This is a genomic window from Dorea chungnamensis (genome assembly GCF_039832125.1).
In the GTDB taxonomy this organism is placed as follows: Bacteria; Bacillota; Clostridia; order Lachnospirales; family Lachnospiraceae; genus JAFBIX01.
The window spans coordinates 1-373,166 of sequence record NZ_JBDOHT010000001.1 but is presented as its reverse complement, the minus strand read 5'-3'; the positions used below and the strand labels follow the sequence as shown (position 1 = coordinate 373,166).

The window sequence follows — 373,166 nt, the reverse complement described above, 5'->3', positions numbered from 1 at the left end:
GCTTCGGGACGTTACCCCCTCATTTCACCCATCGGAATATCAGTTCTCCAAAGTTTCGGGCTACAATTGCCCTTCGACTTTGTGCGTAAGCTTTTCACTTACGAACGTGTCGCACGATTGTCGTTTCCATATCCTTCCAGAAGGTTTACGACACCCCACACGCCAAGACCTGCGCCGATTGCGACTACAAGAGTTTTTAAAGTTGTAATTGCACTGCTAAAAAATGCCATATACATTCACCAAAACTGACTTCTTTCAGGTGTTTACGGGAACGAAAATACACCGACTAAAAAGCCGGTGCACCTAGTGTCAGTTATTCCTTTCCTCATTATTTTCTGTTCATTCCCAAGGTTACTCCGACAGTTCTACATGAATTACTTCCACCTCTTCTTCAGATTTCGGTGTATACTGCGGATTTAACTCTTTCTCAACTTTGTACCGGTTCTTCTCGTTTTCATCTGCAAGAAGCCGATAGTTTTTGTGTTTCGTGATATCATATTTGTCCGAGAAAAATGGTCTGGCACCACGGATCTGCAGGATACATTTTCCTCCATCCATGACTGCAATCTCATCTTCAGTCATCAGCTGTTTACCTGTTTTCTGGTAATTCAATCCAAAAGACTTCTGATTACTCCTCGTCTCCGAAGTGTTATACAGGTCAATGGTTTCCTTACCCAGAAGCTCGCTCATTTCCTTTAAGGTAGTTTTCTCTTTTCCTCCAAGAAATAGTGTGGTATCACAGTTACCCAGAATAGTATCTGCACTATCCTTATACATTGCCTTTAGCTGACTCTGTGACTGCAAAATAATAGAAGCAGAGATTTCCCTGCTTCGGATGGTTGCAATCAGCTTGTCAAACTGAGGAATTTGTCCAATATTGGCAAACTCATCAGCAATGACACGCACATGAACTGGCAGTCTTCCACCATATTCATCATCTGCTTTGTCACAAAGCAGATTGAAAAGCTGTGACTGTAACATGGCAATCACAAAGTTAAAGGTTGTATCTGTATCGGACATAATCAAAAACAAGGCTGTCTTCCTGTCCCCAATCTTATCCAGTTCCATTTCATCATAAGACATGATCTCACGAAGTTCTGCTATATCAAATGGTGCCAGCCTCGCACCACAGGAAATAAGAATACTTTTGGCTGTTTTGCCAGCCGCCATTTTGTATTTTTTATACTGTCTGACCGCAAAGTGCTGCGGATCTCTTTCTTCCAGTTCCTGGAACATCATATCCACTGGATTCTGGTAAGTTTCATCCTCTTCACGGGTTTCGCTTTCATTCAAAAGATCCAGAAGGGTATTCAGATTCTTTTCCTCTTCATCTCCTTCATACCAGATAAAAGCAATCAATGCCGTGTACAACAGCTTCTCTGCTTTCACCCAAAAATCTTCGGAAGCTTTTTCCCCTTCGCCTTTGGTATTAACAATAATTGTTGTAACCAGCTTCAGGATATCTTTTTCAGACCGTATATAAGCAAATGGATTGTAATGAAGCGATTTGGAAAAGTTGATAGTATTCAGAACCTTAATCACATATGGTTCGTGTACCACTTTTCCTGATTTATCTTTCATAATATTTCCATTCTTATCTTTCTTAGGTGGTCCCTTTGCTAACATCTTCCCGCACTCCTCGATCAGAGTGCCTTTCGGATCTGTAATGACCATGGAACAGTTCATCTGCATGACTGACGGCTTAACGAAAAATCGAGTTTTTCCGGAACCACTGCCGCCAATGACCACTATATTTTTATTTCTTGCATACTTTGGCTGTTTAGGTCTACTTTCCATAGTCAATGCTTCTGTTGCTGTTAATGGAATATTCATCCAGGGATCTTCCGACATATAAGGTTTAATATCCTCAGCGTTTCCCCATCTGGCTGAACCATACTCGATTCCTTTCCGGAGTTTCTTTGCATCTGACTGTTTCTGCCATACCAGTAATTTCAGAATGACAGCTGCTACAATTCCTGTCAGCATATCACGCCAGTTAAAACTTGGCTGCAATCCAGTAAGAATCCTGTCTGCATGTTCCATCGCATATAATAGCTTGTTCCCAATATCTTCTCCCAGACTGTTTCTGTAAAGAAATGATGCCCGATTTGTATAAAAAGCAGTTAAGATATATGGGATATTGGTAAGAACCAGTTTCTTTTTATCCAGGGCGGACAGCCTGACCCTGATCTTATTCTTCCATTTTTGCATCAGATTTTTACCGATTTGCTTTTTCATCGGCTCTGCTCCTGATGCCGGTTCTTTACTTTGTCCTTCGATTTCTTTGGCATCATTGCTCTGTAAGTTGCAAGACGCTTGTGAATAGAAGGCTTATTCGCTTTTTGAATCTGTTTCTGGGAAAACTCACGGAAAGCAGCATTGAGGGCATCCTGATCACGTCCTTTAAAAAACACCAGATACATCGGTGGATCTTTACTCTTATCTTTTTTCAAAGCATAATTGATCCCGTATTTTCTGGCATAACGTTCAAAGGACTTGATATTCTTATTTGTGATCTCGATATTGACCATCCCGGCATTTTGTTTTGCCAGCTCTTTTACCGTGACCTTTCCCTGTTTCGGCTGATTCTTCTTCGCTTTCTTCTCTACCGATTTCTGCTTCTGATGACGCAGATAAGCAGCAAGAACCTTTTTCAATAAATCTGCTGTTACTTTGGTAGTCCGAATGCAGAACGTGACCGTTTTCTGAGTTACCTCTTCCTGCATGATTTTCCCTCCTTTCAGCGATTTAACTGCTGTCCAGATCTGTAATCATGGCAACCACCTCCTTCATTCTTTACTCTTCCTCCGCACACAACGCTTTAAAAAATTCTTTTCCTTTTGGTGTAACCAATGTCTGTGAACCAAGATGTCCATTGTTAAAATAGTCTTTTACAATAAACAGATCATTGTTCTTCTCCACCGCATAGGGTAACAGCGTGCCGGATGGACTCCTATATAGAAATCCTCTATTTAAAAGAAGTTTCACAAATTTTCTTTCTGGAAATTCAATCTCTTTTGCCGTCGTTCGAATATTGGTGCATTCTCCTGTAATCATGAAATGATCATAATAATCTGCTTTTGGCTGCATATCCTTTACACGATTTTGCAATTCTCGATTTCGATTGTTTTCTGCCAAAAGTCTCTCGGCAAATTCCAAAAGAAGTTCCGGGTTATCTTTTACCCTGTCTAAAAGATCGGTCTCTAAATATCCGCCTGTTTTCCTAATAGCCGGAAGTACCTCATCAAATACCCACTTCTCAAAATTCTGTGCTGACTTTAAACGACTTTTTGTAATCAGCCGATATACATCTCCCTCTGGAATAAAAATCATTGGCTGTACCCCACCTGATGTAAGGACGCCCCGTTTCAGGGCCCCCTTGCAATGAACATTTATCGCATTTCTTGGTTTTGCATATCCCAAAGCAAATGCTACATCAATTCCAGAAAATAAAAGTCTGCCTCCATCTTCAATCATACGGATGGAACCAAACTCCGAATTGTGAAACTCTGTGATTTTATAATCCGTCTTCTCCATCCTCTTCTCCATCCTCTTCTCCTCCTGAACCGGCAAGTAACATCAAACCATTTTCAATGATTGTGCTCCTAATAAACTCTGCTACATTCACGGTTAAATAACCAAGATATTCTGCAAGGAAACTACTATATTCCTCTTCTGTCAACAATTCCTCCAGTGCTTCCAAATGAGCTGTCACTTTAGAAGTCTGCTTTCCGCCAAGCAGCTTGCCTAATATTTCTGTAAATTCCTCTGTGTCACATGACTCAAACATACATAAGATCATCTCCATTGTTGTTTCCAAAACCAAACGATCCATTTTCATTTGCGTCAGCTCTTCCATTGTTTTCATGGCAGTCATAAGCGCATCACTTGTCATATGTTCTGTATTGATTCTTCCTTCTGAATCAACCAATCCTATTGCAAATAATTCTAAAAAGTATTTTCTCATAAATCTTGTCCTCCTATCGAAATGGCATTTCTTGTTCAAGTTCTTCTGGTATATCGAATGGAATCTTCCTCTTCTCTGCTGGTTGAAATCCGTCAGATTCTTCTTTTTTTGTTTTGGCTTCTGCAAACTCTACATTATCCATAATGACTTCGGTATAATAGGATGCAGTTCCAGTCTGTTCATCTTTGATCTGAGAGATTACCAACTCTCCGGAAAGAGCAATCTTAATTCCTTTTTCAAGATATTTCTCCACAAATTCTGCATTATTTCCATAAGCTGTGATCATCACTACAAATGCTTTGCTTGTGCGATTTCTTTTTACTACCAGTGGAAACCTAGATACTTTGGTTTGTCCCTTTTGCGTAGATGTCAGCTTAGTTTCTGGATCTCTGGCAAGTCTACCCATTAAAACAATCGTATTCATTCTTTTTGTCCTCCCTTTCTTCCTGCAACACCCTTCCCTGGTATTTCAAACAGGATAATAATCTGTGCATTTTCTGCACGAAAAAATGAGGAATGGATTCGAACCATTCCCCACTTGCTACAGGATTTCTCCTGTAATATAAATAAGAAAATCTAAGTATTCACATTTGGGCTTTGTCTGTACATATACATCTGATCGTTATCATTCCAGATAACCCGGCTGTAAAAATACAGTCACAGTCTCTGTTTCAGCAGAGGTCCTGTACCCTTCGGTGGTATCATTATTGCTTCGCTCTTCCCGTAGGAGTCTTCGCCTGCACGAGCCGGATTATCTCCGGTAAGCATGTTCCTCAAGATGTATCAGCTCCTTCAATTGTCAAGGTGCAATCGGAAGAACTGTCTGAACCTCTTTTACGTTTGTGATTTTTGGAAATCAGAGGATTTTCAATTTGCCTTCCATATACTCTGTATTGGGAGCGACAAAATCGGACATGATTTTAGAAATTTTTTGAAATTATTTTTTGAAGTGTAAAAAGATATAAAAAAAAGATGCCAGGATTTCTCCTGACACCATAGTGACTATGCCAACTTCGTGCCCACTGGGCACAAGGTTGATTGTATTATTCTTCATTTCCTAATGATATTGGTTCTTTCTTTGTTTTCTTGTTTTTAGATATCATCTTATGACCTGTGTAAATAGCCATAATCATACAAAGCAAAGAACTTGCCGCAAAATATTTATGGCTTGATTTTGAACCTTTATATCCGCTATAAAAAGTTCCTAGCATCGTTATCAATGCTCCGACAGACCAATATTCATGAGCTTTCATTCTAACATCTCCCTTTGTGTTAATTTTAATATGTACCGTTTGATGAAATATGCAAACAGGAATTTGGAACGTGCTTTATAAATTTTTTCCGATCCCCTCAAGTTCGTTCATGGAATCCTTGTTTTTTTCAAGTTCATCTCTGGCTGTTGCATAATATGATTTTTTGAAAAGCATATCCCATGAAAGATATTTTGCCATACAGTCAAACTGCTTATCAATCAGCTCATACTGGATACTGTCTACGGGAGAACCGCCTACAACAATCGTGCCAACTTTTTTATTTTTTAACTGCAATCCACGGCAGTAGCACTTATCAATGATAAGTTTCAATTGTGCTGACATTCCCCACCAATAAACTGGTGTAGCAAAAAGAATCATATCTGCGGCAGCAATTTTATCAATTGTAGGATTTGTATCATCCTTATCGACGCATCCCTTAGAGCATTGACAGACACCACATCCCTTGCATGGTGCAATGTTGAGTTTGTCAGGTTCAATGATTTCAATTTCATTCTTTTCTGATGCTCCTTTTATAAATGCATTGATTGCTGTCAGCGTGTTTCCTTTTCTGGCACTTCCATTAATGATTACAATTTTCATGCGTGTATCCTCCAACTTCCGATTTCATGATATCATTTCTAATACAGATTTTACCGTATTTTTCAGATTCAGTCCATCTTTTAATCCCAGTCGATAGAAAAATTCTTCTGTTTCTGCTCCACTGCTAAAAATTGCATTACAGTATTCCGTAATCACTTCTTCCTGTTCTTGGGATAACGTTTCCAGTAATTTCTGGTATTTCTTATCAATCTCACTTACTGGCTCTTTATCCTGCTTTAACTTCCATTCTGAATATGCTTTCCCCATATGCTCTGTAATTGTCAGATTCACAAATTCCTGCACTTCCTCGGATATGGTGCTCGCAGATTCCTGTTTATCTTTCTTTTTATCATTTGATTTTTCAAGTGTCGTGTCATCAATATAACGAATGATTTCTCGAATATTTGACTTCATCGACTGCAGATATCCTTTCATCAGCACAGCTACTTTTCTAGCATCCGATTTTTCGGTTTCTTTTTCCAGCATATAAAACTCTTCCAGTTCTTTCAGAATATCCATCCCTGCTTTCATCTGAAATTCCACCTCAAGCAAATCATCCATCACTTTATATAATTCTTCCATTGTTTATTTCTGCCTTTCCATATAGCGCCACTATATTTTCCACAATCATCCAAAAATAAATTCCTGTAATCCACATTTCACAACTTCAATTACTGCAACTATCCCCATACCGATATGTGGGAGTAGAACAAACACTACTGTCGTAATAATCGCTGATTTCATTGTCCAGTCCGTACTGATTCCAAACCCAATACTCAAAACTTCTGTCACAACAGAGATTCCGGCTATCAGATAGCAGAATCCAGCAGATAACCCAACCAGGAACACCAGCACAATATTCACCGCTGCAAGTACCAGCCAAACAGGAGCTGCAATAATTCGAAATGGCAGTTTTATCATAAATCTCAACATAATTCTTCCTCCTACTTTGTGCCCAGTGGACACAAGGTTATTTTAGCATATCTGCCAGATATGACTATCTCTTTTTAAACTTCGTGCCCAGTGGGCACAAAGTTCTTACCTGTCTGGAATATCCTTCCCCCAGTACATGTCATGTCGAACTTCAGCATCATAAAACTGATTGATTGTTGCAGGAGCGTTATACAATACCGTCAGCATATACTGCCGGATATTCTTCACTTTGCTTGTACTCCTGTCAAGGCTGAAAAACACATACTGGATGTGTTCATACCCGACTTTGAGCAAACGGCTCTTGACCACTTGTGTAGGCACAGCTTCCCCATTGATCTGTTGATATGTCTTTGTCGAACATATTGCATCCAGCATCAGCTCTACCAGCTCTTCTACTCGTCCAGTTCCATAGCTCTGACAAAGGATCTCATATTCGATATTATCATGAATTAACTGTCGATACTCATTTCTCTCCTGTATCCTATCTCTCCCTTTCTCTTGTTCAGATAGATATTGATAAGATTCATTCTCACTAAATTCAGTATAATTATATTCAGTATTATTACAGTTTGTTTTTGAAACTTCTTGAAGTTTGTTTTCTAAACTTCTTGAAGTTTGTTTTTCAAACTCCTTGAAGTTTGTTTTTGAAACTTCTTGAAGTTTATTTTTCAAACTTCCTGAAGTTTGTTTTTCAAACTTCTGTGTATTTACGGGCTTTTCCGGCTCTTTTTTCGCATATTCTTCTATTTCTGTCTCTGTATTTTCTTTTCTCTCTGCTACATTTTCCGGTGTTTCTTCCGAATCAAAGATTGCTGGCTCATCTGGATATTCTGTCAGGCTGAAATTTTTCACGTAAATAACATTTGTTTTTCCAAGTCCGATTCGCCTCTTCTCAATCAATCCAATCCCTTTTTCCTGATCCAGCTCTTTTAGACAATTCACAGCCTTATTCCTGCCACAGTTAAGCATTTCCATAATCTCTTCCACCGAAAAGAAAATATATGCCCTGTCCTCTTCATCAAACCACCGGTTCTTGATGGACAGTGACATCCGGTCTAACATCAGTCCGTACAGCACCTTTGCTTCGCAGGAGAGATTTTTAAAATATTCACTTGTAAACAGCAGTTTGGGAATACGATAAAAACTGTACATATCGCATTCCATTCCTTGAAAATAATGGAATGTTGCTCTTATACTCATGACACATCCCTCCCTTCGTACTTATCAATGATTCTGATTGCTCCATTCCTCCAAAAGCTGACATATAACAGTCCGTATCTTCTGTTCATCATACTCTGGAGGAAAATACTTCTTAATTTCATCCTGTTTTAATGTTACCGTTGTTTTCTTTTTACGCTCTCCTATAACCAGGAGCCGCACAATCTCTTTTGTCAGCGTTTTTTCTTCTCGATGTTGCCTTATTTTTTTTGCCTGTTCCAGACTTGGATATTTTCCGGTACTCTCATGCACTTCCTCCACCATCTCCTGTTCTGGAACCGTAAGGTAGGAAAGCTCTACACCTACCTGCAATCCGATCACATCACGATCTACTGCGTTTAATAGGTCATTCATCAGATAAGTAAGCCGGATATAGCGATACACCTGCCTTGCACTGTCATTTGCGTTCTTTCCAATGTCTTTCGCACTGATACCGCCTGATGTTCCCTGATGATTCATTGCTTCCATCTTCATACGGTAAGCAAATGCCTTTTCACTTGGGAGTATATTAGGTCTCTGCAGATTGCTGTCTACCATCGCACGGACAGCTGTATCTTGATCCATATTTCTGATAATAACCGGAACCTCTTTAAGACCAGCAAGTTGTGCCGCATGTCTCCTTCTGTGACCGGCGATGATTTCATATTCACCATCACCCAGCGGTCGTACCAGTAATGCTGTAAGAATTCCCTCTTCTTTCACACTTTCCACCAGTTCCGCCATTGCCTCATCATCATTTACTTGAAATGGATGGTTCTCGAAAGAATGTAAATGCTCAAGTGAAACCTGCTGGATATCGTTCGTTTCTTCTCCTCCTCCAAGTAATTCATCATAAGATGTCAGTTTTATCTTCGATGCACTTCTACCTTTCATCCAAAAGCACCTCCTGTGTCATCTGCCAATATGCAGCCGCTACTTTTCCTTTTGGATCATGCTCAAATATGCTGATTCCTTCCGCACTGATTTCAGCTGCTCGTACTGAAAATGGAATACTCTGTGGAAAAATCTTAATCTGGTTTCCATATGTATCAAAAATCAGATCAGATATATCTCTTGCATAGTTCGTTCGGTTATCCACCATTGTGATCAATATACCTCCAATTTTCAGTTGTTTGTTAAGCTGTCTTCGCACCTTTCCTATCGTCCGTATCAGCTGTTCTAGACCCTTTACAGGAAGATAAGCCGCCTGGACAGGTATAATAACTGCATCGACACTGGCAAGTGCATTGATCGTCAGCATTCCAAGTGATGGCATACAGTCAATCAATATATAGTCGTATTCTTCTCTCATTCTTTCTATATATTGTTTTAAGACAAGTTCCCTGCTCATAATATTTACAAGTGAAACTTCCATTCCAGAGAGTTCGATGTTTGCCGGAATCAAATCAATTCCTTCCTGGTGATGTAAAATTCCCAGTGTATTTTCAAATAGTTCATCTTCTACAATCTTTGTCAGAATAGTAGCCAGTGTGATTGGTAATTCATCTGGGTTATGATACCCAAGACTTGCTGTCATACTTCCCTGCGGATCATTGTCAATCACAAGCACTTTCTTCCCTGCTTTTGCAAGTCCGACTGCCAGATTCACGCAACTTGTTGTCTTGCCAACCCCGCCTTTTTGTGAACACAATGCCAGCACTTTACAATCCTTCATTACTTTCTCTTCCATCCTTTTTATCCTCCCATAAATAACTTGAACCTTTCAGCATCCATAATGCTGCTTCCAAAAATGCAAGATACCGTTCTGTCATACTATCAAGAACCGGTTCTGAAATAACTGGTTTTTCAGACTTCAAATCTTTTGCCACATCCTCCAAAACCAAACTCATTTCCTTCATTTCTGACCGGATAATCTCAATTGTTTCTTTCTTTCCAACAACACATACATGATTGTAAATGCATGATCGGACGATATAATCCTGTTTTTTCATTCCGCTCACTTTCACTCGTTCTTCAATTGTTGCTTTTTCATAAGAATTCACCCGAAAAGAAATGGTCGTTGTGTTGTGTTTTCCATGTCTGTCACCAGCCATCGCTTATTCCTCCTCTTCCTCATGTTTCTTATCTAGCAAACCTGCTAATTTACTCTGTGTAGACGGATACAGATGTGAATAAGTGTTCAACGTGGTTTCCACCTTTTCATGTCCAAGGCGTTCTGCAATCTCCAATGGAGCCACCCCCATATCAACCAGCATACTGGCATGGGAATGGCGGAGATCATGAAGTCGTATCCGCTTTACACCAGACCGCTCGATTCCGGTAGCCATACAATGTTCCATATGCGATTTGGTAAACCGAAAAAGTCTTTCCTTTTTCATAATTCCATACAAATGACTGCAATACTCCCTAAATTCCTCTGCAAGAAAATCCGGCATCGTAATCACACGGATACTCTTTGGAGTTTTCGGCTGCGTGATCATATCCTTTCCTTTCAGTCTCTGATAAGATTTATTGATTGATATGGTTTTCTCTTCAAGATTGATGTCATTATAAGTAAGTGCAAGCAATTCACCGATACGCATTCCGGTCCAGTACAACAAAAGAAACGCCATTCTTGTCTCCGGCTTATCACTTACTGTTTCCAGAAAAGCATTGAACTCTTCCTGCATCCAGAAGTCCTTCGGTTCTCCTTTACTCTTGCCAATCGCTCCTGCCTTCCTGCAGGGATTATCCTGCAGGTTATAATACCGCATTGCATAATTGAAGATTGCAGTCAGCTGGCAGTTCACTGTTTTCAGATAAGTAGGAGAATATCCTTTTCCATTCTTATCCTTATACGTCAGCAACTCATTCTGCCATGCACGGACGTCTGCCACCGTAATTTCACTGAGAATCTTCTTTTCAAAATAAGGCTTGATTTTCAGGTCAATAATATATCGCTTCGTGTACATAGTGTTTTCTCTGAGACGGACATCCATATCTTTGTAATAAATCTCCAGAAAATTTCCAAATTCAATATCCACACCCTGGCTCTGCTGTTGCAGGAAATCTCTTTCCCATTCCTTAGCTTCACCCTTGGTCCTGAATCCTCTTTTCTGTTTTCTTTTCCGATTTCCCTGCCAGTCTTTGTAATAGACCTGTACTTTCCAGTTTTTTCCTTCTTTGTAAACCCCCATTGCTAATCCTCGACTTTCATGCCATAAATCTTTTCTGCCAGGAATTTCGTAGAGATTTTTCCAGCTACTACAATATAGCCTTTTGCCTTCAATTCTTTGTTGTATTCTCGCATCAGACTATATGCATAAGTTTTTGAAACTCCAAGAATTGCACACACATCATCCACATCCATATACATTTTTTCCTGCATCATACTCATACCGCTTTATCCTCCTTCAAATACTGCTCAACATGTTCCAGACCATAGATCTTGTCCTCTACATAGCGGGTTGGCACCCGACCGAGAATCACATAATAGTTCTTGCTTGCCAGATCGGCATTCATTCTTTCCACTACCCGGTAAGCAAACGAAACTGATAATCCAAAGAGTTCTGCAATGTCTTCCACTGATAAATACATTTTTCTCTTACGCATGAAACCATTCCTTTCCCTCTTCCTGTGGAATCTCACAAGTATCTTCTACTCCGTAGAAACGCTTCACAAAATACTTTGTCGGAACTTTTCCTCTAAGCGTCAGGTAGCCCTGTTCTTCCAGTTCCTTGTTCAGATTTCCGATGATTTCATAAGCCGATGTCTGTTTTACTTCCAGAAGTTCACATATATCGGCTGCCTTTAAAAATAATTTATTCTGCATAATCAGTACCTCCTGTGTTTTGAATATTTATCTCTTCATATACTCTGTACTGGCAGATGCAAAATCGGACATCATTTTCCGAAATTTATCAAATTTTCTTGTTTTTTAATTCTCCATCAGTGTGATTACTGTGTCATGGAGTTTAAGCTCATCGAAAGTAAAGAACCTTTCTGTGGTATCTGTTTTCTAAATGCAGGCAACAAAAAAACAGTCTGCCTTGACGAAAATCACTTCAATCAAAACAAACTGTTCTTCATATTTACTCTAATTTTATTTTATGAGAATAACCGATTTCACGAAATTTGCAGGTGAATCTGGAATATAAACAAGAGAAAAAAATAATTTTTAAACTCCATTTGCACTCCATTTGGTCTTTTCGACACCCCGCAAAGCCTTTATTTATGGGCTTTTCCGCGATTTTTCAAGCTACTCAAACTCGGCTCTGCAACGCAAAAACTTAACGGAATTGATTAAGGTTTCGATTGCGATATGCCTAGTTTTTATTTCTATTACATAATTTCCACTGGCTTTCTGATGAACTGTTGCCAAAATGTTGCCACTAAATATATTCTAAGAAAAAGGGGATTCTTCATACTTCATATCCGGTAATGATTTAAAAAATTTATTTTTATTAAATGCATTAACAATGTCAATGTCACCTTTCAATTGCCCTTTTTCTATAACATGAATAATATAATTGAATATTTTTTCTTTATAGCCTTCTTCTATAGAATCAACATATGCAATACAACCTATTATTTTTTCATTTTTAGAATAATCTTTGTTTACTATAGAATTAAATATCATTGCCCTTATCTTTTTCTTAAAGTCCTTATCTACATGTAACTCCTCATTATTGATCGTTATGCCCGTTATTGTTTTCTTCACATCATTAGATAAATATCTCGTTTTCTTTTCATTAATTTCAAAACCCTCTTCTCTTACAATACATTGTACAAACTTTTCAATACTATTTAACTTAGTTCTATTATTAGAAGAAAAGCTTAAATCATCTGCATAACGAGTATACACAATGTCTTTCCTACTACACAAACCATTCAATCTAACATCCAGATGATATGTAACCAAATTTGCAATATAAGGAGATGTAACTGCTCCCTGCGGCAATGCATCTTCATATGTACACAAATTTGCCAATATTGCAGAGACATCCGTATTGTATCCTATTTTACAAAATAGCTGAAACACTTGGGTTTCTTTTATTGAGTCAAAAAATTTTTTTATATCCATCTCTAATATAAAGATGTTCTTCTTATGATATTCTGCATTAACTTTTAATCCATTCTTCTTTGGAACAAACGCCATTGCCTGATTTGAAACATTTATTTTTTCTAGTATTTCTTTTAAAATCCATCGCTGAACAACCTTCAAAGCCAAATGTGGAACATACAAAATTCTACTCGTCCCATCTTTTTTAGGAATTTCTTTTCGTGTATAACAATATTGCTTTTTATATGTCAAAAAATAAAGCAACTCTTGTGTTAATGAAAGTTGCTCTGCAAGATGTTCAAAATCATTGATAATTGGTACATTTAATGTATTCAATACAACATTATTGCTCATATTCATACAAATCACCCCATCCTTACTCAGTATGTTTTTGGGTAAATCAACGGGGGAGTTCCACTGTCGTGGAAGTTCACCGTTGATTTAGCTAATTTCATGTGTTTATATTTCTTCCGAGGTCGAATCAACCCCTAGTTGTTATGTAATGCATATTAACAACAATTCTAAGAATGGGGTGATTTATAGAAATCACAATACATTATCTCAATTCGTATCATATCACATGTTTCACGGCTTGTACAGCGTGCAATCATTCCTTCTATAGAATGATATCCCTTTTTTGTCAATTCATATACCGCATATCTCTGATCCGTCATTTTTATAATTTGTTTATCATAAAATAACAACTTCAAGGCAGCATTGAAAAGCACATTGAATTCTTTCATTTCTATATTTTCGTCCTGAGCAACCATTTGAATCATATCAACTAATTTTTTCGAATTAATCTGTTTAAAATAATACAGTAAAAGCTGAATAAAATAATGCATGCCAACAATTGTATTTAAACGTATTTTTTTATCATTATTATCTTTTGCATGCTTCTCTCTAATATTTTTTAATAGAACACGTGCAAACTCTTTTTCATCTGACGAATATTCAACAACATTTAGCTTATTTTTCTTTTTCAAATATTTAATTGGTCCAAGCATTATAAAACTTTTATCTTTAACCCTTTTTTTATCAACTGCTGCTATTACTTTATTAACTGTATATTCATTATTAGTAAATGCTCCCAATTCAACTAATGAACCTGCACTTTCACAGATAATAGATATAATATGTGAATTATTAGCTAAAAATTGCTCATAACTAAGCAAATCTGCATCTTTCGTTTTGTTCAAGACATCAATTAATAAATCTTCCGGATAAAATACTTTAATAGGTAGTTGCCAAGAATATCTTTTTTTCTCATTTTCCAATAATAATCTCATCTTATCTCTTAAAGATTTTTTTGACTTTGTACTTGCCCCACCGCAAAAAAATACAATTATATACTGTTCCTCAATACGACAGAAAATTTTTGAATAAATGTCTTTCAAAGATTTTTTCATATTTAAATCTATTTCGCCAATGTTATTTTCCATATTCTTACCTTACTGTATACTTTAATAAACTAATGTGAATTTCTCTTTACTATTCTTTTTGGTTGATGCAGTGTTTTTTAACTCCACACAATCCAAGGATGATCATGCTATCGTTTTACCCTCATTAAAGATCTGCTCTACTATTGACTTCCATTTAGGGCTTACGTCATTCCAAGAATTCCAGTTATCTTTAATATAACAATATGCCTTATAAGGTTTATCTGATGACGGTGCTGAATATCCCAATACATCTTCTACACAATTTTCCAATACAAACAAACGAGTATCATCATTCAATGCCTGTCGGATTGGCTCGTTAAAAACAACCGCTCCCGGAGTGTTTTTATCTTTATCATGCATAACATAAATATTTATGTGCATAGCTTTTAAATACTTTATTAATGGAATAATCGCTGCCTTTCCCCTCGCCCGCAAAATATACCATTCGGATAAAATATCGCTCTGGATTTTTAAGGGCATTCTATTAATTGTTTCTGATAATACCAATTGCTCAGTATCTCCTTCAACTATAAGTACATTCTTTACAAAAAAGCTCTTGGCAATAGAGTCTTCGATTCGCAAAAGCATTTTTATATAATTTTTTTCATCTTCCTGAAGTTCGAGGAATTCTTTTGTAATATTAAAGGGAACACTACCTACTGTTTCTATCTTACTTTCACATACAACAGATTTTTTCAGGAACAAACTATTTAATGTTTGTTTCGATTTTTTACTTACATCTATCATATAAGGTGAATGTGTCGTACATACAATCTGATTCTTTCCAGTTTCCGCCAAACTATAAATAGTGTCACGCATTTTATTTATTGCATTTGGGTGTAAATATATTTCCGGCTCTTCAAATCCAATTATCAATTGTCTATCACTAATTTCATCTTTTCTATTATCCCGCAATGCTTTATAGCGTAATAGTGCAAAAACAGTAGAACGTATTAAACCTGTTCCCTGCAAATTTGATGGAGTCGCTACATTACTACTCATTTGTATATCAAATGCAGGTTTTATGACTTTATCTGCATCACTGAGATTTGCTGCTGCACTAATTCCAGTATGGGGAAACACATCCGAAATAATGTCGTTGAGCTCCCCTATCATTTTCGATATTTCAGTATTCTCATCGGACGGATCCAATTCCTTTGCCAATTTATTTAAATACTCTTGTGCTTTTTTATAGTTTTCTGATTTTTCTCGAACCTCATTAAATAATTCATTTAATGTCTTTTGCAATGTGCCAGATGTGCCAGATATTTCTCCTTCACTATCCTGTGCTGGTATTAGCAAATACTTAGGAAGCTTACTTAATACATTTTGTGGAATTCCTCCCGGATTTTCAATCCAACATTCTTTGCTCTCATCCAGATCATATATGTACTCCACATCGTAAAAAAGACCTTTTTCCTTTGTCGATAATTTTTTATCATATTTAATTTTCTTTAAATCTTCAGTTAATTCTTCTTCAGGAAGTCCTGCATCTAAATATTCTTGTATATTTGTACAATTCTTAAATTCATCTTTAATAATTTTAGGATTTTCTAATGTTTCAATTTTTACTTTCCCACCTTTAGGATACGTTTTCCTATAAATGAATTTTATTCCTGTGTCTGTCGGATCATTTTTATCTGCTTCATAATTTAACAATCTTCCCTTAAATCCTCTCCAAGAGCTTGCCTCCGGAGGAATTTTATGAAATTCAGCTGTGAACACAATCTTATCCACCGCAATTCTTTTTTCTCCATCTTCCTCCAACGAATAAAATTCATCCAGTGAAATACTTTGACTTGCACCCAATAAGTATTCCAATGCATACAATATACTACTTTTCCCAACATTATTTTCACCAATCAAAAAAGTGGAATCCGAAAAAATAATTTTCGTATCTGTATGCTTTCTAAACCCTTCAATATTCAATGAATATAATTGCACTGTTTTCTTCCCCTTCCAAACAATCATTATAGTTCCATAAAAGAATCTTCTGATGTCAAAAAAGCTACTACTTTGTCAAGTAGTCTGATTTGAAATTCTTCATCTTTTTGCATCTTTTTGACAGAACATTCCCATACAACAAGACACTTGATACCTTTCTCACGTAATTCATTTCTTACCACAAAATCTCTTTTCCGATTTGCTTCAAATTTGTTTTGCCAAAACTCTATTCTTGATTTTGGCATATACGTAAATTCACACCCCTCATGCCTGTGCCAGAAACACCCATGAATAAATACAGCTGTATTGTACTTTCTTAAATAAATATCTGGATGCCCCGGTACTTTTTTTGAATTCAGACTGTATCTGTAGCCTTTCGCAAACAATAGCTTACGAAAATAAACCTCCGGTTTTGTATCTTTTGATCGAATAGCAGCCATATTTTTACTTCGCTGTTCCGGTGTTACTATATCCATTTTACTTTCCCTCTATTGCCTTTACATACTGCACAAATCTCGATAATGTCCAGATTCTGTCCTGTCTATCAGAGGGATATGTTTTAATATAAGGCTGCGGAACAACGAGAATTACATTTGCCGCCTGCATTTCATCCATCTGCGCACCGGAGATCCCCTGCTGAAGTGTACATAAATATTTCGGTTTATCTTTTAACCTGTCCGCTTCATTAAGTACCTGTCTCCATCTGTCTTTACATGTAGTTTTTGCAGCCAAAGAAATTAATCTTTCTACTGAAAAGCCACTGTTATGATAGGCTTCTTTAGATGGGAAAATGAAATCTGGTTTTTTATTACCTTCTGTTACAACCTGTGCCGAGTACTCCAGTTCATTTCCATCAAATATTGCAGCAAGATGATGTTCCAGACTTTTTCCTGCTCTACTCTTTCTTCTATTCAATACAATATTGGCAACCTTTACAAATTCATCAACAGATGTGAATCCCTTATAGATCAAATCTCTGTATCTATCATGCTCTAATGCCTTGAACAGCTTATATTCCATATTTGTCCATGCAATTAACTTCCTATCCGGATTTTCCTGAATATCTTCAATTCGATCATACACTGTGTTTTCAATATATCTGGAAGCCGCTGACATTTCTTCAGATACAGGAAAATCAACGTTTAAACTCTCGATAAACTCTCTTATGGCAAGTTCTTCTCTCCTTCCCAAAAGTGCGCCCACTTTTCCTGTATCAATAAGACAATTAGTCTGAGTCGGTCCAATACCAAATGTATTTAGAAATTCTTCAATTTCTTCTTCCGTTTCCAGAAAATATCCACTATAATCTTCTTCACTCTGTTTGGTAAACACAAATAATGTACCTGTCTTATCCGGTTTCAGAAAGGGAAATCCTCTACCAAAGCGGGTAATCCTCAATTCATTCTTACTTTCGTAATATGTAAAACAGCTTTCTGTCACAAAATCATCTTGCCATCTAATTTTAGCCGTACGTTTTAATATGCCATCCTGTTTAAGCTGCTGCAGTGAAAATAACATCAACTCTGCCGATTTTGAAATCAATATTCCCGATTGATGTCCTCCTGTGGCTCCTGTATCATTCGCTGACAGGAATTTACAAAAGGCCTGTTCACTGTTTAACACTGAATCTATTGCCTGATTAGAATATTCTGTAGACATTAAATCACCTTCCTCCACTCTTCATCTGCTACCTCTGCATCCATATATTTAAGTTTCTCAACTATTAACTTGGCAACATTTTCCATCAAAGGAACAACAACTGAATTGCCAAACTGTTTATATGCCTGCGTATCTGATACCGGAATTTTGAAACTGTCGGGGAATCCCTGTAACCTCGCACACTCTCTTGGAGTAAGCCTTCTTGGGTTTTTGCCTTTCTGTGCAATCAATATCTCTGAACCATCTTTATAATATCTTGCACTTATCGTTCTTGACACGCCATCTAACGGAGCTATTCCATAACCGAAACCATTACCTGCAGCTTTGTGCTTTGCAGCATAATTTTGCAGATATGTCCACAATTTATCTGACAAAGTATACTTCGCATCGACATCCTTTTCCAAAATATCCTTCATAACCGGCTTTGGAATTTTCGGTGTCAAGTTAAATTTAAAGTCAATATCTTTTCCATACCTTTCTCTGTCAAATCCTACTATAATAATTCTTTCTCTATGCTGCGGTACATAATTCTGACCATCTAAAATCGCATAGAACACTTCATAATTCAGCTCATCCAGGGATTCTTTAATCACATGAAATGTTCGCCCCTTGTCATGACTGCAAAGATTTTTAACATTTTCCAACATAAATGCTTTAGGACGCTTTTCTTTTAAAATCCGACATACATCAAAAAACAAAGTTCCCTGTGTTTTATCTGCAAATCCAGTTTCCCGACCCATACTGTTTTTTTTGGAAACCCCGGCAATAGAAAAAGGCTGACACGGAAACCCTGCAACCAGAATATCATGATCTGGAATATCTTTCTCATTTACCTGCGTAATATCACCATCCGGCTGCTCACCAAAATTTGCAAAATACGTCTGTTGACTGTATTTATTCCACTCATTCGAATAAACGCAATGTCCCCCGGCTCTGTCAAATGCAATTCTCATTCCGCCGATTCCTGCAAATAAATCTATAAACGAAAATTGTTTATTTGAAATATCTTTCTGCCTTCTTTTCATATCTGTTACATAATAGGCTACTGCTTCTCGAACACAGTCCTGCATACTCTGCTCTGTCTGTAAGGAATATGCATTCAGTTTCTCATATAACTCGTCTTCCACTCTGATATGTACCTGTTTCATGTCGATCACTCCTGGGAATAATTTTATACCTGTTTTTTCCCATTATACTATTAAAGCATAAAAAAAGCAAGCGGAAGAATCGAACATACTTTCGTTTGCCTGATTTATGTAGGGTAATCAAACTTGTTGAGAGACTGTCTTCGTGAGGGGCAAACTTGAGTGATTATTTTTACCGAACCCTCACGAAAGACCCTCAACAGGTTTAGCAAACCCTCAAGAACTTTGATTATCCTTTCCGAGCTCCATTTTTTTATTCAAACTCGGCTCTGTAGTGCAAAAACCTAACAGAATTAATTAAGGTTTTGCTTGCAATATGCCTTGTTTTTATTTCTATTACATAATTTCCACTGGCTTTCTGATGAACTGTTGCCATTAATCCATTGTACTATTCTTGGCTAAAATAATATTTTTAGATATCTCTGATAAAGTATCCTCTCTAAGTTTATCATCATCTATTTTATTCGCAATTGAATTTGCGAGCAAAAGATTATTGCTTTCAGCAAATTTCGCATGAAATTTTACTGCCGCTTCAATATTTTTAGTATACATTTTAATAAAAATAGCTCCTATAAAATCTACTACAATTCCGCTCAAACTGCCCACTAACAACAATATTTTATCTGAATCAAAAGATGTATACATATATAAACTTGCTACCACTATTAAAATACCAAATATAATCATCATGATACCAAGTCCAGAGAGAAACTTAGTTTGAGCTAAATTCATATCATAATATCTCATTAACTCTTTCTGATTCATTCTGAACATTTTTTCTGCTCTTAAAGCTCTTTTATCAGGATCAATTTTTGCGAATTCTTTTTCTTCTCTATGTGCATCTTCTTCCAGTTTTTCTATCTTCTTTGACTCTTTATAATCAAAGAAACAACTCACAGCTACCATAAAACAAACAAATGCACAAAACCCTATAATATATACCAGTATTTGTCCGATAGGAAATTCAAACAATTTACGATATAGTTGATAAGCAATAAATACAAACATCATGCCGAATACAATACCGCCTATCACGCCATTCATATCCTTTTGTGATTTTTTTTGGTTTTTCTTCTCCGTCTTGTTACTATCACTTTTTTCTTGTTCTAGTTCTTTCTCCACAGTCTACATCCTCATCTATGTAAATAATAATACTAATCGGCAACACTTTTAGAACCCAAGCAATACCAGTGCCTATTTTCTTTACTCATGGTGGTTCGAGTGACTTGCAAGGTACTTAAATGCCAAGATACTATATGCTCCTCCACCTATTTTCCACTACAAATAATATACAATCTTATCAGCAAAGACTCAACAACTATTTTCCTGAAAGCTTTTCGTTTATCGCTTTTTCAATGTCCTGGGTCATCAACATATATTCAGCTACATCATCTATTTTATTAATTCCAAAACCTGTTAGCATTTTTATCTCAGCAATAGTCATTCCTTTTTCTAATAATTTTTGTACACCTGTCAATCCAGTAGCCATGGGGCTAAATCCTGCAATATTAAAACTTTCTTTTGCACGTTTTCTTAATTCATCCATTATCCGAGACGAAACTATTTTCGTTCCATTTGCATTGGTAAATAGTAATTTCCTATCCTTCTTGCAATTCATTTCACAATATCTTTTCACCATATTTCCTAGTTCTTCGTTCAAAAACACTTTAAAGTGAGTATCTTCATCATATTCGAGATTTAATGATAATGTTTCTTCATCAAACTGTTCCAGTCTCAAGTCCAAAAGGACTTCACTTTTAAATCCATATTCAAGCATAAGTCTATACCTTACAATTTGACCATATTGATAATGGCTTTCACAATTCAAAGTTTTAATAACTTCTTCCATCGCTTCTATCTCGTCAGGTTTCATGGGTACAGTTATTTTTTTACTACCCAACTTTTCATTCATGGAATTAACTATATCATTTATAACTTCTTTTCTATGACATCCCGCTTCAAGTTCATCACATAAAATCCCCTGTTTCTTTATATAGTTTACGTAAAATTTATCCATTGCAATCAAGTATCTATTAATAGCTTGCACCGTTTTTGCCTTCTTACTTTCTTCGACATATGTCCTACAAGCTTCTACTATACTATGCATACTAATATATTCCACAAACAGTTTTTTCAAAGGATACTTTGATAAGCCTTCTTCTTCACAATATTTAAAGAAACTATCATAACAAGCAGCATCTCCTTTTCTATTAGCATCCATATTTTTCTTGTAATTATTTATTGCTCTTTCCAATTCATTCGCCATCTCACATTCCCCTTTATAACCACAATATTTTTTCTAGTACATATGCCAAACGGTTTATTATTCATATCTTTCAGCTTTCTGTCGGACTAATTTTATGCTTAGCTCAAAAAATTTTCCATTTCTCTACATAGTAGCATTATCTCTCAGACTAACATTTCTTTACGTGATCTAATTTAGTTCAAAAATCTATTTTTGCAGATACCATCTCGTAGCGTGTCCAGTTCCATCAACATCAGCCATGACCTCTCTTTTCATAGCTGAAGAATATTAGATACCTTTTTCGACTATTGCTTATCATCTAAAATAACTGATATTGCGCCCAACAATATTTGCTTCAGCTCAGTAACAATTGCTCTTTCCATTGTTTCCAATGCATTGATAATTTGTTTGTAGACTTCATTACTTAAACCTCTAGTTCTGACATAATCCGTCTGTTATCTTACGATATTTGAAATCTTATATAAAACATAAATATGTAGATATCTGCCTTCCACCAATTCTTGTTTCTTTAAGTGCAAATAGCTTCGTTCAAGAAAACTTCCTTCTTCTGCACCTTATCAAGCAAAAATACTGTTGACAAATCCAAATCAGCGTTTGCATGCAGTAAGTGGTACTTTGCTTTCACTATAATTCCAAACGGCTTTGATGTTTTCCCGAAAATATAAATGATGAGTGATGTAATGTTCATGCTCCTATGGGAGCATTTATATTATAGCAGAAGGATATGAACAATTCAAAGATGATAGAACAAATGCGTAACACAACGTTACTGTGGCTTTCCATCATTATTATTTTCAAATACAACTTCGGTAATCCCCCCACATTCCTCACAACATAAATATAACTTTGAAACGATTCCATTCTCGTTACTTTCATCATCTACAATACTCAACTTTTTACTTTTACACATTTTACAAACATATTGTGATAACGGATCAAATACTTTTTGTCGTATATTTTCATATACACTCACTAATGATGTAGTCAGCGTAACGCAGGTGGATGTCTCATAAAATGTTGCCGTTTGGGAGTGGGTAATTTTATTAGCCTAATCCCAAGTGGCTTCAGTAAGCTTTTTTATACAATTTCTATAGTCACTATTCTCGCTGCCAGATAAATAGAATTTTACAAACAACTCTGCTTTTTTCTTAAAATTTGATGCTTGTGGTTGCTCATCTGATCCTGCCATTTCTGGTTGATAAATTGTATTCCCGAGTTCAATTAAAATTTCCCTACATCGAACACCAATAGATTGAAAATCTTCAATTTCTTTTGCCTCCTCTATTAACAATGCTATATTTTTAAGTTTTCTGAACAAAGTTGGTGCTATTTCTCCATCTAAGGTTATTGCACGAACATAATCTTCTGGTTCATAATCTTCATTTGTGGCAAACATCCTCTGCATCAATCCCATATGAAAAGAATATACCTCATCAGCCGAAAAATAAAATGCACTCTGTGGATATAAATTCATAGGAATTTGATTGCCCTCAACAACCCACCATGCACCATCTACATCTGTTTTTATATTCCACACATTAACTTTATAACCAAGATCATCAAAAGTGTGTTCTGTTTTTGCACTCAACACCTTACATTTTCCCTGACTTTGATTTTCAACATATTCGACTACTTCTTCATATGCTCTTCCCATTTTTTGCATCTCCTATATACTAATAGTTATGTAATACTCTTATTTATCAAACAAACAATTGATATTCCCATTAGAAATTGACGATAATCATTCTATGTCATCAATTTCAACCATATCTTCCCCGTTCTGATCCTTTACCGAGAAATCTCCTTCAAAAAACCACTTATACGCACGTTCTGCAATGATTTTAGTTTCAACTAAATCCAATCCACCGCCAACAATAGCACCTACTCCCGGAAGAAGCTTTCCCAAATTGACAATTCCCTTCGTTCCAAATTTTGTAATAAATCTAAATCCTACTTTTTGATTTATTTTGGTTAAAACCTTACCCGGAACTTTCTTTATAAGTCCATTTGTAAATTTCACCCCGAATTTTATACCCGCTTGCTTTAATAAGCCATTAACTGCAACACCAGCCAAACAAGCATATATGAAGGTTTGTGTCTGATCACTATCTAATTCATAATCTGCCATATATGCAACACAGGCAATCATCCTCATTTGTACATATATCACACTACCAACATTAGCCGGGATAGCGACTGGCATTGTAATAAAACCTCCAAATCCAGTTACTACTCCTGAAGTTGTGCATTTAGCAATTTGATTTTTTAACATTGCTCTGCATGCTTCTTCTGTCGTTCTGTGTTTTTTCAAATAATCATTAGCCAGTTCCTCAACACTTGGACTAACTTTTGGTATTCCATGTAAACATTTTTCATAACAAGAATCCAAAAGCTTCATAATATCTTCTTCTGTCATTACTGGCTTCTTTTCTTTACTGTTCATACAACTTCCTCATATCTCTAATAACTCATGACTGTTACTGGAATGTCTTTATACACAGGAGCACAACGTGATTGTATGTTTGCCACCACATTATCAATCACGTCTTTAGAAAAACCTCTCCCCCTGACATCCAAAACAATCTCCTGTGTTGATCCTGCAGGCAAATTATTAGCCCTACTGGTTACTTGTCTTTCCAATTCTCTATATAATTCACTTCTACTATTTGAGGATGCAAGGTTATAATTCTTCACTTCAATCGCTTTAATAGATCCATCTGCATTTTTCACAACAACATCCGGGCGCGTTGCTCCTTTTGTCGTAGATGATACTTCAACACCATCCAAATAGGAAATCTGTTCTTCTGCCCCTTTGGTTCGTTCAAGAACTTTTAATTCTGATTCTCTTGGTGTTGGATTACTTCTTGCAGATTTAGCCAAAGAAACAGTTTCAGATATTCCACCAGTAACAACACCTACAATAGCTCCCCATTTAAAGCTTTCACTACCGGCAAGTGCAGCTGCCTTAAGGGTCTCCTCAACATTTTTAGTCTCTATGCCAGTTACAATTGCTGCCCCAGCGGTACTAATGACTCCTGATGATAATGCGAACGTTGCGCCAGTTTTTGCAGATGTTGCAAAAACCATACTTACCGCAGCGGTAGCTCCAACACCCCCTGAAGCAACCGAGACCGTAGCACAAACCAAAATTACTCCCGTACCTATTGCAACATTCTTGATTACCTGTTCATATGTATCATCATATTTTTCAAAAGTTTTTGTCGTTGTCTGTCCATCATCCCCAAGAGTGAATACATATCTCGTTCCGTCATATTGAGCATCCAACTCCGACAACGTATAACCAAAATATATATTTTCTTGAGAATTGTATTCAACTTCTTCTAAATACTCCTTAGAAATGTATATCGCATCAACACTCTCAACAATATAATCTTCACTGGCTAACTGTTCAGTTATTCCTGCATAAACCTCATCTTCAACATACTGAAGCAAATTTTCATCACTTAAATCAGAAAAAGTTTCCGGATCTATGTCTAAATCTATATCGTCTATCGAAGTTGCATCTTCCACAATTTTAGAGTCATTCTCATTACTGTCTTCGTTTTTTATTCCAGAATTACAGGCTGTAAGAAATAAAGTTGATGCCATCAATAGAGCAATTAATCTTTTCATTACACCTCATCCTCCTCTGGCGATTTTTCTGTTACAGATTCCTCAGGATCTATCGGGACTGTCATATTAACCTTTTTATCTTTTTTCTTCTTTTTAACAAACAAATAAACAATAAATAAAGCCAGAACAATACAAATACTTCCACCAACCATGCTGTTCGTTGCAAATTGAGCTTCATCGTCCTTATTGTCCTTCTCTGCCGAAACACTCTCCTTTTCTTCTGCGTCATCATTCGCCTCATTCAAGACTATTGCTGATTCAGACACATTCTCCACAACTTTAGGTTTTTCTACTTTCTCCGGGATGGTAATATTCCCGTCATCATCAATAGTTGCACCATCTTTAAGCAATGACTGTATATCACTAATTGCATATCCTGTAGTCATATATGCTTTGAGAACGCTATTTGTCCCAACATAGATTTTCTTAACAGTCTCTTCTTCTGTGTATGGATTTGATACTGTAATAGTGTAAATCCCTTCATCTGTATATTTTTCCCCATCACTAGCAGGCTTGTTGAATCTAACATCCTCCGTAAGCCCCGTCGCACCCTCACGAAGTACTTCTTTTTTTACATTGATTTCTAAATATCTGGATTTTGCCAAATCTAAATAAAATCCATTTTCAGTAATTGCTTTGTTTGTCAGTTCTTCACCGGTAGCTACATCAAACGGAAAAACCATGCAGTTTCCATTTCTTACTGAAAAAGTAAAATAAATTTTGTAATCATTGTAAGTACTTCTTATTGTCTTATCTATAAAGGGCACAGTGATTTTTTTATCTCTAATACTGTAGTCTAATGCGACTTCATAATCGCCCTCTTCACAAATTTCTACCTGAGTATTTGCTCCTACTTTAACTCCGGACAAATAATCCGTATACAATTGAGAAGTACCTTTTTTATTTTGATACGCATCTGTTTTTCTTATAATCAAGGCTCCTCTTCCAAATGCAGTCTCATCTTTATACAGCAAATTATCATATGCCTTTTTATCATTTGCAATCATGAGCGATTTATCATTATTCAAAGCATCAATGTCCTGTTCCAATTGAAAATCAAGAACAACCTCATCGCCCACTGTTTTCAAAAAAATCGGATTTCCGTCATTTGTAATTACACGAGTATAGCCATTCACAGAAAAGCTTCCAAGCGTCCAATTATAATGCGGATCCTTCTTTGTAATCTCATTATTTTCAGAAAATCCAGTATCTTTTCCCGCATTAACCACCTCTCCAAGATAATATACATTCGAACTATTAGCATTTGCGTTAAAAGGCATTATAGTTGTTAGTACTCCTACCAATGCTACCGATAATAATCCTCTAGCAATTCTACCTTTCATTTCTGATGCTTTTTCATTTGGTCTTCTTGATTTTAAACTTTTCTCTTTCGTATACCTCATGCTTATTTTCTCCATCTCTTTTATTTCGTATATTCAAACCATTACTTGTCGGACACAAATCTTTTTGTTCGTTATTATTACGTTAATTTTTACGGAACGTAATACTTCAATATAAAGAAATCAACATTTTTCCGGTTGATATTATTTTAATCCATCCCTTTAACAATATCAATCAATACTGTTCTCTTTCCTTGTCTAATTAATCACTTCTCCATCCACATGTAATTCAAATTCCTCTGGGTTATCACATATATCATAATTCTCATTATACTCTCTCTGGACATAATCAATTTTCATCGCCACTTTTGCCTCTTCAATATCATTGTCGCATAAATATACTTGCATATGAATGCCGGTCGCATATCCTCTATCTGTAGAAAACTTAATTGTATGAAATGAATTTTCTCTACACATCTTCACCAGTAATCTTGCAAATTCTTCTTTATCTTCGATCCGATCCCGATTTGCAACTACTGTAAGATACTGATCCCGATTCATACTGATACTGCTAACCACATCCGGCTCCACTGATATTTCTTCCTCAGATTTCTTTTCAAAATGATATCCCGTCATGATAACAAATATCATTATTACGCACACTATACATATACGTTTCTTATCCATACCTCTCATCCTTCTATTTGCAATCTATGCATTGCAATTATATGAAATTTTTCAAGTAAAATCAATACAAGCACAGTGATGCAAATGAAAGGTATGGATTATTTATGGAGCAAAAGCTACGACAAATCAATGATGTTTCCATTGGAAATAATTTACGAAATTTAAGAACTGCAGCTAATCTCACACAAGAACAGGTTGTTGCTCAATTACAGCTTCGGAATCTTTCAACCACCCGCAGCATTTACTCTCAGATTGAAGCAGGTACCTACAACATCAAGATTAGTGAACTCATTGCCTTGACTGAAATATTTCATACCGATTTCAACACAATATTTAATGGACTATCCTACAACAAATAACCCTGGATCAACAGTTTTCATTCTGCCATCCAGGGTTTTGCTTATCAGACATATTCTTCAAATAAATACGTGTTATAGTACCATTCCATTTCTCTGCTTCTTCTTTTTAGTCTGCTGTTCCACGATCTGCTTCTTCTCCTCCAACCGTTCATGGATACTCTTTTTCTGCCCGGCATTATCCAGCATTTCCTGTTTCTCCACATTCGGAATATTCGCTGGAATCCTCAGATACATTTTCTCCGGTTTTGGTTCCAGTGCATCCCATACTTTCTGAGCCTGTTGAACTTTCTTTAATTCTGCTTTCGCAAGCTTCATTGCCTTTGTAACTTCCAGTGCATTCTGATATCCATGTTGAGCCGGAATCAAATCCAGTGTAGCCTTCGCCTTTTCCAGCTGTACTTTCTTAGTCTCAATCTTTCCTTCCAGTTCTTTCTGTTCTTTTCGGTGGAACCATTTCTTTTTCACTTCCTTTAGATCTTTTTCCAGTTTCGCGATTGCTTTCTCAATAGCATAAATCTTTTGTTCCTGCTTTTTCATCTTATTGAGAATCTGTTGCAATTGCATAACCTCTGCTTCCTGTTTTTCCGAGGAAGGACGTTCCCCTTTCGGTTTTGCCGGAAGTGGTTCTGGCGTAATGTCAATCCTCATATCATGATCAATCAGAGGATTCCCGTCTGGATCTCTGTCACAGTATTTTGTCTCCCGCAGAAATTCTACAAATCCCCTTAAGTATCCGATTGCTTTCTGAAGAATCCCGGTAAATAATTTCGGATCCTGTCCATGTTCCCGAAGTGACTCCGCCACCGGTTCATCAATCTGTGATTGCTTTGCCAGCATCACTTCTACTTCTGATGCACCTGTAAGTAATGCCCGATCTACATTCCGGTTCCATTCCTGCCGAAGATAATTATCTGCCCTGATCTCCGCCTCTTTGGGATTGTTTTTCCCAATCTTTTTGGTAGCAAGATAAGGATCGCCTTTCTGAAATACCTGTAGCTTCTCATTTTCATCTTTTACAATCTCATTGATAGCATCTGTCATGACCTGCTTCATATTTTCAAGAAATGCATTGGACTTAAATTCCTCTTTCTTTGGATGAAAGAAATTCGTCTCATACACTTCCCCTTTTTTGATAATCTTACATCCGGGTCGGATATTTCCGTCCTCATCAAGAATTTCCTTTTTCGTCCTCACATGCTTTCCCTTTTCATTATAGAACATATTTCTGCTGGCAATTTTCCGCTCCACTTCCTGCCGGATCTCCCGTTCTGAGAAGATCAGATGAATATGCAAATTGGTTTTATTTTTATTATGATGCAAAGCCGCACAGCAGCCCACATCATACTTCTCCAGAAATTTCGATGTCATATATTTCAGCAGAAGATCATGATCATAATCGATCAGGCTAGGCGGCAACATAATAATCAGCTCTCTGGCTTCAATACAGTTCCCTTCCGTTCCGCTTTTCGCAAAATCCCTCTGATTCTGTTCGGCAAGCAGATCCCAGTAGCTGTCCTCCACATTGGAAAAGACAGCATACAGATTTTCCTGCCGCTTGGGGCTGCTGATATAATCCACTCTACCTTTTACATCATGCAGCTTGCTTTCCATCACAAAACTATGATTTCGCCTGTTCACACTTCCTCCTTTCCGCCGGATACGCTACCATCAGAAATCTTCACCACTATTCACTTCCGCAGAATACTTTGGCAGGAAAAACCCGCCCCTGCGAGGCCCTCCGAGAGGACGAAAGACACAGAGTATAAGCTTTAGCTTGTGCGATGGGTGTATTTCGCTCTCAATCGCCGAGGGCTCTTTTTGTCATACTTGGATAATTCTATATGTACTGATGATTAATTTTTTCTGACTGGCGTATCCGCCATTTTTATTGATGCCCGTTTCCGGGCTGTTTCTCGTTTCTGCTTTGTTTTCAAAGTTTTTTCGCTCCTGTTCACACCTTCTTGTTCACATTTCGCTAGGATTTTTGTAAACAGAAACATGTGAACAGGACTCAAAACATTTTAAAAGTAATGCTTAATCAAATGGGATTTCCATTCTTTCATCCACCTTCAGGAACCCCTCTTCGTCTTTTTTCGGCTGAATCCGTTTCCACGACCTCTGCGTTCCAATAGCGCCACCAAACCTGTGATTGCCATGTTTCATCCAGCCAACGATTTCATTATCCATAAGATCACCGATTTCTTTTGACTGCCATTTTGGCACGATTCCTTCCTGATGAAATACCTGCTGATAGATAATGGTCGAACATACATATTCTTCTTCGTATGCATCAAGGAATGCCTGGATTATTCCTGTCTGGGTATCTTCCGGCATGAATTCCCTCTGGAGAAGTTTGACGTGATCTTCCATCTCCGGCGAAAAGGTCATCGGATAGTCTCCGCTTCGATAGATATCCATTGCCTCCGCCCATGCCTGAATAATGTATGCTCTGGATTTTTCTTCATTTTCATAAATGGTAGTTTCTGCTTTTTCCGGAAATACTCTGACCGGAGCAAATCTCCGGTTCCCGGTACGATCAAACGGGAGAAAATTCAGATCATTGGAAGTGCCACAGAAGACACACTGTCGATATCTGTCCTCTGCCCGCCTTTCATATGGAATGCGATAAATATCCTTCTGCCGGCTCAGGAACGATTTCGTCTCTTCAATGCTCTTAGCATTTGCTACTGCGTTCATTTCTGACATTTCTACGATCCAGTGTCCCTGCAGATATTCATAAACCTTCTTATCATCGATCCGTTTCATATCGTCCGTAAACCATTCATCTTTGATTGCCAGATAACGGAAGAACGTGGATTTTCCTGTTCCCTGCCCTCCGACCAGACAGAGCATGATGTCATATTTGGCTCCCGGCTCATACAATCTGCGGATAGCTCCCATCATATGCATCTTCATCACTTCTCCGGTATATGCAATATCTTCTGCTCCAAAGAAATGTGTCAGCATATGCTGAATCCTCGGAATACCATCCCATTTCAGACTCTCCAGATATTCAAGAATCGGGTGAAAACTGTTTTCATTCGCCACAATATCGATTGCCTTTGCAATCACCCGGTCACTGGTCAATCCATAATTCTTTTCCAGATATAAAGCCAGATTGTTCATATCGGTGTCAGTCATATGGACGCCCCGCCTTTTCCAGGGCATTTTCTTCATAATGTCAATCTGACAGGTCATTTCATTTCTACAAATAGCTCCTTTCAGACAGGGATCATGCTCTAACGCATATTTGCAGTTCTGAATGGACTGACGAATTTTCCCCTTTTCCGTGGTATCCAGCCGTTCCCGGATATCCTCCACTGTCAGAAGCTCCGTTTCCACAATCTCCTCTAAGTTCTGCAAGGACTCCTCTCTCATATTCCGCAATTCTCTGTTCATACCGCTTCACCTCCTCCCTTCTGTTTCGGAAAAAACCAGAATCTCTTCATCTGTTCCAAACATCAGCATGTCCACCAGATAACTGATCTTGCTTTCATTCTGTAAGGCTTCGACAAATAACGGATGCCATTCCTCTTCCGTGGATTCCGGCTTGTAAAATTCCTTCCAGAATTCCATCCATCGCAGATACTGCAGCAATACATTCGCGGCATCCTTTGCCCATTTATCAATTTTCTTTTGGACAAATTGAATCCGTTCCTCTTTTGTTAGAATCTTCTCTTTGTCCTGAACTTCTGGTTTTTGCTTCTTCCCAACCACTGACTGCCCGATTGAAATTCCCAGAGAAAAATCTTCATTGATCTTCTTCGCTGCTTCGAACTGGGATAATCCAAACTGTACCGCCACATAATTGACTGCATCTCCTTTTGCCCCGCAGGCAAAGCAGTAATAATTCTGATCGATCTTCATACTGGGATGTTTGTCATTATGAAAGGGACAGCACGCCATCCCATTTCGGCTGACTTTTAACCCATATCTTTCTGCCACCTGCCTTGCGGTGACACGTGCTTTCACTTCCTGAAAAATGTTCATGTTCCGTCCTCCTGTATCCTTTGTTATTAATTTCAGTAATTTTCCCTCTTTCCGTTACAGGAGAACTTTGCTATACTACACATAAAGCTATATGCGTATAGGCAGACTTCTCCCGTAAGGATTGAGTTTTTGTCTATGAGGCTTTACCAGAGCCTGCATAAGTTTGTATGAGCTTTAGAAATGTCCTTGTTACCAGCAGGGGCATTTTCTTTTTTAAGGATATTCCGGGGATTCCACATACTGCGGCTCCTCCTTCATCCCATTCAGTGTCACAGCAACCATCTGGATGGTCTGAAGCAGTTCTTCATTTTCTTCACTGCACACTTCCAACCGTTTCAGTTCTCCGTAGATCTGCTGCATCTGATTTTTCAGAGCTTTGTACACTCTCGGATTTCCCTGCACGGTCACTTCCCAGTCCATCAATTTTCTCAGGATATACTCCTGTTTGGTAAGCCCGGATAATGCCACCATGCGGTCAATCATTTCTGCTTCTTCCTCGGATACCCGGAATCCCACCGTCCGGTTTCTCCATCGTCCTTTTGTGTCTAACGTTCTCTCCATCAGATTTCATCCTCCTTTTCCATCCGTTCCACATCCAGTTTGTTCGCCATCTCAGTCTGCACGGTCGGAAACAGATGTGCATACCGATACGTAATTTTTTCTGCTTCATGTCCTACCCTGTTTCCAATGGCAAGTGCTGTAAAGCCCATATGAATCAGCAGGGAGACATGGCTGTGACGGAGATCATGAATCCGAATAACCGGAACTCCTGTCTCTTTGCATCCCCTTTCCATTTCATGTTTCAGATAGGATTTGGAAAATGGGAAAATCCGCTGATCCGGTGCCAGCGAATAATACATCTGAAAATAATCCTGCATCTCTTCACAGAGGAACTCCGGCATTACAACGATCCGGTTGCTTTTCGCTGTCTTTGGCGAAGTAATAATGTCCTGTTTTTTCATCCGGTGATACGTTTTATTGATCCGCACCGTCTGTTTTTCAAAATCAAAATCTGCCGGAGTAAGGGCAAGCAGCTCCCCTTCTCGGATTCCGGTCCAATAAAGCATCTCAAAGGCATAATAGGATCTGGGCTTGTCCATCATTGCTTCGGCAAATTTCAGATACTGTTCCTTTGTCCAGAATTTCATTTCCTTTGGAACTTCTTTTCCCATACTTCCTGCCTGTCTTGCCGGATTGCAGGGCAGATTATAATAATTCACTGCATGATTGAAAATTGCTGTAAGCTGTGCCTGAATCGTTTTCAGATAATCCACGGAATAGGGCTTACCCTTTTCATCCCGATATGCCATCATCTCGTTCTGCCAGGCGATCACATCTGCCACGGTAATCTCATTGATCTTCCGTTTTCCAAAGTAAGGAAGGATTTTTGTCCGCACAATGTGACTTTTCGTCTCAAATGTACTTTCCTTTACCCTCTGACGTTTATACTCGGAATAAATCTCATAAAAGCTCTCAAACGTCATATCCAGCTTATTTCCTTTTTGGAGCATCATCTCATGTTCCCATGCAGTCGCTTCCCGTTTGGTCTTGAATCCACGTTTCTGCGTCTGCTTTCTTTCCCCGGTAAAATCGGTGTACCGGAACACCACTCTCCACGTACCTTTGTCTTTTTCCTGATATACAGCCATCTTAAGTACCTCCTATTTTTCTTCATAAAACAACTTTTTCTTGAAATAATTGGCATCCACACGACCCGGCACTGTAATCAGTCCCATTCCGCTGAGTTCTTTATTCAGCTGGCGGATAATCTGGTATGCCTTTGACTGCTTGACCTGCAAAATATCCATTACCTCTTCCGCAGTCAGAAACCCATTCTTTAATTCAGACATTCCATTCACCTCCTTCCGCATCATCTTCGAGGAAAAACCCCTCTACTTATCCAAACTTTCAAGGCACCTTATACAACCTCATTTTTAAATTTTCTTAAACTTAACGTTATTTAGTTAATTTTTGATTGTATTATATTAACTATTTTCCGTTAAGTCAAGTGGTTCTGACATCAGCAATTAAATTTTTTTGTTTAAGTTTTTCTTGCGTCCTATTTTTCCATATGCTATACTGGTTTAAACAAATATCGTTAACCACCAGTCCCTATTCATTGCAAAACGGTAGGAATTTATATTCAAAATTGAATAAAAGATTTCAGGAAAAGGAGAGATCCCTATGGCATTTGGAAAACGTATTAAATTTTTCAGAAATAGAAAAGGTATGAAACAGAAGGAGCTTGGCGAACTTCTTGGCTTCCTTGGAAAGACTTCGGATGTCCGTGTGGCGCAGTACGAGACAGAAGCAAGAAGCCCTAAAGCTGATCTGGTCAAAGAGATGGCACAGATCTTCGGTGTAAGCACCAAAGCCATCAATGTCCCGAACATTGACTCCTATCTTGGTCTCATGCATACCCTCTTTGCACTGGAAGATATGTATGGCATCAAAATCGGAGAGATTGACGGAGAACTCTGTCTCCGCCTTGACCGGGAACACCAGGAATATCAGCATCTGTTCGAACCTTTTCATGCATGGCAGCAAATGGCTGCAAAACTGGAATCCGGAGAGATCAGCCAGAAAGAATACGATAACTGGCGATACAACTATCCGGAACTGGACACCTCTGAGATTCGGGCAAAAGTTCCGTCTCAGGAACTCTCTGACGAACTCATCAAGGCACTGAAAAAAGAGAATCAATAAAGAAATGCAAAAAAAACCTTACTGACTGCTCTTTCCAATTTTGGAAACAGTTCATCAGTAAGGTTTTTATGTTATAGAAATAATATTTTATTCAACGGATATTGCAAAAGTGTTGCCAATCCGTTGCCAAAAAATAACGGAATTTGCTTGGAAACTGCATAAATACTGGGTCTATTTTTGCAAAATCCTATTCAAACTCGCAAATGAGTTTTTGTCACTATACAATTTTGTATAGGCGTTATGGTTCTATCTGGTTTTATATGTGTTCCACTATCCTTAGTCCACGGACTGTACTGAACGGTGTTATCAATTTGTTATCATATTTCTGTTATCAATCAAAAATTCTTGTAATATCCTGATACCGATTGATGACACGATAAATTTCTACATACTCGTTGCTTACCTTGTAGATAATCACATAATCTTCCCATATCGCATATTTATAGTCTGTCCGAAAGCTGACTCGCTTTGAAAGGTCTGAACCCATTCCCGGAAACATCTGGAGATTCTCAAATTTACCATAAATTTCCTTTATAGTCTTTGCGGCATATTCTTCACTATCTTCAGCGATGTAATCCCGGATATTCTTCAGGTCCTTTGCAACAATCGGGTTAATCCGTAATTTTAACATCTTATTCCCCCACAAGTGCCTTCAGTTCATCTAACTCCAGCCATCCCTCGCCGTCTTTCACTGCTTCTTCGGCTTCCTGCAGCTTCATTAAAAGCTTCTTTTCCGCACGATCACGTTCATAATCTTCAAAATCCATAACCACAAAACGTCCTCTACCATTCTTGGTAAGATATACAGGCTCGCCTTTATGGCAGTTCTTCAGGACTTCGTTATAATTTCTCAAATCAGATACTGGTAAAATACTTGCCATATTCTTTCAGCTCCTTCCTTGATTTTATATTGTTTCTGCTACTTATATTATACACAAAAAGCTGTAAAATTCAACGTGAATTTTTACAGCTTTCTATTATAACTATTCCTATTTTTTAATTCGACAAACTTGAAGTTGTAGGGGACAATACCTGATCAGCCTGCCTTGGCTTGTTTATAAAGGAGACCACTTTTGATCAGTAATAGCAGAAAAGCAACTATTATTGCATATGGTTCTTTCATCATTGCCAAAAACAAAACATCGATAACACTGCATCCTATAGACAATGCAGTAATCACCTTTTTGCCTTTTTCAAATTTGAAATAGACCATCAATATTTTCACAATCCCGATAATCGTTAAAGTGATGAACATTATCCAATAAATGGTAATAATCCATTTATTATTATCTACATACTCAAAAAGATTTACCGAATAGATATAACCATTGACCGGCTTGGGATACAGCGGAAGAAAAATAAGCATCAAAGAAAGCAAGTCAACAAATCCCCATAATAAGTCACATACACTATTGAGATTTGATTTGTTTTCTTTTTCTGCAATCAAAATCAACTGTTCTCCAGATAACAGATCATCAATCGACACAGAAAAATATCGAGATATTTCCTTTAATGAATCTATGCTCGGATATCCTCTTCCGGATTCCCATTTTGAAATTGCAGTTCTAGATACAAATAATGCCGCAGCCAGTTCTTCTTGTGTCATTCCCCGGCTTTTTCTTAATTCCTGAAGTTTTTCATGAAATTCCAAAACCTCCACCCCTTGCTCGTTTTATTTATTCTTTATTGACAGTATAACCGCTCCCTGATAAATAGAAAATAATCCAATGCTTAACAATACGCCACCTACAATATCCGTGAGCCAATGTACTCCCGAAATCAATCTGCCAATAACCATGAATGCCGAAAAAGCGATTGTTACAATCGTTATCACTTTTTTGACTGCAATGCTTGACAGCCTGCGCTGAGTCTGTTCGATCAAAGTCGGCATCACACACAATACCAATAGTGTAGTTGATGATGGATAAGATGCCTCCATTACTCCGTTAATTAAAATAGGTCTGTAATTGATTGGAATCATCTCAAAAAATATATATGCCAGGATCACGACAATATAATAAATACCCAGAATAATGATATCCGGATCCACCTTGAAAAGACTTCTTTTCTTAATCAACTGAACTAGTCCCACACCTGCAAAGATCAGGCATACTACGACAGGCACCAGCCCCATCCAATCAGTAATCGAATAAATCATCATGTGTACGCCTGTGAAGCGGTGAAACCAGCAATTGAGTGTTGCAAATCCAATATTCGTTCCGTTTTGACCATGAGGCTGCACATCTACCATCTGGATCAAAACTGTCCATAATACAAAAGTTGCAATGAATATTCCTCCAAATAGTAAATTCTTCATTCCGTTCTTTTTCATCATTCTACGTCCTTTCTATATGGGTTTGTCTTTTCGACACATTCACCTTATCAAAAAACATAAAATGATGATAGAATCGCTCGGTCACATACGTGATACGATTCGTATCATACCCGTAAATGCTTGTTTTTTCAGTATTTCCTTCTGATTATCTATCCCTGCAAATCCGGATTTATCTTTTAGCATTCTATCATGTTCTATTCTGAAATTCCACTCTTACATTTACAAAGAGTCGCCTTTCGGCAGCCCTCTTAACTTATATATAAACGATCTCTTTCAGTACAATTTTTTCAGCACTTGTTCTGATATTATTCATCAACCCGACCCACTTCATCTGATCCCGTATCTTCAATGTTTCTGTCACACTCTGTTCTTCTGCCATCTGCTTCATTAACATTTCGACCTGCTCTCTTGCATCCCGATCAATCTGATTCAGATGTTCAGTCAGCTTTCCAGTCAATAACAGGCACTGATATCTTGCTGGTCTATACTCTTTCAGATATTGTTTCCGCAACATTCCATATTTCCCATATGTCGGTTCTTCCTCATTCAGCACCAGACCCGGCAAATAGTAATCTCCATGCAAGGTATAGCTTAATCCGTTCTTTTCATCATAAATGTGTTTTTTCATGCACTTATATCTCCATTCCTCTGTTCTTTGTTTTATTTTTCTTACGCTGCTGATTCTCCATCTCGCTCTTTTTCGCACCCCATGCTAATCTTTCGTAAATGCTTCCTTTTGGCATTTGTTCCATCCGTCGTTTTTCTTCCAGTGCTTTCTGATTATGAATATCCTGCAGTACCGCAGCCTCCACAGTGTCTATTCCCATGACACGCACAACACGATCATATCTATCAGAAACACTTTGCAACATATTCTTTTCTTCTAATAATTTCTGATTGTCTTTACGCATATCATCCAACTCTTTCTGAACACTGTTATATGCCTGTTTTGTCTTCTGGTATTTATTTTTCCATTTCTCCACTTCTTTCGTAAGTTCTTTTACCTGGGCAGCCATTGCAGCAATCTTATTCTTCATTTGAATAAATAATGGTTTAACTTTTTTATCCCGATAGGTTCCTGCACGTTCCAATGCTCCTGCTTCCGGTAGAAGCGTTTTAACCGTCCCATATTCTTTTATTTCCTTACTGACATTATCTATGATCGGCTGTAACTGCTCCCGACGTTCTTCTAGGCTTTTTAATTCTATTTCTGCTTTCTCTGCCCGCTTTTCTGCAGCTTCTTTATCCCTGACCGCCTGTTCCTTATCTTCTTTCAAAAGCTGAATATCTGCCTTGGATTCTGCAATCTGTGCAGTCAGTCCCTCATTCTCTGCTGTCAGATACTCTTTTTCCTGCTCCAGAGCCTGAACTTCCTTCTTTCGTTCTTTTTTCTTGAAATTATAAACATCCAGATGTTCCTCATGGGTACCTTTCTGTTCCCATTCAATCCCATACTGCTTTGCAATATCTGCCAGCACTTCTTTTTCGTGGTTTATCCACTGATTTAATTCTGTGTCATGTTTATTTCCACCTTGAAATCCCAAACTTTTTAATGCCTGCTTCAGTGAAACTCTGATATCCATCCCTTTTCCTTTCCAACCAGTCACATAGGGAACAAAATCAATATGCAGATGTGGTGTAGCTTCATCCTGATGAAGATAACAGCAAAATACCCGGAGAGTTGGATTCCTTTTCTGAAAATCCTGCATATATTCATTCAACACCTTCACTGCCAGTTCTCCTTCTACTGTCCCTACAGCCATGTCTTCACAATTTCCAATCTGGAAAATGACCTCATGGAATAGTTTTTCCTGTTTTCCCTGCCGGATTTTTTCATAATAATTTGTAATCTGACGGTCTTTTCTTTTCCCCACATTGTATCGCTCCACAGAATCATCAAACAACTCTTTATAAACATCTTTCAGATTTTCATTCTGGTAACAAATATTCAAGTGTACTCTGTCCGGATCTACATTTTCTGCTATGAAATCCCTTCTGTTATGAGCCAGAGAACCAGCTCCGATCATACCGCTAATTGTTCTTTTCATGGTCATGCTTCTCACCTCCCCTTCTGAAACCAGTGCCAGACATGGCACATAAATTTGTATCTTCGCCAGTTATGGCGATAAAAAGAACTCTTCGCCGGATACGGCGGTTTTGTTACTTTTGTCAAAAGTAACGCAAAAGCACTTTCGACAGCCGTACCGTCCATCAAAAGTCCCCTTGCGCCCTGCCGGGGGCAAGACGTCCGGGGACGTCTGTTATGCACCGACCGAATCGGAGCGAAGACCTATTCCTCCCGTTGGTCGGTTTACTCCTGCGTTACTTGTATGACTGACTTATCCCGTTATTCTCGCCCGGACATATTCCAAATCTCCGCAGTATGGTGTCCCCACCAGATACCATTCCCTTGCCGGATTCATTTCCATTCTGGTCTTGACCCACTGATCGTCAACCAGCACTTCCAGCCCTTCTCCGCAGTGAAATCCTGTGTCAATCCATAAATCTGATGATAATAAACCGTATCTTCCGTTATTGCTGTTATAACCTAATCTTCCTTCTCTCATTGTGTCACTCTCCCTTCATTTATCGTTTTCCATAGGGAGCCCCGTTTCAGGGCATCCTTCACAGCCATCAAACCACCAACGCACTGTCGTTTTATCCACAACCTTCCGTCTTGCATCTTACCAGCTTTCTCCTTGTCTGCTATCTACAGGTGCGTGACACGCTCCTGTCATAGGACAGACAACAAGAACTGTTACCATCGAAAGCTTTCCGGTATTCCCCGCCTGTCCAGATATTCCTGACGGGACTTTTCCCGTTCTTCCTCTGTCGGAGCAGTTTTCGACTGTGTATATAACTGCCGGTTTGCCATACGCTCCACTTTCTCCATAAGCCCTTTGCAAATTTCCTCCGAACAGCTTTGATCTTCCATCAAATGATAGGAAACCAGCTGTCTAAACAAGGCAAATGGTATCTGTACATTTTTTATTTCCATGTTGTCTCCTTTCAAGGTGGCAAGATGCCCTGTTCTTAAGAAATAGTCATCTTGCCATCTTCCTTTTATTCTGGAAGCATCCAGAACCATTGATTTCCACGTTTCACCGAATCAATCTCCAGTTCCAGTTTTGCGTTCCGTAGGGTTTTCTTCTTAATTCCTCGTTTTTCCGCTTCTTCTTCAATCTTTTTCTGTGCCATGCCACCATCAGCCAATATTTCCAACAGAAACTCCTTTGCCTTCCGGCTTTTCTGACCTCTGCTGTCACCACTGAGCAGATCATCCGCACTAATGTCGTATTCCCCGATCCACTCGAATCCAGTATCCTTATCTAATCGGAATGCAATTGATTTCCCTTCCGGTGCAAGGGAACTTTTCACATGGCATACCACACGGATTTCCGGTTCATCTTTAATCCGCCCAACAATCAGCACACTTCTGGCTGCCGCCTGAAAATCAATCGAACCCAATCCACGGTAAGAAGATTTTCCGTTACTGTTTTTGTTCATATGCCCGATCAGAATGATTGCACAGTGGTATTTCTCTGCAAGCACTGCCACACGCTTCATTAACGGACGGATTTCATTTGCCCGGTGCATATCCACCTCTGCTCCAAGAAATCCCTGTATTGGATCTAAAACTACCAGACGGGCTTTTGTCTGTATGATAGCTTCTTCCAATCTGGCATCCATCATGGTCAATGCCCGATCGTTATCATCAATTACCATCACTCTGGAACAATCTGCACCAGCTGCAAGAAGTCGAGGCTTGATAGTATCGCCCAATCCATCTTCTGCAGTCTGATAAATAACATTCACAGGTTCTATCGGGCTTTCCACTGGATTCGCATCAGAGTCAACGTTCTTTTCTGCTCTATCCTTCTCGTCTGTTGCCTGTTGTTGCTCTGGAAGAATTTTTTCGCCTTTGGTCAACTTCGCAATAATCTGAAGTACCATCGTAGTCTTTCCTTCTCCCGGATCTCCCTGAATAATCGTTACTTTTCCAAAAGGAATAAACGGATAGAACAGCCATTCAATCTGCTCTACTTCCACTGATTCCATATTTATCAGCTTCAGATCCGACTCCGTCCTTTTTATTTCTGTTTTCTTTGTCTCTACTCTGTTCGTTTCCATCGTTCCTCCTTATTTTCCCGTTGAAAGGAAGTGGAGATTTTGATAGAATACTCGTAGAAAGTTTTTGGTGAGTATTCTACCAAATCTCTGCCTTTAGGTGTTTGCCGACACTTAAAGGCATTTTCTATTCTTCCTTCATGCCATCCATCGTCACTGTGATCAGCCGGATTACTTCCAGTAAATCCTCCGGCACATCATCACCCTTTTTCAAACGTTTCAGTTCATTCAGAACCTTTGCCAGTTCATTTTTCAACGCCTTATACACTCTCGGATTTCCTGTCACTACAACCTCTTTTTCCTGCAATCTTCGGATAATATAATCCTGTTTAGTCAGACCGGACAATTTAACCGCTGTTTCCAGAAGTTCATCCTCCTCCGGTGATACCCGAAAAGCTACCGTTTTATTTCTCCAACGCCCCTGTCTATCCAAACATTTAGCTGACATACGCAAGTCCTCCTTCCCTATCATTTGGTTCTTCATTCATGTTTTCTGCATCCAACTGGTCTGCCATATCCTGCTGTACGGACGGGAACAGATGCGCATATCGGTAAGTGATCTTTTCTGCTGAATGACCAACCCTTTTTCCGATTGCCAGTGCTGTATAGCCCATGTTAATCAGCAAAGAGACATGGCTGTGTCTGAGATCATGCACCCGGATTTTTTTCACACCGCTTGCTTTGCATCCTCTTTCCATTTCATGGTTCAGATAATACTTAGTTACAGGGAAAATACGGTCATCCGGCTGCAGGCTGTAATATAACTTCAAACAATCCTGCATTTCGTCACATAAGAACTTTGGCATAGTTACAGTACGGACACTGTTCTTTGTTTTCGGAGTGCTGATCACATCTTCTCCCTTTAAACGCTGATAGGATTTGTTGATCCGCAACGTTCTCTTCTGGAAATCGAAATCCGCAGGAGTTAAAGCCAAAAGCTCCCCGGATCTGATTCCGCACCAGTACAATAACTGGAACGCATAGTAGGAAAGTGGTTTATCCATCATTTCTTCTGAAAACTGTTTATACTCTGCCTTTGTCCAGAAGAGCATTTCCTTGCTTTCTTCTGAGCCGATTGTGCCAGCTTTCCTTGCCGGATTCATGCTAAGATCATAAAACTTGATCGCATGGTTGAAAATCGTACTCAACTGTCCATGGATTGTTTTCAGATAAGTAGGGGATAAAGGTTTTCTTTTCCTGCTTGTCAATTTGCGAAGCTCATTATGCCAGTCCAAAACATCCTTTGCGGTGATTTCTGACACCTTTCTTTTTCCCAGATAGGGTAAAATCTTGGACTTGATAATATTTTCCTTTGTAAGCCAGGTACTCTTTTTCAGCCTTGGTCTCACATCTTCCTCATATAATTTGCAGAAGCTCTCCAGTTCCATATCCATACTGGCTTTCTTCTGGAGTATGAACTGCTGCTCCCACTGTGCAGCTTCTCTTTTTGTTGCAAATCCTCTTTTGCATTTCTGCTTACGTTCGCCGGTCCAGTCCTGATACCGTACCATAACGTACCATGTGTTATTGCTTTCAGTCTTGTAAATTGCCATTCTTAATTCCTCCCATCGTTTGATCTCGTTCCGTAGAACTGTTCGTAAAAATACTTCCGGTCAACTTTTCCTGCAATTGTCTGGCATCCCATCGCCTGTAATTCCCTGTTCAGCCTTTTCATCAGCTTATAAGCGTAGGATTCCGATACTTCCAGAACTTCCATGACCTCTTTTACATTCATAAACATTTTACTCATTGTAAAATCCCTCCTTCGTTTCTCACTATACATTTCTGTATAGTCCGTATGATACTATACTTTTTTGTATTGGTCAAGTGTTTCAAAACAAAAATTCTATACTTTTTTGTATGGTTTCTCCTTGTCTGTACTATACATATATGCTATACTCAATTTATCAAGTAAAAGACAGGAGATATGAGCATGGCAATAGGAGAAAGAATTCATCATTTTCGACTTCTGCGTGGATTCACGCAGAAATATTTAGGTCAACAGCTGGGATTCAGCGAATCACAGGCTGATGTCCGCATTGCACAGTACGAAAAAGGCTCTCGCAGTCCAAAGGAAAACTATCTGAATGCACTGGCTGACATTTTTGAGGTCTCCCCTCATGCACTCGCTGTACCGGACATTGACAGTTATGTTGGGCTGATGCACACCTTATTTACATTAGAAGACCTTTACGGACTTCATATTGGAGAAATTGACGGAGAACTCTGTCTCCGGCTGGATAAGTCCAAAGGAACCACCTACCTTTCTATGTTTGATATGTTCTACGCATGGCAGGAACAGGCAGAAAAACTAAAATCCGGGGAGATCACCAAAGAAGAATATGACCAGTGGCGGTACAATTACCCGAAAAAAACAACATAAAAACCAACGAAAAAAGGCCTTACCAAATTGATTTCACTCAATTCAGTAAGACCTTTTTTGTTGGTTTCACACATATTACCTGACAACCACCGGATTGCTGATAAATACTACCTAAATATCCGGTGTTATCATTTTGTTATCAAATAGAACTTCTTGTGCCCGGAAATGCCCTGTTTATAAGGGTTTCCAGAATTTTTTCATTATTCAAACTCCAGTTTGACGGTAAGCAATATAAAGCAAAATCAACGATTTTAAGCCATTTTCAGGCAATATTGGATAGTTTGAAATAGTATGAAAAGATATCAAAAATGCAATAGAAATGCAATGAGGTACACCTGATTCACTATCAAAAAATCGTATCCGGAGGTACTTCAATACCTTTTTAGAATGTGAGGTTATTTTATGGACTATCAATTAGAATTAAAACAAATCGTGGATTTCCCACGTTGCAGAATCTACAGAGATTTTATACAATCACTTATCGCTGACAAGAGCATCCGCACAAACGGAGGCTCTTTTCTTTTTTACTATATCGTGCTTTGCTCTTATGCCAATTACCGCTCGTCTTATCGGCGAATGGAACACATCACCTACATGGTAGGTCCCGGCGAATGGATCTGTACCCTTTCCGATCTTCAAACATGGTTTCGCTGCCGGTTCCAGCATCAGGCAATCTCTATTTTAGATTTTCTGGTGAAGCAAAATTGCATTACATACTCTCTTCTTGGAAATAAGAAAATCGTAAAATTTAAGATCACTGACTGGGCAAAGGACAATACCGTTCTGGAATACAACTGTCCCTGCAAAAAGGATGATGGATTTTTCTTTTTCCCTATTGCAAAAGTCCATGAACTTATCAGCCTGGGGAAATGCTCAGAGATGGATATGTTACTGGATATGTGGATTCATGCAATATACAATGATCCAACCGTACAAGGCTCATTCTCTGCGCCTGTTGTTTATTACCGAAATAACACAGGCAATCCCCTGACCAGCTTCCAGTCACTTGGAGAACGTTGGGGACATTCAAAAACCACTATATCACGTATCTTAAAAAAATTTGAAGAGTTAAACTTCATCACTCTTGTTAGTTTCAAAGGCAAACATGGTAGCTTGATCTATCTTAACTACTACCTGTCTGTAATGTTTGACATCAGTGATGTAATGATAGACAAGGAGGAAATCGCTATGAACATGCAACTGCCAATCCACGTACCTGAAATCGAAGAAGAGATCTACGTTTCAGAAACTGTCACGGAAGAACAAATCACCGTTCCAGAAAATGAGTCCTGCGTTCCGGTTTCTCACATGAAATTTATCATCAAAAAAGTCGCAGAACTACTGCAAACACAGGGGATTCCGTGTTACGAATGCTCCAAAACCAAGTATATATTATCTCCTTTATCAGCCTGCATAGATACAGTAAATCAATATACACTAAGTATTATCTGTCCTTACGGAAAGGCTGCATATCGGTTTGAACTGACTGTCACGCCAGAAGAAAAACCTGCCGTTAGCCTGCCTGATGAAACATATATGGCTACTGCGAAAGGGGGTGAATAGAATGGCTAGAAACAAAAAACAAAGCTATGCGACTCCTGAAGAAGATCCCCGCTTCCACGACACTTACAAGTTTCTGCGAAGATACCGGGATGCAACATACAGCTTGAAGGTAGTGGTTCGGCAGTTAGAAGCGCAATTCCGTATGGAATATGGAACCAGTGTGGATGATTTTTTAGATTCCGTTTATTCTGCAGGGATAGAATTATCCGGAACTGACATAGCAGAAAGGGCAAAAAGCATTGAGCGGAGTAACAAGATGTTGAAGCTATTAGATTCTTCCGTTGATCTTCTCCGTAACAATCATAAGCACGGAGAACAGTATTACTGGATTCTCTATTATGCATTCCTGTCTCCACAGGAACTAAAAAACACGGATGAGATTCTTGAAAAGCTCGAACCGCATATCAGCAATATCTCTTACCGTACCTATTACCGGAAACGTCACGCAGCTATAGAAGCGCTGAGTACCATTCTCTGGGGTTTTACTGCGAAAGAAACCATTGATGTGTTAGACCATTTTTTCCCGACAGAGTAACACATGTCAAATCTCAACAACACAAAGGAGCAGACTCCTTCGTAGAGACTGCTCCTCCATAATAATCATATGCTTTCATCCACATACTATTATTAGTCATCAATATTTATTTTGAATTTTATCAACAAGCATTCTAATACTTGGTCGTTCATCAATATTCACTGATAACATTTTCAACAATAATAATTTCACATCTTCAGTAATGTCAATAATACGAAAGGCATTTTTTAGTTGTACCAAATTTTCTGTGATTTTTCCAGTTAAAATATAAATACAAGTTTTACCAAGCGAATATATGTCTGCTTTTTCCCAATCTACTGTATCATCAAATGTTTTCACGCTTAATTCTGGTGCATAAAATTGATTTTGACTGCAATCCTGTATTTTCTGTTCAACACTTTGAAATACTGTATATGTTATATTTTCACTCGTGTCTTTAGCACAATCAAATCTTGCTAAAATGGCTTTATATTTACCTCGTATCTTGAAAACATAAAATGCTTCTAGAGAGATATTTCTATGATAAAATGGTGTTTCATACTCATGCATAGATAGTACTCCATTACAAATACCAACTATTATATCCATTTTTTCTGCCATACTCAATTTTGATATCATTGAATCTGTAAGCTTCAATGGGAGTCCTGGCAACGCATATACTTGGTATCTATAATCATTATTCGTCCCACTTATTACTTCTACTTGACGAATAACATTTAAAGGATCTCCTATATTATCTTCCCAAAGTTTATTAACAATATCTAAATCTCTTCTCTGATTAGCAGTAATATTATTAGTTCCTGATGAAAAAATATAAAACCGTATCTTTCCCTTTTGCTCCTTTAGAAATAACCCCTTTCCTTTTTCAAGATTTAAGCCCATTCCCTTTAAACAGATTTCTTTTGACACTGCATAATAGTCCCTAATAGGCATTTGCGTACTATCAAATTTATGGTTTACTCCATAATAAATACAAAGGAAGTCATGAAAAGAGCTGATAACTCGAAGACAATTCTCCCTATTTGGAACATATTGATCCTGCAAACGAACATTAACATGCGAACTTTTACTTGCAAAATCATAAATAAATTGAATGTATTTTTTTAGTGCCCTTATGCCATCCGGATCATTCCGGGTATTTTTCAAAAAATTATATTTGGTAAGCATTGGGACATATTTTATAGAGTTATTACGAGTTAATCTAATTAATATTTTTTTATAATTAAACGGCAAAGAAGGATTTGTAATTTCACATATTATTTCATCCTCTATTTCCTGTAAAGTTTTCCCTTGATTTTCTGGCAACGTTTCCCGAAATATTTTTTCTTCTCTAAGGGCTATTGCTTCATATGCCATTCTTATTTTATGTGAAAAATCAATGTAACTAATTTTAAAAGTCGATTCGAAATCAAGAAACTTCTTAAAAAGATTCTCATCCTGAGTTATTTCATAAATAAACGCAAAGTTTCCTTTAGCAATCCTTATTCCATTTTCCAATTGAAGATACATATCCACATTTCACCTTATATTACAGAGATATATCCATTCTCTTTGACAAATCTGCTTTCATATCTAAAATACTCTCAATTGATTCTGTATAAATTCCAGTTTCTTGTCTAAACCCTCTTTTCGGGTCTCCACCAAAAGAAAGCCAATTAAAACTTGTTATAACAAGAAACTTATTATCCATAATGAGAACTTTCTCATGGGTATTATTTAACGCAACAATCTGAAGTTTTCCCTTATTTTTATTTTTCGCTATTTTATTCAACTCTTCAAGAACCCATTTATCAGAGTCTTTCTTTTGACTAATTCCATAGCCAATTGTTATATTTATGCCACGATTAACAGCGCTCCTTATAAGACTCAGAATTTCATTATTTAATCCTCCCCTCTTAATCCATGGCGATACAATAATAACACTATTATGTGCTTCATTTAAGGCCTTAATCAATAATGGTCGATGATCATATGTTGAAAGAATTTTAGTTGCACCTTCTCGTTCATCTTCACGTTCGTCAATTTGTTGCTGAATTTCATGAATCTGAAAACGAGTATTTTCATCCTCTGACCCTTCACTCTGATTAGTAATTTCTGACAATTGAGATTTTAATTGTTCGATCTCTTTATCAATCTCAACTGCTCTATTTGTATATGATGCAGCATCATTTTTTATATCATCGGATAAAATATCATAAAAAGAATTTTCTTTCACATCATCAATATCCTCTTTTTGATCCAATTCGAATATACGAGTATGCTTATTATACATTTGAAGTAAAATATTTTCATATTCTTGTCTTCTTGTTTGCTTTTCAAACACTCTAAGTTCTATATCTCCAGTTTTATTGTTTAGAAATACCAAAACATAAACTTTGTTATATTCAGTATACACCTTATCAAGTTCTGCTATATCTAGAAGATTACCCTCCAATTTATCTTTGGAATAATAATTATTTCTTCTAAATTTATCAATTGCTGCCTTTACATCTTCAAACTTTAAATTTGAAAGTGTAGGTGTTTCTATAAACGGGGGAACTGCCACAAGTTCAAAACGTTTGACATCTTTTTTGTTATATTTATTCAAACTATCTATGTATATATTCCCAGTAAAACTGTCCATACAGATCTGATACTCAACTTCTTCAGGTGTTATCGTTTTAACAGCTCTTAAACTCTCGCGTCCTTTTTCAGTCAATTTGATTCTCATATCGTTAATATCAACCACAATCAAATTGATTTTCTGCATCTCCGCCACCGCAGTACTTACAGCAGTCATATTAACCCCAAGAAAGCCACATATTTCCCTAATATTATCGATTCCTTCAGCTGTAAATTTTAATATAAATTCCTGTAAAACTGATAACGGTTTTTCTTTTTCCATAATCAACACTGTATCTATACAATACTGAGGAATTGCCGCTTCATAATATTTTACTAGTTTAGAATTAGGTATGGTATTCGCATATTTTCTTGCTAATTCTTCTATTGTCATGCTATACCTCCTTTAACATGCAATCTTCTTCATGTTCCAGAATAAATTGAACAATACCGACAAATGGATTTTCTTGACCATCAATTTGCAGTTGTTTACTTGCACACTGGTGATTTCCGACAACAACCAAAAGCTCTTTAGCCCTAGAAAAAGCCACATTCAATCTTCTCATATCTTTTAAGAATCCAAGATTTCCATTGTCATTACTTCTGACCACACTATAAAAAACTATATCTGTTTCTCTTCCTTGAAATGCATCAACAGTATTAATTTCTACAGTAATACTATTAAATTTTGATTCATATTCAGAATAATACAGTCTTCGTATTAAATCCTTTTGTGCCTTATACCCTGCAATAATAGCAACTTCCTTAGTTATTCCCATTTCTTTAAGTTCTTCATTTACTATTAAAAGCTGCTCAAATATTATCCTGGCCTCACAAGTATTCCTATAAGTTACACCAAGTCGCTCCTCTCTATTATTATCCATACGACAAGTAGACAACCATACTAATGCTTTATTATCATAGACTTTCAATGGAATGGTTTTTTCCTCTTTATTTGTTTTTGAAATAAGACCGTTTTCACGGTAAAACATTGTACCTATTAATTCTCCTATAACCGGATGCATACGATACTGTTCGTTGAGTATACTCTTGCAACTTTCAGATAACGATAATTCCATATACTCAAATAAACTTGTCTCAAGGTCTTTTTTATCTAATGTTGTATTGCTCATTTCGAGAAGTGTTTCATCAACAACAGGTGGTAGTTGTTTATGATCTCCTACCATAACTATTTTATTACCTAGGCAAATTGGTACAAGAACTTCTGTTGGAGTAGCTTTTCCTGCTTCATCAACAATGACCCAATCAAATTTGAGATCAATCTTATTGCCTAAACTTGCAATTCCTAAACATGTAGCTCCTACTACAGTTGCATCAAGTAAACTTTCCTGTAATAAACCTTCTCCTTGTTTAACACGTCGTACCCATTCTTTGCAAAGCGATTCGATTTTCGAATACCGATTATACTTTTCTTGATTTTCTTTTATAGAATCTCGAAGTTCTTTCTTATAAAGTTCATATTCTGTCGGATCATCAGAAACCCCCAGCATTTCTTTCCAATCATCTATTTCTTTGCGACTGGATTCAATTTCTGAATTCAGTTCACTATATCGTGATTCTAGCTTTTCCTTTTGAGAAGATAAATGTACTGACTCTTCTACAATATCCTCAAGCCGTTTATTAAGTAATCTCAAATTTGTTGTAAATGTATCTACAATATTATTAAGAACCTTTTCAGAAACATGGTTTGTTTTTGTATTAACGGTTTGCTCCATTAATATAATAGTTTCATTAATAAATTTCCATTTATCCTCAAGTATGTCTAATTTATCTTGTTCTTCCTCTATTACTTTCATTTCATCAATCATTTCAGAAACAGCAGCCATCAATTTCTCTATTTCCATTATGATTGTATTTTTCTCCTGTAAGCTATCATCAAGACCAATGCTTTCCTTATATTCAGCAATAGCTCTTTCACATTTAGTGATCACTTCTTGTGTCCACTCTTGGCAAAACTTATCTAGTGTATAATCAATAACACTTTCAGAAAATTTTTCTTTCAAACCAACTCGAATAAGCTTAATTGATGGCATTAATTCTTTGATTTTTGTTAACGAATGATCCACTGCCACATGTGATTGAGAAGCAATCAAAATTTTACTATTCGGATTTCTGTCTAATACTTGACATACAAGTTCACTAATGAACGTCGTTTTTCCTGTTCCAGGCGGTCCTTGTAACAAAAAAATATCATCCGCAGCAAGGGCTTTTTCTAAGCTCTTCCGTTTTGAATCATCAATAAGTTTCGAATGGCAATCCTTAGTTGATAATAATACATTATTTTTTGAAGTAGCTTTCTGCGGACTAAAGATAATATCACTAATTCTCGGATTAACACTTTCTTTAAATCGCATAGTTTTTAATGCTTGCTCTTGCCGTTTTAAAGCAATCTCCATCATATTTTTGTTGATGGACACCTCACCCATAGAAGCAATATTTTTCACATCAGTTTCAGCCGCTAAGTCTATAGTTAATACCCCATTATAGTAATCTCGGATATAACCCACATTGTAATTACGAGTACCTTTTCCTTTTGCTGTCATCTGCAACATGTCTTCCGACTCAAATTTTATTTCATCTGAAGGAAGATTTTTATATAATTCTACCTCTATGTAATCACCACTAGGAAAAGTTCTGAATCCTCGATAATCTACACTGGCTTTTGCGGCATCAAGTTTCTTACGTTGTAATGCCAAAATTTCTCGCCATTTATTTACCACTTCTTTATTGTTTATATTTACATTTTTCTGCAGATCACGCTGATACTCGAACTCCATCAATTCATCAATCAAATCCGATGCAAGCACTTCATTTCCACTCATCACTTTGGGAACAGATGCCTGAACTGATATGCTGTAAGGAATTTCATATGATTTTTCCTTCAATTCCATTAACACTGCTATAGGAAGAAATCTAACGGTTATAATCGTCAAACGTTCATAATTATTTTTATTTCTTTGACAAATAAACAAAAATTGTTTTCCCACAATTTGATAAGATAATTTATCTTCGTCTTTTTTCTGACTTAAAACATAACACCTCCCTTGCAAATCATTTTTTACTGCAACAGCAGCATATGTAATTTCATCTTTTTCTATATACCCATTCTGATAAAGCATTTCGGAAACTTTTTTTGTAATTCCTAAAACAATTATTTTTTCTTGATTAATCCTATTCTTAACTGTAGCTAAATCTTTCCTAATTTCGGTAACGCTAAGATATCGCAGTTCTGGCTCCGGTTTAAGCATTTTAGATATAATATCCCTTATACCTTCCGACAAACAACTTATATCAAAAGCATGATTTTTTTCTACCTTAATTCCTGTAAATATTTCATAACAAATAAGACCCAAAGAATAAATATCACTTCTCTGCGTAACTTCTTTCCCTTGTTCCTGCTCAGGAGAACAATACGTAGGCGTATTAAATTTAACAACGGTACAATCATCATAGAATGTATCTTCAAGCTTACTAATTCCAAAATCTATAATTTTAATCTTTCCATCTTCAGTAAGCATAATGTTAGATGGTTTTAAATCACGATGTATCAACCCTTTTTTATGCAGATATTCAACTCCTATACATACCTGATCAAAAAGTTCTATTTTTTCATATTCACTATACGTAGCCAAAGAAGGTAAGGCTTCCTTCAAATTATTTCCATCAATATATTCAAGAACAATGTAGAATTTTTTTAAATCTTCATCAGAATCACATTCAACAAATCGAACCACATTAGGATGCTGAACTTTCTTTAATGCCTCAACCTCTCTGTCAAAAATAAATTCTTGTAGTTTCTGACTTTCTTCATCACCAGGGAATTTATCAAAAATTTTGACAGCAAATAATTCTCCTTCATCATTTGTACATTTGTACACAGTTGACATTTTGCTATTATTTGATAAACATTTTCTTATTCTGTATTCATCACCAATAAATTCTGCCATTTTTCTCTCCATTTAAACTGTATATCCTACTGAATAAACATATTAATATATTTATTATCTCAATTACTTTTACGATATTATTTTATCATGTTCCCCTCTTTTCTACAATATTCTCCATTTCTTATTATTGGCATAATAACGGCACACTTCTGCGATTGTAACGCAAATTTACCCATGCTAAAATAAGTATTGCTTATAGTTTTCTTATTTACCAGCACCTTTACCGGTGCTTTTTTTGTACCCCAAAATCGTACTGACAGCAGGCCACTATCTGTACGTACACCATACGCACAGAATCCTATACGCAGGCTGTACGTATAGATATACGTACAATTACAAATACGAAGGGAGACCATCTATGAAAACACGAGAACAGATATATAAAGGCGAAGGGGCAGCCCTTCTTCGGATTCTCACTACATATCACGCTTTGCATTATGAACAGGTGCTGCAGCTTTTTGATAAAAACAGAAATTCTATCAAATCTCTCATCACCAGTTTGACCAAACAGGGGCGGATTTACCATGATAAAGAACAGCATTTGCTATGCGACACTGAAGAGTCTGCTAATTCACCAGATATGGGAACTATTGCTGCCTTCTGGGTTCTGCTGGATTTTAAAAAGGCACTCATCTACCATACAAGCGGTGATTTTCCCGTCAAATTACATTTCTTTTCCCATGACGAAACCTATGAAATCATTTATGTTGCTAATGGGCAGGAAGCGTTGATGAACCATGTATTTGAAAGTATTCCTCCAAGGGAAGCATTACGAATCATCATCATTGAATCGGAAAAACAAGCGGGAAAACTTACGATTGATGGTGTGGTTGCCTACTGCATGGTCACCCCTGACGGCTCTGTCAGCTACTACCAAAAGAAAGAGGTTTCATGAACACAAATACAAGAATCATATTTCAGAGATTACAGGGTGTAGAAAGTGAAATAGAAAAACTCAGAAACATCCTTTTTGCGCTGAAAACTACAGACATTGAAAAATATGGTGCAAATTATGAAGCACTAAGCACCGATGCTGCCTTACGGTCAGAACGTATCACCTGCCAGCTCAGGAATCTGGTCTATATCACAGATTTCTCTGGCAAGAACAGTTATCTAAAACTTGCTGCAGATGCACAGGGAATCACCATTTCACAGGAACATGAGATTTTGTCTATTACCCTTCCCGGACTTCTTCCCAAAAGAAAAGTCCGCACCAATATGGCATTTCTCCATGAGCCCTTGAATTATGCTCTACAGGAATATGTAAAAAGCCATGACTTAGCTCTGTATAAAGACTGTGTGGTCTGCTTCAGCCAGATTTATGATCGTACTCTTTCCAGCCAAAGGGTACGTGACTATGACAATCTGGAATTCAAGCAGATTCTGGATACGATAGCGACTTACGTTTTATTGGACGATACCGGATTGTACTGTGATTCCTATCATACAACAGAATTGGGCAATGAAGATTCGACAGTTGTCTACATCATGGAGAAGTTTGCCTTTCCGGATTGGGTAAAAGCACATAAAGAGCTCTTGGAAACCATATCGGAAATTTCCTGATTTTCTTACCCTTATTTCCGACATAGGTAAAAAGAGGATTGAAGCATTATATTTCTATGCTTTTTCTACCAACTGACAAAAGCCATTTTACCCAAGTACAGGCTAACATCGGTAAAAAATGAATTGAGGTGATACTTATTTGCTAAGACCAGACACTCAGAAATTCAGGCTGCTGGAACTTATCGGAATCTGTGGGGAATTTCCTGCGGATCAATTGAATCGGCTTTTTACAAGTCCTTCTTATGCTGAAAAAATCATCACCGAACTGAAGGCTGAAAAGCTCATCCGCACCCACTATAAGGATAAACTCAGAGGATACCGACTGACCAAACGTTCCAAGGAACTGCTCCTCTCCTACTATCCTGACCGATTCCACTGCTATCTAAGTGGAAATACTGAGACTAATGTTATCCGAAGCGAACCGTCACGCCGCATCCGTCTTCATCAGAAGGCACAAACATACCTGACGTTGCTCCATGCCGGAATCCCATTTTATCCGGATGGAAAACCACATATTTTTTCTGAGGAACGCGAAGCTGCTTCCATCCATATACGAAGCCTTCCTTTATTTTATTCTTCCAGAGAAATTAAAGAACTTGGAGCGGTAACAACCAAAATCAAAAACTCCCGGAGTATGGGAATCCTGATGGCACCCCATTGTGTTTATGTTATTTACAATACTGGGGGCGGCATCCTCAAGTGGGAGTATAAAACCGAAGTGCGTCTCAATGCATTTCTGCAGCATTATCTGCAGGGATATCCTTACTCCGGACATCCGAAAATTCGTGCAATTATGCTTGGTGACAATATGGAAACTGCTTTCAAACTGCTGACCAGCACTGGTGGCTACAAGCGAAGCCTCTTTATACTGGACACCTCGTTTGAACATTTCCATTATCTCCCCAACGATCTTCAGGGGGAAACATTGATGCAGCTATTAGCAAACCTGGCAATGACAAAACAGCTTAACGAATTATTACTATCGGATATGAACTCTCGCCAGGAAGAAATACCACTGGAGCATGATGCAGTAACCAAAGATGGAAACCCTGCACTTCTTGCTTATGATTTTGACATGCAGCGAATCAATCGATTCAATACCGGACTGAATGTTTACGGCCTACACGGAAACCTGATCTGTTTTGATTTCCAGATCCCAGTTCTCAAAGAATACCTCACAGCAGACATTCAATTCTCCAGTATTGACCTTAACAAATTCAGAAGGGGGTTTTTACATGAACCGTAAATGGTGGAAGCTTATCTATCTGCTTCCAATCTGCCTCTGCACGCTTTATGCTGGAGGCTATGTGGCACAATTTATTTATAATTACCAAATCTGGAGTGATGCCGGAAACTTTGCTGGCAATGGTACTTACCCACAAGCAGCTTCCCTAACTCCCAATGCCTGCCTTATGGCACTGACACGATTTCCATATAACCTGTATGGGATTTTTTTATGCCTTCTTGCCTTTGGTCTTCTAACCTTCTTAGTGATGCGGATGGGATATGACAGAAATGGCGAAATTTTCGATAAGGAACGAAATCTAAACTACTCCACCAAGGGTACCTATGGAACTTCCGGATTCATGACTCCGGATGAGATGCATAAAGTTCTGAAACTTACCGATCATGTGAAGAAAAATAAGGGAACAATTCTTGGCAAGCTTAACGGAAAAGCGGTTTGCCTTCCTTATGAATCACGCATGAACCGAAATGTTGCAGTTTATGGTGCCAGTGGTTCCATGAAATCCAGGGCTTATGCAAGAAATATGATTTTTCAATGCGTTTCCCGTGGAGAAAGCCTGATCATAACCGATCCAAAATCAGAATTATATGAAAGTATGGCAGGATATCTGGAAAACGAAGGATATACTGTTCGGTGTTTCAATCTGGTCAATCCAGAAAACTCAGATGCCTGGAACTGCCTGATGGAAATAAATGGGCAAGAAACCATGGCACAGGTATTTTCTGATGTCATCATTCAAAATACCGGTTCTGCCAAAGGGGATCATTTCTGGGACAATGCAGAATTAAATCTTTTAAAAGCACTTGTTCTTTACGTGGAACAGGGATTCCCTCCAGAGTCCAAGAATATCGGTCAGGTTTATAAATTGCTGACATTGAGTTCCGAAAAGGAACTAAATAGTCTTTTTGACCTGTTACCCGTATCCCATCCGGCAAAAGTCCCTTACTGCATCTATAAGCAGGCAAGTGATACGGTAAGATCCGGTGTGATCATCGGTCTGGGTGCCAGACTGCAGGTTTTTCAGAATAAACTGATCCGACAGATCACATCTTATGATGAGATTGACCTGACACTTCCGGGAAAAGAAAAATGTGCATATTTCTGCATCACTTCCGATCAGGACAGTGCCTTTGACTTCCTGTCATCCCTGTTCATGACTTTCGTATTCATCAAGCTGGTACGATTTGCAGATAAACATGGTAAAAATGGGCGTTTGCCGGTCCCTGTTCATATCCTGGCAGACGAGCTTGCCAATACAGGTGCTATTCTGGAACTGAACAAAAAGATCAGCGTCTGCCGATCAAGGGGACTAAGCATTTCCTGTATCTTTCAGAACCTGCCCCAGATGCAGAACCGTTATCCATATAACCAATGGCAGGAAATCATCGGGAACTGTGATACCCAATTATTCTTAGGATGTACAGATGAAGTCACTGCAGAATTCATCAGTGCCAGATCCGGAGATGTAACGGTAGGGGTTAGTTCTGAAGCCAAACAGCTCAATACTTGGCGGGTATCCGACTATTCTCCAGAATACAGAAAAACCCAATCCATTGGAAAACGCAAACTTTTAACTCCGGATGAAATTCTCCGTCTTCCACTGGATACCGCTCTGGTCATTCTACGCGGGCAAAAAGTTTTGAAAGTAGAAAAATATGATTATACCCTGCATCCAGATGCCAAAAAGCTTGTCACAAAGAAAGCATCGGAACATATTCCAAAATGGCAAGAAAATGGACAAACAGAAGAATATGACTACCTCCCAAAGCCACTAGCAAAATCTCAGAAACGGCGTACTTATACAACATCAAAAAAGACAAAAGAACCGGTCCTCCCGATTCAGGACCCCGTCTATCAGGAACCAGATTATGATGACTTTTCAGAAGATCTGTTAAAAGATAATTGGTCAGATTCGTCTGAAATGGTTCCTTTAGATAAAAATTCCATCATGTCATAAACGAAAGGAGAACATTTATGTCAAACGAAATGATTACCAACACTACTGTATTAACTCTTGATTCCGATACCGTATTGGAAACTGCCCAGTCAAAGGCGGATCTGATCTGGCATGAAATCCAGAACGCATACCGTACCAGGAAGATCCTGACTGGTATGCTCGGCGGAATTGAAAAAACGGAAACCGGCAGTCTAATCGCAATTATTTACTACAAAGATTTCCGGACTGTCATTCCAGTCACAGAAATGATGATCAATCTGGTACAGGATGATGCCCATGATTATGGGGAACTGTCCCTACGCCAGAATAAGATTCTCAACAATATGCTAGGCTGTGAGATTGATTTTATTGTAAAAGGACTGGATGCAAAGACGCGCAGCATTGTAGCAAGCCGTAAAGAAGCCATGCTGAAGAAACGACAGATTTTCTATCTGGAGAAAGATGCAAACGGCACCCCAAAGGTACACGAAGACCGTGTCGTGCAAGCAAGAGTCGTTGCAGTCGCTGAAAAAGTGGTACGTGCTGAAATATTTGGAGTGGAAACATCCATCTTGGCCCGTGACCTTTCTTTCGACTGGCTCGGCGACGCCAGGGAACGCTTTCATGTCGGTGACCATATCCTGGTACGTATACTGGAAGTAAATACAGAAGATCCGGAACATGTCACCGTCCGGGCAGATGTAAAAAGTGTGGAAGGCAATACCAGTAAGGAAAACATGAAGAAATGTAAAGTCCAAGGGAAATATGCCGGCACTGTAGAAGACATTCACAAAGGTACCGTATTTGTCCGGCTCTCTATTGGAGTCAACGCCATTGCCCACTCCTGCTATGACAGTCGTACCGTTGGAAAGAAGGACAACGTCTCTTTTGTCGTAACTCATATAGATGAAGAACGGAATGTGGCAGTAGGAATCATTACCCGGATTATTAAACAGAATCTTTAAATAAAGCAGGGAGTCGGCACTTGGTCCGCTCCCTGTCAAAATTAATTGGGTTCTTCATTTTATGCAAAACCTCTTAGCTCATCATCATTCAATAACAAACCATATACTATTTTTTGCTGATCCCTTGTTTCTACACCCATGTCAAAAAGATTTTTCAAATTCTCTGAAAGCAACTCATCTTTATGAGATATAAAATAATCTTTATATAATGGGGAGTAAATAAGATTTTGCCACATATAATTGCTAGTATCTATGTGTGAGTAATCATAATCATTAGGATTTAGCATAAACTGTAAATACTCCGAATAATGTTCATACGGTTTCAATAAAGTCAAATCAACATTAAAACCAATTAGTTTTAAAATAATACATTCTTCAATAGACGTCGTAAGCCAATCAGGATAAGTACGCATTCCCGGCTTTTCTTTACGCCTTTTATCCTCATTTTTTATAGTATCAATAAATCTATTGATTACTGTATCACTATAAGGAAGTATTTTTTCTATAAGCAAATCAAAGAGAAATTCAGTACGAATTAACTCAAGATTGCTATTTAAAAAACCTTTATATTTCTCTATCGGTAAAATATGTCGAAATAAAACAATTCTTCTTATTTTTTTGCTTTTATCTTCTATTAATTCAATATTTGTAATAAGACGATTTTTTGTTTCATCTTTAGCATATAAAGAAAGATTCTTTATCACTCTTGAAAGCATCGTGCTATGTCTTTCTTCGATTACCGGATAAACCTCTTCCAAAAGTATAGTATCAAGTAAATTCCCTTTTATCTCATTTGCATATTCAACCTTCATAGTATTCACAAGATAATTTAAGCCTTCAAACAAATCTGAGGCTATTCCTGGACTGTCCTTTACTACTTCTGTGAACATATTTGTAAATATATTCATAAGCACTTTCTTACTATTGTTATCCAGTTCTACCAAACATACAATAATATGAAAATTATACAGATACTCTATCCATTTTCTATGTTTAAATCTTACAAAACTGGCACACAAATTTTTATACTTTTGAATAATATCAATTTCATTTTCAATTTCTAAAAACTGGACTGAATACTTCTCTAGTAGTGCTTTTAATGATTTTGGTGTTATATATTTTATGAACATATCAAAATCAATTTCGTTAATCGGATAATGCCTACGGTCTGTTGGAATAAACACAGTATCTGGTTCAACAGCAGCAATTGGAGAATATGAACACATTATTGCTTTTAAATAATAAATTAAATAATTTTTAGGTTCTGCAAAATAGTCGAATGGCAAGAAATTCTTTTTAAAGAAAAAATAATAATCGTAAGCATATGCCTGGATATCCCATATATATGTATAACTATGTCCAGAATACCAAGTATTACTGTTATACTTATATCTTTCTTCTTGTTTTTCGACCAATTCACTCATTTTTAACATATTTTTTGCAGATGACTCAAAAAGCTTTTTTAGATAATTTATTGCACTATGGTATTTTATAGGAACAGTATTAAATAGTTGTTCCAATTCCTTAGTTTTGGAATCTTGTCTATTAAATAGTGTTATTGTGGCCACACGAACACGCATTTTATGAAGGAGGATTGCAATATAATCATCTGATGCAATGGTAAAAGCCTCCATCTCAATGATTTTTTCAAGTTCAGCATCACAATTGCCCACCAAATGATAATAGTATATTTTTTCATCTGTGTCTGAACATGCTTGTACTTGTTTTAATAGTTCTACGTAATCATTATTAAGATATAACTGAAAATTGGTATTCTCTTCTGTTATTAAAGGAATACTTTGGCTTAAGTCATCTTCAAACAAGTGGATTGCAGTTACTCCAGCTCTTTGGAACGTATCTATTATTCCCTGTACATTATTAACAATAAGCGCAGCAATTTGCTCATACCATTCCTTATCATAAAATACTAGTTCCGTACTCATAAAAGTAGTATGACCTAAAGGTTGAACTTGAATTAAATCTTCAAAAGAAACCTTTCTATATGATTCTAGCACATGGTACTTTTCAATCAATATCTCAGATAGTGGGATATATTGTTGAAATATTTTCGAATCCGTTATACATCTTAGAAACGAAAAGAGCTTTTGGCCTGTTGGATTTGTAAGTGATACAGGTATAGACACTTTTTCCATTAAATTATCTGGCAATGAAGACAAATCAACCACAAAAATACTTTTATCTTCAAGTCGCACTCTCTCATATTCAGATGGTGCTTCTGAACTTACCAAGAAATTAGAAGGTCTTTCAGCCACACCATAAAATTTTCTAAAATAATTAATCCAACCAATAATTAAATTCAAATTATAATCGTTTAAAGAATACCCTAAAAACACAAATGTATGATTAACAAGAAGCGAACGTATAAAAGTACTGATCAATGTGTGTTTCTGCTCATAGTCAAGGTAATCACTTTCTTTCAAAACTATTGAGTTTGGTACCTTTAAATCTCCATGCATTTTTATAATATAACGCTCATTTGATTTTGACAGCAAATCGCTATCCTGAGATACAACAGTATAAAGCTGTGCATTCAAATTCGCAGAATCTTCTAAAAGTGAATCATAATTTGTTGTTATAATATGATGAGGTAAAAGATTAAAAATTTCATCATCTATTGAGTTTGACATCTTGCCAGAGCTCAGCGTATTTTGAATCAAATTATAATACTCGGTATTATTATCTGATGTGTCTTTCTGATAATAATATTCCGGAATCCGAAGGAACTCATCCTGCGTAAATGCATAACGTTCTTCACAATCCGTTTCTGGACAAATTTCTTTTCTTTTTTTGCAAAAATCACATCTATCATAACCAATTTTGTCTGCAATTATTTTTATCAATTCCCACCAAGTGGGAACATTTGAGTTTTTAGAAACTCCTGCTCCCACAAAAACAATTAGCTGATTGTTTTCTTGTGCTTTCTTTATTGTTTTAATTGATTCTATCCAATCCATTATCTGTTTCTCCAAAACTATTAAATTATTTATCTTACCTACATATTATTCATCTGAAAAATTCAACCCGCTCAATTGAATTTTTATTTCAAGTATATCATTTTTCTGCTTATGTTATCAAACAATCACTCTCCTTTTTTCCCTTCTTCCAGTTGTATTCTTCCGATTAGGAATAAAACCCTAATATCTTGAAATCTACAAGACTTAAACCGACTCATTGGTCCATATTTGTTGCGGCTTTGACCTACTTAGATAACCGACATAATAAGAAATAGCATCCACGATAACCCTAGGAAAGTTTGATGGATGCTATGCCTTAACATAGAAATAAATTAAATTTTACTGAGTGCATCAGATCTTGCATCTGATTACCTTTCTGAGTTCATTATACACTGGGGTCTTGGAGTTTTCAAATCCCTTTTAATATATAACATCTTTGGTATCATCGCGCAGATTCCAATCAGGCATCCTATCCCTACAATTAACCACCCCACTGGATAGGTGAAGACAAAATACGAAAGCTTATCTTCCATATAAAAACGAATCAAGTACAAAATCCCGTTTCCCACAGTCAACATCAAAGCCACAACGGCTAAACAATAATACAATCCTTCCACTGTCAATAACTTTCGTTTCTGCCTTTTGGTCATCCCTATACTTTCCAAAATTTCCAGTTCTTTTTTTCTCGATATAATCTCCGTAACCATAACATTAAAATAATTCGCCACTCCCGCAAATAACAACACGACACTTATACTTCCAAGGATTAAACGATTCCCCCGAATATAATTTGCTGCTTCTGCAAGCAAATCTGACTTACTGATACAAAAGATTCCTGCCTCCCCGGTCTCACCATCCACTTTGTTGCCGGTCATCTCCTCACGCTTACGATTCTCTTGAGATAAAATATTCTGAATCTCAGTTTTAATCTGCGGTTCCTTCTTTTGATCCACATTAAGTTCCATATAAAGGGTCTTTTTCTCCGTAGGCAGCTTCGCAAATCCTTTTTCACTGATAAGATAATAAATCAGTCCTTCTGAACCGTGCCAGGTCTGGCGTATATTCGGAAAACCTTCTGCTCGATTATCCAGATAGCCACATAGCGTATACGTTTCTGACTGAATTTCAGAAAACATTTCTGTTGTCTCCATAGCGTCCCATTCCTCTGAACTCAACTGATTCCATAAAATCCATGCTTCTTTTGACAACATCTTAGTAAAAAAAATCGGTTCTCCTATACTTTCCTTTGCCAATTCCTCCTGCTTGGGCGATAATTGATGGTCATGAAGAATCATCACTCCAGTACCATTCTTCAGGTCTTCCATATCTATCGATAAATGATTGTCCTGTACATACTGACTCAGACTGGTGATTTCTTCCTCACTCAATATCTGAATTACATCCGCATCCACTCCTTCAACCATCGAATAATCATAACTGTAGCCGACTCCTTCTTTCACCTGTTCCTCAACATTAAAATAATTACTTACCAATGGACGAATTCCTTTTTGAGAAATAGTAGAAATCATATAGGCTCCTTCCATAACATATGACTTTTCTTCATCCACTCCTTCAAGGCTTAATAATTGCTCCCTGACATCCGAAGAAATAGGTGAAAACTCATCATATGCATTTCCATATAACAGACAGAAATTATCGCCTTCTGTCTCCATCGGATCTTCCCCTAAATCTCTCGACTTATATTCATTTCCATATCCTTCCTCTTGCCCCCAATCACTGAATTCCCCAGCGATCAGAAAATCCGGTCGCTTCTCTATCACATGAACATAATCACTGCCTCTTGAGATAACAACAACTCCTAAGCAAGCTTCCATACCTAAAAACAAAGAAAATATTGTCAATAAGAAACGAATCCTGTATCTGGTCACATTCTGCCATGCCATATACCATAATTCTCCATTTACAGTTCTATTTCTTTTTTTGCATCTTATCAGGGTCTGTTCTTTTCCGAATCCTCCCCACTTTTTCTTCCTACTTGTCCTATTCTTGATCAGCCCGGTATAATGTATACTTCCCATGCAGGACAAATTTACCAAATGATGTATGACGCCTGCCGCTGCTCCCATCGTAAGTGTTATCGTAAATACCACTGCAGCCACCAGAAATTCTGACCGGAATACCCTGAACTCTTTTGCACCTCCAAACCCACTTAAATACTGATTTCCCAATATTTTCGGTATCACGATCACCAGAATGAATACCGATGCAAATGCTCCCACTAGTACCCCTGGAATCATAATTCTCCGTATCTGCCCAAAATATATTTTCCGTATTTGTTTTCTTGTCGTCCCAATCGTGTTCAACAGACCCATTTGGCGAATATCCTCTGTCATAGAAATCTGCATCACATTATAAACAAGGAAAAACATACCACTCAGTATCACCAGCGCACCAAGAGCCGCCATGCCATAACTCCCTGTCAGACGATTTACCGCATCATAGGTATAAGTGTTGGATACAGTAATTTTCAGTTCAGATGTCTTTCCTGCCACATCTTGATATAGCCGTTCCTCTGTCTCCCTCCAGTCCATATTGTCAGACTGGCAAATCAATAAATCTGCTTTTTCCTGAATACTATATCCCCAATCTTTCAGTTTCGCTTCTGAAATATAACCAATGGCCGAACCAGATGTGTCATCCACATAATCAGAATACCATCCACTAAGGCAGAATTCTTCCTGCTCTGTTCGAAACAGTCCGATTGTTACTGTAAGACGAACCTTCATTCCTTTCTCTGGATCATCGATTCCCATGCTTTTTAATGCTCTTACCGAAAGCATAATCTCCTGCTTTTCCTTCGGATACTGTCCGTAAATATCTGTGTAAGCAGGTTGCATCATCTTCTCCCAGGCCACATCATCCAACACCTGGATTTTGCAGACAGGCTGCTCTTCAAAAGCTGCAGTACCTACGGACACACAACGCCCCACCTGTTTCACATAGCTAAGAGAACACACCTTCTCATACTGAGACTCATCGGCATCTTCGATACAGGCAGATGCTGTCGTTCCCGCCGCCCTTACTGCTTTCATATATTCTGCCTGCACCTTACCAAAAGATATTCCAAATACCATCGTCAACGTAATAATGCATAAAACAATTGCTCCCATGAGAATCCGGTTTCTGCCCTTATTAAATCTGCCAAACTCTTTGGAAAGCATTCGAATCACCTGTCTGTTATTGTTCGGAGTAAAGCCATTACCTGTCATAACTTACCTCCTGCTCACAGACTGCATTACTTTTATCCATGATACTTTCGTTTTGACTACCCTTACAGATTCTTCCATCTTCTATCCTGATTATACGATCTGCCATCTGTGCTACTTCTTCCTGATGTGTCACAATAATCACAGTTTGATGAAATTTTTCTGCACAGATTTTTAGAAGTCCCATTACTTCCATGCTGGTAACAGAATCCAAACTGCCGGTGGGTTCATCTGCCAGCAGGATAGCAGGCTTTGCCAAAAGTGCTCTGGCAATTGCCACCCTCTGCTGCTGACCGCCTGATAACGTCTGTGGTAATCGGTCTAATTGCTCACGTATTCCCAAAAGTGCAGTCACCTCATCCAGCAGCTCCTGATCTATCTCTGCTCCGTCCAGCCGCAGCGGAAGTATAATATTCTCACATACACTAAGAACTTGAACTAAGTTATACTGTTGGAAAATGAAACCGATATTCCGTCTGCGAAATACAGTTCTCTCTTCATCCTCCATGTCTTTCAGGCTGTTTCCCCGAATCCATACCCCGCCTTCTGTCGGTATGTCCAGTCCCCCAAGCAGATTCAAAAGAGTTGTCTTTCCGCTTCCCGATGTTCCGATAATTGCTAGAAATTCTCCCTCCTTCACAGAAAGACTTACTCCGTCTAATGCATGAACTTCATATGTATCAGTAATATAATATTTTTTCAGGCCAACGGCTTTCACAATTTCCATAAACACGTATCTCCTATCTTGTATTTGGCAATTCTCCCCACACTGCCAAGTATACCGGACAAATCTAACAAACTTCTAACAAATAGGCGGAAGATTCATTTCCATCATTAATCCCGGTTGCATTCTTTTTACCACCAAAAACCCTCCATGTCTATTCACGATTTCCCTTGTCAGATATAAGCCAATCCCAAATCCCTCCTGGACTGTGACACGTTTTCCGCGATAGAATCTCTTAAAAATATGATTTTCCTCTCCCGATTCAATACCGATTCCATAATCTCTTACCTGAATCTTTAAAAACATCTCATTCTCCGATATCGAAACTTCAACCTTACCTCCTATTTCACTATACTTCACTGCATTATCCAAAATATTATAAATTGCCTCCCCCAACCAATTAGCATCATGCTTACAAACCGCTGTCTTAGGAAATGTAATCTCAAATTGAATCTCCTTCGCTTCTGCCCAGCTTTGTATCTGTCCAAGAGAGTTTCGGATTGTTTTCAGAATATCCTCTTCCTTTTTCTTAATCTGAATGATGTGATGCTCCAATCGGGACATCTTGATAAAACTCTCTACAAGGAAATATAATTTTGCTTCACTATTTTCAATCGCTGACAAATATCTTAAAGATTCTTCATCCGTCAGATTCTCACTCATAAATCCAATATATGTTTCTATATTCGCTAGAGGTGTACGCATCTGATGGGCAATCTCCGAAATCAACTTCTGAATTTCATCACGGCTTTTCTCCGCCGCATCTCTTCTTCCCTGCATTGACTCCTGCATTCTCACTAACTGATGCTCAATCTTTGCATACAAAGTTTCTTCTCCTGAAGCTGCTGCTTTGATCTCCTGCCCTTTCAAAATATCTTCTGTTAATTTTGTAATCTTCCTTAATTCTTCTTCTCTTTGTCTCCTCTGCATACAATACATAACGGTAATTCCAAGCAGAATCCCTGCAAAAACCGCTATTATGACTTGAAAACACATACTATTTATCTCCTATTCGGTACCCAAGCCCAAACACATTTTTTATATATGTCGGCATTTTTGCATCGGGTTCTATCTTTTTTCTCAGCCGGTTAATGGTAACACTGACTGCATTATCTACCACAAACTGCCCATCCAGTCCCCAAATCTGCTCCAGAATATTTTCTTTTGTCAATACCTGCCCCTGGTTCAGCATCAGATACTCCAACAACTGATACTCTTTTACCGTCAGCGTAATCTCTTGTTCATTTATAAAGACTTGTTTTCCTAAAAGGTCCAGGGTAATCTCCCCACATGACAGAATCTGATTTTTACTATTTCGCTTCAGCACCGCTTCGATTCTCTTCAATAACACTTTCATAGAAAAGGGCTTTACTACATAATCGTCTGCGCCTTCGTCAAATGCGGCTAACATATCCCTTTCCTCGTCCCGGGCTGTTAGAAAGATAACTGGGATTTTCCATTTTTTTCTAAGCTTCTGATATAAACTAATTCCATCTTCTTCCGGAAGTCCGATGTCCATCAGAAGAAGAGACACACCATCTCCAAACAGAGTAAGAGCTTCTTTCCCATTAAATACACATATGGTATGATAACCTGCATTCTGCAAGGCAGTATCCAACGCCTGATTCAATAATATATCATCTTCAATAATTCCTATTGTCATGTTGTTTCTCCTACGTTTTTCACTCATTATACCATAAATCCAGGCGTCAAAAAAAATTTTTAAATTATACTCCTCACGAAAAGAACACCAAATCTTGTCCTATGAGGAGCTTTTGTAACTTCAATTTTCAATCTGTACTTCCTCTGGAAACACGTCATCCCGAAATCCTTTGAATACCGGCTGTCTCAGAGAATTCATAGTATTCGGCATATACTCTACAACACAGACTCTATTGGTTTTTACCCAAATTGCCGCTTCATTGCCCGTTGGCAACATCCGGAATGGATTGATTCCTGTTATCTCCAGCATTGAAACCACATCTTTCGTAACTCCAGCGGTCACATGGCCTTTATATATCAGTATATCTCCCCGATATTTAGCTAGAATCAGGCTAAATGTGTGCTGCGCTTTTTGAATATACCCGGTTACTACAAATTCCTCATCCGCCATCCTTTTAAACTTGATCCAGTCTTTTGTCCTTTTCCCCATAAGATAGAGACTATCCTTCTTCTTTGCGACCACACCTTCCAGGAGTTTTTGTTCCGCTGCCTGATACAATGCCCGGCCATTGGTTTCCACAAAACGCGATACTGCAATTCTGGGAGATTCTGTAATCAAATCCTGCAGCACTTCCTTGCGCTCCATCAATGGATTCCATATTAGTTCCTTCCCATCATGATAAATACAGTCAAAAGTCACAAAAGAAGCTGGATATCTGGAAGCCTCCAACTCTATTTTAAACCGATCCGTTAATAGAGTGCGTTTCTGCAGGCGGTAAAAATCTGGCATCCCATTTACTAATACTACGATTTCCCCATCCTGAATACTGGTTCTTTTGATATTTTTGTAAATGGACATCAATTCCGGAAACCGTGAATTCACCTGCATATTCCGTTTATTCCTCAAATCCACCATACCGTCCTTCGCATAGCAGAGACACCGGAATCCATCCATCTTCAGTTCATAAATCCACTCTGGATCGTCAAATGCTTCCCTTTGCTGTGCGATCAACATCGGTTGTGCAGACCGGCTTTCAAATAAATCCATTAAGCTGTCCCCGTCAGCCGCTTCTGACTTTCTTTATCCGAATGCTTCGACAATTCCAGACTTTTCTGCAGTGCTTCCATCAGATCAATCACATTAGATGGACCAGTCGTATCAACTGCCACAATCTCCTGTCCCTGGATTTTCTTCATAATTGCTTCTCTAAGGCGAGCCTGATATTCATCCTGATATTCTTCTGCCACAAACGGTTTGGTCATATTTTCAATCAACATTTTCGCCATGTTCAGTTCATTTTCATCCAACTTCATCTTAGGAATCGTTTTCGGTATTGCAGCAATCTCATCATAATAGAATAACGTTTTCACAATAATTCCATCCTTAGTCGGATATAATACCAGAAGCTTTTCATTCGTTCCAATCACTGTTTTCGCAATGGCTACTTTTTTCTGGGAAAGTAATGACTGACGAAGCAGCTCATAGGCTTTTTCCGCCCCGGTATCTGGGACTGCGTAGTAATCCTTTTCATAGTAAATCATATTGACCTCAGACATCTTAGCGAACTGAAGAATATGGATTGTCTTATCCTTTTTGGTCTTAATCTTCTCTAGGTCTTCATCCGTCATGACTACATATTTATCTTTCTCATACTCATAACCTTTGATAATATCAGTTGGCGTCACTTCTTTCCCACAATGGGAACAATACTTTTTATATTTAATCCGAGCCTTACTTTCCTTATCAAGCTGATTGAAATGGATATCATTATCCACCGTAGCCTTATACATTCCTATCGGAATCAAAACAAGACCCATTGAAATACTGCCTTTATGCGCAACTGCCATCTTCTCACCTCAAAATCTTTTTGAGTTAGTATCTGCTTTCAGGCAGTTTCTATGCAAATTTAACTTTTTTGCAAATGATAATTCGTTCTTTCACTTTATTTGCAAGTGATATTTTATTTGTAAGCTCACTTGCCATAAAACACTCTGCTATAAATTCATCTATGTTTTCAAATCCATCTTTATATTTCTCAAACAGTTTCAATATTTCTGAATCCTCAGAAACATCATATGTACTTGCTATTGCATGTCCCAATTCATGAATTACTATTCGCTTTAAAAACATTGACTCTTCTAACATTCTAATTAATACTACATCAAAGTAATCTGAGCTGAACTTCTTGGTATAAATCTCGTGTTTTTCCAATAAATCAATATCATGCTGCATTTGGACCCTATTCATTTCAGGCACAGGCAGCCCCACCGTTTTCGCACGCTTTTTTAGCTTTTGATAATCATCAACTAAATTATTGAATCTATCAGCACATTCCTCTACTTTTTGGATCGTTATACTATCTTCTAATTTCATATCGTGTATTCTTATGTGATTGAATCCTATAAGTTTATCCTCATCACAATACTGAGCAATTTCGTTTCTATCTTTGTATAATTCTCCCTGGTCATTATGAGTGTAATTATATTCACTAAACGTTTCTTCATAATCCCATGAAAAATAATCACAAATTTTACTTATACCAACTGCAGGATATTCTTTTAAATACTTTTCTGTAAGCTTCCTTATAAATTCAACTTGTTCACTATTCATACCTAAATTATTATAAAAGCAAAATTGAATTTTCGTTTCATGTATATCATCTACTAATGTATCTTTATACCATGTTATCATTCCAAAATCCTCTTTTTCCCATTCTCTTCCAAAACCGGAGCATAAACTGCCGTAACCTTCAGTTCCTCTTCCTTGCTGTCATCAATCTCCACATAATAATCTCCCACATAATATGAACTATAATTGCCCTGCAGAGAATACAGCTCCAGCGTATTAAAATCCACAAGGCACAAATCTCTTGGTTCCCACGATTCATCCTCTGGTCCGTAAGTCTCCATCACTTCCATCAATTTATCCAGGCAGTCCTGGCAAAGATGTTTCCGGATAAATTTCATATCCAGTGTACTATTCTCACCGTAACTTACGGTTACCTTTGAAATTCCCCTATCAGAATTCGGGCTTGCATGAAAAAAGCATCCTCCCTCTCCGGTTCCAGTATATGTCGTATTAATGTGTCCTTGTGGGCCTGTCAAATTACCTGCATCATCATGATTCCGTATCTTCATATCCAATACATACCATTTATTCACACAGATGATCCCAAGATCGTCATATTTACGAAACAGCCCCATCAGACTGCGGTTATCATTCCCACACAAGTAACAATGATCCAGATCCTTAAGTTTACTCTTTACTGGTTTCGGTGTCTTTCGATCCCACGGCACATATTCTTCCTGGAGCTCAGTCTCACTGCTTTGCCTATGACCTTCTACTTCTTTTCCAATTCCAATGCCTGCCATCAGACTTACTACGCATACTGTGATAATTATTCCAATTTTCTTCATACTGCCTCCACGCTTTAGAATTAGTCAATTAACTCTATCAGCGTTAGTATAGCAGATATGAAAATGTATTTCATCATATAACACATGAATTATAAATATTCACGCACTATATTACATCTTTAAAATTTTTAAAAGGTCCACGCCCATACGCAAAACTATTTTCCCGCTTCTTCAATCATCACTTCCAACACACGAAGAATCTTGTTTCGCTCCTTTGCCGGCAAATGTTTCATCTTTTCTTCCAATTGCGTACATCTCGTTTTTGTTCCTACTTCCAGCACATCCATCAGGATTTCATCTGCTGATACATTCAATGCATTAATAATTCTTACAAAAGTATCCAACCTTGGTGTCTTCACATCCCGCTCTATGGCACTTAAATAATTACAGCTCAAATCAACCATCTCTGCCAGCTGTTCCTGCTTCAGTCCGGCAGCTTCCCTGCTTTTTTGAATCCTTTTCCCTATCCCTTGCATATTATCTTCTCCTAATCACACTAATTCTTACAGCGTTACAATCGTACTTTTAGTATATTTGCCAAGGATTCTTCCATACAGTATCTGATAGAGTTTCACTAACTCTAGTGGTGTTGAATTAATGCACTTTTGATGTCATGGCACAGTTATGGCTCTTTCACGACCTAAACTGGCACGGTTCTGCGATGTACAGGTAAATATAAACATGCTAAAATTGATATTGTCAAAATTATATGCAGGAATTGCGCAGCGGTACCGGAGTCATTGCCTCTCCCTTTTGGTACTGGCTGCGTTTTTTCTTGCAGGAGGTGAATTAGATTTACAATTTTATACTGTATTTGCATCAGGCAGCCTGTATTGACCGGGCTGCTTTTTTGCTGCCGGATAAACTGGCATGAGGCACTAAGAAACTATAAGCATCGGGGCAGGGTGGATATTCCATACTGCCCTTTTCATATGAAGGAGGTTTAACTTACGTGAGAAAACATACAGTCAAAGAAAACCCGCCGAATGAAAAGCGTCGTCCTGACTACATGCGGATTATTTACACAGCATCCCTGCTGCTCACGCTTCTGGCATGCAATATTCAGCCGGTCTTGGCAGCTAACATGTGGGACAAAGCAAATGAAATCATGAAAGATGTCTACAACCAGATCATCCTGATTTCTACCATAGCTGCTGTTGTAACGGCATCTGTGGCTCTTTTAATGATGAACTTTTCCAAATCGGGAAAAACCGTGGACGAATCCCGTGCATGGCTCAAACGTATCGTCATCACCTGGGCAATCTTAAACGGTCTTGGCTTCATCATGGCTTACATCACACCGTTCTTTGCCGGAGGTAAATGGAATGGCTAAGCCAGGAAAGGAGGTGCCTAAATGGGAATCTTAGATGGAATCGTGGAATGGATTGCAGAGCAGGTCATGAACATTCTGGATCTTATTACCACTTCAGTCTTAGGTGCTCTGGGCTGCTCTATGGATACCTTTTTAAGATATTTCCCCGCAGCCGAAAGCATGTATCAGGTATTTCTGGCTCTGGCAATTGGTCTGATCCTACTGAACTGGGTCTGGCAGTTATTTAAGAATTACTTTGCTGGTGCCGGAATTGAGGCAGAAGATCCACTGAAATTATCCATGCGCTCTTTCATCTTCCTGTTCCTTACTTTCTATGCAAAAGATATCGTAGATCTTTTACTTGACATTGCTGGAACACCATATAGCTGGATTCTGACGGAAGATCTGCCTCCGCTAAAATTCGCAGACTTTAACTCCGTTATCACTGTTATCCTCGGTGTCTGTGCCAATGGAGCTGTTGCGATTACTGCACTGATCCTGGTACTGATTCTGGCATGGAATTACATCAAACTACTGTTTGAAGCGGCAGAACGTTACATTCTTCTCGGCGTTCTTGTTTATACAGCCCCAGTCGCTTTCGCAATGGGCTCTTCTCAGGCAACCGGTAATATTTTCAAGAGTTGGTGTCGGATGCTTGGTGGACAATTTTTCCTACTGCTGATGAATGCTTGGTGTCTGCGCCTGTTTACATCTATGGTTGGTACTTTTCTGGCCAATCCATTATCTATCTAACAAAAGGAGGAACACATGAAACATAAGAAAAAAATTATATTATTGCTGACACTTACTGCCTGCATGGTCTTATTCTGTTCCTTCCCGGTCTTCGCGGCAGAACTTACGGAAGCAGAAGTGGAACAGGCAGTGGCAAACCAGGGAAAGGAAGCCGTTACCGGTAATATATTCATCTGGTTTCTCTGCGCAATCGCATTTTTAAAAGTCAGCCAAAAAATCGATTCCTTCATGGCAAGCCTTGGCATCAATGTAGGAAACACTGGCGGAAACATGATGGCAGAGCTTTTAATCGCCGGAAGAAGCCTGTCAAGTTCAATGCATTTACGTGGCGGTGGAGGCGGATACCGGGCACCTGCTTCTCCAGGTGCAGCTGCTGTCAGTGGAAGCTTCCTGTCAGGCGGACTGGCCGGAGCTGTCGGAAGGCAGGTGGAACGGAGTGCAGTCAATACAGCAACTGGCTACACAGAACATTCCAGCATCGGCAGTGTCATGTATCATTCTTCCTTAAACAAAGGTGGAGATTTTGCCAACAATGTGATCAGCCGCATTGCACAAGGTAACTATAGTCAGGTCGGTTCCATCAAAGGAGCAGATGCAGAAAAGGCTTATATTTCTTATATGGGAATGAAAGCAGATTCCGAACACCCTTTGCCCAATTATTCCAATATGGAAATCGGAGGCGGACGGATCACCGGAACGGAATCTACCGAATCAGGTTCCAGAGAGTTTGCTCTCTATCATGCAGACCAATATATGGCTCCCTCACAGGGTACATATGAAACTGTGCAGTCTGTAGACGGTGCCACATGGTACAAGCAGTATGCACAGGATACCGTAACTAAAACCCCTTATGATGCAGGCGGTGGAAAAGTTGCCTACCATGAATCCATCGACCAGAAACTGCCCCCGACTCCTCCAAGAAAGGATCGCATTTAATTGGCAGATCACCAGACCGGTCTGAATGAAGCAGTTCTGGTAGGCAGAGCTATGGCTTCTATTTCAGGTGCTGTAAAAGGTGCCACAGCCGGTCCCTTTGGAGCCGTTATTGGTGCTGCAATCCAGAATCGGGAAATCTTAAAAAAGGCGGTGGCTGGAATTGTTTCTCTACTTTTAATTCCAGTATTATTCATAGTCATGCTTCCGGGACTTGTCTTCGGAAATCTCTCCGAAAATACCGGAGCACTTACCAGTAACAGCAGGATCAATGAAAATATACGTGCTGCTAATGAAGCCATTGTAGAAGTCTTACAGGAATGTCACGACGAGGTACTTGCTGATGTGAATGCCGCGGCTTCTCGTGTACCGGAAAGTGATGCCGTATCCATTACGGATCCCTATGCTTACTATATCTCTGTAAATGCCAATCAGCTCATTGCCCAGTTCTGTGCAAGTAAAGACAACTATCGGGATATCAACGTTACGGAACTGAAGCGGGTCATCCGGGCGAATAAGGATGGCCTTTTTACTTATGACGTATCAACAGAGACAGTTACCATGGAAGTTACGGTGGATGCCGGTGCAGAAGGGGAAGCCGGTGAAGGAACGGATTCACAGACTCAGACGGTTACCTTTACCCGGCATAACTTTGTAATCAACTATGCCGGTGATTCTTATTTTGCAGACCATGTCTTTCATCTGAACGACAAACAGAAAAAAGTGGCAGACGCTTATGCAGAAAATCTGACCCTCTTTTTTGGTTCCTCTGCTTCCGGAGTTGCAACTGCCAATGTATCCGATGAGGTGCTTCGCTACCGGGCAACAGTAGAACGGATTGCTGCAAAATACGGAATGACTCCCTATGTGGAACTAATCCTTGCTGTGATGATGCAGGAATCCGGAGGACGTGGTCTTGATGTCATGCAGGCGGCAGAAGGTGGATTTAATAAGAAATATCCCCATGTGCCTAACGGTATTACAGATCCGGAATACAGCATCGAATGCGGAATTCAAGAACTCAAATATGCCCTGGATAAAGCCGGATGCACCGGTCCAACAGATCTTGACCGGATCAAGCTTGCTTTGCAGGGATACAATTACGGTTCCGGTTATATTGACTGGGCCATGGAACGGGACGGTGGTTATACCAAAGCAAACGCCATCGCTTATTCTGATATGATGTGTGCCCGCCCTAACTGGCCTTACTCCAGATATGGCGATAAAGAATACGTAGACCATGTACTCCGGTACTACATCATTACTTCTACAGGCGGCACCTATCCTGCAAATGGAATGCAGATACCTCATTACCTGCAGACAGATTACGGAAATATTCCATATGGCGGAGGTTCCATTGCAACCAGCGGATGTGGCCCGACCAGTTTTGCCATGGTCGCAAGTTATTTAACGGGCAAAACCATCACTCCGGTAGATGCAGTTTCCTGGTGTGGAAATTCTTACTACAAACCGGGGGTCGGCACTTACTGGTCCTACTTTGCAGCGGCAGCCAGTCATTTTGGATGCGGATCGGTCACCCAGACCAACGATCCCAATAGAGTCCTAAAAGCATTGTCAGAAGGCCATCCTGTCATCAGTTCCCAAAGTGCAGGCTTATTTACCAGAGGCGGACATTTCATTGTCCTTCGTGGTGTAACGGCTTCCGGAAAGGTACTAGTTAACGATCCGAATGACAGTGCATCCAAAAACTATATCAACCGGGAATTTGATATGATGTCAGAAATTCATGCAACAGCAAGTGCATATTGGATCTTTGACAAGAAATAAAGGAGAGCTTATGAGCAGAAAAAAATTGATTCTTTCCATCCTGCTGATGATCGGCATGATCGTAGCAGGCATTGTACTGCCTGCCTTATGGAAAGCAGAAAAACAGAAAAACCATACGGCTGACCCAAATCAGCCCGCAAAAGAAATCCAAACGGAAGGAGAGGATACTGCCTCACTTCCCACATTGAAATACGTAGCCTTTGAAGAATTACAGGCATTTTTTGCAGACACCCAGATCAATGAACTAAAGCAACAATTTTCTCTGTATCTCAAAGAAACTGGGAAAACAGACATTACCTCTGTGACCTTTCTTCCAGAACAGACCACCTATCCGGAAGGAAACGACATCATGCTTACTTTTGCTTTCTCTGATAATACTACCCTTCCAGTTACCTGCAGCACCAGTACCGGTGCTTTTTTATTTGGGGAAGAAAAACTGCAAGTCAGTGAAAACATAATTACCTATGAACGTGAGACGGATGATAAACTTCCAGCTGTTACTACAGAAGAAATAGAATCCATGCAGGAAGGCGGTTTTGCTGATACCCCAAACGATATCGAAGCAACAGAACCGGAAAAGAAAACTAATGCAAAGGAGGCGCAGCCGTGAACAACCCTGAAGAACAACAAATTGCCTTAATCCCCCGTAATTTTATTGAGCGGGGTACATTCATGGGAGGAATGTTCAAGATCCGAAATGCTATTGAAGGAGCCATTCTTGCCATCGGGATTGCAATACCTGTTGTGCATCTTCCCCTGTCCCTGACCATACGGATCATCATTTTATGTATGACATCTCTTCCAGCAGCCATGGTCGCCCTGATCGGCATCGGAGGGGAAAGTCTGACGGCTTTTCTGATGAATGCTGTCCGTTTTTTGTTTAATCGTAGAATCCTATACCGGCTGGATACCAAACCGGAGCCAAAAGGAAAACAGCGTAAAAATCCTCGTCAAAAAGAACCAACGGCGAAAAAGAACCGGGAGAAAAAAGAGAAGCCATCACCTCAACCAATGGAGATAGCTACACATGATGAGGAGGTTCCCTGTAATATGCCATCTTCTTCAGAAGAAGAGATTCTACCCGATTCAAAAGTTTCTCCCACACCAGCCTCTAAAAAAAAAGAGCGTCGCCTCTATGATATATCTACAAAACGCGGCATAAAGAAGCAGGCCAGGGAAGATATCCGAATTCTGAAATTTGAAAAGAAACAAAGGAAAAAGGAACAGGCGAAAGCTCTCAAGGTTGCGAAACGTGAAAAGAAACAGCGTTTAAAAACCGAAAAACAACGGCATAAAGAAAAACTGCATCAGGATAAGCTTGCACAAAAGGAGGCAAAACGTTTGGAGAAAGCTGCGAAAAAAGATGCACGCTCCAATAAGAAACAACCTGATCCTTCACCTTCCGTTTCCTTGAAAAAGAAAAAGCGAAAGGACATGACACTGGAGGATTATCTTCCGATTGATAAAATTGCCAACGGGATCATCTATACCACTGACCACCGATATGTAAAGATTCTGGAGATTGAACCTATCAACTTCCTTTTGCGAAGTGCAAGGGAACAGCAAGGCATCATTTACAGCTTTATCTCCTACTTAAAAATCAGCCCGGTCAAATTGCAGATTAAGATGATCTCCAAAAAGGCAGATATCAATAAACATCTGGAACAGGCAGCACTGGAACTGTCCCGTGAGACCAATCCGCACTGTCGGGAACTACAGAAGGATTACATCCAGTTCGTAAAGAAATTAAGTTCCAGAGAGGCCGTTTCAAGACGGTTCTTTCTGATTTTTGAGTATGAACCATTCAATGTAAACCGGAAAGTAGAAGAAAAAGAAATCCTTGCTGCACTGGAGACAGCTGCCCAGACAGCTAAAACGTTCTTATATCAATGCGGGAATCAGGTGGTTACCCATGATAATGAAGATGAATTTACAACCGATGTCCTATACACATTATTAAACCGGACCCTTTGTACAGAAAAGCCTCTGCAGGATAGAATCGCAGATGTACTTGAACGCTATATGAAGGAAGGTCGCCAGGAAGAACTGGATCATATCCGGATCAACGAGTTCATTGCACCGGAGTCCGTAGATTTCCGGCACTCCAATTATGTGCGGATCAACGGAATTTATCATGCGTACCTGTTGGTTCCAAGCGACGGCTATAAACAGAAAGTCGCACCCGGCTGGCTGTCCTTACTGATCAACGCCGGGGAAGGCATAGATATTGATTTTTATCTGCATAAGCAGCCAAAGGATAAGATCCAGCAGCGGCTTGGACAACAGATCCGTATCAACCGTTCAAAGATCAAGGATGCATCCGATACAAACGCAGACTTTGATGATCTGGATTCTGCGATCCGCTCTGGATACTTTCTGAAGGCTGGTCTGGCAAATAACGAAGACTTTTACTATATCAATCTCCTGATCACGATTACTGCTTCTGATCTTGAGGAACTGCAGTGGCGTATTCAGGAGATGAAGAAACTATTGATTTCCCAGGATATGGATCTGCACTCCTGCTACTTCTTACAGGAACAGGGTTTCCTATCCTCCCTGCCGCTTGCAAACCTGGATAAAAAACTCTATGAACTGTCAAAACGAAATGTCCTGACTACGGGAGCTGCAAGCTGCTACCCGTTCACCAGCTACTCCATCTGTGACGACAACGGCATCTTATTCGGAGTAAATAAGCATAATAATTCACTGGTCATCGCAGATATTTTTGATTCCAAACAGTATAAAAACTCCAACATCTGTATCCTTGGATGTTCTGGTGCTGGCAAAACCTTCACCATGCAGACTATGGCACTTCGGATGCGGCGGAAGGGAATCCAGGTCTTCATCATTGCTCCTCTGAAGGGACATGAATTTTACCGGGCCTGTAAAAACGTGGGTGGAGAATTCATCCAGATCTCTCCTGCCAGCCAAAATTGCATTAATGTCATGGAGATCCGCAAAGTTGATAATTCTGTCAATGAACTGCTGGACGGACCGACACTGGATGCTTCCGCTCTGGCTTCCAAAATCCAGAGGCTCCATATCTTCTTCTCTCTCCTGATTCCTGACATGAATCATGAGGAGAAACAGCTTCTGGATGAGGCACTTATTAAAACCTATGCCAGAAAAGGGATTACGCATAAAAACGAATCCCTGATTGACCCGGATCATCCAGACCAGTATAAGGAAATGCCGATCCTTGAGGATGTCTATAATATCCTGATGGAAAGTCCGGATACCAAACGTCTGGCACATATCCTGAACCGCCTGGTCCACGGCTCTGCTTCTTCTTTCAATCAGAAGACCAACGTAGACCTAACCAATAAATATACTGTTTTGGATATCTCAGAGCTGACAGGCTCCAGTGATCTCTTAACAGTAGGTATGTTCGTTGCCTTGGATTACGTCTGGGATAAAGCGAAAGAAAACCGGACAGAGGAAAAAGCGATCTTTGTAGATGAGGTATGGCAGCTCATCGGTGCTTCCAGTAACCGTCTGGCTGCAGAATTTGTTCTGGAGATTGCCAAAATCATCCGTGCCTACTCAGGAGCCGGCATTTTTGCCACACAAGATTTAAATGATTTCTTTGCTCTGGATGATGGTAAATATGGAAAAGGTATCATCAACAACTGTAAGACCAAGATCATCCTGAACATGGAGGATGAAGAGGCACAGCGGGTAAAAAATATCCTGCACCTGTCTGAAACCGAAGTCATGAATATCACACATTTTCAAAGGGGGAATGGCCTGATCTCAACAAACAACAATAACATTACGGTGGAATTCAAAGCATCCACGCTGGAAAAGGAACTAATTACCACCGACCGGCAGGAACTTCTGGAAATCATTGAACGCCAGAAACACAAAGAAGCAAAAGCCGGTTAACACCCGGGGCAGCGAAATCGCTGCCTTTTTCATATCTTCAAAGTAAGGAGGAGACTTATGTTAGAAAGAACAAATCAATCTATCCACCGGCTGCTCGCATTTTTGCTTGCAGTACTGGTTACTGTCGGGACCGTATTTTCCGGCGGCATGACTGTTCATGCGGCAGACGGTACCGTCAGTTTTCACGCAGGAGCGAACATTCCGTATGGAGATTATTTTACTTCACGCATGACATTTGATGGGAACAATACCGCTTACTGTGTGGAACCACTCAAGAAAACCCCTGCTTCCGGCAGTTATTCCTATGACCTTCTGGCAAAGGATTCCCCGCTTCGGAAAGCACTGTATTACTTAAATGGCGGTTATGGCTATGAAAAGACTGTAAAAGACAAATATTTCAGCGGCTGGTCTGATGACAATTCCTATGTAATCGGACATCTTGTCGTCGCCTATATTTATGCAGGGTATTCTTCAGATACCGGAGCCTTCCATGGCGCACCCCAGAGTTTCATTGACAAAGCAAAAGAAGTTACTGAAGCAATCAAAAGCCTTCCTGCTCCCCCGGAAAACTTCCGGGCCTTTATCATTCCAGGAAGCGGAAGCCAGACTGTTGTTGGAAGCTGGTATCAGGTTCCCTACGGTTATCTGGAAATCCGTAAATCTTCAGCCAACGCCTCTGTTTCCGATGGGAACAGTAACTATAGCTTACAGGGCGCCGAATACGGCATTTACAAAGGAGAGGAACTGGTACAGACATTGACAACAGATAAAAACGGCTATGCAAAATCCGGAGAACTGGAGGAAGGTAATTACACGATAAAAGAAACCAAAGCTTCCAAAGGATTCATCTTGGACACCAAAGCCCATAACGTCACTGTCAAATCCGAAGCAACCACGCCTGTAAATGTGACGGAAATCCCACAGAGCAATCCAATGGATCTGCTCCTTCAGAAACTGGACAAGGAATCACAGGAAGCACAGCCACAAGGATCTGCATCTCTTGCGGATGCACAGTTTACTGTTAAATTCTATACCGAACAGTCCGATCAGGATCCTTCCGCAAATGGAGCCAAACCGGCACGTACCTGGATATTTAAGACCGATGCAGAAGGAAAATCTCATTTTTCCAAAGATTATCTGGTATCTGGAGATGCGTTCTATACACAGACGGATGGAAAAACCATTTGTCTCCCGCTCGGAACAGTTACTGTTCAGGAAACAAAAGCTCCTGTCGGATACTTTTCCAATGATACTGTATTCGTACAGAAGATCACAGCCGATGGTGCCAAGGAAACCGTAAAGTGCTACAATGCTGCATCTGTCGAAGAACAGATCTACCGTGGCGATCTGGAACTGGTAAAGGTATCCGATGGAGAACAAAAACGTCTTTCTGATATTCCATTTACCATCACCTCTGTTACAACCGGAGAAAGCCATACCATCGTGACGGACAAAAATGGGTATGCTAGTACAGCTTCCAAATGGAACAAACACACCCAGAACACCAACCGTGGAGAAACATCGGAAGATGGGGTCTGGTTCGGATCTTCCACGCCAGACGATTCCAAAGGTGCCCTTATCTATGATCAATATGTCATTGAGGAGCAGAGATGTGAATCCAATAAAGGCATGAATCTTTTAAAATTCGAAGTGACTGTATATAAAGATTCCGTTACCATTGACCTTGGAACCCTGACCGATGACCTGATTGAAATCGGCACGACAGCTCTGGATAAAGAAACAGGTACCCATATGAGCAAACCGGAAAAAGAAGTCACTCTTGTAGATACTGTCGAATATTCCGGACTAAAGAAAGGTCAGTCCTATAAGCTGGTTGGAACACTAATGGACGCCGAGACCGGTGAAGCAATTCAGATTGACGGCAAACCTGTAACTTCTGAAAAGACATTCACAGCGAAAAAATCCTCCGGTACCGTAGAAGTTTCTTTTACCTTTGATGCTTCCTCACTTTCTGGAAAAACAACTGTTGTATTCGAGGAACTGTATCAGGAAGATAAACAGCTGGCTGTCCATGCGGACCTTTCTGATGAAGACCAGCAGATTTCTTTTCCTGAGATCGGCACGCAGGCAACAGACTCTGAAACCGGTGAGCATATGGCAAATGCTGATGAGAAAGTGAAACTCATTGACACGATCCAGTATAAAGGGCTGGTTCCAAACCTTAAGTACACTGCAACGGGCACACTCATGGATGCGAAAACTGGAGAACCTGTTCTAATTAATAACAAACAGGTAACTGCCAAAACAACATTCACACCGGAAACCAGCTCAGGCACCATAGATGTAGTCTTCGAATTTGACGGCAGTTCACTGGCCGGTAAGACAACCGTTGTTTTTGAATCTGTAACACAGGATAAAAAAGAAATTGCTGTTCATGCAGATCTCGAAGATGAAGGTCAGCAGATCTTTTTCCCGGAAATTGCAACTCAGGCAAACTGCCCGGATACCAATACCCAGATGGCAGTTCCAAAGAAAGAACTGACCATTACGGATACCGTTTCCTACCATCTCATTCCAAATAAAGAGTATAAGTTAACCGGAACTTTGATGGATAAGGAATCTGGTAAGTCTCTGCAAATCGATGGAAAAGAAGTTACGTCCGAACTGACCTTCACACCAGAAGATGCGGAAGGCACTGTAGAGCTTTCTTTCACACTGGATGCCACTGCTCTCGCAGGCAAAACGATAGTAGCCTTTGAGTCTGTATCTTATCAGGACAAAGAAGTTGCTTTCCATACCCAGATTGATGATGCTCCACAGACCATCTATTTCCCGGAGATTAAGACTACCGCTAAAGATGGAAAAGACGGCGACCAGGACGTCCTTGCAGAAAAAGAAACCTCTATTATTGATACCGTTTCTTACAAGGATCTGGTAACTGGCCTTACCTACCGGGTCGTAGGTACTTTGATGGACAAGGAAACCGGTAAGGAAGTACTGATTGACGGAAAACCTGTAATATCTGAAGCAACTTTCAAACCGGAAAACTCTGAAGGCACTGTAGAAGTAACCTTTACCTTTGATGCTACTTCTCTTTCCGGACATGATGTAGTTGTTTTTGAAAAGCTCTATGTATCTACCGGTGATAAAGAAAACAAAAATGAAGTGGAACTGACGAATCACGAAGATATAAATGATAACGGCCAGACAGTGAAAATTACCGATGTACCAAAAGATACTCCGGATATCTCCACACCAGTCAAGACCGGCGATGATACCCCACTTCTTCTTTACGCAGGTATTGCTGCAGGTGCCCTTCTGCTCGCAGGTATTGCTACAGTAATCTATTTCCGGAAAAAGAAACAAAAATAATCTTTAATTTCAGTGCAGGCGGTCCATAGAGACTGCCTGCTTTTTGGTGATGAATATGGAAACAACCTATATCCAGACAGATATTAAACATGTTCGTAGATTTTTAGATGCCTGTGATGGAAACTGGCATCACTGCATCCATGTGACCTGCCCTTCCTGTAATACTTCCGGTATATGCAGGGAACCCGGATTCCTATTTCATCCGGATGCTACAGCAGAACCGCTGATTCTTCCTCTTTCCGATGCCCGGATTTTATTTTCCTGTTATCCGGAACCGGAAGAATGCATAAGCAACATATCTGTATCTGCTTTTTTATCCTTATATCGCTCTTACCTGAATATCAAAACAGCAGTCAAGTCCGACTGTCCCTGTATGGAACTCCTAAAAATGCAGGAAGAGAAAAACTATGACTGGTAAGTTGCGTTTTTACTTGTTTCTGCGTACAGAATGAATAAAGACAAGGAGGTGTGCAACATGCTTACTCTGATCATCCAAACGATTGACAAGGGCTTCACTACCCTGATTTTTATCCCTATGGTTTATATCCTGTACTGCAGATTTACTTCTTTACACAAAAAGAAAAGGCAGGCGCTCACCATCTACCGGATCTGCTTGATACTAATTGCACTGTTCCTGCTCCGATACTTTTGTAATAAGTTTATCTTCACGGCAGTTAATTACCAACGTTTTACAGACAGTGGCCTTTTTCCATTAATCAAAACCATTTTCTATCCAGAACATTCATAAAAAATGGCAGAAAGTGGTAAAAAGGGAACATTTGGGTACCTGTTTTCGTCCCTGATATATGGGAATTCATCACACTTTTACTTACAATATACGTATAGAAAACGTAATAAACTTACTAATAAAGGATAAATGTACGTATAAAAAACGTAATGCGAGGTGAATCATGATGAAGAAACAAATCATACGCTGCCCTTACTGTGGCAGCCCGGCCATTTTAAGAGATACATCTTATGTCCATGGAAAAAATGCATGGGAAGGCAAACTTTATGTATGCAGCCGCTATCCGGTCTGCAATTCCTACGTCAGCGTCCATCCCGGCACCACTCGCCCTAAAGGCACTCTGGCAAATAAATCTCTTCGTGAGAAACGGATCCGTGCACACCGGATCTTTGATCAGATCTGGAAACAGGGAATTATGTCCAAGAAAGATGCCTACCGGTGGATATCAGACAAATTTTGCCTCGACACCACACAGGCACATATCGGTAATTTCAGTGAGTACATGTGCGAACGACTTATAGAAGAATCAGAGAAAGTCCTTCGCTACAACCATGTACCACTGTGCCTTGCAGGGTAAGGAGGGTGGATGACATGAAAAATAATCCTATCCCCTACAGCCAACTCGTTGAAGAAAATATGGATCTGGTGCCACAAATGGTAAATGTCCTGACACGGAATTACTCGAATCTTTCCCAAGAAGAATATGAGGAGCTGATACAAACCAGTTACCTGGCACTGTGCAATGCAGCTTCTAAATACGATGGACACCGTCCCTTCCGACCATATGCCAGAGCTGCTGTCCGTAATGCGATCTACGGATACTGGCGTACCGTTTACCAATATAATAAACGATTCTGTTCCTTAGATGCATTGCTGGAATCCGAGGACGGTCACTCTTATGAAGGTGAGTTTCACCAGAATCGTACTTCCCTTTCCACGGAGCAGGAAGCGATACAAAACCTGTCCACTGCATACTTGAAGGAACTGGAAGCAGCAAGCAGCAATATGATACAAAAAGGAATTGCCACTCTCCGTCTGCAGCAAGACGGTTACACCGATCGAGAGCTTGCAAAACTATATCAGGTTCCTTCCAACAGGGTAAGGGCATGGCAGAGCAAGGCGAGAAAATGGCTGAAAGAAAATGAGATATTATATGAGATATTAGCATCATAACAAGAAGGAGGCAGTTCTATGCTGACACTTTATACCGCCATCGGCACATTAAAATTTGTCAAAAATACAGATGGAAAATCCACTCCTATGGTTCTTAATAATCATCAGGAATTCGGGCTATGCGACCACGAACTGATTCTCTGGAGCTGCCTTGCCTTCCAGATTCTGCAGATACACGAACTGGAGTCTGCTTACCATGTGCGGCTTAAAAACAGCGGCAGACCGGACGGACTGGCATTTTCCCACTATCTGAACCGGCTGCTTTTGCGCGGCCTGATTGCAAAAGGAGAAGGAGTGACCGGCGTAGATGCACTCTATCAGCTGTTAGGAAAACTTCACATCCTTCCGGTTCACGAAACTTTCTCCACCCGGCTATTTACCTGTATCCAGCTCTATGTAGAAGGGAAAATCAAGCCCGGAGATTTTGGAAAATATCTGCAGAAAGAAAAAAACACGCCCATTGAGGAAACCGTCTTAAAGCTTACAAAAACCATTCCGCTAACCACTGCAGAACTGGTGACCTGTGTAGATCAAAAGAAAGTACCAAAGCAGGAAGAGGATGTCCTCACACAACTCTATGATGGAACGGAAGATACCTACCAGACACTGGCTGACCAGGCACAGATTCTGCATATCCAGTATCCGGTCCTGCAGGCTGTGGGCAATCTGTATCTTAATAAGCAAATTTCATTTCAACGATTTTGAAAGGAGTATTATGCCAAAACCATTATTATTCAAGCTGGTTGCCCAGGCGGCAATCGGCTTTTTTTGTGTACTATTCGGATGCATCATCGGGCTGCAGACAAAAGATAAAATCCTTCTCATTATGAGCCTCGTGATCGGTGCATGCTGCCTGATTCGATGCATCAGCCTGCATCATCTCATCCATTCCGGTTCCTACCTGACAGTGGAAGGATACTGCAGCAAACGGGAAGTTTCAGCCTTTAAGAAAACACAGCAAATACATCTTATCGGAAGCGATGACCGGGAATATCAGTTCACGACAGATAAAAGTGTAAAACTGCTTCAAGGGCACTATTACCGACTATATTTTCGTACTTTTCCATCAACCGATGAGCAAATCATCGGAGATGCTGGCAGCTTACTTGGTTTTGAAGAGATCTCGTCGGTTTCCTCAACCAAGCCATGAAATTCCTTCTTACAAAAATCAATCGAGTAGGAGAAAATTTCTCTAATTGAGAAATTTTCGACCTCTCACACCATATTGCGTAATCAAATTGATACAATTTGAAAATCGGAGCTATCGTTTTTTTAGTATACGAAAACGCCCATGGTTAGGGCGTTTTCTGTAATGCTTGATGCACCCTCATAGGTGCCGTTATCGTTTTTCGAGTAGAAATTGTACCTTTTTCGTGAGTCATAAGAGTAAAATTTAACGATACTATCGTTTTGAGAGTAGAAATCGTTAAATTTGCACCCTTGGGGTTGAAAATGCACCCTATCGTTAAATTATTGAATTGAGAGAATTTCCACAGTTTTCTGATCCCGTTCCCCACTGAAAAACTTGTCCAATACCTTCTGAAACACTTCACATTCCGGTTTTGCCAAGGCAAATAACGTCATGGAAGATTTCAGTTTCAGATTATCCGGCCAGCCCATCACCTCAAGCGCATCATTGGAATCTACCTCCAGAATTGCCTCAGATATTTCAATCAGATTCATACCAAGCGTGTAATCTTCCATATATGCTTTTGCTTCTTCCATATTCTTAATGGCATAATACCGGGCAGTTTCACTGTAGCCAAGTCCCGCAATCTGTGGAAAGATAAACCATATCCAATGGCTACGCTTTTGCCCGGTTTTTATCTCCTGCAAAGCAGTACAGTAATATGTCTGCTGTGCAATCAAAAATCGTTCTAAATCATTATTCATTTTTACGCCCATCTTCTTCATCACTTTATTGCCAAAAACGATCTGAGGGCAATATTTCATAATCCCCTATGTCCAGTTCCAATTCTTTAACCGCTTTTTCTGCAGCATCATAATCTTCCGAACTGTGATAATAAAATTTCCATTTTGCATTCTTTGAAATACAGTATCTCAGATATGTAAAATATGGCATATCTACCTCTCCGAAAGAGTGACCTATAATTTCAACATTATTAACCCCCGTTAACTGCCGGAAAAATTCCCCTTTGAAGGCCATACATTTGTTTGTATTCTTAAAAGTTCGCTTATAATAGTTCGCAACTGCATTGCATATACTTTCTTCTCCTTCGTCATATTCTTCTGCAGCTTTTTCAGCTTTCTCACGATATTCTTCTATTTTCTTCGCATTTCCATGTCCCAGAATTGGCGGCTCATCACAATATGGAGATAGCCCGCCATGAATATGTAGTATATGCTGATATGGCACACGATATATGCGTTCCAATACGCTCGTATAATTAAATGTAAAAAAATAATCCTCAGAGTTATCAATAAAAGTAGACTTCATTGGTGCAGATTTGAATAAACGTACCTGCCTAATCCATTTGCCTACATACTCATTAAGTCGCTCAATAAATCTATATTGTTCTTCCCAATAATCATCCATTGTGTCTTTTATTCCAACTGGACCTCCATCTAAGTCCAAATCATCTACTATTGATTTAGAAAAGTCTAACATCTCTGCTTCATTCGCTTCGCCAAGCCCGTATTCAAAATTTTTCCACAGTGTTTTATATATAGCGTCATCCCGGCGATTTTGAATGTCTTTATTCTTTTTGAATCGCTTATCCAGCCTTTCAAAAGGAGTAATACTATACATATTCTCCATCTGTACGAGAAAATCTTCTGCATATTTTTCGAGATACTTTCTAAAATCCCAATACGATGTCTTCAACCCATGTGCTCTATCAAATCCATTTCCTATTACAAATAACGTAGACATCCTATCCTCCTTTCCAACCGAATAACTTCTCGGAATCTTCAGCCCTGATTTTATAAGGCTTTCAGATCCCTATCTAAAAAAATCACCCACTTTTTTCAAAAAACACTTGACAAATCGCTCAAAATTTGCGGCGAAGCCGATTGATTATATTCTATTTCAATCGACTGGAGGCGATTTTTATGTTACCTTGTAACCCCGGCGGACATGCCGCCTATCAGGAAACTTTTGTATCCGATTTCCTTAAGTTCTATCCTGACCCCTTTGTGCTTTCCAAAAGCACCTGGGATTATATCGTGCAGTTCTGGTATCTTGATCTTTCCCAGACGGATTCTCTGATGCAGGATTGCTATTCTGTTTTCGGACCTCAACCACGGCTCCCATCCTGTATGCTGCGCTCCTACCTGCTTGCTTTAAAGCTGAAAGTAACTTCCATCACTGTCTGGTGCCGCATGCTCAGGGAAACTCCTCTTTATGCCATCCTCAGCGGATTCCCTTTCGGAGATACTCCCGGTGTCGGCACTTTTTATGATTTCTTTTCCCGTATCTGGCAGGATGATTCCAACAACCTTTCCCCAAAAGACCGTTTCCCTAAAATGAAACCTCCCAAGGGGAAAAAGAAAGGCGATAAGACTCCCTGTGACTCTTCCAGCGCTGCTTCCAAACTTCTTCCTCTTCTGGAACGCTGGCAGCTGAAACCGGAAAATCCGTTTTTTCTTGTTTTCCGTCTCTATAAGCAACAGTTCCTGGATCTTTCTGTCCGCAAGGGACTGATCGATCCCAACCATCTGGCCCTTGCCGGAGATGGCACCCCTGTCCGTACTGCCGCACAGCAACGGAAAAAGCGGATCTGCGATTGTAAGGATAAAGGCTGCTCTTCCTGCAATTGCAAACGCCATTATTCTCAGCCGGACTGTAACTGGGGATGGGACTCTCACCGGGAATGTTATTTTTTCGGTTACCACCTCTACATGTATGTGGCTTCCGATTCCTACAATGATCTTCCTGTATTTCCTCCTTTAGAAAGGGCTTCCCGGCATGACATGCTTTCTTTTCTCCATTCCTTTTTCACCATGAAATCATACCTTCCGGAATTCCGTATTGAGAAACTCCTTCTGGACTCGGCCCATGATGCTTACCCGGTCTATGAATACTGCAGACGGGAAAATATCACGCCCTTTATTGATCTCAATCCCGGACATACCGGACATTTTACCTATAAGGATGATTTCACCATTGATAAGGATGGGGTTCCTATCTGTAAGTTGGGCTTACGTATGCATAAAGATGGATATGAGGCTGCCAAACACAGAGCGAAATACCGGTGCCCAAAAGCAGACCGGAAACGTGGCTGTTTCTGTGAGCATCCCTGTTCACCGGCGAAATACGGCAGAACCGTACATATCTTTACCGATGACAATCCAAGGTTATTTAATATACCGCCAAGAGACAGTAAAGCATGGGAAAAGGAATATGACGGAAGGACTTCCGTGGAACGTTCTAACAAACGTGAGAAAGAAGACTATAAATTAGAAGACGGCAGGCACCGCTCTACGAAGATGTGGTACTGCCGCCTCTACGGCATCATGATGCTACAACATCTTGATGCCTGGGAAATGCCATCAGTCGAGGCATTTCAAGATTCATTATTAAGATTGGCCTCTTAATAATGTTATCTTAAACGACTCCATAAAATTTTTCAAGGCATAGTACCCGCTATGTCCAATGTTTATGTCCATTTCTCGTAAATTTCTTTTCCTGCACGATATTCAGTTGTCAATTTTCGGTTGGAATCTCATTCATTGAGATTCCGAGAAGTTATCCGATAAATCTAAATCATCATAATTTATAAATTACAATACTCCATCAAAAATTGTATACGTTCTATCTGTTGTAAATTCTTGCTCATATTATCAAAATACTTATTTTTTCTACTACTTATTTTTCTTAATTTCATAAACATTACTAAATTTCGATTTTGAGTTTCATCAAAATATCTAAGCCTTTCACGAATACTTCTAATATCATGAAGGTTAACATATGCCATAAGTGCACCGTTAATTCCTGAAACCATATCAGATAATTGTATCCATCTACTATTTTTAGAATTTAAAAAATCATAATTAGGGGTCTTATTAACGCAATATGTATCTATGTATGTTTGAATATTGCTCTCTACTATTCCGCATTTATCAAAATGAATATTAGAATTTGGAAAAGTAGCTGCCCTCATTGCATATATGGGAACAAAATTTTCAATAAGTAATTTATCTGTATTATCTTCTAAAAATAACAAATGATTTATTCTGCGCGATGTTTTTGTTCCTTGTCGAAGCAATTCAAGCGCAAAATCTTCTTCTATACTTTGAGGAGTTAATGATTCAATCCAACAGATAAGTTGTTCACAAAAACTCGATATTTTATCTTCTTTTATATTGGGGTAATCATACTGAGCCAGCAAACTAAGTAATCCTTCTTGGTCTTTTACCGCATAATTATATAATATATTCTTAACTTCATCATGTATAAACGGCAATTCTAAAACTGAATCCACAATGTCTACTAAAGAATAATAAAGAAGATTTTGTGTTGCCCAATGAATATAAATCCGATTAGACTGAAGTAAAGTTTCCAATAAAATCGAAACCTTGTCTGATTTTAATATATCAACAAAGCGTTCACTATCCTCTCCATTATAATTTGCGATATGCTTTAGCTTTACATCCGTAATATTTTTTTGAAGTTCAAATTTACGAAAAAGATCTTCTATTCTAATCGGGTCAGAATCACCCTCAAAGGCTATTCCTGACAAAACAAAATCATTGTACCATTTTACATTTGTATTTCCTTTAATATCCTTGAAACGAAATTTTACACAGTTATTGCTTTCATCCAGATAAATCGTATAGCACTTAAAAAATGAATCTATAATCCAAAGCAATTCTTGATCGCTTTGCCCAGAAAAGTCTTTAATAAACCAGCTTATTACATCATATGAAATGCCTGTTTCCAGCGCCCATATTAAAAAATCATTCGTTATAATTCCTTTATTACGATTATTATAATTCACAATTTTCTTTATATCTTCTGATTTTTTTAATTCATCTGGGATATTCTCAAAATATAGTGGAGCATTTCCAAATGTAAAATCTTGTGATGTCAAAAAGCTAAGTTGATTAAATTCATTTTTTTCTTCCAATTTTCATTCTCCTTAATAGTATCGTATCCGTCCTATCTAATTTGCAAATTAATTTTGTGGAATTATCATATACTACACGATTATACCACAGTTCACAGGCCATTACTATATAATGTCTTTCTGCCATTTAATCACTATTCGTTTTCCTTCACACCCCAAAATGCTCTGCTGAAGCAGAGCACCGATGTGTTTCTTCCATATTATTTTCTGTGTGACAGGGGCACATTCTCTTGTCCTGATCGGTTCATCCGCCGCATCCTCCAAACCAAGATGGGTATAGGTGCTGAACGTCACCTTGATGTCTGAATACCCCATCAAATACTGAGGTACCTTCGGATTCATGCCTAATTTTGCCATGTTGCTGCAACAAGTGTGGCGGTAGACGTGTAGACCTGTCAAGTATGAGACAAATAATTCTTTTTTTCTTGCTATAAATACCCGATCATTTCACTCAAATACCCCAGCACTTTTATTATCTTCCGCAAAACCGCAGTTGTCCAGATCATTTTATCTCTACAAAAAAGAATACGCTCCTCAATGAACCGTACCCAGATGCATATAAGTATTCATCGTTACACTGATGACAGAATGACCCAACAGATACTGGAGTGTCTTTTAATGAGACAACCATTAATAATCACATACATGAAGTCTTCCCTTACCTCATAAACATCTCTCCGTATCTATAATTTTCATCATTTTCCCTATATATTATACACAAAAAAGAAGAAGCTGCCCACACCGCGATAGCTTCCTCTCACTCATGCTGTTCTATTTTATCTGTATCCATACTCTTCTTCAATCGAGATTAAGAATCTCAGATTTGCTTTTTCGATATCGTTAAATTCGTCCCACTCAACGACGTGTTTATTAGTTTCTCTGTACCAGTTATATTTCTGGTAATGTATGTCATTTACCTCTCCATCATTAAACATCTGACCATGTCTTGCATAGATTTCATTGATAGACATTCTTAAAAGCCTCTGAAATCCTACTGTCCTGTCATCGCTCAGAGCCAACACCATTTCTTCCGAAAGCACTTCGCTGCTACTCTTAGCAAATACAAAGCCTTCATCATTGACTGGGGATTGCATTTCATTCTGAGTAACTGTATCCTGTACCTCAGCTACTTTCTGCTCTGGATATACACTACTATAATAGCTTGTTCCACCCATGATTGCTACAGCACAAATAATTACTACAATCACGTACTTAAACTTTATTGTAACGTCAAGACCTACAAAAGCACCTTCTTCCTTCTGGAAAGAAATGCTTCTACCATCCTCACTTCCAACAGAATACCTTTCGCTACTAATCACCAAAGATCCCCCCTCTCGGAGTGAGCTTGGTAACTGTAGTGGTCTTCCAGGTGAGTCCCAGTTTAAACTTAATGCCAGTCGGTCCAACCTTTACGGAAGCCTCTGGTGATCTTTCCTTACATACAGCCTGCTGCACTTCGTACTCAATTCCATTAGCAACAAACATATCTTTAACTGTCTGTGCTAATGCATATGCTTCATTCTTTGAAACATACGCTCCCTGATTATTCTTTACGATCCCGCATCTTGAAGGATCGATTAAGGATGTATTCTTCAACCTTGTTCTCTCCTTTTTCTTGATTTGATACCACGGACATAAAGAAGGCATATCTTTCTGGTGTCAATTCACCGAACTGTGCAAGAGACATCATAGTCTCAAACACTTTTTTGTTCTCATGTTGTTTCAAGGCCTTCTGGTATGATGCCAGATTGGATTCAGCCTTCTTTACGCGCCGTCCAGTTGTCAAGCCAAATTCCATATAGCTACCTCCACTTAAATATTGGGATTTGCGTATGCAACCATAAACATCTGGAACATCTCTTTATCAAGTGCCTTATTCTTGGCAAGTTCAACCATAGTATCGCACAGTTTGTCACGATCCATTGTACGATGCTCCAACGCTTTTGCGCGGTACTCCAATGTTTTGAGCGCCACCTCTTTTTTTACCTCCACTTCATGATATCTCTGAAATGGTGCTGCAACTGCGTTAGGAATTACAGCAACAAGCTGAGTAGCAATCTCAGTACCAGAAATCTGAATGTCATTAGATCTGGTATCAACAACTTCATAATCCATGATGTTCATAATCTCGTTCTTTTCTGCCATTGTTTTCTCCTCCCGTCAAATCGGTGTAATACCATTTGCTGTTACACACATTAGTTGCTCATATCTGCCCCCCTTTCCGAGCACTAACATTATACAATTCGCATTGTTTTCATACCAATATCCTACCATTTTTAAACATGTTTAACAATAACAAGTCAAAATCACAAACTGCTCTGAAAATTGCGTTTTTGACATAATAGTATTTGTTTTCATTGAGTTTTTGACAAAGTTGGAATATACTATAACTATAATAGGAAGGGGGGAGCCGTTATGGATAACAAGATTGAAAAAGATGTGCTGAAAAAATCGTTCACACAAATTTTCTCCTACCAACTGGATGAAGTGAATAAAGATGCAAGATATAACGCTTATCTTGTTCCTTTACGTTGGTTTGTGAAACTTTATACAAGAAGAACTCATAAAATAACGATGGGGGATATCGCTATGCAGATGGGGATCGACTTGGCCACATTTTCAAAAATGCTACATCATGGCGTTGCCAAAGACAATCGTCGGATCACAGCTGAACATATTAATCGCATTTGTGAGATAATTGATATTCCTCTTTCGTCAATTCTTTTTTTATATGAATATAAGGAAGATGTTGAAAAAAAATTATGGCGTGATGACTTTGAAAAATTGACAAATTTACTCAGAGGAAATTTTGATGAAATCCTTTATCCAGCGATATTTTATGATATTAACAGTGGGAAAAAAGTGTCAAAACCAGCTAATACGAAGGACTCTACCAGCTCCTTAGTCTCTAAAAATTCTATCCTAGAACCGATTAGAGGGAAATGGTACTTTTATTTTCCAAGTAGCGACTCTGAAATAAAAAACCAGAGAGAAAAGACCCTAAAAAAGAATCCAAACCATGTACCGGAAAGTCCGGAGTTGGCTGAGCTATTTGACCTTTACTTACCAGACCATATTTATTGTGGTATAGTAAATATTGAATCCAAAAATGGCGAATACTACGCAGTACTAAAATACATGACAAATCCTTCCAAGCATAGAATACTATGCTATGAAGGCAGTGTCTCTTCTCCGGTCGATAACACTTCCATCTTCTGTTCCTTAACGAACCAGAGAAATGGTGATATCATGTACATAATAATGTCCAAACCTTCTGCTGAAATGAGACTGCAATACCTTATGGCTTCCGTTTTAACTTTATCTCATCATCAAGATGAAGAAAAACATCGTCCTTGTTCATTACGTATGGTTCTTAGCCGTAGACCAATCGAATTTGATTCGAAAGCTTATAAAGTAATGATCTCAAATTTAATGATGAACGAAGCGGTCATTTCGATAGACGATTATGGTTACAGCCAACTAAAAGAAAAGCAAAAAGAGTATGATTCATCTGCCCTTGACTACTTCCTTGAGAAATATCCGACTATTGATAGCCTTCCTAGAATAACAAAACGTTTGACTGTACGGGATTGTGCCTACATCAATGAAAAGTTTCTTGATAGTTTCGAAGATTCTTTTGAAGAAATAGATATCCTATATCTTGAGGCTCTACTGCGACGTCACTCCACTGCACTTTGGTATTCAAAAACTAAAGCCACGAAAATCAATAAGGTTCTAAAAAAGATTTCTGCTAAAAACATTAGCTTCAAAAAGAAGGGGCTGTCGGGAAATCAATGTCAATAAGTTAAGGACATTGCAATAGACTCCCGTATGAAATTTCAAATGGTTGAGAGCAAGAATTTCTGCTTTCAACCATTTTTTCGTATAGCAAAAAAAGCAGTCTTATTTAACTGCATGATTCTATGCCTTTACAGTATTTTTTATAGTATCATAGAAGACCTTCTAAATCTTTATTTACAGAAAAACTTCATAGTCTCGGTTATTTTTATTAACGAAAATAAGCCCCGGAACCAGCATCTCCACACACTGAATTTCGGGGCATCTGTCTCTTTCTATATTATTGTCTCAATCTCCGTACTGTTCCTGAAATGAAACACTATCCTTCCATCGTGGTACACCGTTGCGTAATCCACCAGACTGTGGAACAGCTTCACATCAAACTCCAGCGGCAGCTCCTCCAGTTCACTCAGTTCAAACAGGAACCCGCTGAAAATGTCAAACTTAATTTCCCGGCTCTCCCGGTCTTTCTTCAAGCTGTCCATCCAGCTCTCTAAAGCTGCGTATTTATTCACATATCCCCCATACTTCCTGCGGTAATCGTTCTGATCCAGTTTCCGGGTCGCGTTCTCCACAATCAGCTTCTGAATCAGCCCGGTGACCACCTCCATCTCACTGCTGACGGATTCCATTTCCTTTTCAATGGTGCCGCAGTCCCCAAGCACATCCATCACCGCACGGCAGTCATCAATGACCGTCTTCCGGTTTTCCAGTAACCTTCCCAGTGCCTCCAGAAATAACTCCTGTATCCGCTGTTCGTACAGATGCGGCGCGGTACACTTGCTTTCGCTTTTAAACTTGGCGTTGCACTGCCAGATGGTGCGTTTATACTTGCTGTTGGAGTGCCAGACCTTGGAACCGAAGAATTCCCCGCAGTCCCCGCATTTCAGCTTTGCGGAAAACGGCCCGCAGCAGTTATGGCTCCGGCCCATATTCCTCCTGCGCTCCATCTCCATCTGCCACTCTGCAGGTGCGATGATGGCGTGATGGCTGCCTTCCACATAATACTGCGGGACCTCGCCCTCATTCACTTTCCGCTTCTTGGAAAGAAAGTCCACCGTATAGCACTTCTGGAGCCTGGCATCGCCTTTGTACTTTTCATTGGTCAGTATGTTCTCGATGGTCCGGTGCTGCCACCGCTGCTTCCCGGTCGGTGTGGGGATTTTTTTCCATCAGGTGCTTTGCAATGGCGTAAGGTGTCTTTCCCTGCATGAACATCCGGTAAACAAGCCTTACGGTGCTATTTTATCCCTGACGGTATCCTCAGTAACTTCCCCACTGAGTGTCTCCGCGGTAAGCCGCATCAGTTCTTCCTCCGGAATAATCTCTGCGTCACAGTATTTCAGCCCCTCTTTTCTCCGGGTTCTCCAGGTCCATGTCCGATAACTCTGTGTACCCGACCTCACATATTTTTTCCCGCAGCAACCGCACCGGACCATGCCGGTGAAAGGATATGTCTCACACTTTTTTCCTTCCGGTCTTTTATATCTCTCTGCCCTGCGTTTGATCTCCTCCTGCACCTAGTCGAAGGTATCCATGTCAATGATCGCCTCATGGGTGCAGTTTGCGCCCTCTGGCGGTCGCAAATGCGTTTTTCAACGGCCGCTATGCGGAGCAGAACGGCCGCTCGTATTTAGTTGATTGTTGATAAGTTATCGTATGTTTATCTTGATTGTGTAGTGTTTTGTTGCTCTTTTCATGATGGAATTAGCAGACACTTCATCATTCAAAATCATAGCTTTCCAGCTGTCTGGATCCCGTTGAGAGCAAACGATCGTACTCCGGTGCTGTTCATTGCGTTTCTCCAGTAATTCAAAAAGAATCTTGATTTCGCGCTCATCTGTGATCGTATGAAGCAGAAAGTCATCAAGGATGATCAGATTCCATTTAAGATACTTTTTCATCTTGCGGGCATATTTATCATAGTCCTGCTCTTTAAGAGCAACCATGCTCTCCAGGAGCTCTTCACTATGAAAATATCCAACGTTATATCTATTGCAGGCTTTAATACCAATGGCCTTGGCCAGATAGGACTTTCCGGCATCAGATTCGCCGAGAATACAAAGATTATAGCCCCTTTCAATGAAATCCAGTGAAGAAAGAACATCGGTTATCCCTGATGGAAGGTATTCTCTCTTATCAGAGTCAATGCACTCAGACAGTTCTTCGGGTGATCCTTTTAGATGAGCTGCCGTTAATCGATTCTTCAGTGTAGTACTGACTTTTTCTTGAAACTGTGGTTCTATAAGCTCTGCAATCAGTGTCAGACGGTCCATTTCAAGGAATCCAGGCTTATGATACAGATCATCCAGCGTTGCAGCCATTGTCGATAGTTTCAGCTCATTGAGTTCATCAACAAGCTCATTGATGAGTTCGGTTCCGGTAAGCATCAGTCATCTGCCTCCTCTCTCATCTGATCCGCAAGCGCTTTGCTGCGGGATAAAAGAGTATCAATGCTAGAGGCTTCCGGAGGCATGACATAACCACCTCTTGTTGGTTCTTTCTTTTGGACAGACCCATGTCGATAACCGGCATCGCCAAGATCATCTGCAATGACAGAGATGGTGTTCTTAATAAAGGTATATTTCTGTTTGTTTAATGAGATTGCCTGTTTACAGCACTCCTCTAAAGCTTTGTTACTGTACTTTTTGGTAAAGTTCAGGATACCAAGACACATGCGGTATGTCTGCACTTCATACTGCCTTGACTTTAGGATCGTACGGATAACAGTCTCAGTATTCTTGCCAACAAGAGAAGCCTTTTGAATGAAATAAGGTCCGTTCCACTGTGTAAATCCTTTATAATTCTCAGGCAGATGTTCTGGATCCGTTGACCACTGACCCTTACGGGTTGCTCTCGGCCATTCATAAAGGAACTCGCCTGCAAGGGAATAAATGCGAACAACAGAAGAAGATGCCTTGATAGATACTTTCTTGTGCAAAAATGCTTTGTCTACGCTATAATAAGCATTGTCAAAGCGTACGTGGAAGTCGCTTGATACCTTTGCCGTTTTTCTCTCCATGTACTCGTAATGCATGGAGGGGAGCGGCATCAATTCAAGTTTCTCCTCTTCCCAATAGTAGTATCTATTATGTTCTTTCTTTTTAAACGGCTCCTTATTGAGAGCTTCCAGTTCCTTCCAAAGATCTTTGTTGAACTGATCCAGCGAAAAATACTGTTGTTCTTCAAGTTTATGGAAGAGACCTTTCTCAAGAATACCTACCGCGTTTTCTACTGAACTCTTAAATTTGGGCTTTCTGACCTTGGCTGGAAGAATTACAGTTCCATAATGATCAGCCCAGTCAGCGTAATCCTTATTCAGTTCGGGTTCAATCCAGTCTTGATTAACGATTACCGCCTGCTTGCAGTTATCGCATACAACCAGTGCCGGCACACCGCCAAAGTAATCAAGAGCATGATTATTGACCTCAATCCATTGCGGTTCCCTTGTCGAAAGCATCCCTTCGGCATAGATGTACTGTGAGTATGGAAGAATAGCCACAAATACAACAATCGTCAGAATCTCACCGGTAAGAGGATCGGTCATGTTAAATGTCTGCCCAGCGAAATCGACCTCCATCTTCTGTGCAATAACTGCACCGAAATGCGCAGTTTCATAGTTTTCCTCACACCATCGGTTAAAAAGCTCACAGTACTGGCGGTACTGATAGAAACGCTTGCCTTCTTCAGCACACTTTTTTGAGTAGCGATTCCATAGAAAAACGAGAGTCATGTTTTTCCTTGTGGCCATAAGTCTGGCCGCTTCCTCATAATCAGGGTATTCAATGGATTCATTACGACCTGGGGAACCGGGAATGGATCCATACACTAATTCAGCAATACCGTAGTTAGTGATACCCGGTGGCAAAGGATAAGAAAGGTTTTCGCACTTCTCAAATGCTCTGAGGAAGTCATTGACTCCTGATTTACTTACGCTAAGCTGTCGGGCAATTTCACTTCCTGACATGGAAAGCGCATAACGTTTGATAATGATGTTTTTGTAGTCCAGCATACATCATCCTCCTAAGAAATATATTTTCATCTGATAGATGAATGAATATATTATCCTAGAGATTTCTGTATCAATCAAAGCCTAACGGCTGTTCAGCTTCGCATTTCGGCCGTTTTGCTCCGCAAAACCGGCCGTTGGGACGCGCCATATGCACATGGGTGCCTTCCGCAAGGTACATCGGTTTTTCACCCTGGTTGATAATGCACTTTTTTGTGATGTGGTTTTCACGGTAAGTCCTCTGCTGGAGAAGGTTCCCGGTATAGGTGTAATTGCGGAGCAGCTTTAAGATCGGGCTCCTGCTCCACTGATTCCCCAGCCTCGTCTTAATTCCCATGGCATTGAGCCGTTTCTGAATGGCGGTTACCTCTTTCCCATTTACTGACCGCCTTATCCGACACAAAAAGCTTATCTGCAAGGTCTTTCTGCGTATATCCTTTTGCTTTTCTTCGTTCTGCCACAAATTCTCCAAAAGAATTCTTGTCAATTTCAAACATAATTACGACCTCCTTAATCTTCAGCTTAGTATGCCTCTATATTAATACTCACTCTCAAAACGGACAATCGACCAATAGTAGAATTGCCAGAAAAACGGAAACTGACAGTAGATTGTTCGAGAATCCCCGGAATTAAAGTTCTGTTTAACATTTGAGCAAAAACTGGCACACGGAATTTTTACCTCCATGCACCAGTTCATTTTCAAGGATTCGCTATATAACCTATCTATCACCAGTTAATCTGGCAACTCTCATATTTCATAATATACTCATTCCGGATTGCTTCCATCTCTTTTTTCCGTTCCTCCGGAAGGATTTTTAATATTTCTTTCTCATCCATGTCAGTATTTCCATAAAGTCTCTCCATGTCATAGAGATAAATATTCTCCCATGTATTTAAAAGATAATCAAAAAGTTCTGAAGCATCTGTAAAATGGACCTGCCTGTCAAAACCTCTTCCCGCACCATACCATTCCAATACCTCACACCCAAACGGATAAGCATCCACCACGCAGAAATCTCCAGATTCCTCAGACAGTAGCCTGAATATCTCTTTTACCTGCATGCAATGTTCCATCTCTTCTTTAGAAATATATTCTTTCATCCTGACCTACACCTCGCGATATTTATGAATCAGCTTTTCCAGCGATTCTGCAAACCGTACATCATCTTCAGCGGTACGCTTCGCTGGACCTTTTATATGGTTTCTTTTTTTCGCATTTCGTGCCTTCTTTGCTAAGTGCCTCTCCATAAGCATCTGGTCAATATTGTCATTCGTATACCATCTGCCACTCTGATGTATCCCGTATGCTCCCTTTCCAAGAATCATCGCAGCAACACCATAATCCTGTGTTACCACAATATCACCTTTCTGGCAAATGCTGACCAACTTGAAGTCTACCGCATCAGCTCCTGCTCCAACTGTCAAAACTTCGCTGTAATCAGACTGCAGAATATGATTCGTGTCACACAGTAAGATTACTGATATCTGATATTTTTTTGCAATTTGCTCTACAATAGATACCACCGGACAGGCATCTGCATCTACCAAAATCCTCATGCTTTCTTCCCCTTTGTCAAATCATAACTTTCACCAATCATCCGTTTGATATCTTCCTTCGGGACGGTTCCATCCAGAATAATAGAATTCCAGTGTGTCTTATTCATGTGGTATGCCGGAACCACTGAGGAAAAAGTACTTCTCCAGAAGTCTCTCCACTGAGGATCGCATTTCACATTAATCCATACATGTCCATCTTTGTTATAGATTAGAGCAAATGTCTTTTTAGATCCTTTATGCCGCATCACACACCAGTTAGAATCGTGGAATGGATAATCCTCGTATACCTGCTCAAAAGAATGACAGTATGTAATTACTTCTTGTTTCGTTTGCATAATCAACGCCTTTTCATTTTCATCTTCCATTTTTACAGATATAAGCAAATAATGTCATATACATCCATCAAGGTTTGTTGTCGTGGACTTGGACGTCCTTCAAATCCTGTAAATTCATTAACATCCGTAAATCTGGTATTTTCCCATCTTTCTCTATCCATACAGAATATTCGATGTAATGATCCTTCTGTGCCAACATGTACTGTTTGAATCTGTTCCGCTGGAAGCAATTTATCTTTGAATTGATCTCCCGTGATATCTATTACAATTCCGTCATAAGTCAATAACCATACATGGTGCCTAGATGCATCATTCTCATATGTTCCTCTCATTTGATATGTCTCTATTCCATATTCAGATAAATATTGTGCTAACAAATCACAAGTTAAGTCACAGCACTCTTTTGGAAATCTCGAAAATAGCGGATAGCTTCTCAACTTTCCATCTTCATGAACTTCATCTATGGCTTTCCAGAATTTCATAGCTAATTGCTTAATCTCTCTCATTATAAGCTTCCCACCTCAATCTATCTTATTAAATTACACAATATCCAGCATCAGACAATACTTTCAATGCCCTGCTATTCGAAACGCCTTCCACCCATCCTCACATTCTATCACATTATCAGGTACATGCTCCGTAATGCAAACTACTGATTTTTCTTCATCTGTTTTTCCGATAAAACAGTATTCATCATCAAGATTTACCTGCGAATAATCAACAACCTTACACACTGAAAAATCATACTCAAGTCTTTTTATTTCCATAAATATTCTCCATATTCAACTACATCAATTGTAAATCTATTCTGCCAGACAAATCATCCGTGCATATTTATTTTCTGAGTCCTGAACCACCCGGATTTTGCCTTGGGCAATAAAATCATTAATCCTCTTCGCATACCACCAGTCACCGATATTCACTGGATACTTTCCCAGGATGTCACCAATCAGCCTGGCTTCCTTTTCTGGCTTTTCTGTAATCCTTTTCCAAATCAAGAAATCATAAAAATCTTCCGGAACGCCAGTTACCATGCCATTAACAACAGCACGCAGAGGACTGTTATCCTCCTTCAGTTCACTCCACAATGAACTGTAAAGTCTTAGTTCTTCTCTTGATAACTCTTTTTCATATTGCAGAAATCCTGCAAATTCTTCAGCCGCTACCTCACCCCAGTTTTTATAAGAAATGATTACATTATCACGAATACAATGCTGTGGCAACTTTACAATTCGAATCTGATTTTCATATTGAGACAGGACATTGCATAATTGGTAAAAACCGCAAATAGAATAAGGTGCTTCACTGTACCACACTCGGATCTGCTCTCCAGCTTCTAAGTAATCCTTCAGTCGCTTCAGCTCTTTTATATAGCAGTCTGTCAGATCCCGAAGTTCTGCATCCAGTTCCGGATCTTTTCCCCATTGCTCCTGAGCATACAAGGAATAAATCAAGTCTTTCCGATACTGACTGTCTATCGTTCCACTGATATCACCAATATCCAACATGAATCCAAGATAGATAACTTCTTCAGAGGTTCCTTCTATCCATCCGGTGTGTTCTCGTTTTGGAGGTTTCTTTTTCCCAGCAATCCAGACAGAAGTAGGTCCATCTGTTTTTCCAAACATAACTGTATTTTTCGCAACTTTCATAGAACCCGCTTCACTTTCTGCAAATAAGACCTCTATCATCATCTCACTCCTTGTTCTGTAAAATACCATTTTCTTTATTGTACTATATTCTCTTACACTTTCATAGTTCAATATACAGCATATCATGTATTCGAAATTCTAAATATAGTGTTTCATTAATTGACACTCACTATATCTTGTGTTACTATAATACTGTACTTGAGTTTTTGTGTTATCCCTTACAGGGAGTCTGGACCATTCTTCCAGAACACACGTAAGTTTATGTTGGAAATTAGAGTCATTAGGATAGCCGTATTATGCGGTCACTTAATGGCTCTTTTTTTATTTATGGGAAATCTGGGACACAGGTTTCCTATTCTTTTATTTATTTTTATTATTTTAAAGCCCAAAGAGGCAGAAAGGAGAATTTTTATGTCAGCAATTATTCATGTTATGGGAAGGGTAACAAAGGATCCTGCCATGCAGCAAGGAAAGAACAACGGATCAGAGTACATCAGTCTGGATCTTGCTTCCTCTCAGAGGAGCCAGAACACACAAAATGGTCAGAATGGATACGAGTCCATGTTCTATCAATGCTATTTTAACAAGTTCCTGGCAGAGCGTCTGATCAAAGCCGGTGTAAAATCCGGAACCTGTATCTATGTCTATGGAGATCTGGAAATCCATCCATTTCTCTATCAGCAGGGACAGAAGGCTGGGCAGCCAGGAGTAGGAGCCAAAATTAATGTCAAGGACTGGCAGTTTTGCCTTTCCAACAAGCCGGAAAATGAGAATAACGGAAATTCTGGAAATCATCAAAATGGCAATAGCATGCCTAATAACAACAACGGAGGTGCGGCAGGAAGTGGCAGTTATCAAAATCACGCTGCTCAGGGAAACGTCTACATGAATGGTGCTGGAAATCAAAATGTAGGTATACCAAACACCGCAGGTGCCAGAACACAGGGCAACTCTTATGCGGCTCCACCTTCTGGACCGGTTGGAAACAACATGTACCAGCATAACTATTATCCACAGCAGAACATGCCATACGGACAGCAAGGTAGCTTTACCGGAGACGGTTTTCAGGGAATCCCGGAAGGCATGGCTGACCAGCTTCCGTTTAACGGATAACCCAAAAGAAATAACAGGTTGAGGAATTGCTTACCCATCGGGCATGGCGGTTCCTCTTTTTTTGTTTACAGGAAAGGAATCATACGATGAAAGTACGAAAGAAAAAAAGTAAAAGTTTAAAAATATTAAAATCTGTTGTTCTCGTTTTGTTTCTGTCATTACTATTTATTCCAGAGAATATAAACCGGTCAGTAATTGCGGGCATTGCACTTGCAGGTATTTTGGGAAGTCTCCTCTTCCTAATTGTCCCGCGTCTTCCCCGCATCCCATCTCCGGCACTCAAACGAAAGTCAGCATATTCCTCTGGGAATCTAGACGGTATCACCGATATGGAAACTCTGCTCTGGAGACAGATCAGTTACCAGATTACAGGAAAACTGAAGTCCGCTTATCCGGATGCCACATGGGAATTTATTAAAGAACCAAATGTAGACAGTCTTCTGAATGGAAATGCCCTGCGTATTCGTACCTTCCATACGAAAGAATATCATTTTGCTGAAGTCCGGTTGGACCGATATGGAGAACTGGTACTTTCTATGATGACGATAGAATCATTAAAGCCAAAGGCAAAACCAGCAGGCACTGATTCCATCGGTCAGGTGGATCCCCAGTCCTGGTATACCCTAATTGGCAAGCCATTACTCTCCAATCTGATTGGAGATCTGCAGGCAAGAGGACATCAAAAATTATTTATCAGCGAAAATGGAGAAATATTTATCAAAAATGGAGATTCCAAGGAAATCAAAGGTACTTTCGAGCATTTTCCGCCCCAAAACTACTGGGCAGCTCTCACAGATATTTTTATCCGTGATGAGCTGAATGCAAAAGAAACCGAAGGCACCCTGGAATTATCCTGGATGTAAAAAAGGAGGCGAAATACTATGCCAAATGGAAACCTGATCAGTAACTGGTCTTTCAAGCGAAAGCTTCCGGAACCTTTTGAAGATTATACGGATGATCCCATCAGGAAGGATGTCTATTCCAAATACTGCACACAGCCTCAAAAACGTTCGACACTTCATGCGTCCACGCTCCGGGCGATTCTTGCATACATGGAACTGGAAAATCCGCCCGGTGGAACCGCTTCTGAAGAACTCGGGGCAATTGGCAGCCAGGGGAATAATTATACAATAGCGGAATATCCCAGCAAAACCGGAGATTTGCATGTGGTGATCTATAACCGGACAAATGGAAAATTCATTGCCGGTATTTATCCTAAACCAATAGATGCAGAAACAATATCCGACCAATATCTTTTGAAGGAAGATAAGAACAGTGGAGCTGCACTTTTGTTTGCGCTTCTCCCTACCATTATGCAGGATGATGAGTTTAACGAATATTATCAGGAGTTGAAAAAACACCGTGACAATGGTTATACGGATATAGAAGAAGCCGTGAAAACGGCAGCCGTCCTTTGTGACAATATCTATCGCAGATTGCGATACGGAACTTCTCTTTCTACCGGCGGGATTCCCAATGATACTCCTTCCAACGGTGCTATTCCCAAACTCAAACCATTCGCAGTACAGCAGGGTACTTACGCTCCTACAAATACGCTCTTTGGTACTTTTCAAGTGCTGATTCCCGGTTCTACCACAAAAAGAAACTGGGAGGCCATTGCCAAAGAAGACTTTGTAAACAAATACGTCTTATCCGAATCTCGGATACTCACTCCCCAGGAAGAACTTACTGTTCCAACGCTGGAACCATGGTATATCATACCGCCGGAGATCAAGCGGATCTGTGAACATGCAAAATTGACAACGAACACTATTTCTCCTATGCGGAATTTTCTTCTGCGGGGTCCTGCAGGAACCGGAAAAACAGAAGGTGCCAAGGCGATTGCTGCTGGCTTACACCTACCCTATCGTTGCATTACCTGCTCTGCCAATACGGAGATATTTGATCTGCTCGGTCAGATCCTTCCGGACGTGGATGGAAAATTATCTAGTCTTCAGAGTGAATATCCATCTTTCCAGGATATCATGTTAGACCCAGCAACTGCTTATCAGAAGCTGACCGGCATTTATGATGAAGAAGTAACTGAGGATGTGGTATACAAACAGCTCATCGACACAATCATTGATGAGATGCATGAGCATTATAAGAACCAATCTTCCCATCAGAAGTTCAAATATGTGGACACCCCTCTTGTGGAAGCAATACGTCACGGCTATTTGGTCGAAATTCAGGAACCGACAGTCATTGCAAACCCCGGTGTTTTAGTAGGACTTAATTCCCTTCTTGACAGGTGCAACAGTGTTTTTTTGCCAAACGGGGAAGTGATCAAACGTCATCCGGATACGACCATCGTTGTTACAACCAACAATGATTATGCTGGCTGTAAACAGATGAACCAGTCTGTCATTTCCAGAATGAATCTTGTGATCGATCTGGAGGAACCGGATGAAGAAACACTGGTACAGCGTGTTCTTGGGATTACCGGATGCACAGATAAAAAAACGGTTCGCACTATGGCACAGATTATCAAGGCAGTTTCTGAATATTGCAGTGAGAATCTGATCACAGACGGATGCTGCGGTGTACGTGAACTGATTTCCTGGGTGCAGTCCTATATGGTCTGTGGTGATGTCCGGGAAGCAGCACATTACACGATCCTCTCTTCGGTATCTGCAGATGCAGAAAGCCGTTCGGAAGTGGAAACCAGCTGTCTGGATTCTATTCTTGCAGCATAGGAGGGTTGGTACATTGACACAGAGAAAACCTTATAACAATTTAAAAATTACAGAAGAAGATATGCTGGATATTTTCTCCGCGAATATCCATTATCTGCGGAAACTACCACGCTGGAATCTTTCCCAGAAAACCCTGGCAAGGATTCTGCATATTCCAACAAAATCTTATCGTAAGTATGAATTAGGAGGAGGATTTCCACCCGTATTTGTGGTCTACCATCTGGCAGTCTATTTCGGATACACCATGGAAGAGCTTTTGACTGAAAAATTATTTTAAAAAGAAAGGATGAATAAGAATTGAATAGCAACCAAAAAAAATTAAAACAGATGATACGTGATCAAGAACTTACAATTAGTGACGAGGAACTGTTCACCTCATCTGCTTACCAGAAATACCTGACCTCTATGGCGAAAGCGGCTACCGGCCGCTACCGTCAGGGTCTTCAGGCTCTGATGGAATGGGATGCCCGGGCAGATGCAGGCATTGCACATACGGATAACTATAAAATCCATATCAATGCTGCCAATGAAATCACCCAGAGTTTTCCTTCCCGGTATCTCCGTTCCGAAAGCCTTGTCGGATTCAATGGGCATGAGACTGCCCACCTGCTGTTCTCAGATTTTACAGCCCTAGGACTATATCTTGGTAGCATGGAAAAAGGAGCTTTCTACCCATCCAATCCTTCCTTTACGGAATTATCCTATCAGACAAATTGTGAAGAAATACTGGAGGCTATGGATAGCAAAGATAAAGCGACCTGCATGACTCTGGCATCCTGTGCCTCTCACATCAATAACATTCTGGAAGATATCTATATCGAAGCACGCATGTGTGTTTCTCATCCGGGTACTTTCCGTCGGGGGATAGAATTGAATAACCTGAGGATGTGTGAACAGATGCCTTCAATCCAGAGTCAGATTGAAAAGAAGTATTCTGATTTTGCAATCATGGCAAATCTTCTGCTTCAATACTGCAGGGCGGGAACCATCAATAACCTGTCCGGTTATAAAGGTCCTTATCTGGATTATCTGGAAGATTGCATGCCATATGTAGATAATGCCATTTATTCAGATGAAACAAAGGACCGTTTTCACGCTTCTAATCACATTGTGGCTATTCTATGGGAATACATCAAGCCTCTGATCGAAGAGACAAAAGAAAGAATGGAGCAGCATTCTGCATCGGATGCAAGCCAGATGTTAGAGGAACTTTTGGGTAACCAGATTCATGGTGTCACCCCATTGCCTTCCGGCAAAGGCGGTACTATGCCAAAGCAGGCAGAAGAAGGAAAAAAAGATCAGAAAGCAAATCCCTTACCGTGTACTCCTCCTGCCATGCGTCAGGAAAGTACGCAGGCTGCCCAGGATGTTGTAGCCGAAGAAGGAAACCGGATCGCACTTGCGAAAACGAATATCATCCTTGACGAAAATAATCCAGGAATTACTTATCATCACCAGTACCTTGGCACCGGTTATGAAAAGTCTGCCAACGACCTGTTCCGGATCCTGAATGGCATCGCTACCGAAAAAGCGGAAACACAGTACCAACAGGAAATGACCGAAGAACTGCAAAAGGCAGCAAACGATATTCATTACGGGAATGCTCATACCGGAGTTCATGTAACGATCAACCGAATGTCATATGTACCGGATTCTTTAAAACAGTCATATCAGGCTGTAGCACCAATGCTTATCCGGGCATCCAAACGCCTGCAGAAATCTATCGCACCGCTTTTAAAAGAAGAAAGTGAGGGTGGAAAATTAAAGAACCTGCAGTTTGGAAAACGTCTGGATACACGTGCACTGCATCACGCAGATGGAACCTTTTTCACCAGAACCAGGCTTCCTTCTGAAGAGCAGAAACTTGCAGTAGGACTCTTGGTAGACGAGAGTGGATCAATGAGCTGGGGAGACCGGATAACACATGCGAAAAAAACGGCCATTGTGCTTTATGATTTCTGCCAGAGCCTTCAGGTGCCCATTACTATATATGGCCATTCAACTGGCGGCAGAGGCGTAGAACTTTATTCCTATGCAGAATTTGATTCGATCGATACATCAGATCGCTACCGACTCATGGATATGTCAGCAAGAAACGGAAACCGTGATGGGGCTGCTCTCCGCTTTGTGGCGGAGCATCTAGCAAAACGTCCGGAAAAGCAGAAACTTCTGATCATCATTTCTGACGGACAGCCTGCGGATACCGGCTATTACGGCACTGAAGCAGAAGCCGACCTACGTGGCATTAAAAAGGAGTATTCCAAAAAAGGAATCAAACTCTTTGCTGCAGCGATCGGAGATGATAAGGAAAATATCAAGCGGATTTATCAGGATGGCTTTCTGGATATTACAAAGCTGGAAGACTTACCAAAAAACATGACGCTGTTAGTGAAACAATACCTGAAGTAGAAAGAAGGGAAAAGCTATGAATCAGAATCAACCACCACGGATCTCCGAGCAAATCTATAAAGTGCAAACGGATCGGAAACTCATTGCTGTTTATGACAGGCTTAGGTATGCACCACTGACCAGTTATGCTCAGATACATGCCAAAGGTGAGTACCAGGAAAACGGTCATAATGTCAACTCCCTGATTGGGATCACTATCCAGGATTATTCCAATGGCACGGGAAATAAAAATATCATCGTCCAGTTCAATCTGGCACCGGAACAGATCCAGTTTTTCTTAACCAGGATCACCGCAGGCTTTCAAGAATTTGAATGGTCGCTGAGCAAAATATACGGAAATCCTGATGCACAGGGCTACTCCATTGCACAGCAATTTTCTATTTCCCGGCATGTAAATGACCAGAACGGGCGGATAATGAAAAGCCCCTGGCGGATTCAGATCGTAAATGGCAAAGGCATCAAGGTCAAAAATCAAAATGGCGGATCTTATATGAAATCCGGGAGTTTTATTTTAGAAAAGAACGCCTTTATCCAGCTAACGGATATGGACCTATATACGTTACTAAAACGCACGGATTCTTACATTACCAACTGGGAATCCTGTATGGCACCTTCCCTTATTTCAAATGGGAAACGTGCTTATGCAGAACAACAGTCTCAAAGAATCCAACAAAATGGACAATATCAAAGCCCGGCACAGGCATCGCCTTATGCCGCATAAAGTTTATGCAAAGGAAGCGGCATTTGCTGCTTCTTTTCTTTTAGAAAGAAAGGTGAACATATGAAATACTCAGATATCTGCACCATAGATTCGCAGGGACGTATCGTTATTCCTGCAAAACTGCGCAGACTTTTAAAACTTGAGAATGGGAATCCCCTGGAAGTAGAATTATCCAATCAGGAAATCCGGATCCGAAAATGCAGGGAACCTCATCAGGATACCATAAAGCTCCAGAGTGTTCTTTCCATTCTTTATAGTTCAATCAAACACGGAGCCTTTATCTGTACAGACCAGTATGTCATTGCAGCAACAGGGATATATCTTCCAGAAGGCACTTCCCTTCCGGAAAAACTGGAGCCTTATATCGCCTCCGGAAATGAGGTGGTTTTGGATATCAGTCAGCCTCTTTATATGCTTTCCCATCATAGGGAACCCGTAGCGGCACTGTATCCAATCCACAATGACAAGGCACTGCCTCTTACTCTGGCAGTTTTATCCAAAACTCCACTTACTGAGATGGAAATGGGATGTGCAAGGTTAGTGGCAAAAACATTAGAGAAAGAATTTTGTTAAAAAGGAGTGTGATCACCATGAAAAGAACAAATATCAGACCGATAAGCAACAACGAAAAAAAGGCAATTACCATGACTGGAACCTTATTCCTTCCGCTTCGAATCGGGGAACGTGCATGGATATCTACGCAGACACATACTTTCATGACGACTGCTGTGGAACGTATTCTGGAAGTATCTGGAAACAGCATTGTTTTCGAAACCCGTAACACCCGGTATAACCTGAAATATGAGAACGTACCGAATGAAATTGAGGTGATGTGTGCTTGACTACTTATGAACTGGGAAGCAGCCTGGAAAAGCTGCTTTCCAAACTAAAGCAGAACCGTGAGAATGTCCCTTTGGATATCCTGAAGACCTATTATAAAGCTCCTTACGAAGAATTAATTGCACAGGTAAATCAGACAGCCACTGCCTTTGTCAAATCAATTGTAGCTGGTCAGTTACTGATCAATCCTGACGTGTCAATGGACGAGCAGGCAGATGTAGTTAACCAGACAATTCAGGATTCAGGAATGATCAAGCAGATTAACCACTGTATGTCACAGACCTATGATGTCACTCTTATACATCTGATGGCTTTAGAACTACGGAAAAAAGTAGAGGCAGCCTTATATCCCTATATTGCCAGGAAAAACTGTCTCGTGGCAGATCTTGACGATATCGAAAAGGAACCAATTATCTACAATACACTCACGAAACAAATATATGAAAATGACCACTGGATAGACCGGGAGTTGAACCTAAAAGGTAAGCTCCTGATTTACCCCAAAACAGAAGGAAGGAAAGCATTATAAAAGTTGTTGTATTATGTAGCTAAGGGGATTTTTAATTCTCCAGCATATTTTCTGATTATCAAATATATTATGTGTCAATTAATTCGAGCCACCTGCACTAGGTGGCTCTTACATTTAGTCTGAATTTCTATTAACGCTTCAGCATCACAAAAGATTATTTTTATTTAGCTCCAATATCTTACTTATTTCCGATCACCTATAAAACTACTCTAATTCGTAACTAAAAAGTACCATTTTGTACTCTCTTCACTACTTGCAAGCTGTACACAAGGTGCGCCATTAGATGTAGAATTACCACTTATTCCCAAGTATAATCCACTTAATCTATTCTTGATCATATACATATTATCTGATGTCGGAACAATTTCCCACATTTGATTCCAACCGCCATTATAGTCATACTGAATACATTCCGCTCCTGAAGACGTTGCCATGCCTTCTATATCCAAAACTTTTCCACTCAACTTATTTACAATTTTAAAATATGTATCATCAATTTTCTCAAATGTCCATTTCTGGCTATCCCATTCATCATACGCATACTGTTCTATTTGTGCCGCATTTTCGTATGAACCACCAGAAACGTTCAATGCAGCACCGCTATTTTTATTCCAAATTTCAAAAGTATTTTCTGTACTTAAATATTCTGGAGAAATTGAAAATGCATCTAATGCGGAGGTAAATTTATATGTATTTTCACCCACCTTTTCCGTCGCTCCTAACAGGTAAGTATCTGGAGTAGACGTTGAATGTGCTTCTGGCTCCCAATAAAACACACCAACGCCCTTATTATTTGGCAACGATTGCAAAGCGTTTATTTCTTGTCGCAAAAGGTCATATGTTCCCTCTGGATCATTTTCATCTCCACCTGTCTCACAAATCATAACTTCTTTATTATATCGAACTGCAATATCATACATATTATATGTTAAGCCTTCAATATCATTTCCACCAATCCAATATGGATAATAAGACATTGCAATAACATCTGTTTGTCCATTATACTCATTTAGAAATTGCTCAAGAAACCATGTCAAGTCCAGAACATTCCAGTCTAAATCTCCTAGATTTGCCAAATGTGTCACAACTTTAGTATTTGGACTAACTGCCTTTACTGCATTATATCCACTATTTAAATATTCCGTCATCTGACCAAAGTTGGTATCACTGCTTCCATATGGCAATAATATACCTGCATTAATCTCATTACCAACTTCTACCCATTTAGGATATATATTACGTTCTGCTAATTGTGACATAATATAATAAGTATAATCATAAACATATTGCGACAACTGCGTTGCTGATGCATCTGCCCATTGTTCCGGAATATCTTGATACAGTGGATCTGCAAAATGATCACTATAATGTAAAACAAGCATAACTTCCATGCCCAAATCAGCCGCACGCTGTGCCGTATACAATACCCCTGCTGTATCGCAATATCCCAACAGACAAGTTGAACCATTTAATGGCTTTGTCCATTGAAAATCCGAGGGTGGATTCACAAAAGCTCTAATACGTACTGCATTAACTCCTTTATCTTTAAGTAACTCCAAAGCATCCGCTTCGATGCCATTATCATCGACATATGTTACTCCTTGATCCTCTAACTGACTAAGCCATCCTATATCTGCACCATAACTTATGTCGGTTTCATTTGTATGTACAGATACGTCAGTTTCACTTGCCTGCACAGATATGGTATTTGCACCAAAAAGTACTGCGCCTACTGTAATTATGCTTAAAATTCTTTTACACCATCTCATTTATATTTCCCTCCTCTATTGCTTCCAGTTTTACAATGCAGTCTTTACAATTTTCTGTTTTGAACTGAATTTCAATCAGCCCTGGTTCATGTTTACTTCTAATAACTGCCATTACTTTACCATCATATGTTGCACAAGTATTTTCCTGATAAAGCCTTGTCGTTACAGGATTTGCACTACCGAACCCTTGCAGTACACCAGCTCCGCTAACATGGACTTCAATATTTTTTTCAATAAACAAGTTCTCCACACCATCATCATCTACAAAGCCTATCGTAATAAATATCAAGTCTTCTCCCGAACAAATTAGCTGTTGTTTATCGACACTCGCTTTCATGCTTACTTTTGAAGAAGCTGTTTTAAGCACATGAATACATTCTTTTCCATTTTGTCCATATGCAACGGCTTTCAATTCCCCTGCTTCATAAGGCACTGTAAATGTAGCAACAAATCCATTTTTTTCACCAGCTTCTTTTTTCCCAAAGGACTTGCCATTTAAAAATAATTCAACAGTTTCAGATGCAGAATATACATCGACATCCGTTTCTTTTCCCTCATAACCTGGCCAAGTCCAACTTTCGATACAATCTTTCAGCATCCATGCAGTTTTCTTGCATTCCTGTCCATGACGGTTTACCCTCTCGACAGCAATATAGGGTTCTTCCCTCAAACCATATACAACCTCACGAAGGTAACTCATGGGGCGACGGGTTCCAATTAGATCTATATCACCTATATATGCTGCCCTTTCCGGATAGACACTCGTAAAGTTAGCATTACCGTCATAGTGAAAGATGCCACAGCCTGCTTCTCCAAGATAATCATATCCTGCCCATGTAAAATCACCTAACACATGTGAATTTTCAACTACTATTTTCCAAAGTCTTGCGATATCTGCCGGATAAGTCTCTGCTCCAATTACAGTTTTATTCGGATAAATATTCTTGACAAGTAAATGTCGCTCTGTAAGATAATTCAATCCAATAATATCCATAGATTGTTCTGTTTCTTCTATCGCTTTAGATAATAGCGGATGACAAGCCAATTTATCTGCATTCTTCCCCGCGACTAAACTTAATATACTGTTTAACATACTAATTAAATCTGTCTGCTTATTTTCCTGCGTTTTTTCCCCTTCAAGGATATCGTCCATAATTGCTTTTATTGAACCATTATATGAAACTGCGGATAACCCGTTAATTCCTCCTGTTGTATAGCGTGTGGGGTCCAAAGAATGATATTTACAGCAGATTTCTCTGTTAAGTTTTCCTCCTCTTTCCATTCCATATTCTGGTATTTCATTCCCCGTTGAATACATAATTACTGAAGGATGATTGTAATCTTTTGCAACCATACGCTCCACTTCCTGCTCCCATTGTTTTGAAAAATATGTTGCAAAATCATGCGAATTCTTATGATAACTCCACACATCAGACAATTCATCCATTACCAAAACACCATATTTATCGCATGCTTCTAGCATTTCTTTACTAATTGGATGATGGGCACTGCGTATACTGTTAAATCCGGCCTCCTTTAACTGTCTACATCTTCTTTCTTCAGCCACTGCAAAAGTAGTTGCTCCTAAAATTCCATTATCATGGTGGATACATGCCCCTCTGAGTTTTACTTCTTTTCCATTAATCAACATCCCATTTTTTGAATCAACCGTTATTATCCTGATTCCAAATTGAATTTTTTGAATTTCATAAATTTCAGTTCCGCATATCAACGTAATAACGCAAGTATATAACTCCGGATGATCGCAATCCCAAAGTTTGGGATTAGATATATTTATCCTGCTTAACACAGTTTCATTTACCATTGGGTACATAACCAGATTTATTGTTTCTTCTCCATATACAATATCGTCTTTTACAAATTGTACATGGATAGATATTGGTTCTTTTGACCTTACGATACTTCTTAAATTTATACTGGTCTCAAGAAGAGCTGTATTATTTACGATAGCGGTAGTTGTAATTTTTATTCCATCTGCCAGAATATGTATTTTTTCTCCCACCAGCAAGTTTACATTCCGATAAATACCACTTCCAGAATACCACCTACTATTTGGTACGGCCGAATTATTAACGATCACTTTTATTTCATTTTCTTCTCCATAATGCAAGTATCCATCTAAGTACACATAAAAATTGGAGTATCCATTCAAATTCTCAGCAACAAAAATGCCATTAATATATATCATTGCAGTTTGATATACACCTTCAAATTCAATACACACTGTCTTTTTTTCCCATTCATATGGTACGAACAGGTTTTTTACATATACATATTCGCCTCCTGGAAAAAATCCAGTTTGTGCTCCACTGGCCACATCTTCTTTACATTCTTCGTATATCATAGCATCATGTGGCAGATTAACGGTTTCCATTGAAGAAACACCCGAAAACATGTCAACGAATGAAGAGGCACTGCCTTTCGAATATTTCCATTCTCTATTCCAGTTTACCTTTCTCATACATTCGCCTCCTGCTTATGATCCAAATCCCATTGTTCGTTTGCTTTTTCCACTTTCAAACACTTAAGCAGTATTGTAATTCCCACATTAATAATTACCGGTAATATTGCATACATGAAGAAAATCATCTGTATAGCACTACCTGCCTGAACTGCGGCCATTCCGTCAAATCTACCGATTTCAAGTAGGATCCCTACAATAGCACTTCCAATACCGCCACCAAGTTTTACACCAATGGATGAACAACTGAATACCATTCCTTCCACATGTGCCTTTTGTGTCCGTCTAGTGTAATCAGCTGTCTCTGCAAGAAGCGCATTAGTGCTGCCAGAAAATGGGCTAATTGCAATGCCTGTTATAGCTGTAGCTACCAAAAATAAACCGATATTCATTTGCGATGCAGCGAAAATTTGCACACATCCCGATATTATAGCTAAAATATAACCGAACAAACTTACTTTCTGAATAGACTTAAATATTTTAACAAGAAGTGGGGTAATAACCATAGCCAACACCATCGGTACCATTTTCACCAAAGTAATAATACCTAAAAGGCTGTCATTCCCAAAATAATACTTTGCCATATATATTCCAGAACCCTGTGCGATGCTATTTGCAGAATATACTAACAGATAGAGTCCTACCATAATAATATAGTATTTATTCTTTAATAAAAGCTTTAATGCTTCTGTAAATTTAACATCATCTTTTGGTTTATTATCTTTGCTATCTACAGCGGTTTCATCATCTGAAAGTTCTTTAACCATAAGACAAGAAACAGTATTAATAGCTAATCCCAACACTGCAAAGATAAATGCTACTGCTCTCCATCCTTTTGCACCTCCACCAAAATTTTCAACCAATCCTGTTGTGGCGGTCATTACAAACATAGTCATTGCCAACGCAAAAATAGAACGCAAAGCACCTAGCTGTACTCTTTCTTCAGAATTTCTCGTTATTAAAGCTGACAATGTAGCGTATGCAATATTATTCATCGTAAAAAATATGGCATTAAAGGCTGTATAAAACACAAAGAAATATGCATATTGCATGCCTTCACTAACATCTGGAATACAGAACACTAAAAACAAGCACAGCGAAACACCAATCTGCCCATATAACATCCATGGCCTTGCTTTTCCTAGTTTACTTTTAGTGTGATCAATAAGTGTACCAAAGATGATATCCGTTACACCATCAAAAATACGAGATACCATCATCAATGTACCAATGATTGCGCTATTCAGACCTACTGAATTTGTTAAATATAACATCATAAAACTGGATATCAATGCATAACCACAGTTAGCCGCTGCATCCCCAGATCCATACGCCATTTTTTGATACCATTTTAAATATTTTTTTTCTTTCATATTTAAATTTTTTCCTCCTTTGATTACAATTTTCCTTTCAGAAGAATCTCGAGTTTCTTCTGCATTGATTTTAAACTTATAAACGTTTATAATATGTTGATGTAATCATTTTAAGCAAATAAGACAAATCATTCTATGTCATATTTTAATTGTTTGGCATTTTTACTATGTCAAATATGGGAATGGAGGTTTTTTTGAATAATTCATACTCTAAAATCAATAATGACTATATTCAAAATGGTACAACCCTAAAAATACGTACGGTGAACGAACCAAGTAATTCTTTTTATCAAATTACTTCACAATATCAGGTCACTTACGAATACTGTAGTGGAAACCATGATACTGACTATTTTAATACTTTAATATTATCTCCTCTTGAAAACTCATTATATACAATTTCAATGTCACAGCACAAACAATATCAAGTTGCCCAAGGGCTTCATTACCATGATTTTTACGAGCTTATGATTGTTTTAGACGGTAATGTGATACATAAAATAGGGGATAGAGAATATCCATATGGACCAGGATCCTGTTGCTTAATCAATAGAAACGTAAAGCACATAGAAAGAATAAACAGTTCCTGTAAATTGCTTTATCTAGATTTATCTATAGATTTTATTAATGAGATACTTACAACCTACCGCTCCATATGCTTTCATGAAGAAATAGATGTTCTCAATCAAGAAATTTTCAACTTTATAAATAATGACATACATGGAATAACTCAAGATGCCTATTTAGATATTTTCCCTGTTTTTCAAAACACAAAGTGTTTAGCATCTTTGCACAAAATTGCTGATAATCTGTTGAACACATTATTATCCCCAAAGTTTGGAGCATCATATTTAATTAAATATTTAATATGTAAACTTATTGAATATTTTTCCCAAAAAGAGAATTACCATATATTTTCTGTACCATATAGCTTACAGCCAGATTTATTGCTCTTTTCTCGTGTACAACATCTGATTGAAGATACAAATGGAAAAATCCGCCGAAAAGATTTAGAAACACACTTTCATTACAGTGCAAACTATATTACAAAAATAGTAAAAAAATATACTGGTTTATCATTTTATAATTACTGCTTGACATATTTGTTAAAAAAGGCCACCGTTTTATTAATATCTACAGACAAGCCAATCCTATCAATAATGGAAGATTTAGGTTTTTCAAATCATACCTATTTTTATAAGATATTTAAGGCTCAATATGGAGTAACACCTAAAGCTTATCGGGAAAAATACAAACACTCCGAACAATAATAAAACTAGCACCATTCTTATCTCAGATTACTTATTTGCATCAAGCCGCTCATCCGGGCGGCTCTTTCTATTTGTACCTGATATAGTAATCCACAAAGGATATATTGCATTCATCTTTCGCTGTAACAAACTGATACGTTTCAATCAAATTCTGCCTTTCTTCGGCATCCTTTTGAATTTTCATGAGCAACGATGAAACCTGAAAATCATCATAAACATGTTCAATTAGGATACTCATAAGTTCGTTTAACACTTCCTGTCTTTCGTAGTCAGATTTTAAATCTATTCTCAAAATTCCCATACGTTTCCCATCTACTGCATATTTTAAAGAAGGACAAATCTCTATTGTTCCTATTAAATAATCAGTCTCTTTGACAAGGATGCTCCAGCGTACAAAGTCCTGTACTTCATACCGCTCCAGCCAGAATTCTACACATTCTTTGAATTTTTCCAAATCTGTATAATAAAAATCATCCCCACAGCAATCTCCATTGAAAAATCTTGCCGCATCCGGATCCGAATAGCAGGAAAACAACGCCTCTGCATCTTCTCGCTTCAGTTTTCTTATAATAAAATGCTCTGTTTCATACACAGGGCAATCTAAAAATGGATTCATCTTTTGTACCTTCTTTCTATTCCGGGAATATCATATCCCACGTATTATTGTCCGGATGATAACACAGGATAAAGTTCTGCATCCTGTTATTCACAACTGCTCTGCAGTCATATCGATACATCAGAATACCAGCATAATGCTTCTTATCAGATTTTAGCACTTCAATATCTTTCAGTAAATGCCTGGTCCCCTCAGTATCCTCATATTTTATCATTCTGGGGATCATTTTACCGGTGCTGGTAAACCAGCAGTCTGCCGCAACCTTATGTGGCACTCCCCGAATTGCTTGCTCCTGAAGTATTTCCTCTTCCATACCGATTGCAAATCCCATCAAAGGACACCTCCTATTCTACCTTTACTTTCTTATAATCTACTGTACGTTTTTCCCGACTGATACCACCTGACATGTGATCGATCCTGCTTCCTACAAAGACTGCCCGTTTTAAGGAATCCCTGCCATAACGCATCCGAATCTTATCTACAGTTGCATCCATATGCTCCAGCTTTTCATAATCCGTTGTATCAAACATATCAAGCTGCCGCATATCCATATGATCCTTAATCCTGCTGGTATGAATGCCCAGATGCCGGATCGCTTTCCCATTCCAAAGAGAATCGAAAAGCTGACATGCACACCGATGAATTTCTATCGTTATATTGGTCGCATTATTCAAAGTCATCTGATGGCTTGCATACTGAAGATCAAATGTTTTGATTCCGACGGCGATTACCTCTGCACGGACGCCTGCCGCCCGCAGTCTGGTTCCAACTGTCTCTGCCAAAGCAAGGAGAACCAGCTTGGCTGTAGATACATCTGTAACATCAAAAGCAATGGTGGTGCTGTTTCCATATCCTTTATTTGCTGGAGCTTCTGACTGAACCACAGAAACATCCATCCCGTTCGCAAATGCCCAAATCACCTCTCCATGCTTTTTCAAATGACTTTTCAGCATAATCGGATCAGACTGTGCCAGCTCACCAATCGTATGGATTCCCATATGAAACAATTTCTTTGCAGTAGCTCGCCCAACGAAGAACAGATCCGTTACCGGTAGCGACCACATTTTCATTTCAATCTCATGCTTCCATAAGGTATGGACTCGGTCAGGCTTTTGGAAATCACTTGCCATTTTCGCCAGCAGTTTATTCTCCGATATCCCGACATTCACCGTAAATCCTAATTCTTCCCTGATTTGATTCCGAATACGGTTGGCTGCAGTGACCGGTTCTCCCCACAAACTTTCGGTGCCGGTCATATCAACAAATGCCTCATCCACGCTATATTGCTCAACATCCGGAGAGTATTGCCGAAGGATCTCCATAAAAGCAGCGGAACATCTTTCATACAAACTATAATTCGGAGGAACCAATTTAAGCTGCGGACACTTTTGAAGTGCCTCCACAATACTCTCGCCGGTTTTGATATTATATTTCTTTGCCGGGATTGATTTTGCCAGGATAATTCCATGCCTCATGGCCATATCACCTCCGACAGCAGCTACTTCATCCCGCAGATCTACTTTTCCTCCTAAATGATAGAGGCGGTAAACAGCCTCCCAGGAAAGGAAGGCTGAATTCACATACTTAAATGAAAAACTAAATTCCAATTATTAAATAATCCAGTAAATTTGCGGGATTAAATTCCATTTTGCACCTTAACAATTCCATATTTTTGCCTTATAATGAACCTGTAGGCACCCATGAGTTATGTTTTTACGCATGCTAAATGGGCATCTGAAAATAGTGTGCAGGACTAAATTCCACATGCCTTATGTGTAAGACTAAATTCTGGTGCAGTGAAATCTGCCTGTGCTTATACTATTTTATTTTATAAGTTTTGGACTAAGCATAACATCATCAGGTGCGATTGCCTTTAATCCTAATGCTTTATGCAGTTTATTGTCCAAGAGTAAAAGAGAGAGTTCATATGGGCTGTGCCCATTGAGGCTGTCTCTTTTTTCGTTGTTTATGTGGTTCATCATAAGCCTGACTTTATCGTCATCTAAATCAGCGAATGAACTTCCTTTCGGACGGATGTAACGGATATACTCGTGGTTCTTCTCGCAGGCTCCTTTTTGCCAAAAGCTATATGGATCGCAGTAAAAGACAGTAGTACTTTTGCTTCCGTCACAGAATTCCTCCATCTCTTCGCGGACGGAGAATTCCGGACCTCCGTCCGTGAGGATCACCGGAAAAAGCCTTTTGAATGCTTCCTGTCCCAACACTGTTTCAAGCCATACAAAGACCTCTAACACACATTCCTGGTCCTGATATTCCAATAGGAACATGAGCATAAGATTGCAGTTGCGGAATGTAAAGGTTAAAATAGCACGATGTTCTCCTTTCTTACCTTCTACGCAATCCATTTCTACAACATTTGTATCAGGATGTTCCTTCATATACTTTTGAAAATCCTCATAGTTATGACCAATACGGTAAGATCGGTCCTTTGCACTGGTCTGCGTTGGCTTTTTACGCTTTTTATAACGTACAGCACGTCTCAGATCACCATTTCGCACATCAAATACGCATGCATCAATGTAAGAGTAAAGAGTTCTCCTTGAACATCCTAATTCATCTGCATGTGTAGCGTAGATATGTCCTATAGATTGATGCTTATCCTTGATCAACGGAACCAGCAGATCATTCATAGCCTGAATGCTTTCCGGAGTCTGATTGATGCCGACTCTGCAATCAACGAGCACGCTACGGTATTCATCATGCGCATATTTAGATGAATAAAACTTTCTGGGCATAAGGCAATGGGTCTTTTTACCACAGCCATTGCATACATAAGGTGGTTTATTCAGCTTTTCACATTCTGCTGTCTCATAAGCCGGACAAATATCAATGCAGCGAAAATCCGGTCTTCTACAGAGTTTACAGCGACTGCCACACTGCTTGTCACAAAGACAAACGATCTTACAAGTCTTTCGATGAATGCATGGTGGATTCGTATATCCTGAATCAGGACGTTCTTTTGTATGTGCGTGAAGCCGTACTTCTTTTGATATGGTAGATGGATCTTTACCGATAATCCGCCCAATTTCAGCGAAACTTTTATTCTCGGTAAGTCCTTTCTCAATATCCACTCGCTGTTCAAAGGTTAAATGTTTCTGATTGCCTTTATTCTTCATAAATATCTCCAATCTGCACAGGCAGGCAATCAGCTGCAAGTACATTATACAGAGAAATAACAGTAGCAATCAATATGGCAAATATGTGTGCAGGAGTAACTTCGACCTATATGGAATTTACTCTTACATTCTGGAATTTAAAAATGCATTTTAGTGCTGAATTCACATCAATATGAAAAATCACTTTATCCAAACTTATGTTCGCCTCCTTTTAAATTATTATATCGAACTGGTATTCTTTTTACAAGAGTGAAAATATGGAATCTACACCTCATCTGATATTTTTTACAATCATTGATGTTATAAATTCCCCGTATATACAATATATAGTTTTTGATCATTTGACATCTTCTATATATAGTGTTAAAATAATTTTGTAATCATTATTTGTGTCATCCGTAATGGATATTCACACGCAGTTTAGGTTTGTATATAAGTCAGGAGGATTTCTCTGCCATCACAGAGCAGAGCCTTCTGGCTTTTTTATTTTGCAGGAATCTGCAGCATATTAGAGAATGAACGCATTTGTGTCCATTCTCTTTTTTTGCCTAAATGCAGGAAGGAGGGAAGGACAAACGAATTATTCACAAAAATGATTGCCCAATAATTTACCAGAAGGGAGATTTTTATGAATTACAACGAATTTCAAGAAACATTACTCAAAGAACTGGAAAGCAGGCTTGATTCCCATATCAGCCTGAATCCTATCACAACGACTAAGAACAATAACACCCTGAAGCATGGAATTGAATTTTCCAATGATACATCCAATATAAGCCCTGTTTTGTATCTGGACGAATGGTATGAATTCTATCTGACCGGAAAATCTCTTTCACTGATTGCAGAAGATATTGTTGAGCTGTATCACCAGGCGGCAGATGTTTCCTTTACGGACACAGAAATGCTACTCAATTATGAAAAACTTCAAGAAAAGCTCCTCTACAAATTAGTCAATTTCAAGTCAAATCAGTCGCTACTAAAAGATGTACCGCATATTCCTTATTTGGATCTGGCAATTGTCTTTTATGTACTTTTGGACTGTAAGGATAGTAGAATGGCAACGGTTCTGATTCGAAATGAACATCTAAAGACCTGGGGAAAAGATCTAAATACCATCTTCTCAGATGCAAGAAAAAACACTCCTCGTGTCTTTCCTGCTGAACTCACACCTATGTCTGATTTTCTGCAAAATGCTTTTCCTAGCTCAAATGAGTTTATAGATTCAGACAGAGATTGTGTCATGAAATCAGAATTGTTCATACTCTCTAATGCTATAAGACAACACGGTGCTATCTGTACACTGTATGATGATCTCATGAATCAAATCGGTAAAACATTACAGGATGATTTTTTTGTCATTCCCAGCAGCGTACATGAAGTTCTGTTATTAAAAGCTTCTGATACTGACTGCATGGAATTAAACGAAATCATTCGGGAAGTCAATGAAACAATGGTCATCCCAGAAGAAATTCTTTCAGATCATGCATACTTTTATTCTCGGGATCGTAAGGAACTCCTGTGTGCTTAACCAAAAATGCCATAAAATAACACCGAGCCGCCTGATTAAATTCAGACGGCTCCTTTTACATTAAAAATAAACTCTGTTGTTCATAGTCCTGCCTTCGTGCCAACTGTGGCGGCTTTTTATGCAGTGCATATTCCAAAAACGTGTCTTCATATACCCAATCTTCCAATTCGGATCTTTCCAGAATCAACGGCATCCGATGATGCACAGGACTGACCGATTCATTTGCCTGGGTAGTTAAGATAATGAAATGGTCTTCATCCTGAAAGCGATTGTAAAAACCCGCCATGAATAAGACCGGCTGATTTTCTCTCAGGAAAGTAACTTTATTCTTATCCGGATCCCATTCATAAAACTGCTTTGCCGGAATGATACAGCGTCTGTGCATCACACTATCCCGGAACGACTTTCTTTCCAGAGCTGTTTCTGCTCTTGCATTAATCAGCAGCCCTTTTTTCTGATATTGCGGAAAGCCCCATAACATTTCTTCTGCCAGAAGATGTGGTTTCCTTCCGGTGATCACAGTTGCAGACTGAGAGGGATAAATATCACCCCTGCGCTCTCTTCTCAGTTTCTCATCCACCTCCCGGACCACTTTTTCTATTTCTCTGGCTGTATCATCATCCACATAATATCGTCCACACATTCCAATCTCTCCTCGTTTCGCAAGATCACTGATAGAAAAAGACAGCACAAAATGCTGCCTTATCCTCTATGAATTTCTCTTTATCCAGCGTTTTATTATGTATTCCCAATCCATACCATCCTGAAGCACACGAAGAATTGTAACCGTTGCAGTTCTTTCATCAATAGTATAAAACAGCAAATGATTACTTTGTGGCTTCATATAGATATTGTAACCTCGATACTGAAACCCTGTCGTTTCATATCCTGTCGGAAATACTTTTAATTGCATTGCTGCTGCTTTTATCTTTTGCGAAAAGCTTTCTGCATATTCACGATATTTGAAATGCTGGAGAATATATTTCTTTTTCTCTTTCACATCACGCTTACCGCTTTCAGCAATTACAACACGGTATTTCTTATTTTCCATTTGCGTTCCTTATACTGCGTCGATTTCCTCCCAGGCTTCCTCGATGGTCTGCACTCTGCCATTTTCCATATCGTCAATCGCCTCGTCCAGCTTTGCCAGCAGAACATCCATTGCATGATCAATTGTATAAGTTGCTTCTTGAGATTTTGTAGCCTGTGCCAATGCCATAACCATCACCCTTTCTCCACGGAAAATCTTTACTATCTTTATCATACTACTATCTGATGGAAATATCCATTTCTTTTTCATTTGGGATTCATGCACAACATTCAACCCTATTCTTATTTCTTTTGTATTGTACAATGTAAAGTAATTTCATATTAGGATCACTGAACTGTCTTTTAATCCCAGTTATATAATACTGATAATCCCTGCTAAAAAATCTGCCTTGAAGCCCCACTAATTGTTCTGCAATCTTTTCTGTTTCTTCAGAAATCAACGGATAGTTTTCGTATTTACCAGTCTTCAATGATTTTTTATGAATCTTTCTAACAACTATCTCGGAGGGTTTCAGATCATAAATATCACGCATTCTTAATCCGGTTTCTGCAGCAATCCGCAGAAATAAGATGCTTCCCAAATCATGTTGCTCATACAATTTTTGTAAAGCCACCATATATTGTTCTTTGATCTCTTGATCCGATAGCGGTATTCTCTTATTCAACAGCCTGTTTCCACATGATTTTCTGTAATTATTGTAGTACATTCACATTTTCCTCCGCTCGTTTCAACGGTTTCAAAAGAGACTCTGCATTACTGATAAACTGTTCCTTTGATTGATCCGCTATATAGATTTCCCATAATTGTTTATGTATCACTCTTACAGTAATTCCATTGCACTGATTCTCTAACATCTTCAGAAATGGAAAAATCATCGTTTTTTGAATATCCTTCCCTTCAAGTACATGATGTTCCTCCTGTCCGTACACCTCATATAGACATTCCAATATAATATTCATATCTGTCACAAACTTTATCATTGGTTTTTCATACTTCCTTTTCTGCACGGCTGCCATCTGAAACTCCTTTCACATCCGGACGGTTAATCCATCAAGCCTTTTCAGCGGCAGTCCCACCAGATACCAGTCTTCATCCATTTCAATCCGGACCGGCACCCAGACATCATTAATTTTTACTTCAAAACATTCTCCACAATGCAGACCGCCATAATATGATTCCATTCCAAATCGGATATCATAACGTCCACTTTCCTTGTCATAAAAAAGATTACCTTCTCGTTTCTCGCTCATTCTATTATTCCTCCTGAAAAATTATCTTTTATACTTAGTAATAGTGACGTTAATCTGATGATTGCAAAATCTCAGGATGTTTTTCTAAATATTTTTTTCGATAGCGATAAAACGTCGTGTGGGATAATCCTAATTCTTTCCGAAGCTCTGTCGGTGTAATCTCTCCGGCAATTACTTTTGAAAATGCTGCATCAAACTTATCTTCTCCGATTGCTGCAGGTCTTCCATAATCATCCCATTCTCCTCGGAGCTTCTTCATTTCTATGCCTTCTCTCTAGCGCTTTTCTTTTTTCTCAATTTCTGCCTGTGCCATAGAAGCATAAAGTTCCAGCATCATATTATTGATGGTTTCCATCATAAGACAAGCCATGGTGTTATCCATTTTTGACATATCCATCAATGTAGTCGGCAACTCCAGAACCATTAGCCGCACGCCCATTTCCTGCAGTTGTCGAATCTGCTCCATGGTATCCTTCTTATTCCTGCCCAACCGGTCCAATTCCGTAATAATCAAAATATCTCCTGACCGCAGAACATCTTCTACCAGCACAGTGTATCTTGGTCTGTTGAAATTCTTTCCTGTCTGCTGATCCGTAAAGATATTTTTCAGCTCCATTTCGTGTTCCTTACAGAATTGCCGTATCTCCTGAATTCCTCTGTCAAGATGCTGGTCCCTAGTGCTGGTCCTGTGATAACCATATACAGCCATTTTGCACTCTCCCTTCTGCAAATGTTCCAAAATGTAGGCATTTCTTCTGGAATATTCCAAAAGGAATTATCCATACATTTCGGTACAAAATTCACGTCTCTTTTTCCATATTCCAAATTGTGTACTTTTTGAAATATGCTTAACTATTCTGTATGTAATAGGAAAGGAAAACGCAACCTCTAAGCAAAATAATATCCCTGACTCTAGGATTTAGATTTCAATTTACCCAACAAATTTGTATCCACTGTTTATCACTGTCTCTATATAACCGTTTCCAATTTTTCTTCGAATCTGGCTGATCACATTTGCCACAGCACTTCCGCAATATTCCTGATCTTCTTTCCAGACAGCTTCATAAATCTGTTCTTTTGAAATCACCCATCCAGGATGTAATGCCAGATAAGAAAGGGTCTGAAACTCTAAATGAGAAAGAGAAATAAATCTACCATTTTGGAAAATCATCTGTTTCTGAAGATGAATTTCCAACTGAGAGAAAGTAAGTATATTGGGATCATGAGTCATTGTAGCGGATTCTGCATTTGGCAATGAAACCAGAACAGTCTCTGTAATATTCCCCGACTTTCCAATCTTCCTCATTACAATCTCTATCATTTCTTTCAACACCACCACCCACTATTTCACTTCAAATCATGTGATATCCCTAAGGTTCTATTTCAACAAAAATTTAAAAAAGTTATTGTATCTATTCATCAATAAATAATAATCGGATAACCTGCTTCAATCGTATCATAAATAATTTTTGCCTGTTCTTTAGGAAGATTGATGCAACCATGACTTCCCTTTGTCTTATATAACTCGCCACCAAATGCATCCTGCCAGTCCGCATCATGGAGTCCCTGTCCATACACAAACGGCATCCAATATTCCACTTCTACCTCATATCCATAAATATCACTGCTCAGTGTAAATGGCCTTGCTTTATATGCAATTGGCCATGACCCACGATACGTCTGTAATCCCTCACTAGGAAGTCCGCTGATAATATCTGTTTCTGTAACAAGCTTTCCATTTTTATAAAGCCATAAATATTGTTTATCTAAACTTACTTCTATGTAACTTCCCTGAAGATCATCACTTCCGTTCCTCCTCAACCCCTGTTTACTGTAAACCGGTTCTCGTTTTACATCACTACCACTCTTTATATCTTCTAACAACTTCTGCAATTCCGCATCTTTGTCAATCCAGTAACCATATTCATTTCCACTGATAATTACTTTTTCTCCAAAAGAAGTCTTAAAAGAACGAGGCACGTACATTGTGTTATATTTTGAAGACAATTCTTTAACAAAAGCTACTACGTCTTCTTCCTTAACACTTATACTGTCCCCACTGACAATTAACCATGAACATATTTTTTCATTGTCCAAAACTTCGACAGTATCGCCAAATATATAAGAAACCGTTGTTGTCCGGTATTGCAAAAGCTGTCTGTTTAATTCTTCTAATTTTCTATTTAGATCACTTTCTTCTGATGATACAGCTGTCTGATATACCTGACGATTTATTTTTATTTCTAAACGACTAGAGATCAGCTGTTCTTCAAAGTCTTCTGCTAAAGCATTATACACTTGTTCAACCAACTTCTTTTTGTCAATCTGATTACCTTGTATTTCATCCACTAAAATAAATGCTTCTTTCTGTTTGTCGTAAACGATATAAGCATCTGATGATTCTATTCGTTCTCCTAAATTGAAATCCTCGATATTCAAAACATCTTCCAACTTATTTTCCATTTTAATTTCATACTCTATCGAATAATTCTTTCTTTTTTCAATCAGGCCACGCTTTTGGTCTCTTTGTTTTTTTATTTTCAAAAGTTCTTTCTTCAATAAAGACGGCTCCAGTGCATATCCCATATTTCCCACTGTCGTCTCAAATATGTTTTTCCCATTTTCCTGGAAAACAACTTCTTTATTTCGAAATGTCTCTTCAATCTCTTTTACTGCCTGTTCCAGGGTACATTTCGAAATATCCATTCCATATATGGATATTCCGCATCCCATTGTTTCTTCATCCACCTTTTTTTCATAAATAGCCAGTACAATTCCAAGAAGCATCATACATAAAATACTACTCAGTAAAAAATATATTAACTTTAATTTTCTACATTTCATTTCATAACTTCGCCTCTTTTTCTATTCTTTTGGGCAAAGTAATAAAAAATAAGGTTCTTATGTCTCTGTTTTCTGCCCAAATTTTCCCACCGTGTCGTTCAACAATTGCTTTTGTTATTGACAATCCAATCCCCATTCCTCCAGTTTTTGAATTTCTCGATTTATCTACTCTATAAAAGCGCTCAAACAGATGTGGCAGACATTCTTTGGGAATTGGATTTCCTATATTTTCTACTTGGATTTCAATCATATAATCCATTTCTAAATACCTTATCCAAATGGCTGTTTGGGGTTCGGCATACCTTATTGCGTTACCAATTAGATTAACCATACATTGCATAATACGCGCCCTGTCTCCCCAAATTATATCGCCATGCTTTATACACAAGTTAAATGTCAGATTTTTCTTATCCAATTGAACATCAAAATTGTAGTATAACTGCTTACACATATCATAAAAATCAAAATCCTCGTATCTAAGTATTCCCTTCCGATTCTCCAACAAATACAGTTCCTGGAGTTGCTTCACAATCCCTGACAGTCTGAGAATCTCTTCTCTACAGCTTTCCAAACGTTCTCCTGTTGGCTCCCATATACCATCAATCATCGCTTCCAAATGACTCTGTATGTTGGTTAAGGGTGTCCTAAGCTCATGAGCTACATCCGCAGTAATCTGCTGCTTTTGTTCTTCCTCTTTTTTCAATGTTTGCGACATTTCATTAATTGCAGTAATCAGCTGTTGAGTCTCTGCAGTACGGCTTGTTACCAAAGACTTTACTCCATATTCACCATTCGCTATTTTTTCCGCCACCCGGACAGCATCTGAAATTGGTTCCGCTATTTTTCGTGCCATGATTCCTCCCATTATAATAGCTATTACAACAAACACCCCACCAATAACTACAAAACAGATGTTGAGATTATTCATCAAACGCAGTTCCTCATCAGAAAAAGAATACGGTCCATAATAGCCAACCGTAAGTTTTCCAACGCTTTTATTTTCATAAGACAGAGTATATATTTCTTCCTGATATTTACCCTGAAAATTAAAATATCTGCTACGCATATTACTCTCAGCATGTTCTAAAACAAGTTGACATTCTTCACTCTTGTGTGTTTGAATATCCCAATCCATTTCTCCACCTTTTGTTTCCAAATGGATAAAAACCCCATTTTGCATTGCAGCATTTCCTATAACTTCTACCTGTTCCTGACTAAAACTTCCAGTTTCCGCATCATATAAGTCCTGTAATTCATTCACGATATTGGATATTCTCTGTTCCTGCTGTCGTTTAGCATAATTTTCAAATTCTCTCTCCATATTAAATATAAACGCAACAGCAATGGAACAGATGACGGCAATAGAAATCAAAGAATATGTCAAAATCAATTTACTCTTAATGGTTTTCATATTCACCTCTTATAACACAAATTTATATCCAACACCGTACACTGTCACAAAATATCTAGGCATCTTTCCATCTGGTTCCACTTTCTGTCGTATACTTTTTATGTAAGTATCAATACTCCGATCATATCCCGCAAATTCATCCTCCAATGCATAAGATATAATCTGTTCCCTGCTAAATACACGGTTTGGTGACCTAACCAATAGTTCAAAAATTTTATATTCTGTCGGTGTAAGATGGATTTCCTCCCCCTGCTTTTCTACCTTCCGATATGTAAAATCCACTGTAATATAATGATTTCCTATGATTACAACATCCTGCTTATTTTCCTCCATCCTTTTCTGAGTGCGCCTTAACACCGTCTCTACTCTGGCCAATACATTCCTTGGACTAAAAGGCTTAACAATATAATCATCCGCACCAATCTGCAGACCCCTGACCATATTATTTTCTTCTATTTTTGCAGTCAACATAATGATAGGTATATCCTGCTTCTGATGAATCATCTGGCAGACATCTTCTCCCATAATATCCGGTAGCATCAAATCCAAAATAATCAAATCCGGCTTCAGTTCCTCTGCCGCCTCTATTGCTTTCTGTCCACTATGTACTGACTTTGTTTGATATCCTGCATTTTTTAAATATGCTTCCAACACTTCCGTAATCTTGATCTCATCATCTACAATCAATACCGTCCTTTTTTTTGTACTTTCCATTAGTTCCATATCCTGTCTTCGCTTCAATCTACCTCTATAATCGTAACTCTATAGTCCAATATAGATGTGATGGTAATAATCGCATTTATAATCCTCGGCATAGATACGTAATCTGCTTCAAGAATCATTTGCCCCGTCTCAAAATAAATTTCTATTTTATTTATTCCTACAATCTTCTTTAGTTCCTCACATATCCTATCTGCAGAATCTTTATTGTTCAGTCCCTGAATCATAAATATTCGCCTTTCCATAAAATAATCTCACCTCTCATATAGGAATATTTTCACATGTAACCTAATTAATCTTGTTCGTTTTACTATATCAGAATGATGTGGGGATTATGTGGAGATTAAGCTAATAAACTTTCACTATTTCCGGGCTGTAACAATTTCTATTCCTAACTTGGTAACCAAACTCACATGGCAATCAGATACAGAATAATATATCTGCTTGCCCTCTCTGCGTCTTCTTATGAGTTTATGAGCTTTTAATATATTTAACTGATGGGATACCGTAGACTGTGATGCATTGAGATAACCTGTCAACTCACTGACACAAATTTCTCTGTCAGACAGCAAAAAAAGTAACTGAAGCCTTGTAGGTTCACCCAACACCTTAAAAAATTCAGCCAATTGACTATAATCAACCTGAACCGTATCGTATACATTTTTCATTTGTATATTTATTCTCCTAAAAAAGGCGCAGTCTTTTGGTGTCTGCGCCTATATATTTAAGTTTATTACAAGTCAAACATTAATCGTTAATTATCATAGATTGTGTACTCTCAAAGCACGTATTGCATTCAATACTGCGATTACTGTCACCCCTACATCAGCAAAAATTGCCATCCACATATTTGCAATACCAACCACACCCAAACCAAGGCAAACAAATTTTACAACTAAAGCAAATACAATATTCTGATAAACTATAGAGATGCACTTTCTAGAAATTTTAATCCCTTTAGCAATCTTCATTGGATCATCATCCATTAATACCACATCTGCTGCTTCTATAGCCGCATCGGATCCCATTGCTCCCATAGCAATTCCTATGTCGGCACGTCCAAGCACCGGAGCGTCATTGATGCCATCGCCTACAAAAGCTAGCTTCGCTTTTTTCCCTTTCTGTTCTAACAATCGTTCCACTTGAGTAACCTTATCGCTAGGCAGTAATTCACTGTGGACTTCATCTATGCCAAGGTCAGAAGCAACTTTTTCAGCAACCCTCTTTGCGTCTCCTGTAAGCATAACAGTCTTTTCAACTCCAGCTTTTTTCAATTCCGCAATTGCCTTTTTAGAATTTGGCTTTTCAATATCAGAGATTACAATATGACCAGCATATGCCCCATCAATTGCTACATGAATGATAGTTCCAACAGAATGGCAGTCCACATACGGAATATTCAGCCTTTTCATCAACTTAGGATTACCGACCGCCACTTCAATGCCGTCTACTTTTGCGATCAATCCATGTCCGCTGATTTCTTCAATATCTGTCACACGACTACGGTTAATTTCTTTTCCATAGGCCCGCTGAAGGCTCTTGCTAATCGGATGGGAGGAAGAACATTCTGTCAAAGCTGCGTATTCTAAAAGTTTCTCCTGCTCCATCTCATTGTGATGAATACCGCTCACCTCAAATACTCCTTGAGTCAGTGTCCCTGTCTTGTCAAAAACTACAACTTTCGTCTGGGATAATGTTTCCATATAATTTGAGCCTTTAATCAGAACACCTTCTTTGCTGGCTCCACCTATTCCAGCGAAAAAACTGAGTGGCACACTAACTACTAATGCACACGGACAGCTAATTACAAGAAATGTAAGCGCACTATAAATCCAGTTTGCCCAGTTTGCCGCATTTCCTGTAATTAAATTAAAAACAGGTGGTAAAACTGCCAGCAACAGTGCAGCAATACATACTGCTGGTGTATAAATTTTTGCAAATTTAGAAATAAAATTCTCCGAATGTGACTTACGAGAGCTAGAATCCTCCACTAGCTGCAAGATTTTAGAAACTGTTGATTCTCCAAATTCTTTTGTAGTCTGGATTTTCAGTACCCCTGTCATATTGATACATCCACTGATTACCTCGTCTCCCTCACCGGCCTCTCTTGGCATGCTTTCTCCGGTAAGTGCGCTGGTGTTCAAAGCTGAAGTTCCTTCTATGATAACTCCATCAATAGGAACTTTTTCACCCGGCTGTACCACGATCACGTTTCCAATACCAACCTCATCTGGATCAACCTTTTTCAACTTCCCATCACGTTCAATATTTGCATAATCTGGTCTGATGTCCATGAGGGCAGTAATGTTTCTGCGGCTTTTACCCACAGCGTAACTTTGGAACAATTCTCCTACTTGATAGAACAGCATAACAGCAATTGCTTCACTATAATCACCACTCTTTTCATAAGTAGCAAGTGCAATAGCACCGACTGTCGCCACAGCCATCAAAAAATTTTCATCAAACACCTGACCGTTCACAATTCCCTTTCCGGCCTTCCGTAATATATCATAGCCAATCACCAAATATGTCGCCATATAAAGTACTATATTTATAAATCCATTAAACGGCAGGAGTTTTAAACCTACCACCATGACCGCCGAAATAAGAATCCGAACCAGCATTTTTTTCTGCTTCTTTGTCATAACGAAGCCTCCTTTCAATTTAATATTTGCTTATTTGTTGAATTATATACTTCAAATCAGCGCCCCTTCCGCTTTCTGCATCCGGAGCGCCATAAAATACTGCTTCTAACTAAATCTCAATTTCACAGTCAGGTTCTACTTTCCTACAGGCTTTTAAAACTTCTTTCATTACCTGCTTTGCATCCTTGCCTTCTTCAAACTCTACAATCATCTTCTGAGTCATAAAATTAACTGTAGCAGAAGCAACACCAGCTGTTTTTCTTGCTGCATCTTCCATTAAATTAGCACAGTTGGCACAATCAACTTCAATCTTATAGGTTTTCTTCATTACAAATTCTCCTTTTCACTTTTTAGATTTAACCATTAAGCACTTGTTTAATTGTTATGTTTGTAGTATAATTACTGCACAAATGGAAGTCAACAGGTTGCAGACAGTCCCTTCCAAAATGGATAAAAACATTTCTAAAAAGGATATTTTTAAACAGTAGATATTGATAATCTGACTATTAATTATCAGAAAGACGAGGTGCCTTTTGTATAACGAATATATTACACAAATCAAGAATGAACTCATAAATATCCCGGACGGAATCCTTTTTGAACAGACATATCCCTGCATAGATACTCCTGTCTGTTCTGAACACCTTGATACGCTTCCAAATGGTAAGGGCAAAAAAATTTCATGGAAATTATTGACTGGAATTACTATTATTTTTCAAGATTATTTAGCAGAACAGATTTCCTGTAACCACAAACCAGAAAAGGAACTTTTGGAAATTAACTATTGTCGCTATGGACGAATCGGCTGGAATATGAAAAACGGTCGTTCCATCTACCTTGGTCCTGGTGATTTCTCACTTCACACAAGGCAACTATGCGCCGGTTCCGTCATGACTCTGCCCAGCGGTCATTATGAAGGACTTACTGTCTGCATTGATCTTTCACAATTTGATCAGGCACCCCCAGAACTCTTAAGAGGGACAAAAATAACAGGGCAGATGCTTTCGGAAAAATTTTGCTCTCGTGGAAATTTCTCCTTACTTACAGGCAATGAAAAAACAGAAGCAATCTTTTCTGGATTTTATAATTTATCCGAAAATCTCAGGAAACAATATTTCATATTGAAATCCCTCGAGCTACTTCTCTATCTTAGTGAATTTAAAATCACTTCCGGAAAAGAACCAGGGAAATACCAGTCGGAACAGGTGGAAATTATCCGCCAAATCCATGATTACCTTTTACAGAACATAAACCACCGGATAACAATTGAAGAGTTATCAAAACAGTATCTAATGAACCCTACAACTTTGAAATCTGTATTTAAAGCAGTATATGGAGATTCTCTTGCTGCACACATGAGAGAGCACCGACTAGAAAAAGCTGCTATACTGCTTACCGAAACCAATAACAGCATCTCACAGATTGCTAAAGCAGTCGGTTATACAAGCCAGAGCCGCTTTTCTACAGCTTTTCATGAAGTATACCAAATGCTTCCGTTGGAATATCGAAGAATTCATTCCAACATTCACTAAAATATATATTTCTTAATAAAAAGCAGACCATAAGGATAATCAGACAGTAGCTAATTATCTTTATGGTCTCTATTATATCTTACTTCCAATACTCCACTCATTTTATATATATTTGTCAGTAAAGCCTGTTTTTCAGCTTTTGACTTAATCAATACATGATAATAATATTCACAGCTTTTATTTTTTTCAGATGTCCTTATCATGATCAATTCCTTCGATATGGTAAATTGTTTTATAACTACATCAAAATTTATTTTATCCATCCGTTCTTCTGGAACTGTAATCTTCATCATGTATTCTTTATCGTCTGTTTCCAAACTCCCTTTAAGTATGTGATACCTCGTCATGATAACAGCAAACCCAATAAGAATCATGACTATAGCAAACACTATTATCACCAAAATTACAATCTCTTTATATAACAGCATAATGATGGTCTGTACTGTCATGGAATAATTCCCAATGGCAGTACTAGATCTTCCTTACTATCCTCCTCTCTATCAATTTGATAATTTACCCAAGGTTATTCTGTATGTATTAGTTTAAAACTATTTCACAATAATGAAATCTCATAGGGCAGATGGGATTGAAAACATGTGGTTGCATAATCTCTATCTACTCAAACCCCTTCTTTCCCATCTATTGCCCCTTTATATAAACATCAGACATATTATTTTATGCATGCCGATGGAATTGCTTATATGTTAATTTCCCGAATCCTGTGCTTGCACCCCAGAGCTATCTGTAATATTCATACCACTTTGAAGACTCGGGTCAAACAGTTTCACATCCACATTACCACCTGATGAATCAACAATATACATCTTTACTGTTGGAAGAATCTTATCCAATGTCTCCAGAAGCAATCTGTATTTTGTCGTATCCTCCGTATAAATTGCAGAATTATTCTGGTATTCTTTTAGCATACTCAGGAATTTTTCAGTATCACCTGTTGCGCGCGAAATCTGTTCTTCCTTATAAGCCTCCGCCGCAGAAATTTTTTTCTCTGCATCAGCACGCGCTTGTGGAATCAAGCTGTTAGAATAACCATTTGCTTCGTTAATAGCTGTTTCTTTCTCCTCTTTTGCAGTTGTAACATCCAAGAAGGCATCTGATACTTCACCCGGTGGAACAATTGACTTAATATTAAAAGCCGTAATTTGCATACCTGAATCATATTTATCTAAAATATTCTGTGCAATTTGCAAAATATTGTTCTGTGCTACAACCTTTTCCGAACTTAGTACATCATCCACGGCAGTGTTTGCCATCATTCGTACAAGAGCAGATTCAACACTGTAACGTACCAATTGCTCACTGCTCCCATTGATGTTATACAAAAATTTGGCTGCATCCACTACTTTATAATGAACAACTGCCTGTGTCGTAATGATATTCTCATCACCTGTTAACAACTGAATCGCCTGCGGTTCTTCCTCTGGCTGATGTACATGTTCCGGTAGCGACATCCCTACATCAGCTCGTCTTACTTCTGATACATTTACCTTTTGCACCTGGTCAATCGGGAATGGTAATCTATAGTGTAATCCTTCCTCCACCGGCTGTACCTGCACCACTCCAAATCGTCGAATGACAGCTTGTTCTCCAGGACTAACAATATATATTCCTGTTAGCAAATATATAACAACTACCGCACCTCCAACAGCCAGAATCGCTTTTCTAGGATTAATATGACCAAATGCATTTTTCAAATCATTTATAGTATTCCCACCGGTTCCTCGGAATATCTTCTTTATTATAACTGTAATTTTTCTCACAGTTCGGCCTTCTTTTCCATTTATTTTTCCAGCTAGTTTCTTCCCTTTTTCTAAGAAGCTTTCGCCTTTTTTATCTGGGGAAACTCTTTTTTTTCGTTTCCACATAGCCTGTCCTCCTCGCCTTATTTTGAACTACCACCTAGATACTTCAAGATTTCCGCCGTGGACGGTAATATCAAAGTAGTATTTCCATCTATCGTTTTTTCGTAAGTCTCCAAGGTACGGATAAATTCATAAAAATCAGGATCTTTCTGGAATGCCTCTCCATAAATTCTAATAGCTTCCGCATCACCCTCTCCCTTGATTTGTTGCTCTTTTTTATAAGCTTCAGCTAAAATAAGCTGTTGCTCTTTTTCTGCATCAGAACGTATATTTGACGCTTGTTCACTTCCTTCTGCACGATATTTTTGTGCCATCTGTTCCCGCTCTGCACTCATTCTGTCGTAGACACTTTGCTTATTTGCTTCTGGAAAATTCAATACACGAATCTGTGCGTCCACAACTTCTATTCCATAATCTGCCGCCTGATCTTTCGCATATACCACTACTTCTTCTGTCATTTTATCTAGTTCCAATTTCTGTTCATCTGTATTAACAAGCTGTTCCAGATTATATTTTCCCATTTGCACTCCTAGACTTGAAGAAAATACATCCATAAGCCGTGATTCTGCACCCACTTGATTTTTCACCGTTTTCAAGAATGCTATCGGGTCTACTATCTTCCATGTTCCATAATAATCCAATGCCACACTTTTCTTATCCAGTGTTAGTAGTTCTATAGAAGAAGTCTGATATACCTGTACCCTCTTATCAAGATACTGAACTGACTGGATAGGATCCGGAAGTTTCACTTTCAAGCCTGGATTTTCATCCACTCTTACCGGATTTCCAAACTGTGTCACTACCGCATATTGAGTAACATCCACCTTGTAAACTACAAGAGCCGCTACAAAAATTACTATTGTCAACAGACCTCCAACTATCATATGTTTAGATATTCTTTTCTTTATTTTTATCATCTCGATTACCTCCACCGTTTTTTCACATCTATTCCTCCGATTGTGTTGATGCATTCTTCTGGTTTGCAATCCATAGTTCTGCGTTATCAACATTAACACCTACTCCTAATAGCACCTTTTGTACATTTGGCAAGACCTTATCCATCGCTTCCATATACATCCGGAACTCAGTAACCCCCTTTGACTTCGCATATTCCTGCTGTCTTGCAGTGAACAGGGACGCATCTCCTTCCGCTGTACTGATTTTATTCTGTTTATAACTCTCTGCATCAGCTACCAGTTTATAAGCGTCTGCATTGGCCTGTGGAATAATCGTGTTTTTATAAGCCAATGCATCATTGATGTATATACTCTTATCTTGCCGTGCTGTTGCTAAATCCTGAAAACTTGCCATTACACTTTCCGGCGGATCTGCCTGTACAAGCTGTACATTGACAATTTCTATACCTGTACCATTCTTTTCCATCACAGCTTCCAAAAGCCCTTTTGCACTTTTTTCAATATCTGTTTTTCCTTCTGTAAGAATATAATCAATTGTACTCTTTCCTACTATTTTACGTATGCTTGTGGTTGCTCCTGACTGAATCAGCAACTCGGCATCAGATACATTCAACACATAATCCGATGTGTCATTAATCCGATAATTTACCACTAGGTTGACATTAACCAAGTTTGTATCTCCAGTCAGAAGTTCCTGTACCCCTACCTCAATCTTCTGAACATTATCTGACTTTATAATACTAACCTCTTCAAACGGAGCTGGCAGTCGATAATGAATCCCAGGCGTTACTTTTTCGTTCACAACAGCTCCAAACCTGCGAACAACTCCGGTTTCATCTAAACCCACAAAATAGATTCCGGACAAAAGATAGGCAGCGGTCAGCACACCAGCTATACCGGCAATCATCTTCTTATTTCCATGAAAACCATGCACATGTCCCATATGTACATCCGTCCTCTGTTCCATTTCTGGATGTAGCAGCATAGACAAATTAGATGTAAATATTTCATAGCCTGATATCATCAGTAATACCATTGCAACAACCGCAGAGATCTTATCCAGATCCGGCATTCCAAACAAGGAACCTACGATTCCCACTAACACAGCTATAGAGCAGTACATATCCATTTTTGAATGGTAACCATCCGCTATAAGGCTTGACGACCCTGTTTGCTCTCCTACATAAATTTTGTACCTTGCCATGAAATAATTAATTGCTACTCCGACAAAAGCTGCAGCCGCTACAAATGGCACATATTTAAGCTCTGTCTGTTCCCCGCTTAATGCATCAGACAAGATTTCTATTCCCATAATAAATATAAATACTGATACAAAAATTGCGAGTAAATGTTCCAACTTTTTAGATGCCAACCGTAGTTTTTCTGTGCCATGTCTCGCTGCCATCAGTCCGGCAAATACTACACTTGTCACGAAAACATCCGTAAATGAATGCCATGCGTTTGCCTCCAGTCCTATGCTCCCCGATATTTTTGCTAGGAAAAACCGCAGTACAATCAAAATGATATTTGCAATAAGCGTTATGAATATCGTTTTTTCCTTTCTGCCCATTTTTCTCTCCTTTCAAATGTGTCTATGTGTTATTTTTTTCTTCTTTTAGAAGTTTCTTTAATGTTCTGTTATATATTTTAAACTCCGCCTCTTCCAGCATTTTCTCTTCCATGTCCTGTATCTGCCGATCATGTTCCTGCTCTTGTAAATGACTCTTTATTCCTTCCGACAATTCCTCCAAAGATGCAAGGTTCTCCTCCATGCGATTTCTTACATAAAAAATGTAATATCCTTTATTGTAATCCAGCACTTCGCTAAATTCCCCCTTTTTCAGAGAAAAAACAACATCTGATATTTCCTGCACCATATGACCTTTATCGAAGGTACCAGAAAGCTCCCCACCGGAAGATGCAGAAGAATCCTCCGAATACTTTTTTGCCACCTCCGCAAAATCCTCTCCATCACGTACGGAAGCAAGCGCTTCATTTGCCTTTGTCAAAGCCTGCTCTTTTTTCTCCCCATTTGTTCCCTGATCAATCCAGATCATGCTCAATTCCACAGTAGCAGGCGTTGTTAAGAGTTCTTTATTTTCCTCATAATATTTTGCAATTTCTTCTTCCGTAGGCTCTTTCAAGTTTGCATCCACTTCCTCCTGATGCATGACTTGGTAAAGATACTGTATTTTCAGTTCTTCAAAATCATGTGTTTTACTGCCGTCCGAAGAAGCACCGTCCTCACTTTTTTCAAGTAAGAGTTCTTTTGCAATGATTTGCTCTACAAGTTTTTTTCTTGATTCATAAGTCAAAAGTTTCTGTCTATAAACTTCCGAGAGTTCTTTGAATTCCGTATAGAATTCACCTAAAGTGTATCGTCTGCTATGAACAGAAAAGAGCATATCATTTTTTCTTTCTGTATATTCTTTATCCATTTTTTCCAGCATAAGGGTTCCTTTGATTTTATCCGAAACCTCTGAAATAGGTTTGGTCCCGGTTGCCTGCTTTTTATCCAGCTTCAGAATACTTACCGTTCCATCTGTATTCACAATAGGATCGCTGACTTCCCCTTCCTTCATTTCCCAGATAACAGCTTTTGTACTACCGTCATCTGTCCCTTTTGTCAGAGTTCCCTTTGTCACTTTCCCTGATTGTGAAAAAGCTGTCGCCACATCTTGAAAACTTTCACCTCCTTTAATCCTACGTATCGCTTTATTCGCTATGTCAGCTTTTTCCTTAGCTATTTTAAACTCACTGTATTCAGCCTTTTCTTCCGTCCGATATTGTTCCAGGTTAACATTATAATAGTTTTTTATCTCTTCATCCGTCGGAGAGTCTATTTGTAGCACTTCAAAGTTGACTTGCAGACCTGCTGTTTTTTTCAACTCTTCAATATAATCACTTATAAAACTCTCATCTTTTTGATTCGACAATGTCTGGCGAATTTCATCCTCCACCTCTTCAAATGTCTTGCCATCAAAATCCTTCTGGTTTTTATTGTAATATTCTTGCACTTCTAGCTTTGGAATAGATTCCGGAACAATATTATCTTCATGCAAATCTGCCATATATTGCTCTACCGTAGCGTCATTCAGCAAATCCTCCATCCCATGCTGCACTTCTTCACGGTTTGTAATTCCTTTTTTCTCCGCCCAGTCATTGACAATCTTCTCTACTGCCAGCTTGGTAACCATTTGCTGATAACCGTTAAGTGAATCAATAGGATGAACTTCGCATTCCTCTGTGGAATCGCATTTTGAATGATCATATCCATGAGTTGGGCAAAAAATATGTTCCTGTTCTTTTGCTGATTCAACTTCAATAAATTGATTCAACTGATCAATAGTTATATTGTTACCGTTATATGAACCCACCACGTCAGGTTTTGGAGGTCGAGACTCAACTAAATCCGGAAGGAACTTCCACACAAGTCCACCAACGACCCAAAATATAGTCACTGCTATTCCTATAATCTTCCACCTTGTATTGCGTTTGGTTGGCGTTTTATTTAATTCAAAATCATCTAATGAATCAGATAGTACCTGCTCTATCTCTTCAAGATTAATATTTTCTATCTGAAGCGGCGTATCCTCCTGATTTCTCTGAAAGTTTTTTTCTTCATTTCTATTTGTAATATCGTCATATATTTTCTCTGCCTGTTCTTTCCCTTGTTCTTTAGATTTTTTCTTGATTCCAAGAACATGTAATAAATCAGAAACTACCGATTCCTCATTATTTTCATCCAAATTACTTTTTTTTATCTCTTGATTATTGCTGTTCTCCTGAATGTCTGGATTTCTCTCCTTATCCTCCATTTCAATCCCTCCTGTAAGCATTCGTGAAGTGTAAAAATAGTATAAATAATGAATGTGGGAATATTATGGGGAAATTATGAGGATAATATGGTAATTACGAAAAAGACTCTTAAAATGATCTATCCAAACTAAATAAAATCCCAGAATATCCTCTGGGATTTTATTATGGATTTCCATCCTCGAAATATTTCCATGACTAAAACATATGGATTCTATCGCAATATTTAATTTATGCTAAACTGCTTTTAATATATCTATAAAACTGTTCATGTAGCTGCCTCATCTCATCTGGCGCTTTCATTGAATGTTGATACATGAACATATTTCCAAATTTGCTTCTGAACACGAAACTCAATCCCATGCTCAATATAGAAACCGGTGCAAGACGAAAGAAATTCATTTTGGGCGGAGATAATTCTATTCCCAATTTATGAAGTGCTGAAAAATTACGCTGCATTTGTTTTGCAGTATAGAGCATCACTTTTCCGTCATACCCCGCCTTTTCTGGGTTGTCTGCCATATAATAAGCATCCGCAATAGGTACAACCATTGCCAAGTGACTCAATTGCCAGGCATGCATATCCTGAACAATCTGATACGGTATATTAGCTTGCTTAAAGAGAGATGCCAATTTCAACAATCTTTCCGTTTTTTCTCCCGAAATCTCAGCAAAAGTTGTTTTCTGAATAAGCCTCGGAGTAAGAGCTGCGTGAAGCACATTTTCATCAAAACTTCCGCCCGCCCCCGGAAACGCAGGAACAATTCTGCCTTTTCCACAAATTTCTTCCCAATTACTATATGGTTCCAGTGTGTTGACCATTGTAACAATATTAGGGCTACAATTATTCTTTAGCTCCCTTAATGCAATATAGACTTGATTTTCTCTGACAGGCAAAAAAATAAAGTCATATAAATCGTCATCTTCCAATTTATCAATGATCGTTAATTCCGCTTTCAGAATGCTATTATCCTTAGAGTACAGCAATCCATTTTTCTTTAGAATTTCCAGCCGCTGTCCTCTTGCGTATATGCAAACATGGTGTCCGGCATCACTGAACAATGCCGCATATAAACACCCGATAACGCCAGCTCCATAAACAAGTAATTTCATCGCACAAAAACCTCTCTAATTTTTGACCAGTTTACTTAATTCTGATTATGCTACTTAGCGTAGCAAGCAATATATCTATTATTTTGCGAGTGAACGACCAATGATATATACTCCAACAGACATCTCTCCAACAGATATCCCTGCCATTAATCTGGACAGAAAATCTGTTCCGCCAAACAACCTGGAAAAAGCGAACAATGCGATTCCCATTACTATCAACAGTATACCAAATATGTACATTTCCTGTTTTCTAGCTACTGTATCCACCCAATCATGTCTAATATTTGTTCTTCGCTAAACTCTCGAATACTACTATCCGCTTTACCATTCATTAACTCGGATATGGTAATGCCAAGCTCCTGGCATAACATTTTTCTTTTGCCCACGAGAGGTAAGTCGGAACAATCGTATTGAGCGATTGTTTTACATAGGTAATATCCTATGTAGAAATTTCACCGATTTTTTGAAACGCACTTCCGACGACCTCCGTATCGCCTATGGCAATCATTGCCCATGCATTGTCACCGAGAGCGAAGTATTTACCAACAGATAATGCACCCACAGCAGGAAAATCGCCGATTGCAATTGCACCGAGGGAAATGATGCCAAAGCTAATTGCCCAGGTTGCAAATACTTCGATGAAAAAACAGCCTGTTAACAAAATACCAAGGGCAAACATAGCGATAGAAAGCAAACATCACACCGAAAGGCAAAATTTCATATTGTGAAAATCTACCTTGAGAACTCTTTATTACAATAAGTACTTTTTTAGGATTTTCTTGTCCAATGGCAGTCGCAGCATGGTTCTCCACCAGCTAGTGTGAATTTACGAATAAATGTACTACCACTTAATTCTGCCATATCATAATCATAAGTACACATTGCCGGGCAAATCTCTGGTATATCCAACAGCTTCAACAAGTACAATATACCACAGTGGGTAAAAATAGCTGAGTAACAGTTAATGTTCCTCCCCGTTTCGTAACGAAAACACCATGTATAAGGATTTCTTTCTGACCGCCTCACACTTTCCTCACCTTGTCGTTTCAACTTTGCCTGCGCTTTTGGCGTGTACTTGCTACCCAATTTAAGGAAACACTTCATAATCATATTGTTGGTCATGGCATGATGATAAAAGTCGGTAACTTGTTCAAGGTTTGGTTTCTCTTCCAATTCCAGATATACCGATGCCAGCATTGCTGCACTCAAAATATTCGTAAGAAAAGGATCTCCTTTTTCAAATTCTGGTATATCTACTAAAATATTCTGATAGCATTTCCTGGCCTTTGCCATTACTTTTCGTGGATTCTCTTTGCTCATACGATACATTTCTCGCATAAAAGAACCCTGAAAGCACCGCCACATAGCTTGTGGCATTAGCCCATTCTTCATTTTCTTATTCCCCTCCCTTTTCTTCAAAAACTAAAATGTAACATATTCCCAGTACACTAATTCAATGATTGCTTTTTTGTTGTATTTTTCTGACAAATGCATCCTTTGTTCATCGTGACATTCTAAACGAGTTCTTTTTGGAGTTCGCATGAACAATTAAACAACCTTTTAACTAACGTTACTTCACTATATAATTCTGGCAAATACAAGTCAATAGTGTAACATAATAAACCTTCCATTTGGGCGAATATAATTTCCATTTGGGCTATTCTATTCAAAATTTAAGCACTTGTTTAATTGATTTGAATATGGTAGAATCTACTTGCACACAGATAAGAAACGAAAGGAGTCATTGTAATGTCTGCAGATATTTTGCCTCACCATCATCATAATAATCAAGAAGTAACTCAGTTGAAAACAACATTAGATAAAACAGATACTTTTCAAACTGTTGCAGATATGTTTAAGCTACTTGGGGATAGCAGCAGAATTCGTATTTACTGGTTGTTATGTCACTGCGAAGAATGTGTTATCAATATCTCTGCACTGGTTGATATGACAAGTCCAGCAGTATCGCATCACCTGCGCCAGCTAAAAGACAAAGGATTGATTGTCAGCAGGCGAGATGGAAAAGAAGTATATTATAAAGCTGCGGATACAGAGCAAAGCCATCTTCTACATCTGACGATAGAGAAAATAATGGAAATCACTTGCCCGGAATCTGCACATTTTTTGAAAGGAACAAAGTAGAATACCAGAAGATTGCTCCTCTGGTATCTTATTTATTTAATCAACGATTATTCTTTCTATCAACAAAACTATAATTAAGCTCTTTACCTATTATCCAATCGCATCTCCCCGCTCTTCTACCAAACGGTATCCGACGCTCTCTACTCTCTTTTGGAGACACTGTCTACACTCAGCCGCTTCATCACCAGTACAAATCTTATTATCGTACAATTCATACAACTTACGTTTCTCTATCGGTGACAAGTTAGGCATCACTACATTCGCTCCGACAGCAAGTCCCTTCTCTCTTCCCAGCGGATCCACCGTCCCCAATGCGGTAGTTGCCGGAAGGAGAATCTTGGGAAACATAATTCGGATAACTGCCAACAGAAACAATGTCATTTGGAAGCTTCCTACTGTTTCGCTATCATATATTGTATCATGATGAGGAATAAATGGACCAATCCCCACCATTTCGGGATGAAGTTCCTGCAAAAACACCAAATCTTTTGCAAGGTGAGACATTGTCTGTCCTGGAATTCCCACCATAAAACCAGCTCCTACCTGATATCCAAGTTCTTTCAAATTATATAGGCATTGTTTTCTATTCTTATTGCTCATGGATGTAGGATGCAGTAAATGATACAATTCTTTATCCGCTGTCTCATGCCGTAGCAGATATCGATCTGCTCCTGCATGACGAAATTTTCGATAACTCTCATATGATTTTTCTCCGATAGATAAAGTAACAGCACATTCTGGAAATTGTTTTTTAATATCTTGAATAATTTCTACTATATACGCATCTTTATACCACGGATCTTCTCCGCCCTGCAATACAAACGTGCGATACCCGAGAGCATAACCGCTCTGACAGCATGCAAGAATCTCTTCCTTAGTAAGGCGATACCGTATGATATTACAATTATCTCTCCGAATACCACAATAGTAGCAGTTATTCCTACAGTAATTGGTAAATTCTATCACCCCTCTGGTATGTACCTTATTTCCATAATATGTTTTTCTAATCTGGACCGCTTCATCTTTAAGCCTAGCAAATACTACTTCATCGTTCCAATATTCAAGTAGCTTAATATACTCTTCCTCTGTAAGACTGTGCTGTTCTAGAAATTTATCTATTACTACCATACCCGTCACCTATCTACTTCACTCGTTACTTTTACTACAAGTATAATCATCCAGAAAATTATATTTCGCACCATCCATCTGGTATCCGATTACTTTCCTCAAATTAATATTCTTTACACTATTAAAAATATTAACATCCATTACATCACTGGTTTTTCGAAACTGCGCAATCAGTTTCTTCATCTCATCTCTCTTAGATCCTCTTCCGCCTCCGCAACTTACACAATTTTCTGTAAAACGACAGGCGCATTGAATAAAATATAATCCATTGGAATCCCTCCAGGATTGAATTGCGTCTTCCCTCACGAGGTACAATGGACGTATTAATTCCATTCCTTCAAAATTCTGACTATGAAGTTTTGGCAACATAGTTTCAATCTTTCCACTGTACAGCATGCCCATCAGGATTGTCTCGATTACATCATCAAAATGGTGTCCCAGAGCAATCTTATTACATCCCAGCTCCTTTGCCTTTGAATACAAATATCCTCTTCGCATCCTTGCGCAAAGATAGCACGGATTCCTATCAATAGTTGCCACCGTATCAAAAATATTTGTCTCAAATACAGTAAGCGGTATACCAAGAAGTTTTGCATTATCTTGAATTATTTTCCAGTTATCTTTATTATATCCAGGATTCATAATCAAGAATGTTGCATCAAAATTGATCTCGCCATGTTTTTTCAGTTCTTGTATTAATTTTGCAAGAAGCATGGAATCCTTACCTCCAGAAATACAGACTGCCACCCGATCCCCTTCCTGAATCAATTGATATTCATTCAAAGCCTTGGTAAAAGCCCGCCAGATTGTTCGCCGATATTTTTTGATAATGCTGCGTTCGATCTCTTCTTTCTTCTTCTCTTTTTCTTTCTGAGAATCCTCCTGCATGAATCTGGATAGAGACAAACGCAAGTAAGCACGATAGCCACCCTCCACATTAACTGCACGATAGCCCTCATTCACCAGTTCTTGTACATATTCCTGACTTCTGTCCCCAGTATGACAGATCAGATAGATGGTTTTGGTCACGTCCAGTTCCTTTTTATGTGCTTCCCATTCATCCATCGGGATATTCACTGCTCCCGGGAACGTTCCCCTTTGAAACTGCTCATTTGGACGAATATCTACAACAATCCTTTGATTAGATTCTATCTTCTCTAGTTCTTCTACTGTAATTTCCCACATAATTCTAATCCTCATAATTTCTAGCAAGGTTTTTTATCACTTCTCCACTAGGATCAGTCCGACGACTATCGGGACAACTGCCACACTGCCTGAAAGGTCTCTTCTCTCGATATATTTATGCTGTTCTTCCGATGAACAGTTGAAATGAGTTCTGCAGCTAATGGACATATCCTCCAGCAGTCGTCTCGGATTTTCCTCAGAACACACGACTTTCAGTTTTCTTATGCCATGTTTCTTCAGTTCCCGCCTCATGACCTTTGCCAGAGGACACATCCTAGTCTGACAGATATTAGCAATGCAGAATACACTTGCATCCAGCTGATTACCGGAACATTTTTCTTTTGGGTCTGCTTGAACTCATATCTGAGAGAATGTATTAGTTCTTACAACAGCTTTTATCGTGACCTTTTTCCTTTGCATTTTTATGGCACGCATATTACCATCTAATCCCTATCAAGTCAATAGGTTTATCATGTTAATGTGGCACATTTCAACGAATATCTCTTTACACCAATTCGTGATATGTCCTAATACACTTCAGTACTTCAATTCTCAACTCCTGATACAAATCCTCATCAAATCTTCCATTAATCAAAGAGTTTTTTATTAATAGAGGCCGAAACATTTCCAGTATCTGCAATATTGCCTCCTGATCTCCCATCTGTGCTCGAAATAGCACCTCCTCAAAATTCATGATTTTTCACCTCCCATCCATTTTCTAATCTTACGGATTGCATAATAATAAATTCCTTTCACCTTGTAAGGTGGCAAACCATTAATCTGGCTTATATCATCAAACGTCCGTTCTTCAAACACATGCTGATAGATCAGTTTTCTCTCATCCTCGCGCAATAAGAGTAATGCCTCGACAAGTTTTTGATCCCTCATCTCGTCCCATTCAGGATAGCACCCATCTACCTCTCTCATTAACAGTTCTTCACGATATTCCATCTCCAGACTCTCTTCTACCAAAATGCTATTTTCTTCCATTATCAGATTCTCTGCCGGCATTTCATTACTGTTAATCCTCAGCATTTTTCTCAAATAATTTTGTCTGGTTCCCCGGATCTGTGCCAGTATGTATGCAGTAAATTGGTTTTTTATTTTCGAACCAGTATAAGTATGTTCATCCATTTATTTATCCTCCTGTATTCTGATTTCATTTTTCTTTTGAAATCCCAGAAGGCGGGGACCGACACCGAATTCCATTGTTCGATAATATTCGACAAACAAAAAGAAAGTCGAATTGGCTATTACCTAATTCGACTTTCCATATTATCCATACTATTTTATGTGCTAAACCACATGTTATTAACGCATATTCCGCATACTCACCAGAAGGGTGTTCCACATATTGGTATAAGATTTTTTTAATAAATTCTTGCTATGTCTATACCGATCTGTGTAACTCAATCAGACTCTTCTCCCAAATAACATTCTTATTCTCTATTCACTTCACGCATTATATCGCTCTAGTTCACGCAGCATAACACATTTCATATACTGCCGAACTAGAGTAAAATATATGCATTAAGTGAGGTGATGAAAATGATGGTTAAGAAATTGCTCGGAGATCTGGTCAAAGAAGAGCGCCTTCGCAGAAATCTTTCACAGAATACTCTAGCTGAGAATGTGCACGTTTCGCTACGCACAATATCCGATATTGAAAACTATAATGCTAACCCCAGACTTGAAACTCTGAGTCTATTAGCCAAATACTTGAATATTTCGCTTGATTCCGTCATCTTCCACGACAATCCACCTGCAGATCCTTATATCGAACAGATCATTTATGAATTAAATGATTGTACAGATGAAGAAAAACAACTGGCTTTACATACGCTCCGTGGACTCCTTGAAGGTCTCCGAAAACAAAAGTAATTCTTTTCATTCTCCACTTCACCATTGTTTGATTATAGAATGGCCATTTATGAGCGACTTATGAGCCAGTTATGAATGACTTATGAATTGAAAAACTTTTCGACAAAATTCGAAGCAGCCCAATCAAGGGCTGCTTCTTTTCTATATACCTCGGAATGCATCCAATGCATTTGAAATATTTCTTATAATATGATCATCAAGAACAATCGGTTCCTCTTCTGAACCAGACAGATCCATGACTTTCTCATCCGGAGCTGCCCTTTCTTCAGTGACATATTTCTTTTCCGAGATTGCTTCTTGAATCTCTTTCTTTACAATTGTTTTAATCAATGGCAGTAGGAAAGACTTGTCCGGATTCAAAGAATCAGTTTCTTTTCCCTCGCCAAGATAATGAAGTACTGCGCTGGCAATGAAATCCGCCTTATCTTCCGTATTATTTAAAATCTCAACGACTTTTTGATGGGAAGCATTATTCTTCTTAAATCCAATCGTGAATTTATTGGGGTTCTTTTTTGTCACAACAATCACTTCCCATTCTATTTGCTGCTTTCATACATACGATACAGAAGATCATACCCTTTTGCATTGGCACGTAGGTCATCAATGAACAGATAACGTCCCAAACGGTCTGATTTCTCTAAAAATCGCCTGAGCAGAATAGAGCCGCCGCCAATGAAAACGGTATAAGCAGATTTCGTATCCACACCTCGTTCACGAATACTATTCAGAAGATCTGTGACATAGTCCTGTACCATATTCTCAACCGCCCGGACTACATACTCATCATAAAACTCTGTTTTCCCACGAATGATACTTTCCACATCTATTTCTTCCAGCAGCATGTCATATTCACTGTTGACTTTGGAAATGATCTCATTACACATAGTAATGATGCCCTTTTCCAATGAATCACAGTAATCCATATCTGGCTTTCCTCTTCTTAATAGCAGATAATCTGTTGTAAATCCCCCAATATCAATTCCTACTGCTTTCGGGGCTTCCCCAATCTTATCCATTTTTGTCATCATGGCAGCTAAATCCTGCACAAAAGCCCTCACATCTTTCATACACAGATGATATTCCTTTCCACAGTATTCCACCTGAAACACTTTTCCATCACCTTTAAAATATTTCTCATATTTGTCATACAGCTCTTTGTAATGCTTTGGCGGAAGTCCGATTGGAAGTTCAATCTGAATCACATCATCTGGCTGAATTTGTGTCTTGTCTTCCAATTCCATAGCAATTGCAAATAATGTAAGCACAAAAAATCGGGAGTCTGAAGTCTTATCCCTTTGATATGGGATACGGCGTTCGCTGAGCGTATAATACTTGTCCTGATACCGCAGATATACCTCGCCCCTAGCAGGCTTCTTATCCATTTCTGTCAGTCCTGTCGTGAATACATGATTACAGGTCTTCATATTACGGTTGCCCTGATCTACGGCTACTCTTAATTTCTTAATCATAAATGATCACTCCTTTTTTTCTTTCTACTTACTCTGTACGTACTACCTACGTAAAACGCAACCACACCCTCAAAAAATGTGAAAAGGCACCAGCAATAGCTGCCGATGCCTTCATTCATTATACATCTTTATGTTCCTCTCCAGTTTTCCATGCACCAGGTATCGATAATTTCGATCCGAGTTGACACAGGTAGAAAGCGTAACGATATGATCCGTATCCGTAACTTCCGTTCCTGTATCATAGGCAGCGTAGGATATAATCTTTTCCAAAAAGTCTTGATAATCTTCCAGTTCTGGAAATCGGTAAGTGAAACCCACACTTCCTGTCATTCCCGCATAGCTGGATACGATCCGGTACTCTAAGATGCCGTCCGGAAGATAGATATAAAAGCAAGGATACTTCTCAAATAACGATTTTTCCTGATATCTGTCCAACGTTCCGAACATACTTCCATTCTTCATATTATGCCCATACACAATCGTATTACTGTCCGTAAACTCCGGCTGGTTATGATAGTCGATAAAGATACTGCCATTCTTGTTTTCCTTCCCATCAAACATATGATGCAGATAGTAAGAATTGTCCTTTCCCTGCACAACCGGATAACTAATGTCCAGTGCCGGTATCTGGATCCATGCTACCACATCCGGATTCTGAGCCTTTAATCCTTCAAAATCTACCTGAAGGAACGTAAATCCTGAATCATCTTCTGGATCCGGATCATTTTTACCCTGCTCATCTGTTTCTGGATCCTGTACGTACTCCATAATTTCTTCATACGTACGATCGCCTTTCTGATACTCCAGAAAAATTCCTATTAATTTGCCTACGGCAAATATAAATATAATGAACGATGCAATCATCATAAACAGTAGTGGTACATTTCTTTTGCCTTTCATAAATCTTCTCCTTTCAAGAAAGACCAGAGCAGAATACTCCGGTCCTCCAGTTTCTATAATCTTTGAGACATTTTATCTGTCTGATTTATGTACAAATCATAATAGAGATCATCAATTCCTTTGATTTGTCCACGCCATTCTTTGTTTTCATCCGTATTCCAAAGCATGCGCTTCACCGGTAATGAGCATTCCCTGCAAAGTTCGTACAGTTTCCTGCACCCACTTTGAATGATTTCCCTTTTTTTTACCTTATAAGGACACTCTCCAATCCTGTTACTCTGCGTGCATTCGCTGCATTTACTATACTGTCTATCACAGACAACCGGCATCTTCTTGTCCATGTCATAAGTCTCATACACAAGCTGAAGATTTCTTTTGGAAAGGCTCTCCAAAATTGGGCGAAGATTCCGCTGTTGGTTCACTCCGGGCATACATAAGAACGTAGCTCCGGATAGATAATGAGCAATGGTTCCTTTTAAAGCGCCTTCTGTCACATACACTTCTTTCGCATCCAAATTCCCGATTACATGAACCGGGCTGCCAGATGAGACTCCATATTGGTAATTTACACTAGAAAACCAGATATACTTTCTGGAATCTGTCACATGATCCAGCCGGATCTGAAATCCCTGGATCAGACCTTCCATGGAAAGAATCGGGATCAGGAATCCGGAATTCTTTGCTGAAAAATGAATCGTCCATTTTCCATCCTGATCCTGATAAAATCCCGGCACTCCCTCTACCATACATCCTTTTTCCTGTAGTTTCCTGGTCAGACTTTTTAATCCAAAGAGAGGAACGCTCCGATATCTTTGCATCTCGATCTGCTCGTCCGTAAGCCCTCTCGCCAGCAAGTCTTCCCTGTGCTTTTCTGATAACGTAAGATAGGAAAGCAGCATGGAATAGGTATGGTTGATTTCCGCATCCGATGCACGGTCACTATTTTCGGGAATCTCAGGCTCCGGCTTTTTCTCCGGAATCTTATAATCATCCCGGTATTGTCCCAGGTTTAATGCCTCCCGGATCTGCCGATTTGCTTCTGCCTTGGAGAGTCCATATAATTTGGCGTATAAATCCAACATTCCCCCCTGCTCATTGCAATAATTACAACGGAAGACGTTTTTCCTGATATTGACATTCATCTTTCCCGTTTTATGGTTGCAGAAAGGACAGTCCACATCATAGGAACTGGGATTTTTCCGACGCACCTGCAGATTCAGTACACGCACCACATCGCGGATATCGTAATCAAACCCTGACATGTCATACATCCATATTCAAGCCTCCTTTCCCCTGCAGCCAGATAGCTGACTGTGGGTCTTAACAGGCAGAATCCACTATCCTGCCATTGGTAATGCTTTATTTAACAAAAATTTAGCTGCAGCCGGAACCGCATTGTTATTTCCGGAATAACTTCTGGCAAACCAGTCCAGACTTTGCGGACTTTCTTTTGCCACCTGGCCCATAGTCTTGCCGCCATATTTCCCTTTGCCCGGAATCTCAACCTGCACCGCCTGCTCATAAGTCATATGCTGCAGAAGTTCTTCTACCGGTAGGGAACCGTCTAGCGCAATTCCCACTGTACCTGTCGCCATGGAATTCATTCCCGGCTGCTGGCCATAGGTATTTTGCATGGATGGCTGACCGATGATGGAGCCATTTGCCTGTGCCTGTTGGAAGAACTGTCCCATCATGCCAGACTGTAGCTGCATCGGCGGAATGGAACCACCCGTCATCTGCCTTTCAGGCTGTTGATACGTATTTTCAGTCGATTGATAATCAGCCCGATTCCCGCTATAAGGACTCTGCACAGTTCCTGAATTTTGAGATGACTGCGGAATCTGAATCCCGGCATCCACCTGTTCCGGATCATTTTCTTCACCTACATCCGCAAACTGAAGTCCAAACCCGGCATCTGACAGTGCCCGTCCGACAGCAGCCGTTTCCGCAAGTTCCAGAAATTTCGCTCCAAAATTCGGATCCTCTGACCGGAATTTCTGTGAAAACGCATTAGCAATAAAGTTATCCTCTGCGTCACACTTATCCAGATAAATTCTCGCTTCCACCAAAGCTGCATTTTCTGAAAAACTGCGGACAATACTAATAATCTTTCCCATGGGATATACCAGACGGAACCAGAGTTTCCGGTATTTCACATCCAGATACAGCTGGTCTTCCTGTCCTTCCTTTTCCAGTCTTCTTGCAAGTTCCACAGGATTAAATCCTTCCACCCGGTTGAGTGCTGCAACAGCTTCTGATTTGTCATATAAGATTGATTTCATTCGTTCTGCTCCTTTCGATTTCTGTTCAAAATAAAAGCAGACGAAAACCCTACATAGAGTAATAGTCTGCATTTCTCTGAGATTGTAATATTTCTTAAAATTTTTATACTGCAAGTTTTAACTGTTCCATTTCCTGCGCAGGCTTATTCCGGCTTTGATACTGGTCATAATAGCTGCAGATTCTCTCTGCAAGCACTGTATTCCTCTTTCCACTGTCATCGGTATGAATCGCCTGACATACTGCGTTCCACTCCCCGACCAGATAGACTTTGGACTTGGCCCTGGTCACTGCAGTATAGAGAATGTTTCGTTTCAGCATAACATAGAATGCCTTCACCCACGGAATAATCACTACCGGACACTCCGATCCCTGTGATTTGTGGACCGTAATCGCATTTGCATGTTCAATCATTTCCATCTGTTCCAGCTCATACTCTATCATCCGGTTCTCCGTAAACTGGATACTGATCTTAAAGCTTCCTTCCTCGTCTTCATAAAAATCCAGAATGGTTCCCATATCTCCGTTGCTGATAAGTGCAGTATTTTTATTTTGTATGATCTTATCCCCAACCCGGAATACGTCTTTTCCAATCACAAGTTCTTTCTTTCCGCTGACTGGTGGATTGATGATATCCTCCAGCGTGCGGTTCAGTTCCACCACACCAGCCGCAGTCCTTATCCGGAAAGGGGTCAGGATCTGCACCTGGTCGAGACCATTTCGGATGACTTCCTCCTGATAGAGTCTCTTTACGGTATCTGCAGTTTCTTCTGTCCCTTTGCAGGGTACAAACACAAAATCATCACCCAGGATCAGGTTGGTTTTTCCCTCCTGCATCAACTTTGCATTCACTGGTATGCTGCTTGTGGCACCCTGACGATATACAAGGTCAAGCACTGTGACCGGTATCAGACCACATTTGATAAGCTGACGAAATACATCACCGGCTCCCACCGAAGGAAGCTGGTCCACATCCCCCACGAGAAGGATCCTTGTATTCCCTTTGACTCTCTGGAAAAATTCATAAGCCAGCCGCATATCCACCATGGACGTTTCATCCACATTGACAAACCCTGCCTCCAGATAGGTAAACTCAGCCGTATAATCTTCTCCCAGAAGCCCCAGTGCCATATGCATGGTCGAGGCGTTCTGATTACCCGTACTTTCTGCCATCCGTCTTGCGGCTCTGCCGGTCGGTGCCATTAACTGCACTTCAGACTTACATTTCATGCCGTGAATATAAAGGATTACCTTTAAAACAGTTGTCTTTCCGGTACCCGGACCACCTGTAATGATGCTGATGGGATTGGCAAACACCATCCTGACCGCCTGTTTCTGCTTTTCTGACAGTGTAATTCCCAGGACTTTCTGCGCCTGTACAAGTTCAGTCTCCACATCAAGCGATTCCATAGGATAAAGAATCCGCCTTGCAACCATGGCTGCGGTCTGTTCCTCTGCTTCAAACTGGCGGAAGGTATAGACCTTTTCCCCATCTAATACAATGCTGTTCTGCATGACCAGACGGTAGAGTACATTGCTTACATTCTGAGCAGTCACTGCCTGAAAAGTCAGATCTTTATTCAGCACTTCCAGTACCTGTTCTGTTAAAATTTCCTGTTCCAGATAAAGATGCCCTTCCTTCATAGCCTCACTTAACACGTAACTGATGCACCCGGAAATACGCATGGGATCATTCAGCGTTTTCCCAAGTGCCCTGCCAATGTTATCCACTGTCAGGAATCCAAATCCCTTGACTGCACATAACATATATGGGCGTTTCCGGATGATATCCACAGATTCATCTTTAAATGTCTGCAGGATCAGATTCACTTTCTTTGGTGTCACTTTGTAAGGAGCCAGAAAGGTCATCAGCTCCCGAAACACCCGGTTCTTCCCAAAGGAATCCATAATCCCATGAAGTTTCTTTTTTGAAATTCCCGGAACGGAAAGCAGTTTCTCCGGCGTTTTTTCAATGACTTCCAGCGTATCCAGACCAAATTGATGATAGATGGCTTCCGCCGTCCTCTGTCTGACACCTTTTATTGCTCCAGAAGCTAAATATCCAACAATTCCTTCTTTCGTCCTGGGAACAATTTCCATAAAGGATTCCACTTTATACTGTAGACCATGACTTCCGTTTTCCCAGGCTCCTTCCATTTCCAGTTCAATCTGATCTGTAAGGGGCAAATTGTATCCAACAGCAGTAAACCCGATCATCTTTCGGGATGCCAGATACTTATCCCTTGCTGACAACGGCACCGAAGTATCCTGGGTACAATAGAGTGCTACAGTAAAACCATTTCCTTCATTCATATAAATCTTATTCACATATCTGCATCGCATCTTCCACATCCCTCCTGTCTGAATCTGCCAAACACTATGCAGCCTCCTTCTTTATACGAAACGTTCTGCTCTCAGTTGTCTTCGCATATTCTTCATAAATATCGGGATGCTGAATCTTCAGCTTTTCCATCTGCGCTTTTCCGATCTGTGTACGTTTTGTCGGATTATACGTAACCCGGTAACAATTCGTACCATCCTTTAAAATGGCTTTGCATCCGGCTCCTAACTGCTCCACAAAAGGCACACTGATCGCTCGCTGCTCCGCTTCGATCTCTTTTTTTCTTTTTTCAATTTGGGATTTTTCCTCTGCCAGAGCAAGATATCTTTCAAGATTTTTAGATTCCAGACATGATAATTCGATTTCCGGGAGACTAATGTCCGCATATCCCACAGATCTTCGGATACTATCTAAAATGAGGTCTGTCTTTCCGTTATACGGCGGTTCCACATGTTTTTCAACATATTCCTCCCAGAAGAATGCTTCCTGTTCTATTAGGTCTTCTTCATCCATCAGATCACGCTCCAGAAAACGGAATACAAATTCGTCTTCATTATTCCCATACAGACATGCAATATAAGCTTTCTGCATGTTCATGACCGACAGATAATGTTTGACCTGGAGCACATAATTATCCGGAATTGCATCATCATCCCATTTCTTACTTGCATTGTAATTACAGGTCTTACATTCAAGAATTCCATATGTACCATCGGGAAATAAAATAAAAAAATCCACATCTGCAAGCATGAACGGATACAGAGGATGCCGGAACATTTTTCTTACCGGAAATACCTTCAGTCCTGTCTTTCTGACAAAAATTTCTGCGACAAGATCTTCCAGCCGATGCCCGACTTCCTTTGCAACCCAGTTACTTTTTTCTTCCTCCGGAATAGCAGGCAGAATCCCCACCTTGTTGTTATATAGATCCCTGATTGTCGCAAACGGGGAGATTCCCATGATGGCGGCTACATCGCTGCCACCAATTCCCTTTTTACGATAATCAAGCCATTCCTCTCTCGTAAGTCCACTGATATCCACTACAATCTCCGGTTCATAATTCAAATTCAGTCCTGTCATTCTTTATTTCCTCCTTCTGATTTTTCTTATTGCCTTACCATTTGATTGCTCCGCCTACATCAAACTCTTTCCAGTCTAAAGCCAATGCACGGGTAATCTGTTCTTCCAGATTAATGATTGCTGCCCCCTGCATTCCTTCACAGGCTGCAAAGAACGATGCTTCGTTCATAGCAAAATAAATGTCATGTGCAGTGCAGGGTCCGTTTCCTTTCTGGAACTCAAACATTTCCGCCACATCATTGATCAATTTTTTTCGGATTCCCAGGCGTTTCATCAATAAACGAATACAATTCAGCGGATGATGGATTTCAATATCCATCAATTTCGTTATATCTGAAATTGCATCCTGATATCTGGAACAGAGCATTCTTAAATTTGCCAGAAATTGTGTCATATCAGCGCCACCGGTATGCGCCAGTTTAATTGGACTGCCAAGACTGATCGTCCTGCCACTGCTGGAACAAGTCAGCATCGGATACAGATTTGCTCCGCTTACTGCAACATCTGATGTCGTAAGCCTTACAGCGGGTGCAATGATATTATCGCTGATGCCATGATCACTTAAAGCATCCCTGTAAGTATCCAGAAGTTCCTGATTTCCCCCAAGTTCCCACATTGCGGAAACAATGGAATGATCGAACATTCCGGAACCTTCCACGTAACTGTTTCCCGGAAAATTGGTATTCAGAAACTGCATGGTCATCTCAAATACTGCCCGCATATCCAATATGCTGTAATCATGATGATCTCCACCGTGAACTGCAGATACTTTTCCATCTGCAATCTTGATCAGAGCATCCCCTTTCGCTACCTTCAGGCAATAATTCACTACCTTCGCATAATTTGCTGTTTCCAGTTTTCTAAGCCCCGATCCAGAAATTCCTGCCCGATCCAGAATTGTCCGGATTGCACAGGTACGCACCGGATAGGTCTCACCCTTAATTTTTAAGGCAAGCTGGGTATTATTCTCAGTATCCTCCAGGATCTCTTCCCAATTCTTTCCTACTGTGTCCTTCATTTTACCCGCTTCCTGAATAGCCGGAACCAGTCGCAGTGTTCTTGTAGGCTTACGGATCCAGGAAGATTCTTTTGCTCTCTGTGCCAAAAATTCCAGCATCTCCTTTGGGTCTGCAAACGTCGTCTGATACGCATCTGCAAAAATTCTTGTTTCATTCATGTGTCTTTCCACCTTTCTTAAAATAAGTTTTATCCATAAACAGCTCAAAGCTGGTTGTGGCTGCATCATCTGCCATTAAACAAATAAAAAAAGGAATGAAAAGAGTATTTCTCCATCCATTCCTAAATCTCTGGTATTTTACCTAATAAAACAAAAAGCATCACTACCGCGATACACACCGCATAGTGACACTTTATACAAACATAAACAGCTTATGCCAGACAGGAAGTTTTTCTCTGCCTGTTGATTCCGGGATTCACACAATCCCAGAACTTCCCTACAAGGGAATGCATAAAAAACAAACTATATCAGTATAGTAGCACAAGATATTGTTTGTGTCAATTCTATATATACTATATATTGTTTTCTATAATAAAAACAATATGCTCACCCAGGAATTCTTTACATGTCTGTTTTACCTTTCCGTACTGCTCACTGTCTTTCTTAGCAGCTCCTGCACACAATGCAGAAAGGGGACATCCCTCACAGTTGTTCTGCAAGGCTTCTTTAATCCATTCGATTTCCTGTTCTGTTCCGATTACTTTCATCTGACTCACCTCTATTACATCATACCCCGAAATCATACACATAACACATCTTTTTACTGATAACTTTTTAAATAAACGTCTGCAATCCGCCAGATTCTGTGTATATGATCATGTATGTTGTATTATATCCGCAAATTACGGATATAATCAATAATATTATTCTCTTTACTTTTAATACACCTATTTTAATCCGTAATTTCACTTTCGTAAATAGATTAAAATAAAGAAAACGAGGTGAGAAAAAATGGATGAAAAATATATTGCAGACCGAATCACAGAGCTGCGCCTTAGAAAAAATGTATCCGAATATCAAATGAGTCTTGATCTTGGTAAAAATAAAAGTTACATCCAGAATATCAGCTCCGGACGTTCTCTGCCTTCCATGAGCCAGTTTTATGAAATATGCCGTTATTTTGATATTACACCACAGGAGTTCTTTGATGAAAGGATTCATAACTTACCTCTTTATCAAAAAGCAAACGATCTTTTAAAACAGTTGGATGAGGATGATATGATGGCGGTTATATCCATTCTCAAAAGATTAACCTCCAAACATCCCTAATGATTCTTACAGGCTGCCTTTTATGGCAGCTTAATTTTTTTCCAAAATTCTTCCAATCTTCAAAATTTCATGACTATTTCTAAGTGAATGGGCAAGGCCCCAGATGTACCTTGATAATTTCATACACCTCTCAGAAGATTGATATAGGTGCTGCAGATAGTGCCTGCATTTATTGCGTGCCTGCAGCTTTAAGATTACATAGTAACGCCTTCTACGTGGCCTGGAAGGGCATAGGAACTGGATTCTGGGAGATTTACCATTTTTCGTCAGGCTATTTTACAATAGTAAAATTACTCTAAACTTGATATAATAATGGACAGGTATTGAAGTTTTATCCTGTCCGTAGAAAGGAGCAGAATGATTACAGTAACAAAAAGTGATTTGATAAAGTTAGGTTATGGTCCTTCTTTTTCAGCAGATATTATCCGGGAAGCGAAAAAGCTGATGATTGCCAAGGGCCATACTTATTATCAATCAAAGAAACTGGACAGGGTGCCAAAGGAAGCGGTTGAGGAATTATTGGGAATCACTTTGCCAGATACTGAAAACTAAGTGTACTTCTTGCATTAGAGAAGGAGTGTAACCATGGCAAAAGATCCAATCAAGAAAGCAACTAACGGAACCTATTATTTCAGGGCGAACTTAGGAAAACACCCTGTAACTGGGAAACAAATACAAAAATATCGCAGTGGATTTGCAACAAAGAAAGAGGCTCGGGCAGAATATTCAAAGCTTATTCTGTCTACACCAGATGAGCTTACTGAAAAGAAAGAGGAAGTGACTTTCAAAAAATTTATTCAAGAGATTTATCTTCCCTGGTATAAAACCCAGGTAAAAGAAAGTACATACAAGAACAGATATGCTACCATTGAAAAACACTTTGCCTATTTCTATAAGATGAATACTGACAAAATTGAGCCAATTCATGTGCAAAACTGGCAATTAAAACTGGCAAAAAACTACAGCCCAAATTATGTGAGGATTATACAGGGAATGCTTGCAGTCGCATTTGACAGAGCTATCGTTCTGGGACTTGCAAAGAAAAATCCGGCCAGAATGATCGGAAATGTCAAAAGCAGAAAACCGAAAATTGATTTCTGGACACTGGAAGAATTCCAGAAAGTCATTTCTCTACTGTATAAGGGGGATTACTATGAACACTACTTGTTCATTTCTTACTGGTTGTTATTTATGACTGGAATGCGAATCGGAGAAGCTGCGGCTCTGCAATGGTCAGATATTGATTTTGAAACAGGTATTCTCAGCATCAACAAAAATCTTTACTACAAAACCATGACCGACTACAAATTTGTAGAGACAAAAACGCAGGCTAGTATACGGGATATCGTTATAGATGATGATACGCTTAAAGAGCTGAAAGAATGGAAAGAAGTTCAACAGAAAGTTCTATCGAAATGTAATTTTGTATTAAGCTATAACGGAACGCCCACCAGCAAGACAACTCTACCAAGAGCCCTCGAAAAGCTGGCAAATCTTGCTGGTGTCCACCGTATTAAAATTCATGCCTTACGGCATTCCCACGCTTCCCTGTTAATCAGCATGGGAGAAAACCCATTAATCATCAAAGACCGTTTAGGACACGAAAAAATCCAAACGACTTTGGGAACCTATGGGCATTTATATCCAAACAGCAACTTTGAAGTAGCAAAGAAGCTGACAGGAAAACTTACCTATACACCTGCAACAGAAAGTGTGGCTGATTACACAAGCAATCAGTTCACAGCTGAGTATCATAAGCAGGTGAATTAAAAAATGCAATAAAAATGCAATTTTCAAAGGCCAAAGCCCGGAAGCCCCGTAAAATAAGGCTTTCTGGCCCACCGCCTACTATTCAAACTCTATTGTGCCCGGCGGTTTACTGGTCAAATCATACATTACCCTGTTCACGCCTTTTACTTCATTGATAATCCTGCTCATGACTTTCTGCAGTACTGCATAAGGCACTTCAGCTGCTTCAGCTGTCATAAAGTCAATCGTATTCACAGCTCTTAATGCCACTGCATAGTCATAAGTTCTTTCATCTCCCATAACCCCGACGCTTCGCATATTGGTAAGTGCTGCGAAGTACTGGCCTACGGTCTTGTTCATGCCTGCAGCGTCCATCTCTTCACGATAAATGGCATCTGCATCCTGCACGATTTTTACTTTCTCAGCGGTTACTTCACCGATGATACGGATTCCAAGACCTGGACCCGGGAACGGCTGACGATATACCAGTTTTTCCGGAATACCAAGTTCCAGTCCTGCTTTTCTTACTTCATCTTTGAAAAGATCGCGGAGCGGCTCGATAATTTCTTTGAAATCAACATAATCCGGCAATCCTCCAACGTTGTGATGGGACTTAATGACAGCTGATTCACCGCCGAGACCACTTTCTACAACATCTGGGTAGATGGTTCCCTGTACAAGGAAATCTACTGCACCAATCTTCTTTGCTTCTTCTTCAAAGACACGGATAAATTCTTCTCCGATGATCTTACGTTTTCTCTCCGGCTCTTCTACTCCAGCCAGCTTGTCATAGAATCTCTGCTGTGCATTGACACGTATAAAGTTCAGATCATAATTTCCATCTGGTCCGAAGACTGCTTCCACTTCATCTCCTTCATTTTTACGAAGAAGTCCATGATCCACAAATACACATGTCAGCTGATCACCGACTGCTTTGGACAGCAATACTGCTGCCACAGAAGAATCCACGCCACCGGATAATGCACAAAGCACTTTTCCATTTCCAACTTTTTCACGAATCTGCTTGATAGATTCTTCTACAAAAGAATCCATTCTCCAGTCTCCGGCACAGCCACAGACGCCAAGCACAAAATTTGACAACATCTTGGTTCCTTCTACTGTATGCAGAACCTCTGGATGAAACTGAATCGCATACAAGCCTGCTTCCGCATTTTCCAGAGCTGCTGTCGGGCAGTCTACCGTGTGCGCAGTAATCTCGAATCCCGGAGCTGCTTTGGAGATATAATCAAAATGACTCATCCAGCAGACAGTCTTCGGTGATACTCCCTGGAATACCGCAGAATCTGTTTTATCAATAAGTACCTCTGTTTTTCCATACTCTCTGACATCGGCTCTTTCCACCTTGCCGCCGAGCACATGCATCATAAGCTGAGCTCCATAACACAATCCCAGAACCGGAATGCCAAGTTCGAACAACTCTTTCTGGTAAGTCGGAGAATCTGCCTCATAGCAACTGTTTGGTCCTCCTGTGAGAATGATTCCCTTCGGATTCATCTCTTTAATCTTCTCAAGGTCTGTCTTATAAGAGTAGATTTCACAGTATACGTTACATTCTCTGACACGTCTCGCTACCAGCTGATTGTACTGGCCGCCAAAATCAATGACAATTACTAACTCTCTTTTCACCTGTGTTCCTCCCTGATATTTTCTCTCCTATCAAAACGGCATTTTCATTTGCCGGTAAATTATATTATAAAATAGCGGCGAAATATTTACAATAGGGGGACACCGATTTTTCAAAAAGGGACACGGCAAATCGAATCTGGGACGGAGGAAAATGAAAAAACCCCCGTCCCCAATTATACGATTGCATCTTTTTTCCAATTCCCTCTGAAGTAGCGGATGATGAAGCAGATGGTGCGGAATACCCAGTCGATGACCATGGCTACCCACACACCGAACACGCCCATGCCGAGATATTTTCCAAGGATGTAGCTGAATGCGATCCGGAAGATCCACATGGATGTGATAGAGATGATCATGCAGGTCTTGGCATCGCCGGAAGCCCGGAATGTTCCTGGAAGTGTGAATGCGAGCGGCCATATGAGGACGGCGCTGATTCCGTGGAAATGTATGATCTGTCTGGTTGTTTCTGCTGTCAGATCTGACAGATTGTATGCTCTTAGGATGAATGGCAGGATCAGGAAGATAAAGCCTACTGTTGCCGCCATGCTTACATAAGTAATGATCAGTAACTTTTTGTTGTAATATTTTACCTGTTCGTAATCACCGGCACCGACACATCTTGAGATGACGGTAGTGACTGCAAATGAGATTGCCATACCGGGCAGAATCTGGAACAGGGCGATGGCGTTACTTACTGCGTTAGCCGCAATCGCATAAGTTCCAAAAGTCGAGATCAGGCTTAACACCAGTATTTTCCCCAATTGGAACATACTGTTTTCCAGTCCATTCGGTACTCCGATACTCAGGATTTTCTTGACAAGATTCCAGTCAACACGATATCGGAAGGTCTTCTCTATATGCAGGGTCAGTTCTTGATTGCAAAGCAGCGTAATGATAATGACAGCTGCTGCCATACGGGATACCAGCGTCGGTATTGCCACACCTTCTGTTCCTCTGTGAAATCCATAGATCAAAATTGCATTTCCGCCGATGTTGATAATATTCATTATAATGGATACCTGCATAGGTATTCTGGAATTCCCCATAGCACGGAAGATGGCTGCTCCTCCATTATATAAAGCCATAAATGGAATGGAAGCCGTTACGATCAGAAGATAGATGTTCGCATGGTGCATGACATCTGGTTTGATCTTTCCAAAGATTCCATGCAGGATTACGTATTTTCCTGCGTATACCATCAAGGTGATAACGATTGCGCAAATGGTGATGAACCACACCAGCTGTGTAGCGGAACGGCATGCCTGCTCTTGCTTTTTCTGTCCGAGATACTGGCCCGCCACGACCACACCTCCGGTCGCCAGTGCCGCGAACATATTAATGAGCAGAACCATAATCTGATCCACCAGCGAGACCCCAGACACAGCCGCTTCTCCCACGCTTGCAATCATGATAGAATCCGCCATTCCGACAAGCACAGACAACAGCTGCTCAATGACAAGAGGGACAATCAATGACAGCAACATCTTATTGCTAAACAAATAATTACTTCGGTCTATTTTTCTTATTTCTCTCATAATATAAAAAACTCCTCACCGCACCTATTATACGCCAAGGAGTTTTTCTGCACAAGTTTTCTAACTTACGCTGCAACAAATTCTTCTATATCTTTCCAAAAATCTTGACAATCGTCCATGTAGACTTTCAATTCAATCTCTTTGTTAAAACCCATATTTACAATTCCTAATAGAGATTTTGCGTCTACAATAAATTTACCGCGTTTCATATCCATATCAAATGGATATTTTTCTGTCTTATGGACAAATCTGACGATTTCATCCAAGTTCTGAAATACTACAGTTTTCTTGCTCATTACAATCTCTCCTTTTTTTTGTTAAAAAAATACTAGCACAATTTCTTTTTAAAAAAAATGTACAAGTTGAACAAGAAAATTCTTCCACTTTTTTCATTTATCGAGCTATCTGCTCATTTATTCGATCATTTTTTATGTTTCCTTTCCACAATCGCCTGCAAATTGTCCGAATGTCTCTCTGATGATGAACTTTCCATCATGGCTGCCAGCTTTACGGCACTTGGTGATATGCTTGCAGTGATTGCTTTACGCCGGGATTCCTGTAAAGACAAGTAAATAAGAAAAGCAGCAATTCGATCATCAATAAGCAATCAATATCAATAAATTAATTTTTCCAGAAATCCAGGAGCTTTTTTAACAGTAGCTTTAATTCCGCCTGTTCTTCAGCATTCAACACTTCGAATAAAGCGGACTCGTCCATCCTTGGATTGCCTTTCTCTAACACAGATCTGCCTTCATCCGTCAACTGCACAATGCTTTTCCTTCTGTCATCTTCGTCTTTCTGACGAATAATAAGACCTTTCATCTCCAGTTTTGACAATATTTCACTTATAGAGCCCGGCTGAATTCTAAGAATGTCCTGTAGTTCTTTTTGACTCATCTGTCCCTTCTCAGCAAGTATTGCAAGAATCCCTTCCTGTCCGCCGCCCTGACGACCTCTACGATGAAGGAAATGTCCAGTCGCATGCATCAGTCCTGCCAGACTGTCTTCTTCGTGCATTCCTCTATGTTCTCCATGATGGTCTGACTGCTCATCATGGCTGCCGTGTTCTCCATGTCCGTGATGTCTGCCATGTCCTCTGCGTTCTCTTCCTTCTCCACGTCCTCTTCCTTCTCCATGTCCTCTTCCTTCTCCACGCTCGTGCATCTCTCCATGCTCTTGCCCTTCACCAAGCATAGCTCTTCTTCCTCTTCCACATTTCAAATCCGATATCGGGCAGTGATTCGGGCACTGTGTGCATACTTCTTTATTTTCTGATGTCATGATTATTCCTCCTTTTTATCTCGGTACCTAAATAATATAATATTTCTTTCCATTTATCAAGGTACCTAATTATATTTTTTAATAACAAAAGATCCTTCTCCTGGGAGCTTTTGTCATTGTGAATTCTTCTGTTCATCACACCAGTAATTCCTGCTCAATTTCCTGACCAAATTCCAGTATACATTTCTTTAATTCTTCCAGTTCGCCGGCATTCATGGCAGCAAGCCGCTCTTTCTTCCCGGCTTCTATCTCTACGCCGGCCCCAAGTTCCATTGCCTGGATATAATCTTCCTTACTCATCTTGTACGGTCGTAATTCTGGAATTACGTTTTCTTTGTTGAACTGAAAGATCCGGATTCCTCCATAATCCAAGTCTCCCCAGTGCCAATATTCAGTTCCTGCGTCAACTACATCCTTCAGTGTCTTTAAAAATCGTACTTCTTTCGGTGAGAAAAATCCATGACAGAAAATATACAATACATCCTCTTGATACTGCATCTTCTCATAATTAGCCTTATTCTCTATAACGATGATCTTCTTTACACCTGCAAGGGACTTTGGCATAGCATGCTCCAGAGCCTGAGCCCCAAGGATTGTTCCATATCGATTCAGAGAAGTATCAATAGCCACCGTTCCATCCAAAAGATATACCAGCGGTCCTTTCCACTCTAATGTCTGCGCATAAGATAAGATACCATGAACTTTCAATAGTTCATCATCACTCATTCCATCGGCATATTCCGGCGAATGCCTCAAAATAGTGATTACTTTACTTTCATACTTCTGTTCAAATATCTTCGATGGCGTCAGTCGTTCTTCTGGTATCTTCACATTACGGAATACTCGGGCGCTGAATATCCGTTTTTCTACCGGCTCTTGTAAATGAATCATTTCATCCAGACATTGATATAGCTTCTCATCTTCCATATCTTTTTGAAATGCCAGAGAGCAGAGTCCTCTTTCCAATTTACAGATCTCTTCTGCATAATAACCGGCAAGCCAAGTACCTTCTGCCTTCTCTTTCCATTTCTTCATCTGGGAAATATACCGTAGCTGTCTGCATCTCGGGTCTTCCATTCCTTCTCTTCTGCAGAGTTCCGGCATAATATCTATGGAATAATGAATCTTTTTTATATCCATATTCATATCGCGCCATTCGAATCGGATCTTCCCGGATTGTCCAAGCACAATATCACGTTCCAGCTCTCTAGCCTGTGACAAGAGATTCTTCTGACCTCCAAGGAGGCGGATCAGCTTCTGGTCCACCATGGGATGCCTCTCTCCAGAGAGCGTTCCTCTCCGATAGGCTTCCCCATCAATCTGACTGATCAGCCAACGCATCAGTGTTATTGTTTCTTTTGTTCCATCCTTCTTCTCTTTCTTTGCCACTTCTTCTCTCCTTAGGCATCAAGATTCTGAAGCTCCTCTGTCTGTCCCTCGATCAGCTCCAGATAATTTCCTTTATCAATATGCATCATCGAGATCTGATTCTGATGTCTGCGGAATCCGTAGACACTGTCCACGTTCCGAATCAACGACTGAAGGCGCTCGTCCGGCACACAGACGATCAGCTGCAATTCCAGCTCTCTCGCATAACGCAGGCACACTTCACTTCGCTCTTTGTCCATCTTAGAAAATGCCTCGTCCAAAAGCACCAGCCGTATCTTGGACTCACGGTTACTCTGCTGCATATATAACATAGCAAATCCAGCCAGAAGTGCCACATATTTTGGATTCTGTCCCTCTCCGCCGGAATCTCGCCCGGCCATCTCATCTACCGCATTTTTCTTCACATTCCCCTGCTCATCTTCTACACGCTCATACATGCTGAAGGTCAGATAGTTACGGTAATCTGCATACTTCTCCATCTCCTGTTTGTGGAGAGTCCGATTCTGCCCGTCTTCCTCTCGCGGTGGCATGAACTTCTCCGTCAATCTCTGAATCTGAGATTCGAATTTCTGGTAAAAGTCGTCTTCTCCCAGACTCAGCTGTCCATCGAATCCATCGTTATCCAGCACTTTGCTGTCAAGCTCCGGTGCCATCAGCATCTCATAGAACTGCCCGTTCTCATTCTGGGCCGGAAGAATATCAATCTGATAAGTACTGTCTGAGAACCGGATTCTGGATAACATCCGGTTGATCTCTCGCTTATGCCGATAAGCTGCCTTTATCTCACCGTGAATCGTGGCAATGACATTTTCACGCAGGGAATGGTAGACCAGACGATACTGCTTCTCGAAGTCTTCTTTATATTTGGGCTCAAAGTCCTTGCGCAGCTGCTCCAATACCTTATCATACACTTCATTGCCGTGCTCGATTCCGGTAAATCCATACGCCGGATATTCCCGGTTAAACCGGCCTCGTGCAAGGGCTCTGGCTTTCTCCGCCCTTTCTTCCTGCTCCGTTAATTCTGCCAGACGGTCGTTTTGTTTCCTACGGTAGGACACCTCAGACTGTGTTTCCAACGTCTTTTGCACCTCTTCCAGCAATTCTTCATTAACGACAAAGCCCTCCTGAAGGAATGCCAGTTTTTCCTGGAATCCGGCCAGATCTCGTTCTGCAAACCCCTGGTCCTTCTTACGCCCAATACGTTCTTCACCAATCTGCTCAAGTCTGTCATCCAGTTCCTCGATCACCTGTTCGAGTTCTTCTTTTTGCGCCTTTAGCTGCGCCGTCAAGGTACCATCTTCCAATTCTTTCAGTTCTTTTTTAAGCTGATCTTGCTTCTTCAGATACTTCTCCAGCTCATCTGCGGCCCCTGCCAATTGCAATAACTGCTCTGGATTCTGGTTCAATTGTTCAAAAGTCTGTGCCTGCTTTAATGTATCTCGCATCTGCATATCCGCAAGCTGATTCTTCTCTAATTCATAGACCTCATCCTCCAGCTCCTTTAACTTCTTCTTAGATACCTTCGTGCCAATGCAGGCATAGCGGTCATAGTCCGCTTCTCTCAGATGCCGGAAGATATAATTGCTGTAAGAATAACAATCCGGCGTTACGCCATCGCGCACCTCATGAAGTTCTTCCACTGTATCGCATTTATAAATACGCCCCAAGTATCGCCTCAGACACAGATCCACATAAGGCTCCTCTGCTGCAACAGCTTCATATAATGTCCCTGTCTCTGCCTGTGGCTGGTCTCTTTTGATAGCAGATGTATTGATCAGTTCTACATCCTCGTATTCTTTTTTCTTCATCTTACGAAATATCTTTGCCGCTTCCAGGGCATACTGTGGCTCCGTCACAAGGCTGTGCTTGATCCGTCCCAGTCTGCCTTCAATGGCATTCTTCCACTTTTCCTCGGTAATATCAAACAGATCCGCAAGGATTTCCACATGAATGGTATGTCCGTATCGGCTGCTTAATTCATTCTGCAGTTCTGCCCGGGCACTCTTTAGTTCTTTTCGATATGGCTTCCGGTCATTTTTCAGGTCCTCCACCATCTCTCTCTTCTCATTCAGTTCCTTTGTAGTCGAACGGATCGTGTCATTTAAGTCATCCAGTTCTTCTCCGATCATCTCCAGCGTATTCTGAATTCCTTTTTTCAACTTTTCAATAGCTTGAATGGACACTTCTCCATTGACCACATCATCCAGAGCCTGCAAGGTTGGATTACTTACATAGCTGCTGATCTCCTCATCCTCGTCCCAGGCTTTCAGTCCATTGAGAATCTCGCGCCACTGTCTGGCATTTCCAGAAAGCAGCTGAAGAGCCGTCTCCATATCATCCAGTTCTTTCTTCTTCAGGCCGTAATCACTGGCATGAAGCTCTGCCTTTACTTCGATAAGTTTCTCCGTCTTCTCCTTCTTCACCGCTTCCAGATCCGTCTTCTTCTCTTCCAGTTCCGTGATTCTTACAAGAATTCCTCTTAAGTCTTCCTCTTTTGCCTCCAGACGAGTCTTACAATTCTCTATCTCCACGATTCGAAGAACGCTCTCCGTACGTACCTTGTCTGCTTTCGCCTGCACCAGTTCCAGATCATACTTGTGGATCTCATCCAGAATCTCAATCCGGTGTTCCAGATCCTCTACCCGTTCCTTGATCTCCCGGTATGCACCCAACTGCTCACTGATGGTCGAAACCGTATCTTCCTTACTTCTCGGGAACATATAATCCTTGATGAACTGTCCTGTCCCGTTGGTCATCCGAAGAGCAATGGCACTTTTTTCCATCGTCATCAGGCGTCCCGGGTCAATTCCGCCAAAGATGGAATCATACACTGTGTTCAGATAAGCCTCTTTGGATGGGTAAATGCGGTTCACATCCACTCGTCCCCGATTTTCCTCGGACTTGCTCCGCTGATTCAGCAGTCGTTTCAACTGTTCTATTGTATAGGGGGTCCCCCTCTCCGTCAGATATTCATCTTCCGGCATCTTCCCAGAATGGCTGAAGAAGCAATACTTCTTCAGATCCAGATCATTTCTTCCTACTTCAAAAGCCACCCCAATACAAGTCGTCAGCTTACTTCCGGTATCTGCAATCTCCAGTACAATCTGAGAACAGAAGTCTACATTTTCTCGATTAGAAGTTCCGTCCTTCTGTGCTCCACGGAGATAACTTAAGACACTTCGCTTATTCTTGGCATCGTCTGCGGCTTTATTCAAAAATGTCGAAGCCACGCTTCCATACAGTACCACCTGGATCGCATCCATCACCGTAGACTTTCCAGAACCGCTTTTGCCACTGAACAGATTCACATATTCATGGAATTCCATCACCTTATGGCTGATACCGCCCCAGTTGTTAATCAGCACCCGGGAAAATATCTTCTTCGATTGTCTCATTTTCTGCGGCCTCCTCTCTGTACTCTTCTACCAGTGCATTAATATCCGCCGCACTGACGTATAGATTAATCGTACTGTATAAATAAATCGGCGTATGATCTTCCACATCCCTGACCGCTCCAGGCAGCTCGATCATCTGATGCTTACTCATCAGATACAGTGCTTCTCTCCACTCCGCCAGTGTAAGCTTCCGGTTCAGCAGATTGGTATTCTTTCCATACTCTCTAATCTCCTCCAGTGTGGTCACTGTAGCATTTAAACCTTCTCCAAGAATCTTGTCCCTGTAGATCATTTTCACCAGCAAAACAATAATGGTAGTCGTCAGACTCATTTTCTCCGTCTCTACACCATCTCCTACCAGCCGGAAAATATGCTCCTGTGGGTCATGGATCAGCTCGCAGCCCAGGACCGCCAGATATTCTTCTATAAAGCCTCTGTGTCTGGCACAGATCTCATAATCCAGATTATCTCTGGGAGTCAGTGTCACCGGGTCATACCGCATCTGTAAGATACAGGTCTGACGAAATAATTTTGATATCGTTTTCTTTAGATTCTCCGCCTCTGTCACGGATAATTCTTCTATATATGAAGCCATCTCGTTATCCCTTCCTGTTTTTTCTTCTATGTATCCCTCACCAAATATTCCTTACGAACTATTTTTCAATCCTATTACGGTTACTCTTTAATCGTAAGTTCTGAGAAGCGGAACCCTTCTTCATTCTCCAATTCTTCTCCGATAGAAATCTCCTGATCATTCTCCGCAATCTCCGTTGCCTCCTGCCATACAAAGAACAGTTTCTCCAGATCCTCAATAGACTGCACGGTATCTCTGGTGACTGTAAATCTGCCGTCCTTTATATTCTTTCTTCGGAATTCCGCGATCTCCTTGCCTGTATAAAGCGGCTTTAATACAAAAGAATCCAGATCCTCTCTCTGCTCTTCTTCCCGAACAACCGCCTGCGGCTCGAAAGAGCCCCTCTCAGAATCGCGTTTTCTGAACAGGCTTCGTTCCGTTATCACATGGAAACGCTCCGTCAGGTGCATTCGATCCGCCAGTTTTGTAAGGATCTCTTCCTGACAACTACTTCGGTTCAGAAGATTCACAAGTGTCACTGTCTGATCCTCTTCAGCCGCTCCTTCCATCAGAATATAGCGGATTCTTGCTGCTGCCCGACTTGCAAATACCGTCTTCTGCTCAATTAATTTATTATATCTGCGCTCGATGGCATCAAATTCCCGTTCAATACGGTATATGATATCCATCGCCTCCTCGCACAGACCAACCGCACGCTCCAGCCTCCGATACTTTGGTGTATATTCTACAGGAACACTTTCTGCCGATTCCATCTGCATTTTAAGCTGCACCTGCTGGTCCAGAAACTGCTGCCTTCGCACTTCATTTTCACTCAGGTTCTGGTCAATTAATTCCTTTACCGCTTCCTTATATCGATAGAAACTGTCCGTAGTGGTAAGAATCGCATACTTCTTACTGTCACTGTTATTGATCTCATTGACCAGTACTTCCTGAATTCCCAGGAAGCTTCTCTGTCTGGACAGCTCATCAAAATATCCTCTCATACCCTCCTGCATATTCGAAAGCATCCGGAGCAACGACTGGGAGGTCTGAAGGGCACTCTTCAGAATCTCGTTATTTTTCTCCTTATCCGCACTGTAAGTATACAGATAACTGTAGACTGCCAGCACGCTCTCCCGTTCCTTGGTACTGTCTTCACTATACAGACGCTGGAACAGCTCCACAAAGAGCTGACTGTATTCTGGAAATGACACCACATAACTGTTCAACGATTCGTCATAATCCTTCCGAAGCCATCCCCATTCCTCCAGATGCCTCAGACAGACAAACGTCATATTCGACCTGGTCAGCAGTTCTCCTTCCTCGTCAAACTGCTCTTCACTCCAGTCCAAAGTCTCCGCCGCAATCCACTCATTCATAATCGCACAGCATTCCCGTTCCGTAAGCCCCAGAAGCGAATAAGACCTGCCGGATTCCTCATAGATCGATATCAGGAACCGTTGATAATACTCCCTGTATTTGCTCGCAAAAAGTTTATAAAACTCCTTTGGAATCTTATTGATCAAACTCATAGATTTCTCTCCATTTCAAAGTATGAAATAATTATACTACATGGGAAGATAAATAAAAAGCAGCAAGCTGTTTCACTTGCCGCTTTTACAATGAAAACTGAAAATGGTTGGGAGGATATGATATTCCCCACCACTTTTTTATCGATGTTCCATATGTAAATATTTCTCTCTGGTAGCTAGTCCGCCACGAATATGGCGCTCGGATTTGTTGATGTCGAGAACCTTCCTTGCTTCCGCTGCAAGCGCAGGATTAATCTGGAGCAATCTTTCTGTTACATCTTTATGTTTGGTCGTTACTATTTGGAACTGTTTTATTGATGTTAGTTTCATGGGCGGTGTCTTCACTGTTGGAGGCATCCTCAATCAGTATGGTTTCATCCAAGCCCAAATCACCCAGCAGACGTAAATAGATATCTACATTCCCCTCTTTATCCACTTCAATCTTTTGAATCAGTTTCTTTAACTGCACATTAGTCATCTGGTGTACATCTGTGATATCTTCGATTGTTTTGAATGTGTTATTCAAAATTGCTTCCAGTTGCTCACCCTTTGTCAGATGATAAGATACCATCTTCAGTTCATTTTCCAGACGTTCGATTTCTTTTCTCATACCACCAATTTTCTCGTTCAGCTCCTCACGAGAAATCAGATCATCGGTATACATGTCCATATATTTCTGTCTGGTCTTTTGCAGTTTTGAAAGCTGCGAATTCAGCTCCTTCTCATATTCCAGATTTTCATCCTTTGCCTTGTAAACTCTCTGGAACTCATTTACCACATGATTGATCACCTTTTTCTTCTGCTTCAATACATTGGCAAAATACTCTTGCAGAACTCCGATCAGTTCTTCCTCATCCACCGTCACTGCATTCGGACAACTGTCCGCTCCTCGCCCATTATGCCCGGAACAAACCCAACGGACATAAGTGTTCTTGTAGGTACGAACTGTCCGCCGGAAAGACCATCCGCATTCCTTACATTTGATCAATGTAGAAAAGAGATATTTGTTACTCTGGCGTTCGTGCTTCATATTGAAAGAGGCATGTCGAGAATGCAGTGTCTCCCCTGCCTTTTCAAATGTCTCGTCATCAATAATCCGAAGTTCCGGCCGCTCCACAACCATCCATTCCGTCTCGTCTTTCTCCATTCTCTGGCCAGTCAAGAAATCCGTCACTTCCTGTTTTCCATTGATAATTTTTCCTGTATAAAGCTCATTAGTCAGAATCCGGCAAATGGCATTCTGGCTCCATTTACAATTCCGCTTTGTGGTCAATCCTTGTTCATTCAGCATATTGGCAATCTTGGCTGCCCCATAACCTTCTTCCGTATACCATCTATAAATCTGACGGATTACTTTCGCTTCTTCCTCGTTGATAGCCAGATTAAAATAATCACCGATCGTCTTATCATATCCGTAAACAATGTTCGGAACTCGTCCCTTTTCTGCGTTCATTTTCTTGCCGAACTTCACACGCTTGGAAGTGTTGGCACTTTCCTCCTGAGCAAGAGCACCGAAAATGGTCAGCACAAACTCACTGTTTCCCATACTGGTCATGTTTGCAGTGAGAAACTGCGTTTCGATACCTAAGGCTTTTAGCTTACGTACATTTTGCAAAAGATCTACTGTGTTTCTGGCGAAGCGGGAGATATCCTTTACTACGACCATATCAAACAAGCCATGCTCCGCATCGGACATCATACGAAGAAATTCTTTTCTGTTTTTAATTTTAGTTCCGGAAATACCCTCGTCTGCATATAATCTTACAAGAGTGTCACCGGTACGCTTGGTGTACTCGGTGAAGAACTCCTTTTGGGCTTCCAGACTGTTAAGCTGATCAGATTTATCGGTGGAAACACGACAATAAGCTGCAATGTTCATGATGGTTTACCTTTCTGTTAGAGTTATTACGTTCTGTTACTTCTTTTATTATATATAAAAATTAGGGATTGTAAACATAGAAAATGCAGGAGATTATGAAAAACAATTCTGTAATCTCCTGCAAATATTAATAGTTCAATAATTCGTTGAACACTTTTATAGCAAATCGATCCGTCATTCCCGAAATAAAGTCTAGTATTGCTTGGATATATATTTTTTCATTTTCTAATTCTCCATATATTTTTTCATTTTCACAATTTAATGCAATATCTAATAATTCTCCTTCAGGGATAATATCAACTTCACAATAACGTGCTAACCATTTATCGAATGAATCCATTAAAATCGGATAATATTTCTTCTTATCCTTTATTGATGCCCAAGAATGCCTTCCATCATACGTTTTCTTCAAGACTTCAAATATTTGATTAATCACCAATTTTGAATACTCCTTAAATGGTACTAAACGTTCATGTCCATAAATATGCTTGTAATTAAAGTCTTTAATAGAATTAATCTGATCCAAAAAACGTGAACTTAAACAGATTCCTTTTTCTGGTGAACTATTCTCACAAATATCAATAATAAGATTATGCATAATTACCGTTGTATTCAATACATTTTGGTCATTTGCTCTTGCCATTTTTAACAAATCATTTTTTGTTGCATCATTAAGAAAACCCAGATTTATTGCATCTTCTATATCTCTTCCTACATACGCGATTTTATCTGATATTTTTACCACGCAACCTTCCCACGTTGCTGGTTGATATTGTCCTGCTTCTGTAAAATCACCCAAATCAATTAATTCATCTCTTGGTGTTAAACCATTTTCGTCTACTTCTCCACAATGTGAAATAATGCCATCACGAACTGCATAAGTCAAATCAAGATTTTTACTCTTTTTATAGTTATCCTCAAGTAACTCTATTTTGTCAACAAATCTCAAGCCATTTCTTTCATGCCAGAATTTTTCACCTAAATGCTTATTACTTAATTCACTGATGACACTTTCACCTTGATGTCCAAATGGAGCATGTCCTAAATCATGTCCCATAGCTATAGCTTTTGTAAGTTCATCATTAAGACCTAAGGATTTTGCAATTGTATGACTAACCGATTCTACATGAGCAACATGTTCCATTCGTGTACAAATATGATCGTTATCAATATTAAAAAAAACTTGGGTCTTATGTTTTAACCGCCGATATGCCAATGAATGCAATATTCGAGTATAATCTCTGGCAAACGGGCTACGAACATCATCTTCTCTTGAATATAAATCGACTGCACGTGTCGTTAATTTTTCCCAATTTTTATTTTTAGGTGTTGCCGCTACCGATTTAAATTTACCTTTTGTCATTTGCAATACTCCTTTCCATAGCTATTAAAATTAATCAAATATAATTTCTTCCTGATTTGTATTGTATATATCAATTTGATTTTGAACATCAATCTCTGACACAATCCATCCACGCAGAGTGCATGCTTTCACAAAATCCTCTATTCTATTTACACCATTTACCTCTCTCAAAGTAATCACAGCGCCAAAATTCAAATCTTTATCCATTTTTGTTGACAATCGTTCTTTAGAAACCACTGACATCCCCCACAATCTCTCTCCATATGATTTCATTGAACGATTAGCCTTTAATACTTTAGAAATAAACTTTGTATTTTCCCATTTTCTAAATTCTTTTCTAGATTGTCGCTCATCCGAATAGGATCCCTCCTCATCTTGAATATTTTCATTAATATCATCTATTTGACCATTTGGTTTCACTCGCCCAAACTTCAATGATAATTCTCGATTAGTATAATCCACACCTTGAGTTCTACTACACTCTGGGAAATAGCACATTGTTGCTCTTGCTATATACGGATATTTATTTTCTTCATCCCTCGGAACCGGAATTGCGTAATTGGCTGTCTTATATGATTGTGATATTCCATATACAATAAACTTTATTTCTCTGCTTTCAGAAGAAAGTACTTTAGAAATATCTATCGGAACAACCCCATATCCCAAAACATCTTTATTCTTATAAGTTGCTAATTTGTACTCCCACCCTGCTGCAGAATCTATTATAAGAGCCTTCGCCACCTCCCTGGGCAAACCAATAACATCTATCAAATAACATAGTTTTCTACTAATCCACGGAGCTGCAAATGATGTCCCATATTCATCCATTTCCCCATGTGGAGTATAAACTTTAATTCTTTCGTTATAATCTCCACCATAATATGAAACATCAGGTTTATTATAGAAAGATAAGATATTCCCTCTTCTTGTATAACTCGCTGGAGTCCCATCTCGTCGCACTGAATTCACTACAATAGAATTCAATGAATCAGCTGGAGAACCCACTTTTAAAATTCCTTTTTTTTCACTACGATTATCATTAGTCCCGGAAACAACAAAAATAATATTTTTTTGTGCCTGCAATTCATCTAATACTGCCGCATCATACGATATAAAGTTTTTTGAGACCTCATCATCTGTCCCTAAAGAAAGGTTCCATACATGAATATCTGAATTATTTGCAATAATTTCCTTAATTTTTTTTACTAATCTTACCGTTGATATCCTCTCAGCACATACTCCAAAATGTCGAACTTTGAATCTCCCACATCCATCATCCAACCAAGGATTCAACCTTGGACCATCTACTATTAGAGACGAAATGGAAGTCCCATGACTTCTATCTTTACCCCCATCTATTATCTTTTCAATGTCATCTAAATAATCTGTATTTTCAACCCATTTACTAAAATATACATCTTCATCAAACAATGTATCAATAACACCTATGGTTGGTTCGTTTGTAGGATCCGGGATAGCTATTTCTTTTTCTTCATTTTTTTCTTCTATATCAGCTAATGTGATTTTCGAAAAATCAGATGATACCATCGAAATAAGATACGGGACATTTGTCTCTAAAAAATCATATAGCTCCTTATTTACAGAAATTGTATCATCACCATAAAAATAATATTGATGTTTCACGTCATCCACTTTAAGCTTTTCTAAAAGCTTAGCAACTGATAATTCCGTCTTATAGAATGTTACCAAAAACGAATCTTTATCCGGGACTTTTGAAACATGCGGCACTGCAAAAGATTCAACCACGGAGCAATCTACTATAATATTACGAATTTTACTTTTTGAAAGTTCAAATCCTTCATACTCCAACTTATTTTCTGGTTCATTAAAATTTTTCGCAACAGCCTTACCGCCCAACTTCTTTTTCAAAAATTTTTTTACTATTTCTAAATCTGCTATAGTATTTTCTATTGTCCTTTTATCCACATAATAAGTAATTATATGGTTTTCTTGACCTTCCGGAGCATCCGAAAATCTTGCCCCAACTACCATATCGTTTGTTTTCTTTCCTACCGGTTTTAATAATTCTTGAATTCTATTGGATTTTGCAATAATATCATTATAATTAACATCAACTAATATATTCTCTAAAAACTTTGGAGAGTTTTTATAAAATCGTAAGATAGCCTTTAAATCATCACAGACACTTTGAATTTTCTCTACCGTAGTTTCGGAATGTGCTCTTAAATTCCTCGCGTTCGGACGTTGATTATTCTTTTCATTTGAGAATCTCATTTTAACTTGTAAAATTTTATTCATTTACTCTTCCCTCAACTTTCTCGAAACGCTACTTTTAGGTACTCTGGATAAAATTTCTATTTCTCTTACTGTATACCCCTCATCATTTAGCTTCTGAAGTTGCAGTTCACCGTTGGTAGGATTCAATGCAAGATACATTTTTCGTAAATAATCATACTCATTTGTTTCATCACTAAATGCAACTGCTGTTTTAATTATCTGTTTTAGATCACCAGGATATGGGATCTCCTGCATATTTTTCAATATTTTGTTAAATAATCTTATGTCCTTTCTTGAATTACTTGCTTTTTTCAAACTGGCAGTTAACATAGAATCAGCAATCTCAATAAGATCTTCTCTATTGTAACGATCAAAGGATATTGTTGCATCAAATCTTCTTATTATAGCTTTATCAAATTTTTCAAATAGATTTGTTGTTGCAATAAGAACAATATTTTCATTAAGTTCTTCTAATTCTCTTAAAAAAACCGAAGTAACTCGGCCCATTTCTCTTAAATCGTTGCTATTTACTCTATCCAATACTAATGAATCAATTTCATCAAAAACGATAATTACTTTTCCATACTGCAAGTGATTAATTTCATCGAATAACCTTGCAACATTTTTTGCAGTTTCTCCAAGTCTACTATCTATCAGTTGTTCAAAATCAACTGACAAAATATCTCTACCTAATATTCTTGCAATCTGATATGCCGATTCCGTTTTTCCTGTACCTGGTTTTCCATAAAAAAGAAATTTAGACAAACCAGCTTTATTACTTATGGCTCTCGTAATACCTATCACATCTTGTTCTATGGCATCTGGTAAAATCAACGGATTTGTAGAATAGTTGACTTTCCTTAAATAATTTAAATTTTTATAGCTTGCCTGTGGTACATAAAAATTTGCTGTAGATATTAGTTCCATAAGATACTGTGCAACCGCCTCGTCCCCGTTAGCGTCAAAATCACGTGCAATTGCCGCAACTTCACTCATAAATGCATCCTCTTTTTTCTCAACATGATATTTAACTAGATTTATTACATTTTGTTTTTTCATCTCCGTCACCTCTAAACAAATCATATCAGTTTCTGGGACAAAAGTCAATTGTTTGGGACAATAATGTCGATTCTATATCACTAATTTGTATTATACTTCTCACATTCCGTCTCCTCGTCAACCTGATCCGCCGTTTCCTGAATCGCTTTTTCCACCTTTCCTGCATTGGCCTCTATAAAAATTTTCAGTATGTAATCGGCGGTTGCTGCCGCTGTGTTCGGATTATGAATTCTATAATTTAATTTTCTTTTCTTCATAGCGGAGCTTCCACCTCCTCCCCACGGTTTTCTCTTTGTCCATAACTATGAGAAAATACCTGAAAATAGTCCTTTAAAATATTGCGCCTCGTTAATGTAACCAGTGTCCCCCCCCAAATCTATGTTTATTGCCCTACAGAGAGAGGATTTGTTTCCCTTCGGGAACACATTTCAATCTGTACCAAGCTGATGTAAACCAAAATGTCAACTACCTTGAGAACTCTTTGAAAAATCCTTATCAGTTTTTCTTCATACATAAAAATAAAGTTTTAAAATCCAATAGTTTACATTCCCATAAAAACCTGCAAAATCCCTATATATAAAGTATTTTTCTAGTCAACCAGTCGTAAACTAACCGTCAATTATCGAAAACTATTTGGCGAAAAACTGCATCTCATGAGCAATCAATCATCCTCTCTCTGTCGGGCATTCAAAATGGCAACGTCTGTTGTTCAGCTTCCGTCAATTCTCGAAATTCCGACTTTTCCTTCTGGTTTACATCTGTGCGTTCTCGCACCCAGCCCTTCTGAGTCCCATAATTCCGGAATCGATGCGAGCTGATCCGCTTCCACCCGACAATTTTGGTATCCATAATCTCTGCAATTTCATTGGATTCATAACGCTTTGGTTCTCCATACTGATGATCCAGGGCCTCTTTCCAAATCATTTTTATACAGACATAATCTTCCTCCGAATCATCAAGCCATCCCTGAATAGTTCCTGCCAGTGTATCCTCCTGCATGAACTGTTCCCGATATAAGTTAATCTGTGATTCCATTTTCCCGGAAAACTTCATCAGTTCTGCCGGATTGTCTGCAAAGCGGTATATGTACATCGCCTCAGCCCAGAGCTGATCAAAATATGCTCTTGCCTCCGCTTCATCTTCCAGGATGTGCTTGTTTGCTTTTTCCGCATGAACCATAATCGGCAAAAATCTTCTTGCTCCACTCCGGTCAAATGGCAAGAATTGCTTTGTATTTGTCGTGCCTGCAAAAACACATTGTCTCAGCCGGTCTTCCTCATACTGCTGATACGGAATACGAAAAGTATCTTTCTGTCTGACCAGAAATGATTTGATTTCCTCGTTACTCTTGGCACTGACTGCAGCAATCATCTCCGCCATTTCCATGATCCAATGTCCTCGAAGTTTTCCGTAAATCTTCTCGTCATTTAGATGTTTCAGGTCATCCGAAAACTAATCGTCCTTCACAGCGAGGAATCGAAAAAAAGTTGATTTCCCGGCTCCCTGTGTACCAACCAGGCAAAGCATTTCATCCATTTTATAACCCGGATGGAAAACTCGCAGGATTGCACCTATCATAAAATGCTTCAGACATTCATACACCAAATCCGAATCATCCGCTCCCATATACCGCTTCAGCACATATCGAATACGCTCTGTTCCATCCCATTGAAGTTCATTCAGATAATCACAGATTGAATGATACTTGTTGCTGTTCGCTTCTGCTCTCAATGCCTTTTTCATATTTTTCTCATTCCCCAGATCATAATAACGTTCAAAGTAATAAAACAAAAATTCCTCTCCTTCATCTGTCAATGATGTGATTCGCTTATTCCACCAAAGAATCTTCACCACATCCACCCGCTGATTCAGGAGATTAAATCGTAAGCTCCCTGCCAGAACTGGATCTTCTTTAAGGACTGTCATGTAATTTTGCATTGTCCCTTTGACCGTCCCATTCATCGTGACAGCCAGATGCTCTTTAATATTCCGCACTACATCCAGATTTACCATTGATTCCATCCGGCACACTGCATTCTCTCTATTTTCTTCTGACATACTCATCACACTTTCGCTCAATATCTTCCACCTTCTTTCGTTTTTCTTGGACCATATGATCCTTCTCATGCTTTTCTCCAAATAAAAGAATATCCAAAACATACTCAACATAAGTGAGCTCCCGCAATGCTTCCTCAAATTGTTCGTTCCATTCTTCCTTCGGATTCTTAGGTGCATATTGTTTCTTCCAGTCTAAGAGCATAGAACGATAATCCAAATATGCCCTTACGAGTCTTATCCACTCATCCTTTTGTTGCCTTGTCTGGATTACTTCTGGATTTGTAATCGAAACCTTCTTTTTTCGCTCAGGAGAATCTCTTGATTTACCGCCATAGCTAATCCCAAAATCTGCTGCCAACTTTACAGCCGCTTCTCTTGCACCCAGTCCAAATAACTGAGCAGTAAAATCAACCGCATCTCCGGTACATCCACAACCGAAGCAGTAATATCTGCGATCAACTTTCATACTTGGGGTATTGTCCTTGTGGAAAATACATCTGATCAAACCGCTTCGGTTAGGCTTAAACCCATAAAACTCTGCCGCCTGTCTGACTGTTACATTCTTCTTTACCTCTTCAAATAATCCCATCTTAGTTCCTTCCCATCTACTGAATATTGCATTCCGACTTTTATTCAAAAATGAATAAATCGAATTTCTGAAGAAGGATAAAAAAAAAGATCCTTCTACTATATCCAAAGTTTGAGAGGGTCTTATACAATATGAATTCAAAATTTCTTCAAAAAATTATAATCTTTCTCTTCATCATCACAGGAACTATGGACAGTTCCGAAAATTTCACTGCTGAATATTCCGGCGTTTGTGTCCGTGCTGTCCGGTCAGAAGGAAACCGCAGAATCATTGATTGACTGGTGAAATCCTATCAGATATTGCGGCATTGTAAAGCCTGCTACAGCACCGCAAAGCGGCTCTGGGCTTGACAATACCGCACTACCTGATAAGTGGTAAACAAGCCAATCAAAGAGTTTCCCTCCTCCGGAATGTCGGTTTCCAAAATTCCGGAATCAAGGTTTCCGGAGACGAGAATATTCAACTGCGAAGCCAAAACGTCTTTTCTATTTTGAATTCAAAATGAAATAGCAAGAAAACCGAGGGTATGGGGAAACGGAATCCCCATCAAGATAGAAACCAGTAAGTAAAACAGTTGCCAAAATGGCTCTACTGTTAAACACGGGTGGATCTTGCTCTTAAAAATACACAAAATAAAAAACCCCTGTATCCATTAGTTTCTAACAGACACAAAGGTTTCAGTAATTTATCAATATTATCTTTTTTAAACAACACTTTATATTTTACAATTTATCACAATTTCCTTTTGTTAAATCGATACCCTACAAAAGCTCCTATTGCACCACCAATAACATGCGTTAATTGAGAAATATTGTCTCTTATTGCAACACCTTCATATACTTGCTGACCAACAAATAATATTACAACCAAAACAAAAGTCAGCGGTATTTCACCTTCTTTAAATCCCGTAAATGAAGACAAAACAATAAATGCAAATACAATGCCACTAGCACCACAAAGAGCAGTATTGGGTGAAACCACATAATTTATAATCCCTGTAATAAAAGCAGTAACACAAACCATTTTTATTAAATTCATAGACCCATACTTTTCTTCTAGAAGTGGTCCTAACAATAACAAATATGTTGCATTTCCTATAAAATGGTTAATTCCATCATGACCAAATATGTGTGTGAAAAATCTTAGGTATGTTAATGGATTTGCCAAAGAGGAATGATACGTCATAAATAAAAACTGTGTACTTCGTCCATGCGTAGTGATGCCAATTATGGTTACTACGAAACATATCAAAAAAATCCCCAATGTCACTGGGGCATTAAATGATATTTTAACTTTTTTCATATTTTCCCTTTCAAAAATGGGAACTGCAATCCTCCCATTAATATTTTACTTTCTATATTTTGGTTCAAGCATTGCCTGTTTTAATTCTTCCTCTATCTTTAGCAATTCTTCCTGTGCCTTCGCACGTTTAGCAGTTCCCTGTTCATGAATCTTTACAACTTCATTTACGGAAGATATTAAGTTTTTACTACACAAACGAAGAGTTTCAATATCTACAATCGGTTTTTCAACCTCTTTAGCGGTTTCAATTGTTGCCATTTTTAAAGTTTCAGAATTCCTGCGTAGCAAATCATTCGTTTTTTCCGTAAGAACTGACTGTGCTTCTAAGGCACGTTGTGAATGTTCAATACCTAATGATAACACTAACTGATTTCTCCATAACGGTATTGTATTTGATAACGAGGACTGTAACTTGTCCAGCATTTCACGGTCATTATTTTGAAGCATGCGAACTTGTGGTGCCGATTGGATTGCAATAACTCTGGTCAACTCCAAATCAGAAATCTTTTTTTCAAATCTATAACACAAATCCTCAAAATCTTTGTATTCCTGAACATCTTCTTGAAGATTCGTTTGATCAGCCTTAGCTTTTAATTCCACAAGCTTTCCATTCTTTGCTTTATCTAATGCCTTTTTACCAGCAATAATATACATTGTCAATTCTTTGTAGTATTGTACATTCAATTCATACATTTGTTGGTACATAGAAATATCCTGAATCAAAACATTTTGATGCAAACGTAAATCTTTTTCTATACGATCCACATTACTCTCAGCCTTTGCATAATTTGCTCTAATTGTTCCGACTCCTCTTTTTGCTTTCTGAAACACTCCAAAAATCCCCTTTTTTTCGGGCTCTGTCGTAGCATCTACAGCAGTTGTTAATTCTTTTAAGGATGTGCCTACTTCACCCAGATCATAAGTCTTTACTTTTTTCAATATAGAAACTGAGAAATCAGAAATATTCTGTTGTGCAGTCATTCCATATTTTACAACCTGATCAACGTTTGTTATATCTATTTCTTCAGCAAATTGGTCAACCATCTCTCGTTCTTCTTCTGAGAGCATTGATTCATCAATTGTTCCGGCCGAGTAGCCTTTGGGTTCTCCTGATGAAACAACGGATTGCATTACTGGAATATCATCCAATAATGGATTTCTTGTCTGCTCCTCCGGATTTAATACTAATGTTGTTCTTTTTTGAGTTTCTGTGCTCACAATCATCTCTCCCTTCATGATGAGATATTTCTCAATTCTGTTCGGATATCAGTATCTCTTAGTTCTATCTCTGACAAAAGTTTCAATTCTCCGTTCAGCATTCGATTTATTTCTTCCTGATCAGAACTATTAGTAATAGAAATAAACGATTTCATTTGGCTTTTCCATAAAGGAATCGTCTTAGTCGTAATTTCCAATATTCTATGGGCAATTTGATTATTATTGTCTTTTAATAATTTAATTTGTGACAGAGTTTGTAATGATACCATATGCGACAGTTCTAGATCTCCCACCCTTTGTTCTAATCGAATCCACCAATGTTCGACATCTTCAGAATCTGTATTTTTTGATTTATCGTGACTCAGGATTAGACTTTTCCCTTTATCGATACAATTTTGTAAGTCATCACTACACCGTTCTATTTGTTTTTCCAATCGTTCAAGCACATTACTTTCTTTTAATAATTCCGCTTCTTGTAGTTTCAGTTCAACATCCAATTTTTCTATATATTTAAGCATAGAATTATATTGTCCCAATATAACTGATTTGGACGGAGATTTTTTTAAAAAAAATAGAGTCTTTCCTTTATTATGCGGAACAACTTGAAATCTCTTTAGTTCATCCAGAATATTATTAATGGTAATCTCTATGTTGTACCCTTGATTTAAAAACAATTGTGTAATATCTTTCGCTAATTCTCCTAATTTTTGTTGTTCAAGACTCCCATAAACAGAAATTGATTCCTGATTACCAATAACCAATCTTCCTTGTAATACCGATATTAGATTATCAATATAATCAATTTTATTATCATTTACCATTTTTTACACTTGCTCTTGGTTAATAATTTGTTCCATAGCAGAGATATCACTGGCAATATCCAGTTCTTGCTTCTCATAGAACTGGTTTAAAATGCCCTCAAACGAAACAATTAACATATCAATGGCATGTTCAATGTCCCTCTTGGAATTTTTGATACTTGTTCCTTCAATCTCTTTTTCATTAATATCGATGTATGCATTCAGCAATTTTTCTGTAGTTGGCAAATAATAGTTCAAAAACATTCCAAGTTTTCCCGACTGTCCTGGATTAAGATCAACTTCACGAAAAATTGTTGCAACTATTTTTTCCATCTGATTTAATTTCAGAGTAATCTCTTTTTCTTTAATTAGTCGATTACTATCATGTATTTTATCAATATAGTCTTGTCCAATATCTAGAATCTTTTGTATCTCCTCTGTACGTTCCCCCATACGAATACGTTCTTCAATTAATTTTCTATAATAACGATCATATTCTGGTTTATTTTCTTCATATTTTTCAAACAATTCATTTGAAGCAATAAACACCAGATTTTCAGTAGAAAAATGTCCCTGGGGAATGAGTTTTTGTTTTACTGCACAAGAAAGATCTTTTACTACCTTGGAATACGGAAATTTAGTATAAGCACAAATATCATCAATAATCTCAACATTCTTATATTTCATTAATTCAAAATATTTTTCATATCTTTTAGCAAAATTTATTGAATTAACAGCCAGAATAATAAGAATAATGTTAATAATAAATATCACCAAAGTAGATCCTAAGAAGATCAGGCTATATTGTTCATAATTATCAGAATAAATATGCATTCCAAATCCCATAACTGCAAAATATAAATATCCTAAGATAAAACAAATGCATATACCAATTATCCATTTGAACAGAGTTGTTTTCGGTGCTTCAAAAACATATTGTGTTCGACGGAATCCAGTACTCGGCAACTCTTCAAGCTTTTGACCAATTTCAGAATAATTTCCTTGTTGTATACTATTTATTACAATTGATGCAGCTTGAACTGGTTCTTGTTCATAGTTATTTATTACGGGTTGCGACGCTTTTTCAGCCTCTGTATTGTTATTATTTGAAATATTTTTTTTGAATAAAGCCATATACTAACACCTCTTTTTATTCAATCGGATCTGTTGACGATGGAGTATTCATTTCCATAGGATCCATCTTGCTTGTTACTGTTGATGCAGGAACAGCAAAAGCCGGAAGAATACTAGAAATCGGTGTTCCATTTGGTAACTGAATATTCTGATTGACCTCTGGCAATCCTAATGAATCTGCTGTCATTTCTACAGTAGGCTCTGAAATTTTTGGCACATTCGAAGCCGCTGGTGCTGAATAACTTACATCACCTTCAGCACTGTATCTTGAGTTGGAATGAGAGCCTGTATTAGAATGGGAAGTATGGCTCTGATGACTCTGATGGCTTTCATGGCTTCCATGATTACTATGACTATTTCCATGTGAGCCAGATGAATGTGAACTATGCGAGCTGTGAGACCTATGCGAGCTGTGAGATCTATGCGCTGCAAATGCATCCATCGTCATTAAACTACCTAAAATTATAATCATTGTTCCTAAAGCTAATAACTTATTGCCTGGGATATTGCCTTCTTCATCCTCTATTAAGTTTTCTATACTTTTTTGAAATTCGGGAAATAATTTATCCATAATTACTCATACACCTTTACACATTTTCCATTTGACCAATCTGTTTTATAATACTCTGAAGACGATACATAATATGTACACTCCCCATCAGGATACCCATTTTTAAATTCTCCAGTAAGCATATAGCCACCTTCCGTTGGAGAATAATAATAGGATCCCGTTCCACTCATTTTATCTTCAGACCATTCTCCTTCATAAGAAGCACCACTTGTCCATTCATATGTTCCCTGCCCTGACTTCTGGTTGTTTGACACCATACCGCTATATTTGTCTCCATTACTATATGTAATTTGGGCCTTTCCATTTAGCTTTCCATTTGACATATCTCCGGAATATTTTGTTCCGTTTTTTAATGTCATTTCAACAGAGGTAGGTTCACCTTCTTTGATAACAAATGTATAGGTTCCGAAATCATTTGATACGTGATATGATCCTTCTATAAAAATATTCTTTTCAAATGTCCCTGTCGCATAATTATCTTTGGAATAAGTATACGTTCCAGTACCAGACATATCATCATTTAGCCAATCACCATCATAAGAAGCACCGGATTTCCAAGTATATATACCTTTTCCTGAACGTTTATCATTCTCTATTTCTCCTGAATATGAATCATTATTTGAAAACACCATGGTTCCAGATCCGGAAATTCCACTCTTATTGCAATCACCCGAATAAGTAGTACCATCTTGATATGTAATTTCAGCGCTACGTATTTCTTTATTGTCAAAGGCGATTATGTATTTACCTGTTTCATTTTCAAATTCACAGGTACCTTCTTTAAATTTATTGTTTTCAAAAGTTCCCGTATATGTAACATTTTCAGCTGTTGTATATACGCCTTGACCATTCATCTTGTCAGATTTCCATTCACCTTCATAAGAATCGCCATCAGCCCAGGTAAATAAACCAATACCAGATTTTTCTCCTGATGAAAATTCCCCCTCGTAAGTTCCTTCTATAGGAATTTTAAGATTACCTAATCCCTGTATCTGATCATTTTCCCATTCTCCTGTATATACAGCACCGGTATCAAATATAAATTCACCAGTTCCATCAAATAATCCAAAATCCATGTCTCCAGAATAGTTACCCATAGTTGTAGACACAAATCCATTTTTCTGATATTCATATTCTCGTATAACGCGCTTCTGAATATGATGAGTATTTATTACATAAGAAAAAGCCCCAGCTACGCTAGCTTCAACGATTGCTACACAAACTAATCCTGCAATAATTTTGTTTTTCCTTTTCTTCTTTGCTTTTCTATATTCATCTTCAGGAATTTCTTCCTCGTTAGTATCAACATTAATCGCTTCCAATGTTGATTCTTCATTTTTGACCAATAAATCTGCTTTTTTATCATTTGCCATTGTTAATTACTCCATGAACGCAATACCTGCATTTTCTTATTATCGTTTTCTAGAAATAGAGAAAAGAGTTCATCTAATATTCCAGAATAAATTTTACATCTATAACCATGTGGAGTTTTTTCTATAATATCTCCATTTGCAGCAAAGCTAACCACTGGGCATGTTCCACAATATGGCTGATAGACACAATCACAACATGAAGGAATAGTCTCTAGAATGCTGGATGCACAAATAGCTTTACATGTACTATTATTTATAAGAGACTGATATGTACTCGTCATTACATTTCCTAAACAAAATGCTTTATTGCCCATTTCATATAACATTCGTCCTTCATCACATGTAAAGATATTTCCATCAGCATAGTAAGCAATCTGTCCAATTCCTGCTCCACAAGGTGATCTAAGTTCCATGTAATTTACAAATTGTCCAGCAATCCTTTTAAGTAAAATAGAAGCATGTTCTTCCTTAAAGAAAGATCCGTTCTTATTTAGTTGAATTGCTGTTTTTAATGCTTCATTATAAAACTCTAAAAATTCCTCAGGGGAATATCCAATCTCATTCCAATTGACCGTTGCCTTTCCTAAAGGTGTTAAAGGTCGGATAAATATACTGTCAAAACCGAGATTATAATAGGTTTCAACAATTTCTTTTGGATAATTCAAAGACTCTCTTGTCGTGGTTTGAATTGCACCAACATATATCCCTGCTTCACGTAATTTGCCAACAGATTCAATCACTTTATTGTATGTTGGTGACCCATCTTTGTATGGTCTATTATGATTATGAAGTAAATCGTGACCATCAATAGATGTAGACACTCCAAAATTATATTTTTTAATAAAAGACAATATATTTTCATCAAGCAACGTCAAATTGGTCACAATATTATAATTAATAAAATGTGCGCCTTTATTTTCTTCCGTATATTCTACTATATGCCTTATTACATCGAAATTCAGCAGAGGTTCTCCTCCTTGAAATTCAAAGGTTAAACACTTTGTCGGGGATTGAAGTGCAATATCAACCGCTTTCTCAGCCATCTTTTTTTCCATAAATAGATTCGAACATTTACTTCCATTATTGGCCTGACAATATACACATCCCATATTACATGCTGTTGTGACCACAAATATATGTAATGATGCAGACATATTTAAATGGTTCTTTACAAATCTAAGATCATATCGGTTTGTGTCTGAAAACGCTAACGCTGTTTCATCATAAATCATATGATGTTCTATTAACTTCTGTTCCAACAAAGATCCATTCTTAACTTTTTGACTGATCAGATCCCGGAATTCTGATTCATTAATAAATATAAATTCTCCCAAATCATTTGTTAAAAGAATCTTTTCCCCAAAAGATTTGAAATTAAAATAATTCAACTTCATATAATTGCCTTCAACTCATCTCTTTCAATATTTATTGTGCCTGCAAACACACCACCACACGACTGTTTATAATTACATCCATCACAATTTTCACTATAACGAACTTTATTCGGAGAAATACTTCTCTCGCAAATCATCCAGCACGAAGGATCTACAGTACATAACGGAAAATTATATAATTTCACATCGATTCCGTTATTTATTAATTTATTAATTGCATCAGAGGCATAGTAAAATGCTTCTTTATAAGGAATCCATAATCTATCTTTATTCTTAAATGCATTTCCCGTCATTTCCATTGCAATTACACTAATATATTCGACCTGTGGAATCTCACGGATAATAAATTCCGCCAGATTGTTGATGTCCTCACAGTTTACCTTAGAAACAACAATTCGTATTTCGATTCGAATACCATATCTCAACAGTCGTTTAATCCCCAATATTGTCTGAGAAAAACTTCCTTTAGTTTGAGTGATACGATCATGAAGCTCTGCGGTTGAAGCATGGATGGGAATTGCAAGAATACTATTATTCGGTATTGAATCCCGTAGCATCTTGGCATATTTATCCAAGGCAAATATTCTTCCATTTGTTAAAAACAAACATTCTGTTTTATGGAATTTTTCACGTAACAAAAAAATAAATTTAAAAATATCTTCTCCGCTTAAAAATGGTTCGCCGCCTGTGATGGTTAAATGTGGGCTATCTGACGGAATATGTTTAGCCAAGGTAATTAAATTTTCAATATTTGTTTCGTCACCATTCTTCCTTGTATAATCTGGAGAAGGGCACATGATACAATTAGAATTGCACTTACCTGTAACGAAAAAATAATTATCGACAGAAGTTGTGTCATATCGGAGATACATTCTTCCATCTGGCCATATTTCATATACATCATAATTATTGTGATGTAATAATTCGCAAATTCCATCCGCATTTATTTCTAATTTTATCCTTGAAGGAAAAAGAAATAGTTCTTTTTTATCAAGAAAGATAAAATCCAATTCATCCTCAATTAAGTCTTTCTTTGTTTGTTCATCTAATGCTAAAGATACATATTTAAATCCTTCAGCATAATTCTCTATTTTTATACCCATGACAATAATCCCCAAGCACACATATAACTAACAAATCCAAGCGCAATAAAAGTAGCAAAAGGTATTTTTTTTACGATAGTAAGTGTTTCCACTTTTTTACCTTTGGCCCATCGTTTAACACTATCTACTTCATCCTCTGTAAGGCGGTCTCTCAAGTCTTCTGAGGATATTTTCGGCAGCCCTCTCACCCTTGAGTTTTGCATTAAAACTGTTGATCCCATTGACAAGATCATTCCTTTTTTAATTTCATCTATAGAAATCTCTTGATATAAGCTTGTTTTTATAGTCATTTGGCAAATCAAAAGTGCAACTACCAAAATATAGTTTTCAGGATGAATCGAGAATGGAATAAGTCTCAAGCAAATTGCCAACACAATATCAAAAATAAGAACAGATATTAAAATTTGTTTTTTTCTAAGTATTGGATATCTACCAGCAATCCAAGAAACTACAATGCAAATTATCCGAGTAATCCAAACTGGAACAAACAATCCCATTTCAGCCAATAAGTGTAAAATCAAAGTGACTGCACTGATATAGATAAGTGCGGTAAAAAAAGATTTAAAAAATGAGCATAGATAACCTTTTACGTAATTTCTCGTCATTTTATTATCTTTTTTTACAAGGGCGTATATTGAAGTCACTAATAAATAAATATACCCATAAAAAACTGCAATACCAATAGTAAAGACAACTGTAATCAAGTTATTTCCATAACTTATATAACAGTTTGATGGATAGAGCAGTGATAATACAATTATTAATTTACAGTCTCCTCCTGCAAAACAATGCGTATAGAACAAACAAAAACTGGCTATAGAAACAACAATGACATTTATAACAAATGGAAATATCATTTCACGGTAAAAGAATCCATAGTAAAAAAAATCCATTATTATTGCAAGTACCAAAAAAGGAAATAGCGTCTTATTGTAAACCATTCCTTCTGTTACATCAGTTTTAATAACAGCTAAACATAAAGAAAGCATAACCAGAAGAAAAAGTATTTCCATCCATCCCATTAAGAATTCTCCAATCCAATCAGATAATTTTCAAAGGCTTTGATAGTTTCTTTTTCATCATATTTACAATCCGAAAAGGTTACTAACCAATAATTATTCTCTGATTTAATATTGATATTTGCGAAATCTGCATATGCTTCTTTGGTATATTCAATATTATCAACGGAAAAAATTTCCGAATGTAACTGTAATGTTATCATTATTTGAACCAATCCTTTAATATTTCATCTTCAGAAAATTCTTCATTTTCATCTTCCAAGCTATCATAATTTTCATTTAGCATTACACTCGAAGCCATTGCCCTGGCAAGCATAAGTTCTCTAATATTTTTTGTTTGTTTATAAACTACATGTCTTACACTTTGAGAAAGCATTTCATTAATAAAATCTTTTTCCGAAATGGATTTTCCTTCCTCTTTAGCTGATATAAAAGCATAATAATAATCATCATCCGCATCTAAATGGATATATGCTATATCTGTAAAATTATAAGCCGCCTTGATGAGTGCTGTTCTTGAATATAATTCCTTACTAAATTTGAGCATTTCTTCAAATTCTATTTGCATAACTCGTTTATTCTCCTTCTGAATGACGTTTTTGATGTCGGGGATTTTCTGGCTTCTCTGCATTTTTCAGAACCAAACAAGTTTTTCCTTTCAACACAGTCCCTTAATACTTCCATTTTTACAATACCTGGAAACTCTTCTCCGTGAAATATTCCATTTTGTAACAATTTCACTCGTTATAAAATAATACAAAATTTATTTCAAATAATAGAAAAACGTCAATTTTATTATATTCCAACATGGAAATATTTTCAATTGTATATCTCTTTGTCACTAACTGTGAAATAAATAATTTCGTACATTAAAGGATTTTGTTAAGAACAAGATCCACCCCGTAATACACTATCGTAATCTTACTCTATTGTCTTTCTACTAGTCTAAAATCTTGATGGGGATTTCGTTTCCCCATACCCTCGCATTATAAAAGGCCGGAACTTCTCCGACCTTTCATTTCCCCCTATTCATTTCACCACATACACCGCTCTCATAATACGTTCTTTATTGTTACTACCATATGTATGGTACTTTTGCTTACTCCGAATTTTTTTGCAGTCTGCCTCACTGTCGCCTTATGTTCAATGATATAATATGCGATCTCTACTGCCCGTTCCTCAATATAATCTTTCATACCAAACCCCTACATTTATTGTTTTTACAATGTATGCAGGGGTAGGTAGCAATATGCGGTATAAAAATGTCTGCCGTATTACTCACTTTCTATTTCCATGTCTTTTGGCAGCACCCAACTCAAAACAAGTGAAATTATGAAAACACCGGCAACCATATTGGAGCCGAAAATATCCCCGAAGATTGATGGCAATCCTGAGAAGAAGCCTTCCACCTGTGTTACGCCTACCCCTACACACAAAGAGGTGGCAACGATAATCATATTTCTATGATCAAATCCTACTTTTGCAATCATCTCGAATCCGGCAACAACGATAGATCCAAACATAATGACGGTGCATCCGCCAAGAACGCAATCCGGCAAGGTCGATAAAAATGCACCGATCGGAGGAAACAAGCCTCCAAGAATCAACAGCAATGCACCAAACATGATTGTAAAGCGATTGACTACTTTTGTCATTTTCAAAAGACCGATATTTTGGCTAAATGACGTAATTGGGGATACTCCAAAAACACCTCCGGCAATCGCTGACATAAATCCGTCCACAGCCAGAGATCCACTGATTTCCTCATCTGTGATATCTCTTCCAAGAGCACCTGTACATGCGGCTGTAGTATCTCCGATCGTTTCCACCGCAGAAACTAAAAAAACAATAACAAATGAAATAATAATACCGATGTTAAATTTAGGTGCGTAAGCAAATAATGAAGGAAATGAAAATACCCCCAGTTGTGAAATCGTGGTGCCCATTGCCGAGAAATCTACCATTCCAAAACAAATGGCCACAATATATCCAACGATCAGACCAAATAATACATTCAGCTGCTTCAGTACGCCTTTGGCAAACACATGAAATGTCAGACAGGCAACCAATGTAATGGTACCGACCAGAAGATTTTGCCATGCCCCGATTTCATATTTTGCAGAACTGGCATAAGATGAAACGCCTACATTCAAAATACTAAGACCAATGGACGTAACTACACAGCCGGCAACGATAGGCTGGATTAGCTTCCTCCAGAATTTTGCTGTAAGACCTAAGACACCTTCAATACACCCGCCAACGATGATACCACCTATCATGTATCCGTAATCCTGAGAAGCCGACGCAAGACATGCAGCTAAAAAAGTAAAACTTAAACCCATAACGATCGGAAGTCCGGAGCCTATTTTCCAGATAGGATATAGCTGTATCAATGTACCAATACCTGCCACAAGCATACAATTCTGAATCAATTGCGCCGTCTCTATCTGCGTAAATGCCTGTCCATTATATACTGCAACACCCGCAATAATAATTAGCGGAGTTACATTTGCTACAAACATTGCTAATACATGTTGGAAACCGAATGGAATTGCCTTCGCAACAGGGACCCGTCCCCCTAATCGGTAAATATTACTGACATTTGCTGCATTCTTTTCTTTTGCCATTTTTGTTCTCCTCTTTTATTATGCTTACAGGCAATTGTTGCTGACGTTCCTCGCTTACTTTATACTTTTATGTGAATTCTTTTAATTTGATAAATCTCCCAACACATATACAACCACCTGTTTAAACAAAGTATAACATCTACCTATATACAATTCAATCTAAGCATAATACTTTCAGATTTATTCAATGTTTGCCGCTTTCCGGTATTCTGCTTCTAATGTGGCAGACGCTTCAGGAAGCTGCATTCCTTCTATCTTAAAATAGAAACTGGAGTGTGCAGATGCTATATTGATCGGGGCAGGTAAAGAAAACTTTCACTGGAATTAAAAAATAACATCAGGCTTACCCTGATGTTATTTTTATGGAGGGATATTCTTATGATTAGATTCCTAATTGCTCTTTCATGTATTCTACATCAGTGGATTTCCCGGTGTAGAGCTCAATGGCAATCAATGCCTGGAAGAGCATCATACTCATTCCGTTATATACTCTTGTACAGCCAGCTTCTTTTGCCTGCTTCATCATAACTGTCTCGCGTGGAGCATATACCGTATCGGTTACGATCAGATCCGGGCGGAAGAAGGATGTATCCGGAATATTTGAGAGGTCTTCCAACGGATGCATTCCTACTCCTGTCGCATCGCAGAAAATATCTGCTTCCTGCATTTTTTCTTTCAGAAGATCAAGATCTGCAAGATCATTCATGGTTGCTTTACATTCTGTGTTGTTATTGATCTTTTCAACAATCTCTTCTCCACGAGCGTAGAATTTATCCTTAATATTGAAGATGTGAAGTTCTGCAATTCCATCCAATGCTCCCCGAACAGCAATGGCTGTAGCAGCTCCTCCCGTTCCGATCAGAACCATCTTCATTCCCTTAAAGTCAATTCCTTCTTCTTTGATTCCCTGCCAATATCCCATACCGTCAGTGTTATATCCTTTTAATCTTCCCGTAACCTGCCCATTCTCATCACGCATATTTACAACGGTATTGATGGCTCCACAGAGCTGTGCTGCCTCGTCAACTTCTTCCAGGTATTTGTGAACGACTGTTTTATTTGGCATGGAGATGTTAGATCCAAGCATCTTTAACGCGCGGATACTGTTTACTGCTGCCTCCAGAGAATCGTTATCTACTTCAAAAGCAAGCTGAATCACATCGTCGCCATTCTTGTCATATGCAAGATTGTGTGTCGTAGGTGACTGTGTGTGACGAATCGGATAAGCCATCAATCCAACTAGTTCTGTATGTCCTGTTATATTTGGCATGATTATTACCTCTTTTCTCTCTGTTTACTTTTATTGAATTTACTTTTTTATCTATTTTTTATTTCTATTTCAAAGATTCTACTTTATCTCATCCAGGTCTAATAATCCTTTGAACTCGAGTACATTCAAGATAGCACGGCCGTCCATGGTTCCTTCCATAATGCGGCGGGCACGAACAGAATCTCCGATTGGGTATACATAAGTATCTGTATCGGCAAATGCTTCTTCTAATTCTGCAAGGAGTGGATTGTTTGCTCTCATTCCCAGGCAGTTAAATCCAAGGTCAAATTCCAGTTCTTTAATCTCGCCTTCCGGAGTCTTTACAACAAATGCATTTTCTTTTACTTCCTGGAGTGCTGTATTCACGTACTCTTTTACACCGTATTTGTCATGGGTCTCACGCATCGAACACTTTGTAATCGGATCTGCCATCATACCAATCTGCGGAAGCATATCAACGATAGCACATTCTGCTCCCCGTGGTGCAAAGTATTCAATCACATCAAGTCCTACAGATCCTCCGCCCATAACAACAACTTTCTTACCTTTGCAGAAGTCATCTGGGTACTTCCCTGCATTCAGGTTATTGATCATATCAAAGATGGTCGCTACATTGCCGGCTGCAATATTCTCTCTCAGGCCTGGGATTGGTGGAACCAATGGTACAGAACCTGTCGCGTTTACAACGATATCCGGCTTAAAGTTCTTAATCTTATCAATGGTAGCTTCTGTATTTAAGAACATGTATAAGTTCGGCAGTTTCTCAGCACGTTTTTCCAGATATCTTGGGAAGTCTTTCATACGCGTCTTGCTTGGAAGGTCGGAAATAAATGTAGATAATCCTCCAACATGATCTTTCTTCTCCAGTACGAATACATTACATCCGACTTCTGCTGCTGTACATGCAGCTTCAAGACCTGCAGTACCTGCGCCGACTACAACTACATTACAGTTTTTCTTAACTCTTAATTTCTTATAGATATCTCCTTCCGGAACTGCAGGATTGACTGTACAGCGAATCGGACGATTCACACCGATACGGTTTCCGGCACATCCGACGTTACAGGAGATGCATTTTCGTATCATATCATCTTCACCTTTCTGGACTTTTACCACCCAGTCCGGATCCGCGATCAATCCACGTCCCATACCGACGAGATCTACATCTCCGCTTTCGAGGACTTTCTCTACAACCTCTGGGTCACGGTAGTTTCCGGCATTGATGACAGGTTTGCCAAACTTTTCTTTGACAGCTCTTGCCTGATAAGAACGCCATCCATCCGGCAAGTAGTTCGAATCAATCTGATACTGAAGAGATGGATTCAGGCCACAGGATACATCATACATATCCACAAATTCATCCAGATACTGAAGATATTCCAGAGTATCCTCTAACGTATTTCCTTCAGGTACACGCTCTTCTGCTGAGATACGTACAATAATCGGGAACCAGGGTCCGACCTGCTTACGTACTTCTTCTAAGACCATGCGTGGAAAACGCAGGCGGTTCTCTACAGATCCTCCGAATTCATCGGTTCTCTTATTATAATATGGGGAAATAAACTGACTCATCAGATATGAATGTCCGCAGTGAATCTCTACAGCATCAAACCCGATTGCCTGCACTCTCTTTGCAGCTTCCCCATATTTCTTTACAGTTGTAAGAATCTCTTCTTTTTTCATTGGACGAGGAATCTCTCCGCCAACTTTTGTTGGAATATTGGAAGAGGATACCGTCTCCATTCCGGTTCTTGCAGAAGAAGCAGATGCACCTGCATGGTTAATCTGAATCGCAACTGTCGCACCATTCTTATGAAGGTTCTCAACCAGCTGGTAGTAACGTGGCATAAAACTGTCATGATCAATACGAATCTGACTTGTTCCATTGGAACCAACAGGATATTCTACATTGGCATTCTCTAAGATGATCAGGCCAACTCCGCCTTTTGCACGCAAGGAATAATAATTCATATGACGGTTACTCATCTCACCGCTTGTCTCCCCATAATTAGTTCCCATCGGAGTCATAGCGATACGATTACGGATCGTCATTCTTTTTACTGTTAAAGGTTCAAATATCTTAGGATAATTTGTTTTCATGAATCCCTCTCCTTATCATTATTTGTGAAAGGCATCTCTTCTGTTTGTGACGACTTCATTATAATCCCGCGAACCAATAACGTAAAATACATTTTATGTCAATTATTAATACATTAAAGCTATCATTCCAATGATGGCGCTTTCTGCTTCATATATTCGATAAATCTTTCTACGGCCGGCAGCTGATAACGATCCCGCATCCAGAACATGAAAGTGTGATGCATTAATTCAATATCATCAAATCTATGAATATTAACACGATTCTCATTGATCTCCTCAATTGCCGGAACAAGTGCAATTCCAAAATCTTCACTCACCAAAGCCACAATGGAATGTTCATCCGGGCACTCCACCACAATATTGGGCTGAAATGCCAGCCTTCGATATAATTGCTTTGTGTAATTTCCAAGCCAGGATTCCCGGTCATATCCGATCACCGGATAATTCCGTAGTTCCTGGATAGAGACTTTTTTATGAGATTCTAATTCATGCCCTTTTGGTGTAATCAGTACCATTTCTTCTGATAATACAGGAAAGAACTCAAATTCCTCTTTATCTATATATCCGCCGAAGCCGACATCCAGCTCACCAGATCTGACTTTTTTTGCAATTGCACTCGTATGATTCTGAAAAAAGTTAAATGTAACATTCTTATTTTCTTTTTTATTAAGAAAATCTCTTACGTTATGAGGAATGTAGTGACTTGCAAGCGGGAATACATAACCAATATCAATCTTTCCTCCGTCACTTGCCATTTCCTTCATCTTATTCTTCGCAATCTCACATTCATCAATAATCCGGTCCGCATATTCCAAAAAAAGTTTTCCACCTTTTGTCAGATTGACCCCTCTTCCATTTTTTTCAAAAAGCAAGACACCAAGCTCGCTTTCTAAAGACGCAATGGAACGGCTCAAGGATGGCTGGGAGATATAAAGTTCCTCTGCTGCCTTTCGATAATTTTCATATCTGGCAACCGTCTGAAAATAATATATCTGATTGAGTGTCATACGCACCTCCTTATATAGATTGTTTCTATAAAACCTATGGATTTATAATCTCTATCTTTATAATTCTAACATTTCAATAGCCTGAACGCATCAATTTTCACATATATTGGTATTGGAAATTCTATTCGCCGATTGATAAAATATAAACAACAAATCGTTAGTTTTTTAACGATATGGTGCTGCATTTCTTATGTTTGTGACAGAATACTAAGAAAACAAAACACAAAAAGGAGAACATTACCAATGAACAAAAAGTATTTACCAAGTGCACTGATTCTGTACCTGAACTATTTTATCCATGGTGTCGGCTGTTCTATTCTGGGACAGGCTGTCATCAAAGATGCTCTGGCAGCAAGCTGGGGCGTAGAAGCAATGGCAATCACAGCAATCTCTGCCGCATTAGGTCTTGGACGACTGATTGCTCTTCCATTCGCCGGTCCTCTCTCTGACAAGTTAGGGCGCCGCATTTCCTGTGTAATCGGAGGTGCCTCCTACGCAATCTACTTAATTGGTCTTGCACTTGCTTTTAATGCAGGAGCAAATGGCGGTTACCAGATTGCTTACATCTGCGCGATCCTCGGCGGTATTGCCAATTCATTCCTTGATACTGGTATCTACCCGGCTGTTGCTGAAGTATTCTACTCTGCACCTGGTGTTGCAACGATGGGAATCAAGTTCTTTATCGCTATCTCTCAGATGCTGCTTCCATTCGTGCTCGGTATTGCCGTAACAACATCTGCTTCCGGTCTTGTATCTTACAACCCATTATTCATTGGTTGTGGTATCTGCTACATTATATTAGTAATCTTGATTCTCTTTGCACCTCTTCCGGATGCCGATGCGAAGAAAGAGAAGAAAGAAGGCTTACTGGAAAGCATGAAGAAAACACATTTCTCCATCGAATCCGTTGCTATGATCCTGATTGGATTCACCTGCACTGGTACCTTCCAGTTATGGCTGAACTGTGCACAGAATTTTGCCAAAGAAGTGGTAGGCTGGGCTGATCCTTCTATCATGCAGACCTACTACTCCATGGGAACTATGCTCGCACTGATCGTAACTGCAATTTTGACACGTAAGATTAAAGATGTCCGCTTCATTATGGTCTATCCAGCAATCTGTCTTGCGACCATGATCTTGGTACTCATGGGCAAGTCACAGACACTTTGCATTGTTGGTGCATTCGTAATCGGGTGGGCTGGAGCAGGCGGACTTCTTCAGATTGCAACTTCTGTATGTAATATGCTCTTCCCGAAGATTAAAGGTACGGTAACTGCATTAGTTATGATCGCATCTTCACTCTGTAACTATACAATCTTAACAGCAGCTTCAAAGATGAGTCCGTCTGGCGTTATGACGATGAACATCATTCTTACCGCAATCGGCGTACTTCTTGGAGTATTTGTAAACCTGCGCTATGCAAAAATGGTGGAGCTTGCATCTGCTGAATAATTTCATTATAATCAAAATAATTGGCAAACTATGATAGAAAAGGAAGGATAAAATATGAATACAGTTCGTGTCAGAGATATTGAAATCGGTGCCGGTATCCCCAAAATCTGTGTACCGATCGTTGGAGTAACAAAAGAAGAGATTATTGCTGAAGCAAAGACATTTGACGCTATCCCGGTCGATGTTGTGGAATGGCGTGTTGACTGGTTCGAAGGTGTATTTGACTTTGATCAGGTACTCGATGTATTGAAAGACTTAAGAGATGCTCTGGGAAATACACCTATCCTGATGACATTCCGTACTTCCAAGGAAGGTGGCGAAAAGGCAATTGAGGATGTAGCTTATGCACAGTTAAACATCAAAGCTGCCCAGTCAGGATATGTTGATCTGATCGATGTTGAAGTATTCACCGGTGACGAGATCGTAAAAGAGATTATTGAAGGTGCTCATGCTGCAGGTGTAAAGGTTGTGGCATCCAACCATGATTTCTTCAAGACTCCTGATAAGGATGATATCGTAGGCCGTCTTAGAAAAATGCAGGATCTGGGCGCTGATATTCCGAAGATTGCTGTAATGCCTCAGAATAAAAAGGATGTACTTACACTTCTTGCCGCAACAGAGGAAATGGCATCCGAATATGCCGACAGACCGATCATTACCATGTCTATGGCAGGTACCGGTGTAATCAGCCGTCTCTGCGGTGAAGTATTTGGTTCTGCACTGACTTTTGGTGCTGCAAAGAAAGCTTCTGCTCCAGGACAGATGGGCGTGAATGATTTAAGCACTGTTCTTGAACTACTTCATAACGCATTATAAAAATCACAAAAACCTTGACTATTGCCTGGAGTCCATAACGGGCTTCGGGCAATAGTCAGGTTATCAGATATCTTGCAAGGAGGTAAAAATGAAAAAAGCAATTCACTGGCTGGATGAAAATCTTGAAGAATTTCTTCTGATCATTCTCCTGATCGGAATGACACTCATCATGGGCATACAGGTCTTTTGCCGCTATGCACTGGGAATGTCTCTGTCCTGGTCAGAAGAATTAACACGCTATCTGTTTATATGGTGCGGCTTTCTTAGCGTTAGTTACTGCAGCAAAAAATGCTTATCTATTAAGATTGAACAGTTTGTCGCAATATTTCCACGGCGCGGAAAAGCAGTCATCAAGGTTATCAACCATACCTTCGAGCTGATATTCTTTATCTACATGATTCCTTTTGCATATTCTTATATGATGTCTGCCGTAGAAAGCGGTCAGGTATCCCCTGCCTGCTCCATTCCAATGTATTACGTTCAGGCAGCACCTTTTGTTTCTTTTATTCTGGTTGCATTCCGAATCCTGCAGAGATGGATCATTGAATTCCGTATTGCCAGAGGTGAGAATGTCTTTGACCCGGCACACCCGGAACGAAACACTCCGGAATCATTTATTCAGGCAAATGCTGACACCAAATCCGAAATTGACAACCTCACCCATAATATAAAAGACTCAAGTAAGGAGGTTTCGTAATATGCCAGTCGCTTTATTATTTATCATCTTCGTGGTCGGACTGATCATTGCGATTCCTGTATCTATTACACTTGGAATCACATCCGTCCTTCCATCCATATGTGACCCGTCTTTCACAGTAGGTGCAAAATATTTGATTCGGGCGATGTTTGGCGGTCTGGATTCTTTCCCATTATTGGCAGTTCCGATGTTCGTTCTGTCCGGAATCATCATGGCCAAGGGTGGTATCTCCAGAAAGTTATTCGACATCTTTGCATACTTTCTTGGTAATCTGACAGCAGGCATGCCTTGTGCCGTAATTGTGACATGTCTTTTCTATGGAGCAATCTCTGGTTCTGCACCTGCTACTGTTGCCGCAGTTGGAAGTATGACCATTCCGATTCTGACAAGTCTCGGTTATGATCTTACCTTTACTACCGCGATTGTTGCTGTTGCCGGCGGCTTAGGTGTCATTATTCCACCAAGCATTCCATTCATCATGTACGGAATGGCTTCTGGAGCATCCGTAAGCAATCTGTTCCTGGCAGGTATCATTCCCGGTCTCATGATTGGCGGACTTCTCATGTTCTATGCTATCTTCTATTGTAAACGTAATGGAGAAGACAAAGAAAAGATTCATGCGGAAGTAAAAAGATTACACGACAAAGGGTTATTCAAAGTAATCAAAGAAAGCTTTTTTGCAATTTTAAGTCCTGTTATCATTCTTGGATGCATCTACAGCGGAATTGCATCTCCGACAGAGGCTGCTGTTATCTCCGTGTTTTATGCTCTGTTTATCAGTCTGGTTGTATATAGAAGTATTCGAATCAAGGACATCTGGGGTATCTTACAAGAAGCAATCCGAACATTTACCCCCATTCTTTTCATTCTGGCGACTTCTACTGCTTTTTCAAGGGTACTGACATTAATGCAGGTTCCTCAGACAGTCAGTGAATTTATCAGCAACAACTTCCATAGCCCTGTGCTGATCCTTTTCGTGATTAATCTGTTCCTATTAATTGTAGGTATGGTAATGGATACGACACCTGCTATCCTGATTCTGACACCAATCCTTCTGCCAATCGTTACGAATCTTGGTATGGATCCTGTTCAGTTCGGTGTAATCATGGTAGTGAACCTTGCCATTGGATTTGTAACTCCTCCAATCGGAGTAAATCTTTTTGTTGCCAGCTCATTAACAGATGTTCCGGTCATGACAATTGCGAAGAAAGCTATGCCCATGATTATATACTTTTTAGCTGCATTACTTTTGATTACATTCATCTCGGCACTTTCTCTGGCATTGTTATAGGAGGCATGAAATGAAATTTCGTAAGATAAAATCGCGTTTAATATCTACCGGCCTTGTCCTTATAATAGCTTCTTCTTTGTTCCTTACCGGCTGTGGTAATTCCAGTGAAGAAGAGGATGTACAGCGTTACGCATGGCCGCTTGCCACTGCAAGTCCAGAAGACACCGTTACTCAGATCTTTTCCGAAAAATTTGCGGAAGAAGTCTCACGTCTCAGTGACGGGAAGATGAAGATTCAGGTCTATCCCAACTCTACGCTCGGAGGTGACCGTGATCTTCTGGAGACCTGCGCAGACGGCGATATCCCATTCATTGTACAGAACACTGCTCCTCAGGTAACCTTCATGCCTGATCTCGCAGTTTTTGACCTGCCATGTGTATTCGATTCACTGGACGATTGCAGAGAGACCTTAGATGACCCAGAATTTTTCGACTTGATCAGTAATGTGTACACGGAAGGCGGTTACCATCTTCTGGGGATGGCTGATCAGGGGTTCCGTGTCATGAGTACCAACACGCCAATATATGAATTTGCAGATTTTAAGGGCCAGAAGATTCGGACCATGGAAAACAGCTACCACCTGGCATTCTGGAAAAGCTTACATGCCAACCCGACACCGATGAGCTTCAGTGAAGTATACATTGGACTTCAGCAGCACACAATTGATGCGCAGGAGAATCCATATGAAGTCATCGTATCTAATAAGCTATATGAGCAGCAGGATTATGTGGTGGAGACCAACCACCTGCCACATCTGATCTCCCTGATCGTAAATGATGCATTTTTCCAGAATCTCACTAAGGAAGAACAGGACATCATGACTCAGGCCGCAAAGACCGCAACAGAATATGCCCGAAAACAGTCTGATGAGAGAATTGCTGAACGAATTACTACAATTGAAGACAGCGGCACAGAGATCATTACCCTCTCTGATGAAGTAAGAGATGAAATCCGAGAAAATTCCCAGAATGTGTATGAAGATATCAAAGCAAATATCTCGAAAGATATCTACAACACATATCTGGGAATGGAATAAAATCAAGAATCCACCGGGAAAATTCCAAAAGAAAAGGGGAAATCGGCTAATGCCGATTTCTCCTTCATTATCCATACAACTTTTATTCTATTCACACCAATTTATTGCCGATGAAGCAGCCGCATCTACTTTTTACAGATCGTATTACTTACGATAATAATCACCAGACAATCAATCAGTATAATTCCCACCGATATATATACAAAGCTAACCGGCAATACATCTTCAAACACTTCCATGATAAGAATCAGGATGGAGATCACTGCCATTCCAATCCCCATCGTCCTACATAACTTCTTCTCATCATATTTTTTCTTTTCTTCTTTTGAGGCTGTATTGTAACCGGCAATAAACCAGCTCCCATGTCCGGAGAGCAGAACGATGGAGATGACTACAAAGATTACAAACACTACCCATACGATCCAATCTGGTCCGTTTGATACATCCGCCAGTTTCATTCGAACTCCTCCTTTTTCGCATCTTTTGCAAAAATCTACTCCTACTGATATAGTATATACTAAAAATATGATAAAATAAACTAGTAACCTGTTGATATCATCTAATTGATCTTCAAACCAATCACACGATAGAATATACAAAAAATTGAGGGAAAGGATTCTGAAGAAAGAAGGGATTATACTATGAAAGCATTATTTATTGGGGGAACGGGTACAATCAGTACCGCTATCGTAAAAAGGCTTATACAAGAATTGAACTGGGAAGTATGGACTCTCAACCGTGGCAGCCGGACACAGGCTGTACCAGAAGGCGTTCATCAGATTATTGCTGATATTCATGATGAAGCAGCTGTTGCAGAAGCAATCAAGGATATGACTTTTGACACTGTCTGTGAATTCATCGGGTATCATGTCGAAGATGTAAAACGCGATTACCGCCTGTTCCAAGGAAAAACTAAGCAGTATATCTTTACCAGTACTGCTTCTGCCTACCACAAACCTGCTGCCAATTATCTGATCACAGAGGGAACTACTCTTGCGAATCCACACTGGCAATATTCCCGGGACAAAATTGCCTGTGAGGAATTCCTGATGGATAAGTATCGAAAAGAAGGCTTTCCGGTAACAATTGTCCGTCCAAGCCATACCTATGACGAGCGTCGTATTCCATTGGGTGTCCATGGGAAGAATGGTTCCTGGCAGGTCGTTCAGCGAATGATCGAAGAAAAACCTGTCATTATTCACGGAGATGGCTCTTCTCTATGGACTATGACATTTAATACAGATTTTGCAATTGGTTATACCGGTCTTATGGGCAATCGTCATGCAATCGGAGAAGCATTCCAGATTACCGGAGATGAAACTCTTACATGGAATCAGATCTATCAGACGATCGCAGATGCTTTGGGCGTGACACTTCACCCTTACCATGTAGCTTCAGACTATCTCTCTGCAGTTGGTGATAAATATGGATATGATTTCGAAGGAAAACTGACTGGTGACAAATCTGTCTCTGTCGTATTTGACAACACGAAACTAAAAAGAGTTGTGCCTGATATGAGAACTACGGTCCGCCTCGACCAGGGCGTACGAATTGCCCTTGATTATGTATTATCCCACCCTGAAGAATGCCAGATACCTGATCCAGAATTTGATGCCTGGTGTGATCGCGTGATCAATGCTCTGGAATCCTCCAAAGCTGGTATATAAAATACATTATCGAGCAGAGCCCGCCAGCCGAAGGCATGTATTGCGGGATGCTCGAATGAATATATATTTTTACAACTTATTACCCTTTTACAGAGCCTCTCATCATACCAGAAATCAGATATTTCCGGAAGAACAGTGCCGTCACCGCCGGTGGAATCAACGCAATCATTCCTGCAGCTGCAATCAGACCATACTGTATGGAATCTTTGGTCATAAATTCTGATACAACAATTGCCATTGGCTTTGTTTCCATAGAAGATGCCAGAATCAGTGGAATCTGGAATTGGCTCCAGGTATTTAAAAACATAATCAGCGTGACTGATAATATAATTGGATAGGAAAGCGGCAATATGATTCGGAAAAACGAAGCCGCTTTTCCGCATCCGTCAATCATAGCTGCCTCTTCCAGCTCCTTTGGAATCGTTGCAAAATAATTGGAAATCAGCCAGGTTGCCATTGGAAGGTAGGAACTCACATACACCATACTGAGCCAGACAATATTATTCAACAATTTTGCCATTGCAAACATACGATACAGCGGAATAATCGTTGCCATTACAGGAATAACCATTGTTACCAAAAGAAGATTCTTAATAACCTTCCTTCCTTTAAATTCCATTCTACTTAATGCATAGGCACTCATCATCGCAATCGGAATCCCGATGCAAAGCGTAATACAGACTGCCCTTAAAGAATTAAACATTCCAGTAAAAAAAGTATTTCCTCTCCGGCTTCCGGAAAACATCTCCACATAATTGGAAAATATCATATCATCTGGCAGTAGCTTGCTCGTCGGCGCAAAAATTGCGTAATCAGGTGTAATGGATATAATAAAGGTCCAGACAAAAGGCCCTACCGTAAAAATCAGGAACAAAATCGTAGCCAGAACATATCCGAATTTTTTCGCATATTTCATCAATATTCCACCTCCTTATTTAGGCTTCGCAAGTAGAATATTCCAAGGATCAATGCGAAGAACATTACAATGTATGTCATGGCACTTCCTTTTCCAAAATTCAGGAATGTAAATGTGGTCAGATAACTTTCCATTAAGATATTCTTTCCTAGATCACTGTATCCCGAAAGAGCCACAATTTCATCAAACACATTGATTGCTGTTACCGATGTTGAAGTAATTCCTACTGCAAGGAAAGGTTTCATAAGCGGCATCATAATATGACAGAAAATAGTCCTTGATGTACCTCCGTCTATTTTTGCTGCTTCAAACAGACTGTCAGGAATCGATTGACGTCCGGCCAGACAAACGAGCGCCATAAAAGGGATGCTTCTCCAGACAACAACAATGGAAATCACCAGCAGAAGTGTCCATCTTGAGCTTAAGAACTCAATTGGTTTACTGATAATTCCAATGCCAATCAAAAGTTTATTCAAAAATCCATATCCAGAGAAAAATACAAACTTCCATAAGATACCATTTACAAAAGGCGGCAATGCCCACGGAAGAATCGCTAATGCCAATAACAAACCAGACCATTTCACATCAACATTAAGAAAAGCTGCCACCAGATATCCAAATATCGTTGTAAACACAACAACAAATACAAGGATAAAGATTGTATTCTGCAGGCTGTACCAAAAAGAATCTGACTGAATAATATCAATGTAATTCTTAATTCCTATATAGTGAATATCTCCAGGAGCTGTCAGCTTCCATTTCTTTAAACTGTATGAAAATGTAGCAATGATCGGATAAAATACTAATACACCCATGATAAGAATCATGGGTGTTAGTAAAAGATAAGGTAATATCTTTTTTTTCATCATTTATTCCTTAAATTATTCGTTGATTAATTTCTCTAAAGCTGTTTCCATCTCATCAAATGCTTCTTCTGCTGTGCATTCGCCAAGTGCCATCTTATTGATTGCATTGTACATTGCACTGCTCATCTCCGCATAATAAGAAGGTACTCCGTTCGGGAATGGAGAAGAGATTAAGTTTGCTTCTTCTAACATTGCTCCTGCATTCTCGATCGTTCCGTCATTGATCAGCTCTTCCAGAACAGAATTACGTGTAGGAATTGCACTGTTTGTTTCATTTAACTGTTTCTGCATATCAGCAGATGTATACCATTCTACGAATTTCTTAGCAGCTTCTTTGTTCTCGGAAGCTTTTGTAACACCAATAGCTTCTGGAAGTGCCATTGTCTGAGTTGCTTTTCCATCTTTACCCGGGACAAGGATGGATTCGATTTCTCCAACAACGCTGCAGATTTCTTCGTTCTGGCTTCTGGATATGAAAGAGGTAGGACCTGTAAGGAAGCTTGCTGTACCACCACAGATACGCATATAAGCATCCATACCTGAAGATGTCTTATCTTCTGGAGCTACTAACTCTTCATTTACCAATGTTTCTATATACTTCAATGCTTCTAATACAGAATCTTTATTGAAAGTTCCGTCATCGTTCCATACCACGCCATTCATGGTATATGCCAGCCACATTAAACATGTAGATGTCTTTTCTTCTGCATTTAATGCAATTGCAAATGGATAGTCTACAGTCCCTGTAGATTTAAGTGTTCTGCAATCTTCCAGAACATCATCCCAAGTCTGTGGTTCCTCTGTAATACCAGCCGCTTCAAACTGCTTTGTGTTATAATATGACAAACGGTAGTCGTTCGCATATGGAATTGCCAGAACCTTTCCATCCTTTGTAAATGTTTCGAGTGTCGGCATATCTTCCTTATCTTCATCTGATACTTCCAATGGCTCTAACCAATCTGCCGCATCAAATTCTCCGACCCATGACCAGTCAACTTCCACAACATCTGCTGCACATTCTCCGGCAGAAGCAGCTGTTGCTAATTTCTCACGGATATCATCCCATCCAACTTCAGCAATCTCAACTTCAATTCCTGTTTCCTCTGTAAATGCAGCAAGCTGATCATCTGTTGGTACACCCCAGTCAGGTACCATAAATGTAATTTTTTCTCCTGATGATTCCTCAGCTGCATCCTCACTGCTTTCACTGCTCTCTTTGCTTCCGCCACAGCCCGCAAGCATGGTAAGCGTCATAGCGGCAATCAACAATACACTGATTAGTTTCTTCTTCATAGTTTTTATATGATATGTCCAGAAGCTTCCTATCATATTTCCTCCCTTTTCGTCTATTCATATCTTCCATTACTCTTCTACTGGCTTCTGCAAATATATCCTCTGAATGAATTGATATATTTCAATACTATTAAGTAATGTTCCGATACCCGGATATCTGTATTCTACCATCCACGGATTTTCCAGTATTTCATATATGTTAGTTTTATTTTATATTTGTTTTATTTCTTCCGGATATATCTATTGATTTTTGTAATATATTTTTGTATTTATTTACATTTTCTATACATTGAATTATTTTATTACTTTTACTTTCTTTCGATATGCCAACGGGGTCTCGCCTGTGATTCTTTTAAACACCGTCTGAAAATGACTCTGAGAGGAAAAATTAAGCAGACTTGCTACTTCGCTTAAATTGTAATTGCTGAAACGAAGTAAGCGTTTTGCCTCTTCTGTCTTCTCCTGTTGAATGTACTGGGTAATAGAAAGTCCCATCTCCTGTTTGAATCGGCTACATAAGTAGGATCTGCTATAGCCTAATTCTTTTGCCATACTTTCTGTTCGAATCGGTGCGAAAACATTCCGTGAAATATATTGAATACACATTCTGCAAAAGTGCCTTTTATCATCTGCAGGACATCGTAATTTTTCTACCTGCTCTGCAAAATCAATCACCATTTCCTGAAAAAGCCGTTCTACCGCAGGACAATCCTGCATCAGTTCTAGCTTCTGAATATATAGTTCCATCGCAAGAAATGCCTGCTGAACATCCAGTCCTCCCCGAATCGCAGCCTTCGATACGCTGTCTGCCATGGCAATCCCTCTGTTTTTTATTTGCCGCAATTCATCATATACGATACTCCCTGTGTATACTTTCGGCGGAGCACTGAATAGTTCTTTCAGCTGGTCTGCCTGTCCATTCTCAACATAAGAACATACCAGTTGTTCCCAACTAAAGCTTTGCTCAACTGCCTGAGATAATCCCATATCTTCTATATTATTCATTCGATTCCCGGTATACTCTATTTGTACAGAATTCTGGATGCTTTCCGGCGGTCTTTCCATCCATACTTCCTCAATCGCAAATGCCCGCTTTCGCAACATTGTTTCTAGAGATACTAACAACCATGCAAGCCGCTGAATGTTAATGACAGGCGTGCTGCATAACCATCGAACGTAAGCATTCTTTTTCTCTTCTTCAATCCTCAGGATTGCCAGCAATTCTTCCATTTCTTGTCCGCTGCCTTTTAAAGCACACGTTGGTCCAAGAATTAGTCGAAGACCTGGCTTTAATGTAAGAAAAGCATAAAACTGATATAAAGATGTCGTGATTATGCCTACATCATGTCCAGAATCTATGATTTGAGATAAAAAGGGACCTAACGGATCTGGCTCAATACAGTAAGGCGAAAAATAATATAAAGGAGTGCCGTCTTGATACAAACGTACTCCTGTAGTGTATGCTTTCGCCAGGCTATAACACATGGATTCATAGACTTTCATGTTCATTATATCGGATTCTTTTCTCATAATTTTTCTCCCAACCATGTTTTCTTGAGAACCAGCATATCACTACGTGCAAACCAAATTCAACTCTTTTCAAATGTGTTTGCAATAAATGTCTAAATATGACTATACACGGCGTGCCTTGATGGATTTTGAACTGATCCAGGACAAAATGATATAGATGATTTCTTTCATAAAATCCTCCACATTACTCAAATGCCATGAACTGATACCTGTAAGGTACTTCTTCCTCTTCTTCTGAGACAGCATCGTGCAGTTTCTTCCATAATTGTCCCAGAGTATCCTCTCCTTCCCGGAGATCATCAAGCACCAATCCTCCATCTTCTTCCATCAGTTCATAAGCCTTTTCTTCTTTTCCACTCTCGCCTAATGCCTGGATATAATAGAACCGCAATCTGCTGTCAGCCTGAAGTTTTTTGCTCAGCTTTTTATAAGATGCACACAGTTCCGTATAAGCTTCACAACTAATCAATATCTTGAATCCTTCTTTTTGATATGAGCATTCCTTCTTCTGAAGCTTCATTCCTTTTAACATATACCGGGCTGCTTTCTTATTCTTTCCTTTCCGCAAAGTCAGACAGGCAAGCGCGTGAAGTGCCCATGCATTTTCCTCCAGTGTTCTGGATGTCTGAAATTCCTGCTCTGCTTTCTTGAATTTTCCATCCATATAATAACGAACTCCCAACTGGTAGTGCGCGTACCAATTATGTTTTTCCTGTTCTTTGACAGCTTCCTTTAATCTGGTAAAGCTTTCTTCATCATTCAAGAATACATCCGGTCTTTTCTCAGGCTTCGGACAATGCAATCTGCCGCCTTCTATGAATGCTTTCCAGCGGGCATAATCCCCTTCTTCATCTACAAATTCCAGATGATCCGTCCACTTGCCATGAACTCCAAGGATTCCATAGCCGCTTCCCGCCTGCACAAGATCCGCTTTCTTTAAAGCCATTGGCTTGGATGCTTTCAGCTTTTCTTTCAGATGCCTGTGACTTTCTCTTTTTAGGAGCATCTCTGTGACTTCTGCACTTCGCTCTTCATGAGATTCCTGAAGCTTCTGTGCATCGATCTGAATTGCCCCATATTGCTCCATCCATTCCCATGCAGTGTGTGGTGCCATAGGAATACAGCCATACTGTGTCTTTGCAAGGCCGGCCTGAATCTCAATATATCTTCCTGCATTCTCCGTCAGGAATTCCTGCCAGTGGTCAGAAGCTGCCTGACTGCCCCAGGAGAATAACTTCCGGCTTTTCATTCTGTCCGTTGACATCTGAAGAAGGCCGTATCCCTCTGCATTAACATTTGCAATATACTTCGGCATATCCTCTTCTATCTCAAAGAAATAATCCACAGACTTCGGAATCTTCTTATAATCGGTGACATCCACGCCCCGAACCATCGGAATCTCTACTTTTCGAACCTCTTTATCTACCGTCGTATATGCGGCTCTGGCCGGAACAATGATTCTTCCGCCGTCGAATTCCGGCACTGCCATGTTACTCCACCAGTACATCGGCACTACCTCATCATTTTCATTCACAATCCGCATCCTGCAATTTAGGAAACGGGAATCTTCTTCCAGCCAAAAATCCATCTGGTATGTGACATCACGGATTCTTTCATATTCGTACATTCGAAGAACCGGATTGCCCGCTTCGTCTTCCGTCTGGGCAACATACATCTGTTCTGTCGTAAATGGAGTATGCCCGATAATACCAATATTCCATTCTACGCCTCCACTGAACCATGCATTTCTAGTCGCCAGGTTACTGAATCGAAGAACATCATTCGTATACAGAAGATTCTGATCTTGCTCCTTATCCCACAGTTCCCACAATCTTCCACCATATTCTGGCAAAAATACGGCTTTCAGATATTGATTTTCCAGAACAGCCGTCTGTACTTTACGCTCTTTGAGTTCTCTGCAATATCCATTTCTCTGGCGATACGGATAGGCACTTTTCACCCTCCCATATCCATCGTACAATTCAGAATCCTCCGGCAGCTGAAATCGCAGCTGATTCTGTAAGATACTTTCCCCGGACAGATCCGGCACACATGACTCTTTCCCCAATAAAGCCATCTGCATCTTCCGCTTTTCCATTCTAAGTTCTGTTCCCATATTACACCTCTTCTAACATCTTCGCCGGATCATCGGCTGCTTTTACCTTATCATTTGCTTTGATGATCACACCATCTTCGTCAATCAGGTACGTTGTCCGCACAACGCCCATCGACACTTTTCCATAATTCTTCTTTTCCTTCCACACATCATAAGCCTGAATTACTTTCAATTCCGGGTCTGACAATATCGTAAAAGTCAGGCCCTGCTTTTCTTCAAATCTCTTATGCGAAGCTACCGTATCCTTACTGATTCCGATGACAACTGCCCCTTTTTCCTGAAACTGTGGATACAGCTGTGAATAACCACATGCCTGTTTCGTACACCCCGGAGTATTATCCCTCGGATAAAAATATAAGATTACCTTTTTACCTCTGTACTCCTCAAGCGAATGCACTTGTCCATTCTGATCCGGCAGTGAAAATGCCGGTGCCTTGGTTCCCACTTCTAACATAGTGTCTCCTCCTTTAATCATAAAACCAACGGTTCATTACAATCTCTTTTCTAAGTTCGATAATACAACCTATTTCCGCATTTGAAAAGACTGAAACTTATAAAAATGGCGGCAGGTATTACCCCGCCGCCAGATTTTCTTTTCTCTATTCTTTTTCAATCAGCATCCATACCAGTGTAGCGTCTTCGTCCGAGTCGTTCATGCTGCTATGGACTTCTCCGGCCGGAATAAATGATGCTTCTCCGGCACATAATTCATTGCTCTTGCCATTGCACTCACATTTTACTTTTCCGGAGATGATGTAAGAATATTCATCGCCGGTATGAGACGCAGGCGGTACCACGGTTCCTGGTGGAAATATTGCATAGCCCATGGACACCTTTCCATCTGTCGGGCAGCATGCACCGGAGAAATCACTCATGGCAACTCCGTCCTGGCGAACAGATATATATTCGTTCTTTACATCCCATGCTACCAGTTCCGGGTCACGTTCCAGCGGAATCCCTTTGTCGTAATCAGTGCAGTCTTTGCACCCTTTCTGTTCCTCTCCTTCATGCGTACACGCTTCAAAATCCTCACGCAGCAGCTCCATCCGAAGCAAAAGACTCTCTAACTTACGTCCTTCGAACTTACCGCTTAACCTCTCATAACTTGCATACTTCTTCTTAAGCCCCAATAATCCTGAACCACTGTCTTTCTTATGAACGAATTGTCCCTGTACATCCGATTCGTCTTCGAACAATTCCTTCATTGTGATGTTCAGCGCCTCTGCAATCTTCTTCAGGGATACCAGGGTAATGGATGAAATTCCACGTTCGAATTGAGGCGAGAAACTGACTGATAATTCTGTCTTCTCACTCAATTCTTTTAATGTAATATTTTTTCTGCGTATTTTCCTGATTTTTTTGCTTATGTATTCCATATTTTCGTCATATTCCTCACTCTATGTTTTATACTTATAAAACAATTTCAGTACCACTGTAATTTTTTACTATTTTCACCATTAAGTGTCAATACAAAAGAAAAAGGTGTCCTCCGCTATCTGAAAACAACTGCGGAGGATATCTTGACTTTTCTAACAGGGATAAATATGATAAATGTACCAGGAGGAATCACGATGTATCATTACTATATGTTTAACAAACCCTTCGGCTGTGTCACTGCAAGACGCGATGACCGCTACCCCACTGTGATGGATTATTTTCAGGAATTACACAATGATGCCCTCTCTCCCGTCGGCAGGCTGGACCGCGAGACAGAAGGGCTGCTTTTGATTACAGATGACGGGCAGTGGAATCAGGAAATGACTCATCCTGCCCGTCACAAAGAAAAGACTTATGAATTTACCGCCCTTGGGGCCCTAACAGAAGAGAAGCAAAAGCAGCTGGAATATGGGGTCCTTTTGAAAGGCTCTGACATTCCAACTGCTCCTGCCAAGATTTCTGTTACACATACGACAATTCTTGCCGATATTCTTCCAACGCTTCACCCTGAGATTCAGGAGAAAACCCGTCATAACCGGATGGATCATCCTGTTGTCCAGGGAACCATCGTGATCACAGAGGGCCGAAAGCGCCAGATACGCCGAATGTTAAAGATCGTGGGTTGCTGTGTTATAGAATTAAAACGTACAGCCATTGATTCTATTTCCTTAGACCCGGATCTTAAGCCGGGAGAATGGAAAGAGATCTCCCCACATTTTTAACCGATTCCACCGAAGAAGATTCCAAGGACATACACAACCAGTGTGATGCCTACGAACACATATTTTGTCAGCGGCTCGAACCATTGGCCCAACGGCTTCGTCCGTCCCGTCTCAGCCTGACTTCTTGCATATCCTTTCGGACATACCCAGAAGAACATGATTCCTGCCAGCAATGCTCCAAGAGGAATGATATAGATGGAGATGACATCCATCCATGCGCCTACGGAATCGCCGCTCTCGATGAAGATACTGACGGCTGCCCCGATCACGGCAATCACTGCCACTGCCATTTTTCTTGACAGTCCGAACTGTTCTTGAAGCGCCTCGACCGGCGTCTCGAACAGATTCATAAGGGACGTGATCGCTGCCGATAACACCGCAGCAAAAAAGATAATTGCAAATAAACCGCCAAACGGAAGCTGTTGGAATACTGCCGGCAATGTGATAAACATCAGCGGCGGACCGCTTGCCACATCAAGACCGAACGCGAATACTGCCGGAATCACTACGACTCCTGCCAGCAGTGCCGCACAGGTATCAAAGAACGCAACATTCTTCGCACAGCTCACAATATCAATGTCTTTCTTCAGATAACTTCCATACACAATGGTTCCAGAACCTGCCAGTGACAATGAGAAAAATGCCTGTCCCAATGCATACACCCAGGTATTGATATCCAGTAATTCTTCCCACTTCGGTACAAAGAGATACTTGTAACCTTCCATTGCTCCCGGAAGAATAGCAACACGTACCATCAGAATCAGAAAGAACAGGAAAAAGACTGGCATCATGACCTTATTGACCTTCTCGATTCCCTTGGTGATACCAAATGCCATGATAACAAACGTCACAGCTAACCCCAGCATATGCCAGCTGATATTTCCGAATGGTACCGCAATCTTTCCAAAAAAGCTTCCCATATCCTCTACTTTTGTAAGATTCCCTGTCAGAGAACTCCACAGATACTTCATGACCCATCCGACAACCACAGAATAGCCGATTGCAATTCCAAGAGAACCTATCACCGGAATCATCCCAATTGCTCTGCCGACTGGTCGCCCTTTTTCTCCGAACCGCATCTCCATCGCTTTTCCAAAAGAACCAAGCGGTCCTGTCTTCATGCTCCGTCCGAATGCCATCTCGCCGATAACACCGGAAAATCCAAGCAGCACCACAAATATAAAATACGGAATTAAAAATGCTGCTCCGCCAAACTTACCGGTTCTGTATGGAAACATCCAGATATTAGCCATTCCTACCGCAGAACCAATACACGCAATAACAAATCCCATTTTTGTGCGGAACTCATCTCTTCCCTTCTCAACTGTCTTACCCATCTCATTTTCTCCATCAACTATCGTATTTTCAACAAAAGAGGCTTATTCAAAATGTCTTTTCCCCGACATCCGAATAAGCCTTATCATCCCTACTGCTCTTCCCTATTCAGAAGCGACCTGAACACAATGTTCTACCAGCCATTCTTTGACCAGATTATTCAATGCGATTTCTTTCAAGTCCTCTTCTGACGCTGCTTCTTTTAACGCATCTACATCTTCATAGCCGTAATCTTCAGCCATCTGTTTTAATTGTTCCTCATAAACATCATCTGTCAGCTTAATCTTCTCTTTGTCTGCGATTGCCTCTGTCACCATCGTCTGCTTAACACTTGATTTTGCAGCCTCCTCAACCTGGCTTTCAAAATCTTCCACTGTGGTCTGCATCTGTTCCTCGATGAAAGTCTCATAATCCTGTCCATAGTATTCTGCTGCTGACTTGTATTGTTCAATCAAGGAATCCGATATCTCCTGTACATCTTCTTCTGGATACTTCTTTACTTCGGAATTATCCAGAACTGCCTGCCATACTTCCTGACTGAGACTGTCTTCATAGTTAGTCTTGGCATCTTCTTCTAACTGTTTTCTGACTTCTTCCTTATATTCCTTAACAGTCTTTGATTCCTCAGATACAGATTTTACAAATTCATCGTCCAGCTCAGGAACGACCTGTTCACTGATTTCTTTGACTGTAATGGTAAATACGACCGGCTTTCCGGCATAATCTGTATTGCCATAATCATCTGGGAATTGTCCTTCCCAGTCATAAGTATCTCCAACATTATGTCCAATCACACTATCTTCAAATCCATCGATAAATGTTCCTGATCCGATCGTAAGCGGATAATCGGTAGAAGAGCCACCTTCAAATTCTACTCCATCTATTTTTCCTACAAAGTCAATCGTTGCTGTATCTCCTTCTTGTACCGGACGGTCTGTGATCTCATTCGTTGTTGCATTGGTTTGCAAAGTAGAATTAATCGTATTTTCCACATCTTCATCGGTAATCTCCTTAGCTTTTTCTACCTCATCAACTTCTACACCTTTATATTTGGAAATCGTCAATGCATCCGTCTCCAGTCCTTTGCTTCCTTCACAACCAGTCAATATCATAGAAGCAGCAAATACACCTGTTAATAACATTATAATTTTCTTTTTCATACTACACCTCATGCTCTATATTATTCTTATCAACAAAATTACGCACTATTATGTTATAGCACATTTGGCTGGACTTTCAAAGGTTTTTCACATTTATTTCATTCTTTTCTGATCTTATATCATAAAACAGGAGATAACAATCTGCAAAATTGTTCTTTGATTCGTACGATATAATTTCTCTGTTCATACTTCTTGCGAGTCACCAGAGTACTCTTTGTAATGTCATTCTCAAATGCCTCAACTAACTTCTCGGTTGTCCGCGCACTGTAGATCACAGCATTGACTTCAAAATTCAGACTAAAGCTGCGAATATCCATATTGGCCGTCCCCATGCAGGTCACAAGCCCATCTACACACATACATTTCGCATGAAGGAATCCATGATCATAAGTATAACACCTTGCACCAGCCTCAATCATTTCCCCTAGATAAGAATAGGTCGCCCAATATACAAACGGATGATCTGGCTTGCACGGAATCATGATCCGTACGTCAATACCAGACTTCGCAGCTATCATCAATGCATCCCGTATATTATCATCCGGGATAAAGTATGGAGTCTGTATATAGATACTCTTCTTCGCCATATGAATCAGACGGAGATAATTATTACGAATTTCCTGACTGCTGGAATCCGGGCCACTGGAAATAATCTGTACCGGATCATGTCCGTTACGCACATAATTGGGAATCTCAAAGAGTCGATCTTCTAAGAATAGATTCTCCTTGGCCGCATAATTCCAATCTAACACAAATCGTACCGCCAACGAAGTAACCGCCGATCCTTCAATGCAAATATGTGTATCTCTCCAATAGCCAAACTTTTTATCCTTTCCAAGATATTCCCGTCCGATATTAAAGCCTCCGACAAATCCAATTCTCCCATCGATAACTACAATCTTTCTGTGATTTCGATAGTTTACGCGAAGTTGTAATTTCCCCAGAACTGCCGGGAAGAATTCTGCCACTTCAATGCCTGCTTTCTCTAAGCGAACCCAGTCGGAATTATGCATTCCTCTGCATCCCATACTGTCGAACAAGACCCGCACTTCCACTCCCTGTCTTGCTTTTCGTATCAATACCTTTTCAATCTCCTGCCACAGTTCATCATTGCGGATAATGTAATATTGCACATGGATATAATTTCTGGCATGCTCCATCTCTGCAAGCAACGCCTGAAACTTCTCCTTTCCATCCGTATATATGCGAATATCATTATTATCTGTCAACACAGACTCTACTTCATTCAGATTATATAAGATCAATCCTTTGAATCTTTCCAGCTCAGGATCGCGCAACCGCAATTTCTTCCTATAGATGGATTCCTCCTGTCTGCGAACGGCATACTTAATCTCTCCTTCGATTTCCTTCATCTTAAACATTCGGTTTTTATGGAAATTCTGACCCAGGATCAGATATAGTACAAACCCCAGAATGGGGATAAAATACAACAGCAGAAGCCATGCCCACACAGTCGTGGGATTGCGGCGCTGAAAAAATATGATCAGCAGTGAAAACACGATATTTATCAAGAAAAAATGATCCAGAATCCATTCATATGCAATTCCGATTCCATCTCCTGCTATCTGAAGCATGATAATCCTCCCCAACACTCTCTTACTTATAATTATTATACCTTTTCTCACCGGAAAAGTAACCCTAAAACCTCAAATCTCTTGCACTTGTGCTCAAAGAATGTTACAATGTAGTTCGTGAAAAATAGATTTTAGGAGGTTCGCCGTGAGTACGTTTACCATCGTATTGCTTGTTATTTTAATCGTTTTAATTGTTGCATGTGTTGTGTTGTATTTCTTAGGAAAAAAGGCAGAAAAGAGACAGGCTGAACAGCAGGAACAGTTGGATGCTGTAGCGCAGACTGTATCTATGCTTATTATCGATAAAGGCAAGATGCGGATGAAAGATGCAGGACTCCCAGCCATCGTTCTGGAGAACACACCAAAATATCTTCGCCGTTCCAAAGTGCCGGTTGTAAAAGCAAAAGTTGGTCCGAAGATTATGACCTTAATGTGCGATGCACAGATCTATCCTCTGATTCCTGTGAAAAAGGAAGTAAAAGCTACTGTAAGCGGCATCTACATTACCGCAGTCAAGGGCTTAAGAGGACCATTAGAGACACCACAGAAGAAGAAAGGTTTCTTCGCAAGATTACGTGGCAAATAAAGACAAGCGCAACAACAAATAAAAGCATTGGATCCTAACGGTCCAATGCTTTTATATTAATCGCTATATTACAGTCAGCGACCATCTCACTATTGATATCCAACGCATAATTTACATGGATATCGATATTCTCCTCGGTCACATCCACCTTCATCTCTTTTGTATGTGTTCCAACCATTAATTCCCCATACGGAGTATTATACTGAGTCATGTTAATCTTATCTTTTTCAAAAACCATATGTGTATTTGAAATGCCACTTTTCATAATCTCAAGCTTGCCCTCTTCATCAACGCGAATCTTATTCTTGATAGACCCCGGCATTCCTTCTACCACTTCATCATAGACAACATAATGCTTCCCATTCTTCAGATAATATGTTGCCGGCGTGATGACTTCAATTGGTTCGTTCTCATTTTCATCCTCATCCACTAATCCAGTCGTCTCATAATGCAGACCAGATATAGTCAATAATACTTCTTTCGTCATACCATCACCTAATATTCTTCTATATTAATCTGCTTTGTCGCAGCGACATCATATGGAAGGATCGTATTCGCAAATTGCGTAAACTTCTCAGCCGCATCACTGACATAAAAATCATAGACTGCCGGTTTTCCCGATTGATTTGCAATTCCTTTCTTTTCCAATATGGATTTCAGATCCATCGCTGTCTCATAAGCCGGATTTACAATATGTACCTTCTCCCCAAAATACTCAATAATTCTGGATCTCAACAAAGGATAATGCGTACATCCCAAAATCATGGTATCAATATCCGTCTTCTTCATATCCGACAGATAGATATCGATTACTTCCTCTGTGATCTTGTGCTTCGCAAAGCCTTCTTCCACTAACGGTACAAATAACGGACAAGGCTTTCCAATAACGACCGCATCCGGATTCATGCTCTTAATGACCTTCGTATAAGTCTCACTTCGAATCGTCGCTTCCGTTCCTGCCACACCAATCATTCCATTCTTCGTCTCCTGCACAGCTGCTCTCGCACCCGGCACGATCACTCCAATAATCGGAATATCTATCTCCTTCTCCACAGTCTCAAGTGCCAACGCACTGGCTGTGTTACAGGCAATTACAATCGCCTTCACGTTCTTCGTCTGAAGAAAACGGATAATCTGCCGCGAAAATCGGATAATATTATTCTTAGACTTGCTTCCATAAGGCACTCTGGCCGTATCCCCAAAATACACAAGATTCTCATTCGGAAGCTGGCGCATAATCTCTCTGGCAACCGTCAAACCGCCCACACCAGAGTCAAAGACACCAACAGGGGCTGTATTTTTAGAATTCATCTCCACGATAATAATCTCCTTTATCATACATTCGTACTACCCATTGTACCGTTTGCCCCTCACGATTTCAAGTAGAGGACGTAGACTTTTTTAACTTTACTACGTCCCCAATTAAAAAATGCCCTGTACCCAAATGAAAAAAAAGAGGCATTTTTGCCTCTTTTTTCTCTATCTTTCAATCTTACAATGCGAGTTCTTTTGCGATTTCGTACTGATAATCTGGAATTCCTTTTTGCATCTTCAATGCTTCGTTGATATCGAAATCAACGTATTCTCCGTGTCTGTAGCCTACTACACGATTGCTCTTTCCTGCGATCAGAAGATCCACTGCCATTGCTCCCATGATGGATGCATATACACGGTCTTTACATGTCGGGCTTCCACCACGCTGCATGTGTCCGATAATGGTTGCTCTGGTCTCCATTCCGGTTGCTTCTTCGATTCTCTTCGCCATGTTCAGTGAGTCACCGACGCCTTCTGCGTTGATGATGATGTAATTCTTCTTACCACGTTTTCTGCATTCCTGAATGTCTGCTACGATTGCTTCTTCGTTGTAGTCGTGCTCTTCTGGCATCAGAATACGCTCTGCACCATTGGCAATACCACACCACAAAGCAAGATATCCGGCATCTCTTCCCATAACCTCAATGATAGAGCATCTTTCATGAGAAGTTGATGTATCACGAACTTTATCGATTGCTTCCATTGCTGTATTTACTGCTGTATCAAATCCGATTGTATATTCTGTACATGCGATATCCAAATCAATAGTTCCCGGAATTCCAATTGTATTAATTCCAAGGTTTGCTAACTTCTGAGCTCCGGCAAAGGAACCATCTCCACCGATGACTACTAATCCGTCAATTCCATATTTCTTACAAATTGCTGCAGCTTTCTGTTGTCCTTCTTCTGTACGCATCTCTTCACAACGCGCCGTCTGAAGAATTGTTCCTCCGCGCTGGATTGTATCAGACACGTCTCTGGCGGACAGATCAATAATCTCTTCATCCAAAAGTCCCTGATATCCTTTTCTGATACCTCTGACCTTCAGGCCTTTTCCTAATGCTGTTCTAACTACCGCACGGATTGCTGCATTCATTCCAGGTGCGTCACCGCCACTTGTCAATACACCTATCGTACGTATTACTTTGTCTGCCATGAATTATCCCTCCATCGTATTCTTAATTTAATCCCTATGGAAATCTATCTCTCTCGTGCAACATTGTACATTAATTATCAAAGGTTTTCAATGGGTTTTTCGATTACTTTTACACAAGATTCTCCCAAATAATTCGTCAATTTGCTCAATAAAACTTTGTCTGCACTTACATTTCTGTTTGCCGGAAGACGTTTGATTGCCTTCTCTTTTTTACAATATATGACCACAGAATCGGATCCATCGGAGTCTTTCAACAATTCCAAAAGTTCCTTCTCTTTTGATAAATACGCCTCTTTATCCGCATATTGCAACCACAATTCTCGTTTTGTCTGTTCAAATGGAACAATCGACTCACAGATCAGCTTACTTGCCGCCTCATCTTCTTCTGACACTCTTCCTTTTACAAAGACTTTGCCCTCTTCGTTCAAATATTGCTGATTCTTCTCATAGACTTTTGGGAAGATTACAACTTCCACAGAACCTGCCAAGTCTTCCAGCGTAATAAATGCCATCGTCTGATTATTCTTCGTATATTTGATAGTCTTCGAGGTTATGATTCCACCCACGATCTCTCTGGCGCCATCGTGAACCTTCGTTCTTCCAGTCTCTTCATCCAATTGAAAATCTAAGGTTGTTCTGGAAATATTCTTCTTCCACTTTTCTTCGTATTCTTCCATTGGGTGACCACTGAGATAGATGCCCAGTACCTCTTTTTCAAACGCAAGTTTTGTCTCCTTCTCATACTCACCTACAGGAGGAAGCGGAATGTCGAATTCAGCTTTCTGGTCATCATCAACCATATCGAACAAAGACAATTGTCCTGTCATAGAGTATTTACGCTCCTGATTCACCTGATCCAGGATCTTCACATAGATAACCATGAACTGCTTGCGGGTTCCACCCAAACTATCAAAAGCCCCTGATTTGATGAAACTTTCTATGGTTCGTTTATTTACTTCTTTTCCTGATAATCGTTCAATAAAATCTTTCAGATTCTTGAATTCACCTCTGGCGTTCCTCTCAGCAATTATTGCATCTATGACCGGTCTGCCAATACTTTTGATTGCAGCAAGTCCATAGCGGATATTTCCATTATCTACAGAGAAACTTCCTTCGCCTTTATTTATATCCGGAGGAAGAATCTCAATGCCAAGCTGTCGGCATGTGTAGATATACTCTGATACTTTTCCCGGATTATCAATGACAGAGGTCATAAGCGCTGCCATAAACTCTACCGGATAATAATATTTTAACCAGGCTGTCTGATAAGATACCACCGCATACGCAGCTGCATGAGATTTGTTAAATGCATATTTTGCGAAATCAATCATCTCATCATAAATCTTATTGGCCGTCTCCTCATCAATTCCGTTGGCGATACAGCCCGGCACCCCTTCTTCCGGATTGCCGTACACAAAGTTCTTCCGCTCACGCTCCATTACTTCGCCCTTTTTCTTAGACATCGCACGGCGCAAGAGATCACTTCGTCCCAATGTATAACCGGCCAGATCTCGTACAATCTGCATAACCTGTTCCTGATACACAATACATCCATAGGTCGGTGCAAGGATCGGCTCCAGCTGCGGACAGTCATACGTAATCGTTTCTGGATGGTTCTTTCCTTTGATATATTGTGGAATAAAATCCATCGGTCCCGGTCGGTATAAAGAGATTCCGGCAATAATATCCTCCAGATTCTGCGGCTTCAGCTCCTTCATGAAACTCTTCATTCCGCCACTTTCTAACTGGAAGATTCCGTCAGTCTTTCCTGTTCCAATCGACTCCAGGACACGTTTATCATCATAATCAATCTGATTAATATCTATCCTTTCTCCTGCGCTTTCACTTGCCAGACGCGCCGCATCCTGAATTACCGTAAGAGTACGAAGCCCCAGAAAATCCATCTTTAAAAGGCCCAGTTCCTCCAATGTCGTCATTGTAAACTGCGCAACTACAGATCCGTCAGATCCAAGTGACAATGGTACATACTCATCTACAGATTTCTGACTGATTACGACTCCTGCCGCATGCATAGATGTATGTCTTGGAAGACCTTCCAGTCTCTTGGACATGTCAATCAATTCATGGACCCGATCATCTTCCTGATACAACTTCTTCAACTCCGGATTCATGCTCAATGCACGATCCAATGTTATATTCAGTTCTTTTGGTATCATCTTGGCGATAGAATCCACGAACGCATAAGGCAGATCCATGACGCGTCCCACATCACGAATGACTCCCTTCGCTGCCATCGTACCGAACGTAACAATCTGAACCACCCGGTCTGAACCGTATTTTTCCACCACATAATCAATCACTTCCTGGCGCCGTTCGAAACAGAAATCCACGTCTATATCAGGCATGGATACACGTTCCGGATTCAGAAAACGTTCAAACAGCAACTGATACTTAATCGGATCAATGCTGGTAATCTCCAGGCAATATGCCACAATACTTCCGGCTGCCGAACCACGTCCCGGCCCCACCATAATACCATGATCCTTGGCATACTTGATAAAATCCCACACAATCAGGAAATAATCCACATAGCCCATGGACTTAATGACAGACAATTCATATTCCAACCGATTCTTTAAAGATTCATCACCAGATGGATATCGCTTCTTGAGTCCCTGACAGCACAAATGCTGCAAATACTCCCAAGAGGTGTATTCCTCTGGAACATCATATTTTGGAAGTTTTGTCACCCCAAACTCAATCTCTACATTACAACGGTCTGCAATCTTCTGTGTATTTTCCAAAGCCTGAAGTGCATAAGGGAATAATGTGCGCATCTCTTCTTCGGATTTGATATAATACTGTCCTCCCTCATAGCGCATACGGTTTTCATCCGAAAGTTTCTTTCCAGTCTGGATACAAAGCAGCATATCATGTGGCTTCTCATCTTCTGCATAGGTATAATGAATATCGTTAGTCGCCACCAGTTCAATTCCCGTCTCCTGCGACATTCGAAGCAACGACTGATTCACCATCTTCTGTTCTTGCATACCGTGGTCTTGTAATTCCAGGAAGAAGTTTCCCTCCCCAAATATCTTCTGATACCGAAGTGCTGCTTCTTTACCCTCGCTGTACATTCCACGCAGAATATTTCTCTGAACTTCCCCCGCAAGGCATGCACTCAGAGCAATGATTCCCTCATGAAATTCTTTCAGTACTTCCAGGTCTACACGGGGTTTGTAATAATATCCTTCTGTAAATCCCCTCGATACAATCTTCATCAGATTATGATATCCTAAGTCATTCTCCGCCAGCAAGACCAGATGATAATATCGTTCTTCCCCGCTTCCTGCGGCTTCTTTGTCAAAGCGTGAACCTGGTGCCACATAAACTTCACATCCCAGAATTGGCTTAATCCCCACTGCTTTTGCCGCACGGTAAAAATCAATCACTCCAAACATTACACCATGATCCGTGATAGCCACACTGTTCATCCCCAGCTCTTTCACACGGGATACGCATTCTTTTATTTTATTCGAACCGTCCAGCAGACTATATTCTGTATGGACATGAAGATGTGCAAAACTCATACCTACTCCTTTTCCTGCTCTTTTGTATTACGCACTTCAAAAATATTTCTATATATAAGTAAAAGGTGCCCCTTCCGAAAGGAACACCTTCTGTCTGCATTCACGTAAGATTCTACTCACCATCAACCATGAATTTCACTAATCTATCAATATCTTCCTTCTCATATGCAATAAGCTCTAATTCCGGAATCTCGCCATTTGAAAAGATATTTGCCATGGATACGTACTGAGACAGCTTAGATTTTAAATTCAATCTGTCACCTTCGCCAGTTACTAATTCTACTCTTCCCTTACACTCATCAACTGCATTAAAAAACTTTTCAATGTTTGTAATATTCTGTACTTTCATCTCACTATCTCCTTTTTACGTTATATTCCTTCGCCCCTATTATAACCTATTTCTTTCGAATTTCAATATGTTTTTCGCTAATTTGTATCTTTCCTTCTTTTAGTAAACGTCCCACTGCACGCTTGAATGCATTTTTACTTAACCCGAATTCTTTCTTGATTAATTCCGGTTCCGCCTTATCTGTAAATGGCAGGCTGCCACCATAAGCTTCCATGCGTTTCATGATCAAATCTGCATCTGCATCCATCTGAAGAAATGCTTTCTCACGCACACTTAAGTCAAGCTTCCCATCTTCCTTCACCTTCACGACTCTTGCATGTACATGGTCTCCGACTCTCAGCTTTCCAAAAGCTTCTCGCTTCGGAATCAATGCGGAATAACGATTATCTACTGCCACAAATACACCAAAATTATCACTGATCTCATAGACTGTTCCTTCCACTTGATCATCCTTCTGATATGGCGAATCACTCTGCAGTCTATCGTAGACCTTCATAGTCGCACACAGTCTTCCTGACTTATCAATATAAAGGGCAACAAGCACTTCGTCCCCTTTCTTTATCTTTGCAGTCTGCTCCCTGAACGGCAATAAAAGATCTTTCTCCAATCCCCAGTCAAGAAATGCTCCAATCCTTCCAGTATCTACTACACGAAGCACGGTAAGTTCCCCCAATGTAATCTTTGGTTCACTGGTTGTTGCGATCAATCGGTCGGACGAGTCTTTGTATAAAAATACTTCGACCGGATCACCGATTTCTATTCCGCGCGGAACCTGCTTTTTGGGAAGAAGTACCTTCTCCTGGCTATTTCCAAGATACACACCAAATTCTACTTCCTTTACTACCATCAATCTTACTTTTTTCCCCAGATTATCTGTTAATGCCATGACTGCCTCCTTGCATCTTGTATACAGTGTTATTATAGTATACTTTTGTTTTGTCCAAAAATCAATATCTTAATTTTTCAGTTTTATAGAACAAAAAACAGCTTTCTGCTCTTCTCAATTTCAAGCAGAAAGCTGTTTTTTATTTCATTCCACTTAATGCAACACTTTGCACGAATTGTTTTTGGAACAATAAAAAAACTATTATTATTGGACACATGATCATTGCAGCTGCGGCCATTGTTGTTGTAATATCTGTCGAATACTGATTTGAAAAGATCGCTAAAGCCAACGGTAATGTCATCTTATCAATATCATTCAGCATAATTAATGGACTCAGGTAATCATTCCATATACCTAATGCAGTAAAAATCCCAAGAGCTCCTATTGCTGGTTTTATATTAGACAGAATCACATGCCAATATATTCTCCATGAATTTGCCCCATCTATTTTCGCTGCTTCACAAAGGCTGTCAGGAATATCTGCAATAAACTGCCTGCTTAAGTAGATACCAAACGCACTGATGAGATTAGGGACGATCAAAGCCCACAATGTATTAAAAAGCCCCATTTTCTGTATCATAAGATACTGCGGAATCATTGTCACCTGTCCTGGCACCATCATTGTTGATAAAAGAAGCACAAATAAAACCTTTTTATATTTAAATTCATACTTTGCAAAAATAAATCCAATTAATGTGCTGGTAAAAAGGATGCCTTATCCAGCTATGAATTTTATAAACACGGACTCGTTGACAAACCAGTTCCTGGCAATGATGAGATTGACCTGTTCTTCCAGAATGGTCTGACTGATATGTGGGTATATTATTGTACCGCACAATGTGTTGATGTAAGCAATCGCTTTATGTCTATGCCTTCTGCCCGGAATCGAATCTATGGTATTCAGATCTATAAGTACGATATTATCGGAATTCTTCATTGGGGATATAACTTTTATTACGACCACTATTCAACGATGTGTCTTGACCCTTATGCGGTCACAGATGCCGGTCACGCATTTCCTTCCGGGGATGCATTTCTTGTATATCCTGGTTCTGACGGACTGCCAAAAGAATCGATCCGTATGATGGTACATTACGAAGCTCTATGCGACTACCGCGCTTTGAAATTATTAGAGTCTCTTACAGATAAAGAATTCGTACTTCATCTGATTGAAGACGAACTGAGTGAGCCGTTAACTTTCACTACATTCCCTAAATCCGATTTCTACCTCATATCTCTCAGAAACAGGGTAAATGCAGAAATAGCAAAAAGGAGCTAATTGCTCCTTTTCATAACTCCCAATGCTATTCCTACTTTTTTTCCTTCAAGTAAAAATTTTTTCAGATTTTTCTGTAAACGAGTATCTTCCGAATACTCGTTTTTATCTTCCTTTATGATTCCATATACCCTTTGTTCTGCTAATGGGAACATATATTGAATATCCAGGATCTCAAATCTTTTCTGGAACTTCAGGATGTTACTCGTTTCATCCAACAATTCATATAATGCCGGAGATGTCAGCCATGAAGAACAAGTATATAATTTGTATTCTTCCGGGAAGAATTTTTCCGCAAGTGCAAAAGATTCATCACACGCTTCCGGCAAAAGTGGTCCACCTTCCGGAATATGGACTCCTATCACCTTTTCTCCCTTTTTCACAACGCCGCCAGAATACTGGATATCTTCTTCCAGAATAATCTTTTCAAATTCAAGTCTTCCCAGACGGAATACTTTCATCTCATATAATCGCTCATACCATCTTGCCTCGACCATTCCATAGATACCATAATATTTTTTACACCACTTACACCAGATAGTCAGGTCATAAAATGTATCATAATATATTTTTTCTGAAATATTATTTTCTAAAAAAACAGGTTTCATCTTCAGTGCAAATCTAATATATAGATATAATGTTCTTAATTTCTGATCTTCTCGCAGTTCCAACTGTGAAAAAAAATCATCTCTGTCATTTTGGAACCGTTTCTCCCACTCTGCCAGCTCCTCTTCTGTCATCTGAAACCGCAATACTTCATCAACTGCACCCGAAGGCAGGTGTATACGTTCCATAAACTCCTCAATTGTATCTGTTGTTCTCATTCCTTTATCTTCCAACCTTTCACAATGTCTATTACCATATTCAGGTTCTCTATTGGAGTATTGATTGGACAATCACATCCGAAAGACGGCATAAAGTTTTTATGCCCCTCCATACTGTCCAGCAACTCTTCGGTTTTTCTTCGGACTTCTTCAGGTGTACCCTGAAGCATCGTTTTCACCGGGTCAATATTCCCTTCTGTTTATCCCCATCTTCAAAGATCTGATACATTGTATAGGGTACTAACTGGAGCCCCATTCCTCCCATTTGAGGATATAAGACTCGTCGCTTTTGCCTGGTCAAATAATTATCTATTACATCCACCTTTTCCATCAAAGACTGATTCCTTCCGTATTTTATTTTAATTCCACTACTGCATAAGGTTTCCCTTTTTCATTGCATAATTCAATCACGGTACGATCTTCTTCATAAGCTGTCCTTGGACAGATTACATCTCCATATACCGCAGACTTCTTATATTCTACTCTGAGCTGCCGAACTTCCATTGGTTCCTTCAGTACTTCCAGTGCCATCTGCACATACTGACAGTTGTTCACATGCTCATTGGTATCAATATGATATTTTCTTACCGGAAATGGTGTATTCTCTATTGTCTCTTTCGGAAGATTGATCTTCCTCGGCGCATATTCCATTTCTAATGGCTCCTCTGATCCATAGAGTGCGATTTCTTGTTCATCCGGCTTTACAGGCCTGCCTTTCTCCATATCCATGTACACCCATACAGAATTCGCATATGCCACATTCTGCTTTCCTGCATCCTGCATACAAAAATTACGAATCCCATACAGCCCCTGAAACTCGGTCGCCCAGGTGCTGACACTTACTGGCTCTCCCATCATCGGATAACGCTCTACAATCACTTGCCAGGCCGATAGAATCCATGCTCGTTTATGTTTTGCACAGTAATCAATCCCTACCCCGAGACTCTCCGAATGAAAGGTACTGCAATCCTGAAAATAATTAATAATTCCCGGCAATGTAATCCGCTTCGTATGATCTACTTCACTGAATCGGATTCTGCTTTCAAATGTATACTTATGATTCTTTTGCACTGGCTACATAACTCCTTTCCAACGTAATGACACACTGATATCTGTGATCAACAATCTGCAGAAGCTTAATCAATGTCATACGCAATTCATCCTGCTTCTTCTTGTCATATTCAAATGGTACAACCATGTCGAAGATCAGATTCACCTGTTCTTTTCCATCAACCATACGGAAATCATGAATAGAAACCGCAGGATCCAAAGCTTCCAGCGTCTGTTCTACCTGCTCCCGGACTTGTAATACATACGTATCCTTTGTCTCAATCGGATCCATATGGATGACCAGAAAGATTCCCAGATTCTTGATTGCATCTCTCTCAATCCGGTCAATAATCTCATGCGACACTTCAATATCCACATCGTTCGGTACTTCTGCATGAATAGATGCCATACTTCTCCCCGGTCCATAATTATGTACGATCAGATCATGACTTCCGACAATTTCATCATAACCCTCTACGAAATTCGTAATTCTCTCATATTCTTCCGGATCTACCGCTTCTCCGATCAATGGTTCCAATGTATCTCTCGCAATTCCAACTCCGGCCCACATAACAACCAATGACACGCCAATTCCCACAAAGCCGTCAATATTAATGCCCGTAACTTTCCAAAACAGAATCGCCAGAATGGTCGCAGATGTGGTGATAACATCTCCCATGGCATCTGCCGCCGTTGCCAACATAACTTTGGAATTGATCTTGTTGCCTAATGTTCTATTAAAATACCCCATCCATAATTTTACCCCAATGGACAAGATCAGGATAATAATCGATACCAGCTGAAATTTTAACTCTTCTGGTTCGCGTATCTTTCCAATCGAATCCTTAAAAAATGTAAATCCAACCTGAAGTACCAAAAATGCAACAATCAATGCCGCAATATATTCGATTCTTCCATGTCCAAAAGGATGGTCTTCATCTGCTGGCTTACTGGCCATCTTCACCCCGACCAGTCCGATGATCGAGGACCCTGCATCTGACAGATTATTAAATGCATCCGCCATAACTGCGATACTATGCAGGAAGAATCCGATCATCCATTTCACCGCAAATAAAAAAACATTACAAAAGATGCCTACCACACTCGCCAACACACCATAGGCGGTACGGACAGACACCTTTTCCGTCTCTTCGTAATTCTTTACAAAATGTCTTACTAAAAACTCAGTCATATAACTGCCTCCGTGTTTCTTCTATTTTTCTTCTGAGGCATCTCCGAAGAAAAACCATTTTATCTTAAAGTCTGAAGTGGCCGTGACCATCTCATATTCCTCAGCCGTCAGCGCCTTCTTTAATTCTTTTTTCCCATCTTCACTGACTACTGCACATGTTGCATTGGTAAAACATAAATTAGGATATAGAACGCACCACCAGTTATGACCTTCTGCCTCGCCCAATCTGATGCGAAGAGCCTCATACCACCCTTCCGGAAAGAGGACATCGCCATAACGCTTATCTGGGAAATAGCATGTTGTCACCTCTGCCTTTGCAAGGTAATCATATCCTTCTTTTTCAAGTACTTTATCGGCAACCTCTTCCAATTCTGTCAGATGTTGCTGCGCCCACTCCTTTGTTTTCTGTGCACTCATTTCTCCTTCCGTCTTATCAGACATACTCTCTTTCATATATTCCAACACCGCATCTCTGACTTGCAATTTCACCTTCTGATCTTCTTCACTGTCACTGTTCGCCAATACATGAAAACGGAACACTTCTTTCGCAAGCTGTTCCTGTGTCTGAGATACCTTAGCATTCACCTGCTCCATTCTATGACAGGAAAATGTAACGGTTATAATGAATGCAATACAGATTCCCAATATTGTACAGATCCACTGCTTGATTCTATATTTCGGATAAAATTCTCTGTGAAGATTCATATGTATCAGACCTCCTTCTATGTTATCAGAAGTGTTAACATATGAATCTTCATTTATTCAGATATTAATTATTTTTTGTGCGAATCAGATCCATTACCGCTGCAACCTGGTTGTCAATGTGTTTACATACGATCTCTGCCGCTTCTTTCTTCTGTTTCTTCTCAATACGGCGGATAATCTCTTCATGTTCCGCAAGCAGCTGGGAATATTTATCGGCTCTCTTCAGATACTCAATTCGATACCGATACATCTGTTCTCTAAGATTATTCAACAACAGTATTAATTTCTGATTATCCGTAGCAAGATATATGATATCGTGGAAACGTACATCTGCCTCCGCTATTTCTGTTATATCATTGCTCTTAAGAGTCTTCTTAAATTGTTCTGCTGCCTGCTCTAATTCTCTGATCTGCTCCTTAGTTATCTTATCACAAGTCAACTGAACAGCCAGTTCTTCCAGAGCTTTGCGCACTTCCAATACATCCCGGAGACTCTTTTCCGTGATATCTGCAACTTCTGCTCCTTTTCTTGGAATCATGAGCACCAGGCCTTCCAGCTCCAGCTTACGGATTGCTTCTCGAATCGGAGTACGGCTGACTCCAAGTTTATTCGCAAGCTGAATCTCCATCAAGCGTTCTCCCGGCTTTAACTCACCCCGCAGAATTGCCTGCCGTAACGTATTGAACACAACATCCCTTAACGGGAGATATTCATTCATATTGACTTGAAAATTCGTATCCATCTTCTATTTCCTCCTTGCATTGTGTATATTCGTCACATACACCTGCTTTGCCAATTGTAATTCTTTTATCTTAGATGCTGCATTTTTCGCCCGTTGCTTATCATCGTATATTCCAAAAACAGTCGGGCCACTTCCACTCATCATAGCATTCAACGCACCATTATCCTTCATCACACTCTTGATTTCTTCTATGACCGGATATTCTTCTATGGTCACTTTCTCTAACACATTTCCCATACAAGAAGCGATCTGCTGCAAATCCTGATTCTCCAGTCCATGAAGAATTCCATCGATATCTGGATGTTCCTGAATCTCATGAGCATCTAACTTCTCATATACCATCTTTGTAGATACACTAATCGGTGGTTTTGCAATCAATATATAACATTTCGGCATATCTGGAAGCGGGGTCAGGATTTCTCCGATTCCTTCCGCCAGCACGGTTCCCCGCATAATACAGTAGGGAACATCTGCTCCCAGCGTCACACCACGTTCCATCAACTCTTTCTGCGATAATCCCAGAGAAAACATCTGATTGATCCCGAATAAAACTGTCGCTGCATTGGAACTGCCGCCGGCCATTCCTGCTGCAACCGGAATATGCTTATCCAGCGTAATCTTCACACCCTCTGAAATCTGAAATTCTTCCATTAATAAGTTTGCTGCCTGATATGCAAGATTATTCTCATTTACCGGGAGATAAAAAAGATTGGTCGACAATTGAATCCCTGGCTCTTTCGTCCTTTCTATCTTAATCTGATCATAGAGATAGACCGTCTGCATAACCATCCTTACATCATGATATCCATTATCTCTCCGCCCCAGAACATCAAGCCCCAGATTAATCTTTCCCAGTGCCTTTAACTCTAATTTATCCATATGTTTTCTCCTTGTATCTTGTATACAGTGTTCTTATAGTATACTCATATTTTCTTTAAAAATCAATATCTTATCCCCTGATTTTATCTCCTCAGTCTCCAAATCATTGACTTCCATAATTCCTTGCACTGTTGTATGATAACGTTTCGCCAGATCCCACAGAATATCCCCGTCACGGACTGTATAGCCTGTAATTCCCGGGCGTTTCTCCATTTCTTCCATATCAATAGGTTGAAACTCTATTTCTTCTATATTCTGAATCATTACCGGGCTCTTCAAGAAGCTGTTGAATGCAAGCACTGCCTTAATCTCAATCTCATCAGTTCCCAAAAGGCTAACGGAAAGTTGTTCCACCGCATAGGTGAGTCCATAGGTCATATCTTCGGAAGTCTCATTGCTCTCCAGAAGATATGAAAACGGAATCATACCCTGCCATGTATCAAATGGAATCTCATCATCTGTTTTGACATACAGAAAACAGATATGAAGCACACCTTCAATCTGAATTCCTCCTTCTGTTACCTCCGTATGCTCTACTTGAATTCTGGCGTTGCTATGGCAGATCTGAAGGATATTATCTTTGATCTCTGGGAGCGAGAGTTGCTCGGTCACTTTACATTTCGAATGGTTCTGCATCAGAAGGCGTTCGAAGATCTCTTCTGACAGTTTTGGCACACAAGTCTTCTCCAGGGAATATGTATCCGTAAGAATGTCCATTTTTTCCTCTTCATAGACAATCAGTCGCACTTCCAATGTCGCTTCTACTCCAATCAGCCTCATCTCTCCATCTTCATCCATACGAACATCAATATTCACATCCGTCAATTCTGGATATATCTGATGATACATGGAATCTTCTGCTCCATAACATTCAATTCGTCCTTCATAGGGGATAGCCTGTTCCACCCAGTCTGTCTTCCCATCCACAGTCTCATAAAGGCAAAACAGCAGTAGTTCTCCTTGCATCTTCAATTCATCTGTCTCAAGTCGAGTATCTAATTTTCTGCTGGAAAGTTCTGTCCAGAGCAGTGTGCCGATATTTTCCTTTGTTCCACTTAATGCGGCCTCTTCCTTAATACGGTATGTATCTTTTTTCGTCAGGAATGCCCGAAGAAGCTCCCGATTCTCATATCTTTTATACAGTGGAGTATCACTCTCTATATCTACGGTAAGCTCATTTTCTTTCTTTCCTTCCGAACAGATGGTAAGTTCTGCCAGTGTTTTCAGATTCAGCTTTCTGGAATGAATAACCGTAACTGTCAGATCCACACTCGAAGATTGGACAAATAGATTCCCGATCGGCTCCTGCTCAAGATAGATCATTTCTTCAAATGGTATTCTTCCTTCAAGGCATGAAAGCCGATTTTCTCCCTCGTCCGTCACATACAGTACCTTAAAATTCAGTTTGCCGGATGCCCTTATATAATTTTCCACTACCTTCATGTCTTCTACATGTAAGGTTCCTTCCCCTAGTATCACTCGCTTCACATCACCCTTTGCATCTGGTACATTATAATCATCATCAATATAGAATTGATCTGTAATTGATTTTCCTGTCTGGTATGTCTGCATTTGTTTTGTCACATATTCCATGGTCAAGCCTCCTATCTGAATTCTACTTCTTTATCCGTATATTCCATTTTTATCACTACATAAGGACATGTCTTCTTCTTTAGAATCTTTTCTTCTTTTTCTGGTCCGAGAAGACTGGTCACTACACGGATTCCATTCTCAGTCTCATAACACTGCTCTACCTTCACACTATATCCAGTGGTATCCTGAACTCCATAACCTCTAGCTGCATACAGGTATCCTTTATCCCCATAAGTCAGCATCATCGGTTCTTCTTTTGATGCTTCAATCTCAGCCAGAAATTCTTCTGGTATCTCGTCGTGATCAAGCACAGTAAACTCAACATCTCGGAGTCTCTCTTCTTCCGTTTTTTTTACAGAACATGCCGTCAGAACCAACAATCCCAGTGACAGCAGAAGTATCTTACATATTTTTTTCATAATGCCCTCTTAACAGCATATCTTCTCTAACATCATACACAACAACGCTAGAAAAAATTCCAATTTTATAGTATAATAGTGAGTATTAATATGGAACACTATCGAAGGAGAACAACTATGAAAAACAACAAAAGACTATCTGGAATCTTGCTGCATCCCACTTCTTTTCCTTCTCCTTACGGAATTGGAGATCTGGGAGAAGTTGCCTATGAGTTTGTAGATTTTCTTGCAGAAGGAGGGCAGCATCTGTGGCAGATTCTTCCATTAACACCTACCGGATATGGAGACTCTCCTTATCAGAGTTTTTCAGCATTTGCCGGACAGCCGCTTTTAATCGCCCCTTCTCATCTGTTAAAACTTGGACTGATCACAGAGGCAGATCTGACAGATTGTCCGGTCTCAGATCCTGAGCACATTGATTATGGAAGTGTCATTCCATGGAAGCAGCAATTATTCAGAATTGCTTATGAACATTTTACAGATGGAACTTTTCACGATGAACAGTTTCTCTCTGACTTTAAACAATTTATAGAAGAACAGAATGAATGGCTGAATGACTATGCACTGTTTATGGCCTGTAAAGACGTACACAACGGAGCATGCTGGCTGGACTGGGCAGAAGAATACCGAATTCCGACCGAGGAATTCAGACAACACCTTCAAAGCACTTTGCATCATCAGATACAGTATTATCAATTTTTACAGTTTTTATTTTTTAAAGAATGGCTGTCACTGAAGTCTTATGCCAATGAACGTGATATTCAGATTATTGGGGACATTCCGATCTTTGTATCCATGGACAGTGCCGATGTATGGGCGAATCAGCACTTGTTTCAGCTGGACTCTAACGGCTATCCATTGAAGGTCGCCGGAGTTCCGCCGGATTATTTCTCCGCGACCGGTCAACTGTGGGGCAATCCGCTATATGCCTGGGATGCTCATTTAGAAGACGGTTTTACCTGGTGGATATCTAGGATCCGTCATCAGCTTCATTCTCTGGACATCTTAAGAATTGACCATTTCCGTGGTTTTCAGGCTTTCTGGGCGGTTCCTTATGGAGAAGAGACGGCTATCAACGGAGAATGGATCCTTGCACCAGGATATGAATTATTCCATGCAATCCAAGAGGCTTTAGGTGATGATCTTCCAATTATTGCAGAAGATCTGGGAATTATAACTGAAGAAGTAGAAGCACTTCGAGATGCATTCCATTTCCCTGGAATGAAAGTACTTCAATTTGCCTTTGATTCTCTGGGAGAGGGTTCTTACCTTCCGCATCAGTTCACTTCTCCTGACTGTGTCTGCTACACCGGAACCCACGACAACGACACTACGCTTGGGTGGTATCTGACTCTGAATCCGGACTGTCAGAAAAAAGTATGTCAATACACACGGAATAGAGATGTTGCTTATATCAGCCATGATCTGATCCGCACAGCGCTTGGAAGCATTGCACGCTATGCAATCTTTCCAATGCAGGATGTTCTTGGATATGGCTCATCCGCCCGAATGAATACACCAGGTAAAGCGTCCGGCAACTGGAGTTGGCGGTATAAAGAAGGGGTACTGAGTCAGGAATTAGCAGATGACCTGAAAGAAATGACACATTTATATGGAAGATATTAATGAAACACGCATCAAATTGGGAGGTTCATACAGATGATAAGGTTTCTACTTGTAGTATTATTTTTATTCCTGTATTTATTTTTGGGAATCCCGGTACTGGGCATTGAATGGATCATTGGAAAGTTCAACAAAAACTTGAGTGACTACCAGAGCCTTCGTCTGGTTCAATGGGCATTTAATGTAATTCTAAAGATCTCCGGTGTAGAAGTAACCGTAATCGGGGAAGAAAACGTACCGGATGAGCCCGTACTTTTTATCGGGAACCACAGAAGTTATTTCGATATTCTTCTTACCTATTCCCGATGCAGGCGCCTGACCGGATATGTTGCCAAAAAAGAGATGCTCCGTTACCCGCTTCTGCGCGACTGGATGAAACGCTTATATTGCCTCTTTCTGGATCGGGAGAATCCAAAGGAAGGTCTGAAGACAATTCTTCAAGCTATTGACTATGAAAAAAACGGAATCTCTATCTGCATCTTTCCAGAGGGGACTCGCAATGATGGCGAGGAACTAAGCATGCTTCCATTCCACAATGGTTCTTTTAAAATTGCAGAAAAATCTGGCTGTGCCATTGTTCCGATGAGTCTGAACAACACTGTCTCTATCTTTGAGGCTCATCTCCCATTTATTCGGAAGACACATGTAGTGTTAGAATATGGCAAACCAATCTATATGAAAGATATGGATAAAGAAACCAAAAAGCATATCGGAGAATATTGTCAGAATATTATCCAGGAAACAATTAATAAAAACCAGGCGCTTGTATAGCGTCTGGTTTTTTGGTTCATCTACTTTCCGTATTTTTTACTGTTCTCTTCGCGGGTCTCTGCCAATGCCTGTTTAAATATATCGGCTTTCATCTTCCATGACAACTTCAGTGGCTGGAAGATCTTCCCAGTCTTGTGCATAAAGAAATCGTAAAACCCTTCTGCATCTCCCAAAGTAAAATCGCCCTTTGGAATCATATGAAGATCATCATTATTTACATTAATATAAAAATAATTATCATCTGCATACATGAATTCGACTTCTCCATACTTAATCCTCTGCTCATCTCCTGCATCTGGATTATCTACCCGGAATTCACTCTCCCCAAAGATAAAATGAATCTCACTCTTCTTTTGATAATTGACATCCGCCTTTGCCAGCTTAGAAAATGCGATTCTCTTTCTTACTGCCGTAAAAGCTAATATAATCACGGCAATTACGGCAAAAATATAGGTCAGTACCGTTCCTTTTCCTAATGCTGCAAGTGTCAGACTGCAGATGGAAAGCACTACAAGTCGAAAAGTAATATGGATGTTCCTTGCCGCTTCGCGAAATGTAATGAAATCTTTTAACACTTGATCGGTATGTTTGGTTCTTACTTCATAAACTGGGGTCATATTTGACTTCTCCTTATATCTTCGTTCATATTAATACTTGTCTACCATTATAGTATGAATCCGCAATTTCCACAAGGACTACTTTTTCTTTTACATTTTCTTCATCTGGTGCTATAATATAGCGGAATATATTATTCATAACGGTTTGAAAAAAAGGAGTATGAAAAAGAATGAACAGACAAGATCTAACTTTGCTGACAGACCTGTATGAACTTACAATGATGCAGGGATATTATGCAAAAGGGCAAAATGAAAAAGTTATCTTTGACGTATTTTTCCGCCAGAACCCTTGCAACAATGGTTATTCTGTTTGTGCCGGATTAGATCAGGTCATTGATTACGTAAAAAATCTGAACTTCACTTATGATGATGTAGATTATCTGAGAGGTCTTGGAATATTCAGCGAAGACTTTCTCCACTACTTAAGCGGTTTTCATTTCAGCGGCGATATCTATGCAATTCCTGAGGGAACAGTTGTATTTCCAAAGGAACCTCTGTTAAAAGTCGTTGCACCTATCATGGAAGCTCAGCTTGTGGAGACTGCTATTCTGAATATCATTAATCACCAGTCTCTGATTGCTACAAAGGCATCCCGTGTTGTATTCGCTGCAAACGGTGACGGGATCATGGAATTTGGACTGCGAAGAGCGCAAGGACCAGATGCTGGTCTGTATGGTGCAAGAGCCGCAATCATTGGCGGATGTGTCGGAACTTCCAATGTTCTGGCAGGAAAGCTTTTTGACGTTCCAGTCATGGGAACTCATGCTCACAGCTGGATCATGAGCTTTCCAGATGAGTACACTGCTTTTAAAACTTATGCAGAGATGTATCCAGATAATTGTACACTGCTGGTAGATACTTATGATACCTTAAAATCCGGTGTTCCGAATGCAATTCGCGTATTCCGGGAATTCCGTGATGCAGGTAAGCCTTTTAAGAAATATGGCATTCGCCTGGACAGTGGTGACTTGGCCTACTTATCGAAAGAAGCACGCAAGATGCTGGATGCTGCAGGATTCACGGACGCAACCATCTGTGCTTCCAATGATCTGGACGAGTATCTGCTGCACGATCTGAAGATGCAGGGAGCCGCTATTAACTCCTGGGGTGTCGGTACGAACCTGATTACCTCCAAAGACAATCCTTCTTTTGGCGGTGTATACAAACTCGCTGCGATTCAGAATGAAGAAGGCGAATTTGTACCAAAGATTAAAATCTCAGAAAATACGGAAAAAATTACTAATCCTGGTAACAAGACAATCTATCGAATCTATGATAAAACAACTGGAAAAGTAAAGGCTGATCTCATCTGCTTTGTCGGAGAGACCTTCGACACCAATGAAGATATGCTTTTGTTCGATCCAATTGAGACTTGGAAAAAGACGAAACTTCCTGGCGGTTCCTACACCCTGAGAGAGATTCTTGTTCCAGTCTTTAAGAATGGTGAATGTGTCTATAAGTCACCTTCTGTGAAGGAGATTGCAGAATATTGTAAACGGGAGAAAAAGACACTTTGGGAAGAGACAAAACGTCTCTTTTACCCTCACAGAGTTTACGTGGATTTATCTCCGCGACTCTATGAAGTCAAGAAATCTTTATTGGATCAAATGAATATGACAGAATAAAAATGACAGTAAAAAAGGAGACCAATTTTTATGAAGATTATTGTATTAGCAGGCGGACTTAGTCCTGAACGCGATGTATCATTAATATCTGGTGCAGGGATCTGCAAAACTTTAAGAGAACAAGGACATCAGGCATTCTTACTGGATGTATATTTTGGATATCCTTATGATCCTCAGAAACTCGAGGAAGTCTTTGATCTTCCTGGAGCAGGTCTTGAAATTGCAGAAGGTATCAAGACCACTGCTCCTGATCTGGAAGCTTTAAGAAAATCACGTCCTGACCAGTCTGATTGTTATCTTGGTCCAAACGTCATTGAGTTATGCCGCATGGCAGACATCACATTTATGGGACTTCACGGTTCTGTTGGGGAAAATGGAAAATTGCAGGCAACTTTTGATATTCTGGGCATCAAATATACTGGCCCGAACTCCCTTGGATGTGCTGTATCTATGGATAAACTGCTCACCAAAGAGATCTACAAGACTGCCAAAGTTCCGACCCCTCGCGGGACCTCTCTTACTCCAAAGACCAAAGATACGCCTTTGGATAAGTTAGGATATTATCTTCCACTGGTGATAAAACCATGTTCCAATGGTTCCAGCATCGGTGTATACATCGTTCATACAGAAGAAGAATATCTCGATGCAATTCATCAGTCTTTTGATGTTGCTCATGAGGATGAAGTCATCGTTGAACCTTATATCAAGGGGCGTGAATTTGCCTGTGGAATTCTTGCCGGCAAAGCTCTCCCGTTAGTCGAAATCATTCCAAAAGATGGTGTCTTCAATTATGAAAATAAATATCAGACCGGTGGTGCTCAAGAGATCTGTCCACCGATATCTATTGATGAGGATACACAGGCACAGATACAGCGTGCCGGCGAAAAAGCATTCGAAGCACTACGTATGGATGTATATGCCCGTGCTGATTTTATTATCGATGATGCAGATGGTAAATTCTATTGTCTTGAGATGAATGGTCTTCCGGGAATGACTCCTGCCAGCCTTCTACCAAAAGCTGCCAAAGCTGCCGGCATCGAATATAGTGACTTGTGTATGAAGATCATCGAAGAATCTTTCAAAGCACGTTATAACAACTAGAAACGAGGAGATGCACTATGAAAAACCTCACTTTAAGAAATATTACCAAAGCTTGTCAGGGAACTTATCACGGAGATACTTCCATTCTAGATCAGGAAGTAGACGGTGTTGTGATTGACAGCCGTAAAGTTCAGCCCAATTATCTGTTCGTTGCTATTGATGGTGAAAGAGTCAATGCTCATAAATTCATTCCTGATACCATCGAAAAGGGGGCACTTTGTGTCGTTTCCCATGAAGATCTTGGAGACACAGACTATCCTTATATACTGGTTGAATCTACCGGACAGGCACTACTGGACATTGCCAAGTTATACCGTGATTCTTTTGATGTAAAAGTAATTGGTATCACCGGAAGTGTGGGAAAGACCAGCACAAAAGAAATGATTGCTTCTGTTGTAGCTCAAAAGTACAACGTTCACAAAACGATTGGCAATTTTAACAATGAGTGGGGACTTCCTATCACAATTTTCGAGATGAATGAAAGTCATCAGGTAGCAATTCTGGAAATGGGAGTCAATCACTTTGGAGAGATGCGCCGTCTTTCTTCTGTTGCAAGCCCGGATATCTGCGTGATTACCAATATCGGAGTCGCACATCTGGAATTCTTCAAGACAAGAGAAGGAATCCTTCAGGAAAAATCACAGATGATTCAGGACATGAAAGATGGCGGTACGATCATTCTCAATGGAGATGACGATCTCCTGTCTCGAGTAGGACCAATCAAGGGGGTAGCACCTATATTCTTTGGTCTTGATGAGGATAATCAATTCTATGCTGACCAGATTCAGCCATTGGGATTACGAGGAACTTCTTGTACAATTCATCTCCCAGACGATACTTCTTTTGAATGTATCGTTCCGCTTCCCGGAAAGCATATGATCTTCAATGCTCTTGCCGGAACTGCCGTTGGATATACATTAGGACTTACTCCGGAAGAAATCAAAGCCGGAATTGAAGGTCTTCCTTCTATCCCAGGGCGCAATAATATCATCAAGACAGACCGGATGATTATTCTGGACGACTGTTACAATGCTAACCCGATATCCATGAAAGCATCCATTGATGTATTGGATATGGCCATTGGCCGCAAGATTGCTGTGCTTGGTGATATGGGTGAGCTAGGCGAGAAAGCAGGAGAACTTCACCGTGAAGTCGGAGAATATGCAGCTTCTCACGGAATCGATCTGGTGTGTGGAATCGGAGACCTTTCGAAAGAACTGGTCGATGGCGCTTTAAAAACTGCTTCTTCCACAGAAGGATTATGGTTTGCTACGAAAGCAGACTTTTTGAATGCAATCAGGGACATCATAAAAGATGGTGACAACATTCTTGTAAAGGCATCCCATGGCATGAATTTCCCTGAGATTGTAGATGCCTTAAAAAACATATAGCAGGAGTACTATTATGAGTTATCAGATTCTTGCATTGGACTTAGATGGCACACTAACCAATTCCAAAAAAGAGATTACAAAACCAACCTTAGATGCATTGATTGAGATACAAAAAGCCGGAAAAAAAGTAGTTCTTGCCAGCGGACGCCCTACAAATGGCGTTCTTCCACTGGCAGAACAGCTTCATCTGGCAGATTACGGCAGCTATATTCTGTCTTTTAATGGAGGTCGTATTACGGATTGCCGCAGCAAGGAAATAGTCTACAATAAAGTCTTACCCGATAACGTTGCGGAGCCAATATTCCATATTGCAAAAAAATATGCCGGAATAGATATTATCGGCTACACTCCAGATCGTTTACTCTCTGGTATCAGACCGAATCAATACAGTGAACTAGAATCACACATTAATCATATGCCGATTGAAAGGGTTGAAGATTTTCCTTCACACATTACAGAACCAACGAATAAGATTCTGATCACGGGAGAACCTTCCATAATTCAAAGAGTCAAGGATGAAGTATGCGATTATTTCCACTCCTATCTGAGTATCTATTGCTCGGACCCTTTCTTTTTGGAAATTATGCCACGTGGAATTGATAAAGCGCACTCTCTGCTGCGGCTACTGACGAGTATCGGTCTAACTACAGATGAGATGATCTGCTGCGGCGATGGCTACAATGACCTGACTATGATTGAAGTTGCAGGTCTTGGCGTTGCCATGGCAAATGCACAACCGGATGTATTGGAAATTGCAGATTACATTACCAAATCCAATGATGAAGATGGAGTTCTGCATGTCATCAATCAGTTCATGCGTTAAAATTCATAAACAGAGTTTTTATAGAATAGAATAACAGGCGAAAAATCATCTCTGGTTTTTCGCCTGTATGATTATACGCCCGTCTCATCAAATTCAGGGATAAAGCTGTCCGACGCCACTTCACCTTCCTGTATAAATCCGTATTCAACACCGATCTCGAGTGCATAATCCACTACTTTTTCATATTCACGTTTTGTAACCTTTCGCTTTAAAAGGGAATCTTCTGCCACTTGAGGCATTGGGGTATACTGATTCATGATACTGATCATAATCTGATCTCCATACGTTTCATATAAATATCGGATTACTTTTTTTGAATCTCTAACATGCCCCGGAAGCACCAGATGCCGAACTATCACACCCTTTTTCATCAATCCGGTAATCTCATCCACATCAGGGCTTCCTACCTGTCTCACCATCTCTTGTAACGCTTCTTTGGCATATTCAGGATAATCCAATGCATGAGAATATTCCTGTGCCAGTTCCGGCTCCATATACTTAAAATCAGGCAAGTAGATATCCACGTACCCTTTCAACATCTGAAGTGTCTCTACTTTCTCGTATCCACTGGTATTATACACTACGGGAAGTCTAAGCCCTCGCTCTTTTGCCAGATCTAAAGCATCTATGATCTGTGGAACATAATGCGTTGGTGTCACCAGGTTAATATTATTCGCACCTTGCCCCTGAAGCTCCAGAAATATCTCTGCCAGACGTTCCACACTGATCTTCTTTCCGACCTCATTTCTTGCAATATGATAATTCTGACAAAAAACGCATCCCATATTACATCCAGCGAAAAAAACTGTTCCTGATCCATCTTTCCCTGAGATACAGGCCTCTTCCCACATATGCAGGGCTGCCCTTGCCACAACAACATCTGCCGTTTCTTTACAATAACCTTTTTGTCCCATTACACGATTCACATGACATTGCCTAGGACACAAAGTACAATCTTCAAGTCTGGAATCCTTTCTCATCTGCAAATTTACTCTCCTATCAGTTACTTTGGACATACATTCCTCTGATTATTATAACATAAAAACAATTATGACTGAACCATTCCAATTTATTTGTCATAATATTCGCAGACTCTTGACCTAGTTGTAAAAACTATGTATCATGTTATTGATTGTATTATTTTAAAGCATTAATATTATACACCCGAGAGGAGATTCCCAATGAATCCAATCATTCTTGTTGCAGAGACCGGTTCTGATCTGACACCAGAACTTGCCTCTCAATATAATATCAAAATTGTTCCGATGCACGTCTCTTTTGACACAGAGACCCTCGATGACGGATCATTTCCTGTTGAGAAAATCTGCGATTACTACCATGATACTCGTAAGCTTCCCAGAACCAGCGGATGTTCACCGGAAGATTTTATTACAACTTTTGATGAGATTCACGAGCAATATCCAGACTCTCAGATTCTATATCTTGCATATTCTGCAGTGACCACTTGTTCCTATCAAAGTGCACTCATTGCTGCGCAAGACCGTGATTACGTCACTGCAATCGATACCAAGCAAGTATCCATCGGACAAGCTGCTGTCGTGACTGCTGTCGCTAAGCTTCTCAAGGAACATCCCGAGATGACTATTGAAGAGGCTGCAGATGCTGCCAGAGAACTTCTTTCACGGGCAAAAATGTGTTTCCTTCCAGATAATCTGGAATTCCTGCGTGCCGACGGCCGTGTCAGCAACGCTGTCTGTCTTGGAAGCCGCATCTTAAACATTCATCCATGTATTGAAATCCTGGATGGCAAACTCGTAGCCACGAAAAAGTACCGGGGAAAGATGAAAAAAGTAGTCCGACAACTTATTGAAGACTATTCCGACAGCTACCGTCTGGAGCGCGACGTTCTGTGGATGTATATACGATCGGCCTGCAGGATGAGATACGTGCCGCTGCCGAAGAGACGGCCAAAGCATGCGGATTTAAAGAAATACACTGGATTCAGGCACAGGGCGTCATTACAACTCATGGAGGTCCTGCAGCATTTGGAATTGCCGGATTTTCAAGCATTTCCTAATAATCGAGTAGTCGGCCAATCAATAATGATTAGCCGACTACACACACCACTATAATACCACGCCATATTGTACGATTGCTCATTAAATACATATATAATTTTTATCTTTACAAAAATAACAGCTTGAACATTAATATTCTCTGTACTTCATTCCATCTACTCTATTAAATTCACTAATTAAATTTTTCTTTTATAATTCAAGAATGGCTTTTTCTTCTCGAAGTTTTTTTCTGAGTTCATCCGTATCAACGTTTTGGGGATCAATCTTTTCGTCAACTGCCATAGACGACGCTATTCCTGCTGCCTGTCCCACAGCCATGCAAACATTCATAATTCGAGTAGCTCCAAAAGCCAGATGATCTGTACTGATATCTCTTCCTGCCATCATTAAATTAGGAATATCTTTGGACACCAAACAACCATATGGTATACCAAAAGGTTCATCAATAGAAACTCGATAAGTTCCCTGTCCAGCTCCATTATGAACATCAATAAAGTATGAACACAATGCTATTGTATCATCAGGTTTTTTCCCCGCAATAGCATCTTCATGGTTCAGTTTTTTGACTCCCATAACTCTTCGGCTTTCCCGAACTCCAATAGACGCATTTATAGAAGTCAAAAAGCAATTTTCAAAACCAGGAACATTTTCCTTAAACATTTTTATCAGCCTAGGGATCTGCAGATGAGCCTCCATCTCTCCATTACTCAAATCATGGATATCAGAACCATCAAAATTCAAAAGACGGATTGTATTAACTGCCACTTCTCCAGGATTAGGCTGGCGAATAAAAATAACTGTTTCTCTATCAACAGGGCATTCTCCTTTTTTTCTCAATTCTTCAAGCAAATGATGCATTCCAAGAAAAATAAAGCTCTTGTTATTTCGGAAAAACTCCGCATTATATCCTTCTTCTATATTAGTCAATACATCATAAGGAAGCTCTTCTGGATGCTCTTCAATAAAATCACAAAATCTATCAATATCAACACCGCCGAGGTTAAACATTAATGTCGGGGGTTGCATTACATGATTTTCTCCATCCCCCTTTTCACATTCGGCTCCACTCATTTCAGCCAAGTCGCCATCTCCTGTAGCATCAATAAATATCTTGGCTTCAACTTCTATATGTTGTCCCTTTCCAGAGACTACTACAGAATGGATTCTTCCTTTCTCCATGTTTACGCCACTTAATTCGCTATGAAGTAGTAAGTCAACGCCCTCCTCTTTTACCATTTGAAAACATATAATTCTTGAATAGAAAGGATCAATTAAAGTAGTAGATAAATGATGTGGACAATATGCGTGACCAAATGAAGCCCCAACTTCTTCCAATCTATCTACAAATTCTTGAGCAAAACCTCCTATCACTTGCCTTCTCTTTTTGTCCCAAAAGGCCAAAAACGGAAGTCCACTTCCCAATTGTCCCCCCAAATAACCATTTCTCTCCACCAAAAGTACTTTTTTCCCTTCTCTTGCCGCAGTTACCGCTGCAGCAAGGCCTCCAGGTCCTCCACCGATTACAACAACATCTTTTTTGATTAATTCCATGATATATTACTCCTTTCAATTTGTCAGTTTTTCAGTTGTTTAATATTTTTGTTTTTCCTTTATTGTCAAAATATTCTCTTACAAATCCATGAGCGGCAATCTCCGATAATGTACGAACTCCTGACTTTCCAATAGTTATTTTTCCAATTCTAAAAGCAGGCACTTGATATTCTTTTGAAGTGTCACCAATTTCCGTACATTCCAAATAATGAAAAAATTCATGGGCCAAAACAAGTTCTTCTGCAGTCCTATTTTCCAACTGATTTGCAGACGCCCATTTGGCAATAGATTCTGTATATATTACAATTTCTTTTTTCGTAGAATAAAACTCCCCGAATATGCGAATATTCCCACAGACTTCATCTTTAGAAACCGTAGTAATTTTTACTCTCTCGCCAGTTAAGATTTGGTGAATATTCTGTTTGGGAAATTTATTCAAAATTTTTTGTGCGGTGCTTACACCTCGTATCCAAGCCATTTCACAAATATGAACCCTATCCTCTTCAGGAATTTTATTATATAACACATCTTTTTTTAACTCTTCCCTAGATTGAATTCTGTCAGGAAACGGAAATAAATTCATCTAACCCCTCGCATTCTCTGCTGTCAACGTAGAAATCATTATTATCTTCTCATCATTTGGCACATTTGCCAACTCCACTTCACAAAGAGACATAATTTGTTTCTCACTTTGCATGCCTGCCAAATCAATAATTCTTTTTCCTAAAACGATATAAATATTAGGAATTTCTGCTCCTCCATCAGAATGTACCGTATATTCATCCAGTAGATATTTTATTTTCTTTTTCCACTGTTGTACTGTACACTCCAAAACCATCGCATTCCTTCTTTGAAGACGAATAACTCCATCTTTGTCAATCAAACGAAGCATTGTGATTTTCTTCTTAAGGAATAACAGCTGCCTAGTTGTTGTGTGATATACAAGAGCTACCATAGAACCATTATCCGCCGCCTTTTCAACGTCAGCAATCGGTGCTCCCATTGATGTTGCTGCAATCTTTTTCAATTCTTCATCTGTTTTCTTAGATGCAGCAAGTTCTTTTGTCCGAAGTTCAGTCGTTCCAATTGCAATGGCTCTTACCTTATTCTGTTGTGTATCTACTTCAATCTTAACCTCAACAGAATCTGGATTAGCCCCTGCTTTTACAACTTTCTGAATCACCTCATATCTAAGTGCAAGAATGTCTTTTTCTGTTGGATTTTGAATGGTTCTTTCCACCATATCTCTTACCATAGCAAGAGCAACACCAATTGGTGATATAACCGATGCATTCTTTGCGATTTTGTACTTTACTCCAAATTCTTCTGCTATGTGAGGAACAACGCTAGCAGCGCCACCGCCACCACCAACAAACATCAAAGTACTTTTATCAAGTCCATAATCTTTAATAAAGCTTTCTACTACTTTCCCATTCTTTGTATTTGCCAGATGAAGTGCTAATTTGGCAGTTTCTTCCACTGTTAGCCCCATATTTTTAGCAAGCGGTTCCCATGCTTTCTTTGCAGCCTCAATGTTTCCATATGCATAATTATCTTTTTTTACATATCCTGCAATGTTCGCTGCACCAGATAAAGTGAGTGCAAATTTTTTACCATTACTACATTCAATATAAGCATAAGCAGGATCATCCTTTTTAGGATGTACTTCCTTAAGTACCGGGTCAACAATGTCCTCCACATTCGTATATACTTCATAAGCAAGATTAGCAATATGGGAACTTCTTGGTCCTACATCTGTCATTTTTCCACCAGAAATTTCTACCATACTTCCACCGCCAATTCCTACCGTACGAACATCTAATGAACTTACATATGTCTTATGCCCACCTACTTCCGCATACTTAATTACTACATTTCCGTCCTTCACACAGGAAATATCGGTACTAGTTCCACCAACTTCCATGAATATACCATCCGTTAGTTTTTCATACATTAATGCTCCCGCAACACCTGCCGCAGGTCCGGATAAAATAGTAAGAATTGGACGGCTTCTCACTTCATCCACAGTCATTACACCACCATCGCATCTCATTACCATAAGCGGTGCTTTAATATCTGCATTTTTAATAGAATCTTCCGTCATATTCGCAACTTCCAGCATTTTAGGCAAAATACTTGCGTTAATAACTGCTGTTCTGGTACGCACCTTTAACCCATAAAGTTTAGATACATCATTTCCTGCAGTTGCCGGAATCTGATTTTTATTACACAGCTCCATTACTCGATTCTCATTTGTCGGATCATCTACGCTAAATGCCTCCGATACAACCATTGATTCTGCACCTTTTTCCTGAAGTTTTTTCAGAGACTCCTGAACATTTTGTTCCAAATTCTCAAGATTTGCTGTATTTACAAATTCATTTTCAGTATAAAGCTTCTTTCCTGGTGCTAGTTCAAGATCTCCAATATTAGTATCTGACTTAGATTTTGCCCCCTGAATACCACTTCCAAGAGTAATAATTCCGACTTTAGCTACATCACCTTCCAGCAGCGCATTTGTCGCTTGCGTGGTTCCATGTACAATAAAAACGACATCTTCTGGTCTTACATGACATTGCTCCATTGCTTTGTGGAGAACCTGAATGATACCAGCGGCAACACCTTCTTTTGCCTCATGGGTCGTCGGTGTCTTCGCACTGCCAATTAATTCAAATGTATCATTATCAATAACAACCGCGTCAGTAAAAGTTCCTCCGACATCAATTCCAATTCTTACTTTCATAAATAACTTCTCCTTATTATTTTCTACTAATATTATTGATATTAGTTCTTAAAAAGTAAAGCGGACAAACATTGTCCACTTTACTCCAAAATCAACTATCAAACCCAGGAAATATTAAACATAAATCAATACAACCACGATTACTGAAAGTGCTGTTATAATCCAATTTGGCCAAAATACCTTCATCGCAGCTGTCGTCGGATCATATCCAACAAAATTAGCCGTCCATACTACCTGTGTAGAAGTTGGGCATGCCTGTGTTGGCCACCTAAAAGCTGCATCATTTAAAAATGAAATATGTATTATCGGAGCCCTATATAAAACTGGAACAGAAAAAAGACAATCTTTCTTTTGAAGAAAACGAAAAAAAACGGCGTGATATTCTCAATCACCTGTTTCACGAAGACTGGAATTACAATACCAGCGGAAATACCTATTATGGATATAATTTTTTAAATAAAGATATTCTGGAGTATATTATGGATGAAGTGCCTCTTCACCTGAGCAAATACAACATTGCAATGGAGGATCCGACTCTGGTTTCTCTGAATCTCTCCCTTGCCATCATGTACCACCGTATCCGCTCCGGACATCCTCTGCCCAGTACCTCTCCTGTTCCCAAACCGGATACACAGGCAAATCTTGCAGCCACAAGCATTTTAGATGCACTGGAAGGACAGCTGCACTGCGCATTTAATCAGGAGGAACGAGATGACATCTATCAGCGGATTGCTTCCGGGCATTTGCCTGATATCTCAAACACGGATTCAGCTTCCCTATCCCGGCATTTTGGTCCAAGAACTTTGAATATGGCCGATGCGTATCTCAAAAAAATACAGGAAGTTTTTCATCTGGATTTTGCGGACGATGATGATTTTTATATCACGCTGCTGTCATACCTCCGTTACCTTCAGACACCGGTACATATTTTTAATACGCAGGGGAATCCCAACATTACCAAAAAGAATCTTCTTACAGAATTTGAAATTGCATACCTGTTTCAGGATCTGGCACTGGAATATCTTGGATATTATATGAACCAGACGGAACTTCTGTATCTTGCCCACTGTATTTCCGGTGCTTTGGAGTTCTTATATGAGACGCATCCGGAAGCAAAGCTGAAAACTGTTATATGCTGTCATCTGAATCTTTCTGCCGCATGGGCATTAAAAAGGAAAGTTCTGGGAGCATTTGATAAATATCTTGATATTACTGCACTTTTGCCTGTTAATACAAAAACAGCCTTTGACTTTCAAAACACCGACCTTGTTCTGTCGACCGTTCGAAAAACAATTACGGATCATCCCGGAATAGACACGATACAAATCAGCAATTTCTTGGCACCAAAAGACTACCTGACTCTGTCATCATATATCCAGGAAAAGCAGATTGGAAAGATGTGCTCTTCCCCAAAAACAGCAGTGAATGAATTATTAGAACATGCTTTCTGGCACGAAAAAGAATCTCTGTCAGACCGATTTTCCATTATTGAATTTATGGCATCTGACTTTATACAGAATCGTCTGGTAGAACCTCAATATCTATCAGACATTTTAAGAAGAGAATCCATTTCCACTCGAGCCATCGGCCCCGGAATTCTGTTCCTTCATTCTCTGATACCTTCCACAGAGACGAAACTATCAATCACCACTCTGGATCACAGAATTATATGGAATTCTCATAAAATCCGAATTATCATTATGGCGGCCTTCCATCCGGATGATACTTCTTTGTTATTCCGACTTTTACATACATTCTACAATGATACGATTGATATGGAAGTCCTTCAGATGTTAAAAACAAAGACCGAAATTATCGATTTCTTTTCGGAAACATAAAAAACAACTCACAACGCAGTAAAGCGGGTTCTCTTTTTAGAGGCACCCGCTTCTGCAATGAATCACTATTTATTTTTCAAAATCAAATCCCTGGAAATTGCAGACTCCTGTATATTTTTTTACAGTTTCTTTTCCATCCAGTACACGGGCTGCACCGGAAGCCATAGCCTCCATCTCAAACTCACCCGGATACGCACTGACAGGTGCGATCCATTCGCAGGTATCTTTGATCTGGGCAACCAGCCCTTCATTATACACCATTCCTCCGCCAAGCAGAATGCCGTCTACCTTACCATGCAATACGGTTGCCATGGAGCCGATACATTTTTCAATCTGATAGATCATGGTATTCCACAGCATCTCCGCATACCGATCTCCGTTTTCCGCCCGCTTCGTAAGCTCAATTGCGTCAGAGATTCCAAGGTGATTGACAAACCCACCGTTTCTTGTGCAAAGCTGTTTCACTGTTTTGATATCTTTATCCGCACAATATTTCAAAAGATCCGCAACTGCAATACTTCCGCATCTGGTCGGAGCCATTGGTCCTTCTCCTCCCACAATATCAAATCCATCCACCATCTTGCCTTTTCGATGAGCAGATACAGAGATTCCTCCACCGATATGACAGACTACAAAATTGCATTCTTCGTACTTCTTTCCCATCGTTTCTGCATGACGAATCGCTGTTTCCTTCAGATTTAATGCGTGAAGATGTACTCCCCGATATACTCCTTTGATACCGGTCAACCGCGCCAGATCCTGAAGTTCATCGACATCCGGTGGATTCACTACATAGGCCTTCGCACCATACGTCTCTGCAAACTCATGGGCAATGCTCGGTCCCAGACATGCCGGGTGGATTACTCCATTGGCTGCACGGATAGAGTGTTCCAACACAAGTTCGTCAATCTCGTAAGTACCGCCATCCATGGCGAGCAAACCGCCACCTCGCCCCACACATGCATCCAGGCCTTCCAGATCCACCTGATTTTCCTTCAGTAAATTTTCAATCGTTTCTTTTCTGTATGTAAGCTGCTCTCCCAGTGACTTATATTGTGCCAGCACTTCAGCATCATGACTGACATTTGCAGAATACAGCTTTTTCTCTCCCTCGAACAGTGCAATCTTTGTAGAGGTGGAACCAGGGTTTACCGTAAATACTTTATAAGCGTTCATAATCCTGTCCCTTTATTTTCTGCACTTCTCTTCTTCAGCTTTTACAAATCCCGGTTTTGCAAGAAGTGCAAATGCGATCAATCCTACTAACATCAGCACCGCACCACAGATATACGGAATTCTGTAGCTTCCTGTCATTCCATAGAAGATAGCAAAGAATGCAGGTCCAACTGCTCCAACTGTTTGAATCATTGGCTGAATAATACCATATCCATTTGCAAAGCTGTCACCAAATTCTTCGATACACAGAGATGCCGGCCAGTTTGCTGCACCACCTACAACCATACCGATACATACCAGTGAAAGCCATACACAAACAGTATTACCTGTCAAGTTCAGAACCATTGCAAGAATTCCAAATACATAAGATGTATAAGCGGCTTTTCTTGCTCCGATCTTAGAGTCAAGTACACCACAAAGATAAGAACCAGGCAAAGCAAGAAGACCGGATGCAAGCATCATCATTCCTGCTGTTGCCGGATCGAATCCAATCTCAAGAAGTCTTGGGAATAACTGTACCATCAATCCGCTGGCAAACAAAAGCTGTAATCCCAATGTCACACCGTGAATCCAAACCTGAGGAGTCGCAAGAAGTTTTTTTGTTGTCCAGATACTTTCTTTATTAAATCCTTTTTCTTCTTCCCCTTCAATATGCATTCCATTATCCGGAACAAATCCTTTTTCAGCCGGATTATCTGCAAGAAATATAACCAGAATAATCAATGCTACAACAAATACTGCGATAAACGGAACAAAACCACCGAGAGATCCCATAGCTGCATAACCAGCCTGATACATCATCGTAGCAACACCGGAACAAAGCGGAATACCCATTGTTACAATTCCCATAATAATACCTTTTCTCTTCGGAAACCATCTTGCAATCATAACCGGTGCCAACTGATAACCAAGTGCACATGAAATACCATTTGCAACAAATCAGGCAAACTGCAAACAACCAAAGGTTTGTTGTTACACCCATTCCAACAACGCCTGCGATCCAGATAATACCACAAATAATACTTAACTTTTTAGCGGATGTCTTTGTAGATAACTTACCAAATACAAATCCGGCAACTACATTTGCGATTGCGCCAAGAGAAATAAAACTGGTCAACATTGCTGCATTCCATCCTCTCAACTCTGATAATGTTCCAGATGCTGCATTCATCGCACTACCTACAGCTGTAACAGTAAAATATGCAAGAAAACCATAAAGAATCAGCGCCCAGCCTTTTCCATAACCTTTTTTAACTTTCGTTTCCATACCTCTTTTTCCTTTCTGTATGACCATTTTTCTTAGATTCAAATCGCGATTTTCTTTCATGTATTTAGAATATAAAATTTTAATTCTTTCCTCAACTTTTCTATTTCCTCATATATACGGAAAATTTTCATTATAATAATATTCATACTTCTTTATGGTCAGAAATACAAAAATCCGAGAATATGGATTAACACCTAGCTTCTCGGATAATTATTTGTATCCTTATGATATGATAAAAAAGGTACGCATTTCTGTTGTTTATTTCCAGCATTAATTCTATAATCAAAACCCTTATCTTCTTTCCCCACATCAATATTGGGGGATTCATTACCCCAACCTATCTTTCAAAAATCTTATAGTCTCTTTTAATTCATCAGAAAAATCATCTAAATCTCCGACAGTTATTACACCTTCATGCAGAAGGCGAATCAGATCAAATGGCATGTCCCGTTTACTCACTTCAATCAGGACCCCTGGATATTTCTTGTCTCTCTTAATGCGCTTCTCCATTTCCCAAAACTTTTTGGACGCAGATTCATCACTAGTTAAATACTCAACATATGTGGCCACAAGTCTCTCAATATATGCTTCCTGCCATTCAGGAAGCTTTTCTCTATACAGTTTCCAATCTTTTTTGAAACCTCCATATGCCCTACTCCTTTTCCTTCTGCTGAAGATAAAACATCGCTTTTTGCATTTCAATTTTCTCTCGCAGTTCTTACTCAGATGACAGATATATTATTTTTTTTATCGCAAACAACTGCCCATTTTCATGTAACACAGAATATCTGGCAATATCTTCATCTGTTTCCGTAAAGTTTGTATTCAATGATAAACCTAGAAACTCAGCAATTACAAGATTCTTATTAGATTCCAGCTTATTGGTATCAAAATTTTATAATGTGTCCAAGAAAGAAGTCCTTCAATTTTTCCGTAAGAGACAAACACACTCCACATGAACCGTCTGAGGGAATTGATCTACAGCCCTTACTCGCTCCAATTCATACCCACATCCCCTCAGATACTTCACATCCCTTGCCAATGTTGCGGAATCGCAGCTTACATACACGATCCGCTCCGGCTGCATATCTACAATTGTCTGCAGAAGACTCTCTTCGCAGCCTTTCCTCGGCGGATCCACCACAATCACATCTGCATGTGCCGTCTTGCCGCCATGTTCTCGCTCATAAGCCGCATAATACTCCGGCAGGACTTCCTCTGCTTTCCCGACATAGAATTTTGCATTCGTAATTCCGTTGATTTTAGCGTTGTTTTTCGCATCATCAATAGCCTGCGGCACAATCTCTACGCCATAGACTTTTTTTGCCTTCTGTGCTAGGAAGAGAGAGATAGTTCCGATTCCACAATAGAGATCCCATACCGTCTCATTTCCATGAAGATCTGCATACTCCAGTGCCAGTCCATATAATTTCTCCGTCTGTACAGGATTCACCTGATAAAAAGATAAGGGAGATATCTGATACTTTACATTTCCAATATAATCGGTAATATAAGTCTGTCCCCACAAAGGCTTGATCTGATTGCCCATAATTACATTCGTCTTGTCTTTATTGATGCTTAAAGTAATACTAGTCATTCCAGGAATCTGTGCCAGACGTTCTGCCAAAATCTCCCCATGCGGAAGACTATTTCCATTGATAACAAGACAGACCATGATCTCCTTTGTCGTAAATCCATATCGGATCAGGACATGGCGAACCAGTCCACTGTTCTTTTCCTCGTCATACGCACGGATACCGTATTCTTCCATAAATGCAAGAATACATTTCAAGATCTTCTCATTGACCGGCACGCCGAGGGAGCAGTCTGTATTCGGGATAATACTGTGCGTTCTCCCTGCATAGAACCCCGTAACGATATTGCCCTCTTTATCCGTTCCAACCGGGAACTGAGCTTTATTCCGATAGTGAAATGGTTCATCCATCCCCACAATCGGTTCCATCACACAATCCAGCAACTCCTCCGGCACCTCGCCAATACGCATGAGATTCCCCCTCACCTTATCCATCTTAAACTGCAATTGACGTCCATATTCCATCTCCTGGATCTGGCATCCGCCACATTTCCGCGCCATAGAACATTGCGGATTTTTAACACGATATTCCGAAGGCGTAAGAATATTCATCAATCTTGCATATCCATAATTCTTCTTCGCCTTCATGATCTTAGCTTCCACAACATCACCAATGATTGCATCCTTGATAAACAACGCGTATCCATCCACCTTGCCGATGCCCTCACCCGATGTTCCCATATCTTCAATTGTAACCGTCACCATATCATTTTTTTGCATAAACATACCTCATTTTATCATTTGGGTACAGGGCAAAAGTTAATTGGGGACGTAGTACTTTGCAACAATACTACGTCCCCATTGTTGTTTTTCTTAAGTTGGATTCGAACAACCGATTGTACCCTAGCCAGTCGTTGCTGTTTTTGTCTTTGAATATTTCTGTCAATGTCTGCATCTTGGCGTCTGTGCAGTCTGCGAAGTTGAGTGCCACTGCTTCTGCCAGTGCCGGTTTTTTCGGGGAACCGTATTCGAGTTCACCGTGGTGTGCGATGATGCAGTGTTTGAGTTCGCTTGCGAGCTTTTCTGGGAAGCCCGGGATGGAGCGGATTGCATCGCCGACCATCTCTACTCCGATGACGATGTGCCCCAGTAATTGTCCATCATCTGTGTAGTCATTTTCGGGGAAGGAGGACAATTCTTTGGTCTTACCGATGTCGTGGCAGATGGCTGCCGCATACAGGAGGTCGCGGTTCAGGATTGGATAGGCCCCTACCATGTATTCGCAGAATTTTACTACGCTAAGTGTATGTTCCAGCAATCCGCCTGAGAATCCATGATGGACACTCTTAGCCGCTGAATGTGCTTTGAATCTTTTGATGAATTTTTCATCTTTTACGAAGTAGTATTCCACCACCTGTTTAAGATACTGATTTTGAATCTGTTTCACATATCCCAGTAATTCCTGATACATTTTATCTGTGCTTTTCTCAGTCGTCGGCATATAATCGGCTGCTACATATTCATCTTCCAGAGCTTTGCGGATCTGCTTAATGTTCAATTGCAGGTTGTTATTATAGCTGATAACTTCTCCGTATACTTCAATAAAATCCATCTCGTCATAATCTGCGATTCCGCCGGAATTAGGATCCCAGACTTTGCCATCCAGGGTTCCTGTCTTGTCCTGAAGGATCAGATTGTCATATGGTTTGCCGTTTCTTGTCTCTGCGGAACGTTTTCCCTTGCATAGGTATACATTCCGGATAATCTCCCCTTCATGAAGGGTATTAATATATCTCATATTGTCTGCCTCTTTCTAATTCGTTGTCATTTTTATTTTTTGCTTCCGACAGTCACATTAAATTCTATATCAACATAGCCATCTGCGCCCTGGCGAAGCCCTTTAATAATAATCTTATCTCCCTCTGACTTGCGCATCAGTACACTGTGGTAAATGTCATAAGATGTGATCTGGATATCTTCGATACAGGTAATGACATCTCCACTCTGGATTCCTGCCGCCATCGCCGGAGATTCTACTTCTACTTCTTTTACATAGATTCCCTGAGGAACGCCCGCCTCTTCTATTTCATTTGTAACATCGCCGCCCCGGATTCCAATGTAAGGAACAGATTTTCCATTGGACAGGCATTCAATAATATTCTTAATATCAGAAATACCATATCCTGTGATCAATTTTTCATTGCCTTCTTCTGCCATATTCTGATCAATCACTGCAACAACTGCACCATCTCGATTTACCACAAAACCACTGCCATTTTCAATTCCAGTAATATCTGTGCGAAGCAGCTGATAATGTCCATCTGTCAGTTCTGCTCTATCTTCATTAGAAACCACCAGGCCATATCCTACAGCTTCATTTACCCCAAAAGGCCTTCCTGCTGCGATTACCACATCTCCATTCTTCACTACATTAGAGCTTCCCAATGTGGCGGTCTCAATCTGTGTCCAGGTAGTATCCAGAATATCTGCACGATTCACCGCATAGATTCCAAACCCAAGTATACTGTCACTTTTCTTCAGACTCGCAGGATAACTCTGTCCATCACAAAATACAATCTGTAATTTTTCTGCTTCTTCTTCAGGGATCTTTTTTCCAAATACCAGAAGCTCTCTTCCGTTGTCTGCGACTATAAGGCCAGAGATATTATTTCCTGATGCCTCTTTCGATTCTCCCTGACTTTCTGTCCATCCAACAATCTCTACCATGGACTTTCCTGCTTTTACAGAAGCGGCCTTTAATTCTTGCTGCATCTGTCGATAACTGTCATCATTCAGGATCACCGGTTCCGTCTGTTCTTGATCCTGATTTTCTTCTTCCCCTTCCACCTCATCTTCATCCTGTGGAATGGTTACTTCTTGCGGATTGTCCTGAAATCGTTCGTCTAACATCGGTTTAAGCGCAAAAAAGCTAAGACTGGCACAGACTCCGAATACCAGTCCCCACCCGGCTGCACGGAAAAAGAATTTTCGAATACCACCCTGATTCTCTTTGATGGTTTCCTGAAGAAATGAATACTCCTGATTTTCTTCTTTGGGATCTTTCTGCTCCTCCATAGACGCATTTACTCCTTTACAATCCTTCTTATAGTATAGCGTAAGAATAGCGAATGTTCAATATTTATCCTTTTCTTTGTTGCGCAAATAAGGTAGAATAGGTCTAGGTGAATAAGATGAATAAGAAAACTTTAACAAAACTAGAATACAATAAAATAATTGAATTATTAACAGAGCAGGCTTCTTCTTTCAGCGGCAAAGAGCGCTGCCGGAGACTGAAACCCATGACCTCACTGTCAGATATACAGACGGCTCAGGAGCAGACAGCCGCCGCATTTACGCGAATTGTTAAGAAGGGCCGCCTTTCTTTTAGCGGATGTAATCCTGTCAATGATTCCCTGAAGCGTCTGGAGATCGGTGCTGCTCTTGGAAGCGGCGAGTTGCTTCGTATCTGCAAGCTTCTGGAAGCTGCCGGAAGGGCCAAATCTTATGGTCGCCATGAGAATGCAGACGATTTGGAAGATTGTCTGGACACATTTTTCCAGCAATTAGAGCCTGTTTCTATCTTAACAACAGAGATTCGCCGCTGCATTCTGGAAGAAGACGAGATCAGCGATGATGCCAGCAGTACTTTGAAGCATATCCGCCGTTCAATCAACCAGATCAACGACAAAGTCCACGCAACCTTAACCGGACTGGTCAACGGCTCTCTTCGCACTTATCTGCAAGATGCAATCATTACCATGCGTGGAGACCGCTACTGCATCCCTGTAAAAGCAGAGTACCGCAGTCAGGTATCCGGTCTGATCCACGATCAGTCGGCTACCGGCTCTACACTCTTCATCGAGCCAATGGCAGTCGTGAAGCTGAACAACGATTTAAAAGAACTCTATGGAAAGGAACAGGAAGAGATTCAAGTCATCCTGGCACGTCTAAGTGTAGATGCTGCCGAATATATTGAGACCATTCGCACCGACTACTCTGTACTCAGTGAACTGGATTTTATCTTTGCAAGGGGCAGTCTGGCTCTGGATATGAACGCTTCCATGCCCCGGTTCAACACCGAGGGACGTATTCACATCCGCGAAGGTCGCCATCCACTTCTGGATAAAAAGAAGGTTGTACCGATCACCATTACATTGGGCGACGAATTCGACCTCTTGATTGTCACTGGTCCGAACACCGGAGGAAAAACCGTTTCTTTAAAAACGGTAGGTCTATTTACATTGATGGGTCAGGCTGGACTTCATATTCCAGCACTGGACCGTTCGGAACTGGCTGTTTTTGATAACGTATACGCAGATATCGGCGACGAGCAGAGTATTGAGCAGAGCCTGAGTACCTTCTCATCCCATATGACCAATATCGTATCTTTTTTGAAACATGTAGATGAACATTCCCTGGTACTATTCGACGAATTAGGTGCCGGTACAGATCCTACCGAAGGTGCTGCCCTGGCAATCGCCATTTTGAATCATCTACATCAGCGTGGTATCCGTACCATGGCAACGACTCACTATAGTGAATTGAAAGTATTTGCCCTGTCTACACCTGGAGTAGAAAATGCCTGCTGTGAATTTGACTTGGAGACTTTACGCCCGACATACCGCCTCTTGATCGGAATTCCCGGCAAGAGCAATGCATTTGCCATCGCCGGAAAGCTTGGCCTTCCGGACTATATCATCCAGGAAGCTAAGACACATCTGACCGAGCAGGATGAATCCTTCGAAGATCTTCTGACCGATCTGGAGACCAGTAAACGGACCATTCAAAAAGAGCAAGAAGAGATTGCTGCTTACAAGCGTGAATTGGAACGTTTAAAGACGGAGGCAAAGCAAAAGCAAGAAAAACTGGAAGAACAAAAAGAACGTATTCTTCGAGAGGCAAATGAAAAAGCTCATGCAATATTAGCCGACGCCAAAGAAACTGCAGACGAGACCATGCGTAATTTCCGCAAATTCGGCAAAGAGAATATCTCCGTTGCTGAGATGGAAAAAGAACGTGAACGTCTCCGCAAGAAAATGGATTCTACACGTTCCGGCATGAAGCGGGAGACCCCAAAGCCACGCAAGCAGCATAAGCCAAGTGACTTCAAGCTTGGGGAATCCGTCAAAGTCTTAAGTATGAATCTAAACGGGACGGTCACTTCGCTGCCCGATTCGAAGGGAAATGTTACAGTACAGATGGGAATTCTTCGCTCACAGGTTCCTATTTCCGATCTGGAGATCATCGAAGAAGCACCTTCTTACTCAGCCAAAAAGATGCATCAGACCAGCAAAGGCAAGATGAAGATGGGTAAATCTCTTTCCGTAAGTCCAGAGATTAATCTTCTCGGCAAAACAGTAGATGAAGCAGTTGCTGAACTGGATAAATATCTGGATGATGCTTATCTGGCTCATCTTTCATCCGTGCGAGTTGTTCACGGGAAAGGAACCGGCGCATTAAGAGCTGGTATTCACACCTATCTGCGGCGCCAAAAGCATGTAAAGTCTTTCCGGCTCGGTGCATTCGGTGAAGGAGATGCCGGTGTTACAATTGTGGAACTAAAATAAATGACTGGAATAATTCCTGAGGAGGAGTGATAAAGTGAACAAACAAAAAATATTGATCGTAGACGATGATGAAAATATCGCTGAATTGATTTCTCTATATCTTACAAAAGAATGTTTTGATACTATGATGGTGCATGACGGAGAAAAGGCACTGATCGCCTATGAAACTTATCAGCCCAATCTGATTCTGCTGGATCTTATGCTTCCTGGCATTGACGGCTATCAGGTTTGCCGTGAAATCCGCACAAAATCTAATGTTCCAATCATCATGCTGTCTGCCAAAGGTGAAGTCTTCGACAAAGTACTTGGTCTGGAACTTGGAGCAGATGATTACATTATGAAGCCTTTTGATTCCAAAGAAATGGTAGCCCGTGTCAAAGCAGTCTTACGCCGTTATCAACCGATTCAAAAAGCAGATTCTCCAAAAGAAGATAAGGGAAAATGTGTAGAATACCCAGGTATTACGATTAATCTGACCAATTATTCTGTATTAGTAGACGGTGTAACAGTCGACATGCCGCCAAAAGAACTGGAATTACTGTATTTCCTGGCAGCCTCGCCGAATCAGGTCTTCACACGCGAACAATTGTTAGACCAGATCTGGGGATATGAATATATTGGTGACACCCGAACTGTTGACGTTCATATTAAGCGTCTCCGTGAAAAGATCAAAGATCATCCTTCCTGGAGCCTTAGCACGGTCTGGGGAATCGGTTATAAATTTGAAGTAAAATAATTGCATTTTCACAGGTGAGAAAGGAGCCCTATGCGCAGCACATTATATCTAAAATTCATCATTGTTTATATTATATTCGGGTTTCTCAGTCTCTTTACCGTAGCTACTCTGACTTCCAGCCTGATGGAAACTCCTATGCAGAATTACCTGACTTCAACGATGTATACAGAAGCAAACCTGATTGCCAACAATTATCTGTCCTCTTATTTTTCCAATGAACTGGATGGTTCTGAAGTAGCACTTCAACTATCCGGAATCGAGACACAGCTTGATGCAGCCGTATGGTTTGTTGATAAAGAAGGGAATGTTCTTTTCTCTGCGCAGCCTTACGACTACCCAATGTCTCCTTCTGTCATCGAAGATTTTAATCCGGCCGAAAGTGGAAGTTCCCAATCACAGACTGGCGATTACCACGGTTATTTTGACGAAGATGTTATCACCGTCATTGCCCCTGTCGTGTATAACTACTCTCCAAAAGGATATCTGCTCATTCATAAATACGTATCCGACCTGAATGAATTTCAGCACATTCTGCTTCGCGCGACTACGATTACAATGATTGTGATATATTTGCTCTCATTCATGATACTTCTCGCGTTCCAGTTCTTCGTATACCGACCGCTTCGCAAGGTAACAGAAGCCGCCAAGCAATATGCCTCTGGCAATCTGGAATATGAGATTCCGGTAAACACCGAAGACGAGATGGGTTACCTCTCTGCATCATTGAACTATATGTCCTCACAATTAAAGGATATGGAAGATTACCAGAAGAAATTCGTGGCAAATGTTTCCCACGACTTCCGATCTCCACTGACCTCTATCAAAGGATATGTAGAAGCTATGGTCGACGGTACAATTCCATCGGAATTACACGAAAAATATCTGAAAATTATATTATTTGAGACAGAGCGACTGACTGATCTGACCCAGGATCTCCTGACCCTGAACGAATTTGACACTAAGAATCTGCTTCTCAATAAAGAGATATTCGACATCCACGAGATGATTAAAAACGTGGCCGCCTCCTTCGAAGGCACCTGCACACAGAAAAAAATATCCATAGAATTATTATTTGCCACCAAACATCTGAATGTATACGCAGATAAACGCAAAATTCAACAGGTTCTCTATAATCTGATTGACAACGCCATAAAATTCAGCGACCCAGATTCCTCTATTACCATCGAGACTACCCGGCGGGGAGACAAGATCTATACCTCCGTCAAAGACGACGGTATTGGAATTCCAAGGAATTCCCTGAACAAGATCTGGGAGCGCTTTTACAAATCCGACCTCTCCCGCGGCAAAGACAAAAAAGGGACAGGGCTCGGACTCGCCATCGTCAAGGAGGCAATCCAGGCACATGGCGAAAACATCAATGTTATAAGCACAGAAGGAGTGGGAACCGAATTCATCTTCTCACTTCCAAAAGGCTAATTTGGGACGGGGGTTTTTTCATTTTCCTCCGTCCCAAATTAAAATTACCGTGTCCCCTATGAGTCTTCTCCTGCTAATTTCAGGATATCTCCTAATTCTTCTTCTGTAACTCCAAGCCGTTCGGCAACTTCTTCCGCACTGACTTCTCTTCCGAATTCTTCTTTCATATTCTGAATGGTTTCTTCCAGTTCGGACACCCGTTCTACCATCTTCTTATCCTGGCGCTTGGTCTCTGTCTGTGATTCTATCAGCGTCTGTATTCCGGCACGTACTTCTTCCATAACCTTTGCTTCATCTTCTTTTCCTTCTCCAGTCGCGTTTAAGGCCAGCATAAGGCTGATACTTCCTTCCTGAATCATGTCACCTATGAAGATATCTGGATGATGCATCTCTATTGCTTCCTCAATCACCTTCGGAAGATAATAAGCCATACGTACTTCTTCCATATTGTTATCTCGAAGCTGATCAATATCTCTCAGATAATCTTCGATATATGCCTGTTCTTCTTTACTCAAAGCGACTGGCTCTTCTTCCTTCTCTTTTATGGTTCCTCCCTTTTTCACATATCCTAACACCACCATCTTCTGGGACATCAGATATTCACACACCAGATCCATCTGTTCCTGTGAGAGCTGATCATCTTCAAAATACTTTTCCACATCTTCCAGCGCGATCTTTCCGCCCTTGCTCTTGGCCAACTCTAACACACCGCTTAACTTTGCTCTAAATTCTAATTTTCCTGCCATATCTATCTCCTCCACCGCTTCCGCGGATTCTTTTCTTTTCAGAAATATCTTAACATAGTCTCTTTGTTACGTCAAAAAAAGCCAGCCTTGAATTCTACTCAAAACCAGCCCTTTTTACTATCACAACTATATTTATGAATGAAAAATCTCAATTTAAATTATGACTGCCTACGCATTAAGAAAAATATTCCCCCGAAAAGTCCCATAATAATTCCTGCATAAATTGCCGCGCACATAAGTCTGGTAATACATGTGCCTACAACCGTTCCTGTTATCACACAAAATACCAGCCCCAACACCAATGTTCCTATGGTCCAGCAGATAATATTGACCGCCAGAAATGCACCTATCGCAGAATCTTCACCAAATATTTTATTAACAACGTTCCATAATTCTCTCATCACGAATCCTCCTAAAAGCTCACTATCTACTTCTCTTTCAAGTGCATTATAAGAAAAAAATGTTAAGTTCCAAAAATATTCGTGAAAAATTTGTGTAAAATCTATTCTGGTCTAACTCATTTTACAATTACTGTCGGATACCCAGCCCGCTTCAGGCGACGCTCCATATCGGCAGCTTCATTCAAGTTCTCATATCCACCCACCTGGACACGATAATATGGTCCAGAATCGTTAATATAAGCCGGGAATTCCTGCTCCATCAGTTCATCTAATAATCTTTCTGCATAAGTACGATTGCGAAATGCTCCCACCTGGACACGGTAATTATTCTCCTGTATCACACCTGCAAAATTCAGTGTATCCAAAATGCCGGATGCAATTGCCTGTGCGATTTCTTCGAAATTCTCATCAAACAGCCGATTATCTATATCTGAATTAATAAATCCTACTTCCACCAGTACTGCCGGCATCTCTGTCTTACGAAGCACGACCAGATTCGGCCGCGCCTTGACTCCGAGATTCACAAATCCTATCGTCTCTAATTGTTCATTGATCTCCTGCGCCATCTGATATTTCAATCCTGTAAGACTGTATACCAGGCTTTCCACTCCTGACACTTCATTATCTGTTGGAAATGAATTTCGATGAATCGAAATAAAGAAATCCACTCCTGCATTATTAGCCTCCATTGCTTTTTCATATGGAGTCTCATAGACATCCGTTGTTCGCGTGTACTCTACATCAATATCATTATTCTGCAGAATCTCTCCGATTGCCAGTACCAGACGTAGATTATCATCTTTTTCCCGACGCCCATTGTATACAGCCCCAAAATCACGTCCGCCATGGCCTGCATCTAACATAATTGAATAAGGCATATCTTTACACTCCGAAATAATATTCTTCATGTTAAGATATGCCTTAAATTAAAATATGTTAAATATGTATTATCCTACGATTCTGTACTTCTTATCAACTGCATTCAGAAGTTCATGTCCATCTTCTGTTACCAGTACAAGATCTTCTACACGTACACCGTATTTTCCTTCAATGTAGATTCCTGGCTCAATAGAGAAGATCATTCCCGGCTCTGCAACATTTTTATTAATTGGGCTTACATCTCCGTACTCATGGTCTTCCTGTCCGATAAAGTGTCCAAGACGAATCTTCCAGTATTCGCTGTATCCAGCCTCATCGATCAGATCTCTTGCCTGCGCATCGATATCACAGAAACGAACGCCCGGTTTGATCACTGCCTCAGCCTTCTCAACTGCAGTGCGCACCAGATCATGAATTGCTGCCTGTTCATCGTCAACAGATTTGCAGTAGAATGTTCTTGTCATATCTGAGCAGTAGCCCTTCCATACACAACCCATATCGATCAGCACACATTCTCCGGCTTTCAGAGTTCTGGTATCACTCGGTGTATGATGCTGGTCTGCGGCATTTGGACCGAAGCATACGATTGTATCAAAGCTTACTCCGCTTGCTCCAGCTGCAAAGAATTCAGAATCAATATAATCTGCAATTTCCTTCTCTGTCATTCCTTCTTTGATAAATGCTGCTGCTTTTTCCATAACAGAATCATTAATCACAGAAGCTTCTTTCATGATTGCAATCTCTTCTTCATTCTTTACTGCACGGACATCATCTACACAGTCAGATCCCCATACTGTCTTCATATTTGGACAACGCTCCTGAAGCGGAATCAGGAAACGAGCCGGCCATGTCTTATCAATGCCAAGCGTATTTTCTGTATCAATATGCTCCATGAGAACGCCAATCTGGTCATCCATATCACTGAACCATACTTCCTCAAAGCCTGTGTTTGATACATAATACAGATAGTTCAGGAATAACGTATGCTTTCCATTCGTTCTAAGTAACAGCGCATATAGTCTCTCTCCCGGATTTACCATAATTCCCGTCAGGAAACGGATACTCAGTGGATCCGATACGATCAGCTGGGTCAGTCCTTTCTGTTCCATTTTTTCCAATACTCTGCTAATTCTCTCGTTCATTTCAGTTTCTCCTCTTCTATGTGAATATTATTCTATATAAGTATTATTTCTGTGCAAGTTCGTACATAGCTGCTGCCGTAATCTGGATAGAACGTACCAGATTATCAATCACTGCAAACTCATTTGGTGCATGGATTACTTCTTCTTCGCCTGGAAAGATCGGTCCAAATGCCACCATATTATCAAATGATTTTGCATAGGTTCCTCCTCCGATTGCGATTGGCTGTGCATCAGTATCTCCAGTTTCCTCACAATATACCTTTGTCAGCTTCTGAACCAACTCGGAATCCTTCGGAACATATAACAGACTGTGAAGTTCATTTTCCACTTCAAGCCCATAAGCTTCGATATTTTTCGTCACATTTGCAACAACAGTCTCCTCTGAGATGTTCTTTGGATAACGGATATCCAGTGTAAACTGAAGCTCCTGCCCGTCATACTTAATCATTCCAAGATTTACAGTCGTATTGCCGGTCTCCTCATCTTCAGATGCAATTCCAAGAGCAGCGCCATTCGTCTCCCAGCCGACTTTTTCCATGATAAAATCAATCATCTTCTGAAGATCTCCGCCAAAATGATTTCCTTTCAACGCATCAAACAGACGAACCGCTGCATTTTTACCGAGTTCCGGTGTACTTCCGTGAGCGCTGAGACCTTCTGCAGTTACGATTGTTTTTCCGTCTTTTTTCTCGACCTGGATATAATCTTTTTCCTCTACAACGAGATCACCTTCTGCAACGAGCGTACACTTCGGTGTTACAACATTCTTTGCCACACCGCCTTCGATAGACAATACTTTAATTGCAGGTGCTTCTTCGATTTTTTTAGAAATATACCAGAAAGTCTGACCTTTCTCACAGAAAATTGCAGGGAACTGTGCGTCTGGTGTAAATCCAATAGTAGGAAGTTCTCCGCCAACCTTGATATAATGTTCTACACAGGAAGAACCGCACTCTTCATCACATCCGAACAGCACACGGATTCTTCTGTCAAGCGGAAGTCCCAGATCCTTAATTGCTTTCAACGCATAAAATGCTCCAATCGTTGGACCTTTATCATCCTGCACACCGCGTCCGTACATCTTTCCATCTTGTACTTCGCATCCAAGCGGATCATGGCTCCACCCTTCCCCAAGCGGAACAACATCCAGATGTCCCAGAACGCCGACCATCTCTTCGCCTTCACCATACTCAACATAACCTACTCGATTATCAATATTTCCCGTCTTGAATCCCAGCTTTTCTCCAAGTGCCAGGGCATGATCCAAGGCCTGTTTTACTTCCCTTCCGTAAGGTGCATCTGGCTCCGGTTCCCCTTTCACGCTGCAGATTGCAACGCTCTCGCGGATGCTGTCCAACATCTCATCCTTCAATTCAAGGACTTTCTCATTCAGTCTTTCATAACTCATTGTTGTTTTACCTCTCTTCTTGTTATTATCTCAAGTACACTCTTTGCGCACTCAATTTTTGTTATTCATATAAGTCTAATAGCTGGTCAAACTGTTGAATTGTCACACATTCATCTTCTACGTTGCCAAACCCATATGCCGCATACACCATAGGAACCCCTGCTTCCTTACAGGCATCCGCATCTCCTTGTGTATCTCCCACGTATACGGCTTCTTCGATGCCATTTCGCTCCATAATGATCTTAATATTATCAGCCTTTAATCTTCCCGTATCATCAGGACACAGGTGGTCGGCAAAATACTCCTGTAGTCCTGTATTTTCCAAGAAGGCTTCAATATACCCTGCCTGACAATTACTTACAATAAACAGGGGATACTTCTTCGAAAGCTTCTGAATCGTCTCCTTCATATGAGGATATAACTTACAAGGTGCTTTCTTCATCCACTCATTCTCATATCGAAACAATTGTACTGTAAGGCTTGCTCTCTCCTCGTCACTTAACTCTGGAAAAGTATTCTTAATGACCACATCCATCGGTTTACCAAATTCTCTTACCAACGTCTCTACTTCCAGCGTGACATCCAGATTGGTTTGTTCACAGACCGCTCTTTTCCATGACTTTACTACTTCTTCCGTAGAATCCCACAACGTTCCATCCAGATCAAATATTATTCCGTCCATATCAACATCTCACCTGTCTGCTATTTTTCTTCAATAGCCATAATCATATTGACTCTGTCCTGATGGCGTCCACCCTGGAATTCTGCATTCAACCACTCATCAATAATCATCTTCGCCATCTCGACACCGATCACTCTTGCACCGAACGCCAGAATGTTCGTGTTATTGTGTTGTCTGGACAATTTCGCAGAATATGGCTCGCTACATACAACCGCACGAATACCCTTCACTTTATTCGCCGCAAGTGAAATTCCCACTCCGGTTCCACAGATCAATATTCCAAGATCCACTTCTCCTGCAACCACAGCTCTCGCCACTTTCTCTCCATATATCGGATAATGACAACTCTCTGTAGTATCCGTTCCATAATTCACAACTTCATATCCCAACTCCTGCAGATATTTTACTACTTCCTGTTTCATTTCCACTGCTGAATGATCATTACCAATTCCAATTTTCATTGCATTGTCTCCAATCTTTTTATTTTCTTTCTATATTATAATAGCTGTCCTAAGGAATATCAACGGTTTTGAAAAAAGGGACACGGCAAATTGAATCTGGGACGGGGGAAAACGAAAAAACCCCCGTCCCAGATTCAATTTACCGTGTCCCTTTTTATTTATCCGCCTGAAGACATGTAATTGCTACTACCCCAACAATGTCTTCTGCGACGCACCCTCTTGACAGGTCGTTCACCGGTCTTCGAAGGCCTTGTGTGATTGGTCCATAGGCTTCGGCCTTTGCCAATCGTTGTACTAATTTATAACCAATATTCCCGCTATTTAAGTCAGGGAATACAAGGACATTTGCATTGCCTGCCACATTGCTTCCCTTACTCTTCATCTGTCCGACTTTTTCATCTACGGCTGCATCCAGCTGTAATTCACCATCTATCTTAAGATTCGGATATTTTTCTTTTACCCTTTTAGCGGCGGAAATGATTGGTTCTAATCTCTTGTTCTTGGCACTTCCTTTGGTAGAATAGGACAACATTGCCACAATTGGCTCCTGTTCTGTAATCTGTTCAAAACTTTTTGCCGATGACACTGCGATATCCATAAGCTGTTCCTCATCTGGGAATTCTACCAGACCAGAATCAGCAAACAGGAACACACCATCATTGCCATATTTACAATCGGGAACCACCATAAGGAAATACGCGGATACTGTCTTGATTCCGTCTGCAGTTTTCACAATCTGAAGTGCAGGGCGCAAGGTATCTCCGGTTGAATGACATGCACCTGCCACCATTCCGTCTACCCTCTTCTCTCGTACAAGCATTGCTCCATAATACAGGGGATCTTTTAAAAGTTCCTCTGCTTTTTCTCTTGTCATTCCCTTTTTCTTCCTCAGTTCGCACAACGCTTCTACAAACACCGGAAAATCTGCACTGTTTTTATAATCCAACACTTCTATATTGGATTGCTCAATTTTTTCCTGGTTCGGCATCTTTCTTCCATTATCAGATAATAATAGAATTCGTGCGATTCCTTCCTGTGCAATCTTTACAGCTGCTTCTGTTACTCTTTCGTCATAACTTTCCGGAAGAACAATCAAGCAATTTTTTTTCGCTGCACGTGCCTTCACTTGTTCTATGAAACTCACTTTGTTACCTCCACCCAAAGATTATTTATTCAAAACACCTTCTGTAGTTTCAATTGTATCGATAATCGCAACTACAGTTCGATCTATAGGTCCCAAATGATCACAACGCGCCGCAAGTCTCGCGGAACCTCCTTCTTGAATAATCAAAACATAGTCCCCAATTCCCGCATCTGCATCTGCTCCATCGCAAACAACCATTTCATTACCATATAATTCTCCATTTAGGTCAACCGCACGAACAATTAACAGTTTCTGACCTTTATAATCATCATGCAGTTTTACTTCCTTACGTTATGGAATACAATTCTTCAGAATGTAAAGAACGATATACTGCTATCGCAGCAGCATTAGGAGTCGACACTGTAAATCTGACCTGTGATCAGGCCTCCGAAAAGGCAATCCAATTCATCAAAGAGCTTTCTTCTGATATTGGAATTCCATCACTAAAATCTCTCGGTTTTAGGCCAGAAGATACGATTACATTATCCTTGAATGCTACCAATGATACTTGTATCTCTGATAATCCGAAAGAGGCATCTGTCACAGATATTAAATCTATCTTTTTAAACGCTTATAATAGTTAATAGTGTATCCTCCATGCAGAAAAGATGTCATGACTTTTCTGCACACAAAGTCGGCAAAGAGGCTGTCACATCCATTGATGTGCAGCCTCTCTGTCGTATTATATCTATTCTTTCTCTAATAACAATTGGCGTAGTTTCTCAATTTCGCGGTTCTTTTCTTCCAGTTCCTTATCCTTTTCTGTCAGTTCCTTATCCTTTTCTGTCAGTTCCTTATCCTTTTCTGTCAGTTCCTTATCCTTTTCTATCAGTTCCTTACCTTTTTCTGTTAACTCTTTATTTTTCTCCGTTAGTTCTTCATTTGTCTCCATCAATTTCTGTTGAACATTCAGCAGCTCTTGCAGATTGTCTTCCAACTCCTGTCTCATTTCCTCAATCATGTACTTTGTCGTATTTTCATCTAGCACTTTCAACGCCTCTGAAAACATCCGTATCGCCTCCTTTGGGTGATATCGAAAGTATACAATCTCTCGATACATTTCTTTGAACTTTAGATCACTGGCTAATACTTTTCGAATATGTTCTGGCTTATCTGATCCAATAAAATATAGCCATGTCTCTAACTCACTCATCTTATCTTCTTTCTTTTTATTATCTTCTATATCTAAAAAAATATCAAGCGATACAAAATAAAATTCTGATAACAACTCCAGTTGTAAACCAGTATCGAATTTCCAGGTCCCATGATGAACATAATCATTTTTATATTCTTTGAATTCTTTACTGCTATGTTCCATGATAACGATCGTATAAGATTTTTTCATATCACGATAGTCGAATTTCTCGCCCCGGATACTTTTTTCATGTTCATACTGGCGCATAATCATATCTGCTGCATAACATGCTGCTCTCTGTCCTGGAAAGAGATATCCGATTTTCTGAATTTCTACATTTACTAATTCTCCTTCATCTGTCTCTGCAAGAATATCCATTATTAAGAGAGAACCTTTTTCTGATATTCTACAATGTTCTTTGGGAAGCGCTCTTTTTACTCTGAGTTTTTTCCCCACAATACAACTTATAAAATCTGATAACCGCTCTGGATGTGTCTCTACATCAAATATCTTTTTAAAAAAAGAATCGTAAGTCATCATTACTCCTCTGATACCCATACAAAATTGCACAAAATGTTCTTGAAAATCTTCATTTAAATCAAGAAATTCTGCATATACTGTATGGTTATTTCTGATTTCGTGCATCACCTGTTCTCGGGTCTTTAAATCCCCGAATACGCCTACTTGTCCTGTTGTTTTACTCATAAACATCCTCCTACTTGTTTTTTAATTTTCATTGGAAATTCTTTGATCTAAAGTTCCGAAAATAAGATGCCTTACGGCGAGAAATAACTAGATATCTGAGAAATATCTTAAGTAGTGATACTATAACACAGCCATTTTTTCCTGTAAATAGAAAAGCATTGATTTTTTCAGCGACATAGATATAATAAAAATGGTTCTAAAATAACAGTTTTACTTTACAAGGAGAGAATAATATGATCAAACTAATTGCCAGTGACGTAGATGGAACCCTATTAAAAGAGGAGAGTCAGAATCTGAATCCTAATATCTATGACATTATACGCCAATTAAAAGAAATGGATATACATTTTATTGCTGCCAGCGGCCGACAATACTATAATTTACGAAATATCTTCGCTCCGGTTCAGGACGATATTTCCTATATTGCAGAAAATGGTTCTTTATGCATCTCTGATGGCAAGGTTATTTCCAGAGGATTAATCGATCGAGAACTTGGACTACGAATCTTTCGGGCAATAAAAGAATACGGCAATTGCCACTGTCTTCTTCCCTGTGAATCTACTTGTTATGTCGAATCAACATCAACTGCATTTATCGATCACGTCAAAAATGGCTTATGTTATAATACATGCGTCGTTGATGACTTATCTCAGATCCAGGAACCTTTTCTAAAAATTGCCGTCTGTGACTATAATGGAACAGATGATATCTGGACATATTGCCGAGATTTATTTTCTGATGAAATTAAGGTTGTTACTTCTGGTTATACTTGGATTGATTTCATTGCTCCAAATGCCAACAAGGGATCTGCACTTGCAGAACTTGCCCGCCACTTTAATGTAAAACCAGAAGAATGTATGGCGTTCGGAGATCAATATAATGACGCTGAGATGTTACAGTTTGCCGGTATCAGTTATGCAATGAACACCGGAGCACCGGGAATATCTGATTTTGCAACATATACTACTGATTCTGTGGAAAAAGTGTTGTACGGTTTATTAGACAAACTCATACACGGAAATCAATAATTCCACTTATTAAAAAAACTCTATGCGAATGATTTTATCAATCTGCATAGAGTTTTATTTTTCTTTATATCTTCAATTAAGCTTCTTTTTTCTGGTTAGCCATTGTCTTAATACCATCTACTGCAAGAATCACTGCAAGAATCATTAACAATGCAGCAAGGATTGCACGTACATAACACCAAGTAACGCCTTCTACTCCTGCTGCAATACCAGCGAAGTTAGACTTCAATGTGAAGAACAGAGAAGTAAGTGTTACGATAAGCATAAATGCCATTGGGAACAAGAACATCTTGTTGTTCTTTCCTGCTTTTCCAAGCCATGTTGCAACTGCAAGTAATCCAAGTGCTGCAAGCAGCTGGTTAGAAGCACCGAACAGAGGCCAGATATTTGCATATCCTGTAAGTCCAAGACCAATTCCAAGTACAACTGTAATCAGTGTTGCTACGAATGGGTTTGTAAGAACTTTCTTATATCCAGTTACATCTTTGTAGGTCTGTCCAGGCTCAAGCCAGAATTCCTGGAACATATAACGAGCAAGACGCGTTGCTGTATCCAGGGATGTCAGACAGAATACAGATACAGTAAGGACTAACAGCGTGTAAGCAATCTTTTCTGTTCCTGCAAGTCCTGGAATAGAACCAAGCATCTTAGAGATACCTGTTGCAAATACTACGGTAGGAGTAACGGTCTCACCTGATGCATAATTAGCCCAGATATAACCTACTGCACACAGAGAAATGATTGCAAGTGCACATTCGATCAACATACCACCGTATGCAATTGGCTGTGCATCTTTCTCGTTGTTCAGCTGCTTTGCTGTTGTACCAGATCCAACCAGTGAGTGGAAACCGGAGATTGCACCACAGGCGATTGTTACGAACAATGCCGGGAACATATATCCCAGAGAGCTTCCTGTCGGAGCAACGGTATCTACAAATCCTGTGAATGCCGGAATATCCATATGCGCGCCGCCAGTCAGACCACAGCCGATGATACCAACAACTGCAACTATCATCATGAAGTAAAGCAAGAATGAGCTCAGATAATCACGTGGCTGAAGCAGAATCCATACTGGTGCAACAGATGCAACAAGAATATAGATACCTACAATAATCATCCATGCTTTGTTGCTTAAGTAGATTGGATGCCAGTTTAATCCGATTGCCATACAGATAACGATTGCTGCTACACCAATGATTGTAGATAATCCAAGTCCGGCATTACGACGGTATACCAGAAAACCAAATGCAATCGCAATCAGGATAAACAGAATAGAGATCATAGCAGTTGTTGCATTTGCTGCACTTGCCGCATAATCAACAGCTCCGCTCTCTGTATAAGTTGCCATAAATGTATTTGCTACGATAGAGCCAAAAGCAGCTACTACCAGGATCAGTGTAAGGTAAGAGAAGATAATAAATAACTTCTTTGCTTTAGAACCCATTGTGTCGGCAATAACTTCACCGATTGACTGACCTTTGTGACGGATAGATGCGAATAATGCACCAAAGTCATGAACTGCACCGAAGAATATACCTCCGATCAATACCCACAGAAGTACCGGAACCCATCCGAATACTGCTGCCTGAATAGGTCCATTGATAGGACCTGCTCCTGCGATAGATGAGAAATGATGTCCCATTAATACAGGTGCTTTTGCCGGAACGTAATCCACGCCGTCTTCTTCTGTGTGTGAAGGCGTTTCTCTTGATGGATCGATTCCCCATTGTTTTGCAAGCCATTTGCCGTATGTAAGATAAGCAACGACAAGGATTGCAATGCCAATTACTAATACTGCAATACCATTCATTTTAATTCCTCCTCATTCCTTTATTATGACTATAATGGTTTTGTCTATATGCCAATAAGGTCAGATGACTCCAGCCTTACTATAGCCTTTTACCAGATCCTTGGCAGCACGATTGCCAAAGATTTTTTTATTCTTCAGATCGAAGACGAGCAGCCTCACTTCACTGTAACCTCGAATCGTAAAGCGATAATTCTTCACATAACTGAATCGTTTCACCATCTTCTTGACTTCGTCTGTAACCCCATCCTCTGCGATGAAAATTCCTGTCATATAAGTATACATATGATCTTTTTCCGGACATTTTTTTCCGCCACGTACTAATTGTGGTTCTATGTAAGAAATAACCTGCTCACGATATCTCTCTATATCTTCAACGTTCAATTGGTCAAGAACCCGGAAAAACACATGTTCAAAACAATTCGCCCGCCACAATTCTGCCTTCTTAACAAGGACATATTTTGCGCTGGTCACATTGAAGCTCGCATGTGCATCATATATATCCCCATTGATATCATAGGCTTTTTCTATATCATAGCTTGACTGATAAGATTTCAGTAATCTCTCTAATAGATCTTCACCTGTCATATATATCGGTCTCCTTTGGCCTTATATCACTTTACTCTGCTAAATTCTTCTTTCAAAACAGTATTCATATTACCACTTCTTTCGACAAATTGCAATACTTTTGGAGCGCACTCTGTAATTTTTTTGATAATCAAAAGATTAAATGGATGTCAGTATTGACATATTGGGAAATGAAAAGGGAGGAGCATATGCTCCTCCACAGATTTTACCTTATTCCTTTTTAATCATCTCTATCGTTCGTCAATTTTAACTTATCCAAAATATAGAACACAAGACTCAAAATCATACCTACTACACATGCCAGTACCATACCTGTCAGCTGTACATTTCCAAACTGTACGGCTATTCCAGAAAGGCCCGTTACAAATACAACCGATGTAAGGATCAGATTTCTGGATTTTCCATAATCTACCTGAGAATCTACCAGGATACGAATACCGGATGCTCCGATCATACCATACAGTAAGAAAGAGATTCCTCCAATTACCGGTCCCGGAATAGTCTGGATCAGTGCCGATAATTTACCTACAAATGAACAGACAATGGACAATACAGCTGCACCTGCTATGACTCTTACACTGTATACCTTAGTAACTGCCATAACTCCAATATTTTCTCCATATGTCGTAGTCGGTACAGAACCGATCAGACCTGAGATCATTGTAGAGAGGTTGTCCCCCAGAAGGGAGCGGTGAAGTCCTGGATCCTTTAGCAAGTCTTTTCCGACAATCTTACTAGTCACCACCTGATGTCCAATATGTTCTGATGCAATAACCAGAATAACCGGCAGGATGATCAGAATTGCTTCTAAGTTGAATTTCGGAGTCTGGAAATTCGGAAGTTCAAAAAGAGCTGCATTTGCTACTTCGGTAAAATCTACCATTCCACAGCAAAGCGCCGCTACATAACCTGCGATAACCGCAATCAGAATCGGAATAACCGATAAAAACCCCCGGAATAAAATATTTCCAAAGATTGCTACTCCCAAGGTTACCATAAATACAATAACATTACCGGAACTGATCTTTTCATCTAATAACCCCGCATTGCTGGCCGCACTGCTTGATAATTCCAGACCGATCAACGCTACTACCGGTCCCATAGCCGCCGGTGGAAGTACAATATCAATCCAATCAGAGCCGAATTTATAGATGATCAACGCCAGAATACATCCACAAAAACCTACAACAACAAAGCCTCCCAATGCATACTGATATCCCATCTCACTGATAACAATTCCTGCAGGCGCAAGGAATGCAAAACTTGATCCCAGATATGCCGGCGCTTTTCCTTTTGTAATGGCAATGAATAACAACGTACCCACACCATTCATGAACAATACAATTGCCGGATTGATGCCAAATAAAAATGGTACCAGTACAGATGCCCCAAACATTGCAAACATATGCTGAATACTAAGGGGTATTAATAATTGAACCGGTACCTTGTCTTCGATCTGGATGATCTTCCTACTTTCCATCATGTTTCCTCCTCATCACATTTCCTTTTTTCAGTTCATTTTACACTTCTACTATTCTAACATAATGTTACTCTGAAGGAAACAAAAAAAGGTAAAAAGGGGACGTAGTATTTTTGAAAAATACTACGTCCCCTTTTGACTTAATACAGTTCTTTTACAGTTGGATAAATCTTTCTGAACTTCTGATAACGTTCTTCGTATTTTGCAACTAATTCCGGTTCTGGCTCTACTGTATCCACTACTTTTACAATCTTCTTAGCAATAGTCTCTACATCTGGATATTCGCCGCAGCCTACTGCTGCCAGCATAGCACCTCCGAGTGCCGGGCCTTCTTCACTTTCGATGACATCCACTTTCAGATTCATGATATTGGCGATCATCTTCTTCCAGAGAGGGCTCTTTGCACCGCCGCCGCAGATCTTGGTACGTTCAATCTTAATGCCAAGACTTCTTGCAACTTCCAGAGAATCGCGAAGACCGAAAGCAACACCTTCTAGCACTGCCTGGGTCATATCTTCTCTGGTGGTGTCCATAGACATTCCGATAAACATTGCTCTTGCATCTGGATTGTTGTGTGGAGAACGCTCTCCCATCAGGTATGGAAGATAGAATACGTTGTTTTCACCCAATTTTGTAATTCCTGCCTGCTCTGCTGCGAAATCCTTTGTCTTCAGGATCTCTTCATTCCACCATTTATTGCAGGATGCAGCACTTAACATACATCCCATAAGGTGATAGTTACCATCTGCATGGGCAAATGAATGTAAAGCGTTATTCTCATCTACACCAAAGTTCTTGCTGGAAATAAAGATAGTTCCGGAGGTTCCAAGAGAAATATTACACATTCCATCTCCAACAGTTCCAGTACCTACTGCTGCCGCTGCATTATCTCCTGCTCCGGCAATAACCTTTACATCTGTGGAAAATCCTAACTCTGCTGCAATCTCAGGTTTCAGAGTTCCTACGACTTCATAACTTTCATATAATTTTGGAAGTTGCTCTTCTGTGATGCCGCAGATATCAATCATTTCTTTCGACCAGCAACGATTCTTCACATCCATAAGAAGCATACCTGATGCATCTGATACATCCGTGCAAAAGGAACCTGACAACTTATATGCAAGATAATCTTTCGGAAGCATGATCTTACTGATCTTTGCAAAATTCTCCGGTTCGTGTTTCTTCATCCATAGGATCTTCGGAGCTGTGAATCCTGCAAATGCAATATTGGCGGTATACTCAGACAACTTATCCTTACCGATCACTTCGTTCAGATAATTCGTCTCTTCACCTGTTCTTCCGTCATTCCACAGAATAGCCGGACGGATGACATTGTCATCCTCGTCCAATGCTACCAATCCGTGCATCTGTCCGCCAAAACTGATTCCTGCAACTTCTTCTTTATTGCATTCTGCAGTCAGTTCTTTGATTCCTTCTATAGATTGTGCAAACCAATCCTCTGGTTTTTGCTCAGACCAGCCTGGATGTGGGAAGAATAACGGATATTCTTTTGAAACAATTTTCTTAATATTTCCATCTCCATCCATCAGCAACAGTTTCACTGCTGACGTTCCGAGATCTACTCCGATATACAACATACGATTTCCTCCTATATCCTTCTGTGATTATCTCCAAGGATTCTCTGTTGGGTATCTTACGCCTGCCGGCTGATTGTATCCAATCTCTTCTACTGGAACACCGATATATTTGAATACTTCAAATAATGCTTTTCCGAAATGTCCAAATGCAACTGCTCCGTGATGTGGGAATCCTCCTTCGATCAGTACGTGGCGGTAGAATCTTCCCATCTCTGGAATTGCGAATACACCAATTGCTCCGAAAGAACGTGTTGCAACTGGAAGCACTTCACCATGAGCAATGTAAGCACGGAGTTTATTATCTGCTGTGCTCTGCAGACGGAAGAATGTAATATTTCCTGGCTTGATATCTCCTTCCAGAGTTCCCTGTGTTACTTCTTCTGGAAGTGCTCTTGCCATGATCATCTGGTACTTCATTTCGCAGAAAGATAATTTGCTGGATGCTGTATTTCCACAGTGGAATCCCATAAATGTATCCTGAAGTGTGTAGTCATATTTTCCTTTGATATCTTCTTCGTACATATCCTTTGGTACACTGTTGTTGATATCAAGAAGTGTTACAGTATCATTACTTACTACAGTTCCGATGAACTCACTTAATGCACCATAAATGTCAACTTCGCAAGATACTGGAATTCCCTGTGCAGTCAGACGGCTGTTTACATAGCATGGAACGAATCCAAACTGTGTCTGGAATGCAGGCCAGCATTTTCCAGCAATTGCAACGTATTTGCGATATCCTCTGTGATCCTCAACCCAATCTTTCAATGTCAGCTCATACTGAGCAAGTTTTGCAAGGATTTCCGGTTTCTTATTTCCAGCGCCAAGTTCTTCTTCCATCTCTTTTACAACTGCAGGGATTCTCTCGTCTCCGGCATGTTTATTAAATGCTTCGAACAGATCAAGCTCAGAGTTCTCTTCAATCTCAACGCCCAGGTTGTAAAGCTGTTTGATTGGAGCATTACATGCTAAGAAGTTCAGCGGTCTTGGTCCAAAGCTGATGATCTTAAGATTGCTTAAACCTACGATTGCTTTTGCAATTGGTACAAATTCATGAATCATATCTGCACAATCCTCAGCATCTCCTACTGGATATTCTGGGATGTATGCTTTGATATTACGAAGCTGTAAGTTATAACTTGCATTCAGCATTCCGCAGTATGCATCTCCACGTCCCTGAACCAGGTTATTTCCGGATTCCTCTGCTGCTGCAATGAACATCTTTGGTCCGTCAAAATGTTTTGCAAGTAATGTCTCAGAGATCTCTGGTCCGAAGTTTCCAAGATATACAACTAATGCGTTACATCCTGCTGCTTTGATATCTTCTAAAGCCTGTACCATGTGAATTTCACTCTCTACGATACAGATTGGGCACTCATAGATTCCTTCTGAACCATATTTTTCTGTATAAGCTTTCATCAAATTCTGTCTTCTTGTTACAGAAAGACTCTCTGGGAAACAGTCACGGCTTACTGCTACAACTCCGATTTTTAATTCTGGCATGTTATTCATAATAATTACGCTCCTTTACCTTTTTTATTTTTTAATTTTTTTGTTTCTGCTTTTATTCTCTGATAATCTTCTACAGTGTGATGTTCTCGCCTTTTAATCCGTTGAAGGCACCTTCAATCTTGGCATCTTCATGGGCGATGAGCCACTTATTTCTTGCAGTGATCAACTTATCTTCTCCATCTTTGCCAGGCGTGAAATTCAATTCAAGATTTGTATCCCTTGGCAATACAACTACACAACGGAATCCGTCTTCTCCTGCTGAACATGGTGCATAATGAAGAGTTGTTGCATATAATTCAACTGCTGTACCTGCCGGCACATAGAACGCCTCAATCTTTGCAGTGTCATATGTAAAATCAGCTTCAATATCCTGCTGTCTTCCGATCAAAAGAATCAAATCGTTTACAGCAATATCTACTTCTGAAGAACGATGATATTCAACTGCATTCAACTTCTTATTATTGCCATTGCAGTACCCAATCTGAATTGGCAATCCGCCATATGCGCTCTCAGTCAGATCCTTTGCCACAGCCAGCGCTTCCAGCCCCTCCACAGACGGAACATAGATTACTTCGTCCATCGGACATGGAGTATGTTCCATTTCCTTCAAAAGCCCAGAAAAATCATACCCCTCCAGTACCTTTCCATAGACACCAAAAGATGCATCTGTTACCTTCCGAATCTCCATACTATCTCTCCTCTTTTCTTTGTTTATTTTCCTCATGTTTCTTAATGTCATTTTATCAACTTTTTTTTGATCTTACAACCAAATAATTAGCCTGTTTATGGCAAATTCTTGCCTTTTTTGAGGTAGAAAGTGTAAAATGGGGACGTAGTACTTTGTAAAAGTACTACGTCCCCATTTTACACTTTCTAAACTCACTTGGCAGCATGCCATATTTCGCCTGAAATACTTTTGCGAATGCTTTGCTGTTAGCGAATCCGTTGTTGAATGCAATCTCTCCGATTGTGATCTCTGTATTCATCAAATCCTTTGTCGCGTGTTCTAGCCTGATATTGTCCAGACATGTCTTATAATTGGTCTTGGCGTATTTCTGGAACATTCTTGACAGATATGTCGGAGAATATCCGAAGGTTTTTGCCAGGCTTTCCAGTGATAATTCTTTTTTATAGTTTTCTTTCATATAACTTGTGATTGCGGATAGTTTGTTAAGGTTTTTATTGTGACGTATTAAGTCTTCATTCACTTCTGTTTTTCGGTATTTTGTCACCAGAAGATAGACCAGCATATAGAACTGGCTCTGTACTTTTAGCTCATACCCGCATTTTTTCTCTTGATAGGCAAGATACATTTCTCGGATCAACCGCATGACTTCTTCATCCTGAAGCCTGGAGCTATGGGAGAAATATATGAAGCGTTCATCGGTGTAATATTTCTCAAAGGTAGCAAGTGGTATCTGAAGAACGACTGTCTGGTTCTTTTTCGGTGACAGGATAGAGTGAATCTCATTGGAATTGACCAGCATGAATTCTCCGGGCTGCAGGGGATAACGAATTTCGTTAATGTAGAATTCCAGTTCTCCTTCAAACAGCGCGAATATCTCTACAGATCTATGCCAGTGTTTCTGGCGCACGTAATTACCATCTTTTCCTTCGAACAAAAACATTTTAAAAGGGATATCATCATTGGGCATGATAATTTCATGTGTATATTCCAATTTGCACGCCTCCTTTCTTATATCCATTCGGTGGATCCCATAACTTCTACTGCTTTACCACCACATATATTAGCATACTGTGCACAGTCTTTCAGATTCTGTCCTTCGGAAAGAGCATAGATAAATCCAGCCGCAAAACTGTCTCCTGCGCCTGTGGTATCCACACATTTCACGCCTTCTGCTGCTGGAATCCACATTTTCTCCTGCGCTGTTCTGATATAACATCCTCTTGCACCGCATTTAATAACTGCATGTTTTACTCCAACATTCAAAAGCACCTCTGCCGATTCTTCTACTGATTTTTGCCCAGTCAGAAGCAGCGCTTCTTCATCGTTTGGAAATAGATAATCCACATATCTAAGCGCTGATTCCATCTCTTTTGCCGTCTCATGATTCTTGCATTTTGTCATATCTACGCATAGAATCTTATTCTGCTTTTTCACTTGTGCAAATAAAATCTCTAATTCTCTCGTTCTTATTTCTGGGAAAACAAATAAACTGGCAAAACATACAATCTTCGCACTTTCTGGAAACGGCACAGGAATATCTTCCAACCGAAGCTTCCGAAGACTTCCATGAGGATTCGTCAAAAAGCTACGTCTTCCATCCTCTTCCACCAGAACCACATTAATTCCTGTCGATAATCCTTCCCTTACACTATCAGCTCTTAACAGAATTCCCTGTTCCCGACAATGATCTAGTATCAACTTTCCCGCTTTATCTTTTCCAATTACAGTCTCCAGGCCCACACTTTTACCCATTTTAGCCAGGATGGTCGCTTCATTTAGTGCATCTGCCCCTACAGACATCCGAATATCTTCTGCATTATAAGATCCTACGCGGAAAACGTCCACACCAACCGGTCGTACAAGTATATCCAGAATCGCAGCTCCAATTATAAGAATTTCCGGATTTATTTCTCCCCTAATGTTACATTTATCCATACAATTTGCACCTCTTTATTCTATTCATAATTATATCTTCTATCCTATATGAATTCAATTGCAGCTTTCCAGAAAATATCCTATAATCTTGTTAGGAAGCAATATGCATTAGGAGGGAAAACATATGGAAAGTACATTACACATTGTATATCGGGAACAGAGCTTGAGGATGCAAAAAAGATTGTAGATTTCTACAATTACGTTGGTGGAGAAACGACATTCTTGAGTTTTGAAAAGGATGAATATCCTATGGATGAGGCTGGTCAGAAAGAAGACATTCTGTCTACAAAAGAACAGCCAGCCAGCATCATGATTCTTGCAATGGATGGGGATGAAATCGCCGAAATTGGAACCATTCATTCAGGAAATAAGATAAAGGCCCGTCATCAAGGAGAACTTGGCATCGTTGTTGCGAAGAAATACCAGGCAAAAGGAATCGGAAGCGAAATTATCCGTCAGTTGATTGATTTCTGTAAAGGAAATGGAATTACCACCAGAATTCAGTTAGACACACGCTGTGATAACGAAGTGGCTGTAAAATTATACGAAAGATTCGGTTTTGAAATTGAGGGACGTTTAAAGAATACTACCCTGATCAATGGCGAATATTTCGATCTGTATGTTATGGGGTTGATGTTATAAACTCAAAAGCGGCTGATGCGATAAACATCAGTCGCTTTCATTAACTATAAAAATCAAAGCATGCTAAGTAATTGTTCAAAACTTCCGTGGGGATAAGCCGTAATATCCTTCTTCTGTGTATTGATCAGGCAATCTGTAAGCAAAAAGGCTTGCATTCCCAGTGCCTCTACGACCATGTCCTCTCCCACATCATTTCCTACCATAAGACACTCCTCTGGTCTACAATTGATTCGCTTCAAAATATCACGATAATAATCCAGATTTGGTTTGCAATAGGATGTATTTTCATAAGTAGTGTATAGATCAAACTCTGACGGTTCAAGCCCTGCCCATCGAATTCTGCTTTCTGTTGCTATGGATGGAAACAGCGGATTGGTAGCAAGTACCACTCGGTATCCCTTATCTTTCAACAAACGGACGGTCTCTGCAGCTTTTGGATTAAATCCGCAAAATGAACGGGCATCCTGAAATTCATTCTTATAGAAGTCTTCAAAAACAGGCTTGTCTGCAAGGACCTTATCCCCATATATTTCAACAAATCTCTTCCAGAAAGCATCTTCATTCAATTGGCTGCCATCATTTTTAATCATAGCTTTTATTCCTGCTAAGATCGCATTGATCAACTGTTGTGGTTCATAGCCATAAGGAGCAAGTTTTGCAGCAAGCATCTTAAAATATCCATTTACGAACTTCTCCTGATCCATCGGAAGTAAAGTTCCATCCAAATCAAATAAAATAGTATTTATATCCAAAATTATTCTCCCTTTGATAAAAAACCCCAGAAGTCGAAACTTCTGGGGTTAAATTACTTATCAATTATGATAACAAGCTATGATTACTCGATGATTGTAGCAACACGGCCTGATCCAACTGTTCTACCACCTTCACGATATCAGACCGGTGTATTGCGGTATACGAATAGTGATTTTTTATGTGATTTGTGTGGAAAAATCCGGATTTTCCGTTGTGTCCGTGTGGTTTTCCGGAATTTTTGTTATCATGGTGTTATCACTGTATTTTTAGTTTTTCTGGCATATTTTTTCTTACATTCGTAATCTCTTTATTTAAATCTTTTATATATTCTTTACACACATCTATATATAATCCTGTTTTATATTCTGGTTTTTCCAAAAACTGTAATTCAATTGGATACTTTGTAATCTCCGTAAGTAACTTTACAAATATACTTTTCAAATTATTTTGACTCTCATCATCATTAAGACATACTTCTGCAACTTCTTCAAAGCCAAATACTAAATAATCTTTATTTTCTCTTTTCTCCAAATGTACATTAATCACTTTACTTTCCTGATTCATAAATATCCTTCCTATCATAAAATGCATTTTTACCGCCCTCAAGAGTATGCATACTTTCTTGAGTCCAGTTTTTAGTGTCTGTTTCATCATTTATATTTCTAAGTTCATCATAAAAAGGATTACCAATATACGTTTTATATACTCCATTCTCATGAGTTCTTAGTATACTAATATACGGAAGTGTGCCAACTGCAATATTAGCATTATGTGTTGCTATAATTACTGTTTTTCTCCGTTTTGCAAGATCAGTTAAGTGTTTGCTGTTTACACTTCGGACAGTAGAGTGGAAAGTTCTTTAATTCGGTATCTTCTTGCATTATCGTTCGGGTTTTATTTCCACAGATAGGACATAGAACCCATTTTATAGTTTCCATATTTTTCTCAATCCTTACTTCTAAATATTATCCTACTAAATTTATAAAATTTATCGCAACGGTTTTTAAGTTTTTGCTTCTTGATTACTTAACGGCGGAAAAAGAATGTTTTCACATAGAGCTGTTGTTTACATGTCATTTTTTTGTTTTTTTAATTCTATACCCACCAGTACAACAGATAGCATAAACGCTGAAAAATCAGCAACAGGTCCCGCAAGCAATACTCCCATAATTCCGAAACGAAGCGGGAGCAGCAGGGTAAGCGGAATCAACACAAAGGTCTGCCTTGTTAATGCCAACAGAGCACCTTTTAACGATTTTCCTATTGCGGTAAAAAAACTGGAAGAAAGCAACTGCACACCATTTACCAACACCATGAAAAGATAGGTACGCATGAACAAAACAGCAAATTCAAAATACAGCTCGTTCCCATCTCCGAATAGCGAAATGATAGATTGCGGGAAAAATTGAAATGCGATGAAAGCAATTGTGGAAACAACAAGGTTCCATTTTACCGCAAGCAGGTAAGCCTCCCGTACACGATGGTATTGCCTTGCCCCATAGTTGAAGCCGATAATCGGCTGTGTTCCCTGCGAGATTCCTACAACAATCGCAAGGATTATGGCATTTGTTTTCATAACGATTCCGCAAGCAGCTAAGGGAATATCTGTTCCATATTTTGTTAATGCGCCGTAATAAGTCAACGAATTGTACTGAATGATTTGAATCACGGTAACTGCAATCTGGTTTGAGCTGCTGCTGATTCCCATGCTGCAAATTTTCATACTTTCTTTGATGTCCAATAAAAACGACTCTTTTTCAAAATGGATTGTTTGGAAACGCCATAGATAACGGAGTGCGAGTATGAAGGAAAAAATTTGCCCAATAACTGTTGCCCAAGCTGCGCCGGCAATCCCCCAATCGCAAGCAAAAATAAAAATAGGGTCAAAAATGGTATTGATAATAGCTCCCATAACCATGCAAACCATTGAATACTTTGGTTTTCCATCTGCTCGAATCAAATTGCTCATACCATTCGTTACAATAAGAAACGGCATTCCAATCAATGTTATGCTGGCATACTGCTTTGCATATGGAAATACATCTGTCGTTGCCCCAAATGCCTTTAGGAGCAAAGACAGAAAAGCTTCACCAACCAATAAATAAATAATTCCGAAAATCCCCATCAGAACAATACCATTTCCCGCTGCTTTGGCGGCAGCTTTCGGCTCTTTGCGTCCAAGACAGAGGGAAACACGGGAAGCACTGCCAATTCCAACCAGCAGTGCAATAGCAAGGCAGATGGTAGAGAACGGGTAGGCAACATTGGTTGCTGCATTTCCCAGATAACCGACCCCTTGACCAATAAAAATCTGATCCACAATATTGTAGATTGAGCCGACAAGAGACGCCATAATACTGGGAATGGCAAAATCTTTCAACAGTTTTGAAATTTTTTCATATCCTAGGGGATTCTCAGTCATTAAATTCATCCCCCTTTCTTTCTATACGGAGTTCCGCTGTAATATTTTCACCTGCCTGAATCAGCAAATCAATAAAGAGGTTTTTATCAGATTCCCTGAAGCCTTGCAATAAAAGAGCTTCTGTCTTTTCACATACCGTCTGTATCTCATCAATTACAGACAGCGCACGTTCCGTAGGATACAGCTTACACGTCCGCTTATCCTTATCATTTGGGGAACGCATAATCATTCCCTGCTTTTCTAATGCCGCAACTGTCCGTACAATATTGCTCGGATGAACATAAAACATATCAATTAAAGAATCCTGTAAAATGCCAGGCGAACGACAGATTTTAATCAAAAACATATATTGGCTGTTGTTGATTCCAAAGGGGGCAAGCTGTTTATCCAAATAGATTTTGTAAAATCGGTCTGTTACTGAAAGCCATTTTAATAGTTTCATAGATATATTCCTCCTAACCACCAGTATTATAATACAATATGCGTGCGCACGCAACTACTTTTAACATTATATCTGCCGCTTTGTCCTCCTAAACACAAATCAATTCTACATCTATAATCTCTACTACTCTGCTACGAATATTATTCATTTTCCTAACCCATTCCATCTGATCCTGCATCTTCAGTTTTTCTGTCACGCCCCACTGCTCAGCCATCTGTTCCACCAGCATTTCAACTTTTTCTCTCGCTTCTTTATCGACCTGATTCAAATGCTCCGTCAGTTTCCCGGTCAGCACCAGATACTGATACCTGGCACTCCTGTGTTCTTTCAAAAACTGCTTTCGCATTATTCCATATTTCCCATATGTAGATTCTTCCTCATTGATTTCCAGGTCTGGCAGATAATAATCTCCATGCAGTGTGTAGTTCAGTCCGTTCTTTTCATCATAAATTTGTTTCTTCATATTCTTACAACTCCATTCCTCTGTACTTTGCTTTATTCTTCTTAATTTGTGCATTGTGTTCTTCACTTCGTTCTTTCGCCCACGGTATACGATCACTTATTTTTTTCGTCATTTGCTCTTTCTGCTTTTTCGCCTCAAGCTCCGCCTGCATCCGGATATCGTCCTGCACCAGTCGTTCTACCATATCTTTCCCCAACATGCGTAAAAGTCGGTTATACCTGTCTGCAATTCCCTGCAGTATTTCTTTCTCACCAGACAATTTCTGATAATCTTTCTGAACCTCTGCCAGTTCCTTTTTTGTTTTTTCATGCTCTTGCTTTTTCTTCTGAAATTTACTTTTCCAACTATCTCTTTCTCTTGTGAGTTCTTTCACCTGTGCAGCCATCGCACCGATTTTGTTTTTCATTTCAATGAATAATGGTTTTATTTTCTTATTCCGGTAAGTTACCGCACGTTCCAATGCTGTAGCTTCCGGCAGAAATGTTTTGATCATTCCATATTCTTTTATTTCCTTACTGACATTATCCATCACTGGTTGCAGGAATTCTCTTCTGTCCTCCAGTTTTTTCAATTCCGTTTCTGCTTTCTCCGCATGTTTTTCCGCTATCTCTTTATCTTTCTGGAACTGAATTTTTTCTTCTTCCAGTAGCTTAATATCTGCCCTTGCTTCTGCAATCTGAGAAGTCAATCCTTCATTCTCCACTGTCAGATTTTCTTTTTCCCGTTCCAATTCCTGCACTTCCTTTTTGCGTTCTTTTTTCTTGAAATTGTAAACATCCAGATGTTCTTCATGTGTGCCTTTCTGTTCCCATTCAATTCCATGCTGTTTTGCGATTTCAGCCAGCACTTCCTTTTCATGATTTATCCACTGATTCAGTTCTGTATCATGCTTATTTCCACCTTGAAATCCAAGACTTTTCAATGCCTGTTTCAGTGAAACTCTGGTATCCATTCCTTTTCCCTTCCAGTTGATCACATAAGGAACAAAGTCAATATGCAGATGCGGAGTAGCTTCGTCCTGATGCAGATAGCAGCTAAATACCCGAAGTGTCGGATTCCGTTTCTGGAAGTCTTTCACATATTCGCCCAGTACCTTTACAGCCAGATTTCCTTCTGACGTTCCCACTGCCATATCCTCACAATTACCAATCTGGAATATCACTTCATGAAACAGCTTCTCCTGTTTGCCCTGTCGGATTTTTTCATAATAATTTGCAATTTGCCGGTCCTTTCTTTTCCCGACATTGTATCTCTCGACCGCATCGTCAAACAGCTCTTTATAAACTTCCTTCAGATTCTCATTCTTATAACAAATGTTCAGTTGTACTCTGTCCGGATCTACATTTTCTGCTACAAAATCCCGTCTGTTATGAGCCAGTGAACCGGCTCCGATCATGCCACTGATTGTTCGTTTCATCATAAATTTTCTCACCTCTTTTCTGTTTGAGTGCCAGATATGGCACATAATTTTTATTTACGCCAGACATGGCGATATTTAAGAAACTTTCGCCGGATACGGCGGTTTTGTTACTTTTGTCAAAAGTAACGCAAAAGCACTTTCGACAGCCGTACCGTCCATCAAAAGTCCCCTTGCGCCCTGCCGGGGGCATAACGTCCTTATGGACGTCTGTTCTGCACCGACCGAAGTGGATCATAGATCTGTTTATTCTGGTATCCTCGCCTGCACATATTCCAAATCTCCACAATAAGGCGTTCCCACCAGATACCATTCTCTTGCCAGATTCATCTCCATTCTGGTCTGTACCCATTCATCATCTACCAACACTTCCAGTCCTTCTCCACAGTGAAATCCTGTATCAATCCATAAATCCGATGCTAATAATCCATATCTACCATTGCTGCTGTTATATCCTAATCTTCCCTGTTTCATCATTTTCTGCTCCTTTTCAATTTGTAAACGAAATTTGTAAACGGGGCTCAAAAGATTTTAAAAGTTAACTTTTTAAGTTTTTCCTTCAAGTTCCGTTTACATCGTTTACAATAATCTTTACTCAAACGGTATCTCCAACTGTTCCGGTACTTCCATAAAGCCGTCTTTATCTTTCTTCACAGAATCTTCCATCCTTTTCCATGAACGCTGTATTCCATATTCCTTTCCGAACCGATGTGTACCATGTGGTTTCCAGCCTTCAATTGCATTGTTCATAATATTAGCAATCTCTTTACCTTCCCACTGTTTCATTTCTCCGGTTCGATGTAGCGCTTCATCGAACAGAATTCTGGTACATACATACTCGTCATCGTAGTCATCAAGAAATGCCTGTATGATTCCGGCATTGGTATCTTCCGGCATAAATTCTTTTTGCAGACGCTTTGCCTCTTCCTCAATTTCCTTTGTGAATCCTAAGAACACATTTCCCCGTCGATACAGTACCATTGCCTCCGCCCAGGCCTGTTCGATATAAGCTTTGCTCTCTGCTTCATTATCCAGAATATGAACTTCTGCTTTCGATATATCTGTCATCACCGGAGCAAATCTTCTGTTTCCGGTTCTGTCCAGCGGAAGGAAATTCAGATCATTTGAAGTACCGCAAAATACACACTGTCTCGGTCTGTCTTCCGGGTGAACTTCATAAGGTACTTTATAAGTTTCTTTCTGTCTGCTCAGAAACGATTTTATCTGTTCAATATTCTTTGCTGTGATAGTTGCCTTCATTTCTCCCATTTCGATAATCCAGTGATTTTGCAGTTTTCTGTAAATATTTTCATCATCCAAATGATCCAGATTGTCGCTGAACCATTCTTCTTTTATCGCTAGATATTTGAAAAATGTGGACTTTCCGGCTCCCTGACTCCCAACCAAACACAACATAATATCATATTTTATTCCCGGTTCATAAATTCTTGAAATCGCTGCCAGCATGTGCATTTTCATTACTCCGATTGTATATTTGCTCTTTTCTGCTCCCAGAAAATGTGGAAGCATATTTTCTATTCTTGGAATTCCGTCCCAGACCAGACTCTCCAGATAATCCCTAATTGGGTGATATTTATTTTCATTGGAAACAATATCTACTCCTGCTTTGATCACACGCTCACTTGTCAGTTCATAATTTTCTTCCAGATACATCTTCAAATTATTTTCATCAGTATCTGTAACCGTAGGACTGTTATTTCTCCGTTCCCATGGCACCTCTTTTACAATATCCATTCTTCCAGAAAGTTCATTTCGTTTAATCGCTTTTTTCAATACCGGATCATTTTGAAGTACGGTTACACAATTTCTGATTGTCTGCTTTGTTCTTCCTTTATCCGTATGCTCCAACATATCATTGACATCTTCTGTTGTAAGCATTTCCTCGTTCACAATATCTTCTAATTCCATTAAGGACTTCTCGCTGATATTCGTTAATTCTTTCTTCAATTTTTTCAACCTCCCTTCTTTTCGTCTTGAAAAACTCTACAATCTCTTCTCCTGTTCCAAACATCAGCACGTCCAGATAGTCATTTATCTTTCTTTCATTTGCCAATGCCTCCGTAAATAATTCGTGCCACTCTTCATCTGGTTCTGGTTTGTAAATCTCTTTCCAGAACTGAATCCATTTCAGATATCTGATCAGCACGTCTGTTGCATGTTTCAACCACTGCTCCAGTTTTTCTCTGATCATCACAACTTTAGGTTTCTTTGATATCAAAGTATTCCTGCTTTGGTGCATCCTTTTGTATTTGTTTCTGTCTTCGATTTTTATATCCAGTCCAAAATCTTCTATCATCTTTTTCGCAGCTTCATACTGTGATATTCCAAATAACCTTGCTGTAAAATCTATCGCATCACCGCCCACTCCACATGCAAAGCAGTGATATATTTTATCGGCCTTCATACTTGGGTGTCGGTCTTTATGAAACGGACAACACGCCATTCCATTTCTTTTTACTTTAATCCCGTAATGCTCCGCAGCCTGTCTGGCTGTCACACATTCTTTTACCTGTTCAAATAATGTCACTTCTACCTCCTGCCCCTCCGGACAAGTCTCTGATGAACAGATATTCGGGAATTGTTGTATCGTTCAATTCGTGATATACTGAATCTGCCAAGATGATATATCAGTGAATCTGATTATCAGAGAACTTGCTCAGATATTTTGTCTGGGCTTTTTCTTTTTGTCTGTTAGTAGCCATAGTTCCACTCCTTATACGAATCTCCTTGTTGGGATAATGATAATTTCAAATTTGCTTCCATCCTCTAATTCAAGAAGAATCGCATAATCCGAATCTCGATCCGGTAAAATGGAACTTATCTTCAGCTTCTTACTATAATTGAGCGTATCAAATATTTTTCTGACTACTTTCTTTGTTTTCATGTGTCTTTTCCTCCATATTTAACGTTTGTTGTCCAACATCTCAGCTACCTTTTTTTGCTGTGACGGATACAGGTGACCATAAGTGTTTAATGTCATCTGAATATCTTTGTGCCCCAGTCTTTCCTTGATGATCAGTGGCTCTACACCCTGATAAATCAGATATGCTACATGGCTGTGACGGATATCATGCACTCTGATTGGTTTTACACCGGTCAATGCTTCATACTTCTTAAGCCGTTTCTGCAGTGTTCTCGCCACAATCGGAAATAACCGCTGATTTTCCGGAAATCCATAATGCTTCTTCGCATACTCCTGCACCTCTTCTTTAAGAAAATTAGGAATATCAATGGTACGGACTGAATTTTCTGTTTTTGGAGTATCAATCACATCTCTTTTCCTGATCCGGTTATAAGTCTTATTGATATGCAAAAGATTACCACTCATATCAAAGTCTGAAAGACTCAATGCCAGAAGTTCTCCTTCCCTGATTCCTGTCCAGAACAGGATTTCAAATATCAGATAATCCTCACTCTCTGGCTCAATCCCGGCGATAAAGCTGTCATATTCTGCTTTCGTCCAAAATTCCAGCTTATTAGCATCCGATTTCCCCATCTTTTTTACTTTCTTACATGGATTTTCCTTCAGATTGTAAATTTTCTGTGCATGATTAAACAGTGCATTTAACTGATTCTGAATCATACGCTCATAAGTCTTGCTGTAACCTTTTTCCTGAATGGTGTTCTGCCACTGGATAATCTCTGCCGGTGTGATCTCATTCATTTTTCTTGTTCCAAAATACGGAACAATGTGCTTGTTCATCATGTGCTGCTTGTTACGGATTGAATTTTCTTTCAGTTCATTCTTTTTATCTTCAAAATAGACTTGAATAAAACTGTTCATCTCCATTTTCATATCCGCTGCAGTCTTTCTTATGAATTCCTTTTCATAATTCAATGCTTCTTTCTTTGTCTTGAACCCTCTTTTCAGCTTCTGCGTTTTCTTACCTGTCCAGTCAATATAGCGGAAGCTCACATACCAGGTTCGCTGTGTTTTGTCCTTGTAAGCTGACATCTTAAAACCTCCTTCACACTGCTCTCTGAGAGCATCCATAAAATTTTGTTTCCCAGTAGGGACGTGGAATCTTTCCACGAACTGCCACATATCCTTCCTTTGCCAGTTCATCATTAAGCTGCTTCAGAATGGAATATGCTTTACTGCGTTTCACGCCTAATTCTTCCATGACATCATCAACAGTCATCATATAATTAGTTCTCATAGCGTCCTCCTTTCCAGTCACTTTTGTGACTCTTTCGTTGTTCTCTTATAATAATTCACTTTTGTGAATTTGTCAATAAACATTTGCGAATTTATTTTTTCCATTCCATACCTATTGCTTGCGTATCGGCAATTTGTTAAATCTCACTCTTTTGTATCATTCACTTTTGTGCTAGAATAGAAGCACAAATATTATTAAGGAGGCAGCATTATGGTTGGCAAAAAAATCCGGGCATTCCGGGAATTTAGAGGATACAGTCAGATACAGTTAGCCGAGCTGTCCGGCATTAACGTAGGAACAATCAGAAAATATGAACTGGGAATCCGGAATCCGAAACCGGATCAGTTAGAAAAGATTGCAACTGCACTGGGATTAAATGTAAGTGTTTTTCTGGATTTTAATATTGAAACAGTCGGAGATGTACTCTCTCTGTTGTTTTCTATTGATGATTCGGTGAACCTCTCACTTGCTGAAACACCTGAGCAGAAGGTTGCACTGACATTCGAAAATCCTACAATGCAGGACTTTTTCAGGAAATGGTGTCAATTTAAAAATGTCTATGAAAAGGAAAAAGCTGAAATATTAGCTATTGAAGATGAAGATAAAAGACAGGCAGAACTAGATAAGTTGAACGCTACCCAGGATGAATGGAAACTGCGTGCTATGGGAACCACGATAGGTTGTCATACCATCGTTAAGAAGGGTACTGAAGGCAATGACATCAAGACATATAATCTGACATAAGGAGGTATTAAATCATTTTGCAAAACACACCTGATTATTTATATCATTATACAAGTATTGAAACTCTTGCATTAATTTTAGCAAACCACACGTTTAGATTAACTTCCTTAGATCAAATGGATGATCTTCAAGAAAAAGAAGCATTTGATTTAAAAAATGCTGGTCAATTTTGCTATATAAGTTCTTGGACTGATGATGAAACAGAGAATATCCCTATGTGGAAAATGTATAGTTCTCTAAGTTCCGGAGTAAGAATTAAATTAAAAGCAAATCCATTTAAAGAATTTGAAAATACACCTTCGTCAATATCGGAGGTTACACATCAAACGGTAACTGATAATTCAAATGGATCTTATTTAAAATCTATAATTCCTATTGCAGATATGCTCAAAAACGGATTTATAGCTCCTGGAGCATTGGGTAATAACATTTTACATAAAGTTGAATATACTTCTGATTCAGACAAGCTATATCCTAAGTTATTAACCCAAGACGGTGATAAATTTAGTATTGCTTTAGGTAATCTTGGTAAGCATAAGAATATCCATTGGGCCTTCCAACACGAATGGCGATATATTTTATTACTCATGCCTCTAAATCTAAATCAGGCAGTTGATAAATCAATTCAAGAATTTCAAACAACCAGTACCAAGATTTTACTTGGTCAAGCCAAACAAACTTTTCCTTTTTATGATCTAACCCTAGACGAAAATGCTTACGCACAAATGGAAATTACATTAAGTCCCAAAATCAGTGCCGGAAATCGTCTAATTATAAATTCACTTATAGAAAAATATAATCCATCTGCAATACTTCACGAAAGTTCTTTAGTTGGTTTAATTTAAGATTTTGTTATCATTCTGTTATCACAAACGGTTGTCAGGATACTCTCCCGGCAACCGTTTTTCTACGCTGTTCGTTATTCTTTTCCGCCCTTTTATATATTTCCAGGCAACAGAAAAACCCGTAGAACCGAAGTTCTACGGGTATCTTACGTTTGGACACAACGTTATCTTACGATAACAAATCTATATTCAGATTGTATTACTCGATGATTGTAGCAACACGTCCTGATCCAACAGTACGTCCACCTTCACGGATAGCGAAACGAAGTCCCTGCTCCATAGCAACTGGGTGAATCAGTTCGATTGTCATCTCTACATTATCACCAGGCATACACATCTCTACACCTTCTGGAAGGTTGCAGACACCTGTTACGTCTGTTGTTCTGAAATAGAACTGTGGACGATAGTTGTTGAAGAATGGAGTATGACGTCCACCTTCATCTTTTGTCAGAACGTAAACCTGAGCTGTGAATTTTCTGTGGCATGTTACTGAACCTGGTTTAACAAGAACCTGTCCTCTTTCGATTTCAGTTCTCTGAATACCACGAAGAAGTGCACCGATGTTATCACCAGCCTGAGCCTCATCAAGAAGCTTACGGAACATCTCAACACCTGTTACAACAGTCTTTCTTGTCTCTTCGTGAATACCAACGATTTCTACTTCGTCAGATACATGAAGAACACCACGCTCTACTCTACCAGTAGCAACTGTTCCACGTCCTGTGATAGAGAATACGTCCTCTACAGGCATAAGGAATGGCTGATCTGTTGCACGCTGTGGATCTGGAATGTAGCTGTCTACAGCATCCATAAGTTCCATGATCTTGTCGCCCCATTCTCCAGATGGATCTTCAAGAGCTTTCAGAGCAGAACCCTGGATAATCGGAGTATCATCTCCTGGGAATTCATACTCATCTAACAGTTCACGGATTTCCATTTCTACTAATTCAAGAAGTTCTTCATCGTCAACCATATCACATTTGTTCATGAATACAACGATGTAAGGAACACCTACCTGACGAGAAAGCAGGATGTGCTCTCTTGTCTGAGCCATAACACCATCAGTAGCAGCTACAACAAGGATAGCTCCATCCATCTGTGCAGCACCTGTGATCATGTTCTTAACGTAGTCAGCATGTCCTGGGCAGTCAACGTGTGCATAGTGACGATTAGCTGTCTCATACTCAACGTGAGCTGTAGAAATTGTGATTCCACGTTCTCTTTCTTCTGGAGCTTTATCGATGTTATCGAATGCTACAGCAGCGTTTCCTTCTACTCTCTCAGACAGAACTTTTGTGATAGCAGCTGTCAGAGTTGTTTTACCATGGTCAACGTGACCAATGGTACCGATATTACAATGTGGTTTTGTTCTTTCAAATTTAGCTTTTGCCATTTTGAATATCCTCCTTATTATAGCGCCTTCAAAGGCATATTTAATAATTTACGTTTGCTCGGCTATCTCTGATTATATTTCAAATCATACGGTTTTTCAAGCCTTTTTAACATTTAATTAATCATTTTTGGTTGATAATACTTTTTCCTGTACAGATTTCGGAACTGGCTCATATTTCTCGAAGAACATTGAGTAGTTTCCACGTCCCTGTGTTCTGGAACGAAGATCTGTAGAGTATCCAAACATTTCTGACAATGGAACGTATCCACGAACAATCTTACCACCGCCAAGATCGTCCATACCTTCAATACGTCCACGACGTGAGTTGATATCACCAATAACATCACCCATGTACTCTTCCGGCATTGTTACTTCAACCTTCATAATAGGCTCAAGAAGTACCGGAGATGCCTTCTTCATAGCATCCTTGAATGCAAGAGAACCTGCAATGTGGAATGCCATTTCACTTGAATCGACTTCGTGGTAAGAACCATCGTATACGTTAGCCTTAACACCAACAACCGGGAATCCTCCAAGGATACCAGACTGCATAGCCTCTTCAATACCTTCTCCTACAGCTGGGATATATTCCTTCGGAATAGCTCCACCTACGACTGTAGACTCGAACTTGAATGTCTCCTCACCGTTAACATCCATTGGTTCAAATTTAACTTTACAGTGTCCGTACTGTCCACGTCCACCTGACTGTTTTGCGTATTTGCTGTCAACGTCAACTGGTTTTGTAAATGCTTCTTTGTAAGCAACCTGAGGAGCACCTACGTTAGCTTCTACCTTGAACTCACGAAGAAGTCTGTCAACGATGATTTCCAGATGAAGCTCACCCATACCAGCGATGATCGTCTGACCTGTTTCCTGATCTGTATGTGCACGGAATGTCGGGTCTTCTTCTGCCAGTTTTGCAAGAGATTCTCCAAGTTTACCCTGGGAAGCTTTTGTCTTTGGCTCGATAGCGAGCTCGATAACCGGCTCTGGGAATTCCATAGACTCCAGAATTACTGGATGCTGCTCATCGCAAAGCGTATCACCTGTTGTAGTGAACTTAAATCCGATTGCTGCAGCGATATCACCGGAATATACTTTGTCCAGTTCGGCTCTCTTGTTGGCATGCATCTGAAGGATACGTCCAACACGTTCTTTTTTACCTTTTGTTGCATTCAGTACATAAGAACCGGAGTTCATTGTACCAGAGTAAACTCTGAAGTATGCCAGCTTACCAACGAATGGGTCTGTCATAATCTTGAATGCAAGAGCTGAGAAAGGTTCTTCATCAGAAGAATGTCTTACGATTTCATTTCCATCCTCATCAACACCCTGAATTGGTGGAATATCTGTTGGAGCAGGCATATACTCGATAACTGCATCCAGCATCTTCTGTACACCTTTGTTTCTGTAAGCAGAACCACAGCATACCGGAACTGCTGTACATTCACAAGTTGCTTTTCTCAGTACTCTCTTCATATCTTCAACAGATGGTTCATTACCTTCAAGGTATTCCATCATCAGATCATCATCCAGATCACAGATCTTCTCTACCAGCTCTGAACGATAGAGTTCTGCATCATCCTGCATATCTTCCGGAATATCTACGATAGAAATGTCATCACCCTTGTCATCATTATAGATGTAAGCTTTCATTTCCATCAAATCAATGATTCCTTTAAAGTCATCCTCTTTACCGATTGGCAGCTGCAGACAGATTGCATTCTTTCCAAGTCTTGTCTTAATCTGCTCAACGGCATTGTAGAAATCTGCACCCAAAATGTCCATCTTATTGATGAATGCCATTCTAGGTACGTTGTATGTGTCAGCCTGACGCCATACGTTTTCTGACTGCGGCTCAACACCACCTTTAGCACAGAACACACCAACTGCACCATCCAGTACACGAAGTGAACGTTCAACCTCAACAGTAAAGTCAACGTGTCCTGGGGTATCAATGATATTGATACGATGCTCTAATGCACCCGGTTTTGGCTTGCAGTTTTCTTCCAGTGTCCAGTGACATGTTGTAGCTGCAGAAGTAATTGTGATACCTCTCTCCTGCTCCTGTTCCATCCAGTCCATGGTAGCAGTACCTTCATGAGTATCACCAATCTTATAGTTAACACCGGTATAGTAAAGAATACGCTCTGTCAGTGTGGTCTTACCAGCATCAATATGTGCCATAATACCGATATTTCTAGTTCTCTCTAATGGATATTCTCTTCCAGCCATTGTTGCCTCCTAGAATCTATAGTGAGCAAATGCTTTATTTGCTTCAGCCATCTTGTGCATGTCTTCTTTCTTCTTCACTGATGCGCCAGTGTTGTTAGCTGCATCAAGGATTTCATTTGCCAATCTTTCTTCCATTGTCTTCTCTCCTCTTTTACGAGAATACAATGTCAGCCAGCGAAGTGCTAAAGTCTGTCTTCTGTCAGCTCTGACTTCGATTGGTACCTGGTAGTTCGCTCCTCCGATACGTCTTGCCTTTACTTCAAGTACTGGCATGATGTTGTTCATAGCCTCTTCGAATACTTCGATTGCCGGCTTGTCGGATTTCTCTGCGATTCTTTCAAAAGCTCCATATACGATCTTCTGTGCTACACCTTTCTTACCGTCTAACATAACGTTATTGATAAGTTTTGTTACCACTTTGCTGTTGTATAATGGATCTGCTAATACGTCTCTTTTCTGAGTATGTCCTTTACGTGGCACGGTTCTTCCCTCCTTAAACATTCTGATTAATTCATCGGTACTCACATGTGTCTTTCTAATGATACTGTGTAGTGCTGGGCATACAATCTATATACCTGCAACTTACTTAATCATAGTTCTGTTTGTGACTACATTAGATACTGAAGTTCCTCGTCATTACATTCCGAAGAACTACCCTCACATTAAGTTCATGCTTCGTTTATCACTCGCATTCACTAACTGTTCAGGCATTATTTTTTAGCGTCTTTTGGTCTCTTAGCACCGTATTTAGAACGTGCCTGTCTTCTCTTGGCAACACCTGCTGTATCAAGTGTACCTCTAACGATATGATATCTTGTACCTGGAAGGTCTTTTACTCTTCCTCCACGGATAAGAACAACGCTATGCTCCTGAAGGTTGTGTCCTTCACCCGGGATGTAGCTTGTTACTTCGATACCGTTAGAAAGACGTACTCTGGCGATCTTTCTAAGTGCTGAGTTAGGCTTCTTTGGTGTAGCTGTCTTAACTGCTGTACATACGCCTCTCTTCTGAGGAGCAGATGCATCGATACTCTTCTTTCTTAAAGAGTTATACCCTTTCTGAAGCGCTGGAGCTGTAGACTTCTTTACAGATGTCTGACGTCCTTTCTTTACTAACTGGTTAAATGTTGGCATTCTCTTTCACCTCCTACGATTATAATAAGTTGCTTAATGTGTAAATATTTACGCGCAAAAAAATACTATGCATTCCAATGCACGCTCAATCAGTTTATTACGAATTTCCCTTATTGTCAAGGGTTTTTACATTTTTTCACTATTGTTTTTTGTTTCTTGTTATATATTGTATATGTGCTGAATCATCAGTACAAATATAATTCCGACCAACAATCCTGCGCAGTCAATCAACACATCTGTGACCTGTCCGCTTCGTCCGGGCACAAACAACTGATGAACCTCATCACTGCAAGCATAGGCTGCGCCAATCACGAAAGCCAGCCGTAACTTCTTGCCAATACGATAACTCTCACCCACTGCCATAAGTAGAATTCCCAGAATGATATATTCTGTAGCATGGGCACATTTGCGGACCGGATAGTCAATCCGTTCTGCATAAGCCATTTGTTCGGATTCCGGCCACTTTTCAAAGCCTGGTTCAAACAGCTCACCAATCTTACGCCCTACAGACTGGCTCATCTCTTCAGACTGATCCGCTGGTTTTGCAGAAAAAGAAAAGATTACAGCCATCCACAGAATTACCAGCAATGTAAATATCACTTTTTTCATGGATTTCTGATTATAATCCCAATACATCTGCAATTGCGCCCATCTCTTCTAACGCAACGTCAATTAAATCATCAAGACTAAGTCCGGTAAACTCAATCGCTTCCATATAATCTCTGTTAGCACCCTTTGCAAACCGCATTTCATTAAAACGCTTCATTACGGATTTGTGCTTTACACTTGCAATCTTCTTATCCGGATAAATCTGTGCGACAGCTTTCACAAATCCACTCATTGGGTCTGCCGCCAGAACTGCGTACTGAAGATTCGTCTTTGCTTTTACTCCACTCTTTGGATTGTGTGCACAGATTGCATCAAACAATACCTTATCATCAATTCCCTCTTTTTTCAGAATCTCTACAGATGTTGGTCCATGCACGCTCAGATCGTGCTGCCAGTCGCATTGCTCTTCATCCAGATCATGAAGAAGACCTACGATTCCCCAATATTCTACTTCATCCGGTGCAAGGCGTTTCGCCAGTCCCTTCATAATTGCTTCCACCGCATACGAATGGGTAATATAATTCTCACCTTTCATATATTTCATTAAGATATCATGTGCTTGTTCCCTGTTCATATTCCTATCCTCCTGATCTTGTGTTTCAAAAAATTCGCTTGTATGTTATTGTAACATAACCCTGATAAAATGTGAACTTTTTCACGACTATAATATCTGCTTGATTCTACTGTGTTCTTACTATAAAATAATGATTTGTAAGATTTTTACAATAGAAAGGAACCTATCATGGAATTGTCAATATACACTTTTGCAATCGTCTGTCCTCTCGTATTCCTTGCAGGCCTTGTGGATGCTATCGGCGGCGGTGGGGGATTAATCTCTCTGCCAGCTTATCTGATTGCAGGGCTGCCTCCTCACACCGCAGTGGCTACTAATAAAATGTCTTCTCCTTTTGGGACGGCGCTTGCTACTTTTCGATTTGCCCGCAATCGTCTGATCAATCTGAGATTATCCATACCTTCTGTGGCTGCAGCAATTATCGGTTCATTCATCGGTTCTCATCTTTCCCTGATGATCCCGGAGAAAATATTATCTTATGTGTTAATTATCATTCTTCCCATATCCGCTTTCCTGGTGTTGAATAAGAAGCTGTTCAACGATGAAGGATCTGACGAGATTACACTGGATCGACGTACTTACCTGACAGCTACACTCGCTGCTTTTATCATTGGTTGTTATGATGGTTTCTATGGCCCCGGAACCGGAACATTTCTGATCATTGCATTTACAATATTTGCAAAATTAAGTATTAAGACAGCCAACGCGCAGGCTAAGGTCATCAACCTGACGACAAATATTACTTCGCTGGTTGTATTTTTATTCAACGGACAAGTCCTGATTCCACTCGGTCTTGCTGCTGCCGTCTGCAATATGTTGGGCGGATATATCGGAGCCGGTCTTGTTATGAAAAATGGAAGTAAGATTGCCAAGCCAAGTATCCTGCTCGTTCTTGTACTACTGGGATGCAAAGTTGCAGGATTATATTAAGTGTAATTCACAATTTTATCTCTATAACTTCAAAAAGAGCAGTCAACCAAGTGACTGCTCTTTAATAATACTCTCTGATATTCTACTCTTCTGGTACTACGATCAGATCTTTTGTGAAGCTGTTCAATACTTCGCATCCATCTTCTGTAATGATAACAAGATCTTCGATACGAACACCGATACCTTCTTCTTCGATATAGATACCTGGTTCTACAGAGAAGCACTGTCCAACCTGGATGATATCTTCATTTACAGAAGATACATCACCGAATTCATGATCTTCAAGACCGATGGAGTGTCCGGTTCTGTGTGTAAAGTACTGTCCGTAACCTTTTTCTTCTATGTAATTTCTTGCAGCGAGGTCAACATCGCACATTCTGTTGCCTGGTTTTGCAGCTTCGATACCACGTCTGTTAGCTTCTACAACGATATCGTAGATTTCTCTTGCACGGTCAGATACTTCACCGATGAATACTGTTCTTGTCATATCAGATGCATAGTTGTCTTTGAATGCTCCGATATCAAGGATTACACAATCACCGCGTTTTCCCTTGGAATCATCTGTTACATGATGTGGATCTGCAGCACCTTTTGCGTATGCTGTGATTGGATCAAAGGATACATCCTCACATCCAAGATCTTTATAAATCTCACGAATCTTAGCATTCAGTTCTCTTTCTGTTAATCCTTTTACAACCCATGGGATTAATCTTTCCATAGCGATATCATTCAGTCTGGAAGATTCTCTCATCAATTCCTGTTCTTTTTCATCTTTTACCATACGGATATAGTCGATGATCGGAGAACCATTTACAAACTTGCTTCCTCCGCCCAGCTCCTGCAGACGAATCAAGAATCTTGACGGCCATGTCTTGTCGATACCCATAACTTTATCTTTTTCTACAAATCTGCTTAAGATCTCAACACCGTCTTCGATGTCATCATACCATACAAGATCTACTCCAAGATCCTTCTCCTGTGGGAATAGCTTATTAATTACCAGTTTATGATTGCCATTTACATTCAGATATAATGCTAATAATCTTTCTCCTGGGATAATCCATTTTCCAGTAAGATAGAAAATAGCCACTGGATCTGATACGATCATCTGTGGGATCTCATGTTCCTCCATTGATTTTAATACTCTTGCCACTTTGTTTTGGTCCATTATTTTCCCCAACCTTTCTAATATTAAATATTAAACGTTAGGAAACCGGCAGACCATCTCTGCCGATTTCTACTAGAGACTATTATAGACTGTTGTACAAAAAAAGTCAATTTATCTTCTACATTATCATCATTTTGCTGCAAATCTCAAAAAATTCTTCTCATATATTTTGTCAAGGATTTCTTCCTGTAATCCTAATCCGCACATCTGCCGTTCCTCATTTCCCGCCACATAATATCCATCCGGTTTCAAAATATATGGTCCTTTTGTCTCAAGAAATCCCGTAATCAGATGCATTCTGGATTCACACTCTTCTATAGAAAGAAATGTGGGTTCTTTTTTTATCACTGCACGTGCGCCAATATCCGTACCAAAGCAAATCCGCTCCTGATATCTGTCAAAAAATCGCTTTGCCTTCTCTTGCTGTGCTGACAGATTATAATACAATTCTATTCCTGGTGTAATGTCTATGTAAACATTCTGATACCGGTCTAATATCTCCGAAAGTCGGTCAAGCTGCTTAGACAGGAAGAAAAAATGTGGAAATAAAATGCGAAGCTTCGGATGATTTTCCAACACTTGCAAAATCTGTCGATACTGTTCTTCATTATTGATATAAGTGGAATCATAAAACCACCCAGCCTTTTTCGCAAACTCTGACACTTCTAACGGATTCCAGAACTCCTCCGGATCATTCACATGCATATACACAGGTACCTGTTTTTCTTCCAGATACTCCCAATAATCTTCCCACAATGCACTGTCAAAATCTGGAATCGGATATTGCTTTCGAACATTCGGTTTTCCCTCCAGCATCTTGATTCCAACACACCCGATCTTCATAAGCCTGTCCGCTTCCTGAAGAAGCGCCTCCTGCATCCGATCAGGATGTAGACTATATATTCTCCGATCCAGGCCTCCAAATATATACACCGGAATTTTGCAGCTCTTCCTGAATTCAAATGCATCCTGCTCAACAGCCATTCCATTTCCTCCTGGAATACACTGGAGTGCAATTGCTGAGAAATGATACTTTTGGATTACATGCTGTAATCTATCCAAACCAATACTTTTGGCATAATGAATATGTCCGTCAATCATGTAGGCCACCCCTTTCTGATATCTATTTTAACATATTCCTTCTATAATAAACACATCGCAACTGCAAAGAAGAGAAGATGAACTCTCCCCTTCTTTACAAAGCAAAAAACAAACTATATTGTGAGATAATCAAGTTAATATTCGATATCAACCGGCACTCCTGTATCTGCTGATTCATGTATAGCGATAATAGCCAATGCGGTCTTTCTTGCATCTTCTAATGTCACACGAAATTCTCTTCCATCTACTAAACGATCAACAAAATCTCGGATGCTTTCATACGATAAACCTTTACACCTGTCAAAGACCATATTAGACACCAATATATCAGGTACACTTGCCTTTTCTTCAGTCACTTCTTCTATCAGATTATGACTGGAAAGATCCAAACTGATCATTCCCTCTGTACACATTACACTACATCGAAAATCATTGATATTCCGATTTCCATTTGGTGTAACCCATCCATTTTCCATATGTGCGATTGCACCATTTTCAAATTCAATCGTTGTTAAATACACATCTGGAGTATCCACTCCCAGTTCTTTCAAAATTCCTTCTTTTTTTACGGAGTATACTCTTTTTGCTTCTGAATCGAGCAGCCACCTAAGCGAATCCAGGCTATGACTTCCAAGGAACCATAAAATAGATGATTTTGATGCCCACGAAAGCATATCTGTAGCTACCCACTTCACATCACTATGCCGAATATAGGCAGTATACGGCTTTCCTAACTTACCCGAAGAGATCTCTTGTTTTGCCGTATTGAACGGAGGATTCCAGCGGTTATGCAGATCCACCATACAGCGTACCTGATTTCTCTCCACTGCCTCACAGATTCTTGCAATGTCTTCCCTTGTCGTTGCCAATGGTTTTTCTATCAAAATATTCTTTTTTGCATCTGCCATTGCCACAGCAATATCTGCATGTGCAAAATCCGGGGTTACAATCGCAACTGCATCTACTTCTTCATCAGCTGCCAGATCATGATAATCTGTATATACTTTTCTAATACCATATTTTTCTGCAATCTCCCTTGCCCGTTGTTCATTCATATCACAGATAGCGACTGGATCTGCAAACAAATGCTCTGCATAGATTGAAGCGTGTGTCTCGCCCCATGTTCCAGCCCCAACAATTCCCATTCGAACCTGCTTAATCTCCATATTCTTTTCCTTCTTTCATTATCATTATTGTTTTACGGCACCGGCAGTCATTCCACTTACCAGATGCTTCTGCAAAAGCAAGAACAAAATTACAACTGGTATTGTAATCAGAACTGCACCCGCCATAAGCGTTCCCCAATTCGTCGTATACTGTCCTTGAAAACTGGCAATACCAACAGGCAATGTCCAGTTCTCATAACTTTTCATAAAAGTACTTGCAAATAGATATTCGTTCCACCCATTAATAAAAGAAAAAATTCCGGTTGCCACTAACCCAGGCACTGTAAGAGGTAAAACCACAGTCGAAAAGATACGGAATCTTCCGGCACCATCTACCCGGGCCGCTTCTTCTAATGAGATGGGTATAGTATCAAAAAATCCTTTCATCATCCAAGTACAAAACGGAACAGAAAAAGTACAATAGGCTGCTACCAGACCAATTCTGGTATCCAAAAGCTGTAGATTTCCCATAATTACATATAATGGAATAATTAACAGTGATCCAGGAAGTACTTGTGTTGTCAAAATAAAGTATGATAAAAATCCTCGACCTCTGAACCTGAATCTAGATAATCCATATCCCCCCAATGTTGCTATGATCATCGAAAATACTGTTGTTAACAGAGCGACTATCACACTGTTTGTAAGCCATTGCGGAAAGTCAAATGTAGAAGATTGTGTCGTAAGCATTTCCGTATACCCTTCTACAGTTGGTTCATTCGGAATAAATGATGGCGTCTTACTGTAAACTTCATTTGCAGGTTTAAAAGATGTCGATATCATCCATACAAATGGGAATAACGCAAACATACACACGAGAATCACTAGTATTACTGTTATTATTTTTTTTACTCTTTTTTTCTTCACACTTACCCCTCCTCCTTACTCAACACTTTGAAATAGAAGAATGTAAATGCTAATGAAACGAGCAACATCAACATTCCTGCAGCTGCGGCTTTTCCAAAATCAAAATATTTGAATCCTGTTTGTTGTATGTAAATTGTTAAAAGTTCTGTTGCTCTGGAAGGACCACCTTTGGTTAAGACATATGCAATCGCATAATCTTTAATCGTCCAGATAATCAACAAAAGAAATACTGTTGTTGATACCGCTTTAATAGACGGAACTGTAATATACCGAATCTTTTGAAATGTTGTTGCCCCATCAATATCTGCCGCTTCATACAAATCAGATGACACACTCTGCATGCCCGCCAGGAGCATGATTGCCACATACGGAAAACCTTTCCATATATTTACAACCATTGCTGCTGGCAGTGCAACCGTCGGATCTTGCAAATATGCGATATTCTGTGATAAAATCCCTGCATTATTTAACAAGAAATTTATGATTCCATAATCCTGATCATACATTAATATCCATACAAGACATGCGACTACTTCAGGAACGGCCCATGGGATGATGATCAATGCTCTTGCAAGCCCACGTCCCAGAAACTTTGTATTGAGCAGTAATGCCGTAATAAATCCTACTATATATCTTCCTGCCACAGTAACTACTATATAGATCAGTGTCACTTTAACCGAATTAAAGAAATATTCGTCAGAAAGAACTGACTGGTAATTCTTCAAACCTACAAAATAATGTCCTGCTGGTGAAGGTTTTGTCACATAATAATACTGAAAACTCATAATTGCTGCTTTCACAATCGGAACCACCAAAAACAAAAGCAAGATAAGAATTAATGGCAGAAGAAAGAAATAGGGTTCTATTTTTTTATTTAATCTCTGAGGTTTTACTGCTTTCATCAACGGACCACTCCCTCTACTTTTTCTTATTCTGCTGCGTCTCTATTCATTACCTCTTCAATCTTCTCCTGAGCCGTATCCATTTCACTCTGTACATCTGCTGCCTGCTCGGAGAACATCTTCTGAGCTGCATCCAGCATAATCTGTGAAATCTCACCGAGCTGTGGAATATTAGGGTCTGCAACAAGATCTGTATAATTATTCTGCATAAAATCAACAATTGCATGTTCCAGTTCATGATTATTGATATATTCTTCACTGGTAGAATAATCTGTGTTACTTGGAATCATTCCGCAATCTGCAATAATCTTCTGTGCTTCATCAGTCGTCATCCACTCAAGGAAAGCATATGCCTCTTCTGGATGTTCACAGTTTTTACTGATCATAGTAACTAACGGATAGTTCGTTGGATTTGGTTTATAAGTCTCTCCTTCATACACAATATCAAACTGTGGAATAATACCTATATCTTCCATCAATGACTCGTCTCTTTCTTTGGACATGCCTACGAACCAAGGTCCATCCATATTAAATGGCACTTCGCCATTCCAGAACATCTCTCTGGAATCTTTTTTATCCGTCACTAATTTTGCAGCTTTATCTTTTAAGATAAAATCCTGCCACCATTGAGCAGCCCACACATTTTCTGGAGCATTAACATTGACATTTTCTGCTGTGTATGGTTCTGATTCTCCGTTCGGGAAGTACAATCCATTAGACACCGGTCTTGCAATCAGACGATTCCACTCGCTAACAGTAAATGCATGTGTACCTGACACAACTCCCATTGCGTACTTACCTTCCGAGGTGAATTTCTCACAGGCTTCTCTAAAATCTTCTTGTGTTTTAATAGATTCAGGATCTATTCCTGCTTCTTCCAACATTGATTTGCGATAAAAGATTCCTGTTGTTCCCCAGGCATAACTGGAAATCGCAAGTGTTTTTCCGTCCACATCACACATCTCCTGTCCGACCAGTTTTTCTTTTAACTCATCGCTCATATATTCGGAAAGATCAATAAATGTGCCTCCCTCGCGAATCGCATTGTAAGTAGATATGTTTTCTGGGTACACCTGGATCATATCACTTTCATTGTTGGCCAGTATTTCAGTCGTGATATTGTCCCAATAACCATCATAACCTGCACCAAGAATTTCAATACTTACGTTTGGCTCTTTCTTACTGTAAGCTTCCAGGAGTGCATCAATTGCCTTTTGATGGGGCTCTTCTACATATACTGATGTAGAAAAAGTAAGTTTTATTTTTCCGTCTTCATTTCCATCATTTTTCTTGTCCTCCTTCTTGCTTCCACATGCAGCTAAGCCACCCACCATAGCTACACATAACAGTACAGAGAGAATCCTTACTCTTTTTTTCATAGCTTTTCCTCCTTCTTTTTTTGTTTCTTTTATATGAAAATTATATGAGATTGTTCTTTGGGATAACATGTAAATTATTCAGATTTAACATTTTATTTTGTGAGTATTTTACATTTTATCAGAAAGTACGTGATATATTTTTAACATTTTCTAATTTTTATTGCGTTTCATCTTTTTTTACAGTATACTTACCTTTGTATTACACAGGAGGCGTTACTATCATGTATACTGTAATGATAATTGATGATGAACCTTGGACAATTATTGACATTGAAAATACTTTTGCACTGGATGAAATGGGATTTGAAATCATTGATTCTTTTCGAACTCCCTTAAAAGCACTTCCTGCCATCATTGCAAAAAAGCCAGATCTTATAATTACTGATATTCGTATGCCAGGAATAAACGGTCTGGAACTAATGCAAAAGGTCAGAGAGCAAAACATAAATTGTGAATTTATTATTGTCAGTGGATACAGTGATTTTGCTTATGCTAAAGAAGCAATCTCCTATGGTGTTGCCGGTTACTGCCTCAAACCATTGAATCCTAACGAAACATCCTTATGTCTGGAACGGGTAAAAAAGGCTCTTGACAAGCGGACAACTCCTGTCACACCACCCGCATATATTGACGATAATTTTGAGAAAATTCGAAATTATATGATTACTCATTTTTCTGAAAAGCTTACCTTAAAATCTCTTGCCAGCCATTTTGACATAAATCCAAATTATTGTTGTTCTTTATTCAACAAATATCTTGGACAGACATTCTCACAATATCTGACTCACTTGCGCGTCACAGAAGCACAGAATTTACTCAAGACAACAACGCATTCTCTGGAAACAATTGCCTCAATGGTCGGATACAGCGACTATTTTTACTTCAGTAAAGTTTTTAAAAAGCATTGCAGTTACTCACCAAAAGAATACCGAAAGTTATTCTCCACCCCGAAGGAGTATAAATTATGAAAAAAACATTATCACATCAATTTATAGCCATTTTACTAATTCCAATTCTTATCATTTTGGCATTCAGCAGCTATACGATGTTTCAGATGCTAGATGAACAAACTGAGAATTTAAAGGGATATTGCTCTTCAACAATTGAGAATGTCAAGATAAATATTGTTTCCATGACTACCAGCATGAAAAAAACTTCCACTATATTTGCTTCGCAAGAAGAAACCCAGTCTTATCTGTTAAGTGCATCTACAGATACGCATCAATTACAGCGGCAATCATTCTCCACCTTGATCGGCATGGCACACTCCTATACGCCTGGTCTTGTAGATATCATAGTCTGGGACAAGAACTCTCCAACAAGTATGGTCAGTTATATTCCTGCTGATATGGAAGATTTTACGGTTGAACATTTTATGGATGAACAAAGAAACACCGAAAGTTATTTTGAGTTCTATATCCAACCTGTCACAAATACGCCTTATATGATCTATTTCAGCCCAATATATATGACAACTTTTTCAAAAGATTTTGGAAAACATCTTGGTAATATTGCTATTATCTGTAAAACAGATACTTTGAACCAGCTTGTGAACTCGACAACAGATATGTCTCTAAATATCACAGATGACACAACAGGCAATATATTATATTCAAATAGTCCCGAAAGTTCCTTCTCTAAGGCTACAACCCAAGAACTTTTTTATGAAATCGAAAACATACCGAATACGAATCTGTCTGTTACCGGCACCATTTATAATGAGCAATTACATCTATTCAAAGACGAACAATCCGAATTATTGATTGCCTTGGCATTTTTGCTCTTTTTCTGCATCCTTTATCTTTCAATTGCCGTTCACCATATAATTATCAAACCGATTCATCAATTGAACGAAGCAATCGAGTCTACCGATTATATGCAGCACGAACTTCAGCTTCACACAAAACTGAATAATGAGATCGGCTCTATTGCTTCCCATATTAATGCTCTTCTTACAAGAATCGCTTCACTGAATCAAAAAAATATCACTTCGCAGGCCCGGCTTTATGAAATGGAGATCAGTAAAAAGCAGACTCAGATTTATGCCTATCAAAGCCAGATTAATCCACATTTTTTATATAATATGCTTCAATGTATGCGAGGCATCTCTTTAATCCATGGCATACCCGAGGTTGCACAAATATGTACTAATATGGCAGATCTTTTTCGCTACTCTATTAAAGGAGCATTTCTGGTCCCTCTGAATGATGAATTGACAATTATTGATAAATATCTCTACATGATTCAGGTACGGTTTCAAGATCGTATCTCCTACAGTCTGGATATTCATGATGATACAAAGCAATGTCTGATTCCTAAGATGATTCTTCAGCCACTTGTAGAAAATGCTATTTTTCACGGATTGGATTCTATCGAGAACAATGGAATGATTCAGATATCTGCTTACCGTAAAGGCTCAGAACTTTATATTCTTCTGCAAGACAATGGAATTGGATTTGATGAAAATATATTAATAGAATTGAATAAGATACTGACACAAGACGCCCCGGCGGATATCAATGCCTCATTTAATGGATCCGAAGGAATTGGAATTATCAATATTCATAATAAAATTCGATTATATGAAGGAATAGAATATGGAATATCTGTTGAAAGCTCACCGGGAGATACACGTCTTTGTATTCATCTGAATGCTAACCAAACTTTAACTGAACAGACAGATGGAGCAGGATCATAATAATCCTGCTTCATCTGTCTATTCTTAAGATATAATTCACTTATAACTTATCCTTCTCCAGATCTTTCCCCTGGCACTGTCCAGAACAGCCGCTACACCCACAGCCACATCCTCCGCCTGATTTTTTCTTTTTCCACATACTTCTGATAATCAGCGCAACAATTACTAATAATACAGCTCCTACAATTGTTGTTGACACGATACTGCTTACTGCTAATGCCATAGAATCTCCTTCTTTCTATCTAAATAATCCTCTTATTATGCCTTTGCTTTTCTTGCCTTGACGCTGGATATGTTCATATTCAGTGAAGTGCTCTCTTTATACGGTCTGAACAACAGATAGAGGAATCCGATAACTACCAGAACCGCTGCAATCGTTCCAATTCCAACTCCTCCACCAGTGAAGAGAGAGCCAAACTGATAGATACACAATGACACTGCATAAGCAAATACACACTGATATCCGATTGCAAACCAGGTCCATTTTGCACTGTTCATCTCACGCTTGATCGCTCCGATTGCCGCAAAGCAAGGTGCACACAGCAGGTTGAATACCAGGAAGGAATATGCTGCGATCGTTGTCATACTTGCTGCCAGAGTGCCCCAGATCTCAGAACCATCTTCTGCTACTTCAGCGAATCCATAGAGGATACCGAATGTACCCACGACATTTTCCTTTGCTACCAGACCAGTAATTGCCGCAACGGCTGCTTTCCAGTCTCCCCATCCAAGCGGAATGAATATCCATGCAAAGATTTTTCCGATATTTGCCAAAAATCCCTGGCTCAAATCATCTACCATACCAAAGTGTCCGTCTACAATGCCGAAGTTTGAAGTAAACCATACGAAGATCGTAGACAGTAAGATGATGGTACCTGCTTTCTTGATAAATGACCAGCCTCTTTCCCACATGCTTCTAAGGACATTTCCTACAGTTGGAAGATGATATGCAGGAAGCTCCATTACAAACGGTGCCGGATCTCCCGCGAACATCTTTGTCTTCTTCAGAATGATTCCAGAGCAGATAATTGCAGCGATTCCCACAAAATATGCACTTGGCGCAACCCAGGATGCTCCATCAAACAATGCACCTGCAATCAATGCAATAATCGGTAATTTTGCTCCGCACGGGATGAAAGTTGTCGTCATGATCGTCATTCTTCTGTCGCGCTCATTTTCAATTGTACGAGAGGCCATAATTCCAGGAACTCCACATCCGGTACCAATCAGCATTGGGATGAAGGACTTACCGGATAAACCAAATTTACGGAAAATTCTGTCCATGATAAACGCTATACGAGCCATATATCCGCAAGATTCCAGGAATGCCAGGAAGATGAACAATACAAGCATCTGTGGTACGAATCCAAGCACTGCTCCAACCCCGGCTACAATACCATCCAGGATCAATCCCTGCAGCCAGTCTGCACAGTTAATGCTTACAAGGAAGCTTTCGATTGCCGGCGGAATGATCTCACCAAACAGCACATCATTGGTCCAATCCGTCACGAAAGTTCCTACTGTTGTAACGGATACATAATACACAATCCACATAACGACAGCAAAAATAGGAAGTGCAAGCCAACGGTTCGTAACGACTCTGTCAATCTTATCAGATGTCGTCAACTTCTCTTTATTTGCCTTCTTCAGACAGTCACCTATCACAGAAGATATGTATGCATAACGCTCATTTGTAATGATACTTTCTGCATCATCGTCAAACGCTTTCTCAGCTGCTGCAACAATATTTTCAACATCAGGCGCCTGTTTTAACTGTTCCTGAATCTTGTCATCACGCTCAAAAAGTTTGATCGCATAGAAACGCTTCTGCTCTTCCGGCACATTCGTCAGCACGGTTTCAATCTCATCTAACACGGATTCTACTTCCGCTGCAAATTCATGGACTGGTGCAGATGCTTTCTTTTCTGCAAGTTTTACTGCTTTCGCTGCGGCTTCTTTTACACCTTCTCCTTTTAAAGCAGATATGCTTACAATTTCACATCCCAGTTTTTCAGAAAGCTCCTTCGTGTTGATCTGGTCACCAGATTTTTTCACCACATCCATCATATTGATTGCCATCACTACTGGAATTCCAAGCTCCATCAACTGTGTAGTCAGATATAAATTACGTTCCAGGTTGGTTCCATCTACAATGTTTAATATCACATCCGGGCGTTCTGTAATCAGATAGTTTCTTGCCACTACTTCTTCCAGTGTATACGGTGACAGGGAATATATTCCCGGCAGATCCATGACGGTGACATCTTTGTTATCCCTTAACTTACCTTCTTTTTTCTCTACGGTTACTCCTGGCCAATTACCCACAAACTGATTAGAGCCTGTAAGTGCATTAAATAATGTTGTTTTTCCACTGTTCGGATTACCGGCAAGTGCAATTCTTACTCCCATTTTCATTCCTCCTGTACGACTCATCTATTCTACTTCAATCATCTCTGCGTCTGCTTTTCTAAGGGAAAGTTCATATCCTCGAACAGTCACTTCCACCGGATCCCCCAATGGCGCAACCTTTCTGACATAAATTCCTGTTCCTTTTGTGATTCCCATATCCATGATCCTGCGTCTTGTTGCTCCTTCACCATGCAGTTTCACGACCTTTACGTTCTGGTCACATTTCACATCTCTTAATGTCTGCATCCTCTCTTCTCCTCCTATATCATAATCTTATTCGCAATCCCTTTACTTACCGCAACTCTGGAGTCCTTTACCTGAACGATTATGTTGCCTCCATTACTCGACACAATCTTCACCTGTTCCCCTGTCACAAATCCCAGATTTTCCAGAAATTTTTTCACTTCGTCATGTCCGCCGATTCTTTTAATCGAAGCGGTTTCGCCTGAACCTAACATTGTCAGTGGCATCATAATCACTCCTTCTTCCTTATTTGGCTCTTATATCCGCACTACCATTTCTTTATGAATCAGTTCCATATCCTCCAGCAATTGTATTGTCCGATAGACGGTAGCAATACCCACCTTGTCATCAATTTTCTTTGCGGCGAAATATATCTCTTTGCAGGAGGAATATTCGTTTGCTAAAATAATACGAAGCAACATCTTTCTCTGATCTGTAATTCGATAACCTTTTTCTTTCAATTGTCTGATTACTTCTTCTACCTTTTCTTCCTGGCTCATATTTCACCTCACTTGATTTGATACTGATTATCATTTACATTGGAATTATATTCTTATTGATACTGATTGTCAATATCGTTAATGATAAGTTTTATCAATAACAAAAGAGGAGACGAATTTTTTTAAATCCGTCTCCTCTTTTATCTTTTATCTTTTATTCTTCTACGAAATCAATCATTTCTTCCATATCATCTATGTCTTCATCTAACATGATTTCATCATCCATGGACATCTCTGTATCGAGCTTGATATCGCGATATTTTCTCATACCTGTACCAGCCGGGATATGCTTACCGATGATTACGTTCTCCTTCAGACCAACCAGCGGATCGATCTTACCCTTAATTGCTGCCTCTGTCAGTACCTTCGTTGTTTCCTGAAAGGATGCAGCTGACAGGAAGGAGTTCGTTGCAAGTGATGCTTTTGTAATACCAAGCATAATCTGCTCTCCTGTTGCCGGCTCTTTACCTTCTGCAATTAATGCCGCGTTCACATCTTCAAATTCCAGTCTATCTACATTAGTTCCTGGCAGGAATTCTGTATCACCAGCTTCTTCCACACGAACCTTCTTCAGCATCTGACGTACAATGACCTCGATATGCTTATCGTTAATATCAACACCCTGCAGACGGTATACACGCTGCACTTCCTGAATCATGTAATCCTGTACAGCTCTCAGACCCTTGATCTTAAGGATATCATGTGGGTTCACACTACCTTCCGTCAATTCATCTCCGGCCTCTAACTCTACACCATCCTGAATCTTGATTCTTGATCCGTAAGGAATCAAGTATGCTTTTGACTCTCCGGTCTCGTTATTGGTTACAATAATTTCACGTTTCTTCTTTGTATCATTAATGGTGGCTCTTCCTGCAAATTCTGTGATGATTGCAAGACCCTTCGGCTTTCTTGCCTCGAAAAGCTCTTCGACACGAGGAAGACCCTGTGTGATATCATCACCGGCTACACCACCCGTATGGAATGTACGCATGGTCAACTGTGTACCAGGCTCACCGATAGACTGTGCCGCAATAATACCTACTGCTTCACCAACCTGCACCGGCTCACCGGTTGCCATGTTAGCACCGTAACATTTTGCACAAACACCATTGTGAGATCTACAGGTCAGAATCGTACGGATCTTGATCTTCTTCAGTGGTTCCCCGTTCTCATCCACACCTTTCTTCATGATCAGCTCTGCACGCTTTGGTGTTACCATATGGTTCGCTTTTACAAGAATGTTGCCATCTTTATCTACGATATTTTCACACAGATAACGTCCGGTAATACGCTCCTGTAAGCTTTCAATCTCTTCATTACCATCCATGAACGCTTTTACATACATTCCTGGAATCTCAGCACCCTTTTCCACACAATCCATTTCGTGAATGATCAGTTCCTGTGATACGTCAACCAGACGTCTGGTCAAGTATCCGGAATCGGCGGTACGAAGCGCTGTATCGGACAGACCTTTACGAGCACCATGAGCAGACATGAAGTACTCCAATACATCCAGACCTTCACGGAAGTTTGACTTAATAGGCAACTCAATGGTACGACCGGTTGTATCAGCCATCAGACCACGCATACCGGCCAGCTGTTTGATCTGCTTGTCAGAACCACGGGCTCCGGAATCGGCCATCATGAAGATATTGTTGTATTTATCAAGTCCAGACAACAGTGCTTCTGTAAGAGCATCATCCGTTGCCTTCCATGTCTCAACAACTTCTTTGTAACGTTCCTCTTCTGTGATCAGACCACGCTTGAAGTTCTTTGTGATCTTATCCACGGTATCCTGTGCCTTCTGAATCATCTCTGGCTTCTGCGGAGGTACCGTCATATCTGAGATAGATACGGTCATAGCCGCTCTGGTGGAATATTTGTAACCGATGGATTTTACTGCATCCAGAACTTCTGCGGTTGCAGTGGATCCATGGGTGTTAATAACTTTTTCAAGGATCTGTTTTAACTGCTTCTTACCTACGTGGAAATCAATCTCCAGCAGTAATTCATTGCCTTCTACTTCACGGTCTACAAATCCAAGATCCTGAGGAATGATTTCGTTAAAGATAAATCTTCCCAGTGTAGATTCAATGGTTCCTGTCTTCACAGTTCCATCTGGCATTGTCTTAGATACACGTACTTTGATACGTGAGTGAAGCGTCAGGGCATCATTTTCATAAGCAAGGATTGCTTCATTCACACTCTTAAATGCTTTTCCTTCTCCTTTTGCCCCAGGTCTTTCCTGTGTCAGATAATAGATACCAAGTACCATATCCTGTGAAGGAACGGCAACCGGTCCACCATCAGATGGTTTCAACAGGTTGTTTGGTGACAGCAGTAAGAAACGGCATTCTGCCTGTGCTTCTACAGATAACGGAAGATGGACAGCCATCTGGTCTCCGTCGAAGTCGGCATTGTATGCAGTACATACCAATGGATGAAGCTTAATCGCCTTACCTTCTACAAGGATCGGCTCGAATGCCTGAATACCAAGTCTGTGCAGTGTGGGGGCACGGTTCAGCATAACCGGATGTTCTTTGATAACATCTTCCAGTACATCCCACACCTCTGGCTGTACTCTTTCTACCATCTTCTTGGCATTCTTAATGTTATGAGCAGTTCCGTTCTGAACCAGTTCTTTCATGACGAATGGTTTGAACAGCTCAATTGCCATTTCTTTTGGAAGACCACACTGATAAATCTTCAGTTCTGGTCCTACGACGATAACAGAACGTCCAGAATAGTCAACACGTTTACCCAAAAGGTTCTGACGGAAACGTCCGGACTTACCTTTCAGCATGTCTGACAAGGACTTCAGAGCTCTGTTACCAGGTCCTGTAACCGGACGTCCACGACGTCCGTTATCGATCAGAGCATCTACAGCTTCCTGCAGCATTCTCTTCTCATTTCTAACGATAATATCTGGTGCGCCTAATTCAAGCAGGCGTTTCAGACGGTTATTTCTATTAATAATTCTACGGTACAGATCATTCAGGTCAGAGGTAGCGAAACGTCCGCCATCCAGCTGAACCATTGGTCTAAGATCTGGTGGGATGACCGGAATTGCTGTCATGATCATCCACTCCGGCTTATTTCCAGACTCACGGAAAGCTTCTACGACCTCCAGACGTTTTACGATTCTTGCACGCTTCTGTCCAGTTGCACCTTTCAGTCCTTCAGATAATTCTTTGTATTCCTTATCCAGGTCAATTGCTTCCAAGAGCTCTTTGATGGATTCCGCACCCATACCTACACGGAATGCACTGCCCCATTTTTCTCTCGCTTCCTGATATTCCTGCTCAGACAACACCTGTTTATACTGAAGATCTGTCTCCCCTTTATCTAATACGATATAAGAAGCAAAATACAGTACCTTCTCCAGAGTTCTCGGAGACAGGTCAAGAATCAGACCCATACGGCTTGGAATTCCTTTGAAGTACCAGATGTGTGATACCGGAGCAGCAAGGGCGATATGCCCCATACGCTCACGACGCACACTCGCTTTGGTGACCTCAACACCACAGCGGTCGCAGACTACACCTTTATAGCGGATCTTCTTATACTTACCGCAGTGGCACTCCCAGTCTTTGCTAGGTCCAAATATTCTTTCACAGAATAAGCCGTCTTTTTCTGGCTTTAAGGTTCTATAATTAATTGTCTCAGGCTTTGTAACTTCTCCCCTTGACCATTCCAGAATCTTCTCAGGCGATGCCAAACCGATTTTGATTGCATCAAAAGTCATTGGCTGATATGTTTGTTCCTTATTGTTTTCTGGCATACTGGCACCCCTTCCTATTCATTATCTGACATATCGTCATATCCATAGTCATCAGTTTCTTCAAATTCCATATCGAAGTCATCATCTTCAGGCTCTTCTTCCACATCTACCAGTTCTTCACCCTGGAATTCCTGTTCTGTGTAGCCATGTGCCCCAAGATCATCATCCTGATGGTACCTTCTGTCTCCTTCAATTAATGAGCGGAAATCAGTTTCACCCATATCGGCAGTTTCCATGATCTCTACTTCTGTATTGTCATCACGCAGTACACGTACATCCAATCCAAGAGACTGTAATTCTTTCAACAATACCTTGAAGGATTCTGGAATTCCCGGCTCTGGGATATTCTCACCCTTAATGATTGCCTCGTAAGTCTTCACACGGCCGACAACATCATCTGACTTCACAGTCAGGATTTCCTGCAATGTGTAAGATGCACCATAAGCCTCCAGTGCCCATACCTCCATCTCACCGAAACGCTGTCCACCAAACTGTGCCTTACCACCTAACGGCTGCTGTGTAACCAGTGAGTAAGGACCGGTTGAACGTGCATGGATCTTATCATCAACCAGGTGATGCAGTTTCAGATAATGCATGTGTCCGATGGTTACCGGGCTGTCAAAATATTCTCCGGTTCTTCCGTCACGCAGACGAACCTTTCCATCTCTGGAAATCGGAACACCTTTCCACAACTTTCTGTGATCTCTATTGTCGGACAGATACTGAAGCACTTCTGGAAGCAATTCTTCCTTATGCTTTGCCTCGAACTCTTCCCAGCTTAAATTTACATAATCATTTGCCAGGTCAAGTGTATCCATAATATCATTTTCATCTGCACCATCAAATACCGGTGTTGCAATGTTAAATCCTAATGCTTTTGCTGCCAGAGACAGGTGGATCTCCAATACCTGTCCGATATTCATACGTGAAGGCACACCCAATGGGTTCAGCACGATATCCAGAGGACGTCCGTTTGGCAGGAACGGCATATCTTCTACAGGGAGTACTCGGGAAACGACACCCTTGTTACCATGACGTCCGGCCATCTTATCACCAACAGAGATCTTTCTCTTCTGTGCAATATAGATACGAACAGACTGGTTCACTCCCGGAGACAGTTCGTCACCATTATCTCTTGTAAATACCTTTGCATCAACAACGATACCATATTCTCCGTGTGGCACTTTCAGGGAAGTGTCTCTTACTTCACGTGCTTTTTCACCGAAGATTGCGCGGAGCAGTCTCTCTTCTGCAGTCAGTTCTGTCTCTCCCTTCGGAGTTACTTTACCAACCAGAATATCTCCGGCACGTACTTCTGCACCAATACGGATGATACCTCTCTCATCCAGATTCTTCAGGGCATCATCACCAACACCCGGAATGTCTCGAGTGATCTCTTCTGGTCCCAACTTGGTATCACGTGCTTCTGCTTCATATTCTTCAATGTGGATAGATGTATAGACATCTTCCTGTACTAATCTTTCACTTAATAATACCGCATCCTCGTAATTATAACCTTCCCAGGTCATGAATCCGATCAGAGGGTTCTTACCAAGAGCCATCTCACCATTAGATGTAGATGGTCCGTCAGCAATTACATCACCGGCTTCTACCCGTTCACCCTTGAATACAATCGGTCTCTGGTTATAACAGTTGCTCTGGTTACTTCTGAGGAACTTGGTTAATTTATACTTCTTAAGACTTCCATCGTCCTGACGAACGGTGATCTCTGTAGAAGTAGAGCGTTCTACAACGCCGCCTGCTTCTGCAACAACACATACACCGGAGTCAACCGCAGACTTCTCTTCCATACCGGTACCTACAACTGGTGCTTCTGTCATCATAAGAGGCACTGCCTGACGCTGCATGTTGGATCCCATCAGCGCACGGTTCGCATCATCATTTTCCAGGAAAGGAATCAATGCTGTAGCAACAGAGAACACCATCTTTGGAGATACGTCCATGTAATCGAACATTCTTCTTTCATATTCCTGTGTCTCTTCACGGTAACGACCGGATACATTCTTATGGATGAAATGTCCTTCTGCATCTAACGGCTCGTTGGCCTGTGCTACATGATAGTTATCTTCTTCATCAGCTGTCATATAGACAACTTCTTCTGTTACGACCGGATTGGCCGGATCATCATGATTAATCTTACGATATGGTGCCTCAATAAATCCGTACTGGTTGATTCTCGCATAGCAGGCAAGAGAGTTGATCAGACCAATGTTCGGACCTTCAGGTGTCTCAATCGGGCACATTCTTCCATAATGTGAATAGTGAACGTCTCGAACCTCGAATCCGGCACGGTCTCTTGACAGACCACCTGGACCAAGAGCAGACAGACGTCTCTTATGGGTCAACTCACCCAGTGGGTTGTTCTGATCCATGAACTGTGACAACTGAGAAGAACCAAAGAACTCCTTCACAGCAGCTGTAACAGGCTTAATATTGATCAGTGACTGTGGTGAGATACCTTCCAGATCCTGGGTTGTCATTCTTTCACGGACAACTCTTTCCAGTCTGGAAAGACCTATTCTGTACTGATTCTGTAACAACTCACCTACGGAACGGATACGTCTGTTGCCAAGGTGGTCGATATCGTCATCATTTCCAAGACCATATTCCAGATGAATATTGTAGTTGATAGATGCCAGGATATCTTCTTTTGTGATATGCTTTGGAATCAGATCATGGATATCTCTCTTAATCGCATCTTTCAGCTCATCAACATCACCGGCGGTCTCTTCCAAGATACCTGCCAGAACCGGATAATATACCTGTTCGGTAACTCCGACTTCCTTCGGATCAATATCTACGATTGCTGCAAGATCAACCATCATATTAGAAAGAACCTTAATATTTCTCTCTTCTTCCGGTCTTTCGATCCATACATATGGAATGGCTGCATTCTGAATCTGATCTGCCAGTTCTCTGGTAATCTTAGTTCCGGCTTCTGCAATTACTTCTCCTGTAATTGGACTCACAGCATCCTCTGCCAGCACCTGACCAGAGATACGGTTCTTAAGAGCCAGCTTTTTATTGAATTTATATCTTCCTACTTTTGCAAGGTCATAACGTCTAGGATCAAAGAACATACTGGTAATCAGACTCTCTGCACTGTCCACTGCCAACGGTTCGCCTGGACGGATCTTCTTATATAATTCCAGAAGACCTTCCTGATAGTTTGTAGCCGCATCCTTCTCAAAACTTGCAAGGATCTTCGGCTCCTCTCCAAAGAGTTCAACAATCTCTGGATTTGTACCAATTCCCAGCGCACGAATCAACACGGTGATCGGTACTTTTCTTGTTCTATCTACACGTACATAAAAAACGTCATTGGAATCCGTCTCATACTCCAGCCATGCACCACGGTTCGGGATAACAGTAGATGAATACAGTTTCTTACCTACTTTATCATGTGCAATTGCATAATAGATACCTGGGGAACGCACTAACTGGCTTACGATAACACGTTCTGCTCCATTAATTACAAACGTACCTGTACTGGTCATCAACGGCAGATCCCCCATGAAGATTTCATGCTCGTTGATTTCGTCTGTCTCTTTGTTATGAAGTCTTACTCTTACTTTTAATGGTGCCGCGTAAGTCGCATCACGCTCTTTACACTCTTCGATTGTGTACTTCACGTCTTTTTCACACAAAGTGAAATCAACAAATTCCAGGCTCAAATGACCACTGTAATCAGTAATCGGGGAAATATCATCAAATACTTCATTCAACCCTTCATCCAGGAACCACTGATAGGAATCCTTCTGGACTTCGATCAAGTTAGGCATCTGAAGAACTTCTTTTTGTCTGGAATAACTCATGCGTGAACTTTTTCCACTTTTGATAGGACGAATTCTGTTTTTCTCCATATTGACGTTTCACTCCTCATTTATATTTTAACTAGATTCCGAACGATATCACGGTATAACTTTCCACAATAGCGCATTTTTTACTATATCATAAACTTTTCGAGCTTGTCAATCACTTTTTTTATTTTTTCAAAAAGGTTTCAAAAAGGGGGGCGGAGGTTTTTGAAAAGCCCCCCGTCCCCTCTCTGCTACAGACGTATCTGCCGGATTAATTTACGGATCGGTAATACGAATGATGGTGATACGGACAGTTCATCGATTCCCATCTTCAGGAACGTCTCTGTCAATGTCATATCTGCGCCAAGTTCTCCGCAGATACCTACCCAGCAGCCATGCTGGTGTCCATTATCTATGGTTGTCTGAATCATACGAAGCACTGCCGGATGGTGTGCATCGTAGATATTATCAAGTTTCATATTCTGGCGGTCGATCGCAAGTGTGTATTGTGTCAGATCGTTCGTTCCGATACTGAAGAAGTCAACTTCCTGTGCCAGCAGATCACTGATCATGACCGCTGCCGGCGTCTCTATCATAATCCCCTGCTCAACTTCTCCGTAACGAATTTCTTTTGCATCCAGTTCTTGCTTAATCTCTTCTACAATCGCCTTGATCTGCCTCACTTCATCGACGGAGATAATCATCGGATACATAATTGCAATATTGCCATATGCGCTTGCACGAAGAAGGGCTCGCAGCTGAGTCTTGAATATTTCCGGTCGATCCAGACAGATGCGGATCGCACGATAGCCCATAGCCGGATTCTCTTCTTCTTCCATATGGAAGTAATCCACTTGTTTATCCGCACCGATATCAAGCGTCCGGACAATCACTTTTTTGCCCGCCATATTTTCTGCAACCGTCTTATATGCCTGGAACTGTGCCTCTTCATCCGGATAATCGTCAGCTTCCAGATACAAAAACTCACTTCGAAATAGGCCGATACCGGCCGCATCATTGGCCAACACCCCAGCAACATCCTTCACACTTCCAATGTTCGCATACAGACGAATCTTCTTTCCATCCAGGGTTACATCTTCTTTTCCCCGGAGCTGCTCTAACAATTCTCTGGCTTCCAGATCTTCTCTTTGCTTCTGCTGCATCTTTGTAAGCACTTCTTCTTCCGGCTCAATGTATAGTTTTCCTTCATAGCCATCCACTACTGCCAGTTTTCCATTCCAGTCTTCCTGAATCTCTACTCCGATCAGCGCCGGGATATTCATGGTTCTTGCAAGAATTGCCGTGTGCGAATTAGAAGAACCATAGCGGGTAACGAATGCCAACAGCTTCTCCTTGTCCATCTGCACCGTCTCACTTGGTGCCAGGTCATCCGCCACAACGATGACAGGTTCTGCTCCCAGATCCCCACCATTATTTCTCCCACTCAGGACATTCACAAGCCGTTCGGATATATCCTTGACATCCACTGCTCTGGCTTTAAAATAATCATCATCCATCTCTGCAAACATTGCAGCAAAGTTATCCCCAGTCGTCGCAACCGCGAATTCTGCATTGACCTGCTGTGTTTCGATGATATTTACTATAGAATCTACATAGTCATCATCTTCCAGCATCATGGCATGAACCTCGAAGACAGCTGCATTGACCTCTCCTACCTCTTTGACTGCTTTCTCATACAGAACATTCAGCTGTGCGATCGCTTCTTCCCGTGCCGCTTCATATCTCCGGAGCTCTGCTGCAGTATCCTGGATCTTCTCTCTCTTTACGGACTGTTCTCCCTTCTGGTAGAAGAAGAGCTTGCCTATGGCAATGCCTTTCAATATTGATTTTCCCTGATAAACTTCCATCTCTGCTACCTCTGGTCTTTTCTGATTATAAGTTTGCCCTGAAAAATGCTTCCATTGCTGCGCATGCCTCTTCTTCATCTGCGCCGTTAACTTCTACAGTGACTTCTTCGCCACATTTTACCCCCATGCCCATCAACATCATCAGTTTTCTGACATCGGCCTGCTTGTCTCCTTTTTTGATCATAATCTGTGATTCATATTTCTTTGCTTCTTTTACCAACATTCCTGCCGGTCTTGCATGGATTCCCACTTCATCTGTAATAACGTAATTAAATGTCTTCATAATTTTAATCTCCTTTTTGTTTTTATTCTTTCCTATTTATTATCAGAACTTTCTCGTTCATCACTTGTTACTCTTTCAATATGCATGGCCAGATATCCGATCTCCACTTCACTTAGATTACACTTCAGACTTTTTCCAACCCGCTCGCAGATAACCTTCGCTGTCCGGAAAGCCTGTGGAAACTTAATTCCCATGTAATCATTCATGTTCACCTTAAGCTGCTCTCCACTGATTGCCCTTGCAACCATATATCGTATATGATTCATCAGACGATTGTAAGACAGCGACATGACATCGATCGGCCTTCCAATCTCTTCTTCCACCAGCGAAATACATTCCCGGACTGCGCGCGCCATCTGCATAGCCTGCGACACTTTCTCATCTTCAATCGCCGAATGAATATGAAGTGCAATATAGCCCACCTCATCTTCATCGATCCGAAGATTCATTTTTCTTGCCAGGATCGGTGCAATACAGCTTGCAGCCTTGAATTCCATATGGAACAGAATTCGGATATCTTCTGTTAACGGATTGCTGATCTGCTCACCGTTTTTCATTCTCTTTATTGCAAACTCAATGTGGTCTGCCATGGGGAAAAGTATACTTCTGTCAATCTTGCCAAATATTTTCTCTGCCTCATCCAGAACCTCATTCGCAATCTCCAGACATTCCGGCGAGATCTCTTTCACCAGTTCACGGGCATCTCCACGATCTGTGGATGCCTGAAGAGAATAGATGGCATCTTCTTCTCTTACCTCCACTCTTTCACTCACCTTTTTTCCAAAACCGATTCCCTTGCCCATAATAAGATATTCTTGATGATTCTCGGTCTGAATTCCTATGATCGTGTTATGATTCAACACCTTTTTTATCCTGTACATACTTTTCCCCACTCACACTTTCTCTTTATTCGCAGAAGTCCACTGCAAAAAGCGGTTCACCCGCCTGAATTTCGCCTTCCTTCAACAGGCGGATCTTCTGATTTTCCTCCAGTTCCGTACAAAGTACCGGTGATGCCATAGATGGTGCATTTGCCTGCAGGTAATCCAGATCCATCTTAAGCATCGGCTCACCCTTTTTCACCTTTTGTCCGTTCTCGACTAACACTTCAAATCCATTTCCTTCTAATTTAACGGTATCAATTCCCATATGAATCAGAAGACCAATTCCAGAATCTGTCTGGAATCCAACCGCATGCTTCGTCTCGAACACAAAGCACACCTCTCCGTCTTCCGGTGCGCACACATATGCATCCTTCGGTGTCACAACCGCACCATCGCCCATCATTCTTCCGGCAAAAGCCTCATCCGGTGCCGTCCCTAGATCAGCCGCCACACCCGTTACCGGGCTGGAGATGGTGATCGTCTTCACAACTTTCTGTTCTTTTTCTTCATTCTGGTTCTCTATTACCGTCTCTTCCTGAACATCAGCCACATATTCTTCATCTGGTGCTGTCTCAAGATAATCTTCCAGATTAGACTTAATAACTGTAACTCTCGGTCCATAGATAATCTGTACTCCATTTCCTTTATGAACGACTCCAGATGCTCCTGTTGATTTCAAGAGTGCGTCATTCACCAGTTCCGCTTTATAGACCGTACAGCGAAGTCGGGTAGCACAACAGTCCACATCTGAGATATTTTTCTTGCCTCCAAGACCCTGACAGATTGTCTGTGACAATTCATCTACAGCAGTTCCTGTCGCTGAACCTTCCCCTTTCTTTCTTGCCTCCACATCACTTCTTCGATATAACTTCACTTCTTCACTGTCATCTCTTCCCGGTGTCTTCAGATCCAACTTTCGAATCAGGAAACCAAAGAGGAAGTAATATACAATAAAGTATCCAATTCCCACGATTACGATCCAGATCCAATTGGTCTTCGCGTTTCCCTGAAGAATACCGAACAAGAACATATCAATCAGTCCGCCCGAGAATGTCATCCCCACTCCAACATGAAAGACGTGCATCAACATATACGCAAGTCCTGCAAACACACAGTGAATTCCATACAAAAGAGGTGCTACAAACAAGAAAGTGAATTCCAATGGTTCTGTAATTCCTGTCAGCATGGATGTCAACGCTGCTGACAGCAGAAGGCCTCCTACTTCTTTGCGCTTCTCCGGTTTCGCTGTTTTGTACATTGCCAAAGCTGCTCCAGGAAGTCCGAAAATCATAAGTGGAAACTTACCAGACATAAATCTTGTCGCAGATACAGCAAAGTGCTCTACTGTAGGATCTGCAAGCTGTGCGAAGAAAATGTTCTGTGCACCTTCAATCGTCTGCCCTGCAACTTCCAATGTTCCGCCTAGTGCCGTCTGCCAGAACGGAAGATAGAACACATGGTGCAGACCGAATGGAATCAACAGACGCTCCATCAATCCGTAGACCCAGGTTCCAAAATAACCAGAATTCAATACCACATCACCGATTGCGTAGATGCCGCTCTGCACAACAGGCCATATAAAGTACATTGCGATACCAACTCCAGTGTACACCAAAGAACACACGATCGGAACAAATCTTGTCCCGCCGAAGAACGAAAGAACCTGCGGCAATTCAATCTTGTAATAACGATTGTGGAGAGCTGCCACTCCAAGTCCTACGAGCATACCTCCGAACACTCCCATCTGAAGAGATGTAATTCCACATACAGATGTTGTCGCTCCATTCAGCAAGGTCTCTGCTCCGCCGCCAATCTCAATCATCGCACCAATGGATGCATGCATGATGAAGAAAGCGATAACAGCCGCAAGAGCAGCAACTTCCTTCTCTTTCTTCGCCATACCAATCGCCACACCCATGGCAAATATAATCGGAAGATTCGTAAAAACAATATTTCCCGCATCCTTCATAACCAGAAAAATGGCGTTAAATACGGTTCCCTCACCCAGGATTCCGTCCAATCCATATGTTGCGAGCATCGTTGCGTTACTGAAGGAACCACCGATTCCCAGTAACAGTCCGGCTACAGGCAGGATAGCAATCGGGAGCATAAAGGATCTTCCCACGCGCTGCAGCACACCAAAAATTTTGTCTTTCATCTTTTTTCTCCTTTTCCTTTTTGCGTTCAGACATCTATGTACATCAGTAAGAGAGTAGATTCCATAAAAAATGGTATAAAAAAAGGCACTAACACACATAAATATCTTTTACATTTATGTATAGTTAATGCCTCGTTTTTCAAAAAAACAAGTAACATGCTATCACTGATTATTAAATTATCATTTGAAATTGGGTTTGTCAAGCCATTTTTCTGATTTTACAACACTTCTTCTAAAAAGACAAAAAGAGCCATTCCAATTGGAACAGCTCTTTGAAAAATCATCTTTTTGATTATTTAAGGTTAACTTCTGCACCCTCAGCTTCAAGTTTAGCTTTGATTTCTTCAGCTTCTGCCTTAGAAACAGCTTCTTTAACTACCTTCGGAGCTTCGTCAACTACTGCCTTAGCTTCTTTTAATCCAAGTCCTGTGATCTCACGAACAACTTTGATTACTTTAACCTTAGATGCGCCTGCAGATACTAACTCTACATCGAACTCATCTTTCTCTTCTGCTGCTGCAGCTTCTCCGCCTGCTGCTGCAACTACTACACCTGCTGCTGCAGAAACACCAAATTCTTCTTCACATGCTTTTACTAAGTCATTTAATTCTAATACTGATAATTCTTTGATTGCATCAATAAATTCAGCTGTTGTTAATTTTGCCATTTTATTTTCCTCCATTTTTGTTTTATTTTTTAATTAATGAAGTTCTTTTCGTTAATCTCAAAGAACAACTTCGCACTAAGTTCAATCTTAGCTGACACTCGATTTCACTAAGTTGCTTTCGGTCTACGCCTCTGTTGCCGGAGCTTCTTCAGCAGGAGCCTCTGCAGCTTCTTCTGCCGGAGCTGCTGCTACACAGTTCTCAGCGCCACCCTGCTCTGCGATCTGGTTAAGAACACGAGCAAGATTTGTAATAGGTGACTGTAAGCTTCCAAGTAACTTGGACAGTAACTCTTCTCTTGATGGGATCTTGGACAATTCTGTCAGTCCAGCTACATCGTATACTGTACCTTCAATCACACCTGCTTTTAATTCAAGGGCTTTTGCATCTTTTGCAAACTTGCAAAGGATTCTTGCCGGAGCTGTTGCATCATCTTTAGAAATTGCGATAGCGCTTGGTCCTTCCAAGTGTTCGTCTAAAGCTGCGAAATCAGTTCCTTCAAAAGCTCTCTTCATCATTGTGTTTTTACAAACTTTGTAGATGATTCCTGCTTCTCTTAACTGTTTACGCAGTTCTGTGTCCTGAGCAACAGTTAATCCGCGGTAGTCTACTAATACAACACTTGCTGCATCCTTGATGTCATCTGCAATAGCCTGTACGATTGGTTGTTTTAATTCAACTTTTGCCACGAATGGTGCACCTCCTTATATTATTTGTCCGACTGCTTATAAGGAATATTCAAAAGACACCCCTATGTCCAAAGACACAGAGGCGTTATAATTCACAAATTCGAATCTAACTTTCCTCGGCAGGCGATTGTAATACTTACGCTTTCGCACCTGCTGTCTTCGGCAGTCCTGTAATATGTTATCACTCAGTCCGTGATTTGTCAACTTGTTTTATATTATTTTTTTGTAATATATTTTTTTGTAATATATTTTTTTGTAACTCCTTGTTTTCATCCCAGTAGATTACGCAATACTTCTTCCTATCCCTTTTACTTCACTCTGCCTGTATCCGTCCAGAAATTCTCCCATACGTCTTACCGCATCTGAAAGTACATCTGCTTCCGGCAGCATTACGATTCTGAAGTGATCCGGATCATGCCAGTCAAATCCACTTCCCGGCACTAACAATATATTGGTCGCATGAAGAAGGTCACTCGCAAACTGCTTGTCATTTGTAATATGAAACTTCTTCACATCCAGTTTCGGAAAAATATAAAAGGCACTATTATTTTTTACAAAAGAGATACCATTAATCTTCCCCAATTCTCTTACAGTCGCCTCTCGCTGCTCATAAATCCTCCCTCCCGGTCTGACCATAGAAGCCGGAGTGTCCATATCATCAAGAGCCGCCGGTATTACAATCTGAGCAAGTGTGTTTGCACACAATCTCAAAGATGTAAGCTGAATGATTCCCTGTCTGTAGTCTTCTGTTAAATTTCTTGGTCCACTGATCACCATCCATCCACACCGGTAACCACATAAGCAATGAGATTTTGAAAGCCCATTCATAGTCACCACCGGAAGATCTTCTGCAAGAGAAGCAAGCGATATATGCTCAAGGCCATCCATAACCAATCTATCGTAAATCTCATCTGCAAAAAGAAGAATACCCTCTTCTCTTGCCACCTGTACAATCTCTTCCAACACTTCTTTCGGATATAGCATTCCTGTCGGATTATTTGGATTGATGATTACCATAGCCTTTGTCTTCGGGGTGATCTTAGATCGAATATCCGCAACATCCGGATACCAATTAGACTTTTCATCACAAACATAGAACACTGGTTTCCCTCCGGCCAAATATACCGAATTTCCCCAAATCGAATAACTCGGCGTCGGCACAAGAACTTCGTCACCGTCATTCAGCAATGGCATAAGCGCAAAGGAAACGACTTCACTGACACCATTTCCAATAAACACATCATCCGGTGTAATTCCTTTGATTCCTTTGGACTTCTCATATTCACAAATGGCTTCTCTTGCTTTTGGCATCCCTTTAAAATCACAATAGCCAACTCCTTCAGCCGTGTGTCTTTCCAAAGCCCTCTCAACACTCTCCGGCTGTTTAAATCCGAAAGTTGCAGGATTCCCTGTATTTAATTTTAATACATCAATTCCCCTGGCCTGCATATTCATCGCTTCTACAAACAACGGACCTCTGATATCCGAGTGAACCATTTCCATTCTTTTTGCTCTTAAAATCTCTTTCATATCCTTCCCCACCTTGTCAGAAAATGATTTCTTTATTTGCTTTTATCATACGACAGAGATATAATATAATCAAATACATATAATCATATAATAATTATATCATTTTATCTATAAGGAGGCCTCTATGTTTACATGGAAAGAATATGTATATGAAGTGTATCGTGAAAAGAGTTTTTCCAAAGCCGCACAGAATCTTTACATCAGCCAGCCATCATTAAGTGCTCGAATCAAAAAAGTAGAAGAGCGTGTTGGGTTTCCTCTGTTTGACAGGAGCACGAGTCCTTTGCAGCTTACCGAAATAGGACAAGTCTATATGGAAGCAGCGAAAGAGATTTTCCAGATTGAGCAACGTGTAGAAAACTACATCAACAATCTGTCCACGTTAAAAACCGGCAGCTTGTCTCTTGGTGCCAGCAACCTTTTTGCCGCATATGTCTTGCCACCACTGATCACAAATTTTAAACAGAAATTTCCCGATGTACGAATTCAGGTTACAGAAGGGAACACCACCCAGCTAGAAGCAATGTTGGGAAACAACTCTCTGGATTTCGTAATCGACAATTATCACTACGACAGCACACTATACAACCGGGAACTTTATTGCAGCGAAAACATCCTCCTTGCAGTGCCAAAGCATTTTTCCATTCATGAAAACCTGAAAAAATATCAACTTTCTTACGAAAGCATCAAAAACAAAAGCTACTTGAACGAGTCATATCCGGCCGTTCCTTTAAAAAACTTTTCTACATTGCCCTTTATCATGCTCGCCCCCGGTAACGACACCCGCATCCGCGGTGACCGGTTATGCAGAGAAGCCAGATTTCATCCTTACATCATCCTTGAACTCAATCAGCAGTCAACTGCCTATATGGCTGCATCCACTCAACTCGGAGCTACATTTATCAGTGATATTCTCGTTAGTCAGCTTCCGTCTTTTGAAAATCTTGTCTACTATAAACTTGATGGCGATGCCGCCAAACGACAGGTTTTTTTCTATTACAAAAATCATAAATACAAAACTCGGGCAATGGAAGAATTTCTTGTCATGATGCACGAAAGAAGAGAGCTTTTCTGATTGATTCAGCAAAAAGCTCTCTTCTCTTTACTACACATAAGTTTTCAGATTAATCGTCGTAAAGCATTCCCTCAAGTCCAAAGTCTTCTTCCAGATTCCATTCTCGCATCTCTTCTGCCCACGGAGGCTCGTACATGCCCTTCCTGCTAAAACACCATCCGGTCTTTTCCCGAAGTTCCAAGAGATACTCCGCATGTTTAAGTCCTGCAATCATCGAATCGCTTTAAATCCTTTTGGACTATTCGGGTCAAGTTCATTCCAATATTCTGTTCACAAAGAACATGTGAATTTGCTGCATATTCTTTTACTTTATACGGGCCACTTCCTGCATCATTTTCCAAAAGAAATGCTTTTCCATAATCTCCCTTGTCTCCGTAATCAGCTGATGCATAATTCTCTTCAACAAGTTTGCTGTCAAGAATATACAATCTGACAAGTGTTGCAAGAAGAGTTCCTGTTGCTTCCTTACATTCGATTTCAACTGTTGTATCATCAACTGCTTTTACTCCTTTAACAGTTGAACTGAAAAGATATCCAAATCCTTCTCCATATCTAGAAGTCTCTGTAATGTATACACAACATCATTTGCGGTCAAAGGATTTCCACTATGGAATTTGATATCATCTCTAAGTGTAAATGTCCATATTTTTCCATCGTCATCTACTGACCACTCTTTTGCACCCCATGGTCCAACACTTCCATCCTTCTGTAGCATTACAAGCAGATCATAAAGATTGATCAATACTGTCGCAGCACCCAGATCCGCTCCCACGCCCGGATCGATCTGCGGTGTTGCTGTCAGTGTATACCTCACATATCCATCTTCAACTCCCGCGGAAGCCTCAGAACCTGTTGAGCCGGATGATCCATCTTCTCCGCCCGAAGATGATTTTCCGCATCCTGCAAACAGCGTCACTACCATAGCTACACATAAAAGACTTGCAATAATTTTCTTCATACATTATCCTCCTTTATATTGTTTTTTTGTAATTATCAGAAAATAGTGTCGTCTTTTTCTGTTTTATTGTTTATTGACAATTTATTTTCCGATTGTCTTAATTTATCATCGATTATATCAGCTTTTTTACTTACAATAAAATTATAATTTGTAATTTATCTATTACTACAAATAATAGAAAAAGGAGCCATTATGCTAGACCCAAGATTATACACTTTCTTAACCCTTTGTCAGACAAAAAGTTTCACAAAAACAGCAGAAAAATTGCATATTACACAACCAGCAGTTTCCCATCATTTAAAATATCTGGAAGAGTATTACCGCACAAAACTTTATACCTATAACAACCGAAAGTTTCATCTGACCCCCTCGGGAAATACACTCTATCAATATGTCAATTCCGTACACTCTGATTCAGAACGCATTAAAGAACAGCTTTCTCTCCTATCCTCTTCGCCGAAAGAGCTGCGTCTTGGTGCGGAGCAAGCTGCCGGCGAATCTTTTCTACCATATTTAATTATTGCCTTTATGAAAAATATCCTGACTATAAAATCAGAATTGTCACTGACTATTACGACGAACTATCCAGAATGTTGAACGAAGGTGAACTAGATTTCTTTTTAATGGACGGAATCATATCAAAAACCGGGCACGATTATTATGAGCTGTGCAGCAGCACAATCTGCGTCTGCTCCCCCGAACACCCGCTCGCGGAAAAACACGTATCTATAGATGATATATATGATAATACGCTTATTTTAGGTGCTGATAAAACACCTTCGCGCCGACGGTTAGAAACAATTTTCAGAGACAATCATATATCAACAATGCTTTTTGCTAACCTTATTGAAATCAGCAACAGTCTGACTATTGTAAAACAACTTCTTCTTCAAAATATCGGCATCTCTTTTTTATTTAAAAGCGGTGTTGCAAGAGAACTAAAAAATGGAACTCTGCAGCAAATCTATATCGATAATTACTACGAGTTCCATACTTATAATCTTATTTCTCTGCATAACAGCTATTTTCACGCAGAGCATGCAGACTTTATTAAATTTTGTCAGGAATTTCTGAAACAATGGGATTCTGACATTTAGCCTTCCGTGCAAGTTGTTGTCCCAGTGCGAAGGCCTTTTCACAATCTTTCGGGAAAAGTTCTTGTTTTATCAGGAACTTTTCCCGTTCCGGAAACCGCTCTGCTTTATATAAACTATAATCATCAAATTGATATGTATCATAACAATACAAAATTTCAGGTTTTGTAAAAACAATCTCTGTATATTCTTCCATTGCTGATAGCTTTATGGGATAATTCATTTTTTTCATTTTTTCTTCTGTAGCATTCATGGTATAAATAAATGCTGTCGGCATTTTACGCGGTGCTATGGAGCAGCACTCCTTTCCATATACCAAATAAGGATATAATAAACGTTCCATAAAACTTCTAAGCTGTCCCGGAATGTCATGAAAATATACCGGAGAACCGATCACAATACCATCAGCTTTTGACAATTCATATAGAAGTTCCGAAATATCATCCTTTTTCGCACATTTTCCATATGACTTTCCGTTCATTCTTTTACAAGCATAACAACTGATACAACCTGTATAGTTGTAATCATAAACGTATAGTTTCTTTACTTTTGCATCCGGTATGATATCCATAATTCCATTTAAAACAAAATCCAAAAGTTGATCTGTATTATGTTTTTTTCTTGGGCTCCCACAGAGTGCATAAAACATGTCATGATTCCCCCTTTTTTCTTTTTTCACAAAGATTTACAAGAGATTCCCCTCGGAAGCCCAAAAACACTGCTTAATCATCAGATACTCCTGAAGAAGATTATATTTCTATTTTCTTCATTTCTTCCAGAAATTCCCGAATATAATCCACCGCAAGATCAAGTGCTGCCTGTCCAAGCTCTGCCGAAGAATCTTTGGGATCAAAGGGTCCAAACCATCCACTCGGCGCGATTTCTTTTGTATCTCGCACAAGTCTGACTGTACCACCTTTAAAATTCACAGCCTGAATATATGCAGCTTTCATCTCGCTTGTCGGATTTTGCGCATTAATCGGCTTACCAAGTTCCAAATGTACTGATTCTGGATCTATCGCCATCATGGCAGACGTCTCCAAAACATCTCCGTGTCCTCCCTGAAATCTATCATCAAGCTGTGCTACCAAACTCCACCAGTCTACACTAGCACATACACCACCTTTATGGTACACCTCAAGTGCCGCCCTATCAATCGAAGGAGTATTTCCGCCATGTCCATTGAGAACTACAAATCTTCGTACACCATGTTGCATCAATGAGTCCATTATTCCATGAAGCACAAGATATAAGCCCTCATATCCAATATTAATACTACCTTCAAAGCTCAAATGATACGGGCATACGCCATAAGGAACAGTCGGTGCTACGATCACATTGTCCACATCTTCAATATGATCTGCCAAATATGACGGAACCATATAGTCAGTTCCAAGTGCGCTCTGTGTCCCATGCTGTTCTGTGCTTCCAACCGGAATCACAATAATTGGATCATTTTTGAATGCTTCTTTCGCCTGAGCTGTCGTCATCTTTCCAAGATACATATCATTTCCTCCTTCTTGTCTTCGCTTTTATTTTTTTTGAAAAATTGCGAAATGACGTTCAATTGTCTCCTGCGGCGGTGCCTGAGTCATATTACTAACAATAACCATAGTAATTGCTCCCAGAATTGTTGACGGGAATAATGCATGGAACCCAAACGCCATCGCCTTCACAGACGGAATCAATGTAAAGCACAAAAGAGCAACTACTCCTACTACAACCGCCGCAATTGCACCCTTTGCTGTTGATTTTTTCCAATACATTCCAAACAAAATCGGCACTACAAACACTGCCATTCCAGAAAACGCAAATAGATTAATTTCAAAAATGCTTCCCGGCTGAAATACTCCAAAACAAATTACGATGATACCGATAAGTACTGTTACAACTTTTGATAACTTCATGACGCTTTCATCTGTCGCTTTCTTATTAATAAGCTTCTGATAAATATCTCTTGTTACCGCACCAGTTGTAGTAACCAAAATACCATCAATTGTAGACATACCTGCCGCAACAATTCCAGAAATAAAAATCGACGCAAGGAATGGATTCAGTCCTCTTTGAAGAATCATCGGAACAATCTGATCTGCCTTCTCAATATTCTGGATCGATGCTATTCCATTTACACCAGCCCACTCAATCAAAGTTGCTGACAAAAACATACCGCCTGTACCCAGGAGAACTGCCTTAAACATTGTTTTGTGATCTTTCATAGCGAAGAATTTCGTAAACAAATGTGGTTGTCCCATAGTAAAGAATGACCACAGTACAATGTTAGAAACATAATATGTCCACGGCATATAACCATTTGCACCTGGGAATGTCAAATAAGCCTCATTCATATTCTGCAATGTATGATTAATGTTTTCAAAGCCGCCTCCCATCACTATTGACACAACAAACGTAACAATTGCGGTTCCTATCATAAGAGAACCTTGAATGACATCTGTCATCATCGCTCCTTTCATTCCACCTGCCATACAATATAATATAACAATTATACCCATTCCTACAACTCCTGCCCACTCAGGAAGTCCAGTAAATACATGAACAATAACTCCTGCTCCAATGATCTGCGCTCCCATCATAGGAATCAGGAAGAACAACATCATAACTCCCAACACTCCACTCATACTTTTTGAATGATAACGGTCAGTCAGATAATCAGCCATTGTGAGAAATCCATATTCGTGTCCAAGAGTAATCAATTTTCGTCCAATCAAAACAGCAGGTAAAATCATACAAAATACTGCACCCGGTACAGAAATTGCCATTCCTGCATATCCCACTCCATAAATTGTTCCAGGAGTTCCAAGGAATGTTCCCATAGAAAACTGAGTTGAAAAATATGCAATACCGCTGACAATCACACCAGCTTTTCCGCTAAGCACAAAGAAGTCTCCAAGACTGCTTGTCTTACGACTTGCATACCATCCGATAAATGCCATGATTCCAAGATAAATCACCAGTACAGAATAAAACGGTATTGGTGATGGCTGAATCGCTCCATTCATATTTATTTTTCCTCCTTTTTCTCTTTTTCATCTTCATCGTAAACATGGTATTCTTTTCTCTTCATACACATGCGAAAATATACAATGATCAACGTAAATGTAACAGCTGTATGTGCAAACCATCCGAAAAGATAACTCGGAATGCCTCCCACAAACGGTATATACGTCTCACTGTAGAAAAACGGGAACGGAATCATAATCAGGAAAAACATAAACAAAAAGATAATCAGCCATGTCCGTTCAAAATATTCATCAAATAGTTTCTTCATAGGTATTTCTCTCCTCCTTTACTTTCGAAGTAAATTTCTGTACAATAATCACAAAAATACTTCATAAAATTTGTCACGTTTCTTTTTATGTAAAGCATACACTTTACTTTGTATTTTTTATTATACATGTTATAATGATTTTGTAAAGCTATTACTTATTTTTTATGATTATATTTAAAATTTTTATGTTTTCAAACATTAAAGAAAGGAGAGAAAATGGATATTTTAGAACGAATCGAACAATTATATCCCAGCTTAACTCGAAAACAAAAATATATCGCTGACTATTTAAAAGCCAATCCAGAAGAAATCAGCTATATAACACTTGCACAGTTAAGCCATCAGACATCTACATCTGAACTTACACTTCTCAGATTCTGCCACAAGATAGGATGCAATACTTTTTTAGAATTAAAAGAACAATTTCGCGATTATACGCAAAAAATGATTAAACTTACCTCTACACCTACTTTTTTCACTCCTAACATCGCCTCTGGAGAAGCTTCCGAGCGCGCTGCACTGCTTCGTGAAATCTGTAGTGCAGAAGCATCTGCTTTTTCCGATTTCTTTTCAAAACTTTCACTTGCTCCAATCATTGCAATGTCAGATGAAATCAGAAAAAGTAATCGAATATTTATTTTTGCTCATGATATTTCAAAAGTATTGGGGGAGTTTCTGGAATCAAGGTTACGCATTTTATATTTTAACGCAACCCTCATTGATCTATCTGATTTGGACGAAACACAACTGATATTAAAACAACTTTCAGAGGGCGATCTGGTTATTTTCTTTTCATTTCCAAGATATTATTTCCCAATCGGAAATATTTCCAAAAAAGCTTCTGATTCCGGAGTTCCGGTATTAACCATAACCGACAGCGAGTCTTCTCCGGCAACCAAGCACAGTACGCACCTTTTGATTTGTCCTACTTCTACAGAATTATTTTATAACTCGTTGACATTACCCATGGCAGCACTGAATCTGTTGGCATCCTGTCTTGTCATAGATAGTGTAGCCCCTTCAGAGCGTCAAGATTTTATCGACACTTTGTCTTCTTAGAGGTTGCCTATGTGTGAATTATTTGGAATCACTTCGGCCGAAAGCCATGAAATTAATAACGATTTAAAAGAGTTTTTTTCCCACAGCAACGCCCATCCTCATGGGTGGGGACTTGCCTGCCTGGAAGCAAATAATGTTCAGATAGAAAAAGAACCGATTCAAGCAAGTAAAAGCAATCATTTGCGTGAAAGACTTTCTACTCCGATAATAGCAAAAACTGCGCTTGCACACATCCGCTATGCTACAATTGGAAACATCGACTATAATAATTGCCATCCTTTTATTGCCAAAGATCAGCAGGGCAGAACATGGACTTTAATTCACAACGGCACAATTTTTAATGGTAAACCACTAAACAAATATGCAGATTTTCAAAATGGAGATACAGACAGCGAAAGGATTTTGCTTTATTTGGTTGATCAGATTAACCAGGCAGAGAGTAGAAAAAAACAGAAAATGACGAAAAAAGAACGATTTAACCTTCTGGATTTTGCGATTGCCAAAATATCCAAAGGAAACAAACTGAATTTGATAGTATATGACGGAGAGTTGCTATATGTACATACAAATTACAAAAATTCTTTATATGAACTAAAAAAAGAAAAACAGGTCCTCTTTTCAACAGTTCCGTTAGGAAAAGAAGCATGGCAACCAGTTACATTCACAACTCTGCTTGCATATCAAAAAGGCAAGAAACTCTTCATCGGAACGAATCACGGTGAAGAGTATAAAAACAGCACACACAATATACAATCTTTATAGGAGGTAGCTATTATGGAAATAGGCGGATTTTTCCCTTATGAACCGACCCTTGAAACTGAAAACAATTATATCTCTCGCACATGTCCTGATGCCGGCGACGTGGCTCATCTTATGTCCGGACGTTGTTCCATCTATTATTGTTTGCAAGACATCATGTTGACCGACAAAAAACGTGTGGCATATCTTCCCGCCTACGATTGCGAAACAGTCATCGGATGCTTTGTAAAAGCAGGATACAAGATCTATTACTATGATTTTGACAATAATCTCGTCCCACAATTTGATGAATCCCTAATCCCCAAAATCAGTTTCTTACTCATATGTGGGTACTATGGATATTCAACTTTTGACACGGAATTTGTAAAGAAATGCAAAAAGAGCGGCGTCACAATTATGCAAGACACGACTCATACCGCATTTTCACCAATTGGAGCCTGTAAAGATGCCGACTATATTTCTGTAAGTCTACGGAAATGGATGGGCGTCATCTCAGGTGGCCTGGCAATTAAAAGAACCGGTAAGTTTCATGTTTCACCTATCCCACCAAACCAAACACAGTTATCCATTAGAGACAAAGCTTTAAAATGCAGAGCAGAATACGAAAAAACAGGTAATGAATCGCTAAACCGAGAGAGTGACGAAGCTTTCTGGGAAGCCGAATTCATGCTACGCAAAATATTTGATATGCAAGCCGGGGACAACGAATCACTAAAAACCATTCAACACTATCCGTTGGACAATTCAATCCACAAAAGGCGAGCGAATTACAATTATCTTCTGGAACATTTGCCATATAATCCTTCTGTACGTCCTGTCTTTCCAGAGCTTCCGGATGATGTGTGTCCTATGTTCTTTCCTCTTTTCGCAGATAATCGTAATTCTTTGATTGACCATTTGAAAAAAAATCAAATTGTACCAAAAGTATATTGGCCTGTCCCTCCATTTATTGATATCGAAAAATATCCCGGAGCACAATACATATACAATCATATAATGTCCATCAGTTGTGATCAGAGATTTTCAATTGAAGATATGCAAAAAATCGTAGACGTTTTTAAGAAATACAATTAATCATCATAAAAGGGAGAAGCATCACCACAGCTTCTCCCTTTTATAACTAAGTATCTCCTATTCGTATGTCCCATTCCGAATCAGTTTTTTCTCTTTCATAAAGATTTTCCCTTTTGCAATGTATGTGCTCAAAGTCATATCTTTTTCGAGCAAAAGCAGGTCTGCATCCGAACCTTCTTTCACCACTCCTTTTTCAGGCAACAAATTGAGTGCTTCTGCCACCTGACTGGTCATATATGGTAACGCCTTCTCAAGAGGCATTCCCAGCTCTTTAACCATAAAAGTCAACTCATTATATAACGCATCCACTTTGGACACACCGATTTTCAGAAGAGTTCCATCCTGGGCATATTCCGACCAGCTTCCATGCCCATCCGAACTTATTGTAATATGTTCCGTCGAAAGTCCTCTCTCAACAGCTTTCACAATACATTCACCAGGAGCAAAATGCTCATTGATTGCGCATGTCAGATCAATATAACCGCCTTTTTCAAGAAATCTATATGCCTCTTCCAAGAGATTTTCATTTCTATTAACATGTGTCGGTCTAAAAATACGTATTGGAACAGAACTATCTGAAAGCGCGCGAAAAACTGGTTTTAACCCGCACTCGGCATCTCCCATATGCAGCACCACAATTCCCGGCTTTCCACTCAGCATGCCTGCAACTCTTGCCTTACTCGCTATCTGAATTAACTCATCTTCCGTAACATTCGGCGCACGATGATCAGAAACAGCTAATTTTACCCCCAATACTTCTTTTATAAAAACTATATCTTTATCAATCTCTCCTGTAATTGTCGGCGATGGATATCCATATGCGCCCGTTAGCATATATGCACTCACCCCTTCTTCGGTAAGAGCTGCCGCTTTTGCGTATAAATTTTCTACACTTCTTGTAAGGCCATCGGTTCCCAGAAGCCCAATTACAGTTGTAATTCCGCCTTTTATCATTTCTGACAGATTGAGTTCCGGCGTTCTTGTATGAAAACTCCCTTCACCCCCACCACCAGTAATATGAACATGCTGATCAATCAAACCAGGTGTTAATATCTTATTTTCTCCGTCAATAATCTCACACCATCCGGGTAAATCCTCAATTGAATCCTTGATGCATTCGATTTTCTCACCACATATCAGAACATCTTTTTTCCCCATATACTCCGGAGTATAAATCTCTGCATTTCTTATTAATATCATACGATTAAACCTCTTCTTTTTCAGAAATCTATTTTCATGTTGAACGATTTTCAATGATTTGTCAACATCTTTTTTCACCAATAACAAACAGAGGCAGGAATATACATTCCTGCCTCTGCATAATTTTATATTATCTCTACAATCAAATTAAACAAGCTTCATTGGGTTAACTTTTACGCTCGGTCCCATTGTAGAAGTAAGAACCACGCTCTTTAAGAACTGGCCTTTTACTGCTGCAGGTCTTGCTTTGTTGATTGCATCGATCAGCGTCTGGAAGTTGTCCGCAAGTTGTTCTTCAGTAAATGAAGCTTTTCCTAATGGCACATGGATAATGTTTGTCTTGTCAAGTCTGTACTCAATCTTACCAGCTTTGATCTCCTGGATTGCTTTGGTAACATCCATTGTTACTGTACCAGCTTTTGGGTTTGGCATAAGACCTTTTGGTCCAAGTACACGACCGATACGTCCTACAACACCCATCATATCTGGTGTAGCAACAACAACGTCGAATTCAAACCAGTTTTCTTTCTGGATCTTCTCGATCAGTTCCATTCCTCCAACGTAATCTGCTCCAGCTGCTTTAGCTTCTTCAGCTTTTGCATCCTTTGCGAATACTAAGATACGAACTTTTTTACCTGTTCCGTGTGGCAGTACAACTGCTCCACGAATCTGCTGGTCAGCGTGACGTCCGTCACATCCGGTTCTGATATGAGCTTCGATAGTCTCATCGAATTTTGCTACTGCAGTCTTTTTAACTAATGCCACTGCATCTGCAACATCATAGAGAGTTCCTCTGTCAATTGCTTTTGCAGCTTCAACATATTTCTTTCCTCTTTTCATCTAAATAACCTCCTTGTGGTAATGTCGGGATAACCCTCCCACGATTCTTGTTTACACGTTTATTCAGTAACTTTAACACCCATACTGCGGCATGTTCCTTCGATCATGCTCATAGCACTCTCGATTGTTGCTGCATTTAAGTCTGGCATCTTTGTCTCTGCGATCTGTCTTACCTGTTCCTTTGTGATCGTAGCTACTTTTGTCTTGTTCGGAACGCCTGAACCAGATTTGATGTTGCAGGCTTTCTTAATCAAAACAGCTGCCGGTGGTGTCTTTGTGATGAAGCTGAAGCTTCTGTCATTGTAAACTGTGATAACAACAGGAATAATCAAATCTCCCTGATCTGCAGTTCTTGCATTAAACTGCTTTGTAAATTCAACGATATTTACACCGTGCTGACCAAGTGCTGGACCAACCGGTGGTGCCGGTGTAGCTTTTCCGGCAGGAATCTGTAATTTAATATAACCTGTTACTTTTTTTGCCATTTTAATTACCTCCTTGTGGTACTCCCGGGAATCTTTGTCCCTCCCACTTTTTTGTTTTACTTATTCCACAGTGCCAGCTCGATTGCGCTGCGCTTCATCTCGCTGAGGGCTGTCGCCCTATACGGTTTTCATTATATGTCTGTCGGTGAGCGAGCTCCCCTGCAGCCAATAATGTAACCCGTGCACTGCTTATAGCAGTTACATCTTTTTAACTTCTGCGAAACTTATTTCAACCGGTGTTTCACGGCCGAATAATTCAACATTGATGGTAAGGCTCTGCTTCTGCATGTTCATAGACTGGATAACTCCAACTGTATCTGCCCATGCACCGGCAATTACCTGAACAGTATCGCCCTCTTCAAAATCTACGACAATATTCTCTTCCCTGATTCCCAGCGATGCCATCTCTGCATCCGTAAGCGGAACCGGCTTAGATCCCGGTCCTACGAACCCAGTTACACCTCTTGTGTTGCGGACAACATACCATGTATCATCGTTCATGATCATGTGAATCAGAACATAGCCTGGAAACATCTTCTTCTGCGTCGCCTTCTGGACACCATTCTTCATCTCAACGACATCCTGCATTGGCACCTGAACTTCCAGAATCTGATCTTCCAGATGTCTGTTTTCAATTGTCTTATCAATGTTGGCTTTTACTTTGTTCTCATACCCAGAATAAGTATGAACTACATACCATTTTGCCTCTGACATAAACTCACCTTTCTTGCGTGCAGATTATCAGTTATCTTACTAATAAATCCACTCCGTACTGGGCAATAAAATCAATGATCGCAATGATCGCACCCAGAACTACGGTTACAGAAACAACTGCTGCCGTCTGCTTTGCTACTGTCATCTTATCTGGCCAAATGATTTTCTTAAATTCTCTGCTAAGACCTTTGAACCAGCTTTTCTTCTGCGTCTTATCGCTCATGACACCCACTCCTTTGCAGCGACTATTTTGTTTCTTTGTGCAATGTGTGTGACTTGCAGAACTTACAGTACTTCTTAGTCTCCATGCGTTCCGGATGAGCTTTCTTATCCTTCGTCATGTTGTAGTTACGCTGTTTGCATTCTGTACATTCCAATGTGATTCTTGTACGCACAACTTCCACCTCGCTTTGTTTGTCTAAATTAACTTGTTACTTGGTAGCTTGCGAGGCTACCCTAATTTTAGGCATAAAAAAAAGACCTACTTCCATTCGCTAGGATAGTGTACCATACCACAAGCCAAAAAGCAAGTCCTTTTTCTATATTTAACCCTTTAACGTACTGATCATATGCCAGATTGCCATCCCCGGATGATACAGAAGCATTCGCGGTCCCGAGAAGCGCATGACCTTTCGAATCTCTTCTTGCATCTTTGGCTGATAGCAATGAACCTTGCACTGATTGCAGAAAGTCTTCGTCTCCATGAATGGGCAGCGATCCACCCGCATCCTTGCATAGCGTCGTAATTCTTCACATGCACTGCATAATCCATTCTCCTTGTGCAGATGCCGATGATTCTTTCGGCAATATATGGCAATCATCTGATCTATAACTTGTTTTTCTTTTTCTCGTTTTTGCTGACTATTCTTTGCTGACATCTTATCCTTTATGCCCCTTCCCTGATCGTGCGGATGCATGTAAAGAAATAGATATATTTGAATAGAATCAAAAACAGGATGAATCCTCTGCCATAGACATTCTGCATCGCCGCAAATGCCAGCAAAAGCATTGCAGATGCCGGGAAAAGTATCCCCAGCTTGGTCTTAAGTGTCATCGCTCTGTTTCTTACAAAGCTGTCCAGATGGTTCTGATATAATTTGGTTCCTACGAACCATTCATGAAGTCTTTTCGATCCCTTTGCCAGGCAAAAGGAAGCAAGCAATAAAAACGGCGTGGTCGGAAGCACCGGAAGTGCAACACCTACTGCTCCTATCCCCAGAAATACCACACCTGCTGCCATCCAGATTATTTTTATTGGATTTTTCATCATCTCTTTTTCATCACTTCTCTCCTTGCATATTATTGATAATTAGTTATCGCTAACTCGTGTGTAAAAAAATATTTGCACAAAAATATCCCCCAGGGTAGTTAGTTGTTTCTAACTTCCCAGAGGATATCAAATTTTAATTATCCTGTCAATATAAATACCCGTTTCTTTACTGGATAATATTCTCAATAACTTTCTATTAATTTTTTCCACTCAATAACTTGTCAATACTTACCAGTTTTACACCAAGAACAAAGATCTCTGCTGCCACTGCCAGTTCCTCAACCGTCGGGAAAGATGGTGCAATACGGATATTGCTGTCTTTTGGATCCTTTCCGTATGGATACGTTGCACCGGCACCTGTCATGACAAGCCCTGCTTCCTTCACCTTTGCAACGATTGCTTTTGCACAGCCTTCCATCGCATCAAAGGAGATAAAGTATCCGCCAAGTGGTTTCGTCCATGTACCAATCTCGAGTCCGCCAAGTTCTTTTTCCAGAACTTCTTCTACTTTCTCAAACTTCGGGCGAAGGATATCCGCATGCTTACGCATATGTGCATACATACCCGGCATATCTTTGAAAAAGCGTACATGGCGCAGCTGATTCAGCTTATCATGCCCGATCGTCTGGAACTTCATATATTGTTTTGCGTCTTCAATATTTGCCTCAGAAGCTGCCAGTGCGGCGATTCCGGATCCTGGGAATGACACCTTGGAAGTGGAGATGAACTTCAGAACCATGTCCGGGTTACCTGCCTTAATACATTCATTTAACAGTTCAAGGATCACATCTCTCTTATCATCGTAAAGATGATGAATGGAATATGCATTGTCCCAGAAAATACGAAAATCCTCTGCAGCCGGCTTCAATCTTGCAAATCTTCTTACCGTCTCATCGGAATAGGATATTCCAGTTGGATTCGCATACTTCGGTACACACCAGATTCCTTTGATGGAATCATCCTCAGCTACTAATTTCTCCACCATATCCATATCCGGTCCGGTCTCCAGAAGCGGAATATTGATCATCTCAATTCCGAAGAATTCTGTAATTGCGAAGTGGCGGTCATATCCTGGTACTGGACACAGGAATTTTACATGGTCTAACTTGCACCATGGAGTACTTCCCATAATACCATGTGTCATAGCACGTGATACGGTATCGAACATAACATTCAGACTTGAATTACCATAGATAAGAATATTTCTCTCCGGCACCTCAGACATGTCTGCCAATAATTTTCTTGCATCACTGATTCCGCAGAGAACTCCATAATTTCTGCAGTCTACGCCATCAGAACTTACCAGATCTGATTCACTGGTCAAAACGTCCATCATTCCGATGCTCAGATCAAGCTGTGCTTTTGACGGTTTGCCTCGAGACATATCTAACTTCAGGCCCTTGCCCTTTATATCTTCAAACTGCTGCTCCAGATCACTTTTTAATGCTAATAACTCTTCTTTACTCAACTGACTATATGGTGTCATCGGGGTTCCCTCCTGTATCTTCATTCATTCGTAGCGTCACTATCTGCTATTTTACGTATATATTGAAAAAATGTCAATATATACTTGCATTTTTATTGTATTTACATTGTTAAAAAGCTGACTTTTTCGTTTTGATATGCAATTTTTTGTTCGAAATCTTGCAAATTCTCATTATTATTCTTCCCGGTATTTCGAACAAATATTGTATTTTACCAGGGGCTAAGTTTTGTTATACTTTATCTATACTTATTTTTTATATAAAGAGGGATTTTTATGAAACCTTATCAAAGATTTTTACAATATGCAACAATACAAACAGCAAGTGATTCTACTCAAAAAAGATGTCCTTCTACTAACTCACAATTTACATTAGCCAATCTATTAGTCGAAGAAATGCATGGTCTTGGAATCAATAATGCAAGAGTAACTGAACATTGCTTTGTATACGCATCTTTACCAGCAACACCTGGTTACGAAGAGAAACCAAAGTTAGGATTTTTAGCTCATCTAGATACAGTTTCTGACTTTTGTGAACATCAGATTAACCCTGTCATTCACCCAAACTACCAAGGGCAGGATCTCCCTCTCGGCAACAGTTACCGTACTTTGAAGGTGGAAGAATATCCCCATCTTTCTCTTTATAAAGGACAGGATTTAATAACATCCGACGGGACTACAATTCTAGGCGCTGATGATAAAGCCGGCATTGCTGAAATCATCACAATGGCAGAATGCGTCCTGACATCAGGAATTCCTCACGGAACTATCTGCATTGCATTCACACCTGATGAAGAAATGTATAACGAAGTGCACTATTTTGATTTTGAAGAATTCGGTGCTGATTATGCATTTACACTTGACGGTGAAAGGGAAGGAGAAATTCAATACGAGACTTTCTATGCTTGCCAGGCAGATTTTACCATTCATGGATGTTCCACCCACCCCGGCAGCGCAAAAAACACGATGGTAAACGCCAGCCTTATAGCAATCGAGATTAACAACATGTTGCCGCAAAATGAGACTCCAAGAGACACAGAATTGTATGAAGGCTATTATCATTTAACAAACATAAGCGGAGATTCCGAACATTCTGAGCTTCATTATAGTATCAGAGATCATAACCAGAAACATTTTGAGGAAAGGAAGACAATACTTCGCCAAATCACAAATGCATTAAACAAAAAATGGAGCCCCAATACCATCTCATTGACTCTGACCGATACTCACAAAAACATGGCGGAAGTCATCCAGCACCACATGCATTTAATCCAAAATTCCAGCCAGGCATGCATAAACGCCGGAATAGAACCTAAGGTTATTCCGCTTCGAGGTGTAACGGATGGTTGCTGGCTTAGTTTTCACGGTCTCCCATGCCCCAATATCGGGACAGGCGGTCATGCTTTCCACACTCCTTTCGAACACATAACCATAGAAAGTATGGAAAAAGTAACCAAGATGTTAGTTGAGCTCATAAAATTATATTCTCGATAATGAATCACCAAATGCCAGAATGACCTCTTAATCATTCTGGCATTTTGCTACTGTAATAATTCCAAAAACTTACGAGTTCTGTCATTTTGAGGATTCGCAAATATCTGTTCTGGCTTTCCTTCTTCTATAATAACTCCGTCATCCATAAACAAGATTCTGTCTGCTACTTCCCGAGCAAAGCGCATTTCATGAGTAACGATCAACATGGTACGTTCATGCTCACGAGCCAATTTCTTAATAATATCCAGAATCCCGGTCACCAGTTCCGGGTCCAATGATGAAGTCGGCTCATCAAGTAATATTACTTTTGGATTTACAGCCATGGCTCTGGCAATACCTACCCTCTGTTGCTGACCTCCCGACAAACGTGATGGATACTCGTCAATTTTATCAAGCAATTCTACCTGCTTTAAATATTCCAGTGCTTTCTGTCTAGCTTCTTCTTTTTTCATCTTTTGCACAGAAGTCATTGGAAGCATTACATTTTCAAGCACTGTTTTATTTTTAAATACATTATAGTTTTGGAATACCATAGAGGTTTTCATACGTAATTTTTTAATTTCTTTTTCTGTGCATTTCTGAACATCCACACGAACATTATCAATTTCGACAATCCCCTTTTCCGGACGTTCAATAAAATTAACACAACGAAGAAATGTAGACTTTCCCATCCCGGAAGGTCCAATAATTGCAACTACTTCTCCCTTTTGGGCCTGAAAATCAATTCCTTTTAACACATGGAGTTCACCAAAACTTTTGTGAAGATTTTCTATTTTAATCATTCCAATTCCCCACTTTTCAGTTTTTCATACATATCTGGCCTGACATATTCTTTTCCTAATTTACCATAATGAAGGTTATCATCTACCGGCACTCCTAATTCATCTGGAGAAACCAACCTTGCCCGTATTGCGTCTTTTTGGTTCGGATAATCTATATAATTCATTGTCTGTATGATTCCTTCTGTTAATGGTTCAAATTGTTGAATTGGAAGGCCAACTCCGATTTCATCATCTCCCCATGCACACATTCTTCTTGTTCCTGCACAAAGTACTGAGAAATTCAAGTCATTTTTTTCAAATGGTCCTGCAGTCAGATCTGCACATACTCCTTGGTTTCCCGCCATGTATAAATGCTTCGGTATGCCCCATTTATACGTATATCCCTGCACAACACGCATGAGTTGATATGCATTTACCATTAGCATGACAACATCTGCATCTTCAAGCTCATCTAGTGGTCCAATTTCTATTCCATATATTTTCTGTTTAATCCTTGAAATATCACGTGTCACATCTTTTGCAACAGCCCTGCTTTCATACAGATTTAAACTATAATATCGCTGTCCGGATTCCACTCCTTCCATCTCATCCGCAAGTCCCAACGCCTCTATCGCACAGCGACATGCAAAATGTCCCAGATTTGCCTTAAAATGATTTCCATCCATCGCATGCTTCACCATCATACAATAACTGGTCTTTCTCCCATATTCATTGATTTCAAGATTATGGTATTCATGTTCAAAATAAAGGAATTTAACTCCTACAATACAGCGTTTCAATCCTAACGCTTTATTCATTCTATTCACATCTCTATTTTTCATATTTCACCTACAAATATCTACATATTTTTGATTCTATGTATTTTAACAGCTTATCAATCAGGACCAAAATGATCCAATAAACAACACCTACAGAAATATACGCTTCGAAAAAATTCAATGACGAAGCTGCTAATATCTTTGCCTGCGCTAAAATGTCCACAACACCTATCGTGAATCCAATGGCTGTATTTTTGATCATCATAATAAAGGAATTCCCGAGAGATGGAAATGCCGCAACAAACGCCTGTGGAAGAATAATCTCTTTATACACATTGATTGGACTTAACCCTATAGACAATGCAGCCTCTCTCTGTCCTCTATCAACAGCCAGAAGTCCACCTCGTATTACCTCTGCAATAAAAGCTGCAGAATTCATGGCGATTGTTATAACAAGAGCCGTCGCACCTACTACATTTCTCATTGCCGGAATAATCTGCGGCAGTCCAAAATAAAAGATAAACAGCTGCGTAATATATGGTGTCGAACGGAAATAAGATATATATAATCCGGCAATTTTTCTTATGATCACATTCTTCGATGTATAACATATCTCCAGAATCAGCCCCAATACAAAGGCAATTGCAAAAGCAATACAGCCAAGCCATAATGTATAGGGGATTTTAAGAATCAATTTAGGGATAATAGAAAAGAAAAACTTTACATCAAATTTCATTTTTACTCCTTAGGAAACAAAGGGCAGCCAGTATGTATCTGACTGCCTTCTTCATCTATATTATTCTGTTATTTCTTCTTGTGTAATATCACGTTTGAAGTATTTCTCAGATAATTCTGACAATGTGCCATCTTCTTTCATTTCTTTAATAGCACTATTTACAGCTTCAAGCTTGTCCTGATCACAATCTTTTGCAAATGGAAAAGCATTTTTATCGATCAGAATCGGATCTCCTATTAATTTGAAATTATATTCTCCTTTTTCATTAATCTGATCAAAGGATAATACAGTAATCGGGAATGCATCATAATGTCCACTTGCCAGTTCATCATAAATATTTCCTTCTGTTGTAACAAGTTCAATCTGCTTATCCTCAGGGTAACCAGCATTTATTTCAGTTAAAACATCCTCTAAAACAGTACCAAATTCAATACATACTTTTCTTCCCTGAAGATCTTCCACAGATTCCGCCGGATCATCTCCGCGAACTGCCATTTTAATTGCATTATACCCATATATTTCACTAAAAATATACTTTTTCTCACGTTCCTCTGTTACAGATACCTGACCCATCATAGTGTCATATTTTCCGCTATCGATTCCTTCAAACATTGTAGACATGTCCCCAACAACTTCGTATTCCATCTCATAGCCGGATCTTTTGCCAATTTCTTCCATAATGTCATACTCAAATCCTGTCAGATTACCGTCATCATCCGCATAAACAACCGGAAAGAATGCATTGGTTGTAGCAACAGTGATCACTTTGTCTTCTTCCGTATCTGCAGCCTCTTCTTTTTGACTGTCATCTGATTTTCCCCCACATCCTACGAGTATTCCTGCGCACATTGTGATACACAAAAGAACACTGATTAACTTTTTCTTCATACTTTTTCCTCCATATACCAAATAATAATGTTAGATATAGAATAGCATTATCTTATCTTTTTATCCAATCGATTATCTGTATATAAAGGACGCACTTATTGTAAAAATCAATACAACATAAACTGATCCATACCAATCCATTTATTCTATACCCAAATCAAAAGGGACAGGGTAAAATAAATTGGGGACACCCTTATTTTAATTTGGGACGGAGGAAAATGAAAAAACCCCCGTCCCCTCCACTTACATCAACATCAACCATGCCAGTCCGTAATATGTGACAACTGCGACCAGGTCGTTGACAGTCGTGATCAATGGCCCGGAAGCGACCGCGGGATCAATCTTCAGTTTTTTGAACAGGATAGGGATGATTGTCCCGGAGATGCTGGACAGCAGCATGGATACAAGCAATGCAATTCCGGTACACATAGAGACGGAAAATGCAACTGCTGCCGGTTCTCCTTTGAAGATCAGCAGATACAATCCGATCAGCACGAAGGAGAGTATCCCGAGAATCGCGCCATTGCAAAGACCGACTTTCGCTTCTTTAGCGATGAGATACAACTTCTGTTTTCCGGTAATCTGTTCATCCATCAGCACACGGATAGTCACCGCCAGGGACTGGGTTCCTACATTTCCCGACATATCCAAGATCAGTGACTGGAAGCAAATGACCAGTGTCAGGCTTGCCACCACCGCCTCAAATAGACCTACTACGCTGGATACCACAAGCCCCAATCCAAGCAGCACGATCAGCCATGGAAGGCGTTTTCCGATGCTCTTCTTCATAGGTTCATATAGATCTTCTTCCGCGGTCAGACCGGCGAGTCTTGCATAATCTTCTCCAAGTTCTTCGTCTACAATCCCGGTAATATCCTGTGCGGTCAGTACACCTCGCAGTCTATTCTTCGCATCCAGTACAGGAATTGAATCTTCCGAATAATCTTTCATCCGTTCAATACAGTCTTCAATCTGTTCGTCCGCATAAACATAAGGATAGGATGTCATCGTAATTGCCTCAAGCGCCGTATTCTCACGGGCAATGATCAGATCCTTCAGATCGATGGCCCCTGCCAGCATTCCGCCATCATCTAACACATAGATTGTAGAGACATTATCATTTTCCGCTGCCTGATCCACCAGTTCCCGCATTGCCTGGCGTACGCTGATCCCTGCCCGGATGGCAATATAATTGGTCGTCATCTTACTTCCGATCTCATCTGCATCAAATGAGCTGAGCAGCATGATCTCTTTTTTGACCGACTCATCCATCAGATCAAGATGGGCATTGCGCTCCGATTTCTCCAGTTGGCGGAGATATTCTGCCGCTGCCGAAACTTCCATCTGTGACAGAACTTCGATTCTTTTACGTATTCCCAGTTCCCCGATATAGTCATTCGGATGATCCGAATATTCCATTACATTTGCAAGGGTTTCCGTGTCCAGAATACTATAAAGCCGGTAACGCTCATCCTTTTTCAGAAGTTCCATCGCTGTAGCAATATCATTTTCATGATAATCCTGAAGCCGTTTCTGCATTAACTTCGGTGTCAGATTGCTTCGGATGATATCTGCAATCTCCATCTGGTAATCCGGGTGCTGTACATGCCCTTTTATCTCTGTCAAATTCATTTTCTTTGTATTCATTGTTCTACGCCTCCTTTTCACCTGACCCATGGTGCAATTCAAGACCCATCTGCGAGTCCTGATGCGGGTTACGAATCTGCAAAGCAGGCATGGAGACAGCATATAATAAGTAAAAATGGGCATAAAAATACCATTGTCAGTTATAATACGACATGCTCCACACTCGCCTTGCGCCAATGTAGTACAGTTTTAGAAACGGACAATGGTACTCATATATCTTACATCTGTTCTATACATCTATAAATTCTCACAACAAAATCAGTCAGAATACGAACGGGCCATAGCCGCAGGAATTCTGACAATATATGAATACCTTGTCTGTACTTCGACCACTACTACCGTCCATAATCTCACCTCTCTTACTTACTGATATTTGCTATTTTGCTTCTATTATATTAACACAATTCTATCTTTGTCACAACCTTTTACTTCCCAGCCGAAGAATTTTCGTGAAGACAACGCTCCTTTTTGGACGTCTCTACATAAAATGCTTTCCAGAAAATCAACCCTTTCAGCACACTGGAAATGGTAAATGCCCACCAGATTCCATCTGATCCAAGCGCGGTCTTACAGAGTATCCATGCAATCGGCAGGCGAATCGCGGTAAATGTTATGCTGATAATACTGCAAAGCTTTGTATTCCCAAGCCCTGAGATTGCTCCCACTGACATCAATTCCAGACACATAAATGCCTCTCCCAGTCCTATAATCATAAGATAATGGGAAGACATGACAATCTCATCAGGCTGATGGAAAAAGATACTGGAGATTTCTCTCGGGAACAGAAGAAATACTACTGAGATCAGGCCTCCCCAGACGAGCACAGATATCACAGATATTCGGTATCCTTTTCTGACGCGGTCCATCTTCCCTGCGCCATAATTTTGTGCCGCAAATGCGTTCATCGCGGATGAAAATCCATTTGCAACGTTCCATGATATGGACTCTACCTGACCACCCACTCGCAAAACCGCGATTGCAATATCCCCAAAAATTCCTGCCATCCGTGAAAGCAGCATGGAGATCATGCAGTAGACCACCCCCTGAATCGCACTGGGGCCACCAATCAGGCATACACGTTTCATATAGGAGGCATCTATCTTACGGATATAATTTACACTTCTCAGAACATTTGCCTCGGATCTGTCCAGCCGCATGCCTGCTGCCAGAACCCCCACCACGACTATCTGGGACAGAACGGTTGCGATTGCCGCCCCCGCAGCTCCCAGTGCCGGGAAAGGCCCCGGTCCCAGAATCAAGACCGGATCCAATAACATATTCAGCATTAACCCTGTGAAATTCGCTTTCAAGGGGGTCTTGGAATTCCCCTGTGCAGTATACAGGCCCGTTAGCACCAGCCCCAAAAAGGAAAACAGAATCCATCCACAGGCAATCTTAATATAGATATGTGCCGCATTCACTGCATCCTGATGTTCCAGTTGGAAAAACGACACCAAAGACTCTGTGAAAAACCCACATACCAGCCCGAAAAGTATGCCTAAGATTACACATAACTGTATCGCAGCTGCCGCATATGCCTGCGCCTCTTTGCGATTCCCCCGTCCCAGTTCCTGTGCCATATAGACCTGCCCGCCCATCCGCGGCAGTGTTACCACTCCCTGAGACATCCAGATATACATGCTGCCAGCGCCGACTCCGGCAAGCACTTCTCCGCCAAGCTGCCCGACCCAGGCCATATCCATGATACTGTAGGCCGTTGACAAAAAAGCCGAAGCCATAATCGGCAATGCAAGTCTGGTCAGGACATTCAAGATAGGACCTTTTGTCAAGGCACCTTCTGTATTAGGCATGTGTTCACAGCTCCTTTCTACTAAGATTCTTCCAACAATTTTTGTGCAACTTCCAGATACCGACAATTTTACATCATATCTTCCACTTGCGCAACTGCCTCCTGGTAATTCAATTATAATAAGTGACACGGTAAATCGAATTGGGGACAGGGATATTTTAATCTGGGACGGAGGAAAATGAAAAAACCCCCGTCCCCATATGGAATTTGCACAAAAAATCTGCTATTATTTAAGAAAATAAATATTAGCAGAAAGAGGGAATATTATCATGTTGGACAAAAAGGTTGTAGAATTGCTGAATCAGCAGGTGAATAAGGAATTGTATTCTGCATATTTGTACCTGGATTTTTCGAACTATTACTATGACCAGGGATTGGACGGATTTGGTAACTGGTATAAGATCCAGGCGCAGGAGGAGCGTGACCATGCGATGCTTTTCATCCAGTATCTGCAGAATAATGGGGAGAAGATTATACTGGAAGCGATTGACAAGCCGGCTGTTGAGCTGGTAAGTGCTAAGGCTGTTCTTGCGGAAGGATTGAAGCATGAGCAGTATGTGACCAGCCTGATCCATACGATTTATGATGCGGCTTATTCTGTAAAGGACTTCCGTACCATGCAGTTCTTAGACTGGTTCGTTAAGGAGCAGGGCGAGGAAGAGACGAATGCTGATAATCTGGTTAAGAAGTTCGAGTTATTCGGAGACGATCCGAAGAGCCTGTATATGCTGGATAGCGAGCTTGGAGCACGTGTATATTCAGCTCCTTCTCTGGTACTTTAATATGAATCCAGATAAGATTATCTGCCCTTGTCATAAGGTAACCAAAGGTGATATCGCCCGCGCCATAGATCAGGGTGCCTCTTCATTTAAAGAAGTCAAAAAGGCCACCAAGGTTAGCAAAGCCTGTGGCAAATGTAAAAAGAAGGCTAAAAAATTAACTAAGAAATTATTAGGAAAATAATGGGTATTGCAAAGTCGGGAGAATGATTTGATTCTCCCGACTTTCTTCATGTTTCTATCTTTCTCCTACAATTATGTATAGTTTTTCATATAAGATGTCGTGGGCTTTTGACACTAACACCATATATTATACACAATTTTCGGGTCAAAAACAGGGCCGTAAGCTTTTTAGGCCCACGTCCCTGTAAAAAATAGATTTATTATAGATTATTTTGCACGTTTCTTAGATTCTACGTCGAAGATTACAGCTGCAAGTAATACTGCACCTTTAACAACCTTCTGCCAGTTAGCATCTACACCCATGATAGACATACCTAAGTTGATAACACCCATCAGAGTAGCACCGATGATAACTCCAGGAATTGTTCCGCTTCCGCCGTATGCAGATGCACCACCGATGAAACAGGAACCGATAGCATCCATCTCGTAGCCATCACCTGCAGTCGGGTTTGCAGAATTCAGACGGGCAATAACTACCATTGCTGCAACTGCTGCCAGAAGTCCCATGTTAGCATATGCAAAGAAATATACTTTGTTCGTATTGATACCGGACAGTTCTGCTGCTTTTTCATTTCCACCGATCGCATACAGATGACGTCCGATCGTTGTCTTGGATGTAATATAACCATAGATCAATACGATGACTACAATCCAGAGAAGGATATTCGGAATACCTTTGTACTGTGCAAGTCTCCATGCAAATGCTACGATAACTAAACTGATGATCGCACATTTGATGATATCACTGCTTGCAGGACCTACTGCGTATCCTTTTTTCACTTTTGTTGCTCTTCCACGGAAGGTAACTGCCACAAAGATTAACGCAACAATGATACCGAACAACAGACAGGTAATATTAAGTCCGTCACCATGGAAGAAATCCACAATGTACATATTAAACAGTGCCAGGTAATTCTCCGGCATTGGTGCAATTGTAAAACCGTCCAGAACGATATTGGAAAGTCCACGGAACATTAACATACCTGCCAGAGTTACAATAAATGGAGGTATTCTTCGATATGCAATCCAGAAGCCCTGCCATATACCAATTGCAAGACCAGTAGCCAACATAATAATGATGGTCACAAATACATTCATTCCTTTATTTACCATGAATGTAGCACCTACGGCACCTACAAAACATACAATAGAACCGACACTTAAGTCGATGTTACCACCAGTCAGGATACAGAGCAGCATACCTGTTGCAAGAATGAATACATATGCATTCTGAGAAATCAGGTTATTTACGTTCTGTGGAAGTAACATTCTTCCGCCTGTCTTCCAGGTGAAGAATAAAGTAACAACGACCAGTACAATGACCATTGTATACTTCTTTAAAAATGTAGAAATATTCGCACTCTTCATAATTTATTCTCCTTTGCTTGATTTCAAAATACTTGCCATAATCAGTTCCTGAGTTGCTTCTTCGCCGCTTAATTCTCCTGCAATACGTCCCTCATTCATAACATAAATTCGGTCTGACATTCCAAGAACTTCCGGCAGCTCAGAAGAAATCATAATTACGGATTTGCCCGCCGCTACCAATTCGTTGATGATACAGTAGATCTCGTATTTTGCACCAACGTCGATACCTCTGGTAGGCTCATCCAATATCAGAACATCCGGCTCAGCGAACATCCATTTTGCAAGGAGAACTTTCTGCTGGTTACCACCACTTAAGTTTCCTACGTTCTGTTCAACACTCGGGCATTTTGTCTTTAATTTTACTCTGTACTCCTCTGCCACGGCAATCTCTTTATCTTTATCAATGACACCGTGACTGCTTACACCTGCCAGATTTGCAAGTGTTGTATTCACACGGATTGGATTACTTAAGATCAATCCATTTCCTTTTCTGTCTTCTGTAACGTATGCAATCTTATGTTCAATGGCATCCTGAACGGAATGCAGTTTTACTTCTTTTCCATGAATATATAATTCACCGGAGATATCCTTGCCGTAGCTCTTTCCGAAGATACTCATAGCAAGCTCTGTACGTCCGGCACCCATCAGACCGGAGATTCCCAGAACTTCTCCTTTTCTTACATACATTGATACATTATTTACGACCTTACGGTCTGTGTATACCTGATGATGCACTGTCCAGTTCTTTACTTCCAGTGCCACCTCGCCTATATTTTTATTCTCTCTCTTCGGGAAACGGTCTGTAAGCTCACGTCCTACCATTCCCTTGATAATTCGGTCTTCTGTAAAGACATCTTTATTTTTATCCAGCGTTTCAATCGTGGAACCGTCACGGATAACTGTAATTTTGTCTGCTACATAAGCAACCTCATTCAATTTATGAGAGATAATAATCGAAGTCATACCTTGCTTCTTGAATTCCAGCATCAGATCCAAAAGTGCCTGAGAATCTGACTCATTCAGAGAAGAAGTAGGCTCATCCAAGATTAATAGTTTCGCATTTTTTGCAAGTGCTTTTGCAATTTCAACAAGCTGCTGTTTACCAACACCGATATCTTTGATCAAAGTACGGGAAGATTCCTGTAATCCCACTCGTTTCAGATATTTATCCGCTTCTCCGTACGTCTTGCTCCAGTCAATGGCGAATTTCTTACCCTGCTCATTGCCCAGATACATATTTTCACCGATCGTCATCTCCGGAACTAATGCAAGCTCCTGGTGAATGATAACGATTCCCTTTGCCTCACTGTCCTTAATATTATGAAATTTACAGATTTCTCCGTTATAAATAATGTCACCTTCGTATGTACCATATGCGTAGATACCGCTCAATACATTCATAAGGGTTGACTTACCGGCTCCGTTTTCTCCAACAAGAGCGTGGATTTCTCCTTCTTCTACCTGCAGATTAACGTTATCAAGTGCTTTTACACCGGGGAAAGTCTTGGTAATATTTTTCATTTCCAATAAAATCTTAGCCAATTGTGTCCCTCCCTTTCTTTCAAAAATGCAGGCGGACATCTGCCCGCCTGCCCGTTCACGCTTACTTCTTACTAACTATTTGATATCAGCTTCTGTATAATATCCAGAATCAAGCAGCATCTCTTCGTAGTTGTCGATTGTTACAACTGTAGGCTCGCAAAGGTAAGAAGGAATGACACCTGTTCCATTGTCATATGTCTCGTTATCATTTGTCTCAGCTTCTTCGCCGCTCATGATAGCATCAACCATCTTAACTGTCTGCTCTGCAAGTTTACGTGTATCTTTGAATACTGACATAGACTGTTTTCCAGCAACCAGATTCTTAACGTTTGGTTTGTCACAATCCTGTCCTGTGATGATTGGCCATTCACCATTGTAGTTTGCTTCCAGAGAGTTCTCAACACCAAGTGCTGTAGAGTCGTTAGAACACAGAACTACGTCAAGGTCTTTGTCTGCATAGTTAGAAGCAAGGATTGCATCCATTCTTGACTGTGCTTTTTCTGTTGACCAGTCAGCTGTAGAACACTCTTCTTTTGTAACCTGTCCAGACTGAACAACTAATTTTCCAGCGTCGATGTATGGCTGAAGAACGTCCATAGCACCACCAAAGAAGAAGTTACAGTTATTATCACCAGGGTCACCTGTGAAGATTTCCATATTGAATGGGCCATCTGCATTGTCAAGATCAAGAGCTTCTACAATATATTCGCCCTGTTTCTGACCTACCAGATAATTGTCAAATGTTGCGTAATAAGAAATTGCAGAAGAGTTCATGATCAGACGGTCATAAGAGATAACCGGGATTCCTTTTTCTTCAGCTCCTTTCAGTGGTGTTCCAAGAGACTCTCCATCGATAGAAGCGATCACTAATGCATCACAATCACCAGAAATCATATTTTCAACCTGAGAAACCTGTGTTGCAACGTCGTTACTTGCATACTGTAAGTCAACTTCGTATCCAGCTTCTTCTAACTGTTTCTTCATGTTCTCGCCATCCTGGTTCCAACGCTGAAGATCTTTTGTAGGCATTGCCACACCAATCTTACCGCTTCCAGCAGAAGTCTCTTTCTCTTCGCTTGAGCTTGAGCTGTCAGATCCACTTGTACAAGCTGCAAGTGAGAATGCCATCACTGCAACAAGTCCGATTGATACCAGCTTTTTGAATCTTTTTTTCATAGTTTTTTCCTCCATTCGATTTATTTGATATCATTACTATAACAACTATCAGACAGGACATGTTTGCAAAGGCTCGCACAAATTCAGAAAGTTACCGGGCAAAAAAATTGAGGGTAGCACTTTTTTGCGCTATCCTCAATTTAAAAATATGCTAGGCTATTTTTATTTATCTACATTCAGATACACTTCATCCCTTAGATGGAACCCAAGATCAATGATCACATCATCCATATTTTCTGCGGTCACGGCAATCGGAGGCAATGCCCAATACGGAACCTCATATCCATCCTGTGTCTTTTTCGTTGCGGTTCTTCCTACTTCCTCTCCAACCACAGCTTCCCCTTTGGCCATCTTAACTGCACATTGAGCCGCAACCTTCGCCAACCTTTCAATCGGTTTGTATACCGTCATTGTCTGTGTACCTTCTACTACCCTCTGGCAGGCTTCCAAGTCCGCATCCTGTCCAGTCACAACCACCTTTCCCGCAAGCTGCTTCTCACTCAATGCTTTGATTGCATAACCCGCAAGGCCATCGTTCCCACACATGACTGCATCTACATCTTCCGCATCAGACAGTGCTTCGTTCGCTGCCGCGAATCCGTTTTCCGGAGTCCAAGACTTCACATATATCTCTTTCACCACCGTCAGATTACTTCCCCCGATTCCTTTCTTAAATCCCGTCACCACATCCGCAGAATTGGTGTCCATCTCCGGTCCACAGAGCATGACTACGTTACCGCCTTCAGGAAGATTTTCGTTCATTGTCTCAGCCATCAGTTCTCCAACTGCTTCGTTATCTACAGTAATATATAGATCCGTTGTACATTCTTGAATCAATCGGTCGTAAGAAATAACATCAATTCCGGCATTTCTGGCCTTTGTCACCTCTTCTGTTATCTCAAAACAGTCAACTGCCACAATGACGATCACATCCATATCATCTTCAATAAACTTCTGAATCTGCTCTTTCTGCTTTTCTACGTCTCCATTGGCATTCTGGACATCAACGGATGCCCCTAACTTCTCCGCGGTCGACACAAACACATCACGGTCTCTCGTCCATCTCTCTAGCACAAATGTGTCAAATGTGATTCCGATTCTTAATTCCTTCTCTTCTTCACTTTCATTTTTATCCTCATGCTGATCCTTCGTATTACAAGAGCTAAGCATCATTGCCGTTAATATGATACACATCAGAACTGCAATGCATCTTTTCTTCATGACAATCTCCCTTCCCGGTACTCTGTAGGAGTTACTCCTGTCCATTTCTTAAATATTCGGCTAAAATAATTCGGATCACCATACCCTGATTCATGGCAGATCTCTTTGATACTTTTATCACTGTTATTCAACTGTTCTTTTGCATATTTTATTCGAAGTCCTGTCAGATAATCTATGTAATTCACGCCTTCCGATTCTTTAAACAGCTTACTCAGATAATAAGGACTAATCCCCAGTTCCTTGGCCATCTTCTCCAGAGATAAATCTTTGGAAAAATGTTCTCCAATATATTCCTTGGCCTTTTCGACTACGCTATTCGTCTTTTCCTGCTGTTTCATAGCGATATGGCTGCTCGCATCTTCCATTTTCTTCACGAACCATCCTGTCAATTCATCATAGGTCTGAAAAGAGATCAGGCTTTCCCAATATCCATCCCTGGCTCTGAAGCGATACATCATTCCTCCTTGCATATATGCAAGATGTTCTGCCCACAGTACAAATTCTATTGTTTTCAGACGAATACTTCCAGTAATCTCTGCCGATTGGCTTTTCATCCACAGAGCAAACTCTTTGCTTCGTTCTCTGGTCTTCTCCTGATTCCCTTCTTCTATAGCAGCAAAAAGTTCTTTTTCCAATTCATACGGGTATCCTTCTTCATATACACAAGTCACAGGCATATCCTTTGCATGTGTAACTTTTCCAACACCTTGACGTTCTGTATCCAGTGCCTCCTGATACGATTCATTGACCTCATTCCATCTCTTCACCGAGCCTATTCCTGCTTTGAACTTCAGATCCAGCTGCTGCTCCAGCTTTCTCAGCATGCCTCGAATGTTATCAATCTTAACAACCCTTTCATCATATTCTTCTTTCTCCAACTCACTTGGCACCAGAACAATCACCTTATTGGCCATCAGTGCACCTACAATTCCTCCGGTCGTCTCTTTGAGCATCTCCCGCATCACCATATAATGCTTCTGCAGACGGATTCCGGCACCCAAAGTATTGGACAACACACCTTTATGGAGCTCATCTCCACATTCTATGACCATCGCATATCCATAATCTGTATCAATATTTAAAAGTTCCCGATAATTCTGATTCATCTCCTTCCCCGGTCCGTCAAACAACACACTGTATACGAAGCCATTTTCAATCATCGGAATGACAACTTCCAGCTTTTCTTTAATCTTTAGGTCATTTCGTACCTTCTCTTTCCGCTCTCTTACCAGCTTCATTGCCTTTCTAAGTGTCTCTGTAAGAGTATCTCTGTTGATCGGTTTTGTCAGATAAGACATCACCCCTATATCGATAGCCTTCTGTGTATACTCGAACTTGTCATAAGCAGTAAGCACAATAAATACAATATTTTTATTTTCTTTTCGGATTTCCTGCATCGCTTCAATCCCGTTAATTCCAGGCATCTGAATATCCATCAATACAATATCCGGGTGAAACGATTCTGTCAGTTCAATTGCCATTCTTCCGTTTTTTGCCGATTCTACTTCACATTTATCACCAAAGCTTTTTTGAATTATGAATTCCAGGGATTGCCGGACAATTCCTTCATCGTCACAGATCAAGATCCGCATCATTTTTCTTTCCTCCCTCTCTCTTCTGTATATATAATATTACTTCTGTACCGCCATTCTCTCTCCTGCGAATATCAATCACATGCTCCATATTATAATATCGGCGCAATCGGTTGATGACATTGTCCATACCAATTCCCGCCGAATCTCTCTCACTGTTGCTGTGAGCACTCTCTCCACGGAGAATCTTATCTGCGATCTCCGGATCGATACCAACTCCATTATCCGCAACCTTGATACATACATTTTTATCGTTATTATATACGCTTACTTGTATTCGTCCTTTTCCTTCCATCTCACGGATTCCATGATTGACAGCATTCTCGATCAAAGGCTGGATAATCATACTGGGCATAACCGTATCCAGGAACCTCGCATCAATCTGCTTACTATAATGAATGTCACCGGAAAACCTTACATTCAATATATATACATAATTATCTACCAGCTTCAACTCTTCCCGAAGCGTTGTATCCTTATCAATCTTTCGTACATTATACCGAAAAAAATCTGCCATATTCTCAATAAAAAGGCATGCTTTTTCTGCACCTTCCATCATGGCAAGCTGCGCTCCTGCATTCAAACTGTTAAAAAGAAAATGAGGATTGATCTGCGCCTGAAGATACTTTAATTGAGCTTCTTTCAACTCATTCTTCATAATCAGTTCATTCTCAATCAGTTTATTTTCACGTTCATAATTTTCCTTTGTCTTTTGAATATATACACGGATACTGTCTATCATCTTGTTGCATGCTTTTGCCACCGTCGTGATCTCATCCCCAGTCTCCACGATGGGGAAATCGACTTCCATATTACCTCTTGCAATTTCATTTGCCGCATCTGCAAGCTGGATCAATGGTCTTGTAATATTTCTTGTCATAATAAAAATCCATGTAAATGCAATCAAGAGCGCGGCAAACAACAGGAACATACTGATTCCGGTCAAATATGTCAGTGAGGTGCGCAGCAGTGAATAATTATTAGAACTTTCAAGAAAGACCGATGTATTCAAGCTGTTAATACACGATTGAAGATAATCATACAGTCTTTTTGCCTCGCCATAATCGTCATTATATTTGCTGACGTTACGTCCTCGTTTTGCTTCTACCGCATCATCCGCTTTTTCCAGATAAGTCAGGGACATATTATATATATTTTTTTCCATCAATTTATTGTCGTCGTCCACAGTCTGGTGATTCAACTGACCAATCATATTATTATAATCCTGTGTATAAGAGTAAAAATCCTCCAGCTGATCTGAACTCTTTGTATTCAGATACTGATAAAGTGCCGACTGAATCCCATCCAGCGTATTCGACAGATCATTCAACTGTATATTATTACTGTATACACTGTCAATCTGGTGCACTGCTTCATTTTGATTGTAGGACAAGTATATATTCAGCACAAATACTAACACCATGATCACTACAAACACTTCCAACAGTTTTGTACGAATGGATCTCTTCCTTTTCATCTGCTATTATTCGTCCTTTTCCATATAATCTTTCACATTCTCTCTGGTAATCAACGTTGGTGTAACCGTAAGATATTCATTCACATATTCTTTTTCAAGATACTCACTCATTCCCTGTGCAGCTGTTTTTCCCAGATCCTGTGCATTAATCAATACACTGGACTTGATGATTCCTTTCTGAATTCCTTCCAACGTATCTTCCGAAGAATAATATCCTACAATCACGATCTGACCTACACGGTTATAATCCACCACACTCTGATAGGCGCTGATCGTGTCTACCGCACTTAAGCACACCAGGATATCCGGCGGTTCCGAATCCAGAAGCAGGTTTCTTACCGTCTCTTCTGATTCAAACTTGCCGGAATTATCAATGACACTTGCAGAAAACTCCATCTTATCACTGACAGAAGCCGTTGCTTCATGGATACCCGAGTAGATCAGGTTCGGGGCCGTCTGCTCTCTATTGGAATCAACTAACACAGAAACTCTTACTTTTCTTCCCAGCTCATTCGATATATTCTCTACCTCTTCAATAATCTCATCGCCATACAACTCGCCGGTCGCAAAGTCATTGCCGCTGACAAAACTGATTCTTTCACTGTCTGGCACATCCGACAGAATTGTCATAACAGGGATTCCAGCCTTTGCCGCCTTCTTTATCTGCTCTGTCAGACCTTCCCCACCATCTGCTTTCAATATGATACCATCAACCTTCGCCGCGACCGTCATCTCAAAAAGTTCTTCTGTCGAATAATCTTCTACAAGTCTTTCTCCAAAATTTTCAATATATATTCCTTGTTTCTTTCCTTCCTCTCTGGCACTTTGATAGATGGAGAGCCAGAATTCCTCAGACGGCTCTTCGCTGATCATAACAATATGCTTCTGATATATGGTATCATCTACTCTTGTTTTTTCTCTGATCTCCAGTTTATTTTCCAGAAAAACGCTGATTCCCGTCAAAAGCGCCAGAAATAGAATACATATAATCAGCATGATTACAATTCTGTGTCTGTTTTCCTTAGGAATCTTCATGTCCTATCTACCTCTTCTAGTATTTTTCCCATCCTGCTGCAATCTTCTCTCGCAGTTCATTCAGTGTGCGGATTCCTCCCAATGCGTCAAATGCAGTCACACAGGAAGCACCTTCCGCCGCTGCGAGCGAAACAGCCTCCTTAGGTGAACTTCCTTCCAGCACAGCCGTAAGGAATGCTGCTATACTGGTATCACCTGCGCCTGTCCCGGACAGAACACATTCCGGCACAAAGCTCTTCTCGAATCCTTCTTTGTCAGCCCATTGTTCCAGATCCAGTTCCACCCGCGTTCCAACTTGCTGCAGCACATCCTTCTCAGCTGTGCGGTAATACATTCCAGTCGCTCCACACTTAATCAATAATACTTTCGCTCCGTAAGACATGCAAAGATCAGCCAATGGTTTTACGTCGTTTTCTATATCCAGCACAGAAGTGATCTCTTTTCCTTTTGCTCTTTCTCTCCATTGTGCAAACAGCTTTCGATCAAGCATAAAACACAATTCCTCCACACTTGGGACGAAGAAATCCACATAAGGAATCACTTTCTTAAGAATCTTATTCCAATCTTCTCTTCCTGCCTCTGAATTTTCATCAACCACCGCCAGATCCAGTGAGGTGGCAACGCCTGCTTTCTTAACCTTCTTCATCATCCTGACCAGACCGCTTCCCTCATTTCTGTACATAGAAGCCATGACCGATGGATATCCATAGTGGAATAATGCAGCTTTCTCTAAGTCCTTCTCTGGAATATCTTCCGGCTGGAATGTATGATTCGCGCCAGGATTGTGCAGGAACATCCGGTCAATCCCCGGAATTGCCAGGACAATCGAACTCGACGTTGCCTCTCCTTGTGCAACGATCATCCCCTGATCCGCATCATATTTCTTCAATATGCTTAGGACCATCTCTCCAAATGGATCATCTCCCACCTTACCCATCAGAGACACATCGGCCCCCAGAATCTTCATGGCAAGTCCAGTGTTCGCTACTGCTCCACCTGTATGTACATCCACATTCTTCGTCTCTATTGATCTTCCCGGAAGCAGAAAATCTGCGATATTCTCAACCTTTTGCTCTGGGAATAACGGTGTAATATCCAGACAAATATGTCCGGCTACAATTACTTTCTTTGTCATCATCTTTCAACCTACTTTCTGTCACGAACTATTTTCATAAAAGATGTATTTATCATACCATTAATTCTTATTTCTTTCAATTCGGGAATACACCTTCCATACAAGAACAAAAACTCCACAATATAGCAAATTCATGTTTTTCTGTACATCAACATCGGCATTGTAGTACAATAAATGACAGATGAATCGATTGACAGGGAGGAAGGTATATGAATCAAGAAGTGACAGAAAATAAAAAAATTGCAGTCATCGGCATCGGCGGTGTCGGTGGATATATGGCCGGTATGCTTGGAAAACATTATCCACATGTTACATTCGCAGCAAGAGGACAGCGTCTGGAATCCTTACAGACGAACGGCCTGACACTCCACAGCGACTATCATGGAGAGATAACCGTAATGCCAGAAAAAGTAACGACCATTGAAGATCTTGAAGAACAGGATTATATCTTTGTATGTGTAAAAAATTACTCTCTGGAAGATGTATGCCACAGTATGGAGCATGCGGTAACCGATCATACAGTGATCATTCCCGTTATGAATGGCGTAGATCCCGGTGACCGGATCCGAAGTATTCTGCACAAAGGCATTGTTGTAGATTCCCTTATCTATATCGTAGCCTTTGCAAACGCTGATTACTCCATCACACAGCAAGGGGATTTCGCCAACCTGTATATCGGCATTCCTCATGCAGATGCTGCACAGCAGCAGGCAGTACAGGCAGTATCTGACCTTTTATCCGGCGCCAATATTGATCACAAAGTTGCTCCTGATATTGAACAGGCTATCTGGAGAAAATATATCTTAAACTGCGCATACAATGTCACAACTGCCTATTATAACAACACCATCGGCCAGCTTCGGAACGATCCTGTAAAAGCAAAAGAATATGAAGATCTGGTAAATGAAGCTTATCAAGTTGCATTAGCCAGGCACGTCCATGTAACACAGGCTCATATTGATTCTATCATCCGAAGATTCTACCACGAGCTTGCGGAAGATGCCACCAGTTCCCTGCAGCGGGATATCTGTAATGGAAAAATGTCCGAATTAGAGACATTCAGTGGATATATTGTACGAGAAGCAAAAAAACTTAATGTTCCAGTTCCAACAACCCAAAGAATGTATCAGGGATTGATTGACATGGCCAAATAGTGCTTCTATAAATGATGGAGGGAGCATAACTATAACACAAGTTATACTCCCTCAAATACAAGTAATTCCTCATCTTTCAATAATATTTTTATAGCTTCTCCTCTAATATCCTCACAAATTCACTTAGTCCTTCTCGGTCCGTTTCATCGAATCTTGCCAGAATCGGACTATCAATATCCAGCACCCCTATCACATGCCCGTTCTTATGTATTGGAAGGACAATCTCGGAATTCGAAGCACTGTCACAGGAAATATGTCCTGGAAACTGGTGCACGTCCCTCACCAGCATAATCTCATCTCTTGCCACCGCTGTGCCGCACACACCACTTCCAATCTTGATCTCCATACAGGCAACCTTCCCCTGAAATGGCCCTAGAATCAGCTTACCATCTTCCATAAGATAAAATCCCGCCCAGTTAATATCTTCCAGGCTTTGCGCCAGAAGAGCAGATGCATTGGCAAGCTGAGTAATCTGATAAGGTGTTGCACCAAGCAGGTTCTGGAGCTGCTGGTTTATACGCGTGTATTGTAATTGTTTCTTCATCTATGCTTCCTCCAATCTGTCTTTTAGACAAGAAAAGCAGCCATGAGATTCTCACGACTGCTTTTTTGCAAATCATAATCTGTTAGATATTCAGCAAATCACTGTATACCTTCAGTGCTCCGTCTGTTTCATGAGCAAGTACACGCTTAGCTAATACTTTTCCAAGCTGAACACCTTCCTGGTCAAAGCTGTTCAGATTCCATACGAATCCCTGGAACATGACTTTATTCTCAAAGTGTGAAAGCAGCGCACCCAATGATTTTGGATTCAGCTGTTCTCCAATAATAATACTTGACGGACGTCCACCTTCGAACTTTTTATTACGATTCTCATCATCTTTTCCACATGCAAATGCTACAATCTGTGCAGCTACATTTGCACATAATTTCTGCTGGCTTGTACTATCCTGAATCACAACATCAGTACCCATCTGATTGCTCTTAAATCCAACGAACTGGAGTGGCACAATATCCGTTCCCTGATGAAGGAGCTGATAGAAAGAGTGCTGTCCGTTTGTTCCCGGTTCTCCAAAGATAACTGGACCTGTCGGATAAGCTACTGGTTCTCCAAAACGATTCACAGATTTACCATTGGACTCCATATCCAGCTGCTGCAAATGTGCCGGGAAGCGGCTGAGTGCCTGAGAATATGGAAGGACTGCCGTATTCTGATATCCAAGTACATTGCGCTCATACACACCGATCAATGCATCCAACATCGCCGGGTTCTCCAGCAATTCTTTATTCTTGGAAAGTTCATCTTCCTTGGCTGCACCATCCAGGAACTGAGCAAATACTTCTGGTCCGAATGCCAGGGACAACACAGCTCCGCCAACTGCAGATGTTGAAGAATAACGTCCGCCAATATAATCATCCATAAAGAATGCAGCAAGATAATCATCACTCTTTGCAAGCGGAGAAGTCTCACTTGTAACTGCGATCATATGCTTGGATGCATCCAGTCCAGCTTTTGCAAGCGCATCTTTTACAAAGGACTCATTGGTCAATGTCTCAAGTGTTGTACCTGATTTGGACACAAGTACGAAGATAGAATGAGCGATGTCAATATTACTCAGAACGCCTGCTGCATCATCTGGGTCAACATTACTGATAAACTGAGCTTTCATCTTTAATGTATCATTTACCTTCGCCCAATTCTCAAGAGCCAGATACATTGCACGAGGGCCAAGATCACTTCCGCCGATTCCGATCTGTACAACCGTTGTAAATTTCTCTCCGGCTGCATTCGTAATCTCTCCGGCATGTACTTTATTCGCAAATTCCGCAATCTTGGTCTGCTGTTCTACATAAAAGTCTCGTTTATTCACGCCGTCAGCTACAACATCCTCTCCCAGCTGTCCACGGGTCAGCTGATGGAGTACCAGACGCTTCTCTCCAGTATTGATCACCTCACCATTGTAAAGTGCCTCATATTTTTCTGTAAGCTGAGCCTCCTCTGCCAATTTCGCAAGTACTTCCAATACAGCATCATCCACCTGCTTCGCACCATAGTTAAAAGCAAGGCCTTCTGCCATTGGTACGCTGTATTTCTTCACACGCTCTGCACCATTTTCTCCCGCCATAACTTCAGCAAGATTCACACGCTTCGCATCCAAAAGCTCCTGAAAAGAAGCCAGTTTATCTAAGTTATTCCAAGTAATCATTGCAGTTTCCTCCTCATTGCTAATACATTCTATTAAAAATTATACTATTAAACCAAGGCTAATTCAATACATTCATTTTATGCAGATTAAAAAAGAAGCCTGGAGATTTTTTCTCCAGACTCCTCAGCACACTTTCATCTTTCTATTTTTTATAATGTTCCACCAAAGTCGGTCTGCAGTGCCTGACCAGTGATAGCACGGGATTCATCACTTGCAAGGAATAACAGAATGTTTGCCACATCATTTCTAGACAGAACTCATTGTCGATAAATATTTGTTGTATATATACCGCATATACGGTATAATTAATTGTGAGGTGAACAAATTATGTTGAAATCTTTTTTGGAAAATAATCATATATCCATGTATAAGCTTGCGGGAAGTAGCCGTGTTCCTTACAGCACCTTAAATGATCTGGCGAATCACAAGCTACCTGTTGAAAAATTAAAAAGCGGACAGTTATATGCATTATCTGAGGCACTGGGTATATCAATGAATGAACTATATAAGATGTGTCTTTATACCTGTAACGTTCAATCTGAAAAATATGACACCACTGCTATTATCTGCATTAAGCATAAGACGTACTGTTTATCTTTTGTTAAAGACGGAAAAACTTATGAAGAAGAAATAATGCCGGTAAAGCATGAAGCTACGCAGGTTATTGAGGAACTGGCAAAATGGAAATTAGAAGAGCTGCTGGCAAAGCTCGCAATGGAGGATGCCTATGAGACCATATATTCTAAAACGACAAGATAATGCCATTGCCGTGATTAATCTTACCGAAAATGGTTCTATACAAGATTACAAATTATTTGACAATAATGCTTCTCTTGCTCCATTACATAATCCAGACAGCACCGACTGGCTTAAGAAGTGGTGGGCAAGACGTGCCGTCCCCATTTTCCAGGGACATATCAGGCAAATGCTTGTGGACAAGGACCTTCTGGGGCCGGAAGACTACCTCGCAAAAAATCTTGGGCTCTCACTTACCGACTATTACTGGATATCTCCTGTTGACTCCGGTCTTCGGTGGAAAGATGTAAACTTATTTGAAAATAATTTTCACAATGATATCAACATAGAAAATGACGGACCTGACACTCCCGATGGCATTCCACACTATACACCAAACAGTTCTCTCCAGGGAACTCTTGAAAAATGCTGGACTATCCGAAATGGCAAGCGTGGAATGATTAAAGGAAATCGAGATGCATTATCTTAGGAATGCTTCAATGAAATTATCGCCACAAAGCTTCACGAACTACAGGGATTTTCAAATCACACTACTTACAGATTGTTAGAGATACATGGCAAACCATATCAATACGGTTGTTTCTCTGAACTATTTACATCTACAAAGGCAGAACTGATCTCTGCCTATGATATTGCGACATCAAAAAAGAAAAAAACAGATACCAACACATATGAACATTTCATATCCGTCTGCAATGAACATGGTCTGTCAGAAAATGAATTAAGGCCATTTCTTGAATATCAGATTATGACCGATTTTATCCTTTCCGGACGTGACAGACATTTATCTAATATAGCAGTATTGAGAGATGCCGACACATTAAAATTTACACAACCTGCCCCGATTTATGATAGTGGAAAGTCAATGTTTGTAAATGATTCTGTCCCTGACAACGACAAAGATATGCTTAAAATAGCAACTGAGAGCTTTTCTGGCACAGAGCTGGGACTACTTTCACTTGTGAAAGACCGCAGTCTGGTCGACATAACAAAGGTGCCCGATCCTGCATTTATCAAAGATCTTTACTCCCTTGACACAAACATGACTGAAAGCAGGATAAATGCAATCATCCTTGGCTATGAGCGCAAACTCGATTTATTTGCACGCTGGCAAAAAGGTGAAGATTTGAAAGCGATTACTTTCGGATTTCATACCAGGAGAAATACATCTTCACTGAGTGATATTTTTGTATAAACTTTATCTACATCCTGAAGATTGCACATTAAGCGCAATCTTTTTTCATTCGAACAACTTCACCAAATCTGATACCTCTTCATACTTTTCACTTTTTGCGATATTAATATTCAACTTTCGCACTATCTGATGGGATCGTTTTAATCCCAACAATGAAGTAGATGATCAAAATAATATAAATCATTTTTTCAGATTCACAGATAATCTCCTGATATGTAAAACAACCAATACGATGCACAGGACTGCAGTGATACTGTGCATGATTGCCCAGACTTTCCCGTCTGAAAAATGAATCGCAAAGCCGCTGAGGGCTAAAACAATAAAGTCTACCGCAAGTAATATATCAATGATGTACATCTTTTTTCGATTCAATAGAAATGTTCCTCCTTTAACAAACGTTGTTTTTCCTTCCATTCTCCACAGAATACACTGTTTTAGCAATGCGCAGCAGTTTTTTGTAAATCTTTTCCCGCAGCGTCTTCTTGACCGCCTTCGAGGATAGTTATTAGTTCAGCCTAACCAAACCTCATAAAAAACAGGTTAGTTTTATCTAACCCATTTTTACATTATAGTTATCTTTCACTAACTTGTCAAGAGATGTTTTCTAAAAGTTCTTTCCATTTTCTTATAGAAATCTGTTCATCAATTATCATAGGAGGCTGATGCTTCTTTTATTCTCTCATACAATACAACTCCAATTCCTTTTTCAGATATTCGTATCTTAACCGCTTCTCCTCTTTTGCAAAATGAACATCGCGGAATTGTTCTGGGTTGCCGTCATACACCAGTACTTCCTCACCAAACTGTTCACTCGTCAGATCAAAACGACAGTCCCCAACCACATTATAACAATGATAATTTCCACCAGGCCGCAAGACGCCATACACTTTACCGCCAAATATGTCCTGTGCTAAAAATGCTGTAATCGAGCACTGTCCCAGCGTCTTATTTTCCAGTGTCCATTTCTGCCGCATTCTTGGTGCGCAGGTCTTGGCACACCAGATTTCTGACATTGCATCATATAAATCAGCCGGTGTACGAATCCCCTTATATTGGTCTGTTACAGCCATAACATCCGCCTGTTCCCAGCCCCAAAACTTATATTCCATATGATATCCGCCCTTTTATCCTTCAAATAATGGTGTTGAATAATATCTCTCCGCAGTGTCCGGAAGTACCGTTACTACGGTCTTTCCTTTTCCAAGTTTCCGTGCAAGCTTCATTGCTGCTGCCACATTTGTTCCACTGGAGATGCCGCAGAGAAGGCCTTCTTTTCTTGCCAGTTCTCTTGCCGTCTGAATTGCTTCTTCATCTGTCACAATCACGATCTCATCATAAATCTTCTGGTCTAAGATACCTGGGATCACTCCATCTCCAATTCCCATCTGAATATGTGAACCAACTTCCTTTCCAGAGAGGATTGCTGCATTCTCCGGCTCAAGAGCCCAGATCTCTATATCAGGATTGGCCTTCCTGAGGGCCGCACCAATTCCGCTGATCGTTCCTCCTGTTCCGATTCCCGAACAGAATCCATCAATCTTCTTTCCGACCTGTTCCACGATCTCAGCACCTGTCTTTTCATAATGCACCTGATAATTGGCCATATTTTCAAATTGCTGTGGCACAAATACTCTTGGATCTTCCGCCTTCATATCCATCGCCATCTGAATACAGTCATTGATACATTTTCCTATATCACCTTCATCATGTACAACTCGGATATCTGCCCCATACTGCTTCACCAGCTTACGCCTCTCTTCACTGACAGAATCCGGCATAATGATAACCGTCTTGTAGCCTCTTACTGCTCCGACCAACGCTAGGCCGATCCCCTGGTTTCCACTTGTTGGTTCTACAATAATGGTATCTTCTTTGATAATTCCTTTTTCTTCCGCATCCATAATCATATTCAATGCCGTTCTTGTCTTGATGGACCCGCCTACATTGACCGCTTCAAATTTGACAAGAATCTCCGCACAGTCTTCATCCACCATTCGGTTCAGGCGGATCATCGGAGTATTACCCACCGCTTCTAATACGTTATTATATATCATTTCTTCTTCTCCTTTTTCCAATCACAGTGTAATCATTATAACATATGAAGCTGCTGTCCCCAAAACAATTATTTCTTTTTCTCTTTAGTTCTTACATACTAATGACACAATTCCCACCACAAGCAATATCGGAAATGCTAAATATATGAATCCGCCAACTACCAATCCTATCAAAACCAGCGGCAATAACACAACAGTGACAATGAACTTTGATATTCCCCAGGCTGCTTTAATCCCAAAGATAAATAATTTTCCAAATACCCAGATCATGCATATCGCAAATAATAGTGATAACATCTTTCCACCTCATTTCATCCGCCTTATCCTTGCTGTTTTTCCATGTTTTCAGTATAATCATTTTAGAATAAGAAGTACACCCCAGAAGCGAAGGCTTAACCATGTGTATTTCACAATTTTAGAGAAATAAGAGGAAATGATTCATGGGAAAACAATCGACAAGAGAGAATAAAAATATATATCAGTTATGCCGGGAAGCCCAAGGACTGACTCGTGAAAAGGCCAGTGAGAATATGGTCGGTGTATCCGCTTCCAGAATTGAAAAAATTGAATACGAGCTGCAGGAACCGACACCATACGATATCATTCAGATGGCCGACTGTTATAAACGGCCAGACCTTTGCAATTATTACTGTTCCCACAAATGCGCCATTGGCAGCCGCTACGTTCCAGAGATTGAAATATCAGAATTATCCACGATCATCCTGGAGACCATTGCCAGCCTGAATGAAATCAACCCATTAACCAGCCGTCTGATCCAGATTGCCCGGGATGGCAAGATTACCGATGATGAAATCAAGGATTTTGCATTTATCAGTAAGAAATTAGACGAAGTGTCCCTTGCCATTGATTCCCTGAATCTGTGGGTGGATAAGACAGCCAGCGAAAATAACATCAATATTGATCTCCTGAATGCGGAGAAGGAAAAATTGAATTCCTAATAAAATGAACTCATTATGCAATTTTCGATGCCTATTATTTCCAATGATTCAATCTCGGCACCACTGCTTCCATATGCGCACGCACCTGTTCTGCAGGCCAATCTTCATTTGCCATATGTTCTACGCAAAAATCAATCAACTCTTCATCTGTCAGGCAAGCAACTCGCTGTTGCTATATCTTTGACTAACGCATATATTCATTCGTCCATTTACCGTAAGAATACCCTTGATCTTCTTTATGGCCGGTGACACAGGCGGAATGAACATAGCATTAGCAATTGACCTGCTTTCAATCTTACCGAGATTTGTAATACTATAACCCGTCGGGCTTTCACCCCCAAAGAAAGCCGTTACAATAATTGTTCTTTTTTCACAGTAGTTTATCTCCACCTTGTTCATTTTGTAAAACTCATCAGCTTTGTGTCTGTGCGTCTGACTCTTTGTTCTTATGGCCGCAGATGCAAAATGATGCTCAATTCAAAAATATGTGCATTAAACCCCCAATCAAAAAACAAATCGCTGCTGTAACAACAGCACTGATAATAACCTTTAAGATATTTTGGTATGGACGTTTTCCTGCTTCAACCATCTTATGAATTTCATCTAATTTTTTACCTTCACAAAATGCAACAATTTCCTTATATGTCTGTATATCATTTTCTTTCTTGATTTTTTCAACTTTTGATGCCCAAAACATCGTAATCGCGAACAATACCCCGAAAGGTATAACCGCATATTGTTCTAACCAAATAAATAGCGGTGCCGCTGAGATCATCAAAATCAAAAGATGAATAGTGAAAATGTTTCCGTAATAATTAAACTTCTTAACTTCCTGCTCGTCAATCATTTCTTTCATTGTCTCTATATCTCCTTTAATCAGTTGGTCGAGAGATACATTGAACAATGAACTGAGAAGCAGCAGGCTGTGAATATCGGGGTAGCTCTTTCCATTCTCCCAATTTGAAATCGTCTGTCTTGTCACGTATACCTTTTCAGCCAATTCCTCCTGGGACAGATTAAGCGACCTTCGGTATTTTTTTATCTGTGCGTTCAGCTCCATAAAATATCCTCCTTCGCAAGTGATTTGTTCTCTTGACCTGTTCTGAGAATAATCACTTTTTCTTTTTCTGTCTATCAAACCTGTTTTACTTTGCTGAAAACACAGTGTCAAAAGTATTTGGCAGCACGTGACATGCTCCCACCACTTAACGTTGTTTGAGGTGGGGGCTTCTTACTCAATGCCCCCGAATGGGGCAAGTATCAATAAGCTATCCCCGCCTACCCGGCGGTTCGATTTCTAGCCCGAAAACGGGCATAACAACTATATTTCGTCCAGACATGGACATGAATTCAGTCTGGAAACAGACATACTTTATGCAGAGAGCAGACGCAATGCTTCTTTCCTGATATTGATCGCCGCATTCACGTCCCTGTCGTTTATATAACCACACTCACATCGATATACTCTCTCTGACAATGGTAATACCTGTTTGACCTTTCCACACTTACTGCACCTTTTGCTGGATGGAAAGAACCTGTCCACCTTTACAAGCTGTCCTCCACGGTCTTCCAGCTTATAACTAAGCATGTTCAGCAACATCCCATAACCGTTATCCACAACACTCTTCCCGAAATTCAGACACCTGCTCATTGCCTTCATGTTCAGATCCTCGACGGCAACCACATCATACTCATCTGCCAGTTTTCGACTCAACTTATGATGAAAGTCCCTTCTCTGGTTTTTGACCTTCTCATGGCAGAGTGCCACCTTTTTCTTTTGTTTCTGATAATTCGAACTTCCACACTTACAACGTGACAGCTTTCGCTGCTCTCTGTTCAGGCGTTTTTCAGACCTTCGGTAGTAATCCGGATATTCGCATTTACTTCCATCGGAAAATACTGCCAGCCCATGCATCGCATAATCAATACCGATAACCTTCAGTTCTCTTCCTTCTCTGTCCCGGACTTGGTTTTCATCCGCACAGTATTCAAAAAGGATACTGACGTAGTACTTCCCTGAAGGTTGTTTTCTGACTGTTACAGCCTTCATCCGGAACCCTTCCGGAATCTTTCTGTGGATCTTCGCCTTTACAACACCGGCTTTTGGAAGTTTGATTCCGTTCTCAAGAAGTCGAATATTCCCATTCACCAGATTCGTAGTATATGCATTCCGGTTATGATGCTTTGACTTGAATTTCGGGAACCCAATCTCCGGACGTTCAAAAAAATTCCTGTATGCCCGTTCCAGATGGAGCTGCACATTCGCCAGAGCAAGAGAATCTACTTCCTTCAACCACGAAAATTCTTTTTTATATGCTGCCGGTGTCGTCTTCAGCATCTTCCCGGTCTTCTTATATTCTTCCATCTTATCCGACAGCATCTGGTTATAGATGAATCTACAACTTCCGAATGTCTTCGCAAACAATTCTTTCTGTTCTTCCGTTGGATAAATGCGGAATTGGAAGGCTTTATTACTCTTTCTCATGTTTCTCACCCTGTGTTTTAATGTATTCCCTGATCACTTCGATTGGTGCTCCACCGGCTGTTATCAGACAGAAACTCTGACTCCAGAAAGTTTCCTTCCACAGCTTTTTACGAATCGCTGGGAATTCTTTCTTCAGGAGTCTGCTGCTGGCACTCTTGTAAGCATTGATAAACTTGCTGAGTTCACTCTTTGGCTGAGCCCGGAACATCACGTGGATATGATCACCGTCATGATTCCACTCATCCACCTCAATGCCATACCTGGGTGCGATATAAGAAAAAATTTCCCTGGCACGGTCAGAAACAGTATCATCAAAGACATCCCGTCGGTATTTTACAACCAAAATAAGGTGATAATACAACAAAAAACTGAATGAGCATTATGGTCTAACTCTCGCATAATATAAGACTTCCTTTCTTATCGACTGAGTATATTATACCACAATGCCCGCCGAATTTCAAGAACATATGTTCTTTCTTTGCAATTCATCCTGTATAGGTGTCAATGATTGGTAACACTTCACCCCTCATATAATGTCAAGGGAAAGGTGGAGATTCCTAAAAGGAATACTACCTGACCTTGACATTATCCTTCATGATATACTGGTTCACGG

The 373,166-nt window shown here is 40.0% G+C and carries 373 protein-coding genes, 10 pseudogenes and 1 other annotated feature; of the genes and pseudogenes, 84 read left to right on the top strand and 299 right to left on the bottom strand.

The annotated features are described in order from the left end of the window. Positions 1 to 98: 98 nt before the first annotated feature. The 32 genes from ABE613_RS01890 to ABE613_RS01735 form a co-directional block, all read right to left on the bottom strand. Positions 99 to 230, bottom strand: a complete 132-nt coding sequence (locus tag ABE613_RS01890) for a Maff2 family mobile element protein (protein WP_026650183.1) — start codon at positions 228 to 230, stop codon at positions 99 to 101. Positions 231 to 351: 121 nt separating this feature from the next. Next, positions 352 to 2,211 (bottom strand): VirD4-like conjugal transfer protein, CD1115 family, encoded by a 1,860-nt coding sequence (locus ABE613_RS01885; RefSeq protein WP_222891062.1) that lies wholly within the window; start codon positions 2,209 to 2,211, stop codon positions 352 to 354. A 23-nt stretch (positions 2,212 to 2,234) separates the two neighbouring features. Further along, complete coding sequence (locus ABE613_RS01880) at positions 2,235 to 2,726, bottom strand: PcfB family protein (RefSeq protein WP_026650181.1); 492 nt, start codon at positions 2,724 to 2,726, stop codon at positions 2,235 to 2,237. Between the two features lie 70 nt (positions 2,727 to 2,796). After that, positions 2,797 to 3,549: a phage antirepressor KilAC domain-containing protein gene (locus tag ABE613_RS01875; RefSeq protein WP_226852932.1), complete on the bottom strand. Its 753-nt coding sequence runs from the start codon at positions 3,547 to 3,549 to the stop codon at positions 2,797 to 2,799. Beyond that, entirely contained in the window at positions 3,518 to 3,967 is a 450-nt protein-coding gene (locus tag ABE613_RS01870) for a hypothetical protein (RefSeq protein WP_026650179.1), read from the bottom strand. Before ABE613_RS01870 ends, ABE613_RS01875 begins: the two co-directional genes overlap by 32 nt. A gap of 13 nt (positions 3,968 to 3,980) precedes the next feature. Further along, the gene (locus ABE613_RS01865) at positions 3,981 to 4,391 is read right to left on the bottom strand and encodes a single-stranded DNA-binding protein (protein ID WP_049946959.1); all 411 of its coding nucleotides are present in this window, start codon (positions 4,389 to 4,391) and stop codon (positions 3,981 to 3,983) included. Positions 4,392 to 5,010: 619 nt separating this feature from the next. Beyond that, on the bottom strand, positions 5,011 to 5,220 hold the full coding sequence (locus ABE613_RS01860; protein WP_009300563.1) for a DUF6219 family protein: 210 nt from the start codon (positions 5,218 to 5,220) through the stop codon (positions 5,011 to 5,013). Between the two features lie 75 nt (positions 5,221 to 5,295). Continuing rightward, a complete protein-coding gene (locus tag ABE613_RS01855) occupies positions 5,296 to 5,820 on the bottom strand; it encodes a flavodoxin family protein (protein ID WP_008119059.1) in 525 nt (174 codons plus the stop codon). Between the two features lie 24 nt (positions 5,821 to 5,844). Continuing rightward, positions 5,845 to 6,402, bottom strand: a complete 558-nt coding sequence (locus ABE613_RS01850) for a hypothetical protein (RefSeq protein ID WP_044925306.1) — start codon at positions 6,400 to 6,402, stop codon at positions 5,845 to 5,847. A 45-nt stretch (positions 6,403 to 6,447) separates the two neighbouring features. Next, positions 6,448 to 6,753, bottom strand: a complete 306-nt coding sequence (locus ABE613_RS01845) for a hypothetical protein (RefSeq protein ID WP_028087788.1) — start codon at positions 6,751 to 6,753, stop codon at positions 6,448 to 6,450. A gap of 105 nt (positions 6,754 to 6,858) precedes the next feature. Continuing rightward, complete coding sequence (locus ABE613_RS01840; RefSeq protein WP_028087787.1) at positions 6,859 to 7,953, bottom strand: replication initiator protein A; 1,095 nt, start codon at positions 7,951 to 7,953, stop codon at positions 6,859 to 6,861. A 24-nt stretch (positions 7,954 to 7,977) separates the two neighbouring features. Further along, on the bottom strand, positions 7,978 to 8,844 hold the full coding sequence (locus ABE613_RS01835) for a ParB/RepB/Spo0J family partition protein (RefSeq protein WP_026650282.1): 867 nt from the start codon (positions 8,842 to 8,844) through the stop codon (positions 7,978 to 7,980). After that, entirely contained in the window at positions 8,834 to 9,640 is an 807-nt protein-coding gene (locus ABE613_RS01830; RefSeq protein ID WP_026650281.1) for a ParA family protein, read from the bottom strand. Before ABE613_RS01830 ends, ABE613_RS01835 begins: the two co-directional genes overlap by 11 nt. Next, entirely contained in the window at positions 9,612 to 10,004 is a 393-nt protein-coding gene (locus ABE613_RS01825) for a plasmid mobilization protein (protein ID WP_044925303.1), read from the bottom strand. Before ABE613_RS01825 ends, ABE613_RS01830 begins: the two co-directional genes overlap by 29 nt. Positions 10,005 to 10,007: 3 nt before the next feature. Beyond that, entirely contained in the window at positions 10,008 to 11,087 is a 1,080-nt protein-coding gene (locus tag ABE613_RS01820; protein ID WP_024854000.1) for a site-specific integrase, read from the bottom strand. Between the two features lie 2 nt (positions 11,088 to 11,089). Next, positions 11,090 to 11,287: a MerR family transcriptional regulator gene (locus ABE613_RS01815; protein ID WP_024853999.1), complete on the bottom strand. Its 198-nt coding sequence runs from the start codon at positions 11,285 to 11,287 to the stop codon at positions 11,090 to 11,092. Further along, entirely contained in the window at positions 11,284 to 11,502 is a 219-nt protein-coding gene (locus ABE613_RS01810) for a hypothetical protein (RefSeq protein ID WP_008393122.1), read from the bottom strand. Before ABE613_RS01810 ends, ABE613_RS01815 begins: the two co-directional genes overlap by 4 nt. Next, the gene (locus ABE613_RS01805) at positions 11,495 to 11,722 is read right to left on the bottom strand and encodes a hypothetical protein (protein WP_008705329.1); all 228 of its coding nucleotides are present in this window, start codon (positions 11,720 to 11,722) and stop codon (positions 11,495 to 11,497) included. Before ABE613_RS01805 ends, ABE613_RS01810 begins: the two co-directional genes overlap by 8 nt. 570 nt (positions 11,723 to 12,292) lie before the next feature. Next, on the bottom strand, positions 12,293 to 13,312 hold the full coding sequence (locus tag ABE613_RS01800; protein WP_347375460.1) for a retron St85 family RNA-directed DNA polymerase: 1,020 nt from the start codon (positions 13,310 to 13,312) through the stop codon (positions 12,293 to 12,295). A 161-nt stretch (positions 13,313 to 13,473) separates the two neighbouring features. Next, positions 13,474 to 14,394, bottom strand: a complete 921-nt coding sequence (locus ABE613_RS01795) for a retron St85 family effector protein (protein ID WP_347375459.1) — start codon at positions 14,392 to 14,394, stop codon at positions 13,474 to 13,476. Positions 14,395 to 14,496: 102 nt separating this feature from the next. Continuing rightward, positions 14,497 to 16,338, bottom strand: a complete 1,842-nt coding sequence (locus ABE613_RS01790) for an ATP-dependent nuclease (RefSeq protein ID WP_347375458.1) — start codon at positions 16,336 to 16,338, stop codon at positions 14,497 to 14,499. A 26-nt stretch (positions 16,339 to 16,364) separates the two neighbouring features. Then, complete coding sequence (locus ABE613_RS01785; protein WP_347375457.1) at positions 16,365 to 16,814, bottom strand: very short patch repair endonuclease; 450 nt, start codon at positions 16,812 to 16,814, stop codon at positions 16,365 to 16,367. A 1-nt stretch (position 16,815) separates the two neighbouring features. Beyond that, positions 16,816 to 17,997, bottom strand: a complete 1,182-nt coding sequence (locus tag ABE613_RS01780) for a type II restriction endonuclease (RefSeq protein WP_347375456.1) — start codon at positions 17,995 to 17,997, stop codon at positions 16,816 to 16,818. Then, positions 17,997 to 19,145, bottom strand: a complete 1,149-nt coding sequence (dcm, locus tag ABE613_RS01775; protein WP_347375455.1) for a DNA (cytosine-5-)-methyltransferase — start codon at positions 19,143 to 19,145, stop codon at positions 17,997 to 17,999. The genes ABE613_RS01780 and dcm overlap by 1 nt, the downstream gene beginning before the upstream one ends. A 372-nt stretch (positions 19,146 to 19,517) precedes the next feature. Beyond that, a complete protein-coding gene (locus ABE613_RS01770; protein ID WP_347375454.1) occupies positions 19,518 to 20,264 on the bottom strand; it encodes a TRADD-N-associated membrane domain-containing protein in 747 nt (248 codons plus the stop codon). A 196-nt stretch (positions 20,265 to 20,460) separates the two neighbouring features. Beyond that, positions 20,461 to 21,408, bottom strand: a complete 948-nt coding sequence (locus tag ABE613_RS01765) for a site-specific integrase (RefSeq protein WP_347375453.1) — start codon at positions 21,406 to 21,408, stop codon at positions 20,461 to 20,463. Between the two features lie 766 nt (positions 21,409 to 22,174). Next, the gene (locus ABE613_RS01760) at positions 22,175 to 22,300 is read right to left on the bottom strand and encodes a hypothetical protein (RefSeq protein WP_347375452.1); all 126 of its coding nucleotides are present in this window, start codon (positions 22,298 to 22,300) and stop codon (positions 22,175 to 22,177) included. Between the two features lie 156 nt (positions 22,301 to 22,456). After that, complete coding sequence (locus tag ABE613_RS01755; RefSeq protein WP_347375451.1) at positions 22,457 to 23,062, bottom strand: hypothetical protein; 606 nt, start codon at positions 23,060 to 23,062, stop codon at positions 22,457 to 22,459. Positions 23,063 to 23,149: 87 nt separating this feature from the next. Next, on the bottom strand, positions 23,150 to 23,851 hold the full coding sequence (locus ABE613_RS01750) for an EcsC family protein (RefSeq protein WP_347375450.1): 702 nt from the start codon (positions 23,849 to 23,851) through the stop codon (positions 23,150 to 23,152). Positions 23,852 to 23,868: 17 nt separating this feature from the next. Then, positions 23,869 to 25,041, bottom strand: a complete 1,173-nt coding sequence (locus tag ABE613_RS01745; protein WP_347375449.1) for a hypothetical protein — start codon at positions 25,039 to 25,041, stop codon at positions 23,869 to 23,871. Next, positions 25,041 to 26,444 carry a hypothetical protein gene (locus tag ABE613_RS01740; protein WP_347375448.1) on the bottom strand — a complete coding sequence of 468 codons (1,404 nt, stop codon included), beginning with the start codon at positions 26,442 to 26,444 and terminating at the stop codon, positions 25,041 to 25,043. The genes ABE613_RS01745 and ABE613_RS01740 overlap by 1 nt, the downstream gene beginning before the upstream one ends. Positions 26,445 to 26,639: 195 nt before the next feature. Beyond that, the gene (locus ABE613_RS01735; protein ID WP_347375447.1) at positions 26,640 to 27,068 is read right to left on the bottom strand and encodes a hypothetical protein; all 429 of its coding nucleotides are present in this window, start codon (positions 27,066 to 27,068) and stop codon (positions 26,640 to 26,642) included. Between the two features lie 104 nt (positions 27,069 to 27,172). Here ABE613_RS01735 and ABE613_RS01730 point away from each other — a divergent pair, with 104 nt between their 5' ends. Beyond that, positions 27,173 to 27,427 (top strand): helix-turn-helix domain-containing protein, encoded by a 255-nt coding sequence (locus ABE613_RS01730; RefSeq protein WP_118687937.1) that lies wholly within the window; start codon positions 27,173 to 27,175, stop codon positions 27,425 to 27,427. 72 nt (positions 27,428 to 27,499) lie between these two features. On the opposite strand, the gene ABE613_RS01725 is transcribed toward ABE613_RS01730, so the two are convergent. From ABE613_RS01725 to ABE613_RS01700, 6 genes are all read right to left on the bottom strand, one after another. After that, the gene (locus ABE613_RS01725; RefSeq protein ID WP_347375446.1) at positions 27,500 to 29,065 is read right to left on the bottom strand and encodes a coiled-coil domain-containing protein; all 1,566 of its coding nucleotides are present in this window, start codon (positions 29,063 to 29,065) and stop codon (positions 27,500 to 27,502) included. Positions 29,066 to 29,461: 396 nt separating this feature from the next. Then, positions 29,462 to 30,805, bottom strand: coding sequence for a virulence-associated E family protein (locus ABE613_RS01720; RefSeq protein WP_347375472.1), 1,344 nt, complete (start codon positions 30,803 to 30,805; stop codon positions 29,462 to 29,464). A gap of 27 nt (positions 30,806 to 30,832) precedes the next feature. After that, a complete protein-coding gene (locus ABE613_RS01715) occupies positions 30,833 to 31,417 on the bottom strand; it encodes a CHC2 zinc finger domain-containing protein (protein ID WP_347375445.1) in 585 nt (194 codons plus the stop codon). Between the two features lie 213 nt (positions 31,418 to 31,630). After that, positions 31,631 to 31,978: a plasmid mobilization protein gene (locus ABE613_RS01710; RefSeq protein WP_347375444.1), complete on the bottom strand. Its 348-nt coding sequence runs from the start codon at positions 31,976 to 31,978 to the stop codon at positions 31,631 to 31,633. Further along, positions 31,978 to 33,066 (bottom strand): site-specific integrase, encoded by a 1,089-nt coding sequence (locus ABE613_RS01705; RefSeq protein WP_347375443.1) that lies wholly within the window; start codon positions 33,064 to 33,066, stop codon positions 31,978 to 31,980. Before ABE613_RS01705 ends, ABE613_RS01710 begins: the two co-directional genes overlap by 1 nt. Before the next feature lie 12 nt (positions 33,067 to 33,078). Then, entirely contained in the window at positions 33,079 to 33,267 is a 189-nt protein-coding gene (locus tag ABE613_RS01700) for a hypothetical protein (protein WP_087175032.1), read from the bottom strand. Positions 33,268 to 33,601: 334 nt separating this feature from the next. Here ABE613_RS01700 and ABE613_RS01695 point away from each other — a divergent pair, with 334 nt between their 5' ends. Further along, positions 33,602 to 34,123, top strand: coding sequence for a helix-turn-helix domain-containing protein (locus ABE613_RS01695; RefSeq protein ID WP_347375442.1), 522 nt, complete (start codon positions 33,602 to 33,604; stop codon positions 34,121 to 34,123). Positions 34,124 to 34,454: 331 nt separating this feature from the next. Here ABE613_RS01695 and ABE613_RS01690 read toward each other — a convergent pair whose 3' ends face one another. From ABE613_RS01690 to ABE613_RS01635, 12 genes are all read right to left on the bottom strand, one after another. Further along, on the bottom strand, positions 34,455 to 34,754 hold the full coding sequence (locus tag ABE613_RS01690) for a type II toxin-antitoxin system RelE/ParE family toxin (protein ID WP_055262129.1): 300 nt from the start codon (positions 34,752 to 34,754) through the stop codon (positions 34,455 to 34,457). Position 34,755: 1 nt separating this feature from the next. Further along, positions 34,756 to 35,004 carry a type II toxin-antitoxin system prevent-host-death family antitoxin gene (locus ABE613_RS01685; protein WP_055262131.1) on the bottom strand — a complete coding sequence of 83 codons (249 nt, stop codon included), beginning with the start codon at positions 35,002 to 35,004 and terminating at the stop codon, positions 34,756 to 34,758. Positions 35,005 to 35,159: 155 nt separating this feature from the next. Then, positions 35,160 to 35,774 (bottom strand): helix-turn-helix domain-containing protein, encoded by a 615-nt coding sequence (locus tag ABE613_RS01680; RefSeq protein ID WP_055261444.1) that lies wholly within the window; start codon positions 35,772 to 35,774, stop codon positions 35,160 to 35,162. Positions 35,775 to 35,795: 21 nt separating this feature from the next. Then, complete coding sequence (locus ABE613_RS01675; protein WP_055261446.1) at positions 35,796 to 36,458, bottom strand: phosphatase PAP2 family protein; 663 nt, start codon at positions 36,456 to 36,458, stop codon at positions 35,796 to 35,798. Positions 36,459 to 36,711: 253 nt separating this feature from the next. Next, on the bottom strand, positions 36,712 to 37,086 hold the full coding sequence (locus ABE613_RS01670) for a TnpV protein (RefSeq protein ID WP_055261448.1): 375 nt from the start codon (positions 37,084 to 37,086) through the stop codon (positions 36,712 to 36,714). A gap of 4 nt (positions 37,087 to 37,090) precedes the next feature. Then, complete coding sequence (locus ABE613_RS01665) at positions 37,091 to 38,512, bottom strand: plasmid recombination protein (RefSeq protein WP_055261451.1); 1,422 nt, start codon at positions 38,510 to 38,512, stop codon at positions 37,091 to 37,093. Between the two features lie 285 nt (positions 38,513 to 38,797). Next, entirely contained in the window at positions 38,798 to 39,025 is a 228-nt protein-coding gene (locus tag ABE613_RS01660; RefSeq protein ID WP_022092901.1) for a DUF5348 domain-containing protein, read from the bottom strand. Positions 39,026 to 39,216: 191 nt separating this feature from the next. Next, complete coding sequence (locus ABE613_RS01655) at positions 39,217 to 39,450, bottom strand: complexin-2 (RefSeq protein ID WP_427786934.1); 234 nt, start codon at positions 39,448 to 39,450, stop codon at positions 39,217 to 39,219. A 71-nt stretch (positions 39,451 to 39,521) separates the two neighbouring features. Then, positions 39,522 to 40,589 carry an AAA family ATPase gene (locus tag ABE613_RS01650; RefSeq protein WP_022092900.1) on the bottom strand — a complete coding sequence of 356 codons (1,068 nt, stop codon included), beginning with the start codon at positions 40,587 to 40,589 and terminating at the stop codon, positions 39,522 to 39,524. 124 nt (positions 40,590 to 40,713) lie between these two features. Further along, on the bottom strand, positions 40,714 to 41,034 hold the full coding sequence (locus ABE613_RS01645) for a plasmid mobilization protein (protein ID WP_022092899.1): 321 nt from the start codon (positions 41,032 to 41,034) through the stop codon (positions 40,714 to 40,716). Then, complete coding sequence (locus ABE613_RS01640; RefSeq protein ID WP_291810745.1) at positions 41,024 to 42,139, bottom strand: site-specific integrase; 1,116 nt, start codon at positions 42,137 to 42,139, stop codon at positions 41,024 to 41,026. Before ABE613_RS01640 ends, ABE613_RS01645 begins: the two co-directional genes overlap by 11 nt. Positions 42,140 to 42,141: 2 nt before the next feature. Next, positions 42,142 to 42,336, bottom strand: a complete 195-nt coding sequence (locus ABE613_RS01635; protein WP_005611072.1) for a hypothetical protein — start codon at positions 42,334 to 42,336, stop codon at positions 42,142 to 42,144. A 183-nt stretch (positions 42,337 to 42,519) separates the two neighbouring features. Between ABE613_RS01635 and ABE613_RS01630 the strand changes: the two are divergent. The 3 genes and pseudogenes from ABE613_RS01630 to ABE613_RS01620 form a co-directional block, all read left to right on the top strand. Next, positions 42,520 to 42,966, top strand: a pseudogene (locus ABE613_RS01630) (helix-turn-helix domain-containing protein); the annotation flags it as partial. 405 nt (positions 42,967 to 43,371) lie between these two features. Then, on the top strand, positions 43,372 to 44,532 hold the full coding sequence (locus ABE613_RS01625; RefSeq protein WP_347375441.1) for a MarR family transcriptional regulator: 1,161 nt from the start codon (positions 43,372 to 43,374) through the stop codon (positions 44,530 to 44,532). 1 nt (position 44,533) lies between these two features. Continuing rightward, positions 44,534 to 45,067 (top strand): hypothetical protein, encoded by a 534-nt coding sequence (locus ABE613_RS01620; protein ID WP_347375440.1) that lies wholly within the window; start codon positions 44,534 to 44,536, stop codon positions 45,065 to 45,067. A gap of 99 nt (positions 45,068 to 45,166) precedes the next feature. On the opposite strand, the gene ABE613_RS01615 is transcribed toward ABE613_RS01620, so the two are convergent. Genes ABE613_RS01615 through ABE613_RS01605 form a run of 3 tightly spaced genes read right to left on the bottom strand, consistent with a single transcriptional unit; the run spans position 45,167 to position 51,636 of the window. Next, the gene (locus ABE613_RS01615) at positions 45,167 to 46,576 is read right to left on the bottom strand and encodes a protein kinase family protein (protein ID WP_347375439.1); all 1,410 of its coding nucleotides are present in this window, start codon (positions 46,574 to 46,576) and stop codon (positions 45,167 to 45,169) included. Between the two features lie 19 nt (positions 46,577 to 46,595). After that, on the bottom strand, positions 46,596 to 48,062 hold the full coding sequence (locus ABE613_RS01610) for a phospholipase D-like domain-containing protein (protein WP_347375438.1): 1,467 nt from the start codon (positions 48,060 to 48,062) through the stop codon (positions 46,596 to 46,598). Between the two features lies 1 nt (position 48,063). Further along, positions 48,064 to 51,636, bottom strand: coding sequence for an AAA domain-containing protein (locus ABE613_RS01605; RefSeq protein ID WP_347375437.1), 3,573 nt, complete (start codon positions 51,634 to 51,636; stop codon positions 48,064 to 48,066). 358 nt (positions 51,637 to 51,994) lie between these two features. Between ABE613_RS01605 and ABE613_RS01600 the strand changes: the two genes are divergently transcribed. The 5 genes from ABE613_RS01600 (at position 51,995) to ABE613_RS01580 (ending at position 57,346) form a co-directional block, all read left to right on the top strand. Further along, complete coding sequence (locus ABE613_RS01600; RefSeq protein ID WP_347375436.1) at positions 51,995 to 52,531, top strand: DUF5697 family protein; 537 nt, start codon at positions 51,995 to 51,997, stop codon at positions 52,529 to 52,531. Continuing rightward, on the top strand, positions 52,528 to 53,199 hold the full coding sequence (locus tag ABE613_RS01595) for a DUF6100 family protein (protein ID WP_347375435.1): 672 nt from the start codon (positions 52,528 to 52,530) through the stop codon (positions 53,197 to 53,199). Before ABE613_RS01600 ends, ABE613_RS01595 begins: the two co-directional genes overlap by 4 nt. A gap of 139 nt (positions 53,200 to 53,338) precedes the next feature. After that, positions 53,339 to 54,445: a hypothetical protein gene (locus ABE613_RS01590; protein ID WP_347375434.1), complete on the top strand. Its 1,107-nt coding sequence runs from the start codon at positions 53,339 to 53,341 to the stop codon at positions 54,443 to 54,445. Next, a complete protein-coding gene (locus ABE613_RS01585) occupies positions 54,435 to 56,402 on the top strand; it encodes a VirD4-like conjugal transfer protein, CD1115 family (protein ID WP_347375433.1) in 1,968 nt (655 codons plus the stop codon). Before ABE613_RS01590 ends, ABE613_RS01585 begins: the two co-directional genes overlap by 11 nt. A gap of 17 nt (positions 56,403 to 56,419) precedes the next feature. Next, positions 56,420 to 57,346, top strand: a complete 927-nt coding sequence (locus tag ABE613_RS01580; RefSeq protein ID WP_235251025.1) for a S1 RNA-binding domain-containing protein — start codon at positions 56,420 to 56,422, stop codon at positions 57,344 to 57,346. Between the two features lie 59 nt (positions 57,347 to 57,405). Here the strand turns inward: ABE613_RS01580 and ABE613_RS01575 are convergent, their stop codons facing one another. From ABE613_RS01575 to ABE613_RS01530, 10 genes are all read right to left on the bottom strand, one after another. Beyond that, positions 57,406 to 60,321, bottom strand: a complete 2,916-nt coding sequence (locus ABE613_RS01575) for an SIR2 family protein (RefSeq protein WP_347375432.1) — start codon at positions 60,319 to 60,321, stop codon at positions 57,406 to 57,408. Between the two features lie 368 nt (positions 60,322 to 60,689). Next, on the bottom strand, positions 60,690 to 63,551 hold the full coding sequence (locus ABE613_RS01570; RefSeq protein WP_235250881.1) for an FtsX-like permease family protein: 2,862 nt from the start codon (positions 63,549 to 63,551) through the stop codon (positions 60,690 to 60,692). Then, positions 63,541 to 64,275: an ABC transporter ATP-binding protein gene (locus ABE613_RS01565; RefSeq protein ID WP_235250880.1), complete on the bottom strand. Its 735-nt coding sequence runs from the start codon at positions 64,273 to 64,275 to the stop codon at positions 63,541 to 63,543. The genes ABE613_RS01570 and ABE613_RS01565 overlap by 11 nt, the downstream gene beginning before the upstream one ends. A 75-nt stretch (positions 64,276 to 64,350) precedes the next feature. Further along, complete coding sequence (locus tag ABE613_RS01560) at positions 64,351 to 65,268, bottom strand: sensor histidine kinase (RefSeq protein WP_347375431.1); 918 nt, start codon at positions 65,266 to 65,268, stop codon at positions 64,351 to 64,353. A gap of 1 nt (position 65,269) precedes the next feature. Further along, positions 65,270 to 65,935, bottom strand: a complete 666-nt coding sequence (locus tag ABE613_RS01555) for a response regulator transcription factor (RefSeq protein ID WP_235250878.1) — start codon at positions 65,933 to 65,935, stop codon at positions 65,270 to 65,272. Between the two features lie 120 nt (positions 65,936 to 66,055). Next, positions 66,056 to 66,982, bottom strand: a complete 927-nt coding sequence (locus ABE613_RS01550; RefSeq protein ID WP_235250876.1) for an ATP-dependent DNA ligase — start codon at positions 66,980 to 66,982, stop codon at positions 66,056 to 66,058. Further along, the gene (ku, locus tag ABE613_RS01545; protein ID WP_347375430.1) at positions 66,982 to 67,782 is read right to left on the bottom strand and encodes a non-homologous end joining protein Ku; all 801 of its coding nucleotides are present in this window, start codon (positions 67,780 to 67,782) and stop codon (positions 66,982 to 66,984) included. Before ku ends, ABE613_RS01550 begins: the two co-directional genes overlap by 1 nt. A 49-nt stretch (positions 67,783 to 67,831) precedes the next feature. Beyond that, positions 67,832 to 68,626, bottom strand: coding sequence for a hypothetical protein (locus ABE613_RS01540; RefSeq protein ID WP_347375429.1), 795 nt, complete (start codon positions 68,624 to 68,626; stop codon positions 67,832 to 67,834). Continuing rightward, a complete protein-coding gene (locus tag ABE613_RS01535) occupies positions 68,623 to 69,351 on the bottom strand; it encodes a hypothetical protein (protein WP_235250091.1) in 729 nt (242 codons plus the stop codon). Before ABE613_RS01535 ends, ABE613_RS01540 begins: the two co-directional genes overlap by 4 nt. 155 nt (positions 69,352 to 69,506) lie before the next feature. Further along, positions 69,507 to 69,827 (bottom strand): helix-turn-helix domain-containing protein, encoded by a 321-nt coding sequence (locus ABE613_RS01530; RefSeq protein ID WP_235250093.1) that lies wholly within the window; start codon positions 69,825 to 69,827, stop codon positions 69,507 to 69,509. A gap of 476 nt (positions 69,828 to 70,303) precedes the next feature. On the opposite strand from ABE613_RS01530, the gene ABE613_RS01525 reads away from it, so the two are divergent. The 12 genes from ABE613_RS01525 (at position 70,304) to ABE613_RS01470 (ending at position 84,426) form a co-directional block, all read left to right on the top strand. Then, positions 70,304 to 70,684 carry a fimbrial protein gene (locus tag ABE613_RS01525; protein ID WP_330578517.1) on the top strand — a complete coding sequence of 127 codons (381 nt, stop codon included), beginning with the start codon at positions 70,304 to 70,306 and terminating at the stop codon, positions 70,682 to 70,684. A gap of 21 nt (positions 70,685 to 70,705) precedes the next feature. After that, entirely contained in the window at positions 70,706 to 71,416 is a 711-nt protein-coding gene (locus ABE613_RS01520; protein ID WP_235250095.1) for a hypothetical protein, read from the top strand. A gap of 15 nt (positions 71,417 to 71,431) precedes the next feature. Continuing rightward, positions 71,432 to 72,352, top strand: coding sequence for a hypothetical protein (locus ABE613_RS01515; protein ID WP_235250097.1), 921 nt, complete (start codon positions 71,432 to 71,434; stop codon positions 72,350 to 72,352). Next, complete coding sequence (locus ABE613_RS01510; protein ID WP_510182339.1) at positions 72,353 to 74,137, top strand: lysozyme family protein; 1,785 nt, start codon at positions 72,353 to 72,355, stop codon at positions 74,135 to 74,137. Between the two features lie 10 nt (positions 74,138 to 74,147). Beyond that, the gene (locus ABE613_RS01505) at positions 74,148 to 74,747 is read left to right on the top strand and encodes a DUF5038 domain-containing protein (protein ID WP_347375428.1); all 600 of its coding nucleotides are present in this window, start codon (positions 74,148 to 74,150) and stop codon (positions 74,745 to 74,747) included. Continuing rightward, the gene (locus tag ABE613_RS01500; protein WP_347375427.1) at positions 74,744 to 78,022 is read left to right on the top strand and encodes a TraG/VirB4 family ATPase; all 3,279 of its coding nucleotides are present in this window, start codon (positions 74,744 to 74,746) and stop codon (positions 78,020 to 78,022) included. The genes ABE613_RS01505 and ABE613_RS01500 overlap by 4 nt, the downstream gene beginning before the upstream one ends. Before the next feature lie 57 nt (positions 78,023 to 78,079). Next, complete coding sequence (locus ABE613_RS01495) at positions 78,080 to 81,355, top strand: VaFE repeat-containing surface-anchored protein (RefSeq protein ID WP_347375426.1); 3,276 nt, start codon at positions 78,080 to 78,082, stop codon at positions 81,353 to 81,355. A 55-nt stretch (positions 81,356 to 81,410) separates the two neighbouring features. After that, the gene (locus ABE613_RS01490; RefSeq protein WP_235250106.1) at positions 81,411 to 81,773 is read left to right on the top strand and encodes a hypothetical protein; all 363 of its coding nucleotides are present in this window, start codon (positions 81,411 to 81,413) and stop codon (positions 81,771 to 81,773) included. A 493-nt stretch (positions 81,774 to 82,266) separates the two neighbouring features. Beyond that, the gene (locus ABE613_RS01485) at positions 82,267 to 82,680 is read left to right on the top strand and encodes a zinc-finger-containing protein (protein WP_330641367.1); all 414 of its coding nucleotides are present in this window, start codon (positions 82,267 to 82,269) and stop codon (positions 82,678 to 82,680) included. A 14-nt stretch (positions 82,681 to 82,694) separates the two neighbouring features. Next, complete coding sequence (locus ABE613_RS01480) at positions 82,695 to 83,276, top strand: sigma-70 family RNA polymerase sigma factor (RefSeq protein WP_347375425.1); 582 nt, start codon at positions 82,695 to 82,697, stop codon at positions 83,274 to 83,276. A gap of 18 nt (positions 83,277 to 83,294) precedes the next feature. Then, complete coding sequence (locus ABE613_RS01475; RefSeq protein ID WP_288859573.1) at positions 83,295 to 83,981, top strand: cell division protein; 687 nt, start codon at positions 83,295 to 83,297, stop codon at positions 83,979 to 83,981. 10 nt (positions 83,982 to 83,991) lie between these two features. Beyond that, positions 83,992 to 84,426 carry a hypothetical protein gene (locus tag ABE613_RS01470; protein ID WP_347375424.1) on the top strand — a complete coding sequence of 145 codons (435 nt, stop codon included), beginning with the start codon at positions 83,992 to 83,994 and terminating at the stop codon, positions 84,424 to 84,426. A 320-nt stretch (positions 84,427 to 84,746) separates the two neighbouring features. On the opposite strand, the gene ABE613_RS01465 is transcribed toward ABE613_RS01470, so the two are convergent. Further along, positions 84,747 to 85,169, bottom strand: a complete 423-nt coding sequence (locus tag ABE613_RS01465; protein ID WP_347375423.1) for a DUF1810 domain-containing protein — start codon at positions 85,167 to 85,169, stop codon at positions 84,747 to 84,749. Between the two features lie 25 nt (positions 85,170 to 85,194). Beyond that, on the bottom strand, positions 85,195 to 86,169 hold the full coding sequence (locus tag ABE613_RS01460) for a bacteriophage abortive infection AbiH family protein (RefSeq protein WP_347375422.1): 975 nt from the start codon (positions 86,167 to 86,169) through the stop codon (positions 85,195 to 85,197). A 179-nt stretch (positions 86,170 to 86,348) separates the two neighbouring features. Here ABE613_RS01460 and ABE613_RS01455 point away from each other — a divergent pair, with 179 nt between their 5' ends. Beyond that, on the top strand, positions 86,349 to 87,833 hold the full coding sequence (locus ABE613_RS01455; RefSeq protein ID WP_347375421.1) for a hypothetical protein: 1,485 nt from the start codon (positions 86,349 to 86,351) through the stop codon (positions 87,831 to 87,833). A 179-nt stretch (positions 87,834 to 88,012) separates the two neighbouring features. On the opposite strand, the gene ABE613_RS01450 is transcribed toward ABE613_RS01455, so the two are convergent. The 6 genes and pseudogenes from ABE613_RS01450 to ABE613_RS01425 form a co-directional block, all read right to left on the bottom strand. Continuing rightward, a complete protein-coding gene (locus tag ABE613_RS01450) occupies positions 88,013 to 89,365 on the bottom strand; it encodes a DUF3800 domain-containing protein (RefSeq protein WP_347375420.1) in 1,353 nt (450 codons plus the stop codon). A 105-nt stretch (positions 89,366 to 89,470) separates the two neighbouring features. Then, positions 89,471 to 89,752: pseudogene (locus tag ABE613_RS01445) on the bottom strand (tyrosine-type recombinase/integrase); the annotation flags it as partial. Positions 89,753 to 90,141: 389 nt separating this feature from the next. Continuing rightward, entirely contained in the window at positions 90,142 to 90,684 is a 543-nt protein-coding gene (locus tag ABE613_RS01440; RefSeq protein WP_256164755.1) for a YARHG domain-containing protein, read from the bottom strand. Next, on the bottom strand, positions 90,677 to 90,961 hold the full coding sequence (locus tag ABE613_RS01435) for a hypothetical protein (RefSeq protein WP_256164756.1): 285 nt from the start codon (positions 90,959 to 90,961) through the stop codon (positions 90,677 to 90,679). The genes ABE613_RS01440 and ABE613_RS01435 overlap by 8 nt, the downstream gene beginning before the upstream one ends. Continuing rightward, positions 90,909 to 91,163 carry a hypothetical protein gene (locus ABE613_RS01430; protein ID WP_129975074.1) on the bottom strand — a complete coding sequence of 85 codons (255 nt, stop codon included), beginning with the start codon at positions 91,161 to 91,163 and terminating at the stop codon, positions 90,909 to 90,911. Before ABE613_RS01430 ends, ABE613_RS01435 begins: the two co-directional genes overlap by 53 nt. A 14-nt stretch (positions 91,164 to 91,177) precedes the next feature. After that, positions 91,178 to 91,510: a hypothetical protein gene (locus ABE613_RS01425; RefSeq protein ID WP_256164757.1), complete on the bottom strand. Its 333-nt coding sequence runs from the start codon at positions 91,508 to 91,510 to the stop codon at positions 91,178 to 91,180. Between the two features lie 270 nt (positions 91,511 to 91,780). Between ABE613_RS01425 and ABE613_RS01420 the strand changes: the two genes are divergently transcribed. After that, positions 91,781 to 93,169, top strand: a complete 1,389-nt coding sequence (locus tag ABE613_RS01420; protein WP_347375419.1) for a helix-turn-helix domain-containing protein — start codon at positions 91,781 to 91,783, stop codon at positions 93,167 to 93,169. A 269-nt stretch (positions 93,170 to 93,438) separates the two neighbouring features. Here the strand turns inward: ABE613_RS01420 and ABE613_RS01415 are convergent, their stop codons facing one another. From ABE613_RS01415 to ABE613_RS01365, 12 genes and pseudogenes are all read right to left on the bottom strand, one after another. Further along, positions 93,439 to 94,326 (bottom strand): recombinase zinc beta ribbon domain-containing protein, encoded by an 888-nt coding sequence (locus ABE613_RS01415; RefSeq protein ID WP_510182342.1) that lies wholly within the window; start codon positions 94,324 to 94,326, stop codon positions 93,439 to 93,441. Positions 94,327 to 94,395: 69 nt separating this feature from the next. After that, positions 94,396 to 94,602, bottom strand: coding sequence for a recombinase zinc ribbon domain-containing protein (locus ABE613_RS01410; protein ID WP_347375469.1), 207 nt, complete (start codon positions 94,600 to 94,602; stop codon positions 94,396 to 94,398). Positions 94,603 to 94,815: 213 nt separating this feature from the next. Further along, positions 94,816 to 95,553, bottom strand: a complete 738-nt coding sequence (locus ABE613_RS01405; protein ID WP_347375418.1) for an ATP-binding protein — start codon at positions 95,551 to 95,553, stop codon at positions 94,816 to 94,818. Continuing rightward, the gene (gene istA, locus ABE613_RS01400; RefSeq protein ID WP_347375417.1) at positions 95,553 to 97,175 is read right to left on the bottom strand and encodes an IS21 family transposase; all 1,623 of its coding nucleotides are present in this window, start codon (positions 97,173 to 97,175) and stop codon (positions 95,553 to 95,555) included. The genes ABE613_RS01405 and istA overlap by 1 nt, the downstream gene beginning before the upstream one ends. A 70-nt stretch (positions 97,176 to 97,245) precedes the next feature. Continuing rightward, on the bottom strand, positions 97,246 to 97,509 hold the full coding sequence (locus ABE613_RS15130) for a recombinase family protein (RefSeq protein WP_510182338.1): 264 nt from the start codon (positions 97,507 to 97,509) through the stop codon (positions 97,246 to 97,248). Further along, positions 97,499 to 97,669 (bottom strand): helix-turn-helix domain-containing protein, encoded by a 171-nt coding sequence (locus tag ABE613_RS01395; RefSeq protein ID WP_347375416.1) that lies wholly within the window; start codon positions 97,667 to 97,669, stop codon positions 97,499 to 97,501. Before ABE613_RS01395 ends, ABE613_RS15130 begins: the two co-directional genes overlap by 11 nt. Positions 97,670 to 97,898: 229 nt before the next feature. Next, positions 97,899 to 98,273 (bottom strand): hypothetical protein, encoded by a 375-nt coding sequence (locus ABE613_RS01390; RefSeq protein WP_235251245.1) that lies wholly within the window; start codon positions 98,271 to 98,273, stop codon positions 97,899 to 97,901. A 6-nt stretch (positions 98,274 to 98,279) separates the two neighbouring features. After that, positions 98,280 to 98,729: a YaiI/YqxD family protein gene (locus ABE613_RS01385; protein ID WP_347375415.1), complete on the bottom strand. Its 450-nt coding sequence runs from the start codon at positions 98,727 to 98,729 to the stop codon at positions 98,280 to 98,282. After that, positions 98,726 to 99,064, bottom strand: a complete 339-nt coding sequence (locus ABE613_RS01380; protein ID WP_347375414.1) for an MmcQ/YjbR family DNA-binding protein — start codon at positions 99,062 to 99,064, stop codon at positions 98,726 to 98,728. The genes ABE613_RS01385 and ABE613_RS01380 overlap by 4 nt, the downstream gene beginning before the upstream one ends. 32 nt (positions 99,065 to 99,096) lie before the next feature. Next, a complete protein-coding gene (locus ABE613_RS01375; protein WP_347375413.1) occupies positions 99,097 to 99,570 on the bottom strand; it encodes a hypothetical protein in 474 nt (157 codons plus the stop codon). Between the two features lie 69 nt (positions 99,571 to 99,639). Then, a pseudogene (locus ABE613_RS01370) lies at positions 99,640 to 99,831 on the bottom strand (ACT domain-containing protein); the annotation flags it as partial. A 36-nt stretch (positions 99,832 to 99,867) separates the two neighbouring features. Beyond that, entirely contained in the window at positions 99,868 to 100,758 is an 891-nt protein-coding gene (locus ABE613_RS01365; RefSeq protein WP_347375412.1) for a DUF3658 domain-containing protein, read from the bottom strand. Positions 100,759 to 101,127: 369 nt separating this feature from the next. Here ABE613_RS01365 and ABE613_RS01360 point away from each other — a divergent pair, with 369 nt between their 5' ends. From ABE613_RS01360 to ABE613_RS01320, 9 genes are all read left to right on the top strand, one after another. After that, the gene (locus ABE613_RS01360) at positions 101,128 to 101,829 is read left to right on the top strand and encodes a single-stranded DNA-binding protein (RefSeq protein WP_347375411.1); all 702 of its coding nucleotides are present in this window, start codon (positions 101,128 to 101,130) and stop codon (positions 101,827 to 101,829) included. Positions 101,830 to 101,915: 86 nt separating this feature from the next. After that, entirely contained in the window at positions 101,916 to 102,692 is a 777-nt protein-coding gene (locus ABE613_RS01355) for a hypothetical protein (RefSeq protein ID WP_347375410.1), read from the top strand. Between the two features lie 18 nt (positions 102,693 to 102,710). Further along, a complete protein-coding gene (locus ABE613_RS01350; protein ID WP_347375409.1) occupies positions 102,711 to 104,525 on the top strand; it encodes an AAA family ATPase in 1,815 nt (604 codons plus the stop codon). 13 nt (positions 104,526 to 104,538) lie between these two features. Beyond that, positions 104,539 to 104,802 carry a helix-turn-helix domain-containing protein gene (locus tag ABE613_RS01345; RefSeq protein ID WP_235251101.1) on the top strand — a complete coding sequence of 88 codons (264 nt, stop codon included), beginning with the start codon at positions 104,539 to 104,541 and terminating at the stop codon, positions 104,800 to 104,802. A gap of 20 nt (positions 104,803 to 104,822) precedes the next feature. Further along, positions 104,823 to 106,934: a vWA domain-containing protein gene (locus tag ABE613_RS01340; protein ID WP_347375408.1), complete on the top strand. Its 2,112-nt coding sequence runs from the start codon at positions 104,823 to 104,825 to the stop codon at positions 106,932 to 106,934. A 16-nt stretch (positions 106,935 to 106,950) separates the two neighbouring features. Continuing rightward, positions 106,951 to 107,655 carry a hypothetical protein gene (locus ABE613_RS01335; RefSeq protein ID WP_347375407.1) on the top strand — a complete coding sequence of 235 codons (705 nt, stop codon included), beginning with the start codon at positions 106,951 to 106,953 and terminating at the stop codon, positions 107,653 to 107,655. Between the two features lie 60 nt (positions 107,656 to 107,715). Beyond that, positions 107,716 to 108,228 carry an AbrB/MazE/SpoVT family DNA-binding domain-containing protein gene (locus ABE613_RS01330; RefSeq protein WP_347375406.1) on the top strand — a complete coding sequence of 171 codons (513 nt, stop codon included), beginning with the start codon at positions 107,716 to 107,718 and terminating at the stop codon, positions 108,226 to 108,228. A 17-nt stretch (positions 108,229 to 108,245) separates the two neighbouring features. Further along, positions 108,246 to 108,497 carry a hypothetical protein gene (locus ABE613_RS01325; RefSeq protein ID WP_347375405.1) on the top strand — a complete coding sequence of 84 codons (252 nt, stop codon included), beginning with the start codon at positions 108,246 to 108,248 and terminating at the stop codon, positions 108,495 to 108,497. Next, a complete protein-coding gene (locus tag ABE613_RS01320) occupies positions 108,494 to 109,024 on the top strand; it encodes a hypothetical protein (RefSeq protein ID WP_347375404.1) in 531 nt (176 codons plus the stop codon). The genes ABE613_RS01325 and ABE613_RS01320 overlap by 4 nt, the downstream gene beginning before the upstream one ends. A gap of 209 nt (positions 109,025 to 109,233) precedes the next feature. Here the strand turns inward: ABE613_RS01320 and ABE613_RS01315 are convergent, their stop codons facing one another. From ABE613_RS01315 to ABE613_RS01305, 3 genes are read right to left on the bottom strand one after another with little or no spacing between them, the layout of a single operon-like run. Beyond that, positions 109,234 to 110,793: a glycosyl hydrolase 53 family protein gene (locus tag ABE613_RS01315; protein WP_347375403.1), complete on the bottom strand. Its 1,560-nt coding sequence runs from the start codon at positions 110,791 to 110,793 to the stop codon at positions 109,234 to 109,236. Then, positions 110,780 to 113,275: a glycoside hydrolase family 2 protein gene (locus ABE613_RS01310; RefSeq protein WP_347375402.1), complete on the bottom strand. Its 2,496-nt coding sequence runs from the start codon at positions 113,273 to 113,275 to the stop codon at positions 110,780 to 110,782. Before ABE613_RS01310 ends, ABE613_RS01315 begins: the two co-directional genes overlap by 14 nt. Beyond that, positions 113,272 to 114,648: an MFS transporter gene (locus ABE613_RS01305; protein WP_347375401.1), complete on the bottom strand. Its 1,377-nt coding sequence runs from the start codon at positions 114,646 to 114,648 to the stop codon at positions 113,272 to 113,274. Before ABE613_RS01305 ends, ABE613_RS01310 begins: the two co-directional genes overlap by 4 nt. A 194-nt stretch (positions 114,649 to 114,842) precedes the next feature. Between ABE613_RS01305 and ABE613_RS01300 the strand changes: the two genes are divergently transcribed. After that, the gene (locus ABE613_RS01300) at positions 114,843 to 115,919 is read left to right on the top strand and encodes an AraC family transcriptional regulator (RefSeq protein ID WP_347375400.1); all 1,077 of its coding nucleotides are present in this window, start codon (positions 114,843 to 114,845) and stop codon (positions 115,917 to 115,919) included. A gap of 67 nt (positions 115,920 to 115,986) precedes the next feature. On the opposite strand, the gene ABE613_RS01295 is transcribed toward ABE613_RS01300, so the two are convergent. The 4 genes from ABE613_RS01295 to ABE613_RS01280 form a co-directional block, all read right to left on the bottom strand. Continuing rightward, positions 115,987 to 116,535: a GNAT family N-acetyltransferase gene (locus ABE613_RS01295; RefSeq protein WP_347375399.1), complete on the bottom strand. Its 549-nt coding sequence runs from the start codon at positions 116,533 to 116,535 to the stop codon at positions 115,987 to 115,989. A gap of 16 nt (positions 116,536 to 116,551) precedes the next feature. After that, entirely contained in the window at positions 116,552 to 116,866 is a 315-nt protein-coding gene (locus ABE613_RS01290) for a hypothetical protein (RefSeq protein ID WP_347375398.1), read from the bottom strand. Positions 116,867 to 116,879: 13 nt separating this feature from the next. Then, positions 116,880 to 118,142, bottom strand: a complete 1,263-nt coding sequence (locus tag ABE613_RS01285) for a DNA polymerase Y family protein (protein WP_347375397.1) — start codon at positions 118,140 to 118,142, stop codon at positions 116,880 to 116,882. A gap of 216 nt (positions 118,143 to 118,358) precedes the next feature. After that, on the bottom strand, positions 118,359 to 119,672 hold the full coding sequence (locus tag ABE613_RS01280; protein ID WP_347375396.1) for an IS30 family transposase: 1,314 nt from the start codon (positions 119,670 to 119,672) through the stop codon (positions 118,359 to 118,361). A gap of 628 nt (positions 119,673 to 120,300) precedes the next feature. Between ABE613_RS01280 and ABE613_RS01275 the strand changes: the two genes are divergently transcribed. Beyond that, positions 120,301 to 121,200: a DUF5688 family protein gene (locus tag ABE613_RS01275; RefSeq protein WP_347375395.1), complete on the top strand. Its 900-nt coding sequence runs from the start codon at positions 120,301 to 120,303 to the stop codon at positions 121,198 to 121,200. Positions 121,201 to 121,255: 55 nt separating this feature from the next. Here ABE613_RS01275 and ABE613_RS01270 read toward each other — a convergent pair whose 3' ends face one another. The 16 genes from ABE613_RS01270 to ABE613_RS01195 form a co-directional block, all read right to left on the bottom strand. Beyond that, a complete protein-coding gene (locus ABE613_RS01270) occupies positions 121,256 to 121,843 on the bottom strand; it encodes an SOS response-associated peptidase (RefSeq protein ID WP_235251282.1) in 588 nt (195 codons plus the stop codon). 66 nt (positions 121,844 to 121,909) lie between these two features. Continuing rightward, positions 121,910 to 122,251, bottom strand: a complete 342-nt coding sequence (locus ABE613_RS01265; protein WP_235251281.1) for a type II toxin-antitoxin system RelE/ParE family toxin — start codon at positions 122,249 to 122,251, stop codon at positions 121,910 to 121,912. A gap of 9 nt (positions 122,252 to 122,260) precedes the next feature. Beyond that, positions 122,261 to 122,464: a hypothetical protein gene (locus tag ABE613_RS01260; protein WP_235251279.1), complete on the bottom strand. Its 204-nt coding sequence runs from the start codon at positions 122,462 to 122,464 to the stop codon at positions 122,261 to 122,263. Positions 122,465 to 122,507: 43 nt separating this feature from the next. After that, complete coding sequence (locus ABE613_RS01255; protein WP_235251278.1) at positions 122,508 to 122,957, bottom strand: site-specific integrase; 450 nt, start codon at positions 122,955 to 122,957, stop codon at positions 122,508 to 122,510. Continuing rightward, a complete protein-coding gene (locus tag ABE613_RS01250; RefSeq protein WP_235251277.1) occupies positions 122,944 to 123,267 on the bottom strand; it encodes a hypothetical protein in 324 nt (107 codons plus the stop codon). Before ABE613_RS01250 ends, ABE613_RS01255 begins: the two co-directional genes overlap by 14 nt. 12 nt (positions 123,268 to 123,279) lie before the next feature. Next, a complete protein-coding gene (locus ABE613_RS01245; RefSeq protein WP_154322120.1) occupies positions 123,280 to 123,501 on the bottom strand; it encodes a DUF5348 domain-containing protein in 222 nt (73 codons plus the stop codon). Positions 123,502 to 123,550: 49 nt separating this feature from the next. Next, entirely contained in the window at positions 123,551 to 123,760 is a 210-nt protein-coding gene (locus tag ABE613_RS01240) for a hypothetical protein (RefSeq protein ID WP_331472910.1), read from the bottom strand. Positions 123,761 to 123,775: 15 nt separating this feature from the next. Continuing rightward, positions 123,776 to 124,210, bottom strand: coding sequence for a recombinase family protein (locus ABE613_RS01235; RefSeq protein WP_331472909.1), 435 nt, complete (start codon positions 124,208 to 124,210; stop codon positions 123,776 to 123,778). Positions 124,211 to 124,432: 222 nt separating this feature from the next. Next, the gene (locus ABE613_RS01230; protein WP_235250839.1) at positions 124,433 to 124,822 is read right to left on the bottom strand and encodes a winged helix-turn-helix domain-containing protein; all 390 of its coding nucleotides are present in this window, start codon (positions 124,820 to 124,822) and stop codon (positions 124,433 to 124,435) included. A gap of 98 nt (positions 124,823 to 124,920) precedes the next feature. Next, a complete protein-coding gene (locus ABE613_RS01225) occupies positions 124,921 to 126,345 on the bottom strand; it encodes a L,D-transpeptidase family protein (RefSeq protein WP_347375394.1) in 1,425 nt (474 codons plus the stop codon). Between the two features lies 1 nt (position 126,346). Next, complete coding sequence (locus tag ABE613_RS01220) at positions 126,347 to 127,756, bottom strand: sensor histidine kinase (RefSeq protein ID WP_235250835.1); 1,410 nt, start codon at positions 127,754 to 127,756, stop codon at positions 126,347 to 126,349. A gap of 9 nt (positions 127,757 to 127,765) precedes the next feature. Next, a complete protein-coding gene (locus ABE613_RS01215) occupies positions 127,766 to 128,470 on the bottom strand; it encodes a response regulator transcription factor (protein ID WP_235250833.1) in 705 nt (234 codons plus the stop codon). Positions 128,471 to 128,493: 23 nt separating this feature from the next. Continuing rightward, the gene (locus ABE613_RS01210; protein ID WP_347375393.1) at positions 128,494 to 128,721 is read right to left on the bottom strand and encodes a hypothetical protein; all 228 of its coding nucleotides are present in this window, start codon (positions 128,719 to 128,721) and stop codon (positions 128,494 to 128,496) included. 117 nt (positions 128,722 to 128,838) lie between these two features. Further along, complete coding sequence (locus ABE613_RS01205) at positions 128,839 to 129,144, bottom strand: ArsR/SmtB family transcription factor (RefSeq protein ID WP_235250829.1); 306 nt, start codon at positions 129,142 to 129,144, stop codon at positions 128,839 to 128,841. A 93-nt stretch (positions 129,145 to 129,237) separates the two neighbouring features. Further along, positions 129,238 to 131,121: a heavy metal translocating P-type ATPase gene (locus tag ABE613_RS01200; protein WP_235250827.1), complete on the bottom strand. Its 1,884-nt coding sequence runs from the start codon at positions 131,119 to 131,121 to the stop codon at positions 129,238 to 129,240. Between the two features lie 109 nt (positions 131,122 to 131,230). Beyond that, complete coding sequence (locus ABE613_RS01195; RefSeq protein ID WP_235250825.1) at positions 131,231 to 131,449, bottom strand: cation transporter; 219 nt, start codon at positions 131,447 to 131,449, stop codon at positions 131,231 to 131,233. A 364-nt stretch (positions 131,450 to 131,813) separates the two neighbouring features. Between ABE613_RS01195 and ABE613_RS01190 the strand changes: the two genes are divergently transcribed. Then, complete coding sequence (locus tag ABE613_RS01190; protein ID WP_347375392.1) at positions 131,814 to 132,653, top strand: helix-turn-helix transcriptional regulator; 840 nt, start codon at positions 131,814 to 131,816, stop codon at positions 132,651 to 132,653. A gap of 50 nt (positions 132,654 to 132,703) precedes the next feature. Here ABE613_RS01190 and ABE613_RS01185 read toward each other — a convergent pair whose 3' ends face one another. The 9 genes from ABE613_RS01185 to ABE613_RS01145 all read right to left on the bottom strand — a co-directional run bounded on the left by ABE613_RS01185 (position 132,704) and on the right by ABE613_RS01145 (position 141,771). Beyond that, a complete protein-coding gene (locus tag ABE613_RS01185; RefSeq protein WP_347375391.1) occupies positions 132,704 to 133,054 on the bottom strand; it encodes a hypothetical protein in 351 nt (116 codons plus the stop codon). A gap of 303 nt (positions 133,055 to 133,357) precedes the next feature. Beyond that, the gene (hflK, locus tag ABE613_RS01180) at positions 133,358 to 134,536 is read right to left on the bottom strand and encodes an FtsH protease activity modulator HflK (protein ID WP_235250993.1); all 1,179 of its coding nucleotides are present in this window, start codon (positions 134,534 to 134,536) and stop codon (positions 133,358 to 133,360) included. A 17-nt stretch (positions 134,537 to 134,553) separates the two neighbouring features. After that, positions 134,554 to 135,450 carry a protease modulator HflC gene (gene hflC / locus ABE613_RS01175; RefSeq protein ID WP_235250994.1) on the bottom strand — a complete coding sequence of 299 codons (897 nt, stop codon included), beginning with the start codon at positions 135,448 to 135,450 and terminating at the stop codon, positions 134,554 to 134,556. Between the two features lie 28 nt (positions 135,451 to 135,478). Then, on the bottom strand, positions 135,479 to 137,020 hold the full coding sequence (hflK, locus tag ABE613_RS01170) for an FtsH protease activity modulator HflK (protein ID WP_235250995.1): 1,542 nt from the start codon (positions 137,018 to 137,020) through the stop codon (positions 135,479 to 135,481). Between the two features lie 22 nt (positions 137,021 to 137,042). Beyond that, the gene (locus ABE613_RS01165) at positions 137,043 to 139,268 is read right to left on the bottom strand and encodes a peptidyl-prolyl cis-trans isomerase (RefSeq protein ID WP_347375390.1); all 2,226 of its coding nucleotides are present in this window, start codon (positions 139,266 to 139,268) and stop codon (positions 137,043 to 137,045) included. Positions 139,269 to 139,497: 229 nt separating this feature from the next. Next, the gene (locus ABE613_RS01160) at positions 139,498 to 140,379 is read right to left on the bottom strand and encodes a ketopantoate reductase family protein (RefSeq protein ID WP_235251227.1); all 882 of its coding nucleotides are present in this window, start codon (positions 140,377 to 140,379) and stop codon (positions 139,498 to 139,500) included. 78 nt (positions 140,380 to 140,457) lie between these two features. Next, positions 140,458 to 140,646, bottom strand: coding sequence for a hypothetical protein (locus ABE613_RS01155; protein ID WP_235251225.1), 189 nt, complete (start codon positions 140,644 to 140,646; stop codon positions 140,458 to 140,460). A gap of 172 nt (positions 140,647 to 140,818) precedes the next feature. Beyond that, positions 140,819 to 141,073 carry a hypothetical protein gene (locus tag ABE613_RS01150; protein WP_235251223.1) on the bottom strand — a complete coding sequence of 85 codons (255 nt, stop codon included), beginning with the start codon at positions 141,071 to 141,073 and terminating at the stop codon, positions 140,819 to 140,821. Between the two features lie 74 nt (positions 141,074 to 141,147). Next, positions 141,148 to 141,771, bottom strand: coding sequence for an L-2-amino-thiazoline-4-carboxylic acid hydrolase (locus ABE613_RS01145; RefSeq protein WP_235251222.1), 624 nt, complete (start codon positions 141,769 to 141,771; stop codon positions 141,148 to 141,150). Positions 141,772 to 142,128: 357 nt separating this feature from the next. Between ABE613_RS01145 and ABE613_RS01140 the strand changes: the two genes are divergently transcribed. Beyond that, positions 142,129 to 142,521: an ArsR/SmtB family transcription factor gene (locus tag ABE613_RS01140; protein ID WP_235251057.1), complete on the top strand. Its 393-nt coding sequence runs from the start codon at positions 142,129 to 142,131 to the stop codon at positions 142,519 to 142,521. Positions 142,522 to 142,611: 90 nt separating this feature from the next. Here ABE613_RS01140 and hydE read toward each other — a convergent pair whose 3' ends face one another. The 5 genes and pseudogenes from hydE to ABE613_RS01120 all read right to left on the bottom strand — a co-directional run bounded on the left by hydE (position 142,612) and on the right by ABE613_RS01120 (position 145,968). After that, positions 142,612 to 143,649 carry a [FeFe] hydrogenase H-cluster radical SAM maturase HydE gene (gene hydE, locus ABE613_RS01135; RefSeq protein ID WP_347375389.1) on the bottom strand — a complete coding sequence of 346 codons (1,038 nt, stop codon included), beginning with the start codon at positions 143,647 to 143,649 and terminating at the stop codon, positions 142,612 to 142,614. Between the two features lie 18 nt (positions 143,650 to 143,667). After that, positions 143,668 to 144,834 (bottom strand): PP-loop family protein, encoded by a 1,167-nt coding sequence (locus ABE613_RS01130; RefSeq protein WP_347375388.1) that lies wholly within the window; start codon positions 144,832 to 144,834, stop codon positions 143,668 to 143,670. Positions 144,835 to 144,838: 4 nt separating this feature from the next. After that, positions 144,839 to 145,164 (bottom strand): annotated as a pseudogene (locus ABE613_RS15125) (tRNA threonylcarbamoyladenosine dehydratase); the annotation flags it as partial. Positions 145,165 to 145,339: 175 nt separating this feature from the next. After that, on the bottom strand, positions 145,340 to 145,528 hold the full coding sequence (locus ABE613_RS01125; protein ID WP_235250678.1) for a helix-turn-helix domain-containing protein: 189 nt from the start codon (positions 145,526 to 145,528) through the stop codon (positions 145,340 to 145,342). Next, a complete protein-coding gene (locus tag ABE613_RS01120; protein WP_235250679.1) occupies positions 145,525 to 145,968 on the bottom strand; it encodes a sigma-70 RNA polymerase sigma factor region 4 domain-containing protein in 444 nt (147 codons plus the stop codon). Before ABE613_RS01120 ends, ABE613_RS01125 begins: the two co-directional genes overlap by 4 nt. Before the next feature lie 414 nt (positions 145,969 to 146,382). Between ABE613_RS01120 and ABE613_RS01115 the strand changes: the two genes are divergently transcribed. After that, positions 146,383 to 146,715, top strand: a complete 333-nt coding sequence (locus ABE613_RS01115; protein WP_328284220.1) for a helix-turn-helix transcriptional regulator — start codon at positions 146,383 to 146,385, stop codon at positions 146,713 to 146,715. Positions 146,716 to 146,856: 141 nt separating this feature from the next. Here the strand turns inward: ABE613_RS01115 and ABE613_RS01110 are convergent, their stop codons facing one another. The 9 genes from ABE613_RS01110 to ABE613_RS01070 form a co-directional block, all read right to left on the bottom strand. Next, the gene (locus tag ABE613_RS01110) at positions 146,857 to 147,234 is read right to left on the bottom strand and encodes a hypothetical protein (RefSeq protein ID WP_235250680.1); all 378 of its coding nucleotides are present in this window, start codon (positions 147,232 to 147,234) and stop codon (positions 146,857 to 146,859) included. 17 nt (positions 147,235 to 147,251) lie between these two features. Continuing rightward, a complete protein-coding gene (locus ABE613_RS01105; RefSeq protein WP_347375387.1) occupies positions 147,252 to 148,184 on the bottom strand; it encodes a ParM/StbA family protein in 933 nt (310 codons plus the stop codon). A gap of 111 nt (positions 148,185 to 148,295) precedes the next feature. After that, positions 148,296 to 149,084 (bottom strand): class B sortase, encoded by a 789-nt coding sequence (gene srtB, locus ABE613_RS01100; protein WP_235250684.1) that lies wholly within the window; start codon positions 149,082 to 149,084, stop codon positions 148,296 to 148,298. 53 nt (positions 149,085 to 149,137) lie between these two features. Next, on the bottom strand, positions 149,138 to 150,355 hold the full coding sequence (locus ABE613_RS01095) for a CHC2 zinc finger domain-containing protein (RefSeq protein ID WP_235250685.1): 1,218 nt from the start codon (positions 150,353 to 150,355) through the stop codon (positions 149,138 to 149,140). Positions 150,356 to 150,421: 66 nt separating this feature from the next. Beyond that, positions 150,422 to 151,366: a hypothetical protein gene (locus tag ABE613_RS01090; protein WP_235250686.1), complete on the bottom strand. Its 945-nt coding sequence runs from the start codon at positions 151,364 to 151,366 to the stop codon at positions 150,422 to 150,424. 103 nt (positions 151,367 to 151,469) lie between these two features. Further along, complete coding sequence (gene recD2, locus ABE613_RS01085; RefSeq protein ID WP_347375386.1) at positions 151,470 to 153,707, bottom strand: SF1B family DNA helicase RecD2; 2,238 nt, start codon at positions 153,705 to 153,707, stop codon at positions 151,470 to 151,472. Positions 153,708 to 153,741: 34 nt separating this feature from the next. Then, the gene (locus ABE613_RS01080) at positions 153,742 to 154,785 is read right to left on the bottom strand and encodes a YqaJ viral recombinase family nuclease (protein WP_347375385.1); all 1,044 of its coding nucleotides are present in this window, start codon (positions 154,783 to 154,785) and stop codon (positions 153,742 to 153,744) included. 34 nt (positions 154,786 to 154,819) lie between these two features. After that, positions 154,820 to 155,962 carry a transposase gene (locus ABE613_RS01075; RefSeq protein ID WP_347375384.1) on the bottom strand — a complete coding sequence of 381 codons (1,143 nt, stop codon included), beginning with the start codon at positions 155,960 to 155,962 and terminating at the stop codon, positions 154,820 to 154,822. A 353-nt stretch (positions 155,963 to 156,315) separates the two neighbouring features. Next, positions 156,316 to 156,510 (bottom strand): 2-ketoisovalerate ferredoxin oxidoreductase, encoded by a 195-nt coding sequence (locus ABE613_RS01070; protein ID WP_347375383.1) that lies wholly within the window; start codon positions 156,508 to 156,510, stop codon positions 156,316 to 156,318. Between the two features lie 244 nt (positions 156,511 to 156,754). Between ABE613_RS01070 and ABE613_RS01065 the strand changes: the two genes are divergently transcribed. The 3 genes from ABE613_RS01065 to ABE613_RS01055 all read left to right on the top strand — a co-directional run bounded on the left by ABE613_RS01065 (position 156,755) and on the right by ABE613_RS01055 (position 158,842). After that, positions 156,755 to 157,072, top strand: a complete 318-nt coding sequence (locus ABE613_RS01065) for a helix-turn-helix domain-containing protein (RefSeq protein ID WP_297874360.1) — start codon at positions 156,755 to 156,757, stop codon at positions 157,070 to 157,072. Between the two features lie 357 nt (positions 157,073 to 157,429). Then, complete coding sequence (locus ABE613_RS01060; RefSeq protein ID WP_154322052.1) at positions 157,430 to 157,624, top strand: DUF3173 domain-containing protein; 195 nt, start codon at positions 157,430 to 157,432, stop codon at positions 157,622 to 157,624. Between the two features lie 33 nt (positions 157,625 to 157,657). Beyond that, positions 157,658 to 158,842, top strand: a complete 1,185-nt coding sequence (locus tag ABE613_RS01055) for a site-specific integrase (RefSeq protein WP_347375382.1) — start codon at positions 157,658 to 157,660, stop codon at positions 158,840 to 158,842. Positions 158,843 to 158,920: 78 nt separating this feature from the next. Here the strand turns inward: ABE613_RS01055 and guaA are convergent, their stop codons facing one another. The 3 genes from guaA to ABE613_RS01040 all read right to left on the bottom strand — a co-directional run bounded on the left by guaA (position 158,921) and on the right by ABE613_RS01040 (position 162,299). Beyond that, the gene (gene guaA, locus ABE613_RS01050) at positions 158,921 to 160,468 is read right to left on the bottom strand and encodes a glutamine-hydrolyzing GMP synthase (protein WP_347375381.1); all 1,548 of its coding nucleotides are present in this window, start codon (positions 160,466 to 160,468) and stop codon (positions 158,921 to 158,923) included. Positions 160,469 to 160,641: 173 nt separating this feature from the next. Continuing rightward, positions 160,642 to 162,003 carry an MATE family efflux transporter gene (locus ABE613_RS01045; RefSeq protein ID WP_235232345.1) on the bottom strand — a complete coding sequence of 454 codons (1,362 nt, stop codon included), beginning with the start codon at positions 162,001 to 162,003 and terminating at the stop codon, positions 160,642 to 160,644. A gap of 65 nt (positions 162,004 to 162,068) precedes the next feature. Continuing rightward, positions 162,069 to 162,299, bottom strand: coding sequence for an HPr family phosphocarrier protein (locus tag ABE613_RS01040; RefSeq protein WP_235232346.1), 231 nt, complete (start codon positions 162,297 to 162,299; stop codon positions 162,069 to 162,071). Between the two features lie 57 nt (positions 162,300 to 162,356). On the opposite strand from ABE613_RS01040, the gene ABE613_RS15120 reads away from it, so the two are divergent. Further along, the gene (locus ABE613_RS15120) at positions 162,357 to 162,575 is read left to right on the top strand and encodes a DUF6774 domain-containing protein (RefSeq protein ID WP_420370568.1); all 219 of its coding nucleotides are present in this window, start codon (positions 162,357 to 162,359) and stop codon (positions 162,573 to 162,575) included. 49 nt (positions 162,576 to 162,624) lie between these two features. On the opposite strand, the gene ABE613_RS01035 is transcribed toward ABE613_RS15120, so the two are convergent. From ABE613_RS01035 to ABE613_RS00895, 29 genes and pseudogenes are all read right to left on the bottom strand, one after another. Next, a complete protein-coding gene (locus ABE613_RS01035) occupies positions 162,625 to 163,284 on the bottom strand; it encodes a MarR family winged helix-turn-helix transcriptional regulator (protein ID WP_235232347.1) in 660 nt (219 codons plus the stop codon). A gap of 135 nt (positions 163,285 to 163,419) precedes the next feature. Beyond that, on the bottom strand, positions 163,420 to 164,673 hold the full coding sequence (locus ABE613_RS01030) for a Wadjet anti-phage system protein JetD domain-containing protein (RefSeq protein ID WP_235232348.1): 1,254 nt from the start codon (positions 164,671 to 164,673) through the stop codon (positions 163,420 to 163,422). 11 nt (positions 164,674 to 164,684) lie between these two features. Further along, positions 164,685 to 168,068 (bottom strand): SbcC/MukB-like Walker B domain-containing protein, encoded by a 3,384-nt coding sequence (locus tag ABE613_RS01025; protein ID WP_235232349.1) that lies wholly within the window; start codon positions 168,066 to 168,068, stop codon positions 164,685 to 164,687. Next, on the bottom strand, positions 168,028 to 168,663 hold the full coding sequence (locus tag ABE613_RS01020; RefSeq protein ID WP_347375380.1) for a DUF4194 domain-containing protein: 636 nt from the start codon (positions 168,661 to 168,663) through the stop codon (positions 168,028 to 168,030). The genes ABE613_RS01025 and ABE613_RS01020 overlap by 41 nt, the downstream gene beginning before the upstream one ends. 80 nt (positions 168,664 to 168,743) lie before the next feature. After that, the gene (locus ABE613_RS01015) at positions 168,744 to 170,174 is read right to left on the bottom strand and encodes a Wadjet anti-phage system protein JetA family protein (RefSeq protein WP_235232351.1); all 1,431 of its coding nucleotides are present in this window, start codon (positions 170,172 to 170,174) and stop codon (positions 168,744 to 168,746) included. 138 nt (positions 170,175 to 170,312) lie between these two features. Next, positions 170,313 to 170,468: pseudogene (locus ABE613_RS01010) on the bottom strand (sporulation transcriptional regulator SpoIIID); the annotation flags it as partial. Next, positions 170,455 to 172,053 (bottom strand): recombinase family protein, encoded by a 1,599-nt coding sequence (locus ABE613_RS01005; RefSeq protein WP_347375378.1) that lies wholly within the window; start codon positions 172,051 to 172,053, stop codon positions 170,455 to 170,457. The gene ABE613_RS01005 and the pseudogene ABE613_RS01010, both read right to left, overlap by 14 nt. Before the next feature lie 127 nt (positions 172,054 to 172,180). After that, positions 172,181 to 173,416, bottom strand: a complete 1,236-nt coding sequence (locus tag ABE613_RS01000) for a deoxyguanosinetriphosphate triphosphohydrolase family protein (RefSeq protein WP_347375377.1) — start codon at positions 173,414 to 173,416, stop codon at positions 172,181 to 172,183. Positions 173,417 to 173,446: 30 nt separating this feature from the next. After that, positions 173,447 to 175,696 carry a S8 family peptidase gene (locus ABE613_RS00995; protein ID WP_347375376.1) on the bottom strand — a complete coding sequence of 750 codons (2,250 nt, stop codon included), beginning with the start codon at positions 175,694 to 175,696 and terminating at the stop codon, positions 173,447 to 173,449. Then, positions 175,697 to 176,734: an AAA family ATPase gene (locus tag ABE613_RS00990; protein ID WP_347375375.1), complete on the bottom strand. Its 1,038-nt coding sequence runs from the start codon at positions 176,732 to 176,734 to the stop codon at positions 175,697 to 175,699. An 80-nt stretch (positions 176,735 to 176,814) separates the two neighbouring features. Further along, the gene (locus ABE613_RS00985; RefSeq protein WP_347375374.1) at positions 176,815 to 176,991 is read right to left on the bottom strand and encodes a hypothetical protein; all 177 of its coding nucleotides are present in this window, start codon (positions 176,989 to 176,991) and stop codon (positions 176,815 to 176,817) included. 430 nt (positions 176,992 to 177,421) lie between these two features. Beyond that, positions 177,422 to 178,756 (bottom strand): annotated as a pseudogene (locus ABE613_RS00980) (virulence-associated E family protein). A gap of 19 nt (positions 178,757 to 178,775) precedes the next feature. Continuing rightward, entirely contained in the window at positions 178,776 to 179,381 is a 606-nt protein-coding gene (locus tag ABE613_RS00975; protein ID WP_347375373.1) for a CHC2 zinc finger domain-containing protein, read from the bottom strand. 732 nt (positions 179,382 to 180,113) lie between these two features. Further along, a complete protein-coding gene (locus ABE613_RS00970; RefSeq protein ID WP_347375372.1) occupies positions 180,114 to 180,683 on the bottom strand; it encodes a rhomboid family intramembrane serine protease in 570 nt (189 codons plus the stop codon). Between the two features lie 45 nt (positions 180,684 to 180,728). Then, positions 180,729 to 181,901 (bottom strand): toxic anion resistance protein, encoded by a 1,173-nt coding sequence (locus ABE613_RS00965; protein WP_347375371.1) that lies wholly within the window; start codon positions 181,899 to 181,901, stop codon positions 180,729 to 180,731. Positions 181,902 to 181,915: 14 nt separating this feature from the next. Beyond that, the gene (locus ABE613_RS00960) at positions 181,916 to 182,722 is read right to left on the bottom strand and encodes a toxic anion resistance protein (protein ID WP_347375370.1); all 807 of its coding nucleotides are present in this window, start codon (positions 182,720 to 182,722) and stop codon (positions 181,916 to 181,918) included. Positions 182,723 to 182,725: 3 nt separating this feature from the next. Further along, entirely contained in the window at positions 182,726 to 183,835 is a 1,110-nt protein-coding gene (locus ABE613_RS00955) for a 5-bromo-4-chloroindolyl phosphate hydrolysis family protein (protein ID WP_347375369.1), read from the bottom strand. A 16-nt stretch (positions 183,836 to 183,851) separates the two neighbouring features. Beyond that, a complete protein-coding gene (hxsA3, locus tag ABE613_RS00950) occupies positions 183,852 to 184,406 on the bottom strand; it encodes a His-Xaa-Ser repeat protein HxsA3 (RefSeq protein ID WP_347375368.1) in 555 nt (184 codons plus the stop codon). A gap of 2 nt (positions 184,407 to 184,408) precedes the next feature. Then, positions 184,409 to 185,779, bottom strand: a complete 1,371-nt coding sequence (locus ABE613_RS00945; RefSeq protein WP_347375367.1) for an MORN repeat-containing protein — start codon at positions 185,777 to 185,779, stop codon at positions 184,409 to 184,411. 2 nt (positions 185,780 to 185,781) lie between these two features. Then, a complete protein-coding gene (gene hxsB, locus ABE613_RS00940; protein ID WP_347375366.1) occupies positions 185,782 to 187,173 on the bottom strand; it encodes a His-Xaa-Ser system radical SAM maturase HxsB in 1,392 nt (463 codons plus the stop codon). Further along, positions 187,170 to 188,276, bottom strand: coding sequence for a His-Xaa-Ser system radical SAM maturase HxsC (gene hxsC, locus ABE613_RS00935; RefSeq protein WP_347375365.1), 1,107 nt, complete (start codon positions 188,274 to 188,276; stop codon positions 187,170 to 187,172). Before hxsC ends, hxsB begins: the two co-directional genes overlap by 4 nt. Continuing rightward, positions 188,267 to 189,298 carry an A24 family peptidase gene (locus tag ABE613_RS00930; RefSeq protein ID WP_347375364.1) on the bottom strand — a complete coding sequence of 344 codons (1,032 nt, stop codon included), beginning with the start codon at positions 189,296 to 189,298 and terminating at the stop codon, positions 188,267 to 188,269. Before ABE613_RS00930 ends, hxsC begins: the two co-directional genes overlap by 10 nt. Beyond that, positions 189,298 to 189,498, bottom strand: a complete 201-nt coding sequence (locus tag ABE613_RS00925) for an HxsD-like protein (protein ID WP_347375363.1) — start codon at positions 189,496 to 189,498, stop codon at positions 189,298 to 189,300. Before ABE613_RS00925 ends, ABE613_RS00930 begins: the two co-directional genes overlap by 1 nt. Then, positions 189,498 to 189,863, bottom strand: coding sequence for a His-Xaa-Ser system protein HxsD (gene hxsD / locus ABE613_RS00920; protein ID WP_347375362.1), 366 nt, complete (start codon positions 189,861 to 189,863; stop codon positions 189,498 to 189,500). The genes ABE613_RS00925 and hxsD overlap by 1 nt, the downstream gene beginning before the upstream one ends. 502 nt (positions 189,864 to 190,365) lie before the next feature. Further along, positions 190,366 to 190,491, bottom strand: a pseudogene (locus tag ABE613_RS00915) (sporulation transcriptional regulator SpoIIID); the annotation flags it as partial. 78 nt (positions 190,492 to 190,569) lie between these two features. Next, positions 190,570 to 191,922, bottom strand: coding sequence for a uracil-xanthine permease family protein (locus tag ABE613_RS00910; RefSeq protein ID WP_235232353.1), 1,353 nt, complete (start codon positions 191,920 to 191,922; stop codon positions 190,570 to 190,572). Between the two features lie 382 nt (positions 191,923 to 192,304). After that, positions 192,305 to 193,195 (bottom strand): quinate/shikimate dehydrogenase, encoded by an 891-nt coding sequence (locus tag ABE613_RS00905; RefSeq protein ID WP_334302611.1) that lies wholly within the window; start codon positions 193,193 to 193,195, stop codon positions 192,305 to 192,307. 75 nt (positions 193,196 to 193,270) lie between these two features. Next, complete coding sequence (locus tag ABE613_RS00900; protein ID WP_235232355.1) at positions 193,271 to 195,292, bottom strand: oxidoreductase; 2,022 nt, start codon at positions 195,290 to 195,292, stop codon at positions 193,271 to 193,273. Between the two features lie 122 nt (positions 195,293 to 195,414). Continuing rightward, positions 195,415 to 196,299: a LysR family transcriptional regulator gene (locus ABE613_RS00895; RefSeq protein ID WP_235232356.1), complete on the bottom strand. Its 885-nt coding sequence runs from the start codon at positions 196,297 to 196,299 to the stop codon at positions 195,415 to 195,417. 243 nt (positions 196,300 to 196,542) lie between these two features. Here ABE613_RS00895 and ABE613_RS00890 point away from each other — a divergent pair, with 243 nt between their 5' ends. The 5 genes from ABE613_RS00890 to ABE613_RS00870 all read left to right on the top strand — a co-directional run bounded on the left by ABE613_RS00890 (position 196,543) and on the right by ABE613_RS00870 (position 201,591). Continuing rightward, on the top strand, positions 196,543 to 197,751 hold the full coding sequence (locus ABE613_RS00890; protein ID WP_235232357.1) for an MFS transporter: 1,209 nt from the start codon (positions 196,543 to 196,545) through the stop codon (positions 197,749 to 197,751). Between the two features lie 54 nt (positions 197,752 to 197,805). Next, on the top strand, positions 197,806 to 198,567 hold the full coding sequence (aroD, locus tag ABE613_RS00885; RefSeq protein WP_235232358.1) for a type I 3-dehydroquinate dehydratase: 762 nt from the start codon (positions 197,806 to 197,808) through the stop codon (positions 198,565 to 198,567). A gap of 88 nt (positions 198,568 to 198,655) precedes the next feature. Further along, the gene (locus ABE613_RS00880) at positions 198,656 to 199,264 is read left to right on the top strand and encodes a TRAP transporter small permease (RefSeq protein WP_235232359.1); all 609 of its coding nucleotides are present in this window, start codon (positions 198,656 to 198,658) and stop codon (positions 199,262 to 199,264) included. A gap of 1 nt (position 199,265) precedes the next feature. Next, the gene (locus tag ABE613_RS00875) at positions 199,266 to 200,555 is read left to right on the top strand and encodes a TRAP transporter large permease (RefSeq protein ID WP_235232360.1); all 1,290 of its coding nucleotides are present in this window, start codon (positions 199,266 to 199,268) and stop codon (positions 200,553 to 200,555) included. A 10-nt stretch (positions 200,556 to 200,565) separates the two neighbouring features. Beyond that, positions 200,566 to 201,591, top strand: coding sequence for a TRAP transporter substrate-binding protein (locus tag ABE613_RS00870; RefSeq protein WP_235232361.1), 1,026 nt, complete (start codon positions 200,566 to 200,568; stop codon positions 201,589 to 201,591). 125 nt (positions 201,592 to 201,716) lie between these two features. Here ABE613_RS00870 and ABE613_RS00865 read toward each other — a convergent pair whose 3' ends face one another. Next, a complete protein-coding gene (locus tag ABE613_RS00865) occupies positions 201,717 to 202,049 on the bottom strand; it encodes a DUF3784 domain-containing protein (protein ID WP_235232362.1) in 333 nt (110 codons plus the stop codon). Between the two features lie 183 nt (positions 202,050 to 202,232). Here ABE613_RS00865 and ABE613_RS00860 point away from each other — a divergent pair, with 183 nt between their 5' ends. Next, a complete protein-coding gene (locus tag ABE613_RS00860) occupies positions 202,233 to 203,258 on the top strand; it encodes an NAD-dependent epimerase/dehydratase family protein (protein ID WP_235232363.1) in 1,026 nt (341 codons plus the stop codon). A gap of 79 nt (positions 203,259 to 203,337) precedes the next feature. Here ABE613_RS00860 and ABE613_RS00855 read toward each other — a convergent pair whose 3' ends face one another. The 7 genes from ABE613_RS00855 to ABE613_RS00825 all read right to left on the bottom strand — a co-directional run bounded on the left by ABE613_RS00855 (position 203,338) and on the right by ABE613_RS00825 (position 211,355). Next, a complete protein-coding gene (locus ABE613_RS00855) occupies positions 203,338 to 204,174 on the bottom strand; it encodes a carbohydrate ABC transporter permease (RefSeq protein ID WP_235232364.1) in 837 nt (278 codons plus the stop codon). After that, entirely contained in the window at positions 204,174 to 204,989 is an 816-nt protein-coding gene (locus tag ABE613_RS00850; RefSeq protein ID WP_510182337.1) for a carbohydrate ABC transporter permease, read from the bottom strand. The genes ABE613_RS00855 and ABE613_RS00850 overlap by 1 nt, the downstream gene beginning before the upstream one ends. Before the next feature lie 66 nt (positions 204,990 to 205,055). After that, positions 205,056 to 206,369, bottom strand: a complete 1,314-nt coding sequence (locus ABE613_RS00845; RefSeq protein WP_235232366.1) for a sugar ABC transporter substrate-binding protein — start codon at positions 206,367 to 206,369, stop codon at positions 205,056 to 205,058. A 258-nt stretch (positions 206,370 to 206,627) separates the two neighbouring features. Further along, positions 206,628 to 207,863, bottom strand: a complete 1,236-nt coding sequence (locus ABE613_RS00840) for a helix-turn-helix domain-containing protein (protein WP_235232367.1) — start codon at positions 207,861 to 207,863, stop codon at positions 206,628 to 206,630. A gap of 184 nt (positions 207,864 to 208,047) precedes the next feature. Continuing rightward, positions 208,048 to 209,979, bottom strand: a complete 1,932-nt coding sequence (locus ABE613_RS00835; RefSeq protein WP_235232368.1) for a DUF5107 domain-containing protein — start codon at positions 209,977 to 209,979, stop codon at positions 208,048 to 208,050. A gap of 1 nt (position 209,980) precedes the next feature. Then, positions 209,981 to 210,433 (bottom strand): thioredoxin-dependent thiol peroxidase, encoded by a 453-nt coding sequence (gene bcp, locus ABE613_RS00830; RefSeq protein ID WP_235232369.1) that lies wholly within the window; start codon positions 210,431 to 210,433, stop codon positions 209,981 to 209,983. Between the two features lie 145 nt (positions 210,434 to 210,578). Then, entirely contained in the window at positions 210,579 to 211,355 is a 777-nt protein-coding gene (locus tag ABE613_RS00825) for a helix-turn-helix domain-containing protein (protein ID WP_235232370.1), read from the bottom strand. A gap of 195 nt (positions 211,356 to 211,550) precedes the next feature. Between ABE613_RS00825 and ABE613_RS00820 the strand changes: the two genes are divergently transcribed. Further along, positions 211,551 to 212,138 (top strand): pseudouridine synthase, encoded by a 588-nt coding sequence (locus tag ABE613_RS00820; RefSeq protein ID WP_235232371.1) that lies wholly within the window; start codon positions 211,551 to 211,553, stop codon positions 212,136 to 212,138. On the opposite strand, the gene ABE613_RS00815 is transcribed toward ABE613_RS00820, so the two are convergent. The 3 genes from ABE613_RS00815 to cls form a co-directional block, all read right to left on the bottom strand. Then, positions 212,135 to 213,475, bottom strand: a complete 1,341-nt coding sequence (locus ABE613_RS00815; protein ID WP_235232372.1) for a sodium-dependent transporter — start codon at positions 213,473 to 213,475, stop codon at positions 212,135 to 212,137. The genes ABE613_RS00820 and ABE613_RS00815 overlap by 4 nt on opposite strands. Before the next feature lie 102 nt (positions 213,476 to 213,577). Further along, positions 213,578 to 214,633, bottom strand: coding sequence for a trigger factor (tig, locus tag ABE613_RS00810; protein WP_347375361.1), 1,056 nt, complete (start codon positions 214,631 to 214,633; stop codon positions 213,578 to 213,580). Positions 214,634 to 214,752: 119 nt separating this feature from the next. Next, the gene (cls, locus tag ABE613_RS00805) at positions 214,753 to 216,228 is read right to left on the bottom strand and encodes a cardiolipin synthase (RefSeq protein WP_347375360.1); all 1,476 of its coding nucleotides are present in this window, start codon (positions 216,226 to 216,228) and stop codon (positions 214,753 to 214,755) included. A gap of 145 nt (positions 216,229 to 216,373) precedes the next feature. Between cls and ABE613_RS00800 the strand changes: the two genes are divergently transcribed. Beyond that, the gene (locus tag ABE613_RS00800; RefSeq protein WP_235232375.1) at positions 216,374 to 216,814 is read left to right on the top strand and encodes a hypothetical protein; all 441 of its coding nucleotides are present in this window, start codon (positions 216,374 to 216,376) and stop codon (positions 216,812 to 216,814) included. Positions 216,815 to 216,848: 34 nt separating this feature from the next. On the opposite strand, the gene ABE613_RS00795 is transcribed toward ABE613_RS00800, so the two are convergent. From ABE613_RS00795 to ABE613_RS00765, 7 genes are all read right to left on the bottom strand, one after another. Continuing rightward, a complete protein-coding gene (locus tag ABE613_RS00795; protein ID WP_235232376.1) occupies positions 216,849 to 217,301 on the bottom strand; it encodes a YwiB family protein in 453 nt (150 codons plus the stop codon). A gap of 8 nt (positions 217,302 to 217,309) precedes the next feature. Beyond that, positions 217,310 to 218,152, bottom strand: coding sequence for a glutamate racemase (gene murI / locus ABE613_RS00790; RefSeq protein ID WP_268826444.1), 843 nt, complete (start codon positions 218,150 to 218,152; stop codon positions 217,310 to 217,312). Positions 218,153 to 218,306: 154 nt separating this feature from the next. After that, entirely contained in the window at positions 218,307 to 219,284 is a 978-nt protein-coding gene (gene pfkA / locus ABE613_RS00785) for a 6-phosphofructokinase (RefSeq protein ID WP_235232377.1), read from the bottom strand. Between the two features lie 77 nt (positions 219,285 to 219,361). Continuing rightward, positions 219,362 to 222,835: a DNA polymerase III subunit alpha gene (locus ABE613_RS00780; RefSeq protein WP_235232378.1), complete on the bottom strand. Its 3,474-nt coding sequence runs from the start codon at positions 222,833 to 222,835 to the stop codon at positions 219,362 to 219,364. A 112-nt stretch (positions 222,836 to 222,947) separates the two neighbouring features. Then, positions 222,948 to 223,184 (bottom strand): polya polymerase, encoded by a 237-nt coding sequence (locus ABE613_RS00775; RefSeq protein ID WP_235232379.1) that lies wholly within the window; start codon positions 223,182 to 223,184, stop codon positions 222,948 to 222,950. A 46-nt stretch (positions 223,185 to 223,230) separates the two neighbouring features. After that, the gene (locus ABE613_RS00770; RefSeq protein WP_235232380.1) at positions 223,231 to 224,070 is read right to left on the bottom strand and encodes a CvfB family protein; all 840 of its coding nucleotides are present in this window, start codon (positions 224,068 to 224,070) and stop codon (positions 223,231 to 223,233) included. A gap of 139 nt (positions 224,071 to 224,209) precedes the next feature. Continuing rightward, the gene (locus ABE613_RS00765; protein WP_347375468.1) at positions 224,210 to 224,761 is read right to left on the bottom strand and encodes a carbohydrate ABC transporter permease; all 552 of its coding nucleotides are present in this window, start codon (positions 224,759 to 224,761) and stop codon (positions 224,210 to 224,212) included. Between the two features lie 75 nt (positions 224,762 to 224,836). Here ABE613_RS00765 and ABE613_RS00760 point away from each other — a divergent pair. Continuing rightward, a pseudogene (locus tag ABE613_RS00760) lies at positions 224,837 to 225,349 on the top strand (DUF4091 domain-containing protein); the annotation flags it as partial. On the opposite strand, the gene ABE613_RS00755 reads toward ABE613_RS00760, so the two are convergent. The 9 genes from ABE613_RS00755 to ABE613_RS00715 form a co-directional block, all read right to left on the bottom strand. After that, positions 225,346 to 226,170, bottom strand: coding sequence for an acyltransferase domain-containing protein (locus ABE613_RS00755; RefSeq protein WP_235232383.1), 825 nt, complete (start codon positions 226,168 to 226,170; stop codon positions 225,346 to 225,348). The pseudogene ABE613_RS00760 and the gene ABE613_RS00755 overlap by 4 nt on opposite strands. Continuing rightward, the gene (locus ABE613_RS00750) at positions 226,167 to 226,358 is read right to left on the bottom strand and encodes a uroporphyrinogen decarboxylase family protein (protein WP_328282594.1); all 192 of its coding nucleotides are present in this window, start codon (positions 226,356 to 226,358) and stop codon (positions 226,167 to 226,169) included. Before ABE613_RS00750 ends, ABE613_RS00755 begins: the two co-directional genes overlap by 4 nt. A 166-nt stretch (positions 226,359 to 226,524) precedes the next feature. After that, the gene (locus tag ABE613_RS00745; protein WP_235232384.1) at positions 226,525 to 227,241 is read right to left on the bottom strand and encodes an acyl-[acyl-carrier-protein] thioesterase; all 717 of its coding nucleotides are present in this window, start codon (positions 227,239 to 227,241) and stop codon (positions 226,525 to 226,527) included. Further along, a complete protein-coding gene (locus tag ABE613_RS00740) occupies positions 227,225 to 228,412 on the bottom strand; it encodes a cation diffusion facilitator family transporter (RefSeq protein WP_235232385.1) in 1,188 nt (395 codons plus the stop codon). The genes ABE613_RS00745 and ABE613_RS00740 overlap by 17 nt, the downstream gene beginning before the upstream one ends. A 21-nt stretch (positions 228,413 to 228,433) precedes the next feature. Continuing rightward, positions 228,434 to 229,117 carry a stage II sporulation protein R gene (gene spoIIR, locus ABE613_RS00735; protein WP_235232386.1) on the bottom strand — a complete coding sequence of 228 codons (684 nt, stop codon included), beginning with the start codon at positions 229,115 to 229,117 and terminating at the stop codon, positions 228,434 to 228,436. Between the two features lie 64 nt (positions 229,118 to 229,181). After that, positions 229,182 to 229,859 (bottom strand): GntR family transcriptional regulator, encoded by a 678-nt coding sequence (locus ABE613_RS00730; RefSeq protein WP_235232387.1) that lies wholly within the window; start codon positions 229,857 to 229,859, stop codon positions 229,182 to 229,184. Between the two features lie 3 nt (positions 229,860 to 229,862). Further along, positions 229,863 to 230,738, bottom strand: coding sequence for a 4-(cytidine 5'-diphospho)-2-C-methyl-D-erythritol kinase (ispE, locus tag ABE613_RS00725; protein ID WP_235232388.1), 876 nt, complete (start codon positions 230,736 to 230,738; stop codon positions 229,863 to 229,865). 33 nt (positions 230,739 to 230,771) lie between these two features. After that, the gene (locus ABE613_RS00720) at positions 230,772 to 232,331 is read right to left on the bottom strand and encodes a DUF3794 and LysM peptidoglycan-binding domain-containing protein (RefSeq protein WP_235232389.1); all 1,560 of its coding nucleotides are present in this window, start codon (positions 232,329 to 232,331) and stop codon (positions 230,772 to 230,774) included. A gap of 11 nt (positions 232,332 to 232,342) precedes the next feature. Next, positions 232,343 to 232,750, bottom strand: coding sequence for a protease complex subunit PrcB family protein (locus tag ABE613_RS00715; protein WP_235232390.1), 408 nt, complete (start codon positions 232,748 to 232,750; stop codon positions 232,343 to 232,345). 117 nt (positions 232,751 to 232,867) lie between these two features. Here ABE613_RS00715 and malQ point away from each other — a divergent pair, with 117 nt between their 5' ends. After that, positions 232,868 to 234,376, top strand: a complete 1,509-nt coding sequence (gene malQ, locus ABE613_RS00710; RefSeq protein WP_235232391.1) for a 4-alpha-glucanotransferase — start codon at positions 232,868 to 232,870, stop codon at positions 234,374 to 234,376. Between the two features lie 33 nt (positions 234,377 to 234,409). Next, complete coding sequence (locus ABE613_RS00705; protein WP_235232392.1) at positions 234,410 to 235,144, top strand: lysophospholipid acyltransferase family protein; 735 nt, start codon at positions 234,410 to 234,412, stop codon at positions 235,142 to 235,144. 20 nt (positions 235,145 to 235,164) lie between these two features. Here the strand turns inward: ABE613_RS00705 and ABE613_RS00700 are convergent, their stop codons facing one another. Further along, positions 235,165 to 235,761 carry a YcxB family protein gene (locus ABE613_RS00700; protein WP_235232393.1) on the bottom strand — a complete coding sequence of 199 codons (597 nt, stop codon included), beginning with the start codon at positions 235,759 to 235,761 and terminating at the stop codon, positions 235,165 to 235,167. Between the two features lie 170 nt (positions 235,762 to 235,931). Between ABE613_RS00700 and ABE613_RS00695 the strand changes: the two genes are divergently transcribed. The 4 genes from ABE613_RS00695 to ABE613_RS00680 are packed head-to-tail and all read left to right on the top strand — an operon-like array spanning position 235,932 to position 240,701. Beyond that, on the top strand, positions 235,932 to 237,386 hold the full coding sequence (locus ABE613_RS00695; RefSeq protein ID WP_347375359.1) for a nicotinate phosphoribosyltransferase: 1,455 nt from the start codon (positions 235,932 to 235,934) through the stop codon (positions 237,384 to 237,386). 30 nt (positions 237,387 to 237,416) lie between these two features. Further along, on the top strand, positions 237,417 to 238,487 hold the full coding sequence (locus ABE613_RS00690; protein ID WP_235232395.1) for a D-alanine--D-alanine ligase family protein: 1,071 nt from the start codon (positions 237,417 to 237,419) through the stop codon (positions 238,485 to 238,487). A gap of 17 nt (positions 238,488 to 238,504) precedes the next feature. Continuing rightward, entirely contained in the window at positions 238,505 to 239,878 is a 1,374-nt protein-coding gene (locus ABE613_RS00685) for a UDP-N-acetylmuramoyl-tripeptide--D-alanyl-D-alanine ligase (RefSeq protein ID WP_235232396.1), read from the top strand. Positions 239,879 to 239,891: 13 nt separating this feature from the next. Continuing rightward, positions 239,892 to 240,701, top strand: a complete 810-nt coding sequence (locus ABE613_RS00680) for a Cof-type HAD-IIB family hydrolase (RefSeq protein ID WP_235232397.1) — start codon at positions 239,892 to 239,894, stop codon at positions 240,699 to 240,701. Positions 240,702 to 240,772: 71 nt separating this feature from the next. On the opposite strand, the gene ABE613_RS00675 is transcribed toward ABE613_RS00680, so the two are convergent. Further along, positions 240,773 to 241,681 (bottom strand): radical SAM protein, encoded by a 909-nt coding sequence (locus tag ABE613_RS00675; RefSeq protein WP_235232425.1) that lies wholly within the window; start codon positions 241,679 to 241,681, stop codon positions 240,773 to 240,775. A gap of 201 nt (positions 241,682 to 241,882) precedes the next feature. On the opposite strand from ABE613_RS00675, the gene ABE613_RS00670 reads away from it, so the two are divergent. Then, positions 241,883 to 242,794 carry a DegV family protein gene (locus tag ABE613_RS00670; protein ID WP_347375358.1) on the top strand — a complete coding sequence of 304 codons (912 nt, stop codon included), beginning with the start codon at positions 241,883 to 241,885 and terminating at the stop codon, positions 242,792 to 242,794. Positions 242,795 to 242,929: 135 nt separating this feature from the next. Here ABE613_RS00670 and ABE613_RS00665 read toward each other — a convergent pair whose 3' ends face one another. From ABE613_RS00665 to ABE613_RS00655, 3 genes are read right to left on the bottom strand one after another with little or no spacing between them, the layout of a single operon-like run. After that, the gene (locus ABE613_RS00665; protein ID WP_347375357.1) at positions 242,930 to 244,291 is read right to left on the bottom strand and encodes an FAD-dependent oxidoreductase; all 1,362 of its coding nucleotides are present in this window, start codon (positions 244,289 to 244,291) and stop codon (positions 242,930 to 242,932) included. 31 nt (positions 244,292 to 244,322) lie between these two features. Further along, positions 244,323 to 244,874 (bottom strand): hypothetical protein, encoded by a 552-nt coding sequence (locus ABE613_RS00660; protein WP_347375356.1) that lies wholly within the window; start codon positions 244,872 to 244,874, stop codon positions 244,323 to 244,325. After that, entirely contained in the window at positions 244,875 to 247,034 is a 2,160-nt protein-coding gene (locus ABE613_RS00655) for a hydantoinase/oxoprolinase family protein (RefSeq protein ID WP_347375355.1), read from the bottom strand. Between the two features lie 290 nt (positions 247,035 to 247,324). Between ABE613_RS00655 and ABE613_RS00650 the strand changes: the two genes are divergently transcribed. Then, positions 247,325 to 248,872 (top strand): PTS sugar transporter subunit IIA, encoded by a 1,548-nt coding sequence (locus ABE613_RS00650; protein ID WP_347375354.1) that lies wholly within the window; start codon positions 247,325 to 247,327, stop codon positions 248,870 to 248,872. A 69-nt stretch (positions 248,873 to 248,941) separates the two neighbouring features. Here ABE613_RS00650 and buk read toward each other — a convergent pair whose 3' ends face one another. The 7 genes and pseudogenes from buk to ABE613_RS00615 all read right to left on the bottom strand — a co-directional run bounded on the left by buk (position 248,942) and on the right by ABE613_RS00615 (position 255,924). Continuing rightward, positions 248,942 to 250,048: a butyrate kinase gene (buk, locus tag ABE613_RS00645; RefSeq protein ID WP_347375353.1), complete on the bottom strand. Its 1,107-nt coding sequence runs from the start codon at positions 250,046 to 250,048 to the stop codon at positions 248,942 to 248,944. A gap of 12 nt (positions 250,049 to 250,060) precedes the next feature. Next, positions 250,061 to 250,936 (bottom strand): MFS transporter, encoded by an 876-nt coding sequence (locus ABE613_RS00640; protein ID WP_347375352.1) that lies wholly within the window; start codon positions 250,934 to 250,936, stop codon positions 250,061 to 250,063. 61 nt (positions 250,937 to 250,997) lie between these two features. Beyond that, positions 250,998 to 251,315 (bottom strand): annotated as a pseudogene (locus ABE613_RS00635) (hypothetical protein); the annotation flags it as partial. Positions 251,316 to 251,642: 327 nt separating this feature from the next. Next, complete coding sequence (locus ABE613_RS00630) at positions 251,643 to 252,017, bottom strand: hypothetical protein (RefSeq protein ID WP_347375351.1); 375 nt, start codon at positions 252,015 to 252,017, stop codon at positions 251,643 to 251,645. Positions 252,018 to 252,237: 220 nt separating this feature from the next. Next, positions 252,238 to 253,629 carry a 23S rRNA (uracil(1939)-C(5))-methyltransferase RlmD gene (gene rlmD / locus ABE613_RS00625; RefSeq protein ID WP_347375350.1) on the bottom strand — a complete coding sequence of 464 codons (1,392 nt, stop codon included), beginning with the start codon at positions 253,627 to 253,629 and terminating at the stop codon, positions 252,238 to 252,240. Positions 253,630 to 253,699: 70 nt separating this feature from the next. Beyond that, the gene (locus tag ABE613_RS00620) at positions 253,700 to 254,647 is read right to left on the bottom strand and encodes a 3'-5' exoribonuclease YhaM family protein (RefSeq protein WP_347375349.1); all 948 of its coding nucleotides are present in this window, start codon (positions 254,645 to 254,647) and stop codon (positions 253,700 to 253,702) included. Between the two features lie 32 nt (positions 254,648 to 254,679). After that, positions 254,680 to 255,924 (bottom strand): S1C family serine protease, encoded by a 1,245-nt coding sequence (locus ABE613_RS00615; RefSeq protein WP_347375348.1) that lies wholly within the window; start codon positions 255,922 to 255,924, stop codon positions 254,680 to 254,682. A 116-nt stretch (positions 255,925 to 256,040) separates the two neighbouring features. Between ABE613_RS00615 and ABE613_RS00610 the strand changes: the two genes are divergently transcribed. From ABE613_RS00610 to ABE613_RS00600, 3 genes are read left to right on the top strand one after another with little or no spacing between them, the layout of a single operon-like run. Continuing rightward, positions 256,041 to 258,416 (top strand): endonuclease MutS2, encoded by a 2,376-nt coding sequence (locus ABE613_RS00610; protein WP_235231668.1) that lies wholly within the window; start codon positions 256,041 to 256,043, stop codon positions 258,414 to 258,416. A gap of 34 nt (positions 258,417 to 258,450) precedes the next feature. Then, positions 258,451 to 259,152 carry a response regulator gene (locus ABE613_RS00605; protein ID WP_235231666.1) on the top strand — a complete coding sequence of 234 codons (702 nt, stop codon included), beginning with the start codon at positions 258,451 to 258,453 and terminating at the stop codon, positions 259,150 to 259,152. A gap of 30 nt (positions 259,153 to 259,182) precedes the next feature. After that, a complete protein-coding gene (locus ABE613_RS00600; protein WP_347375347.1) occupies positions 259,183 to 260,589 on the top strand; it encodes a sensor histidine kinase in 1,407 nt (468 codons plus the stop codon). A gap of 56 nt (positions 260,590 to 260,645) precedes the next feature. Here the strand turns inward: ABE613_RS00600 and ABE613_RS00595 are convergent, their stop codons facing one another. The 9 genes from ABE613_RS00595 to ABE613_RS00555 all read right to left on the bottom strand — a co-directional run bounded on the left by ABE613_RS00595 (position 260,646) and on the right by ABE613_RS00555 (position 267,728). Continuing rightward, complete coding sequence (locus ABE613_RS00595; protein ID WP_347375346.1) at positions 260,646 to 261,335, bottom strand: sigma-70 domain-containing protein; 690 nt, start codon at positions 261,333 to 261,335, stop codon at positions 260,646 to 260,648. A gap of 158 nt (positions 261,336 to 261,493) precedes the next feature. Then, the gene (locus ABE613_RS00590) at positions 261,494 to 261,736 is read right to left on the bottom strand and encodes a hypothetical protein (RefSeq protein WP_235231661.1); all 243 of its coding nucleotides are present in this window, start codon (positions 261,734 to 261,736) and stop codon (positions 261,494 to 261,496) included. A gap of 116 nt (positions 261,737 to 261,852) precedes the next feature. Continuing rightward, positions 261,853 to 262,614 (bottom strand): N-acetylmuramoyl-L-alanine amidase, encoded by a 762-nt coding sequence (locus ABE613_RS00585; protein ID WP_347375345.1) that lies wholly within the window; start codon positions 262,612 to 262,614, stop codon positions 261,853 to 261,855. 69 nt (positions 262,615 to 262,683) lie between these two features. Continuing rightward, positions 262,684 to 263,757 carry a M24 family metallopeptidase gene (locus tag ABE613_RS00580; protein WP_347375344.1) on the bottom strand — a complete coding sequence of 358 codons (1,074 nt, stop codon included), beginning with the start codon at positions 263,755 to 263,757 and terminating at the stop codon, positions 262,684 to 262,686. Between the two features lie 43 nt (positions 263,758 to 263,800). After that, the gene (gene pepV, locus ABE613_RS00575) at positions 263,801 to 265,165 is read right to left on the bottom strand and encodes a dipeptidase PepV (protein ID WP_347375343.1); all 1,365 of its coding nucleotides are present in this window, start codon (positions 265,163 to 265,165) and stop codon (positions 263,801 to 263,803) included. A 61-nt stretch (positions 265,166 to 265,226) separates the two neighbouring features. After that, positions 265,227 to 265,847 carry an HAD family hydrolase gene (locus ABE613_RS00570; RefSeq protein WP_347375342.1) on the bottom strand — a complete coding sequence of 207 codons (621 nt, stop codon included), beginning with the start codon at positions 265,845 to 265,847 and terminating at the stop codon, positions 265,227 to 265,229. 20 nt (positions 265,848 to 265,867) lie between these two features. Beyond that, on the bottom strand, positions 265,868 to 266,308 hold the full coding sequence (rpiB, locus tag ABE613_RS00565) for a ribose 5-phosphate isomerase B (RefSeq protein ID WP_347375341.1): 441 nt from the start codon (positions 266,306 to 266,308) through the stop codon (positions 265,868 to 265,870). A gap of 154 nt (positions 266,309 to 266,462) precedes the next feature. Continuing rightward, on the bottom strand, positions 266,463 to 267,452 hold the full coding sequence (pta, locus tag ABE613_RS00560; protein WP_347375340.1) for a phosphate acetyltransferase: 990 nt from the start codon (positions 267,450 to 267,452) through the stop codon (positions 266,463 to 266,465). 21 nt (positions 267,453 to 267,473) lie between these two features. Then, positions 267,474 to 267,728, bottom strand: coding sequence for a EutN/CcmL family microcompartment protein (locus ABE613_RS00555; protein WP_347375467.1), 255 nt, complete (start codon positions 267,726 to 267,728; stop codon positions 267,474 to 267,476). On the opposite strand from ABE613_RS00555, the gene ABE613_RS00550 reads away from it, so the two are divergent. After that, positions 267,623 to 268,036: a dehydroquinate synthase/iron-containing alcohol dehydrogenase family protein gene (locus tag ABE613_RS00550; protein ID WP_347375466.1), complete on the top strand. Its 414-nt coding sequence runs from the start codon at positions 267,623 to 267,625 to the stop codon at positions 268,034 to 268,036. The two genes, ABE613_RS00555 and ABE613_RS00550, sit on opposite strands and share 106 nt — an antisense overlap. Positions 268,037 to 268,140: 104 nt before the next feature. On the opposite strand, the gene ABE613_RS00545 is transcribed toward ABE613_RS00550, so the two are convergent. After that, positions 268,141 to 269,292 (bottom strand): PD-(D/E)XK nuclease family transposase, encoded by a 1,152-nt coding sequence (locus ABE613_RS00545; RefSeq protein ID WP_347375339.1) that lies wholly within the window; start codon positions 269,290 to 269,292, stop codon positions 268,141 to 268,143. 233 nt (positions 269,293 to 269,525) lie between these two features. On the opposite strand from ABE613_RS00545, the gene ABE613_RS00540 reads away from it, so the two are divergent. Beyond that, positions 269,526 to 270,320 (top strand): HAD family hydrolase, encoded by a 795-nt coding sequence (locus ABE613_RS00540; protein ID WP_347375338.1) that lies wholly within the window; start codon positions 269,526 to 269,528, stop codon positions 270,318 to 270,320. Positions 270,321 to 270,396: 76 nt separating this feature from the next. On the opposite strand, the gene ABE613_RS00535 is transcribed toward ABE613_RS00540, so the two are convergent. The 8 genes from ABE613_RS00535 to ABE613_RS00500 all read right to left on the bottom strand — a co-directional run bounded on the left by ABE613_RS00535 (position 270,397) and on the right by ABE613_RS00500 (position 279,928). Continuing rightward, complete coding sequence (locus tag ABE613_RS00535) at positions 270,397 to 272,130, bottom strand: carbon starvation CstA family protein (RefSeq protein WP_347375337.1); 1,734 nt, start codon at positions 272,128 to 272,130, stop codon at positions 270,397 to 270,399. A 60-nt stretch (positions 272,131 to 272,190) separates the two neighbouring features. Beyond that, on the bottom strand, positions 272,191 to 272,715 hold the full coding sequence (locus ABE613_RS00530) for a DUF8052 family protein (protein ID WP_347375336.1): 525 nt from the start codon (positions 272,713 to 272,715) through the stop codon (positions 272,191 to 272,193). Between the two features lie 220 nt (positions 272,716 to 272,935). After that, on the bottom strand, positions 272,936 to 274,195 hold the full coding sequence (uraA, locus tag ABE613_RS00525; protein WP_347375465.1) for a uracil permease: 1,260 nt from the start codon (positions 274,193 to 274,195) through the stop codon (positions 272,936 to 272,938). A gap of 140 nt (positions 274,196 to 274,335) precedes the next feature. Next, on the bottom strand, positions 274,336 to 275,793 hold the full coding sequence (gene xylB / locus ABE613_RS00520) for a xylulokinase (RefSeq protein WP_347375335.1): 1,458 nt from the start codon (positions 275,791 to 275,793) through the stop codon (positions 274,336 to 274,338). Positions 275,794 to 275,820: 27 nt separating this feature from the next. Continuing rightward, complete coding sequence (locus ABE613_RS00515) at positions 275,821 to 277,305, bottom strand: L-fucose/L-arabinose isomerase family protein (protein ID WP_235231619.1); 1,485 nt, start codon at positions 277,303 to 277,305, stop codon at positions 275,821 to 275,823. A gap of 70 nt (positions 277,306 to 277,375) precedes the next feature. Continuing rightward, a complete protein-coding gene (locus ABE613_RS00510; RefSeq protein WP_347375334.1) occupies positions 277,376 to 277,993 on the bottom strand; it encodes a DUF4867 family protein in 618 nt (205 codons plus the stop codon). A 163-nt stretch (positions 277,994 to 278,156) separates the two neighbouring features. Further along, positions 278,157 to 278,984, bottom strand: coding sequence for an AraC family transcriptional regulator (locus ABE613_RS00505; RefSeq protein WP_347375333.1), 828 nt, complete (start codon positions 278,982 to 278,984; stop codon positions 278,157 to 278,159). Between the two features lie 17 nt (positions 278,985 to 279,001). Continuing rightward, a complete protein-coding gene (locus ABE613_RS00500; RefSeq protein WP_347375332.1) occupies positions 279,002 to 279,928 on the bottom strand; it encodes a carbohydrate kinase family protein in 927 nt (308 codons plus the stop codon). 135 nt (positions 279,929 to 280,063) lie between these two features. Between ABE613_RS00500 and ABE613_RS00495 the strand changes: the two genes are divergently transcribed. Next, complete coding sequence (locus tag ABE613_RS00495; RefSeq protein ID WP_328282585.1) at positions 280,064 to 280,570, top strand: GNAT family N-acetyltransferase; 507 nt, start codon at positions 280,064 to 280,066, stop codon at positions 280,568 to 280,570. Between the two features lie 53 nt (positions 280,571 to 280,623). Here the strand turns inward: ABE613_RS00495 and ABE613_RS00490 are convergent, their stop codons facing one another. From ABE613_RS00490 to ABE613_RS00430, 13 genes are all read right to left on the bottom strand, one after another. Next, positions 280,624 to 281,322 carry an HAD family hydrolase gene (locus ABE613_RS00490; protein ID WP_235231615.1) on the bottom strand — a complete coding sequence of 233 codons (699 nt, stop codon included), beginning with the start codon at positions 281,320 to 281,322 and terminating at the stop codon, positions 280,624 to 280,626. Between the two features lie 256 nt (positions 281,323 to 281,578). After that, entirely contained in the window at positions 281,579 to 281,887 is a 309-nt protein-coding gene (locus ABE613_RS00485) for a hypothetical protein (RefSeq protein WP_044921757.1), read from the bottom strand. Positions 281,888 to 282,132: 245 nt separating this feature from the next. After that, a complete protein-coding gene (locus ABE613_RS00480; protein WP_080786855.1) occupies positions 282,133 to 282,261 on the bottom strand; it encodes a cysteine-rich KTR domain-containing protein in 129 nt (42 codons plus the stop codon). A 128-nt stretch (positions 282,262 to 282,389) separates the two neighbouring features. After that, complete coding sequence (locus tag ABE613_RS00475) at positions 282,390 to 283,745, bottom strand: MATE family efflux transporter (protein WP_347375331.1); 1,356 nt, start codon at positions 283,743 to 283,745, stop codon at positions 282,390 to 282,392. After that, positions 283,738 to 284,187 (bottom strand): MarR family winged helix-turn-helix transcriptional regulator, encoded by a 450-nt coding sequence (locus ABE613_RS00470; RefSeq protein WP_044921762.1) that lies wholly within the window; start codon positions 284,185 to 284,187, stop codon positions 283,738 to 283,740. The genes ABE613_RS00475 and ABE613_RS00470 overlap by 8 nt, the downstream gene beginning before the upstream one ends. Positions 284,188 to 284,275: 88 nt before the next feature. Next, positions 284,276 to 284,650 carry a TnpV protein gene (locus ABE613_RS00465; RefSeq protein WP_347375330.1) on the bottom strand — a complete coding sequence of 125 codons (375 nt, stop codon included), beginning with the start codon at positions 284,648 to 284,650 and terminating at the stop codon, positions 284,276 to 284,278. A gap of 4 nt (positions 284,651 to 284,654) precedes the next feature. Further along, on the bottom strand, positions 284,655 to 286,070 hold the full coding sequence (locus ABE613_RS00460) for a plasmid recombination protein (protein WP_347375329.1): 1,416 nt from the start codon (positions 286,068 to 286,070) through the stop codon (positions 284,655 to 284,657). A 243-nt stretch (positions 286,071 to 286,313) separates the two neighbouring features. After that, positions 286,314 to 286,541, bottom strand: a complete 228-nt coding sequence (locus ABE613_RS00455) for a DUF5348 domain-containing protein (RefSeq protein WP_117753950.1) — start codon at positions 286,539 to 286,541, stop codon at positions 286,314 to 286,316. Positions 286,542 to 286,658: 117 nt separating this feature from the next. Next, positions 286,659 to 287,996 carry a virulence-associated E family protein gene (locus tag ABE613_RS00450; RefSeq protein WP_347375464.1) on the bottom strand — a complete coding sequence of 446 codons (1,338 nt, stop codon included), beginning with the start codon at positions 287,994 to 287,996 and terminating at the stop codon, positions 286,659 to 286,661. Further along, positions 287,941 to 288,615 carry a CHC2 zinc finger domain-containing protein gene (locus ABE613_RS00445; RefSeq protein ID WP_347375328.1) on the bottom strand — a complete coding sequence of 225 codons (675 nt, stop codon included), beginning with the start codon at positions 288,613 to 288,615 and terminating at the stop codon, positions 287,941 to 287,943. Before ABE613_RS00445 ends, ABE613_RS00450 begins: the two co-directional genes overlap by 56 nt. Before the next feature lie 186 nt (positions 288,616 to 288,801). Beyond that, positions 288,802 to 288,972: a hypothetical protein gene (locus tag ABE613_RS00440; RefSeq protein ID WP_165854697.1), complete on the bottom strand. Its 171-nt coding sequence runs from the start codon at positions 288,970 to 288,972 to the stop codon at positions 288,802 to 288,804. An 18-nt stretch (positions 288,973 to 288,990) separates the two neighbouring features. Next, complete coding sequence (locus ABE613_RS00435) at positions 288,991 to 290,043, bottom strand: site-specific integrase (RefSeq protein ID WP_347375327.1); 1,053 nt, start codon at positions 290,041 to 290,043, stop codon at positions 288,991 to 288,993. Positions 290,044 to 290,056: 13 nt separating this feature from the next. Further along, positions 290,057 to 290,248: a helix-turn-helix domain-containing protein gene (locus ABE613_RS00430; protein ID WP_009243123.1), complete on the bottom strand. Its 192-nt coding sequence runs from the start codon at positions 290,246 to 290,248 to the stop codon at positions 290,057 to 290,059. A gap of 210 nt (positions 290,249 to 290,458) precedes the next feature. On the opposite strand from ABE613_RS00430, the gene ABE613_RS00425 reads away from it, so the two are divergent. Together ABE613_RS00425 and ABE613_RS00420 are read left to right on the top strand one after the other, a co-directional pair. Beyond that, positions 290,459 to 290,992 (top strand): helix-turn-helix domain-containing protein, encoded by a 534-nt coding sequence (locus ABE613_RS00425; RefSeq protein WP_044925421.1) that lies wholly within the window; start codon positions 290,459 to 290,461, stop codon positions 290,990 to 290,992. A 17-nt stretch (positions 290,993 to 291,009) separates the two neighbouring features. Further along, a complete protein-coding gene (locus ABE613_RS00420) occupies positions 291,010 to 291,837 on the top strand; it encodes a DUF2971 domain-containing protein (protein ID WP_044925423.1) in 828 nt (275 codons plus the stop codon). 199 nt (positions 291,838 to 292,036) lie between these two features. On the opposite strand, the gene tuf is transcribed toward ABE613_RS00420, so the two are convergent. The 6 genes from tuf to ABE613_RS00390 form a co-directional block, all read right to left on the bottom strand. Continuing rightward, positions 292,037 to 293,230: an elongation factor Tu gene (gene tuf / locus ABE613_RS00415; RefSeq protein ID WP_235231610.1), complete on the bottom strand. Its 1,194-nt coding sequence runs from the start codon at positions 293,228 to 293,230 to the stop codon at positions 292,037 to 292,039. 117 nt (positions 293,231 to 293,347) lie between these two features. Then, on the bottom strand, positions 293,348 to 295,465 hold the full coding sequence (gene fusA, locus ABE613_RS00410) for an elongation factor G (protein WP_235231609.1): 2,118 nt from the start codon (positions 295,463 to 295,465) through the stop codon (positions 293,348 to 293,350). Between the two features lie 9 nt (positions 295,466 to 295,474). Next, positions 295,475 to 295,945 (bottom strand): 30S ribosomal protein S7, encoded by a 471-nt coding sequence (rpsG, locus tag ABE613_RS00405; RefSeq protein WP_235231608.1) that lies wholly within the window; start codon positions 295,943 to 295,945, stop codon positions 295,475 to 295,477. Positions 295,946 to 296,175: 230 nt separating this feature from the next. After that, positions 296,176 to 296,598 (bottom strand): 30S ribosomal protein S12, encoded by a 423-nt coding sequence (rpsL, locus tag ABE613_RS00400; RefSeq protein WP_235231607.1) that lies wholly within the window; start codon positions 296,596 to 296,598, stop codon positions 296,176 to 296,178. Between the two features lie 159 nt (positions 296,599 to 296,757). Then, entirely contained in the window at positions 296,758 to 297,234 is a 477-nt protein-coding gene (locus ABE613_RS00395; protein ID WP_347375463.1) for a VanZ family protein, read from the bottom strand. Beyond that, positions 297,218 to 297,781: an HD domain-containing protein gene (locus ABE613_RS00390; protein ID WP_235231605.1), complete on the bottom strand. Its 564-nt coding sequence runs from the start codon at positions 297,779 to 297,781 to the stop codon at positions 297,218 to 297,220. Before ABE613_RS00390 ends, ABE613_RS00395 begins: the two co-directional genes overlap by 17 nt. A 168-nt stretch (positions 297,782 to 297,949) precedes the next feature. Between ABE613_RS00390 and ABE613_RS00385 the strand changes: the two genes are divergently transcribed. Beyond that, positions 297,950 to 298,711: a sulfite exporter TauE/SafE family protein gene (locus ABE613_RS00385; RefSeq protein WP_347375326.1), complete on the top strand. Its 762-nt coding sequence runs from the start codon at positions 297,950 to 297,952 to the stop codon at positions 298,709 to 298,711. Positions 298,712 to 298,793: 82 nt separating this feature from the next. On the opposite strand, the gene ABE613_RS00380 is transcribed toward ABE613_RS00385, so the two are convergent. The 6 genes from ABE613_RS00380 to ABE613_RS00355 all read right to left on the bottom strand — a co-directional run bounded on the left by ABE613_RS00380 (position 298,794) and on the right by ABE613_RS00355 (position 305,294). Then, on the bottom strand, positions 298,794 to 299,879 hold the full coding sequence (locus ABE613_RS00380; protein ID WP_347375325.1) for a M24 family metallopeptidase: 1,086 nt from the start codon (positions 299,877 to 299,879) through the stop codon (positions 298,794 to 298,796). A 129-nt stretch (positions 299,880 to 300,008) separates the two neighbouring features. After that, a complete protein-coding gene (locus ABE613_RS00375; protein WP_347375324.1) occupies positions 300,009 to 300,980 on the bottom strand; it encodes an amidohydrolase family protein in 972 nt (323 codons plus the stop codon). 134 nt (positions 300,981 to 301,114) lie between these two features. Beyond that, entirely contained in the window at positions 301,115 to 302,146 is a 1,032-nt protein-coding gene (locus tag ABE613_RS00370) for a Gfo/Idh/MocA family protein (protein ID WP_235231598.1), read from the bottom strand. A gap of 24 nt (positions 302,147 to 302,170) precedes the next feature. Next, positions 302,171 to 303,013 carry a carbohydrate ABC transporter permease gene (locus ABE613_RS00365; protein ID WP_347375323.1) on the bottom strand — a complete coding sequence of 281 codons (843 nt, stop codon included), beginning with the start codon at positions 303,011 to 303,013 and terminating at the stop codon, positions 302,171 to 302,173. A 2-nt stretch (positions 303,014 to 303,015) separates the two neighbouring features. Further along, positions 303,016 to 303,915 carry a carbohydrate ABC transporter permease gene (locus tag ABE613_RS00360; protein ID WP_347375322.1) on the bottom strand — a complete coding sequence of 300 codons (900 nt, stop codon included), beginning with the start codon at positions 303,913 to 303,915 and terminating at the stop codon, positions 303,016 to 303,018. A 26-nt stretch (positions 303,916 to 303,941) separates the two neighbouring features. Then, positions 303,942 to 305,294, bottom strand: coding sequence for an ABC transporter substrate-binding protein (locus tag ABE613_RS00355; protein WP_347375321.1), 1,353 nt, complete (start codon positions 305,292 to 305,294; stop codon positions 303,942 to 303,944). A 221-nt stretch (positions 305,295 to 305,515) separates the two neighbouring features. Here ABE613_RS00355 and ABE613_RS00350 point away from each other — a divergent pair, with 221 nt between their 5' ends. Beyond that, positions 305,516 to 306,262, top strand: a complete 747-nt coding sequence (locus ABE613_RS00350) for a response regulator transcription factor (RefSeq protein WP_347375320.1) — start codon at positions 305,516 to 305,518, stop codon at positions 306,260 to 306,262. After that, on the top strand, positions 306,259 to 307,992 hold the full coding sequence (locus ABE613_RS00345) for a sensor histidine kinase (RefSeq protein WP_347375319.1): 1,734 nt from the start codon (positions 306,259 to 306,261) through the stop codon (positions 307,990 to 307,992). The genes ABE613_RS00350 and ABE613_RS00345 overlap by 4 nt, the downstream gene beginning before the upstream one ends. A gap of 40 nt (positions 307,993 to 308,032) precedes the next feature. Here the strand turns inward: ABE613_RS00345 and ABE613_RS00340 are convergent, their stop codons facing one another. The 14 genes from ABE613_RS00340 to ABE613_RS00275 form a co-directional block, all read right to left on the bottom strand. Further along, positions 308,033 to 308,215, bottom strand: coding sequence for a FeoB-associated Cys-rich membrane protein (locus tag ABE613_RS00340; protein ID WP_235231594.1), 183 nt, complete (start codon positions 308,213 to 308,215; stop codon positions 308,033 to 308,035). Between the two features lie 35 nt (positions 308,216 to 308,250). Further along, positions 308,251 to 310,401, bottom strand: coding sequence for a ferrous iron transport protein B (feoB, locus tag ABE613_RS00335; protein ID WP_235231593.1), 2,151 nt, complete (start codon positions 310,399 to 310,401; stop codon positions 308,251 to 308,253). A gap of 24 nt (positions 310,402 to 310,425) precedes the next feature. Beyond that, complete coding sequence (locus ABE613_RS00330) at positions 310,426 to 310,647, bottom strand: FeoA family protein (RefSeq protein ID WP_235231592.1); 222 nt, start codon at positions 310,645 to 310,647, stop codon at positions 310,426 to 310,428. 14 nt (positions 310,648 to 310,661) lie between these two features. After that, positions 310,662 to 310,874 carry a FeoA family protein gene (locus tag ABE613_RS00325; protein WP_235231591.1) on the bottom strand — a complete coding sequence of 71 codons (213 nt, stop codon included), beginning with the start codon at positions 310,872 to 310,874 and terminating at the stop codon, positions 310,662 to 310,664. 27 nt (positions 310,875 to 310,901) lie between these two features. Continuing rightward, positions 310,902 to 311,144 (bottom strand): Fur family transcriptional regulator, encoded by a 243-nt coding sequence (locus tag ABE613_RS00320; protein WP_347375318.1) that lies wholly within the window; start codon positions 311,142 to 311,144, stop codon positions 310,902 to 310,904. A gap of 154 nt (positions 311,145 to 311,298) precedes the next feature. After that, positions 311,299 to 314,925, bottom strand: coding sequence for a DNA-directed RNA polymerase subunit beta' (gene rpoC / locus ABE613_RS00315; RefSeq protein ID WP_347375317.1), 3,627 nt, complete (start codon positions 314,923 to 314,925; stop codon positions 311,299 to 311,301). A 14-nt stretch (positions 314,926 to 314,939) separates the two neighbouring features. Beyond that, positions 314,940 to 318,809, bottom strand: a complete 3,870-nt coding sequence (gene rpoB, locus ABE613_RS00310) for a DNA-directed RNA polymerase subunit beta (protein ID WP_235231588.1) — start codon at positions 318,807 to 318,809, stop codon at positions 314,940 to 314,942. Positions 318,810 to 318,997: 188 nt separating this feature from the next. After that, positions 318,998 to 320,614 carry a phosphoenolpyruvate--protein phosphotransferase gene (gene ptsP, locus ABE613_RS00305; protein WP_347375316.1) on the bottom strand — a complete coding sequence of 539 codons (1,617 nt, stop codon included), beginning with the start codon at positions 320,612 to 320,614 and terminating at the stop codon, positions 318,998 to 319,000. A 25-nt stretch (positions 320,615 to 320,639) separates the two neighbouring features. Then, a complete protein-coding gene (locus ABE613_RS00300; RefSeq protein WP_235231586.1) occupies positions 320,640 to 320,897 on the bottom strand; it encodes an HPr family phosphocarrier protein in 258 nt (85 codons plus the stop codon). Between the two features lie 32 nt (positions 320,898 to 320,929). After that, a complete protein-coding gene (locus ABE613_RS00295; RefSeq protein ID WP_347375315.1) occupies positions 320,930 to 321,778 on the bottom strand; it encodes a PRD domain-containing protein in 849 nt (282 codons plus the stop codon). A 25-nt stretch (positions 321,779 to 321,803) separates the two neighbouring features. Further along, a complete protein-coding gene (locus tag ABE613_RS00290; RefSeq protein WP_347375314.1) occupies positions 321,804 to 323,939 on the bottom strand; it encodes a PTS sugar transporter subunit IIABC in 2,136 nt (711 codons plus the stop codon). Between the two features lie 292 nt (positions 323,940 to 324,231). Next, positions 324,232 to 324,606 (bottom strand): 50S ribosomal protein L7/L12, encoded by a 375-nt coding sequence (gene rplL, locus ABE613_RS00285; RefSeq protein WP_235231583.1) that lies wholly within the window; start codon positions 324,604 to 324,606, stop codon positions 324,232 to 324,234. A gap of 123 nt (positions 324,607 to 324,729) precedes the next feature. Further along, a complete protein-coding gene (gene rplJ / locus ABE613_RS00280) occupies positions 324,730 to 325,293 on the bottom strand; it encodes a 50S ribosomal protein L10 (protein ID WP_347375313.1) in 564 nt (187 codons plus the stop codon). A 44-nt stretch (positions 325,294 to 325,337) separates the two neighbouring features. Beyond that, positions 325,338 to 325,474, bottom strand: a sequence feature (ribosomal protein L10 leader region). Positions 325,475 to 325,575: 101 nt separating this feature from the next. Further along, positions 325,576 to 326,823, bottom strand: a complete 1,248-nt coding sequence (locus ABE613_RS00275; RefSeq protein ID WP_347375312.1) for an aminotransferase class I/II-fold pyridoxal phosphate-dependent enzyme — start codon at positions 326,821 to 326,823, stop codon at positions 325,576 to 325,578. 124 nt (positions 326,824 to 326,947) lie between these two features. On the opposite strand from ABE613_RS00275, the gene ABE613_RS00270 reads away from it, so the two are divergent. Next, positions 326,948 to 327,898 (top strand): LysR family transcriptional regulator, encoded by a 951-nt coding sequence (locus tag ABE613_RS00270; RefSeq protein ID WP_347375311.1) that lies wholly within the window; start codon positions 326,948 to 326,950, stop codon positions 327,896 to 327,898. 49 nt (positions 327,899 to 327,947) lie between these two features. On the opposite strand, the gene ABE613_RS00265 is transcribed toward ABE613_RS00270, so the two are convergent. Genes ABE613_RS00265 through ABE613_RS00260 form a run of 3 tightly spaced genes read right to left on the bottom strand, consistent with a single transcriptional unit; the run spans position 327,948 to position 328,856 of the window. Then, a complete protein-coding gene (locus ABE613_RS00265; protein ID WP_347375310.1) occupies positions 327,948 to 328,112 on the bottom strand; it encodes a hypothetical protein in 165 nt (54 codons plus the stop codon). Further along, on the bottom strand, positions 328,096 to 328,374 hold the full coding sequence (locus ABE613_RS15115; RefSeq protein ID WP_510182341.1) for a hypothetical protein: 279 nt from the start codon (positions 328,372 to 328,374) through the stop codon (positions 328,096 to 328,098). Before ABE613_RS15115 ends, ABE613_RS00265 begins: the two co-directional genes overlap by 17 nt. 26 nt (positions 328,375 to 328,400) lie before the next feature. Continuing rightward, positions 328,401 to 328,856, bottom strand: a complete 456-nt coding sequence (locus ABE613_RS00260) for an ABC transporter substrate-binding protein (RefSeq protein WP_347375309.1) — start codon at positions 328,854 to 328,856, stop codon at positions 328,401 to 328,403. A 192-nt stretch (positions 328,857 to 329,048) separates the two neighbouring features. Between ABE613_RS00260 and ABE613_RS00255 the strand changes: the two genes are divergently transcribed. Both ABE613_RS00255 and ABE613_RS00250 read left to right on the top strand, forming a co-directional pair. Continuing rightward, positions 329,049 to 329,453, top strand: a complete 405-nt coding sequence (locus ABE613_RS00255; protein WP_347375308.1) for a LysR family transcriptional regulator — start codon at positions 329,049 to 329,051, stop codon at positions 329,451 to 329,453. Further along, the gene (locus tag ABE613_RS00250; RefSeq protein ID WP_347375462.1) at positions 329,354 to 329,953 is read left to right on the top strand and encodes a substrate-binding domain-containing protein; all 600 of its coding nucleotides are present in this window, start codon (positions 329,354 to 329,356) and stop codon (positions 329,951 to 329,953) included. Before ABE613_RS00255 ends, ABE613_RS00250 begins: the two co-directional genes overlap by 100 nt. Here the strand turns inward: ABE613_RS00250 and ABE613_RS00245 are convergent. From ABE613_RS00245 to ABE613_RS00230, 4 genes are all read right to left on the bottom strand, one after another. Continuing rightward, positions 329,907 to 330,599, bottom strand: a complete 693-nt coding sequence (locus tag ABE613_RS00245; RefSeq protein ID WP_347375307.1) for a flavodoxin family protein — start codon at positions 330,597 to 330,599, stop codon at positions 329,907 to 329,909. The two genes, ABE613_RS00250 and ABE613_RS00245, sit on opposite strands and share 47 nt — an antisense overlap. Positions 330,600 to 330,699: 100 nt before the next feature. Continuing rightward, complete coding sequence (locus ABE613_RS00240) at positions 330,700 to 331,455, bottom strand: creatininase family protein (protein ID WP_347375306.1); 756 nt, start codon at positions 331,453 to 331,455, stop codon at positions 330,700 to 330,702. 27 nt (positions 331,456 to 331,482) lie between these two features. Continuing rightward, complete coding sequence (locus ABE613_RS00235) at positions 331,483 to 332,967, bottom strand: sodium/pantothenate symporter (RefSeq protein WP_347375305.1); 1,485 nt, start codon at positions 332,965 to 332,967, stop codon at positions 331,483 to 331,485. A 2-nt stretch (positions 332,968 to 332,969) separates the two neighbouring features. Next, the gene (locus ABE613_RS00230) at positions 332,970 to 333,236 is read right to left on the bottom strand and encodes a hypothetical protein (RefSeq protein WP_347375304.1); all 267 of its coding nucleotides are present in this window, start codon (positions 333,234 to 333,236) and stop codon (positions 332,970 to 332,972) included. Positions 333,237 to 333,452: 216 nt separating this feature from the next. Here ABE613_RS00230 and ABE613_RS00225 point away from each other — a divergent pair, with 216 nt between their 5' ends. The 3 genes from ABE613_RS00225 to ABE613_RS00215 are packed head-to-tail and all read left to right on the top strand — an operon-like array spanning position 333,453 to position 336,128. After that, a complete protein-coding gene (locus ABE613_RS00225; protein WP_235418088.1) occupies positions 333,453 to 334,295 on the top strand; it encodes a MurR/RpiR family transcriptional regulator in 843 nt (280 codons plus the stop codon). 9 nt (positions 334,296 to 334,304) lie between these two features. Beyond that, positions 334,305 to 335,057: a class II glutamine amidotransferase gene (locus tag ABE613_RS00220; RefSeq protein WP_347375303.1), complete on the top strand. Its 753-nt coding sequence runs from the start codon at positions 334,305 to 334,307 to the stop codon at positions 335,055 to 335,057. Positions 335,058 to 335,069: 12 nt separating this feature from the next. Next, a complete protein-coding gene (locus ABE613_RS00215; protein ID WP_347375302.1) occupies positions 335,070 to 336,128 on the top strand; it encodes an aspartate aminotransferase family protein in 1,059 nt (352 codons plus the stop codon). 57 nt (positions 336,129 to 336,185) lie between these two features. On the opposite strand, the gene iadA is transcribed toward ABE613_RS00215, so the two are convergent. From iadA to ABE613_RS00170, 9 genes are all read right to left on the bottom strand, one after another. Beyond that, positions 336,186 to 337,328, bottom strand: a complete 1,143-nt coding sequence (gene iadA, locus ABE613_RS00210; protein ID WP_347375301.1) for a beta-aspartyl-peptidase — start codon at positions 337,326 to 337,328, stop codon at positions 336,186 to 336,188. Between the two features lie 147 nt (positions 337,329 to 337,475). Next, positions 337,476 to 338,168 carry a 50S ribosomal protein L1 gene (rplA, locus tag ABE613_RS00205; RefSeq protein WP_347375300.1) on the bottom strand — a complete coding sequence of 231 codons (693 nt, stop codon included), beginning with the start codon at positions 338,166 to 338,168 and terminating at the stop codon, positions 337,476 to 337,478. Between the two features lie 59 nt (positions 338,169 to 338,227). Next, positions 338,228 to 338,653, bottom strand: coding sequence for a 50S ribosomal protein L11 (rplK, locus tag ABE613_RS00200; RefSeq protein WP_235231578.1), 426 nt, complete (start codon positions 338,651 to 338,653; stop codon positions 338,228 to 338,230). Between the two features lie 198 nt (positions 338,654 to 338,851). Further along, complete coding sequence (gene nusG / locus ABE613_RS00195) at positions 338,852 to 339,367, bottom strand: transcription termination/antitermination protein NusG (protein ID WP_235231577.1); 516 nt, start codon at positions 339,365 to 339,367, stop codon at positions 338,852 to 338,854. A gap of 31 nt (positions 339,368 to 339,398) precedes the next feature. Further along, positions 339,399 to 339,590, bottom strand: coding sequence for a preprotein translocase subunit SecE (gene secE, locus ABE613_RS00190; protein WP_235231576.1), 192 nt, complete (start codon positions 339,588 to 339,590; stop codon positions 339,399 to 339,401). Positions 339,591 to 339,612: 22 nt separating this feature from the next. Then, on the bottom strand, positions 339,613 to 339,762 hold the full coding sequence (gene rpmG, locus ABE613_RS00185) for a 50S ribosomal protein L33 (protein ID WP_083262913.1): 150 nt from the start codon (positions 339,760 to 339,762) through the stop codon (positions 339,613 to 339,615). 150 nt (positions 339,763 to 339,912) lie between these two features. Continuing rightward, positions 339,913 to 340,245, bottom strand: coding sequence for a nitrous oxide-stimulated promoter family protein (locus ABE613_RS00180; protein WP_235231575.1), 333 nt, complete (start codon positions 340,243 to 340,245; stop codon positions 339,913 to 339,915). Between the two features lie 8 nt (positions 340,246 to 340,253). Beyond that, on the bottom strand, positions 340,254 to 340,637 hold the full coding sequence (locus tag ABE613_RS00175) for a YbaN family protein (RefSeq protein WP_347375299.1): 384 nt from the start codon (positions 340,635 to 340,637) through the stop codon (positions 340,254 to 340,256). A 196-nt stretch (positions 340,638 to 340,833) separates the two neighbouring features. Next, positions 340,834 to 342,123 carry an aspartate aminotransferase type Ic gene (locus ABE613_RS00170; RefSeq protein ID WP_235231573.1) on the bottom strand — a complete coding sequence of 430 codons (1,290 nt, stop codon included), beginning with the start codon at positions 342,121 to 342,123 and terminating at the stop codon, positions 340,834 to 340,836. A 273-nt stretch (positions 342,124 to 342,396) separates the two neighbouring features. On the opposite strand from ABE613_RS00170, the gene pepT reads away from it, so the two are divergent. Beyond that, complete coding sequence (gene pepT, locus ABE613_RS00165; RefSeq protein WP_347375298.1) at positions 342,397 to 343,614, top strand: peptidase T; 1,218 nt, start codon at positions 342,397 to 342,399, stop codon at positions 343,612 to 343,614. A 47-nt stretch (positions 343,615 to 343,661) separates the two neighbouring features. On the opposite strand, the gene ABE613_RS00160 is transcribed toward pepT, so the two are convergent. The 6 genes from ABE613_RS00160 to ABE613_RS00135 form a co-directional block, all read right to left on the bottom strand. After that, positions 343,662 to 344,396: an amino acid ABC transporter ATP-binding protein gene (locus tag ABE613_RS00160; RefSeq protein WP_347375297.1), complete on the bottom strand. Its 735-nt coding sequence runs from the start codon at positions 344,394 to 344,396 to the stop codon at positions 343,662 to 343,664. Then, positions 344,393 to 345,217 carry a DUF169 domain-containing protein gene (locus tag ABE613_RS00155; RefSeq protein ID WP_347375296.1) on the bottom strand — a complete coding sequence of 275 codons (825 nt, stop codon included), beginning with the start codon at positions 345,215 to 345,217 and terminating at the stop codon, positions 344,393 to 344,395. Before ABE613_RS00155 ends, ABE613_RS00160 begins: the two co-directional genes overlap by 4 nt. A 7-nt stretch (positions 345,218 to 345,224) precedes the next feature. Next, positions 345,225 to 345,890: an amino acid ABC transporter permease gene (locus tag ABE613_RS00150; protein WP_347375295.1), complete on the bottom strand. Its 666-nt coding sequence runs from the start codon at positions 345,888 to 345,890 to the stop codon at positions 345,225 to 345,227. A gap of 60 nt (positions 345,891 to 345,950) precedes the next feature. Continuing rightward, the gene (locus tag ABE613_RS00145) at positions 345,951 to 346,778 is read right to left on the bottom strand and encodes a transporter substrate-binding domain-containing protein (protein WP_347375294.1); all 828 of its coding nucleotides are present in this window, start codon (positions 346,776 to 346,778) and stop codon (positions 345,951 to 345,953) included. Positions 346,779 to 347,021: 243 nt separating this feature from the next. Continuing rightward, complete coding sequence (gene mgtE / locus ABE613_RS00140) at positions 347,022 to 348,425, bottom strand: magnesium transporter (RefSeq protein WP_347375293.1); 1,404 nt, start codon at positions 348,423 to 348,425, stop codon at positions 347,022 to 347,024. A gap of 425 nt (positions 348,426 to 348,850) precedes the next feature. Further along, entirely contained in the window at positions 348,851 to 350,236 is a 1,386-nt protein-coding gene (locus tag ABE613_RS00135) for an MATE family efflux transporter (RefSeq protein WP_347375292.1), read from the bottom strand. Positions 350,237 to 350,504: 268 nt separating this feature from the next. Here ABE613_RS00135 and ABE613_RS00130 point away from each other — a divergent pair, with 268 nt between their 5' ends. Both ABE613_RS00130 and ABE613_RS00125 read left to right on the top strand, forming a co-directional pair. Beyond that, entirely contained in the window at positions 350,505 to 351,017 is a 513-nt protein-coding gene (locus tag ABE613_RS00130) for a ferritin (RefSeq protein WP_235231571.1), read from the top strand. A gap of 1 nt (position 351,018) precedes the next feature. Then, positions 351,019 to 351,198, top strand: coding sequence for a (2Fe-2S)-binding protein (locus tag ABE613_RS00125; protein ID WP_347375291.1), 180 nt, complete (start codon positions 351,019 to 351,021; stop codon positions 351,196 to 351,198). Between the two features lie 206 nt (positions 351,199 to 351,404). Here the strand turns inward: ABE613_RS00125 and mmsB are convergent, their stop codons facing one another. The 8 genes from mmsB to ABE613_RS00085 form a co-directional block, all read right to left on the bottom strand. Beyond that, the gene (gene mmsB / locus ABE613_RS00120; RefSeq protein ID WP_420370565.1) at positions 351,405 to 352,568 is read right to left on the bottom strand and encodes a multiple monosaccharide ABC transporter permease; all 1,164 of its coding nucleotides are present in this window, start codon (positions 352,566 to 352,568) and stop codon (positions 351,405 to 351,407) included. After that, entirely contained in the window at positions 352,569 to 354,107 is a 1,539-nt protein-coding gene (mmsA, locus tag ABE613_RS00115; RefSeq protein ID WP_235231568.1) for a multiple monosaccharide ABC transporter ATP-binding protein, read from the bottom strand. 75 nt (positions 354,108 to 354,182) lie between these two features. Next, positions 354,183 to 355,283, bottom strand: coding sequence for a multiple monosaccharide ABC transporter substrate-binding protein (gene chvE, locus ABE613_RS00110; protein WP_331473004.1), 1,101 nt, complete (start codon positions 355,281 to 355,283; stop codon positions 354,183 to 354,185). A gap of 162 nt (positions 355,284 to 355,445) precedes the next feature. Continuing rightward, the gene (locus ABE613_RS00105) at positions 355,446 to 356,504 is read right to left on the bottom strand and encodes a sugar ABC transporter substrate-binding protein (protein WP_347375290.1); all 1,059 of its coding nucleotides are present in this window, start codon (positions 356,502 to 356,504) and stop codon (positions 355,446 to 355,448) included. Then, a complete protein-coding gene (locus ABE613_RS00100) occupies positions 356,501 to 358,099 on the bottom strand; it encodes a response regulator transcription factor (RefSeq protein ID WP_347375289.1) in 1,599 nt (532 codons plus the stop codon). The genes ABE613_RS00105 and ABE613_RS00100 overlap by 4 nt, the downstream gene beginning before the upstream one ends. Next, the gene (locus tag ABE613_RS00095; RefSeq protein ID WP_347375288.1) at positions 358,077 to 359,573 is read right to left on the bottom strand and encodes a sensor histidine kinase; all 1,497 of its coding nucleotides are present in this window, start codon (positions 359,571 to 359,573) and stop codon (positions 358,077 to 358,079) included. Before ABE613_RS00095 ends, ABE613_RS00100 begins: the two co-directional genes overlap by 23 nt. 6 nt (positions 359,574 to 359,579) lie before the next feature. Then, complete coding sequence (locus ABE613_RS00090) at positions 359,580 to 360,608, bottom strand: sugar ABC transporter substrate-binding protein (RefSeq protein ID WP_347375287.1); 1,029 nt, start codon at positions 360,606 to 360,608, stop codon at positions 359,580 to 359,582. A 16-nt stretch (positions 360,609 to 360,624) separates the two neighbouring features. Beyond that, positions 360,625 to 361,743, bottom strand: a complete 1,119-nt coding sequence (locus ABE613_RS00085; protein ID WP_347375461.1) for a carbohydrate kinase family protein — start codon at positions 361,741 to 361,743, stop codon at positions 360,625 to 360,627. A gap of 209 nt (positions 361,744 to 361,952) precedes the next feature. Here ABE613_RS00085 and ABE613_RS00080 point away from each other — a divergent pair, with 209 nt between their 5' ends. Then, the gene (locus ABE613_RS00080; RefSeq protein ID WP_347375286.1) at positions 361,953 to 362,897 is read left to right on the top strand and encodes a ketopantoate reductase family protein; all 945 of its coding nucleotides are present in this window, start codon (positions 361,953 to 361,955) and stop codon (positions 362,895 to 362,897) included. Positions 362,898 to 362,985: 88 nt separating this feature from the next. Here ABE613_RS00080 and msrC read toward each other — a convergent pair whose 3' ends face one another. The 3 genes from msrC to ABE613_RS00065 form a co-directional block, all read right to left on the bottom strand. Then, positions 362,986 to 363,441 (bottom strand): free L-methionine (R)-S-oxide reductase MsrC, encoded by a 456-nt coding sequence (gene msrC, locus ABE613_RS00075; protein ID WP_347375285.1) that lies wholly within the window; start codon positions 363,439 to 363,441, stop codon positions 362,986 to 362,988. 82 nt (positions 363,442 to 363,523) lie between these two features. Next, positions 363,524 to 365,104 (bottom strand): glucose-6-phosphate isomerase, encoded by a 1,581-nt coding sequence (locus ABE613_RS00070; protein ID WP_347375284.1) that lies wholly within the window; start codon positions 365,102 to 365,104, stop codon positions 363,524 to 363,526. A 149-nt stretch (positions 365,105 to 365,253) separates the two neighbouring features. Next, the gene (locus ABE613_RS00065) at positions 365,254 to 365,343 is read right to left on the bottom strand and encodes a hypothetical protein (protein WP_347375283.1); all 90 of its coding nucleotides are present in this window, start codon (positions 365,341 to 365,343) and stop codon (positions 365,254 to 365,256) included. An 88-nt stretch (positions 365,344 to 365,431) separates the two neighbouring features. On the opposite strand from ABE613_RS00065, the gene ABE613_RS00060 reads away from it, so the two are divergent. From ABE613_RS00060 to ABE613_RS00050, 3 genes are all read left to right on the top strand, one after another. After that, on the top strand, positions 365,432 to 365,863 hold the full coding sequence (locus ABE613_RS00060; RefSeq protein ID WP_347375282.1) for a hypothetical protein: 432 nt from the start codon (positions 365,432 to 365,434) through the stop codon (positions 365,861 to 365,863). After that, positions 365,832 to 366,329 carry a hypothetical protein gene (locus tag ABE613_RS00055; protein WP_347375281.1) on the top strand — a complete coding sequence of 166 codons (498 nt, stop codon included), beginning with the start codon at positions 365,832 to 365,834 and terminating at the stop codon, positions 366,327 to 366,329. The genes ABE613_RS00060 and ABE613_RS00055 overlap by 32 nt, the downstream gene beginning before the upstream one ends. Positions 366,330 to 366,401: 72 nt before the next feature. After that, positions 366,402 to 367,055 carry a hypothetical protein gene (locus ABE613_RS00050; protein ID WP_347375280.1) on the top strand — a complete coding sequence of 218 codons (654 nt, stop codon included), beginning with the start codon at positions 366,402 to 366,404 and terminating at the stop codon, positions 367,053 to 367,055. A gap of 180 nt (positions 367,056 to 367,235) precedes the next feature. Here ABE613_RS00050 and ABE613_RS00045 read toward each other — a convergent pair whose 3' ends face one another. From ABE613_RS00045 to ABE613_RS00030, 4 genes are all read right to left on the bottom strand, one after another. Next, complete coding sequence (locus tag ABE613_RS00045; protein ID WP_235233667.1) at positions 367,236 to 367,427, bottom strand: DUF4405 domain-containing protein; 192 nt, start codon at positions 367,425 to 367,427, stop codon at positions 367,236 to 367,238. A gap of 299 nt (positions 367,428 to 367,726) precedes the next feature. After that, positions 367,727 to 368,164 carry a YunG family protein gene (locus ABE613_RS00040; RefSeq protein ID WP_347375279.1) on the bottom strand — a complete coding sequence of 146 codons (438 nt, stop codon included), beginning with the start codon at positions 368,162 to 368,164 and terminating at the stop codon, positions 367,727 to 367,729. Positions 368,165 to 368,179: 15 nt separating this feature from the next. Next, entirely contained in the window at positions 368,180 to 369,109 is a 930-nt protein-coding gene (gene cysK, locus ABE613_RS00035) for a cysteine synthase A (RefSeq protein ID WP_347375278.1), read from the bottom strand. An 84-nt stretch (positions 369,110 to 369,193) separates the two neighbouring features. Then, positions 369,194 to 369,406, bottom strand: a complete 213-nt coding sequence (locus ABE613_RS00030) for a hypothetical protein (protein WP_347375277.1) — start codon at positions 369,404 to 369,406, stop codon at positions 369,194 to 369,196. 143 nt (positions 369,407 to 369,549) lie between these two features. On the opposite strand from ABE613_RS00030, the gene ABE613_RS00025 reads away from it, so the two are divergent. After that, positions 369,550 to 370,068 carry a helix-turn-helix domain-containing protein gene (locus tag ABE613_RS00025; RefSeq protein WP_235233672.1) on the top strand — a complete coding sequence of 173 codons (519 nt, stop codon included), beginning with the start codon at positions 369,550 to 369,552 and terminating at the stop codon, positions 370,066 to 370,068. Between the two features lie 34 nt (positions 370,069 to 370,102). On the opposite strand, the gene ABE613_RS15110 is transcribed toward ABE613_RS00025, so the two are convergent. The 5 genes and pseudogenes from ABE613_RS15110 to tnpA form a co-directional block, all read right to left on the bottom strand. Continuing rightward, positions 370,103 to 370,183, bottom strand: coding sequence for a hypothetical protein (locus ABE613_RS15110; protein ID WP_510182340.1), 81 nt, complete (start codon positions 370,181 to 370,183; stop codon positions 370,103 to 370,105). Positions 370,184 to 370,218: 35 nt separating this feature from the next. After that, a complete protein-coding gene (locus ABE613_RS00020; RefSeq protein WP_347375276.1) occupies positions 370,219 to 370,467 on the bottom strand; it encodes a hypothetical protein in 249 nt (82 codons plus the stop codon). Between the two features lie 73 nt (positions 370,468 to 370,540). Further along, positions 370,541 to 371,128, bottom strand: a complete 588-nt coding sequence (locus ABE613_RS00015; RefSeq protein ID WP_235233674.1) for a helix-turn-helix domain-containing protein — start codon at positions 371,126 to 371,128, stop codon at positions 370,541 to 370,543. Between the two features lie 312 nt (positions 371,129 to 371,440). After that, positions 371,441 to 372,553, bottom strand: coding sequence for an RNA-guided endonuclease InsQ/TnpB family protein (locus ABE613_RS00010; RefSeq protein ID WP_347375275.1), 1,113 nt, complete (start codon positions 372,551 to 372,553; stop codon positions 371,441 to 371,443). Further along, positions 372,540 to 372,952, bottom strand: a pseudogene (tnpA, locus tag ABE613_RS00005) (IS200/IS605 family transposase). Before tnpA ends, ABE613_RS00010 begins: the two are co-directional and overlap by 14 nt. Between the last annotated feature and the right edge of the window lie 214 nt (positions 372,953 to 373,166).

What these genes read in the sequence shown, in the direction of transcription:
- ABE613_RS01165 (WP_347375390.1), bottom strand. Translation starts at nt 139,268, where the DNA reads ATGGAGGATAAGGAGAGAAATCCAGACATTCAGGAGAACAGCAATAAT.
- ABE613_RS00515 (WP_235231619.1), bottom strand. Translation starts at nt 277,305, where the DNA reads ATGAATAACATGCCAGAATTAAAAATCGGAGTTGTAGCAGTAAGCCGT.
- ABE613_RS01410 (WP_347375469.1), bottom strand. Translation starts at nt 94,602, where the DNA reads ATGGTCCGGTGCGGTTGCTGCGGGAAAAAATATGTGAGGTCGGGTACA.
- ABE613_RS00010 (WP_347375275.1), bottom strand. Translation starts at nt 372,553, where the DNA reads ATGAGAAAGAGTAATAAAGCCTTCCAATTCCGCATTTATCCAACGGAA.
- ABE613_RS00665 (WP_347375357.1), bottom strand. Translation starts at nt 244,291, where the DNA reads ATGGAATTAATCAAAAAAGATGTTGTTGTAATCGGTGGAGGACCTGGA.
- ABE613_RS00430 (WP_009243123.1), bottom strand. Translation starts at nt 290,248, where the DNA reads ATGAGAACTAATTATATGATGACTGTTGATGATGTCATGGAAGAATTA.
- ABE613_RS00320 (WP_347375318.1), bottom strand. Translation starts at nt 311,144, where the DNA reads ATGAGCCAGGAAGAAAAGGTAGAAGAAGTAATCAGACAATTGAAAGAA.
- ABE613_RS01825 (WP_044925303.1), bottom strand. Translation starts at nt 10,004, where the DNA reads ATGGCTGGTGACAGACATGGAAAACACAACACAACGACCATTTCTTTT.
- ABE613_RS01885 (WP_222891062.1), bottom strand. Translation starts at nt 2,211, where the DNA reads ATGCAAAAATGGAAGAATAAGATCAGGGTCAGGCTGTCCGCCCTGGAT.
- ABE613_RS15130 (WP_510182338.1), bottom strand. Translation starts at nt 97,509, where the DNA reads ATGGGAATTAAGACGAGGCTGGGGAATCAGTGGAGCAGGAGCCCGATC.
- ABE613_RS00450 (WP_347375464.1), bottom strand. Translation starts at nt 287,996, where the DNA reads ATGGAATTAGAAGATATTGTGAACGAGGAAATGCTTACAACAGAAGAT.
- ABE613_RS00620 (WP_347375349.1), bottom strand. Translation starts at nt 254,647, where the DNA reads ATGAGATATATTAATACCCTTCATGAAGGGGAGATTATCCGGAATGTA.
- ABE613_RS01665 (WP_055261451.1), bottom strand. Translation starts at nt 38,512, where the DNA reads ATGACCATGAAAAGAACAATTAGCGGTATGATCGGAGCTGGTTCTCTG.
- ABE613_RS00835 (WP_235232368.1), bottom strand. Translation starts at nt 209,979, where the DNA reads ATGGGAACAGAACTTAGAATGGAAAAGCGGAAGATGCAGATGGCTTTA.
- ABE613_RS00135 (WP_347375292.1), bottom strand. Translation starts at nt 350,236, where the DNA reads ATGCCTAATACAGAAGGTGCCTTGACAAAAGGTCCTATCTTGAATGTC.
- ABE613_RS01845 (WP_028087788.1), bottom strand. Translation starts at nt 6,753, where the DNA reads ATGTTGAGATTTATGATAAAACTGCCATTTCGAATTATTGCAGCTCCT.
- ABE613_RS01005 (WP_347375378.1), bottom strand. Translation starts at nt 172,053, where the DNA reads ATGAACATTGCAGCTTATTGTCGTGTTTCCACCGATAAATCTGATCAG.
- ABE613_RS01540 (WP_347375429.1), bottom strand. Translation starts at nt 68,626, where the DNA reads ATGATAACATGGTATAAAGATACATTAGTAGATGATATACATGAAACG.
- ABE613_RS00225 (WP_235418088.1), top strand. Translation starts at nt 333,453, where the DNA reads ATGGATATTTTAGAACGAATCGAACAATTATATCCCAGCTTAACTCGA.
- istA (WP_347375417.1), bottom strand. Translation starts at nt 97,175, where the DNA reads ATGCTGGACTACAAAAACATCATTATCAAACGTTATGCGCTTTCCATG.
- rpoC (WP_347375317.1), bottom strand. Translation starts at nt 314,925, where the DNA reads ATGCCAGAAAACAATAAGGAACAAACATATCAGCCAATGACTTTTGAT.
- ABE613_RS00930 (WP_347375364.1), bottom strand. Translation starts at nt 189,298, where the DNA reads ATGGGATGGATGGAAATACTTTTTCTTCTGGTTATGCTTTCTTTATGT.
- ABE613_RS01490 (WP_235250106.1), top strand. Translation starts at nt 81,411, where the DNA reads ATGGAAACAACCTATATCCAGACAGATATTAAACATGTTCGTAGATTT.
- ABE613_RS01250 (WP_235251277.1), bottom strand. Translation starts at nt 123,267, where the DNA reads ATGGCAGCCGTGCAGAAAAGGAAGTATGAAAAACCAATGATAAAGTTT.
- ABE613_RS01850 (WP_044925306.1), bottom strand. Translation starts at nt 6,402, where the DNA reads ATGGAAGAATTATATAAAGTGATGGATGATTTGCTTGAGGTGGAATTT.
- ABE613_RS00510 (WP_347375334.1), bottom strand. Translation starts at nt 277,993, where the DNA reads ATGGAGATTCGGAAGGTAACAGATGCATCTTTTGGTGTCTATGGAAAG.
- ABE613_RS00780 (WP_235232378.1), bottom strand. Translation starts at nt 222,835, where the DNA reads ATGAGTTTTGCACATCTTCATGTCCATACAGAATATAGTCTGCTGGAC.
- ABE613_RS00440 (WP_165854697.1), bottom strand. Translation starts at nt 288,972, where the DNA reads ATGAAAACAAAGAAAGTAGTCAGAAAAATATTTGATACGCTCAATTAT.
- ABE613_RS00170 (WP_235231573.1), bottom strand. Translation starts at nt 342,123, where the DNA reads ATGACACCATATAGTCAGTTGAGTAAAGAAGAGTTATTAGCATTAAAA.
- ABE613_RS00595 (WP_347375346.1), bottom strand. Translation starts at nt 261,335, where the DNA reads ATGGCAGGAAAATTAGAATTTAGAGCAAAGTTAAGCGGTGTGTTAGAG.
- srtB (WP_235250684.1), bottom strand. Translation starts at nt 149,084, where the DNA reads ATGAAAGGCAAAAGAAATGTACCACTACTGTTTATGATGATTGCATCG.
- ABE613_RS00860 (WP_235232363.1), top strand. Translation starts at nt 202,233, where the DNA reads ATGAAAGCATTATTTATTGGGGGAACGGGTACAATCAGTACCGCTATC.
- ABE613_RS00040 (WP_347375279.1), bottom strand. Translation starts at nt 368,164, where the DNA reads ATGGAATATAAGTTTTGGGGCTGGGAACAGGCGGATGTTATGGCTGTA.
- ABE613_RS01700 (WP_087175032.1), bottom strand. Translation starts at nt 33,267, where the DNA reads ATGTCTGAATTAAAGAATGGGTTTCTGACTGCGGAAGAGGTAATGGAT.
- ABE613_RS01580 (WP_235251025.1), top strand. Translation starts at nt 56,420, where the DNA reads ATGTCAAACGAAATGATTACCAACACTACTGTATTAACTCTTGATTCC.
- ABE613_RS01075 (WP_347375384.1), bottom strand. Translation starts at nt 155,962, where the DNA reads ATGAATGAAACAAGAATTTTTGCAGATGCGTATCAGACGACGTTTGCA.
- tig (WP_347375361.1), bottom strand. Translation starts at nt 214,633, where the DNA reads ATGAAAAAGAAAATTATAATGTTATTAACAGGTGTATTTGCTGCTTCT.
- ABE613_RS00600 (WP_347375347.1), top strand. Translation starts at nt 259,183, where the DNA reads ATGCGCAGCACATTATATCTAAAATTCATCATTGTTTATATTATATTC.
- ABE613_RS00840 (WP_235232367.1), bottom strand. Translation starts at nt 207,863, where the DNA reads ATGAGAAAAGAATCCGATATAATGAACATGAAAGTCTATGAATCCATG.
- ABE613_RS01115 (WP_328284220.1), top strand. Translation starts at nt 146,383, where the DNA reads ATGATGGTTAAGAAATTGCTCGGAGATCTGGTCAAAGAAGAGCGCCTT.
- ABE613_RS00690 (WP_235232395.1), top strand. Translation starts at nt 237,417, where the DNA reads ATGAAGATTATTGTATTAGCAGGCGGACTTAGTCCTGAACGCGATGTA.
- ABE613_RS01570 (WP_235250881.1), bottom strand. Translation starts at nt 63,551, where the DNA reads ATGACAGGTAATGGCTTTACTCCGAACAATAACAGACAGGTGATTCGA.
- ABE613_RS01330 (WP_347375406.1), top strand. Translation starts at nt 107,716, where the DNA reads ATGAAATACTCAGATATCTGCACCATAGATTCGCAGGGACGTATCGTT.
- ABE613_RS00145 (WP_347375294.1), bottom strand. Translation starts at nt 346,778, where the DNA reads ATGAAGAAAAAGTTAATCAGTGTTCTTTTGTGTATCACAATGTGCGCA.
- ABE613_RS01325 (WP_347375405.1), top strand. Translation starts at nt 108,246, where the DNA reads ATGAAAAGAACAAATATCAGACCGATAAGCAACAACGAAAAAAAGGCA.
- ABE613_RS00815 (WP_235232372.1), bottom strand. Translation starts at nt 213,475, where the DNA reads ATGGGTAAGACAGTTGAGAAGGGAAGAGATGAGTTCCGCACAAAAATG.
- ABE613_RS00300 (WP_235231586.1), bottom strand. Translation starts at nt 320,897, where the DNA reads ATGAAGACATTTAATTACGTTATTACAGATGAAGTGGGAATCCATGCA.
- ABE613_RS00740 (WP_235232385.1), bottom strand. Translation starts at nt 228,412, where the DNA reads ATGACTGAGTTTTTAGTAAGACATTTTGTAAAGAATTACGAAGAGACG.
- ABE613_RS01535 (WP_235250091.1), bottom strand. Translation starts at nt 69,351, where the DNA reads ATGAAGAAAATTGGAATAATTATCACAGTATGCGTAGTAAGTCTGATG.
- ABE613_RS01795 (WP_347375459.1), bottom strand. Translation starts at nt 14,394, where the DNA reads ATGGAAAATAACATTGGCGAAATAGATTTAAATATGAAAAAATCTTTG.
- ABE613_RS00425 (WP_044925421.1), top strand. Translation starts at nt 290,459, where the DNA reads ATGGTTGGCAAAAAAATCCGGGCATTCCGGGAATTTAGAGGATACAGT.
- pfkA (WP_235232377.1), bottom strand. Translation starts at nt 219,284, where the DNA reads ATGGCAGACAAAGTAATACGTACGATAGGTGTATTGACAAGTGGCGGT.
- ABE613_RS01195 (WP_235250825.1), bottom strand. Translation starts at nt 131,449, where the DNA reads ATGAAGAAAACCTATAAGATTGAAGTTGATTGTGCCAACTGTGCTAAT.
- ABE613_RS01070 (WP_347375383.1), bottom strand. Translation starts at nt 156,510, where the DNA reads ATGAAAGTAATCGGAACAGAACAGGAAATCGAATGGATTAAAGAAGCC.
- ABE613_RS00255 (WP_347375308.1), top strand. Translation starts at nt 329,049, where the DNA reads ATGCTAGACCCAAGATTATACACTTTCTTAACCCTTTGTCAGACAAAA.
- ABE613_RS01620 (WP_347375440.1), top strand. Translation starts at nt 44,534, where the DNA reads ATGGCTAGAAACAAAAAACAAAGCTATGCGACTCCTGAAGAAGATCCC.
- ABE613_RS01420 (WP_347375419.1), top strand. Translation starts at nt 91,781, where the DNA reads ATGGATAACAAGATTGAAAAAGATGTGCTGAAAAAATCGTTCACACAA.
- ABE613_RS00955 (WP_347375369.1), bottom strand. Translation starts at nt 183,835, where the DNA reads ATGGCTTTATTCAAAAAAAATATTTCAAATAATAACAATACAGAGGCT.
- ABE613_RS01675 (WP_055261446.1), bottom strand. Translation starts at nt 36,458, where the DNA reads ATGATGAAAAAGAACGGAATGAAGAATTTACTATTTGGAGGAATATTC.
- ABE613_RS01305 (WP_347375401.1), bottom strand. Translation starts at nt 114,648, where the DNA reads ATGAAAGAAAAAAAATATTTAAAATGGTATCAAAAAATGGCGTATGGA.
- ABE613_RS00875 (WP_235232360.1), top strand. Translation starts at nt 199,266, where the DNA reads ATGCCAGTCGCTTTATTATTTATCATCTTCGTGGTCGGACTGATCATT.
- ABE613_RS01120 (WP_235250679.1), bottom strand. Translation starts at nt 145,968, where the DNA reads ATGGATGAACATACTTATACTGGTTCGAAAATAAAAAACCAATTTACT.
- ABE613_RS00460 (WP_347375329.1), bottom strand. Translation starts at nt 286,070, where the DNA reads ATGATGAAACGAACAATCAGTGGCATGATCGGAGCCGGTTCACTGGCT.
- ABE613_RS01705 (WP_347375443.1), bottom strand. Translation starts at nt 33,066, where the DNA reads ATGGCTGTATATCAGGAAAAAGACAAAGGTACGTGGAGAGTGGTGTTC.
- ABE613_RS00020 (WP_347375276.1), bottom strand. Translation starts at nt 370,467, where the DNA reads ATGAACAAGGTGGAGATAAACTACTGTGAAAAAAGAACAATTATTGTA.
- ABE613_RS00085 (WP_347375461.1), bottom strand. Translation starts at nt 361,743, where the DNA reads ATGACAAAGAAAGTAATTGTAGCCGGACATATTTGTCTGGATATTACA.
- ABE613_RS00355 (WP_347375321.1), bottom strand. Translation starts at nt 305,294, where the DNA reads ATGAAAAAAAGAGTAAGGATTCTCTCTGTACTGTTATGTGTAGCTATG.
- ABE613_RS01685 (WP_055262131.1), bottom strand. Translation starts at nt 35,004, where the DNA reads ATGGCAAGTATTTTACCAGTATCTGATTTGAGAAATTATAACGAAGTC.
- ABE613_RS01505 (WP_347375428.1), top strand. Translation starts at nt 74,148, where the DNA reads ATGAGCAGAAAAAAATTGATTCTTTCCATCCTGCTGATGATCGGCATG.
- ABE613_RS01715 (WP_347375445.1), bottom strand. Translation starts at nt 31,417, where the DNA reads ATGAACATTTTTCAGGAAGTGAAAGCACGTGTCACCGCAAGGCAGGTG.
- ispE (WP_235232388.1), bottom strand. Translation starts at nt 230,738, where the DNA reads ATGGATAAATTAGAGTTAAAGGCACTGGGAAAGATTAATCTGGGGCTT.
- ABE613_RS00580 (WP_347375344.1), bottom strand. Translation starts at nt 263,757, where the DNA reads ATGAACGAGAGAATTAGCAGAGTATTGGAAAAAATGGAACAGAAAGGA.
- ABE613_RS00235 (WP_347375305.1), bottom strand. Translation starts at nt 332,967, where the DNA reads ATGAATGGAGCGATTCAGCCATCACCAATACCGTTTTATTCTGTACTG.
- ABE613_RS01465 (WP_347375423.1), bottom strand. Translation starts at nt 85,169, where the DNA reads ATGAATAATGATTTAGAACGATTTTTGATTGCACAGCAGACATATTAC.
- ABE613_RS00845 (WP_235232366.1), bottom strand. Translation starts at nt 206,369, where the DNA reads ATGATAGGAAGCTTCTGGACATATCATATAAAAACTATGAAGAAGAAA.
- pepT (WP_347375298.1), top strand. Translation starts at nt 342,397, where the DNA reads ATGAAACCTTATCAAAGATTTTTACAATATGCAACAATACAAACAGCA.
- ABE613_RS00290 (WP_347375314.1), bottom strand. Translation starts at nt 323,939, where the DNA reads ATGAAAGACAAAATTTTTGGTGTGCTGCAGCGCGTGGGAAGATCCTTT.
- chvE (WP_331473004.1), bottom strand. Translation starts at nt 355,283, where the DNA reads ATGAAAAAAAGATTCAAAAAGCTGGTATCAATCGGACTTGTTGCAGTG.
- ABE613_RS15110 (WP_510182340.1), bottom strand. Translation starts at nt 370,183, where the DNA reads ATGGCAAATGAAGATTGGCCTGCAGAACAGGTGCGTGCGCATATGGAA.
- ABE613_RS00770 (WP_235232380.1), bottom strand. Translation starts at nt 224,070, where the DNA reads ATGGCATTAACAGATAATCTGGGGAAAAAAGTAAGATTGATGGTAGTA.
- ABE613_RS01095 (WP_235250685.1), bottom strand. Translation starts at nt 150,355, where the DNA reads ATGTATGACATGTCAGGGTTTGATTACGATATCCGCGATGTGGTGCGT.
- ABE613_RS00160 (WP_347375297.1), bottom strand. Translation starts at nt 344,396, where the DNA reads ATGATTAAAATAGAAAATCTTCACAAAAGTTTTGGTGAACTCCATGTG.
- ABE613_RS00880 (WP_235232359.1), top strand. Translation starts at nt 198,656, where the DNA reads ATGAAAAAAGCAATTCACTGGCTGGATGAAAATCTTGAAGAATTTCTT.
- ABE613_RS00975 (WP_347375373.1), bottom strand. Translation starts at nt 179,381, where the DNA reads ATGGGATTATTTGAAGAGGTAAAGAAGAATGTAACAGTCAGACAGGCG.
- ABE613_RS01160 (WP_235251227.1), bottom strand. Translation starts at nt 140,379, where the DNA reads ATGAAATTACTTGTTTATGGAGCTGGCGTTATCGGGTGTTTATATGCG.
- ABE613_RS00540 (WP_347375338.1), top strand. Translation starts at nt 269,526, where the DNA reads ATGATCAAACTAATTGCCAGTGACGTAGATGGAACCCTATTAAAAGAG.
- ABE613_RS00570 (WP_347375342.1), bottom strand. Translation starts at nt 265,847, where the DNA reads ATGGACGGAATAATATTTGATCTGGATGGAACGTTGTGGGATTCTACG.
- ABE613_RS00090 (WP_347375287.1), bottom strand. Translation starts at nt 360,608, where the DNA reads ATGAAGATTCCTAAGGAAAACAGACACAGAATTGTAATCATGCTGATT.
- ABE613_RS00850 (WP_510182337.1), bottom strand. Translation starts at nt 204,989, where the DNA reads ATGGGTGTATTAGTATTTTATCCGATCATTGCTACATTTTCATACAGT.
- hydE (WP_347375389.1), bottom strand. Translation starts at nt 143,649, where the DNA reads ATGGTAGTAATAGATAAATTTCTAGAACAGCACAGTCTTACAGAGGAA.
- ABE613_RS01335 (WP_347375407.1), top strand. Translation starts at nt 106,951, where the DNA reads ATGAATCAGAATCAACCACCACGGATCTCCGAGCAAATCTATAAAGTG.
- ABE613_RS00640 (WP_347375352.1), bottom strand. Translation starts at nt 250,936, where the DNA reads ATGATTGCAAGATGGTTTCCGAAGAGAAAAGGTATTATTATGGGAATT.
- ABE613_RS01390 (WP_235251245.1), bottom strand. Translation starts at nt 98,273, where the DNA reads ATGAAAGAATATATTTCTAAAGAAGAGATGGAACATTGCATGCAGGTA.
- ABE613_RS01060 (WP_154322052.1), top strand. Translation starts at nt 157,430, where the DNA reads ATGATTACAGTAACAAAAAGTGATTTGATAAAGTTAGGTTATGGTCCT.
- ABE613_RS01220 (WP_235250835.1), bottom strand. Translation starts at nt 127,756, where the DNA reads ATGAAAACCATTAAGAGTAAATTGATTTTGACATATTCTTTGATTTCT.
- ABE613_RS00100 (WP_347375289.1), bottom strand. Translation starts at nt 358,099, where the DNA reads ATGATGCGGATCTTGATCTGTGACGATGAAGGAATTGTCCGGCAATCC.
- ABE613_RS01130 (WP_347375388.1), bottom strand. Translation starts at nt 144,834, where the DNA reads ATGTGGGAAATTACAGTAGAAGAACTAGAGAAGATAGAATCTAATCAA.
- ABE613_RS01225 (WP_347375394.1), bottom strand. Translation starts at nt 126,345, where the DNA reads ATGAAATGTAGAAAATTAAAGTTAATATATTTTTTACTGAGTAGTATT.
- ABE613_RS01875 (WP_226852932.1), bottom strand. Translation starts at nt 3,549, where the DNA reads ATGGAGAAGAGGATGGAGAAGACGGATTATAAAATCACAGAGTTTCAC.
- ABE613_RS00545 (WP_347375339.1), bottom strand. Translation starts at nt 269,292, where the DNA reads ATGAGTAAAACAACAGGACAAGTAGGCGTATTCGGGGATTTAAAGACC.
- ABE613_RS00260 (WP_347375309.1), bottom strand. Translation starts at nt 328,856, where the DNA reads ATGAAGAAAATTATTGCAAGTCTTTTATGTGTAGCTATGGTAGTGACG.
- ABE613_RS00890 (WP_235232357.1), top strand. Translation starts at nt 196,543, where the DNA reads ATGAACAAAAAGTATTTACCAAGTGCACTGATTCTGTACCTGAACTAT.
- ABE613_RS00945 (WP_347375367.1), bottom strand. Translation starts at nt 185,779, where the DNA reads ATGGCAAATGATAAAAAAGCAGATTTATTGGTCAAAAATGAAGAATCA.
- ABE613_RS01530 (WP_235250093.1), bottom strand. Translation starts at nt 69,827, where the DNA reads ATGCAAGGGATAGGGAAAAGGATTCAAAAAAGCAGGGAAGCTGCCGGA.
- ABE613_RS01640 (WP_291810745.1), bottom strand. Translation starts at nt 42,139, where the DNA reads ATGGCAATTTACAAGACTGAAAGCAATAACACATGGTACGTTATGGTA.
- ABE613_RS01065 (WP_297874360.1), top strand. Translation starts at nt 156,755, where the DNA reads ATGGATGAAAAATATATTGCAGACCGAATCACAGAGCTGCGCCTTAGA.
- ABE613_RS00660 (WP_347375356.1), bottom strand. Translation starts at nt 244,874, where the DNA reads ATGAATTTATTTCCGTTTCCTGACAGAATTCAATCTAGGGAAGAGTTA.
- ABE613_RS00220 (WP_347375303.1), top strand. Translation starts at nt 334,305, where the DNA reads ATGTGTGAATTATTTGGAATCACTTCGGCCGAAAGCCATGAAATTAAT.
- ABE613_RS00295 (WP_347375315.1), bottom strand. Translation starts at nt 321,778, where the DNA reads ATGTACAGGATAAAAAAGGTGTTGAATCATAACACGATCATAGGAATT.
- ABE613_RS00960 (WP_347375370.1), bottom strand. Translation starts at nt 182,722, where the DNA reads ATGGTAAATGATAATAAAATTGATTATATTGATAATCTAATATCGGTA.
- ABE613_RS01585 (WP_347375433.1), top strand. Translation starts at nt 54,435, where the DNA reads ATGAACCGTAAATGGTGGAAGCTTATCTATCTGCTTCCAATCTGCCTC.
- rpoB (WP_235231588.1), bottom strand. Translation starts at nt 318,809, where the DNA reads ATGGAGAAAAACAGAATTCGTCCTATCAAAAGTGGAAAAAGTTCACGC.
- ABE613_RS00985 (WP_347375374.1), bottom strand. Translation starts at nt 176,991, where the DNA reads ATGAAGAAAAGAAAATTAAATTATAGAATTCATAATCCGAACACAGCG.
- ABE613_RS01605 (WP_347375437.1), bottom strand. Translation starts at nt 51,636, where the DNA reads ATGGCAGAATTTATTGGTGATGAATACAGAATAAGAAAATGTTTATCA.
- ABE613_RS00055 (WP_347375281.1), top strand. Translation starts at nt 365,832, where the DNA reads ATGAGACCATATATTCTAAAACGACAAGATAATGCCATTGCCGTGATT.
- ABE613_RS01890 (WP_026650183.1), bottom strand. Translation starts at nt 230, where the DNA reads ATGGCATTTTTTAGCAGTGCAATTACAACTTTAAAAACTCTTGTAGTC.
- ABE613_RS00500 (WP_347375332.1), bottom strand. Translation starts at nt 279,928, where the DNA reads ATGGATAAATGTAACATTAGGGGAGAAATAAATCCGGAAATTCTTATA.
- ABE613_RS01755 (WP_347375451.1), bottom strand. Translation starts at nt 23,062, where the DNA reads ATGGGAAGAGCATATGAAGAAGTAGTCGAATATGTTGAAAATCAAAGT.
- ABE613_RS01695 (WP_347375442.1), top strand. Translation starts at nt 33,602, where the DNA reads ATGGCATTTGGAAAACGTATTAAATTTTTCAGAAATAGAAAAGGTATG.
- rlmD (WP_347375350.1), bottom strand. Translation starts at nt 253,629, where the DNA reads ATGCAAAAAAATGATATGGTGACGGTTACAATTGAAGATATGGGAACA.
- ABE613_RS00025 (WP_235233672.1), top strand. Translation starts at nt 369,550, where the DNA reads ATGGGAAAACAATCGACAAGAGAGAATAAAAATATATATCAGTTATGC.
- ABE613_RS01830 (WP_026650281.1), bottom strand. Translation starts at nt 9,640, where the DNA reads ATGGAAGAGAAAGTAATGAAGGATTGTAAAGTGCTGGCATTGTGTTCA.
- ABE613_RS01800 (WP_347375460.1), bottom strand. Translation starts at nt 13,312, where the DNA reads ATGAATATGAGCAATAATGTTGTATTGAATACATTAAATGTACCAATT.
- ABE613_RS01430 (WP_129975074.1), bottom strand. Translation starts at nt 91,163, where the DNA reads ATGGAATTTGGCTTGACAACTGGACGGCGCGTAAAGAAGGCTGAATCC.
- ABE613_RS00470 (WP_044921762.1), bottom strand. Translation starts at nt 284,187, where the DNA reads ATGAAACTATTAAAATGGCTTTCAGTAACAGACCGATTTTACAAAATC.
- ABE613_RS01015 (WP_235232351.1), bottom strand. Translation starts at nt 170,174, where the DNA reads ATGAGTTTGATCAATAAGATTCCAAAGGAGTTTTATAAACTTTTTGCG.
- ABE613_RS00865 (WP_235232362.1), bottom strand. Translation starts at nt 202,049, where the DNA reads ATGAAACTGGCGGATGTATCAAACGGACCAGATTGGATCGTATGGGTA.
- ABE613_RS00530 (WP_347375336.1), bottom strand. Translation starts at nt 272,715, where the DNA reads ATGACAGGTGAAGATCTATTAGAGAGATTACTGAAATCTTATCAGTCA.
- ABE613_RS00720 (WP_235232389.1), bottom strand. Translation starts at nt 232,331, where the DNA reads ATGGAATATGTGACAAAACAAATGCAGACATACCAGACAGGAAAATCA.
- ABE613_RS01670 (WP_055261448.1), bottom strand. Translation starts at nt 37,086, where the DNA reads ATGAAAAAACACATTTATGATGAAAAGAACGGATTAAGCTATACCTTG.
- ABE613_RS01745 (WP_347375449.1), bottom strand. Translation starts at nt 25,041, where the DNA reads ATGAAAAGATTAATTGCTCTATTGATGGCATCAACTTTATTTCTTACA.
- ABE613_RS01045 (WP_235232345.1), bottom strand. Translation starts at nt 162,003, where the DNA reads ATGAGAGAAATAAGAAAAATAGACCGAAGTAATTATTTGTTTAGCAAT.
- ABE613_RS00755 (WP_235232383.1), bottom strand. Translation starts at nt 226,170, where the DNA reads ATGAGAACAACAGATACAATTGAGGAGTTTATGGAACGTATACACCTG.
- ABE613_RS01025 (WP_235232349.1), bottom strand. Translation starts at nt 168,068, where the DNA reads ATGAGACAATCGAAGAAGATATTTTCCCGGGTGCTGATTAACAACTGG.
- ABE613_RS00360 (WP_347375322.1), bottom strand. Translation starts at nt 303,915, where the DNA reads ATGAAAGCAGTAAAACCTCAGAGATTAAATAAAAAAATAGAACCCTAT.
- murI (WP_268826444.1), bottom strand. Translation starts at nt 218,152, where the DNA reads ATGATAAAGGAGATTATTATCGTGGAGATGAATTCTAAAAATACAGCC.
- ABE613_RS00795 (WP_235232376.1), bottom strand. Translation starts at nt 217,301, where the DNA reads ATGACGAAAGAAGTATTATTGACTATATCTGGTCTGCATTATGAGACG.
- ABE613_RS00585 (WP_347375345.1), bottom strand. Translation starts at nt 262,614, where the DNA reads ATGCCTTATTCAATTATGTTAGATGCAGGCCATGGCGGACGTGATTTT.
- ABE613_RS01275 (WP_347375395.1), top strand. Translation starts at nt 120,301, where the DNA reads ATGAATTACAACGAATTTCAAGAAACATTACTCAAAGAACTGGAAAGC.
- ABE613_RS00670 (WP_347375358.1), top strand. Translation starts at nt 241,883, where the DNA reads ATGAATCCAATCATTCTTGTTGCAGAGACCGGTTCTGATCTGACACCA.
- ABE613_RS00900 (WP_235232355.1), bottom strand. Translation starts at nt 195,292, where the DNA reads ATGAAAACAAATTATCCTAAGATATTTGAACCTTTAACAGTAAAAAGA.
- ABE613_RS00245 (WP_347375307.1), bottom strand. Translation starts at nt 330,599, where the DNA reads ATGTTTTATGCACTCTGTGGGAGCCCAAGAAAAAAACATAATACAGAT.
- cls (WP_347375360.1), bottom strand. Translation starts at nt 216,228, where the DNA reads ATGCTTCAGATAGCAGGAGATGGAATCGGAATTGCATATGAATGGATT.
- ABE613_RS01265 (WP_235251281.1), bottom strand. Translation starts at nt 122,251, where the DNA reads ATGGAAAATAAGAAATACCGTGTTGTAATTGCTGAAAGCGGTAAGCGT.
- ABE613_RS00870 (WP_235232361.1), top strand. Translation starts at nt 200,566, where the DNA reads ATGAAATTTCGTAAGATAAAATCGCGTTTAATATCTACCGGCCTTGTC.
- ABE613_RS00275 (WP_347375312.1), bottom strand. Translation starts at nt 326,823, where the DNA reads ATGAAAGAGATTTTAAGAGCAAAAAGAATGGAAATGGTTCACTCGGAT.
- ABE613_RS01520 (WP_235250095.1), top strand. Translation starts at nt 70,706, where the DNA reads ATGGGAATCTTAGATGGAATCGTGGAATGGATTGCAGAGCAGGTCATG.
- ABE613_RS00475 (WP_347375331.1), bottom strand. Translation starts at nt 283,745, where the DNA reads ATGACTGAGAATCCCCTAGGATATGAAAAAATTTCAAAACTGTTGAAA.
- iadA (WP_347375301.1), bottom strand. Translation starts at nt 337,328, where the DNA reads ATGATATTAATAAGAAATGCAGAGATTTATACTCCGGAGTATATGGGG.
- ABE613_RS01645 (WP_022092899.1), bottom strand. Translation starts at nt 41,034, where the DNA reads ATGTCAGCTAAATGTTTGGATAGACAGGGGCGTTGGAGAAATAAAACG.
- rplL (WP_235231583.1), bottom strand. Translation starts at nt 324,606, where the DNA reads ATGGCAAAATTAACAACAGCTGAATTTATTGATGCAATCAAAGAATTA.
- ABE613_RS00080 (WP_347375286.1), top strand. Translation starts at nt 361,953, where the DNA reads ATGAATCAAGAAGTGACAGAAAATAAAAAAATTGCAGTCATCGGCATC.
- ABE613_RS00775 (WP_235232379.1), bottom strand. Translation starts at nt 223,184, where the DNA reads ATGAAAGTACAGAATATTACAAACATTGAAAAGTTTTTTAATGCAGTT.
- ABE613_RS01555 (WP_235250878.1), bottom strand. Translation starts at nt 65,935, where the DNA reads ATGACAATAGGAATTATTGAAGATGATATATTATTGAATCAGGCGTTG.
- ABE613_RS01600 (WP_347375436.1), top strand. Translation starts at nt 51,995, where the DNA reads ATGAAAACACGAGAACAGATATATAAAGGCGAAGGGGCAGCCCTTCTT.
- hxsB (WP_347375366.1), bottom strand. Translation starts at nt 187,173, where the DNA reads ATGAAGTTGAATTATTTTAATTTCAAATCTTTTGGGGAAAAGATTCTT.
- ABE613_RS00060 (WP_347375282.1), top strand. Translation starts at nt 365,432, where the DNA reads ATGTTGAAATCTTTTTTGGAAAATAATCATATATCCATGTATAAGCTT.
- ABE613_RS01470 (WP_347375424.1), top strand. Translation starts at nt 83,992, where the DNA reads ATGCCAAAACCATTATTATTCAAGCTGGTTGCCCAGGCGGCAATCGGC.
- ABE613_RS01360 (WP_347375411.1), top strand. Translation starts at nt 101,128, where the DNA reads ATGTCAGCAATTATTCATGTTATGGGAAGGGTAACAAAGGATCCTGCC.
- ABE613_RS01260 (WP_235251279.1), bottom strand. Translation starts at nt 122,464, where the DNA reads ATGATAAAGATAGTAAAGATTTTCCGTGGAGAAAGGGTGATGGTTATG.
- mgtE (WP_347375293.1), bottom strand. Translation starts at nt 348,425, where the DNA reads ATGAATACAAAGAAAATGAATTTGACAGAGATAAAAGGGCATGTACAG.
- ABE613_RS01615 (WP_347375439.1), bottom strand. Translation starts at nt 46,576, where the DNA reads ATGTATCTTCAATTGGAAAATGGAATAAGGATTGCTAAAGGAAACTTT.
- aroD (WP_235232358.1), top strand. Translation starts at nt 197,806, where the DNA reads ATGAATACAGTTCGTGTCAGAGATATTGAAATCGGTGCCGGTATCCCC.
- ABE613_RS00095 (WP_347375288.1), bottom strand. Translation starts at nt 359,573, where the DNA reads ATGAAAAGGAAGAGATCCATTCGTACAAAACTGTTGGAAGTGTTTGTA.
- ABE613_RS00730 (WP_235232387.1), bottom strand. Translation starts at nt 229,859, where the DNA reads ATGGATACGAATTTTCAAGTCAATATGAATGAATATCTCCCGTTAAGG.
- ABE613_RS01040 (WP_235232346.1), bottom strand. Translation starts at nt 162,299, where the DNA reads ATGAGCAAGAAAACTGTAGTATTTCAGAACTTGGATGAAATCGTCAGA.
- ABE613_RS00385 (WP_347375326.1), top strand. Translation starts at nt 297,950, where the DNA reads ATGGAATTGTCAATATACACTTTTGCAATCGTCTGTCCTCTCGTATTC.
- ABE613_RS00910 (WP_235232353.1), bottom strand. Translation starts at nt 191,922, where the DNA reads ATGGCAAAAGAAAAGAATGCAGCAAATGTCAGTAATATTTACCGATTA.
- ABE613_RS00700 (WP_235232393.1), bottom strand. Translation starts at nt 235,761, where the DNA reads ATGACCCCAGTTTATGAAGTAAGAACCAAACATACCGATCAAGTGTTA.
- ABE613_RS01395 (WP_347375416.1), bottom strand. Translation starts at nt 97,669, where the DNA reads ATGTTTGAAATTGACAAGAATTCTTTTGGAGAATTTGTGGCAGAACGA.
- fusA (WP_235231609.1), bottom strand. Translation starts at nt 295,465, where the DNA reads ATGGCTGGAAGAGAATATCCATTAGAGAGAACTAGAAATATCGGTATT.
- malQ (WP_235232391.1), top strand. Translation starts at nt 232,868, where the DNA reads ATGAAAAACAACAAAAGACTATCTGGAATCTTGCTGCATCCCACTTCT.
- ABE613_RS00715 (WP_235232390.1), bottom strand. Translation starts at nt 232,750, where the DNA reads ATGAAAAAAATATGTAAGATACTTCTGCTGTCACTGGGATTGTTGGTT.
- ABE613_RS00995 (WP_347375376.1), bottom strand. Translation starts at nt 175,696, where the DNA reads ATGAATAAAATTTTACAAGTTAAAATGAGATTCTCAAATGAAAAGAAT.
- nusG (WP_235231577.1), bottom strand. Translation starts at nt 339,367, where the DNA reads ATGTCAGAGGCAAAATGGTATGTAGTTCATACTTATTCTGGGTATGAG.
- ABE613_RS01710 (WP_347375444.1), bottom strand. Translation starts at nt 31,978, where the DNA reads ATGGAGAGAACGTTAGACACAAAAGGACGATGGAGAAACCGGACGGTG.
- ABE613_RS01125 (WP_235250678.1), bottom strand. Translation starts at nt 145,528, where the DNA reads ATGAATTTTGAGGAGGTGCTATTTCGAGCACAGATGGGAGATCAGGAG.
- ABE613_RS01230 (WP_235250839.1), bottom strand. Translation starts at nt 124,822, where the DNA reads ATGATAGAGATTGTAATGAGGAAGATTGGAAAGTCGGGGAATATTACA.
- ABE613_RS01515 (WP_235250097.1), top strand. Translation starts at nt 71,432, where the DNA reads ATGAAACATAAGAAAAAAATTATATTATTGCTGACACTTACTGCCTGC.
- ABE613_RS01785 (WP_347375457.1), bottom strand. Translation starts at nt 16,814, where the DNA reads ATGGATATAGTAACACCGGAACAGCGAAGTAAAAATATGGCTGCTATT.
- ABE613_RS01385 (WP_347375415.1), bottom strand. Translation starts at nt 98,729, where the DNA reads ATGAGGATTTTGGTAGATGCAGATGCCTGTCCGGTGGTATCTATTGTA.
- ABE613_RS01240 (WP_331472910.1), bottom strand. Translation starts at nt 123,760, where the DNA reads ATGAAGAAGCTCCGAGGAGAATGGGATGATTATGGAAGACCTGCAGCA.
- ABE613_RS01310 (WP_347375402.1), bottom strand. Translation starts at nt 113,275, where the DNA reads ATGAGAAAGGTAAACTGGAATAGAGAATGGAAATATTCGAAAGGCAGT.
- ABE613_RS01000 (WP_347375377.1), bottom strand. Translation starts at nt 173,416, where the DNA reads ATGACAAAAGGTAAATTTAAATCGGTAGCGGCAACACCTAAAAATAAA.
- xylB (WP_347375335.1), bottom strand. Translation starts at nt 275,793, where the DNA reads ATGTTGTATATCGGAGTAGATCTCGGAACGTCAGCAGTGAAACTGTTG.
- ABE613_RS01560 (WP_347375431.1), bottom strand. Translation starts at nt 65,268, where the DNA reads ATGTGTTTTCAAGTCATAATAGCGGTTTTTGCAGGGATTCTGCTTGGA.
- ABE613_RS00695 (WP_347375359.1), top strand. Translation starts at nt 235,932, where the DNA reads ATGAACAGACAAGATCTAACTTTGCTGACAGACCTGTATGAACTTACA.
- ABE613_RS01455 (WP_347375421.1), top strand. Translation starts at nt 86,349, where the DNA reads ATGTTACCTTGTAACCCCGGCGGACATGCCGCCTATCAGGAAACTTTT.
- ABE613_RS01295 (WP_347375399.1), bottom strand. Translation starts at nt 116,535, where the DNA reads ATGAATCCATTTTTAGATTGCCCTGTGTATGAAACAGAGCATTTTATT.
- ABE613_RS00370 (WP_235231598.1), bottom strand. Translation starts at nt 302,146, where the DNA reads ATGGAGATTAAGCAGGTTCGAATGGGAATTGTTGGGGCTGGAACATGG.
- ABE613_RS00650 (WP_347375354.1), top strand. Translation starts at nt 247,325, where the DNA reads ATGAAATATGTATTATCGGAGCCCTATATAAAACTGGAACAGAAAAAA.
- pepV (WP_347375343.1), bottom strand. Translation starts at nt 265,165, where the DNA reads ATGAGTTATGAAAGACTGAATGAGAAAGTCCTTGAATTGAAGGATGAG.
- hxsA3 (WP_347375368.1), bottom strand. Translation starts at nt 184,406, where the DNA reads ATGGATAAATTATTTCCCGAATTTCAAAAAAGTATAGAAAACTTAATA.
- ABE613_RS00155 (WP_347375296.1), bottom strand. Translation starts at nt 345,217, where the DNA reads ATGAAAAATAGAGATGTGAATAGAATGAATAAAGCGTTAGGATTGAAA.
- ABE613_RS00615 (WP_347375348.1), bottom strand. Translation starts at nt 255,924, where the DNA reads ATGGAGGAGCAGAAAGATCCCAAAGAAGAAAATCAGGAGTATTCATTT.
- rpsL (WP_235231607.1), bottom strand. Translation starts at nt 296,598, where the DNA reads ATGCCAACATTTAACCAGTTAGTAAAGAAAGGACGTCAGACATCTGTA.
- ABE613_RS01780 (WP_347375456.1), bottom strand. Translation starts at nt 17,997, where the DNA reads ATGTCTACAGAATATTCTAATCAGGCAATAGATTCAGTGTTAAACAGT.
- ABE613_RS00655 (WP_347375355.1), bottom strand. Translation starts at nt 247,034, where the DNA reads ATGAAAGTAAGAATTGGAATTGATGTCGGAGGAACTTTTACTGACGCG.
- ku (WP_347375430.1), bottom strand. Translation starts at nt 67,782, where the DNA reads ATGGCAGTTGCGCATAAAGGCAGTATTTCAATGGGTCTTGTTTTGATT.
- ABE613_RS00455 (WP_117753950.1), bottom strand. Translation starts at nt 286,541, where the DNA reads ATGAAACAGGGAAGATTAGGATATAACAGCAGCAATGGTAGATATGGA.
- spoIIR (WP_235232386.1), bottom strand. Translation starts at nt 229,117, where the DNA reads ATGAATCTTCACAGAGAATTTTATCCGAAATATAGAATCAAGCAGTGG.
- ABE613_RS01235 (WP_331472909.1), bottom strand. Translation starts at nt 124,210, where the DNA reads ATGGCTGTATATGGTTATCACAGGACCAGCACTAGGGACCAGCATCTT.
- recD2 (WP_347375386.1), bottom strand. Translation starts at nt 153,707, where the DNA reads ATGCGATGCAGATATGTGAATAAGATTTATATGAATGAAGGAAATGGT.
- ABE613_RS01255 (WP_235251278.1), bottom strand. Translation starts at nt 122,957, where the DNA reads ATGTACTACAATAATTACAGAAAATCATGTGGAAACAGGCTGTTGAAT.
- ABE613_RS00030 (WP_347375277.1), bottom strand. Translation starts at nt 369,406, where the DNA reads ATGTTATCACTATTATTTGCGATATGCATGATCTGGGTATTTGGAAAA.
- ABE613_RS01810 (WP_008393122.1), bottom strand. Translation starts at nt 11,502, where the DNA reads ATGCGTAAGAGAAAAATGTATTTATCAGTGGAAGACATTGCAGAACTC.
- ABE613_RS01720 (WP_347375472.1), bottom strand. Translation starts at nt 30,805, where the DNA reads ATGAGAGAGGAGTCCTTGCAGAACTTAGAGGAGATTGTGGAAACGGAG.
- ABE613_RS01735 (WP_347375447.1), bottom strand. Translation starts at nt 27,068, where the DNA reads ATGGATAAGAAACGTATATGTATAGTGTGCGTAATAATGATATTTGTT.
- ABE613_RS00990 (WP_347375375.1), bottom strand. Translation starts at nt 176,734, where the DNA reads ATGAAAAAACAAAATGTAATAAATCTAGTTAAATATCATGTTGAGAAA.
- ABE613_RS01140 (WP_235251057.1), top strand. Translation starts at nt 142,129, where the DNA reads ATGTCTGCAGATATTTTGCCTCACCATCATCATAATAATCAAGAAGTA.
- ABE613_RS00125 (WP_347375291.1), top strand. Translation starts at nt 351,019, where the DNA reads ATGAATCCAGATAAGATTATCTGCCCTTGTCATAAGGTAACCAAAGGT.
- ABE613_RS01660 (WP_022092901.1), bottom strand. Translation starts at nt 39,025, where the DNA reads ATGAGAGAAGGAAGATTAGGTTATAACAGCAATAACGGAAGATACGGT.
- ABE613_RS01355 (WP_347375410.1), top strand. Translation starts at nt 101,916, where the DNA reads ATGAAAGTACGAAAGAAAAAAAGTAAAAGTTTAAAAATATTAAAATCT.
- ABE613_RS00345 (WP_347375319.1), top strand. Translation starts at nt 306,259, where the DNA reads ATGAAAAAAACATTATCACATCAATTTATAGCCATTTTACTAATTCCA.
- ABE613_RS01475 (WP_288859573.1), top strand. Translation starts at nt 83,295, where the DNA reads ATGCTGACACTTTATACCGCCATCGGCACATTAAAATTTGTCAAAAAT.
- ABE613_RS01200 (WP_235250827.1), bottom strand. Translation starts at nt 131,121, where the DNA reads ATGACAAAGAAGCAGAAAAAAATGCTGGTTCGGATTCTTATTTCGGCG.
- buk (WP_347375353.1), bottom strand. Translation starts at nt 250,048, where the DNA reads ATGAACGCTTATAAAGTATTTACGGTAAACCCTGGTTCCACCTCTACA.
- ABE613_RS01350 (WP_347375409.1), top strand. Translation starts at nt 102,711, where the DNA reads ATGCCAAATGGAAACCTGATCAGTAACTGGTCTTTCAAGCGAAAGCTT.
- ABE613_RS01480 (WP_347375425.1), top strand. Translation starts at nt 82,695, where the DNA reads ATGAAAAATAATCCTATCCCCTACAGCCAACTCGTTGAAGAAAATATG.
- ABE613_RS01245 (WP_154322120.1), bottom strand. Translation starts at nt 123,501, where the DNA reads ATGAGCGAGAAACGAGAAGGTAATCTTTTTTATGACAAGGAAAGTGGA.
- ABE613_RS01210 (WP_347375393.1), bottom strand. Translation starts at nt 128,721, where the DNA reads ATGGAAAGGCGAATATTTATGATTCAGGGACTGAACAATAAAGATTCT.
- uraA (WP_347375465.1), bottom strand. Translation starts at nt 274,195, where the DNA reads ATGGAAAGTAGGAAGATCATCCAGATCGAAGACAAGGTACCGGTTCAA.
- ABE613_RS00675 (WP_235232425.1), bottom strand. Translation starts at nt 241,681, where the DNA reads ATGAGAAAGGATTCCAGACTTGAAGATTGTACTTTGTGTCCTAGGCAA.
- ABE613_RS01750 (WP_347375450.1), bottom strand. Translation starts at nt 23,851, where the DNA reads ATGAACAGTAAAGAAAAGAAGCCAGTAATGACAGAAGAAGATATTATG.
- ABE613_RS00215 (WP_347375302.1), top strand. Translation starts at nt 335,070, where the DNA reads ATGGAAATAGGCGGATTTTTCCCTTATGAACCGACCCTTGAAACTGAA.
- ABE613_RS01365 (WP_347375412.1), bottom strand. Translation starts at nt 100,758, where the DNA reads ATGATGATAGAGGTCTTATTTGCAGAAAGTGAAGCGGGTTCTATGAAA.
- hflK (WP_235250995.1), bottom strand. Translation starts at nt 137,020, where the DNA reads ATGGGCAGAAAGGAAAAAACGATATTCATAACGCTTATTGCAAATATC.
- hxsD (WP_347375362.1), bottom strand. Translation starts at nt 189,863, where the DNA reads ATGCAAATAGAATTTGAAGAAATGCTCAAATTTAGTAAGGAATTATAT.
- ABE613_RS00105 (WP_347375290.1), bottom strand. Translation starts at nt 356,504, where the DNA reads ATGAAGAAAAGATGCATTGCAGTTCTGATGTGTATCATATTAACGGCA.
- ABE613_RS00435 (WP_347375327.1), bottom strand. Translation starts at nt 290,043, where the DNA reads ATGTCAGCTTACAAGGACAAAACACAGCGAACCTGGTATGTGAGCTTC.
- ABE613_RS00465 (WP_347375330.1), bottom strand. Translation starts at nt 284,650, where the DNA reads ATGAAGAAACAAATTTATGATGAAAAGAACGGACTGAACTACACACTG.
- ABE613_RS00825 (WP_235232370.1), bottom strand. Translation starts at nt 211,355, where the DNA reads ATGGAATACATAAGCAAAAAAATCAGGAAAATACGCAGAAAAAATATT.
- ABE613_RS00855 (WP_235232364.1), bottom strand. Translation starts at nt 204,174, where the DNA reads ATGAAATATGCGAAAAAATTCGGATATGTTCTGGCTACGATTTTGTTC.
- hflK (WP_235250993.1), bottom strand. Translation starts at nt 134,536, where the DNA reads ATGTGGAAACGAAAAAAAAGAGTTTCCCCAGATAAAAAAGGCGAAAGC.
- feoB (WP_235231593.1), bottom strand. Translation starts at nt 310,401, where the DNA reads ATGGGAGTAAGAATTGCACTTGCCGGTAATCCGAACAGTGGAAAAACA.
- ABE613_RS00330 (WP_235231592.1), bottom strand. Translation starts at nt 310,647, where the DNA reads ATGCAGACATTAAGAGATGTGAAATGTGACCAGAACGTAAAGGTCGTG.
- ABE613_RS01625 (WP_347375441.1), top strand. Translation starts at nt 43,372, where the DNA reads ATGGACTATCAATTAGAATTAAAACAAATCGTGGATTTCCCACGTTGC.
- ABE613_RS01860 (WP_009300563.1), bottom strand. Translation starts at nt 5,220, where the DNA reads ATGAAAGCTCATGAATATTGGTCTGTCGGAGCATTGATAACGATGCTA.
- ABE613_RS01835 (WP_026650282.1), bottom strand. Translation starts at nt 8,844, where the DNA reads ATGAAAGGTAGAAGTGCATCGAAGATAAAACTGACATCTTATGATGAA.
- cysK (WP_347375278.1), bottom strand. Translation starts at nt 369,109, where the DNA reads ATGATATATAATAACGTATTAGAAGCGGTGGGTAATACTCCGATGATC.
- ABE613_RS00150 (WP_347375295.1), bottom strand. Translation starts at nt 345,890, where the DNA reads ATGAAATTTGATGTAAAGTTTTTCTTTTCTATTATCCCTAAATTGATT.
- ABE613_RS00340 (WP_235231594.1), bottom strand. Translation starts at nt 308,215, where the DNA reads ATGGCATTAGCAGTAAGCAGTATCGTGTCAACAACAATTGTAGGAGCT.
- ABE613_RS01805 (WP_008705329.1), bottom strand. Translation starts at nt 11,722, where the DNA reads ATGCAGAATAAATTATTTTTAAAGGCAGCCGATATATGTGAACTTCTG.
- ABE613_RS01035 (WP_235232347.1), bottom strand. Translation starts at nt 163,284, where the DNA reads ATGACATCAGAAAATAAAGAAGTATGCACACAGTGCCCGAATCACTGC.
- ABE613_RS00015 (WP_235233674.1), bottom strand. Translation starts at nt 371,128, where the DNA reads ATGGAGCTGAACGCACAGATAAAAAAATACCGAAGGTCGCTTAATCTG.
- ABE613_RS01855 (WP_008119059.1), bottom strand. Translation starts at nt 5,820, where the DNA reads ATGAAAATTGTAATCATTAATGGAAGTGCCAGAAAAGGAAACACGCTG.
- bcp (WP_235232369.1), bottom strand. Translation starts at nt 210,433, where the DNA reads ATGTTAGAAGTGGGAACCAAGGCACCGGCATTTTCACTGCCGGATCAG.
- ABE613_RS00375 (WP_347375324.1), bottom strand. Translation starts at nt 300,980, where the DNA reads ATGATTGACGGACATATTCATTATGCCAAAAGTATTGGTTTGGATAGA.
- ABE613_RS01730 (WP_118687937.1), top strand. Translation starts at nt 27,173, where the DNA reads ATGGAGCAAAAGCTACGACAAATCAATGATGTTTCCATTGGAAATAAT.
- ABE613_RS00325 (WP_235231591.1), bottom strand. Translation starts at nt 310,874, where the DNA reads ATGATGCCACTGACAATGTTAGGTTCAGGCGAAACCGCTTCGATTAAA.
- ABE613_RS01565 (WP_235250880.1), bottom strand. Translation starts at nt 64,275, where the DNA reads ATGGAAATTGTGAAAGCCGTTGGCCTGAAAAAATATTATATTACTGAT.
- ABE613_RS00480 (WP_080786855.1), bottom strand. Translation starts at nt 282,261, where the DNA reads ATGGAAACTATAAAATGGGTTCTATGTCCTATCTGTGGAAATAAAACC.
- ABE613_RS00895 (WP_235232356.1), bottom strand. Translation starts at nt 196,299, where the DNA reads ATGACACTCAATCAGATATATTATTTTCAGACGGTTGCCAGATATGAA.
- dcm (WP_347375455.1), bottom strand. Translation starts at nt 19,145, where the DNA reads ATGAAACAGGTACATATCAGAGTGGAAGACGAGTTATATGAGAAACTG.
- ptsP (WP_347375316.1), bottom strand. Translation starts at nt 320,614, where the DNA reads ATGGAAGTTTATCAGGGAAAATCAATATTGAAAGGCATTGCCATAGGC.
- ABE613_RS00270 (WP_347375311.1), top strand. Translation starts at nt 326,948, where the DNA reads ATGTTTACATGGAAAGAATATGTATATGAAGTGTATCGTGAAAAGAGT.
- ABE613_RS01820 (WP_024854000.1), bottom strand. Translation starts at nt 11,087, where the DNA reads ATGGGGGTTTACAAAGAAGGAAAAAACTGGAAAGTACAGGTCTATTAC.
- ABE613_RS00265 (WP_347375310.1), bottom strand. Translation starts at nt 328,112, where the DNA reads ATGATTGCAGGACTTAAACATGCGGAGTATCTCTTGGAACTTCGGGAA.
- hflC (WP_235250994.1), bottom strand. Translation starts at nt 135,450, where the DNA reads ATGATAAAAATAAAGAAAAGAATATCTAAACATATGATAGTTGGAGGT.
- ABE613_RS01090 (WP_235250686.1), bottom strand. Translation starts at nt 151,366, where the DNA reads ATGAAATCAATCTTATATGACAAATCAGAAGCTGTTGCAGCACTCAAC.
- ABE613_RS01880 (WP_026650181.1), bottom strand. Translation starts at nt 2,726, where the DNA reads ATGCAGGAAGAGGTAACTCAGAAAACGGTCACGTTCTGCATTCGGACT.
- ABE613_RS01080 (WP_347375385.1), bottom strand. Translation starts at nt 154,785, where the DNA reads ATGACAGGACTGAATTTGAATTATGAACCGGAGATTGTAGTGGATATC.
- msrC (WP_347375285.1), bottom strand. Translation starts at nt 363,441, where the DNA reads ATGAAGAAACAATTACAATACACGCGTATAAACCAGCAGCTCCAGAAC.
- ABE613_RS00485 (WP_044921757.1), bottom strand. Translation starts at nt 281,887, where the DNA reads ATGAATCAGGAAAGTAAAGTGATTAATGTACATTTGGAGAAAAGAGAA.
- ABE613_RS00680 (WP_235232397.1), top strand. Translation starts at nt 239,892, where the DNA reads ATGAGTTATCAGATTCTTGCATTGGACTTAGATGGCACACTAACCAAT.
- ABE613_RS01550 (WP_235250876.1), bottom strand. Translation starts at nt 66,982, where the DNA reads ATGGATTTATTTGAAAGCCGGTCTGCACAACCGATGTTGATCGCACAG.
- ABE613_RS01405 (WP_347375418.1), bottom strand. Translation starts at nt 95,553, where the DNA reads ATGCTTACCGGAACCGAACTCATCAATGAGCTTGTTGATGAACTCAAT.
- ABE613_RS01690 (WP_055262129.1), bottom strand. Translation starts at nt 34,754, where the DNA reads ATGTTAAAATTACGGATTAACCCGATTGTTGCAAAGGACCTGAAGAAT.
- ABE613_RS00390 (WP_235231605.1), bottom strand. Translation starts at nt 297,781, where the DNA reads ATGAACAGGGAACAAGCACATGATATCTTAATGAAATATATGAAAGGT.
- ABE613_RS01290 (WP_347375398.1), bottom strand. Translation starts at nt 116,866, where the DNA reads ATGGGATTTGCAATCGGTATGGAAGAGGAAATACTTCAGGAGCAAGCA.
- ABE613_RS01105 (WP_347375387.1), bottom strand. Translation starts at nt 148,184, where the DNA reads ATGATTAAGAAATTAAGAGTAGCCGTAGATCAGGGCAACCGTAATATG.
- ABE613_RS00350 (WP_347375320.1), top strand. Translation starts at nt 305,516, where the DNA reads ATGTATACTGTAATGATAATTGATGATGAACCTTGGACAATTATTGAC.
- ABE613_RS01740 (WP_347375448.1), bottom strand. Translation starts at nt 26,444, where the DNA reads ATGAGGTATACGAAAGAGAAAAGTTTAAAATCAAGAAGACCAAATGAA.
- ABE613_RS00535 (WP_347375337.1), bottom strand. Translation starts at nt 272,130, where the DNA reads ATGAATGGTATTGCAGTATTAGTAATTGGCATTGCAATCCTTGTCGTT.
- rpiB (WP_347375341.1), bottom strand. Translation starts at nt 266,308, where the DNA reads ATGAAAATTGGAATTGGTAATGATCATTCAGCAGTGGAAATGAAACAG.
- ABE613_RS01020 (WP_347375380.1), bottom strand. Translation starts at nt 168,663, where the DNA reads ATGGCTTCATATATAGAAGAATTATCCGTGACAGAGGCGGAGAATCTA.
- ABE613_RS00820 (WP_235232371.1), top strand. Translation starts at nt 211,551, where the DNA reads ATGTATCATTACTATATGTTTAACAAACCCTTCGGCTGTGTCACTGCA.
- rplA (WP_347375300.1), bottom strand. Translation starts at nt 338,168, where the DNA reads ATGAAAAGAGGAAAGAAATATGTTGAAGCTGCAAAAGCAATTGACAGA.
- secE (WP_235231576.1), bottom strand. Translation starts at nt 339,590, where the DNA reads ATGAGCGATAAGACGCAGAAGAAAAGCTGGTTCAAAGGTCTTAGCAGA.
- ABE613_RS01145 (WP_235251222.1), bottom strand. Translation starts at nt 141,771, where the DNA reads ATGAAGAATGGGCTAATGCCACAAGCTATGTGGCGGTGCTTTCAGGGT.
- ABE613_RS01280 (WP_347375396.1), bottom strand. Translation starts at nt 119,672, where the DNA reads ATGAAGAATAAAGGCAATCAGAAACATTTAACCTTTGAACAGCGAGTG.
- ABE613_RS01635 (WP_005611072.1), bottom strand. Translation starts at nt 42,336, where the DNA reads ATGAGTAAAATGTTTATGAATGTAAAAGAGGTCATGGAAGTTCTGGAA.
- ABE613_RS01575 (WP_347375432.1), bottom strand. Translation starts at nt 60,321, where the DNA reads ATGGATTGGATAGAATCAATTAAAACAATAAAGAAAGCACAAGAAAAC.
- ABE613_RS00610 (WP_235231668.1), top strand. Translation starts at nt 256,041, where the DNA reads ATGAATAAGAAAACTTTAACAAAACTAGAATACAATAAAATAATTGAA.
- ABE613_RS00070 (WP_347375284.1), bottom strand. Translation starts at nt 365,104, where the DNA reads ATGATTACTTGGAATAACTTAGATAAACTGGCTTCTTTTCAGGAGCTT.
- ABE613_RS15120 (WP_420370568.1), top strand. Translation starts at nt 162,357, where the DNA reads ATGTACAAGTTGAACAAGAAAATTCTTCCACTTTTTTCATTTATCGAG.
- ABE613_RS01485 (WP_330641367.1), top strand. Translation starts at nt 82,267, where the DNA reads ATGATGAAGAAACAAATCATACGCTGCCCTTACTGTGGCAGCCCGGCC.
- ABE613_RS01460 (WP_347375422.1), bottom strand. Translation starts at nt 86,169, where the DNA reads ATGTCTACGTTATTTGTAATAGGAAATGGATTTGATAGAGCACATGGG.
- tuf (WP_235231610.1), bottom strand. Translation starts at nt 293,230, where the DNA reads ATGGCAAAAGCTAAATTTGAAAGAACAAAACCACATTGTAATATCGGT.
- ABE613_RS01650 (WP_022092900.1), bottom strand. Translation starts at nt 40,589, where the DNA reads ATGGAAACGAACAGAGTAGAGACAAAGAAAACAGAAATAAAAAGGACG.
- ABE613_RS00175 (WP_347375299.1), bottom strand. Translation starts at nt 340,637, where the DNA reads ATGATGAAAAATCCAATAAAAATAATCTGGATGGCAGCAGGTGTGGTA.
- ABE613_RS01595 (WP_347375435.1), top strand. Translation starts at nt 52,528, where the DNA reads ATGAACACAAATACAAGAATCATATTTCAGAGATTACAGGGTGTAGAA.
- ABE613_RS01840 (WP_028087787.1), bottom strand. Translation starts at nt 7,953, where the DNA reads ATGAGTATAAGAGCAACATTCCATTATTTTCAAGGAATGGAATGCGAT.
- ABE613_RS01870 (WP_026650179.1), bottom strand. Translation starts at nt 3,967, where the DNA reads ATGAGAAAATACTTTTTAGAATTATTTGCAATAGGATTGGTTGATTCA.
- ABE613_RS01765 (WP_347375453.1), bottom strand. Translation starts at nt 21,408, where the DNA reads ATGGCGAATGAATTGGAAAGAGCAATAAATAATTACAAGAAAAATATG.
- ABE613_RS01205 (WP_235250829.1), bottom strand. Translation starts at nt 129,144, where the DNA reads ATGAAAAATGTATACGATACGGTTCAGGTTGATTATAGTCAATTGGCT.
- ABE613_RS01215 (WP_235250833.1), bottom strand. Translation starts at nt 128,470, where the DNA reads ATGGAAAGTACAAAAAAAAGGACGGTATTGATTGTAGATGATGAGATC.
- ABE613_RS01380 (WP_347375414.1), bottom strand. Translation starts at nt 99,064, where the DNA reads ATGCAAACGAAACAAGAAGTAATTACATACTGTCATTCTTTTGAGCAG.
- ABE613_RS00130 (WP_235231571.1), top strand. Translation starts at nt 350,505, where the DNA reads ATGTTGGACAAAAAGGTTGTAGAATTGCTGAATCAGCAGGTGAATAAG.
- ABE613_RS00925 (WP_347375363.1), bottom strand. Translation starts at nt 189,498, where the DNA reads ATGATAACATTACAGTTACATTCGGAAATTTTTTCCGTTGATAATATT.
- ABE613_RS01375 (WP_347375413.1), bottom strand. Translation starts at nt 99,570, where the DNA reads ATGAGAGAGATTAAGCAATTAGCTATGAAATTCTGGAAAGCCATAGAT.
- hxsC (WP_347375365.1), bottom strand. Translation starts at nt 188,276, where the DNA reads ATGGGTATAAAAATAGAGAATTATGCTGAAGGATTTAAATATGTATCT.
- ABE613_RS00230 (WP_347375304.1), bottom strand. Translation starts at nt 333,236, where the DNA reads ATGAAGAAACTATTTGATGAATATTTTGAACGGACATGGCTGATTATC.
- ABE613_RS01055 (WP_347375382.1), top strand. Translation starts at nt 157,658, where the DNA reads ATGGCAAAAGATCCAATCAAGAAAGCAACTAACGGAACCTATTATTTC.
- ABE613_RS01425 (WP_256164757.1), bottom strand. Translation starts at nt 91,510, where the DNA reads ATGGCAGAAAAGAACGAGATTATGAACATCATGGATTATGAAGTTGTT.
- ABE613_RS00180 (WP_235231575.1), bottom strand. Translation starts at nt 340,245, where the DNA reads ATGTCAGCAAAGAATAGTCAGCAAAAACGAGAAAAAGAAAAACAAGTT.
- ABE613_RS01315 (WP_347375403.1), bottom strand. Translation starts at nt 110,793, where the DNA reads ATGAGATGGTGTAAAAGAATTTTAAGCATAATTACAGTAGGCGCAGTA.
- ABE613_RS01865 (WP_049946959.1), bottom strand. Translation starts at nt 4,391, where the DNA reads ATGAATACGATTGTTTTAATGGGTAGACTTGCCAGAGATCCAGAAACT.
- ABE613_RS01270 (WP_235251282.1), bottom strand. Translation starts at nt 121,843, where the DNA reads ATGTGTGGACGATATTATGTGGATGATGATACAGCCAGAGAAATAGAA.
- ABE613_RS01610 (WP_347375438.1), bottom strand. Translation starts at nt 48,062, where the DNA reads ATGACAATAGAAGAATTAGCAAGAAAATATGCGAATACCATACCTAAT.
- ABE613_RS00395 (WP_347375463.1), bottom strand. Translation starts at nt 297,234, where the DNA reads ATGTATTGGGATTATAATCAGAAATCCATGAAAAAAGTGATATTTACA.
- ABE613_RS00705 (WP_235232392.1), top strand. Translation starts at nt 234,410, where the DNA reads ATGATAAGGTTTCTACTTGTAGTATTATTTTTATTCCTGTATTTATTT.
- ABE613_RS01495 (WP_347375426.1), top strand. Translation starts at nt 78,080, where the DNA reads ATGTTAGAAAGAACAAATCAATCTATCCACCGGCTGCTCGCATTTTTG.
- ABE613_RS00240 (WP_347375306.1), bottom strand. Translation starts at nt 331,455, where the DNA reads ATGTATCTTGGAAAGATGACGACAGCTCAGGCGAAAGAAGCATTCAAA.
- ABE613_RS01815 (WP_024853999.1), bottom strand. Translation starts at nt 11,287, where the DNA reads ATGAGTATGATGCAGGAAAAAATGTATATGGATGTGGATGATGTGTGT.
- rplK (WP_235231578.1), bottom strand. Translation starts at nt 338,653, where the DNA reads ATGGCAAAAAAAGTAACAGGTTATATTAAATTACAGATTCCTGCCGGA.
- ABE613_RS00685 (WP_235232396.1), top strand. Translation starts at nt 238,505, where the DNA reads ATGAAAAACCTCACTTTAAGAAATATTACCAAAGCTTGTCAGGGAACT.
- ABE613_RS00380 (WP_347375325.1), bottom strand. Translation starts at nt 299,879, where the DNA reads ATGGACCAAAACAAAGTGGCAAGAGTATTAAAATCAATGGAGGAACAT.
- ABE613_RS00590 (WP_235231661.1), bottom strand. Translation starts at nt 261,736, where the DNA reads ATGAGAGAATTATGGAACGTTGTTAATAAAATATTTGGTGAAGATTCT.
- ABE613_RS00970 (WP_347375372.1), bottom strand. Translation starts at nt 180,683, where the DNA reads ATGAAAAAAGTTAAAATATCATTTAATGCCCCAGTGACATTGGGGATT.